Source organism: Vibrio chagasii, from assembly GCF_002954585.1.
Classification (GTDB): Bacteria; Pseudomonadota; Gammaproteobacteria; order Enterobacterales; family Vibrionaceae; genus Vibrio; species Vibrio chagasii_A.
Window position 1 is genome coordinate 114,496 of the sequence record NZ_MSCI01000001.1, and the last position, 461,373, is coordinate 575,868.

Genomic DNA, 461,373 nt, shown 5'->3' on the forward strand with positions numbered 1-461,373 from the left:
TTTGATGGCCTTATGTAAGAGAGTAGGTGATCCACATAAGGAGCGAGAATGCTGGTTGTTTTACTGAGATTACTAGCTTGTTCATGGATGAGCGGTTGTTCGCTGATCCTCTCACGCTCTAGACCTTCAATGCGCTGTTTAATCACATCTAACCCATTGTTTTTGCTGATTGGGTTAGCACCTAGACCGACTAACTTCATACCGTTGTAATTTATTGGATTGTGGCTTGCCGTAATCTGGACTCCGCCAATGGCTTGTAGGTGGCGAGTTGCAAAGTAGACTTCTTCTGTGCCTGTCATACCGAGAGCTACCACGTTGATCCCTGATTCAATCAACCCCTTGGTCATCGCTTTCTGCAATGGCAGTGAGGTTTCACGGTTATCACGGCCAATGACTACTTGTGCTAGCTCATCGAATGACGTTTTAGATGCCTTTGCAAGGACATATTCGCCAAATGCACGACCAAGCAGGTAGGCAAGGCGCTCATCGATTTGCTCACCTATGATGCCGCGGATATCGTTATTTTTGAAGCAGCTGAGGTCTAAAGTCTGTTTCATTTTATCACCGCTACTTTAGTTCGATTTGTTGATTTGAGGTGAGCTAGACTGTCCGCTTCGCCCGTAACTATCTTGATATCGAATAATGTCGTCTTCACTCAAATGGCTACCGGTTTGTACTTCGATCATTTCGAGTGGAGTGTCCCCTGGATTTTCTAGGCTGTGTATGTGTCCTAGCGGAATATAAGTGGATTGGTCTTCTTCAACGAGATAGGTTTTCTCATCATTGGTCACCTTCGCAACACCTGCAACAACAACCCAGTGTTCTGCTCTATGGTGATGCATCTGCAGGGATAGCTTGTGACCGGGTTTTACGGTGATACGTTTAACCTTGTCGCGTTTGCCTAAGTCGATTACATCGTATTTACCCCAAGGTCTAAACACTTCGCGGTGATGAACATGTTCTGTGCGATCTGCTTGATTCAGTTGGCTGACTATCGATTTCACGCCTTGAACTTTGTCTTTGTTCGCGACGAGTATGGCGTCTTTTGTTTCGACAATAATGAGATTCTCGACACCTACAGTCGCAACCAGTTTGTTTTCAGCGTGGATATAGTTGTACTGAGAATCGACAGTTAACACATCGCCTTCAATCACATTGTTGTGTTCATCTTTATCACTGACATCCCAGATTGCAGACCATGAACCAATATCATTCCAACCAACATCCATCGGAATCACCGCAGCATCCGACGTTTTTTCCATCACGGCATAGTCGATAGAGTCGCTCGGGCTGCTTTGGAATGCTTCGGCGTCAATACGGATAAAGTCGAGGTCGGTATTTAGTTTTTCGAGCGAGCGTCTACAGGCCTCAAGGATCTGTGGGTGATGTTTTGCCAGTTCTTCTAAGTAGCGTGATGCTTTAAACATAAACATGCCGCTGTTCCAGAGGTATTGCCCCGAATTAACGTATTGTTCTGCGGTGGCTAGGTCGGGTTTTTCAACGAAACATTCAATGGCAAAAGCATGATGGGAGAGTGGTTCTCCTTGTTTTATATAACCATAGCCAGTTTCTGGCGCATTTGGAGTAATACCAAAAGTAACCAGTTTATCTTGTTTTGCATATTCAACGCCTCTTGCCACTGTTTGCTGAAATTCAGCTGTTTTAGCGATGTGATGATCAGCGGCCAGCACCAATAATATTGGATCTGACTCATTTCGTTGGTTACCGCTTGTGTGAGTTAAAACCTGTAATGCAGCGAGTGCGATCGCGGGAGCTGTGTTTCTTCCGACAGGTTCTAGCAAAATACCACTGTGTGCAATGTTAGCCGATCGAGCTTGTTCTGCAGCAATGAAGCGGTGCTCTTCATTACAGATAATGAACGGAGCAGCGCATTCAGCGTTACTTAAGTTCGCTTCAAGACCTTGAAGACGTATAAGGGTTTGCTGGAGCATCGATTGATCGCCAGCAATATTGAGGAACTGCTTAGGATAAAGCTCGCGAGACAGGGGCCAGAGGCGGCTACCAGAGCCGCCAGCTAGAATGACAGGTAAAATCATAGCGTGGTACAGGGTGCATTAAAATTCTGGCGCCATGTTACCACGCTTCACACTTTTTAATTATCGATAAGCCACTTACTTGTCGATAAACAGTCGAGCTGTTGTTTTATCGAGGTTCTTCTGCGCTAGGAAGTGCCATATCCTGAACTTCACTCAACCCTTGTGGATCGATTTTTAGTGTTTGAGTTGGGAAAGCGATATCTGCATTGTGCTTGTGAATGATTGCTAGCACCTGTAGTAGTACATCTTGTTTCACTTCATGGTATCTCACCCAGTTGACGGTTTTAGTGAAGGTGTAGATGAAGAAGTTCAGCGTTGATGGGCCAAACTTATCGAAGTTCACGATGAGCGTCTGTTTAGCATCGATGTCTGGGTGCGTTTCAAGCATGGCTTTAACGTCATTCACGATAGCAGCTAACTTGCTTGCGTCTTCGTAACGAAGCCCAAAGGTTTCATTAATTCGGCGGTTTAGCATGCGTGAGGGGTTCTCTACCACAATGTTACTGAACACCGAGTTTGGCACGTACAGTGGTCGTTTATCGAAAGTGCGAATGATGGTCATGCGCCAACCGATACGCTCGACGGTACCTTCAATTTGACGGTCAGGAGAACGAATCCAATCACCGACTTTAAAAGGTCGGTCGAAGTAGATCATCATGCCACCAAAGAAGTTAGAGAGTAGATCTTTTGCTGCCAAACCGACAATCAAACCACCCACACCACCAAAGGTCAGCAAGCCTGATAGGCTGAGACCGAATGCTTGCATGATCGTCAGGCCACCCATGACCATAAAGAACAGGCGCGCTACTTTTGCGATCGCTTGTACTGTCGTTTCATCTCTGTTTTTCTGTTCTAAGACGTACGTTTCAGTATTGGTGATCATTCGCAAGGTGAACCAAACGAAAGTGCATATGATTAAAATGTGTTTTAGTGTTTTTAACCAGTTGATTTCGTTGCCAAACTGGTCTTGAAGGATCAACCCAATAGAGACAGTCGCCGGCCAACACCAAAGTAACGTACTGACTGGAGTTTTCAGTGCTGCTAGTAGCAGGTCATCCCAGTGAAAAGGGGTTTTCTGTACCAGAATTTCTAAGCGATTGTGGATAATTCGCCAAGCTACCCAAGCGAGAAAACTCGCAATAGTGATAAATAGGACACTGTTGGCCCAATCACTATGGCTCTGGTTAATGTAGGTTTGTACTTGGGTTAAGAATTCATTCATTGTGTGTACTGCCGCAGAAATTATGAATTGGAAATTAGCAGAAACTCGAGTTGTTCTCTACCTTTATAAATCAAGCGATTATGACAATAGTATAACCTTATTATTGCAGAACTAACTTTTTTCGAGATAGAAACTAATGTAGGTTTGACTATCCCGTATTATTAAAATTTCTAAACAGGATTTCAAATGAGCGACAAACAATATGCAGTTATCGGTTTAGGGCGTTTTGGTTTATCTGTGTGTAAAGAGCTGCAAAGTTCTGGGGCGCAGGTATTAGCCGTCGATATTGATGAAGAGCGAGTGAAAGAAGCCGCGGCCATTGTTTCACAAGCGATTGTTGCTAACTGTACGAGTGAAGAGACGGTTAAAGAGCTAAGGCTCGATGAGTACGATATGGTAATGGTTTCGATTGGTTCTGATGTGAACTCGAGCATTTTGACTACTCTCGTCGTAAAAGAGTCGGGGGCTAAAACGGTTTGGGTTAAGGCGAACGACAAGTTCCACGGTAAGATTCTTTCTAAAATCGGCGCTGACCATATCATTATGCCGGAGCGAGACATGGGGATTCGTGTCGCGCGTAAGATGCTAGATAGGCGTGTTCTTGAATTTATTGACCTTGGCAGTGATTTGGCGATGACTGAAATAGTCATTGGCTCAAAACTCTTGGGTAAGCAACTTCGTGATTTGAAGCTTTGCAAAGAGGTAGGTGTCGAAGTTCTTGGATTTAAGCGCGGTCCTAATCTCACTAAAGCACCGGAGCTGGATATTAGTTTAGAAATCGGAGATGTGGTGATCATCGCTGGGCCTAAAGAGACCCTATCTAGAAAGCTACGTAATTGGTAATGGGAACTTGTAATAGGGTAACAGTATGAATTCGTTTCAGCGAAAAGGTACTTTCTACACACTCACAAGAGATGAAAAGCCGCGTAAAGGCTCTGAACCTAAGATAATCCTGACCAGTTTTTTGGCGGTTCTTATTCCCTCGGCTATCTTACTCACGATGCCGGTTTTTTCTGTCACAGGGCTCAGTTTCACAGATGCATTGTTTACTGCGACTTCTGCAATCAGTGTAACAGGGCTAGGAGTCGTTGATACGGGCGAACACTTTACTTTGGCCGGGAAAATCTTGCTGATGTTCTTGATGCAAGTGGGTGGGTTAGGGCAAATGACCTTATCTGCGGTTCTTCTGTACATGTTTGGTGTTCGGTTAAGCTTGAAGCAGCAGGCATTGGCTAAAGAAGCATTAGGGCAAGATCGTAAGATTAACCTGCGTAAGCTAGTAAAGAAGATCATCATTTTTGCGCTAGTGGCTGAATTTATCGGCTTTGTATTGCTCTGTTTCCGATGGGTTCCTGAAATGGGCTGGGCAACTGGCAGCTTCTATGCACTGTTTCATGCGATATCAGCATTCAATAACGCGGGTTTCGCTCTGTTCTCAGACAGTATGATGAGCTTTGTTGACGATCCATTGGTGATCTTTACCTTAGCGGCTCTGTTCATTTTTGGTGGCTTAGGCTTTACGGTGGTCGGTGACTTATCGAGTAACTGGCGCAAAGGCTTCCAGCATCTGCACTTACATACCAAGATCATGCTAACCGCAACCCCGACTCTATTGTTGGTGGGTACCGTATTATTTTGGCTACTGGAAAGAAACAACTCTGCGACTATGGAAGGGTTATCAACTCAGGGTCAATGGTTAGCGGCGTTTTTCCAATCAGCAAGTGCTCGTACCGCTGGTTTTAATAGTGTGGATTTATCTCAGTATACCCAGCCTGCTTTGTTGGTGATGATTGTATTGATGCTGATTGGTGCAGGCTCTACCTCAACAGGCGGCGGTATTAAGGTATCGACCTTTGCAGTTGCTTTTGTTGCGACTTGGACATTCCTACGTCAGAAAAAGCACGTCGTGATGTTTAAACGTACTGTTACATGGCAGGCGGTCACCAAGTCATTAGCCATTATCGTGGTCAGTGGGGCGTTATTAACTACGGCGATGTTTTTGTTAATGCTTACCGAAAAAGCCGCGTTTGATCGAGTCATGTTCGAGGTGATTTCTGCCTTTGCAACAGTAGGATTGACAGCTGGGTTAACCGCAAACCTAACCGAACCTGGTAAATACATTATGATTGTTGTGATGGTTATTGGTCGTATCGGTCCTTTGACGTTGGCGTATATGTTAGCTCGTCCAGAGCCTTCACTGCTCAAGTATCCAGAAGATACTGTTCTAACAGGCTAGCGCTTTTGCTAATGAATTAAAAAAACAAAGCCAGCGTTATGCTGGCTTTGTTGTTATGGGTGTCGCGTTAATTGCTGAATGTTTAGCCCTCAAACATCTCAACGTATTCTTCATACCCTTCTTCAGCTAGTTTATCTGCTGGGATAAAGCGCATCGCCGCTGAGTTCATGCAGTAACGTAAGCCTGTTGGCTTAGGACCATCTTTGAAGACATGACCTAAGTGAGAATCACCAAATCGGCTACGAACTTCTGTGCGTGGGTACAACAGTTTGTAGTCTGTGGTTGTCACTACGTAAGCTTCGTTGATTGGTTGGGTAAAGCTCGGCCAGCCCGTACCAGATTTGTATTTGTCTTTTGACGAGAACAAAGGTTCACCGGTCACGATATCAACATAAATACCTTCTTCTTTGTTATCCCAGTATTTATTGTCAAACGGGCGCTCTGTCGCGTCTTCTTGCGTTACATCGTATTGAAGTGCTGTAAGCTTCGCTTTGATCTCTGCATCAGACGGTTTTACGTATGTTTTAGCATTCGCTGTTGCATTCTTACTGTCGATAATCTGGCGAAGTGTTTTAGGGTTGTCCTTTCTATCATCACCGAAGATTTTATCTAAATACTGATCACGACCTGAAGCGTAGCGGTAGTAGTTATAACGAACCTTACTCTTCTTGTAATAATCTTGATGGTAATCTTCTGCCGGCCAGAACTTCTCAAATTTGATCAGTTCTGTTTTTAGTGGTGCACCAAAGATTTGAGCCTTGTCGATCTCCATCATAAAGCTTTGAGCAACGTCTTTTTGCTCTTGGTTATGGTAGAAAATGGCAGGTCGATATTGCGGACCACGGTCTACAAATGACCCTTTGTCATCGGTTGGATCGATATGTCGGAAGAATTGGTCAAGAACCTGTTCATAGCTGACAACATCAGGGTTATAGATCACGTTGATCACTTCGATGTGACCAGACTTACCTGAAGAAACTTGTTTGTAGGTTGGGTTTTCTAGCTCGCCACCAGAATAGCCAGAGACAACGTCTGTTACGCCTTTTAGTTTCTCTAGATCAGACTCTGTACACCAAAAACAACCGCCCGCGAGTGTTGCGATTTCACTTTTCCCTGAATTAGCCGTTTTATCCATTGTATTGGCAGTGCCAGTTTGGCTGACAAACAACGAAAGCAGTGGTAGTACAACCACGAGTGATACCAATATTTTAGATAATTTATTCATAGATACCTCATCTTGACGTTCTTTTTCATTCGATTTTGAATGTACGAATAGAGACAGGTTTTAGATGGAAAAAATTGCACCATTCATGAAAAAAATATGTGTTAGAGAATATCTTGCTCATGAATGCCGCCAGTAGTAGGGTGTCGGTACTAACAACAAATAACAGACAAGTGATGGCGGTTATCGGTCATCTAAGGATCAGCATGCAAGCAGAAGTTAAATGGGTCGAAGGTTTTAAATTCCTGGGTCAATCTCAATCAGGCCACTCTATTGTTATGGATGGCAGCGGTGGTGCAACGGCACCAAGCCCGATGGAAATGGTCCTTATGGCCGCTGGTGGATGTAGCTCTGTTGATGTGGTAGATGGCTTGAAATCTGCTGGTCAAAACATTACAGGTTGTAACGCAAAGCTTGAAACTACACGTCGTGAAACCGCGCCAAAAATCTTTACTGCGATTAACATTCACTTTGAAGTTTCAGGTGACAACCTTGATGCTGAGTTAGTTGCAAAAGTATGCGCTGATTCATTGGAAAAGTACTGTTCAGTGTGCCTAATGCTAGGTGCAGGCGCAGAAATGACGCACAGCTGGGAAATTATTTAATTCTGAGTAAATACTGCGCATTAGAATTAGACCGCTAGCTTCAATTTCAAACAGATATAAAAAAGGGCGGAGCACTTATTAGTGCTCCGCCCTTATTATTGAGGAAAACATCGTGATAGCGGCGGAATATGATTATTCCACTGTCTCTACGATAACCTCTTCAACTTGAACGTCTTCTTGGTACTCGAAGCTTGGAATTGTTGCTTCAACACGACGGTTTTGTGCACGACCTTCAGCTGTATCGTTTGATGCGATTGGGTTTTCTTCCCCTTCACCAGAAGCGGTAATGCGGCTTGACTCAATGCCTTGCTCTTCGATGTATGCTGCTACTGCTGCCGCACGTTTCTTAGAGATCATCATGTTGTACTCAGCTGCACCTGTTGAATCTGTGTGACCAACAATGTTAACGGTAGACTGAGGGTATGTTTGTAAGACTTCCACAATTGGCTGTATAGCGGCTTTACCTTCGTCTGAAAGCTCTGTGCTGTTAGTCGCAAATGTACCTTGAGAAAAGCTCTCAGTTTGCGCTTTGGTAACCACTACCTCAGCTTCCTCTTCAACAACTACAGTTTCTGGTTCTGCGATTGGCTCAGAAGGTGCTTGAGTCACAGCCGCCACAGAAGCTGCAGCCGCTGATGCGGTTGTATTACCTGTGCCGAAATTGTAGCTAAGACCTACAGTGACAAGGTTGGAGTTTAGGTCTTGGATGATCTTATCGTCAAAATCATCGAAGTATTGGTATTCCAATCTCACAGCCCAGTCGTCGGCAAACTGTTTCTCAGCACCGATACCCAGAGCCAGTACCACATCATCTTCATCGTCGTGCATGATGTAAGCTGGGCCCGCTTTGAAGAACACATCAAACTCTTGTTTGATCGCTAATCGGTACATTGGGCTCAACGATATTGCAATAATGGAATCACTGTAGCGTTGAGTTGTCCCGTTGTAATTAAAACTAGTGTCATAGTCACCTAGGTAATCTGCGTTTAATTCCAGTGCAATGTTATCGGTAAAGTTGTAGCCACCGTAAAGACCACCGGCAACGGAATCATCTTCACAGTTCACACTGTCTACACAAGCACTATCGAGCCACCCCATCCCGACTTTCGCACCAACATAAGTGGTTGCAGCGATTGACGGGGCAGCAGCAAAGCCTGAAGCTGCAATGACGGCGCACATAATCTTTGAGAGTTTTTTCATAATCTTATCCTTGGATTAACTCTTATTGTTATCTGAATCAGTCCTTTAAAACGATTTCTTACTGATAGGCACACTGCAAATGTCAGAAAATCAAGGCATTGATCCAGTTCGAACCTATCTTGGAACTGTTAATACATTGTTAGTCTGATTGCTTATGGGAGTCAATAAAGTTGTTAAGATTTATATATTCAAAGTGCTATTTACAGGCGTTTTTGTCAATTAATTGCTGTCTCAAATGTTGGAAACAAAGAAACCTCGCATCACCTTACATAGGTGTTACGAGGTTGTCTGAAGTTAGAACGTTACGGACGCTCACCCGCCAATAAACGCTTCTCGATGTCTTCAATCACGCTAGGTAAGTCTGCAATAGTATCGATCAAGTAGTGAGGGTTTGATTTGTTCAGCTTCACGCTCGCTTTTTCACGTGCTGCTGCTAGTGTTGCTTCGTCAGCGTCTAAGTATTCTTGGTACGTTAATCCAGCCTCGTTACCAGATAGAACAAGGCCTACCGTCCACATGCCTGCGTTGTGACCTTCATCAATGCCGGGTGCTGCGTCATCCACTTTCACACACGCTGCAACGCTCGTCACGCCTAGGTCAATCACGTTTTTAAGTGCCATGAATGGTGCAGGGCGACCACCTTGAGGTAAATCATCGGTTGCAACCACGTTGTCTGGATGATAGTCATAATCTGCTGCTGCAGGAATTAGAACATCCATCACTTCACGTGGGTAACCGGAACAAGAACCGATTTTTACGTTTTTCTCTTTTAGGTTATTCACTACTTCAAGCGCGTTTAAAATTGGCGCTGCGTGGTCGGCAACTTTGGCTTTTTGAAGAGGCATGAATGCCGCGTAGATCGCATCAACGTCTTCACTGGTCATCGAACGCCCGAATTGAGCATTCCAACGCGCATCAACTGCAGGGATTCGACCCACTGCTTGGATATGGTCCCATTTGCCGATGCCCATAGGCTCACGAGCTTCTGCTAAGTCGATGTCAAAGTCGAAACCTTGTTTGAATGCTTCAACGAAGATGCTGGTTGGCGCAAACGATCCAAAATCAACGATAGTGCCTGCCCAGTCAAAGATAACCGCTTGGATTGGTGATGTTGTGTTCATAGTGGTGTCCTTTCTTGCCACTCCCATTTAAAAGTACGGGAGGAACGAATGTGTTTTAGGTTATTGGTTTAGTGTTGGTTTAAAGGTATTCAAAGTCTTTACAGACTTTTACTATCGCGTTTTCGAAGACTGCCAGAGCAGCTTCTAGCTCGCTACGGCTGATGACCAATGGTGGGCTCAACTGAATCACATTACCTTGTGACACCTTAAAGCTCAGACCATCGTTCAGACACTGATAAAGTACGGCTTCTGCTTCATCGAACGCGCGGGTTTTGGTGATATGGTCGGTGACTAACTCAACGCCCCAAAGCAGTCCGATGCCGCGAACGTCACCAATGACTGGGTATTTCTCTTTCATTTGAAGTAGTTGCTCACGCATGAATGCACTGTCCGCTTGTACTTTTTCAAGCAAATTTTCTTGCTCAATCACTTCCATGGTTGCCAGTGCAGCTGCGCAGCCAATTGGGCTTTTCTCGTGTGTGTAATGCCCAAGCGATACTTGTGCTGCCGTGTTGTATTTGTCTTTGGTGACCATGGCGGCAATTGGAACTAAACCACCGCCAAAACCTTTACCAATACATAGGATGTCAGGTTCGATATCAAACGCTTGGTGAGTAAACCACTCGCCGCTTCGACCCATACCGTTTGGAATATCATCAATGATTAGCATGACATTGTGCTTATCACAGATCTCACGGATGCGCTTCCAATAAGCCTTGCTTGGTACTTGAACATCGGTGTTACGCACTGCTTCGGCAATGAAGGCACCAATACCACCTTCTTTTTCAATCACATACTCAAGGTAATCGGCGTAGTGAACATCACATGCAGTCTCACTATCACCACCTGAGTTTTGCCCGCGAAGCGATAAAGAGTCATTAAGAGGAAAAGCACCACGATAAGAAACTGCTGGTGGAATACGTTCTACGCCAGCCATTAACGGGCCCATACCTTCGCGGAAACAGGCTTCACCACCGACAGAAATCGCATCCAATGACGCGCCATGGAATGAATCCCACAATGAAACAACTTTGAAGTTGTTGGTGACATGTCGAGCCAGTTTGAGTGCCATACCAATCACAGAGGTGCCACCCGGTGCAAACAACACGCGGTTCAACTCACCACCGCAAATCTGTGTTAGCTTTTCAGCGCATTGCACGGCTGTCTCATTGGTAAAGCGACGTGGTGAAAACGGCAATGATGCCATTTGTTGAGTCACTTTATTGATGATGTGTGGGTGGCCATAACCTAGTTGATGGACATTATTGCCATGAAAGTCCATGTACTGTTTGCCCGTCGCATCTTGAATGTAAATGCCTTCAGCGGCTTCAAGTGTGTCTAGGCAAGGTGTTGACATCGCTTGATGGAGAAACACGTCTGAGTCGCGTTTTAACATCGCTTGAGTCGCCTCATCGTTTAACGACTCATTCCACTTTTCACGTGCGGGTGTGGTGTTCACGTCGCCTTCACTTCGAAAGTGCGTTGCCTTTAGTGCTGGCTCTTGGTTAATTATTGTCATTACTTAATTTCCCAGTACATAGCATTCTTAACAGCGCCAATGAGGGCTTCAATATCAGACGGATAAACTTCACCAATGTTACCAATGCGGAAGCAGTCTGCGTTTGAGACCTTGCCCGGGTAAATCACAAAACCTTGTTCTTTCAAGCGCTCATAGAACTCTTTAAATTGGTAATCGCTGTGTGTTGGAGAATAGAAAGAGGTGATGATAGGAGAGTGAAGTTCATCAGTAAGTAGTGGTTTAAACCCCAGGGAACGCATGCCAGCAACTAAAGTGGTTTGGTTAGTGTGGTAACGATTATGGCGAGCTTCGATGCCGCCTTCTTGCTCAAGCTCAAGCAGTGCTTGGTAGAAAGCACGCACCGTGTGAGTCGGGGAAGTGAAGCGCCATTTACCGTGATTGATTTCCATGCAGTGCCATTGATCAAACAAGTCAAGGCTTAACGAGCGAGCTTGGCCTTGACACTTTTCTAGCTCCGATTGCTTAGCAATGACAAAGCCGAAGCCAGGCACACCTTGGATGCACTTGTTAGCTGAGCTGATCATGTAATCAATACCTAAGTCAGCAATATCCATAGGGATGCCACCAAAGCTCGACATTGCATCAAGAATGACAGTCTTGTTGTGCAGTTTTGCCAATTTAGCAATGTCTTCAATTGGATTCAGCATGCCAGTGGTGGTCTCACAATGCACAATCGCAACATGAGTGATGTCTGAATCCATGGCCAATGCCGTTTCCATTTCGTTCAAGTCAGGCTGTGATGTTTCACCAGGAGAAACGACATGGCATGGAATGTTTAAATATTCTGCGATTTGAGCAATACGAGCGCCGTACGCACCGTTATCCACCACAAGAAGCTTTCCATTTTTAGAGATAACGCTACCAATTGTTGCTTCAACTGAAGCGGTACCGCTACCTTGCATTAATACGCTCGTGTATCCCGCTTGTTTAGTCGCTAAATTCACAAGCTTGCTACGAATCACTTCAACAATGTCTTTGTTGTATTCATCATCCCAAGTACACCAATCTTTAAGCATCGCTTGGCGAACGGTTTCAGAAGTCGATAGTGGGCCTGGTGTCAGTAATAAGTAATCGTTTCTCATGTTCAATTTCTCGTTATTTGATTTGGACTATACCAATTTGTGCGATTACTTTAACAACCAATTTAAACGGTCGTAAATAGCCCAAACACCATTTTCAAAAAAGCTTCATATTACAATTAATCTCTTGCCCTGAGAAATTCATCGATCTTTAAACTGCCATTTTTTGTTCATTTAACCGTCATAAAAGCCAGTTAGCTTAATAATCAAAATCTGGTACATACCAAATAAGGGTGTGTACCGACAACATAAATGAATTTATGGATATAGCTGTCTCTTGATGGGACTTCTAATTTCTAACTTTGGCATCGGGCCTGACTGGAGAAAATGATGAAAAACCGTTTTATGAAAGGATCACTTGCAGCATTAGTCACTCTATTAGCTGGTAACGCTTATGCGGCACAGGAAGTGACGGTTTACACCGCTTTTGAAACCGACATCTTAGCGAAATACAAAAATGCTTTTGAAAGCGAAAACCCAGACATCAGCATTAAATGGGTTCGTGATTCAACCGGGATCATGACGGCAAAACTATTGGCTGAGAAAAACAACCCTCGTGCAGAAGTAGTTTGGGGCCTTGCAGGTTCTTCAATGGCTCTACTGAAAGAAGAGGGCATTCTTAAGCCTTACACTCCTCAAGGTGTAGAAGCGCTACGTGCTAACCTTAATGATCCGCAATCTACTCAAGCTTGGTATGGCAATGATGCATTCTTCAATGCGGTTTGTTTCAACGAAGCGGTAGCAAAACAACTTAACCTACCAGCACCTAAATCTTGGGAAGATCTCACTAAGCCGATTTACAAAGGCCACATCGCGATGCCAAACCCAGCGTCTTCTGGTACGGGGTACATGCAGGTTTCGGCTTGGCTACAAAACATGGGGGAAGACCAAGGTTGGAACTACATGCAGAAGCTAGATCAAAACATCGCTCACTACACGCACTCAGGTTCTAAGCCATGTGTTCAAGCGGGTATGGGGGAAGTCGCTATCGGTATCTCTATGGCTAGCCGTGGCGCTAAGCTGAAAACTCAAGGCGCACCGCTATCTGTGATTACACCTGAGGGGATTGGTTGGGAATCTGAAGCGGTTGGTCTTGTTAAGCCTTCGGATGCGGCACAGCGCGTTGTTGACTGGTCTATCTCTAAAGCAGCAAATGAGCTCTACATCGAAATGTACCCAGTTGTTGGCCACCAAGACGTGACGGCAACAATTGATAACTTCCCTAATGTTGAAAAGAACATGGCAAAAATGGACTTTGCACGCATGGGCAGCGAGCGTGCAGACGTATTGAAAACATGGTCTGAGAAGTTCGACGCTAAATCAGAGCCAAAATCTTAATCTATCGAACTACTCATTCAATTAACTATTGAGTTCGTTAGAAGTTAGTAATCAGTAAAGGAAGGCTTCGGTCTTCCTTTTTTAGTTTTACGCCTTCAAGTCTTAGGTAAGGTACAACAAATGACAAAGCACTACTCATATTGGTTCAAGCAAGCACTAGAAAAAGAATTTGGCAGTATCAACGCAGGGTTAGAATCAGCCAACCCACTTCAAAAAGACATTAACTGCGACATTGCAATTGTCGGCGGTGGTTATACAGGGTTATGGACGGCAATTTTAATTAAACAACAGCAACCTCAAAAACATGTTGTGGTGATTGAAAAAGGCTTGTGTGGCAGCGGTGCTTCTGGTGCGAATGGTGGTTGTATGCTGACGTGGTCGACTAAGTATCCAACGTTGAAAAAGCTGTACGGAAAAGAGCAAGCAAAATGGTTAGTTCAAGAATCGGAAAAGGTCATTTACGAGATCGAAGCTTTCTGTAACGAGCACAACATAGACGCACATTTGTACCGCAGCGGGACGTATTACACGGCAACCAATGAAGCACAAAAAGGTGGTATGCAGCCGGTTGTGAATGAGTTGGTTAAGCAGGGCATCAATAGTTGGAAGAAGTGTGATGAGTCTTTGTCTGATAAAGCGGGATCTGAGCGCCATATTGAGGGTTATTACTCAGAAGCCGCAGGTAGTGTGCAGCCAGCATTATTGGCGAGAGGTTTACGTCGAGTTGCCATTGAACTAGGTGTTGAGATTTACGAGAACACAGAGATGACTTCGCTTGATTATGGTGCCCCAGCTCGAATCCAAACCAAGGGTGGATCTGTATTTGCCGATAAAGTGATTTTGGCGCTCAACGCATGGATGCTCGATCACTTTAAAGAGTTTAAACGCAGTATTGTGGTTGTTTCATCAGACATGGTCGTCACTAAGCCCATCCCTGAAAAGCTTGAGCAATTTGGCCCAGAGAAAGGAGCGGCAGTGGTGGATTCACGTATCTTTGTCCACTATTACCGAGATACTCAGGATGGACGATTGATGCTGGGCAAAGGTGGCAATAAATTCTCGTTTGCCAATCAAGTTGAAAGCATGTTTAACCAAAAGACAAACTATCTGCCGATTCTGAATCAATCCTTCCAAAAACACTTCCCTAAGCTGGAACAGAATGAATTTGATTACAACTGGTCGGGGGGATCAGATCGTTCGGTCACAGGATTACCATTTTTCGGTAATCTAAAAGGCCAAAACAACATCTATTATGGGCTCGGTTATTCTGGCAATGGTGTTGCACAAACTCGTATGGGCGGAAAGATTCTGTCATCTATGGTACTCGGCACTGACAACGCTTGGACCTGCTGCGGATTAACCAAAGGACCGCTTGGGCATTTCCCGCCTGAGCCATTCCGTTGGGTAGGGGCGATGACGGTGCGTAATGCAGTACGCAGAAAAGAGAACGCAGAAGACTCAGGAAAGGCGCCATGGTGGCTAGATAAGCAATTGGCAAAGCTAGCTGGTGCGGCAGGTAAAGCCGACAAGGTTGAGTGAATCTTTGTTGTAGATTGTGCTTTGCAGGTTAAGCGAGAACCGATCTTCAAGTGGCAACTGAGTTGGAAGTTAAATTTGATTTGAAGTGAGAATTGATATGACGACCCCGCTGTATGTATTTGATTTAGATGAAGCACTCATGGATGGAAACAGCGCCATGATTTGGAATGAGTTTTTGGTTGAGAAAGGCTTGGCAAATGAACCTAGCTTTTTGAACGAAGAACGCCGGCTTATGACGCTGTATGTTCAAGGTATTCTCGATGAAGATATTTACCTTGAATTTGCAACCCGCTCACTAGCCAATAAAACTTATCAAGAGGTGTGTGCATTATTAGAAGAGTGCATTAATCGTAAAGTTCTCAGCAAGATCTTTCCTCATCTTGCAAAGAGGAGCTGGTCGTCAACAACACAAGGGCAGCCGATGGTGATCATCTCTGCCATTGTGTCATTCGTTCCTGCATGTGTGGCAAAAAGGCTCAATATTCCCAATGTTGTCGGTATTGAACTCATGGAATCATCGGGTCAATACTCTGCCAAGATTTTGGGGCTTCCGAGTCATCCGTATGGCAAGGTGGTTAGTTTGGATGAGTGGTTAGAGCAACACGGCCCTTCGCACAACCATATTCAAAATGGTGCTGACTCGATTAATGATTTACCTCAATATGAAGTGGCGGATCGCCCTCACTTGGTTAATCCACACGAACGTTTAAGCGCTCGCTTGGAATCTGCTCCATGGCGTGCGGTCTACTGATTTCAGTATTGGAAGAAACAATAGATATAACCATAAACAAGCATTGATATTTGGCGGTGAAAAGCACATTGGCTTTCATCGACAAATACCTATCTGAGGGCTAGTGGGGTTCTGTAAGGTATTGAATATTATTGCTTGTTTTGATTTCGCCACCCTCAGTTAGAATGAATTTTATTTCTGAAATATAACTGTCATTTAGCTTCTATAAATTTGTCACTCAACTGAAATATTCAAATTTTAACTTTGGTATATACCATATAAAGAGTGCTGTAGTATGAGCAACCAAACTTATTTGAATATTGAAAACGTTGTAAAGCAATTTGGCCAATTTACAGCGCTAAAAGACATCTCCCTATCGATTGAAAAAGGCGAGTTCGTCTGTTTCCTTGGCCCATCTGGCTGTGGAAAAACAACCTTATTGCGTGCGATTGCAGGTCTAGACTTACCAACCTCAGGTTCCATTGAGCAAAATGGCAGCGACACGACCTTCCTACCGCCAGAGAAGCGAGACTTTGGCATCGTGTTCCAATCTTACGCATTGTTCCCAAACCTGACAGTGGAAGAAAACATTGCGATTGGCCTTAAAAACCAAGGTATGTCCACTAAAGAAGCACTCGAAACGGTAGAGTCTTGGCTAGAAACCATCGGCTTGCCGACGTCTGGTCAAAAATACCCGAATCAATTATCTGGCGGTCAACAGCAGCGTGTGGCTTTAGCTCGCGCATTGGCGCTATCTCCTGGTTTGTTACTCCTAGATGAACCACTGTCTGCACTCGATGCGAAGGTAAGAACACACCTGCGTGATGAAATTTGCCAATTGCAGCGTAAATTGGGTATCACCACTATCATGGTGACACACGATCAAGACGAAGCTTTGACTATGGCAGACCGCATCGTGGTAATGAACCATGGGGTTATTGAACAGGTGGGGGCGCCTCAAGAGATCTACCAAAAGCCAGCGAGTCGTTTTGTTGCTGAGTTTGTTGGTAGCATGAACTTCATTCAAGCCTCTGTGGCCGTGCAGGGCAAGATGCGTATTGCTGAATCTATGTTGCCACTTCCTGGGTTAGACAATCTGACTCCAAAGCAGGGGGATGTGTTCGATATTGCGGTACGTCCTGAGCAAATCCAGTTCGTTGATCGTTTTAATGAGTCGTTACCGGTCAGAATTCTTTCAAGCGAGTTTTTGGGCGCGTTTTATCGCGTCGAATGTCAATTGCAGCATGACTCTACTGCAAAAGAGATCATCGTTGATGTGCCAGTCAAAGAGTTTAATCGATTGAAACTGCGTCGCAGTGATATTCGTTACGTAGCGTTTGATCAAGAAGGCTTACGAGCTTATCCATCGAAAAGTGTTCAAGTGATGAAAGACGAGGCGGCGTAAAGAATCATGGAATCGACTCAAATGATGCAACCTAAGCTGCTAATTCAACGACGAGTACAGCCTTTACTGGCTCGGCTAAGTAAGGACAACGTGATTCTATTTGGGCTGTTGGCATTTTTGTCTGTAGTCATGACGCTGTTTATCCTGATGCCTTTGTGGGCGATGCTGAGAAAAAGCGTTCAGAATGCGGATGGCGAATTTGTAGGTCTACAGAACTTCGCTACGTATTTCGCTTCGCAAAGCCTTTGGCAATCCGTGGGCAACACATTTACGCTTGGCATACTGGTAACGGTTGTCGTTGGTGTTCTGGCGTTTGGTTATGCTTATGCCTTGACTCGCTCATGTATGCCTTTTAAGGGGCTATTTCAGGTGTTGGGCTCTGCGCCTATCCTTGCACCGTCGCTGCTTCCAGCCATCAGTTTGATTTTTCTTTTTGGTAACCAAGGCATCGCTAAAGAAGTCTTAGGCGGCAACTCGGTATATGGTTTGATTGGCATCTCACTAGGTTTGATATTCTGGACGTTTCCACATGCCTTGATGATTCTAACCACTTCACTCAGAACCTCTGATGCCCGTCTTTATGAGGCAGCCCGTGCTTTAAATACGTCGTCGCTCAAAACCTTCTTCATGGTTACCTTACCTGCAGCTAAATATGGTTTGATCAGTACTCTTATCGTGGTGTTTACGCTGGTGGTGTGTGACTTTGGTGTACCAAAGGTGATTGGTGGTAGTTACAACGTTCTATCAACGGACATCTTTAAACAGGTAGTAGGTCAACAAAACTTCTCAATGGGTGCAGTAACCAGTATCTTGTTGTTATTGCCTGCATTGCTTGCGTTTACAGTGGACCGCTGGGTACAAAAGAAGCAAAAAAGCTTATTCGATACTCGTTCTGTCGCGTACCAACCAGAACCAAATACCGTGCGTGATGGATTGTGTTTCCTTTATTGCACGATCATCTCAGCTGCTGTTGTTATCGTTTTGGGTATGGCGATATACGGTTCTATGGTCACCTTCTGGCCTTGGAACAAAGCGCTGACACTGAACAACTACAACTTCGCAGAAATGAGTACCTATGGTTGGACACCGTTCTTCAACTCGCTAACACTTAGCGCATGGGCTGCCATTATCGGTACTGTATTGATTTTCTTAGGTGCGTACTGCATTGAGAAGGGCAGAGCATTTGGTCCTGTTCGTCAGGCAATGCAGATGCTCAGTGTGGTACCTATGGCGGTCCCGGGGATGGTGCTGGGTTTGGGCTACATCTTTTACTTCAATGACTTGAGTAATCCACTTAACTTCTTGTATGGCACAATGGCGTTCTTGGTGATAAACACTGTGGTTCACTACTACACGGTAGGTCACATGACGGCGTTGACTGCGTTAAAGCAGCTGCCAGCGGAAATTGAAGCAACGGCGGCCTCGGTAAATCTTCCGCAGTACAAGTTGTTCTTTAAAGTAACGGTACCTGTTTGCCTGCCCGCCATTTTAGATATTGCGACATACCTGTTTATTAATGCACTCACCACCACATCTGCGGTAGTATTCTTATATTCTACCGATACGATACCTGCGTCAGTTTCAGTACTGAATATGGACGATGCAGGGCAAACCGGTGCAGCAGCAGCCATGGCGGTGATGATCATGATATCCGCAGCAAGCGCGAAGTTGATTCATATGCTGATCAACAAGTTATTTGAGAAGCGCACTCAAGCTTGGCGAAAGCGCTAGCGAACTATTTTATATTGCAGTTGGCCAAGGAGTGGCTGACGACAAGAATAAGAATGAAAGGAAATTAAGTGCAGTACGTAAAAATCAAAGATGTCATCGTAGAGCAGATTGAGTCTGGGATGTTAACACCACGACAAAAGCTGCCCGCAGAACGTAAGCTTGCCGAGTCGTTTGATACGACCAGAGTGACGCTACGTGAAGCGTTATCTTTACTTGAAGCGGAAGGGCGCATTTATCGAGAAGACCGACGTGGTTGGTTTATCTCACCAGCGCCACTTCGCTACGATCCAACTCAAACGCTAAACTTCACCAACATGGCGTTGTCGCAGAATCGACAGCCGAAAACTGAGCTGATCGCAGCCAAAGGGATGTTAGCCACCAAGGAGGCGACTAAGCTTCTTGAACTACCTCCTTTCTCAGACGTTTATCGCGTAGATAGAGTTCGTTATCTTGAAGATAGGCCAGTTGTGTATGTGACAAACTATATCCGACCAGAGCTTTTTCCAAATTTGCTTGAACATGATTTATCGAAATCACTGACGGACATTTACCGTGAGCATTTTGGTGTGGTGTATCAGAAGATCCGTTATCGCGTGAGCACAACGTCGCTATTGGGCGAAACAGCACAAGCTCTGCGTGCGACTTCAGGTTCTCCGGCTATGGTGGTAGAGCGTATTAACTATAACCAAAACGGCGACTTGATTGATTGTGATATTGAGTATTGGCGCCATGACGCAATCAGTATTGAATCGATAGCCCAGCTTGAGCGCTAATCAAACCGATATAGTGTTGTTAACTAGCGGGTCTCTCCTAATTCTGTAGGGGCGTCCGGTTTCAATGATTTAAGGTCTCTCATTCAGAGACCTTTTTTATCACTTCAATTAAGCTGTTGCTTTTATTTAGTTATTTACCAATTTAATTAGGAAAGAAATGGAATTCTCTGCCATTGTTATCGTCATTATCTCCGCTTTACTACATGCGGGTTGGAATGTTCTCGGTAAGTCTAACCAAGGATCTGGTTCATCGTTTTTCCTGGCCTCTGGGTTTGCGGCTGCAGCGATATTGACTCCTTATCTTATCTGGTATGTCGATAATGTTGGGTTTTCAAATATCTCACTTCCATTTTGGCAATTGGTTTTACTCAGTGGGATCTGCCAAATCATTTATCTAATTGGTTTAGGTGCTGCTTATAAACAAGCAGATATTGGTGTTATTTATCCAATGGCTCGAGCATTGCCTGTCTTAATGGTTGGCTTGGGCACCGTATTGATTGGTTATGATCTTACTGTTAATCAATGGGTTGGATTTGCCTTGATTACGTTGGGTTGTTTGTTTGTCCCACTTAAACAATTCTCTGAACTAAGGCTCAAAGCCTATCTGAACCTTGGCGTGCTTTGGGCGCTTATCGCTGCTATCGGTACCACGGGCTACTCGATCATCGATAAAGAGGCGCTTCTGTTATTGGAGCCTTTAAGCACAACGGTTATTACCAACAAACACACGGCGATTTTCTATTTAGGCATCCAGTTTTGGGCAATAGTGATTCCGTTGAGCATTTGGTTACTGGTAACTAACCAAAGTGTCGAGTTTACGAATGCTTGGGTACTACGCAAGAAAGCCACTGTGGCAGGCATTATGATGGCGTCGACTTATGGTTTAGTTTTGTTTGCAATGACCATGACAGAGAACGTCAGCTTGGTCGTTGCTCTTAGACAAGTGAGTATCATCTTCGGCGTCGTGATGGGGATCTATTTTTTAAAGGAAAAGTGGCACATGACTCGCGGTATAGGCGTTGTTTTGATTCTCATCGGTCTAGTTACTTCGCTGATTTAGAAGGCACCTGCTAGGCTATCTTGCTTTGAGAGATAGTGAATGCTCTCTGGCATTATAAATTAAAAACGCCCTTAGCGATGGGGTGATCGTTAAGGGCGTTTTCGTATTTGGTCTTGAGACGAGCTATTTGGTGATAGGCCTAGTCCGCGAGTGCTTGAGCATCTTGCTGTTTGATAACCTTATGCCCATCTTCACTGACGCCACGTTTCCAGTAGCTGCTGATGTAGATGTTCTCTTTCGCGACTTCTTTTTCGTTTCTGAAGTACTGTCTGAGTTCACGCATGCTTTCAAATTCACACGCTGTCCATACTGAAACCTGACCATCTAGCCACGATAAGTTGCGGACCGCTTGTGACAGCGTTTCAGACGTTTGCTCTTCAATTAACCAAGTGATTTTGATGCCTTCAGGGGCTTCAAGTTCTTGCTTGTCTGCTGCTGAGTTGATCTGAATAACAGCGTGGCCTTTTGCGTTTTCTGGAAGTGTTTTTACTTTTGCTGAAAGCGCAGGGAGTGAGGTCATATCTGCCACTAAGAAGAACCAATCCGACTCAAGATTTAACCCCTGGATTAACCCCGGACCTGCTACTGAAATAGTATCGCCAACTTGTGCGCTCATTGCCCATCTCGCAGCAAAGCCACATTGTAGATCTTTAGTGATATGGCGAACGAAATCGACCTCGATGAACTTCTCTACAGGATTGTAGTGGCGAATGGTGTAGGTGCGCATGGTTGGACGCTCACCTTCATCTAATTGACTTAAGTCGGTGGTGCCAAGTGGCGAGAATAGAAGCTTGATGTAGCCGCCTACACATTCAGCTGGGTACTTACTTAATCCCTCACCGCTAAACGTAATACGCTGCATGTTTGGAGTAATGGTTGAGGTTTGAGTAACGGTTAATGTGATAGGACTAGGCTTGCTCATATAAGGCTCTCTTAGATTTTGATGCCCACATGATAATCTCGAACCAGAAAACACTCAATACTAATAATTATCATTTACTTTAATTTACACAAGGACGATTAAAGTAAAAGTGTTTGCTTATATCGCTAACTTTTATCAACAAAAAAGCCCTTTAGTAAACTAAAGGGCTTAATGAGTAGCTTGCTGAATAACAGCGTGATTAGCTGTTTGCTTCTTCTAGTTGAATGGTTTCATCAGCGGCTTTGGCTGCTTCAAGCATCTTACGAATAATGAAAGATGCAGCCATCGCGATACCTACCATTACTACCGCAAGAACAGTCAGCATTTGGAAGTAGTCGCCGTAAACCGTTTGAACGATCTCTTGTGTGATCTCTTGGCCTTTCTCTAGTGCAATTGACGTTGAGAATACCGCGCCAACGATGCCTGATAGTGCGATTGCTACAGAGAATAAGCTTACAGAAAAGTTCTCGATGTGCTTAGGTGCCACAGACAGGATGAATGCCACTACCATAGAACCCACAATTACTTCACCGAATGCTAGGAAGAAGTGGATTGCTAGGAATACTTCAGGGCGAATCAGAACGTCTTCACCAACGGTAGTCACTGCCATTGTCAGGATACCAAAAGCGATAGCCGTCAGGATGAAAGAGAAACCTACTTTCGTTGCTGTAGAGAAGTTGATGTTTTTCTTTTCTAGGCCAGAGAAGATACCAGCGATGATAGGACCCGCGACCATACACCATAGTGGGTTCATTGCCATTGACGCTTCTGGAGCAACAGGGATGAAGCCGAATAGGTCACCACGCATGGTGTTGATCGCTACCATTGTCATCGATGTCATCATTTGGCCGTAGTACACGAAGAAACATGTAGTCAGGAATGTGATGATTAAGATCGTGCCCATTTTTAGCATGTCTGATTTCTTCGACTTCACCATCAAAGAGACAAAGTAGATAATGGCTGCAGCACCGATCGCGTAAACGATGTTTTGGCCGATATCCATGTTAGAGAACATGAAAAATACTAAGCCGATCATTGCTGCTGATAAGCCAAGGAAAGCTGTCCAGTTTTTAGTGCTTACTGGCTGCTGGTCGATCTCAGCACTTGCTTCAACAAGGCCCTTACGTACAAACAACATCATCAGTAATGCTGCGCCTGCTAGAACAGCAGACAGAAGGAAGCCGCCGTGGAAGCCAACAACAAGCACTAGCATAGGGAATAAGTACTGACCTAACAGTGCACCAATATTGTTTACTGAGTAGTTGATAGGGTAGCAGTTTTCAAAATCTTCTTGTGTTTTGAACGTGCGTTTGTAGAGACTTGGGTAAGAAGGAGACATCAAACCACGTGCATAGCTTGCTAACGCAATACCACACAACGCCATAGGAACATTGGTTGCTGCTGCGCCTAGTACCAGTAAAACATAACCACTCACGAACCCAAGGAAGGCGATGGTCAAAGAGCGGTAAGCACCTAAGAATTTGTCGGCGATGAAACCACCTGCGATAGCAAACAGTGGCCCGATTGCAGAGAAAGCGCCAACTACCATCATGGTGTCAGCTTCGTTGTAGTTAAGGTCCTCAAGGAAGAAACGAGTCAAGATCACCATGACGCCATAGAACGATAGTCCAAACATCATTTGGCAGAACATCATTGATTTGTTTAATCTATTCCACATTATTTTATTCTCACATTAGTATTAATATGTAGTGTAATTGCCCAATTATAATACCATCCATAGTAATACATAAACTGAAACATCCATCCCAAACGGGACTTTGCTCGATATATCTTTTCTTATGAGTGCATTCATATTTCTCATGAATGAAATTTGCAACATTAGATTTTGCTAGTAGATGCATGTGTGTGTGAAATTTAGCTATGCTCATTTTTGGCTAAGTAATGAACAATTAAAGGGAAGGTAAGAGGGAGTCATTCGGTAAATATTTTTAAGTGCGTATCACTTGCAATTGGCAGCTGGGTTCTAGCCAATAAAAAAGCCAGCTTGACGGCTGGCTTTGTTTTGATATTGAAAGCTAAGTTTACAATAATGCAGTCTGAATGAAGGCTATTTTCCAACAATTTGCTTGAGTGCGTTTCAACTGTTGATGCATTTCATTTTACTGCATCTCATTTATTCACACGGCGGTGCCATATGGATGACCGCTAACCCACCTAAAGATGTTTCGCGGTACTTTTTGTTCATGTCTTTACCTGTTTGGTACATGGTCTCGATAACTTTGTCTAACGAGATAAGACATTTACTCGTACGTTTTAGTGCCATACGTGATGCGTTGATCGCCTTCATTGCGCCCATCGCATTACGCTCTATACATGGTACTTGAACTAGGCCGCCAATTGGATCACAGGTCATACCCAGTGAGTGCTCCATCGCGATCTCAGCAGCGATACAGATTTGCTCGTTACTACCACCACGAAGGGCCGTTAAGCCTGCAGCGGCCATTGAAGAAGATACACCGACTTCGCCTTGGCAACCTACCTCGGCACCCGAAATCGACGCATTGGTTTTATATAGAATACCGATGGCGCCAGATACCGCTAAGAAATCTTTGAGCTGCTTGGTATCAAGCTCTTTAATAAAGCGATGGTAGTACATTAAAACAGCAGGGATAACGCCAGCGGCACCATTGGTTGGTGATGTCACTACTTGGCCACCTGCAGCATTCTCTTCACTCACGGCAAAGGCAAATAGGTTAATCCAATCCATGATCTCCATTGGATCGTTCTCAATCGAGGCATTTGCTTCGAGCTTTTTCAAAAGAGCGGGTGCTCGACGTGTTACTTCAAGCCCACCATCTAGGATGCCTTCAGTATCAAAGCCACGCTGCATACACAGTGACATCACTTTCCAAATCTGGTCAGCTTTTTGGTCAATGGCTTCCATATCTTGGAAGGATACTTCGTTGCGCAGGATTAAGCCTCCAAGGCTCATTCCGTTTTTATCAGCCAGTTCAAGGAGTTGGTCAGCCGATGAGAAAGGAAACTCAACTTGGGTTTCAGACTCTTGTTTGCCGTTTTGCAGCTCGTCTGCCGTTGCGATGAAACCGCCACCAATGGAGTAGTAGGTCTCCATATCCAGAAGTTTACCGCTTGTATCAAACGCAGAGATCGTCATACCGTTTTCATGAAGCGGCAGGTTGGTTTTGTGGAACAGTAAGTCGCTTTCAACATCGAAGTGAATCTCATGATGACCGCTCACCACAAGAGACTTGTCTTCAATCGCTTTACGCATTGCTAGGTTAGCACTGGTTATTTTGATGGTATCTGGACGGTTGCCAAGCAGACCTAACAGGGTTGCACGGTCAGTGTGGTGGCCGATACCTGTTAATGATAGTGAGCCGTACAAGTCGATTTGAATACGGGTAACTTGGTCAAGTACAGATTCAATCTTTTGGGTAAAATTAAACCCTGCGATCATTGGTCCATTTGTGTGGGAGCTGGAAGGCCCAACCCCGATTTTATAGATATCAAAAATAGACAGCATAGTAACTTCCTGTGAAGACGGTTCGATGGACGAACTCTGTGTAAAGTTTGTATTTTGTTCGTTTCACTTATTTGTGTGAAAGCGTTCTCTGTTTAAAACTAACGTTAACCAACGTAGTCGTGAGAAACCCAAGAGCGTGCTATTTTGCTTTGAAGCTGCACTTTGATTCTCGAGTTACTTGTTATGTCGCTCCGCAATAGTGAGCATTATTGCGAGTAACTTATAAGAATTTCAAAATACTTTTGTTAACAAGTATTGTATACATAATTCACTCCATCTAATCCCCAAAACGAGACTTGAACATAAAATGAGCATTAATAACCTCCTTATTGTGCTGGGTAAACGGCTTAATGAGAATGAATTGACTGAGGAAGGAATCAGTCGAGTTGATGCTTTGGTGAAGTACCTAGTGGGGTCTTTGAACCTAGAGTCTCACTCGTCCACAGCGGTCGCTTTTTGTGGTGGGGTAACCAAAGGGCAGAGCATTTCGGAAGCCTATGCGATGCATCGATATTTTCGACAGCTTGAAAGCCTTCGTGAAGTCCCGTTTAGTCTGGGGGCGATTTTACTGGAGCAGCATTCCATCAATACTGTAGAAAACATCCAAAATTTAGCTGCTGAGATGATAAAAAGCGGGCTGTTTACTCGCGGGCAAAGTGTAAAGGTAACGTTTGTGTCGAACGACTATCACTTGCAACGCATCTTCGAAATTCAACAACTGATGGACGAGAAAGGGCTACTAAAAGTTCTCGTTGAGAAATGCTTAGCGCTTGGTGTTGAGCTGCAGATAGACCGAAAGTTGGATGCTCATGTTGCAGTTCCATATCCACACCAAACGGCTCAAGGTCAGCTGTTTTTATTGATGGACGCGCTTACAACGTACCGAGTGTATCTCGAAGGAGTATGTGTAGGGGCGTTTAAGCGAGATTTGAAGATGGTGAGGGCGGAGCCAGAAAGGCTTTCTTTGGAGGCCTTGGCGAAAGCAAAAGTCTCGGTAGGAAGTTCACCTCAGTTTAGTATTGTGGAAAGTCTGCTGCCTGTATTGGAAGGCTGTATTCGAGGCACTCCAGTATGTACGGATATAAAAAAAGCCAGGGAGTACCTAGCGTTACTGGATACCACCCTAACTTTTCTGAATCGATTGTTAGATCCTGAATCGGATCATACGCATCGCTGGTGGCGATAAATCGTTATTTTTTTCTGGTGATGCCTAGAACTGTTTTTAGGCTAGCAAACGCAATTAAGCAGTAGGCAAGTAGTTCTGTGCCTTCTTCTGCAATGTTTTTAACTGCGCGAACGTAATCATCGCCCATCACATTGTGCCAAAAGCTACCCATACCGAATAGGCGAGAGAATACTAGTAGTAGCATTACGCCTGTCACTAATAGGTTCATGTGTGGAGAAGCCAAAATTAGGGCAAGTTGATCGATAGTACGCTTACCGTTTTTTACTGCATAAAAAATAGCGCTGCCAGCAACTAGCGCAGCAGGAAAAACCCAGGCGCCGTGTGCGATCTTATCAAACCAAAAATCCATTTCACGGATGAACAATACAGCGAAGAAAGCGCTAATGAGAACCGCAGCGTTTTTCACTTCATTTCTCTTTCTCGCTAGGTAAACAAAAGAACCTGAACTAACGATAAGTAGCAGCTGCTGTAACATTTCTGTAACTGAGATCTCACCAACATTTCCGTTCAATAATACGAAATCAATTCTGAGCACTGAGTTAGCAATAATACCAATCGCAAGAACGAATAAAGCGGTTTGACAGCGCTTGTAAATCACTTGAGAGGTTGATTGAGAAACGTTGAACTCAGTGGATTCATAAGACATGTGAATTTGCTTTTCCGTTTTCGAATGATTTTTCATTTCAATTCAACTTGTAAATGTTTGTAACAGGTCGATATTTTATTTACTTATATATCGGCAGTGTCAGAGAAATGTCAGAAATAAAACAGTGTGCAATTGGTGTGTGTATACGGTAAACCGCTGCCAATTGGCAGTCGGTTTACGTAATTGATTGAATATAAAAAAAAGAGGGAGGGATTGGTGGGTATCAGAGTGGAGCGTTATTCACTTTTAGCTTCTGACTCTTGTTCATTATTATTTCGGTAATACTCCCATTGCTCAACACGTTCACCGTCATCAAAGACACAATAAGTGGTGCGTTGATTGTTTTCAGTAACCGTGTCTAATTCGCCATCCTGTTGAACACAATAAACGGCCGCTGGATTGGCGACTGAAACACGTTGGCCTTCGCTATACTCAGCATAGTCGTTTGCACAACCACCTAATACAACGACAAATACAGCCATCAAACCAATTTTCTTCATGTTTATCTCCTACGCGATAACTCTATAGTTGAATACAACAAGTTCTACAGAACCCAATTAGAAGCTCTATCAAATGAGTATATTTTAGATTTCAGAAAAGGTTGTTCTAATTTGGTCAAGATATTGAAATAGTTTGATATTTCGCCATGTTTAGCTGCTTTTTGAGGGCTAGATCAAGCTAAGCTGGCCGGGTTATAGAAGGGTATTAATTGTTGAGTGGAGGCTTTTCAGAGGCTATGTGATGTTTTCTTGCTTGCCGGCTATGGGGTACAAAGTTAGAAGGTGTGTTGATGTGAACCGCTATGAACCTCGAATCTATGATTGATTATGATATGATGCCGCCAAATTCAGTTGAGCAGTTAGAGCCATGAGACATCTAAAAACCACCATTCACCCAGATATCGACCACCTAGATAACAAAACAGTTTACAAGCGTAATGCCGCCAGAGCGATTGTCTTAGATGGTGAAGATATTCTGATGCTGTATACCGAGCGTTATCACGATTACACCATTCCTGGTGGTGGCCTTGATGAAGGCGAAGACGTGATTGCGGGCATGGTCCGAGAGCTTGAAGAAGAGACGGGTGCAAAGAACATTCATGGCATTAAGCCGTTTGGTATTTTTGAAGAGTTTCGTCCTTGGTATAAAGATGATGCAGATATCATGCATATGATCTCCTACTGCTATTCGTGCAAGATCGATCGTGAACTTGGTGAGACAGCTTACGAAGATTACGAAGTTAAAAACGGAATGAAGCCTGTGTGGATGAACATCCATGAAGCGATTGCTCATAATGAAAAGACGATGGCCGAAAGCCCTAAAAAGGGTATGAGCATTGAGCGCGAGACGTTTTTGTTGCATTTGATCGCGAAAGAAATGCTGTAGCCTCACCAAACCTTATATTGCAGTCATTGCACGGAATTAAGTGTTCAGCTGTAACTAAAGCGCAACCGATAATGATCTTTGAACTGTTTAACTCACCTCGCATTTAAACAGTTCATTGTTAGTGCTCACTGTCATCCAGCTTGGTTTACAGCCAACAGCCATTATTTCTTAAGCTTCACGCAGCTCCCTGCTGTTTGAGCGACATGTTTATTTGCTTGGAGTCTACTTCTCACACCCCTTTCAATGACAAGTTGTCAAGTTGATTCATTCCCTCGTCAAATTGATTCCTATTTTGAATAAAGTATTTATTTATTCTTGATCTTAATAAGTCTGTAGAAAAATAAAGACCCACTTTCAATGTCTTAGGTTTATTTTTTAAGTATTCAAAAACTTGGCTCTTCTCTTGCTTCATTATCTATGCAACTCGTTTTGTCGGCGCCAAAATAAAAAAGTAGACATCCTTTGTCTCGTAGCATCAGATTTTAGGGACACATTTATTTAGCTTTGCCGTTCAGAGTTTACGTACTTTTCAAGGAAATCGCCTAAGCGAAGAAGAAGTCGAGGTTAACTATGAAATACAAGCAAATTATTTATCTCATCGGAGCAATAGTTAGTGTCCCGGTCCACGCAACCATAGTGGACTTGGATTTTTCAAATCACATAGAATCAACAAACGGCAGTAGCAGTTGGGCAGGGCCGACCTACGACGGCGCCTCCATGCATTTCCTTAATGTCGGTACACACAATGGAAAGACCATTGATGCTAAGGTATCCAGTAGCGTATTTGGTGATGCGACATTTTTGTTTCATGCACCTAATTATAAAGTCGGCGCAACGCAACCGTCAGGCGATATTGGTTTCCTCTATCAAACTAACTCAGCCGGTTCTGCAGGTTTGATTTATACTTTTGAGTTCTTTGACGGAACAGATGGTCTATCAGGTACTTTCTCGGTCCCTTACACCATTCCTGAGTTTGAAATGATCGGTTATGACATTGATGGTGAGCCCGTTCAGTCAGAGCAAGTTCGTGTATTTAAGAGCGAAGGTTTTTACAGCTATCAGCTAGGGAGCGCGAGTGCCAGTTTGACTGCTGAAGAGAGTGCTGATGGCAATTCAGTTCTCTTCACCGGACCAGGTACTAATTATTCTGAAACTGATACGTCAGGTGCGGTTAAATTTACCTACAAAAATACCTCTATAGTTACCCTCCAGTTTGAAACTGTTACTACCAGTGGTAGTGGTTTCCCTAATCCAATCTTTTCAGCGTTTGATGGTAACTGGGATTTAAGTGGTTTTACTAATCCGATAGAGAGTTCCAATGAGTCTGATTTCGGCGATGCGCCGGATACCTATGGAACATTACAAGCAAGCAACGGTGCGGAGCATGCTGTTTCTTCAACGCTCTATCTCGGGGCTAATATCGATGCTGATTCTGACGGACAACCGGGCGCCTTATCAAACGGTGATGACTTGGATGTTGACGGGAATGATGACGACGGTATTACGCTACTAACTAACTTAGAAATTGGGTTGGATAGTCTCATTAACGTTAACGTTGTAGGTAATGGTTACCTACAAGCTTGGGCTGACTGGGACTTGAGTGGTACTTTCGATGGTGATGAACAAATCTTGAAAAACCATTCGGTTGTTGAAGGGGGCCAAGTGGTTCCAATTCGAGTGGCTGATGATGCGAGTGTGGGGACTGTACAAACACGTTTCCGTCTAGCGAGCAGCCCTAACATTCCAAGTGATGGTTACGTTGGTGACGGGGAAGTCGAGGATTACGTGTTCAACGTGACTGATCCGGGAACCACAATTCAACACTCTAACTACTACACTGCAGCGTTCGAAGATAACTGGCCTGAAGTTGGTGACTTCGATTTAAACGATGTTGTTGTTTATTACCGAACCACCATTCTGAGTAAAGACGATGCTGTATTGCGTATGGATATCAGCGGTAGCATCATGGCCTACGGTGCCTCTTACGGTAATGGCTTAGGTTGGAAATTGAGTGGCTTTGATGAGTCGGATGTCGACTTACAGACCGCCAGAGTGCAGAAAAACGGCGCAACTCGTGTGAATATCTCACCGTTTACGGGCGAAGATAAATCGGTTGCATCGCCAGGAGGTGACCTTGTTGTTGTCGCTTCGTTGAACTTAAAAAATGATATCCCGATCAACGATGAGTGTATGTTCCACCGTACCAACCCATCTTGTAATCCGTCTCTTGAGTCTGACCAAATGACGTTCAGCATCTCACTACCGTTTAACGACGACGATCAACCAACGGTGAGTTCACTTCTGCCATTGAGTGGTTTCGACCCATTCATCTTCGGTCCGGGTGAAGGGTATTACCATGGCTCTAGCTTTACTGGCTCTCCGGGTAAAGATCTTGAGATTCACACTGCAGATCTTCCACCAACGTCACGTGGTACGTTAGTCAGTGACTTTTACGGTGTGGCACAAGATGATTCAGATCCAAGTAGTGGAAAATACTACAGAACTACGCAAAACATGCCTTGGGGTATTTTGATTTCATCTCCTTGGAATCATCCATCCGAGTACATTGATATCAGTGAAGCGTTCCCAGACTTTGCAGAATGGGCGACCTCTGGCGGTTCTTCTAAACCGACTTGGTATCTAAACCCTAACTCAGACAAAACTTGGTCTACCGAAGATTAATCAAGGAGGATTTATGAAATTATCAAAACTAATGCTAAGTAGTGTGACTCTTGTCTTCCTTGCAGCGTGTGGCGGCGGAGGCGGTGGTGGTGGCTCTACTACATCAGCTCCAAGCTCTGTACCACCAGCGGATGACTCTTCATCAAGCAACACGTCATCTGCTGGCAATAACACAGTGACGTCTAGTGTCGCGCCTGCGGCACAAGTGTTGAAATCGGTCGAGCTATCCATACCTGAAGGCTTTGATTTCTCAACTGAGAGGGAAGTGGTAGTAACGGTTGATGTGGCGAGTTCGCAAAGCTCCAGAGGCTTCATGAGTTTATACACAGAGTTTGAAGGTGAAGTAGTCGACTACACATCTCAGGTGCTAAGAATGCCAATCAATGAAGACACTGACTTTTCAACGACGTTACTAATGCCAAACCATGTTGATAAAGTTTGGGTAGAAGTTTGGTACCCATCAGCATTGGGCAGTGAAGTGAAGAGCTCGTTTAATATTGAAAATGATAAAGTTGATGTGCTTCTTTAAAGTCAATACTGGATTGGAGCCTTAGCTTTTAATTATTACTTCTAATACCTTTGCCGCCATATTTGGCGGCAAAGTTTTTTCTACAATACGAAAAATGAATAGCGATGACGAATTATTGAATATGGTTGATATTGTCAACTAAGTCTTTTTGATGTATCTTTGCTATATCGTGAAGTGCTTTCTAAGCCAAATCACCAAACTGCTATATGCCTGCCCTCAATAAAGAATGCTATGAATAAAAGACAGTTTATTGCTCATTACTTGCGCATGAATCGCACCTCTTATTTACTTGCGGTTGTGTTCATTTTTCTCGTTAACTGGTTACAAGTAGAAATTCCCCGTTATATCCAACTGGCAATAGACTTAATTGATGACGCCTCCTCAAGTGGTCATCAACAGCTACAGACTTATGTGTGGATTGTGGTTGGTATGTCGGTTGCAATGGTCGTCGTTAGGATTCTGTCTCGCATTTATGCGCTCAATCCTGGGCGAATCACAGAAGCTTCACTCAAAACCACGCTTCTACAAAAGCTCAACCGCTTGCCAAATAGCTTTCACGAGCGCTTTGCTTCTGGACGTTTAATCTCAATCATCAACAATGACCTAAGTGGTATTCGTTTGATGTTTGGTGTTGGTTTTCTGCAATTCTTTAATGCGTTGCTCGCGCTATCGCTAACGCCGCTATACATGTGGCGCATATCGCCAGAACTAACCCTGTATTCGATCATTCCGATTTCAATCGCTTTCGTGATTTTCCGAGTTGGCTTTAAGCGTATGAAAACGCTCCATCTAGAGCATATGAAGCGACTGCAAAACTTGTCTGCACAGCTGATGAGCTATTTGTCTGGGATTGACCTGATTAAAAGTCAGCAGATGTCACCTTGGGTAAGAGCTGAAACTGAGAAACTGAATCAGTTGTTGCTTGAATGCCGCCTTAAAATCACGCGTATCCAAGTCTTCTTTATGCCAGTTCTCGATTACGCCAATGACCTGATGAAAATCATTATTCTAGGTTTAGGTGGCTTTATGTTGATGAAACAGGAACTGACTCTAGGTGAGATCACAGCATTCTTAACTTATTCAGTCTTGCTTGCCATGCCGCTGATGCAATTAGGACGAATCGCGACGATTTATCAGCGCGGTATGGTCGGTATTCAAAGCGCACAAACGATTCTAAATGCCAAAATTCCAGAGCTTGATGAGCAGAAGCTTTCGGAGCTCGATGTGGAATCTCTTAAAGGTAAAACGTTCTCCGTGCGTAACCTTAGCTTTAGCTACCCGGGTGAGGAACGTCTGATTCTCGATGACATCAGCTTTGATATTCCGGCAGGTAAGAAAGTCGGTGTGTTAGGTGGAATCGGTGCGGGCAAAACGACGTTGGTAAACTGTTTGAACCATCACTTAGACACTCCACAAGGGTCAGTACTGCTTGGCGAGAGAGATATCACAAGCTTCTCGCGTAGTGATTTGCGTCGTTACGTCAAAACCGTTACCCAAGATCCATATCTGTTCTCAGCTACTGTTGAAGCGAATATTCGTTTTGGTAGCGTCGATACCGAGCTAGCAAAAAGCCAGGTTGATGAAGTGTTAGAGCTTAGCCAACTAGCCGGTGATGTGACACGCTTTGAGCACGGTGACCAAACCTTAGTCGGTGAGAAGGGTATTATGCTGTCAGGAGGGCAGAAACAGCGCCTCAGCATTGCTCGTGCTCTACTACAACCAACCGATCTCATCATTATGGATAACGTCCTGTCTGCCGTTGACTACGAGACAGAGAGAAAAATCTTAGAAGGCCTATTTAAGCGATTGGAAAACCAGTCGGTTCTTGTCGTCTCACATCGTGTTAATGCACTGGAATATATGGATGAAGTTATCGTGTTGAATGAAGGAAAAGTGATTGCTAAGGGAGACCATAAAACCTTACTGAAAACTTGCGATTACTACTACGAGACATGGTTACTACAGCAAAATGAAACGGAGGCAGCAGCATGTTAAAAGGTGTTGACCTCAAGTATCTCAAGCATTTCTTTAAGTTTGCCAAGAAATACAAAGGCTCTGCGATTTTGGGCATAGCGATGCTTCCGCTTTCTGTCATCACGAGCTTATTGTTCCCTTGGTTGATCATCCAAGTGATCGACGTTCAGCTGAGCCATGGGGATATGGACGGGCTGTTAGAGTACGTTTTCTACTTGGTAGCCGTGCTAATCGCCAGTTATGTCGTGGACACCACTTACGCGTATAATCTGCGCAAAACGGGTCAATACACGATCACTGACATGCGTTCAGTGTTGTTTTCTCGTGTTTTGAAATTACCACGCAGCTATTTTGATAACACTCCGATTGGCGTCACGCTCTCGCGTCTAACCAGTGATTTAGAAACCATCGGCGAGACTTTTGTCCAGTCGGTTGTCGGTTTGGTAAAAGACAGCATTAACACCATTGCGCTACTGGTCATGATGTTCTTAATTGATTGGAAGCTGACACTGATTGTATTGATCATCATGCCACCGGTGATGTATCTGACTGTGCACGTTCGAAATCGACTTCGTGCTCTATATAAGATTACTCGCTTGTCCTTGGCTCAAGGCATTGGCTTCTTGCAAGAAGTTTTGTTTGGCATGAAAACCGTTCAGATGTACCGAGCAGAAGAGCAAGTAGAACAACGTTACCAGGGATATACTGACGAGTTTCTTAGAGCGCAGAAAAAGATCAATAAATACGATGCGATTTTGTTCTCGTTCATTTCTGGTATCACGTCCATCACCATTGCGGTAATGATTTGGTATGGCTCAGAACAAGTGATTGAGGGTGCCCTGACTTTAGGTGTGTTAATTGCCTTCATTAATACCTTAGAAAAAGTGTTTGTGCCGATCCGCGACTTTACTTCGCAAATTGCTTCTATTCAGAGCTCATTTGCAGCATTCGATCATATCGAAGAGTTGTTTGTTGAACCGACCGAAGAAGAAGGGCGTAACTTACTGCCATCAGAGAAGGTTTCTGAACAATTAAAGCAGTTTGAAAGCCTTGAGTTTAAGAACGTTAGTTTTCGTTATAAAGATGATTCTCCCTATGTGCTCAAGAACGTCTCTTTTGTCTTGGAAAAAGGACACCAAATTGCACTGGTGGGCTCTACAGGGTCTGGCAAGTCAACGATACTGCGTTTGATTTCTAAAACTTACCAAGATTACGAAGGCAGCATATTGCTAAACGGCATTGAGCTTTCTCAAATTTCTAGTGAAGACTCGGCACACCTGTCCTCGATGATGATGCAAGATGTGCATTTATTTGAAGAGACGATTGCGTTCAATATAGCACTAGGTAAAGAGCATCTATCAATTGCCGAGATTGAGCAGGCGGCGCGTTATGTTTATGCCGATAAGTTTATTGAACAGCTGCCTCAAGGGTATGACTTCCAACTAGATAAGAGTGGAGCGAACCTATCGGTAGGGCAGACGCAGCTGATTTCGTTTGCAAGAGCGGTTGCTCAAGGTGGACAACTTATGATGTTGGATGAGGCAACCAGCTCGGTAGATTCGATTACTGAGGATCTCATTCAAAAAGCGATGCAGCGTCTGTTTAAAGAGAAAACCGTGATTGCAATTGCTCACCGCCTGAGCACGGTACGTCACTCAGACACCATACTCGTGTTGGAAAAAGGTGAGATCGTTGAAAAGGGTAATCACCAGCAGTTAGTGGCGCACAACGGTATTTACGCCGGCTTATTGAAAGAGTCGATAGTGGAAACCAATGAGCCAAAGGCAGCTGAAGCCTAGGCTCGAATACAATCGATTTATTTGTTGCCAGCGTTCCAATAAGCCCCAGTCATCGCACTGGGGCTTATTGTTTTGAGTTGAGCATAACTTTTGTTTATAGCCGATATAACTCGCCTCACACCAAAGGTTGATGTGAGTGATATAGATTCTGTATAGGTAACAAACGATAATATTAGGATACGCTTTCATTCTCAGTAAAGGACTATCGAGATGTGAGGAATAACATCACTCTTTAGTTCGAGTAGAGCATGGAAAATACCGATTTTAGCTTGATCCCCTATTTTGTTGTGATGATGGAAGATCTTTCTATCTCCAACACCGCCAAGCGCTTTGGCGTCTCTCAACCTGCTGTTAGTAAGGCTTTAAGCCGACTAAAAGAGACCTATGACGATCCGTTGTTTGTAAAGACAAAAGACGGTTACAGACCGAGTCGTTTTTGCTACGACATCTACCCGCAAATAAAACAGGCCTATGATGCGTTTGAATCAACGTTTCCAAATAAGCGTAAATTCGATCCGAGCAAAATTGATCGCTCCTTTAATGTCGCTTGTATCAGATAGGCTTTATACTGAAACGCCCGATGTCGGTATTAATATCGATCCTCTCTATACCGGTGATATTGCTCTTGATTTACTTCAGCATCGATACGATTTGTGTATCGCTCATCTTCCTATCGACGATCCAGCTCTGGAATGTGTACCACTTGCAAGCCAGCGTATGGTGGTGGCGTATGATAAAAATCACCCAAGGTTGGGAGACAAGATTACGCTCAAACAGTATTTGGAAGAGAAACATGTACTTCATAGCATGTGGGATACCGAAGACTCACCATTGACTAAGAGCTGTCGATACGCACAGAAAAGAAAGGTCGCTCGTAAAGCACCAGCTCCATTTGAAATGCTAGACATAGTTAAGGGGACGGATTTGATCTGTATTACACAGGAATCCATTTTGGACAAGTTTGGCTTGCTGGAAGAGTTCCAATTGTCGCCATTACCCTTTGAATCAAACTTCGGGGTGGGGTACTTGGTGTGGCATAAGAGTCGTAATTCAGATATGGCACACTCATGGTTTAGAAAAAAGATTATCGATGCCTCACAAAAAAAGCCTCAGTGGGGCTTTAATTAATCGGTACTAACCAAGTCATTGTTTGCTAAGGTGCGATTTGAGATTAGTTCGCGCCTTGCTGCTGCATTTTCTGCACAAGCTTTTGAAGTTTAAGCGTATTGTAGTTGATGTTAGCAGCACTAAAGCCTTGTCCAGCTTGCATTGGGTAGTCGTCTAGAGAGCCCATGAACTTCGCCACTTCTTGAGACATCGGAACGACCAGCCACATATTGTCGATCATCCAGCGGGTGTACATACCTGATTCTTTCGCCGCAGTTTCAAACGGGTCCATACGTAGGTTGGTGATTGATGGCCAAGCTGGAGCCTGACGTACAGCCGATTGCATGTCACCTTCCATCATCGCAAAGCTTGCTTTCCAATCCTTCCAACGTAGTGCGTTCAACTCACCATTTGCCGAGAAGTAAAGAATGGTCTCACGAGGCCCTTTGTCTTCTTTCCCTTCAAAGTAAGGCTTAAAGTTTGAGCCATCTAAATGAACACGCCACTCTTTGTCGTTCAGTGTTACGCCTTCTTTTAGTTCTTCGATGATGTTGTCGTTACCCGCAGCAGCTGCCAGTGTCGGTAGCCAGTCTTCTTGAGACATCAGAGCATTGATTGCAGACCCTGGCTCTATAACACCTGGCCACTTCACGATTTGTGGTACACGCATACCACCTTCGTAAGTTGTGCCTTTTTCACCGTGGAATGGAGAGGTACCGCCATCTGGCCAAGTAAACTTCTCTGCACCGTTATCGGTAGACAGAATTACGATTGTATTGTCCGCTACATCTAAACGTTCGAGCGTATCAAGCAATGCACCGACATTGTCATCTAGCTGGCGCATACCATCGGCATAGATACCTTGACCTGTAATGCCATCGTAATGTTCGTTGAGGCGAGTCCATACGTGCATACGAGTTGAGTTGTACCAAACGAAGAACGGCTTATCGGCTTTAACGGCTTTCTCCATGAAAGTAATCGTCGCTTCAGTAAAGTCTTCATCGATGGTTTCCATACGAGCACGAGTCAGTGGACCTGTGTCCTCAATCTTGCCATCAGCTGTCGCTTTTAGAACACCATGAGGACCGTACTGTTTTCTAAATTCAGGGTCTTTAGGGTAGAAGTACGTTTCAGGTTCTTCTTCAGCATTTAAGTGGTAAAGGTTACCGAAGAACTCATCAAAACCATGGTTAGTTGGAAGGTGTTTGTCTTGATCGCCTAGGTGGCTTTTACCAAATTGTGCCGTTGCGTAGCCTTCTTGTTTCAGCGCATCGCCGATAGTGGGAGCCCAATCTGGAATACCGTGGTCAGAGCCAGGCATACCAATGGTTAGAAGGCCCGTACGGAAAGGGTGTTGACCCGTGATGAAAGCAGCACGGCCGGCAGTACAAGACTGTTGAGCGTACATGTCTGTGAAAATAGCGCCATCGTGGGCAATACGATCGATGTTTGGTGTTTCGTATCCCATCATGCCGCGGTTGTATGCGCTGGTGTTGTAGTAGCCTAAATCATCAGCCCAGATTGCAAGAATGTTTGGCTGTTCTGCCGCCGCTACACTCTGAGCCAAGCTCAAGGCGCCCATTGCAAGCACGGATTTGGTAAAAGTAGTCAAGGTACAGTCCCCTTATCGTTCTAGATTACGTTGCAGAAGAAAGTATCAAAACCGGATTAATCTTGAGGACTACAGGGTATAAATTCTAGTTAACTACCTGAGTAGCGTAAGGAGTGTAGGGGAGTTAGTTGTGATTTTCGGTAAATGAGTCGCTGAAAATATACATATTTTACGATCATTAATATGTTATCATCTCCCTACTACTTAAGGGGGTGTCTTAAGGCATCGGGATGTATGCGAGCAAACTTACGTGCTTGTGTCAGTCACTTTCTGGCGAATATGGAATCGAAAATGTTGTTGGAAGAAGTTGTAGAAATCATTGAATTAACCGACTCAGACCATTTATCTCACGCAATGGACCTGTTTAACGAACATGGCTTTGTTTCCGCAGAGCATTTACCTTTCATGTCGGTGGTTTTTGAAACCGCACCTGAGCATCTTGCGAAGAAACTGTCGCAAATTGGCTTCAAAGGTCTAGTGCAAGTAGAGAAAAGTGAAGATGCAGCTGGCTTTATCATCGTTGACGCTGAACGAGCTCAGCTTAGCAAAACTGCGTAATCAGAAACGCTCAATAATATCCGTTATGACAATTTGAGGTTAACACAGTGACAACAGCTACCGTTTCAGCAACAGAGCAACAGATCTCCAATGAACATGCACTTTTGGGTGCATCGTTACTAGCGTCCCAAAAAGTAGAGTTGGCGCTGTTTAATGTGATCTCTAAATTAGCAAAAACCTTGTCAAAAGATGCTCAGAAAGAGCTAGGTTTAGACTCAGAGACTTTTTTGAGAGAGAAGGCGAGTCACCAAGAGGCTACACTCAGCTTGTATGAGCAGGCGTTCGGTGAACAACTACCGCTGAAAAAAAACGAACTTAACGATTTTATTTATCATAGAAACTTAGTGACTCGCAGTTTTTGGCGAGTGACTGGTGCGGATGTTAAGGGTGGCGAAAAGCTAGCTAACCCAGAACTCTACCTAAAAGAGTTTCTTGCTAAATGTGAATACTGGCAAGTGATGCTGGATAACCAATCCAAATAATCACGCCGAAAAAGAAAGCCATAGCAGAAGTGCTATGGCTTTTTTGTTAGCCGCGATTTAAGCCCAAAGTCTCACAGTATTATTTAAATCATCATTTTTAATACATAGTTCTTAGAGACGAAGTGGTGTTTAAGTGCTGCACTGATGTGTAAAACAATTAAACAAGCTAGGGCAATACAACTGGCACGATGTAAATAAAAGAAGAAGCTGTTGATTGCTGGATTGGTAATTAGGTTTTCGACAGTGGTTAACCAGAATAATGAGTAAGGTTGTTCCAGCATCAAATAGCCTGTACTGAACACCATAAACATGGCGAGGTACATTAAAGAGTGAGCAAGCTTAGCCACACACTTTTGCCTCTCTGGTATTGATGTTGGCATGGTTGGAGAAGAGCGAAAGTGACTCCAGATATAACGAACCACGAGCAATGGTGTCGCAACGGTCGCCAATGACATGTTAAGCACTGATAAGAATGAAAACAGCTCTGGATGACTGGTAACATAGTGCATCACATAACCAGCGATTGTGGCATAAATGATTACTGAAGCCATTACCCAGTGCAGTACACGGCTTACTAAATCGTATCTTGGATTATTCAAATTAACCTCGCTCTGATCGTTATTAATATAAGTTTCATCTCGATGCAATAAATCAAATGACTCTATATTCGCATCGCGAATTAATTATATAGAACAGTATTACTTGGTATTTTTATAATTTAGAAATTAATGATGTTGCTTCAGGTGTTTTATAATTATCAATGATGTTTTAGAGTGTTAATTCCAATATGGATAAGGCAAACTTGCCCACTTCCTAGCTTGTATGCCTATTACGAGATACAGTTAGGTTAAAGATAAATATATAAGGAATGTATAATGCTTCGAATCTTATTGATTGCAGTTATCTCAGTGTTCAGCACAATGAGTTTTGCAAGCGAAGAAGTTAAGTACTCTGAGAAAGAGTATTTGGATAGACCATTGATGGAACGCTATATCCTTGATGAGTTAAAACAACTGAGAATCGAGCAGCAGGATCTTGAAAGGCGTCTCACCATTCAGATGACGGATCGTGAGCTGGCTGTAGCGGATAAGTCACTCAATTATGCCAATGTCACCGTTACCTATTTCTTCTACATTATTGCAGGCGTGGCGTCTTTAATCGCCTTAGTGGGTTGGCAGTCGCTCAAAGAGCTAAAACACACCACCAAAGAGATGGCAGATCAACGACTCAATACTATCGCTCAAGAGTATGAGAAAAAGTTCAACGTGCTTGAGAGAGACTTGAAGCGTAAAACAAGAATCATTTCAGAGAACAACCGAGAAATCGAAATCATCAATGAGATCCACAATCTATGGTTGAGGGCGCAGAATGCTCAAACCGCGGAACAGAAAATTGAAATCTATGATGAGATTTTGAAGGTTCGTCCTGGGGACTTGGAAGCATTGACATACAAAGCAGACGCAGCGATGGAGATTCAGGAATACCATTGGGCGATGAGCTTATGTAATCGTGTGTTAGAGGTGGATGACCAGAACGCTCATGCTTTATATCAACGAGCGTGTGCTTATGCTAGGTTGGGAGCAGAAGGGCAAGCGATTGATGATTTAGAACGCTCCGTCGAAGCCAGTGGCTCAATGCGAGAGCTGTTGGCTGAAGAGCCAGACTTCGAAATGCTTCGAGGCTTAGAACGTTTTGAAGCGCTTCGCGAAGAATAAGGATTTGATTGTATGGTGGGGTCGCGTCCCATCATACTTTTATGCTTTATACGGAACGGTTTCTTACATTTCATTAGTGCTTTTGCATGATTTGTTATGTTATAACACTTTCTAAGTTCCTTGTTTTAACCGTTAAGTATTTTATGAAGTACCTCCGTATTAGCCTGATTATTATTGCAATCAGTGCATTTTCACTCGCTACTTTCCTTTCCTTTCATTCCGAACCAGAAAAAGAAATTTCAATAAAAATAACGCCTTATCAAGAATTACACACGGACGGTGAAGAACAGGCGCAGGTACAAAATCAGACTAACTCATTAGTCAAAATTCACTACTTTGTGAAGGTAGGGGATACCCTCAGCAACATCTTTTCGTCTTGGAATCTGCCTTATGAAACCGTTCATAAGATCATGGAAGCGGATCTTGAGTCTTTGAAACTCGATACAATTAAGCCAGGTGATCATTTAGAACTGCTTTTGGATGGCGACTCTAAAAAGCTTGTGGAGTTGATCTATCACGAGAGTCTGGTTGAGCAAGCGACCTTTACTCGAAACGATGATGGTAGTTTCACCTATAAATTCCACGAGATCCCAGGTGAATGGAAAGAAAAACTCTATGCGGGTAGTGTCCAAGGGAGTTTTTCAACGTCTGCATACAGAGCTGGGTTAACTACCGCTCAGATAGCGAATATTACTCGCACGTTGAAAGATAAAGTTAACTTCGCTCGTGAGCTGAGAGCGGGTGACAGCTTTAATGTATTGGTCAAAGAGCAATACACAGATGATCACCTAACAGGCAAAACAGAAGTTCAAGGTATCTCAATTCAGTTACGAAACCGCGAAGTGGCAGCTTTTCTCGCACCAGATGGTCTTTTCTATGACAGAGAGGGCAATAGTCTAGAGCAAGCCTTTGATAGATACCCTGTCGACAGAAAATTCCGACGAATTACCTCATCGTTTAATCCGACACGAAGACATCCAGTAACAGGGCGAATCTCACCGCACAATGGTACTGATTTTGCGACGCCAGTGGGCTCACCGGTTTACTCAACAGGTGATGGCCGTGTTGTTGCGCTTCGTGACCACCCGTATGCCGGCAAGTACTTGGTGATCGAACACAACAGTGTATACACGACGCGTTATCTTCACTTGAGCCGGTTCTTAGTTAAGAAAGGGCAACAAGTTAAGCGAGGCCAGAAAATTGCGCTATCGGGTGCGACTGGCCGCATTACTGGCCCTCACTTGCACTTTGAGGTGTTGGTTCGTGGTCGAGCTGTTGATGCGATGAAGGCTAACCTACCGATGGCGAGCTCGATTATGCCTAAAGACAGAAAAGAGTTTTTAGCTCGAATCGCCTCTTTTGATGCCATGATCTCTGAGCCCGCAGAACGCGCAAGTTAAAGATATTCAAACTTAACTTGGCAATGCATTAAACAACGCCCCTTAGCTAACGGTTTAGCTAAGGGGCGTTTTTTATAGGGAATCACACAACTGAGCGAATGACTCAGTTATCTGTTAGATAGAATTGCCGAGTGGCGAGGTTTGGTGGTTAGCTGGGCTCAGAATCAACCTGCAACTAGTTAAGCAACAACTACCGCTGTGCCACTGGCAGACACCATTAGCATGCCGTTACCTGTGCCAAGTACTTCGTAATCGATATCAACACCCACGACGGCGTTTGCTCCGGCTTCAATGGCTTTCTGTTCTAACTCTTTGAATGCATAGTTGCGTGCTTTCTCGAGTTCCTTTTCGTAGGTGGCAGAACGTCCACCAACAAAATCACGAATACCAGAAAACATATCCTTGAATACGTTCACCCCTAAGATAGCTTCTCCGGCAATAACCCCTTTGTAGTCGACAATGCGTTTACCTTCGACAGATTGTGTGGTGGTAATGATCATAATGGCCTCTTGTAAGTAACGGTTCTATTGGATGTTATCGTTATTCTCTTCTTGTGTTCGATCGTTAAGCGTCATGTCTGAATTGGCAAATTCATGTCTTAACCATGTTCTCAGTTGTAGCACACTTTCTTGTTTTAACTTGTTTTTTGGGCAAACAAAATAGAAATCTTGGTGTGGGTTAGCGACTGGCTCGCCAAGCTCTACCAGCACACCGTGGCTGATGTCATCTTTTACAAACAAGCGATGGGTGACTAATACGCCAAGTGAACGAATAGCGGCTTGTACTGCTTGAATCGATACATCAAACGTTAGATTACTGTGGAAACTGGGCATAGGGACTTGATAATGGTCGCACCATACTTGCCAGTCGTGTTTGCGCCTTGGGTTAAAAACACCAATGGTAGGGTTCTGTTCGACAAGCTCAATGACACTTAACTCTTTATTGTTCGCAAGTAGCGTAGGGCTACACACCAGCACCAGATCATCATCGCCTAGTTTTTCGCTGTAGTACTGCTCCCACTCATTCGGTTTGCCATGCACAAGAGCAATATCAACCCCTTCTTGTTCGATATCGAAAGGGCCCGTTAGTGTTGAAATACGAATATCAAGTGACGGAGCGAAAGCTTGAAAGTCGGGGACGCGGGGGATCCACCAATGCATTGCAAGCGAATTCACCATATTGAGGGTGATGCGATGGTCATTGGGCGTCCTTGCTAGCTCTTCAGTCGCCTCTATCACCTGTTCCAATGCAGGAGCGACCTTGCGGTAATAACGTTTACCTGCGGCATTAAGGACAACGCGACGACCTACTCGCTGAAACAGCGGCCTATTGACCTGTTGCTCTAAAGATTTAATGGCTTGGCTTACTGCAGAGTGGCTGACATACAGTACACGAGCGGCATCGGTCATGCTGCCAGTTTCTGCAACAGCAATGAAAGCATAAACGGATTTAAGTGGAACGAGCTTTTTCATTGGTAAGTTTTCCTTACAGTTATGGTTAATATTACTCGCTATTTTTAATGACGTCACGCTTCTAAAATAGATAGCATAGGAGGTGATAATTATGTCTGATATTACCAAGGCGACGACTTTCATGTTGTTGTCTACATTCAGTTTGTCTTTAAGCGGTTTAGTGGCGAAGTATCTATCGGAAGCGATGCCTATTTCATTACTAAGCTTCATGCGTTTTTTCTTACCTAGTTTGCTCTTATTCTTATTTCTTATCTTCTCTAAAATCAGCAGGCCGGCAGGAAGTATGTGGAAGCCATTGGTCATGCGGGCGATATTCATGGTGGCATGTCAGTGGTGTTTTCTTACGTCGTTACAAACTTTGACGCTTTTGGAAGGTGTGGTGCTGTTTAGTACTGGGCCGCTATTCATTCCTTTGTTAGAAAAATTAATGTTTGGGACCAAGATTCATACAACAACCATATTTTGTTTAGCGGTAACCTTTGTTGGTGTTGTGATGATGGCAGGAGATTGGTCGCAGTTTAAATTTGGCTCTGAGTTCTTGAGACCTGAATTGCTGCTCGGTTTGTTGGCTGGAGTATTCAACTCAGCGTCACAAGTGAGTTTGTATCGCGCTTCTAAAACCAGTCTCACGCCTGCAGAGCTCAATGCTTGGACATTCTTGGTTGCGGCAATATTGGTTATCCCAATGTTGGTATTCACCTCAATAAAAGGCACTTCTGGAGTGCAAGCAGACTCAAGTATTCTTAATACTTTAAAGACGATTGACCAAATCGGCTGGATTGGAATAGGTGCATTTGGATTGGCGTTATGTACTGTTAATACACAGATCTTCCGTTCAAAGGCTTACAAGCTTACAGAAAGTGGTTCTCAACTGGCTCCGTTAATTTTCACCAACATGTTGTTTAGTGCACTGTGGCAAGGTGTGTTTTTTGATGATGTATTTTCTACTCAGCAGTTGGTCGGTATTAATCTGATTGTCGCTGCGAGCATCACAAACACCTTGTTAGCGAAAAAGCATAGTAACTCCCGAAAAGCGACGCCTGTGAGCACCTCAAAAGCGGATTCTGTGCTCGATCTACAAGCAATAGTTAAGCGTTAAACGTTGTCAGAAACGGTTTAAAAAAGTGAGCGTATGTACTCTTTTACTTTATCGATATGTTTCGTTTCATCAACCTCGCATCGTTGGTTTGGTTCAAGGAATTGCTCGGCGTAGTTGTCGTAGATTTTGTTTTCTAGAAACAGTAAATAGAGTTTGGGATCGATATGACCGCTGGTGGCCATGTCGGTCATGATATTGAGCGATTCACTGAGCAGCTTGCCTTTTTTATACGGACGATCGCTCGAAGTTAGAGCTTCAAACACATCTGCAATTGCCATGGCTCTCGACGGTAGAGGTAACTGGTCTTCGCTTAACCCTCTAGGGTAGCCCTTACCATCGATGCGTTCATGATGGCCACTGGCGATTTCAGGAATGTTTTGTAGGTAAGATGGGTAAGGGAGCTTGTTTAACATGGTGAAGGTCTGAATGATATGATCATTAATCATGAAGCGCTCCTCTTCGTTGAGAGTGCCACGATTGACCTTTAAATTATGCAGTTCGCCTTGGTTGTATTTGACTTCTCCTGGCTTAAGAACGAACTCTTCTTGCCACAATTCTGCTGGATTAAAGCCGTTATCCCATGGGATTTTGTGCTCTGGTTTATCTGCAAGCAGTGGTTCCATTACTGGTAATGTCTGTTCACTGTTATCTGGTGCAGCATCGGCAGATTGCGACGATTTCTGCCACGACTCGTATCTCTCTTTTTCAGCCCAAGATATTCCAAGCTGGTCGTCTAACGTTCGTTTCCATTGACGCTTAGCTATTTGGTCCAATCGTTCTAGCTGTTCTTGTGTTATTGATTCGCCGCCAAGATTGCACTGGGCAACGAAGGCAAACTCCTCATCGAGAGTTGATAGGGTTTGCTCGAGGATCTGTAGTTGCTCTTCTTGAAGACCACCATTCGTCATCGCTTTCCAATAGTCGGTTTCAGCTTGCTGTTTAAGTAGCTCAAATCGCATGCGAACTTCGTGGATTCGGTCGTAAATGGTCTCGAGCTTGGTTGCTTTGTCTACCACATACTCAGGTGTGGTGACTTTCCCGCAGTCATGCAACCACGCAGCTAACATCAACTCTTCCCACTGTTTGCTGTCCAGAGAGAACTGAGGGTAATAACGGTCGTCATCTATAGTCGCTTGGGTTAACCATTTGGTTAGCTCGGGTACTCGCTGACAGTGACCGCCAGTGTAGGGGGACTTGGTATCTATCGCAGAGGCTATTAGCTCGATAAAGGCGTTGAGCATATCTTTCTGTTGCTGCATTTGATCAATGTTGTCTTTGGCTATTTCCGCAAAGCTCAATAGCTCTCTTAAAAAGGCATGTTTATCCGCTTGAGCTTTGGTAATGGGCCTTTCATAGCCAATCGCCACTATACCAACCAACAGCTTTTCACGGTTCAACAACGGGAAGAGGTATAGGTCAGAGTTGAAGATTGAGTCTTGATAATAGTTGAGCACATTGTCTTCTCGATTTAAGTGGATGGTCTCTCCTGACTTGAGTTTGCACAGTAACCAAGGTGTATGTTTGATGAAGTCATTGATGTCGGCCTTAAAGGGAATAATCGCTAGGTTGGCCGCGGTATCAAACACGTCTTTCTCTTCTGATTGAGTAAACAGCACAATGGTTTCAGCCTTGGTGATCAGATAGCTTTGATGGGCAATGTTCTTGGCAAGTATTGAGAACTCTTGATTTCCTGCTGTGTCTCGCAGCAAGTTGATCAAGTCATGAAGCGTGTGTTCCATCAACTCAATGGAGTGAGCGAGGTTCGCGACCTCTTTAATCATGCTCTTTGGATAATGAGTACGGCGGAAATCAAATCGTGCGATGTTATCGGTAAGCTGCATCAAGGTATTGAGTGGCTGGGACAGGCGATTAGCCACTAGCCACACGATACCAAAGCAGATAAACAGCATCCCAATCGCGACGGCGACTTGTTTGTCACGCATTGAAATAAGATCAGAAAGTAGCTCATTGTGTGGTGTTGCTTCTGCCAAATAGAGAGTCACGTTTTGGGTGAGCTCAACCGGAGTTAAGGTCAATGCCCATGTGTTCAGGTTGTACTCTACGTTTTTTAGATCGAGATTAAATTTCTGTTCATCTGAGATCAGTGGGCCCAAAACAGATGCTTTTAACGCCTCCATTTGGTCTCGTTTAGGGATGTTGAAGAAGCTTTGCTCTTGCTCACTACCAGAGAGCTTACCTGTGCTTTGTCCATTACCAGTGTTGGCATTTTTAGCCTCGAGTGTGAGATTCGAGGTCGTTAAATTAAGTTGATGCTGACCAAGAAGGTTAAAGTGTTGGTCAAATAGAGCGAGTCTCGTCTGCGGAGAATAAGCTAGCTCACTGATCTGAGAAGAGAGTGAACTCAGCGTGAAGTCAGCACCCACCACATGTTTGCCATCGGCTGAACGTCTAGACAGCGTAATGCCATTGGTTTTCAGAAAATAAAAAAGATAGGGCTCGGATAAGTGTATTGATCCATCCGGCTTTGCATTGCGATACCAAGTACGAGTTGTTGGGTTGAATTTACTCTCGCTTTGAACTGTGCTGATGACCTGATGCGCACCATCGAGGTAGGTAATAAAGTTCTCACCATCCAAATTAGTGCTACTGACCATCATGGTCGCTTTGGCAGGGGCATTATTTTCGGCTCTTTGTTTATTCGTGCTTAAGGGGCGAAAGATCCTGAAATCGCCATCTTCCGAGCCATAGAAGAGCGCGACCAAATTAGTATTCTGTTTGAAGATGATATCAACCGACGCCAGCCAAGACTCCTTTTCGATGGAAGCACTTTGCTGATTAACAAACGGACTGAACGCCATCACATTCAATGTGGTAATAACCGGGCCTATCGCTTGTTTGAAAACAGACTCTAGCTTGTCGCGGTGCTCATTACTGACCTCGCGAACGGTTCCCAATAGCAACTCTTGAGAATGCCGATAGCTTATTGATATCAAAACTGCACCGACAAACGTTGTCAAAATTAGGAAAAGGCTAGTGATGTGGATACTCAGCGGATAACGTCTTCGTCTCATCTAACACTCCAGCGTGTGAACTGGTTTAAGTATTGACGAACTTGGGTAGGTTGCAAAAAATTGGCTCAATTATCAGGCTTGCACGTAGCCATGATTATGAAGCCAACCGAGAGAATATTGGGTGAAGGTAGAGGTGACAGTTTGCCCTGTAGTAACTGGGCAATTAGTTACAAGAAAGCGTTAGGTTAAGGTGCTAATTGTCACTTTGTGCTGATAAACTGGCTCTATTGATACCATAAGGCACTCGATTCCAAGCTGAGGCTTTAGGTGTATTTTCTGAAAAGTTTAGATATCAAGAGAGGGCATTGATTTATGGAATTAAAGGTAGACACTCACACCCATACATACGCCAGTGGCCATGCCTACAGTACATTGATTGAAAATGCTAAATCGGCAAAACAAAACGGCCTTGCTATGTTCTGTACCACTGACCATTCAGAGTCAATGCCGGGAGCTCCACACTACTGGTTCTTTAGCAATCAGCGTGTACTTCCTCGCTTTATCGAAGGCGTTGCGATTATTCGCGGCGTTGAATCAAACATTATGAACACTCAGGGGGAAATCGATATACACCCAAGTGTTGATAAGAACTTAGATTGGGTAATTGCGAGCTTTCATGAGCCTGTATTCCTCCCGTCAGATTCTGTAGCTCATACTGAGGCTCTCTTAAATGTCATTAAAGGTGGTCGAGTCGATGCACTCGGTCATTTGGGTAATCCTAATTTTGATTTCGACTTTGAAGCGGTCATTCAATGTGCGGTAGAGCATAATGTAGCTATCGAGATTAATAACACGACCCTGAAAGGCAATAGCCGTGTGGGCAGTGTCGACCGTTGCTACGAGATCGCGAGAATAGCAAAAGCAAAAGGGGCATTTATCACTTCGGGTAGTGATGCTCATTTTTGTAATGATGTTGGTGGCTTGGATCTTGTGTCTGCGTTGCTTGATGAGGTTGGCATTGACTCGACTAAGGTGATTACCCATTCACCGCAGCAATTCTTATCGTTTCTGGCGTTACGTGGACGCAACGAAATCCCTGAATACTCGGCGCTTGTTTAAGAGAATGTCGGCGGGTTTGCATTTCGACACAATCAATTTTTGTGCCTGACGGATTTTTGTATACACTAGCCGGAAAATAATAAAGTCTAAGCGCTGCAATAATGACGGCGCTATCTTCAAAGTCACAGTTTCACTTGGAGAAACAATGAAAACTCGCTCAATCCTTTTATCTGGCCTAATCGCTGCAGCAGTAATGTCTGGCAATGCATTTGCTAACGTTGACCTTAAGAAAAACATGCAAGAAATGAAGCTTGCATTCAAACAAGCGGTAGAAGCTCAAAGCATTGAAGAGATGCAAAAACCTATCGTTCGTTTAGATACGCTAGTGGCAGAGCTAAAAACAGGTGTGTACCCAGTAGAGAAAGAAGAAAACTTCATGGAAGGCTTCAAGAAGATCAGTCTATCGATCGATAGCATTGAACAGAAGCTAGACCAAGGTGATTTCGAGGCAGCAAAACAAGAGCTGCGCACGATTGATGGCCTTCGTGAAGAGTACCACGAGAAGCGTAACCCAAGTATCTGGAGCAAGATCTTCGGTTAATGAGTTAATCAAGAGCGTTCGCTTGTTAGACAGTTAACAAAGCCCAAACCTCAAGATTCGATTTCTAAAACGCCGCCTATATTTACCTTTGTTGGAAAATATAGGCGGCGTTTTTTATTGGTGGCTTTTTAGCCGGGAGCTGTGCACGTACATGAATAATATCGGTTATGTTCTATTCGCGTAACCAGTTTTTAACTAAAAAGAGTGTGCGTTGGCTTCAACTTTTTAACCTGATGTTGATCTTTACGTTTACCTATATAACAAGTGCCTCATAATAAGGGAAATTTAAAAAGATTTGGAATAATGCGCCGAACCTCGTTCAACCTCTCTATGTTACTCGCCACTGCGTTAAGCTGGGCTTTAGTGACATTAATGCCTGTTATCAATGCTCATGGTAATAGTGCGGGAGTGTGGGCGTCGTTGTGTACGGTCAATGGCTTTGAACTGGTTCAAATCGAAGAGGGCGAGCCGAATACTCATAAAGGTAAGCCGTGTCCGTTTAGCCATTTTTCCACATTTCACCAAGATGAACTTCCAACTACACTACTCACAACTCGACTGAGTTTTATTGTCTCAGAAAGCTACGCTTTTTTGGCTCTAAGCGAACGCTACTCGAGACAAGCACCCCGTGGCCCTCCCTTTGTTACTGCTTAAACCTCACTCATTAAAATAATTAAAAAATATAATAGTAAGTAAAGTTAAACATGCCTTAGTGACTTTCTGATTTTTCAGAAGGTTCGTTTGCGCATGTCAAAGGAAATAATAATGTTGAGAAATGAATCTCAAACTACTGTGAAGGCACAAGCGGCTTCGCAGTCTACAAGCAGTGCAACAAGCGATTCGAAACCCGATATTCAAAGCAAAGAGCGCAATAAAACTCTCTACTTTCTCACCTGGCGCTGGCATTTCTATGCTGGGCTGTTCGTTATCCCATTTATGCTGATGCTAAGTATTACTGGCTTAGTGATGTTGTTTGACGATGAGATCGAACTGGCTTTTCATCAAGAGGCGGTTGAAATTGCAGTATCCGGTGAACCAATCAAGGTTTCACAGCAGTTAGCGGCAGTGCAAAATCAATATCCACAAGGCTCAGTGACACAGTTTGTACCAAGTAAAGCGCCTGATTTGGCGAACCGATTTTCAGTTTCTCTGGAAGATGGCACATCTGTTTTCGCAACTGTGAATCAATACACTGGTGAAGTTGTTGGTGAAGTACCTCGCAGCGACAGCCCGTATCAATTAGCGAATGACATCCATGGCACGTTATTGATTGGCGATTGGGGAGACTACCTGATTGAAGTGGCGATCAGCTTGTCGATTCTGTTGCTTATCAGTGGCATTTACCTATGGTTGCCAAGAGACAATGCGAGCCGTGCAGGCTTTCTTAAGTTGAGAGTGTCATCAGGCCCGCGCGTACTGATGCGTGATCTGCATTCGAACATAGGCGGCACGTTATCTCTTATTCTGTTGCTCTTTATCCTGTCTGGTTTGGCGTGGACAGGCTTCTGGGGCGGTAAGTTAGTGCAAGCATGGAGCACTTTCCCTGCTCAAATGTGGGATGATATTCCGCTGTCTGATAAGACACACACATCGCTTAACCATGGCTCAGAAGAAGAACTGCCATGGAATTTGGAACAGACACCACTGCCGTTGTCTCAAGATAAGCCTGCCGAACATGTACATCATGTGGAAGAGGTGTCAGAACCTCATGATCACTCTAAGATGAGCGATGACCACTCTATGCATGTTATGTCTGCGAGTAGCTTTGCCATTGATGATGTCATTGAGAAAGCACGAGCTCTTGGCTTCACTCAGTACAAAGTGAACTTCCCACGTTCAGAAACGGGTGTGTATACGGTAACAGCGAACACCATGGGCGGCGATATCATCGATCCAACTCAAGATCGTACCACGCACCTAGACCAATATTCAGGTCGTATCCTTGGTGAAGTGACCTGGCAAGATTACAACTTCATCGCTAAGACATTAGCGGTCGGTATTTCTCTACACCAAGGTGATATTAGTATTATCAACAAGATTTTAAACGCCTTGTTCTGCTTGGCGTTCATCGTGGTATCAGTCACCGGCGGTGTGATGTGGTGGATGCGTAGACCATCAGGTCAACGTAAGTTAGGCGCGCCACCTAAGTTTGGTGATGCTGGCCTATGGAAAGCTGGTTTGGTGAGTGTTGTTGTGATTTCAGTGCTATTTCCTCTCGCGGGAGCAACGATTGTCACAGCTATGATATTGGATTGGCTACTGTTCTCACGTGTTGAGAAGTTCAAAACGGCGTTGAGCTAATTGAACTGAAAACGGACCTTTTCAGCCTGAGAAGGTCCGTTTTGTATTCTGGCGGGAAGTTGATTGATCAGGAAAGTTTAGATTTGTTACAGCCTATTTATGATAAAGCTCTATATTTCATAAAGCTCAAGCGGCAGGCCATCTGGGTCTGCGAAAAACGTGAATGACTTCCCTGTAAACTCATCAACTCGAATCGGTTCGACGTCGATTCCATGTCCTTGTAAATAACTTTTTACTAGTTGAACGTCATCAACGAAAAAGGCTAAATGTCTTAACCCTTGAGCTTCAGGAAAGCTAGGCCTTTCAGGTGCATCAGGGAAGCTAAATAACTCTATTTGAGAACCATTGGGTAATGCCAGATCAAGTTTGTAAGACTGTCGCGCTTCTCGGTAATTCTCTGCAATTACTTCCAGCTGCAAAATCTCAGTGTAAAAGCGTTTCGATAACTCGTAATTGGAACAGATGATTGCCGCGTGGTGGATTCCTTTTAGCATTAGTTTATTTCCCCTGCTAACTTGTCACCCAAGTGTTCCATCGCGTAGTCAATGAACACGCGAAGGCGGGCGGGCATGTATTTGGTTTGTGCGAACTGCATTGCTATAGCGCCGTGATAGTTACTCTTGATGGTCCAGTCATTCAATACTTGAACAACACTGCCTTCTGCCAACGCATCTTGAATCACGAAGTCATGGAAGATGCCAATCCCCAGACCTTCTTTCACGCCTTTCAGTCGCATTTGAGAGTGGTTCACTGCGTATCGACCACTAACGGAGACGGTGTGAAACTCATCGTCTTTGAGAAAGTCCCAAATGTGGTCTTTGTCTGTTTCTGCTAGGTACAGACAATCGTGCTGGCTCAGATCGGTTGGGTGGGAAGGCGTCCCTTTGTGACCCAAATAATCAGGGCTAGCGCATAGTACTAAGTTGGTTTTACCTAGCTCTTTTAGCACTAAGCTCTCATCGGGTTTATCGGTAAGGCGAAACGCAATATCGATACCTTGGCGTAGTATGTCGATATCACCATCAGCAGCGCGCAGTTTAAGTTGAATCTCTGGATACTGATTAAGAAATGGCACCACAAAAGGCTGAAGTACAGAGTTCAAAAACGCTTCTGGCGCAGCCACAGTGAGTGAGCCAGAAGGCTCGGTATGATCCGAGGTCGATAATTCAACCGCTTGCTGTGCTGCGTTAATCATGACAACGCTCTGATCGTAAACCAGTTGACCTGCCTGAGTGATAATAAGCGTACGAGTAGTTCGCTCAAAAAGCTTTACTGACAGTGCCTTCTCTAAACGCGTAATGAGTTTGCTGAGTGCAGAAGGCGTTACCCCTAGTTGCTTGGCTGCCGCAGTAAAACTGCCTTCGTTTACCACTAGGATAAATGAGGCAAGATCGGGAAGTAGGGCGATGAGTTTGGGGTTGACCATAAGTATCCATAAGAGTCAGCGGTGAGCGTAATAGTAATTGTGAGTGATCTAACTTGATTTGTGAATCAGTTTCATTAATTGGCAAAAGTAAAATGAGTCGTGATGATGTTTAACTAGCGATTGTTTACTTAGCGATTTGCCTCTTCTTTAGCTCGATGTATTTGAGCAAATCACCCAACGCCCGACAATTTTTTAGACTTATACGAATTGTTGAATTATCCATCGAACTTACTGTCAATAGCTATCTGACATAGCCATACCAAATATTACAAATTCGCGACATTAAAGCCGATATGATTCTAGAACTTTATGTTCATAAGATGGTCACAAGACTACACAAAAATAATCGGTATCAATAATGGCAAAAATTTGGCTTGTCTCTGCTGTGAGCGTTGCATTGCTTGGCGGCGGTGCGTATTTTTATCTGCAATCTTCCACTCAACCAGAGGCGTTTCCAACGCTGGCAGTGGAAAAGGGAACCATTGAAAAACAAGCGGTAGCGGTCGGCAATATTGTCCCTGCGCACTCGGTGTCTATTAAGTCGCAAATCGATGGCATCGTGGGCGAGATGTACGTGCAGGTCGGTGAGAAGGTCAAGCAAGGCCAAGCATTGATTAAGGTTCGCCCGAACCCGACGCCGCAAGCATTGACCGACGCATCGACAGATCTCATGCGCAGCGAAGCCGACTTGGAGTCTGCTAAACAAAAGCTGACTAACCTTGAAAGCTTGGTTAAACAAGACATCATCCCTAAAAACTATGATGAATACGTCAGCGCGCGCTCAGCAGTGAAATCCGCTCAAGCGAACGTACTGCAAAAGCGTCAGAACTTAGAACTGATCCGCAGTGGTGAAGCTTCCATTGGTAATGCCCGTTTAACTTCAACTATTTATGCACCAATTGATGGCACGGTATTAAACCGCAAAGTGGAAGTGGGTGAACCAATTATCTCGACTGAATCCAGCCAAGCGGCGACAGAAATGATGTCTCTGGCTGACATGAACAGCCTGATCTTCAAAGGCAGCGTCAGCGAGCATGATGCAGCGCAGCTTACTCCGGGCATGCCTGTGTTACTTACCGTTGCGCCTTATCCTGATATGGAAATTTCCGGAGTGTTAACCAAAGTTGCAATCCAATCAGAAAACCTTAACTCGCCAGAAGGCAATGCGACGGCAAAAAGCTTTGATAACGGATTTGAAGTCGAAGTTGGTGAACTGAATATCCCGAAAGAAATCCTACTGCGTTCGGGTTTTTCGTCTACTGCACAAATAACACTGAAGAAATCCGAAAACGTCTTAACCTTGCCAGAGCGAGCACTGAAATTTGATGGCGATACGCCAAACGTATTGATTCCAGATAGCTCAGAGCAAGGTTTCCACAAACAAAAAGTGAAGCTTGGTCTGTCGGATGGCATCAACGTAGAAGTATTGGATGGCGTTAAGCTAGACGAAGAAATCATCGATAACAGCATGATGATGGGAGCCGCACATGGCTAATCGAAACCTATCTAAAATCGGATGCGCGGTTCTGGTGGCCACACTTAGCTTACCAAGCTATGCCATCTCGATTGAACAAGCGTGGCAAAAGGCGAAGCAAAATGACCCGAACTATGAGAAAGCCAAAATTGGTGTTCAACTTGGTGAAGTAGGTGTCGATTCAAGTCGCAGTTCGCTCTTACCCGGTTTAAATGCCACGGCATCCGCGAATTGGAATGAATCCACAGACAACACCAACAGTTATGGCGCATCGCTTTCTCAAACTATTTGGGACAGCAGCTTATGGTCAGATTTGGATCAAGCCAATGCCAACTACATCAAAGCTCAGCTAGAGCTGACTCAGTCACACAATGAACTAGCTAAAAGATTGCTTTCATCGTATTTGGATGTCGCGAGTGCACAAGGTGATTTGCAGTTGGCGCAATCCAAGTTGGAAGAAGGCAACAAACTGCTGAAGATCATCGAGAAGCGTTACCGAGCAGGTAAAGTGAAATCGGTGGACGTAGAAGAGATCCGTGCGACACAAGTTGCTGATAAAGCCGGTATTTTGAATGCGCGCTCAGATTTAGAAGTTAAACGAGCAGAACTAGCAGCTTTGATCAACCAAGTACCCCAAGACGTTGACCAAATTCGCACAGACTCCCTTGTTCAACCGCCAATGATGGTGGAATCACAAGAGCAATGGTTAAAGCTTGCTAAAGATAGCAGCCCAGAGTTGCTGGTGGCAGCACAGAACGTGAAAGCCAGCGAGTTTGCCAAAGATTCAGCCCAAGGCGGCTACTACCCAACGGTGAAAGGTAATGTTGGGTATAACGATGATGGCCGACGTAAAGACGGTGAATTCAGCGCTGGCATTACACTCAGTGTACCGATTGACTTGAATGGCGCAACGCGTGCCAGAGTGGAAGAAGCGTCACTCAATACCTTCAGCGCAAAACAAGACTTACGCAAAGTCGAAATCGACATCCAAAAGCGTGTGATTCAGCAATTTACTCAAGTCGACATTAACTGGAACCAAGTTTTGATGGCGGACGAATTGGTTACTTCTCGCGAGAAAGTGTTGCGCAGCAAAGAGAAACTTTACGATGCCGGTATGTTAGAAGTTTCGGAAGTGATTAGTGCGCACAACAGCTTGTTTGAGGCGAAAAATAGCCTGCAAAACAATCTGTACAACTACTGGCGTCAGCGTATCGGCTTGTTGCAAACCGCCGGTAAGTTAGATGATGACACCATGGCACTGATCTCTCGAGCATTTAACTCATGACCCGTCTATTGCAACAAACTTTATTACAGCAGACCGTATTGCAGCAAACATGGCAAACACTGATGGCGCATCGCGTGAAGAGCATGCTGGCCATCGTGGCTATTGCTTGGGGGGTAATTTCAGTTGTGGTGTTGATTGCACTGGGTGAAGGTTTTTATCGCCATCAAACTCAGCAGTTGTCATTTATGGTCAACAATGTGCAAGTCGCATTTCCGTCGAGCACCAGCAAACCTTGGCATGGCTTACCCCTGAGACGCGAGATCCAGATTCCGCAGGATAAGGTCGATATGATCGAACAATCGGGTTTTGTGAAACAAGCATCTAGCGTTTATGCCAAGTGGGATGCGAACGTCACCAATGAAAAAGGGCAAAACCTGACAAGCTTCGTCAGTGGCATTGATTCACATTACTTCTCGTTGATTCAACGTAAGTTGGAGTCGGGTTCGCGTAACCTTTCACCCAGTGATATTGCCAACCACACCCGCGTTGCGATTTTGGGGGATCAAGTCGCTAGGATGGGGGGAATTCACGTCGGGCAAACCACCAAAGTCAATGGCATTCCATTTTTGGTGATCGGCATTATGAAAGACGAAGATGCGGGCATTTCATTTGGTGATAGCCGCAGAGTTTTTATTCCTCATACTACGTATCTTGATTTGTGGGATGCTAAACCCTGGATGCTGCTACTCAAGCCTGTCGACAGTATGGATAGCAACGCATTCCGACAAGCCATCGTAAACTTTTATGCCAAACAATTACACTTTGACCCGACCGATAAAGAAGCGATTAACCTGCCAGACTTCAGTGAGGGCGCAGCGGTGATCACGGGTATTTTCCGAGGCATTCAAATCTTCCTTGGGGCAAGTGGCGCAATGACTATGGCCGTTGGGGCGCTCGGTGTCGCAAATATTATGTTCCTCTCTGTGACAGAGCGAACGCGAGAAATCGGTGTACGCTTGGCGATTGGCGCAACGCAAAAATCCATACTCAGCCAGTTCATCCTTGAAGGTTTGTTATTGGTGGCTGTTGGCACCGCAATTGGCTTAATGGTGGCTTATTTGGTGGTCGCACTGCTCGGGTCTATGCATTTACCGGATTGGTTAGGTTTTCCTGTGATTACGGGAGATTCCATTACTTTGTCATTATTGGTGACTCTCGTTCTAGCGCTGTTGGCGTCTTACTTTCCGGCAAGGCGAGCATCGCGTCTCACCCCCGTAATAGCATTAAGTGCGAGGGCGTAAATATGTTGCTACCAATGAGACAAATCTTTCAGGAAATGGCAGCAGAAAAGCTGCGTTTGGGTTTGACCATTCTTGCCGTTGCGTGGGCGACCCTATGTATCGCTGCCATGCTGGCGGTGGGCGAGGGCATTCGCCAAGGCGTATTGAGAACAGCGCAAGATGGTAACGGGAACCTGATTTACTTAACCGGGGGCATGGCGACCGTCGATTATGGCGTGTTCCACCAAGGTAAGTTTTTAACCTTAAAAGCCGATGATACTGACGTAATTGAAGCTCTGCCAGAGGTGAAAAGCGTTGCGCCAACCGCAGTTTGGGATGAGCGCATTACAGTCGGTGATCGAGGAATATGGCAAAAACCATTAGCCGTCACGACAGACTTCGCATCTATGACCAACTTGATCCCGATGGATGGCGGACGTTGGCTCAATCCACTAGACCAAAAAGAGATGCGTAAAGTCGTTGTGTTGGGCTATTCACTTGCTGCGGACTTGTTTAACCCTATTGAAGATTTCAGCTGGTTTACCCCTGTGACACTGCAAACCAACCCTGTCGGTGAAAAGGTCAAGATTGGCAGTGAAGAGTTCACCGTAATTGGTGTGTTGAAGAAGAACAGTGCTGAAATCGAACAGGGCGACCAAATCAACTACGCCAGCTTCGTGCCGTTAGCCACGTGGCAACGCTTTCATACTAACGGCGAGATCGGAGGCATCAACGTTGAGCCGCAAGCTCATGCTGATCGTGAAAAACTGGCAAAGACCATTCGTCAGGTGATCGCTCGTAAACATGGCGCCAGTGTGAGTGATGAGCAGGTCGTCCAAGTGGAAGACATGTTCCTCAGACAGAAAAGCATGCAGCAGTTCTTGATTGGCTTACAAAGCTTTCTTGGCATCATCGGCTTTGTCACGCTGGCCGTGGCGGGTGTAGGGATTGCGAATGTCATGTACGCGACCGTAAAACGTTCCACCCGAGACATCGGTGTGCGCATGGCAGTTGGTGCCACGCCCACTGCCATTCGTCTTCACTACCTAGTGCAATCGCTGATGACCATGATGCTCGGCGGTGTGCTGGGGCTAGGTGTGACTTACACGCTTGTATCTGCCATCAGCGCCATAAACTTAGAAGGGAACACCTTCTATGAACATCTCGGGAAACCTGTCCCTGAGCTGTCTTGGATCGTTATTGCGATTGTGATTTCCACCTTGGTGTTTATTGGTGTCGCCTCTGCATGGCTGCCTGCAAACCGCGCTGCCAAAGTGAGTCCATTGGAGGCGCTGCAAAGTGAATAACAAAAATTATGGAGATAAAATGTCGAACACGCCACTAGTTGATTTGACTAACATTTGTAAATACTACTCAAGCGGAGAGGCGGAAGTTCGTGCGCTAGACGGCGTCGATTTGACCATCAACCAAGGTGAATTTCTTTCCATTCTTGGTCCGTCTGGCTCAGGTAAATCGACCCTGATGAACATGCTGGGCTGCCTAGACAAACCGACCGATGGCCAATACCAATTGGGTGGTCAAAACGTCGCAAGTTTAAGCCCGAACGAACTAGCTGGTATTCGCAACCAAAAGATAGGCTTTGTCTTCCAAAGCTTTAACTTGTTGGAATACGCGACAGCATTGGATAACGTGGCACTGCCGTTGGTTTACTCTGGAATCAAAGCCAAAGAACGTCGCCAGCGCGCCGCGAAGCTGCTTGAGCAAGTTGGGCTAGGGGATCGCCTCGATCACAAACCAAACCAGCTTTCTGGTGGTCAAAAGCAGAGAGTGGCGATTGCGAGAGCTCTAGTTAACGATCCGCAAATCATCTTAGCGGATGAACCTACAGGGGCATTGGATTCAAAATCCGGTGCAGAGATAGAGGCTTTGTTTAATCGTCTTCACGCGGAGGGCCGAACATTGATTATCGTGACACATGATAATTCGCTTGCGGAACGAACTAAGCGAATCGTAACGATCAAAGACGGCAAGGTATTGTCTGACCGCAAAGGGCAACATTACTCAGCCTAGTGCGTTGATCTTTGACTAGAGGCTGCTCTATTACTTTAATTCTAGACCGCTCTTCGTTGATGGTATTTTGGCTGTGTGCATCTGCTAATGTGAAATAGGTACGGAGGTGCCATAATTAATACAGCTTTATTGAATACTCTGTATCTATTCTACTTATTCTATATACTGGCTGAATAATAATATTTAAATCAGTCGGTTATAGAGGCGTTATCTATGGATAGATCAGAAAGCTTGTTTCAAAAGCAGCGTATAAAACGGTTTAACTTTTCAGTATGGACAGTTCTTATTGGAACGTTACTCGCCCGAACAAGCTACTTTATGGCATGGCCTTTTCTGATCGTCTTTCTCTATGAAGATTACGGTGCGTCTGCGATTGAAGTCGGTACCATGCTAGCGGTATCCGCGGTTGTTGGTGCTGGAACTGGGCTTTACTCGGGTTACCTTTCGGATAAGCTAGGACGTAAATGGGTCATGGTGCTAGGCAGTTGGATTGCCTCGATATCCTACTCTGGCATCGCATTAGCGAGTGAAGTGTGGCAGTTCTATGTGTTGATCATGATGACGGGTCTAATGCGCCCAATGATCGAAGCGCCAGCTAAGGCAGTCATAGGCGATAATCTCAAAGACTCCAAAGATCGTGAGTTAGCGCTGAACATTCGTTACTTCTTACTTAATCTGGGTGGCGCACTTGGTCCATTGATTGGTATCACTTTGGCTCTTTCTCAGCCACAAAACCTGTTCTTTGTTGCTGGTGGTACTTATGTCGTTTACGGTTTCTGGCTGCTGTTAGGAATTGAACGAAAAGGTACTTTTACCAAGCCAGATCCCTCTCAACTGCCTAATTTCGCCGCGACGCTTAATGTGATTCGTAAAGACAATATTTTTGTAAAACTGATGGTCGCTAACTTCATCATGATGTTTGTCTACGCGCAGGTTGAGTCGTCAATTCCTCAAGTCATCGTGCGCTCTTCAATCGCTGATGCCGCTCAACTCATTGCTGGGTTAGTTTTGGTGAATACGCTGACGATTATCGTTTTCCAGTTCCCAATGCTTAAATGGCTTGAGCACGTGCCGCTGTTTGTTAGAACTCGAATCGGCATGATTTTGATGGCGATTGCGCAAATTGGCTTTCTTTTTACACCAAATGATTGGCCACTAGGCTGGGGAATTGCTTGTTTTATATTAAGTTTAGGAGAAGTGATTGCTTTCCCAACCCTTAATGTACAAATCGATAGAATGGCACCGCCACATCTCAGAGGATCTTACTTCGGCGCTGCGGCACTTTACTCTCTTGGCTTTGCTATTGCGCCATTGCTTGGTGGTGTGGTGATAGAAATGTTGAGCGCATACTGGCTATTTGTGCTCTGCTTCATCCTATGTTTGGTGATGATTTGGTTATACTGGTTGGCAGAGCATACTGAAGACAGTGTCGAAAGAGAGTCGATGACCCAGAGCTAGCGAGATGAGCCTTGGGTATTAAGCGACAGATAATAACTAAGGCAACGTGAGTTATGGATAAATCGAATTTTGCACAAAAGTTAAAGTATCTTCGTGAAGAAAAAGCTTTATCTCAGCAGGAGTTTGCTGAGTTACTTTCCCATTCTCACCGAGCATTTTCTGGTGTTAATCAGGTGATGGTGAGCCAATGGGAAAGGGCGAGACACTGCCCAGTTTTGTTCGTCGTTTGGTGATTGCGAGCTTCTTCCAGGTTGATTATGACTACAAGGTAACCAGTGTCGAATCACATAGCTTTAGCTCACTACCTGCAAAAAGGCTCAGATCGATTCAAGGAATGCATCAAAAAACTTACGGCAAAGATTTTATCGAAGTTGCGAGTCATTTGGGTGTGAAGAGAGAAGATATGCAGGTGCTGTGTTTTCTTTATGAGGGTGTCATCATTGGGCATGTGGTTTACGACGGTGTTAGTAAGATGCTGTGCAGCGTTGGTGCCGTGAGTATTGTCATTCGTCGTAAGATTTTTGATTACATGGCAGACAGCTTAGCTGATACTGAATTCTGTTTTCCTACTCTTGATCCAGCTATGTGTCAGTTTCTTTATGATCTCTATCTTGAGCCTTACATGAGCAAGTTTGGCATGCCATTTTTCAAGGCTGATATTAAAAAAGCGTTGAATTTGTTTTAAGCTAACCCTTTCCTTAGCGGGACAGAGTCATTACATGACAAGTCTAAGATCCGTCAATGGAAGTGGCTTCGAGTATAGGAAACCCGGGCAGCGATCGAAGCCAAGCTGGTGGACACGTTGATGTGTATCAACATCTTCAACGCCTTCCGCTACGGTTTCAATTCCAGACGCTTTGCAGTAAGCCAAAGTTTGCTGGATTAGCGCAGAGCGAGCGCTGTCTTCGCTATTTACAATCGACTTATCAAATTTCACTTCATCGACATCAAGGTTCATCACCTTATTCATGTCTGAGTAATCCACACCGAAATCACCGATAGAGATTTTAATACCAAGCGCTTTATAGCGTTTAACCTGTTCGTAGAGCTCTTCATCCAATTGATCAGCTTCACTGAGTTCGAACGTTAACTGTTTTGCCTTGAATGAAGTATTCCAAAGTAGTTCACGCACCTTTTCTACATTATCTGGGTTCGCTAGTACTTTTTTGCTGATATTAACGGCCAAGTTCAAGTGTGCTGATAGCGACTTCACTTCAGTTAAAGATTGCTCAAGGACACTAAAGAAGATCTCTTCTTCGTAACCTAATGCGAAAGCACTATCAATGAACACACCAGGTGAAAAGACACCTTCTTCGGGAATATTCAGACGAAACAGTGCTTCCACGCCTGTCACTTTCTCTGCACTCGATTCTACTTTTGGTTGATAAAAGCAGGTGTGCCAGTCGTTTTCGAAGGCTTCTTGAATGATGTGATCGGATAGTGTCATGGGCTTGTTTCTCATCTTATCTTGGGCATCTGTGTAACGGCCGCACATTCTGAGAGAAACAGTAATTAACCACTATATCGTTTTGAGATTAAAAATTGAGATTTAATATGAAAGCGAAATTAGGTCGAATTTTCGATGGATATGGCGTGAAAAAGAACAAGAGAGGGGCGTTAATGTGCCCTGTGTCACTGGGATGAACTATTATTCGTGCCTCAGGTTCATTAATGTTTTTCCAACTGGAGGGATAATCGAAAAGGGGATGTTCAACTAGAATATAGAGATTAGTTTTACAGTGTAAATGATCGTTTTAGGATCGTTTATATCCCTACATAATGCGGCGCGCGATGCTGCTGAATAATAACTAGGAAGGAATGAGACAATGTCTTCTGCATTTTACCAACAGATTCAAAATCAAATCGAAGAAGTTAAAGAAGAAGGTCTTTACAAGTCTGAGCGCATTATCACTTCTGCTCAAAAAGCAGCGGTTTCTATCTCGACTGGTGAAGAAGTACTAAACTTCTGTGCAAACAACTACTTAGGTCTTGCTAACCACCCAGAGCTTATCGAAGCTGCAAAAGGTGGTATGGATCAGCACGGTTTTGGTATGGCTTCAGTTCGTTTCATCTGTGGTACTCAAGATTCTCACAAAGAACTAGAGCAAAAGCTGTCTACGTTCCTAGGTAAAGAAGACACAATCCTTTACACATCTTGTTTCGATGCTAACGCTGGCCTATTCGAAACGATTTTGGGTAAAGAAGACGCAATCATCTCTGACGCACTAAACCACGCATCTATCATCGATGGTGTTCGTCTATGTAAAGCTATGCGCTTCCGTTACGCAAACAACAACATGGAAGAGCTAGAGCAGCAACTTATCGCTGCTAAAGAAGCTGGCGCTCGCCACACGCTAATCGTAACTGACGGCGTATTCTCAATGGACGGCGTAGTAGCGAACCTTCCTGCTATCTGTGACCTTGCAGACAAGTACGATGCACTAGTAATGGTTGATGACTCTCACGCTGTGGGCTTCATGGGTGAAAACGGTGCTGGTACTCACGAGTTCCATAACGTTGTTGACCGTATCGACATCATCACAGGTACGCTAGGTAAAGCAATGGGTGGCGCTTCAGGTGGTTACACGTCAGGTAAGAAAGAAGTGATCGACTGGCTACGTCAGCGTTCTCGTCCATACCTATTCTCTAACTCTGTTGCACCAGCAATCGTATCTGCGTCTATCCGCGTTCTAGATCTTCTAGCAGAATCTGGTGACCTACGTACAACACTATGGGAAAACTCTGCTCACTTCCGTACTCGCATGGAAGAAGCTGGTTTCACTATGGGTGGTGCTGACCACGCAATCATCCCAATCATGCTTGGTGATGCAAAAGTAGCGGCTGAATTCGCAGAGCGCGCTCTAGAGAAAGGCATCTACGTTGTAGGTTTCTCTTTCCCTGTAGTACCAAAAGGTCAAGCTCGTATCCGTACGCAAATGTCTGCAGCACACTCTCGTGAGCAACTAGACCGCGCAATCGATGCGTTCATCCAAGTTGGTAAAGACATGGGTATCATCTAATTTTATTGCAGGTTGTTAGCGTAACGCTAATGCTGTGATGATTAGATAAGAACAATAAGATTTTTGATTCTCGCCTTACAGTAAGGCGAGATGAACTAGGTAACATTATGAAAATTAAAGCACTTTCTAAACTTAAGCCTGAAGAAGGCATTTGGATGACCGAGGTTGAAAAACCTGAAATGGGTCATAATGATCTTCTTATCCGTATTAAGAAAACCGCAATCTGTGGTACAGACGTACACATCTACAACTGGGATGAGTGGTCACAAAACACAATTCCAGTACCTATGGTTGTAGGTCACGAATACGTAGGTGAAGTTGTTGGCATCGGCCAAGAAGTTCGTGGTTTTGAAATCGGCGACCGTGTATCTGGCGAAGGTCACATCACATGTGGTCACTGTCGTAACTGTCGTGGCGGCCGTACTCACCTTTGTCGTAACACAACAGGTGTTGGTGTTAACCGCACTGGTGCATTCTCTGAATACCTTGTGATTCCTGCGTTCAACGCATTTAAGATCCCTGCAGAGATTTCAGATGATCTAGCATCAATCTTTGACCCGTTCGGTAACGCAGTACACACAGCTCTTTCTTTCGACCTAGTAGGTGAAGACGTGCTAATCACTGGTGCTGGCCCAATCGGTATCATGGCTGCTGCGGTTGCTAAGCACGTAGGTGCTCGTCACGTAGTTATCACTGACGTTAACGAATACCGCCTAGACCTTGCTAAAAAAATGGGCGTAACGCGTGCTGTAAACGTGATGGAAGAGAAGCTGGAAGACGTAATGGCTGATCTAGGTATGACAGAAGGCTTCGACGTAGGCCTAGAAATGTCTGGTGTACCATCAGCATTCAACAGCATGCTAACTAACATGAACCACGGCGGTAAGATCTCTCTACTAGGTATTCCACCATCAGACATGGCAGTAGACTGGAACCAAGTAATCTTTAAAGGCTTGGTTATCAAAGGTATCTACGGTCGTGAGATGTTCGAAACTTGGTACAAGATGGCTTCTTTGATTCAATCAGGCCTAGATCTAACACCAATTATCACTCACCACTTTAAGGTTGATGACTTCCAAAAAGGCTTTGACGCTATGCGTAGCGGGCTTTCAGGCAAGGTAATCCTAGATTGGGAATAGTCTAAATAAGGCTCTTATTTGCAAAAGGCGACAATGTGAATTGTCGCCTTTTTTACGTCTAAAACCGCTAAATAACGCTCTTTTACAGTGGCTGCCGCCATTTTGTCGCCACTAATTCTCTAAAGGATTGAGGTGAACAGCCTGCATCAAATGCTCTGGGGCAAAATGAGAATACGCCATTGTCTGCTCGATTTTTGTGTGGCCAAGAATACGCTGCAGCACTAAGATATCCCCTTTATTCATCATAAAATGCGAAGCAAAAGTATGCCGTAGAACATGGGTCGCTTGCCCATTCGGAACGTGCTCAGGCAAGGCTCTCTTTATGTAACGCCAAGCATCTTTGTAACTGGTGTTAAATATGTCATGGTCGCTCACCGCTATATCTAATATCTCTTGATACAAAGATGATGAGATAGGCACACTGCGATTCCTTTTCCCTTTTGTCTCTGTGTAAGTCAATTTGAACTCGGTTATTTGAGCGCGAGTTAGAGTGAGTGCCTCACTGATTCGTGCACCAGTGGCCAAACAAATTTTCGCGATGACAATGATTTGCGGGATTGATACCTTGATAACTCGCTTGAAGTTCTGCAATTCATCAAAGAACTCGTCGATTTGTGGCTTGGTTAGATAGGCAAGGTGCTTCTCACTGGTTTTGATCGGCTCGATTGCTTGAAGCGGGTTGGGATATTTCCACTGATTGTACTTAATCAGCTTCTTGAACATGCCCTTTAGATAAATCAGTTCAAGGTTGTGTGTGGTTGGGGATATCTCGATGGATTTATTCTTGCCCCTATAGGGGACTCGAGCTGCTCGATACGCCAGGTAGTCTCGTTCTTTAAACTGGCAGGCAATTGGGTTACCTAACTCTTCAATTGTTTTGGATATGAGATCTTTGGCTTGCTTGCCTGACTTTAGAGTATGGCCATGGATGGTCCACCAATTTTCCAAAAGCTCACTCATTCTTCGGTCATCCGGTTTAATACCCATCCATGGCTTATCGTCAATCTCCTTCATCGTGTGACGCTCAAAGGCTTTAGCTTCGCCTTTGGTAGCAAACTTCTTACGAACACGTTTTCCTGCTCGCCCATTTGGGTAGCACTCACAGATCCAAGGTTTGGTCGAGCCATCTTTCAAATTGCGTACTGACATAATTAAGCCTAAAATAACTGTATATAAAAACAGTGTAAGTCGAGCTTGAACGTAGAACAATGTTTTATGTCGCACAACAAGCACAAGCTCGATGTATATCTCAACACATTGAAATTTAATCAGGTTTTACTATGTTTCAATCCATTCATGTGAGCGCAGGCTACAGTGCTATCAAGATGAATAGCGCGGGCCCATTAGACTTAAGCAAAAAGAATAAGGGCGAACTCTCCGCACTGTTAAAGATGGGGAATGTGTTTCGCGCTCCCTTTGGCGGTTTTATTGAAGCAGAGAACGTAGTGGGTCTACGGAAGGTGAAGCTGATTGATATTAAATACCTATGTACCGACTCAGACGCCGAAGTAATCGAGTACGTGATACAGAAAGACCACTATGTAGTAGGAACGTACCAAGACCGGAAGTTGTACATTTTACTGTTTGATGGGCAACCGAGGCATCATCAAATTAAGACTATTGAGAAAAGTGTGAAGAATAACGTATTTTCTTTAACTTAATATTAAGTCCACATATACCGTAAGGTATAAATCATATGTTACCATGTGCAGTAAAGCTAAGTTATAAACTTCGATTTGAACATCTGTTTTCAATGTTAGATTAAGACATGAACATTTCTTGAATAGCCCTAAATGTTGTCAACTTAACTTCGAGGACGTTTCAGGTATTTCGGGCATGGTTAGGAATATAAAAGGGTATGCTTGGTTTAAAGTAAAAGATCTGATTGTTGATATTAAAGCCGATTAGTTTTATGACTATGCATATTTTAAAGCGCTTGTAGTATCTGAATCTAACTCATATTCAGCTTATTCTAGCGAGCCTGCTAGGTTTCAGGACATAAGTATTGATTTGTCATGAGTAAACTGAAAAGTGCTGTGGTGTTTATAGCCGAACTCCCACTTAAAAAGCGTTTAAAACAGATGTGCAATGCTCGGCATTCTTGTTTCTAGTCGAGATTTGGTGTTTATGAAGTACTTTTAGGTCAGGTGGTGGCCCTGGTCACTAATGAACTTTGCAGTTGTGTTTTACCTGAAGTGTCCATTCTCATAAATTTAACTGTCGACTATATATGGAATAAAAATGGAATTTAATGAACAAAACTACCAAACGATTAAACGTTCTTGTTTACAAAAGCAGAATATAACGTTTTATGCACCAAAAGAGTTCACTTGTTTTGCTAATGATGAAGCTCCTTCTTCTTGGAGAGCGTACCCTCCAACATCTCTTGCAGATGAAGCTTATGAACAGATATTTGTTTGCACTGGAGAAGATGCGAGAGGAACCCTTACCAAATTAGAACTTACAATTCACTTAGATGGTGGTCGGATTTTATATCGGAGAAGAGATGACGAATACGTCGAACTACAAGTGACTTTTAATACACATTAATCTGTTTAAGAGTGATTCGCAATACATGGCATTTTGTGCCGTGTGTTCTTTTATTTCAAGCTAGGATGCGGCAGGTTCGGTATTGCCTTGGTCTCCACTGCACATGGGGAGGCCCCATCGAGGTGGTTGAGTATGTTTTTATCTATAAATTCACTTTTTTAGGGTAGATTAAATATATATATCAGTTAGTTATGCTATTATCTAGCGCTGTATCTTTTGATGCAGAAAGCGCTCACTTATTGAACGATCAATAGGTGGGTTTTATTAACATAAGCCAATTTATTAAGGAATGCTTATGAGGATATTTAGATTAATGTGTATGAGGCCTAAACTATATGACAAAACTGACTGGGGCGATGGTAATCGCCGAATTACGTAAACTTGTAGAACTAAACGAACTCCCAACTAAAACGATTGTTGCAGATACCCATCTGTACCGTGTGCAACCGAAAGGTAAACCAGAAGCGTTTTTTTTCAACGCACCTAAAACCAAATTAGGTCGCTATAACGACCCGAGTTTTCATCTAAAAGTGAGTTATTTTAGCTTAGCTCAAATTGATGGAATCGGTGAAACCTTCTGCCGAGGTCGTACACAGCCAATGTCAAAGATCCGCATTTCGCGTACTGATGATATTAATACTAAAGATATTACTACAAGTGCAACGAAAGTTACGATTGATGTTTTTGATGTAAGTGCTTTTGGCGCAAAAGTAGGTATCCCTGCGGATTTGTTGACGAGTATTGACTATAGCCTCTGTCAGGCTATTGTTCAGTTTTTCTCTGAGAATCCTCAGCTTGGTATTAATGGTCTCGCTTATACTTCGCGACATCATGACGCGCGGAAATGCTTAGCATTGTGGGAGTCCTCGATGTACAAACAAGATGATCTTCTTAAAACTATCGGCTTCGAATTACTATCCGATTACATTGAAAAAGATCACTTACCTAGTTACTGGAAATATGAAGATATGAACATTGAAGAGCTATTGTCAAAAGTGTTCAATATCGACGTCCTTTAAGATAAGAAAAGCACTGCTAAGCAGTGCTTATTTCGCAGTATGACTGTTCATAAGGTGTGCTATGTTGAGTAGTCGTTCTAGTTGTTGCTTTGATATACCTTCTCTTAGTAACGAAATTGGTTTTTGATATACGCCATCAGTAATTTCTAATTCGTCTATGAAAAAAGAAATTTGCGATATCGAAGAAACTTCTTTCATCTGCACTAATACCTCTTCAAAGTGTTCTACTTTACATCCATCCTTGAACTGAAAAGCCGGATAAACAAAGTCACCACCTTGCTGTATTGCTAATAATCTCGAGGCATCTCTCTGATTTTTAACTGTTTGCCTTGATACTCCGAGGATCTTACTTACTTCACTTGCTTTATATAGTCCGCCTGCAGCCTTTAAGTCTGAGTAAAACCTCTCTTTAGAGTCGAGCTGGCGCTTTAATTGGTCTAACTCTCTTTGGCTAACTTGGGCTCTTGATTGAGATAATAGAAGGTTAATTTGAGTAAAGCATTCAGTATCAGACATTGCTAACAACTTAAGAGCTTCTTTGCTATCAGCCAAATCAGACAAAGCTTCATGAAGAAGTTTTATTAGCCTTATAGATAAAGCTTTTGTTACATCATCAAAATTATTAAATGATTCCTGATAGTTATAAGCAGTTTCGTTAAGATTTTCTTGTAGGGTCATAGTAGTACCTCTCTTTACGATTTATTTTATGAGTACAAAGGTAAAACGTCAAGGTTAATTTTTGGTCGTTTGTGTGCAGAGTAATATTGCGTTGATCACACTTTAACTTGTGTTAGATGCTCGTGAGTTCGAAAAATCGTGAAAAGGTATATTGTTTCGTTTGCATATCTCATGTAAGTTGCTATTTAACCTAAAATAAGAAGCAGAAGGTTAAGTAATGCATACAGAAACATTTACCGCATCGGTTCAATACAATGATCAAAAAGGTACAGCTGCTGCTGATCATTCAGATAATGATTGTCTAATTTCATGGTTGAAAGACAACGGGCACGCAGAAGATTCAGAGCGCCTTATTGGTGTTGAAATGTTTGTCAGTGATACGGCTATCGAAAATGATGATGATCCAGTATGGGTTAGTGCCTTTTTAGAAGATGAAAATGACGGCTCTATAAGAAAGGTAAGGGCTAATATGTCATTTGAGGGTTTCTTTTCCTCTTTTAAACGTTTCAATATCATGATCTCTTGTGGTGGCGAATTGACAGATGAAGATGTATCAATAGATAGTGAGACCGAAGTAGATTAATGCATCTACGAGTCGTATAAGACAGAATCCCAGCACATGGCATTTTGTAGTCCGGAATCGCCTCATTGTCAGTTACATTACTAAGTGGAACTGTTATCGAACAGCAGACCATTAAGGTACAGCAGTTGAGTATAGTTATTCTTTGGATCACTTAGGAAGCGAAATGAGTATTTCGAACATTTATCATCCAAGGGAACAAAGGTTTGTTGCAAATATAAGTCCTTGATTATATTATGCCACACGCCTCTTCTAGAGTTGCCCTTCTATGGCGCATTCGCCATGGTTTATGTACGTATAGCTAAGGCTCTTACGAGCATATTTATGATTGCTTATATTGAATTAGGTTGTCTCAGCCGAGTTGAACTTTAGAAGAGGCCAAGTTGGAAATATCTTCAGTTAAAAACCTTGATGACCTGGCGAAATGCTTAGGTCAAAGTAAAAAAACATTGGCCTATCTGGCTTATCACGCTCCCGTAGACAAAAAGTATAAGACATTTTCTATTCGTAAAAGAAGCGGTGGAAATCGAACCATTACCGCTCCTTGCTCCAAGTTGAAGAGTATTCAGTATTCCATATACAACCAACTTAATTCTTTTTACCAACCGAAAAAGTCCGTTCATGGTTACGTTAAAGATAAGAGCATCGTGTCTAATGCTAGCATCCATGTAGGACAGCGCTGGTTAGGTAAAGTGGACGTAAAATCTTACTTCCCATCGATCACGACTAAAAGAGTTGTTGGTTTGCTACGGAATGAGCCGTTTAATTTACCTAATAAGATCGCTGCTACTGTAGGCCTGCTAGTTACTTATAACGGTTATTTGCCGCTAGGCTCTCCTTGCTCACCAATAATCTCAAATTTAATTACTCGAAGACTAGATGCAAAACTTAGTGCATTGTCCCGTGGGTATAAGTGCTATTTCACTCGATATGCTGACGATATTTTCTTCTCAACTAATAGAAAAGTTTTTCCTAGGGAGCTAATTCACCACAATGAAGATGGTGTATCGACTATTGGACATAAGTTGAACGAAGTATTCGAGGAAGAAGGCTTTACAGTTAATACGGATAAAGTTTCCCTGAAAGATAAATCTCAACGACAAGTAGTGACAGGGATTGTCGTTAATGAGCGAATGAATGTCCCCAAAGAGTATATTAGGGAACTCAGAGCTATGCTTTACTCATGGGAAAAACATGGTCTAGAAGCTGCAGAAAAGGATTGGCTAAAGAAATATGTAAACTTAAATAGAAATGGACAAGATATCCCTTCTCAACCAAGGTATCGTTGGATGGTCAGAGGAAAGCTGAATCATATCGCTGCTGTTCGGGGATCTAATGATGAGGTATATCTCAAATATGCAAAAAGATTAGCTAGGATTGACAATACATTCAAAATTGACCCTAAAGCGATTACCGCGTCTATAGCCAGTGAAATTAAAGTCCATATCGAAGGAAAGACTGATGCGATTCATATGAGAGCTGCGATGCATGCCCTTCATGGTGCGGGTAAATATACTTCGTTAAAGCTTTCCTTTCCAAATGAAGATACAGCTAAAGGGGATGGTGAGTTAATTAAAGCTTGTAAGGTGATGTCTAGTAGTAATCAGACACATTTAACTATTTTCCTTTTCGATAGCGATGTAGATAAAACCACTAGAGAAATGAAAGGGTCAACACTAGCTTACAAAGACCACGGCAATAACGTTTACTCAGTAGTAATGCCAAACCCAAGTTTCAGAAATGATGAGAAGATTTGTATAGAGCACCTCTATACAGATGAAGACATTATGAAGAAAACAGAAAATGGTTTACGCATATTTAAGAGCGATGAGTTTAATAAAAAAAATGGTTTGCATATCGAAGAAAAAGGGATAATTAGGTTGTATCCGAATAATAGTACTTTGATTGTAGATAGTAATGTTATTGATGTTGAATCTGGGGAAAATGTTGCGCTGTCTAAAGCTAAATTTGCAGAGCTCATTGAGAGTAAGAGAGCACCATTTGACAGTGTCTCTTTTGATGGGTTTGAACCATTATTAGATATTTTCGAAAAGCTACACACTGACTATATCAAATAGCTATTTGTTATCTCGTAAATTTGGTTTGAGATTATTCAGGTTTAAGCTCATAGCAACTTAATTTTGTCTAACAAAGTTATAGATTATTTTAGGTAGTACACGACTAGAGCTTCGAGACCAAAGAAAAAGGCTGCCAAATGGCAGCCTTTTGAGTTTGCAAGCAAAGATGTTAACGTCCTTCCCCGATAGGACAGGGTGATAATAACCCATTTAGATGTTAGCGATACCGTTAACTAGGTTGACTCCGAGTGAGCTCAAAGAATGAGTTCTACAGCTAGCACTTCTCCATTATTAATGCGACACGCCCGACAACTCTCACATCATCTTCCTCAACGGTTAATGTCGAGCCGTTAAAGCTAATCGCTAGTTTCTTACCTGGTAAGCGCTGAATCTCATTGAGTGAGAGTAGGCCGTCCATATCTACTAAGTAAGTACCACTTACTGCTTGGCGAACTTCTTTATCGACAATGAATGTAGCTCCATCATGCTCGATGCCCATTACATTCAGAACCCCAAGTTTGTCTAAGTAGCTCTTATCAAACGCTAACGTCTCATTCCCTATGAACTTTCCGTTCACTAAGGCGAAGTAATCGATATCAAACAGTGTCTTCGCTTCGTTTTTCTTAGACGTATGTTCTTGTACTGCGTGATCAGGGAAAGCCTCGCCTTCTCCCAAAGCTAAATATTTGATTGATGCGCCAGTCTTCAAATGAAGTCTCAAAATCACTTCAAAAGGAGTTAGCTCTCTTTGGTGCCACGTAGATATCGTCCCTTTTGAAATTCCAAGTACGTCACCAAGGGACTTGAAGTCTTTCGTTTTCGTGACTTCTTTCATCCTTTCTGTAACTTCTCGGCCACCAATGTATTCAAAAGATGGTATTTGCTCTTGTAATTCACTCATAAGAAGTCTATATTTTCACTCAAATGATTACTGGACAGTGCGGGGTGCGACCCTATTGTCCGAAATGAAACACTCAATAGCTAGATAGGATATCACTATGCTCTCATATCAAGTAGTTCTAAATACACCTTTCATGACGTACGACCAATACTCTCAGTTCTCTGGTATGCCTAAACGTACCATCATGGATTGGGTGGCCGACGGCCGCTTACCTATTAAAACTAAAGCAAAAGGTAAGGAAACTCCTCTTATCAATATGATCGCCTTAGTTGAAATGGCGACTCGTGAAACGATGGAAAAGTTAGGGTAGGCCGCTATGCGTTCCTCTTCCCTGATGCCAACCAAAGAGTATTGTCCGCTGTGGCTCAATATTCTTGGGTGGGGTTTCGTTTTCATCCCGTTTGTCTTCAATTGAGTATTGGTCATGAACGAAATTGACTCAATGTGCGAATTCCGTGGCTCTAAACAAAAAGCATTTAATGAAGCGTGCTGTGCATTTTCGAACTCGGAGAACATGACCAAGTTAGCGAAAGCCGTGGGCATGAATGCGACCATGCTGCGTAACAAGCTCAACCCAGAGCAACCGCACATCCTTACCAATGTAGAGCTTGTGCTCATCACCAAGGCCAGTGGCAACTTCACCATTCTTAATAGCCTTTTGCTTGGCCTAGGCGTGGTAACGGCACAAATCCCCAATGATGCGAGTGAAGAGACTTTCATTAAACGCGCATTAGAAAACGCGGTGCACTCGGGTGACTTATCTCGCATGGCTTTAGAACATGCTGGGAACGATCGCCTAAGCCGCACCAACAAACACATTATTATCCAAAAGGCACAGGCGGGTATTAGCAACCTTGTGCTTCTTATCAACGATATCGAAAGCCGCACAAAAGGCGTTTCCCCATTCTTAGCCATGAGTGTGGATTTAGTCGCCAATGGTTCGGCTATTCCCGGACTGACTTAGGAGAGCCCAAATGGAATCGACTAACCCAATTCATAGGCCTTGCCCGGATTTACCTGCATACAGCCTAAGCCAAGAGCAGAAAACCAAAGGCTTAGCCATGCTCAAGCAAGTCAAAGCTCAAGTTCGTGACGGTGTTCTTTCCAAGTTGCGAACGGAGTATGAAGATGCGGAGAGCCCAACGTTAAAAACGGCGATTAGCCGCAGAGCAAGAAGCATTAAACGCAACTGGTCATAACCACAAGCTAAGGATTAAGCATGATTACTCAGACACAAGAAGTCGCGAACAAACGCGCTATTCAATACACCGTCAATTCTATTTACAACTTGGTTTTTGAGAACAGTGATGTGATCGATTTCCGCATTGAGTTTTCTACCAAGCATAAGTACTTCGGAGTCTTTCACTTTGAAGGGAATCGCACCAAAGAGCTTCATTTAATCGTTCTACTGGATAGTGCATCTGCACTGGAAGAACTTCTGGAAGTGGAAGATACGTTAATTGAGCGCATCGCGGAGTTCAAAGATCAAAAAGGAGAGGCGGCCTAATGGAATATTTAGCCGTACTTCTTTGCCCAAGTGGCGGCATTGTTCGCCACGAAGAGACTCAACAGGTCCCGAACGTTCAGGTTGGTGATTTTGACTCAATGGACGATGCAGTTAATCAAGCTTGCGTAACGCTTGAATGTACTCACCTGTTCAAAGGCGTGATCTCAAAAGGTGAAGGTAAAAGTGGGTTTATGGTGGTGACAAGTCAGGAGTTGGAGACGATATGAGCGAAGCGTTAAAAGTGGCCGCTGAGGCTCCGGGTTATATCGAAACCTTATTAGTAGAAATGCTGGAAGGTAATCATCCCGATAATGAGGTGCTGTTAGGTACTTTGCTTTCGGGCAATGAGTCTATCCAAATTCAATTGAAGATCACCCGTAAACCAGAAGACTTTATGGATGAGTGTTGATGCATGGAACTGAATGAACTCCTCTATAGCGTAGGGGCTGTGATGCCCCTCGATAAAATCCGCAGAAACGATGCCAGCTTTAACGCTGGTTTTTTAGTATCCAAAATTTACACCGACCAAGAGCAAGCGCTTTTAGATTCTGGTCTGGTGAAGAAAATCCCAATTTACGATCGCGTTTTTAACCAGAAATCGAAGCGAGAAGTGGAACTTCAGAAATCGACTGATCTCTTTAAAGCGCTTAATCATCGCACGGAACATGACCGCGAAGCGGCGGCGAGAATCGCCGAAGAAGCTAGGCTAGTCAAAGGGCGCAAAAGTCAGACAGAAAAATATAGGCATCGAATTGAGCGAAATCGTCGCACTCTGAGGCTTCTGGACAAGGTGGTGAACCCGTCCCAAATGTTGCAAAGTCCTGAGTCGTATTTCAACCACGACTCCCTCTATGGCTCTACAGAGCGAAATCAGCCTGCTGTACTGCGAGAAAAGGGGAGGGAAAACCGTTGTGAACCCAAAATCCTTCCCACATCGGTACAACTGCAGCAACGTGAATGCTTTAACCAGTATCGAATTCAGCACATAACACAAACACCGGCGAGCAAAGCCCCTGTAGCAAACAGTGGTGATAGATACACAGACAAATTAACTAAGCGAGCCGTTACCCAGATTTTCGAAAGTGCCGCGTATTCAGCAATTTGCAACGATGGGTTCACTACGTTCCTCACTCTGACGTTTACCAAAGCTCAGCGATTGGCGATTTTTGGTGGCATGGCCGATGAATCTGATCTCGGGCATCTGGGTGCTCGGCATCCTATCCGTTATCGAAGAAACATGGTGACTTATGCGAGTAGCCCGGCTGAGAAACGAGTGGCGTTGCCGGTCATGGATATCGGTGGGCCTTATTCAACGGTCCCATTTGCCAATAGACCTTGGACTAAGTTGATGAATGGAGGTGGGGAGATAGCTGGTGATTACTGCCGCTTAGAGGACAAGCCCACAACTGAATTTACCTTAGAGAAAACCATTGAAACCACAATGGGCAAAGAGGTGTCTCGGATTCTTGATGCGATGAAGAAGATGTATCAAAGAGGTTGGGTTGCTGATCATTCAGTCCAAGTTGATACAGATAGCGGCCAGAAATATTGTGATTTAAAAGCTGAAAAAGTGCCGGCACATATTGGCAAGCCTAGTGACGTTGGCCCAACCAATAAACCGCTCGACTTTCATTATATTTGGGTCGCTGAGTGTCCTGCAAATGAGGATGGTGAACCCAACCCCCACGTACATGTTCTTTTAAAGTGGAATGTTGAACCTAGGTTCTTTAGTGCCTGGGCAAAACGTCTAGAAAAAATTTGGGGACACGGGTTTGCAACGCTCGAGAGAATCAAAAAGCCAAAGGCTGCGGGCTCTTACATCATAAAGGCTGTGGGGTATGCCGCCAAAGGAGGGGATTCAACACAAGGGCTGATAAAGGGAAATCGTTACAGCATATCTAAATGCACACGAGCGCCAAAGTGGCAGTGCTTGGCATCGTTTGAAGCGGACAACATGACGGCAGTGATTAAAGAGCTTGGTCATAAGTTAGACCAGTGGAAAAAACCGTTAAAGCGCAGAATATCAAAGCTGAAGGTGGCAAAAGACCAAACGATTAAAGCTAAGGCGATAGCCATGAAACAAGGCAAACCGAAGTCACTGACAGACAAAATGCAGAGCCGGATTATTCGTTTGGAAAAACAGGCAGAAAAGGTAAATCAAGAAATCCGTGAACGTGGAGTACATGCCTCCAGTGGGAATCGTTTTTCTGTGACGTTCGAAGGTGATGACTCAAAAACTAAAGTCGACGAATTCTTGTTCTGGGCTGCTGGAGCTCGTGGTTGGTCTATGGAGTGTAGAGATTTGGATTTAGCTGATCTCAAACAAGAGGCTGATACATATTACGAAAGTAGCTTTGTTCATCACCAGGAACGGCGAGCCTATTGGAAGGCAGTATTTGAAGATAGCCCTCCTATTTTGGATGTGGATGACGACGAAAAGAGTTATTGGATGGATACTCAAGCACAGTATTTAGAGTCACATTTCGAGGCATTGTTGTGTGAGTAAAACTGAGGGATGAATCTCGCTTCATAACAATACTGTATGAATACGTATATTATTACTGTATATTAATACAGTAGTTTGATTTGGAGTAGAGCTATGTCATTAAAAAATCAGGACATATTCTTACAAGCAATGGGGTTCATTATTGATGCTGTAGCGCTCAGCACTGAAGGTGAAAGCAGGGCTGATATGGGTATTTATTTGATGAGTCTATTGGTTGCGGATCAAAAAGGAGAGTTGAAGCCAGAAAAATTAGCCGCTATTAAGCAGCTAATCGAGATGGCTGATGAGATCCGAACGTGATTTGGATTTCTAGTTAAATATATTTCTATGGGATTAAAGTTAACATTCTTATTATTTTCAATAATATCAATATCTTAATGTTGTTGATTATTGTTTTTTTTAGATTTAGATTGTGCCGATAATCGTGTGCTGGCCTCACAATCTAGTGTTTAAAAAAGGAATTCAGTATGAAAAAAAGCTTCTTAATTTTATCAATGGCGTCGTTGTTATCAGCGTCGGTATTTGCTAAAAATCTTTCATTTTCAAACCCAAGAACTCTATTGCCCAATGAGGATGTACAGTCTTTTGAACTTGCAGATCTAGACGGCAATGGAAAACAAGAAATTGTATATCTAACGTCTAACGGTGAACTTAAGTATGCAGCCTTAGGCCATTATATCACCGAATCAAGTCGTGATATTCTTCGTAGTTCGTATCAATGGGCTGTTAAAGGTCGTCCAGGTATAACGATAGATTTTGATGATAATGGGTACATGATTTCCAAAGAAGGAAGTGGCAGTGGAAATCATTTATATTTTAAAGATGGTATGTTCCTCAGTATCAGAAATTCGAATAATACAATATTGATTGATTACATTTCTGATACTGAAATCAGCGGTACATTTAAGGATGAGCGTTTGGGAATTTACGATGAGGTTCCTTTCATTGCGGTCCCCCAAAGTAGAAAACCCAACTAAGGTATCAAAAGTTGTTGTTTTAGCTCTTGGCGCTGATCGGGTGCCAAGGCTTTAACCATTTCAAAAGCCAACTGAGAAGTCGTCTTAGCTGAAGGGCTAAGGGTATGGCTGAAAGACAGGTTCATCACAAAGGTATGGCCGCACTCAGGGTCACTACAACTACAATATAAATCGCTATAACCCGCTGAAATTCGGTTGGATTTTTGTATGCGGGCTTTCTCGCCACACTCCTGGCAAATTACTCTCATATGACACCATGAACCTATCGAAATGATAAACCCATGGTACTAAATTATGGTGAGGATTTATACAGTTCTACAATTTTAGAGGCCGTCTTTTTGTCCTTCTGAATGGGCGTGCTTACCTAGATGAGCCACAGTTGGCGAGCTATGCAGAAAAATTCTGTATTTTGTGAAGTGATGATTTATGAGCTAAAGATAAGTTATTGAATATATGGCATACCAACGGATATCATGTCTTGCATAAGATTACTAGAAAGATAAATTCTGTATTTAAATTCCGAATTTATCTTTCTAATAGAGCTGTTAAATGTCTTAAATTAATTTATGCATAAGTGAGATAGCTAATGGAAATACTTGGATTCGTTTCATTAAAAGACATCGTTTTACTGCTGATTGGTGGGGCGATAGGATATTTAGTGAATATTCTTGTAGCAAAGCAAATGGATAAAAAAAGAGGGTTAGTACTCCAGACGACTGGTAGAAGGATTATCGTTGAATCCGCAAGTTCATGTCCATTTGTCGTTAATGATTTAGACGGGAATAGATTGGATAATGTTTATCTAATAAATATTAGATTATGGAATAAAGGCAAACACCATGTCGAAAGAAAAGATATCAGTGTCGATCACCCTTTAGAAATTAGTTTTGATGAAAATGCGGAAATTTTGGGGGAGCCTATAATATTTCGAGGTAGTGATCAGATTGGCCTGAATATTCATAAGGCAGAGGGAAATAATTATAGAGTCGACTTTGAGTGTGTTAACCCACAAGAGTGGTCTGAACTTGGCTTCTTTATAAAAGAAACCCCAAATGTGAAAGTGAGCGCGTCAGGTAGGATTTATGGTCAAGCCAACGATTTTAGTGTATCAATAGATGACAGTATAACTAGTTTTTTTGAACGTATTACTCTGGGTTTATTGTTGCTCTTTATTTGTCTCAGCCCATTTGCTTTCGTCTGGGGTGTTTGGTGGTTATTTGATGAATATTCTTTTGCAATGCTAATGAGCGAACCAGATTCCATTCCAGAGAACCTTCAAAGATTGTTAACTTATGGAACCATCGTTCCGATGCTTGCAATTATGGGGTATAGCAAAATCTTGTTTAAAAGACGAGGTAATCCTAAAACTTACCCAATAGATGAAGACTATCGGCCTGACGAAGTAAAAAATATAGGTGCACTTTGGGGAACTGCATTGTCGGGTAAAAATTATAGGGTTTCAAATTCATCTAGAAATAAAGGTGAAATTTACGTTCCTAATGACAAAAACATTTAACAAAGCATTTAAGAGTGATTCCCAACGCTTGACATTTTTGATGTCATTGTTGGATTTCGCGTTTACGGTGTAATGATTAAGGTTAGGTGGTAGCGTTACTCACACTTTAATGTGGTGCTACAAGCCAGCTCGTCACTGAGCTGGCTACTTCTTTAAAACAAGGATTTGAATATTGAAAAATTAGTTAGAAGCTCAAGTCTTTGTTCCTCATTCAAGGCACATATACCATTTTTATACATATACTCAATTTCCTGCTGATAGGGGTTTTCTGGTTCAATTGTGATACCGTGAAATCCGTCATTCTCATAATCTAAAACGTCTAGAGGAATTCTATAGTATATTTCATCAGTTGTGCTTTCGGCTCTTTCAAAAAGAGTAATGGCTGCTAGGTACTCATACCAACTCATAGATGTTGGGTCGATCTTTGAGAGAGCTTCCAGTTCAGATTGAGTTTTTGCATTCACAACCCCAGAGCTAGACTCGGATACCAGCTCAACTAGAAAACTTTTTGCCATCGACTTTGATTGAATCAGATTGATTTGACTTGTTGCGTGTTGTTTGTCAACAGACACATATAATGATTTGACTAGATCCTCTAGTTTATCTGTAGTGACAACCAATGAATCGACAGACTTAGATGTGTGGTCTATTTGTTTTGTGATTTCTCTATTTTTTAGAAAATCGAAAAACATTGCTGCGAGTTGCTTTCGTAAATGATTTTCAATATCACTAGCAATGTCAAATGCCTCGTAAGCATTATTGATCGATGCTTTTCTAACCTGATTTATAAACCCAAAGATATTTAAAGCATCGCATTGTTTATCTATCGCTGGAAAATCTAGTTCGCTAATAAATGGTTTACCTTTGTTTTCTTGATATAGATGATGATTGTCAAGTACATTTCTTTTAATGTAGGTAAAAACCGGAATATTTGATTTTACTGCCGCATCGTACTCAGCATTTGTTATAGACTTACTCTTGTCATAAATATACTTACCACCAAATCGTCCCCCGATTATGAGTAGAAAAATTTGGCAGTTAGAAACTTCGTTTACACATGCTTCATGAGTGTGTAGGTCAGGGTGGTAGAAAACGTCACCATTCTCACTAAGAATAGGCTCAAATCCAAAGTTACGTATGAAAGTGCAAATCGAGTCACGAATTTGCTGTAGGTCGTAGCAAGTAGAGCTTATGAATACCTTTGGTTTTGCCATTTTTTAGCCTTGTTTTATGTTTTATGTTTAGGTCTATACTAACATAAAAACAATGGCTTATAACAAGGCGTTTAGGATGGACTCCCAATGCTCGTCATTTTCATTCTGCTTCAGTTTTAGTGTTTACGGCATAATGTTTTAGGCAGTGTGGCCTGCGTTGCGCACTACTTAACGCGGCCATGAGTTTTGAGGTGTAGTTGCAATTTTTAGAACTAATCAATCTGAAGTTGCTGGTGAGTTACCTCTACGAATGAACTCTCTAAGTTCACTGCTTACTTGTTTGTGGTATTGCTTGTTTCTTTTATTTTTAGCTCTGTTGCCACAATTGAGTTTTGGAAAAGTAGGGCTCGAACGATTAGAAATTGAGAAGGTAAGCCAATATGTGGATGATTGTACCGTCTTAAATTCAGCCATATATGTAAGTGGGTTCTCTTAGCTAGAAGCTACTGACGAAATTGTACTCAGCTTAGGTATAAATAATTCTCTGATGGATCAAGCAAACAGGGGGCCACGTATAAACCTGAGAGTTGCAATGCTGCTACATCTATTAGCATTTAACTCTGCGGTAGCTCTAGAGCAGCGGGGTGTTGAGGAATTTGTCGACTTGGGTATTTCCAAGCACGGATAAAACAAATGATAGTTGTTGGTGAAATCCACACTGATGAGTCAAAGTATGCCGGGTATTACAAACGAGATTTCGTTCAGGGAATCTAGCCTACATATCGAAATAAGTGATAAAAATTCCATCAACTTTTACATTAGTAGCAATGTAAAAGAGCCATATTAGTTTTAGTGTTTAAGGTAGCATGCGGTGGAATGTGCATTTAGTTGCTCACACTTGAAATCTAGCTTGTTGCACGACTTCCTCAGACAGCCACCGCATCCGGTGGCTTTTTTACACCTGTCTCACAGCCCCACCTAAAACACACCCAACCCACGGAAAACGCACTCCTCCTCCCCACCTGCGACGTTTTTGATCTCATTTTTTCGCAATTCTATTTCAGCGAAATTCTGCGACCGTAATAGAAAGCTAATAAGCCGCGAGCCCTTTAGGAATAACGGGGGATGGGGGATAATTGAAGAGCTGAGCATGGCTTACAGGGCGCCTAACAAAATTGCGAAGAGTGCAAAAAATTGCAATAAATTGAAATTTTGACGATCAGTGTTGATCTGTTTTGTGTTTTTAAGTGATTGAAATGTATTGGTTTCTGTATTTTAGGTCAGGTTTTTGATGATCATTTGTGTTTTTTCGATGATCAGTTTCGTATCGCCTCTGCCCTTGTGAGACAAGGGCAGAGCGTGAATTGCAACGAAAAACAAAATTGCAAAAAATGTCACTGTGTCTACGTGGCAATGTTGTCCAGGTTAAAGGTTAAATGCAGACTTTCCGGCACTTCCGGATCACCATTAACGGCATCCATGAACATCTCACAAGCCGGAATGACTTCATTCTTGCAGTAGACGTAATCGAATTTAATGGGATCACCACGGGTCCCACCATTTGGAATGATGGCGGCCAGTTCTACAGGGAAGCGGTGACCTGTTATCACTTCTTGAGCAGTGACGTTCTTAATTTTTTCGTATTCATCTTTGGTGGCGATATCGCCAACGGGTATGAGCTGTATGCCTCGCTCATTGCCGTTCGGAATATTGATGAACATCGAGCGGAAGTTACCCACGCCACGACTTGAAGCCATCTTTTCTTTCAGGTCATCTTCATCTTCTTTACTAAGGTTTGGGTCGGTGGCGTAGAAGATAAAGCCCATGTGCAAACCGTTCTTATAGTACCGGCGGCGAAAGGTGGTCGAGTCCTGGCTTAGGAGTGCAGATTGAACACACCCTAAGTAATCGGGCCCACCATAAACCTGCTGAACAGGGTCATATTGCTTGATGAAAATGATGTCCTCTTTCTTGTAGCGCTTTTGTTTGTTGTCCCGCTCTAGAAAAGCGAAGTCACCGTTCTTACGTTTTCGCAAATACATGGTGGGGATTGGCCAAAGGCCTATGACTTTGCCCAAATAGTTACGCAGTTTAAGCAGGGCAGTATCACCGAACTCCAAGAAGTCATGCACAGCTGATTGCATTTGTTGTTTCTGCATACCGCCTTGAATGTAACGGCCCGCGATCATATTACGTCGAGCCATTAAGATAGAGCCATGATAGGCGTTGGCTCGCGTGAGTTTGTTTAAGCCCGCTCTATCAAGCGGTGGCTCCCAATAGTCGCCATCGTCGTTGTAAAAGAGCTCGCTGTAATCGTAGTTGGTAAAATCACGATTCATGATTTCAGGCTCACCAAAGCTAAACATCAAGCTTTCATCATTTGTGATTGTTTCTGTTTTCTGTTCAGTCATAGAGTTACATCTGCCAAGTTGATTTGCGTTTTTCTGAGTGATCGAGCGGCTCGTTAATGCAGGCATGAGAAATCGCCCAGAATGCGTCGGCGTGTCCGGTTAACTCGCTGCGCTCAGCTTTGAAGGTCATGCTGTTACCGCTGTTGGTGGTCGCCCGCTTAATGGCCATGAAGGCCATGGCAATGTCTTTGTGTTCAGCATCAAATTGAATGCGATTGGCTTCGACTACATCAATCATCTTCATCACCAATCGGTTTTTACTCTCGTTGCTGTATTGAATGGCCACGGTTTCTCGCGGGTGCTTTTTGCTGAGTAAGTCATACACACCCGCGCCAATACCTGTGGTATCGATGCCCAAATAGCTCACGTTGTAACGCTCAAACACTTTTGAGACTTGCTGAGCCTGGTACTGAAAGTTCAACCCGCGCCAATAGTGCTTTTCCAGGACTCGGAACTTTTCAATGGCGACAATAGGCGGGGCCACTACAACTAAACAGGCGTTGTCTCGGGTTCGGCTTGGGTCGTAACCTAACCAAACTTCACGCCGGTCGAAGGGATCGTTGTCATTGGGCTTGAAGTCTTGCCACCGGCTAATATCCACCATGGCTTTTTCAAGCGCTGAGAACTTGAAGACGGAGCTGGCGCCATCGACGAAGATACACATAAACAGATTATCGAAATCGTCTTTGCTGTATTCGTCGCGCAGCTCATCAATATCAAAAAGCTCACAGCCTCCTGCTGCGGCATCCTCAATTGTAACTACGTAACGCCACTGCTTGTCAGGGCAGAGGCGTCCACCGTCTCGATAGTCGTCAAAAGTCGGAAATTCAATATTGGCGCGGGTATCTCGACCTTGGCGCCATTGGTCACCTGTCCAAAAGGTATAAGCCTGGTGCGTTTTAGCCGAGGGGGTGGAGAAGTAGGTTTTGCGCCAGTTCTTGTGGGTCGCCATGGCGGACGCGAGTTTGTTGAGCTCATCGAATTTAGGTATCCAAAAGTACTCATCCACATAAACGTGGCCATGATAACTTTGCGCGGTTTTAGAGTTGGTCGAAAGAAAGCGCAGCTCTGCGCCATTAGAGAGAATGATCGGGTTGCCGGTCAATTCGATGCCTAAGAACGCTTGAGCAATCGCAATGATGTAACTTCTAAATACTTCTGCCTGGGCGCGAGACGCTGACAAAAATATCTGGTTGTCACCCGTCAAAATCGCGTCCTCTAGCGCCTCACCACTGAAATAGTAGGTCGCGCCAATCTGACGTGATTTCAGAATGTTACGTGTACGCTGGTGCAGGTTGTTACGCATCGTGTGCTGATATTCAAAGAGTGATTCATGCCAAGTCGAGAAGTTCTCTTTGGTCAGCTCAGCAATGTTGTTCTTCTTTTTACTCTTTTTCTTTTTCTGCTTGTTGTCGTTCTTACTTGAACGCGCTTTTTTAGTGTGGCTGTTGGACGCAGGTTCTGTTTCATTCGTGGCGCGCTTCTCAGCCACGGGCTGAGTTTGAGCGTGGAATTTTTTTAGCTGTACATGGTGCTTGATGAGTCTATCAAGCATATCGAGTTGGCCTTTGGTGGGATTTTCCAACTCAAGCAGGGTTTCAATTCTGCGCGCGATCGACTCATCAATCGTTTGTTCGCGCAGCATGTCACGCCATCCGTGTTTGTCAGCCCAGTGATAAATAATTCGTGTGCTGTTCAAACCTAACTCGGAAGCGATTTCTTTGGGTGTCCAAGCCTTTAAATACAGGGCTCTGGCTGCATGTCGTGTTTCAGGAGTATATGCCATGAGCCCATCATAAGCCCTGTTCACGCCTTAAATTGCATAGCAAAGTTCGGAGGATTTCCGTTATCGCTCCTATCCGAATTGGTCGGAATCGAAGTGGCTGAAACCACCGATTCAAAGGCGTATTGTGAAAACTCAAAACACGAACTGACCAATGAAAATTAGGTACGCACTCAAATGGCAAAAATCAGTGATTGGAAAATTGTAGCAACCGAAGGGCCAACGGTAGATGGTCGTAAGATCACCCGCGAATGGCTCACGCAGATTGCCGAGAACTATGCCCTGAGTGAATACACCGCGTTGATTTGGCCAGAGCATAAACGCTTTGCCGGTTACGGCAGTAACTGGGGCAGAGTGCTTGAAGTTAAAGCTGAAGAAGTGGATGGCAAAATGCGCTTGTTTGCCAAGCTTGAACCTAACCAATACTTACTTGAAGCCAATAAGCTTGGGCAGAAGCTGTTTACCTCCATTGAACCCAATCCAGATTATAAAGGGCAAGGAAAGTGCTACCTAATGGGGTTAGCCGTGACCGATTCCCCGGCATCATCTGGTGTGTCATTACTTCAGTTTTCACGACAAGAAGGCCACACCACAGAGCTCAGTTGTAGCCAACTGGAAGCCATCAACTTGGATGAGTGCTATTCCAAAACCGATCGCTTTTTTGCTCTGTGTAATGCCTTTTTCAATTCTGGTGACGAACAGCCAGAGCCACAACCGGAACCTGAACCAGAGGAAGAAGAAGTGACCGAAGAACAACTCAAAGCTGCCCTGAAAGAGCAGTTCGGCATCATGAAAGGTGAACTGAAGGATGAACTCAAGCAAGAGTTTAACCTGCAAGCGCAAACGCCTATTGAACCCGAATCAGTCCCTGAAGGCGAAGTTAAAACGTTCTCTTTAGAGCAGTTTTCCAGTGAATTGGAGAAGCAGCTCGCGCCCGTCACCGAGCAAGTAAAGAGCCTAGAAACCCAGTTCGCCGAGCTTAAGCAAGAAGTCCCAGGGCAAAAGCCTAGTGAAGAAGGCCATGGCGGCGAATCAAATGTGGAGGTGGTGTAAATGCTAAATGCCGTATCGACTCAATATTTAGATGAATATTGTCAAGCCGTTGCTAAGGCTGGCGGTGTCGCGGATGCATCAAAGCAGTTCAACATTACCCCAGTGATGGAAACCAAGCTTCGCCAAGCGATTGTCGAATCGGATGCGTTTTTAAATCGTATCTCCAATATCTCGGTTGACCAGATTAAAGGTCAAGTGATTGATGTGGGGGACGCGGGTCTACTGACAGGGCGTGTCAAAGACGGTCGTTTCATGGGCGCTCTTGACCAAAGTGGCAACACTTATGAGTTAACCGAGACCGACTCAGGCGCTCACATCAATTGGATCACCATGACCATCTGGGCGAACTCGGGCGGTAAAGGCCAGTGGATGAAGCTGATGAATAACGCTATCACACGAAATTTTGCGCTCGATAAGCTGCGTATTGGTTTCCACGGAACCTCGATTGCGGGTGAAAACACCGACCCGAAAGCGAACCCAATGGGTGAAGACGTTAATAAAGGTTGGCTGCAGCTTGCAAAAGAAAAGGCGCCGGCTCAAGTCCTGCCTGATGCGAAGCTTGATTCTACGGGCAACACAGACGGCGCTTATAAAAACCTCGACTCGCTCGTGAACGATTTAATCAACACCACGATTCACGAAGTACATCAAGACGATCCAGATTTGGTTGTGCTGATTGGTCGTAACTTAGTCGCTGCAGAGCAGCATCGCTTGTTGGAATCGGCGGAAGTACCGACCGAGCACAAAGCCGCGCAAAGTTTGGCGAAGACAGTGGCAGGCAAAACCGTCTATACCCCACCATTTTTCCCGCCCAATATGATTTGGGTAACGAACTTAACCAACCTGCAAATCCTGACTCAAAAAGGGACGCAGTGGCGTAAGTCTCGCAATGAAGAAGACCGTAAACGCTTTGAAACGTCATACCTGCGTATGGAAGGGTATGCCGTCGGTAACTACCACAAGTTTGCCGCGATTGAAGACGTGACTGTTGTTGAACCTGCGAAGGGGTAATGTATGGCCAGCCCATTAGCCAAGTTGCGCCAAGAGGCCTTGGCAAAACAACAAAAGCAATCGACAGCTCAAACGCAGTGTGTTGCTAATCCAAACAGTTTGCACTTGCTGCTCGCCGAACTCGACAGCGATTTGAAGGTACTCAAAACCTTCAATCGTAAAGACGAAAAGGTGAACCACAAACGCGAAGTGTTGGTGCCTAAATATCGCGATGCGATTGAAGCTTACCTCGCCGGTGACGAGCAGTTCGATAACCCACTGTTTACGCAAATGGTGATTTGGCTGTTTGATATCGAAGATTTAGAAACGGCCATCAAGTGGTGTGACATCGCCATCGAGCGCGGACTCGATACGCCCGAGCGATTCAAGCGTGATTTTGCGACCTTCTGCGCCGATGAAGTCTTGGCCTGGTCAGAGCGAATGGCAGACAAGTGCCAGTCCGTCGAACCTTATTTCTCTCAGGTCTTCGAGAAGGTCACTCACGTGTGGCGTATCAATGAGAAGCCGACGGCGAAATGGTTGAAGTTCGCCGGCTTACACTTGCTTCGAAATGAGCAAGGTAAACCCCACGCCGCGTCGGTGGGGGATATAGACACGCTACAGACAGCGCGAAGCCATCTTCAAAATGCGCATGAGCAATACAGCGCGATTGGGGTAAGCACCATGATCGATAACATCGAACAACGTATCCGAGCGTTAGAGACTGGCGACAACCTCTAACTAAATAGGCTCCTATGCCACCGCGCCTCGACTGAAGAGGAAGAGCAAGTGATTCATCACCCAGCTTATTCCGTCGACTCAGTGGCCAGAGGCGCACTTATTCCAATAAGGAGACATGATGGGCTTTGGCGGAAAAGTGGATAAGGCGAGTAACCAAGTGATATCCGGTGAAGGCTGGCCCGATTTAACGAACGATGAGTTTCGTCAACTGCGCCGCATTCCGCATACGTTTGATAACGACTCTATGGCTGTGGCCATCACGATAGCGGCCAACAATATTCAAGAGAAGTTAGTGAGCCTGTTGGTCGAGGGAATGCCGCCATCACTAAGCGTCGCCAAAACCGCCTTGTATAAACGAGCTGTGTATGGTCGAGCACACTCGGAATTGTTACCCGAGTTCGCCACGCAAGATAGGCGCAAAGAAGGGGACAATGCGGCGTTAGATGAACCGCAACAGGCGGCACGTTTTCTGGCGCAAAGTAACAAAGATGTCTCTCAACTGCTTGGCCGCAGTGCGAATGGGATTGGCGTGATATGAGTAGTGCAATTTACAACCAAACCAAACTTGAGCACTTAACGGCTTACATCGTCAGCCATCTCAATAGCAATGTGCTTGAGAACAAAATGGATGCGTGGCAAGAGAACGGTTCGATAGTGCCAAGCGGTGAAGACCGTGGGAACGGCGGGTATATCGCCTGTTACTGGAAATACAACGCGGTGATTTCGGTTGAGGAGTTTCCTCACCAATTACTGGACCCACGCTGTTTACTGGCTCTGATTGCTTGTTGGCTCAGTGACCATGAAGAAGAGCGCAACGAGCAAGAGCTCGAAGACCCCATGCTTTCGGTCGATGTGATCAGCAGTGAAGCGGCCGATGTGAGTATTGAACTTGAGTTGATGGAGCCCATTGAGTTGGTCCCAGATGAAGCCGGCATGATCACTTGGCGTGGCATGAGATATCGAGTTCAAGCCGTGGAGATTTACACCGCCGAAGAAGCGGAGTTGGTGAATGAAACCAACGATTAGTTCCAACAAAAGGGATGTGCTCAACCTGCAAGAAAAGTTGGCCATGTTAGCGCTTCCCCCAAAAAAGCGTATTTGGATCTTGAAAACCCTTGGCCGATGGGAAAAGACCAATACAAGAAAACGCATTCAGCAACAAAAAGATATTCACGGCAAAGCATTACAGCCCAAAAAAGGGAAGAAGCGCTTCAAAGTGATGCGACGAATGGCGAAAGGGCTAACCCCTTATGTACGGCACGCCGACACGCTCGACCTTACTTGGAACAACAAGCTCACCGCAAGAATTGCCGCTAGGCATCACCTTGGTCAAAAGCAAAAAATGACCAAGCGCCAGATGCAAAAGCGGTGGGGAACACCCGACTACTGTGCGCCTTGCACCAAAGGGCAAGCGCGAAAAATGAGGGAACTGGGCTACACGGTCGCAAGAAAGAGTGGCAAGGGAAGGAAGAAACCCTCACTCAAGTTATTGATGGCCACTGTTAGCCATGGCCAAGCTGGGCAAATTATCCGAGAGCTGAGCAATCAGCCGAGTGTCACCGCTTGGGATATTCCATTGGCAGAACGTCAGATATTAGGCAGTAAAGAGCGTGACGTCACCCGCCAACTCATCACCATTTTTGAGCAAGCCAGAAAGCAAAAATAAGCGAGGACATAACTCATGGCAACCGGAAAGGTCGAGGTCAACAACCTCAATTTAGGGCAAGGTGGGATCCCAGAGATTGAACGCCACCTACTGTATATCGGGCGCACCGATAAAGCAGAGCTGCAAGGCAAAGTCACACGCGTCAACAACATGACTAACCTTGACGATGTCGTCGCGGATGACATGCTAGGCGCTAACTTGAAAGCCGCTCAGCTTAATGGAAAACAGAACTGGACAGGCGCCGTGTTTGGTCTCGCTGAAGGTAAAACGTGGCAGGAAGCCGTCGATATTGCCAATCGTACCGACTCGTTCGAAGGCGTGTGCATTGTCGATGTGGTAAGCAGCAAAGCGGACTTCCAAGCGATGCAAAGCAAAGCCTCCGAACTGACCGCCAAGCTGGGCCGTTGGGTGTTCTTTTTAGCAGCGTGTCCTGGCATCGATAAGAGCAAGCAAACTTGGGCCAAATACGAAACTAGCCTATTGGCATTAATCAATGGTGTATCTGCCAACCTCGTGACACCGGTACCTATGCTCAATGGCAATAACATCGGCGTATTAGGAGGACGCTTATGTGACCGCGCGGTCACCGTCGCCGATAGCCCAATGCGAGTGGCCACAGGCAGCGTTTTAGGCCTGGGCGAGATGCCTATAGACAGCGCCGGCAAACCTCTGGAAATGAGCACTATTTCAGCGCTGGCCAATGCACGTTATTCCTTGCCGCAATGGTACGCCGATATGGAAGGGGTGTACTGGACCGACGCCACCACACTGGAAACCAAAGGCGGAGACTATCAATTCTTAGAATACGTTCGCCCCGTTCACAAGTTGAACCGCCGAGTACGTATTAAAGCGATTCGCCGCATTGCCGATCGCATCCTTAATTCGACGCCACCGAGTATCGAGCTTAATCGAACTTACTTCAGCAAAGACATGCGTGACATGTCGAAGACCACCGAGATTGGGGGGATCCCGTTCCCTGGGGAAATTATGGCACCGCGCGAAGAAGACGTGTCGATTCAGTGGATGACAAAAACCAAAGTCAACATTGGTTTGATGGTGCGCCCACACAATTGCCCAAAACACATCGTGGTCAATATTGGTCTCGATCTCTCTAACCCAGCCGACACGGAGGCTTAATCCATGAGCATGCGTATTTCTGGTAAGAACATGCATTTTTCAATGGGCGACTACAAACTCAAAGCGCAAAAAGTCAGCCTCTCTATTACGGACAATTCCGCCGTCAATAAAACCTCGGGCGTGCCGGATGGTTATGTCGACGGCGATGTTGAAGCCAGTGGCGAGATGGAGCTCACCACACAGCAATTTAATCAGTTGAGCAAGGCCGCGAGAGGTTCCGGCTCCTGGCGTGGTATGCCGGACTTTGATGCCCTGTTCTACGGCAAGATTGATAAAGACGAACTGAAAATCGAAGCCTTTGGCTGTCGTATCAAGATCTCGGATTTACTCGACGCCGACACCAACGGAGGCAGTGCGCTCGTGCATAAGCTGCCGTTCGAAGTGACGAGCCCAGACTTTGTGAAAATCAACGGCGTGCCATATCTACGCCCCGATGAAACCGAAGATCTGATCCAGTAATTAGGAGGCAGGATGCCAGATGTTATTGACCATGCTTGTGATATTGAAGCCCAACTCACAGAAGTGGCATTGGCCAACCAATTGGCAAGGGCTAAGCCGAAAACACCAAGGGAGAGCGCGCAGGAATGTGGCGAGTGCGGCGACCCCATCCCTGAAGCTCGCCGCCAACACATCGTGGGATGTCAGTACTGCACTCACTGTCAAAGCGATTTGGAGAAGATGAAACGATGAAACTAGGAACGCTCTTTGTTGAGCATGTGATTAAACCGGTACTCGACCAATTAGACATGGTCACAGGCGGGCATGGCAAGCTGAATACCCAAGCCGCCATCAATCTGATAGTGATGATTGTCGCCCATGAATCCGGTGCATTGACGTACGCCAAGCAGGTGCGTGGTCCCGCATTAGGGTTCACTCAAATGGAGCCTGCCACCTTTGCCTGGTTGATTGAATGGCTAGGAAAAACACGGCCTCACTTGTTGGACGCGCTCTCGATGTTTGCGCCGCTCACCGCTGATCCCGTCGAAAAACAGGATGCGGACTATATGGTGATTTCCCCTCAATTCGCGGTGGCCACGGCACGCTTGAACCTGATCCGATTCCCAGAAGCCTTGCCTGAGGCGGATGATCTCAAGGGCTTAGCGCGTTACGCCAAACAGTACTGGAACACATCCGCAGGTAAAGCCACAGAAGCGGATTACCTCAACGCTTATTTATCGATGATGGGAGAACAATCATGAGCTTTTTAACGGGGATCATCGGCAAAACGTTCTTCGAAATCTTGAAAGGGCTGTTTCTCCAAATCACTTGGGAAGTGGTGCTTGAGCGATTCGCATCTCGCACCATTATTTGGGGACTTAAAGCGCTTCGTGACTTGAGTACCAACGACGTGATCCAAGAGACCGTGGACGATGTAATTGCCTCTCTTCAAGGCAAACGCTTGAAGGAAATCCCTCAGAAGGAATAGCGATGGACTCATCATGGTTATCGGTGGGAGTGGCGGTTATTGCGTCGGTCATCACCATTATCAATCTGGTATTTGGCAGAACGGATAAAGGGCAAACCACAGCCCGAGACCATGACCGCCGTATCCATGATTGTGAGCTGGCTATAGAGCGACAACGCGGTGATGTAGCAGAAAAGTACGCCACCAAACACGAACTGCGGGAAGCCGTAGATGATTTGAAAGAATCAATTAACGGACGGTTCGACCGTCTAGATGCAAAGTTAGATAAAACAGAGCGAGAAGCAGCATGACAAAACCCATTGTTTTAACTGTTGGTACGGCAGATCTTGAATTCAACCCAACGCCAGCTGAGTACGACGAAGCTCAAAATACCATCTTGCAAGGTGATGCCAGTAGCGCGGCACATAACTTCTTGATGAGCTGTGTGAGTGAAGGCTCAAAAGATGCTCTGCGTGCACTTACTCAGCAGAACCCAGGTGCAGCAACGCAGATTTACGGTGCAGTACTGAAAGAGTACGCACCTAAGCTTTCCATCTCGGTAAAAAAATAGATGGGCTTGTCGCTGTTATTGAGAGCAGTGACAGGCAAAAGATGTACGCGTGGCGACGAAAGTGGCTTCCCAATGAGCCTGATACCGAGCAGAACCTGGCTTACGCGATTTGGTTGGAGAAGAACCATTGGGAAAACATGCAAGCTGTCACCGCCAGCGGTGTAGCCAAAGCCTTTAGCGGTTAGCGATTAGGTCAGTAGAGAGAAGTGAATGTTACCAGAAGCCCTTAGATTTCAAGTTGGATTGATTGACCAGATCTCAAAACCTCTGGGCCACATTCAGCGCCAACTCTCCGATGTCACCAACACCTACAAGCAAGGTACCCAAACCATGGTGTCGGGCGCCGCTGGTATGGTGGGCGCGGGCTTTGCCCTGCAACAAGCCTTAATGCCCGCCATTGAAATGGACAGGGCGTTAGGTGAGGTGAAATCTCTCGGGGTAGCGGATGAGCAGCTTAAGCAGCTCAGCGACACGGCCCTAGAGTTTGCGGTGGACTATGGCAAGTCAGCCGCCGATTTTGTGGCCGCCTCTTATGATATTCAGTCGGCCATTTCGGGGTTAGGAGGTAATGAACTGTCTGAGTTTACTCGCGCGTCAGGGGTACTGGCTGCCGCGACCAAAGCGGATACGTCAACCATTACCAACTATGTCGGCACCATGTACGGCATTTTCCAACATTCTGCCAACGAAATAGGGAAGGCGGATTGGGTCAATATGCTGGGTGGTCAAACGGCCAAAGCGGTGCAGATGTTCAAAACCACGGGCGATGGTATGTCGTCGGCGTTCACCTCAATAGGCGCCGCCGCCACATCGGTGGGGGTTGGGATGACCGAACAGATGGCGATTTTAGGTACGTTGCAGTCCACCATGAGTGGCAGTGAAGCGGGGACAAAATACCGCGCGTTCTTAGCCGGCGCGGCCAAAGCGCAAGCCGCCTTGAACATGCAGTTCACTAATGCCCAAGGTCAAATGCTGCCGATGGTCGATATCTTGAACCAAATTAAAGGGCGTTACGGTGACACCATTTCCGTGGCCGAATCGGCAGAGTTGAGTAAGGCGTTTGGCACGCAAGAAGCGTCGGCGATGATCCAACTATTGATGCAAAACACCGATGGGCTCGCCACGTCAATAAACGAGCTCGGCAAAGTCAAAGGGCTTGATGTGGCTGAGCAAATGGCGGGCGCCATGACCGACCAATGGGAGCGGTTAGAGCAAGGCGTGTTTGCCATCAGTGCAGCTTTTGGCTCTGTGCTTCTTCCTGCCATCTTGCCTGTGGTTGGCGGCATGGCCGAAGGCGCGACCGCCATCGTTCAATGGACGCAGATGTTCCCGAACCTATCTAAATACATAGGCTTTGCAGCCATGGCGATTTTAGGTGCTGCGGCAGCAGGCGGCGCATTTACGCTCATGATGGGAGTGGGTAAACAAGTGATGGCCACTTACCTGCTTACCATGAAGTTGTTCGCGGGAGTGAGCGCCTTGCTCACTCAAGGCTTAGGCGCTTTTCGTGCTGCGATGCTCGCCGCGAACATCGCCATCGCTGCCAATCCGATTATTTTAATTGTGGGGGCGTTGATAGCTGCAGTAACCGCCGTGGGGGCTCTGATTTATTACTGGGATGATCTGAAAGCCTCGTTGGGTGATAACGCGGTGTTTCAGGCCATTGAATATACCGCTGATGCAGCTATGCGGGCGGTATCGATGTTGTTTGATGCGTTCAAGCCTTTGCTCAATATCGTGATGGAGCTGTGCAAGATGCTAGGCGACGTTCTACTTCGCGGTTTGCAGGTGTTATGGGAAACCGTGAAAGTTGGCTTTTCAGCGATTGGGTCGGTGTTATCAGGTGGGTTGGATGTGGTCGGCGTCGTGGCAACAGGCGTGGGCTGGGTGATGGCGGGTGTTATTGGCTCGATAGGTTTACTCATGAATGGATTTACCTTTGTGTTTAAGGCCATTGCCGCTGGTTGGCAATGGGTAATGAGCGGCTTTAGTGATAACAGCGGCTTTGCCTTCATTGGCCAAATGGCCAACGCGATGCGCAATATTTTTGGCAGCGTGTTCAGTTGGTTCACCGATAAATTAGCGGGCATTTGGGAAAGCCTAAAAGGACTGGTTGATTGGTTGCCTGGTTTGGGTGATGAGGAGGACACCACGCCTGTGAGATCCAAGTCTGTGCAAAGCGCAGTGCCTCACACTCAAGTCCAGCCAGGTGGCGCGGCCAAGAGCATTGCCCATTATCAAACGAGTTCAACCAATTACGGCGGTGTGGCGATTTACCCCACTTACATGAGCAGCCCACAAGACATGGCGAGTGAATTAGAAATGGCGGCAGGCTAATGGTTGATTACGTATATCAAGACATCTTAATTGAAAACGGTGACGTGGTACTCGATGCAGGTAGAAACCCTGTATTGATCCAAGACCGAGCGGTCATCGCTCAAGACATCAAACACGCGATCATTGAAAGTAACGTAGCCATCCACTTGATTGCTGAGCGCAGCCCCGCGAAAAAAGCCGATGCGCGTACACAGTTAGAGTTGTTAGTGGAAGAAGACGTTCGTTTGGTGCCTGGGACGGTGCGCATCGAAGAAGTGAGCGATGGGCAATTGTATATTTTTGCAGAGACGGTGCAATTTGGCCGCGTAACAACAGAGGTGCAGGTTGACTGATATTCCCAAACCCAATTTTACCGAGCTAGCGCAAAAAGCGGGGTTACCGCTTGAGGCGTCAGAGTGGAAAGCGACGCTCAAAGAAGAAGCGGCGAAGCAGGGCAGCACCATCGCTAACGACTCTCAATATTCGCCATTTTGGCGCTTGATTGAAGCCATGGTGATTGGCCCGACGGTGTGGTTAGTAAATCGTTTTCTGGTGGGGTACGTGTTGCCCAACATGTTCGTGGCCACGGCCAAAGACAAATGGCTCGACCTGTGGGCGTGGCAGTTCAACGTGAAGCGCAAACCCGCCACCAAAGCCGTTGGGCAGGTCGTGATTCACCGAGCCGCGCAGCAAGGGCCGGCGATTGTGATCCCTAAAGGCACAGTGATACAAACCGACCCGATTAACGGCGCGGTGTATCGAGTGCTACTGAGCCAAGACACGACGTTACCGGAAAACGCCGCCTCAATCATTGGCAGAGTGGAGGCCGAGCACCAAGGCGCCGCCTTTAACTTAGGTGAAGGCTACTTCCATGTCTTAACATCGGCAGTTCCAGGTATTAGCCGCGTGGTGAATTCGGCCGATTGGTTGATTAACGCGGGCGCGGATGAAGAAACCGACGACCAACTGAGGGTGCGCATTCGCAATCAGTTCAGTGGCGTGGCGAAATGGCACATCGATGCGGCGTATCGCTCATTGCTGATGCTGCGCGCCGGCATCAACAGCGAAAACATTTACTTCGAGCACAACGCGCCGCGAGGGCCTGGCTCGGCCAACGCTTATATCTTGTTGGACTCGGGTGAGCCATCGCCGCAAATGCTGGCGGATTTAAACACGCACATCAACCAAGACGGCAATCATGGCCATGGCGATGATCTCAAGGTGTACGCGATGCCAGCCAATACCATCACGGTGACGTGTCGAGCCTGGGTGGCGCGCCTGTTATCTAATGAAGAAAACGCGCAACTGGAAGCGGACATGGCGCTGTTTATTGGCTCAGCCTTTAGGCAAAACACCGATTATCAGGTCACCAAAACCAAGCCTTCCTCACGCTTTAGTTTTTCGAAGTTAGCACAAGAGCTGCACGGTGAGTTTCCGGTATTGGAATCGATTGAATTTGATAACTCAGACCTCACCAATAGCATGGCAGTGCCAAGAATGGGCGATTTGGAGATACGCATTGAAACGGCCTAACTTCACACTGAAACACTGGATGGGTAAGGGTGAATTCTACAAGCTAGGGCAAGCGCTGCTGGGTTATTGGGATCGCGTGCAAGCGGTGTTGGAGTGGCCGCTGAGGCAGTTAGATCCGATGGTGGCGCCGATTGAGTTTGTCGACTTGATGGCTTGGCAGCGTGACATCGAGCGCTTGCCCAAAGAGCCCGAGCATATCTACCGCATTCGAGTGAATTTTGCTTACGCCTTTGCGACCGGAGGTGGCTCTGAGGTGGGCTGGGGAACCATGTTTGAACAGCTGGGTTATCCTCACATCAACATCGATGAGCGATTGAGTTATTACCCATGGGACGTGGTCAGCGTGAAAGTGCGAGACAGCGACTTAAATGAAGTCCCTGGTTTGATGGACGCCTTGGTTCGCCAGTATGGCAGAACCTGCCGTCGATACAGTTTTGACGTGACCACGGCGGCGTACCCTCATATTTCGGTGGCTGAGTTCAGTCACACCCATGAAACGTACAGCGCTTCAATAGGATAAGTTATGGCCGTCATTACCCTGGCAGGCGAGCAGCTGATTGCTCGAAAACAACACGCCAAGCAACCGTTGGTGATCCGCGAATTTGTGTTGGCCCATGTGCCTAACCTCGACCCGAAGACACCGCCACGACGGGACCAATCTTTGCCATCAAGTCGTCAGATTGTCTATCGAAGTGCGCCGACGCGCAGTGCCTGCGTGAATCACAATGAGGTGGTGTACTCGCTGATTTTAGACAACACCGTGGGCAACTTTGCCTTCAACTGGCTTGGGCTGATGAGCGAAGAAGGGGTGTTGGTGTCGGCCAATCACATGGTGGTGCAGTCTAAGCGCAAGAATAACGAACTGACTGGTGAAGAAGGGAATAACCTCACGCGTAACTTCTTGCTGAAGTTTTCGGGCGCTCAAGCCATCACCCAAATTACGGTGACCCCAGAGACGTGGCAGTTTAACTACGAGGCCAAGCTGGATGATATGGACACCTTGCTTGCTCAGCTAACCGTCGGGCTCATTGAGACTCAAAAGGAGGTGGTTGAACAAAGCCATGAAAATTGGAGGCTCAGTGAGACCAACCATCTCTTGAATCAACGTTTGGACACGCTCTCAGAAGATCTTTTGCAAACCAACGAAAAGCACCTGGCCTTGTCAGGTTCAATGCAAAGGCGCCATGAGCATTACGAGCAGCAGCGCATCGAAATGGACGTCACGTTGACGACGTTTTTGATTCAGACCCAAAAGCAAACCCTAGAGCAAGAGTATCAGCTAATGAAATTACGAGAATCGTTAACCAAGATGGAGAGCACGGATGAGTAATGTGGATGTGTTACTAAAGCAAGCGGTGGAGGCGTCCCTGCAACAGACATCAGCCAGTAAGCAGCTGTCTGATGAGGTGAAAGGGAAAATGGGCCAAATCAACGCCACGGTGGCCGCTAAAGTTAAGCAATTGGACGCGTGGAAGGAGTCCGCCACGGCCGACAAAATGAAAGGGGTGGCGCGATACCAACACATCATTGATCTGACCGGCATTTCATCGGACTACTTTTTTCCCGTTTGGTGGTCGATGCCAAGTAATGAACATGGCGGTGCGGAAGTTAACATTACCCGCAATTATTCAAGAGACCAGCATTTGAAGCCCTTTGGGGAGGGCGTTACCCATCTCGCAGGCCTTTTATTGCAACTGGAAGGAAGCAACGTTGGCTGGAGTGGTGGTGGCAAATACCTGCAAATTAAGCGCATTTCTCAGACGTACCGAGAGACGGTTCGAAAGATTGGATTTCGAATGAGTTGTATTGCTCGTCCCGTTGACGGCTCCAAGCCTATGTATGCAGGTTATAAATCTGGGGATGTGGTGGGGTGTTCGAGTAAGAGTGGTTGTTATTTACGAGGTGGTCTGACTTACATCGCGCTGACGAATTGGGATGTCGATATCCATTTCAGCAAAGAAGTGGGAGAAACTGAAATGACTCGTTACTCTGGAACAAGCGGAGAAATTAAGTGGATGGCGAAGGCATACGCGTTAAATGATCCTTTCCTTGGCGAGCGGTATGCAGAGACCCGAAATGCGTACCAACACACGAACAAAGATTTGTATGAACCAAAATCGTAAGGGATAGGTCATGATATCAGAATTAACGTTACCCACCGGTGAAGTGCTTATTAACGTGCCAAGTGAGCCGCTCATTTTAATGGAGCTTGGACTCACGGAAGAAGAGACCATGGCTTGCCTCTCTGCCGAGAAAGAGAAACAACAGCTTGAAGAGGTGATGAACAAACGCAAAGCCGCGTATCGAAGAGAGTCAGACCCATTGTTTATGGAATGGCAATTTGACGGCACCCCAGAGTCTGAAGCGCTTTGGAAGCGTAAAGTAGAAGAGATAAAAGCGCGCTACCCTCTACCGAGCGGTGACAGTTCATCTTAGGGAGAGATAAATTTGCTCATTCTTAACGGCGCCCAGCTCCCATTAAAAAACCTGCGCATTGGCGTTCGTCAGCAATTGGCCGGACAAGACATGTCCGGCCAAACCTCGGCCACCGACCAAGCGGAAATGGGCAGCAAGGGTAAAATACTCACGGTGAAAGGGGTGATCCCTTTTACCAAAAGCCAGCTATTAACTCATTTGTTCAGCATGGTGGAAGCCCAAGACAACGATGCGCGCCAGATCTACCGTATTAGTAACCAAACCGCTGAAGCGTTGAAAATTCGCCAGGTGAAATTCCAAGGTGTCGTACGCGCCGATGAACAAGAATCTCACCGCCAGTGGAGCGTGTCGTTCGAGCTGGTCGAGCACCTTTCGGTGCCAGAGCGAGTCGAGCAGCGTCAACCGGATAAGCCCGCCGCGCAGCAAAAGGTGCAGGGGGTAAAAACGCGCGTTGAAACCGGACAAACCGAAGACGTGCCACCCGATACACAAGTGGAACTGACAGGTGTGATGAAAGTGCTGAAAAGCGTGGATAACGCACTGGCGTAAACGAGGGTTAACTATGACCATCAACAATAAGTTTCTTTGCCGTGCGTATGTGGGCAAGCATAAAACCAAAGTCAAAAGTCACCGCATCGTTTTCAATCACAACACGCCGGGGCGATGTGAGTTGTCGGTGGAAGGAAACCCAGAGCCCAACACGCTCATTGCAATTGATTTAGGATGGGGGGATGACATAACGCGCGTCTTTCTTGGTTACATCGAGCGCGTACAACCTTCTGAAAAAGGGTGGTCAACCGTGTTCTGCCGTGAGCTCGCAGCCATTCTTTATCAGCCGCTCAATATCATTTTGCGTCACCCAACACTGATGCAGCTGCTTAGCGAAGTCACCCATCAAACGGGACTGCAATTTGTGGTACCAGAGAAAGCCTACAGCCAAACGGCCATTCCTTGTTTCTACAGTGATGGCAATGGCTATCGCGTCATCGATGAGCTGGCTCAGGCATTTAGCATTGATGACTTGTTCTGGCAGCAGCAAGGCAATGGCCAGGTATACGTAGGCAGCTGGGCCGATTCATTCTGGGCCGAGAAGCCCGTCACGTTGCCAAATGCACTCATGACCAATCACACGGCCAACAAATCGGTAAAGGTGCCGGCTATCCCAAAGCTCAAGCCTGGGGTGTTGGTGAACGGCCTTCGATTAATGGGTGTCGAGTTTGAAGGTACGGAGGCGAAGCTCACATGGATGTAAACACCATCAAACGCATCATCTTTAGGTTGTTCCCAGAATTCACGGGGCGGTGGCATTTACCACGGTGGGGAAAAGTCGTGGCACTGCCAGAGCTACCGCAAGAAGGGGACTTATCCGACCGCTTCTATCCTCACTACGCGGTGGATGTGCAGCTACTCGATGAAAAGGGCATGGAGTATGAAGATAAACCACCACTGCAGGCGGTACCACTTCCGGTTCCTGGTCTCGGTGACCATGCGGGACGTCTAGAGCCGCCGGCTATCGGCAGTATTGTTGAACTCGGCTTTATGTTCGGTCAACCAGACAAGCCGTTTATTCGTTGCGTGCTGCCACTGGGGTTCAAGCTACCAGGCATTAAGGAAGGCGAAAGCCGATACCAACAGCGAAAAGGTGTGTATCAATTGGTTGACCAGGAAGGCAACTTTGAACGTAAGACAGACCAAGCCGATAAGATTGAATGCCTCACCCAACAAATCAAAGTGCTCGAAGATAGAATCGCAGAGATAGACGGTAACCACACTGAAACCGTCAAAGGCAATAGAGCCATCAAAGCTAAGAACATCACCGAAGACGCAGACACCATCAAATTCAATGGTGGAAAAGGCGTGTGTACCGGCGCGAGTATTTGCCCCTTCATGGGGAAACCGCATGTCGACGTATCAACTACCGTTTATGCAGGGAAATAGTAATGGCCATCAGTAAAGCATCACTGAAACAGAAATTAGAAACCGAGCTTAAAGCTCAGGGCTTCGTGCTCGATGGTGAGTTCGCCATGGCAGGCATGATGGCTGAAGCGATAGCCAACGCGGTAGTGGATGAAATCACACAGAACGCTCAAGTGGAAGTTACAGGCGGCAGCTCAGCTGGGAGCTATCAAGTGCAGTAGGGCTTGAGTAAACCAAAATGAGGCCTTAGCTTTTAAACTCATTTTTGCCCCACTCCGGCTTAGTGCTTTTAATCATTCACATCCTGTTAATGTGCTTTTGCCCTACTAAAAGTTATCCATTCTTCTAATGATATTCGTTGTGAATCCCCGTGTTGTATCACGGGGGTAAATTCGAAATAGCTATAAGCACCCACGCAACCGCGCTCTAGCTGCATGACAATGCTCTCTAAAGACATCTTAAATTGTTATCGACTAGCTAGGAATCTAATAAGCCAACAATAAGTATTTGTTGATAAATAAAAAATTCTAGTAGAATCAATCAAAATAATGCAAAACGCCCATAGCCGTGCATATGGAGCTATTGCACCATAGCTTTCGACTAAATGGAAAATCAATGAGTGATGATAAACAAGTAGCAAGCCTTCTGTCATTTTGCTTACCGTTATGCATAGGTCTATTTGCAGGCCTTATAATATTTAACCCTTCTGAAGGGTTCATTGTTTGGTGGGAATCTATAGACTGGCGTGAACAAGGAGTTGCAAATGTCGGAGCTTGGGTTGCTGGAATTGCGACATCGCTGGCTGCATTAGCAACCGCCGCAGCTGCTCACTCCTCTGCGAGAGCAGCCGATGCTGCTACCAAGTCAGCAAACCAGTGGAGAGTTCAAGCCTCTTATAACAAGTATATTGATACCGGAGTTAAAGCACGAATCAAATTGAGGTGGTTAGAAGCCCACCTCCAACACATGTGTAATCAGCGGTTTTCAATATTTTATGGACAAAGTTCATGTTCAAGTGTAAAGCTTGAGAGTCCATATAATGATGCTGAAGCCTTTTTAAGTTGTTTAAAGGAAAACTTCATTTATGGAAACCCAGACGAAAATAAACGTTTCAAAAAGTATAAGGAAACTTTCAAATATCAGTCTGATTGTATTAAAAAAATTTATCCCAAAGCTCTTGATGAGGTCGAAGAAACCTTTGAACTAAGTAAAAATCATGTCGGTATCTCTGACAAAGAAAAGGTAGTAATTCTCGAAGCCATTAATGAGTTTATTACTCAAATAGGTAATATGGGGGCCATGTATAATGCGATTATTGAACAAGATAAAGATGAAAGGACAAAAAAAATTCATATTAACAGCTGTCTCAATGTAATTGGCGCTAAGCAACATTATTACTATTCAACCTTATCAAACATACATCTAATTTCTGGCTATATCGATAACCTAGTACTTGACTCTAATCAAGATGCATGGGCAAAAAACCAGTCAGATCACATCAAAGAAGAGCAGCGAATATTGGCGTCCATTACTAAGGTTGACAATGACTTTATTGATAAATTGTCACAATCAATTGCCAGAAAGTTTGAAAATTGATTGTCAAAGGTAAAAAGCCGACCTTACCGAGTTCGGTTTTTCCTCTTTATATGGCAAAAGGATGGCTGAATACTCATCTATTTTATTTATAACGTTTCGTGTTTTAGTACTAATACAAAACCTATTGGGTTGCTGTTTAAACAGAAACAATTTCATGGAGCCAAAATGTTTTTCGAAAACGATAACAATTTAAAGATCCTTGGCGGATTTTTAAACCGTACTCAACACTATTCATCACCTATTGAAGAAGTGTTTCATAAAAGACTTGAACGCAGTAGAGAAGTTATAGGTTCTATATCAAGGAATGCTAAAGGTTGGGATGAACGTTGCGAGTTCAATATTGAACACATAGGCAATAATTTTTTAGACCGTTTGCGTGAATTTTCGACTGCCGATACTGACTTCGAAGTTATTAAAAGCTTCATTAATGACATTTACACAGATTCGTTTCGATTTTTGTGTGAATTTGACTTTTACATTGGAGAAAATTTACAGTTAAGTTTTGACCTTCGACAATTAAAATCATCAATAATTGATGATGCACTTGAAACAAATTCTTCCGTAAAGAGTCAGATCATTTATGCAGCATACACGATGCCAGCTGACATATTAAAAAGTCACCTGAACAATAAAGACTTGGTGTCTGCTACAAGATTTCAGGATAAATTAGATGAAGCAAAAATATTAAAAGAGCAATGGGATAGAGAGCTCGCGGAAAAGCAAGAAACAGTCGATATCTTGGATAAAAGACTTGAGAAGATTAAAATCAGCTTTAATTTTGTAGGATTGTATCAGGGCTTTTCAGATTTAGGAGACAAGAAAGAAAATGAGCTTGAGTGGTTATTCAGATCATTAATCGGTATGTCTTTCCTCATTTTGTTCCCTTTAGTTTATGAGTTTGTATCGATCTCAACTTCTAGTTCCTCAACAAACTTCCAATTCGTCGACTTAATTAAATTAATTCCATTAGTTTCCATTGAACTGATTCTCATTTATTTTTTCCGAATTATTTTGATGAACTACCGTTCTACCAAAGCACAAATAATGCAAATCGAGCTACGTCAAACGCTATGTCAGTTCATTCAAAGTTATTCGGAGTATGCGTCCGAGCTAAAATCTAAAGACCCCAATTCGTTAGATAAGTTTGAAAGTCTTATCTTTAGCGGAATACTATCTGATTCAGAAAAACTCCCAAGTACATTTGATGGAATTGATCAAATTGGGGCTCTATTAAAGAACTTGAAAGGCTCTTAAGATGATTAAGCCAAACCCACTCGCAATGGGTTTGGCTTATTTCTCCTTGATACGCTAAAGGAGGACTAACTAACTCGATTAAGGCTCATGTTTGTAGTCGCAATCACCTTATCAGGATAGATGTTGCTGTTACTATTCAAGACAGTACTTTATTAGATCGCTCGTGTAAAACCATACTTTTCTATGCCTATTTTTTGATATTCGCTATAGCTCTAGCAAGACCAAGTAAGTGTGTTGAGGTTTTAATCTCTAGTTCAGACTGAATACCCAAAAGTGCAATACCTGCCAATATTTGTTGTGGCTTAACTACTTGACCAGTAGGCAACTCCATTCGGTCGTATAACCTTTTGAACTGCTCCCAGTCTTCACTAATGCTTAGTTCCCGACCTTTAGCCATTCTCATAAGCCTTTTGCACTCTGGTGGTATTGGTTTTCCCTCGTTCCAACCTGTGACTGTTCTCACAGATTTAAAACACAGTTCAGCAACCTCTTCCTTGGTCATTTGACACTCTAATTCTCGAAAAATGTAATTCTTACTCATTTCGCGATACTTCACAGATCCCCCCCCTAAATACAAGAGGTTGCACCGAGTTAATAAGATATACACCATTGAACATAAGCAGACAAATTGCGCACTGTACGAAGGCGCACTAATTGATAAGTTTGCCTTATAAACAGTTATTCATGAATTGCTAGTGTATGGTTTTGCGAAGATGATTTATGTCCAGAAACGAGTTGTAGGTCATAGAAACACTGTTGCCAATATAATCGTGTATGCATATTATCTAATTACTTACTTTGAATATCATCATGACACCTATACTTTGCCCACTTTCTCCGCTCCTGATAGTGGGCTTTTTTCATCTTGCCATACCTGTAGTTATTCATGACTTGCTAATGTATGGTTTTGCGAAAATGATTTATGTCCAAAAGTGAGCTGTAGGTCATAGAAACACTGTAGCCAATATCAGTTTGTGTTCCTATTGTTAATTTGCTTACTTTGAACATCATCATGTCGCCCATATTTTGCCCACTCTGAAAGAGGGCATTTTTTCCATATCTGGCTATCTTAGAGCTTAAAAGTCGTCGCCATTTTGTCGCCATGAACTTTATATTTTTTAATTAAATTATTGTTTTATATGGTTAAATTTTTATTTTGTACATAATGGCTTCTTTGATTCAATCAGGCCTAGATCTAACACCAATTATCACTCACCACTTTAAGGTTGATGACTTCCAAAAAGGCTTTGACGCTATGCGTAGCGGGCTTTCAAGCAAGGTAATCCTAGATTGGGAATAGTCTAAATTAGGCTCTGATTTGCAAAAGGCGACAATGTGAATTGTCGCCTTTTTACGTCTAAAACTGTTAAGTTATGCTCAAGTGTGCTCGTTATAAATGCGAGGCAAAAGTGTGTTGTAGAACATGCGTTGTTTATCTATTTGGGAGATGCTCAGGAGTTGTTGTTTTAGCTTTTGACGATCCAACGGGTGCAAAAGCTGAAACTATTTCAGCAGTCAACTAAGAAGTCGTTTTGGCTGAAGGTATGGTTGAAAAAGAGGTTTGTCACGAAGGAATGGCCACATTCGGGTCTCTAACACTTTAATATAAAAAGCTAAGCTCGGCATTGATAGCCTTCAGTCGTTGATTAGGCAAACCAAATTGCCTGATTTGACTCTGTGTAATGTGTCTTCTAAAGTACTATTGTGAGATTGGGTTTCTTGTTATGTATCAACCATACTTACAATTGATTACATTACCATGCATTATTAGGTGAAGTTATGTGTGATAATTCTATCAATTATTTCTATGGTAGTGCTAAATTTTCATTCATATAGTTGATTGTTGATGTTAGCAGCTTCCAAATACGATTTTTGCCTCTTAAACACCGCCACTGATATTGGATTCACACTATGCAACTTATACATAACTATCAAACGAAACACTCCCTCTTAGCCTTGTTCGGTGTCGGTTTATTTGGCTGTGGTGGCGGAGGTGGTGGTAGTTCAACAACTGTTACCGCAATTGAAGAGCCACAAGCGCCATATTCACCAGAGCTAGCAGCAAACACAGCCATCTTAAATTTGAAAGACAACGGTAATGTTGATGTTGAAAGTGTTGAAAACACAGCGAGATTAGTATCGGTCTTTTACGATGAAGTTATTCAAGATATCTTCGATGGCCTTGACCTTTCAACAACCGCAAGTATAGACGAGCTAAAAAGTGCCATGTCTGGAAAGAACAACGAGTTGAAAAACGGATACAGAAAAACATATTTAATAAGTAATGATGTTGTCACTATCTCTTATGATGCGGGTAATGCTTTGAGCTTTCCTACAAAATATGTTTTTGAAGACCAATCTGATGCTAGAGGGGATACATATGAGAATCTTGGCTATGTTATAGAGTTAAGCGATAAAATGGTTTGTGATCTAAGGTTCAATTTTTCTGGAGCAGATGAATACATGTCCTGTTTTATGCCGGATAATTCCGAGATTGAAATGTCATACAAACATTCTGGGCAATCCACAGAGTATAAACTCAAAGTGGATAGAGTAGAGGAGAACTTTCCAAACACCTCAGTAAGCTACGATCCGAATACCAATCAAGTATTGCTGAACAACTCTAACTTTGGATTCTTGAATAATGATACGACAATTACGTGGACACCTTAGATAGTAAAAGACTTCAGCCTGCGTTACTAAGCACAGTCATGAGGTTGTGCTGAATTAGGTAACTCGTAACAATGTTACTAAAGGCCTGCTTGAGCTAATAGCTACCTTCCCCCTCGGTGGCTATTATGTTTTTCAGAATAGTATAGCCTAGGTGTAGAGCGGTTTGTTTTGCTGTTCCAGCACTATGTAAGTATTTAAGTTACAAAGCTATACAGAGGTAGTTGAGAGATTACAGTAAAATTATTCTGGTTCCCAGTTTACGATAGTTACTAGCAAGAGAAACCATCTGTTAACACCTTGCTTGCAAGATAGAACGAAAAGGCCCAGAATTACTTTTGTCTCGATGTGTGCGCACTACAATGAAGGTTTGCTATTCAAGAAGCCTGATATTAAAGAGTGCGAAACTCCCTAACTTCGGCTGTGCCTATATCTTTAGGGATTAATTAGATTACTCGACTAAATTAAATTGGCATTGGTATTTTGACCATAACTTTTTAGATAGCAAGATATGTGTTTATTTTTTAAAAACTAGATATGAAACCAGTATTGCCTGTTTTTTTAAAATTACCAAATATTCAATCACTTATAATATTAAATATTGGCGAAAAGGTTGACATTACATTTGCCAGATACTTTAGAGCTCTTTTATGAAAAAATTTACTTTTTTATTTTTTATCTTAATTTTACTTAATGGCTGTGTGACTCGGAAAATTCCTGTTATGCCAGAAGCCACATCAGTCACTTCTATCTCAGAAACAAGCGCGTCGTATCAGGGCTGTGAAACTATCGATGTTTATGTACTTGAAGATACTCATCCAAATAATGTTGTCCCTGTTTTGAAGAATGAAGCTTACCTAGCTGGAGCAAATCGTTACAGCATATCTGAAGTAGTAGAAACTAGAAGAGGAAGACCAAGTAGTGTTGTAGCTCAATTCTATTCATGTGAATCAGCGACTCGCTCCACTTCTGATACGACGATGAAGTTGTTGCCTGGGGCTCAAAGTGTCTCGCCGGTTGCTTTTTCTGAAGTAGAAAATACTAGCTGTAAGATTCTTACTACGAAGGCTTTTGAGGAAACTTCATCAGAGCAATTAGAAGTAGAAATTGCTAACGAAGCGTATATGTTAGGTGGAAACAGGTTTCATATAACAAAAATATTGGAAGTAGATAATGGATCTCCAACCTCTGTAGTTGCAGATATTTATCGTTGTAAGCACAGAACTTTAAATGACTAATACTGATTTAGATTGCTAATAAAACACTTTACTTTTTTTGTTGCTAAAGTTTATATTTATCTGAAAATTATTTGGTCTAGTAAGATATAAAAGATAGAGGCTGAACGGTCGTCGTTTGGCCTTTTTATTAAAACCAACAAGTTACCCACAAAGCAATTAAAGACACAGCTGAGAGCGTAGCAACCCGCTTGCTAAACATAGGCTTGTTCCAACCAAGGCGAGCGACATCTTGCTCTGTCAGTTCTAGGTTGATTTGTTCACAATATCTATCGAGTTCGCTCATCGTCATCACCTCGTTAATCACTTTGATAAGCAATATAACTGGATAGATGTGTTCGTATAAATCAATGATTTTATGACAGGTGTTTAGCCAGACTGAACGATGGATTGTTTTAGTATCAATAGGATGGAATTAGGTCTAAATCTTCCTACAGAAAAGCTAATGAAAACAAAACCAAAAGCGGTTTGAAACTAAGAATAAACTTAAAACACACGATTCATTTTGAAGTGAGATACGACTTATTCTGTATGATAGATTTCAAGCACTTAATTTAATTATTGGTGTATACAATGGTACGAGTAGACGTCAGAAAGCTATCTAACACACTGATCAGTGCAGGCGTTCCAGAGAAGAGAGCGGTGTTGCTTGCCAAAGCATTTAAAGATTCAATTAATGAAATCGACCCGGTATCTCAGTCGTATGTGAACAAAAAGATTGAGAAGTCCAAAAATGAAACTCTTCAGTATCTGCTGGCATTCTTGGGGCTACAGATGATCTTAATTCCTTGTTTTCACTACATCATGACTAGTCTGTAGACATAAAAAAGCCCGATATTGGCGTACCAATATCGGGCTTTGATGTTTAATGGATAGCTTGAGTTAAGGTGAGCTCACTTAACCCGCAGCAGCCTGCATGATTAGGCCACAGATGTAAGCGCCGTATGTACCTAATGCGTAACCTAGTACCGCCATCAAGATACCTACTGGAGCTAATGCTGGGTGGAATGCTGCTGCAACGACTGGAGCTGATGCCGCGCCACCAACGTTAGCTTGGCTACCTACTGCCATGAAGAACAGCGGTGCACGAATGATTTTCGCCATCGCAATCATTAGCAGGGCATGGATAGTTAGCCATGTGATACCAATGAAGAAGTAACCTGGGTTGTCAAAGATTGCTGTAACGTCCATTTGCATACCGATGGTAGCAACTAAGATATAGATGAACGCTGAACCAATTTTCGATGCGCCACTGTGCTCTAGGCTACGTGTCGGTTTGAAGCACGAAGCGATCAAGGCGAACGTTGTAACCATAACGATTAGCCAGAAGAAGCCAGATGTTAGACTGTATTTTGCTAGTTCTGGAGCATTCGTTGAGATCCATGGTGCGATTATGTCACTGAAGAAGTGAGCAAGGCCTGTTAGACCAAAGGCAACCCCAGCGATCTTCATGAGATCGGTTGTTGTTGTCGGGCGAGCGTTTTCTTCTTGGTATTTCGATACCGTTTCTTTCAGTTCTTCGATTGAAGAAGTGTCTGCTTTTAGCCATGCGTCAATTTTCTTCTGACGGCCAGCCATAATTAGTAGCACTGCCATCCAGATGTTTGCACAGATAACGTCAACCGTAATCATTGCTGAGAACAGGTTATCATTTACCTCGAACACTTCTTTCATCGCAGCTTGGTTTGCACCGCCACCAATCCAAGAACCTGCTACTGTCGTTAGGCCGCGCCACACGTCACCAGAGACAAGGTCAGGGTTTACTTGGTCGATGATCAGAATCGCCAGAGGACCACCAATGATAATACCTGCAGTACCAGTCAGGAACATGATGACGGCTTTTGAGCCAAGACCAAAGATCTTACGAAGATCCGCTGAAATGATCAGTAGTACCAGTGCCGCTGGTAGTAGGTAGCGGCTTGCTACGAAGTATAGTTTTGAGTTTGACGCATCGATGATACCAAAGCTGTTCAACAATGAAGGAACAAAGTAGCAGAGCAATAGGCCTGGGATGAATGAATAGAATTTTTTCAGTGCGCTGTTTTGGCTACTTTCCGTGATAAATACACCGCCAAGAATAACAGCTAACATGCCCATAATTACGGCATCATTAGTGATCATTATTATATCTCCTTTAAGGTGAGCGCATAGGTCTCACTTTTTTGATGGCAGGACTATACCGACAACTTCAATTCGTTACAAATTGTAATGATAGACACTCTTTGAAACATTTATGTTAATTAGAGTGGCTTTGATTTGTGAATCAGACGCTTCAGGTATTGATTGTGCGAATGTTTGACTGTTGGTTAGTAAGGTCGGTTTTAATATATGCAATAGTGTTCAACGCCCTGAAACTGGTTATTGGAATTTTAGCTGAGTTCAGTATAGTTAAAGGAAGTGCATATAAAACCATATTTTGGCTGAGGTTTATGCGTGCCGGGTATGTTTCAAAAATGTAAAAAGTGAATTCGTTTTTGAAGAGTGGGATGAGATTAAAAATTATAACCCGATCACATTAATAGCGATTATTATCCGCTTAGGTATCAATAAATGGCACTTGTTTGCGGTATTTAGGGGCCATAGATAAAGAAAAAGCGGCTAAATAGCCGCTTTTAATTGGGATTGAGAATCGAAGTTTATGATTCCTCTTCCTCAAAACCGTCTGCATAACCTTTTGGAGGCGGTGTCCAACCACGCTCTGAGCGAGAATGCTTATCGGATCGGTCTTTCTTCATGTCTTCTTTCATCGCTTCTTCAAGGTGAATAAATATCTGTCGATAGTTGTTGTCGTATCTTGGGTTGTCTTCCGCTTCTGACCAAGCTTTGAATAGCTTTTCAGACTTACGGCTTTCAACACGTTGATAGGTCGATTTCTGCTGTTCTACGAAGAATGGGTGGTGACCCAACGAGCGTAGGGCTTGTGCGCCCATTTCTAGTGCTGAGTGGTAGGTTTCTGATTCCACGAAGTCAGCACCAGCTTCTCTCAAGCGGTAACTATGACCACGGTCGAACGCACGAGCTAAGATTTTTACTTTAGGGTAGGTGTGCTTAACGTACTTGACCAGCTCCACGCTAGAGTCTTGATTATCGATGGCCACAACAAGCATTGCTGCTTCTTCGATTCCCGCTGTGAGTAATAGGTCGTGACGAGTCGCATCACCAAAGTAAGACTTAATATTAATAGAGCGCAGTACATCGACTTGGTTAGCCTGATGGTCCAGAACCACCGTTTTGACATCATTAGATACCAATAAGCGGTTAACGATCTGACCGAATCGACCGATACCCGCAATGATTACTGTACCTTTCTCTTCGATGGTATCTTCTTCTCGGTCATTCGATTTTTGCTCGTAACGAGGCAGAATCACTTTATCAAAGAGAATAAACAAGCCCGGAGTTAGGAACATTGAAAGAGCAACCACTAGCGAGAGCGTTTGAACAATGTCAGCGGGCAATACGTGGTTTTGCGCCGAGAAGCTTAATAGTACGAATCCAAACTCACCGGCTTGCGCTAAGCTCAGCGTAAATAGCCAACGATCGCTGTTCTTGATTTTGAAAATCAATGCCAATGTAAAAAGCACTGCTGCTTTTAGTAACATGATACCCAGAGTTAGCCCGATGATTAGGATGAAATCATTGAATAGAACATCGAAGTTGATTCCCGCACCTACCGTAATAAAAAACAGTCCAAGAAGCAGTCCTTTGAACGGGTCGATGTTCGATTCCAGTTCGTGTCTGAATTCACTGTTCGCCAGTACCACACCCGCAAGGAAAGTACCGAGTGCAGGCGATAAGCCGACAAGGCTCATCAGCGCAGCAATACCGATGACGAGCATCAGTGCCGTCGCCGTGAAGATTTCACGTAAACCAGAGCTTGCGACAAAGCGGAAAAGTGGGCGGCTTAAGAAGTGCCCGCCAACAACCACAATCGCGATAGATGCCGTAATCACAAGTCCATAAGCCCAACCAGGCAGATCTGCAACGAGACTTAACTCTTCATGGTGGTCAGAAGCTGAAGTGACCGCGCTTTGTGCTGCTTCGATTAATTCTGGTAACGCCAACAGAGGAATGAATGCCAGCATCGGAATAACGGCAATATCTTGGAATAAAAGAACCGAGAAAGCATTCTTACCGCCATCGGTCTTTGATAGCCCTTTTTCATTGAACGTTTGGAGAACAATTGCTGTTGATGATAGTGCAAAGATCAAACCGATAGTGAGGGCGATAGTCCAAGGCTGGCCAAAGGCTAGAGCAATGCCCATTACAATGGCTGCGGTGCCTCCCACTTGCAGACCACCAAGGCCCATCAAGCGATTTCGCATTGCCCATAGCATCTTAGGCTCAAGTTCAAGGCCAACTAAGAACAGCATCATCACCACCCCGAATTCGGCAAAGTGCTGAATGGTGGTTGTCTCTTCGCCCACAAGGCCAATGATAGGGCCGATGACAACACCGGCAATCAAGTAACCGAGTACTGAACCTAATCCCAACCTTTTAGCAACCGGCACTGCGATAACAGCAGCGACTAAGTAAATAAATGCCTGTAGAAAATATCCCGTCATTACTTAACCTCTGCTTTCAATTCTTCAACGTAGTGGTTGAGCTTTTCTGCCTTACCTGCTTTTTTTACGTTCACTTTGCCAGTAACTAACGCCTCTAATAGAAACTTATAGTTGTCGACATGCTCTTGAATGCGGTTTTCTTCTAAAGCGGTACGTGAACCAAATAGCGCGAAGGGGGCGAGATAGTCCATGCCACATAACGAAGCCGTTTGCTCAATAGGATGAAGCAATTCTCTGATGGTGAAATGGTTGTAGCCATCGCACTGGTAGGCGTCTTGTTTACCGCCAGCAGTGATGCTGCAAAGTAATTTCTTACCTTCTAACTCGTTGCCATCCGTGCCGTAGGCAAAACCATACTCAAGAACAAGGTCTTGCCACTCTTTTAGAATTGCCGGAGTTGAATACCAGTAAAGTGGGAATTGAAAAATGATGATGTCATGGTCCAACAGGCGTTTCTGTTCACGATCGATGTTAATTTTGAAAGTTGGGTATTCAGCGTAGAGATCAACACAGGTTACGCCATCAATACGCTTGGCTTGTTCGAATAAGGGTTTGTTTGCTTCAGAGCGATGCTGAGAAGGGTGGGCGAATAGCACCAAGACTCGATTTTTCGACATAAAGCCCTCTTTGTCCGTTAACGAATAATGCTTATTGGAATTATAGATATACAATAATAGAAGAATGATTGAAGAACAACGAACTAGCCCATACTTATCTATTTAGATACATAGGTTTATCGAGTGCTTAATTATATAAAACACGCTCTGATTTAGGTGTTTTTCTTACCTTCACCCTACGACTAAGTAAAACTAATTATTCGTGAATAATAAAAGCGAATAAGCGCATTTTATGTCAACGTTAGTAGCGAAAGTAAATAATTCAATCTCTCTACATAGAACAACAATGAATAAAGGAAAAAGTATGAGCATGGACTTGCGTCAACAATGTAATTTGTTTCTTTCAGGTCACTTAGATCCGACTCCGGCACAAACATTTGTTCAGATGGCTGAATGGTGTGAACAGCACAACATACATCATGATACTTACGGTGATGGAGAGTTCATCGAAGGCTTTGAAGCCAAAGTCGCAGAGTTGCTTGGTTATGAAGCGGCTGTGTTTGTGATCACTGGCACCATGAATCAACCAACAGCATTAGAAATAGCCTGCCAGGAGAAAAGAAACCCGTTGGTTGCGATGCACGAATCGAGTCATATTTTGCGTCATGAGCGCCAAGGGTATCAGCTCCAGAACCGCTTTAATGTGTTGCCAGTGGGCAATGTGTTTCGCACTTGGAATGTCGACGATTTGAAAGCGTGGCCAGATGAAATTGCAGCAGCGCTTTACGAGTTACCGATGCGAGAAATTGGTGGTCAGCTGCCAGAATGGGAAGAACTCGAAGCGATTAAGCAGTATTGCAACGAGCAATCCATTCATCTGCATATGGATGGTGCACGCTTGTGGGAGTGTGGTGCATATTACCAAAAACCTTACAGTGAAATCGCAAAGGGGTTTGATAGCGCTTATGTCTCACTATACAAGGGGCTAAACGGACTTGGTGGCTCACTGTTGTTAGGGGATAAGGCGTTTGTTGCCAAGGCATCTGCATGGATGAAACGACAAGGCGGTAATGTCTATCATCGTACACCTTATGTTGTATCGGCAGCTATGCAGTTCGATCAACGACTAGCGCAGATGCCTGCTTTGTATGAACGTACGAAACAAATTTACCAAATCTTATTAGATTACCCTCAATTCAAAGTGAACCCGCAAAAACCGCAAGCGAACATGCTTCATCTTTATTTACCGGTGAGTTACGAAGACGGGGTTGCTTTAAGAGACAATATCGCAAGTAAGCATAAGGTATGGATAGGAAACCCAGCGATCTGTGAGTTACCGAATCAATGCAAGATTGAGTGGTATGTGGGGGATAACCTATTAAATTTACCGGACCACGATCTGATCGATATCTTGGAGCTCATTAGCGAAGCATTGATTTGATATACCGAATAGCTAACTGAATGTGGTGAGGAGTGCTCATTAGAATGAATACAGGCGTACTTGCTTGTATTCATTCAAACAGAGATAGCGGTAGGGTGTTACATATATTGGTTGATGTACACGTCGACTAGGAACATGAATACTGGAACGGTGCTAAGAACTCCGAAAAAGACGATAGGCACCCAGTTTTTCATTTTCTTTTTAGGTTGCTCTGTACTGTTCATAAGTTCGGCCTTAAATTCGTTGTTGAGTCTGCGCTTGAGTAAGAACTGAATGGTATCAAATAAATTCAAGGAGCCCTATGTGGATTTAGTATTTCGTGGCGTGCATCAAACACAGAAAATCTCGTTAATTCATAAACGGTTCATAAAGGCTCAACAATAATGAACCTATTCAAACAAGTACTGCCTTATTTGGCATAGTAATTAAACAGCATTCAGAGAGTTGGAGAATACAGAATGAAAACAATAGGTAACATCATTTGGTTTCTGTTCGGTGGCGTATTTATGGGATTGGCGTGGTGGTTCTTTGGGCTGCTTGCATTCCTTACCATCGTTGGTATTCCGTGGGGTAGAGCGTGTTTTGTTATGGGGAACTTCTCGTTCTTTCCATTTGGCCAAGAAGCCATTTCTCGTGATGAACTGACTAATGAAATGGATATCGGGACAAGCCCATTAGGTATGATAGGTAACATCATATGGTTCTTGTTTGCAGGTATTTGGCTTGCAATTGGTCATATCATGTCAGCGGTGGCGTGTTTCATTACCATCATCGGTATTCCATTTGCGATTCAGCACCTTAAGCTAGCCGTTATCTCACTGGCACCAATCGGTAAAACAGTGGTAGATAAACGCGAAGCAGAAGCGGCACGAGTAAGAAATTACAAAGGTTAAGAATTTGGTTTAACCTTTATCTGAAACCAAAAAGCACATCATTTGATGTGCTTTTTTTGGTTCTTGGTTTGTCTTCTCAAGCTTATCTAACCGCTATACGTTGTTGAATAAGACTTCGATTCGAAGCGTGATATTGGCCTCTTTTGTATGTTTTTCGTATGGCTCGCGTTCCCATTGGTAGTGTGGGATGATTTCGTAAAATAGCCACTCTTTCCATACATTCTCTCGATAGGTGACCGACACTTGCGAGTATTCGTAGTGGTTATATGGCTCGCTAGTCGCGGTTATCGTGGCGCTGTATTGCAGAGCTTGGTCTTGAGAAAGGTAATGGTACAAGGTGATTCCCGTACCATACTCCCAGCCTTTGAGGTCATCGTTATAGCCAGCAAAGTTAGACCAACGCGCTAAGAAATCGTCACTTAATGAAAGGTCAAAGTCGATATCAGTGATCTCTCCCGTCTCTCTTTTCTCTTGATACACTCGTTGAGTCAGCCGGAATACTGCATCTGTGGTGAGTGGGTAGGTAAAACGATAGCGAGCCTCTATCCTCGGGCGCAATGTCGCTTTGATATTGAAACTACTGTAACCCTTAGCATAGGCGTCATAACGAAGGCCCAGTGCATTCTCTAATTCTTCAGAGTCTTGTGGGAAGAAGTCTAAGAACTCTTCATCACCAACCGACTCGTAGATTAGCTTAAGCCTTTTGCTGACAAAGGGTAAATGTAAGCGTGCGTTTAGTTTGGTGGAATAATCAACGTCACCGCCCTCTGCATAGATGAAATCATTGTACCAACGTACAGAGGTTCCGGCTCTGGCGTCTTCGGTAATACGATCATCAACGAAGAAGTTATCGAACCATAGGGCTGGTTGACAAAATTTGCTATTTAGGTAGTGATAGGCTTTTTCGACACGCGTGTCTTCTAACGGCTGACTGTGACAATCATCCGTTTCCTCTGCAAGAGCAGAGTGGGTAGCGAGTGATGCCAATAATGAAGTGCTAACTATCCAACGACTCAATGGAACCTGTTTGTCATTCTATGTATCAATAGTTTGACTATAACTAAGCAGTTACAACAATGCGACTTTTAATGATGTTTAACTGGAGTTGTGGTTATTCAAAACAGAGCTTTGAATCGGGTATGGCAGGCAAAGAAAACGGGCTCTGAAAGTGAGCCCGTTTGTTGGTTAGCTTATCAGTGACTTGACGCTGGATTACATTGCCGCTTCGAAAATCGCAGAGATTTCTTCGTGGGTCGCTTGTTTAGGGTTAGTAAAACCACATGCATCTTTCAGTGCGTTGTCAGACAGTGTAGGAATGTCTTCTAGTTTCGCACCAAGTTGCGCGATACCTGTTGGGATATTCACGTCATTTGCTAGTTGAACAATCGCTTCGATTGCTGCTTCTGCACCTTTTTCTGGTGTCATACCTTCAACATTCACGCCCATTGCTTTCGCAACATCACGTAGACGCTCAGGACAAACCTGCGCGTTGTAGCGTTGAACGTGTGGTAGCAAGATAGCGTTACATACGCCGTGTGGAAGGTCGTAGAAGCCACCTAGTTGGTGCGCCATCGCGTGAACATAGCCCAGTGATGCGTTGTTGAACGCCATACCCGCCATGAACTGTGCGTAAGCCATTTGCTCACGAGCTTCAATGTCTTCACCGTGTGCTGCTGCTGTTCTTAGGTGTGCTTGCACAAGTTCAATTGCTTTAATCGCTACTGCGTCTGTAATTGGCGTCGCTGCGATAGAAACGTAAGCTTCGATTGCGTGTGTTAGCGCGTCCATACCTGTTGCAGCAGTTAATGATGCAGGTTTAGCAAGCATTAGCTCAGGGTCGTTTACTGAGATAAGCGGTGTTGTGTGCTTATCAACGATAGCCATTTTAATGTGGCGCTTTTCATCAGTGATGATGCAGAAACGTGTCATTTCCGATGCGGTGCCCGCAGTTGTGTTGATAGCGATAAGAGGCATCATCGGCTTTTCAGATTGGTCGACACCTTCGTAATCTGCAATCTTGCCGCCGTTAGAAGCCACAAGTGCAATACCTTTTGCACAGTCGTGTGGGGAGCCGCCACCAAGAGAGATAACAAAGTCACAGTCGTTGTTTGTGAGTAGCTCAAGGCCATCGTTTACGTTTGTGATGGTTGGGTTTGGTTGAGTGCCGTCGAATACCACAGCATCTACACCGCGTTCGCCAAGAAGGTCCTGAACCTGCTTAACCACGCCAATTTGATTTAGGATTTTATCGGTTACGATAAGACCTTTTTTAAAGCCTTGAGACTGAATGCTATCAGCAGCATCCTTTAAACAGCCAGTACCCATGAAGTTGATTGTAGGGATGTAAAATGCACTAGACATTGGAAAACTCCGGTTAATTATGATTTTTAATTGCCTCTATGTTGTCGGCAAACAACTGGTCGACCATTGATCTGGAACAACTTTGATTCCGAACTACCACTTTCTGGTTATCGGTTGTGATAGGGCTCATATAGCAATCGTTTTTATGGTTTTCTGATGTGTATATTGTCAGTTATGGATAGCGAATGATTGATAGATTTTTGGCCGGTATGCGGCTCTATAGCTATGAAAAATAAAGGTTATTTAGACAGTGCCGGTTCGCGTTCTTCTTCTGTTAGCTCTTGAACAGAACCAGTACTGCACTCTACCTGAGTTTCTGGTTGCTCAGGCGAATCTGACGCCTCTTGTGGCTCTTCATCGTAGTATTTGACCTGGAATGGGGTGAGCATGACGGATGATGGTAAGAAGTGCTTCATAGTACCTCCCGGTACAGTTCGTGTATTTCCTTTATGGTATTGGTTTAATATGTGGCAAAATTTGCGATACATCATGACTTGTTGCTTGTTTTCTATAAATTCTTAGAACTATATTCAGGCTCACAAAAATGGTAGTAGAATACACACTTAACCGTGAGGTTAGGAAAGAACAAAATATAAACACGGCTCGATAGCGCGAATAATAGGACAGATAATGAAGTACGATTGGATATTCTTTGATGCAGATGAAACCTTGTTCCACTTTGACGCTTTTCAAGGAATGAAGCTAATGTTCTCACGTTTTGGTGTGGATTTTAGCGAGCAGGATTATTCCGTTTATCAAGAAGTTAACCTACCACTATGGGTAGATTATCAAGATGGCCGAATTACGGCTGATCAACTGAAGCACACACGCTTCGAAAGCTGGGCTGAAAAGTTAGAAACAACAACTGCAGAATTAAACAGCGCATTTCTAACAGCAATGGCGGACATCTGTTCTTTGCTACCAGGTGCAAAAGAGCTAATGGAATCGTTACAAGGCAAAGTGAACATGGGCATTATTACTAATGGTTTCACTGAGCTGCAATCGATCCGTTTAGAGCGCACTGGCATGACTGATTACTTCGAACATGTGATCATTTCTGAAGAAGTCGGTGTTGCTAAGCCAGATGCTGAGATCTTTGAACATGCACACAAGCTTGTCGGCTTCCCAGCGAAGCAGCGCATTTTGATGGTGGGTGATAACCCACACTCTGATATTTTAGGTGGCTTAGACTTTGGTATCGAGACCTGTTGGCTAAACAGCCAAGAGAAGGCGACGCCGGAAGGTATTAACCCTCATTACCAAGTGAAGTCTTTGGCTGAGCTACAAGCGCTTTTGCTAGCGTAACGGCTCATCGCCTTTAGCTTTATTCGTTGTTCATTAATAGCCGAGTACAATTCTGTGCTCGGCTACTTAATTTCTACAGGTTTCACTTTTCGATTGTAGTACTCAAGCGTATTTATGCTTTAAGCTGCCACCATAACCACTCATAACAAATAGAAGGAATAAGCGTGCTGAAATCTCATCGCCATAGCTGCTACGGCATTGCTGCCATTTTACTTTGGAGCTGCTTAATTGCGTTATCTCGTAGCGTGTCAGAGCAATTAGGCCCAATTGGCGGCGCAGCCAGCCTTTATACAGTAAGTTCACTGTTTTTGGTTTGCGTGATGGGATTACCTAAGCTGAAACGCTTCTCAAAGTCTTATTTGTTGATTGGTGGCGCGCTGTTTGTTTGCTACGAGATCTTTCTGGCTTTGGCATTAGGTATGGCAAATAATCGACATCAGGCCTTAGAGATGGCGGTTATCAACTACCTTTGGCCAGCGCTGACAGTACTGTTTGCGGTATTACTCAGCGACAAAAAGATAAATTGGCTGGTTTACCCAAGTATCTTTTTGGCTTTCTTTGGTGTGGCTTGGAGCATCAGTGGCGACCAAGGCCTCTCTGTTGAACAGATTGCGGCTAATATCGCGACTAACCCTAAAACCTATTCGATGGCGTTCTTCGGCGCGATTATCTGGGCGGTTTACTGTAACTACACTCAGAAAGTTGCGAAAGGGCAGAATGCGATTGTGTTGTTCTTTATCGCTACAGCGATCACCTTGTGGATCAAATACGCATTGAGCAGTGAAACCGGTATGGTGATGACGAGCAGTGCTGCGATTGATTTGGCTCTGGCTGGCGTGTGTATGGGCGCGGGTTACGCGCTTTGGAATACCGCGATATTGGGTGGCAACATGGTCTTTCTAGCGACTATGTCTTATTTCACGCCAATTTTTGCAACCTTACTCTCTTCTATGATTTTAGGTTTAACGCTGACTATCACATTTTGGCAGGGAGTATGTATGGTGACGATTGGGTCACTGGCTTGCTGGTGGGTTACGAGAGAGAAAAAGCCGACGGTTAAGGCGTCGGCTTCTGAACAGATTCAATCTCAATAGCAATTGTGTTTATCTACCGATTGCTGGGGTTAGAATTAGCTTGCTATATTGAGGTTCAGTTGAAGCTCATATGGCATCTTAGATAGGCGTCGCTTTAGTTGGCGGCGCGTACGTTCAATATCATCGACCGCAATCGCTTGTTGGTCGTTGGTATGAATATCAACGTTGATTCTTAGCTCAGGACCAACCTTAGTCACACCGATTAGCTCCAAATCTTGTTCTGCTTCTTTGTCTACCGCGACAACATTCTTATCTACCGCGTCACAAATTTCTTTGTTTGCAGACATCATTAGTAGCTCACGCATCGCTTCTCTTAGCATATCGAACGGTACTTTGATGAAGTAGAAAGACATCAGAAACATCATCATTGGGTCGGCATACACAGCGTATTCTGCGAACGGCGAGAATGTCATTGACCAAGCCACGACAAAACCTGCTGTTACCGCGACACTCAATAGTGTATCCATTTGCCATTGCTTAGACTCAGCCTGAATCAAGCCAGATGAAATGCTCTTACTCTTTTTAGCGATGTACCACCACGCGTAACCACAGCCCAATACGTTAAAAATACCAAACAGAGTTGCGATAGAGGCATCAACTTCACGACCACCTGTCATCAAGGCGCCAATCGCTGAATACAGTGAATAACCAACCACAAGTAAAATGACAGCAGCTTTAATCGTGATGACGATAGGTTCAATGATCGCACGACCGAAAGGGAATTCGCGGTCAGAAGGGCGATTAATGTATTTTGAGGCAGCTAGTGACAATAAAGTTAACAGTAAGCTAATAAGTGAGTAGACACCGTCAAATACTATGACCAGAGAGCCAACGAGAAGACCCAACACCAACCCGCCAATAGCGAAGCCTGATGCTAAAAGGGCTGAGAACAATAGAACTCGGTTTTCGTTTTGGCTTTTCCTGTCACACATAATAATATCCAGATGTTTTTGATAATTTCATTGTTCTAATATTGAGCGAGATTTTCAAACTTTATCTGATGATGTTTATGTTACAGAACATGGTTTTTTATATTATTCATTTTAATTCAGTTGCTTACATTATTTTCTTGGTGTCAGTAAAATTGACGATGACTGTTTTCGTGGACTAGTGTGCAACTGAATCAAGATCACTTATCATTAATAAAACACATCATTGCGCGGTGTTTTATAGCGCGGTGAAGGGCATTAGCGCTTGGGATAGTGGGAAAGAAAGGATGACGATGAAGTTTGATGATATTAGCGACAGCGATTTGTGGGCAATCGCTAACCCTATTATGGATAATTTGATGGAGGGCTCAACTAATGTGGATCATGCCCAACATTGTCGCGACTTTACTCAACGAATGAAGGACATAGTGACGCCTGAGTATTTAGAAAAGGTGTGTCATCATTATCAACACAGCAACGGCTTTTTTGCAGAGCGCGAACCTGTTGCGGTGTTTAGGCGTTCTGATTCCGTCGCTTTTATATGGAAGCAAGCGTACACCATTGCCAAAGGCGAATTCGTTGCTGAAATGGTGTTAGTTGAAGAAGACGGACGCTATCTAGTGGATCACGTGATGGTCTTCTAACCACCCTCAATTAGAAATCGAACAAGTAATCACTCAGCTGGTCCGCGAGCCAGTTCATACCTGGGTGTTCTGCCATTCCAGCTGCCGTAAACATGCAGTAATCTTCTTGAGTTAGGCCGTAGGTGTGTTTGATTACTGCTAATTCTTGTTCACGCAGCAGGTGACGTATCAGCGGCTCCGGCATTACGCCCCATGCGTCTTCACGCAAAATTGTATCCAACATAAAATCAAAGCTAGAGAAACCAATGTAACGACGAGAGAAAGGCTCAAGCTCTGGATTATCTTTTTCGTTGAGATAAACCATGGTCGCTTGCATCGAATTTCTTAATACTTCGTCGGAGACGCGGCGCATTGCACTCAGGTCATGTCCTTTCTTACACACAGACATCATCCGAATCTTACCAAGAGGGTTATAGATGATTCTTGGGTCGTCTACACGTTCGTAATCAACACCGAATGCGAAATCAACTTGTTGAGTTTCAACGAGGTTGGCTAAGTCACCACTCGATGCCAGAACGAAGTTAAAAGAAGTAGAAGGGTACTTGTTGTTCAGCGTGTGAGATAAATCTTGCCACATTTCATCGGGCAGAGAATCATCGCGAGCAATCCATATCTCGGCGTTGAACTCACCGGACACATGGAGGCAGGTTTGTTTAATACGCGCAGCAGTCACTAACATTCCTTCGCAATCTTTGTAGATGGCTTTGCCTGCTTCAGACAGCTCGACGTGGTTCCCGCTGCGTACGAAAAGTTCTACATCTAACTCTTTCTCCAAGGCTTTGATAGACATACTAAGCTTGGTTCGGTTGCATTCTAGCTGGCGAGCAGCTTCTGAGACTGATCCTAAATCAGCAACAGAACAGAAGGCTTGGACTTGAGATAGGTTCATTTCATTTCCAGATTGAGCGGTTGTTGGTGCATATTATATTGAATATTGTGCTGACTATCTTAGAAATAGTCCATCTTTGCATGATAACTCTATGACGAATTGACTAATTTAGTTTACTCTGGGCAGGTTCCGAACCTACAAGAAGTAAAGATGGAGGCCATGATGGCGAAACAATGGGACGAGTACGCCGTTGATTGGGATAAAGATCCCGCGACCGCAGTATTCGCACAGTCCGTATTTGACCAGTTAACACAGCTCGTTGATTTAAACGGAACCCGTGTCCTTGATTTTGGTTGTGGTACAGGACTACTCAGCCAAAAAATATCTCCTTTAGCAAAAGAGATCATCGCACTCGACATGTCTGAAGGGATGATTGAAGAGCTAGACAAGAAAGAGCTATCCAACGTTGAACCGGTTGTTGATATTCTATCGCGCGGGCTTGCAGCTCAGCATCCAGCATTCCGAAATCAGTTCGATGTAGTGGTAGCATCGTCGGTTTGTGGCTTTATCCCGAACCTACAAGACACAGTAAGCCTGATTTATACGCTACTCGAAAATGATGGCACATTTGTTCATTGGGACTGGTGCTTAGAAAACGACAGCGATGATTACGGTGTAAGCCCTGAGCGTTCAGAGAACGTATTAAGTGCTGCAGGGTTTTCTGTTGTTGAAGTCTCGACACCTTTCTCAGTTGATACCCCACAAGGCAAGCTAAAAGTGCTGATGGGCGTTGGACGTAAGTAATTCATTTGAAGCTTATGGCTAAGTGATTAACAAGAACTAAAATCCAAAGCCCATTTTAGCAAACAAATTAAAACATAAATAACCGAACCCACATCAACGGTCTTAGTGCCAGTTATGTGGGTTTTCTATTTCTAGTAACCTTGATAACTTATGTTTTATACGTGTGATCTCAGGGTATTGGAAAACGCTAATTACAAATATGCCATTTCCATTTTGGAAATATAGTCTTGCATAGATTTCATTGGTGGAAATTAAATCGTCACATATAGAATAAGCCCATAACAATACTAAGGGTTTAATTATGAGCCACCAATCTGCTTCTCCACAACTTTCAGAACAACAACAGCGCTTTAGCAATATCATTTCAGATGCGAACCTGTCGCCAAAACAGAAATCGAGCTATCTTGCCTTAGAAGCTGAAGCGAGCCTACCGTACATGCCGGTAAGTCACGAAGTAGAACAAGCCTTACAACAAGGCGTGCTATGTGACATGTTTGAAGGTCACGCTCCATTTAAGCCGCGCTATGTGCTTCCTGACTATTCTAAATACTTACATCAAGGCTCAAAGTATTTAGAGCTTAGCGCGGCAACTAATTTCGATGAAGCATTGAACATGCTTACCATCCTGTACCATCACGTCCCTTCGGTCACGTCTATTCCGGTTTACTTAGGTCAGTTGGATGATGTGTTAATGCCTTTTGTTGGCGACTTATCAGAAGAACAGGTTTATCAGAAGCTTAAGCTATTCTGGATCATGCTAGACCGCACACTGCCAGACGCGTTCATGCATGTGAATATCGGCCCAACAGACAACGTTATCTGCCGTACTATTTTACGAGTTGATGCTGAACTCAAGCAGATTGCGCCAAACCTTACTTTTATGTACGACCCAGCCGTAACACCTGATGATTTGCTGCGTCATGCTGCGAGCAATATTTGTGAATGCAGTAAACCACACATCGCTAACTACCCAGCACACGCTGCGGCATACGGTGATAAGCGCTTTGGCATCGTGAGCTGTTACAACTCTCTGCCTCTGGCTGGTGGATCAAACACGTTAGTACGTATGAACCTGAAACAAGTGGCGTTGAAGTCTGAGGACAGTGTCGATTTCCTACAGCAAGTGTTACCACACTACAGCGCTATCATGGTTGAGCTTATGAATGCCCGCAGCCGCTTCTTGCATGAGAAATCTAACTTCTTCGAAGGCTTCTTAACTAAAGAGGGTTTGATCGAGGAAGATCGCTTCGCACCAATGTTCGGCATCTACGGTATGGCTGAAGCCGTGAATACCTTGATGGAGAAAGAGGGTAAAGCGGGGCGTTATGGTCATGACGAACAAGCTAACCAACTTGGACATCGCATTTCAGAAAAACTGGCTGAGATCGTTGATCGCTCTGAAGTGAAATATGGTCTAGAAGGCAAGGCTCTATTGCATGCTCAAGGTGGTATCAGCCTAGATGAAGGTGTAACTCCAGGTGTGCGTATCCCTTATGGAACAGAACCAGATCCTGTCTCTTACGTTCGTGCGACTGCGGGGCATCATAAATTCTACACCTCAGGTATCAGTGACATTTTGACCATTGACGAAACCGTGAAGTCAAATCTTGAAGCGATGTTCAACCTGTGTAAAGGCGCGATTCAAGCGGGTTACCGAGAGTTTACCGCTAACGTTGCATCAAACGACTTAGTTCGTGTGACAGGTTACATGATTAAGTTGTCTGACATCGCTAAATACGACGAAGAAGGTTCGCGCACCAACACGACTTTCTTAGGATCTGAAGCGGCGAAAAATACGGGCATCTTAGAGCGTAAACCGCGCGTGGCAAGCTTAGAGATGTCGCCAACATACGAATAGCCTGGTGTTCGAATCACATTAACTATGACAATTTCTGATCTAACAACTCAAATGGCTAGGGTTAATAACAATAAGACAGAAAAACAAGCGAAGGTCAGCCGTGTGCTGACCTTTTCTTGTGTTGATGGACCGGGAAATCGGCTTGTATTGTTTCTACAGGGATGCAATTTCGACTGTATAACCTGTCATAACCCTCATACCATCAATCACTGTAATCATTGTGGAGATTGCGTTAGTGGCTGTCCAAGTGGTGCTTTGAGTGCTGTTGGCGGCAAAGTGATATGGGATCCAGCGGCTTGCACCAATTGCGACCAGTGTATTGATGTTTGTGTTCATAAATCGAGTCCGAAAATCACCACGATGATGGTTTCAGAAGTACTAGAACTTGTAAGACATAATCAGTTTTTCCTGAGTGGTGTTACCGTTTCGGGCGGCGAAGCGACCATGCAGCTGTCGTTTATCATTGACCTATTTGAAGCGATTAAAAGCGATCCGCAGCTAGCGCATCTCACGTGCTTTATCGATAGTAATGGTTCGTTGTCAAAACAAGGCTGGGACAAGGTGTTGCCTTATCTTGATGGAGCGATGATTGATCTTAAATCTTGGCAATCGGAAACCCACAACTGGTTAGTGGGAAGAGGGAACCATCGTGTGTTTGAAACCATCAATTACTTAGCAGAACAAGGTAAGTTACACGAAGTTAGGCTTTTGCATATTCCGGGCAAGAGCGACCTTGAGGGCGAGATAGAGCAAGTTGGGCATTACTTAAAAGGATTGCCGAGTGATGTTCAGATTCGACTTAATGCTTTTCAACATCACGGCGTGATTGGTGAGGCGTTGGATTGGCCTAAGTGTACAAAACAACAGATGCAAAACTTCCACAACAAGCTCTATGCGATTGTTCAAAGACCGATGCAAACGCCAGAGGTGTACACCTAATATTCTCGGTCTTCAATGACCAAAGAACTAGGCTTCTAAAAACAGGTCACACAGCCATTTGATCGCCTGATCATTCATGTTTGGCTTGTTCCACACTAAGCTGTACGCCACTTTTCCGTAATCGAAAGGAAGTGGCTTACTCACTAATCCATGCGCTTGTTTCGCGTGTTCGGCCCACTGTTTCGAACAAGTGAACAGGAAAGGGGTATTGTGACAAAGTACAGCCGCTGCACCAAAATCAGCGACCGAAATGGCCATCTCTCTCGGCTTATGGCGTTGCACTAAGCTTTGCTCAAAGTAAGGCTGCGATAACTCATTATCTAAGATGCCAATGTGTTTGTAGTCTAGGTAGCCCTCAACCGTTAGCTCTTGTTGTGCCAGCGGGTGGTGAGCCCCCATTAAGCACACCATCTCATCAGGTAGAATGGTTTCCCACACTAACTCTTTGTTGTCGGTAGGTGGCTGGGAAATATCGTGAGGCAATAAGATTAAATTAACCTTACCGCTGAGCAAAGCATCGAACCCGAGCTGTTGCTTCGAATAGATATGAAGTTTGGCCTTTGGAGCAAGCTCTGTGGTGATTCTGCTGATCTTCGAGGCGAATATTTCAAAAGTACTCTCGCGCATCGAGAGTGAAAAGCTGCCTTGATACTCCTCAGGAGCAAAGCTCTTTTGATGGAGCAATCCATTCATGCTGGAAAGAATCGCGTGAACCGTTGGAGCGATTTGTAGTGCGAAGGGCGTTGGGATGAGCTTAGTGCCATCTCGGTAGAACAGCTCGTCGTTGAGGATCTCTCGAAGCTGAGACAGAGTTTTACTTACACTTGATGGGCTGACATAGAGTTGCTCAGAGGTTTGAGTCACGCTATGGGTATTCAGCATAATGTGCAGGGCAGTGAGGTGCTTAAGGCTCACTCTCGATAAGTGTAAGTAATCCATGTATGACTCACGAATTCAAATTGGCTTGTGATTTTGAATTTACACCAAAACCGAACAAGCCAAATTGATAAAGGTTATTTACGAGCTAACTTATGGTGAGCTCGTGAAAAGTGGCCTGCGCAAAATGCACCTACGATTGAAAGCTCACCGGCTAAACACAATGCAGCACAAACCTCAGCTAAGGCTTGGGATTTACCATTGCCGTGCAGACCTAGCAAATCAAGACACGCTTTTTGGCTTGGAAGGCTTGTACCACCACCAACAGTGCCTACCATTAGGTTAGGAAGCGTCACGCTTGCGTATAAACCGCCTTCTTTGTTTAGCTCCATGCGAGTCATGCCGATGGCAGATTCTGCAACACACGCAGCGTCTTGTCCGCAAGCGATGTAAAGTGCAGCCAGTGCATTAGCGTAGTGGGCATTGATACCGATAGTGCCGCTAAGAGCGCCGCCCACAGTGGTCATTTGACCAAACTGAACCATCTTCTCTGGCGTGGTGTGTAGATACTTAGCTACAAGTTCTGCTGGGATATTAACTTCAGCGGTGACCTTTTTGCCACGAACGCTGCGTAGGGTTTGGGTATTCGCTTTCTTATCGCCAGATAAGTTGCCATCAAGGAAGGCGTGGTCAGGCTTAACTGGGGTGTTTTCTATGATGTACTCAAATACCGCATTGGTCGCGATGGTCACCATATTCTGCCCAGACGCATCTCCCGTAAGAAACTCAAACACCAAATAAACATGGTTGCCTTCAATGTTGATATTGATATCGGTCAGTTTGCCGTGGGAAGTCGTAGATTCAGCTAGGATTTTAAACTTCTCATACTGAGTCACTGCCCATGCCACAAACTGTCCAGCTTCAACCAAACCTTGGAATGCAAAGCCAGGAGTTCGTGTTACGCCTTCATTGAGCAACATTGCACTCGCACCACCACAAGCACTAATGAGTTTAGAGCCTCGGTTATAAGACGCGACAAGTGCTGCTTCGGTTGTTGCCAGTGGAGCTAGATAATCACCTTGGGCAAATAGGCCATTAACACGCAGCGGCCCAGAAATACCGACAGGCACTTTTACTGTGCCAACGAAGTGCTCGATGTTTTTTTCGTAGGCTTGCATCTGACTTTCGGTATGAGGGTCGAGTAGCTCTTGTTGTGATTCTGCGTGGTCGAGAGCCGTCCAACGGCGTGTCACATTCTTTTCTGTCAGGTAAGGGCTAGGAGTCAGCTTCTTTGCTGGCTTTTCAAAATGAGGCTGGAGTTTATTTTCTAATTCGTCTGCGGAGATATCGCCCCCTAAAATAGAAACATAGTCGCGGCGATGCAGATTTAGTTTTGGCATAAATAGTATGAAGTAAAGTTTGTGCAGCAAATTGGTTTGCGCTGATTCTACCGAGTAATAAACCAGAAACAAGCGCCAGATATAATGAGTTACAGTTTGTGTGCTAATTACACCAAAAAGCCGCTAGAGTGCTTGGGTTGTCTTGTTTCACACCCCACAAAATTGTCGTTAAACTTGATTGTAGTCTAGCTCAAATGATCAGCAAGGCTTAGATATGGATGTCGAGCAGGCTGCCAATGGCTTCGCTTTGGCGCTCCACGACGCTAGCACCAACACGGTTATAGCTAGCACTCTGCGTTAATTTGACCAACGCATCGCTTGAGGAAGCAGTAGGATCTGGTTTTTTTTCTTTAAATGAAAGGGATTGCTCAGGTTCAACTTGATTAAAGCTGAAATCGCTGCGTTCGACTACATCGTCGTCAGATTTGGGCACATGTTCAGAGACTTGATTATGTTTTGAGGCTTGGTTGAGTTCGATCGCCGCTTCTTCAGCCATGTTGGCAGACTGCTGAATAATGGCGTAACCAGATTGAATACCAGATATCGACATAGCAGGACCTTTAATTGACGTATGAGAAGAGTCTAGGTTGACGATATTTTAAGCGCAATGGTGAGCAGGAGAGATCTACAATAAAGGAGGAAACTTAAGCTAAAATAGTGAGGTCTGTCTATTAACTGAACAGATCGTTCAATGCACTTAGCTCTTCATCAGTAAGCAGAGTTTCTTTTTCTGTTTCCAAAGTGCCGTCTATCTCACCTTGTAATGTTTTGAGTTGCTGTGGGCTAAGAAGTTGGATCTGCTGTTTAAATGCTTCAAATTGTTGTGTATTCATAATGTGACCTTGCTGCAATTCCATATGCTCTAAAGAGCATAGGCTACTGTTACCAGAAATCAAACAAGATTAAGTGAATATTAAGCTTATTTTGTCGTTTCCTAGAACTAAGACAACTATAAATTTCTGTGGTCGTGTTTTGTCCGAGGAATGTTAAGCAAAGTTAAGGCTTGGTCAATCAAAGTCAGAAAGTCATGACAATCTAAAAATCGACTCATCTCTTATGTAGTAAGGCTGGGTGAGGAGCTGCTCTACCCAATTATAGGTATTGGTAGAGCAATCTATAAATCCAACAAATGATCAAAAGATAAACAATTCACGCTATCTTTTTGTTTTTATGGTATTTTGTTTTTCGAGCAAGAGGCGCCCGTTTCAAACGCTTTATCGATTTTTACCTTAACCGCAAATTTGGTTGCTAGTGTATGCAGTTCTGGAAGCATTCGATAGATCAAATGCAGCTGCTGTAGAACCATTCTGACAGAACTTTCATCTTCTTCTCGCCACTCACTCAAACGTTTATCCAAATCAGGATCATAGGTATTTTTGACTTCACACTGCTCGCAGTGAGAGTAAAGCTGATCATTGAGCGCGTCGAGGTGCTCATGGATGACGCGGTGAGCATCTAAAACGAGCTTATGGGTTGCCTCGTCGTCGATACGTGTTCTATGCGCACCTAAAGCGGAAATGTAGCTTAATAGGGCATGGTTGAGCGTTAGGAAGCGGAAACTCTCATCTTCAGAAGTACGATATTTTCCAGGCTCGACTAACATACTGCTGATCGCCACGGTCAGATTCGCATCGTTATTGTGCGCGCTGCGACGAGCGATACGGTAATTCAGCGTGTCTTTCTTTCCGACACGATACTGGCCGATGATTTGTGCCAAGTAGTTCTTGTTGGCATCGAGCGCGTCGGCCATCACTTTGTGTAGTCGCTTTGATTGCCAGTCTGGTAACACATAAACGACAGCCAATACCGCCAGAGCACAACCTATAAAGGTATCTGCAAGCCGCGGCAGAACCACAGCGTAGCCTTCACCAAGCTGGTTAAAGCAGAACAATACCAATAGGGTGATGAAGCCTGTTGCGAAGCCGTAATTATTGATGCGGAACGCAAAGAACATCACGCCACTGATCACAATGAATACCAATTGGCTTTCTTGAGAAGGGAAGAAGGTCAGCAGTGGTACACCGATCAACAGGCCAGCAACGGTACCAATAACACGAGCAGTCAGCTTTTGACGGGTAGCACTGTAGTTAGGTTGGCAAACAAACAGTGTCGTTAGCAAGATCCAATAACCGCGTTCGATCTCAAACCCTTGGATGATCCCATAGCCAAGTGTCAGTGTGATTGCCATACGAATAGCATGACGAAATAACATAGAGTCAGTATGTAGATTAGCTTTGATCTTCTGCCACATTGCTGACAACGTATGTGGGTTTGTGTCGTCTAATACGTCTTCTTCGAGCTTTTCTGCATCTGGGTTACTGATATTTGATAACTGTTTCTCAACGGTCGCTAGGTTATTGAACAGGTAATCCAGTTGGTTCAACAGCGGCTTCCATTCGGGCTTATTCTGTTGGTGCAGATGATTAAGTGAAGACATCAGCTCATCTAGCGCCAATACAGACTTGTCACCATGTTGATACTCAGAACCAACCTTGAGCGAGCTCGCCACTTCTTTACATGCCGTTGCCTGCGCTTCCAGTAGGTATTTGAAGCGGAATAGCACGTCAGAGCGTTCAAAGTGTTTAGCAAGTTCTTGATAACGATAGTGGGTTGAACTTACACGCTCGTGAATGTCTTGTGCGATGAAATAAGTATTTAAGAAGCGGTCACTAGGGCCATCAATGTGTCCACGCTTAGAACGGTTAAGCAGGGTTGCTTTACACATGTTGAGCGCGTTCACGGTACTCGCATTTAATTTAGCTTCAATAATGCGGTGTGGTTGCGGAATAAGGTCTGAAACAGGGTAGAAAAGCTCAGCCTTAGATTCCATGTAGGTGCCAATTTGGTCAAACACAGTGGCAAGGTTCTGCTGTACGGGTTGCATTGGCCACACAATCTGCCAAATCATCGACATGAAGTAGTACCAAGCCGCGCCTGTTAATAGCAACAAAGGCTGGAACCATAAGTTAGTGCTCTCGTGGGCACCTAGCATGGTGTAAATGGCCACTAGCAGCGAGCCAAACGCAATGCTTGCGTACTTCGGGCCAATTGCGCCCAGCATGATGAAAGAGAATGTTGACGCAAATAGACCTAACGCGAACAGCCACGGCGTGTCGAAAAGAAGTTCAATAGAAAAGGCAGCGATTGCAAAACAGATAAAGGTTAAGGTCAGGGCTTTGAGTCGCCCTGTAAAGCTATCGTCACTTTCCGCCAGTGCGGCTGCGATGACACCTAGAATCAGAGGGGTGATGAGTGTGTTCTGTCCATAATACCAAGCAGGCACCACCACACCGAGCAGAGTGATGAGAATTAATACGCTGTAATTTATGGTTTTATTTGCCCAATAGAGGCGTAATTTGGCTGAAAATTCCACAGTCACTCGCTTGACGCACTAAAAACCATAATCCTAACAGAAATCAAGCACAAGAATTTGATACTTATCCATAATTGTCCGTAGGTGGTCATGAAAGCGTCGATAAGATATGAGATATTATTAATTCTCATTGCATCATGATATAAATTCAATATTCCCAATTAAGAGCACACTCCAATGCAGCTAAGCGCTAACAAGACTGCACAATTTTTTATTCAAAATGAATACCATCAGGTTGTACTCGATGGTTCACGCCTGCTGTTGTCGTCAGTAGGTAGTGAGGAACGTATCCCGTTTACTATTTGGAGTGGCAAGATCGCGATCAAACGCGGATTGTTTTGGGGATCGTTACAGTTTTTTGCTAACCAACAAGACGGTAAGCAGCGCAGTTGGTTAGTTCAAGGCCTACCTTGGGACCAGTGTCGTCAATTTGCACGCGCATCGGTGGCAGCATACCAGAAGTGGCACGACACACAGTGCGAGCAGTTGGCCGAACACGTACCTCAATGGGAAGCTGAGTTGTTACGCTTAGAGCAACTACCAGCCTTTCTTCCTCATTCTAAAGTCAACACTTGGGTAGAAAAGGTTAACTCTGGCTTAGAGAGTATGACGATGACGCTGGACGAAGCGGCGCAGCGTATGCCAAATCGCATCGCAAGGCTGCAGCCGTGGTTGTCTGACACCGAGGCTAAGCAAGCGGAAAGAAACCAGCAATGGCTCGAGACAGAGAGAAAAAACTGGGAAGTCTTGTTTGCTCAATGTGAGTCATCGCCGTTGAACTTGTCTCAGCAGTATGCGGTTCTAATGAACGATGACCACAACCTGATTCTTGCAGGTGCGGGCTCAGGGAAAACCAGTGTTCTGACAGCACGTGTCGCTTACTTATTGCAAAGTCACCAAGCGCAAGCTGAAGAGCTTTTATTGCTTGCCTTTGGTCGTGAAGCGGCCGAAGAAATGAAGCAGCGGCTCGACAGTAAAATTGGGTTGTCGGCTGAGAAAGTTCAAGTGAATACCTTCCACCAGTTGGGTTTGAAGATCTTGAATGAGGTTGAAACCGAACGTGTGGTGATTTCTCCCCTTGCTTTAGATGACAATCAGCGCCAAGCCTGGTGCATTGATTGGTTGAAGAAGCACTGGATGACGCCGACCAACTTCAAGCGTTGGCAGAAGCACTTATCTAAATGGCCAATTGCTTACCTAACGGGTGATGACGAGCTAGGCAGCCACGTTTCAAACCTTAAGTTAATTGGCTGGCTTGAAAAGCAACTGGAACAGTTGAACGCATCAGGCTTAACCAAGAAAGAAGTACAGCAACAGCTTATCGACCACCGTGATTACACACGTCTTAACAGTGAGCTATCCTTGTGCTGGCCTTGTGTGACGGCGTGGCAGAAGGCATTGAAAGAAGAGAACCATATCGATTTCTCGACTATGATCAGCCGTGCGACTCAGTACGTCGAAAAAGGTAAGTTTATCTCGCCTTGGAAGTTCATCATGATCGATGAGTATCAAGACATCTCTCCTGATCGTCTTGCTTTGGTTGAGGCGCTGTGTAACCAGTCTAAAGCGGAGCACCAAGCCTCTATTTTTGCCGTGGGCGATGATTGGCAGTCTATTTACCAATTCGCGGGTGCAGACGTTGATTTAACTACAGGCTTTAAAGATCGTTTCGCGAGCTCGACCATTCATCACCTAGATACCACGTATCGTTTCAACAATCAGTTAGGTGCTGTGGCGAATCGTTTTGTGCAAGAGAACCCAATTCAGTTACCGAAAGAGCTAAACAGCTTCAAGCAACAGAAGCAAAAGGCGGTCTACAGTGCACCAAGTAAAGAGGTTGAGAAGATCCTTGATCAACTCAACCGCCAATCTAAAGGTAAAACCAACAAGTCGGTGTTGATGCTTGGGCGTAATCACTACCATAAACCTGAGTTGTTAGAAGACTGGAAGAAGATCTACACCTCGATTGATATCAACTTCATGACTTGTCACGCCAGTAAGGGTAAAGAAGCAGACTTCGTTATTATCCTTTGCGTGGATGAAGGACAATTCCCAGCGAAGAAGAAGCAACTACACATTGATGGTGCATTGACTGAATCGTCAGACGTGTTCCCATACGCGGAAGAACGTCGTTTGTTCTACGTAGCGATGACACGTGCTAAAGAGAAAGTGTGGATCACGCACAGCGGCGATGGTTCAGGCTTCGTACAAGAGCTACACGGTTCTGACTACCCAGTGGTTCGTAAAAAGTAGCTACTCAGACAGGATGCCAACTAAGGGCTAAAGTTGCTTTCGCTGTATTTTATTTGCAGACATAAAGTAGAAGGACATACATATGGAACATGGCTCAATCAATTATATCGAATTTGCTGCGAAAGATATTGCAGCGACTAAGGCGTTTTTCAGCCAAGTGTTTGGTTGGCACTTTGAAGATTATGGTCCTGAGTACTCTGCTTTTGAAGGTAAAGGGTTAATGGGCGGTTTCTACTTGGCTGATTTGTCTTCTGATGCAGAAAAGGGCGGGGCGTTGATGGTTTTCTACAGTGAAGATCTCGAACAGACTGAACGTGACGTGCTTGATGCGGGCGGAGAGGTCAATCGTGAAATATTCAGTTTCCCTGGTGGTCGACGCTTTCATTTTCGCGAGCCAAGTGGCAATGAAATGGCAGTGTGGAGTGACAAATAGCCTCTTCTCAGAACTTCTATATTCAGATAAACAAAAGCCTGCGATTAAGCAGGCTTTTTAGTCTGTGACGTATTGGTCTGTCTTAACGAGAATTAGGTACGCTCAGCAAGATACGCTTCGTAATCTGGAATCTCGATAATCACTTCTTCTTCTAGCATTGAAGAGTTGAAAAGGAAGTTCGCAGTCGCGCGGTTGGTTGCAACTGGAATGTTCCAAACACTCGCGATACGCAGTAGTGCTTTTACATCAGGGTCGTGCGGTACGGCATTAAGTGGATCCCAGAAGAAAATCAGCATATCGATTTTGCCTTCTGAAATCAGAGCGCCAAGTTGTTGGTCACCACCCATTGGGCCACTGATCATGCTCTTGATTGCTAAACCTGTCTCTTTGCTTAGCAGAGAACCCGTTGTACCAGTCGCATAAAGGAAGTGGCTTTGTAGCTTCTCTTTATTCTCTTTTACCCATCTTAGTAGCTCAGGTTTGAAGTGGTCATGAGCGACTAGAGCGATATGCTTATGCGTTGGCATAGTACGCGTTGTTTTTTGCATGAATTGTCCCTAAATTATCGTTCGTATTTTTATTGTTATGAGTGCTTAACTCAATATAACACTATGGATTCACACTGAATACCGGCCGAAACTCAGAAGGTGACAATGAATCGGCAATAATTTGATCTTTGAGTGTTGCTGGGGTCAGAGCTTCAATTTTTGGTGCGCTGTGCATCTCGTAAGGCTGCCCTCGCAAGTAACTCACCGCTTGTTTCACCGACAAGCGACCCTGTTCTACCATTTTGTCGGTTGGTGCAAAAAGCACCTTGTTTCGCAGTAAGCCACGGTAAGTACCATGACTCAAATAGCTGGAAATCAGACCAATTTCATCGGTCTTACCCGCCGCTCTTAGCTCACTGATTGCAGCTTCGATGGCAACGGCACTACCAACGATGTACTGAACCTTTGCTTGTTCTATCACTTGTTGTACAAGGTTGCGTTGCAGCTCTTTGTCGTTGTCAGCCCAATAGCTCACATCGATTTTTACATCGCTATCTTTAATCGCGTCATAGAATCCTAATGCAACAGGTTTGGTGCCACCGCTTGCTTGAGGGCCAAGCAATAATGCAATCGGGGTTTCGCCAGAGCCTGTTGGATGAAGCTTCGCTAAATACTCACCTACTTGGAAGCCCATCTGATACCAATCAACACCGACTGTACCTTTCAGTACTTTTTGCTGCTCTTTGCTTAACGTCAATTCATTCACTGTTGCAAACACAGGTGTCGAACCAACCCAGTCAGTAAGGTTATCGTGATAGGCGTCTGGTGACACTGTACCTAAAATAATGGCATCAGCACCCCATTTAGTGCACAGGACGAGTTGTGAGGCTTGTTTGCCAACATTAGGGTAGCCGCCAGCTTCTAGCACTCGTAGTTCAACCTGCAATTGTTCGGCTTCGGAAATCATGCCGTAATTCACAGATAACCAATAGGAATCCTTGAGGTGTGGGTAGATGGCGCAAATCTTCTCTTTTTGTGACGTCGCAGTTGCCGGTTTGATAGGGCTTAATAGCTCATCAGCACTAGCGGAAGAGGCGGCTAACGCAAGTAAAGATAAAAGAAGTTTTGACGCGAAGAATTTAGTGCGCATGAATTGCCGTTTTATTGGTTTTAGATAAGAAACACTGCAAAATATAGCGTATTCTGCAGGGGTAAAGAAGAACGTTTTAAGGTTTAGGTTTTATGTTGTTAGCTTCAGCAAGTATTGGACGCAAGCTGCTGGCCTCATTTTTAGTGATGGCGATGCTCGTTCTTTTGTCTGCATTGATCGGGGTATCTGGATTTAGCTTTGTTGCTAAAACAGAGAGAAACGTTGTTGATTCAGCGCTACCAGCGATGATTGAAGCTCGTCAGGTTTCTGAGTTGAGTAATCGCATCATTTCGTCTGTACAAACCCTCTCTAATGCGAAAAATGAAGCTGAGCGAAAAGAGGCTGGCACGCTGCTATTTGACCGACTAGAAGCCTTGTTACAACACATCAAAGATTTGGGTGTCGATAGCTTTGATTCAGAACTGCTGCATAAACTTGAAAAGAATGTGCAGAGCGTTATCAATACGTTGGCGGAGCTGGGCGTTTCCGTAGAACGTAAACTCTGGCTAACCAAAGAGCTGTCGTCTCGTGTTGAAGAGATGCGCCTATTGGCTGAAGAGCTAGAACAGCTGACTCGAACTCAAGTGCTGAACACCGCAACCATAGCCGTTGCTAACGTTACCCATATCTATGACCTGCTAGAGACTAAAGAAACCGACAAAGCCTACCAAGCCTTAGATGCGCTGGTGGAAGTCGACCTTGATCTCTCAGAGCGCCTACACGAATTGCACTTGCTGGCGTTCAAAATGCTCAACCAGATTGAGGAAACTCAAACGGTAACCAATGTTGAGCGTATCCATCAAATCCAAACTGAATTTGAGTCCAACCTTAGGATCATGGTTCGCCGCGTCAAAGCGGTAGAAGATCCAACACGTTCAGAGCAGATGTCCCAGCTTCTGGAAGAGCTACAAAAACGCCAAGTGGTGTTTGATATCTCTCTGGAGCAGTATGAGAACACCAAAAAATCTGAGCTGTTGATGCAAAATACCTTGAAGTTATTCTCACAGCTGAACACGACGGTAAACCAACTGATCGATGACTCTAACCTGAGTACGAAAAAAGCGGTAGATGAACTGACTTCTACGTTAAGCCTGGCGCAATGGTCGCTCTCTGTGATCTCTATTATTGGCTTGGTGATAGTAGCGTTTATTGTATGGCGCGTGGTGTATGTGTCGGTCGTGAAACGCCTTGCTGAATATTCGGCAGCCCTGATGTCGATTGCTCAAGGGCGCCTTAATATTGATATCTCAGTAAAAGGTAATGATGAGCTTGCACACATGGGCGAAGCAATTATCACAGCAAGAAACACGGCGCAGGCGCTACAAGTAGTGGCTGTGGGTGAGGCTAAAGCGAAACGAGAGTTAGAAGAACATAAAGAGCACCTTGAAGAACTGATCACTGAGCGAACCTACCAACTCCAAAAGACTAACGAGAAGTTGAATGTAGAGGTAACCAACCACGCCAAAGCGCGAAGCGCCGCCGAGCAAGCGAGCCGTGCTAAGTCAGCTTTCTTGGCAACCATGAGTCACGAAATCAGAACGCCGATGAATGGGGTATTGGGTACAGCTCGTTTGTTAAAAGATACTGGATTGAACCCTCTACAATCTGGCTATGCTGACATCATCAATCGCAGTGGTAAGAACTTATTAGCTATTCTCAACGATGTATTGGACTACTCTAAAATTGAAGCCGGACATCTTGAGATAAGGATTGCGTCTTTCGACTTGCATCAAATGGTTCAAGACACCTATCAATTGATGGAAGGGCGTGCAGCCGAGAAGAAGCTTGGCTTTAGCTACCATATCGAAAGTGATGTACAGCGCTATTGGCGCGGTGATGTCACCCGTATTAGCCAAATATTGAATAATCTGGTTGGTAACGCGATTAAGTTCACTGAAAAGGGCGATATCGACATCTTCATCAGCTTAGATCTTGAAGATGAAAACCGCGTGATGTTTGAAGTATCTGATACTGGCGTTGGGATACATGAAAGTGAACAAAAATGCTTATTTGATGCGTTTAGCCAAACCAACAGTGGTCGAAACAAAACGGGTGGCACTGGGTTAGGTCTGGCGATCAGCAAGCGCATCATGTTGGCAATGGACGGTGATATTGGCGTTCATTCAGAAGAAGGGGAAGGCAGTCAGTTCTGGTTCTCTTTACCGCTTCAAGCAGGCGAAAAAATCGAAACCAAAGCCGCAGTGGTTGAAACCTGTATTCGAGCGAAAGTGCTGTTGATTGAAGACAACCCAGTGAACTGCATCGTTGCTGAAGGCTTCTTAAACAACCTAGGGCATGAGGTCGTGATTGTCACAACCGGACAAGAAGCTCGTGAGATATACAGTGAACAAGTCTTCGATATTGCGCTGGTTGATATCAACCTTCCGGACTGCGATGGTGTTGACCTCATTCAGCAACTTAAAGAGATTGAGGTTCAATCATCTGCTTTAGGCCTATTGCCAGAGAGCGCAGCAAATTATGCACCTCCTATGGTGGCGGTATCGGCTCATGTGTTTAATGAAGAAGTAGAAAGTTATTTGGCGAATGGGTTTGATGGCTTCTTACCAAAACCTTTGGAGAAAGAGGCGCTTGCAAGGCTGATTGTGACTCAACTAGATGGCAAGACCTTGCTATTGCCACAGCCAGATCCTAACGACTCGAGCTGCAAGAGAAACGAGCATGGGTTTTGTGAAAAGCGTATTGAGAGCGACCTTATAGTCGAAAGCGAAGTTGAACAGTCAAACCAAGAGGAAAGCCCTGTGACCATTTCTGATAGCAAATTGATAATTGATAGCAAAGTAATCGAAGGCGACTTGTCTATTCTTGGTTTGGATAAGATGAAGCAGATTGTCGGGCTCTTTGAACAAAGCAGCCTTGAGACGTTAAAAGAAATGGCTGACGCCAATGATGCGGAAAATGCCCGTGAGGTGAAATCGCTCGCTCATAAGCTCAAAGGGTCAGCGGGCAGTTTAGGACTATTAGCCCTGTTTGATGTGTGTAAGAGCATTGAGATAAGCAGTGAGCCTTTAACGCAATACAGAGAGAGCTCTGAAGAGTTAACGGGGCTCGTTAAAGACTCTCTAGCGGCGCTGCAAAAACATGTCTGATATTAAATGTTCTCTGCCACATAATGAGCTTCTTAGGCTAGGCTGAGCTCTGTCTAAATGAGCATCCAGAAACAAAAAAATCCTCTGCTAAGACAGAGGATTTTTGTTTTCAAAGCGATGCTTCAGACTAACGGTTTTCGAAGCGGTTGTAGTCCAATAGGCCAAACTCTATCGGTTGGTCTTGTTGATACCAACGATGCACTCGGTCACTGAATGGCCAGAACTCACTAGAGCTGCGTCGGATAGCAAACTTATCGAGTAGCGCTACGTAATCTTCTTCAGTCTGTAAGTTTTGTAGAGACTTCACGAGAGTTGGAATTTCCTTCTCTGTCAGTGATAGATAAGCGGCTGGATAACTGCCTACAATGCCTCGGACGAGCGTTAAGTCGTCATTAGCGTAATCTCGGTTACCTTCTTCGTTAAACAAGCTAGAAATGTTGCTGTGAGCGTTATTGTGAATCATGGTGAACAGTTGTTCTTCACCGTTTTCACCCTCAATCATGATCATCACGAGTTGAGGCACATGGCGTAGGCCTTCACCTTTCACCAAGCTCACCTGTTTAAGCAGTGCTTCATTTTTACGGCTAAAGCCAGTATCAACGATCTCATAACGGTCATTGAGTATCGGACTCAACTTATCTTTCAGCTTATCGAGCAGCTCGCGTTTTGGATCGGCCGTTTTGTACACCACGCTAGTTGGCTGATCAAAAGGTGCGATATTACGTTGCAAGAAATCGCTCAACTGGACGCTTTGATTTTGGTACCAGCTTGAGTGCTCAAGGTGTCGTACATCTTTTGGTAACAGTGTTAAGAAGTTACTTTCACCTTCAAGACGTAAGAAGTCCATAAACATACGAGTGATAAGTTGGTGGCCAAAGTTTCCGTAAACATCGAAGCCAGCAACAAGTAGGTAGTGAATTCTTTCTAAAAGTGCATAGTCCAGAATCCACGCGGTTTTTGGTTGAGGACCAACTAAGCCCTGTACCACCGATGCACTGTCAAAGTGACGGAAAACAGTAAGGGCAGCGTTCGGGTTAGTACCATTGCCATCCCAGATAATGTCTGTCGTTAAGTTCTCACCGTTCTTAAACCACTTGTTAGCAAAGTCTGATTTCCCTTCCAGGTAGCGTGCTTGCTGTTTTGAATATCTAACCCAGTTCGTTGCAGGAACCGTGTTACTTTCAAGTTCACTTGGAAGCTTAAGATTGTCACGTTGGCTTGCATAAAAGGCGTTGATCTCTGGAAGATCGGCTTTGTCTGGATCGATAAAGAATACCCAAAATCGGTCGTTAATCACGTTTAATGCCAACTGACCACGACACACAGGGCCTTTGATGTAAGCCATGATGGTGTTCTGAGCGTTATCGAGCATAAACTTAAAGCGAGAGTTTACTGGCAAAGCTTCAAACGAGGTCATTGGGTTCGCGGCAATATCAATATCGTAGCTTGGCAGCTTATCTACGGTGTAATCGGCATCAAAGAACCAAGTGTTCCAGTTTTGCAGGCGTTCTTCATTGAGGGCGAAAGGCATGTGTGTCTTATCGACAATTGTGCCTTGCTCAGGGATAAGGCGGTAGTACACGCGTGGTACTTTTGGAGCGTCATAAGGGCGACGAGTGGTGATACGCTTAACCGGTTCGCCAGGAGGTGTTGCTGAGCGAACAATAGAGAAAAAGCGTGTTGGTTGTCCTAACTCAGAAAAGTAAACGTGCGACAAGAACAGGTGCTCATAGATATAACGTGCTGAAAGTTGGCTCTTTCTTGAGCTCTTGTTGAGGAACTTTTCGTAAGTATTAACTAGCTCTTGCTCAGCTTCACTTAGCGGAATATGTTCGTTCATCAAAGCGCCATTTTCTAGCCAGCTCATTAGAGTCGCGTATTCTGTCTTGTCTAAGTTAGGCATCCCATAAGGCATACCCCACGTAGGATAATCTCTCTCATATTGAGCGTACTCTTCGATAGTTGGACACTGCTGGTCACGATCGATTGAAAAGTCGAAGCCTTCTAGCTGTGCTTGATCTGGAAGTGGGTGATTCTCTTTCTGTATCAACATACGAGAAACTAGCCCGGCATCTAAGTTAGCGGTCGAATTCTGCATACGTTCGTTGAGTACAGGGTGGAAGTCTGCATCGCGCCACTCTTGTGTGGTTAACGCATCTTCAAACAAGCGCGTGGGAGCCGATGCTGTTAAACGCGTACCTTGATAAACCAGTGCTTTACTGGCACCTCGGTCGATACCCTCCACAGAAGACATTTTCAGTTGGCAGGGTGCATCATAGCAGGCGTGACAAACCACACATCGGTTATCAATGATCGGTTTAACTTCGTTGAGAAAGTGTTGCGATTGAGCTGAAAGGATAGGAGTTTGGCGATCACGAACTTGTTGTTCGCCAAACAGCTCATCAAAGTTTAGACCCGCATACACGGCACAACCTGAGAACACGCTGACAAGAGACAAAATGAAGAGTTTTTTCAAATTCATACGTACTTAGATATTTGGCATTTGTTCTAATTATATCGAAAATGATTGAAAATGCTCATGTTCTGACAATTTTGTAGACAAGAACTCTATAGGGTTGAGTGATTCGCTAGGCTTGGCTGCGGGCATAAAGCTCAGTATTTAGGTCTACTGGTTAACGTAACAAACAGAGAAGGGGACTGAGAGGCGCTCGAATTCCTTTATCCAACGCCATTGGTTATCTTGTAATTTGTCTCCAGGGCCTTTGACTTCTATCCAGTGAAATTGGTGATCTTTAAAAGCGATCAAGTCAGGCATTCCGGTTCTAAACAGTTTTAGGTCACTCAATATGACTTTGAAGAGATCGATCAGCAATGCTCGTGGCACTGAGTGGATGCTGCGTTCGATGAGTGCTTTAGGGAAGTGATTCCAATGCACAAACGGATTAGCAATGCCAAGCTTTTCATCATAGATATCGAGCAAGTGATCAATGCCTTGGTTCGAGATGGTTTGGATTACAGCATTGATTTGCAATTCACGCTTTTGTTGAAAGTCTGAATGATAGAGATCCAATGGTCGATATTGGTAGCGGTTGATAAACGCACCCTCTACATCTGAGAAAATTACATCCCAAAACGCCAAGCCGAATAATCCACACAGAAAGCTGTTCTCTGAAAAGTAGACTTCCCAACCTTGAGCTTCAAAATGTTGCTTAACGGCAAGCTCAACTCTGGTTTGGCTTAGGTCTAATTCTAATCTCATTTGTTCGCAAATTGGTTTTGAAGTGCGTGGAACCTTTTGTCCCTGCTTGCGTAGCAACCTCTGTTCAAGCTTAACGGCGACTTCCAGTTCTGATACGTCAGATGGATTTGCTTGCATATCCGTGACGGTGTCACTCATTAGGTCTAGCTCATCTTGCTTGTCGTAGATGCGAGCAAGCCGCTCTCTGCTCGGTGGAAGTGATGATTGTTTAAACCAATGAACTGCTTTTTCGTTCTGATTGAGCCGTTCTAGATCACGAGCAATGTCATTGATCAGGCGTGAGCGCTTTCTCGCGATGGTGCGATGTTCTGATTCGCACGGCAAGGATTGCAAAAGGTGCTCAAGAACGTCGCAGTCCTTACGGTCGCCTTCATAATATTGGCGTTGAACGTCGCGCATTGAGAGCAGTTGGCTGAGCTGCTCTCTGGAGTTGAAGAAGCGACGCTGCTTACTCAATGGGTAGTTTTCAAAGGTGTTGAGGCCAAGGTCGCTTAATACGAACTGACTGAGATCTTGGTATGTATTGGCGAAGAAGAGTAGCAGTAATACATCGATAACTTCAGCTTCATTAACATGGATACAGTCAAATGTTAACGCTTCATAATTATCAAAAGGTTGTTGAGTCAGCAGTCCTAATAGCATGTCTTTTTTAGCCGACTTACTGCTTCTGAGGGTAAGGAATACGTTGACTAGCTCAGGCTTGGTGAGCAAGTGTAAGCCCAACTCATGCTCTGTGATGACAAGGTTGTGCGAAGCTTTAGGATTACTCAGCGCAATAAAGCCTGATGTACTTAGTTCTTGCAGCGCATCGGAGAGATTGGGTATTTCAACGTAGTCGAGTTTATCACTGCGAAACCAGCACCCCTTACGAGACAGCAAACGAACCATTAAACACTGGCTAGGTGTAGAAAGGCGCTTGTAACTTTGTAGCCAACGAGTTTCATCGGCGCTCAGCAAGTCAGGGTAGTGCATTTGAGCGTGTTCAATCAGTCGATTGAAGTTGTCGAGATAGTAAGTTGGGTGCAGTTGAGGAGTGGATTCTAATGTCACTTGATACGTCGCTTCATACAAAAAGAGCCTAACCCTAAGGTTAAGCTCTTTCTTTTCAAATTCAATCTTTTATCAGATTAAGCTTGCGATGCTTTTAGCTCAGCCGCTTTCGCTTCAGACATTGGCTTAGTGATGATTGCTAGAACAATACATACTGCCATCATTGCTGCAGAAATAGTGTAAGCAAGGCCGTAGCTGCCGCCGTTAGTCATCGAGTAACCAACAACCGCTGTACCGATTGCACCACCGATACCCCATGCCGTGTAAAGCACGCCGTAGTTAGTACCGTAGTTTTTAAGACCGTAGAATTCAGCTGTAAGCGTTGGGAATACTGCTAGTAGAGTACCGTAACCAACCGCTGCAACCGCTGTACCAATGATTAGCGTGAACTCAGTGTTAAACGTAGCGAATAGCGCCATGTTTGCACCTTGCAGAATGAACGCAAGTAGAAGAGTACGAACGCCACCGATTTTGTCAGCAAGCATACCAGCAGCAACACGACCGCCTGAGTTAAATACAGCAAGGATAGAAGCAAGGTAAACCGCGTTCGGTAGGTTTGCTTGTGCGCTTGCGATACTTGTGATGTTACCGATGATCATTAGACCAACAGAAGCTGCGAAGGCGTACATGATCCATAGAGAGTAGAACTGAGGAGTCTTCAGCATTACTTTCCAAGATAGGTCTTCGCTCTTCTTAACCGCTTTTGGAGCTTGGCCAGCTTTTACTTTTGGTTCAGCTGGAGAGTAACCCGCTGGTGGGTTGTTGATTGTTGCTGCTAGAGGTACAGCGATTGCGAGTACACCAACACCAAGAATCTTAAAGCTTGTTTGGATGCCCATGCTCTCGATAAGAGCAGCAGTAACTGGAGCAAGGTAAATTGCCGCTAGACCGAAGCCTGCTGCGATAAGACCGTTAACCATACCTTTCTTAGAAGGGTGGAACCACTTCATTGCAGAAGGAGAAAGACATGCGTAACCGAAGCCGATACCCGCACCAGCCATAACACCAAATGTGATGTTTAGCATTAGTGGAGAAGTCGCAAAGCCTGATGCGATCATGCCAAGGCCAGTAAGAGCTGTACCAAGAATTAGGATCTTACGTGGACCCATGCGGTCTTGTAGGATACCAGCAACAAGAAGACAGATAGAGAATGTGATTGTTGCAGTCGCGTATGGTGCTGATGCTTCAGCTGCAGACCAGCCTTCACCTTGTAGGGCTTTGTTAAATACACTCCAAGCATACAGGATGCCAAGACAAAGGTTGATACAGAAGCCTGCTAGCAGGATACGTGTAGCTTTATCAATCTTGCTCATTTTTATTCTCAGTTTTGTCTTTGGTCTAGTGAGAGCCACAGGACTAAAGACGGGTTATTGTGATTGTTTCTTCAAAATTAGTTTGCGTTTATCAACAGGTAGCGCAAAAGAGCGCGGATTATAACCAATAAAAATGTGATTGGAATCTCTTTTTCCACTTTTATCAAAATTAAACTTGAGTTGTTAAAGAACTGTTTTTTATGCGTGTTGCAGTTGTTGTTAACACCTTTCTTTTTTGTACACTTTGCTGGTTTAGGCTCCAGTATTCATGCTTTTACCCAATATCTTCCTGCTAGTGCCCCTACAAACCGTGCTGTCATCACATCATTGCAATTAATTTTAAATTATTTCTGTGGTTAATTTTGTGTAACAAAATAAATCAAATTAGACATTAATCGCCACAACCCCAGAGGGGACATAGTTTGTTGAATTTATGAATGTTAAATGATTGTTAATGCGGTGCTTTGTGTTTCTTGTTGGTTACAATTTGTTCGTTTTTTTGGCTTGTTTTGTCCGTAAAAAGTGGGAAAATAGACCGCAAACTGAGATTTCAAATTTGAAAGGATGCGTTTCTAGTCTACTAAGAGGCAAGTGTTATGAAACTATTTTTAATTCTACTGATGTCGATTACCGGTGGTGTAGCAGCCGCTGATCATATTCATTCTTTCTTATTCGGTTTCTACATTGCAGCACTTGCAGTGGGAAGTTGCTACTGGCTTGCATTCCGCAGCACACGTTTCCCTCAGTTAGCTCTAGTGCTTCTACTATGTGGCTTCTTTGCTAAAATCGCAGTAACAGTGGTAGGCGTGTCTTGGGGTATCTCTAACGATATTATCCAGTCACCATTCATCTTCTCATTGTCTTACCTATTCTTCTTAGTGGTAGTGTCTTACGTGTGGTTTTCTTACCGCGATAAGCTGACACTAAAGAAACGTGAGAAACAGATTGAAGAGTCTCGCAAGCAAGCTGCAGCATAGTTAAAAACAGATTTTCAAAAGCCTTCTTCGGAAGGCTTTTTTGATCCTGCGAGATTTGATTTGGCCGCAGATAAAAGAAACCCCAGTATGGAGACATACTGGGGTTTCTTGTTATCGAGCCTGAAATGAAGAGCGTTTTACTTTTTCATCATCTTCGCTAGGTCAGCAAACGGGTTATGTGTTGCAGTTTGGTGGTCATCTAAACGCGCTGTGGCATCGACGCCGTAGCGTTCGTGGTCTGTGTATTTAGAATGTTCGTGATCGTGACAGTAAAGGCACAATAGTTCCCAATTACTGCCGTCTTCAGGGTTATTCGTGTGGTCATGGTCGACGTGGTGAACAGTCAGCTCTCTTAGGTTCGAGTAAACAAACTCACGTGCGCACTTACCACAAACCCAAGGGTAAAGTTTGAGTGCTTTCTCACGGTAACCTTGCTCTTGGCGAGCGTATGCCGCGCTTGAGCCATTGTAATCTGAAGACATTGCCAAATTCCTATTTGTTGTAATCAGTCGATATTATCACAGCTTTATTGAAGCTCTAGAGGTGTTGTCACTAAATGATACTTTGCTTTAACCAACATCAATTTTACGCTGGGCTGGTTTGTGAACGCTAAGACAAAGGGGGCTGTATGTTGGATATGTCTTTCTGGAATAAGGCATGCTTAACAGTTTGAAAAGAAAACGCATTGAGGGGTTTTAACCAAGTAAATGTGACCTAATATCTGTTGGTAAGACCCTATACTAATAAGGAAATATCATGTCAGAACAATACACACCACCTAAAGTGTGGGTTAACGATGCTGCCGGTGGTAACAAGTGGGCAAATATTAATAGCCCTGAGTCTGGCGCTCGATTCGACAAAGATCTGGCTGTTGGTGAACATGCTCTGCAACTCTACTCTCTTGGCACACCGAATGGCCAGAAAGTGACGATCATGCTTGAAGAGCTACTAGCCGCCGGTGTGAAAGAAGCTGAATATGATGCGTACTTGATCAACATTGGAGAGTCGGATCAATTCTCTTCTGGTTTTGTTGGTGTAAACCCTAACTCGAAAATTCCTGCTTTGGTCGATAAATCTGGTAATGAAGACGTGAACGTTTTTGAATCGGCTTCCATCCTAGTTCATTTGGCTGAAAAGTTTGGTTACTTCTTACCGAAAGAGGGCGCTGCTCGTATTCAAACGTTTAACTGGCTATTCTGGGCACAAGGCTCAGCCCCATTCCTAGGCGGCGGCTTTGGCCACTTCTACGCTTACGCAGATGAAAAGCAAGAGTACCCAATTAACCGTTTCGCGATGGAAGCTAAGCGCCAGCTAGACGTACTGGATAAGCAGCTAGCAAACAGTACCTTTGTCGCTGGAGAAGAGCTGACTATCGCCGATATGGCGATTTGGCCTTGGTATGGCAATCTGGTACTCGGCAATCTTTATGATGCTGCTGAGTTCTTACAAGTGGAGTCTTACACCAATGTCGTTCGTTGGGCGAAGTTGCTAGAAGCGCGTGAAGGCTTCCAGCGTGGTCGTATTATTAACCGCTCATGGGGCGAAGAGTGGGAGCAAGTACCAGAGCGCCACTCGGCTGAAGACATTGATAACGTGCTGAAACTAAAGCCTTAGTTTTTATTTAAGGTAGATAAAAGCGCCACATATTCTTTTGGAATGTGGTGCTTTTTTGATCCTGTATTTAATCAATATGAGTCTAATCATTACAAATTCGTAAAGGTGATTTAATTTAAATTGGGATTATCATTAATTTTGTTATAAATATAATACGCTCCATCAGAAAGATTTTGCCTTTAGGCTTGGTGGGTAAGCGAATGTTGAAACAGAAAGAAAAGATTGTTGTGGTTGGCGGCGGCGCTGCTGGCCTTGAATTGGTTACGCGCTTAGGTCGTGATAAACGTTATGATGTGACACTTGTTGAGCCATCGTCACACCACTACTGGAAACCGCGCTTACACGAAATTGCAGCGGGGACATTCGACGAAGAACTCGACGCTGTCAGCTACTTCCAGCATGCATCTTGTAATGGTTACACCTATGTTCAAGCCTCAATGAGCGGCTTAGAGCGTGCTAATAAAGTGATCAAGCTGAATCATTTTAGCGGTACGACACAAGAACTAGAATACGACTACCTTGTTATTGCGGTCGGCGCCATTAGCAATGACTTTAAAACAGAAGGTGTGAGTGAACACTGTCTATTCCTTGATTCAGCAGGGCAAGCACAGAAAGCTTGGCAGGAGATCAACCCTCTACTGAGAGCAAGCAGTCAGCGCAAAATTTCAATTGTTGGCGCAGGTGCAACGGGCGTTGAACTGGCGGCAGAGCTAGCCAAAGTGAGCGCCAAGCTACAGCGCTATCGTCAGGAAGGCAGCCTTGAAATCACTTTGATTGAAGCGGCTTATCGTGTGTTGCCTGCTGGGCCTGAATGCATGTCGAAACGAGTTCATGAAGCTTTGGTAAAACACGGTATCAACGTTAGAACTGGTACTCGAATTCAAAGAGCCGAAGAGACAAAATTAGTCACTTCAGAAGGTGAGATTATTTCAGCAGATCTGCAAGTGTGGGCTGCTGGTATTAAATGTGCTGATTGGCTAAGTGAATTAGACGGTTTAGAGACAAATCGAATCAATCAATTAGTGGTAGATCAGACACTAAGAACAACCAATGACAACGATATCTTTGTGATTGGCGACAGTGCAGAGTGTCCACAACCGGATGGTTCGTTTGTTCCACCAAGAGCTCAAGCTGCTAACCAAGCCGCGGGTCACTTGGCTCAGCAGTTCAAGCGTTTAGCGAAAGGTAAGGCGTTACAACCCTTTGTGTTCCACGATGGAGGCATGTTGGTAGCGGTTGGGCATGACTATGCAGTCGGCGCGCTCATGAATGATAGAGTACTTTTGCGTGGTCGATTTGTACGAAACCTTTACGACACTATTTTCCGTTTACATCAAAGAGTGTTGTTTAGTTGGGGACGTGTGACAGCATTGGTTGTACTAAAAAGACTGAAATGCGCGCTAAACCCATACAGTAAAAAGATCTAACGTAGATAGGTTCGAGGCTTACCCTCAGATTGATAAGTAAATGAGCGCCATACATAAGATTATGTATGGCGCTTTTCTTTTGTGCATTCTTTTGTGCAAAAGGCAGCCTACAACTGCGATACCGCGTAAAATCGTGAGTGCTGATTTGGTTGGCTTATAATATTTAGCTTTAGCTATTGAATGCGGTTTAGGTATAAACTTGCGACATCATAATTCTAAAGGATGGTGCCATGTACCACGGTCATGTTTATTTCCCTCTGCGATTTGCAGAGCAAGCAGAAACACTGCGTCAAAAGATTCTATCTGAGCGTAAAGACGTATTAGAGGTTTTTCCTTTAGTACAACGTTTAGTTGGTCCACATAAAATGCCGATGTTTGAGATTCATTTTGCTAACAAAGAGTCGGGTATCGTGGAATGGCTTGAGCAAGAGCGTGGTGATATGTCAGTGCTTATTCACCCTGTAACCGGTGGTGAAGAAACATTAGACCATACAGTACGAGCGATCTGGCTGGGTCGTGAGCTAGGTGTATTTGAAGACACACTAAGTAGCTAATTTAGTTTTCGCCCGACAGTGTGTACCTAATAAACAATACGTTTGTACTAAACATAAGCGAATCAATGTTTTCTGCTGTCGGGTGAGTTATCCCTTTTCTTATTTCGATAAATTCCACTTTTCTGTCCTAACCTCCCTCTAACTAATGTAATTTAGCTCGTCGCTTATAGGGTTTGCTCCCCTTGAATTGCATGTGATTTCCCAATACAGCAATCTGGGACACTTTTTCCCATGCCGAATTGGTAATACTGACGCCATATTCATTTATGGGCTCAATAATGCTATTCAAACATCCCATCTCTCTGCTAACGATTATTCGGCTTAACCCATTAAAGGTCGCTGCGACTTGGTTAATGGTTTTAGCTGAAAACGTGATGCTTATTCTGCTGCCGCTGTTTATTGGTTACGCCATCGATGGCGTGTTAACCCAAAGCTTCCAGCCTTTGATGATGCTGGCACTGATTCTCTTTGTGTTGGTCATTCTCAGCGTGGTTCGCCGTTTCTACGATACCCGTGTTTATGGGGCGATTCGTGTCAAACTGGCGAATATTGTGGAGCGAAACCTGCGTGGCTTATCTGTATCAACCAAAGACGCTCGTCTCACCATGTCGCGTGAGCTGGTTGATTTCTTAGAAGACGATTTACCTGCTCTGATGACGGCAGTGGTACAGCTTGTTGCGACTGTGGTGATTCTCTCCACATTCCATTTCTCATTGGCGCTTTGCATGTTGTTTGCTGGGTTTTCGATGCTCGCGATCTATGGTTTGTTCCACCGAACCTTCACGCGGCTTAACGGCCAATTTAACGATCAAGTCGAACAGCAGGTTCAACTGTTGAGCGGTGTTCGTTTGTCTGCGCTTCGTTGGCACTTTGAGCGACTAAAACAGTGTGAAATCAAGCTTTCAGATACCGAGGCGATTGTTTACGGACTGATATTCACCGTGCTGTTTGGCGCAGTCGTGGGCAATTTGTGGATGGTTAGCCAGCTAATTCAGCCTACTGCAGGACAAGTGTTCTCTATCGTTACCTATTCACTGGAGTTTGTTGAAACCGCAGTGATGCTACCAATTACGCTGCAAACCCTCTCTCGTCTTACTGAAATCAGTCAGCGACTCAATCCTACCTCTGTCCAACAGGCTACCAAGGAGATGCCTTATGAAGTTTAAAAAGCCACTTTCGGTATTAGTCGGTTGTGCGGCTATCTTTGCTGCCTTGATTGTTGTCGACGAATTGGAACCTGAGGCAGCGGAACCTGTGAAGAAACAAGCAGTATTGGCACCGGTTTCTGTATTGGAGGTGACACCTTCGCAGCACGAATCGACGTTAACGGTACTAGGCTTAACCGCTGCTCGTTGGCCAATTCAACTTAAAGCGTCGAGTAGTGCGCAACTTAAGTGGCTGAATGAAAACATTGAACCGGGACAGCTAGTGACTAAGGGCGATGTGTTGGCGAGGTTAGATACCAGCGCCGTTGATGCGAACTTGGCGCAAGCGTTGAGTGCGTTAAAGCAAGCGGAGCTGGAATTGAAACAGGCTAAGCATGAACAAACCGTCGCGCTCAAGATGCTCAACCCAAAAACAAGTTCGTCCTTTGCGCGCAGAGAACCCCAAGTATATGCTGCAAAGGCCAACTTGCAACAAGCCAAACAAGCTTACGTAAGTGCGAAGAAGCTAGTAGAAGAGTCAGTGATCACGGCGCCTTTTGATGCGGTCGTCATGAAACGCCACATTAGCCCAAGAGAGTGGGTAGAGGCGGGGCAAGTGACCTTTGAGTTAGCCGCCAGTGATTCGATTGATATCGAGCTTCCAATCTCTGAATTGCATTGGCAACAAGTACAGGCTGCCTTGGTTAAGCCGAGCATTCGCGTCGTAAGTCGTTCTGGGAATCAATGGCCGGCGAAGGTGCGCTATGTGTCACCAGAAGTGGATTCGGTGACTCGTCAAAGACAAGTCGTGCTGTCGGTTGAAAATCCTTACCAAGATAAACCTAGGCTTTTCCCTAATCAGCAGGTTCAAGCAGTGGTTAACTTCGGTCTACAAGAGGACGTCGTAAGCCTACCTTTGAGTGCGATGACGCGAGATGGCTACGTCTGGACATTAGATACAGAAGATCGCCTACGAAAAGAGTCGGTAACGCTTATTGGGCAAGGCAGCCAAGAGCTTGATATTCGCTTCAATGATCGCAGTGATAAGCCTCGCCGTGTGGTGCAGTATCCACTTTCTTCCATGCTTATCGGCAAACAAGTCGCGCCTAGGTTCAATGGAATCCATTCTGAAGCCATGCTCGCGGGTAAATCTGATGCCGCACAGATTAAGGAAGCAAACCAATGAGTTGGATGACAAAATGGTTCATTAATAACCCAATCGCTGCCAATTTGTTGATGATGGCGATTGTTATCAGCGGTGTGTTGGCGTTTGGTCAGTTGCGTGTCGAGTCGTTCCCGCAAATTGCACCATCCTCAATCAGTATTACTGTGGCTTATCCTGGCGGTACTGCACAACAAATTGATGAGAGCGTGACGCAACGAATCGAAGAGTCGATCAGCGGCACTGCAGGTATCAAACAGATCACCAGCCAATCGAGTGCAGGAATGTCACGAGTCGTGGTACGTAAAACCAGTAGTACAGATTTAGACAAGCTGTTGGATGACATTCGTAACCAAGTAAACGCCATCAACGGCTTTCCCGTGCAAGCAGAAAGACCGCAAGTGGTGCGTAATGAATTTACCAACTTAGCCGCGTTTGTGGTGGTGTCAGGTCCAAGAACCGATGACGAGCTGCAACCTATCGCTAAGCAGCTTGAACAAGCGCTGAAGAAGAACCCTCAAATTTCCAAGGTCTCAAACTGGGGAACTCGAACGCCTCAGTTGGTGATTGAGCCAGACCCTGATCAACTCAAAGCATTAGGGCTGAGCTTGGAAGATCTTGCAGCTTTAGTTGAGCAGCGTTCGCTAGAATCCCGCAGTGGTGAGCTTATCAGTGACAAAGGCCGAATGATAATTCGTGGTGACGGTTACGCCGATGATTTGCAGAAGCTAAACCAGCTGGTTGTGATTTCGGGAAGTAACGGAAAAATACACTTGGGAGACATGGCCAAGCTAAGCCGTGGTTACCAATACAGCGGCTCTATCGTGCGTAACAACGGCTCCAATGCGATTGCTTTATTGGTCAGCACGAGCCAAACCGACAATCTGCTTAAAGTCAGCGAAGCGATCAGTGAAACTCTGGATGCGCAACGTGCGATTCTGCCTTCGGATATTGACCTGAATACCATGGCTGATATGGCGCCTTACATTGAAGAGCAGCTGTTTCGTTTGAGCGAAAACGCATGGCAAGGCTTACTAATTGTATTGATTTTGCTTGGGATATTTCTTGAAATCAGGCTCGCGTTTTGGGTCGCGATGGGGATTCCGATTGCGCTTACAGGAACGCTAGCTGCAATGCAGCTTTTTAACTACAGCATCAACGACATCACCTTGTTTGGCTTTATCTTGGTACTCGGTGTGTTGGTGGATGATGCCGTAGTTGTGGGTGAAGCGATACATGAAAAACGGACGGGAAATCCTAGTCATTCCGGTACTTCAAAGCTAAACGGCTCCTCTAATATAAACGGAAAGACAGCCGCTTGGCAGGGCGTACATTCTGTGTCAGTGGCAACTGCATTTGGTGTGTTGACGACCATTGCTGCATTTTCTCCAATGCTCTGGATTAACAATGAGTTAGCTAAAGTGCTTGCTGGGTTTTCGGCCGTGGTGATCTTCGCTTTGATCTTCTCGCTGATTGAAAGCAAATTTATCCTACCGTCGCACTTGGCTCAGCTTTCAGTGAAAAAGCCCTCTACCAGTATTTTCGCCAAGGTTCAGAATGCGGCTCAAGGTGGCTTGCAGTGGTTCAATCTCAACATCTATAAGCCAGTATTGGAGTTTGCACTTGGCTACAAAGTGGCATCTTTGCTTGGGTTTGTGGCGGTCATCTCATTGGCTTATGGCATGTGGTCAAATGGAGCGATTCGAAGTGCGCTGTTCCCTGAAATTCCGGGGCGTTACATCACAGCAGTGATTGAGCTGGAAGATGGCGCGCCGTTGCCACTACAGCGCCAAGCTTTGTTGCAAGTAGAGCAAGCGATGGCTCAGGTTGAGAAAGGCTTAATGGAAGGTTATCCATTACAAGAGAAGCCCGTCGTAAACCTGCTCGCGTGGTCAGATGGTTATGGGGAAATTGAAGTCACTGCCGAACTTACCAATGAATCTTTAAGCTTATTGCCGGGTAACTTACTGCTGAAGCGATGGCGAGAAAGCACTGGGCAAATTGAAGGAGCTTACTCGGTGAAATTCAGTGCGGCAGAGGAGCCAGCTGGTGGCACATTCTTAACGATCTCTTCCAGCGACCGTGAATTGGCGTCTCGTGTCAGTGAGCAGCTAGCAGATACTCTAGCGTCGTTAAAAGGTGTTTCTGATGTCTACGATGATGGTCAGGATGGTTTACCACAAGTTCGCTTGGTGCTGAATCAATATGGTCAGCAGCTTGGCTTAACGCAAGCCACATTAGCCCAACTTGCAGGCGAAGCATTTGGCGAAAGGGAGGTTCATCGTCTTTTAGAAAACGGACAAGAGACCAAGGTACTACTGCAATACCCAAGAGATGAGCGCAGAACCTTAGCTCAGTTACAGCAAGCCATTGTCATGTTGCCGAACGGTGGCAGCGTAATGATGGGTGATATTGCTGAGTTCCGTCACGAGCAAGAGCCACAAGTGGTTTATCGCCGTGACCGAGAGCAAGTGATTAACCTTTATTGGAAGCAAAACCGTGACCTGCAATCACCAGAGAAAACACGTGAGCAACTTGAAGATACGATTGAGTCTCTACACCTACAATATCCAAGCGTCACCATCAAAGCGGGTGGTGAGTTTGAAGAGATAGGGGAAGTGTCGGATGGCTTTAAATCCGCAATGATTCTGACTCTGCTGATGATCTACATTTTGTTGGCGGTGCCTTTGAAGTCTTACTGGCAACCGATGTTTATTATGGCTGTCATCCCGTTTGGATTCGCAGGTGCGATTTTTGGTCATTACTTGATGGACTTGCCGATCAGCATTCTTTCAATGTTCGGAATGATGGCCATGACGGGAATCGTGATTAACGACTCATTGGTGCTGATCACGCGTTTTAACGCTGAATACCGCCAAGGCGTGCCACTTCAGAAGGCGTTAGTAATTGCGGGCACCAGCCGATTGAGAGCGATCTTCTTAACCACGATTACCACTGTGTGTGGCTTGTTGCCGTTACTAAGTGAAACGGCAGAACAAGCACAATACTTAAAGCCAGCGGCAGTGTCCTTGGTATTTGGTGAACTGTTCGCCACTGCGGTAACGCTGATTCTGATACCTGTGTTGCTTGGTTTGTTTTGCCGAAAAGCGCCTCAAGTTGAAGATCTAATTGAAAAAGAACCGGTTGAACAAGAACCACATGTACAGACACAGCTCACTTTGGAGCGCTCATGATTGATTTTATAAAGGACAAATACGATAGTGAAGCCAAGCGATCGAATCCAATTAAGTCGACAGAGACAAGAGCTTCTATGCCTGAGAACAAAGACCGTATGATGCAACAGAGTAAACCTGACTATCAATCAGTGCCTGGCTTTAAGCTGGTGCCTGAGATTGCGTTGGTTGAGTCTTTGCCTGAGCACCTTCAAAAACGCTTTAGCCATGCGCTTAATTTAATGCATGAAGAGTGGGGTGAGCGTCGTACTTGGGAAGAAATAGCAACTGAGAGTGCGATCTCGCCATACCATTTTCATCGTCAGTTTACTGAGCTGTTTAATGAAACGCCGGGGCAATACCTAAGCCGCGTTCGATTACAAATCGCAGTGGGCTTGCTGATCAATGATGAGCCATGGAGCGTTATTGAGATAGCTCAGTATTGTGGGTTTTCGTCGTCACAATCGTTAGGCAAGGCGCTCAAGCGTGAGCTGGGCGTGACGGCAAAGCACATTAGAGAAATGGGTTACAACGCGACCCCAAAAGAGACTGCTGATTTTATCCAGAGGTTGGCTCATCCTGGCGTGCAGTCTTCCATCGAAAAAGAGTTGGTTAAGTCGATGCCGACAGAGTTGGTTTGGTATCCAGAGCGCGGTATGCAGAAGCTCAAACTAGATGATCCAGACTGGGATACTGCGTTTGAAATGTATGGTCTGAAATCAACACAACTCATGGGCACAACACCAATTAAGCAGATGAGAAACAAGTGGGACGACATAGACGCTGAAATCGGTAACTGGCAAGTGGCTAAAGAGCGTTACGATATGATCATTCCAGAAGGATACTACTTGTGCAGCGATGTGTATCTGGTTTCCGATGTCGCCTACAGCACGGCTTTAGAAGCGCTGTTTAACGCGGTTAAGCAACAAGGTTTGCAGTTAGACGTGAATGGCTATTTAGTGGAGATGATTCGCCATATAGATGATGACGATGTAGAAGGAGTGACTTTCTCTTTCCAGTTGCCCATTTTAACGACCCAAGACAGCGAATAACAAAAAGGCTCCTCATATGAGGAGCCTTTGTTTAATGATAAGCCGCTTTATAGAAGGAGCTTAACAGAGTAGGGGGATTAAGCCTCTGCCGTTACTTTAGAGCCGCTCATCTTTTTAAGTGCTGCGTAGCCAAAGCCCGTTACTAGCGTACCTGCTGCAATCGCTACTAGGTACATAAGTACTGGAGAGATAGCGCCAGGAATCAGTAGTACAAATAGACCGCCGTGTGGAGCCATCAGCTGTGCACCAAACATCATTGATAAAGCACCCGTTAGTGCACCACCTGCCATACATGCTGGGATAACACGCATTGGGTCTTTTGCTGCGAATGGAATCGCACCTTCAGAGATGAAACATAGACCAAGAACGAATGATGCTTTACCCGCTTCACGCTCGCCTGCTTCAAACTTGTCTTTCACTAGGAAAGTTGCAAGGCCCATACCTAGAGCAGGAACCATACCTGCTGCCATGATAGCTGCCATTGGAGCGTAAGTTTGCGAAGCCAGTAGACCAACACCGAATGTGTAAGCGGCTTTGTTTACCGGACCACCAAGGTCGAAACACATCATTGCGCCTAGAATCACACCCAGAAGAATTGCGTTAGACGTACCCATGTTGTTTAGGAAGTCTGTCATTGCGCTCATTACGCCAGAAACAGGACCACCTACGATGTAAACCATCACAAGGCCAGTGAACAAACTCGCGATAAACGGAATGATCAGGATTGGTTTAAGCGCGTCCATCGATTGTGGAAGTTGAACTTTGTCGGCAATCAACTTCGCAGAATAACCCGCAATGAAACCAGCCGCGATACCACCTAGGAAGCCTGCGCCTGTTGAGCTAGCCAGCATACCGCCGATTAGACCAGGAGCCAGACCCGGACGGTCAGCAATCGAGAATGCAATAAAACCAGCAAGAACAGGAATCATCAATGCGAATGCAGAACCACCACCGATAGTCATCAGTGCAGCCGCTAGTGTGCCTTCTTCTTTAAAAGCTTCGATACCGAAAACGAAAGAAAGAGCGATGATCAAACCACCCGCAACAACCACAGGAAGCATGTGAGATACACCTGTCATAAGGTGCTTGTACACGCCTTTCTTCTCATCTGCAGGTGCTGCTTGTGAAGAAGAAGCTGTATGTTGGTATGGCTTAGCTTCAGCGAACGCTTTCTCAACTTCTTGTTGAGTCTTCTTAAGAGCTGGACCGGTTGTTGTTTTGTAAAGAGGCTTACCGTTGAAACGATCCAGTGGAACGTCGATGTCTGCTGCGATGATAACTAGGTCAGCGTCTGCGATTTCTTGGTCTGTTAGTTGGTTCTTCGCACCTACAGAGCCGCGAGTTTCCACTTTGATTTGGTGACCTAGGCGTTTGCCTTCTGCTTCAAGCGCTTCTGCTGCCATGAAGGTATGTGCAACACCCGTTGGACAAGCAGTAATCGCAACGATCTTTTTGCTGCCTGTAGCTGTTGAAGTACCAGTCACTTCAACAGTGCTTTCAACTTGAGATGCGTCTAATACCGTTGCTTCTGCTACCGCTTTCTCTAGAAATGCTGTTGCATCTGCAGTGCACTCAGAGATAGCTGCTTGGTAAACCTTTTTGCCCACGAAACGTGTTTTATCAACGTTTGTGTTAGCTGCAATAACCACAACGTCGCTGCTGTCGATAGCGTCTTGTGATACTGGAGACTCAGGTAGTACGCTTGATTTGCATTCAATAGCGGCGTTCCAACCCAGTGCTTTTGTTGCTTGCTCTAACAAGCCTGCTGCGATGATGCTGTTTGCTACGCCACTTGGGCAAGCTGTGATAATGGTAATATTCATAATAAACCTTTTGTCCTATTTGCTTGTGTCTAACTGGTTAGTTGGAGCACCAAGCACCTGTAATTGGATATTTTGTAGTACTGAATCCAGCTCTTGTTGGCTGGTTACACCGACCCCTACCTGCGAAACGGCTAGAGCAGATAGGGCGGTTGCGAATTTGATAAGTTCTGGTTTTGGCATTTGCTGCATATGACCCCAACATAGACCAGCAACTAAGGTGTCGCCTGCGCCTACAGTGCTCACTACTTGCATACGCGGTGGTTGAGCATGTAACCATTCACCTTGGTTAAGCCACATCACGCCTTCAGCGCCAAGTGATACCACGATGTTGTCGATGCCTTTTTCGCTTAGGGCTTGGCCTGCGTGTTGGCATTGGTCACGTGTTGTCAGTTCAGCATTGAATAGCTGAGAAAGTTCTTCATCGTTCGGCTTTATCAACCAAGGCTGTGCATTGATACCAGCTTTAAGTGCATCACGGCTGCTGTCGAAAAGAACCTTTTTGCCTAGGTCACGTAAGCGTTGTACCCAAGAAGCGCACAGCTCTGGTGATACGCCTTGTGGCAAGCTGCCAGCAATCACGAAATAATCGTGTGTTTCAGCCAGTTCTAGCAAGGTTTCTTCAAACGCTTTAATCGCGTCAGCATTAACAGGAACACCAGGGAAGTTGATGTCGCTTACTTGACCAGAGTTCTCTACCAGTTTCACGTTGATGCGAGTCGCGCCGTCAACACGGATGAAGCGGTCAGTTGCACCCATCTGTTCGAACAGTTGGCAGAAGGCCTCTTCGTTATTGCGACCAAGGAAACCTGTTACGGTCACTTTCGTACCAAGCTCTGAAAGCACTTTTGCTACGTTTACGCCTTTGCCTGCGGCGTGCAGAGAACCTTGATTCACTAGGCTTACCGAGCCAACATTCAGTGCATCGATAGCGCCTGTTAGGTCTAGGGCAGGGTTTAGCGTAACGGTAACGGCTTTGATTTGTTTATCAGACATATCGATTCCTTAACCTTCGCCAAGGCCTGAAGCGATAGCTTTACCGATCGATTCAAGTGCTTGTGCTGCATCATCACCTTCAGCAACGAACTGAAGCTGGTGGCCATGTTTCACGCCAAGAGCGATGACTTTCATTAAGCTCTTCGCGTTTACTTCTTTTCCGTCGCCATCTAGGTTTGAAACGCGGATAGAAGATTCGAATTTCTTCGCTTCAGCAACCAGCATTGCGCCCGGACGAGCGTGTAGGCCGTGTGCGTTTTTAATTTTGAATACTGCGCAGTTGTCATCGCCTTCATACGCTGTAGAAACCGCTTCACCTTTAAGAAGGCCAATCACTTGTGCAACGTCAGCAGTTAACAGTTGTTGCTGTTTACCTTCGAAAACCATTTTGCTTAGGTTCGTTAGAATAGATTGGTGTGCGTTGTTACAAGCCGCGAATGCCACAAGAGCTTTCACAGGAGTGCCTTCGAATTCACAATCGTTCGCTGTAGAAACAAAAGATACGCCAGTGCGCGTTACGCCTTTATTGCTACCTAGTAACCAAACGCCTTGGCCTAGATGAGTCGGTGTTTTTGTTACTAGGTCAGCAACGAATGCGTTGTCTGTACAACCTGTGTTCTTCAGTAGACCGCCCGCAACTGCAGACATTTGAACCATGTCGCTTGCTGGGAACAGTAGCTGAACTAAAGAAGCGTCTAAGTCAGCTTCTAACTGAACTTCACCGTTCAGTAGGGCAATGATTTCGTCTTCTGATTTCGCTTGTTTTAGTTTCTCTTCAACGCCGTCCGCCGCTAGAACCTTTGTTAGCTGCTTAAGGATGCCTAAGTGCTCGTCAGATTTCGCTGCAATACCAATTGCTACGTAAACACGGTTGCCGTCTGCCCAATCAATACCTTCAGGGAAGTGGTGTACTGCAACGCCTGTCTCTTTTACAAGGCCGCGAGTGTCTGTGGTGCCGTGAGGAATCGCGATGCCGTTACCAAGAAACGTAGAGTTCTGGTTTTCACGGTTCAGCATTCCTTCTACATAACCAGAGTCCACTAAGCCTTTCGCAGTTAGGTCGCCAGCAATGTTCTGGATAGCTTTGAATTTGTCATCGGCCGTTTGACCAAGAGTGATGTCAGATTTTGATAATTTAAGCATGGTGCCTCTTTAGCGTATCGCTTGAGAATTTGTGTATCGCTACGATTCAGTCTAGAGCAATATTTACTCGTTACTTGCTCTTTGTTTCATCTGGCTGAATCGGTTCAGCAATCAGTGTAAAAAAATTCAGCAAAGCCAATTCTGTTAACCAAAATAGTTTTGCTGCGTGTCGTAATTTCAGTTTCATTCATAACGAGAAGCTGAATCACGACAAATGACGCTCAATTCATACAAAAGGATGATTGAAGTCACTTTTCAGATTTTGCTGAATCCTTTCAGCTTTTATACTGAATCGATTCAGCATATAATTCAACTAATCCAAGGATCAGAAGATTGGTTATATGATCCTACGCACAAAATACAGGTCACCCATATGACACTAGATGAGATTGCCAAACTAGCCGGTGTGTCGAAAACCACGGCTAGCTATGTGATTAACGGCAAGGCGCAGAAATACAGAATCAGTGAGAAGACTCAGCAGAAAGTAATGGCGGTGGTAGACGAGTATAACTACCGTCCAGACCATGCTGCTTCGTCGCTGCGTGCTGGTAATAGCCGTTCATTTGGTTTGATTATTCCTGATCTGGAAAACAGCAGTTACGCGCGTTTAGCAAAATTGATAGAGCAGAACTCACGTAAAGTAGGCTATCAAATCCTGATTGGTTGCTCTGATGATGATGCGGAAACTGAACGTAAAGTAGCGGAAGCGCTGGTAAGTCGTCGTATTGACGCCTTGCTGGTGGCGAGCTCTATGCCAGACGCTAACGAGTTTTACTTGAAGCTGCAAAACTCGGGTACGCCAGTCATCGCGATTGACCGTCCGTTAGACGATGAGCATTTTGCCTGCGTGATCAGTGAAGACTTCGAAGCAGCGTTTGAACTGACACATTCAATTCTAGATGACAACATTCACAGCGTTGGCTTAATCGGAGCACTGCCTGATCTGAATATTTCACGCGAGCGTCACTTAGGTTTTGAAGCAGCTAATAAGGCTCATACACAGCAAACAGGGCTCGATGAAAATAAACCAACGGTTGTCGGCTACGGTGAGCACTTTGATCGTGAGTCCGGTCGAGAAGTGTTTGAAGAGTGGATTGCTAAAGGCACAGTCCCTGATGCGATTGTCACTATGTCTTACACCTTACTAGAAGGTGTACTTGATGTGATGGTCGAAAAGCCAGAGCTGATCAATCAAGTCAAGTTGGCGACTTTTGGTGATAACCGATTATTGGATTTCTTACCCTTCAAGGTTCACTCACTTCCGCAGCAATTTGAGGTCATCGCAGACAGTGCGTTTGCGTTGGCATTGAACGCTTCAGCAAAACGTTATCAGTCGGGCATTGAATTGGTGCCGAGAAGTTTAGTGAAACGTACTTAACGCGCTAACGATTCAAGTTTGAGAGAGCCTCAGTGACTTTTAAGGTACTGAGGCTTTTTTGTTTTTCTATTGAACCCTGTTACCTGTTTGTTTCCTCACATTTGCCTGTTTTCCGTAATACCTGTCTGTGTTTGCTTAATACTTATTCATTTTATCGGCAGTTATGGGTGATAGTTATTGGTTGTGTATGGGATGGATTAGTTTCGGGAATGCATATGTCTTGGTCTGATCAGTGCACTTAACCTAATGTATATTCGTCACTTTTCAACTACAATAAACAGTCATTTAGATAACATCTTGGTGGGAAAACTCAAAGTGGATAAGCAGTACTCTTGTGGTGATTTGGTTTTCGATATCGAAAAGATGACCATCACAAAAGATCGTGCAGAACGGGCATTGAATTACAATGAATGTCTGTTGTTTAAAGCATTCTTAGACAGTTCAAACCAAGTCCTGAGTAAAGAGACGCTAAAGCAAGCGGGATGGCCTGAAACCATCGTCACGGATTCCTCCCTTCAAAAGTCAGTACAAAAGCTTAGACTTGCCATCGCTATGTCTGAATCGGTTGAGTTACGCACTATTGCGGGTGTTGGTTACATGCTTTATTGCGATAACGCTTCCCTTGAAGCAAAACCATCAGGTGCTCGACGTTTCAACGCGACTAAACTAGCAAAGATACTGTTGGCGTCAGTTTCTATTGTGCTCATTGTCTTATCTTGCTTGAACTTCTTACGGGTGACGAACACTCACTTAATGCCTTATTTACATGAAGATTATGAAGTGGTGGATATTGGGTCTCATGAGCTGTTGAAGCGCAAAGACATGATTATTTCGCCTGACATAGAGGCGGTGATTAAACGCTTCGAATGTGATTGTTTTTATTTCATTGGTGAAAAAGCGGGACAATACAATCTCTCTGTTTATGACAAAAAACGTCATCATAGCGAGAACTACTTTTTCGAAATTGAGGCTCTGCCAGAAATAACGGAGGGGCTGTTCAATGATGAATAGCCTGATGAATCTAGTTTGATAAAACTTAGCTTAAAATCTAGCTTAAAACCTTGGATCGCTCTTCTGATTGCTTCCGTTGCTCTTTATGGTGCGTCACTTTACGTGCTCAGTAAAAAGCTTTTGCTTAATGGCAGGTATATTACTGAGGTACAACAATATTCTGATGATATGCATGTGTGGAGAGAAAGAATTGAGGTTGATTTGTATCGAAGCCGTATAGAGTCAACGATATCGATAGAAGGGGATGGTTTAGAAGGCGTCGCACTTTTTTCAGTGGACGGGAAAATAACCAAATCTTTCGATGGCGAGTTTGAGTTTTCTTACAATACTGAAGCTATTCAAACCACTGAAGTATTAGATGGTTACCAAGCCGCGAGTTATACCACAATGTTCCTGTCGGGTACTTCGAAAAACGAATTGATTTATCACGGACAAGGAGTCGATGTCATTTCGAGAGAGCGGAACTACTTGATGCTAAGCCGAGTTAGGCAATAGCAATCTATAGATTTACCTCATTAAATACAAAGCCCAAATAAATGTTATCTCCCGGCTAAGCGGGAGATAATGGGATCAACTCTATCTGTGTTAGAAGTGGTATTTCACGTTTGCCATTAATAACCACTCATCACCCACTTTGAGGGTATCTTTGTAGCTACTACCGTCTTCTTCTGTCCATTTAGCTTCAAGTTCATTAGTGTGGTAAACGTAGTTTACTTCTGTACCTATGCTCCAACTCTGAAAGCGGTAGTTCAGTCCTGTTTGAGCACCAAGGATGATTCCGTTTAGGTCATCTGCATCATAGTCAGCGTTGAACATCTCATAACCCAATTTACCACCCAATGTCCAAGCGAGTTTTTGTGTAATAGGCACGATGTAGTTGTATTTAGTGAATAGTGTGCCTACTTCAAGATCATCATCGCTGCCTTCGCTATTTTCATTATTCTCGATACTGGTACCACGGTAATCATAACCAATACTAATTTGATGAGTTTGATTGATTGTCATACCACCTTCAACGCCAAATACCATTGATGAAGAAAGGTCTTTCTCGCTTTTAGTCCCGTAATACGTCGACTCTGATTCCATTTGTCCACTTAAACGTGAACCAACATCAATACCGATAAACGGTTCGTAGTTCGCAGCGGCGTTGGCGTTGAACGTTGTCGCTGTGGCTAGAATGGCAAAAGCAAAAAGTGGTGTTGTTTTATTAAGCATCATTGGCTCCTAGTAAAAAGGCTGAGAGTTAACTTTGTTGTTATTGTTTTTCACGTCTTGGTGAATTGATACTCAAGTTAGAGGCTAGGGGAGGAAAGGAGAAGCGAATTGTGCGGAATAGGACAGAAAAAAAGCTAAAGTGCTTGTCTTGATAAGTATTTAGCTTTTTATCTTTTTAAGTTATTGAAATACTTCAACTTTTAATTTTTCGCTCTTTTCTATCAATTAGCAATGGATATTGCTACTGAATCAAGATTCCAAACTCAACCAGCGCTACTAAGCCTAAAAGTAGGGCAAGTACCTTCCAAAACTGGAGTGGATGACGGTCGAGCAGCGGTTGCTTGGTTTTACGTTTTACTAATTTTGAATTCGGTGTGTATAGATCTGAGATAAAATCTCCAAGCACACTGTATCGTTCGCTCGGGTGTTCAGCACAGGCTTTGTTTAGTACCAGATCAAACCAGGCAGGAATATCGGAGCGGTGTTGAGTTATCGGGCGGTATTGCCATTGGTGATGGCGAGATTGCATGAGTGAGCGTGGTGTCATTTCTGGATAAGGCAGTTGCCCTGCCAGCATTTCATAGCCGATGACACCAACAGAGAACAGATCCGAGCGTGTTGTCGCAACATTCTGCTTAATGCTCTCTGGTGCGATGTAATTTACCGCTCCGAGTGGCACAGCATCTTCTTCAAAAGGTAATCCTTCTTCAATTCCGCGAATGAGTACCGCTCCTAAGTCGATAAGTTTGATATCACCGTTTGGCAGTAACATGATGTTTTCAGGTTTGAGATCGCGGTGCACCATATCGGCACGTTGTAATACACGAATGCCTTGAACGATCTTCTCAAGAATAGTGCGGACTTCAGGCAGATTCGTTTTAGGATTGTCGTACATCCATTGTCTTAACGTCACGCCTTCAACCATTTCACACACTTGGTAGAGAAACTGCGACGTCTCATCGGTCGGGTACACCTTCATGATGCGCTTGTTGTTCAGTAGCATCCCTGCCCATTGTTCGTTATAGAAGGCTTTGAGCTCGGCGGGATCATCGCGATATTGCAGAGAAGGCACTTTAATGACGAACTCGGTTTGCGTCTGAGTTTGTATTACTCGATACACATGGCTGCGCGTTCCAGAATAGAGCACTTCTAGGACCTGAAACTGGTCGATCATCTGCCCAAGTTTGAGCACGGGAGGGATAACTCGGGTCGCGAGCTTTTCATGAAACTCAATTAGAGAAGGCTTAGGGAGCTGAGCCACTTCAAGCATTAAGCAACTCACATTGTCTTTGCTGTTTTTAGATAGTGCTTTATTACAAACGGTTTGCGTGGCGAGCTCAAAGTCGAGTTGATTTGAGGCCGCTTCCATTAGATCGGATTCATCAACAAATTCATGCACGCCATCCGTTGTAAGAATAAAGCGATCTTTCGCTTTGATGGGCACAGTTTGGTAATCGACGTTGAGTTGGTTGTCCATGCCTAAAGCACGAGTGAGGTAGTGGGTATTGACCAGATTTTTTCGGGTGTGATCTCGAGTTAACTGCTGAATTTCACCGCCACGAACTAAGTAGATGCGGCTGTCACCCACATGGAAAATATGCGCTGTGTTTGATTTGAGAATCACTGCGCTAAAGGTCGACACCATATTGTTGTGCGCGAGTTGTTTTTCGTCATCAAGACCGGAATAAGAGGCATTGAACAGCCAAGAATTGAGTGAAGTCAGAACCTTTTGAGCAGAGCGTTGAATACTCCAGCTTTCAGGAGTCGTGTAATAGTCAGTAATGAACTGCATCACGCTGGTATGGCTGGCTTTTTGCCCTTGTTCGCTGCAACTTACTCCGTCCGCAATACAGGCAACACTCCCTTTGAACTCATGTTCCGCTCTGGTCTGAGGGTGTTTAACGATAATAGCGTCTTGATTTTCGTTTCTTATTCCTTGGTGTGAGTAGCCGCCGAAATTGAGCTTTAACTGATTGCTAGCCTCTGCGTGAATACTCTGAACCTTGGTTTGTGGTTCCTTTGGTATCACAGCCTGGCTCCGCTCTAGCGTAGCGTCTTGAGTTTGACTGAATGAAAGCGTCATAACGTCCTTGCTCCTATGGTGCTCATTGTTACTTGAAGAAAGAACAAAAGCTCTCAGTAATAACGAGAGCCTTTGAACGAAGTAACCAAGTGTCGCAGCCCGGTTACTTCTCCCGATTCAATGAGTGATTAGCTCGATACGTTAATCAAGGTTACGCTCCCGTCGTCGTTCACTTCAGCGATCTGACCATTGGGTTCTTCCATGAACATCAGAGTCACAAAGCCAAGTACCGCTGTTGCAGCAATCACAAGGAAGAAAGTCTGGTAGCTAACAAACGAAAGCACGGTTAGGTAAACTACCGCACCCACGTTTCCGTAAGCACCTGTCATCCCTGCAATTTGGCCTGTCATACGGCGTTTGATAAGAGGTACTGTCGCAAATACTGCACCTTCACCTGCTTGTACGAAGAACGAACATGCCATTGCCGCAACAACCGCTAGCCATACTGGCCATGTGCTCTCTACTTGACCCATAACGAAGTAACCTACAGCCAAACCTGCCGTTAGGATAAGTAGGGTTGGTTTACGACCAAATTTGTCTGAAATCCAACCGCCACCAGGGCGAGACATCAAGTTCATGAAGGCATAAGCCGAAGCGACCATACCTGCAAGAACGGGTGTTAGTTCAAAGGTTTCAGAGAAGAACAGAGGCAGCATAGAAACTACCGCTAGCTCAGAACCAAAGGTTGCGAAGTACAGAACGTTCAGCACCGCAACTTGCTTAAATTTGTACTGGTGAATCTCTGGCACTTCTTCTTTGAATACGTTCTTGTTCACTTTCCAAACTTGAGTTACTTCATACACATACAGTGCAGCAAGTACCGCATACACACCGTACACCGCTGCGTCTGAAAGCATACCGATACCTGATGGAGACAGTTTCCAAGCCAGCAGAGCAAGTGCACCGTACATAGGGATCTTCATGAAGAGTAGAAAGAAAAAGTCACCCTTAGACGTCACTTCCATTGCTGTTACTTGAGCAGGTTTGAAGTAAGTAGAACCTTTTGGTGTGTCGGATACGTTTTTGTAGAACACAACAGAGAACAATAAACTCATTACACCGGTGATACCAACCGCATAACGCCAGCCATCTTCGCCACCAAATACTAATGCTAGAGTTGGAAGAGTGAACGCTGCTGCCGCTGAACCAAAGTTACCCCAACCGCCGTAGATACCTTCTGCTGTACCCAGTTCGTTATGTGGGAACCATTCAGATACCAATCGAATACCAACTACGAAGCCAGCACCGATAAAGCCAAGTAGGAAACGAGCAATGGCGGCTTGAATGAAAGAGTCAGCCAGTGCGAACATGAAACACGGGATCGAACAGATCGCGAGTAACGAGGAATAGACAAGTCTTGGACCGTAACGGTCGGTGAGCATACCAATCGCGACACGCGCAGGAATGGTTAAGGCAACGTTTAGGATTAGAAGGGTTTTGATCTCTTCAGTGGTTAGCCCTAGGCTGGTTTTTACCATCTGCAGTAGTGGTGCGAAGTTAAACCACACCACAAAGGTGATAAAAAAGGCAATCCAGCTGAGGTGTAAGACCTTCATCTTGCCGGTAAACGAAAGCAGCGAAAATTTTGAGTTATCCATGTATTAAATCCTTTAAATATGGAATCTAGAGTTATCTAGCCGTCCACATGCCAACTCCATAGCTTGCCTAGACTGTTAATTATAGGCGGCTAAGGCATGTTAATGGGTGAGTTTGAAAGTACAACCTTTTAGGTAGCTAACTCGCTAAGGCTTCTGGCGCCAGAACTTGAATCTGGTTACCTTGCCTGCGTACTTCAAAACGGGTTAGGGCATGTTCAGGTTCTTCTAAACAGGCACCTGTCTCTAGGTGGTAATGCTGCTTGTAGAGTGGTGATGCCACATAGGGTTCTCCACTTAACGATCCAATAATGCCGCGTGACATAACGTTGGCTTTGCCTACTGGGTCGAAATTCGAAAGGCCGTAAAGCTTGTCACTGCGTTTGCAGTAAAAGATAGCGACTTGATGATCAGCCACCTTGGCACATACACCCGCATTGGGTGACAGTTCCTCTTGAGAACAAACAGTGGTCCAGTTTTCCATGACAGTCTCCTTGGTAATTTATAGAGTCTTTGATTTTGTTCCATTTCTTAAAAAAGAAGGTCGTAAAGAAAGAAGGTCGCTAGCAGTGAATTGCCGAGAACGAAGGATCTGCTACCGACCAAACTGGCTACGAGACTTCCGTAATTTCAATTTGTTGAGTGCTGCTTAATGCCTGATTACGCTCTGCTTCTTGGTCTGTGTTGACCGAAGGCTTCGGGAAGCGCTGTTCACGTTCTTTGATAAATGACAGGCTAGAGTCCATCTCATCGCTATTGATGTAGTGCTGGAAGCGCTTCATCTTGACTGGGTTTTCGATGGTGGTTTTCCATTCACACTGGTAGTTTTCGATGTTGAGCGCGATGTCGGCTTCAAGTTCAGCGGCGACATTGAGTTTGTCTTCAATCACCACCTCTTTGAGGTAATCCAAGCCACCTTCTAAGTTCTCCATCCAAACAGAAGTTCGTTGTAGGCGGTCTGCAGTACGTGTGTAGAACATCAACACGCGGTCGATGTATTGAATAAGAGTTTGTTCATCTAGGTCGGTCGCGAATAAGTCAGCATGACGAGGGCGCATGCCGCCATTACCACAGACGTATAGGTTCCAACCTTTATCTGTCGCAATAACACCAATGTCTTTTGATTGCGCTTCGGCACATTCACGAGTACAGCCAGATACCGCAAATTTGATCTTGTGTGGTGAGCGCAGGCCCTTGTAGCGGTTCTCTAGTTTAATCGCGAGGCCAACACTGTCGTTGACGCCGTAGCGACACCAAGTGCTACCCACACACGATTTCACGGTACGAACCGATTTACCGTAGGCGTGACCAGTTTCAAAGCCTGCATCAATCAGTTTTTTCCAGATGGCTGGCAGCTCATTAAGTTGTGCACCAAATAGGTCGACACGCTGACCGCCAGTGATCTTAGTGTAGAGGTCGTATTCTTTTGCCACTTCACCCAGCACGATCAATTTGTCTGGTGTGATTTCACCGCCAGCAATACGTGGGACCACAGAGTAGGTACCGTCTTTTTGCATGTTGCCAAGGTAGATATCGTTGGTGTCTTGCAGTTCGATGTGCTCATCTTTCAGGATGTAGTCGTTCCAGTAAGAAGCGAGAATAGAACCCACCGCCGGCTTACAAACGGTACAACCGAGTCCTTGACCATGAGATTCAAGCAATTCATCGAAGGTTTTGATTTTGTTGACGCGAATAATGTCGGTCAGTTCTTGGCGAGAGTAAGCAAAGTGCTCACAGATGTCGTTAGAAACTTCGACACCCAGGTTGCTCAATTCGCTATCTAATACTTGTTTAGCAAGGGCAGAACAGCCACCACACCCGGTCGAAGCGTTGGTCGATTCTTTCAGCGCTGCCATTGTGGTGCAGCCTGCAGAAACGGCTTGTTTGATGTCGCCTTTGGTGACGTCAAAACATGAACAAATTACAGCACTGTCTGGAAGCGCTTCAACACCCATGGCGCTGCCAGAATCGTCAGCAAGGTTTGGTAGAATCAATACCGATGGGTTCTCTGGCAAAGGCATATCGTTTTGCTTGATTTGCAGCAGTGAACCATAGGCTTCAGCGTCACCGACTAACACGGCACCGACGATCTTCTTGCCATCAGCAGAAACAATTAAGCGCTTATAAACTTGTTCAATTTCATCGTTGTAGGTGTAAGACTGTGCGCCTTCGGTCTTACCATGCACTTCACCAATACTGGCCACGTCTACACCCAGAAGCTTGAGCTTGGTGCTCATATCGGCACCCGTAAAGCTGCTCTCATCTTCGCCATTGGAAAGAATATGGCTTGCTGCGACTTTCGCCATTGAGTAACCCGGAGCCACGAGACCAAAGATCTTGTTGTCCCACAGTGCACACTCACCAATCGCGTAGACATCATCGATGTTGGTTTGGCAGTAATCATCAATCACGATACCGCCACGCTCGCCAATCTCGATGTCAGAGCTACGAGCCAGAGCATCTTGAGGGCGAATACCGGCAGAGAACACGATCATGTCGGTTTCAAGGTGAGAGCCATCGGCAAAGTTCATGCGGTAGCGAGCATTTTCACCCTCTACAATCTCAGAGGTCGCTTTCTCGGTATGAACTTGTACGCCTAGGTCTTCAATTTTGCGTCTAAGTAGGGCGCCGCCGCCGTCATCGAGTTGAACTGCCATTAAGCGAGGCGCAAACTCTACGACATGTGTTTCTAAGCCAAGGTTTTTAACTGCGTTTGCGGCTTCTAAGCCCAGTAGGCCACCACCGATAACCACGCCAGATTTACTCTGCTTGCTCGATAGTTCAATGGCATCAAGGTCTTCGATAGTGCGGTAGACGTGACAGTGTTCTTGGTCGTTGCCTGGAATTGGTGGTACGAACGGGAATGAGCCTGTTGCGAGAATCAGTTTGTCGTAGCTTTCACGGTGACCATTGTCAGTCACTACCGCTTTATTTTCGGTATCCAGCTCAGTGACTTTGGCATTGATTAGGTATTTGACGCCATTTTCTTGGTAGTAAGCTTCACTCGTCAAAGACAAGTCGTCGGCTGATTTACCGTTAAAGTAGGCCGTGAGCTGAACACGGTCATAAGCAAGTCGTGATTCTTCACTAAAAGTGATGACTTCATATTGGTCTGAGTCAGCTTGAATAATGTTGTCGATAAATTTGTGGCCAACCATGCCATTACCAACGACGACAATCTTTTGTTTGCTCATAGTAAATTCCTTTTTTGCTGGCTTCCTAGCGTTTCTAAAACTGCCCACTCTCTGATGGATAATGTGCTGATCTTCCAATGAACTTAAAAACTGTAAATTTTGGGTTGTTGGTATTTATGGGAGCAAGTAGGGTGCCAGATAAAAAAGGCGATCAATAAAAATAATTAAATCAAATAAAATCAATTGATTGTGTAAATCACAAAATGGTTAACTAACCCTAAAGTGGTAGATGTTCTGAGTGGGATATTTATGAAAATGAGCCTTTGTGGTGCAAAATTGATCAACATGGTGCAAATATCTCAATATTTATTTGATTGGACTGAGGTAACCTTATTTCTTGTAATTGAACCTTATTTAAGTGGCTGTATTTTAAGGAAGATTTTAATGTGCGTTATTGGGGTGAATAGTGGTGCGTAAATTGCTTTATTAAAAAAGAGAAATTTTCATCGCGAAGAGTGAGTAAGAAAAGACGCTCTGTTAGAACGGTGGAAACAATAAAAAGAACATTGCACGAGGGAAGAGTGATGAGTTCAAACAAGGATTGGATCAAATCAACGTGTGCTTACTGTGGCGTAGGTTGTGGCATTGAAGTAAGGCCAACTGCTTCGGGGAAATTAGAAGTACGTGGCGATAAAGACCACCCATCGAATTATGGCAAGTTGTGTACAAAGGGCGCAGCACTGGGAGACACCGTAACGCCAATCGGTCGTTTAACTCAGCCGATGCAAAGAGTCGCAAGCGGACAACAACTTCTGCCTTGGAATCGCGCATCTCAGCTGGTGGCTGATAAGTTCAAACAAGCGATAGAAGAGCATGGCCCGGACTCTGTCGCCTTTTATGTGTCAGGGCAACTACTGACTGAAGATTACTATGTGGCAAACAAGCTGATGAAGGGCTTTATCGGTAGCGCCAATATCGACAGTAACTCTCGCCTTTGTATGGCATCTAGCGTGGTTGGGCATAAACGCGCGTTCGGTACTGATACTGTTCCCGTTTGTTATGAAGATCTAGAGCAAGCCGAAGTCGTTGTTATCACTGGCTCAAACCTGGCTTGGTGTCACCCGGTTCTTTTCCAGCGCCTGCGAGCAGCCAAACAAGCCAATCCAGACATGAAAGTGGTCGTCATTGACCCGCGCTACACCGATACCTGTGAAATTGCCGATATGCACTTGGCATTGGAATCTGGCTCTGATGTCGCACTATTCAATGGCTTGTTGGCTTACCTAGATGATAACGACAAGCTGGACTCTGATTACATTGAAAATCACACCCAAGGGTTTACTGAAGCGATCCGAACCGCTACAGATTACCGCTATACCGAATCAGGTTGGGGCAAAAAAAGCGTTCCTGAACTGACAGGGCTTAGCGAGCAACAACTCGAACAGTTCTATCATTTGTTCGCATCTAACGAGAAAGTACTCACCATCTATTCTCAAGGCGTAAACCAATCCACACAAGGGTGCGATAAGGTAAACGCCATTATCAACAGCCATTTAGCGACTGGCAAAATCGGTAAGCCGGGTATGGGGCCATTCTCTGTTACAGGCCAACCGAACGCGATGGGTGGACGTGAAGTGGGCGGCTTAGCCAATACTCTAGCAGCGCACTTTGAGTTTGGTGATCCACAGTCATATCGAATCGTGAGCGAATTTTGGCAGACGGATAACTTAGCAACCTATGCGGGTCTAAAAGCCATCGATCTGTTTGATGCCATGAAGGAAGGCAAGATAAAAGCGGTGTGGATCATGGCGACTAACCCAGTCGTGAGCCTGCCTGATAGCGAAAAAATCAAAACTGCATTAGAGAAGTGCCCGTTTGTGGTGGTGTCGGACTGTATTGCCGATACGGAGACCACACGTCTGGCAGATGTAGTGCTGCCTGCACAGGGGTGGAGCGAAAAGTCTGGTACTGTAACCAACTCTGAGCGTCGAATCTCACGCCAACGCCGCGTATTACCGAGCCCTGGAGAAGCCAAGCCAGATTGGTGGATTTTAAAAGAAGTCGCACAAAAAATGGGATTCAAAGACCAGTTTGATTACCGCCACGAAGGTCAGATATTTAAAGAGTATTGCAAGATGACAGCGCTCGGAAACGAAACGGGCAAAGCGCGTGACCTGTGCTTAATTGGATTAACAAAACTAGACGAACAAGGCTATGGCGAGCTGACTCCGCAGCAATGGCCAGTAATGGAATATCAACCAGAGATCATCGAGCAGCGTATGTTCACCAATGGTGAGTTCTTTACTGAGTCGGGTAAGGCTCAGTTTATTGCGGTTGAACATGATAAGCCGATTGCCGATACCAGTGTTGAATTCCCACTCATTATGAACACAGGTCGAATTAGAGACCAGTGGCACACCATGAGCCGCACTGGCTTGGCGGCTGGCTTAGGCGAACACACACCAGAGCCTTTTGTTGCCATGCACCCAGATACCGTTGCAGAGCTTGGCTTAGATGAATTTGGGCTAGATGTCTTCAACCACGCCACTATTAATCCGGTAGTGAAAGTGCGCAGCGCACAAGGTGAATGCCAAGCCCGCTTAGTCGTAACCAAAGAGATGCGTCGTGAACAGGTGTTTATGCCAATTCACTGGAATGCGCCGACCGCGAAAGACAGCAAGCCGTGTGACCTGATCTTGCCTCATACCGATGCAGCTTCAGGCCAGCCTGAATTTAAACACACACCTGTCGTGGTAGAGCCGTGTGGCTATCGCAGTGAAGCCGCCTTGGTCAGTGACAAGGTAATGGATTGTGGCGGATTTGATTACTGGGTTCGCCAAAGAGTGGAGGGCGGTTTTCTGTATCGTATCTCTTCATCTAAGAACCCAATGGAGTTGGTGATTCAGCTAGCTAATACTCTCGATGCCTTACCAGAGCCAAACACTGAAGCTATTAAGTCACTCCATTACCATGGTAATAAATCATTCAAAAACTACGGCTCAGCCAAGCTGGATCAATATGGTGTAAAGCAAGCCTTCGTCGTGAACAGTAAGCTCGACCATCAAAGCATCGATTGGCTGGTGGGATGTCTCACTCGAGAAGCTGATGAAGAGTTTGAAGCTGAGTTTTTGAGTACATTAGCACGTTAAGCGAGCTCGATAGAAGATAAGCCACTTTGGTGGCTTATCTAATGGTACGGAGCATACAAAGAACTAACAGCAAGCTTCTGACGCTGTTTTTGTCTCACCATTGGTGGTCTTGAAATGTTGCCACAGCTTGCTCATGCCCTGTGTCATCTCCTCCGTCGAGAAGCGGTATAGCTTTATTTCTGCTGTTATTGGAGAGATCGTTTCTGAAAACCTCATCAACAAACCTTGATCGAGTTCTTCTTGGACAAATCCTTCTGGCAACCAAGCTACACCGTGGCCAGATAGCACCATTGATTTAAGGGAGTGTGTAACAGCATTCTCGTATACGACATCAAAGGTACATAGGCTTTGAGCTATCGAACCGTGTTTTTCTAATACTTGTGCAAAGAAGGTATTTGATGGGTAACTAAGAAGAGGGACGCGAGAGCTTTTGCAATCTCTGAACAGAGCAGAGCCATCACCTTGGGTGGCAACAACAGGTATGAGGCACTCATGCCCGATTGTCACTGACTCGACCTCCGGATTGGGTACGTAAAGTCGACTCCCTTTAAAAGATAGACCAATTAGGAAGTCAGAACGGTTGTCTATAAATGCTTGTACCGAGTCATGTAAGTTGTTTGGGCTGACATAAACCAAGGTCGTTTTAAACGCATCGGTATATTCATTGATCATCTTATTGACGACATATTCGGACAAAGAGTGCTGAGTATGAAATGTGACTTTTGTTTCATTATTGTTAACTTCCCTCACGGTTTCTAGCCGAGCGAAGTCGATCTGTTGTTTGAGGTCATTTGCGTGTTTGAGAAACCGAAAGCCCGCTTTAGTGAATGTCGCAGGGTAAGTATTTCTATTGACAAGGTCAGTTCCTATCCATTCCTCTAATAGCTTGATTCTTCTGCCAAAAGCTGGCTGAGTGATGTTTCTTGCTTTGGCTGCTTTGGCAAAACTACCGTATTGAGAAAGGTATAGAAAGTCTTCGATCCATTTCAAATCCATGTAACTGATCCTTGTCCAAAATTTTAAAAATCAACAATTGTGTTAAACAAAAGTTAACACCCCTATTAGCAAAAAGCATTATCTTTCGAGCGATATCACAGGCTACTGTAATTGTGTGTTTAACAAATCGTTAACTAAACAATGTCAGGAGAATTGAAATGCATTTAGCGCGCTATCCTCGTTTGAACTTTGCTCACTTAAATACACCATTAGAATTGATGGAAAACCTGAGCAAGGAACTCGATGGACCAAATATTTGGATCAAGAGAGATGACTGTACTGGCCTTGCAGGAGGCGGAAACAAGACTAGAAAGCTTGAGTTTCTTATGGCTGATGCGGTTGAGCAAGGGGCGGACACCATCATTACTCAGGGGGCGACGCAATCGAATCATGCTCGCCAAACAGCGGCCATCGCAACAAAACTGAATATGGACTGTTACGTTTTACTTGAAGACCGCACTTCAAGTGAAGACCCAGACTACAAGTTCAACGGTAACGTGATGCTTGATCAGATGTTCAACGCAAAATTATCTAAGTACCCAGGTGGTACAGATATGAATGCTGCAATGGAAGATGTCGCTGCAACGTTACGTGCAGAGGGCAAGAAGCCATACATCGTCCCAGGTGGTGGCTCAAACCACATTGGTGCACTTGGTTACGTGAACTGCGCTCTCGAAATTCTAAAACAGAGCAATGACCAAAATCTTAAAGTTGATCATGTTGTTCATGCAACTGGCAGTGCTGGTACTCAAGCTGGCTTGGTGGTGGGTTTTGCCTTAACGAATAGCCAAATTCCTGTGCTTGGTGTTGGCGTTCGTGTCGACAAGCCAACACAAGAGGGCAACGTTTTTAAACTCGCAGAACGCACAGCAGAACATTTGGGCGCGGTACATGCGGTTAAACGTGAAGATGTGGTCGCGAATTGTGATTACGTTGGCGAAGGCTATGGGATTCCCGCTCCTTCAACAATCGAAGCTATCAACATGTTCTCACGCTATGAAGGCATTTTGCTAGATCCTGTGTATTCAGGCAAAGGTGCTGCTGGGTTGATTGACTTAGTGCGAAAAGGTCACTTCAAGAAAGGCGAGAACATCGTTTTTGTTCACACTGGTGGTGCACAAGCATTGTTTGGTTACCGCGATAGCTTTGACTTTCCTAATTACGAGTAGCGTTTATGTGTGAGACTTTTCAATCATACCTCACTCGTTGGTCGTGACTGTTAGTAATCAATGCTGATAGTGATAAAGATTTAATGAAATGCTGTAAATGGAGATTACATGAAAAATTCAATCAAACTAGCCAGTTTAGTTATTGGTGGATTACTTTCTTTTAATGCAATGAGCAAAGAAGTAATTAGGCTTTCTACTTATGTGAATGAATCCGATATTAGGTACGAAGGATTTAAAAAGTTTGCAGAAATAGCGGAAGAAAAGTCTAACGGAAACCTAAAAGTCAGAATCTACCCTTCGTCAACATTGCATGGTTGGAGTGAGGGCGTGGATGCGGTTCAAGGTGGAGTCGCTGATATAAGTTGGATTAGCGCTGACAATCGCCTTTCATGTTATCGAACCACTTCATTATATCCATCAGCCGTTGATTTGAGCGGGCAGTTAGCGATGGACTCGAAATATCGTGAACTCATTACTCCTGAAGCGAACAAGAACGGTTTAGTTCCTCTTATGAACTCGAATTATTCTTATGACCAAGAGTGGTGGTTCAACAAGCAGGTCAATTCTGTTGAAGAGTTTTCGAATTTAAACGGAAAATTGGTTCGCTCTGTTGGCCCACTAGTGAGCCAAATGATTGAAGGTTGGGGAGGAAAACCCGTGTTTATTTCCCCTAAAGAAGTGTTCCAATCTGCGGAACGTGGTGTTGTCGATGGCATTAACATGGGCGTAGCAACTTACAGCTCATGGAAGCTTTGGAATGTAATGCCGCATATGGTCGATGCGGGCATTTTTTACGGCAACATCATGTACATGATGAACAAAGATCGGTTTGATTCACTTTCAAAAGCAGATCAGAAAGCGCTAATGGAGGCTGCTCAGGAGACCGAAGCTTGGTTAAAGCCTAAATATGAACAGTGGGTAGATGAACGTATTGCCGAAGCCAAACAGGCAGGTGGTACGGTTCTAGAACTTACCTCAGAGCAGAAATTGAAATTAGTTTCCGACATTTCTTCATCTTGGGAAGGTGAACTGACCAAAGATTGTGGCGCGCCGCTTTCATTCAAGATGAAAGACCTCTTTGCTGCGAACTCAATCTAGGGGACGACACTATGAAAGGTAAATTCAGAAAGGCTTTGGATACGTCTACGAATGTCTTGCTCTACTGCGGCGGTGCAATCGTGATTGTTCAAGCTTTCTGGATTACCTATGGCGTGTTCATGAGATACGTAATAGGTAGTCCTGATGGAATGGTTACGGAAGCGACTGCTCTGATGTTAGTGCCATTGGCTTTTGTTGGCCTCTCATACGCACTTAAAGCGGATGCATTTCCAAAGGTAACGATCTTTATCGACCAATTATCAACAGGGAAAAGGGAGAGCTTGGAGATAGCGAACAACTTCTTGATGATGGCGATTTCAGTTTTCTTCGCTCTGGCAGCATTCAAAGGGTTTTCTAAGTCTTATGTGTCGCTTGCCGCATCAGAGATATTACTGTGGCCTAAATATTACTTCTGGGCTGGAGTCTTCGTTTCTTTACTCAATTTATCTTTGGTTTCAATTTTAAAACTCTATGACTCAATCATATATAAGCTTGAGTCGGTTCGTGGCGCAACTCCTGTGCCCCAAGTAAAGCTCGGAGAATAATATATGCTTGAGTGGTATGAAGTTGGTCTCGGCTTAATGGGGCTACTAATTCTATTTATTGTAATGGGGTTGCCAATCCCATTCGCACTTGCGGGCGCGTCTGTTCCGTTCCTGCTTTCAATTCAGTCCTTCTCTACAACGCTGGTTACGGCTGAGCTAAAAATGTGGGGAGTATGGGTCGACTATGTTCTGTTGTCAGTCCCTCTTTTTGTTCTTCTTGGGGAATTAATAGGGCGTTCAAATATAGGACCCAACCTCTATTGGTTTATGCATAGTAAGGTACCGATCACGGGCTCAGCGGCTTACGGAAGTGTAGGGGCGTGTGCTGGGTTTGGTGCTGTATGTGGCTCTAGCATGGTGGGTTCATTGACTATTGGTGGTGTTGCGCTTCCTGCAATGTTAGACCTTGGCTACGACAAAAAGCTAGCCAGTGGTGTGCTTGCGGCTGGTGGTACGCTCAGCGTTTTGCTGCCGCCAAGCTTGATACTTCTGTTTTATGGCATTGTTACAGACCAGTCCATCGGACAACTATTTATTGCTGGCGTAGTTCCTGGGTTAATTTTGGTTTCTTTCTTCTTCCTTATCATTAAAGGTTGGAGCGTATTACAAAAAGGTTCTGTTCCAGGAGCTGACGACAGTGAGAGTATTCCGTGGGGGCTCGCACTAAGTGCTGTCATTCCTGTTATTGTTATCGGTCTTATCATTACCGTTTCTATCTATGCAGGGATAGCAACGCCTACCGAAGCTGCTGGTGTCTCTTGTGTCATCACTTTGTTACTCGCGATGACTATAGGTGGCATGGATATGAAAGGGTTCTTTGAGTCAATCAAAGCCACCATGAAGACAATGGGGTACTTGGGCTTGTTGCTTTCTTCTGGCGTGCTATTTGGATTTGTGATGACTTACTATCAAGTACCACAAGAGTTCACTAGTCTGTTTACGTCATTAGAGCTATCTCCATACACAACGCTTGCTTTGATTATCCTGTTCTACATTATTTTGGGGATGTTCTTAGAACCGGTCTCAATGACTTTCATTACACTGCCAACCTTATTCCCACTGATTCAAGCATCTGGCTTTGATCTTATTTGGTTCGGTGTCATTTACACAATCACGATGGAAGTCGCTGTATTGACGCCTCCGGTAGGTTTGAACCTGTATGTGATTCAATCTATTGAGAAAGATCGTTTAACGATTATCGACGTTATCAAAGGATGCTTACCGTTCATTGGTGCTCTTATATTCTTGATAGTACTTATGGTCGTTTTCCCTGAGCTAGCTGTTTGGCTACCAAATGTGATGGGGTAATGACGATGAACGCTAATGTACCATTGGTTATGATTCACGGCTTTCTAAGTGGTCCTGAATATTGGACTTCTCAACTCTCACATTTGGAAAAGAACATTCAAGTTGTGCCGATTTGCCTGAAAGGTTTTGGAGAACGTTCCAGCGAGACTGCTTTTGATACCATTCGAGAGATGGCGGAAGATGTGATGTCGCAAGTTGCACTTCTTGGCATCAAGCGTTTCCACTTAATCGGACATTCGATGGGAGGAATGGTCGCTCAGCAAATTGGACATCGCTGGGCTGAACAAGTGGTCAGTTTAACCTTGTACGGAACAGGACCAAAAGGAGAGCTGCCAGGGAGATTTGAGCCTTTGCAAGAAAGTATCAAAAATGCATCTGCCGTTTCGTTTGGTGACAGTAAACAGCGAGCGGTATCTAGCTGGTTTAAAAATCAGATTGAACCTCAAGTGCTCAAGCAGTCGATGCAATTAGCAGAAAAGGTTTCGTTTCAATCTTACTTGAATGGTCTTATCGCAATGAATGGTTGGAACGGTGAAGCCTATGTGCCTCAGTACCGAATGCCTGTGTTAATTATCTGGGCAGATTCAGATAGAACTTATCCTTGGGGTGAGCAGATATCAGTGCTGTGGGAAGGGATTGAACATAGTTCTTTGTGTGTCATCAATGATTGTGCTCACAATGCCCATATAGAAAAGCCATTGCACTTTAATGTTGCTTTTGGAGAGTTTCTACAAAGTGTGTGTTAGTTATCTGACGCAGGTTGATCGCAAAGAAGATATTTGAAGAACGAAAGCTTTAGTCTCTAACGTATAATGACCATTCCAAAAACGCCGACAGTTCTGTCGGCGTTTTTATTTTCTAAAGAACATTCCTGATAATATTTACCAATCATCATGCTAAATGAATAATTTGAACGAATACCTCGGTTAGACTGAGGAGTTATATAAAAAATGACAAGCGACACACATATTCACGCTGTTTCTTTATTTGCGTGTAAATATATATAATCTTTCTATTTATTCCTGGTGTATGATGCCAGGGTTTTCGTAAGGTGCTGTTATTAAATGACTTATTTGTCAATTTAATCAGAGGTGAGATTGCTTTGCGAGGTGACTCGGGAGTGCCCAATGCTTATTGGGTGATCAATCCTGTTCAAATTACATTAAATAAAGACTAGGTTATGAGAACTCTTCTATCTGAATGCTTACATTTCACTTCCTCAAATTTTAAGAGCATATTTCAAATCTTTGGTGGTTTCATCATTACGATGTCATGTTTAGGGATGTGGCTTGAACATTCATTTTATGTATCAGAAAACCTTTGGGTCTACGCGGTATATCTATGTGTATATTCTTCTATTTACACTTATCTAATGGCTACTTTTATCAATTTTATGGCTTCGTCTACCAATGGGTATGATATTGAATGTTCTGTATCTCTGAGAGTTTGGTTCAGACTCATGAACGTTTATATTATTTATTCTTTAATTGTTTTAGTTGGAACCGTTGCACTGATTATCCCGGGGTTATATCTAGCTGCACGATACAGTTTCGTAGAGTTCGAAGCTGTACTAAATAATAAATCTCCGCTGTTTGCGTTGGAAAAAAGTTGGCGAGATACCAAAGGTATCACTATGAAGTTGATTAAAATATCGATGTTACTGGGTATCTTTAATTTTATCCTTAATTTCGTGATTGGTTATATCGGAGAGGTTTATCCGGTGTTAGAAGTAGCGACAGGGATACTCACATCAATCTTGTCCCCTGTTTTATTGATATTTGGCTCTATTGTCTACTTTAGGGTCTACATCACGAATGTTGATGCTGCTGAAATGTCACTAGGAAATGAGGCATAACAAGGGTGGTAAACAGCCGAAATAATTAGGTTTTGATAGGGTCTAAAACCCAAATTTAAAAATAATAACGGAGGGGTGGACTTTCTGTATTAACTAAATTTCTTAAAGCTATCATCCAACAAAAAATAATATCAAATTTAAATTTGGTGAGACGGATATATTTGGGCTCTTATATCAGAGAGCCTAAGTTTTCCGTCATGCCTTAGCTACCTATCTATATGAACACTTAATTAAGTTAGAAATAAATTCTAGCGAAGATTCCCCCTGTGTGACGTAAAAATAGGTATTTATCTACGACTTATTATTAATTAAAAAGTCATTATTAAAATTAATTATATTAAGGACAAATCCATGTTCAAAAGAGCACTTGCTGCTTCAGCCTTACTTTTAAGTTCTTCTGCATTCGCTAATATTGCTGTTGAGGTTAAGAATGAATCTAGAATCTATGATGTAGAATTAACCAGTAAAGATTATCAAACATCTAGATACTCACCAAACCCTCAAGATACCATTATCGCTAAATCAAGTGACCGTTTTAATGTCTCTAGCAATTACCCCAATGTAGTGCGCTTGGTTGATTTTGAATATCAGTATAGTGATAGTTCAGTCTATGACGCACCTCGCTGTCATTTCCGCTTTGTTGCTTTAATCGACCCGCGAACAGGCACTATGTTGCCTCAAAAAGTAATCGCAGAGAATGAGAGCAGAAGTTACCGAGATCGTGCGATTTGTACCGGAAAACTTGATTATTTCAATGTTGTAACCGGAGACGCAAAAGTTACCTTCACTATTAATCGTAGAAAATACTAGTTTTATAAATAGTAGTAATTTAGCTAGATAAACAACCAAACGCCGACAATTTTGTCGGCGTTTTTCCATTCTTCACGGCAGCGCTAGTTTTTATCTATCGAGCCTCACGTCGTTCACCTGCTGTTACGCTTCATGAAACTTAGAACTAGCTATTGATACAGAGATAAAGACGTGTGTGGATAATTGATAAGCGACACACACATTCACATTATTTAGGAGTTTGGTTTGGGGTAATCGGAAACGCTCCTGATTTTTATCCTGTATGATGTGTGCTTTTAGTAAAATTATCATATTAAAGAGTGGCTTAGCTAAGCAATGGTTGGAGTGTTTAGTAGGGCGTGTTAGGGAAAATTCTCACAATCACTCTTTATCAAATCGTGAGTCATGGAGGGGGCATGGTTAGGCAAGCGACAAAAGACGACTGTGCAAAATTAGCGCTACTCTCTATTAGAGTCTGGCTAGATACATACGCTCAAGAAGGAATAAAAACCGAATATGCAGACTATGTACTGTCTGCGTTCACGGCAGACTATTTCCTGGAAATACTGAATAACACTAAATACCGCGTTTTGGTTAGTGAAGAGAATGAGATTCTACATGGTTATGTAATGGTTAATCTCGAATCGAATTATCAAACGCCTGAAAGTGGTTTTGAAGTTGAAAAGCTCTATGTAGATAATCTTTTTAAAGGCAAAGGTGTAGGCAAAAAGCTGTTAAAAAGCATGGAGGACCAGTTTGGTCGCCAATATTGGTTGTACACGTGGATTAAAAATGAATCCAATGGCTTTTATGAGCATTTAGGTTTTAGTCGAATAGGCTCTCTTACTTTTGAGTTTTTCGGAGCGTTGATCGAAAACAACGTTTATCAATCAGCCTCTGATTAGGTTTCAAATTAAGTACTATTTTCATTCCCTAAGCAGTAGGGCAGAGCACAAAAAGCAATAAATCACCTCTCACACAGTGTTAACGATTAAAGGAGAATTGAACGTTATGTGGATAGAGCAAAGCCGGATTGAAGGAGACAATGTTGTTCTGGAGCCATTGAATCTAGGGCATGTACCTGAACTAATCGAGGCCGTGAAAGACGGAGAGCATTGGAAGCTATGGTTCGCTAATGTCCCGAGTCCAGAAAAAATGGAGCAATACGTTGTTGATGCTATCGCTCAAATGGTACTCGGTAATATAGCTTATGCGGTGCGAGTGAAAGCCACCAATCAAGTCGTAGGGACTACCCGTTACTATGGCGTTGATAGGCCAAACAGACGAGCGTTAATTGGTTATACCTGGTATTCAAATTCGGCTAGGGGAACATTGATAAATAAAGAGTGTAAATACCTTTTGCTACGGCAATTGTTTGAGCACTATGAAGCTATTGCTGTCGAGTTTCGCACTCATATTGGGAATACCGTCTCTCGAAAAGCGATTGAAGGACTTGGAGCAAACCTCGACGGTATCTTGCGTAATCATCAGATCTTAAAGGATGGCTCGATAAGAGATACGGTAGTGTATTCAATTATTGACTCAGAGTGGCCAGAAGTTAAGCAAGACTTTCTGAAAAAACTCAGTCAACAAGAGCCTTAAAACAAGGAAGTACGTATGGAAAACTATTGGAATCCGATGGTTCCTGAACTATCTGTTAGCAACTTTGAGCGCTCACTTGCCTTCTATGTTGATGTACTTGGTTTTTCTATTCGCATCAAGCGTGAAAGTCCTGATTTTGTGTATCTCGAACAAGAGCATGTGCACATGATGTTAGAGCAAATCAGTGATGAAGGATGGAGCACTGGCGAGCTTGAGGCTCCCTTGGGGCGAGGTGTGAACTTTCAGATTGAATTAAGTGACTTAGAACCTCTAGTAAAACGTCTCCAAACCCACAAAGTGCCCCTGTTTCGTGAGCTGAAAGAAACTTGGTATGACATTGGTGAAAAGTTGTCTGGGGAGCGTGAGCTTCTTCTTCAAGATCCGGATGGTTATTTGTTAAGGTTCACTCAACACCTCGGAGAAAAACCGAAGAGCTTGGAGTGAGTTCATTCATTGTTTTTAAGACTAGTCAGATCGATCATTAAACGCCGACAACTCTGTCGGCGTTTTTCCATTCGCCACGGCAACGCTAACTTTTATCTATCGAGCCTCACGTCGTTTATCCATCATCGCGTCACATACAAACCTAAAATCAACGCTCCCGTCTGGACAAGGATGTATATGGACAAAATGATAAGTAATACACATATTTATACGGTTTCTGCATTTGATTGGAGTTATTATGAATACTTCTGTTTCTCGTCGTGTATGATGCGGCCTCCTTGCTAAGGTATTGTTATTAAATGACTTAATTGTCAATTTGATAGCTGTTGCTATTAGTAGGCGAACTATTTTAATTATAAACAGCGTCAACGTGCAGCGATCGCTTGGATTTCGCATACGGCCACCTTACTATCAGGGCTTTTTCTCAAATTTTGTGTTTTGTTTGGCCTATGTCGCTCCTATATGGTGGGGTTTTGAATGGTTTTTTGAGTGGAATGAGATTGGGATATCTATGCTAGAAGCTGCCTATAATTCATTGCAATGCGGGGCTTTGTTTGGCTTGCTTATGTCAATCTTCTACGCCACAAGAAGGAAGCAGTTAAACCTAACAGATTGGGAGTCATTAGGTGAATGACCGCAAACCTATCAACAAGGTTTAGAGCATAGCTCAACACCTGAAATTTTAGGCTTTGTGGTTAGAATAGTTTTGCAGTGTTAGAAAGCTGTAAAACACCTCGCGAGGTCTCCGAGTGATTCAAAACACACGGTATTTTGGAGTTTAAATTAGATGTACAAACTTGAGATTTTCTGTACGCCTGAACAACAAGAGCGAGTTCTTAGCACTTTACATGAGTCCGGTGTCGACAGGATTGGAAACTATGACCACTGTTGGGCTATCGGGTCAGTTACCGGGTCTCACCGAGCGCTTGATGGATCTACGCCTGTGTTTGGGAGCAAAGGAAAAGTTGAAAATTACCCGCTATTAAAAATTGAAATCAACGTGGCAAAGAGCCAAGTGAAACCAATTGTTGATCAGCTTAGAGAGTCCCTCGGCTGGGAGGAACCTTTAGTCAATGTTTTCAAAATCTATAACTCTGAGTTCGATCTTTGAAGGTACTTTGGTGGCCGCTAAACGGCTTAAATAGACTCAAAGTCTTAGAAAGTAGGATAAATAAAAATGCTATACCACTTACTGACCGAAAGTGATTACAAAGAGTACCAAAGCGCAGAAACCTATGAACCCGACTCCTTGAAGGACGAAGGCTTTATCCACCTTGCTTATGAAGAGCAACTGCAAAAAATTGTAGATTGTTTCTTTGTGGGAGTGACGCAAGCCTACCTTCTAGAAATCGACAAAAGTGCGGTTGCTAGAGACTTAAGAGATGAGCCGCCAGTAGGGACTGAAGATGATGGGGCACTCTACCCACATTTATACAGTCCACTTTCTAAGCAAGCCGTGATTAGAACAATAAAGTTAGTCGCGGATTCGTCAGGTGCGCTAAAAGTAAACCTGTAACAATCGAGTATTCCTATCGGCTCTGTACCATTCAAAACACGCAGCTCTTACTCGTGTGTTGTTTTGGCCCTACAGAGATTTTTGTTTCCATCAAGTTAAGGAAAACAATGCAAGTGAAAGCAGTTAAAGACGCATATAACGCATACTTCTATTTTAATAACGAGCGAACCCTTTCAACCGATTTAGCCAGTGAACTGATTTCAATTGAAGATGATGGCTTCACTGTTTTTATCGATAAAACACGTAAGTACGACAACCAGATCCTCATTGATGGGGCTTGCAATTACGAGAGCTTAGAGGCGGACCTCAAGCTATTTGCAGATGGTATCTCACCTGAGATTTCTATTGCGCCTAACGCTCTAACAACAGATCTGAAATCATGGTTATCGAAACATCAGTTTGTGCCCGCTTTTGAGCATGAGTTTCTTGAGCTATCGGCAGAAGGCTATGTAGAAAAGCCGAGTTCAAAAAAAACAAGCGCAGAACCGTCGAGCGATGTAGGTAAAGTCACGATTGAGCGATGGACGCAAGATAATGCCGACGAGTTTTTGGCTTTGCTCAAAACATCCGGTTTAGAGTGTTCAGAGCAAATCTGGCAGCAGAAACGCGCGCTCTATTGCACGGATACTTTCCGTTGTTACGTTGCGAAAATAGAGGGTAAACCGTGCGCTTGGGCGACGAGTTTCATCAACAACGAACACGCCATACTTGCCAATGCGTATACACAAGAGAGCTATCGTTCAAACGGATGCCAAACGGGTTTATTAAGAGCTCGAATCGAAGATGCTATCGCCTTAGGGGCCAAGGTACTTTTAACCGACGTAATGCCAAACAGTACCAGTAGCAAAAATTGTAAATCGATCGGTTTTCGCTCGGTTGGCGTACGAAGTGTATGGTGTAAAGGTTAGAGATAGGGCCATCTGCAAGAGAAAATTATGAATACAACGGATGTAATGCAAGAGTACAACGAGTTCGAGCGAAAGCGTTTTAACTCATTCAATGGTATTAAAGTAACAGAGAACAACCTGACTAAGTTCGTATCTCACGATCGACACGGTAGCTATATCTCCTTTTTCGACTTCGATGAAAGCCTCACAGACTCCATCGTCAAAGAGCAACTCGCGTACTTTAAGCAGCGTAACCTATGTTTTGAATGGAAGACGTACAGTACCGATACACCAACGAACATCAGTGCAGTATTGCTCGAGAATGGTTTTGAGCAGGATGAGCACGAGTCATTCATGGTGTTGGACTTGTCTAAGGCCACCTTCGAACCCTTTGATGAAGGCAAAATCACCGAGGTGACGGACAGCAAAGGCATTCGCGATGCAATCAAAGTCCAAGAACAAGTTTGGGGTGGCGATTTCGAATGGCATTACAATCACTTAGTCAGCCTTAAACAGCACGCGCCAGATTCGGTGTCTATCTATGTCGTTTATATCGATGACCAGCCTGTGACCTCGGCGTGGATCATATTTAATGGAAGTAGCCCGTTTGCCGGTATTTGGGGCGGTAGCACCATTGAAGCATTTCGAGGTAATGGCTATTACAGTTTGCTACTGAACAAACGTATTGAGGAAGCCAAGTCGAGAGGGGTTAAATACCTTACTATTGATGCTTCTGATATGAGTAAACCCATTGTTTCCAAACGTGGTTTTGAAGTGATCGCTACAACCACAGGGTATACCTCACCAAGTAGCGAGTAGTGTGTTTTAAAGGAGTAAAGAGTGAATAATCAAGTACGTGTAGGTGTGGCAGCGGTCATTTTCCGGGAAGGACGCATTCTACTTGGCGAGCGCATTGGCTCACATGGTGCGAATACGTGGGCGACGCCTGGCGGGCACCTTGAACTGGGTGAAAGCATTGAAGAGTGCGCGCAGCGAGAAACCCTAGAAGAGACAGGGTTAGAGGTCGGCGCTTTTAGGAAGCTAGGCTTTACCAACGATATCTTCGAAAAAGAAGGCAAGCACTACGTCACCTTGTATGTTGTCGCGACCAGTACTAGTGGTGAGCCTCAAGTCATGGAGCCTCATCAGTGTAAGCAGTGGCAATGGTTCGACTTAGATGAACTGCCAGAACCTCTGTTCTTGCCTTTGGTGAACTTGTTGAAGGAACCGGTAAACTTCAAGAATTTTGACTAGCCAGAACGCCCATACTTGGTGCTGAAAGCACATTGGGCTATCTTGTTCACTCTTTTACAACGTAATGATTCAATTGAAAATTCAAAGGAAAGCATGGCAGTTTTAGACATTCTTACCGCACCAGATCCAAGGCTTAAAGTGAAAGCGGAAGAGGTGCAAGATATATCGACGGTACAAACACTCATCGACGATATGTTAGAAACACTCTATGCCACTGATAATGGTATCGGTTTGGCATCCACTCAAATCGGTCGCAAAGAGGCCGTGGTGGTTATCGATATTTCAGACAGCCGAGACCAACCGTTAATCTTGGTGAACCCGGTAGTCGCAAGTGGTTCCAACAAAGCTTTGGGCCAAGAAGGCTGCTTATCAGTGCCTGACTATTATGCGGATGTCGAGCGTTTTACGTCTGTGGTTGTTTCTGCTCTCGACCGAGAAGGGAAGCCAATCACCATTGAAAGCGATGACTTTCTCGCTATCGTAATGCAGCATGAAATTGACCATTTATCGGGTAATCTATTTATTGATTACCTGTCGCCACTAAAGCGTCAAATGGCGATGAAAAAAGTTAAAAAGTACCTCAAAGCGCACGCTTAATCCGGCTTAAAAACCATTATCTCTTCAAACCCAACGAGTGAATTTCAACACATCAGCGTTGGGTTTTGTCGCTATCCTTCTCAATTTAGCGCTTTATTCCTTTCATGTTATACGGCTTTTCAATAGGTTGGTCCGTTCCCCCAGTTGTGTTGCATATGCAAGCGAGTGCTTTTGGTTTGGCGCTCGTGATTCATTCAGTTTTTACGTTCACAAAAGGTTAATGATGATCGAAGTAAAAAATGTAGCTTTTGATAGTGAAAATGAACAATCAATTCGTTCTATTCGCGAGAGCGTTTTTATCAACGAGCAATCTATTGCACCTGAAATAGAGTTTGATGGGCTAGACAGTTCGGCCATTCATGCCGTGGTGACTGTCGATGGAAAGCGTGTCGGCACAGGCCGTATTTTAAGCGACGGTCACATTGGTCGTATTGCCATCATGAGAGATTTTAGAGGACTAGGGCTTGGCTCGAAGATTGTGTTATCGCTAATCGATGAAGCGAAGCAGAGTGGGTACAAGCGCGTGTATCTTGGCTCTCAAAAGCAAGCCATCGACTTCTATACCAAGCTGGGATTCACACCATTTGGAGAAGAGTTCATGGAAGCGGGCATTGTGCACTTGTCTATGGAAAAAACGTTAGGTTAACGGGTTCATGCAACCAGCATAACCAAGACACTGATGGCAGAAGCGAAACACTGTTGTCCTCATCGAAACTGGTGTGATAAAGCACTAACTTAGTAAAGCTACAAAGCGATAAGGTAATAAAGGAATATAATGAAGAAAAACTTCTTGGTTGGCGGCGCCTTACTGGGCGTTGTGGCACTCTTTTTCGTTGGTAAACACAGAGGTGAAGAACTGACCTTTGCTCCTTGTGAAATGGGTGAAAAAGTCGAAACTCCGGTTCACTTCTTTACCGACGCATCGATGAGCGAGTCAAAAATTCAGAAGATGATAGGCTACTCTAACCTTGTTCTTCAAAATTCATGCGTACCGATGGAACGAACATTATCAGGCATCACTAGAATCGACCTTTCTGGTTTCCAAGATGCGGAAAGTAGTAAGCTACACAAACAGTTAGTCAAGCTGGTTGGTGACGAGGTGTTAGAACCCATGCAGCGAGAGGGGAGCTACTATGCACTGGTTCTTCCTGAAGACCACGAGTTCTTAGACGAAGGAACCGTGGGTTCGGTTGATCTGAATTTAAGCCGCAGCTTTTTAGTGCTGTCATCTGCAGCAGAGGTAGAGGTACTTGAGCATGAACTGGGCCATTTGGCTTGGGCGTGGCACAACGACACTCCCGACTACTGGCTTAAAGGTATGTTGCTACAAGAAAACCATGATTACATCAAACCTTACTCTTTCGGCGCTTTGTGCCGAGAAGCCGGCACCGTGATGACCTACGCTGAAAAAGTATTGCCCGTGTATTCCTCGCCAAACATTCAATACTACGGAAAAGCATGTGGCGATGCAGAAAATGCTGACAACGCAAGGCACATGCGAGAGTTTGCTCAATCACTGGCTTTAAATGCCGCCACATAGGCATCCAAAACAATAAAACAATAAATACCGACCCCAGAGGTCGGTATTTTTATGCGTTAGTTCTACTTAGAGGCACACTCCAATATAAAGCCATCTTCAGTACGGCGTAAAGTGATCGTAGTGCTGGCCTCTAATTCCCCTTCCGGTAAATAAATCGCGCAGTTTTCGAATCCAGCAGAGTTATTTGAATTGATCGTTTCATATACCTCTTGCGAGCTCTCTACATTTTCACCTGCGTAAACAACAACGCTATCGATTTGGGCAAGCATCTGGTCTGAATTTTGTGTTGCTTTAGCGTGAGCGAAAACAGAAAGAGAACCAAGAGCAAGAAACAGTAAAGCCTTTTTCATTTTATACCTCGTAAGAGTTTAGGAGTGGTGTTGAGGGGCTAATATACATCGAAATTTTTGCAGATCAACAAAAAATTATCGAATAACAGTAATTTTTTATTGTTCTAATTGTGTTGTACCATGCGCAAAAACGGTGAAAGCCTCCGGTTTTATTGGGCTGTTCGCTCCTAACTTCCCCTTTGTTAGGATGTGAAATTTTTTAGCGCCTGCGTTCACGCTCCGTAATTTTTACGCAGCTAAACCTGCTGATGACTTTGATGTATCCGTTGTTTGGGGGAGTTCGCTGGTGGTGAGGGGGGGAACGTGTGAAGTCGTCGATTAAGATTGATTCACAATACGTGATATTTAGTGCTGAATCGGTATGGGCTCATAACACGAGCAGTTGAGTGGATTTATCGTCTCACTCACATCCATCATTGATTCATAACACGTGGTGCTTTTGCTTCTGTTGTTGTTCGTAGCTGGGCGGGCACTTCAAAGCGCCTAGCACAGCACCTATCAGAACTCACCACGCAATAAACACATTCAAATTGATCGTGATGACAAAAATTATCAGTGCACAAAAGGCTTCATGGCTGCGGAGTTTTAGATTTAGAATTCAGATGGTTAAAGACCGCTGGTTTTGTGAGGATTAATACTAAGGCCTGCGAGCGTGTTGAAGGCTGCGATGTAATGGCATAGAAAACTTAAGACAAATGGATGATTAGCAAGGCTTCGTGAGCCACCAAAAATGAACCGTTACACGCGGCGTTAAAGTGTTAGAAATATCAATAAAATAATTTGATTTTAAGTATGAAATACTGATTGATTAAACGATCAGTTTCACATACCATCTCTCGAAAATTGAATGTTGTTCTGTAAATTTATCAGCACGAGACTCGCCGATACTGCGGCTTAACCATCATTCTACCGAAAGTTCTGGAACCAAAATGCTAAGGCGGCGGGAGGAAAACCAACCTGCAAGATGACGACTCACTCACACATTGCGCTATTTTCTGCATTTTGCGGAAACTATATAGAAAATTTCTGTTTTTCATCATGTTCGCTTCAGAGGCAAGCAGGTAAGGTGTTGTTATTAAATTAGTTATTAGACAGTTCCTGAATGACCTAGATTACTAGATAGAATGCTCTCAGGGACAAAATGCAGAATTATTCTGTCTAATATAGCTGTTATATGCTCATGAGGAAATTTGAATGGATGTAACTTTAGTTACGGGTGTTACCCTAATTGACTTTCTTAATAAGTCCCTTGAAACACTCAAGTTAGTTCAAAAAGACAAGCCTGACTCATTGGAGTTGCAGTTACATTTAGCCACGCTAACACAACAGTTATCGTTGACTATGGTTGAAGCTTCGCAACTCCAAGGTATTCTTGCGCAAAAGAACGAAGAAATAAGGCAACTTAAAATAAAATTGAATGAGCGAGATACTATTAAGTACAACTCAAAAACTGAAATGTATTGGGCTGATAATGACGATTCGCCTTACTGTACTAGGTGCTACGAAAACGATGAGAAGTATATTCACCTTACATTTAACCCAGCAGAGCCGGATCAACACTCTAATGGTATGTTCATCCCTGGCAATGATGCTTCCTATTCATGTAAGGCTTGCTCTAGTACTTATACAAAAGTAGATCGTAAAGATTAGTACGCATATAACAATCTGTTTAAGAGGGATTCGCAACGCGTGGCATTTTTACTATGCGTTGGTTTTAGTGTTTAAGGCGGTATGCGGTGGCATCAGCATTGCGTTGCTCACCCCTTAACAGGGCGTTATACGAATTGGAGGAAAATTGGAAAATATCGTACTAGTAGATGAAGTCTTTAGAACTTCACGTGATTTACCTATGAATTACATATCTAGAGCTCATGTTGATGATCTCTTTGTTGATTCGTTGGCGAAACAAACTCATATAGTGATTCATGGAAGTTCGAAGCAGGGAAAAACGTCATTAAGAAAGAAAAATTTACTTGAAAGTGACTATATTTCGGTAACGTGCAGCAATACTTGGGGTATTGCAGATATCAATGAATCTATTTTAAAGCGTGCAGGTTATCAAATCTCCGTTTCAGAATCCAAAACGCTCAAAGGAACTAGTAAGGTCTCACTATCTGTTGGGTTAACAGATACCAAAATTGGCTCAGATATATCAATGGAGTTAGCTAGGCAAATAAACAAAAAAAGTTTAGAGCTTGATCTAGAAAATACTAATGATGTAATCAGCGCACTAAAAGAAATTGATTTTGATAAATTCATTGTTTTAGAAGACTTTCATTACCTTGATATAGATACACAGGTTGATTTCTCTATCGCGTTGAAGGCTTATCACGAAGAAAGTTCTCTGTGTTTTATTATCGTAGGTGTTTGGCTTGAAGACGATAGATTAACCACTTTTAACGGTGACTTGGCAGGACGAATTGTATCGATCAATGCAGATATGTGGTTAGACGAGAATATCGATGAGCTCTTCACTGTCAGTGAAGCTCTACTGAATATCTCATTTACTGAAAACTTTAAAAACTGCGTTAAAGAAAAGTGTAATGGTAGTATTTTCCTTGTGCAGCAACTATGTATGAAGGTATGTGAAGCTCAAAATATAAGTAAAACGCAACCTGAACAAACAGTTGTCGCGAAGAACATCGATATTACAGATGAAATCAAATCTGTATTAGATATGCATACTGGCAGGTTTACCAAGTTCTTAATGGACTTCAGCGCTGGGTTTCAACCGACAGAACTTGAACTTTATAAATGGATTTTGTTTGCTTTAGTAACAATCGATGAGAAGTTCTTGCTTGAAGGGTTACCAATACAAGCACTTAGGCGACAAATCCAGACGGCTCACCCAAAAAAGTCTGAAGTTTCACTCAAAAAACTCTCTGGCGCTTTAAACAAATCAGTAAGCTTACAACTGGACAATCGTACTAAACCAATAGTGTTTGAGTACGATGCTAATCGCTCAAGAGTAAAAGTCGTAGACAAATCATTTTTACTTTGGAAACAATTCCAAGAATTATCAGAACTGCTCGATTACATAGATTTAGAGGAACAGGCGGCAGAATTAGTATAGCAAGCATTTAAGAGTGATTCCCAATGCTTGGCATTTTCAGTTCAAGGTTGCGTTTCGTGTTTACGGCGTTGTGCATATCTAAAATATTTAACTTTGGTGGTCTAGGAAATAAATAGAATGTTACTCAAAGAAGTCATTACTATAAATTACAAAAGTGCGCAAAAAACGGCACTTGAAATTAAGTCCATTTCTCCAACAGTGCTAATTGGAGAGAATGATTGTGGTAAAACAACATCATTGAATTCGGTAAGACTGCTATTAGAACAGTCTTTTTCAGCGTCTATTCCAAATGATAAAACCGAGAAAAATGACTTATCTCACACTGCATTAACTAAAAATGAAATTAATGCTCAATTACGTGAGCAAGGTCTGCCTGAACTATTTGAACTAACGGAAGATAATCAACAAAAGTTCATTGTATGCATTGGTAAGTTTCAAGTTGAAGATTTTGATAAAGACGCTGAAGATATATCCAACCACTTAAAGTGGGTGCTGGAATCTGCAAGATTGATGGATGACCAGTGTAGGTATTTTTATAAAGCTAGGGTTATAAACGCAGATACAGGGACAACTGAAATATATTACTCTCATGATCATCCGGATGAGCAGAACTTAGCTAGTATTTATAGTTCGACTCAAACTCAAGTCAATGCTGCTATGACTACTCATAATCCAGAGGAAGAGAACCTCATTAATGATAATGGTGAAGGGCGCTACACCATTTATGAAAAAATTCGTTCGATACTAAATACAGTTTCTTGTTCGTATAAGTTTGTTAAGTTCAGCGATGACGTTAAACATAAGAAGTGGAAGCTAGACTTGCAGGCTGTTTTCCCTGAGTACGCTTATTTAAGCTGGAACGAGTCACTAGAGGGTATAACTAAAGCGGCTAATGCTATCTTATCTGACTCTATCGAAGCAGAGGTTACTCGAGCAAAGAAAATTTCAGGTATGCTACGAACACGCGCACAGACAAAGATTAACCAAAAACTTGAAGAACTGGGTATTCAAAATGAAGTTCCAAGCATTGAGAGTATCAGCGCCAGTGTAAGCTTTGAGTTAAAAAATCAACTTACAGACTTGTTTGTAGGTAAAGACAGTTCTGAAGAAAGTGTGCATATTGATAACCAAGGTGAAGGCATAAAACGTCAAATTTGGTTTGCATTGCTTAGACTACAAGCAGAACAAGCAACAGAAACAAATAAAAGGTATGTCTGGTGTTTTGATGAGCCCGAAACGCACTTGCACCCGAGAGCTCAAAGAGAATTTATCAACACGCTTCGCTTATTATCGGAACAACATTTTCAAATATTGGTTAGCACTCATAGTACGATTTTCGTTAATGCGTCTAAGCTAGAAGATATAAATACTTTCAATATTGAAAATAGTTATACCAAAATAGGAGCTATAGCGGAGGTAGGGGACATTTTTGATACATTGGGTGTAATGAATAGTGACTTCTTGTTTTTCAATAAATTCCTTGTTGTTGAAGGTAATACCGAACAAGCTTTAATTCCGTTGCTCTACCATAAGTATACAGGTTGCACACTCCGTGAAAATAATATTCAGTTGATAAACTTAAAAGGGTGTACGAACGAAGATGTAGCAAATGATTTGTTAGATAGTTTAATTGATGGCTTTGCTAAGCGAGACGATTTATCAATATATATCTTTGATGCTGACACAAACAAGCAAGAAGATGCACAAACATTTGTTGTAGGTAAGCAAGACCTAGAAGACTCGTTACCTGCTAGCCTGTGGCCACAGATAGTGCGTGAAGTGTATGGTGAAGACATTGAAATTACAGATCAAGATATTACAAGTATTCTTGATGCAATTCCAATGGCGCAACAAGGTAACACTTTGCAAGCTAACCAAAAATTTGCACCTAAGCTGAGAAACTTAATTCGTCAGAAATTAGTTGGCATAAACAGTGCAGAAAGAATTGACGACTGGCCGAATAAAAGTTTTGATTGGGGAGAAATCATTGGCCGCCATCTTGATGTATCTGAAATCCCAGACCCTATTAAAAGAGCATTTGATGCACTTAACTAGATATGCGTAACAATCTGTTGAAGTATGATTCGCAACGCGTAGCATTTTTACTATGCGTTGGTTTTAGTGTTTAAGGGGTATGCGGAAGTATCGATATTGCGTTACCCACTCGTCAACAAGGCATGAGTAACGCAATTTGTGGTCTGTGTCATAGGTTGCATAATCTAGATAAGTATATGTTTATCATAATGTTAAGGTAACTCGTATACATCAAACTACGGGCAACCTTATTATGAAATAAGTTCTATTAGCACTTACTTTTGCTTTGTCAGCAACATCATTCAACTCTTCTGCTGCATTTGGGCTAAGTGATTTAAAGCAAGACAAGATTTGTCATTTTGCCAACGGTGATGAAGCGAACGCTAAATGTAAAGGTGGTGATGTAGCCATGTGGACACCAAATTCATTTGGTAACGAACAGCTACCAATTTTGTATATCTCACTGTTTTGCGATTTTGAAGCTCCAATTACTCATACCGTGGGCGGTGTTTCTTGTATTTTTACCACCAAGCGTAAAGCTCAATGGAGCGATTTTGGTATCACAGTTAAGTAACATAGCGTTATAACCCGCATTTAAGAGTAGAGCCCAACGGCAGCAAGCTATCGTTGGGTTTTTGTGTTTTTAGCGTAGAGCGTTCTTGGATGATAGTTTCTGGCTTGGTGGGTTTGTCGGCTCATACGTTTAGAACTATGAAAAAATCGGTGTGTTTAAAAATGTTCAGCGTAATAGCAGTGAGCACCGAGTGTATAGCGCGAAAGACGTAAAGTGGCTTGAGTTTGTCATTCGACTAAAAGAAACGGCCATGTCATTCGAAGAGATATTGGAATACGCTTGATTAAGGGAGCAGGGTAGCAGCGTGGTACTTGAACGTCAGCGCTGCTAGAACAGCACCAATAGAGTTTAGAGTTACTGTTTTGATGTTCAGAGGTGTCGCACTTGGTATTTTCCTCTCAAGGGTTTTATCGAAGTGATGAGGGAACTTATAAGAATTAGGCGTCGTAAGCTATAGAGGGAGGCAAGCTTAAAAGGTATGAAAAAATATATTTTTGGTTCGTTATTTTTACTGATCGTGATTGTTGGTGCCTACTTATCGTTTGGCGTTTATCGGAACTCTGCTTTCTCAACCAATATTGAAAATGGCAGCTATGGTGAGTGTCTGAATGACTCTGCGATAACGAATCACAGTATTGATCTGTGGGATCGAGATGACGTTTTTGATGTTCGTTTTGTCGAATCAGGCAACTCTCATTGCTTTGCACCAAAGTTTCCAGCAATTGAGGTTTCGTCCTCAAAAGTGACACACTGGCTACATATTGTGGAAACATCGAGCGGCGCGCAGTTTTCAGGTAAACATGCATCCTTGGGAAACTTTGGTCCCAATTGGGTTTTTGTTGATGTGGGCAGCCAAGAGAAGCGTGATAGTAGTTACCCATTTTATAGTTTGGGAAAGGTTTTTCGAGATAATCCAGGTTGGACTTCGGCTCCCCATATCACTTTAACTTGGAATGGAAAGTTGTTTGGGCTATCTGAAGTAGAAGGGGTATTCTATCCAGTTGGCGCGATGTCTTGGGGTTTTAATCTAAAAAGTTGGTCTTTAGCTCCGGAAGCTCTTTCCCCCAAATTACTCGATAAAAGTGCGTGGTTGGAAGTGGTGGAAACACTTAATGATGAGTATCCGGGCTATGTATTCAGTGTTGAATAGGCTATGCATATAACAAAGCGTTGAAGATAATCGCAACACTTAGCATAGACGCCTGGTGATAGGCAATGGTATTGGTACTCCGTCACTAAGGTGGTATCTTAAACTTGCCTTGACCGAGAATAAGAGGCTATTGATGGCCTCTTATTCGGTGAGACGGGTAATTTTAACTGATCAAAGTAACTTGGTTACGCTTGAGTGGTTAGTACTGTCGTTGACTTGATACCCCAAGGCGCGAATTTGCTCTCGGATTGTATCTGCCTCATCAAATCGCCCCTGTTGTTTCATGCATTGACGTTGTTCAGCGAGCTGCTGAACTTCCTTCGGAATGGTGACCTGTTCAACTTTTTCAAGATCAAGGCCAAATACTTGATCAAAATAAAGTAGTGTCGCTTTTTTATTGGCAGGCTCTATGGAGCTATCGGTGACCTCCCATAGTAAAGCGAGTGCTTGTGGCATGTTCAAATCACGGCTGATATGTGCAAGAAATTCAGCTTTGAACTGGTTGTCAACGCGACCACCGTCAGGCATACCAGTGATTTTTTTTCTTAATCTACGCAGTGCCTTTTGTGCACCATTCAACCCTTCCCAAGTAAAGCTGAGCTGGCTACGATAGTGGCTGGTTAGGGTTAAATAGCGATAAGCTAGAGGGTCATAACCTTTGTCGATTAGGCTTTCTAAACGCAGTGTAGAGCCCGACTTAGATATTTTCTCATTGTTCATATTTAAGAAGTAACCATGCAACCAAAAGTTTGCTTGTATATGTCCGTTTTTCGCTTGGCATTGCGCAATTTCATTGGTGTGGTGGACAGGGATGTGATCCTCACCACCGATATGTATATCGAAGGTCTCTCCCAAGTACTTTTCTGCCATCGCTGAACATTCAATATGCCACCCTGGGAAGCCATTTCCCCACGGGCTTGTCCACTCCATTTGCCTTTTCTGTTCGCCAGTGAATTTCCAAAGTGCGAAATCTGTCGGATGCTTTTTCTCCGCCATATCAACGCGAATGCCAGCTTCTAAACCTTCCTTATCTAATCGAGCAAGCTTGCCGTAGTCGGGTAGTTTGTCTGTATCAAAATAAATACCATCGCTGGTTCGATAGGTATAGCCTTTAACTTCGAGTGACTGAATAAACGAAATTTGTTCTTGAATATGGTCGGTTGCTCGGCAAGTGATAGAAGGCTTGAGAATGTTGAGCCTTTCGAGATCAGTAAAAAATGCCTTTTCAAAATATGTAGCAATATCCCAAGCTGATTTAGCTTGTTTACGTGCGCCTTTCTCCATTTTGTCTTCTCCAGTATCACCATCAGACACTAGATGCCCAACATCGGTGATGTTCATGACATGACTAACATGATATCCATTGAGCTGTAGTACGCGTTTTAGAAGGTCTACGAACAAATAGGTACGCAGGTTACCGACATGTGCATAGTCATAAACAGTTGGGCCACACGCATAGAGGCCAACCTCACGAGGTTTAATCGTATAAAACGGGCTAAGTGCTCTATCAAGGGTATTAAAGAGCTGAAGTGTAGGTTGGTTCATAAATCATATCCTTATAAATACAAAAAGGCCGTGGATGAAAACATCAACGGCCTAGGAAAGAGAGCGATAGGTTTGCTATATAATAGGTACACTAAAGCGGCCGTAAATGAGGTATTTACAGCAACAACATAGAATTTGAATGGAAGTAATTATTAGCGTCATTTTTTCAAACTAAAATAGATGATTTAAAAAAGCAATATATTTATTCTGTGTTCATGTTTGAACGTCATCGACGTTAGTATAGGCGCGGCCCGTACTCCCAATATTAGGAATCAACTAAATACTGATCACATCTTTAGTTATTCGTTATTTGCTAATTTAGGAAAATATGTCGAAGGTTCTATTCAAGATCTTGTTCGGCTGGATTTCTATCTGAGGCACTTGCTAAGTAGAAAGTGCCTCATTGTTTTTTCGTTGAAAATTTAGACTTATGGATAAGTAAAATTAGCTCTAATCTAACACCTGTACTCACAAAAACTCAAATGATTACACCAATTGCTTCCTATGAATTACTCAAAAGGCTTTATAGGAAGTAACTGGATCGTGTTTATATAATAGGAGTAATGAACACCGATTTTTGAGAGTTTTTGTATCATTTGTCTCTTTGCTCGGTGTCTAGGTTTTTACAGGTTTAGATCATTCCATAATTCACCCTGATGTGGAATATTTGATGCTGTCCCACCATACAAGTTAAAAACCTCAGTCAATGTAGAAAGGCTCAACATTCTCTGCCCTATAGTAAGGAAATCGTACTGCGATAGCTCAAAGTGACCAGACCTTAATTTAAAACCCCAGTTTTTATTGCCAGCGGTAAATTCTAACTGATCGAGTATTGGATGAATTGCTATTTCCTTGCCATTTATATATGTAATATCTCTGCGGTATGGAACGAAGTTTGGCGCCATTTGAAACTTATAGCTACCTTCTCCTGTAACTTGACCAATGGCTGTAAACCTCTGACATTTTTCCTTACCCTTGAATTCAAGCGTGGGTGAGTAAAAAACGATCCCGTCACCAACTGACATTCTATTCAAAGGGGCCGATTTACCATGGCATACTTGGCAAAACCCTCCAGCTACTCCTAACTTAATGTGCTCACGAGAAACAACACCACACCAAAATTTCTTCAAGGTACCTCCTATACAATGTTTTTATATGATCTGCTATTTTATAAAGTATTACTTTTTATTAGTAATGATGTCAGGGATTTATAGTGTTTAAGTTGACTCTCGGTTAAGCAAGAAAAAAAATCGTCATCAGTATTTTCAACAGCAAAGATAGCTTTAACGATTAAACTTTCTCCTTCAGTTGTTAATTGAACATTAGTATTTCGAGCATCAAGGACTGAGGAGGAACGTTCGACTAAACCACTCAACTCGAGCTTTCGAATTGCTTTCGATAGTGTCATTTTATCAATCTTGGTGTGCTCAACTAAATTAGTTTGAGTAGCTAATTTTTCTTTATCTTGAAACCACCTTAATGAAGCTAGAATGGCAAATTGAGTTTGAGTAATTCCAAATCTTTTTAATACTAAAATCAATTTTCTTTGCCACAGCGTAGTCATTTTCCAAATTAAAAAACCTATACTGTCATCTGCTGCTTCATGCTTAAAAGGGGATGAGTTAGACATTTTGACTCCTCTCAACCAATCGAGCTAATTGCTTATCCACTCCACTTGCTACATTTTCAGCAACCAGTTTCTTCCATAACCAAGATAGTGGACCTTCGATTTTTAGTGTTGATCTTATTTCCAATTGATTCCCGTGTTCTACTAGTTCGTGAGAATCATACATTCTTGCAAGAGGGAACTTAGTCAAGTCTGTGAACATTGAGTTCTATCTGACTTCTATTAGCTCTATGTTGATCTTTGGCCCTCCTCTAGGCTTAAATTTAAATACAGCCCCTGTTTTAAATTCGCCTTCAAGTTTTGCGTAATCAATATCATCTTGCCAGGTATGCCATTGGTTGACATCAGTCCACACTTTCCAAACTTTATCCGCACTTAATCCGTTAACGATCAAGCTTGTTGTTTTTATCCACACAATAAATTCACCTTAATAGTAACCTGGTTTACAATAATGGTAAACCGGGTTACTAATGTTGTAAACCATTTTTAGTTGGTATTTTAAGAGCCGGTGATATGGGAAGCTCATGATTTAAATTATTTTTATTGAGGATGGTGTTTGCGAAACATCGAAGAAATGAGTTATGTTTTCTTCGGTGTTTTGATTACTGAGGGAGGAGATGTATCGTTTACGTCATTAAGACACCAGACAGAATAATTCTATATTTAAGTACAGAATTATTCTGTCTAATATAGCTGTTAGCCGTCAAAATGGAGAATACATGGAAGTACAATTTTTAGAGAAAAATTCTGATTACGAGTCAGTCCTAGAAGTGTTGTTACAACTTCGCCCAACTTACAACTTAGATACTTTGTCTGGTCAGATCGAGAAGCAGCAATCAAATGGTTACCAAGTCGTCTATGTCAAATCGCCAGAAGGTGTACTAGCAGCAGCAGGCTTTAGGGTAGGTGAAAAGCTTGCTTGGGGTAAGCATATTTACATTGAAGACTTGGTAACTAATGCGCAATTTCGTTCGAGTGGAGTAGGTAAATTTATTATCGATTGGTTTAAAACATATGCTTTAGAAAGCGGTTGCGAACAAATACATTTGGATTCTGGTGTTCAGCGTTTTCCTGCACATAAGTTCTATTTACGCGAAGGTTTCAATATCGCTAGTCACCACTTTTCTATAGTTGGCGTCCAAAACGGCTAACAAACGTTTAAAGCTCAAGCAACTTTTAAATGATAGGCAGGTGAGGCCAATTCCTACCTAGTGACTTACTCAGATATATCTGAGAATTTAACCCTCTACATTGGTCATTTTGTGTATTTGTGGCTCTTGAACTAGTGCGGTTTTATAAAACTCAAATATTGGTGTGATGTATGGCTGATCATAGTGTTCGTCTAGGGCGGCTTGGTCGACCCAGTTTTCAACCAAGATAAGCTGATCTTTCGCTTTGTTTTCATATAGCTCAAAACGCAAGCAACCCGCTTCTTCTCGAGTAGCAGTTAGAATGCCTTCAGCTTTTTGTTTGCACTTCGCATAAAATTCACTTTTTGGGGTAATAAAAGCCACAACACTAAGCATTGTTTTTCTCCTTTTGGGGGGTAAATTGGCACATCAATTTATGTGTTAATACCATGACTGGTTTATTCAACAAGTAGGCCGTTGCAAACGAAGCCGGCCAAGCATTAATAAAGGCAAAGCCCCATCGACTGATGAAATCCTCTGGTAAACCTAGATTGATGTAAGTAACCCACGCGGACACCATACTTGACATCGCACATGAGAACAGAGCAGTGAACAAAAGTTTTGTCATAGCGTTTCCTCCTGTCTGTATACTGTATGGATTTATCGTATCCTCAGCCATACGAGCTTTAGAACATTAAGATTGCGGAAAACCCTATGCTGGATGATTTTTTATTATTTGTTGAAGTAGCCCGTCGAGGCAGTTATTCAAAAGCGGCACGAGACTTAACAACTACCGCGCCTACCTTGTCCAAACGCATCTTATTGTTAGAAGAGAGATTAGGTGAGTCACTCTTTATTCGCTCCTCTCGGGGAGTCAAACTCACCAGTTTTGGTAAAGGGTTATTTGAACAGCTTGGCGAGACCACCCTAAATCTTCATCAGGCTGTAACTGAAAGCTCGAAAAGTGAAGCGGTTTCCTTCGTCTTACATTGCCCAAGAAACTTAATCATTGGCCAACTATACCCAGCGCTTGAAGCCTTTCTGCTAGAGAAAAGTCATGTGGATGTCGTTATTGAGCCTGCCAATACAAATGTACTGCTCAGCCAAACTTCTTTTGATTTAGCGATACGTTGTGGAGAGCAAAGAGACTCGTCTTTTTACCAGAAAAAGTTAGCCAACATTGCCGTATGCCTTGTCTCAAGAAGAGACTCCAAAAGCCGAGATCGACTTATTATGCCGTACTCTAAGACGCAAATTTCAGGGCAAGACTTGCTAAGTATCGAGCGGCAATACTCCAAGGTTTCTCGGGTCAACGACATTACCTTGGTACGTAAACTGGTCGCGTCAGGCATGGGTGTAGGCCTATTGCCTATGACTGAGATCGCCGATTTGAATAGTGAGATGTCCGGGCACATTCAATACGACTCTGAAATACTTTTTACTCGGCCTATGTATGCCTTGTGGGCGAATAAACCAAAACCTTCGTCACTGTCCCAAGATCTGATCACATGTATCGAGAGCTGTGTTCAAAACACTCCCGCTTTACAAGGGCGCAAGGTTGATTTGACGTGATTGGGCGGTATATCTTTGGAAGAATCGGTAAGGAAGTAGGTGTTCAATGGTGGATAAAATTACATTTTTCACAAGGCTAGAGCGCCAGATTCTTTCTGGTAAAAAGACTGCAACGATTAGGGATAAATCTGAAAGCCATTATTACCCGGGGCAGGTTGTTGAAGCACTTACTCACGAAGATGGGCGAAAAATCTGTAGACTAGAAATTGTCGGTGTTGAGCATGTGAACTTTGATAAACTCAACAGAAAGCATGCAAAAGCAGAAAACCTTCCATTTGTCTTCATGCTCAAATGGATCTTGCGAAAGATATATCCATCAGACAAGAGCTTGTGTTTTATAAGCTTCAAAGTCGTTGATTAACAAGTCTGCAAGTTATGAAGCACATAGAAGCACGCGCATAACAGGGCGTTTTTAGTTGGGAAACTATGAGAGCAATTTTTAAAAAAACGGAAGGTGACTATCTTGAGGCAATCATCGAATTAGATGGTGTCAATGTTGTTGTAATGGACGACTTTGGGGGCGATAGATATCAGGCCGGAGAAAATATCGATATCTGTTTATCAATCGGCCTCCATTATGAAGACGAAGAATGGGAGTCAATGTTTTCAGGTAATCCTGAAGCCAAGAAAGAGCTAAACCACCAGTGGGGCTGGCGCTATCGTGCATATGGTATCGTGACAGAAATAGATCCTGAGGTAATAGTTGATGTGGGTATTACACATATATCAGCACCAATCGAGTCTAGTGATCCAAGATTAGCAGGAGAAAGTATCGCATTTACTATCTATAGACTGGATGCTCACAGCAGCTAACAAGGCGAAGCTTTCGGACAACTTTTTCATACTCCAATTAATCCGTAACATTCTAGGTTAGCTATGTCGAAGCCAAGCTTTTGTCCAAAACCTTCACGGGCTGAATTTTTACCCGTGGCATTCATTCAGCTTTCATCTCAAATGATTAATCGGTAAAGTCTGGCAAACAGAAAGGAGCGAGTAAAAAATGATTGATACCACAATATTGCCACTATTCTTTGTTACCACTATATTCTTAGCAATTTCTCCGGGCCCAGATTTAGTACTCATATCAACATATTCTTCGACTCGTGGCTTTAAAGCTGGAGTAATGGTGTCAGTTGGTATTTTCATTGCGGGATTAATTCAAACACTGTTAGTAGCATTTGGCTTAGGAAAACTGATGCAAGCGATGCCACCTTTGGTATTGGTAATCAAAATTGTTGGGGCAATTTATCTATCTTGGCTTGGAGTCAATTTATTACGTACATGGCTAAAAAACAAAGGAGACGTATCTGCAAGTCAGACGATTCAGTCTTTGGGTAATAAAGATCTAGTCTACCGTGGCTTACTTAATAATATTATGAACCCCAAAGCGTTAATCTTCTTTAGTATGTTCTTGCCTCAGTTTACGCATTCTGGTGGTGCTTTAACCAATCAGATACTCATACTTGGAATCATTCTTAGTAGTATTGTTTTATGTATCAATACTGTTTTCTCATTTTCTTTTAGTAAGTTGGGCTCTTTGCTAGGTTGTCACTTTAGTTTAAACCGTCATATCGATGGTGTATTGGGCGTGGTATTTTTGGGACTTGCTGCCCGTTTAGCTACAAGTAAGTAATGTATGCATACAGCGTTTGGGCTTCAGATACTTTTCTTATCTGAATAGAATTAGTTGGAGCCCAGCCCTAACTCTGAGATGTAAAAAATTTCTCAGGTTGAATTTTTACCCGTGGCATTTTCTAGCTCGAAAGTGCCCCAAGTATGTTTAAAGCGCATGAAGCCATCATGAGAACTATTGTGGCAACAGCTTGTTCGCAAATTGTCCAACACTTATTCGTGCGTCAGGCTGGAACATTTTTTGCCGATCAATTCATGTTATTAAGAAAAAATCTGTATTTAGTGATGTATGTACGGAACTTTCGAACATAAATCATTGTTAGTTATAGTAAAAAAGATTTACCGTTTACGTCATTAAGATACTAGACAGAATAATTCTGTCTAATATAGCTGTTATGTGCAAGGGAGTTTCGTTGAAAAAATATATCCTCATCGATTTTGATGGTGTTATCCGTCATTGGCAAGGCAGCACTATCGAGAATACAGAAAAACGCTTAGGTTTGCCTGTTGGTGCGCTGTTTTCTGTTGCATTTTCTGAGTCACTTTTATTACCCACAATCACTGGCCAACAAACTCATGCTAATTGGGTTAAAAAGGTACGTGAGCAACTTTCAAATAAATTCGATGAAGCAATTGGAGAAGAACTAGTTGAAGCATGGGAGAAGACAACCGCTACAATCGATTATAAATTTTTAAATACCATAAGGTTGATCTCTCCATTTTCAAAACTTGTGCTTGTTACTAATGCTACCGATAAGCTAACTCAAGATATACGTGACTCAAGCTTAAGTGGCAGTTTTGATTTTGTTATCAACTCTTCTGACGTATTGGTAGCTAAACCCGCTTCTAAATTTTTTACTAGAACTCTGGAATTGCTAGGTTGTGATTCTAGTGAATGCGTATTTATTGATGATACGGTTAAAAATGTACAATCAGCACAAGCGTTAGGCATACAAAGTTTGCATCACAAGTCAGTAGATGAAACATTAGAGTTCATCAAAATAAATTGCACATAACAGATAAGGATTAAGCGTTGCGTAGCCAACGTTAAATCCCAAGTGTTGAACAAGCCCGAGCCTCTATATAAGTAAACTGTGCGATCTGCTCTAGAAGGGTGGCGGCCTTGATAATTGTCTATAGGCGAACCTCGGTCTTACTCCGTATGTGAAGTTTTACTCGTGGCACTTTTCTCAAAAAGTGCCAGCTAGCTCAGATTTGCCCCAAAACTTGTTAGAACAAATGCTCTACACATTTTAGGGGGCGTGCGTTTTCCCTACAAAACCTTATATCAAGTTCATGGCTGATTTACTGAACATCTCTATTTCCTTTTCTGTCTATCTACATAGTTTGTTGAGTATGAATGTTGTTTGAGTATGGAAAGTGATATGTTTTATTAAGTGTTTGGTCTCGCTTTGTCGATGGTTTTTTTGTAAATTATTGTTTATTAACAGGTTTGTGATTTTCATGTCTTGGATAACACGCCGGCGCGTTTTTATGTAGGCATAGAGTACACATATCGATGTATTTTCTATAATTTTTAGTGGCTTATGATAAATTAATCGAAAGTCGGGCAGGTAGAAAAACGAGACTGCCTGTTATTAAGAATGTTATAGCCAAGGAGAGATATGTGCCTTTTAACTTATCAGAAGAACAATTAGTCCAAACTGAAATAGAGTTAGGTGCAAAGTTACCTCGCGAGTACCGTGAAGCCATGAAATTAGATAACGGTGGAGAAGCATCAACTGAAGAAGATGACTGGGAGTTCTATCCGATTAAGGACACAACCGATAGAAAGAGACTCTCGCGTACTTGCAATCACATAATCAATGAAACTGAATCATGTAAAGGTTTTGGCAACTTTCCAGAAGAGGCGGTAGCAATTGCAAGTAATGGCCTAGGTGATCAAATGCTCTTCATCAAAGAGTCGGGGCAGTTTGTTAATAGTGTGTATTTGTGGCTTCACGAAACAGGAGAGCTGCAAGAATTGGCGGCAACATTCAATGAAATCGAAAAGCTATAACAAATCAAAGCACGCGGACATGGTAAATCTGTCACCTTTTTCGCTTGCGCAAAAAAGCCGCCAACTTCACCATGCCGGTGTTTGAGGCGTTAGTTTTGCAAGGGTAACATTATGGATCAATACGAAGAAAAAGCACTTAAAGATATAGAGCAGTATGGATGTCATATTCTCCATGTCATGGAAGAGGGTGAGTATCCAGGATTCTCATATTCAATTGGAATAGAAAAAACAAGCAGTCAACCAGAGATAATAATCACCGGTTTAAATCAAGAAGTAGCACATTGGATAGTAAACGAGTACAACAATAGAGTTAAAGCTGGTGAGATATTTAAACCTGATGAATACTATTCAGGCTTCCTTGAAGGGTTTGATATAACTTTCAAAGAAGTAAGTCCAGAATACTACGCTGAATACTTTGGTTGGGCTAACTGGCTATACAAGGGCAATAATTTCAAAGTCCTTCAGTTCATCTATCCGGATACTTCTGGTGTTTGGCCTTGGGATTCTGAAGCATCAGCAGATTTTAAATGGTTTTTGCCTAAGTTATATGCAAACTAACAGATTGCTTAAGACGGACTATCAACGCTCGGCAATTTTGGTTCTAGTTTGGTACAGTGTTTACGTAGCAACGGCCTAACAGAAGTAAGAGGAGATTGGGTTATGTTGATGTCTGTTGATACGAAAGGTGTTTTTTTATGGATGATATTATAAATTTTATAGGTTTTTGTTTAGTAATCTTAAATATGTTACTTGTCTTATCAAGTTGCGTTTGTTTCATAAAAAGTTTCTATTGTTTGTTTTATGACCGAACTGAATTTTTTAGCGCTTTCTTTAAGTCTCTAATTTTTTTCTTTTTGTCTGGGGTTTTATACTACGTAGTAAGTTCAAATGCAGAATTACTAAACTTTGAAATTGTCGAAAAAGTTAATTAATCTGAGTCGAGATAAAAGAAAATAGCGCTAGTTTTGCTTTTAGGAGGTTCTGTCGCAAACTTTGAGCCTTTAAGTATAGATCTGCTTAGTAATTTCCCTCGGTAATTAGGCTAACGACAAAGTCGCTTGGTAGTTAAGGTACGACAGAATCGCTTGGTGATCACACTTCACAGGTTGCACGTCTTAACTCAGTAGTGTCCAGTAATGATGTTGACCACGTAAGTGTGGCAGATCCTAGTGAGGGGGAATCCATGTTCTTCGTTAGGTGTATTCAAGTTTTCATGGAAGAAATTGCGCATGAATAAAGAAAAGATAGAATTTGTATTGTCTGAAAATTTGGGTGAAGGGTTCCGGATAGTCTATGAAAATGGGCAAACCTCACCTGTTATAGAATGGGTTGATTGGGTTCAATTGTCTGATGATGAAAATGACATCCAAGTGGTAGTTAACTTTGAAGACGACAGTGAAAAAGTCTTCAGCAAAGGAGTGATGTTAAACCAAATTTGGCACGATGATGCCTAAAGTATCGCCACTCACTTTGTATTTGTTTGGTTCTGTATTCTCCTAAACATTTGGATCACAAACATAACAGACAAGGATTAAGCGTTGCGCAGCCAGCGTTAAATCCCAAGTGTTGAACTAGCCCGAGCCTCTATTATAAGTAAATTGTACGCTCTGCTCTTAAAGGCTGTCAGCCTTGATGCTTTTCTCAAGGTAAGAGCGGCCTTCGAAAGGCAGAGGTTTCAACACGTAATCCGGCGTGTCCTGCACGGCATTATTACTATTTGCCATACCTGTAGTTATTGATGGCTTGCTAATTTAGCAAAAACGCTGGCACATTTGTGTCCAAAACCTTCACAGGCTGAATTTTTACCCGTGGCACTTTCTAGCGCGAAAGTGCCCCGAAATTGGTTTCGCTAAAAAGTCCAAAAACACAGTCGATTAGTTTTTGATCTAATAGAACTAATCTGAAACCCAAACTCATAAAGAACTAAAATGGGTATCAGAGTGCAGTTCTTAGTTCAAAGAAACTCAATGACTTTTGCTCTACAAACCACTCTTAAAACGTCACAAACCTACAAAGCGTTATTGAAGCATACCACCTTGTTCAAGTGTCTAAAACCTTCGTCAAGTGCATTTGATGCGGTCTGAAGGTTATTTCTGATAGCAAACTCACACATTTGCCATACTAGGAATAATAAACACCAATTATGTAAGTTTTTATGTTATTACTTGATGCTTTTAATCCTTTATATATAAATCATCTATTGGTTTTAAAATGACCGAAATTATCAAGTTTAGCAGTCTACTTTTAATTATATTCCTTTCTGGTTGTAAATCCGTGGACCAAGTTCAGACCTCTTTCTATGAGAAATATTCAGAAGAAAATGACCATAGAACCGACTCGATACGAACTAACGGTAACGTCGGTGGATCGTTCGCACAGTCGGCAGGCTTTGATAAAGGCCTTGATGCTTACATCCAAGGTGATTTTAAGACAGCCTACAGTGAGTGGTTTCCTTTGGCTGAGCGGGGGGATGTGGATGCTCAATTTAACCTTGGGTTGATGTATAAAAATGGTCAAGGTGTTACTCAAGATGACAAGCAAGCGGTTTCTTGGTATCGCAAAGCAGCAGAGCAAGGACATGTAGCTGGCCAATCCAACCTTGGGGCGATGTACTTAAGTGGTCAAGGTGTAAGTCAAGATGATAAACAAGCTATTCATTGGTTTAGTAAAGCCGCGGTACAAGGGCTTGCGAATGCTCAATATGCCCTTGGGGTGATGTATCAAAAGGGTCAAGGCGTTACTCAAGATGATAAACAAGCGGTTTATTGGTACCTAAAAGCCGCGGAACAAGGGTTTGCGGATGCCCAATCTAACCTTGGGTTGATGTATCAAAATGGTCAAGGCGTTACTCAAGATGATAAACAAGCGGCACATTGGTATCGTCAGGCAGCTGAGCAGAGATTTGCAAGAGCTCAAACGAATCTTGGGTTTATGTACAAAAATGGTGAAGGTGTGCCTCTGGATGAGGAACAAGCGGTATATTGGTATCGTCAGGCAGCTGAGCAGGGATATGCAATAGCTCAAACGAATCTTGGCTGGATGTATGAAAATGGTGAAGGTGTGCCTCTGGATGAGGAACAAGCGGTATATTGGTATCGTCAGGAAGCTGAGCAGGGATATGCAAGAGCTCAAACGAATCTTGGCTGGATGTATGAAAATGGTAAAGGTGTGCCTCTAGATGAGAAGCAAGCGGTACATTGGTATCGTCAGGCAGCTGAGCAGGGATATGCAATAGCTCAAACGAATCTTGGCTGGATGTATGAAAATGGTGAAGGTGTGCCTCTGGATGAGGAACAAGCGGTATATTGGTATCGTCAGGCAGCTGAGCAGGGATATGCAAGAGCTCAAACGAATCTTGGGCTTATGTACAAAAATGGTGAAGGTGTGCCTCTGGATGAGGAACAAGCGGTATATTGGTATCGTCAGGCAGCTGAGCAGGGATATGCAAGAGCTCAAACGAATCTTGGCTTGATGTATGAAAATGGTAAAGGTGTGCCTCAAGATGAGGAACAAGCTATATATTGGTATCGTAAAGCTGTTGAGCAGGGGTATGCAAGAGCTCAAACGTATCTTGGTGAGGTGTACGAATTTGGTAAAGGTGTGCCTCTGGATGAGAAGCAAGCGGTATATTGGTACCGTCAGGCAGCTGAGCAGGGATATGCAAGAGCTCAAACGAATCTTGGGCTTATGTACAAAAATGGTAAAGGTGTGCCTCTGGATGAGGAACAAGCGGTATATTGGTATCGTCAGGCAGCTGAGCAGGGATATGCAAGAGCTCAAACGAATCTTGGCTGGATGTATGAAAATGGTAAAGGTGTGCCTCTGGATGAGGAACAAGCGGTACATTGGTATCGTCAGGCAGCTGAGCAGGGATTTGCAAGAGCTCAAACGAATCTTGGCTGGATGTATGAAAGTGGTAAAGGTGTGCCTCAAGATGAGGAACAAGCGGTACATTGGTATCGTCAGGCAGCTGAGCAGGGATATGCAAGAGCTCAAACGAATCTTGGGTGGATGTACCAAGAAGGTATAGGTCTACTTGATGATTGGAAGCAAGCGGTACATTGGTATCGTCAGGCAGCTGAGCAGGGATTTGCAAGAGCTCAAACGAATCTTGGACTTATGTACAAAAATGGTGAAGGTGTGCCTCTGGATGAGGAACAAGCGGTATATTGGTATCGTCAGGCAGCTGAGCAGGGATATGCAAGAGCTCAAACGAATCTTGGCTTGATGTATGAAAATGGTAAAGGTGTGCCTCAAGATGAGGAACAAGCTATATATTGGTATCGTAAAGCTGTTGAGCAGGGAGATGGGAGAGCTCAAAGATATCTTAGATGGATGTGTCCAAAAATAGGCTGTAAGTAATATTGAACTACACCATCAATATTGGATACTAAGTTAAACGACTTGCCATACCTGTAGTTATTGATGGTTTGCTAATGTATGATTTTCCAAAAATGATAATTGTCCAAAAGCTATTTAGATCAAGCCCTACAAATTTCATGTGCTTAGTTCTCTTCTATCCAATATAATTCGATGAAATAGGATAAGTTCAAACTCATATGAGGGTGATGTAGGAGTAAGTAAATGTTGATATTGGGGTATTATGACGAACAGTGAAAAAGTATTAGGTATAGCATTTTTTTGGTTTTTAACCTTAGTACTTAATCTCAAAGGATTGTTGATATTATCTTTATTGAGTTACTTTAGTTTCTGGATTTTACTTGTTAGAGAAAAGTATTTTCTTGAGTTTAAAAAATCATGCATATTCGCATTGGTATCTGTACCGATTGTCTATTCCTCTATCATTTTAGATGGTTATTTTCAGTTAGAAGGAAACTTAAGAATAATGGTATCTTTACCTATTATTACGATTGGTGGTTGTGTTTTTTCTAATATAAAATGTTCTCTTTCACCGGCAAACTAAAGTTTATTGAAGGTAACTGCGGTGTTGGAGGTTCAAACTCTCTAAGCCCCATACGTACTGGTCAACAAACTTCAGTCCTAATGTAACCACTGCTTGGATAAGAGCTTGCATTCAAGGCTTACAGGTACTTTTTCTAATGTTAACGGAGCGAGTTAGAGCTTCAACCCTAACTTACTTTTGTTCAATAATTAGTTACGATTAGTTGATAGTCGGTTTTCTAAACTCTTAAAGAGCACATTAAATATACCGACAGTTACTTTCTGATGAAGCACTTGAGGGGCTTTACTTTGTCTTCGGTTTCAAAATTCATGAGCCAGACAGTGAAATTTTGAACAAGTTAGAAGTGAGTAATTTAAAGTCTATAAGCTTTTGTGATGATAAGGTTATCTACCCCACAGCGTCACAATCGAGAAATAGTGACTGTTAGGACTGTAGCTCATTCGTGGGGACATTATGTCTATGCCTTTAGGAGAAATTCATGATTGTAGTAGCAAGGTTTTCTTTTCCTCATGAAGCCCATATTGCCAAAGCTAACCTAGAAAGTGCTGGTATTAAAAGCTTCATTGGAGATGAACATACGGTGAATACACAATGGCTATATTCGAATGCAATTGGAGGTGTTCGATTAATGGTTTCAGAAGAAGACTTAGAGGAGGCAACCGAAATTCTTAATAGTGATTTTTCTGAATGCCTAGAAAGTCACTCTCAAGAAATAGGAGAAAAGCTAGACATTTGCCCTCACTGCGGAAGTAGTGACTTATCTGCCTATACAAAGGGCAAGCGGCCAGCGTTTCTGGTGTTCATATTGTTAGGCTTTCCTCTGTTTTTCTATAAACAGGGTTATAAGTGCAATCAGTGTGATGAGTTCAGCGAAAAACTTTGAGTCGTGACTTAAATAGAAATGTAGGCAAAGCCATAAAAATAAAAAAAACTCGCGTTAAGTCGTTGATTAATCTTAAGAACCATAAGAAAGTTCAAGCTTATCAGTGTGCAAGTGCCTAAGCTCGGACACTGTAGAAACAAGCTTATCAATGCCAATTTCTGCGCCTTTGGTGTGTTCCACAACATGAGATCTCATTGTCAGCAGCACTTCTACGTCTTCTCTAAATGCCATTATTACCCTCTCCGTGGTACAGATTTTAAACATGTGGTGGGTAAAAATGTGTGTAATAAAAGTATGTGTTAAAAAAGGATTCCGAGGAATCCTTTTATTGTTCATATTAAATGATTTTATCAATATTCAAGTTCAATGTGCTGTAACTTGATAATTCCTTGATCCCAAGTCGTACGACACGTGAGCTGAAGAGATGATGAACGCTCATATTCATTATCCATATCTTTAGAAAAGTTCACGAAACCGTCATTTTGTTGTAAGTCAGACCACCAAAATCCGCCACTATTGAAAGTGAAGACTTTCCAGTCTGAACCGTCATGTACACGCCTAGCACGTGAAAACTCACATCCTCCGGGACGGCCAGGGTTCATACCTTGGACATGTGCATGAACATTAACCTTAAATTTTCCAATTTCGTCACTTAGAGGGATCGAACAAGTAAACTGTCGAGTACTTCTTTCGAATGAAGGGTTATAAACGAATGCATGAGACCTCGCATCACGCCCAACTTGCTCTGTTACTAAGCGTTGCATTGCCTTTTCAGCATTGCCCTCTTGCTTTAATAACTTTTGTAAAGCTTCATTTCTTTTCGTAATGTTTTCACCACAAAATGATGCCGCAGGGAATGTTTCAACTTTTGCCAAGACATTTGATGAAAAAACCAATGACACTGCCGTTAAAAGAATTGAACGCTTAAACATACATAAACTCCTTGAATTTAAGGGTAAAAAACATAAGAGAGGAAAATATATTTAACCTATAAGATTGCAACTGGATGCATACGCTCGTGTGAGTATCATCACAAATAAAAATACACTCCGCAGCAGCTGAAATTAGATGGTTTCGATTTGCCTGTTTTCTCGGTGTAAGCGTGCACCGGTGTAGAAACACACCAAAACCTTCACAGGCTGAATTTTTACCCGTGACACTTTCTAACTCAAAAGTCCCCCATCCCTTCTCAGCGCGAATATCTACTCAAAATCTTAGACTGTACGTTTGCCCTACCTGAAGTTATTCGATGAAGTGCCATCTCAGGCTTTTTCAAAATTATGCGTCATTTAGCGGTCTAACACTCACCCTTCTCATTAACCTATTGATTGTCAATTAAATTTTGATTGAAAAAGTCTGCATTATAGGATGCTAAAAGAAAGCCAAAAGCCGTATAAAAAACGTTAGTTACCAAGAGGATAAAGATAGATATGTACGGAGGAAGTTGTCTCTGTGGCACAGTGAAAGTTGAAATTACAGGCGATATTAAATCTGCAACACATTGTCATTGCAATATGTGTCAAAAAACTCATGGTGCTGCGTTTGCAACTTTTGCAGCCAGTCGTGATGAAGATTTTATGATTGTTCAAGGGGGGACTCTATTAAACGCTACGAGTCATCGCCAAATTACTTTCGCACATTTTGCGCGCATTGTGGGTCAAATATCCAATGGATACATGATATTAAGCAGAGCAATGGTTGGTCTACATTTGCCTTGTCTTTGTTAGACACACCATTTCACAGAAATAAACAGAAGCACATATATGTAACATCTAAAGCTCCATGGCTTAGTCTTAGTGATAATCATCCCAAATTCGGTGGGGCTGTCAACTAACAGGCTGTTAAAGACGGATTCCATGAACTCATGGAAACTCAGGTTTGGGATTTCTTGTTGAAGTCTTTGAAGCTTCACCTTGAGGCCCACATATAGTAAGCATTTAAGGTTTCAAGATGCTTTTTCTATTCTTATGTGAACGACTTAGAGCTGTAGGTCATAGAAAAACTGCCGCTAGTATGAGCTTAGGTGTATATAGTTTGCATCCCTGCTTTGAAAATCATCATGTCACTCATACTTTGTCATACATGCAGTTATTAATGGTTTGCTAAATTAGTAAGGTCGCTATCAAGGTTTTGTCCAAGAACTTCTCAGGTTGAATTTTTACCCGTGGCACTTTCTAGCTCGAAAGTGACTCAAAGTGTGTTTAGAACTCATGAATTTAGCATGATAACTATTGTGACAACAGCTTGTTCGCAAATTGGCTAATACATATTCGTGCATCAGGCTAGAACATATTTTGCCGACCAATTCATGCTATACAGAAAAAATCTGTATTCAAGTCATGCAGGTACAGAGCTGTAGAAATTAAACTATTGTTATTTATAGTAAAATAGATGTATTGTTTACGTCTAGTATAGCTGTTAGAAAGTTTAGGAAAATATAGTGTTAGAATTAAGAAAGTCGGTGATATCAGAAGCCAGGGCTTTTGTTGAAATGGAGTGTTCTCATGATACAAAAGGCTTTGTTATTCCTTATTCACTAGAAAAGCACGCAAGTCTAATAGAGAGCAATGACGTAATTTATCTGTCTTTGTACTACGAAAACGAGTTGTCAGGCTTCATAATTTTGTCGCAAGAAAGCCAAGATGTCGTTGAGTTCAGAAGAATTGTTGTTGCTTCCAAAGGAAAGGGGCTTGGTCAACTCGCAATTAAAGAGATGGAACAGTATTGTGCGGAAAACTTAAACTGTTCAAAAGTCTGGTTAGATGTATTCGAATCAAACTCAAGAGGAATATATATTTATAAAAAGCTGGGCTATACGCAATTTAAAGAAGCGTTCTATGAAGGTAAGAAATTGTTATTCATGGAAAAAACGTTCTAACAAGATGATTGGACTCCCCATCCCCAATCCGCCTATCTTTTAATAGGAAGCAACACGGGAGTCTGATTATGAAAAATCTCATTATTGGCGTTGATCTAGCCGCTAAGGTTATTCAAGTTTGCGTTTACGCAGATAACAAGGTGCAATCTAATCGAGAAATGACACCGAAACAGTTCAGCGCTTATCTCAGTAATCTGTCACCCTCTCTGGTGGTGTTTGAAGCTTGCGCAAGCTCTAATTATTGGAATCAAATTGCCACATCTTTAGGCCACACTTCGAAGTTAATTTCCTCTCGTTTGGTTAAAGCGGTTCGTCAGAATCAAAAAACAGATAAGAATGACGCTTTAGCGATCATTCAAGCCTCACAGTTACCTGAAGTAACTTTTGTTTCTGGTAAGACGAATAGCTAACAGCAAGCGCAATCAATGCTGAAATTACGAGAGCAAGCTGTTAAACAACGGACGGCATTAAAAAATCAATTAATAGGATTGATGAGGGAGTTTAATCTTCCAGTTTCGAGGAACCATCAAGGCTTTACTCAATCGATAGAGATGATTTTGGAAGACGCGGACAATGAGCTAACAGCTGATTTTAGGCATATGCTGAAAGTGTCACTCGACTTATATTTGGTTTTGTGCGAAGCAATTGATACTTATGATCATTCCCTTGATCAATGGATAAGGTCAATCCAAGAATGCCAAAAGTTAATGAAGATTGAAGGTATCGGTAAGTTAAACGCAGTTCATTTGTACATTGCTTTGGCATCAGGAGAACTTGGTCAGTTTAAAAAGGGAAAAGATGTTTCCGCTTGTATTGGCTTAACACCACTCCAACATTCTTCTGGTGGTAAAGCGAAGTTGGGACATATTGATAAACGGAAAAACTCAACGTTGCGCAGCCTATTAATTACTGGCGCAATGTCTGTGGTTCAGCAAGTCGTAAAACGCGATGCTAAAACAAAGAAAGAACAGTGGCTACAAGCATTAGTAGTACGTAGAGGTAAAAAATGTGCAGCGGTAGCGCTGGCAAATAAAACAGTTCGTACCGCTTTTGCTATGCTTAAATCTGATACGGAGTATAGAGCATCTATGCTCTGACAGTTTGACAAAATGAAGCGTAAGATAAAAGTTAGGTGATACAGAATAGTCGAAAGAGGAAAAGCTCGCTAACAAGCATTGTACCCTGACAGCCGAAATTATCATTGAGCAGAGGTAGCTCCTCAATAGTAGCTCGTATATAAGCACGCGAATATCTATCGTTCTTTTTGTTGAAACGGGGGAGTCCATATAAGAGACTATGGTTTCAAGATACTTTCTCATACCTGATCTTGATGCAACTAAGTCATTTAAGCTAACAAGGTTTGTCCAAAAGCTTCTCAGGTTGAATTTTTACCCGTGGCACTTTCTAGCTCGCTAGTGTCTCATTACTAGTTTCGCTAAAACACTTACGCTCTATGTTGGCGGTATTTTGAACAAATATAACTAATCTGACATCCAACACTTACAAAGTTTAAACTTACCTATAAGCCAATACTTCTCAGCTTGCCACAATATTGCGGACTACGTTGTGCAATACATGTAACAAAGCCACCAATCATCTCTCCCCTTCGGGAGTTAGACTCGTAAAATTCTCGATTTTTCATCTTGTTGCTGCTTCAAAAGTCATCTAACTAGCCGAGCATAAACCAAGCTGTCATGGCTTGGTTCGTGTGTCAAATTGCTCTTTCTCTTGATCTCCTTCTTTCTTCTTCCCCCATTAAAGTTAAATGAGTCCTAAAAACACAGTATTGCAACCTTAAGACCTATTTCTCACCACCATAGTCTCTACACTCAAGTCTCCAGGCTGGAAAACACATTAAATGAGGAGAGGGAAGTATGAATTGGAATGTGACACCAATAATGGCTCTGGTCATTTTTCTGCAAGGATGTGGCGTACAAAATAGTACGCAAGCCATTGAGCAGAAATACACAAATCACGCTTCTAAATTTGCCACTGTTGAAGGCAAACGAGTGCATTATCGAGATGAAGGACAGGGTGAGGTGGTGATTTTATTGCATGGCACTTCGTCATCACTTCACGCTTGGGAGCAATGGACTCAAATCCTCAAACAAGACTATCGCGTCGTACGTATGGACTTACCGGGTTTTGGCTTAACTGGGCATCTGCTTCAAAACCAGTACGAAATCCCTGACGATATTGCTTTTTTAAGTGCCTTTATGAGAGAGCTCGACATCGAACAAGCACATTTTGTCGGTAGCTCTTTAGGAGGACGCATAGTTTGGGAATACGGTTTACAACATCCAGAGCAGGTTATAACCCTTACGTTGATAAATGCCTTAGGGTATCCACAAAAATCGTGGCCACCAGGCATTGCGATGGCCCAGTGGCCAGTCATCGGCAAAATAATGGAACATGTCACTCCAAGGTTTATGTTCGAAGATGGGCTTAAAGAGGTTTACTTCGACCCGCTACTTGTGGATGCGGCGTTGATTGATCGATACTACGAACTGACTACCTACCAACAAAATCGACAGGGATTCACACGTCGCGTCAGGGCATCGCTTGATGAGGACTCGGATAAGATAACACAAATTGCCAAGCCAACTCTTATTCTGTGGGGGAAGGAAGACCGTTATTTTCCAGCTGAAAATGCGAGAAAGTTTGAGCGTGATATTCGAGGCTCTTATGCTGTAGTGTATGACGACGTTGGACACTTACCGATGGAAGAGGTCCCAGAGCGATCAGCAGAGGCGTTTAAACAGTTTATCTCGAAAGGTAAGCCTTAGGACTAACTTGGTGCCAGCGCTTGAACGCTTTGTAGAAGCTGCTAGTATCTTTAAAACCAAGACGATAGCTCAATTCGGTAACGCTTGGAGGCGGGGTTTGAGTCAGCCAACGGACTGCTAACTGCTTTCTTGTATCATCAAGAATACTCTGGAAAGAGGTATGCTCTCTTTCCAGTTTGCGGTAGAGCGTTTGTCGGCTGAAGTGTAATTGCTGTGCAACCTTGTCTATGCTGAGTAGTTCTCCATTTTCTAGTCCGTTTACTACTATGGTCCTGACTTGCTGCTGGAGAGGTTGGGTTTGCGTTAATGTCTTAAGGTGGCTTTGTGCGGTTTTTGCCATCATCGTTTTCAGATACTCACTACTAGTCGCAATGGGAAGGTTAAGCCATTTCGATTCAAATATCAGCTGGTGATAAGCACTGTTAAATTCAATGGTTTCTCCAAAGACTGGTTGATATTTATCCACATGTAGCGGAGCTAAATACCCAAACTTAGCTTTGGTTAGCGGGAAAGAATGGGCACTCAGCATTCTTGCCCACATCACCACCGCACTCATGCTGCGTTCAATGGCGGCTCTAGGGTAATCATGGCGTGATTCAATGGAGAGGGTTAAACGGCACTGCTGTCCATCGTCATCCACTTGCCAACACTCTGAAGAATTCATCAGAAAAATATTACTTTGGAACGTGTTGAATGCGTCTCTTAACGTCGCACATTGGCTCACCCAACTCGCGAGCACACCTTTTGATTCATGGGATATAGTTCGCCCAATGATGAGTCCAATTTCGGGCGATGGATGGTGCTGTTCGAGGAGTGACCATAAGGCAACCATTTGGCTTTCTGGAAGCCGATCCGATAGCGATAGATTAGCGCTATTTTTAATGGCCTCAAGGATTATACCGTCAAGGTGATTAGATGCTTCGACCTGTTTACGCAAAGCGGGAGGCAACAGTGAATAGGCATTTACTAAATCAATGACAGAGGCGAATGAAACAGATTTTTCGATGGTGTTATCTGTCATGAGTGTTATCAAAATGTTAAGTCATAGCTAACTAATATCGCAATTTTCCTCGTCTATCAATCTAGAGTGCTTCTAAAAAGTGGTAAGTTCACAATATGATAGCTGATTGAGGTTATCAACCATTCTCTCAAAGATCGAACTATGTCTGATAATAAAGTTGGGCTAGGGGCGCATTTGCCCCACAAAAGGTTAGGTAAGAGTCACACCATCACAGGTGTCATTTTGGTTTGTAAAACAACGAATCAGAATACGTGCTAAAGGTTTGCTGTTCGATATTTTCTAGGTGTCTGATTAAACAATTTCTTAAATGCCTGTACATAAGCAGAATCAGAAGAATATCCCGATTCGATAGCAATTTCTTGAATGCTCATTTTCGAGCTTAACAACTGCAAAGATAAAACTAGCCTAATGTTTTGTCGCCATTGTGAAAAAGATTGAGAAAACTCTTTAGAGCATAATCGAGACAGCGTGCGTTCAGATGCACCGACTGTTGTCGCCCATTCTTTTAATGTAAACGGTAAATCAGGCTGTTTTTGAAGTTGTGCGAAAATAGAGAAAAGACGCTTATCGGTAGGAATAAGCAATGGTATTTCATAACTTTCTGCAACTTCGATTTGATCTCTCAAGACCATAAGTAAATGCATTATATTGGACTCAGATTGTGAGTGTGTGTTGCTTTCAAACAGAAGTTGTATCAACTCTTTGGTAAAAGAATTTACCTGACAGGATTTAGGTTTGCTTCCATAGCGAAGATTTTTGTCTGGGTTGAGGTAAATAGCCAAAAATTGTGTATCTGTAATCGCAACGGATTTATGAACTGTATTTGCGGGAATATAGAGCAAGCCATTATGGGGCACTATCCCGCTTTTATCACCAATGTCTGATTGTAACAATCCCTGGCGTGGGAACACTATTTGGTGCCATGGGTGTGAGTGGAAATCATCAATATAGCCAGAGGCCATTTGGGTCGTTCTAGTTATGAATTGTTTATCAGGAAAGTTTCTGATTATCTCATTGGCTTGCATGGTCGGCGACTTATCTACATTGGATGTCTGTTAGTATAAAATGCGCCACTTAGATTTGGTATAACATTGTCAGCCTATTATTTAGTAAAGGGCTAAAGATGCGTATCCATTTTATTATTCATGAAGATTTTGAGACTCCTGGAGCATATAAAACTTGGGCGAAGAAACACCGTCATACCATTACATACTCGCGAGTATATCTAGGTGAACCTCTCCCCCAAGATATTGAAGGCATTGATTTTCTGATTGTTATGGGGGGCCCACAAGACCCTGCGACCACTAGCGAACAATGTTCTTACTTCGATACCAAAGGTGAACAGGCAGTCATTACAAAAGCGATTAATGCTGGCAAAGTTGTATTAGGTATTTGTTTGGGAGCCCAACTTATTGGTGAAGCGCTAGGTGCTAATTATGAACATAGCCCTGAACGTGAAGTTGGTAAGTTCTCTATAACGCTGACCAAAGACGGTATTACCCATCCACTGTTTGACCATTTTGGTACCGTTTTGGAAGTAGGCCATTGGCATAACGATATGCCTGGACTGATACCAGGTGCCGAAATCATTGCGTATAGTAAAGGCTGCCCGAGACAAATTGTTGCTTATAGCGATTTGGTGTTTGGTTTTCAGTGTCATATGGAATTGACTAAAGAAGTCGTAGCGCTGCTCATCGAAAATACTGATCTTAGTAAGGCTGAGGACTTTCGTTTTGTTGAGAACCCTGAAGTATTACTGAGTCATGACTATGATGAGATGAACGAAAAACTACATGGTTTTTTAGATAAGCTGGAACGCTTGTATAAATCACTGAAGTAAGTGGTAATTGAGTGCCTTATGAAAATTTGTTGCAGTGTGTAGACCTTAATCAGGTAAGTGTGTTTATAAGTCATAACTTCATATCTAGAGGATGCGAATTAACCAGTCTTGACCTGTATAACGATGGAAAAGGGCGCCAGTAACGGTGCCCTTTGTGTTGGCTAGCAACGCTATAAGTTTCGTGGCCGCATAGTAAGAAGAGTGCAGTATGCTGTGAGGGGCGGGTTTCGGCTTGCCTTTTTAACCGTTGGGCAAAATAAATACAGAACAAGCATAAAAAACACAGGCGTGACGTTCGGTTTTTAATGGAAGACATTGAAGTCAATGAGAGATAATTAAATTTTTAATTGAATAATTCATTTGGAAATAGAATTAATACTCTAAATAATTCTATTTTATATATGACTCTGTCTCATTAGTAAATTGTGACTTTAATTCAAAATAAAAATAAAACCCAACTTGAAGTTGTTACTGTTATTTTAATTTAAACGTCATAATGAAAGTTGGTATTTAGATGGGAGCTAATGATTCATGAACCTTTTTTAGCGAAATAGACTTCATGGTTCGTATGAGAGTTATTATGTTTATAGATGCTTTTAGATGAGTGGGTTTTTTCTAAATTATTGTTTTATTTGTGTTTAATGCAGTTTCTTTGTCTGTTAGTTATGCTGATAAGACTTTTTCTTATCCAGGTTAATTTAATCATTCCTCTCTCTTCTAAATTAGTTCAGCCTAATTTAGCTTACTCTAAGGTTGGTGATTTGAAGGGACCTTACACAATTGTATTTTCCGAAATTTTGGGCTTTATCTCATAATTAAATAAATTTTGACATTTATTCAATAAGTAAAAATTTAATTCCTTCCTGGTTAATTTCTTGTGTAAATTAAGTGTACTTGCAACGGGGGGATGAATTTCCCATTGCAGGTTTATTGCAGAAATAAAATAATTAATATAAAGCTAAGGAATCAAGTATGTATCTAAGAAAGAGCAGTGCTAAACAGATTCACTCTATTGGATATCGCGCGTTAGGGCTAACAATGCTTTGCTCTGGCTTATTGTTGAATCCAATTTCACAAGCCATGGCTAGTGAGTTCAGTACTGATGCGATAGCTCAGTCAGAAAGTGAATACTGGAGCACCTATAAGCTAGATATCACAAACACGGGCTCAGATAGCGCAGACATGCGTGAAGCTGTGATCGAATTTTTATTGCCAGTAGCGATTAACGAGATCAACTGGGCGTCGAACCACCTTTCTTACCCATCATGGGAAATCTCTCATACGACGCAAGCGGATGGGGTATTGAACGCCGTGACGTTGACGTTCCCAGAAGGCTCTTGGGTTGATAGTGAGCTGGCCTCTGGTGAATCTGCGGCATTGACTATCTCTTTCGGTGGTGAACTGACAGATCTGAATGCGTTTGAGAATTCTGTTGTGGTGAAAGTCGATGGCGAAGTGGTTCCTTCACCAGAGTTTTCACTGGATATTTTAGCGCCTGCTCAAAATTCAGTGGTTTACACAGGTACGAATATTGACATCATTACGGGTGTCGAAGGTGAGGGTGCAAGCAAACTCGAGTTCTGGGCAAACAGTACCAAATTGGGTGAGCAAAACGTTGTCGAAGGTACAACAGAATACCAACAAGCTTGGCTTCCAAGCGAAGTTGGTGCAGCATCGATCACTGTGATGGCTTTCAATGACAGTGGCGATAAACTCACAGAAAAAGCAGTTCAAGTGACGGTAGAGTCAGAATCGACGGCGCCAAATCCACCTGTGATTGAGTTTATCTCGCCAGACGCAGGCTCTTCTCACCAAAAAGGTGACAGCATCACAATTTCAGCGCATGTAACAGATGCAGACGATGACTTAGCGACGGTTAAGTTCTTCGCTAACGATTCAGAAGTGTGTTCTCTTGATGCGAAAACGACCCAAGATTTTTCTTGTGACTGGACAACGCAAACGGCAGGCTCTACTACGCTTCGTGCGGAAGCAAAAGATGACGAGCAACATGTCTCTAGTAAGAATTTAACCATCACGGTGACAGATACAAGCACCAGCTGTGGTGACATACCTCAGTACGAAGATGGTGTGGCCTATAACGTCGGTGATGAAGTCACTAACATTGGCAATATCTACTCATGTACGGTAGCGGGTTGGTGTGGTAACCCTGTATGGACACCTGGAACCGGTCATCCAAGTTATCCTGATGCGTGGAAAGATGCATGGGATGAAGCGGGTGAGTGTGATCCGAACCCTGTGCCAGTGGTGGACGTTCAATCACCGCAAGATGGACAGAAAATCGCACCTAACCAAGCATTCGAAGTTGTAGTCGATGCATCGGATGATACTGACGTTGCCCGCGTTGATGTTCAATTGAATGGTCAAGTGGTTGCGACATCAAACACGCCTTCACTGGGCGATACTTACACCATCACGGTGCCTGCCCAAGTTGAAGGCCAATACATATTGACGGTTGTTGCCTACGATGACCAAGGTGCGAGTGCGGAGGCAGCGCCAATTTCTTTAGCGATTACCGATAAAGACTTGGTTGTTTCTTTAGCATCTCCTGTGGATGGTTCAAGCTACTTCGAAGGTCGTGCGATTTCGATCAAAGCAGACGCGAAGAGTTACGAAGGCGATATTTCCTCGGTTAGCTTCATCGCGAATGGCAACGAGCTGTTTAAAGACACGGAAGCACCTTATGAATATGAGTGGCTAGGTGCTCAGCAGGGTACATATGCTGTCACGGCGAAAGCGGTAAATACGGACAACCAAGAGCAAACCTCTGCAACGTCTAACATTATGGTTAAAGAAAGCACAGGCGGTGGCGGCTTAGTCGATAACCCTGATCGCTCTATCAGTTACCTGACGTCTTGGGGGTTGAATGACTACCAAGAGCTGTTCAACTCAGAAGGTGATGGTTACCTATTGTCATTTGGTAAGTGGGACGCAAGCGGTAACATCACGATCTCTGATGGTATGCTAACACCACCGAATTACAATCCGGACTGGATGCCAACTCAGTACCTAGCATGGTCAACGCTCAAGCATGACAATGAAAATGTCACCATGATGGTTGCGTTTGGTGGTCAAACTTACGAAAGCATTTGGTCGGCGATCAGTACGCCTGAAAGCCGTGAATCGGTTGCGAACGGGTTAGTTGATTTGGTACATACACCATTCCCTGTGTACAAAAAGAATCTAAACGCTGAAGAGGTGGAAGGCGAGTGTCTTGCAACACATTCAGACGGCAGCTGTGATTACAGCAAGTACCAGTTAGCGGGTTATGTGCACATTGATGGCCTGGACTTCGACTTTGAGAAAGCGGCGCGAATCACAGACAAAGAGAACCAAGACTTGACGGCTTTGATCAAGCTTATCCGTGAAAAGGTGGGCAATACGAAGGTTCTTTCTCTGACGACTTACCACGTAGGCGCGGATCCTGTTGAATGTATGGATGCAAGCGTGTTTGAAAACTGCTCTTACATTGAAGAGTCTGGCCGTTCATCTCACCACGGTGAAGTGATTGATCTGTTGAAAGCAACCAAGAACGACTTCGATTTCTTTAACGTGATGACATACGACGCGGGTCGAAACTTCTTATATGAAGTCGCGATGGCAAACTATGCTGAGTACATTGGAGACAAGTCGAAGATTGTTTTAGGTAATACGATAAACAGTCAGTGGTCACCAGAGCCAGGTGGTAACTTTGTCGAAACGCGCCAGAACAATCTAGACCGTGCTAAATGGCAGAAAGATAACGGCTACGGTGGCTTCTTTATGTGGGCGCTAGGCTATAACAACCAAAGTGTGAGCATGGCAGAGCAAGTGGATTACTTTAACGACATGATCAGCGTAAGTAAGTAGTACTTACACAATCGTCTACTTGAACGACGGAAGGCGCTTATGCCTTCCGTTATTTGTTCCCCAATCATTCTGGTCCCAAGATTCAGCTTTTGTTCCAAAAGCGGTTATTAGCGCTCCATAAAACTTCACATAGCATGCCCCAAAGTGTGTTGGCACGATTTGCCCCCTTTATTTGGATACATGCTTTTCATTACTTGAACTCATGGCAGGAAAAAGTAAAGGGCGTGGATAAATTTAAAAATAAATTAATATAGATGAAAACCATCACCTTACATCGCATTTAATCTAAAAAATATATATTAAAGTTTGATTATTGATAGGACTTATACTTATATAATATTTTGAGTTCTCACTCTAGGGGGTGTTGATGGATACGTTAGGTAAAGATTGCTTATTGCAATTAGTACTTGAACACTTTCAGGAGGATATAGCAAAGTCCGTTAACTTTGTGACTGGCGAGGTTGGAGTAGCATATTCAGATTTACCACATAACCTTATTTTTTGTGTGAATTTATCGCTTGTCGAAAAAATTTATCCCACTAGCTAATTCGCTTCTGTTTTAAATCGAGTAAAACGCTACCTCAAGGTTTAAATATGGTAACTGACAACTTTTTCTATAACGCTGAGTTATATAGAGACTACAGTGAGCTTGTGATCGAAAGGCAGATGCGGGGGAGTGATTTGCTTATTTGTTGTTTAGATACGGGTCAATATTACGATAGTTTTTCATTGGCAATGTTACATTCTTATTACGAACAAAAGACAGAGATGATCTCATCTGGTTTTTGTCGGATTATGTCTTTGGTTGACAACAATAGTTTTAGAAAAATAAACTGTAAAGGGAACTTCAAAGAAAGGTTATTTAGTAACACTCGAGGTGAATTAGCTGAATATCTAGAGTCTAACAAAGTTAAAATGAAGAATAGCCATTTTTCCATCAATCGAAAAATAGAAAATAAAATCACATTTAATAACTACGACCACGTTAATTTTAATCAGTACAACAGTAGGTTAGATGCGATTGTTATCGCATCATTAACCAATGAGTATCACGATATTGTCTGTAAGCATGCTCATGACATCCTCATACCTGGAGGGCATGTTTTTATCTGTGATAACTCCCATGCCCCAGAACTTAAAGGAATGCGGTGTTTGAAAAAAGGGGTGTATGTTCGTGTTTAGACGGATTTGCCTGTTGAGGCTCTTTTTGCCATTAATGGAATAAATCAGTTATAGCAGTAGCTGCGTGAGCTACTGCTATTCGTTTTTATGCGTAGGAAGCTTCCGCGTTTCAAAGCAAATTCTTGCATCATGCAAGTTTGAATCGGTTAATTGTACACATGAGATTTTCTGAGATACCTCTGAGTTCTCGGCTCGAATTAGCCATTTCGGTAGATTCACTCGACACTAAAGTCGCCATATCACTCAAGCTGGCTACGTTACGGTTTATTTCGTTCACGGTGAGTGTTTGCTCTTCAGCAGCAGTTGCAATGTGCTGCGCCATACCTTCGATCTTATTAACTTGCTTGTTACTCTCGTCAATCTTGCATCCTGCCTGCGCTGATAGCTCTGAGGCTTTATTCGCTTTATCAACCCCTTGATGCATTACTGTAACGACATTTTCAGCGCCAACTTGCAACTTTTCTATAATATTTTGAATCTCAAGTGTGGACTCCTGAGTACGTTGAGAAAGCGTTCTTACTTCATCTGCTACCACAGCAAAGCCCCGACCATGATCACCAGCCCTAGCGGCTTCAATGGCGGCGTTGAGTGCTAAGAGGTTTGTCTGTTCTGCGACTCCTCGAATAACTTCTAGAACCGTATCCACATTTTTTGCATCAAGCGCCAGCTTCTGGACTGCTTGTCCTGCAGAGGTAATGACTTCCGCCATTTCGTTGGCTTCTATCACGTTATTTTGAATAATTGATGAACTCTTCTGTGTCTCCTGCGCTGCAAACCGACTTGCTTCATTTGCTTCAACAGTGCGCCCAGCAACTTCCTCAACGGTAGCCAGCATTTCCGTCATGGCTGTTGCAAGCATATCCACGTCGTTTCTTTGCTGGTTAAGGCTATTATCTATTTGGTGAACCGAATCAGTGAGTTGCGTTGCCGACGCTGATACTTGAGTCCCAATTCCCTGAATCCCGAGCATCATTGATTGAATTGACTCTACAAACTGATTGAAATAACGAGCCAAGAAAATCAGTTCTTTGCTCCCTTCTTCGGGAATACGTTGCGTTAGATCGCCTTCGCCTTTTGATAATGCTTTCATCGCAGCCAAAGTACGATTTATTGGGAGAGTGATGGTTTTGATGAAGTAAGCAACGATCAGTGACAGAACCGCTAAAATGCCTATAGCATAACCTATCGATGTCATCTCAGCTCGGTGAGTCGTCGCTTGTAAGGCCACCATATTTACACCAGAACCAACCATCCATCCCCAGGGCTCCAACATTATTGCATAACTGGTTTTTGGCTCTAGCGTCTGTTTGTTCGGGTTTTTCCAATGATAATCAATGAATCCACCACCACTTTTCGAAATACTATACATCTCTCTGACAAAATATTCCCCCTTACTATCTTGAAGGTCCATAATATTTTTTCCTAAAAGAGAGGGGACGCCTGTAGCTATTTGCTTTCCTTCTCGATCACCTATAAAGATATAATTCCCATCATCAAATCGCATATTTGATATGGTTTCCAATGCGCGAGCGCGTGCTTCCTCTTCGCTTAAATTTCCTATTTCACTCTGACTTTGATAATACCTAATAACGCTAACGGCGCTTTGAACTAGTGTTTTTACCCCTTTTTGATAACTTTCACGCACATGTTGGCGTGAGCTATCTATATTTAAAATGGTATTTGCGAGTAAAGCGATTGCAAACAAAGCGAGAATCGCCCAAACTCTAATAGCAATCGATACGCTTTTTATTTCTTTAATTATCATGGATTTATCCCCTAACCAAAAATTCACTAACGTAAGAAAAAGATTTTATATAAACTTAGAACTAGAATATCTTTATTTTTATATTATAAAATTAGCACATAAAAATTATTTAGTTTGGTGATTAATGTAAATTAAAGAATACCCCATCACTAATGATAGATTGAATAATTGAACTGGTTGATTGTTAAGTTAATAAAATATATTTAAAAATAAAATTTATTTAAATTGAAATATATAACTAGCATTTTCAACATCTCAGAATGTAATTTTCTAGTTAAATATAAACTTCATTATACTTTTCAGTAGTTTAGATCCGGTTTACTTAATCACACCTTAGTCCAAAAATTTTGACTGTTTGATGCGATTTATTCATCATGTTAGCTTTCCAGGTTCCACGTGCCATACAAAAGACTTCGGTGTGATTTCTTTTTGCAAAGCCTCTATTAACATCCAATTCAACAAACGCTTTTCTCATTCATGTAATTGTCGCCCTCAAGATGGCCCTGAGCTGTCGTAGTTTAGAGTAGGCTAGTCAACGCACCTTAATATGCATTCCATTGCATTTTTGCGTATAACTTACAGACAAATCTCAAAAAAAAGGTACTCTAAAAAAATCCATGTTGTTGGCGAGTATTTTTGTATGCGTAAGCTAAAAATTGACACGTTTTGCTTTGAAACTGGCGAACTAAAGGACAGCTTGTCGGTTCCTTTAGGGTTGGCAAAGCTGCTTGTGACACTCTTACCTCAAAATATATCGTCTAAATTTGACGAAAACGGGGAGCAATTAGAAGTATTAATCAACGAATTAAAAGACGTAAAAGCCGAAGGCATTTTATTTGAGTTGAAAGATGATGAAGGCAAAGAGCGCACTGTGTTTTCGGTGGCTTGATTGGCTGATCAATAACAAGCAATCCGACACGTTTGGTGTGTGAAGTATGTATATGTTAAGTATCGTGTTTTATTGATTTCAGAGGAAGGAATGAAAGAGTTTAAGGTTGAGGGCTGTAACGCGATACTCAGGTATCATGATCTTCCCGGTTCGGAAGTGCCTATTATTTTTATACACGGTATTGGCTGTGCTGCTTCGTTTGATTACCCGGCCGTTGCGGCCAGTGAATGTTTGCTTTCTCATCGGCGCATTCTTGTCGATTTATTAGGTTCTGGGTTTAGTGATAAGCCTGAGAGTTTCGACTACTCCATAGGTAGCCATGCGGCTTATCTTGAGGCATTCATTCAATCTTTGGGCTTGGATAAGTTTGTGATTTATGGTCACAGCATGGGTGGTGCTGTGTCGGTTGTATTGGCTGAAAGAGTTCAATCACAACTGCAAGCCTTGGTTTTGAGTGAGGCGAATCTTGATTCCGGTGGTGGCTTCTTTAGCAAGAAGATTGCGAGCTATACCGAGTCTGAATATGTCAACCACGGTCACGCTCAGATAGTGCAGTACAGCATCGATGAGCCAAATACTCAGTGGGCAGCCAGTTTAGATGTGAATTCAGCAGTAGCGACATACAGGCAAGCTGTTTCTTTGATAGAAGGACAGGATCCAAGTTGGCGTGATCGGTTGTACTCTTTAAATGTAAATAGAACCTATCTATTCGGCAGTAAATCTTTACCAGACACCGATACCGAGAGGTTGAATAACCACGATATAGCGATCAGCGTGGTTCCTGATGCTGGACATTCAATGGCGTGGGAAAACGCGAGTGGGCTAGCTGAAGCCATTAAGCGCGGGATACCAACAGTTTAACCAGTACTTACGATTATCGTTTATTACATCGTGTTAATGAGCTGCCGTTTATATAGCGAATTGGAATAGTTGTTGTTTTACAAAAACTCAAAAATGAGGTGTTATGGAAAGAGTCATATCTAAAGATATAGTCCTAAAAAATCTGAAAGTTTCAGATGCTTTTGCATTGTTTAATGCCGTTGATTCAAGCAGGGAGAACCTATCAAAATATATGCCCTGGGAGAAGAGTGTGGTCGATCTTGAAAGTGCGCGAGCTTATATTGAAGGTCGGCTGTACAGTGGTATCGAAGGCTCACAGTGGTTCGCAGTACACTTCAAAAAACAGTTTTCAGGCGTATTTGGTGTAAAGTCAATTCACCTCGAGACACGAATCTGCGAATTAGGGTACTGGCTTGCTGACAGTGCAACGGGGAATCGAGTGGTAGGGCAAATTTTGGAGGTTCTTGTTCCAACCTTAGCAAGCGAACAAGGAGTTAAAACCTTTGAGTTCCATTGTTTAGAGAGTAACCTGGCCAGTGTTAAGATTGCGAAACGTGCAGGTGCAACGCTGAAGTCTAAGGGGCAACACACACTGGATGTACCTGAAAAAGAGCAATCTATGTGTATCTATGCACTAGAGCTCTAGGCTTAATAAGTACTTTAGGATCCAACGCGTGGGATTTTTCATTCCATCGTTGGTTTTTGTGCTTCTAGGACTGGTGTTTCTTTGATGATGATTTCTGGTTTGGAGGTTAGTATTCTTTACCCAAAATAACGTATTCGCTTATTCGGCTATTAAGGAAGTAAAACCATGAACATGAAGGCGTTTTCTAGCTTGGTGGGTTTGTCGGCTCATACGCTTAGGTACTATGAAAAAATCGGTTTGCTTAAAAATGTTCAGCGTAATGGCAGTGGGCACCGAGTGTATACCACGAAAGACGTAAAGTGGCTTGAGTTTGTCATTCGCCTGAAAGAGACGGCCATGCCACTCGAAGAGATATTGGAATACGCTCGATTAAGGGAGCAGGGCAGTAGCACGGTACTTGAACGTCAAGCTCTGTTAGAACAGCACAAACAGAGTTTAAAAGTGCATATTGCGCGACAACAATCTCATCTTTCCGCTTTGGAAGACAAAATTGACCTGTATAAAGATGGAAAAGTGCGTTGACTTAGAGTGAACTCTAACTTGTATGCTGCGCTCCTATTCAATACATAGGAGCAATACAATGGAAACGTCACGTTTTGAAAAAGGGCTAGGACTACTTAAACAGATTGATGGTGAAGCTGGGCAAAATGTTATCGAAAGCCTACAAGGCATTAGCCCCGATTTAGCCAAATACACCATCGAGTATCCTTTTGGTGATATCTATGCGCGCAAAGGCTTGGATTTGAAATCACGCGAGATTGCGACGGTGGCAGCGTTAACCGCACTAGGCAACTGCGCCCCGCAACTTAAAGTGCATTTGAATGCGGCGCTTAATGTGGGTTGCAGTGAAGAAGAGATCAAAGAGGTGATCATTCAGATGTCTGGCTACGCTGGCTTCCCTGCTGCGTTGAATGGGATGTTCGCATTCAAAGAAGTGCTCGCTGAACGATCGGCGAAATACGACAGCTGATCTGATTTTTAACGCTTGGCGCTCCACCACTTGGCACTTAATGCCAGTGCCAAGTGGTGGTTTGATGAAAGTCATTTTAAAAGGGCGCCAGTAACGGCGCACTCTAATCGGTTTACATTTATATGTTAGGTTGGTGAGATGTGATACTCATGAGTCGCAGTGATGTGCTGTTGCTGTCTGAGCAGGCTGATGGTTAGGTTGATTGGCATCGGCTTATAGAAATAGAAACCTTGGATATAGTCGACACCTAACTTAGACAAGACTTTCACTTGCGATTCATACTCTACGCCCTCGACGATAACCTGCATGCCTAAAGTGCGGGACAGTTGCAGCATGGACTCTAGCAAAGGTACACCAAAGCTGGATTCGTCTGAAATGTTCTGCACGAATACGCGATCAATCTTTAGGATGCTGAACGGAAATTGTCTTACGAAATCTAACCCTGAGTAGCCAGTACCAAAATCATCAATCGCGACTTTTACGCCCATGTTCGCCAGCTTGGTGAGGTTCTCTTTTATCTTGGCCATATCCGCGTCTGAGCATTCGCCATCTTCGGTTACTTCAAACACCACCTGCTTTAGAATCTCTGGGTTTCTTTTGAAGATGCCTGATACTTTGTAGGCGAAGTTACTGTTAGACACGACGTTTCGGCTGATGTTGACGCTGATGTATTTGTCTTCGAAAAGGTCTTGATTGCCTTTGATGGTTTTCAATACTTCGCGTAACACAAAGTATGTCAGCTCTTCTATCAAACCTAAGCTTTCTGCTAGTGGAATGAAAATAGCGGGTGAGACGTTGCCTTCAATCGGGTGGTTCCACCTTAACAGTGACTCACAGCCCACGATTTGGGTGGTTTTCTGGTCAACAATAGGTTGCATGTGAACTTGCAGGTGTTTGTTTTTCAGAGCGCTAGAGAGGGAATATTCTAAACTGCGTTGGCTCTGTTTCTTATGTTTAGCGGACAACAGTATAATGGTGGTGATTCCCGCCATAAGAAACCCAAACCAAGAGAAGCTCATTAAGAAGTTGATGTAGTACTGGTGCCCGATGTAGGAGGTTATAGCCAGAGGGTAGGCCTCTGATTGTATGCGAACCTCTGAAAAGTACACTCCGGGATCGGTTGGGTGAATATCTCTTTTTATCACTTCTACTTTTGAGTTGATTCCATGGCTGCTCAGGTTTGACTCCACAAGGTCGTAGATGAAGTGTGGCGGTATCATCAGGCTTACTCCCGCCTGCTCTTTGTCCGAGAAAATCAGCATGATGGACTGCACCTTGGTAATTGCAGCGTTGGAGTACGATAAGGTGGTTAAGTTTGGATCGTCATTGAGCCTTTCTCGGATGCTGCTATAGAGGCGAAATGACACCTCGCCATCGGTGGTAGAGCAGTAAAAACGGTTATGTTTATTGAATACAGCGGCTTCTTTCACCCAATCGGCATTGAATACATTCTGACGAAGCTCGGTCACGATAGCATCACAAGACAGGTCGGGTGTTATCTCTGCGAGAAAGCTACCAAATCGAGCTTGGATCTCTTGAAGCCTGATTTCCACTAACTGTGAAGACTCTTCGGTTAGCGTATGATAGTGAGACGGTGTAAAAGGGATGAGCAATGCCATCGACAAAACGAAAGAGATGGCAAAGTAGAATGTGGTTTTGGCAAAATGTTGGTACTTGATATCCATAATTGGAGAAGCGTTACCGAGTGTATGAGCATTCGATTTAATTTATAAATTTAACGATTGGTTATCAAGAGAAATAATAATTATTGTGAATGTACGCATGTGTTGTGGATTGAAATCGCATGTTTTATAGTCTTACTTTAAAAATCATAGTGTTAGAAATACTTTCAAGGTTAAGTGTGTCGTTTGTTGCTCAGTACTTTTCAGGTTTTTATGAACCGAAGTCTTTCGGGCTTGTAGTATGAAATTGAGAGCTATAGCTTTTGAAATAACGCAATTGGGTGGGTTTGAGCGTAATGATAAAAAAAATGATTTGGATGTTGGTACGTGTGTTCATTGCCTATTTGATGATCGCCCCTACCTACGCGATCTTTATCTTGTCTAATACCGCAACGCCTCGTCTTTTTGATACTGATCCAGAAGTGTTAGTTTGGCTCTCGTGCTTTCTTCTTGTGATTGGCTATGTACTTATTAGGTTTTCTAGAACCAAGTATATGGGAAAGTTATTATCGCTTGCTGTATTGGGAGCGGTAGTTTTAACCATGTACGTCGATGTACGATATCGGATTTTTGAAGTCAGTGTTAATGCGTGGAGCTTATTTTTAGCTGTTCTGTATCTGATTATGCTTTTGTATTTCATTTTTCCAGTTAGGCAATTTAAGCCGCTACTGAGTTTGGCGCCTGTCGCTAGTGTGTCTTGGTTTTTAGTTTGGGCTCTAGTGATGCCAATAAGTTTAACTTATGAGTTGATCAGCAGTAAAACAACCATTTCTATGGAGAATTATCAGAAGGTAGTCGACTTGCTACCAGAGGTTTACCTACATGGTTTCCAGTCAGGTTTGTTTGCCATGTCTCTTGTTATTTGGTTGTATACTTTTGTGGTCTTTGGGCATAACCCTAAACGTAGTTATCAACAATTGGTGACCCATGCTATTAGGATTCGCAACGCTTGGCATTAAGAGGCCGTATACATGTGCTTTGGAACTAGGGAGAGCAATAATGAAAAAGGTTTTATCGATCGTATTATTAGCGTGTGTACCTTGGGTGGCATCTGCTTCTGACGGTGTAGTTGATTGCGACAATGCGATGAACACGCTAGAGATAAACCACTGTGCAGCACTTGAGCTTGAAGCTGCACAGGTAGAACTTGATAATTACTTGGCAGCCAGCTTTGAACACAATGCTGAGGATGTAGAGTTGGTGGGTGCCATTAAAGGCGCTCAGGAGAGCTGGCAAGCTTATATGACAGCACATTGTGACTCTGTGTATACCCAATGGCGCGACGGTTCTATTCGTGGGCTGATGGCGCTTTCTTGTAAGACCAAGCTAACCAAGCAACGCACACATGAGGTGTGGAAAAGCTTCTTAACTTACATGGACAGCACGCCGCCTGTGTTACCAGAACCTCAGGTGATGGAATAAAAAATTGTTAGGTTTTATCTATCAGAAAGGCGGAGGGTACAGTTTGATGGACGACACTTATTCATGGCTAATGAGCTGAAAGCTCAAACTTAAAGCTAAAGGCTAAAAGCTAAAGCAAAAAAGCCAACTGGATAAGCTGGCTCTTTGTTCTGGAGTAGGGGAGCTGTGGATTAAACTGCTTTTACGCTGCTTCGCTCTACTAGAGTCGGCTCTAACTCGACGACCTGTGGGTAGGCGTCTGGTGTTTGTAAGCGACTCAACAGTGTATCAACGGCTGCTTTACCTAAGCGGTGTTTTGGCTGGTGGACCGTGCTTAACGCCGGTGTCATGTATTTAGACAAGTGGATGTCATCGTAGCCAATGATAGAGAGATCGTTGGGTATTGAGGTGCCATCTTGCGCAGCTGCGTGAATCACGCCCATTGCCATCATGTCGTTACTTACAAACAGTGCACTCGGCATTTTGCCACGAGATTTTAGTGTCTGGTATGAATCAAAGCCACCATCACACTCGAAGTTCGATTCGACAATCCAATCAGCGTTGATCTCTAATCCTGCTTCTTCCATCGCTTGTTTGAAGCCTTGGTAACGCGATGATGCCTGGTTACGATGCAGTGGACCGGTGATGCAGCCAATTTGAGAGTGACCGTTATCAATCAGGTGCTTGGTCGCCATGTAGCCACCTTGATGTGAGTTGTCCTGAATCTTGTCGCTCGCAAACAGCATTGGGCCCCAATCCATCACTACAACAGGCAGTTCTGGATAACGTTCAAACACGTCGATATGTTCGCCTTCAAGGGTAGAGCACATTAGCATTAAGCCATCGACACGCTTTTGTAGCAGTGTATCGATAGACGATTTCATACGCTCACTATCGCCTTCGGTGTTACACAAGATAAGGTTGTAGCCTTTTTCATAACAACGACGTTCAACGCCTTTTACTACTTCGCCAAAGAATGGGTTGGTAGAGGTTGTCACTAGCATGCCAAGGGTTTTGGTTTGCTTCATCTTCAAACTACGAGCTAATGCAGAAGGCGCATAGTTAAGCTCTCTCGCGGCATTGTTGACACGCTCAGCTATCTCTTCACTGACAAAACGCGACTTGTTAATCACATGGCTTACCGTAGAGGTAGATACCTTAGCGAGCTTAGCGATGTCTTTCATTGTTGCCATAAAAAATCCTTGTGGGAGTCACTTATCCACGTTGAGCGATATTCTGCCTGAAAACAGGGGCTTATGCTTGTTATTTAGAAGGCTAACATTAGGGTTTAGCTAACGAGTCAGCCTTCTAATAGGCATTAAGCTAAGCAGACAATTGCTCTGTCAAAAACGCATCGGTTTCGGCGCGGCTTGGAATGGAGGTTTGAGCGCCAAAGCGAGTCACTGAAATTGCCGCCGCAGCGTGAGCAAATTTAATCGCACGCTCCATTGGCATGTCTTCAAGTAAGCCTGTCACTAATGCACCGTTGAACGTATCACCCGCAGCGGTGGTATCTGTCGCTTCAACACGGAAGCCTGCGATTAACTCACCTTCACCGTTTCTACTTACCCATACACCTTTAGCGCCAAGCGTGATCATTACTGTCTCGATGCCTTTCGCATGTAGAGCCAAAGAGGCTTGGTGCGCAGACGCGCTGTCGGTTACGGTCACGCCTGTTAGCACTTCTGCTTCGGTTTCGTTTGGCGTAATCACGTCAACACAAGCAAGTAAGGTATCCGATAATGGACGAGCAGGGGCAGGGTTTAGAATCACGCGAGTGCCGCTCTCTTTAGCGGTTTTCGCTGCGTATTCAATGCCTTCGATAGGAGTTTCCAATTGAGTTAGAAGAAATTTCGCACCGCGGATCTTCTCTAGTTGTGGTTCGATTTGCTCGCAAGTCAGCTTGTTGTTTGCTTCTGGAGAAAGGCAAATGCTGTTTTCACCCGCTGATGATACTTGGATCATCGCGATGCCCGTAGGCGTGTTTTCCGCCATGATTACGCCATCGATGTTGATGCCGTCTTTAGCAAAGTCTTGACGAATGTTAATGCCGAATGGGTCGTCACCGACACAGGCAATAAAGCCGATATCTGCGTTTAATCGCGCTGCAGCGACCGCTTGGTTTGCGCCTTTACCGCCAGGGATGACCTGATAGTTACCGCCAATCAAGGTTTCACCCGGACGAGGGAACGAAGGAACTTGCAGTACGTGGTCAGCGTTAACGCTACCTAAAACAATCAGTTGAGTCATGATACGAGCCTTATGATATATCGTATTTGAAAATGCATGGGTCTTTCTCATTGCTAACTATTCGAGTCACGTAGAGTCGTTAGTCGCGATAGAGGAATGAGAAACAGCGATGCACTGTCGGTTTTTGCTTTTTGCTTTGAGCCAGTGATTAAATGAGCGATTGAGTAAAGCAAGCAGGGAGATAGGGGACTCCCTGCTTTGTATTACTCGTTTAGCATCGATTATTTAGCGATGATTTTTAGAGGTACTGGTACGTACTCGTCTACTTTTTCGCCTTTCAATACTTTGTCAGCCATCTCGATACCTAGAGAACCGATTAGGTCTGGTTGTTGTGCAACGGTTGCGCCAAGTAGGCCACGGTTAACAGCAGCGATGCCGTCGTCTGTGCCGTCGAAGCCAACGATCATTACGTCTTTACCAGATGCTTGAACTGCGCGTAGTGCACCTAGAGCCATTTCATCGTTCTGAGCGAATACTGCTTCAACGTCTGGGTTAGCTGCAAGTAGGTTTTCCATTACGTTCAGACCTTTAGTACGGTCGAAATCAGCAGGTTGGCTTGCAAGAAGCTCAAGGCCGCTGCCGTTTACTGCGTTCATGAAGCCTTCACCACGTTCACGAGCTGCAGAAGTACCAGCGATACCTTCAAGTTGGATTACTTTCGCTTTTTCGCCCACTTTTTCCATGATGAAGTGACCCGCCATTTCACCACCGATTACGTTGTCAGAAGCGATGTGGCTCACTACGTCACCACGGCTTGCACCACGGTCTAGCGTTAGTACTGGGATGTTAGAGCGGTTAGCCATGCGAATTGCGTTAGACACAGCATCTGAATCTGTTGGGTTGATCAGGATTGCTTTAACACCACGAATGGTTAGATCTTCAATGTTCGACAGCTCTTTGCTTGGGTCGTTTTGAGAATCAAGAACGATAAGCTTGTAGCCTAGCTCTTCAGCTTTCGCTTCTGCGCCATCTTTCATGGTCACAAAGAATGGGTTGTTCAATGTAGACAGAACGATTGCCATTGTATCTTGCGCCTGTGCAGACACAGATACCGTTGTAGAAAGCAGAGCAGCAGAAATAAGAGTCGCTAATTTTTTCATGGTGTAAGTCCTTTGTGTAGGGTGAGCTAGGAGGTGAGTCCTAGCTCATTGTTACATTATTTATAGATTTAATGTTTGTTATTTATTGATGCTTTTCTGTTGAAAAAGCAGGGTGTTGCATTGACTCAAACTAGAGTCTTATTTGTTTTTGTTGTCGACCAATACTGCCAGAAGAATAACCACTGCTTTTGCAATCATCTGGTAGTAAGAAGATACGTCTAGTAGGTTTAGGGCGTTGTTAAGGAAGCCGATAATCAGTGCACCAATCAATGTACCCATGATGCGACCACGACCGCCAGCTAAGCTTGTACCGCCAAGAACCACGGCTGCGATAGCGTCTAGCTCATAGCCCATACCTGCGGTTGGTTGAGCCGATGACAAACGAGAAGCCACAATGATGCCCGCTACCGCTGCTAACAGACCACAGATTGCGTAAACGCCGATTTTTACTTTGTCTACGTCGATGCCTGATAGGCGGGTTGCTGATTCGTTGCCGCCAAGTGCGTAAACGTAACGGCCAAAGCGTGTGTGGTTAAGTAGGTACCAAACGGATGCGAATACTACGACCATGATCCAAACTGGAACCGGTACACCCATTGCGTAGCCTGTACCAAACCAAGCGAACGCGTCTGCTGTGTCCGTAAAGCCTGTTGAGATAGGGCGACCATCGGTGTAAACCATGGTTACACCACGAAGTAGTGTCATGGTTACTAGCGTTGCGATGAAGGCTTGAACCTTGCCTTTAGCGATAATCACACCACTAATAGCACCTAATGCTGCACCAGCTACTAGAGCGGTTGGTACTGCAATCATCACAGGGATTTCCATGCCAATCATGCTGGCTGCGAATGCACCACAAAGCGCCAGTACAGAACCAACACTCAAGTCGATACCTGCGGTTAAGATAACCAGTGTCATACCCACAGCGATGATTGCGTTAACCGAGGTTTGGCGCAGAATGTTTAAGATGTTATCGACAGTAAAGAAGTTCGGGTTTAAGAAAGAAACGATAACAATCAGGAAGATCAAAGCGATTAATGACTTTTGATCAATCAGCCACTCTTTGCTGATTAACGGCTTTTTCTTCGGCGCTTCAGTTTCAGTTGTTTTGCTCATGGTTTTGGTACTCATGCTGCGTCCTCGTTAATCTTTTTACCGACCGCACACGCCAGTAATAATTCTTGGTTTGCTTCTTTAGCGTCAAATTCACCGCTGATGCGGCCTTCATGCATCACCATGATGCGGTCACTCATTCCTAATACTTCTGGCATTTCAGAGGACACCAAAATGATGCTCATGCCGTCGGCTTTAAACTTATTAATGAGTTGGTAAATTTCTTTTTTCGCACCGACATCGACACCACGGGTTGGCTCGTCGAGAATCAATACTTTTGGTTTGGTCATCAAGCCCTTAGCGATAGCGACTTTTTGTTGGTTACCACCAGAAAGGTTGCCAATGATTTGCTCGCGAGTAGGGGTCTTGATGTTGAATAGCTTGATGAAGTCATCCACCGCGATCACTTCGTCTTTGTGTTGGATTTGACCACTTTTAGTTAGTAGATCCAGTGAACAAAGCGACATGTTCTCTTTCACTGAAAGCCCAAGTACTAAGCCGTCACCTTTACGGTCTTCGGAGATGTAAGCGATGCCATTCGCAAGGCCATCTTTAGGGCTCACAGGGTTGATGGTTTTGTTTTCTAAGTTGATAACGCCGCGCTCACTTGGAAGGGCACCGTAAATCACTTTCATCAACTCAGTACGGCCAGCACCCATTAGCCCTGATACGCCAAGGATTTCACCGCGTTTTAGGGTAAAGCTAACGTCATGCACACCAGAACCAGTAAGGCCAATCACTTCTAAGCAAGTCTCACCATGGCTTGGGGCGATGCGAGGGTATTGTTCGTCGAGCTTACGACCAACCATCATTTCGATAAGGCCATCTTCATCAGTGTCTTTTACTTCACACTGGCCGATGAATTTACCGTCACGAAGTACGGTGATGTCGTCACAGATCTCGAAGATCTCTTTCAAGCGGTGAGAAATGTAAACAATGCCGCAGCCTTCATCACGTAGCTCGTTGATTACTTTGAACAGAGACTCGGTTTCAGTATCGGTTAGGGCATCTGTCGGTTCATCCATGATGATGACCTTAGATTCAAATGATAGGGCTTTCGCAATCTCTACCATTTGTTGCTCGCCTAGGCTCAGTTCGCCAAGTGGTGTTTTTGAGCTGTGTTTTACGTTCAGGCGTTTCAGTAGCTTGTCGGCTTCTTGGTACATCTCATTCCACAAGATGCGACCCATGGTGCCAGTGATTTCACGACCTAAGAAGATGTTCTCGGCGATGGTCAGCTCTGGGATCAGGTTCAGTTCTTGGTGAATGATACTGATACCAGCTTGTTGAGAGTCACGAGGCCCTTTGAATGCAGCAGGCTTACCTTGGTAGGCGATCGTACCGCCATCCAATTGATAGATACCTGTTAGCACTTTCATGAGGGTTGATTTACCTGCACCGTTTTCGCCCATTAACGCCATCACGCGTCCTGGGTAAACGTTGAGGCTTGCCTTGTCTAGTGCTTTCACACCAGGGAAGGCCTTCTCAATTGAGCTAAGTTCTAAAATGGCTTGAGTCATGTCGGTTCCTTTACTCGGGGCCAGTTGTATTTGGTTATTCTGTCTTTCAGCTATCACGCTGGGCTGTTGTTATGTTTCGCTTGAGCTAAAACGTTACGCCAGCTTGGAAAATGACATTCGCGTAAGGCGTGCATTCACCGGTGCGAATCACAGCGCGGCTTTCATGAGTGCGCTGTTTAAATTCTTCATGAGTGATGTAAGTAATCGCAATTTCTTTACCACAACGCGCTTCTTCTGTTTTGATTTGATCAATCAGCGCTGCATGATGTTCTGGGCTTACTTTTGCAAATTCATCTGCGATAACCACACCTTCAATTTGAGATTCATCAAGCATGGTTTTTACTGTTTGAGCAAAGCTCGGCACACCGTGAGTTAAAGCAAGGTCGATACGAGATACATGATCTGGAATCGGCAGTCCTGCATCACAAATCGTAATTTCGTCTGTGTGGCCAAGAGTCGCCACTAAGTAGGAGAGTTCAGAGTTTATTAGAGTACTTTTTTTCATATCACGACCTATCGAAAAAACACGTTTGATGGGATGAGAAACAACTCAAGAAAAGCCATCGAAACGTTTCGATAGTGATAATAGTGTGTGATTTATCATTTGCACCTTTGACCTTCTTAGAGTGTGATAACGATCATCGAAACGTTTCGATGAGGCGTTTTTTGGTGATCTCAATCACCGTGATTGATTGCATAAATTCGGTGGAAGTAGGGGCTAGGTTGGTTTTAGTGAAGCCCAACCGATGCCAAATCTAGGAATAGGTTTACTCACTGTGTGGCTTTACCGATGGCTCGAATAGGGCAAAGCCTAAACGAGTTCACCTTCTTTTATTGATAGAGCGTAACCAAACTTAGTGACTGTGATAATTTGGATATGAGGCGTTCTTAAGCGAGCGAATACGTTACGCAGGTTATAAATAACGTTGGCTAGGGCGTGAGGTGATGAGAGCTCTCCGTCCCAACACACATCAATAATATGTTCTTTAGTGATCGGCGTTCCTAGGTTCTCTACTAATAGACAGAGCACAGACAATACCTGAGGGCGTAATGCAATACGATTACCTTGTTGGTTGGTAATCGTTCGAGAGTTGGTATCAATGAGTAGGCCGCTGAAGTCTATGGTGTGGTTCATCGTATTTATGTTCATTTGTTCTGAATAGTAAAGATTGGTTTATGGCTTGTTGTGCACGTAGGCGAGCAATCAAAGCGCGCGGATTATGCAAAATCACACTTCTCTTGAAAGTAAGCGCACGTAAGCCGCGCAAGAAAAAACATAAAAAGCCGTTGGTTTGAAAATGGATTTGAGAATTTCTGCTGAAAGTGAAGGTACTTTATTTCTTTGTTATTCAGTTGGTTATTTATTTTTACTGATTGTGTTGTTCGAAGTTACTAAGTGATTATATTTTTATTTATTTTTTTGTTTTCTGTGAGCGTAATCTGCTCGCCAATTCGACGGGGTGTCGGATAAATCTGACAAGATTGTGTAGCAGGGGAAGACGTAGCAATCTTGATTTGAAATAAGTAAGGTTAAGCAGTAATGAACAACAAATTTATTTTAAGCATCGCGATGATGTCCGCACTTATGGCAAATAGTGTAATGGCAGAGGACAATGGTTTCTACTTAGGTGGTGCAATTGGTACAACTGGTATTGATGATGGTGGGCTTTATGAGGGCTCTTCAAATCCCATTACTGTTGATGCAGAAGATCGTACTTACAAGATAATTGCTGGATACCAATTTAATCGTATCGTTGCACTAGAGGCGCAATATACGAATTATGGCGACGTTGTTGCAAAAAATGCATTAACCAAAGATTCTTACACTTGGTCTCCAACTGCATTTTCGATCGTTGCTAATCTAGGTTATACGTTTGACAATGGAATTCGCCCCTTTGGCATCGTAGGTTTGTCGACGATTGATTTAGACCAGTCGCTTCCGTTACTTGATGACGATCGTGGTGACGCTATTCGCTATGGTTTCGGAGTTGAGTACACACCCAAACAGGCTGAAAACTTTAGCTTTAGATTAGGTTATGAAGCGGATGCATTTGCGATTGAGAGCGATTCAGGTTTTGAAAATGATAAAGATCTCGTGATTGATTCATTTTACCTAGGCGCAACATACAACTTTTAAGTTTCAAACTTTGTTAAACGGTAAATCGATTTCTAAATGGGGCGTCGGTTGGCTCAACCCGTTTGTCTGAAGTGGAAAAGCCGCAGTGTTTGACTGCGGCTTTTTTATGTCTAACTCTAGGCTTCGCGGATATGAGCGGTGACGGAAACGACAGCGTGATCGGTACTGAATTGGTCGTGTTCGAAGCTTGGGTTAATCAGATGATGATCGAGTACGGTGTAGTTTGATATTTCCATCAAACTTGAGGAGTTCTGGCAGTCAAACTCGTTGGACATCAATATGTAATCCAGAACAGAACCTGAAGCACCGTAATAGTGGGTTGGTTTGCGTTGTTCGAGTAAGTCTTCTTCATGCAGTTGATGATAGAGATCCCAACTGTCTCTCAATCTAAAGTGAGAAAGCCAATGTTGGCTGGTTTCATCTCGATTCAACGAGTAACTCAACAGCCCTTTGAATTCATCGTTGAATAGGGGCTTGTTAAAGTCACCCATCAACACAACGGGTTGGTCGCTTAGATAGCGTTGATTGGTAATGTATTGGTGTAGCAGTTGGGCTTCTAAGCCGCGTTGAACACTCGATAGCCAAGAGCCTAGTTGTTCCTGATGAAGTTTAATCAGTGTATCGCTTTGTGGCTTTTGCTCTGCTGAACTGTCGCTGGTTTTTATCGGCTCGACTTTGGGCTCTGTTGGGCGTTGTGACTTAAAGTGCACGACATAACAATCGGTTGAGCCTAAGTGAGGTAATTCAATGGTGGCGTGAACAGGTGTTCGGTTGAATGAAAATTTGTCACCGAGGTTAAAGGCGGCAAGTAGGCTCGAATCAGGCGTGACAGGCTGAACATTTTCAATCGGATAACGGGAAGCAATGCCCACAACAGGGGAGGTGTATAGGTAATCATCTTCAACGTGTGCGTTATCGACGACGGCAAAGTGCGGATAGCCCAACTCTTTCATAAGTTTCTTTAAAGATTCTTGGCTGAAAATTTCTTGAAAGCCAATCACATCGCAATCTAATGAACGAATTGCTTCCGCAATCCAATTTTGCTTCTTCTGCCATTCATCGAAGCTGTAGATGTTCTCAAAATCATAATAAGCGTTTGGTGGCTCAAGGTAGTTCAAAAGGTTGAACGTTGAGAAGGTTACTTGGTTTGGTTTGTTCAAGGTTGAATCCTATTGAAATCGCTCTTTTAAGGATATCTAAAATATGAAGATATTGTTCGGATTTAGTCAGTTATTTTCATTTGATCTAGCGAAGGTCGTTACTTTCTGCTTAGATTCTCTCCGTTCGACGCGGCAAAGGTGTCGTGTCTAATTTTCTCTACGATCGGTCGGTCGTTTTCTTATGGTATTACTATGAAAAAATATATTTCTCTCGCTCTTGTATTGTTGAGCGCCTTTTTCTCTACATCGTCACTGAGTCAATCCCTTAAACCGGAATCGATTGAACAAATTGAATCTCGTGTTTCGGCACGCATTGGTGTGGCTGTCTATGATTCTGCGACCAAGCAGACATGGAGCTACAAGGGGGATGAGCGATTTCCTATGATGAGCACCTTTAAAACTCTGGCTTGTGCGAACCTTCTTTACGATGCTGAACACAAAGGGCTAGATTTGGATTCAAAGGTCAGCATTAAGTCTGAGGACCTCATTGTTTGGTCTCCGGTGACTAAAGAGCTGGTCGGCAAAGGTATTTCACTGAGAGATGCATGTAGCGCAACCATGACGATGAGTGACAATACTGCCGCAAACATTGTGCTTGGTGGAATCGAAGGCCCCAACGGCTTAACTCAGTTCCTGCGTTCTATTGGAGACAGCCATACTCGCCTTGACCACTTAGAGCCAGAATTGAATCATGCTCGACCGGGTGATGCTCGCGATACCACGACACCGAATAGCATTGTGATGACGTTGAATGAGTTGATGTATGGCGATACGTTGTCACAAGCGTCCACATCGACGTTAACAGGGTGGATGATGGGCAATAAAGTGTCTGACGGAATGTTCCGCTCTATCTTGCCTAGTGGTTGGAATATTGCCGATAGATCGGGTGCTGGAGCGTATGGTTCTCGCGCAATTACGGCTATCGTGTGGAATGAACATCGTGCTCCATTGATCATCAGCGTCTCTCTTACAGAAACTGAATTCACTCTCCAACAACGTGACAAGGTGATCAACGAAGTAGGTCAACTTATCTTTGATGCGTATCTGGTGCAGTAGCTAATAGCACAGTTAATCCTACGCAATCACGCGCTAGCCACAGGTTCAGCCATGGCGCTAGAGCGTGATATTTCTTAGAACATTCCCGAGTAATTTGTAAGTAAAGCGTAAGACTTATGGTGCTGATGGTTTTATTAGTTATTACATGATGTTAGATTTGATTCTATACTTGTTTTAACGGCATGCATTCAAAGCCGACAAATCAAGCTGAATATTGAATTCATGACATTTGAAGGGAGAGTCAAATGGGAACAGATCTTCGACGCAAGGCCTCGCAGCGCACTCAGTTTTTCAGGTTAAAGTTAGCCTCATGTGCAGTTATGCTACCGCTTATTGCTCTACAATCCTCCGTTACTTACGCATCCGATACCGAATCTACTCCCGCTGTCACCGTTATTGAAACCACACAACTGGTTGGTTTTGGTGAAGCAAAATACCCAGCAAATTTTACTCACTTCGATTACGTTAACCCGAATGCTCCTAAGTTTGGCAAAGTGACTTACGGTAGCATTGGTACTTACGATAGCTTTAATCGATTCGGTTCCCGCGGCGTTGCAGCCAGTTATTCAGGTGAAATTTACGATACGTTAATGTTTTCACCTAGTGATGAAATTGATGCGTACTATCCATTGATTGCTTCTAAAGTTCGTTATGCGAGTGATTTCTCTTGGATGGAAATCGATATCAACCCAAATGCTAAATTCCAAGATGGACAACCGATCACGGCTCATGATGTGGCGTTTACCTTCATGAAGTTTTCGACAGAAGGTGTGCCTCAATATCGTGTGTATTACAAAGACATCGAATCCGTTACCGCGATTTCTGATTTGGTTGTTCGTATCGAGATGAATAATCCGAATCGTGAGAAATTGTTTAGCTTTGCGCAAAGCACGCGCGTGTTACCTAAGCATTTCTGGAAAGACAGAAAACTCTCTGAGCCGCTAAGTGAACCGCCAGTCGGCAGCGGTCCTTATAAGATCATCAGTTATAAGTCGGGTCAAAGTGTTACTTACGGCCTTGATGAAAACTATTGGGCGGCAGATCTGCCCGTTAACGTGGGTCGCAATAACTTCAAGGAAGTGCAGTACGACTACTATCGTGATGACACTGTGATGTTAGAAGCCTTTAAAGCAGGGGAGTTCGACCTTAGAACAGAGAACTCAGCCAAGTTCTGGGCTAACTCTTACACCGGCGCAAACTTCGACAAAGGCTATATCGTCAAAGAAGAGATCAATCACGAGAAGCCAGAGTCGACCCAAGGCTTTGTTTACAATATTCAATCTCCGGTGTTCTCAGATCCTAAAGTTCGTGAAGCGTTGACGTACGCGATGGACTTTGAGTGGATGAATAAGAACATGTTCTACGGCCAGTACAAGCGAACTCGTAGTTATTTCCAAAACACTGACTATGAAGCGAAAGGTTTGCCAAGTGAAGACGAAGTGGCGTTGCTGTCTCAGTACAAAGACCAGATCCCACCTCGAGTGTTTACGGAAGAATACCAACCTCCTGTAACCGATGGTAGTGGTCGCATTCGTAGCCAAATGCGCACGGCATTTAAACTGCTGAAGGAAGCGGGTTGGGTACTAAAAGACAAAGTAATGACCAATGAAAAGACTGGCAAGCCTATGTCATTTGAGTTGCTGATTTACAGCCCAACGACGGAGCGTATTGCGACACCTGTTCAAAAGAACCTAAAACGAATGGGTATTGAGATGAAGATCCGCACGGTCGATACCACGCAATATATTAAGCGTCTTCGCGACCGAGACTTCGATATGGTCTCTTCATCGTTTTCGCCAAACCCTTATCCAAGTCCGAACTTAATGATTGTTTGGAATTCTAACTACATTGATTCTACTTACAATACAGCAGGTGTGATGGATCCTGTGGTGGATGCGTTAACTGAAGAAATCGCGCGTAACCAACAGAACCCAGAAAAGCTGCTTACGCTAGGTCGCTCTCTTGACCGTGTGTTGCAGTGGAACTTTTACAACATTCCTCAATGGCACGTGGGTGAATACCGAGTGGCCATGTGGGATAAGTTTGAGCGTCCGGATGTACTGCCTAAATACGATTTAGGTATCGATACATGGTGGATTTCAGAAGAGAAAGCGGCATTGCTTCCTGAGAAACGTCGCTAGGAGTTAGTTAGCATGGCTGCGTATATATTTCGACGTTTGTTGTTGGTGATCCCCACGTTGTGGGCGATTATCACGATTAACTTTTTCATTATTCAGATTGCGCCGGGTGGCCCAGTAGAACAGGCTGTGGCGCAGTTAGAAGGCCACAACTCCGGTATTATGGAGCGCTTTTCTGGTGGTGGACAAGAGGTTGATTTAAGCGAGAGTGATCAAGCGTCTGCCAGTGGCTATAAAGGCTCACGCGGGCTGGATCCAGAAGTGGTTGAAGAGATCAAAAAGCAATTTGGTTTTGATAAGCCAATTCACGTTCGCTATTTTGAGATGTTGAAAAATTACGCGACCTTTAACTTTGGTGAAAGCCTGTTTAAGGGCGGTAACGTTATTGATTTAATCATCGATCGTTTGCCTGTCTCTATTTCTTTGGGGCTTTGGAGTACGTTAATCATTTACGTGATATCGATACCTCTGGGCATTATGAAGGCGATTCATCACGGCTCTCGTTTTGATATTTGGTCGAGCGCGGTGGTGATTGTCGGTTATGCTGTCCCTGGCTTCTTGTTTGCTATCATTCTGATTATCTTATTCGCGAGTGGTAACTACTTCAGTTGGTTCCCTCTGCGAGGCTTGGTGTCGAGTAACTTCGACCAGCTTAACTGGTATCAGCAAATTGGTGATTACTTCTGGCATTTGGCATTGCCTATTTTCGCTATGGTGATCGGTGGTTTTGCCACACTCACTATGCTGACCAAAAACTCCTTCCTTGATGAAATTAACAAGCAATACGTGGTTACGGCACGAGCGAAAGGTTTGGACGAGAGCAGTATTCTCTACAAGCACGTTTTCCGTAACGCGATGTTGATCATTATTGCCGGATTTCCGAGCGCATTTATTAGTATTTTCTTCACGGGTTCTATGTTGATTGAAGTGATGTTTTCACTCGAAGGCATTGGCTTGCTTGGCTTTGAGTCCACCATTCAACGTGATTACCCAGTGGTATTTAGTTCTCTCTATATTATGACCTTACTGGGTTTGGTGTTGAGCATTATCTCCGACCTGACTTATACCTGGGTTGATCCTCGAATTGATTTTGAAGCGCGTTAATGGCGAATGAATAACAAAGGTATTGATTAAAAATGTTTAGCAACCCTTTAGCTGAAGCTCGTTGGTTACGTTTTAAAGCAAACAAGCGTGGTTTTATCTCTTTGTGGATATTCACCTTGTTGTTTGGCTTGAGCCTGTTTGCAGAGATCATCGCGAACGATAAGCCATTATTGGTTTCTTATGACGATCAATGGTTTGTGCCTGTCATTAATGAATACGCAGAGACAGAATTCGGTGGAGAGTTTGAAACCGAGGCTGACTATAAAGACCCGTATGTAATCGACCTCATTGAAGAGAGTGGCTACATCGTTTGGCCTATCATTCCTTTCAGCTACGACACCATCAACTTTGACATCGCAGGCGCGGTGCCATCGGAGCCTGATCCGGTGAACTGGTTGGGTACAGATGACAAAGGGCGAGATGTGTTGGCGAGGATTATTTACGGCTTTCGTATCTCGGTACTCTTTGGTTTTGTTCTGACGATCGTCTCAAGTTTCATTGGCGTGGTCGTTGGTGCTACGCAAGGTTACTACGGCGGCTGGGTTGACCTGTTTGGACAACGTTTCATCGAGGTGTGGTCTGGAATGCCGACTTTGTTCTTACTAATTATCTTGTCGAGTTTCATCGAGCCAAATTTTTGGTGGTTGCTGGGGATTATGGTGCTGTTCAGCTGGATGAGTTTGGTGGGTATTGTTCGCGCCGAGTTCTTACGTTGTCGTAACTTCGACTATGTACGTGCGGCACAAGCGATGGGCATCGATGACAAGCGCATTATGCTTCGTCACATGTTGCCAAACGCTATGGTTGCATCGCTAACTATGATGCCGTTCATCTTGTCTGGATCGGTGACCACACTGACGTCATTAGACTTCTTGGGCTTTGGTCTTCCAGCGGGTTCGCCTTCGTTAGGTGAGCTTCTGGCGCAAGGTAAAGCTAACTTACAAGCGCCTTGGCTTGGTATTTCCGCATTCGTTGTACTTTCTTTGATGCTTACGTTACTTGTCTTCGTCGGTGAAGCGGTGCGTGATGCCTTCGACCCACACCAACAGAAGTAAGGATAGGTTATGACTTCAAATACAGCTCCTGCTTCTCCAGTGCTAACCATAGACAAACTGTCCGTCGGTTTTGGAAGAAAGAAGGCGGTAGAGCAGGTAACACACGATGTTTCGCTCGAAATATACAAAGGTGAAACACTGGCGCTGGTAGGTGAGAGTGGCTCGGGTAAATCGGTGACGGCGAACTCCATCTTAAAACTACTGCCTAAAGGCTCCTCCCATTACTTGAATGGGACGATTAACTTCTCTGGTAGTGACATCTTGAGTTGTTCTGAGAGGCAACTGCGCGGTATTCGTGGTGGCCGTATCGGAATGATCTTCCAAGAGCCTATGGTTTCGCTAAATCCGCTTCATCGAATTGGCAAACAGCTTGTTGAAACCCTAGCCATTCACCGCGGAATGCGAACCAATAAAGCGCAAGCCTTGGCGATAGAGTGGTTATCTAAAGTAGGCATCCGTCATCCAGAGCAAAAAATATTAGCCTATCCGCATGAGTTATCTGGTGGTGAGCGTCAGCGTGTTATGATCGCGATGGCACTGATTAATGAGCCAGAGCTGCTTATTGCTGATGAGCCAACGACGGCATTGGATGTGTCGGTACAAGCGCAGATTCTCGACTTATTGAAAGACCTGCAACAAGAGCTTGGCATGGCGATGCTGTTTATCACCCATGATTTGAGTATTGTTCGTAAGATTGCCGATAGAGTTGCGGTGATGAAAGATGGTCGTCTTGTCGAAAGCAACGACTGCCAGACACTGTTTAATGCGCCAGCTCATCCTTACACACAAAAGCTAATCAATTCAGACCCTAAAGGTTTGCCTGTCCCGGTGTCACCCGACAGCCAACCGCTACTCGATGTAAATCAACTTCGAGTTTGGTTCCCAATTACGGGCGGCTTATTTAAGCGTACTATTTCGCATATTAAAGCGGTCACTGATATGGAGTTCACCCTTAAGAAAGGGCACTCAATTGGCTTAGTAGGAGAAAGTGGCTCAGGCAAGTCGACTACAGGTATGGCGATATTAAAGCTGGTGGAGAGTGAAGGTTCGATCACTTATGAAAGCGAACAGCTTCAAGGGCTAAACCGCCAGCAGATGCTGCCATTTCGAAGCCGCATGCAAGTCGTCTTTCAAGACCCATTCTCAGCTTTGAACCCAAGAATGTCGGTGGCACAAGTGATTGGTGAAGGCTTACGCGTCCATCAGCAGCTTGATGAGAGCGAAATGGACCAGCGTATCTGCGATGTGATGAAGGAGGTCGACCTTGACCCAGAAACGCGTCACCGTTATCCAAATGAATTTTCGGGCGGTCAAAGACAGCGAATTGCGATTGCACGAGCACTGATTCTGAAGCCAGAGTTTATCTTACTCGATGAGCCGACCTCTTCATTAGACAGAACGGTACAAGCTCAGGTATTAGACTTACTCAAGTCACTCCAAGAAAAGTACGATCTGACTTATCTGTTCATTAGCCACGATCTGAACGTCGTTAAATCCTTGTGTCATTACACCATAGTGATGAAAGCGGGTGAGGTGATAGAGAAGGGCGACACCGAGACGCTGTTTAGTGCTCCTCAACACGAATATACCAAGCAGTTGGTCAGCCTCTCGAACGTGTGTGGCGTGTAAGTCGCCAAGAGAAGCCCTACTCTTTATAACAAGGGCGCTCATGTTGAATTCAACATGGTCATTTAGTGGTTTTACGATTACACTGCGTCCAATATTTCAGAAGTACATATTTAGGTAGAGGTCACCATGGACCAAGAACATTACGAAGACGCTGACTACGAAGGTTACGAGCACGGTGAAGAAGGCGAAGAGATTGAAATTGAGGCGATTGGTGTCGATGTGTCATCTCAGCCAATTGAGCTCTACAAAGTGTTCAAGATCGCGAACTTAGTGAGTGGCGGTGGTGAAGCTAAGCACGTTATCTCTGAAGGCTACGTTGCGGTAAACGGTGAGTTGGAAACACGTAAGCGTCGTAAAATGTACGATGGTGACTTCTTTGAATTCAACCAAGAATACTATGTAGTGTGCTGTGATCAGCCAGTGCAAGAAGTAGAAGATAAACCAAAGAAAAAAGAAGCGGCTAAGAAAGACAACAAGTCGAAGAAAGGTCAGTCTAAAACGGATTCTAAGAAGAAAGAATCTAAGAAAAGCACTGCTGAAATGTTGAGTGCTAAAGCAGAACCAAAGAAAGATAAAAAGAAAGAAAACAAAGCGAAAAAGAAAGCGGACACGCCAAAGCCTCAACGTGATGAGAAAAGCGGCCGTAATTCGATTGAGTTCTTCTAATTTACCGTTCTAAATTGCTGGTTAACTATTCGTCTAAAACGACTCTTCTATAGCTAATTAGCAGCGCTGAACGTGTCTTTAGCGTTTGCCAGATACTAAAAGGCTCACTGTGATAGTGAGCCTTTTTTGGTTTGAAATTTAGCCTTTTGCTTAAATTTCGCTCTGCTTCGCCACAAACTCTAAAAACCTATCCCTGAGTGGATTCTCACTCTGTCCATTCCATATTAATCCGACAGGCCAAGTGGCGTGCTCACCTTGCAATGCAATGAATTCAACCTCAGTGTTGCTTATCTGCTGTGCGCTGCTCGGTACTATGGTGAAGCCAATATTCGCCGAGACTAACGCTAGCAAGGTAAGGATATCATCGGCTTCTTGCGCCTTTGATAGGTCGAGATGATTCGCTAGGCAATATTGTTGAATCTGTCTGTCTAATCCGGGGCCACGGTGTTGAGTGAGCTTTAGATAAGGCCATTTAGGCAATTCAGACAGGAGCTGATCTTTGTTTGGCACTTGCTTGAGAAGATCTTTGTGAATGGCAATCACAAGGCTGTCATCGAAAAGCGTTAGGCTGTTTAGATCTGACGAACTGGGGATTCGGTTGAAGCTGATATCGAGCTCGTGAGTCAATAACTCGTCCGTCTGCTGCTTAGAAGGTGTGTCATTTAAGGTGATGTGAACATTTGGCTGCTGTTTTTTGTACGCTGCAATCAGCTTGGGTGCTTCATGATAAGTAGAAACACCAAAGCCAATGTTTAAATGACCCTCTGTCCCGTTGACCACCGAGCCAGAAAGCTGCTCAAAGGCTTGCATTGAATCGACCAAGCGTTGGGCATCTGCCAGTAACGTCTTGCCTGCGTGTGTTAGCTCTGCGCCATTTCTGCCACGAGAAAACAGGCTCGCCTCAATGTTGGACTCAAGCCGTTGAATCTTTTTGGTGAGTGCCGACTGAGTAATGTAGAGCTGCTCTGAAGCCAAACGATAATTTCCCGACTTAGCCAGCTGACAAAATGCCTTCAGTAAATCAAATTCCATTCCAAATGCTCATTGAACTACGAATATTTTTCATTATATGGAATTGAATCGATTTTTTTATACTGGGTCCACAGCAAATCGGATAAAGCGAAAATTAGAGGACGAATCATGAAAAGAGACATCAAAGTAGCATCGGTCCAGTTTAACCATCATGCCGGCGACAAAGCTTACAACTTATCGGTGATTGAGCATTACGTTCAACAAGCAGCGGACAGTGGTGTCGAGATCATCAGTTTCCCGGAGATGTGTATTACTGGCTACTGGCATGTGTCTGCTTTGTCGCGAGCTGAGATTGAAGCGTTAGCGGAACCTGTACCGAGCGGTGAATCTACTCAAAAGCTGATTGCACTAGCAGCACGATTTGGAATGAGTGTTGGTGCGGGCTTGATAGAGCAGGGTATCGATGGCGAGTTATACAACACTTATGTGTTCGCGATGCCAAATGGTGAGGTACAAAAGCATCGCAAATTGCACACTTTCGTAAGCCCATATATGAGTAGCGGCGATCAATACACTGTGTTTGATACTCCCCACGGGTGCAAAGTCGGTATCCTGATTTGTTGGGATAACAACTTGGTTGAGAACGTACGAATCACTGCTTTGAAAGGGGCTGATATTCTGATTGCACCGCATCAGACGGGCGGTTGTCATTCACGTAGCCCGAACGCGATGAAGCGAATTGACCCAGAACTATGGTTTAACCGAAAGGAAAACCCTGAAGCGATTCGTGCCGAGATGCAGGGTAAGAATGGACGCGAGTGGCTGATGCGTTGGCTACCGGCAAGGGCACACGACAACGGCATGTTTGTGGTGTTTAGTAATGGTGTGGGCGTTGATATGGATGAAGTCAGAACGGGCAATGCGATGATCCTAAGCCCTTATGGTGAAATTATTACTGAGACAGACAGTGTTGATAACGACATGGTAATTGCAGAGCTAAAAGCCGAAGAGTTGAATATGTGTACTGGCAGGCGCTGGATTCGTGGTCGTAAGCCAGAGCTTTATCATTCACTGACGCAGCCATTAGGTCATGAACTGGATCCACACCAAGCGCGTTTTGCAGATAAATAATGTTGAAGGTGCTGGTGGGTTAAGTGAGTGAATGGTGGGAAAATGGGGGGAAGGGGAGTTCTAAACTTTAAATGTAGTCTCCCCACTTAAATCGTTTTTAAGTGGGGAGACTACCTACACAGAAATAAGCAATTGCCTATGTTTAGTGGCGGGTTCGAGACGAGGTAAGATCCGCAGCTCGTAGTTGAGCAATCGCTTTGGCAAGTTCAAGCTGAGCTTGCGCAAAGTTAACGTCTACATTGCCCTTATTGATGTTCTCTAGAGCGGCGTGTTTCGCTTCCTCTGCGCGAGCACGGTCAATGTCTTTTGCGTGCAAAGCGGTATCGGCCAGCACAGTCACTACATCGGGTTGAACTTCAATCATCCCGCCAGACACATAAAGCACTTCATCTTCTGCTTTTGGGTCGGTGACAAATACTGTCACGCCCGGTTTTATTTTGCTAAGAAGCGGGGAGTGACCGGGACGAATCCCGAGTTCACCATCTGCTCCAGAAACGGCTAGGGCATATGCCGGCCCTGAAAACAACGTACCTTCGGCACTTACGATATTAAGTTGAAATGTATTGTCTGTAATTCCAATAGCCATGATGCACCTAACTGTTAGAGTGATTTAGCTTTTTCAAGCACTTCGTCGATAGAGCCACAGTACAAGAATGCTTGCTCTGGAATGTCGTCGTATTCACCATTTAATAGGCCTTTGAAGCCTCTTAGCGTTTCGCTGAGTGGTACAAACACACCTTTCTGACCGGTAAAGACTTCCGCTACGTGGTAAGGCTGAGTTAAGAAACGTTCAATCTTACGAGCACGAGATACGACCTGCTTATCTTCTGTAGAAAGCTCATCCATACCAAGAATCGCGATGATGTCTTTTAGCTCTTTGTAGCGTTGCAGCGTGGTTTGAACCGTTTGTGCAATGTCGTAGTGCTCTTGGCCTACGATCAGCGGGTCCAATTGACGTGACGTTGAATCTAGTGGGTCAATCGCAGGGTATAGGCCCAGTGCCGCGATGTTACGAGACAGTACAACGGTCGCATCTAAGTGAGCAAAGGTTGTTGCTGGCGATGGGTCAGTCAAGTCATCCGCAGGTACGTATACCGCTTGGATAGAGGTGATAGAGCCCTGTTTTGTTGACGTGATTCGCTCTTGAAGTACACCCATCTCTTCCGCTAGCGTTGGTTGGTAACCTACCGCTGAAGGCATACGACCTAACAGCGCAGATACTTCTGTCCCCGCAAGCGTGTAACGGTAGATGTTATCGATGAATAACAGTACGTCACGGCCTTCATCACGGAAGCGTTCAGCCATAGTTAGGCCAGTAAGCGCAACACGTAGACGGTTACCCGGTGGCTCGTTCATTTGGCCGTAAACCATGGCAACTTTGTCTAGTACGCCAGCTTCTTTCATTTCGTAGTAGAAGTCGTTACCTTCACGAGTACGTTCACCTACACCGGTAAATACCGACAAACCTGAGTGAGCTTTGGCGATGTTGTTGATAAGCTCCATCATGTTGACGGTTTTACCTACACCGGCACCACCAAACAGACCAATTTTACCACCCTTAGCGAATGGACAGATAAGGTCGATAACCTTAACACCTGTCTCAAGCAATTCAGTGCTGTTGGCTTGCTCTTCATAAGAAGGGGCTTCGCGATGGATCTCGTAGTTCTCTTTTTGGCCGATTTCGCCACATTCATCGATAGGTTGGCCGAGCACATTCATGATACGGCCTAGTGTTTCTTCACCGACTGGAACTGTGATTGGAGAACCTGTATTTTCAACGGTTAGGCCACGACGCAAGCCGTCTGATGTGCCCATCGCAATACAGCGAACAATGTTGCCGCCAAGTTGCTGTTGAACTTCTAATACCAGCGAGCTTGCTTCGTCGCTAGTGACTTTCAATGCATCATAAACGCGTGGGCTGTTATTGCCGCTAAACTCGACGTCGACCACCGCGCCGATCACTTTTACTATTTTTCCAACACTCATGTGTAATTCCTCAAATTCTATTCTGACCCGCTCTTGTCTGCCCTTAGACAGCTTGTGCACCTGAGACGATTTCACTCAGCTCTTGGGTAATGGCAGCTTGTCTTGCCTTGTTGTACACCAACTGCAAATCATCGATGAGCTGGCCTGCGTTGTCGGTAGCGGCTTTCATGGCTACCATTCGGGCAGCTTGCTCACAGGCAATGCTCTCAACGATGCCTTGATACACTTGAGATTCGATGTATCGGTGTAACAGTTCAGAGAGTATGTCTCTTGGCGCTTGCTCATAGATGTAGTCCCAACGGCGTTCTTTCTTGGCTTCACCGTCTGCCTCTGAGTCAGAAGGGTGGGGTAGAAGTTGTAAAGTCGTTGGAGCTTGGACCATGGTGTTAACGAACTGGTTGTAGACCAGATACAAGCTGTCGATTTTGCCTTCGTCATAGTGACCAAGCATCGCGTTGACCGTACCTAAGATGTCTTCTAACTTAGGTGCGTCACCTAGGCCTGAGGTTTGTGCGATAACATTGCCGCCGCGTTGGAAAAATGAGATAGCTTTTGAACCAATTAGGGTGGTTTCTACCTCAACGCCCTTAGCGCGCCATTGCTCCATTTCTTCCAGAACTTTCTTGAACAAGTTGGAGTTCAAGCCACCACATAAACCGCGGTCAGACGAAATAATGATGTAAGCCACGCGTTTAGGTTCACGCTGTTGAAGGTAAGGGTGCTGGTATTCCAGCGACCCTGATGCAACATGGGAGATAACCTTACGCATGTTTTCGGCATATGGTCGCGTCTGCGTCATGTTGTCTTGAACCTTACGCATCTTACTTGCCGCGACCATTTCCATTGCACTTGTGATTTTTTGAGTGTTACTAACACTGGCTATCTTGGTGCGAATTTCTTTAGTACTTGCCATAATCTGCTCCTATCTGTTTTTGTTTCCAGCTAACAAACCGGAGCACTTACCAAGCTTTCATCCCAACAAAACCTTCTAGAATCTCTTTAAGAGCGCTATCGATTTCGTCGTTGTAATCACCTGTCGCGTTAATCTTGTCGATCAGCGCTGGGTTTTGAGCTTTGGCGTACGCGATCAGCTCTTCTTCGAAGCGGGCTAGGTTGTTTAGCTCAACATCGACTAGGTAACCTTTTTCAGCCGCATAAATCACAGTAGCTTGCTCTGCAACCGACATAGGGGAGTACTGCTTTTGCTTCATCAGCTCAGTCACACGCTCACCATGGTCAAGTTGCTTGCGCGTCATTTCATCTAGGTCTGAAGAGAACTGAGCGAATGCTGCCAATTCACGGTATTGAGCCAGTGAAGTACGGATACCACCAGATAGCTTCTTGATGATTTTGCACTGAGCAGCACCACCCACACGAGATACCGAGATACCTGGGTCAACGGCTGGACGTAAGCCTGCGTTGAATAGCTGTGTCTGTAGGAAAACCTGACCGTCGGTAATCGAGATTACATTGGTTGGTACGAATGCCGATACGTCGCCGGCTTGAGTTTCAATGATAGGAAGCGCTGTCAATGAGCCTGTTTGGCCTTTCACTTCACCGTTAGTGAACTTCTCTACATACTCTGCATTGACTCGTGCTGCACGTTCTAACAGGCGTGAGTGAAGGTAGAATACGTCGCCAGGGAAGGCTTCACGGCCCGGTGGGCGTTTAAGTAGCAATGAGATTTGGCGGTATGCGACCGCTTGTTTGGATAGGTCATCGTAGATGATCAGTGCATCTTCACCACGGTCACGGAAGTATTCGCCCATGGTGCAACCCGCGTAGGGTGCTAGGTATTGAAGCGCAGCTGATTCTGACGCTGATGCGACAACTACAATAGTGTTCTTAAGCGCGTCGTGCTCTTCAAGCTTGCGAACCACGTTAGCGATGGTTGATGCTTTTTGACCAATTGCCACATACACACATTTAATGCCTGAGTCTTTTTGGTTGATGATGGCGTCGATTGCTAATGCTGTTTTACCTGTCTGACGGTCACCAATGATCAGTTCACGTTGACCACGACCGATAGGCACCATGGTATCTACCGCTTTGTAGCCAGTCTGAATAGGCTGGTCTACAGACTTACGTTCAATTACACCTGGGGCAATCACTTCTACAGGGTCAAGGCGGTCACAACTTACAGGACCCTTACCATCAATTGGCTCTCCTAGAGTGTTTACTACACGGCCCAGAAGCCCATTACCGACTGGCACTTCCAAGATACGGCCCGTGCCTTTTACTTTCATGCCTTCAGAAAGGTCAATGTAAGGACCCATAACCACCGCACCAACAGAGTGGGTGTCTAGGTTAAGTGCAAGTGCGTATTTGCCACGAGGTAGTTCAATCATCTCGCCTTGCATCACATCTGCAAGACCGTTGATGGTGATGATGCCATCACGAACCGATACGATAGTGCCTTCGTTGCGAGCTTCAGTGCTCACGTTAAATTGCGAGATTCGCTCTCTAATTAGATCACTAATTTCATTTGAATTTAATTGCATTTTATTACCTATCTCGCGTGAAGTTGATTAGCTAATCGGCTTATTGATGTGTTCAATGAACCATCGATAACGGTTTCACCCGCCTTGATGACAATCCCACCGACCAGTGAGTCGTCAATCACCTGTTCTAATTCAACCTGACGCTCTAATTTCTTCTCAAGTGCAGCCGTTAATAAGGTAACTTGACCTGATGTAAGGCATTCTGAGCTGGTGACAGTGACAGGAATTACACGTTCATGTTCGTCCTTCAGCTCGCTGAACAAGCTAAACAAGTCTTTTACGACGGAAAGGCGACCATTTTCACCCAACACTCGAATTAGGTTGATAACGTGTTCATCAACCAACCCTTGGCAAACGTGAATGATGAGATTGGCGAGCTGTTCAGTTTGTTGGGCGCTTGCCCCTTCTGCTGAGATAATCTGATCAGCGATCGCTTCTTCTTCCGTTACTGCCACAAGAATTGAAAGCATCGAGTGCCACTCTTGTAACTTGTTTTCACCCAAAGCAAAGTCGAATGAGGCTTTGGCGTAGGGATGAGCAATATTGGTGTAATCTGACATACTGCCTCCGCTTACAGTTCGCTAATGAGTTGGTCAACTAACGCTCGGTTCGTTTCTGAATCTAGGTTTTTGTTGATCAGTTTCTGTGCACTTTGAATAACAGCGTCTGCCATGTCTGCCTGAAGTTCACGACGTAACTTTTGACGCTCACTTTCTAGTTCGGCTCTGCCTTGCTCTAGGATGCGAGCTTTTTCTTGCTCTGCTTCTTCGTGCGCTAAGCTGATGATTTCATTGCGGCGTTTTTTGCCTTGTTCAATCAGTTCAGTGACGTTGCGTTTTGCATCTTCGACAAGTTGTGCGCCATTGGATTTTGCTAGTTCTAGCTCTTTCGCTGCATTCTCTGAATGGCGTAAACCATCAGCAATTTCTTTTTGGCGCTCGTCTAACATTGCGGTGAGAGGGGGCCATACATATTTCATGCATAGCCAAACAAAAATCACGAATGAGATTGCTTGCCCGAACATGCTTGCATTTAAGTTCATACCTTCCTCGCTAAATCTTGATTAATTACAAATCGATCTTTTCAAAGCTTTTTGATTAAGCCACGGCGAAGATGATGTATAGACCGATACCAACACCGATCATTGGTACAGCATCCACAAGACCCATCATGATGAAGAATTGAGTACGAAGCATTGGAGTAAGGTCTGGTTGACGAGCAACACCTTCAAGGTATTTACCTGCCAAGTTACCAATACCTGACGCTGCACCTGCCGCACCTAAACCAATCAGTAATGCACCTGCTACATATAAAACTGCGCTTACGATATCCATTTGTATCTCCGATAAATAATTTGTTAGTTAAATTTTTAGTTATTAATTAGTGGTGTTCTTCTGTTGCCATACCTAAATAAACAACGGTCAGTACCATAAATATAAATGCTTGCAAGAATACGATTAATATGTGGAATAGTGCCCAAGGAACACTCAGTGCCCATTGCATCCACCATGGCATTAACGCGATCAGAATAAATATCATCTCACCTGCATACATGTTTCCGAATAATCGTAAGCCTAGTGATATAGGTTTTGAAATTAATGTGATTAATTCAAGAACTAAGTTAACAGGGTATAAAAGAGGGTTATCAAATGGCTGCGTAGTAAGCTCTTTGATAAAGCCTTTCAATCCTTTATTTTTAAACGTATAAGTCAACAGTAAGATAAATACACCCAGTGCCATCGACATTGGAATATTTACGTCCGCCGTTGGTAGATCTCTAAAGTGTTCTAGACCCATCGCACGACTTAATGCTGGTATGAAATCTATTGGTAATAAATCGACCGCGTTCATCAACAGCACCCAAACAAAAGTGGTTAATGCCAGTGGCCCTATTAATTTATCCTCCGCTTGAAAAATCTCTTTTACTAGGTTGTTTACAAAATCAAATATCAGTTCGATAAAACATTGAAATCGACCTGGAACACCGCTGGTGCCCTTGGTCACTATGTATCGAAAAGCTCCAATAAACAGTAAACCCGTAATCCAAGATACCAACATCGAGTCGATGTTGAACGCCCAGAAACCATCACCTGTAGTTAAGAAGGTTAAGTGATGCTCTATGTATTCGTGAGCGGTAGTTACTTGATCCATACTACACGTACTCCGATCTTGTAGAGGCAGTAATAAATGGTGTTAAGAAGTACCCAACCATCGTGAAAATATATGCGTACAATATTACTGGGTTATCCAATTTGAAAAACTGGAATGCCAAGATAAACATTAAGAACGTATAAGTTATTTTCACGACACGACTCATTTGCATTAAGTCACGTAAACTATAATTAGGGTTCTTGCGCACCTTTAGGCTTGCATATATAAAACCAAACAGCGGGGGTAGCATCGCAATAACGATACCCAAAGCTGAAGATTCCATATCTACTTTATTACCAAAAAACACTTCATATAAAACTACAACGACGGCTAATACTATTTGGCAGAGAACAATTCTTTTAGCAGCAACAAGAATGTCACCACTTATCCCGCTAAGCCTCATAATAAAACCTTATATTTAACAGTGTAAGCTCATATAAAACACAGTTTGAATATGTCTTGCTATTCGCATTTGCTTGTTAATAAAACTTTGCTTGTTAACAAAGATATAATCTTACTGGTTTTATATCTCCTGACGAAATAGAACGGTATAAACTAATTCGCTCTCGTTTCGACAAAATATAAACTACGCCTAAAATTATGTTATCAAAACGACAAATATCGACATCAATAATTCCATTTTTGAAATGGGTGATTTTCATTTATGAAAGTAATAATTCTGTCACTTTAATCATGAATATTTCAGATGCTTTATTGATAACTTGAAGTATTAAGAATGCCTGAATAATTCAGAGTAAGGCTAAGTGAGATTAAGGTGGTTAATTTATACTTTTCAAGTACTTACAGGTTGTTTTTAGAAGGGTAAGAGTCGGGCGATAGATGTGTTAATTCATCACTATTTCGTTATTTATAACGAGCAGCGTGCGTTTATTAACGCAGGAACATATATTTTTTATCTATTACTCATGAAGCGTGGAAAAACTGTGTCACATCAATGGTTATCCACGTTTTTCTTACTCATCGGGATATTTATGACCGGTTATATTGGAAGGTGAGGGGAAGAATTGAGAGCGTTAAAACCGTTTTTATGAAGTGTAAACCTTACTTCAGAGCCCGTTGATTGTGGTTGTTGCGACCACGTAAAGCGTATTCTGAAGTAACAAGTGGCGGTGACGCACTGCCACTTGTTAAATTTTGCTTATGGCGCTTCATAACTCAGATATTGAATACACAAATCATGAAAAGCTTGCGCTTGCGGTGAGATAGTACGGTCAGACAGTCGGAATATTCCAATTTGACGCTGTAACGGCGGGTCGATCAAAGGAATCCACACTAAACGCGTTTCATTGGTTGGGAAAGCAAGCTTAGGCAGTGTGGTTACCCCAATGCCTAGTTCCAACACAGAAAATAGAGAAGTGATGTTTTCTACCGAATACAGGGCTTGTTCACTGAGCATACGTGCAGGTGTTGGATCGAGTAGGGTACAAGTCCCGTTGCGAATGAACGGCTGTTTTAACAAAGTTTGCCATTCTATGCCCTCGGGTTGAGCGGCAATTGGGTTGTCCTTTAAGCAGACCACACCGATAGGATCGGAAAGAAGTGGGGTGAAGTCGATACTCTCTTCTTCTAAATGGGAGGTATTGCCAAGGGCGACATCCACCTCTCCAGAAAGTAACCTTGCTTCTACACCTGCCGCATTATCATCAATCAGGCTCACCTCAACGTTTGGGTATTGCTCACAAAAGGCTCCTAACACGCTAGGGATCAATTTAGCTGCCACCGAAGGCACGCTCGCTATTCGAACTCTTCCTTGTTGCCCAGCCGCCGCTGCACGCAAGTCATTATCTAATGCTTTGTAAACATTCAAGAATTGGATGATTTTTGGTAGGCATATTTCACCGAAAGGTGTCAGCGTAGATTTGTTGCCTGTTTCAAACAGTGGCTGACCGAGTATTTTCTCAAGCTCTTTTATCGAAGTAGACAGTGCCGCTTGAGAGCGATTGGCTCGGTGAGAAGCTGCTCGAAATCCACCTTCTTCGACGACTAAAACAAAATGTTTTAACTGTTGTAGCTTAATACTCATGACTTCGATCCCTCTCTAGCCCTTGCTATACCTTACTTTTTGCAAGGTGATAGATTTTATTTATCAAATGCACAAAATTTACCGTTAGATTTATCAGGCGTCAAGGTGCAGTATTTAACCATCTTGAAACATAGTTGTTACAAAGTTGGATGGAATCGTGAACGCACAAACTAAAAAACACCCAGTAAAAACCGCTCTTTTTGCTTCAAAAGCACCACTAGAGTGGGCAATCGTTAATAACGGCACTCTATACACGGCTCAGATTCCAATTGATGAAACGGGCGCAGTAGTAGAGGGCGGTATAGAAGCGCAAACGCGTCAGACTTTTAACAACCTTGTTCATACCTTGGAGTGTGCAGGTGAATCGATGGATTCTGTGCTGCAGGTTCTGATCTACGTGACTGACCGTGAGTATCTGAAAACGGTAAACAGCCTATACGGAGAATACTTCAACGCACCTTATCCAAACCGTGCAGCAGTCGTTGTTGCAGGGCTAGCTAGAGAAGAGATGTTGGTTGAGTTCGTGGTTTATGCATCGGCGTCTCAACCTGAATAAATGGACTGTGAACTGAGGCAATTTGCCAATCAAAGCTGTTTGTCTATGCAGATCTTTATTGATACAAGCGAATGGTTTTACGTCTAGATACAAAATTAATACTTATTCTCTATATAAATTAACAAATTATTAATTAATTCGATGGTTGCCAGACTCAACCGCAACCTAACGTTACAAGGACAGAATGATGACTCACTTACAGAATGTTCAAACAGAAAACGCACTTTACATTGGCGGCGAATGGCAAGCGGGTGTAAGCACCGTAGCGAACATTAACCCATCAGATATTTCTGAAAATATTGGCAACTTTGCACAAGCAAGTGCAGAGCAAGTGCAACAAGCAATTTCAGCGGCGAAATACGCTCAACCAGAGTGGGAAAAAACGCCGATTGAACGTAAGCAAGCGGTGCTTCAAGCGATTGGTGATGAGCTGATTGCCCGTTGTGATGAGCTGGGCACTTTGCTATCTCGTGAAGAAGGCAAGCCTTTTGCTGAAGGTCGCGGTGAGATTTACCGTGCAGGTCAGTTCTTCCAATACTTTGCGGCTGAAGTGCTTCGCCAAATTGGTGACAACGCCGATTCTGTACGCCCGGGTGTTTCTGTTGAAGTGACTCGCGAAGCGGTAGGCGTTATCGGCATTATCTCTCCTTGGAACTTCCCGACAGCAACAGCAGCTTGGAAAATCGCTCCAGCGCTTGCTTTTGGTAACAGCGTTATCTGGAAGCCAGCAAATCTAACACCAGCAAGTGCCGTTGCGCTTACTGAGATCATTCATCGCCAAGGTATCCCAGCAGGTACGTTCAACCTTGTTCTTGGTAGCGGTTCAACGGTTGGCGACGCACTGATCAACTCTAAAGAAGTGAACGGTGTCAGCTTTACCGGTTCTGTTGATACGGGTCGTAAAGTAGCAGCGGCTACCGCGCCAAACTTCGTTCGTTGCCAACTGGAAATGGGCAGTAAGAACGCGCTGGTTATCGCTGATGATGCAGATATCCAAACCGCAGTTGAAGCAACTATTGCCGGCTCTTTCTCTGGTGCAGGTCAAAAATGTACAGCGTCTTCTCGTCTTGTGGTTATGGATAGCATCCACGACCAGTACGTTGAAGCACTGATTAAACGTATGAGCGAGCTGAAAGTGGGTCACGCATTAGAGGAAGGCGTTTTCATGGGCCCAGTTGTTGACGGAAACCAGCTTGAAGCAAACCTAGGTTGGGTTGAGAAAGCACGTCAAAGCGGCGGTGAGCTGGCATTTGGTGGCGAACGCTTGAGCATGCAACACGAAGGCTTCTACATGGCTCCAACGCTGTTCTTGAACACTAAGAACGATTGGGAAGTGAACCAAGAGGAAGTGTTCGCACCAATGGCAAGCGTGATTCGAGTGGCTGACTTGGACGAAGCGATTGCAACCACTAACGACACTCGCTTTGGCTTAACTGGCGGCATCATCACTCAAAGCCTACGTACGAGCGCACTGTTCAAGCAACAAGCTCAAACTGGTTGTGTGATGGTTAACCTACCAACCGCTGGTACGGACTACCACGTACCGTTTGGCGGTCGTAAAGAGTCTAGCTTTGGTCCTCGTGAGCAAGGTCAATACGCGAAAGAGTTCTACACAGTAGTGAAGACGGCTTACCAACGTCCTTACTAATCTGCTTCCGATATAAGAATTGGCCTGATTCACAGAGTCAGGCCAACATTAAAACCAAAACAGCAAAGGAACTTAGATAAGTGATTTAACCCATTTTTGAAAACATGTTACTTGAGCGTGTTTTCAAAACCGAGCTAGAACACTGAGCTTTCAATAGGAGTGGTTATGTACCAGCAACGGATTGTTATAGATGGATTGCAATACTGCAATTGGAACAGAGAATATTTCCAAACACTAAAGGCGAGCGGCATTACAGCAGTTCACGCTACCGCGGTTTACCACGAGACGGCTCGTGAAACCTTATCTCGCTTTGCAGAGTGGAACTTAAGATTTGAGCAGAATGCAGACCTTATCATGCCGATTCACTCAATGGCTGATGTTGAGACTGCAAAAGCGACCGGCAAAGTCGGTATTTTCCTAGGCGCTCAGAACTGTTCTCCAATCGATGATGAGATTGGTCTTATCGAAGTGATGCGTAAGCAGGGTCTATTGATCATGCAACTGACGTACAACAACCAGAGCTTATTAGCGACGGGTTGTTACGAGAAGAACGACACCGGTATTACTCGTTTCGGAAAACAAGCCATCGAAGAGATGAACCGAGTGGGCATGATCATTGATATGTCTCACAGTGCAGAACGCTCAACACTTGAAGCGATTGACTTGTCTTCTCGTCCTATTTGTATCAGCCACGCGAACCCAACATTTGCTCATGACGCACTGCGTAACAAATCAAACGATGTGATTAAAGCGCTCACCGCACGTGGTGGCTTAATCGGATTCAGTTTATACCCATTCCACCTACCCAATGGTAGCCAATGTACCTTGGAAGACTTCTGCCAGATGGTTGCGACTACTGCTGACATGGTGGGCGTTGAACATCTGGGTATTGGCAGTGACCTGTGTTTAAACCAGCCTCAAGCCGTTCTTGAATGGATGAGAAATGGTCGTTGGTCTAAAGCGATGGACTACGGGGAAGGCTCTGCAAGCAATTCAGGTTGGCCTGATGCACTGCCTTGGTTCTGTGGTAGTTCAGGTATGGAAAATATATATAACGGATTGATGCGACATGGCTTTAGCGAGTCTGAAGCCGGGCAAGTCTTAGGAGAAAACTGGTTTAACTTTTTGAAAGATGGCTTAGAGCCTCAAAGCCAAAGTTAAGCTGCGCTTCTTACTTATAAGCATCTAATCAGCAGTCTGCTAAACACGTTCAGTTAGTGAGAACTGCTTCAATCAAATTTACTATTTAAAAGGAACAACGGTCTATTTCGCAACGCGGTAACCCAAACATGGATTAGCCTGCCCAACACAAAAAATAATAGGGCAGGTGTTAAATACACCCTTGTAGTCATCATTTTTATGACAGCTGCAAAGAAACCTCTGGAGTCAGAGTATGTCTGATTTAACCAATAGCGTGAAATCTCCAAGCTTAAATGCGGGTCAAGCACACACAACACGTAATGCAAAAAGCAACACAAACCAGTCTGAATCTACGTCAGACAAATTAGGGCTATCCAACCCGGCACTTTGGTACAGCGGCGGCTTTATCGCTCTGTTCGTGACCCTTGCTTTATTTGACGGCGAGCTACTATCAAGCCTAGTAAACACGGGCTTTGCGTGGTCGGTAAAAGTATTCGGTCCTTACTGGCAAATGCTTCTTCTTCTGACCTTTCTTATTGGTCTTGGCCTAGCGGCAGGGCGAACAGGTAAGGTTATCCTTGGCGGCATCGCGAAACCTGAAATGGACGGCTTCCGTTGGATGGCGATCATCTTCTGTACGTTACTTGCCGGTGGCGGCGTATTTTGGGCTGCAGCAGAGCCGATTGCTCACTATGTTAGCCCACCACCATTGTACGGTGCACAAGAGAACGCACAGCAAGGTGCAGTGAATGCTTTATCACAATCTTTCATGCACTGGGGTTTCCTAGCATGGGCAATCGTAGGTAGCTTAACGTCTATTGTGGTGATGCACCTTCACTACGACAAAGGCTTGCCACTTAAACCTCGAATTCTGCTTTACCCAGTATTGGGTGAGCGCGCGCTGAAAGGTCACACCGGTGCTTTGATTGATGCATGTTGTATTGTCGCTGTAGCGGCGGGCACCATTGGTCCTATCGGGTTCTTGGGCTTGCAGGTGAGCTACGCACTGAACGCACTGTTTGAGATTCCAGATGGCTTCACGACGCAGCTTATCATCATCTTGTTCGCAATCGTTCTATACACAATGTCGGCACTCAGTGGTCTAAACCGCGGAATGCAAATGCTAAGCCGTTACAACGTGATTTTGGCGATGGCATTGATGGTCTACATCCTGATATTCGGCCCTACAAACTTTATCTTTAACGGCTACATTCAAGGTGTAGGTAGCATGATCGACAACTTCATCCCAATGGCGACATACCGTGGTGATGAGGGGTGGTTGAGCTGGTGGACCGTATTCTTCTGGGGTTGGTTCTTAGGTTACGGGCCAATGATGGCAATCTTCATCGCACGTATCTCACGTGGCCGTAGTATTCGCCAATTGGTTTCAACCATCAGCTTAGTTGCACCGTTTGTTACTTGTTTCTGGTTCACGATTGTTGGTGGCTCTGGCCTTGCGTTCGAAATCGCAGATCCAGGCAGCGTAAGTAAAGCGTTTGAAGGCTTTAACTTACCAGGAGCTCTACTAGCGGTAACTCAGCAGCTTCCAATGCCGATGCTTATCTCTATCTTGTTCCTGATCTTAACCACGATTTTCATCGTAACGACTGGCGACTCAATGACTTACACCATCAGTGTTGTAATCAGTGGTGAGACAGAACCGAATGCAATCATCCGTACTTTCTGGGGTGTGATGATGGGCGTAACAGCGTTGATTCTGATTTCTCTAGGCTCTGGTGGTATTTCAGCGCTGCAATCGTTCATCGTAATTACAGCGGTTCCGGTGTCCTTGATCTTACTGCCATCGCTTTGGAATGCGCCTCAAATCGCAATCAAGATGGCGAAAGAACAGGGTCTGTAGATGAGCAGAGTTTGTAAAAGAGCAAGTCTTTAAAGAAACGCAGAGAAAACGCTCTCTAAAAATGTAAGAGAAACAAGGTATCAGCCTCTGAAATTAGGCTGATACCAGATTCCGAAAGGAAGAGAAAACCCGTACTGGTGAAGATACATCGGGCGGCAAACTATTTAGGTCAAGAGATCTAGTCAGGACAAATAATAAGGGGTGAGTTCGCTTACCTCGATAACATCAATAACGATTAAAAACGTGAAAGCTAACCAACATACTGTCGCTATAAATGCTTCAAAAGACAGCAACGATCGGTTCTGAATGGCTAGCAAAACCCTTATAACTACAAAGGTGGTGAGCAAAATGGATGCACATCGTTCTACCTACACTGAATCAGCACTACGTGACGCAACGGTCGTCATGGCACCGGAAAGACTGGGTGCTATGCACCAAACACGCATCAGCTTCATAAGAACTCTGATTCGTAAAATGGCGCAACAGCAATGGAAAGTGACCAAGCATGAGTGGCAATTAGACCCTCAAGGGTACGGTCATGCTATCTATAAGCTAGAGACGCCAAACCATGTTTATCATTTGGTTGTTTTTTGCGATGAGATTGCAGACGACGAGCGAAATGACCGTGTAATTGCTGAAAAGTGGGACGTAACGTTTGCTTTGGTTCTTGGCGATGTAGATGTCGCTCTACTTGAGAGACTTCGTGCGAATGTACCGCTACAAGAAGCAGGCCGTAACCCTAACAATGTGCTTGTTTTAGCGCGTGCCAACAAAAGCGTGCGTGTGTTCGAACACATAGTGAGCCACTTGGCTAAAGGGGTTCAACCAACGCCAAAAGAGCTAGCGGAAGTGGGCTACATCCTGAGAACGACTGCGGTTTATGGTAATGGTAAGTTCGGTATCGCTGACTTCAAAATTCTAGAGAAGAACCCAGATTTCAATCAGTCGTTTAGCGCTCAAATGTGTGCGGTATACATGCTGCGTGAATTCAGCCTAGATTGGGTTCATTACCTAGCAGAGCAACAAGGTTGTGAGCAAGCTGCGACTTTACATCGAGGTTTACAACGTTATCTAGGTGTAGGTAATGCGACAGGTTTAGGTATGGCACCATACCTGATTAACCATCCAAGTATTGTTGATCAATGGATGACAACCCGTGAGTATGCTCTATCTGACGTGCTAGCTAATCAGACCGACAATAGCTTAGTGGAGCCATTGCGTGCTCTAGTGAATAAAGCCATATGTCACCTAGAGCAGGTGGTGACGATCAATGAAACGCAACAAGAGTTAAACAAAGCTGCCGTCACTGAGTTGAAAGCTGCAGAACAAACGTTAGATGCCACAGTCAACCGATGTGAAACATGGGGTGAATTTGTCGAGCAATCTAAGCACATGAGTATGGAAGCCCAAGAAATCCTTATCTCATGCTTGATGGAATTGTACCCAGAATTAGTGGACGCCCATCAGGAGCAGATGAATTGTAGCGAGACACTGTCACTTCCTAGTGGTAAGAAAATACAAGATCTGTTGGTGATCTTAGAAGAGAAGTACCGCTGGGCAATCACAACTGACTTTACTAAGGCTGAAAATAACTACTGGTTCTGGTATCGCTCGCAAGACAAAGAAGAGCCAAGGCTCGGTGTTCGAGGCGAAGAGCTGGGTGAAGAGCGTGAACTGCCGTTAGATATCGGTCGTCAAGCTTACCGCTTGTACCATGCTTTATTGCAGTTTACGCCAGAGCTCTCATTAGCCGAGTTCTTAGTAAAACAGCCACAGCATCGTGCTATAGCTCGCCGCGTATGGACACTGGGCAACAAAGCGATGGGGGACATTCAAATGAATGTGCTTCATAAAGAATCGCTGCCAATGCATCTGCTACGTTGCAAGCTGGCGATGTTTGGTGCCACTAAGTTTGATCCGCGCTCTGATCGTTGGGTTCGCGTTACCTTCTTCCAAGGGGCGCCGTTGCTTGACGAAATTCATCAGGACGAATGGGTATTCCCACTGTTGCCGAGTGAAGCGGAGCTGGCTGGCTCACATAACGTTCCTACACATATCAATGCTCAACATGGAGGTAAATCGCTATGATTGTTTCTCACAATGAATTGGTCGCGGCCGTCAACAAAGCCTTTTTAGGGATGCGCCGTACATGTGGTGAAGCCGATGTGATAGCGAATATGGTGGCTGATTTACAAATGGTAGGCTTGGATGGTGTGCGTCATTTTAATAATGCGAGCAACTTTATCGGTCTAGAAGACGACTGCCCAGTTGATATTCAAGTGACAAGCGATAACACGGTCGAAGTTGATTTACACAAGGCTAGTTTGGCGTGTCATCTTCCTGTCGTAATGGATTATGCGATTGAAAAAATGGTCGGCAACAAATCGCTTAAAATTGAGCTAAACAACTGCCACAACCGCTGGTTGGCCTACAGTGAGCTTGTAAAACTAGCAGCGAAAGGTATTGCGTGCACTGCTCGTTGGGACAATGGCTCAAACCCTAAGAGCACCTTGTATGTGCTTAACCGTGGTTGCCTTGCTCCAGAACTGTTTTTATCAGATTTGCCTCTGACATCGGACGAACATATCCATAATATGACCATCGAGCTTTCCGTCCAGGATTTCGATATCGAACGCTTGTCAGATGGCTACCAAACACATGTCACGTCTGAGTCGTTATTTAAGACACAAGAAGAGGCGTGGCGTGATGGCATTGAGGTCAACGACGCAGAGTGGGCGACATTAAAAGAAACGGCCACAGCGATTCTGGTTGAAAATAGCCAGCGTTCAATTCAAGGGGCAGGAGAGCTAGTCGCCTCATAGCGGATTGAACTTACCGCAACATAAACATCGGATAACACCAAAAGAGCTTAACGTATCCTCACCTCGTTAAGCTCTTTTTATTTTCCTTCTTCTTTGTTTACTCATCCCTTGATATAGCCTTAAAAAAAGCGCTGTTTTGACATAGGTTGTAACGATACGAACATTCCTTGAGCAGTCAAGTGAAGCACCTTCACATTCATGCTTAACAAACGGTTTCATTTACGAGCTACTATGCGTATCTTGCTACCTATGTGTGCCATAGGGCGCCACTTTTCTTCGTAACGATGACATTAGAATCAGATAAAAAGGAATGAAGCGTGCAAGCTAAGTTTATAGATGGAACCACCCTGTATCGTCAGCACTATTTTGAACTACCACTCGATTATAAAGCGAAAGATGGACAGCAGATTCAAGTCTTTGCTCGTGAAGTGGTCGATCTAGCCAAAGACAGCCAAGAACTCCCATGGCTTATCTACTTTCAGGGCGGTCCAGGCTTTCCTTCACCACGAGTAAGTGGGGAATCCGGTTGGATGAAACGTGCGTTACAAAACTACCGCGTCTTGCTTCTTGATCAGCGCGGCACAGGTAATAGCACGGTAATTAGCCATGAAACTTTGGCGCATCTGTCTCCAGAGCAACAAGCTGAATATCTAACGCACTTTAGAGCCGACAACATTGTTCGTGATGCGGAAGCGATTCGTGAGCAATTTGGTGTTAAGCAGTGGTCTACGATTGGTCAGAGCTTTGGTGGTTTCTGTACACTGAGCTACCTATCGTTGTTCCCACAAAGCTTACAGCGCTGCTATGTGACGGGTGGTATTCCGTCTATTGAACGTGAAGCTGACGATGTCTACCGCGCGACCTATAAGCGTGTTGAAGATAAAAACAGAGCCTTCTTTGCTCAATTCCCACAAGCACAAGCCATGTGCCGAGAGATCTCTGATTACCTGCTTAACAATGAAGTGAAGCTACCAAACGGTCAGGTATTTACAGTTGAACAGTTCCAATTGATTGGCATTAACCTTGGTGCTGGCGAAGCCAACCTTCCTATGTACTTCACATTAGAGAGTGCGTTTGTTGAAGTTAATGGTAACAAGCAGTTGAGCTACAGCTTCCTAAATCAAATGCAACAAGAGCAGGGTTACCTAACCAACCCAATCTATGCCATTTTGCATGAATCGATCTATTGCCAAGGCACAGCATCAAATTGGTCGGCTCATCGAGTTCGCGAGCAGTATCCACACTTTAACTATCAATCGGGTGGGGAATTCTGGTTTACTGGCGAGATGGTCTACCCATGGATGTTTGATCAACTAGAAACATTGAAGCCACTGCGTGAAGCGGCGAATATCTTAGCTGAGAAGTCGGATTGGGGCACTTTGTACAACGCAGAGCAGCTTGGCAAGAATATCGTGCCAATGGCGTGTGCTGTTTATGCCGACGACATGTACGTTGAACTGGATTACAGCCGTGAAACACTGGCGAACATTCCAAATTCAAAAGCGTGGATCACTAATGAGTATGAGCACAACGGTTTACGAGCAGACGGCGAAAGAATCGTAGATAAGCTGATGACTATGGTTGAAGCATTAGAGAATTTGCCAAAGTAATCAAGCTATTACTGTTCGAAATAAGAGACGCTAAAAATTTGAAACGTTAGAAAAAGAAAACGCTGCATCCGTGCAGCGTTTTTGTTAGGTCATCGAACTATTCGATTTAAGGAACTAGGAGGGGTAGCTCAATAAGCCATTAAGGTTGGATGACGATATCTTGATGTTCTGTTGTGGTTAAGCAGGCGCGATTTTGTTCGATAAGTTGAGCCGCGTAAGATGGTGTCACGGCTTGAATCTCGCCTTTCGAGCGAATGGTCAGTGCTTCCCAAGCTTGATCACGATATTTGCCTGTCTGTGTGTATTCAATAAGTACTCTCATGATTCTTCCATCCGCTGTGTGGTTAACGTGCTACTAACATTAGCGCTATTATCGTCGTTACACACCTGTTAAAAATGGAACATAAGATTAACCAAATGAGAATGGTCGCAACTTGAAAATTTCGACAAATTGCACTTATCAACGCTCGAGCTTATTACTCTAAATCGCTATTCATCCGGATAGAGTGTTGAGAATGGGCAGCAGTGGTAAGTTGTACCTGCAGGAAATTGAAGCATAAAAAAACGCTGCACAAGGCAGCGTTTTTCAAAATTCATTTGGACGACAGATTAGTTGTTTTCTAAGCCAACAATCTTGCGTGCAGACATTACCGCACTGTCTAAATCGGTCAATCTACCAGCACTCGCTGGACCAAGAACGGATGAATACAAAGCCAACTGCTTCTCAAATGATAGATCTAGATGGTTATATAGATTTTGACGGATTTGAGCGTGTTGCTGTGGTTTCGCGCTCGATAGACCTTCCAACGTCTCGTAGATGAGTGTAGTTGTATCCATATCAGTCCTTAGTAACTCATTATAAAATTTTGCGTATTATGCACTTGGTGTCATCTTTGTTCTGCGAGATTGATCGCATTATGTGCAAGTCTGCTTAATTGTGTAATCAGTTAGTTATAATTGTGTTGTAGTGACAAAGGGCGTCTAAAACGCAAAAGAAAAGGAGACACTAAGGTCTCCTTTTTCTAGCTTAGATAAATTGAGCTAATGCTACCGGATGTTGATGGTGTTATCTCTTCGGTCATACATGTCCGGCGTAGTATGTAAGCCGCCAGCGTAACCCGCTGCTTCTAGAGTTTCTCTCACTTCTCGAACATGCTCTGCGGTGACAGGCTCGTCTCTATCACCTAGATGTAATCGAACGAAAGTGATCAGCTCAGCTAGCCTTTGATCCGATAAGACATCTTCAAAGCTTGCCATTGGCATGAAGTTTCTGTCTTTGTCGAGATACGTAGGTTGTAAGCCCCTGACGGTTACCGCAATGGTGTTGAATGGATCGCTGTGCATGATGATGCCATTGTTCAACAGGGTAGGAGCGATAGGTTCTCGCCCTTTACCATCGTCACCATGACAGGCACCACAGGTTTGGCGATAAGTCGTGTAGATCTCTGCAGCATATGACTCTTCATCAAATCCTTTCGGCTCTAACGGCACCGCGTCACTACTTATGGTGTTGTTGGTATCACCACTAAGTAAGTAGTACGACATTGATTCAATATCTTCTCGCGTCATCAAACTTAGGCTGTTTTTCACTACGTCAGCCATACCAGCGAAAGCCGTGCCTTTGTCTGAGTGACCTGTGTGTAGGAAGTCGGTGAGTGTTTTCTCATCCCAGCCATCGATGTACAGCTCGTTTGCGGTGATGTCAGGTGCATTCCAACCATCGATTAAGTTACCTTGGAAAATTCGCTCCGGTATCAATGCTTGGGCAATATTACGAGGCGTGTGACACTCGGAGCAGTGACCAAGCCCTGCAACCCAGTATTTACCTTGTTGCCACTTCTCGACATCATCAACCTTATCTTTGAGCTCCTCTGGTACTTGATAGTCGACCGGATCGGTATCCATGAATACGATATTCCATCCAAGCAGGCCTAGGCGAATATTCGACGGGAACATCATGCTGTTGTCGTCATTACGTCTTGGTACAGCAGTAATGGATTGCATGTACTCCCACAAATCGACCATGTCTTGATCGGTCAGATATTGATACGAGGTGTAGGGCATAGCAGGATACAAGTAGCCATTCTTGCCTTTACCCGCAACCAATGCGGCTCTGAAATCCTCGAAATCATAGGTTCCGATGCCTTCCGTGTTATGAGGCGTTATGTTGGTTGAGTAAACCGTACCGAAAGGAGTGACAAACGGCAGACCACCAGCGAAGGGTTCGCCGCCTTCTGCACTATGACAAGCGACACAGTCACCGGCATAAGCGAGATATTCTCCTCGCTCAACAGATTGAGCATCCAAGTTTGCAATTCTCTGCTGTTCAGCTTCTCCTGCATGTCGGATATAGGCGCCTAGAGCGAGTATCTCGTTTTCGGTTAGTTGGTTATCAAACGCTGGCATCAGGTTGTTTAAGCCATAGTTGATCGTATGTTGAATCTCTTCAATGCTGCCTCCGTGGAGCCATATGTCATCGGACAGGTCTGGTACACCTATTTGAGGGTTGGCAACGGAGCCGTCGGCATGACAAGAAGAACAGTATTTAGTGAACAAGGTTTTGCCGAGTTCGACCTTGACCTCAGGTACATCAGTGTGGCGTTGATTCAATGACGCTAGGTAGTAGGAGACTTTTGCCACTTCATCTGGACGCATGATTTCACTCCAACCCGGCATCGCGCCGTTTCGCCCTTTGGCAATTGAATGAATAAGGGCCTCATCGCTGCCACCATATAACCATTCTTGGTCGATCAAGTTAGGGAAGTGCTTTTGCCCTTGAGCGTTGTCTCGGTGACAAGCAGCACAATGGGTTTGGAATAAGATCTGACCGCTTTTTACGATCTCAGGTACCTCTGCTAACCCAGCTAAAGTGGTTTCACTTGTTAGGGCAAACTGCTCATCGAGGCTTGTAGTGGGCGAACTGAGTTTATCGTCACTTTGCTGCCAATCGACTAAGCCTTCCCATTCACCAATCCCTGGGTACAACACGAGGTAGCCTGCGGAGAGCGAGAAAGCGACAGCATAACTGACAAACAGTAATTTAGGTGGCGGTGCGTCTTTTTCTTCAATGCCGTCAAAGGTGCCAACGGTGTGGTCTTCGTCGGCCTTGTGATTACTACGCCAGTACTTAACGACAACGGATACCATTAGAACAAAGAATATTATGGTTAAGAGTGCCGCCCATAAGTTCCAAAATGTGCTCATTGTGATACCTCCTGTGACGTATCTTTACCTAGGCTTTGCAGGTATCTAATTAAGGCTTCGCCTTTGGTTTTACCTCTAACCTGTAGTCTTGCATCACCAATTTCTTGGTCGGTATATGGAACACCTAGTGTACGTAATACCTCCATTTTCGCACTGATATCATCCCCAGTGAGTGTTTGTTCAAACAGCCAAGGGTAAGAAGGCATGATAGAAGTAGGCACGACTTGTCGAGGGTTGATTAGATGTATCACATGCCATTGGTCAGAGTACTTTCTTGCTAAATTGGTTAGGTCAGGACCAGTACGTTTAGAACCCCACAAGTTAGGAAACTCATAGATATCGTCTGCTTCTTGGTTTGGGCGTCCGTTACGTTTGATTTCTGGGTCAAGAGGGCGCACCATCTGCGTGTGACAGACGTGGCAGCCTTCGCTGATGTAGATATCTCGACCGGCTAGCTCGATAGCGGTTAACGGCACAGCGAGGCTGTTTTTAGCGATATCATCTCCTCGAACGATGTTTGGGACCACCCAAACTACCAGTGAGAAAGAGGCGACGACTACGGTGGTCAAAATTAGAATGACCAACGAGTGGGTAAAGTCTTTACTCATGATTTATGCCTCCCCATTTGCTGTGCGTTTAACATCAAGCTCTGCTGGCATGCGTACTGTTTTGTAAAGGTTCAGTGCCATTAAGAACAAGCCAAGTACGAATAGAGCACCACCAAAGAAGCGTAAGAATAGCCAAGGTGCTTTGAAGTCCATAGCTTGCACAAAACTGTATACGAGCTCGCCGTTGTCGTTTTGAGTGAGCCACATGTAGCCTTCACCAATACCCGCTACCCACAATGCAATCGCGTAAATAGCCACACCCGCGTGTGCGAGCCAGAAGTGCCACTTGAGCATCCTTGGTGACCAAAGTTCGGTTTTGCCCCATAACCGTGGGATGAAGTAATAGAATACGGCGATACCCGACATTGCTACCCATCCGAGAGCGCCAGAGTGGACATGACCGATAATCCACTCGGTGTTGTGTGCAACCATGTTGAACCAACGAATAGCGAGCAGTGGGCCTTCGAATGTCGCTAAGCAGTAGTAGAGAATCGCCGAAAAGAAGAATAGGAGAATGTAGTCGGACTTAAGTTTCTCTTTGTTTTGCAATAGAGTCATCGCGCTGTTAAACGCCCCCGCCCATGATGGTAACCAGAGGATCAGTGACATCACGATACCAATGTTTTGTACCCACACCGGAACGGAAGAGTAGACGAGGTGGTGAGTACCCGCCCAAGTGTAGAAGCCAACTAAGCCCCAAAAGTGAATCACGGACAATCGGTACGAGTAGATAGGGCGGTCAGCCGCTTTAGGTATGAAGTAGTAGTTCATACCGATGACGCCAGCCGTCAGCAAGAACCCTACTGCGTTGTGTCCCCACCACCATTGAACGATGGCGTCTTGAGCTCCGGCGAAGACAGAATAGGACTTCATTGCCGAAACGGGCATTGCGAGGTTGTTGACGATGAAGATCATCGCGATCACGATAATAAACGCGGCAAAGAACCAGTTTGCCACGAAGATGTGGTCGACTTTTCGTTTGGCTATCGTGCCAAAGAACAACACAGCATAAAGCACCCAAACTAGTACAATCAGTAAATCAATTGGCCACTCTAATTCTGCGTACTCTTTTGACGTGGTGTAACCCGCAGGCAGAGAGATGAGCGCCATTAGTAACACAAGTTGCCAGCCCCAAAACACCATCCATGACAAGCTCTTATTGAAGAGCTCACAATGCCCGGTTCGCTGAGCAATGTACAATGATGTCCCCATCAGGATATTGACGACAAACCCGTATATGACGCCAGAGGTGTGTAAGGGACGAAGCCTACCAAACTGAAAGTACTCCGAGTCGAAGTTTAAGATGGGCCAATACAGCTGTGCAGCGAGAATCACACCGATGATCATGCCTAAAATAGCCCAGATTAAGGAGGCGATAATAAAGTACTTCACCACCTTAATGCTGTACTGCGTTGTCACTTGTTCCATAACAAGGCTCCTTGCCTAGGATTTTTAATTGCTAATAGCGCTAGAGTCGCTCACCGAATTTGATTCGCTACCGAGGTTCGAATAGAAATAAGAAATATCGCGGATGTCTTGGTCCGAGAGCGTATCGGCTTGCTGCTGCATAAGAACCGCCAGTCCACTGGTTCTTTCTCTTGTTTGATAATCTTTTAACGATGATATGAGGTAGCCCATCTTTTGACCACGAAGGTTTGGGTAAGGGTCTTGTGTTGAAATGCCGTCATCACCATGGCAAGTCATACACACCTTGGCTTTTTGTTTACCTAATTCGAATTGTTCTTGGTTGATTTCAGCTGAAACAGGAAACATGACCAGCGTCAGTAAGAGGGGAGACAGTGCCGCCATGGGGTTAAACTTTCTCTTATTTAAACTCATTATCGATTCCCTTGATTATGAATTGAGTAAGTGACTTAAGAGAGTTAGACAATATAGGCTGATGATATTTATAACGGCTCACAGCAGTTAATTGGGCTCTTAAAATGACTTACGTTCGCTTAAAGGTTATGCAGTGTCACGGAATATCGCTACTAAATAACCCATCTTTCTTGTCAATTTTATCAGTCACTACGTATTCACACGGGGAATTGGATTACTGAGGGCGTAAAAGAGCTCGTTTTATTTCAAAGACTCTGTTGATTGTCGAAATAAGGTTTGATCGGGTATGAGTGAATGTTTTAGGAAAATTAAGCTATGGTTAGGCGAGTCATACGAACAATTTGAACTAGACTCAATTTAGTGACCTTTTTAAATGGAGTTTAAAATGAGATCTACTCTTCTTGTCTTCCTTTTATCGTATTCGCTGTCTGTGCTTGCATCTTCGAATTTATCCGTTTTCGAGCATACGGGTAAAAAGCATGAATTGAGTCGAGAGCAACTACTGCAGTTACCTCAAACTGAAATCACAACAGCGCTTCCATGGAGTGAAGGTGAATCTGTATATGGTGGCGTTACTCTGCAGGTCGTTTTAGAAGGTTTGGAGTTATCGATGCCACCTCTGGTTACTATTGTGGCTCTAAACGATTATAAAGTGGCGATACCAAAAGAAGATTTTTGTGACCATCAGCCGATTATTGCGGTTAAGCGAAATGGTCAGTTTATGCCGGTGAGAGAGAAGGGGCCGTACTGGCTGATCTATCCCTTGTCGTCTAAGCCTGAAATCAACAATACCGATTTCCACGCAAAAATGATCTGGCAGATACGAGATATTCGTTTGTAGAGGGCTATCATGAAAAAACTGTTTCCCTTGTCTACCATCAAGATCGCCGTTTTGGCATTGGCTGTGGTGGTGCTTAGTGTGAATATCTACAGTGTTACGCGTATTAACGATATCAATAAGAGTTTTTCGAGCCGACAAAACGAAGCAACGTGGTTTGTTTTTCAATTGGTAAAGGAATATGCGAATTTCATGATGGTGAGCCGTTTAGGCAACCTCAATTATGATGAATTGCGGTTAGCCTATGATATTACCTGGAGTCGTTTTGATATTTTACTAAACAGCAATGAGTCTTCTAACTTCATTAAAGCTGCGAACTTCAAGCCTTATTTCTCTTCAGAGTTTGAAAAGTTTAAATCGTTAGAGTCTTCAATAAAACTCGTTCAGGAGGGGGAGTTGTCGAGGGAATCACTGCAGAAAAAAATCGCTATTTGTTATGACACGCTGGTGGACTTTATTAATGAAAAATTTCGACTGCAAAGTCCTGTGATTGAAGAGAATACCTCATTAGTCGAAAGGCTGGTAAAAATTCACATGTTTAGTAGTGTGCTTCTCGCATTAGTTCTGATCGCGACTGGCATAATTTTTTACGCTGATTTTTCAGCTAAAAGAAGGCTTTACACTACAGACTTCATCACAGGATTCCAAAATCGTGTTTCCTTGATGAAATTTATTAAACACAATTATCCCAAAGAGAGTAATTTTGATCTCTATTTTGTTCGCATAAGAAACTTGAGTGAAATTAACCAGAAATATGGCCTTGAATATGGTGATTTGGTAGTGAGCTCAGCTGCTAAATCTTTGTCGGCCAAGATTCCAGAGAGTACGGTTTCATTTCGTAGCAGTGGCAGCCAGTTTTTATTCTTTATACCCGAGCACCTCTACGCGAGCAATGAGATACAAGAACAATTTAAAGACGTTCTGAGTGACTATATTTCAGCTGGTAACTTAGAATTGATGATTGATGCTGTTGTGAGGCACAAGAAGAATATCAGCTCCAAAGATATGATGGAACTATTAACCAATATGTAACGTCACAGTGAGGGTCATAGCTTAGCTTTTATTCGCCTTTTATTAATCCCGTAGAGTCACTTTCGGCTTTCCTTACGGTACGAAGTATATATCAGAGAGCTTTGATTCTTTATATGTCCTCGTGGTCAAAAACGTCTTCCCAAGCCCCCAGAAGCTATTGAATACAACATCCCCCTAGATTTAGGAAGAAGGCTCGAGATAAAGCTAGATTGTTTGTTAGCGTTGGTAGGCGACAGCACTGCTGTTAATGCAAAAGCGCTTTCTCTCTTTCGCTTTTTATTGGTTGCTTTTCTGGCACAGTGCCACGATATGATTTTCCTTGATACCGTCTAGTACCGAACATTGATTTAGCAAGGTTTTTGGGTTGTGAGTACGAATGAATTCAATAAAATCAAGATAACTGAGTGGTTGGCTAAATAGGTAGCCTTGTAACAAGTCACAGTTGGCTTCGCGTAAATATTGGTACTGTTCGACATTCTCAACACCTTCACCCACAACTAAGGTTCCACAGGAATGCCCCAAGTTCACCATTGATTCGACCATTTTACGGTCAGCTTTATCGTCGACGATACGATCGACAAAACTCTTGTCAATTTTAAGTTCGTCGACAGGGTAATGAAGCAACTGGTTGAAGGCAGTGTATCCGGTGCCAAAATCATCGAGTGACACTTTCAACCCTAGGCTTCGGATGCTTTCGATCGTTTGCACGGTTAGTTTGGTCGTTTTCACATAACTGGTCTCAGTGATTTCAATAATGATACTACTAGCGGGTACTTTATAGCGCTCAATTACTTTGCGAATGTTGTCTGTGAAATTGCGGTTATAGAGCTCCATTGCCGAGATATTGATCGATATTGTGCCATTGTATTTGTGAAGCTCTGTAAGCTCCTTGAAACTTCTTATCGCTGTACTGATAACCCACATATCGATTTTCGATATTAAATTGCTTCTTTCTGCGACGGTTATAAATTCGTCTGGTCCAGCTTTAATGTCGGTAAGAGCAGGGCAACGGATAAGACACTCAGCTCCATCGATCTTTAGTGTTTTAGCATTAAAGATGGGCATGAACTTCAGCTCAAAATTATCGCTCTCACAGCACTCTAAAAGTCTCTTCTCAATGATGTCTTGTCTTTCTAGGGTATGGAGAAGCTCCTCGGCGTAAACAATTCGGCTCTCTCCGTCACTGTGAGCTTTGGCATTGAACAACATCTCATCGATACATCGGTGCCAGATCTTCTCGAATTTTGGGGTTTCTAGCGGGAGCACGCCCGTAGCCATGTTTAAACGAAACCCATAATAATCTACAAAGTTAGTGCCAGTTAGCGCGTTATTAATGTTTTCTATTTCTTCATTGATCGATTGGTCATCACCTATCTCTAAAATTGCGATGAATTGATTTCCACCGAGCCTTGCTAATGAGTAATCACAGCAACTAAAACCGAAAGAGGCTTGTTGGTTTTGTAATGTATCTCTGAGCGCTTTTGCTAAGCTAACAAGTACGCTATCACCGATTTTTGCGCCGTATAGATCATTAATTTTTCGAAATTCCATGACGTCCCAGCATACTAGGTAGCAGTTTGAATTAATTGAACTTTTTATGCAGATGTCAAGGTGTCGAATAAAAGTGCTACGGTTAGCTAACTTTGTCAGCTGGTCGAATTCAGCTTCGAACTTTAGCTCAGTTAATGAGTCGATATATGCGTTCTTTAACCAGTCAATCTCGCTTTGTCCTGAAGAACGTTTGAAGTATCTGAGCTTGAGTCCACCAACCGATATTTCGTGAAGAAGGTCTCTAAGAGGTCGTACCAGATGGTAGCGCACCACCAAATGAACGATAAACATGATTAAGAATAAAATCGCTGTGTACCCTAGGAATGTCTGCTGAGCAATTATGGTTTTTTCCAAGTTGAATTTTTGTTCTCGAATGTTGACTTGTGCGAGGAAATGACGACTGTTCATTTGGACGTTTATGTTGTCTTTGTCTTGCTCAATTGACTTGATAATAAACTGAGTTTTTTCAATCTGTTCTACTTCATCTGCTGGCTCGATTAAGAGTTGCATGTTGTCGTCTTCATTGTAAGCAACGAGCAAGTTTGAAAGCTGCATCAATGGACCGTCTGCAATTAGCATATATCGGTTTAAGCTTTTGTTAGCTCGTTTGTCCTGAGGTGCTAAGTAAGGATCGATAGCGGCAACAAAGGCATATCTGAGTTCGCCATTCTCGGCAACATATGAAAAACCCTCTTGGGATAGTTCCATTTGCTTGATTAATGAAGTGTATATATCGAAAACTCGCTCGTAGATACTGTCCGGTATCTTTAGGTCTTCAAAAGGGTCAATGCGCAGCGTTGAGAGCGTCAGTTTAAAGTTGGGGTCGATGACATATATATTGCGTTGACCGAACTGATTAACATCGCTCTGATTTAGCACTCGCAATACTCGCTTTTCTAAAAGAGACAGGGTTGTATAGTCAGTAGGGTTTTGAATGTAACGTAAGAACTGAAGCGATGAACTGATATCTTTGACGAGTAAAGATAACCCCAACTGCTCATATTCTGCAGCGACTAGCGCTGTATTAACATCAGACTGAATTTCGTCTAAGTACATGTGTTTGTTGTGGTTTGAGGCGAAGTTATAGGTAATGAATCCTGTGACTGTGAATAGGAGCAGCAGTGCTGGGATAACTACAAAATACAGTTTCTTCAATACAGGCATTTGTTATCTCAAACTATCAACTATACGATTACGAATTTGAAGGCTATTTGGCTCAAGGGATTGATACAGATAACTGCGCTCTAACACTTCTTGGCTAGGGAATAGCTCAGGGTCGTTCTGATACTCTTGAGAGGTTAGGGCTTTAGCTTTCGAACTAGGCGTAGCGAACCAAGAGTCCATTGCGTTTTGAGCTGCAATTTCAGGCTGTGACAAGAAGGACAGTATCGTTGAGGCTTGTTGTGATAGCTCTCCGTTATTTATCGCTGCAATGCACTCTAGCCAAAGGGTAGTACCTTCCTCAGGTACGATATAGGCCCATGATGCTTCGGGGTCGACCTCATTCAATATGTAGCTGTCTCCAGAATAGCCATAAGCTAAGTCTATATTGGCAAGTCTTTCTGGTTGGTGGATATATTCGACGACGTATTCATTACTTTCAAGGTGGGGCTTTTGAGCTTGCAAGGTTTGGTAGGCTACTCTTAGCTCCTGTTCATTGTTGGTAAAGGGTTCGAATTGGTTGAGTAGAAGTGCAACACTCACTAGATCTGTTGGCTCGTAATACATACTAATTCGGCCACTGTTTTCAGTTTCAGGGTCCAATATGGCTTTCCATGAATTAGGAATTACAACTTTGTCCCTCCGGTACAATATGCCTGATGTTCCCCAAGCATAAGGGATGCCATAGTCACCGCATCCACCAACCCATCGAGAGTCAAAATTGTTTGCGAGAGATTGCTGTATGTCACTGAGGTTATGAAACAGGTTCTGCTCAGCGAACGCTTTTAGCTTCATACTCTCTATCACAACCAGTTCAAAGGCACCGCGGCGTTCGCTCAATAGGACTTCATCACGAATTGACTCGTCTGAAAAGTATTGCTGTTTTAACGCAATGCCATAGGTATCATTCAATTGTTCAATGACGCTCTTGGATAAAAATTCATCCCAATTGTAGAGATAAATTTCATATTGTTGACCAAATACTAACCCAGGCGAAAAGGATGCGGACACGAGAACTGAAATATAAAATGCCTTCACTGACGGATTCCTTTCTCTTCTTTGTTTAACTAGATCCTAGCGCAAAATTTGAGACCTGCTTCAAATTTACGCCTCTAATTTTAGTTCAACATCATGCTGCGCACGCAAATGCCTAGGTTTTGCTTTAAGTAAAACCATCAGTATGGTGTTAGTTAGCACTGTCTCAGTAGCAAGGTTTGCAATATGGAACGGCGGTGAGAAGCAATAAAACCAAGCCCTGAAAAAGAAGGAGACGCTCGTGAGCAAACTGAGAGGGTCTATTTCTATAATTTGTTCTGTGGTTTGATAAATCATTGTTTATTATTGGCTTATTTTATCGGTCACTCCTTGAGAAATTTTGACTAATGACTTGTGGCACAAGGAGTTTGTGCTTATTGTGGTCGAACGTTGTCATTCATTTCATTCGTCGGAGACATTGTGGAGCTAGAAATATATCAAGTGGATGCGTTCACTACCCAAGCTTTCAAAGGCAACCCCGCAGGTGTTTGTATTTCTCAAGAGTTATTAGATGAGTCGCTGATGTTATCTATTGCAGAAGAGATGGCGGTACCTGAAACGGCTTTCCTTGCGCTGGATACTATGACGTTAAAGTGGTTCACGCCAGAAGTGGAAGTAAAGTTGTGTGGCCACGGTACTTTGGCTACGGTGCATGTGATGAAAGAGCAGGGGTTAGCCAAGGTTGGCGACAACGTCGTTTTTAATACTTTGTCTGGAGAGTTGACTGCCACAGTTTGTGAGTCAACTATCGAGCTAGATTTCCCGGGCACTCAGTTTTTGAGTGCAGAGCCTAATTTAGTTCTTTTAGAGCATTTAGGTATAGCGCAGGGACAAGTAGTGTCATTCTTGGAATTTGATACTAAGCAGTTTATCGAGGTGACTAATGAGCAAGTGCTCTTGGGGCTCTCACCGAATTTTGATGCTTTAAAAACGATGGCAGGCAGAGGTGTGTTAGTGACTAGCCAATCATCAAGCGTAGACCTTGATTTTGTTTCTCGTTATTTTGCCCCTTGGGTCGGGAACAACGAGGATCCTGTTACTGGCTCGGCACATTGCGCTTTAACACAATATTGGGCTGATAAACTCAACAAATCGTGTTTTCGTGCATACCAAGCTTCTCGCCGTGGGGGCTATGTGTCGACAGAGCTACTAGCGAATGGTCGAATAAAGTTAGTGGGTTCAGCTAAAACAGTGATTAGCGGTCAGCTAAACATTTAGTGGACTTGTTGTTAGGAAAGGTGGGTCTAGGCTGTTGATGTGAATTGCGGTTTCACGTTTAGAGGTTAAGTCGAACCCGTTTAACCAAATAGTGTAAAAGGAATCACAGTGTCAGCTTTCTATTTGTCTCAAGTTTTGGTCGCCATTGCGATTTGCTTTGATCTTATGTCTTTCCAATTTAAGGAGAGGAAGAAGATCGTAACCTGTCTATTTTTCGCAGGTGTACTGATTTCAAGTCACTTTATCCTGCTAGAACAGTGGACAGCAGCATGCTTGATGATTATTGCCACTATTCGTTATTTAACGAGTGTGTTTTCCACATCACCTAAGTTCAAATATTTGTTTTGTTCACTGTCTGTGGTTGCGACAGCCTTCACTTTCTCAGGGTTAACCAGCGTATTGAGTTGCTTTGCTTCTGTGTTTCAGAGCTTTGCTGCGTTTAATAAGGATGACCGTAGACTTCGAGAGCTGATGATCATCGGCACCAGTTTTTGGCTTGTTCATAATTACTTAGTTGGCTCTCCAACAGCGGTTGCTATGGAAGCCTTATTTATTGGCAGTAACTTTCTTGGTTACTATCGTTTTTACTTCAGGAAGAATGTCGTGGCCTAGTGTGCGCACTACCAATTATCGCAAGGTTTTAGTAAAAATTAGGAGAGCCTATGTCAAATATCTACGCAGATATTCCTTCGTCGATACCTAATGAAATATTCAATGACTTGATAGCGAATGACAACATTCGGATAGAGAGGATACTTTCACATGGACACAGTTCTCCTGAGGAGGGGGGGGGACGATCAAGAGGAGCATGAATGGGTTCTGGTGCTCGAGGGGCAAGGCCTGATCGAATTTGCTGATGGTCGCATTGTTACTTTGTCTAAAGGGGACTACCTCAATATTCCCGCCGGTGAAAAACACAAGGTTCTGGGGACCGACAAGACTCTGTCACGATATGGCTAGCGGTGTTTTACCGTTAATTTATAGATAGAGGTAAAGTGCGTATGTGGCTAAAATTTCAGGTTTTTCACCAGAGAATGTCAGTACAGAGGCAAAACGAAGAGTGGCTACTTTATCGAGAATCGGAAACATCGATACGTGCTCGAGTCTATGACATGAGCATACCTTCTGATTTAGCAGAGGAAGAGTTAGCGCGTTATTTAGCGGATATTTATCATGAGTTTGCTTCAGAAAAGTACCCATCAGTGACACGTATCCTTTAACGGGAATAGTGAGTGTCCTAATACAGCTATGTATTAACTGATACGTGATTATATCCAATAGTTAGGATCTCAAAGCGACCAAAGGAAGAGAGTGTGGTTAGAATTCGAAATTATCAAGAAAGTGATGCTAAAGCGTTATGGAAGATCTTTTTCTACACGGTTCGCAACGTGAACATACGAGATTATTCTCAAGAACAAGTCGAGGCTTGGGCACCAAGTGGTTTTGACTTTGCGTTGTGGCAAAAGCGTATGGACGGGTTAAAACCTTTTGTCGCTGAGTTAGATGGCCATATTGTTGGCTATACTGACTTACAGCCAAGTGGCTTGGTCGACCATTTTTTTTGCCATCATGAATATCAGGGGCGAGGTGTTGGCCGAGCGTTGATGGAGCATGTGTTCACGATTGGGCAAATTCGTGGGGTATCAAGATACTTCTCAGAGGTAAGTATCACTGCGAGGCCATTTTATGAGCGTATGGGTTTTAAAGTAGTGAGTGATCAGCAAGTCGATATGCGTGGAGTAACGCTGACGAACTTCGTTATGGAAAAGGTTGTCGACAAGTAGGCTTGCGTTAAGGGCGAAGATTGTGAAGAGGAACAGGCCTAAAAGGATTATTAAACCTTTTTAAGGGTAAATTTTGCTGATCTACTGATATTGTCGATGAGTTCAAATTGTGTGCTAGCCAATTTGTCTAATCTTAAAGATTGAATGAATACAAGGAGTGTTGTTCATGAGTCATGTGAGTAGATTAAAAATATACACATTAGTGTCGATGTTTTCTTTTGCAATCGGAGTGTTAGCTCTGCAAGCTGGGGTCTCTGGGTTGTTTCCGCTCTTCGTCGTGGTTATTTCATTCTTTTCTTTTGTCATCAATTCATTCCTTTGTTTATTCGGCCATAAATATGAGAATGCCAAAGAATAAATCTCGAAAATGATTGTCAAAAATTTCCTCTAAGTCTCAATTGTGTGACAGATGTTGATGATGTTTTTACAAATGCCCTAAGATTTCCTCTTTAATTTCAATGTACTATTCGGTTCGATTGAAAAGAGTGAGGGTAGTACGTGGGAATCGAAGCTTTAGCATTTGTTATGGATGCGCTAGTCACGGCATGTTGTATGTACATTGCATCTAAAATGTCGTTTGTGGTGGCGGATTTTAAGTCTCTTCTAACGATAGCGATTATCGTATCTTTAGTTTCTCTGATACCGACAGTGGGGTGGGTTCTGGGGCTTATACTTTTCGTATTTCTACTTGGGAAGGCAACGCATTCGAGTATTGGTGATTGTATTTGGGTGGTGGTGTTTACCAAAGTTGTGTCGATGGCCGCGTTTCTGATATTCGGCCGACTGTTCGTATAACCTAATATTCACTTAATATCTAAAGTAGTAAGCCAAAATCTATTGTTCGAATAGGAAAGAGGCATGACATTGTCACACCTCCTAATATCTTGTACGTCCATTGGTTGTCTATTACTTGGGTAATAGTACAGCGTCAATGACATGTATCACACCGTTGCTCGCTTTTACGTCTGCCGTTACGACATGAGCTTTGTTGATCATTACAACATCATGGTCAGTGCTAATTGTGACTGACTCCCCCTGTACTGTGACTGCGCTGTCTAGTTTTACCACATCTTCAGCCATTACTTTTCCTGGCACTACATGGTAGGTGAGTACTGCGACCAGTTTATCTTTATTTTCCGGCTTTAATAACATGTCTACTGTACCATCCGGTAGAGCGGCAAACGCTTTATCTGTTGGTGCAAAAACAGTAAAAGGGCCTTCTCCTTTCAGTGTGTCCACCAATCCTGCCGCTTTTACTGCCGCCACTAACGTTGTGAAAGAGCCGTTTTCTACTGCCACGTCCACGATGTCTTTTTTCATACCATGATGGTCAGCATGGACAGCCGTTGATAAAAGAAGTGACGCGGCGAACAGCGACAGGCTTTTATATAAGTTCTTAAACATATTGGGTTCCTTTCAGTTTTTCCTTTATTTCCGAGGCTTGTTACGAAAGCCCAAGCACGATAGATCATATCTTCGTCGCGCTGGAGACGTTGTCGTATCCCGAAAACTCAACAAAGTGGGAATGTATAAAGGTTAAATACTTGTTGTAATTCCAATTTTGTACATATATTTAATGGGTAATTATTCAACTAGTGGATGTGAATATGAGATCTGTTTTACCCGTAGTACTTTCCGCGGCTATTTCTATGCCAGCGTACAGTGGATTAGCTCCTAGTGAGGGTTTTAGTGGTAACTTTAGTGTCTTGGCTGGTTTCTATTCTGACAGCAGTAATTTGAGTACCGAACAAGACTCAAATCAAGCAACCAATACCATTGAAGGTGACGGTGAGAATCAAGGTTTGCTTGGTTTTCTCGGAACCGTTAAATACACCTTTGGTGAATCCCTTACTCACCAAGTTTATGCCGGTACCACCCGAGAAGATATTGCAACCGGTACCATCGCCTTTGAGATTGGTTATCGACATCAACTCTCTGGCGGCACCATATTAGATGTTTCCGTGTTACCAACGCTTATCTCTGGTAAAGCTTGGTCTGATCCTTACGCCGTTGGTGTCAATCGAAACGAAACCGATGTGAAAGGTAATGTAGGACGACTACAACTGACCAACATTGGTGGGACGGCCTTCCAAACAGATTTCGCGATTGGTGAATCTGATGTGGATGATGAATTATCAGGCACTTTAGGTACCCAATCCATATCGCCAGTAAAGGCAGCGCTGTTAGATAGGGAAAGAAGCTATGTGTATGCCAAAGCCGGATATCGATTCATACTGCCAAATCAAGCCGGTTTGTTAGTGCCTTCTATGGTGTATTTTCATGCGGATGCGGAAGGAGATGCGCTAAGTTTTGACAGTTACGGGATTGAATTGAATTACGCAAAGAGACTCGGTCGTCACGGCTTTGTTGTAACGTTAGATGCGAACGATCGTCAGTACGATGAAGCCAATCCAATTTATGGAAAAACTCGTGAAGAGAACGAGTACGGTGCATTCTTAGCGTATGAGTTTGGTGGGTTGATGGGGTATGAAGATTGGTCGTTTATTTCATTACTTGGCTATAGAACGATCGACTCGAATATCGATTTCTATAATTCTGAGCAGGTATTAGCGAGCGTCGGTATCGACTATAAGTTCTAAGGGTTAGATATTCCAAGGCGTTGTATAACGTTCTGATTTTGTTATCTGTTTAAATATTCGAGCACTTATAATCTTTAAGGTTGTAGGTGCTCGTTGCTATCCGTAGTATGGAAGTCGTTCAGTTAAAAAGATCAGATAGTAAGGAAGCGCTTTGGAAATAAAAATTAGACATTTAGAAGCAACGGATAGCCAAGATTTATTCGATATTTATCGCCGTCCTTCGATTTCAGCAAACACGTCACAAAAACCATACCTAAGTTCAGATCAAGTGGATCGGTTATTTGGTCATTCGGACCATTTTACTCTAGTCGCTGAATCGGCCGAGAAAGTCGTAGGCCACATCACTTTGTTTATGACAACTAAGGTAAGGGATCGACACTGCGCAGGGCTTGCTATTGCCATTCATCCGGATGTTCACGGAAAAGGGGTTGGTAAAGCCTTGATGCAAGAAGCCATCAATCAAGCGGATAATTGGCTAAACCTAATTCGCCTAGAGTTAGAGGTTCATGCCGATAACCACGCTGCGATTGCTTTGTACGAACGCGCTGGCTTTCAGTTAGAGGGGACTAAGCGATTGAGTACCTTCAAAAATGGCAAGTATATTGATATGTTGCTGATGTCGAGAATAAAGCCTGAATATCTAGCATCTTGAACTCGCCTTAGGTGATTGAATTTATAATCTGAATAAGAATTAAATTACCGCTGTAAAGCCATAAAGCCCTCAAACTGCAGAAGTTTGAGGGCTTTGTGATTTTGTTATGAGTTGAGGTGTGTTGACTAACTAGCACGAGCACTGTTTTTTGGTAACAAGCACTTATGGATTATCAATACCGAAGCCATTACGAAGCGCAAACTGGATTAGCTCCGTATGGTTATCGAGTTCGCGGATATCTAACATTCGATATTTGTGTGACTCGATAGTTCTTGGGCTTAAAAACAGAATGTCGGCACATTACTTAGCGGTGTAACCTTGCGCCAGTTGCCAAGATAAAATCCCAGTAGCGTATGGTTTACGCTAAATGATTGAAAATAAAATACCTACAACTTTATAGGTAAACTACAGGTTAGTGTTCTTTTGGGAACATACATCAGACCTTGGAGTAGATAACTTCTGCCTGATATTTATAAATTTAATTTTGAGTAAATGGTGTTGTTATAAAAATGGCTGTTTTGGAATACAAAGTGTGTGGCATAGGTGAGTGGGTAAAAACAAGAATATCAAGCCGTTGCGCTCATTGGCTTGCCGCTGAATACGAGTTGATGGGATGGCCAATCAAAATCGACGGAGAAGTGTTTTCTACTGAGAACGCGTAGTGCAAACGCGCACCAATAGGGCGAATATGGAAACGTAGTTTCCCTGAAGTTGATACAAAAAAGCTGGCGATTGAATGCCAGCTTTTTTATTTAGAAGATCAACAAATAGGGTTTACTTGTTCACGAACGCTTTGAATTTTTGCTTGGTTTCAGCGTCGGCTTTTTCATACCAGAAGTACAGCATTTCTTCGGCCGTGTTAGACGCGTTGCCATCAATTTTTGCTGGTAGTGTTACTGGCTGAACAACTGCAGCGGCTGTAGCACCTGTCGTTAATGCGGCAATACCACCTGTACGGTTGTATTCTTTCGCTTCTTGAGGGTATTTACGGCCAATCTGCATGCCATCTTTGGTTAATTTGTCTTGCTTAACACTGATTGTATTTTGGTTCTCATCAACCAGTTTCCAATCTAGGTTCTGAAAGCCTTTTCTCGCTTCGTTAGCTTTGCGGAACTTCGGCATGTCGAACGTTACTGTTGTGTCTGTCGCGTCAAAAGTAGCAATAATTGCGTCACTATCAACAAACTCACGGTCGTTACCTTGACTAAAAGCAAGCTGATATTGGAAAACGATTTGGTTTACACCGTCTGGCACGGTGATCGTTTTGCTTGAAGAGAAAAAACCACCCTCAAAATCAGGTTTAGCCTCATTAACCGCTAAGACTTCAACTAGAGCATCTGCGCTAGAAGGAACTTCAATTTTTACATCAGCTAACACTTGTGGTGCTGCGATAATTGTGGAAAGCAGTGCAATGGATTGTAATGTTTTCATAATCATACAGTTATTGGTGTGAGATATTTTACAATCTCACGCAAAACGAAGTTTTTCAAGTTGCCTTCTCTCCATTTGGTAAAATTCACCGAAACTTAACTTAAACCTAATTGCTGAGTATATCACCTGTGCATTTTTTGCTCACATAAGGATGGTGTGGCCCCTGGTGCTCACTTATGCTGGGGCCTGAAATGGGAGTAAAAACTTCTCAAAGTTAACTTTTTGTACTGGTGAGGTGTTTGCTTGTTAAACTATAACTTCCCATAAAGTAAGAGATCCAATCATCAATAGGCAATGGTCGAGCAAAGAAATAGCCTTGCGCATATTTACAACCTATCTGACGTAACGTTTTTACATGGCTTTGTGTTTCAAGTCCTTCTGCTATGACTGAAAAATCAAGTATCTGCGCAAGTTTTAATACTGCACATGTGATCTCGTAATCGACCTTGGATGAGTTGATGTCTTCGATAAAACTACGGTCTAACTTAACGCAGTCAGCGGAGAGGTTTTTTAGTACCGAAAGAGATGAATATCCGGTACCAAAATCATCTATTGCGATCTTATAACCTTTGGAATGAAGCACTTCTATGGTTCTCGAACAGGTTTCGAAGTCTCGCATCATATCTCTTTCTGTTATCTCAAGTAGCAACTGATGCGGTTTACAGTCGGTTTCATCGAGTATGACTTGAAGTTGTTCCGCAAGGTCGGTCATGTAAAACATTCGTGCAGAGAAGTTGATAGAGAAAGTCACCCTTTCTAAATTGATTCCAGAGCGCTGCCATTCAGTAATCAGGTTCGCCACTTTCTTAAATACCCATTTATCGATGTCGATAATCAGGTCACTCTTTTCGGCCACTTCCAAAAAAGCCACTGGTGGAAGTAGACCGAGCTTCGGGTGTTGCCAACGAACAAGTGCTTCAGCCCCAATGATCTCTTGCGAATCTAAATCGACTTTTGGTTGGAAAAATACTTCTAATTCATCGTTAGCAACCGCTTGATGCAGACCCATGTTAGTTTCGATGAGATCATTCACTTCGTGGGTCATCTTATCGGCATAAACGCGGTACTGGTCTCTGCCATTACGCTTAGCATGATACATGGCGGTGTCGGCGTTTCGAACTAAAGTTTCACCGTTAGCGCCATGAGTGGGGTATTCACATACGCCGATACTGGCTGCAACAAATATTGAGTTGTCTTCGGTATAGTAAGGCTTACGAAGTGACTGGTTTAAACGCTCTGCCAGCTGTTCGCCTTCACTTAAGCTGATGTTAGAGAACACGACCATAAACTCGTCACCGCCCATTCGTGCAACAAAGCCGTTATGGCCAACTAGGGTGGTTAGGATATTAGATACATTGATAAGTAGGTTGTCACCTTGTCCATGACCGAGAGAGTCATTAATCGTTTTAAACTCGTCGATATCTAAATAAAAGAGCAAGAAACAGGTATCCTGTTCACGTGAACGTTTGATCTCTTCATCCAGCTTTTTTGTGGCTAACAGCCGGTTCGCTAACCCTGTTAATGGGTCGTGGTGGGCGAGAAAGTCGAAGTTCTTTTTCTCTTCAGTCAGTTCTAGATAAGCTTCAGACAACCTTCCTGCCATGTCATTGTAGGCTTTCTCCAAATGAGACCACTCATCGCTTCTGCCAAGTGCGATAGGTTCTCTTAAGCTACCAGATTCTAAGCGGTCAAAACCGTGCTTGAGTGCATTCAGTGGTTTTTGAATGTGATTCCTTACCACATAGTTAAGCAGTAGTAGAGATAAGATAACGGCAGAGAAACTGATCATAATGGCGTTAAGTCGTGATTCTCCGATCTCTTCTTCCAGTTGAGCGGTAAGCACCAATGCTTGATTTTGAACGCGTGATTCCGTGTTCTCAACCATTTCGAGCAAGTCGCTTTGCGCATCTAAAAGCGAAGCCATCACTAGCCAGCGTTGCTCAAGGTTGGCACGAATTCGTTTCAGCGCCGCGTTATAGCGTTTAACTGTTTTCTGAATGAGTTTCTTCTGTTCAATGACTGCTGCTGTCTCAATATCAACGTTTTCTAAGTGCAGTAAGAATATGTCGAGCTCTTTTTCGACTTTAATCAAAAGCACTTTTTCTGTTTCTGGCGTAATGCGGCTATGAATATCACCGACCATTTTCCCTGAAGTAAGAAAGGATTCTCTCAACATGTTCATGAGATCGAGTTCGTTGTTATAACGAATAAAGTCATGTTGGTTGAGGTGCTTCAGTTTGCTGTCGGCAATCGCAAACTCCAGTTGGTTCAATTGTGCTGCTAAGGTGGCATCTATTTGATTGGTTTGCTTGAGTATTCGATTGAGTGCAAGTGAGCTACCCAAGAAACGATGGAAGTTATCAATGAACGCGTCGATCTTTTGCGAAAAACCTTCGTTGGTCGATAAATCTCTGAGCTTTTGAAGTTGGTAGTCAACGTTAAATGCTTCTTCTGACAAGGTGTTTTCACTGAACAAAAAGGTCTGTTCAAGTAATTTCACTCGAGAGGTAAGCGTGAAAACTCGGCGGCTGATCTCTGAGTTCACAATCAATTCAGATACATGTGTTGAGGTTTCGTTTTTAAGTGTCGACTCGACATAATATAAAGAGCGAATCACCATGATTACTGCAAGGCTTACGATAAGTAGCGAAATGAAGTTGGAGATGATGAAGCGCTGGGTAATGTTTATTTGATTCAGTTTCATTGCGGCTTCCAAATATTCAGATATGCTTCACGGTAGCCATTTTTAGGGTCATAAATGCCAGTCGCTTCGTTGTTAATCAGCTCTGCGACGTTGTTTGGAGTTACGAGGTGAACCGGTGCAGAATAACCACTCGGTGGCATGCTATTGAATGCTCTGTTGAGTTCGTCAACGATTTGCCAACCTTGCAGGTATAAAGGCTCTGGAACAGTCGCTGATTGGAACTGATCTTTGTTGATTCGCTTGTAGGCGGCTTTGCTACCATCTCCCGCTGAAATGTTGTTTGGGATCAGTTTATTTTCTTCTAGGTTAGATTCTAAAGAGGGGATAGCATAGTCGATGTACAGATCGTTTATCGCCAAAATATGAGTGATATTGTCGCCGTGTTTTTTTTCTAGCATCTTCAAGGTAGCAGGCATTTTTTGGTCGATTTGGTCGAGTGGAAGGTAGATAAGTTCCAGAACATCACATTTACGACACTGCTTGATGGTGTCGACCATAGCGTTAGCCTTAATCATCGCAATTTCGTAGTTTGGATCTGTGAATACCACTATTTTTGCTTGTTCATCTGAGTCAACAATCGCAAGCAGCGCAGCAACTTCAGCGACATCTAATGGATCGGTCGTGATATTCGTGAAGAGACCAATATCAGGGTTTCCACCTGCGAGCTCCGTGGCGTGCCAGCCAATGATAGTAATTCCCAAATCTTGAGCTTGTTTTAAGATCTTCTGGTGTCGGACAGCATCAATTCCACCAAGCACGATAGCATCTGGCTGAAAACCTATCGCTTTTCTAATGGCTGCCCCTTGGCGTACTTCAGAGCCAAGACCGTCGATAAAACGCAGGTGCCAATCAATGTTGGACATCGCTTCCGATAAACCTTTTCCTACACCATAGACACCCCCGTTGCGCAGATCTGACGCAACAAAAATAATGTTCTTTTCATGGCGTACGGCAGGACCTTCCGTTGGGCCTCCCCATATGACTTGATTTGATACGGCACGTGTGACTTTGTTTTCGGCGTATTTGAAAAATACGTCCTCTGGATACTCTGCAAAACTCGTTGAGCTGCAATTGATAGCAAGCAATAAACTCGCAAAGTGAAATGTTCTATTCATCAGCTCTATAAAAGTCTTTAAATTATTACCTCTCTATATTTATAATATTGTTAATAAACATTCAAACACTTGGTAACATTTATGCTGGGTCAAAATTATAAAATTCTTTTACCTCTGCTTCTAACTACTTGTTTTATGGTTTCACTGCCTGTGAGCGCTGATGGGGAAAGGCCTGACGGTGATTTTGAAAAACTTGAGAAATTTCAAGAGACTGTAAGCGGAGAGCCCATTTCTGTAGCATCGAAATTTTCTGAAAAGCCCGTAAGGATCGCTTTAATTTATCCAAGTGCAGATATTTCTGATTTCTGGATACGTAATTTCATCGCGTTGAAGGAAAGATTGATTGCCTTACAGCTCAAATTTGAGATTGATGAATTTACATCTAGGCAGATCGAACACTCACTTCAAACTCAATACACCGAGCAAGTACTTAGCTCTGAAAAAACCTATGACTTTGTCATTTTTGGTCCATCAGAGTTGGATATACAAGCCGGTAATATCCAAAAACTGTCGGCTTCCTCTGACTTTAAAACCTTCATTTGGGCATTTCACACGCCAAACGAACAGTGGACTCACCAACCTGATAGTTGGTTTGATTTTTCCAGCGAAATGGGAGCCGAGGTGTTGTGTGACCACGTGGTCAAAGAGCTAGGTAACGACGTGGAGTTTTCCGCTAACCGAGGTATTCCAGGTATTACAGATACACAACGCTCTCAGGGGTTCATTGACTGTGTTGAAGAGAAGGGCGATTGGTTAACGGTTTATGAGCATTTTGGGCAGTATCAAAAAATTGGTGGTGCTGATGGGATCCGTTTGGTTTTGGGTAACTTTCCAGAAGTGACCATGGTTCACAATGCGAACACGGCAATGACGATGGGTGCTGTGGACGCGCTAGGCGAAGCAGATAAGCTGTCTGAGATATATGTGACAGGCTGGGGTGGAACCGCAAAAGAGATAGAGAAAATCCGATCTGACGAGCTTGATGCAACACCAATGCGAATGAGTGATGATCTGGGGGTTGCCACTGCAGAAGCCATCAAGTTTCACTTGGAAGGTCGACAAACAGAAGTGCCGTTGATTTATCTAGGCAGAATCACCGTGGTGCACAACAAAATGGATGATGAAGAGTTGAGCCAGTTAACGCGAGAGGCTTTCCGTTATTCAGGTAAAAACTAGTGCACTGAACGTTACCGGTACTCCAGCAGTGAAAAAGCCGCTTGCTGAAGTGACCCCGTAAAGTTGGACATTTCTGTTAAGCGGCTTTCAAGGCCTGAGTTTGATATTCTATCGGAGCCAGGCCTTTTAGTTTCACTTTTATACGTTTGGTATTGTAGTACTCGATATATTCTTTAATTTGCTCTATTAGTGCATCTGCATCCTCAAAGCTTTGATTGTGATACATCTCTGTTTTGAGTAAAGCAAAAAAGTTTTCAGCAACCGCATTATCTAAGCCGTTACCTTTTCTCGACATACTTTGCGTTAAACCACTCTCCGCTACCTTTTTCTGATACTGTCGATGACGATATTGCCAACCTTGATCACTATGCATAATTGGCTTTGAGTTGGGTTTAAGCGTTGATATAGCTTCCGTCAGCATATTCGTGACAAGCGGCAAGTTGGCATTTTTGGCCACTCTATAAGCAACCACCTCCTGAGTAAACAAGTCGACAACGGGGACAAGTAGACTTTCTGCTCTTTGACTTTGAACTCCGTGACATCAGTTACCTATTTTTCATCGGGTTGAGTCGCACTAAAATCTCTTTCAAGTACGTTAGGAACTGCTGTTCCAGACTCTCCTCGATATGAACGATACTTTTTAATCCTGACCGGCGATTTAAGGTTGAGCTGAGCCATAAGCCTTTGAATCGTTTTGCGATTAAGCACGAATCCCCGATTTTTGAGTGCCAAGTGAATACGGCGGTAGCCGTATCGACCCTTGTGTTCATGATAAATTGACTTTATCAACCGCAGCTCACATTCATAGCTATTTGGGCGCTTGCTTGTTTGAGCCCTTTGATACCGGGTTCATTAAATCTTTTGAGCCAGACAGAGAGTATCCCAGGGGATGAGAGGTTTAATATTGCGCTAGTGTGCATGAGAGACCAATCATTCGTCCACATTTAATTCAACGCTTTTCGTTTTTCCTGAGCAGTAGCAGTATGCTGAGTTGGTTTGGTAGAAAAGTTCGCCATTTGCGCATTCAAAATCACACCGTTTACCATCACGCCAGAGCCCATTCCTGTACCGACGGTGCTTGTCATGGCTATCGCATTGCCTTCTTTATCGATGATGGAGATGTGTCCGGTATCCTTGCTCTCAAAGCCTTGATGTTGTGCGTAATCGGTATCTGAAACCTTCCCAGCTTTCGGGTTTGACTGAGCGATACCGTCTTCTGGGATCAGTTGGCGTCGCTTATCAATATAAGATTTATCAAGCAGGGCACTTACGGGCGTTTCCACATAATCAGGGTCGCCGGCGTAAGCAATACGATCGGCTTCAGCGATTCTCATTGCCTCTGTCATTAATCGCCATGGTTCTGCGTCGGTTTTGGACATGTCCGCCAAATCATACGCTTCTAGCATTTCTAGGCTTTGCGCTACCATCACGCCACCAGAGGCAGGGTAGCCAAAGAATACGAACTTGTTACCACGATAGTCGCTCTCAATGACGTCACGCGTTTTGATTTGGTACTGCTCAAAGTCTCCAATGGATAATTTTGCATGATCTGAATCGATGAGACCGTTGACCGTTTCGACAATGTTCTTACCAAACTCTCCACCATAAAGGCATTTGTCACCTTGTTGACCAATATTGGTCAACGTGTCGGCAAGCTTTGGCTTGGTCATCAAGGTGCCAGTCGGTTTGATTTCGTCGTTATCCCAATAGAGCGCTTTGATTTCTGGATCTTCAATTAAACGGTTTTGCTCACGGACCACAATGTCTCACGTGTGGCTGTTCATCGCATAACCTTTGCTCGCCAGGTCGATGGCCGGTTGAACTAATTCTGCCCAAGGTAGTTTCCCATACTCTTGGTGGGCACTATAAAGTAAACGAAGAGTGCTAGGTACAGCGACCGAACGCGGACCTAAAATTTCATTTCGACTCAGTGGCTTGCCGTTTTCCATGAACATGTCGGGGGTCGCGCTTGGAGAAGCCTCATCTCGTCCATCAAGAGCGAGAAACTGGTCTTTATCATGCTGATAAAACAAAGCAAATGTTCCGCCGCCGATCCCGGTCATGTCGGGCTCGACCACTGACATGGTCATTTGCATTGCCACCATGGCGTCGATGGCAATACCGCCTTGTTTTAGTATCGAATAGCCAGTGCTGCTGACATAGGGGTTTGTCGCACTAACCATGAGTTTGTCACCTTCAGCATCAGGCACTACTGGAAAAGGACTGGGCTCAGCAGCAAAACCCACCGCTGAAACCAAGCTTAAAGATAAAGTTGCTATACGCATGCGCTCTCCAATTAGAGGTTTAATTTAGTCGCTCTAAGGTTGACTGAATTAAAAAGAGTAAGTTCGTGAGCCTGTCGCCTTCTTACACAAACCTGACGATGTTGACACAGTTATTAAAGTGTAGGGCATGTGGGAAATTTAATTATTGGTAAGGTGTTTGAATCATCGTGTTTTATATGTTTCGACTCGACATTAAGCCTATGGAATACGTGCGTTTAAATATGTTGCCTGAGTATGAGCCCTAATAAACATTAAGTTTTAAACAGGATCATGAGTTTGGAATTAAGCAGTATTTGATGAAGTTGGAAATTAAAGCTTATGATTTATATGGTAATTTTTCAGTTGATACATTTTATAAACAATATCTACATATTTGTCACTATTTTTGTATTGACCGATTGAATAACTGGTCAGATCTGTTATTGTGCGAAAAAATACCAGTGCGGTTTGTCATACTGTTTAGCAAGGAAGCTTATGTTTACACTATCGATTAAGAATCGAATTTTGGCGTTATGTTTGGTTTCGTTAGTAGGGTTTATTAGTATTCTATTTGTCGGTGGGAATACACTCACTAGTAATACCAAGCAGGTTAATCGAATTGACCAAGTTACTTATCCCGTGATGAATGCGGCGTCGTTAAATAGTGTGCTGATCTCCCAATTGGCGGAGCGCTTTAACTTAGCTGTAACGCTTGGTGATGAAGAAATTTTGGAGATGAATAAGCAAACTCTTGCTGCGATTCAAAGTAATTTCAATATACAAATCACGCTGGATCATTCTCTGCAGGGTGAATCGACACTTCTGCAAAATAAGACCAATCAATATTTTGAACTTGCCTACCAAATTGCCCAAGGAATGATCGATGGGGAGATCAGTCTGAGCGAAGCTGGACGTTTGGCAAAAGAAAGTACCGCGATTTTAGATGCCTTAACCCTCGGCATGCGTGAGTTCAGCGCAGACCGACAAACTGAGTTCGAGAATGCCGTTGAAGATTTAGAAGCCAATAATAAACAGGCTAACCAAATCATGAGTGTTTCTGGTGCTGTAGCAATGCTTGCTATGTGTATCTTCGGGTGGTTAGTCGTAAGAGGAATTCGAGCGGATCTGGCAAACATTAGCGATAAGATGCACGATATCGCTGAGGGAGACGGAGACCTAACAGTACGTCTTCAACACGAGAAAAATGATGAACTTAAACCATTAGTAGAGTCATTTAATAGCTTCGTGTCTTATCTGCAACAGAACGTAACCCATACCATAGACAACGTGACTCAACTGGATTCGATCTCTGGCTCTCTTGTTAAGTCGAGCCAAGTTACAAATGAGCTTTCTACTAAGCAACACCTTTCAATTGAGGAAGTTTCTAGTTCATTGAATCAGCTATTTCTTGCTGCTCGAGACATTGCAACCAATGCAAATGATGCGTCATCTTCTGCTTCTAGTGCTAGCGAACAAGCAAGCTTAGGGGAGCAGCAAGTAGAGTGCACAATCGTTGCGGTAAAAGAGCTAACGAACGATGTCAGTAATGCATCGCAAGTTGTCAAACAACTAAACGACAACACACAAAGTGCAGGTTCAATTTTAGAATCGATCAGTGCGATAGCAGAACAAACCAACCTGTTAGCGCTTAACGCGGCCATTGAAGCGGCTCGTGCTGGAGAACAAGGTCGAGGTTTTGCTGTTGTTGCTGACGAGGTTCGAACGTTAGCGTCACGGACACAAACTTCAACCCAAGAAATTCAGTCGGTACTTTTACAACTTCAAGAACAAGCACAAACGGCTTCGACCATTATCTCTGAAAGCGTTATTAAAGCAGAAGACTGTGTAGAGAAGTTCTTAGTGGCTGAAGGTTCACTACAAAGAATTACATCAGATGTCACCGAAATCAGCCAACGAAACGAAAGTATTGCCGCTGCGACAGAGCAGCAAGAGCAGACCTCAACCCGAATAGAAACCTTTGTAGAAGAAATTCGCAAAATGGCAGAAGGCACCAGCAACAGTGTAAAACAAGTTGATGCTGTCGCCCATGATATTCAAGAGGTCACTCGAAACATATCAACATTAACTGGCCACTTTAAAGTGAGTTAAAAGCCCCTAATTGTCCTCTCTATCCTTGTTCGTGAAACATAAAGGAGGGAGGTCTACACCCGAAATTCGGGTGATTCATATAAAAACAAGAAAATAACATAACAATGGAGTTAGTTATGAGAAAGACAGTGGTTGCTGCACTCGTAGGCATGGCGTTTGGCGCTAATGCTACAAGCATGGACAATATTCGTATTAGCGGATTCGGTTCTGTAGGTATTGGTAAGTCAGATAACGCCATAGGTTATGCGGGTTACACTGACGAAAAACTCGACTGGGAACAAGAGACGCTAGCAGGGGTGCAGTTTGGCTTTCAAGTCAACGAGCGTGCTAAATTCGTAACACAGGTGGTTGCTAATAGCCGCTATGACTATGATCCAAAATTTGAGATGGCTTACGCGTCTTATGATTTCGACTCGTTTACTGCTCGTGCAGGTAAGCTTCGTCTTCCTCTATTCTTCTATTCAGACTACACCGATCTAGGCTATGCGTACCCAATGATCAGGCCGTCTCAAGAGCTTTATGAAAACATTGTTTTGAAAGGTTATACCGGCGCAGACTTGCTGATTCCGATAGAGCTTGAAGACTCAAGCCTATTGCTGCAGCCATTGGTTGGTATTGGCACTATCGATGAGGAAGATTCGATAGTAGGTGAGGTTAAGTTAGATCAACTGTATGGTTTGAGCGCGAACTGGAACGTTGATGATTTTACTTTCCGTGGTTCTTACTTGGTTGCTGAAACGAATCCTTCTTGTGATTTCAATACATCAACGGAACCATACTGCCGCCAGTTAGCTCCTTTACTTGATAGCCAAGATGGTCAGTTTATCTCCTTGGGGGCGCAATATGATAACGGCGATCTACTGGTTAACGTAGAAGCCGCTGACGTTCAAATTGAAGGTCAATTCTACGACTATCAATCAGTTTCAGGCTTGGTCGGTTACCGAATCAATGAGTTTACGCCTTACCTTTCTGTAAGTTGGGTTGAAACCACGGATAACGATGAACGTGAAAACATGACGATTACGGCAGTTAAAGAGACGATGAATTACGAGCGTATCTCTTACTCTATCGGTAACCGTTGGGACTTTTCTAAAAATATGTCGTTAAAGGCTGACGTGACTTACGTGGATTACCGCGATACAAGCGGTGGCTTCCAAACCAATGTTGAGACGTCTGCAGCTAACCCATTTATGGCGACAGGGAATTACCTTGAAGACAGCTCAATTGTCTATTCAGCTCGTCTAGATTTCGTATTTTAAGGAGGCAACATGAAAACTTTATTATCAGCGATAACATTAGCCATCCTTTCATTTAATGTATCGGCAGGCATGGTTGTTATTGGTAACAATGCCGGTGTGGATTCATTGTCGAAGTCGGATGTCAAAAAGCTTTTTATGGGTAAAAAGAGCAAGCTGGCTAACGGGACTAAGGCGCAAATTGTAGAGTTAGTGGATGGTTCAGAAGGACGACTTGCCTTCCATGAGGTCGCAACGGGGCGCAGTGAATCTCAGCTACAATCTGTTTGGTCAAGGCTAGTATTTACAGGTAAAGCTGAAGCGCCTATTCAAGTTGCAGACTATAGTGAGGCCATCACAACGGTAGCGTCAAAAACTAACGCCATTGGTTACGTTGATGAATCGGCATTGACGGGTGACGTGAAAGTGCTGTTTAAGTACTAATGCAATTTTAGATGATGATAAAAAGCCCAAGACAAAGGTGTTGTCTTGGGCTTCTCGTTTTACTGGTTAAATGTTTTCTCGGTAGAGGTTAGAACACGAAACTTAGCATAATCGTATAGAGCACTGCATCTTTATCATCAAAGCCCGTTAGTGGATTGAAGTCTTCAACAAAAGCGCCGTTTGTCTTACGAGCTTCAAAGTATTGCACCTCACCATTGAGGGAAACGTTCGGCAATACGTCGTAATCGATACCAATCAAATAGCTGTTGCCTGTGAGGTGTTCGTTTGAGTCAAACTCTGCGCCATAAACGACATAAGGCGTAAACGAATTCAATCTGTAGCCTAAACTCGCATACATCGATGAAGAGAAGTCACTGATTTGTCCTTCACTTGATAGTAGCGCTTGACCAAATTCATACTCAGCACCCAAAGACCAAAGCTGGATGTGTTGGTTGTCTGCAGTGGGTAACGCACCAACGTTTTTAATCTTAACAGTCTGATCAAAGTTGGAGTCGAGGAAGGACAAATTCCAACGATAGTTCTCTCCACTTAACCGAAGGTTGGCACCAAACATGCGATTGGTTTCAAATTCCAGTTCTGTACTCGAATTAAAATCGACTTCGTTTTTGTCTTTTACGCCAAAGAAAGGGGAGAGTAACAGTGTTGCCTCATCACTCACATCATGAGTCCAGCTGACTTTAATCCCGTTAAATGCGGTTATACCTAATACGGCGTTATACACTTCTGTAGGTGGCCTTGCTGTCATGTAGGCTTGCCCAACATAGTAGTACTCAGATGCAAGGAAGAGAGGCAGTCTCAATCGCCCGATACTGACATCAAAATCATTGAATTCATAACCAAGGTAAGCCCATTCTAATTGTGGGTCACTCCAATCGTACTGAGGAGCTTTAACAATTTGCACAGAGGCTTTGAATGAGTCGTAGAAATAATCGAGTTGAACACCAAAAGTGGTATCACAGTCGTAACAACTCTCATCGGTAAAACCACGATTGATGATTAAAGGGTTGTCGTTGTCTGATGTCGCCCAAGACGTTGAACCAAAGCCGCTCAGAGACAAGTTATCCGTGAGCTCGATGATCGCGAAAGCCGGAGAGGCAATTGAAGCATATAGCACTGACGTAATTATCTTTTTCATGTTATTTCTCCGAGCTTATAACGTAGAGAACGTTGGCATTTTGAGGAATCGAAGAGAGTGGGGCATAACCAATACGGTTAGGTTTGTCGTTGAGCCAGTCCACTAAGCTGTCTGTCGACGCCACTTTGATTTCTCTTGGATAACGCGCTTTACCCGAGAAAGATAATCCGGCCCAGTGAGCGTTCATTTGAGCGGCGTTTTTTCCTAGTAAAAGTTGATAAAATTCCTCTCTTTCGGCGCTGTTTTCAGGCCAATCTGATAGTTCTACACGTTTGCCGTTAAGACGTTTGGTTTTTCCTCGATATAGCTTTCTTGCTTTGTTAATAGAAATCGCTTCAAACTCTGTGTCTAAAGAGAATATGGCGTAGTCTTCCGCTGCATGAGCTAGGCTAATAAGAAGTAGACTTCCTAATAGCCCTAGTATCGCGATGAATGCAGCTCTGCACTGGAATGTTTTTATTGTTTTCTTCCAATCCATTGGTTTCTCCTAGCAAGTCGCGCTTTCAATTTGGTGGAATAGTTTCTCTTTTCTTACGGGCTTCGCAACGTAACCATCCATTCCCGAATCAAAGCACTTTTGAATATCATCGTCGATAACGCTGGCGGTTAACGCGATGATAGGAGTCTTTGTTAAGCCAAGGTTTTTCTCGTGTTTTCTAATCTCCCTGGTTGCGGTGAAACCATCCATCACCGGCATCATGCAGTCCATTAAAATAATGTCGAAGCTGCTGTCGTTCTGATACATATCAACGGCAATCTGGCCGTTGTCCGCAACTTCAAAGGTATAACCTGCTTTCTTAAGCATGACTGACGCCACTTTTTGGTTTACACGATTATCTTCGACCAACAGAATCTTCTCAGACTTGCTTGGTACAGGTTCTTCTTGATGCTCTTCCGGCAGCGTGGTTTTTGCTGCTTGAGTTGTAGGAGTGGCATTGTGAATAGGGGTAACGGTTGAGTTGTGCGTTGGCGTTGGACTGTGTGTTACTTGAAGCGGCATTGCTTCGACAGCCGTTAGCACTTTCTCTTTTAACATCTCAAACTTGAACGGCTTAGGCACGTAATCGTCCATACCCACATCGAAACACTTTTGAATGTCGTCATCGATAACACTGGTAGTCAACGCAATGATGGGGATGCGGCGGGTTGCTTGTGTCTCTTTCTCGATACGTCGAATGTGCTCCGTTGCCTCAAAGCCGTCCATGACAGGCATCATACAATCCATCAAGATTGCTGCGTAATGAGGGTTCGCGGTAAACATATCCACGGCCTCTTGCCCATTATTCGCGAATTCAAATTCGAACCCGCTTTTCCCGACGTGTAGACCGGCTATTTTTTGGTTTATCTTGTTATCCTCGACAATCAAGATCTTATGTTGAACCTGAAGCCCAAACTGGTTTGCATTCGATAGATGAGCTAAGCCTTGTGTATCGCAAAGTTCGACTGCTTTTATTAAGCGCAGGCCGAGTAGGGGTTGTGACACTTGTGCCGCGATACATTCTCCGATGTCGGCGGGGTCGCTGAGGAAGGAACGAATTAAACAAATAGTCGCGCCATTTTTATGAAGCATATCTAGCTGATCGGCAAAATCACTGGCTTGGAACTCATTACTTTCTGCAAAGATAACCGTAGTCGGTTTTGTGTGTCGTTTGTTGGCAATTTGGTCACTAATCTCGCTCGTATTATCGGTGGTTTGCACGACTTCTAACCCATAGAGTTTCAGGTCATTTTTGATGCGCTCTAAAAGCAAGTTAGCATGCCCAAGAATATAAATGTCTGCGGAAGCTGAGCTTGGCTTCGGCAGCATTAAATCAACCGCTAATTCTAGGTCGAAATAGAAACAGCTACCTTCGCCTTTGACTGAATCTAACTGTATCTGTCCGCCCATTAGTTCTATGAGCTGAGTGCTGATGGCAAGTCCAAGGCCGGTACCACCAAACTGACGAGTCGTTGAGTCATCTTCTTGTGCAAAAGGTTCGAATATCTGTCTTTGTTGCTGTTTATCGATACCAATACCCGTATCTCGCACTGCGAAGCGCACTGTAACCTTGTCGTTGGATTGTTGGAGAGTGTTGATCGAGAGGGTAACGCCGCCTTCTGCTGTGAACTTCACAGCATTCGACATAAAGTTCATCAGCACTTGTCTTAGACGGTGGTCATCGATCATCACTCTCGCTGGAGTATCAGGGCTGATATCAACGTTGACTGATACTTTTTGTTCTTTGGCTTTTGGTGCAACGATCGACGCAATGTCATAAATGGATTCGCGGATAGACGCAGAATGTGGGCTGATCAGCAACATACCCGATTCAATTTTCGAGAAGTCCAATATGTCATTGATTAAGCTAAGCAAGAGTTGAGAAGAGGTTTCTATGGTGTCTACATAATCACGCTGTGTCGGGGTTAATGGAGTATCAGAAAGGATCTCTGAGATACCGATAACGCCATTTAACGGGGTGCGGATCTCGTGTGACATGTTGGCAAGGAAACTACTCTTCGCCTTACTTGCTTGTATTGCGTGATCTTTTGCTTGTTCTGCGTCCTCTTTAGCCCGCTCTGCGTCTTCTTTCGCTAGCGTCAGTTTTTCTTTGGCGTGCTCTCTTTCAATCGTTAAACGCTCAACTTGCTGAGCGAATAGACTCAGTTCATCTTTGCCTTGAATGAGCTTCTCCAGAGAAGGGCGATTTTCATCATTTTCACTCTTTAAGAATTTCAGAACTAAGCCAAGATTATTGGTAACCTGTCCCGCTAAACTCAGCGTTAATCCCATAACAATGGTTGCGAGTAAGGCGACCAAAGAGATGAATAGTGTTCTTTGTACTTGAGCTGCTGAGATTGCTTGTTCAACTTCAACTTGGAACTCTTGTTTGATGACGTTCCCTAAACTCTGTAATAGGTTCAGTCGCGCGCTCATTGCTTCCAAGCCAACGGATATCTCTTGAGGTGTTAACTGACTAAGTGCGTTGAGATCGAGTAGGGCGTTTCTTATTTCTTGGCTTTGAGCAAACACATCATTTCTGAACACTTCAACCATGAGTGAAACCTGGTGTTCGTTGGCATTCAATGACACGAAGCGCTCCAAAAACAGTTGTTGTCTTTCACTCAGGGTTTCAATCTGTTCTGCTAGTTCGGGATCGTATTCTTGGCTACTTTGGAATATCTCAATAAGTGAGGTGCCCAATTTAAATTCTTCGTTCGACCAGAACATCAACCACTCGAGTTGTTGTAAGGCGGTCAGGTGCTGTTGGATTTCTCGCTTGGTATTCTCGAACGGTACCTTTTCTATCTCTAGCAACAACTGTTTGTATAAATCACTCTGCCACTCTTGGGCATCCAATTTATCGTAAGTATCCGTTGCTTCCATGGTGGATAGGGTAGCTTCGCTAAAATCCGCGACTAACTGATTCATTTCATCAGAGGCCCCTAGAAAGATAATAGGAGATAAGGTTTTGAGCTCTGACTTAACTTGTTCACTTTGTGCAGTAAACTCTTCAGGACTCGACGCTAAGGTGCTTTTATACAAGACAGAAATATCTTGAAGGTAGACAGATAACTGATTGGTGCGCTCAAAATCAGTTAACTGTGTCGTCAAAATAAACGCTTGTCTGCCAGCGAGGAAGAGCAAAAGTGAAATGGGAAGTAGAACTAAGCCAAAGAGTTTATGTTTGACTGAAAGGTTATTCCAGGCCGTAATCGCCATATAAGGATCCATCCAACTGTTTTTATCTAAAAACAGTAGAGTAAAAATAGCGATATTGAAACTTTGTTCGGGTTAATTTTTTTGAAGTGTGGGAGGAGTATAACTTCTTATGAATCCGACGCTTATTTCGATTGAATGAATAGTTCTTACTTCTAATCACATTTTTAGAGGTCTTTAAACTCTCTTTCTAATACATGGTGATGGGCATACAGTTTTCATTTTCATAAAATTTAAACGTATAGAGTAGCTTCGCTACTTAAATACATCCAAACGATTTGAACTCATAGGTAATACGAAAGGAATAATTTATTCACGAAAATGACAAGCGTTGAGGTTCTTAGAATCTACAGAACCTCAACATACATCGTCATTACTTGTGATGGGATAAAATGAAGTAAGTGGAACGACTTCTAGACTAATAGGTGCTGAGCACTTCATCGATTTGTTGATTAATAATTTTCATCTCACTGTAGATCAGCGAAAGGTCTTCAGCTTCAGGCGCTATTTTGTTAAACGTGTTCTGTTCAACTCTTTCTAGGGCAACGGTTGCTGTCTCTTCTCCAAAGCTGGCCAAAATGCCTTTTAAGGTATGCACCGTAAAATGAAGCTTGCCCCAATCTTGCTGTTGTACCAGTTCTTCGATCTCTTGTAACGAATTGCCATGGTCTTCTTGGTAGGTTGATAACACGGCAAAAATTACATCTCTGTCATTGTCTAGGTAGGCATTTAAAGCATCAAAATCTAGCATATAGACTCCTGTCGGCTGCATATTGAAAATGGGCTGGGCGGCTTAGTGGAATAACCATATTTTGATGAGTTACTAATCCATTGATTCCATCTAGGAGGAAGGTCTAACTGAATAAGATCTTCCACGTATTCGTCGCTAAGGTCTGTTTCAACGCATGCGTTATTGACAGCGTAAAGATAGTCTAGCTTAGCGGCGACTGAATAGGGGTAATTGGTAATAAAGTCGCGTAGTTCTTGGATCGATCCTGAGTTTTCGATGTTGATACAGTTCGAAGGATCGTCTTTGAGAGACTCCAGTTTATCGTTTATTGCCTCACCGCGTAATTTCAAACACTCTTCGACGATGTGATACAAAGAGTATTCACCAAAGTGGCATAGCAAAGGCAAAAATTGCGATAGCAGTGAAGTCGGTTGATTGTAAAACTGATTAGCTAACAATTTAGTCGCTCGTATCACTTTTTTGTGCGCAACTAACGGGCTGCCTTCAATCAACAATATATTGCTTTGGAACAGTGCTAGGCTTGCTAATACTTGTTGTTGAAGTTTGGCTGGTAGCTTCAAATTGACTAATTCGGTAAATTGGGAGGCGTGCTCAAGCAAAAGACGTTTATTTGGTACTTGAGTTTCTCTTTGGTACGTCGCTCTTAGGGAATCGAAGTGGGTTCCAATTGAATGAATTACGTCGATATCGGCGGGTGAAATATGGCTTGCGTACATCTCCCCAAGCTTAATAAGCATGTGTGTATTATCAGCGTTTTCAGCCAAATCGATCGCTCTGATTGCGCGATGGCTAATACTTGGCGTCATCTCAAATGCACGAATAGCCAATTTTAAAGCGGGCAGTAGCATCTTGTGTTTTTCATAAATACAGCTGAGGCAATCAATCACGCTCAAGGATAGTGGTTGAACGATAAGATAGTTGTGTAGTTTCTCTATCGCCAAGTTCGGCTTTCCCAAGCTATCTAGAATTAACGCTTCTGCGACCAATTTGGTTGGGTGCATATTAGTTTTAGAGTGAGTGATTAGACTAGAGAGCAGTTGCCACTTCTTTCCTGCGATTAAGTGTTCAATCAGTGTTGCTTCGAATTGAACATTGGATTTTTCGCTGGTTATTTCTAATGCCTGTTTAAGCAATTCCGGTGTCGTAATAGGGTATAGGCGGTTTAGTTGGTCTATTTGTCTTGACTCGAATACAGCACTTTTGATTTTCTTGCCTAATACCTGAGTGTTAATTGGCTTAGAAATAAAGTGGTGGGCCTCTCCTGATAGGGCGGTAAGCACTGTTTCTTGGCGCATATCCCCGGAGAGTAAAATTGTTGCAACCGTGTGGTCGATAAGACGATTACGATACAGAATACTTAGTAGCTCAAAGCCGGTAAACGACTGCTCTAAGTGATAATCAATGAGCAGAACATGAAACGCATGCGTTTCGACAGCCTTAATGGCTTGTCGGTAATCTGTCGCAATGAAAATACACTCGTGCGCAACGCCTAAACTGGCAAGCTGTTGTTTGATCAGAATCGTCGCACTCTTAGAGTCGTCGACGATTAACACCCTTAGGTCTCCTGGTAAGGCCAAACCCATTTTCCTCTATACCAAATGATATTCTTAATTTAAGTATCATGTTGCACATTGTCAAGGTGCTCAGTTCACATCTATGCGGTTAATAAGTTATTGGTAATTAAAGAATATTTACAAATAATCGAGAGTGTTTCTTTGCGGCGACTGATTCTGCTTGACTTTCTAAGGTCAACACTATTTTGATCACAAGAGGCAAGTGATTAGTCCTGCTTTTTTGTTGAATTAGAATCGTACTTATCTACTAATCAAGCGGTGTTTTTAAGCCTTCAACCTTAATCACGCATACTAAAAATTAACACAGCAGCCAATGCCAAGAATGCGGTCATCATAAGAAACACATCATTGTAGGCCATAATTGCCGCGTCACGTTGCATGGTTCCTAGCAAACTCGCTTGGGCTTGATGCATCGCCGTTGCAGTGTCACTTCCTGATTGAATAAAGAACGCCTGTTGCTCCTTCAGTGTTTGCCACCCCAATTGGTTTACTGAAGGCAATGACTCTTTAATATGACCAAGGTGTTCACGCGTTTTGTTGTCCAACAGAGTAGCGATAATCGCGATACTGAAAGCCCCGCCTAAGTTACGCATAACGTTAGTTAGCGTGGAGGCGTCCGGTGTATCCATTTTATTGATGTTCTTCATTGCCACTAAAGAAAGTGGAACCATGATGAACGGGCTACCAATCGCACGCAGCACCATTGATAAAATCAACTGTTGGCCCCCAAAGTCTATGGTCATGTGGGTATTTACGTAACAACTGAAACCAAACATAGCGAAGCCAAAGGTCACTAAGTATTTCGGCTTAATGACTTGAGTCAACTTAGGCACGACTGGAAATATGAATAGTTGAGGGAAGCCCATCCACATGAGCACTTCACCGATTTCCATCGCGTTGTATTGCTGAATCTGAGTGAGGTACAGTGGCAATACGTAGATAGAGCCAAGTAATGCCATACCCAAGATCAGATACGCCAAACAAGACATCGCAAACTGACCATCACGCAGGAGCCTTAAGTTAACCAATGGCTTTTTGTGTTGAAGCTCGTTAATCACGAAGTAAACCAAACTCACGACAGAAATAATGCTCAACGTAATGATAAAACTTGAGCTGAACCACTCTTCACGGTTGCCTTCTTCGAGTACTACCTCCAAACAGCCAAGTCCTAATGCCATGGTTGCGATACCAAACCAATCGGCTTTTTTCAGCGTACCAAGGTCGAGTTTCTCATCATCCAAGCCGTACCGGATCATAGTGATCAATAGCAGGGCTGGTGGGATGTTGATGTAGAAAATGTAGTGCCACGAGAAATTCTCGGTTAACCAGCCACCAAATGTTGGACCAATAGATGGAGCAAATGTCGCAGTAACACCAAACAAAGCCATGCCGACAGCGCGCTTGTTGATAGGTAGTAGCTGAATAACGAGTGAGAAGGCGAGTGGTATCAAAGCACCACCACTAAAACCTTGCATCGCACGGAACACGATCATCGAGGTCATGTTCCATGAGAATGAACACAGTAATGACGACACGGTGAAGATTGCTGTAGTCCATGTTAGATAGCGACGTTTACCTAATGCTTTTGAAAGCCAACCACTGAGTGGAATTGCAATCATTTCAGCGACTAGGTATGACGTAGATATCCATGAACTTTCATCCAAGGTCGCAGATAGCGCACCTTGAATATCTTTAAGAGATGAGTTGGTGATCTGGATATCCAAGATCGCCATAAACGCACCAATCAAGCCGCCGAATAGGGCGATCCAATGGCGAGTTGATACCTCATTCTCATCATTCGTAGGGGTGATAACGCCAGCGTTGCTCATGGTTAGCCTCGTTTATCGATGGTCGCAACCACAGACAAACCAGGAAGCAGACGACCTTTTAGCTCTTTCTGGTCTGGAATCGTGATTTTCACAGGTACACGTTGAACGATCTTGGTGAAGTTACCTGTTGCGTTTTCTGGTGGAAGTAGTGCGAACTTAGCGCCAGTTGCCGGTGAGAAGCTGTCGACAATGCCTTCAAGTGGTTGCCCAGGGAAAGCGTCCAATTCCACTTCAACCGTTTGGCCTTTGTGGATTCCACTTAGTTGCGTCTCTTTGAAGTTTGCCTCAATCCACACTTGATTGTTTGGCACTAAACTCATGAGCGGCGCACCGGCTTGAATTAATAAGCCTTCACGTACACTTCGCTTACCGATTACGCCATCTATTGGCGCATAAACTTTGGTGTATTCAAGGTTTAACTGTGCCTGTTCTTGTTGTGCTTGGGCTTCAGTGACCGATGCTTTAGCTTGTTCTATTTCGCTAGCAATAACCGTTAATTGATCGTTGCTTGCAATCAGGTTTGCTTTTGCTTCTTCTAAGTCAGCAAGGGTTACTTTTTGTTGAGCGACCATGCTATCGACTTCATCTTGAGAAGCATAATTACGTTTTAACAGACTACGAGAGCGCTGCACTTGTTGAATCGCACGTTTGTACTCTGCTTTCGCTGAGTCAACGCCACTTTCTGCTTGGCTAATTTTGCTACGTTGTAACGTCTGTTGAGCAATGAGGTTCTTCACGTCAGACTGAACGACGGCTAGGTGAGCATTAGCCTGAGCAAGCGCAGCTTGGTAGTCACGATCATCGATTTGAACCAATAGATCGCCTTCCTTAACTGATTGGTTGTCCGTTACATAGGACTTAACGATATAGCCAGATACCTTAGGGCTGATATTGGTAATGTCGCCTTGTAGGTAGGCATTATCGGTCGACTCAAAGTACTGACCGTAACCGTACCAATATCCAGCACCAGCTAAACCCAATGACAGCATGATCGCAGTGGCAATAAGCGGGGCTTTTTTACGTTTTTTTGTGCTTACTGGTTGCGAAGCCGTGTTGTTCTCTGCCATTTCTCTTTTCTCATTTTGTTTTTATTTGGATGTAACGAATTGTAAATGAATCTGATTGATTGATAAGATAGGAAAAAGGGGAAACACTGTTGCAAAAATCTTACTAATTGTAATTTTCGGAGGTCTTATGGACTTAAATGCTGTGACTGTTTTCACACAAGTCGTTGATTGTGGGAGTTTTACGCACGCTGCTGAAGTGTTGAATATGACGAAATCAACAGTGAGTCGAAAATTAGCGGAGCTAGAACAGCATTTAGGTGTGAGACTGATCACTCGTTCGACTCGCAGTTTGATACTCACGCCTGAAGGAGAGCGTTTCTATCAGTCGAGCCTTCAAATGCAAGAGATCATGAATCAAGCGGAGCTGGAAGTCTCTGCAAACCAAGACCTGATTCGCGGTCCATTGAATGTAGTACTACCGGTAGAGTTGGGGCATCAAGTGCTTGCTAAGTATATCCATAGCTTTCTGCTTGAATATCCGAATGTGACGATGAACTTGGAGCTAACCAACCGTGAGGTTGACATCATCGGCGAAGGAATCGACCTGTACGCACAGATTGGTGAGCTAGTCGATTCAAGCCTAGTCTCACGTTATCTAACAACCTCTAAACGTGTGCTAGTGGCGAGTCCTAAATATCTAGAACAAGTTGGCCCGATAAACACGCCAAAGGATCTGAAGATCCCATTTCGCATGATAGAGGTGGTAAATAAAGCGGCACGTCTACCTAAGTGGGAATTGCAATTAGGTGATGGGGAGTCTGAATTGATTAAGCTACCAAGCCAGCTTCGGGTAAACACGATTACTGCGTGTTTAACGGCCTGTGTCGATGGCTTAGGGCTGGCTGTGTTACCTGAGTTCATCTGTCGGGAGCATTTCAAGACTGGTCGACTGGTGAATCTGCTGCCGGAATATAACATGCCACAAGTTTCGGTAAGCTTGGTGTATGCCGACAGACAATTAATGCCGAAACGCAAGAAGGTATTTATCGATTACCTACTTACAGCGTTTCAAAGTGAGAAGCGTAAGTAGCTTGGTTTGCTTAATCCTGGGCGTTATAACGGATAGCTTAATCCCTTAGCTTTCTGCTACTAGCTAAGGGACCAAATTAATCACATTCAGTTAAGTTCGGATTTCCACTTTATGACTTCTCCATTGCTTAATATCGCTTTGATGGAAGCCGCAGCCACATCGATGTCGCTTTTATTAAACGCTTGATCAGAGAAGTTGGCGATGATCTTGCTACCATCACTGAACGTGGTTTGTTGGACAGTCCCGTTGTTATTTAACCATGAGAAATCAATCAACGCTTTATCCCACAGTTGTTCATGTATCGGCTCAAACCCATCTTGATAGTGTTTTAACGCTCTGAGCCTCGTGTTTGTGCTTTTGAGAGCTTCGTCTCTGGTTAAGTGCACCATCGCGGGCGTGTTATATAGCATGGCTGTTAAGTCACGGTTGGTTTTCACATCGGTAAACTTGAGACTGTCTGAGTGCCAATGGTGCATATTAATCACTTCATCATGAAATACAGCTTGGTAAAGCGGAACACGATATTGAGGCGAAAATAGTAGCGACTTGTACGGTTCTTTAACCTTTGCTGGTTTGAAGAAAAAGTCGGGTTTATGACCAGGATACCAACGACCTAGAAAGTAGGGGGATTGGCGGTCTTGTTTCATCTCTTTATCTGTCCACCCAAACCCAATCGTTTCCAAGCCGTGCGCAAACGCAATGCCTTTGGTGGTTAAGCTGTTGCCGTCTTCGGAACCCAATATCAGTGACGGTTGCTCACTTAGCCAATGCATTCGGTTGTTGAAATCGGAAAGCATCTGCAATTCACTTGTATTGTCACTGTAGTCTTCACGTGCCATTGCGGTCGCATCGACATCTAAAAATAAACTATTAAAGTGACCAAATTTCATGATGTCTTTAACGCGCTGTTTTACGTAGTCCAAATGGCAATTAGGGTTTAAGTAGAAGCCGTTACCACGAAATCCTTTTTTCAAAGCTCCATCAGCTTGTTCAATTGCGCATGTCTTTCGTATTGGATCTGGTAGCTGAGCGGTTAACCAGCTGTCATTTAATTGAGCCGGTATTGCGGTGTTATAGGAGTCGTAAGTCCCAACCAAGTAACCAGATTGTTTGGCTAACTCGACCGCGTTTGGCTGATAAAAGGCAGGCATCCAGTTATCAAAGCCCAACCAAAGCTTGTTCAATCCGGCGTTATTTAGATTATCGACCATGCCGGATGATAAAGCTTGCCCCCAAGTGTCTGGTGAATTTAGAAACGAAGACGCATGTTCAAATAACCATTTTTTTCTGCTTTGCGCTGCGATGTATTGCGCCTCAATCGTGTTGTCAGCAAGTGTAGGAGATGCGACGGGATATAAGCTTTTTAGTGATTGGCTAATCGAATCCAACAGCAACTGTTTGTGGTATTGGTTCAACCAGTCCTTACCCTTAGACAAAGGTGATAGCTCGCGCTTAGCTTCATCGGATATGCTGAGCTTAGAGCGTCCAAAGTACCATTCTTTTAGTCCCCACCAGTCTTTTACATCTTGGATGCTCAAAGGATCTTTACCAAAGAGGTAGACATGACTTGCACCAACTAGTTTGTTGATATCTGGATTACGCGTTTGTTTTGACGCTAGTGGTTCTGATAATCCATTCTCGATGCGCCAGTCTCGGTAATGCTTGGCACCATCGAGCATTGAATTGCCGAGCGTTATGCGGACAGCAAAAGGTTGTGATTGATTTAGCGTGGTAAATTGATGTGATGCGCTCATATCAATAAGGGACTTGTTCTTAGAGTTCGATTCAGAACCGACATCAGTAAAAAACAGTTGGTTATTGGTCGGGTTGATCAACTGGTAGCTGATGAACTGATCGCTCTGCTGCGTGGTCCAAAACGGCATCTTTAAGTCTTGAGTTGTGTTACTTCCAGAGTGGTTATTGGTGAGGTAACGGGCCCATAACTTATTGTCGGTAGGTACGCGCATACCTTCACTAAAGGGCAGCAGCAGTGTTTGTGTTTCTTGTTCCGCAAGGTCAAACCAAGCCAGTTCGATTGGTTGGTTGCGCTTTACTTTTATATCGGAAGGTAGGGTGAATTGTAGGTCTAGCTCACCTTTGTTTAACTCCGCTTTTACTCCGATTCTGCTTGGCATTAACGTCCAAAAGGCTCTGGTTGATTCCGTGGTTATCTCGGCAACTGTTTGAGGGATACCGTCAACGGTTAGCGCAGCACTGTTAGCGCTCAAGCCATTCCAATCTATCGTGAGTGTTGATGGGTTTATTAAAACAGTATTGTTAGTTTTGTCGCCAGTGTGGTTTTGAAGTGTAAATTCACTCGCTTGTGTCTCTGTTGAAAAAGTACAAGCGGTGAATAGGGCTAACATGGCACAAGATGAAGCATTTAATTTATGGTGGATATTCAGCATGTTTAGAGTCCGTGGTAGTAAGTACGGCTATTACATCTAAGATGCGCTAGTGTTTTGTCACCTATATGTCTCTATTTCTGCTTCGTAGAACCATCAAAGCTATCCATCACAACGAACCATCAAAACTACCTATCAAGATATCCCTCAAAGTTATACAAAAACGCTTTCTAGAAAGGTACAGCGACGCGTTGAACGTACTGGACCTCAATCGCACCTTGGTACTCGAACATTTCTACTGATGCGCTTAAGTACTTGGCCTGTGCTCCAGTTGGGCTTTGTGCAGGAACCGCAACTTGCTTTGCCTTGATCGGCACTTTGAAACCTAACATGTTGTAGCTTTCATCAAACCATTGCCAACTTACGTGGGTATTCGGGCAGTTATCGATAACCTCTGGTGGCGTCACCACTACGTGTGCGTTCTCAAGTTTATTCTCCAGTGTTAACCAGCGATTACTGTCATCTAAAGCAACAACAATGGGGTAGCTGTTCGCCCCAACGGTTAATTGATAAACACCAGATTCAGGCTTAATGAACATCTCATTCGTCTCGATTTCTTGGTAATCAACGCCTGAGTCGAGCTGCCCTTCAATCACAGAAAGACCATCTGGAGCGATGAGTGTGACAGGCTGAGCCTGTTCATTTAGATCACTGCTGCGTGGTTCGGCTGAGATTTTAATCTGATAGCCCTGTGATGAAAGACCGTAACGCTTAATAAAGCTCACTTGGATATGGTGGGTAGATACATCACTTTGTTTTAGTTGTCTTCCACATTGAGTTCTAGTGAGTATTTCTTGTTTTACGGGCAGCCAAAGCTGACTATCAAGTGCTTCTTGATTCAGTGCGATCTGTAGTTCTTGCCATGCAAGCTGCGGTTGCTCATCAAGTAGCGATTGATAGGAGCGCTGTAAAGGTGTCTCTGCAAACCAAGTCGCATGACTAGCAAACGGCAACGCACACAGCAAAGCGGTTAACGATCTTACTCTCATTGGGAGTCCCCAACTAAACGATAGCCAACACCACGGTGAGTTTCTAAGTGGAGTGTCGGCAGTTTCTGGCGCAAACGGAGTATGTGATTGTCTACTGTTCGGGTGCTTGGAAAGGCTTGATAGCCCCAAATTTTATTGAGCAGTTCGTCTCGATGAAACACTCGCCCTTGGTTTTGAATAAACAGAACCAGCAACTGAAACTCCTTTGGTTTCAGAGCGATAGGGCTTTCTTCCAGATAAGCAATTCTTTCTGACAAATTGAGCTTTATGTTGGCGTAAGCTAGATGGCTTGTACCTAGAGGACGCAGTTGAGTGATGACCCGCGCCAGCAACTCTTCATTTGAAAATGGCTTAGTCACATAATCTTTTGCTCCTGCCATTAAGCCTTCTACGCGCTGTTGAACTTCTACTTTCGCGGTTAATACAATCACGGGTAGCGCTTTAAGGAGCAACCAGTTTGGAAGATGTTGTAAGCTGTCACCGTCTTCTAGTTGTCTATCGAGTACGACAAGATCGGCGCGTAACCATAGTTTATTGGCGTTACTGGAATCTTGCGCCCAAAGACATTGATAACCGTTAGACTCAAAGAAACTGACGAGGCCTTGCCCAAGTAACGGGTCATCTTCAATCAGTAGTAGGGTGTTCATAAGCTATTTCCAAAATACATCTGGTTGGATTACGAAGAATAATGAGGCGTCCATTTGCCTGTTTCATTAAATGTTCCACAATGGTGAGGCCAATACCCATGTTGTCGTGTTTATGCGGGTCGTTTGGAGTGACTCGGGACAAAGTACGTTGTAACAACGAAGGGAAATGTCCTTGATCTTGCACTTCGATCCTCAGTTTATCCGCGAGCGTTACATTAACCAATACCTCACCTTGACCGTGTTGCTTAGCGTTCTTGATCAAATTATCTAAGCAAATCGTTAGCCAGTAATAGGGCAGGTTAAGCTCGACTTCTCCGGACTCACATTGATAGCCTATGTTGTGCTTCTCGCATACATGTTCAAGCCACTCTTCAAGCGAAGCGTTTTGCTTCAATAAAGGTTCAGATTGTTCAGTGCTTAGGTAGACCTTACTGTTTTCAGTGAGCTGAGACAGCCTTTGATAGTCAGAGATTAAACGCCAAACCGCACCTTGAGTTTCATCTGGGAACTCATCGTAGCGATTTCTGAACATTTCGACTGTTAATCCCAAACTGGTGATCGGTGTACGCAACTCATGAGTCAGTAGTTGCAACACAAACTGTCTCTCTTTGCGTTGCTTCGTTTTTAAATACAGTGAGCGTCCTAATATAGAACACAGAACAATCAGCAACGAAAATATCATCACTTTCATCATGAGCGTGTCATTGCTTGTTTCACTAAGACACAGGTTGCTGTAACGAAAAGAGCAGTTTTCTCCAGATAAACTTACGCCTTGTTGTTGTGCAATGGGTTCCCAAATATCTTCCGGGACGGCCTTCCAGCCTTGTTCTCCACTTAACCAAAGTACATCACCTTGTTGCCAGGCTCGGTATCCATCAAGCAGAGCTTCTCTTCCTTCTGCTGATAACGGTTGCAGTTTGGTGTAGAGCGGGTGCAGTGGATTGGTAACCGTTAAAAACGGGCGGATTTGTTCACTTGTCTCTGGGTAATACGCTACATAACGGTCTGCAAAACTTCCACCTGCAGGGTGTTGTTTAGAGTGAGCGGCAAACCAGATTGAATCTAAGGTTTGTTGCTGACACAAAGCGAGCTCGAACTCGATGGCATCGTTTAACGCAGAATTAGAGGGTTTAATCGCTTGGCACGTTTGTTGTATCGTGGCTAACGACGCAATATCTTGCCAACTGAATTTGTTAAAATTGGGGTAACGACTACGGTCTTTAAGCAGAACCTTCGGGTAATGAGATAACTCTTGTTGAGAAACAGAGATCGGGGATGCTTGCCAGCTCAATTGATAGAGTGCTTGCCATCTGTCTTGTAAGCTTTGGGCATTGGCTAATGTAGGGAGCCAAAACAAAAAACAAAGGGCTAGGGTCAGCCTGCGCATCCAGTTATTCTCATTAAAAGTCATTCGCGGGAGTCTAAAGAATTTTGCTCGAGATTTGTAACCTGAATGTCAACAAGTGTCCTCACTTTATCAAATTGTGACCGAGAGTCGTGAAACGAGTATTGCATTTCAATTGACGGTTACATTTACTATAAATCCAAAAGTGCAGTAAGTATCACTTATTTGGTTTTTATTAGATAATTATGTACTTACTGTTACCTTTAAAACGATGGGGCTGAATATACTGGATTGAAACCAATAAGAGGAACCATCATGAAAACAATTATTAAATCAGTATTGGCAATCAGCATCGTAGCGGCAGGGTCAGCTCACGCTTTTGAATTAACGAGTAACGATATTCAAGAAGGCCACCCAATGGCTAAGACTTTTGAATATTCTAGTTGGGGCTGTGATGGTGACAATTTGTCTCCGCAATTAATGTGGAAAGATGCGCCTGAAGGAACCAAAAGTTTTGCAATCACGGCTTATGACCCAGACGCACCAACCGAAAGTGGTTTTTGGCATTGGGTTGCATTTGATATTCCAGCAACCGTGAATGAATTACCTCGCGCAGCGGACATTACGAAGTTGGGTGGCAAGGAAGGGCGCATCGATTACGGAACGATCGGTTTTGGTGGCGCTTGCCCTCCTGAGAAAGACGGCATGCATCGTTATCAATTCACTGTTTGGGCGTTACCAACTGACAAGCTAAACCTTGATGAGAATACACCGTCGGCTGTCGTAGGCTTTACACTGAATAGCATGGCGTTAGATAAAGCAAGATTGACGGCAACTTACACACGCTAGTTTGTTACGCTAAACGTAAATACGAATAAATGGGGGATGAGATGAATCATCAATATCAAGTGACAGTTTTTCGAGCTGAGCAGTTACAAAAACTGCGTAATGTGAGGATTCTATCCCCTAGTTTTATCGATATTAATGCTAAAATACTATAAGTGTCTGATTTTGTTGGGTTTGTCTGTTTTTGGGGAAGCATAAAAAGACGAGAAAAGCCGACTAAATCAGACTATAACCGAGATTTGCCGCCACTTTGTCGCCACTAATTTTCTAGTGGATTTAGTTCAACGGCTTGTATTAAGTGCTCTGGTGCGAAGTGCGAATAAGTCATAGTTTGCTCTATCTTCTGGTGACCCAAAATACGCTGTAACACCAAAATATCGCCACCATTCATCATAAAGTGGCTAGCAAAGGTATGTCGAAAAACGTGAGTGGCTTGTCCTGCGGGTACATGGTTTGGTAATGCTCGTTTAACACACATCCAAGCCTTTTTGTAATTGACATTGAATATGGCGTGACTACTTACTGAGTTCCTTAAGATCTCTTCATACAGCGTAGGGGAAATAGGGACGGATCGATTCTTTTTACCTTTCGTTTCAGTGAAGGTCAGCTTGTATTTTGTTATTTGAGAATGTTTGAGTGAAAGAGCCTCTCCTATACGGCATCCAGTAGCCAAACAGATTTTAGCGACAACATGAATCTGTTTTGCTGGAAGGCTGTCATCAGCAGCTAAAGCACTAAGAACGTTATGTATTTGCTCTTTTGTTAAGTAGCTAAGTTCTTTCTCTGCAATTTTGACGAGTTCAATATCCGCTAAAGGGTTCGGTAATTTCCATACATCATACTTGATCAGTCGATTAAACATTGAACGTAAGGTTTTTAGTTCGATGTTTTGAGTAGATGATGAGATAGCTACATTTGGGTGGTTACGATGGTAGCTCACACGATTGGCGCGATAGGCCAAATAGTCTTTTTTCGTAAATAGATGTGCTATTGGGTTATTGAGCATGGTGATCGTTTTAGCCATAAGATGATATGAGTTCTGACCTGTTTTCACCGTATGGCCGTGAACTTCCCACCAGGTATCAAGCAAGTCCTTCAACCTGCGATTGTCGACCTTATCAGCTAACCACGGCTTATCGTTCACCTCACTCATCGTGAAGTGTTCAAATGCTGTCGCTTCTCCTTTGGTGGCAAAACGCTTTCTTATACGCTTTCCATCTCGCCCGCTTGGATAGCACTCGCATATCCATGTCTTTTTTGAGCCGTCTTTCAGATTTCTAACAGACATAATCAAGCCTTATTAAACTGTGTTTATATACAGTGTAATGGGCGTTCAAATGCATAGCAATGTTTTAAATTGAGGCTGGGAAACATCGTACTTTCGGCGTAATAGAAGTGAGCAGAGTCCTAGTTTCTGTTAAAGATATGAACCATTTTTATTGGTTGTTCAAACTCAAATATGCCCTAAAATTGTCTAACATTTGCTCGTTTAGAAGTCTGGAACATATTTTGTCGATTAATCTATGTTATACAGATAAATCTGTATTTAGTGATGTATGCACAGAACTTTAGAGCATAAATCATTGTTAGTTATAGTAAAAAAGATGTATCGTTTACGTCTGATATAGCCCTTTTCGCATCTTAGCATTAATAAAGAGATTTTATGAAATTAAGTTCAAATTCCATTATTCATTTTACTGACAATATTGAAGCGATTTATGGAATATTTTCTGCAGGGTTTAGGCTTAAATACTGTAAAGAATCAATTTCAACGCCTGTAGAGAAGTTTGTTTTTTATGCCCCTATGGTGAGTTTCTGTGACATACCTATGTCTCAAGTAAAAGAACATATATCTAAATATGGAAACTATGGGATAGGACTAACTAAAGAGTGGGCTGAACGTAAAGGGCTAAATCCTGTACTTTACTTGGAAAAGCAATCGACGGTTAGTAAGAGCATGTATTTACTAATAAGTAGCATTTTGTCAAATGCAGGAGAACCTGATGAGTGGACGAATAATGAAACTTATGTCGCTGATGTAATTAGGTTCATGAAGAACTATGAGGATGATTTAGCCAGAAAAAATCACCCACTGGTGAAGAATTACCGGTTCTCGGATGAACGTGAGTGGCGATTCTGTCCTTCACATAAAGATTGTAAAGATATGATTTTATCTAATGAGTATATGGAAGCTCACTTTGATGATGCAAACTCTGAGCTACGTCTTTTGAACTTAGAGTTTGAAGCTAAAGACATCAAATATATAGTTCTCGAAAAAGAATCAGATATAATCCCTTTTTTAGATTTCATGAAACGTGAGAAAGGGAAAGCATATAGTTATAGGGACGTTGAAGTCTTAGCTACTAGAATTGTTACATCTGATCAGATAAAAACAGATTTCTAGTGATATAACAAACGTTTAAGACTCAAGATACTTTTTCTAATGTTCACGGAATGAGTTAGAGCTTCGCCCCTAACTCACTTTTGCCCAAAAGATTCTCGGATTGAATGCTTACCCGTGGCATTTTTCTAACTCGAAGTGACCCATTTCGTTATAAACCCATTGCGTATGCTGCATAATGTAACTTGCGTGATGAACTTACTTCTGTCTCTAGACTTGTTAACTTAAATACTCTATTTGAATTAACAGGCATACTATGGGTGAAAAGTATCCGGCCTTAAATAAGAAAAGGGATCAGAGCTAAAAGCCTCCGATCCCACGTAACTAGCAACAATTGAAACGCGAACAAAATTGATTTTATATAGCGTTCGTTATTTTTCAATCCCATAATTTACCCCACAGCCCCACTTTAAGTGGGGCAGTGGGGTAAGTTTCGGGTTCGAAAGACCTATGAAGATAAAGTTATTTCAGATAAACAACTGTTTGCTAAGCGGTAGCATAGTAATCACGAAGTTCATCATAAGCTTCCTTGGCTGAGTAGTATTTCGTTCCTCTAGCTTGAGCATCATTATTCAACTCCTCAGAGTTGAAAAGGTCATAATATTTTTTGAACCATTTTCTATCGATATTGTAATTCCATGCAATATCGCTTTTGTTTGCTTCCACATATCTAATTAAAACAGTATTGAAAATGAAATTGTTATAGTTTCGAACGCAGTTAAGGCTGATTGCATTTGATTCTTGTAAAAAAGCTAAGTTTAAGTATATAGGCTTTTCAAAGTAACCAAAGGCGTGTATCAATTAGTCGACCAGAAAGGCAACTTTGAACGTAAGACAGACCAAGCCGATAAGCTTGAATGCCTCACTCAACAAATCAAAGTGCTCGAAGATAGAATCGCAGAGATAGACGGTAACCACACTGAAACCGTCAAAGGCAATAGAGCCATCAAAGCTAAGGACATCACCGAAGAGGCCGACACTATCAAGTTCAATGGCGGGAAGGGTGTTTGTACCGGCGCGAGTATTTGCCCGTTTATGGGTAAACCGCATGTCGATGTATCAACTACCGTTTTTGCAGGGAAGTAACAATGGCGATAAGTAAAGCATCACTGAAACAGAAATTAGAAACCGAGCTTAAAGCCCAGGGCTTTGTGCTTGATGGTGAATTTGCTATGGCAGGTAAGATGGCAGAAGCGATCGCCAACGCGGTAGTGGATGAAATAACAAAGAATGCTCAAGTGGAAGTCACAGGCGGCAGCTCAGCCGGGAGCTATCAAGTGCAGTAGAGCTTTAGTAAACCAAAATGAGGCCTTAGCTTTTAAACTCATTTTTGCCCCAAAGTGTGTTTAGATTGTTTACTCCACTCAAGTATCTGTTCCAAATAAGCCCTAATTCTTCTTATGTTTGGTTCATGGCAAGGATCATTGGTTTTCCTTATAGTTTTCAATAAAGATTTTATTTAGTGGGCTTACAGTACCCGCAAAATGTTCGCCAATAACATGGGTATAGATTTGTGTCGTCGCTACATCTGAATGTCCTAATAGCTCTTGGACTGTACGAATATCTTGCCCCGAGCGCAGCAGTTCGGTAGCGAAGCTATGACGGAAGGTATGGCATGTTATTCGTTTATTAAAGATTTTAGCCTGTTGCACCGCTCGTTTGAGAGCCTTTCTTGGTGCAGAATCGTGTAAATGATGCCGACAAAGCTTATTAGTCAGTGGGTGCCGACAGATGCTTAAAGAAGGAAAGATAAACATCCAAGCAATTTGTTTAAAAGCGTTCGGGTACTTTTTACCAAGGGCGTGTGGAAGCGAGGGACCGATGCCTTGTTTGATATCTTCTTCTTGTATTTTTGACGCTTTCAGAATTTGCAATTGAAGAGAACCAATTAACGTTGGGCTAAGTAAAGTTACGCGATCTTTTTTTCCTTTCCCATCTCGCACGGTTAAAGATAGGTTTTGTAAATCAAGATCTTGAACTCTAATTCTCAAACACTCATTAACTCTAAGTCCAGAACCATACAACAGAGAAAAAATGATGTGATTAACACCAGAAAGGTGTGACAGTATCAGTTGGACCTCATTTGGCGTAAGTACGCTCGGAACCTTGCGCTGCTTTTTAGCATAAGTAAAACCTAGATCACCAAGCGGTCTTTGTAAAAACTGGTTGTAAAGGAACGCAATCGCATTAAGCGCGACTTTTTGAGTGTTGATAGCGACGTGTTGTTCATTAGCAAGATAAGACAGATAGGCTGTTACCTCAGTCGTTCCCATATCTTGAGGATGCTTTAGCTTGTTAAAGCGAATGAAGTATTTTATCCAGTATATATAGGCCTTTTCTGTTTTGAGACTATAGCCTCGCATTCGCATGTGTCTACGGATTTCTTCAATGAATTTGCTTGCCATTTCCCACATCCCAAAACTGTTTTTTTATACAGTTTATTGGTGTTAGAAGGAGTTTGAGTATGAAAAACGGCTTGTTTTATCAGGAGTAGTGGCTCATTTTGTCGGCAGAGCAATTAGTAAGTCGTTGTTAATCGGTAAGTTGAAGCAAGAACCCCCCAAGATAACATGCCACGTAAAAAGTGATAACAGGCCGGCTCGTTTTTATGTGAAGGTAAAATAATAAAATTTATGTATATTCTTTATTTTTTAATGGTTTATGTTAGATTGATTGTAAGTTAGGTTGGAGGGAAAACGAGCCGGCCTGTTATTAAGAATGTTAGGCATTTAGTATCCATTACACTTCACAGCTTTAATCCTCTTAATGAGACGTTGGAAAAACTATGAGTAATAATCCTATTGAAGAAGTTTTAAAAAATATGCCTGGTAACGGCAGCACCGAGTGGGAAAATACATTTTATGGTTGCCTAGCGGAATGTGGTGTATGGGATACTGAGAAATTTTGGTTTTTTCATCGAGCACTGACTCAGATTGGAGAACTGGTACAGCAAGATACCGATGTGGATAGAAACTTGGTATATGCATTACTCTATATCCAACATGGTGTATTAACTCATATAGGTTCACATTTTGACCCTCGTGTTGATTGGAAAGTAGAATCCATTGATGATGAGGATTTACAAGAGTATGCAGAAAGGTTTCAGATAGCTGTACTTAGCGCTATATCAGGTAAGGTTATGTCAGAGTCATCTTTTGACCTTACCAATCCACTATTGTGCAATACCTAACAAGGCACTCAAACTGACCTCCAACACGTGGTATTTTTGCTTCGCAAAAGTATAGCCACATGTTTGCGGCAGCTTAGTGCGGCGTTAGCTTTAACTGATTTCCAATTAATTAATCTTTATACAAGGAAGTAAAATGAATACCAAAGTACTACTTGCTAGCTCTACGTTAGCTCTATTATCTGGCTGTGCAACAACATTACCAACAATTCATGATGTTGACTTAAATAATTTAGCAGATAACCAATCAGTGTTAATATTTTCAACTGGTGCTTTTGAAGCTTGTAAATTTAATACGGCGCAGGTCGTAGTTAAAAAAGAAGAAAATAATCCTGCTATGCTTGATAGCATCGGTGTTTATCAACTTAACAATGGGTACGTCGATAGCTTCTTTGAGGAAGAGTATGGTCTCGTATACTCGACAATTTTAGAACCAGGTACGTATGACTTTTGGTTATCTTCTACAAATTCGTTTCTTACTTATGACGAGCCTCTGATTACTGAACCATTTACTTTAAACCCAAAGGAAATTAAGTACATAGGTGAAATATATGGTGACCGTTGTGGTGGTAATGGTGAGATTACAGTAACAATCAATGATCAAAAAGATCGAGATTTACAATATATTCAAGAAAAAGTTGAAGGGATCGATATATCTAAAGTAGTTATTGAGCAAGTTAAACCCACTAAACGTGAAATTAAAGCTAACAAGTAGCTTAAACGGAAAAATAACAGTTGGCCATCGCTTCGCGATTATAGCCAACTTTTATTTTCCGCTTAGCTAGGCGTTATGTGTAATCGGAGGTAAAGTGCTAAACCATAACTCGAAGCAACAAGTTAAATCATTTGTAGCTAAGAATAACTTTATTCCGGTAATGAATAACACAAAGTGGAAAGAACTGTTTGACCTGTTAAATCAAGTCGATGACCTAATTAGTTTTAGAGTCACCTACGTAGATCAAACAACATGGCCTGAGCCTGATAGTTCATTCACTTATACCTCTGAGTTAGCTCAAATATGGGGTAATTTTTTGGCAATCGAGTTTATTGATATATCAGCCCAAATTAGTCATCCTCAAGGTGCATTACTAAAGCCCGTTGTTGTTGACCATATCGATAAAATAATTAACATTTGTAACTCTAAGTCAGCGAAATTTTCTATTACTGATGACGGTATTAGAATTTATGGTTACTTGAGACACGGTTTGGATGTTAACGTGCATAATTACACATAACAAGGCAATCAACGCGGGCCGCTTTGTCAATGCGGCAGTTTTTCAAAGTGTTGTGAATACAATGGATTAAAGCAGTTTTGGGTTGTTTGATAAGCGCCCGTTATTGCGACGTTATGCTTAAAAAGGAGCTTAGTAGTTGAGTTCGCTATCCAATCAAATAGACGAAATATTGCTAGAGCCGATGAAGATTCCAGATGTCTTCGAAAAGCTCTTCAGTTGGATTGAAAAAAACGGCTTCTACGAAGATAAGGAAGATGGGAGGGTTGGTTATCTATACCCAATCAGCAAGCTTAGATCTGAGTGGGGAGACAATCAAAGGCCTGGCGGAACATTAATTGAATTCTACGCCGAGAAAGACTGCGATTTATTTTATTTCATAAATGAAAAAACAAAGGGCCGACTTCGGGTCTTCGCCAGAACTGGTGGTGATGGGTCAATGGCTGCGTTTTGGATTGACGATCAAGGGCAACAAAGGATTGTACATATAGGCTCAGGTTCTGGATCTATGCTGGCTTGTGTCTTGTGTGATGACCCTCTGGACTTCTTGAGACTCATTGCCATAGGTTACGATGAAATCTGCTGGAATGATGAGTTTGAACTTACACCTAGCGAAAGCTTTAAAAATAGTAACTTTGTGGTTCAACCAAATTTGAAATATCAGGATTGGCTAGTTCATGAGTTTCAAACCTCCATCCCAAGAAAGGCAAGTGACATAGTTAAAGAACCTGCAGAATTTGGAGATGAAGACTCGAACGATCCGTTTTGTAAATGGTTAATAGAAAATGACGCATAACAAAGCCAGCCAGAAGGACCAAAAAACCGCCGCTTCGCTCTGGTTTTTCGGCCCCTGCTGGCGGCGTTATACCTACTGGGAAAGTATGAAGAAGCTCATAGCATCAATATTTAGTTTATTTGCATCTGGCGCCAATGCTTCGGATGATTGGGTGGATTTCGTCACAACTGCTCATAACTCTTTGTCAGAAAAGCAAGAGTCGATTATGGCTGAGTATAAAATCGGAGAGCATGAACGATTCGATTGGGATCAAGAGAATGGAACTTTGGTGTTTTCCAACGACGGTAAGCCAGTAGTTATTGCTAAAGTACAATTCGTAGGCTCCGTTTCTACTAAGTCTGATACTTGGCTTTGGTCTTGGGCGAACAACACAATTTTAGACAATGTAAAAGACCAAATGCATAAAGTGAAAGAGTATGGTGTATCTAAAAATTATGAAGCTCTCATCAATGAAAAATGGTCTGCCGATGAGGTAGATGGTTGGGAAATGACTTCAATCACAAGTTACCTTTTAAATGCTAAAGGCGCGTACAGAACTACTGATAAAACTGGTTTTACTTATATGGTAATTACAGACATCCATTGGGTAAAGTAGGTATAACAAGTGTCTAAACCAAGGGACGCAAAACAGCAGGCTTGCGCTCCTTCGTCGCTAATTTTAGCCTGCTATTTCGCGCCGGTTAGGCAAGCGTTATGTGAATAGGGAAAGGAGAACTAAGGATGATGGAATCAAGAGTTTTTAAACGCACTAACAGCGGAGAGCAAGAAGTAAGCTCACGGCTGTATAATTTTACCATCGGAGCAGTGCTGTGTTGGGGCTTCTGGATTAATTGGCTAATGGTTGGGAATATCCCGGTAGAGTCAATTGCAGCTATTGATCCTTTGGTCTTTTTCATAGGCTATTTTGCTAGCTGCTTCTTTGGAGTTTACTTATTCAGTAAATCTTCGAACCCATTGGTTAGTTTTGTTGGTTACAACTTTGTAGTTGTTCCTTTTGGATTAATCATCAACTTGGTTGTATCTCGCTATGACCCATCTTTGGTTTTAGATGCGATTAAGGTTACTGGTCTAGTGACTGGCATGATGATGCTATTTGGAACAATGTTTCCAGCTTTTTTCCAAAGAATCGCTGGTGCATTAACCATTGCGTTATTAGTTGTACTTGTGGTCGAGATCTTTCAAATATTTGTACTTGGAATCCACCAGGAATGGATAGACTGGGCCGTTGTTATCCTTTTTTGTGGTTATATCGGCTATGACTGGGGACGAGCAAATCAAATTCCCAAAACAATAGACAATGCAGTAGATAGCGCAGCAGCGCTATACATGGATATTATTAACCTGTTCTTGAGGATACTTAGAATTATGGGGCGCAAATAGAATTCACATAACAAACTGTTCAAGAGTGATTCGCAACGCGTGGCATTTTTACCATGCGTTAGTTTAAGTGATTAAGGTGGTATGCGGTGACATCGGTATTGCGTTGCTCACCTTAACAGGGCGTTATATTTCATTCAATATCGAGGGAACGATGCAAGATAAAAGAGTCAAAAACGTATATAGCTCTTACTTTCAATTTAATAATGAGCGAACTCTTTCCACAGATGTAAAAAGTGAACTTTTTACGTATGAGTTTGAAGGATGCTCAGTTTTTATCGACAAAACTCGTAAGTATGACAACCAGATAATAATCCATGGTGTTTGTACTGTAGAAGATTTTGAGAGCCATTTGGGTTTGTACAAACATAACTTCTCTCCTGAAATTTCTATCGAGCCACAGGCAATAACCAACGAATTGAAGGCGTGGTTATCAAGTCGTGAGTTTGTCCCAGCTTATGAGCATGAGTTCCTAGAACTAAGAGCCTTAAACTACGTAGAGCTTGAAGAAGCCTCGGAAGAAGTCACGGTTGAACGATGGACACATGATAATGTCGATGCGTTTCTAACTTTACTCAAAACGTCAGGTTTAGAGTGTTCAGATGAAATCTGGGATAAGAAGCGCGCATTTTATTGTACAGACGCATTTCGCTGTTTTGTCGCAAAAATCAATGGTGAACCCTGTGCTTGGGCAACGACCTTTATCGAAAATGAATATGCAATATTAGCCAATGCGTATACACAAGAAAACTATCGTTCAAAAGGGTGTCAAACTGCTTTGCTTCGAGCTCGAATTTCGGATGCAATGTCTCTAGGTGTACAAGTGCTTTTAACCGATGTAATGCCAAGCAGCACTAGTAGCAAGAATTGTAAATCAGTTGGTTTTACTAGTGTTAGTGTGCGAAGCGTATGGTGTAAGGACTAGAAATATAACAAAGCATTTAAGAGTGATTCGCAACGCTTGGCGTTTTCGCTTCGCTCAAGTATAGCCAAGCGTCGCTCACACCTTAATGCGGCGTTATACGTAAACCATGCTATATCACGATGCTAATAAAATAAGCGGTCTTGAACGCATAGACCTTTGGGAGTCCTTTGTTCTTGGCTGGGAACTTAAAGGCGAAGAATTACGCATTAAAATCGATGCGTACCTCCTTCCAGATCATGATGGCTATACGGAGCCTAAAGAAAAGGAATGGGCTTGCTTCGCTTCTGCATACTTAATATTTGACGGGGTTAAAGACATTTACGGGTTCAGTGATTTAACTGAATGCAAACCAGCTGTTGATGCCACTGGTGAAAAGGATTTTGGCCATATAGAGGACTTTCAGTTTACTGTCCTTGGTGAATATATATTTACAATTGAATTTGCAGGTAAGTTAAGCTTTAAGGCTAAAGGGGTTAGAATTTCACTTGAAAACGTATAACAAGGCAAGTCAATCTGACAGCTTCCTCTCCACTTGTGTTCGTGCGGGAAAAGCTTCGCACAAACACAAGTTCCGTTTCAGCTGCAGTTGCTTGCGGCGTTATGTACCTAGGAAAGTATGAAGCATATATTCAACGGAATTGATGTTACTTTGATAAACGAACCGCATTACTCGATAAATTCGACAGATAATGTTCGTTCATATGAAGTTGAACTCTGTAGAAATAATGAATACCAGCATTCTTCAGCGCACGGCTTGTTCGTCGGGGATACAGACTGCCCTGAATCATCTGTTATTTTTTTAGGTGTAGGTGGAGCGACAGGTGTTCACCAATACTCATTCACCATTAAAGACGATTCATGTTATGTTGCTTCGGGTGATTCTATATTCTCTTTAAAACTTCCATCACTAGAAGTCAATTGGATCAAAAAAGTCGATTTTGCTACTTGCTTTGGAGTCTTTTGGGTAAATGAGTTCGATTGTTTAATTTCGTGGGGGGAGTTGGAGATATGTCGTTTGGATTCCTGTGGTAACAAAATCTGGACAATATCTGGCCCCGAAATTTTCACGGAGGGCTTTGAGTTTGCTGGAGACCACGTATTAGTTACGGATTTCGATGGTATTGTACATAAAATATCAATTGAAACTGGCCTGTCAGTGCAAGTCGGTACATAACAAGAATTTCAAGCGGGACTGCTAACAGTTTGCTCGGTTCCGCTTCGCTTCACAATTTTAGCAAACTATTATCAGCCCCTTAAATAGGCGTTATGAGTAAATTCGAGTATGCAGTATCAATTGAACTATGAGAATGAAATTAGGTTTGGTCCAGCATATTACTCATTAGAGATTGAGGGAAAAAAAGTACCTAACTTCTTTTATGGCTTCTCTCGTAGTGAATTATTAAATGGCCGCTATTTAGTTATTGAAGAGTGGCTGACGACTGACTATAAAAAGGGTCCAATAACTAGAGTTGCGATCTTTGATTTAGAAAATAAATTAGTATCTCGTTTAAAGGTTGTAGAAAAAGGTTTCGTTGGTAGCTTCAAGCTAAACAATAATATCTTTTCTTACCATAAGAATTACCTCGCAAAAGGTAAAGTAGTCGAGTCAGAATTAGAATGGGACTCAATTAAAGAGTGGAGCTCCATTTACTCATAACAAACGCTTAAACCAAAGGACGCAAAACAGCAGGCTTGCGCTCCTTCGTCGCTAATTTTAGCCTGCTATTTTGCGCCGGTTAAGCGAGGCGTTATGTGTAGGTGAGCATGGGACCGAAGACTAAGGAGCTGGTAGAAGTTTTAGGTAGGCTTGTCCAGATGCTGGAAGAGGATGATCAGGAGAACTGGTCGGGTTGGATGTCGCAAGCTAGGAAATGGATTCTCGAATCAGATCATAGCGGAATTGAGAAAGTCCTAGGGGCGTATGGTGGTATGGGCTCCTTTAACGACACATATTTGAGCAAAGTAACTCGCCAAAACGAAAATTTTAGCAAGCTAAGAACGCGTGCCTGGGAGCTCGCAACAGAAATAATGCATGAGTCAAACACATAACAAGCGCAATCACTGGGACAAAATTTCCGCTGCGCTACAATTTTGCCCGTGTTGCGGGCGTTATGTGTAATCGGAGGTAAAGTGCTAAACCATAACTCGAAGCAACAAGTTAAATCATTTGTAGCTAAGAATAACTTTATTCCGGTAATGAATAACACAAAGTGGAAAGAACTGTTTGACCTGTTAAATCAAGTCGATGACCTAATTAGTTTTAGAGTCACCTACGTAGATCAAACAACATGGCCTGAGCCTGATAGTTCATTCACTTATACCTCTGAGTTAGCTCAAATATGGGGTAATTTTTTGGCAATCGAGTTTATTGATATATCAGCCCAAATTAGTCATCCTCAAGGTGCATTACTAAAGCCCGTTGTTGTTGACCATATCGATAAAATAATTAACATTTGTAACTCTAAGTCAGCGAAATTTTCTATTACTGATGACGGTATTAGAATTTATGGTTACTTGAGACACGGTTTGGATGTTAACGTGCATAATTACACATAACAAGGCAATCAACGCGGGACGCTTTGTCAATGCGGCAGTTTTTCAAAGTGTTGTGAATACAATGGATTAAAGCAGTTTTGGGTTGTTTGATAAGCGCCCGTTATTGCGACGTTATGCTTCTCTCGAGGAAATTAGATGTCTTTTGATCAGAAAATACAGTTAGCAAACACAATTGGTACTTGGTTGGCTGCAATCGCTACGTTTGTTGCAGTATTGGTTTCTCTGTATCTCGCAAGAGCCTCTTCAAAGATTAATGTGCGTGTTCTAGCTGGGATAAGAGTTACCTTTGAAGGTTCAGAACCTAGACACTATTTTGGAGTCAATGTTACAAACAAAGCGGATAAAAATGTTGTTATTACAGGTATTGGCTGGAGTATAGGAAAGAAGAAAGATGTCCAATATTGCATACAACCATTTTACTCTCCTTTGAGCGCAAAGGTTCCCATCACGCTCCAGTATGGAGAATCGAGTAGCTTCCTTATCCCAATTGGTAACGAGGAGCTAAATGGTTGGTTTGTTCCATTCGCTGAAGGGTTTGTTAAATCATTTGATGAAAAGCACCTAAAAACACTCAAATTATGGGTGGAGACATCTGTTGGTGAGAGAGTTGTGTTATCACCGGAACAAAACTTTATAGAAAAGTTAAAGGAATTCTCTCATACCAGAGATTCATAACAAGTAATTTAAGAGGGATTCACAACGCTCGGCATTTTTGATTCTACTTCAAATTTAGTGTTTATGGCACAATGCTTTAGGTTTGGGTGAAGGCGTTGTTACCCCTTAATTGGGCGTTAGGCGTATGGACGAAGAATTTAAGAAACAGATGGAAGATAAATTATCAGAATATAGGCAATGGACTAAAGAGCATCTATTTACCTCTTGCAAGCTAGTTCACTATGTTGGTGTCGATAGGCCTAATGCATTTAACTTCGAACCAACTGAGATTGAAGATAGAATTTCAGGTTGTATTGCTGAGGGCTTTTATGTGGATTGGCATACACATAAAGACTGTTTATATATTTGTGTTCAAGAACCAGATTGTCCAGTTCCAACTTGGGAGCAGGTGATTGCACAAGAAGCTATTGCTGACGTTGATGAGATACTTAGAAATGCTGGTTTTGATCCAAGCGCCTAACAAGCGGCAGCAAAAAGGACTGCTAACAGCTCGCGTCTTTTGGGGTGGCTTCGCCACTTTACCCCAAAAGTCACAATCAGTTACCAGCCTCTGTGCCGGGCGTTATATTTTCTTTAGGCTCCTTGTAAATTATGAGTAATGAACCAGTTTCAGGGATAAAACTAAGTCAAATTATTGAACGTAAGTTATCATTTCTTTTAAGTAACGAAATAAGCCCTTGGGATGGTGATAACTATGACTTAGGTGAAAGAGATGCATTACAAAAAATGCTATCTGATTCAGCGCAGATGTCGGAAAAGGAGTTTGAAGAAAAATATTTAGCAGAGGTAAATAGGTTAAAAAAGCGCATTGAAGGAAAGGACTTTTCCGAGAAGGATAACGACGATTACTATGAGTCATTTAGCAACACTTTAGTCTCTATACTCGCCCTCATAAACCCAGCTAACCTTTATGACTTGGAAGATGAGTAGTGAAAATATAACAAGCTGTTTATGGAATGGACGTCTTAATGCTTGGCTGGCGCTCATTCTTCGCTATTATAGCCAAGCTTAATCCGCCTCATAACAGGGCGTTATGTGGCTCAATTAAAATAATCATGAAAATCATATTTGCTAATAAAACACATATTGAACAGATATTGCCTATCTTTATGGAGCTGGAAGAATATTACTTTGGTGGTAAAGCAGCTTCGCTTGAAAGTATTAGGAATTATTTTCAGAGCAGAGTTTTCTCCGAAATATCTGGGGTTCAGGTTCTTCTCGCTATAGATGAGTCAGATCAAGCGGTAGGTTTAGCAACATTCTCAGTCTTATATCCTGCGCCAAGACTTTCTGGTCAAATCTACATGAAAGATCTTTTTACGTCTGCATCATCAAGAGGTACAGGAGTTGGAAAACAGCTTATGCAATTCATTGCAAAGTACGCTCTTGAAAATGGTTGCAATCGACTAGATTGGACAGCAGAAAGTTCAAACCCTGTAGCTGGTGAGTTCTATGCTGCAATTGGTGCAGATCAAGTTAAAGAAAAGCAGTATTTCAGGTTCGAGGGTTCTGCTCTCAGCAAATTTGCAACCGCCACATAACAAAGCCTTCCAGCCGACCGCCTTCGGCGGCGGCTGAAGGCGGCGTTATAAGTTACTAGATATATGGGACGAAGAAGAGAGCTAGGAAGTATTGCCAGCGGCATTGTTGGTTCTTTTGCTAGTAGAAACAATGATGTTGATGGCTACTGGGGTATCGGTAAGCTCTATAAGTTCGCAGAGTCCCAGAGTACAAAAGCAATAACGGTAAATTTAAAAAATCGCGGAATTAAACCAAGTGCTCAAGAATTCGATTTGATGGTTTGCTCATACTCGGAAATGCTGTTTCGGCTCATGGGAAAGAGAGAACTACCTAACTCTTGGCTGGTTTCCGTCACTATAAGAGTGGAGTTTGATGTTGAGTATCAGCATGAACATCACTATTGGCGTTGTGAGCTAGGCAAGCCTTGTACCCTCATATGTGAAATTCTCGATGATATAGGCCGCACGCACAAGGCTAATGCTTACGTCAATTGCTTACCCCACAATCCAAATAGGGAATGTCGCAGTTTGAGGTTTGGTAACTTATAACAAGGCAATGAACGGGACGCTTTGTCACTGTGGTAGCTTTTCAAAGTGTTGCGAATACAATGGATTAAAGTAGTTTTGGGCGGTTTGATAAGCGCCCGTTATTGCAACGTTACTTTTCCATACTTAGGCTAATTCGTTATATTCTAATTTAGCAAAGTCACTGACTCAGAATTGTCCAAAAATGAGTTTCAAATGTTTGTAACTGGAAAACGACAAATGAATCCTTTTATCAGGCCTCATGTTAACTATCCTAATTGATGTTAGAGCACATCAAATATCAGATATCGAGTGGTTACATGGGACAATAAAATTATCGCCATCTTGTCGCCATTCCTCAGTTGATTTTTTTGTAAGCTATTGTTTTGTAATTGTTATTCTTGCCCTTCGATAAATCCCCTAGTATTATTCAAATCATCACAGGCAGTAAGCGTATATTTTGGAAAGACTCGGCAGCAGAGCTTACTCATTCTGAATTGTTATTGTGTGAAGCCTCGGCATCACTGAGTTTTGAGAATATGCCACAGAAAGGGCGTTTCCTGTCTCGTGTTTTCAGCTTTCATTTTCAACCTAATCAGGCGATGCTCGAGCTGAGTGAAAAGAACCCGAATGCATCCGATCTGCCTACTGTTGGAGCAGATCGTAGTTTGCAAGACTCTTTGAACGCACTGTTTACGTTTGACCGTCAAAGTATGAGTGAAACAACGCAGCAATTTTGGTTGCAAGGTTTGTATCAACAACTCGCAGACAAAGGTGTTTTACATCGATTGTTTTCAAGTTCAAATGTCTCTTTCAGTCAAAAGCTCAGTCACTACCTTTCTCATTCACCAGACGAGAAACACCCTTTAGAAGATGTTGCGGAACGTTTTGCAATGAGTCGTGCGACGTTAATCCGTAAGCTCAAGTTGGAAGGCATGCAATATCGTGAAGTGTTAGCTGAAGTTCGGTTAAGTCATGCTCTGTATCTTATGCAAAATGGCCAACATAATGTCACGATGCTCGCTCAATCTTGCGGTTACCAGTCTGAAGGGCGTTTTAGTCAGCGCTTTAAGGGTAAGTTTGGTCTGTCGCCAAGCGAATACATCAAGACTGTCGCCTCAAGGGTATAGAAAGGGAAATACCATCCTATTGATGTTACGCGTAAGCTTAGGTTATTGAATCATTTCTTTTTTGCGGCTCTAATAGGTTGCACACCAAGTGATTGAAATAGCATATAACGCTTAATACCAGAGAAGGTAGCTCATGACTGAATCGAATCTAAATAACCTCACCAGTGACTTTCCACTACTAAATAAGCTTATGGCGCTCGAAGAGGTGGTTTGGTTTAACCCAAATGTCACAACACTAGAGCAAGGGTTACCTTATGTCGGCTTGGATGAGAAAGACATTCATGATGCGAGTCTACGTTTACAACGATTCGCCCCTTATCTAGCAAAAGCATTTCCTGACACTCAATTATCTAATGGCATTATTGAATCTGAGCTTGTTGATATTCCAATGATGAAAACCGCATTAGAGGCGCATTATCAATTGCCAATAAAAGGGCGGTTGATGATGAAGAAAGACAGTCACTTGCCCATCTCTGGATCTATCAAAGCCCGTGGCGGTATCTATGAGGTACTGACTCACGCCGAGAAACTCGCGTTTGAAGCTGGGTTACTGAGTGAAAGCGATGATTACAGCAAACTGTTAGATCCTAATTTTCGAGACTTTTTTAAGCAATACAGTATCGCGGTAGGTTCAACAGGCAACCTAGGCATGTCGATCGGTATTATGAGTGCGAAACTGGGCTTTACAGTATCAGTCCATATGTCTGCTGATGCGAGAGCATGGAAGAAGAACAACCTGCGTGAGCATGGCGTAAATGTGGTTGAGTATGAGCAAGATTATGGCGTCGCGGTTGAACAAGGACGGAAAGAAGCAGAGCAAGATCCAAGTTGTTTCTTCATCGATGATGAAAACTCGAAAACACTGTTTCTTGGTTATTCTGTCGCTGGAGAAAGACTCAAACAGCAATTTGAGCAGCAACAAATTGTCGTCGATAAAGCGCACCCGTTGTTTGTCTACTTACCGTGTGGCGTAGGTGGCGGCCCTGGTGGTGTAGCGTTTGGTTTGAAGATGGCGTTTGGCGACCATGTTCACTGTATCTTTGCAGAGCCAACGCATTCTCCTTGCATGTTATTAGGCGTTCACACCGGTTTGCATGACGAGATTGCCGTACAAGACATTGGTATTGATAACCTTACTGCAGCTGATGGGTTAGCCGTAGGCCGCGCGTCAGGCTTTGTTGGTAGAGCGATGGAGCGTTTGTTAGATGGTTACTACACATTAACGGATGAGCGTATGTATCAGCTGTTAGGTGAGTTGAATTTGGCAGAAGGTATCAAGCTAGAACCCTCTGCTTTAGCAGGCATGCCGGGGGCGATACATGTCGAACACAATAGTGAGTATCTGACGAGCTTAGGTACTGATGATACGACACTAGCCAATAGCACACATCTCGTATGGGCTACCGGTGGAGGCATGGTGCCTGAGCAAGAAATGGCAGCGTACCTTGCTAAGTCGTCAGTTTAGTTGCGCAGATCGTTAATTTAAAAACTTACTTTGATGCTCGCCAATCCATGCTTTTGGATTGGCAGATTTTTCAATTAATACAGTGGCTTAAATTGAATTCATAAAATGGCTTGTCGTTAGCCAATAATATTGATACGTTTTAATAATGAAATTTAATCCCGCTTCAACTTCAGTTTTCTTCTGGTGGTGCTCTATCTAGAGCAGCACGGAATACTCACATTCTTACGCTGCTGGAAGGTAGCTAAGAATGTCATCAATATTGTCCTCTCTTTTTATCTCCAGTAGCTTTTTAACTTGGAGATACTCAATGAAAACAAATCGAAACAACAATAAATCAGAAATTATTCTTACCGGCGACCGCGCGACGGGTCCTTTGCATTTAGGACATTACGTAGGCTCTTTAAAACAACGTGTATCCTTACAACATGAGCATGAGCAAACGATACTGGTTGCTGACATGCAGGGCTTGACCGATAACGCGCATAATCCGGCAAAGGTATCTTCAAATATTCTCAATGTGGTTGCCGATTATTTGGCTGTGGGCATCGATCCAACTAAAACGACGATCTGCCTTCAATCTCAGCTTCCAGCATTGGCTGAACTGACCATGTTTTACAGTAACCTTGTATCTATCGCACGTTTAGAGCGTAATCCTACGGTCAAAAGTGAAATTCAAAACAAGGCGTTTGGTCGTTCTATTCCTGCAGGCTTTCTCACTTATCCGATATCTCAGGCTGCTGATATTACGGCGTTCAATGCGACGCTAGTCCCGGTTGGTGATGATCAACTGCCAATGCTAGAGCAAACAAACGAAATTGTTCGAAAGCTAAACTCACTCGCTGGTAAATCTATTTTGAACGAATGTAGGCCGCTTCTGAGTAATGCATCACGCCTTCCGAGTACGGATGGGAAAAACAAGATGTCTAAGTCGATGGGTAACGCGATTAACCTAGGTGCGACTGAGAAAGAGATTCGAGCGGCAGTGAAGTCCATGTATACCGATCCAAACCATTTAAAAATTGAAGATCCGGGCCAAGTGGAAGGGAATGTCGTGTTTACCTATCTTGATGCGTTTCATAGTGACACACAGTATGTCAGTGAGTTAAAGGATCATTACCGCGAAGGCGGGTTAGGGGACGGACAAACTAAGAAGGTATTAGAGGAGTGCTTGCAGGAGATGTTAAGGCCGATAAGAGCTCGTAGAGCTGAATTGTTAGATGACAAATCACAGCTCATTGATATTTTACGCGAAGGTACGCAAGTCTCGAGAGAGAAAACAGAAGCCGTTTTGTTCGATGTGAAGGGCGCGTTTGGCTTGAATATACTCTAATTGATAGGGAGCTTTTTAGTCGAAAATCTACATTTAAAGCTAAATTTATCAATGGTTTAAATGTGGGTTATATGTAAATAAAGTCAACTAAATTGAATGGGAATAACAACTAATTTATAAAATGATTTTTGTTACGGTACTTGTCACACACAGCTGTTCTTCAATTGAATACAACTGAGAGTGAACAAGGCCTTATCTTCACATGATGGAATTAAATGAAAATCAAACTGTTACTCCCAATTTTACTTCTACTGTCTGGTTGTTCGGATGTGGTTAGCGATAAATAAGCAACTTATGAACTGGCTCAACAAGATCACTTGTTTGATAGAGGTTGGTTGCCAGATATCGTGCTTAGTTCAGCTACACAGATTCAAGTAAATAACGATTTAGATACAAATACGTCGGAAGGGAGTTTTCATATAGATGAGCCTCAACTAACCGAGTTCATCGCCAAACTGACACCCACTTCGTCTAAGGATGAATTTCACTTTACCAGCGGTGACAGCACTTGGGTGTTTAATATAGGCGACGATAACATAATCACTTACACACTCAATAAAGCCGAAGGCTAAGTCCCACCTTAACCAACATACTCATCGCCAACACACCTCATCATTATTTTAATTGGTCCCTTATAATGGGAGCGTTGAATTTTGTGATGGTGAGTTGGCGTTGCTATTTAAAATCGATATCGCCCCTTAATCTCGTAACGATTTGAAGCATCAAAGTTCAGGAAATTATCAAAATTTGATATCCCTTCATATTTTAGGTCTATTTACTGAGATTTTTCTAAGTGTAGGAAACTATTGGTTTTTTTGACTCCGCATCTCACTTTTTATTTCGTGAAAGGTTATCTTTTGAATCAATATCACATATAAAACCAGATGCACTTAATCATGCGTTTTATCTATCGTTAAGATGTAAATTCATCCAAATGGTGAATCTATAAAAACAAAATTATAAAGGTGATGTATGCGTGGTACACATTTATTAATGCTATTCCCGATAGCGTTTACTTCTCAAGCTGCCAATGTCGTGAATTATTCCGATGTCGATCTATCAACCATTCTAAATCAAAAAAATCAGGGCTTTAGTATGGCAAATCAACCACTTGCTTACCAAGAAGCAAGTCGAGTTGAGACCGGAACAACGACACTCCTTCGTAAACAACAACTTCACTATGGCGTTCCAGTTTACGGGCATTCAGTCGTTGTTGATCTATCCCAACGTGGTATCGCTCAAGCTGTTGATGGAGAGGTGTTAACGGGTATTGAAGCTGATATTGGTTCTACTTTGCCAATGATCAACGCGCAGCAAGCGATTGATATAGCCAAGTCTCAGCATAAAGGCATTGCAGCGTTGACAGTGCGCAACCCTAATGCTGATCTTTTCATTTGGCTTGATGACCAACAACAGGCTCGCCTGATCTATAAGGTTGATTTCCTGCAAACCAAAGGTATGGCACCTTCACGTCCAATTACGCTCGTTGATGCAAAATCTGGTGAAATAATTGATCAGTGGGAAGGGATTGCTTTCATTGAAGCGGAAGGCCCTGGTGGTAACCAAAAAAGTGGTCGCTACTACTTTGGCCCAAATACCCAGTATGGTGGATTCCAAGTTAACTCATATTGCCAGATGGACAGCCAAAACGTTGTCACCATAAATATGAATAATCGCCAAGATTACGGTCAGGTTCACCAGTTTGCCTGTAATGGTAACTACGGTAGAAACGTCAATGACTATCGCGCGATTAACGGCGCATATGCACCAATGAACGATGCGCATTACTTTGGCCAACGTGTATTCGACATGTACAAAGAGTGGTTGAACACTCGTCCTATCCAGCAAAAGCTAACGATGCGTGTACACTACGGGTCGAATTATGGAAACGCGTTCTGGGATGGCCAACAAATGACGTTTGGTGACGGTAACCAGTCTATGTACCCGTTGGCTACGTGGGATGTGATTGCGCATGAAGTAAGCCATGGCTTTACTGAACAAAATTCAAACCTTGAGTACCGTGGTCAGTCAGGGGGTATGAATGAGTCATTCTCGGATGTGGCAGCGGCGGCTTTAAGTGAATATGTTCATGGCAGTTTTAACTGGAAGATGGGTGAGCACGTTATGAAGTATAGTCCTGCGATGCGCTACTTCATTCAACCTAGCGAAGATGGTATGTCTATCGACCATGTCAACCAGTACTACAATGGCATTGATGTCCACCACAGCTCGGGTATTTTTAATAAAGCCTTCTACCACCTAGCAACTAGCAACGGTTGGGACATTAAAAAGGCGTTCATGGCTTACGCAACGGCTAACCAACTTTACTGGTCATCAAGATCGAACTTCCAATCAGGTGCTGAGGGGGTTTGTAAGGCTGCACAACAACTAGGTTATGAATCATCTGCTGTGCGCTCCGCCTTTAGCCAGGTTGGGGTTAACGTACAATACTGTGGTTCTGGTCAGCCGAATCCAAATCCTAATCCACCAACACCAAATCCGACTCCGGGCATTACGAATCTTGAGTTAAACGTGCCTGTGCCGGTATTGAGCAGCGGCAATGATCAACAGCAGTTCGTTCTACAAAATAGCTCTGAAGATGACATTTGGATCCAAACTTACAATGGTTACGGTAACGTTGATCTGTATGTCGCTATTGGTCGTCCTGCATCATTGAATGATTACGACTGTTCGTCTAATAACTTGGATAACAACGAGTATTGTGGGTTTGGCGGTATACAAGGGGATGATATCTACGTAATGGTCTCTGGTGCGCAAGGATCAACAGATGCTTACGTAGCGGTTAGTACTGTACTAGAGCTTCCAAACCCTGAACCTCAGCCTGAGCCACAAGATAAGTGTGTTGACGTACCAGAGTGGAGTCCGAATGTGTTCTATCCAGCTGGAGCTCTGGTTCAATATTGGGGTAACCGTTTTACGGCGACAACCAATAACTGGGGAGCCGATCCTTTCCAAAATTCTTGGTACTGGACACACGAAGGTTTGTGTATGTAATTTAGTTAGCGAATTTAACTAAACAAACATTACAAAGGGAGCACTCAGGCGTGCTCCCTTTATTCGTTAACAATGAGATGTATCGGCGTACAAGGTGCTTGTGTCACTCTTCTAAGCGTTAGATTATGAGTGGCGAACATTCAGGGCTCCTGTCGAATGTTTAAATTTGGAGTCTGTTATTGATTGAGAGTCAACATTTATGGAAATAAGTCACCTAGATCATCTTGTATTAACTATTAAAGATATAGAGATAACAGTAGATTTCTATCAGAGAGTGTTAGGGATGAAACATTAGAAGGTCGATGTCGGTGGATTGTGCTATCCATAAACCAGTTACTCTATTTAAGTTTAAAGTAAGATTTCGTAAACCCAAGAGCCCCTAAGCAGTACGTAATTATGTACACATCCCGTTACGACAATACAAGCGTGTAACTGGAACTTCTGGTTTAATTTACTTACAATCGAACAATGTTTTATTAATCCAGCCCCAATCGTCATGGTCAGAAAATTAACCACATTAATTATTAGCCTGTTGCTTTTATCCGCTTGTGCGACAACTAGTGAAAATCCAACCGACGAAAATATTTCAAGCAATGAAAAAGTGATTAATAACAGTGTCGAAGAGGGTGTGGTCAATGAAACGGCAAGTGAAGATGTCATTGAGCCTAACACAAATAGCGTAAAAGAGAGCTGCGTTGTCACCGCAGAAGACAGTGATATCAATAGCAATGACAGTGTGGCTTCTCATGAACTGAGTGAATCACCAGAAGCGAATGAAAAGACCCAAGTGACAGATAAACAAGCCACTGAGGATCACGCTAAGGTTCACAGCGAAAAAGGCTTGGGAAACCATATATTCAGTAACGGGCCTACGAAGCAAGTCATCAAATCATTGGAGGGTGTGACAGATGCTTTGAATGTCATGACTTTCGGAATATTTGCTTCAGGGACGCGTCCAGCACAATAGTTAGATTTTAAAAATCACGACAAACAACATAGGCGAGCCAATGGGTTCGCCTTTTTTGATCCAGAATTTGGTGACTGGCAGTAAATTCCTCAGGGTTACGTAACGTCTTGTTTCTGCTCACTAACACAATAAGAGTTGGATTTAAGTAAGAGGCAGGTCAGCGCAGCTCGGTATTTACTTGTTATGGAAGGGAGTCGCCGTATTTAACCTATTGATCTTGTGATATGCACCAATGGTTTGAATACTCTCCCAAAGTAAGCATTGAAATCTAATCTTACAAAGACAATGTCTTATATTCACTCGTGAGCATAGTAATATTCCGCTGTGACACAGTCAGTTAGGTTTAATAAATTAGAGTCTAGGGAAGAGATATGAAAAACAAAAGTGTGTTTTTAAGCGTCGCCATGGTTATGTTATCGACACAGGCGAGTGCGTCTGGTGCTAGCCATGAAGAGGTTTCAGACAGCGTTATCGCCGAACAAAGAGCACAACTGTCCGAAAATACACAAGGCAAAGGTTTTGGCCCGCAGGCACCACGTGATCTAGGTTCATACGAAGGGACTAACGAGCGCCTGTTCTCTGATGCGCCAGATTCATCCGCGATGAACTTATGTAATATTCACTTTCATAAAAACGCAGAGCACAAAGGCGGTGAGTTTACACAGTATGCAGGTAATGGTGACGGCAAAGGTTTCCAAAGTGGATTCAAATACACAGGTAAGCTAAGTGAGGCAGAACTGAAGCCATTCGGTCAGGATATTTGCCCGAGCGACCATGGTTCACTTCACTCTGGTGATACTATCGAGGTGCATTATGTTTACTCAACCGCACAAGTGGGACCTGGGGAAACATTGGGGGCGTGTTTCAATGATGCGATTACCAACCCTCAGTTGCGTGTAGAAACCCAAGTTTACGTCTTAGTGAACGACGACAACGCGCTGGATTTTGAAGAGCTAGCTAAACACTCTAAAGTGAACGGTTTGCACCAAGCGACCAACATTCCAAAAAATACAGGATCTGCGATTCAATATGCAGGTTCTACTACCGGCCCTGGCTACAACGAGCAAGGTTCACCGTTCCAAGTAACATGGAGTGTGAGACCACAAGTGGCGAAAGTGAACATCGCAACGGTTGGTAGCTGGTGTGAAGGGAACGACTTTAATGAAGACCACGCACACGGTGTGAGAAACTTAGTCGTAAACCCTAAGTTGCTGTCACCAATCGCGAACTAGTTAAGTTTTTTTCAACTGAAGCTGAAGTATAAAGAGCGAGCCATACGGTTCGCTTTTTTATTAATAAAGACTCGGTAAATAGTTTCTTTACTCCCTTTAAGATCGCATGTTACGTTCAGAAAATATCATGTTGAGCTATGAATAAGGACAAGCCAATGTCGTTTGAAGGTGCGGTTACATTCTTTATTGCCATGTTTATATTTGGCATCACTCCAGGACCAGGTGTGTTTGCGATTTTGGCTCGTGGTATGGTTGATGGATGGCGAAAGTGCATTTCTCTTTCTTTAGGCATGATATGCAGTGATCTTATTTATTTAGCGCTTGCTTGTTTTGGCTTAGCAACCATTGCGGAAAATTGGTCATTTGCTTTCGAGATCATTCGTTATGCCGGTGCTGCCTACCTTATTTACCTCGGTTACAAGATGTTTAAGGTATTACCTGAAGTACAAGATTCAGCAGAACACACGGCCAAAAAAAGTCAGAAATCAGAACTTGCGAGCTTTGCGCAAGGTTTTCTGATATCAGCGTCAAACCCTAAAGTGATTCTGTTTTATATTTCCTTCTTACCCACGTTTGTTGACCTGTCAGTTTTACGCTTACAAGATATTGTCTTAGTTTCTGTATTAGCCTCTATTGCACTAATGGCTGGCTTAATGCTCATTGCAATGGGAGCAGGGCGCATGGTGACTTTGCTGAAAACCCCGCGCGCGCATAAACGCTTAAATCAAAGCGCTGGAGGAATAATGATTGCTGCAGGCTCATATCTGGCGATTAATCGATAAAAATGACTTGTTAAGCTCGATTCTTTAAGTACGACTCTTGAAACGAAAAGGCGAATCAATTGGTTCGCCTTTTCGTTAGCTATATTAAGCTTCTATTTGGTCGTTCATGCTTTAGCTCAAATATTTGGATTAAAGTTGATCCGTATATAGCCTCATTCAATTAGACAGTATTATTGGTAGAAACCTTATTCATACCTTATATGACAACGCTTCCAATTGGTTCTGGGTTTATAAATTAAGGCCTTTCAAGCTATTTGTGGCGAAATGGATATGGTTTTAAGTGTGTTACTCAGAATGTATAGTTAATGATAATTCATTAAGTTATCTAATGATTGAGCTATCGAATCTTTAAGTTGTCGCTGATGTGGGTGTTATGAAGAAAAACGGCTTTACGTTAATGGAACTAATCGTTGTGATCGTGATAATCGGTATTATTGCTGTAACGGCAGCGCCGAGGTTTCTTAATATCCAAGAATCAGCGAGAGAAGCGGTGCTTGAAGGTGTTGCGGGTGCAATGGAAGGGGTCATTACACAAGTAACGTCTAAAGCGATTATCGCTGGACTTAATCCAGACGCGTCAAACCCAGGTGATCAGAGCAACTATGTGATCGATTTTGGTATCGGCAGTGTGGAAGTTGACTGGGGAACACTTTGCCCAGAGAGCCGAGGAGAGTCGGGCGACAAATTAACGATGATCGACTTTATGACCTTGTCTGATGATGACAGTATAATTTCTGACTTTGGTAATAGACACACGGTCGTCGGATATAACCAACCTTTTAGTGATGATGATTTAAATAAGAACCATATAACGGATGACGCGTTACCGTCAGGGTGTTATGTACTTTATGACTCCTTTGGACGCTCTAATGCCAGTCAATGTCCTCCGGAAGGGTGTGTGTGTACGGTTCGCGTTGTGAACGATGAGTGTTAAACAAACGCATTCTTAGCTTTTAGAGACAGAATAAAAAAGCGCGTTATCGTCAATGGGCAGTAACGCGCTTCTTTGTATTAGTTGATTGGTTCAACTCAATTTGTCGCTATCGCATCTGCTGGTGGCAAGTCACGCTTCTTAATCACGTATCGTAAGCGAAGTAGCATCAGAGCGGCTGAGACACTCAAACCAGTTAGAATACCAATCCAAAAGCCTTCTTCGCCCATAGCTGGAACCACGTAGTCGGTTAAGCCCAACACCATACCCATAGGTAGCGCTATGCCCCAGTATGAAGCGATAGCTAAGATCATTGGGATCTTAGTATCTTTATAGCCGCGCAGAGCACCATTTGCAGAGGTTTGCAGTGCATCACTGAATTGGTACATAGCGGTAAAGGTCAATAACACTGCTGCCGTTGCGCTGATTACAGGGTCTGTCGTGTAAAGCCTAATGATTAATTCAGGGAACAGTAGGAACATCGCCACTGAAAGCAACGAGATTAATGCTGCCACCAAAATACCGACTTTACTGCGCTCAATCGCACCAAGTTCGTCTTTTTCACCCAAAGCGTGACCAACACGAATCGTAATGCCAAACGAGATACTCATTGGGATCACGTAAGTCAGGCTCGATATATTGAGAGCGATTTGCGCCGCTGCCACGTTCTCTGCGCCAATACGGCCGATCATCAATGCGATAACCGCAAAGATACTGCCACACACAGCGATGTTCATACCGATAGGTAAACCTAGCTTTAGAAGGTGAAGCATCTCTTTTGCTTTTGGCTTCGCATCGGCAAAGCTAATAATGGTCTTATAGTGGTGATGACCATTAATGTAGGAATACAACATGCCCGACATTAGCCAATACACTAAACTTGTAGCCCAACCACAGCCCACAGCGCCCATTTCAGGGAAACCAAACTTACCGTAAATAAGCACGTAGTTGACTGGAATGTTAATTAACAAACCAATTACCGAAATGATCATCGGTACTTTGGTGTTGTTCATGCCTTCACAGAAGCCGTTCAAAGTGTAGAACAGGGCAATACCCGGTACACCAAAGGCTAGGGCAAACGCATAGTCACTGCCGATAGGAATAATCTCAGCGGCAACCCCAATCCATTCTAAGATGGGTTTCGCACTTACGAGGTAAGCGATGAGCAGTACACTCGCAATTAATGCAAGCCATACCATTTGAAAGAACTCGACAGAGATACTCTGAAAGTCGCGAGCGCCACGGTGGTAAGCAACGACCGGCGTTAACGCCATAATCACACCACGTAGTAACAGCAACACAGGAATCCAAAGGCTAGTGCCAAGTGCAATAGCGGCAAGATCGGCGGGGCTTACTTGGCCAGCCATTGTCGTATCGACAAATCCCATCGCTTGGGTAGCTATTTGAGTCAAAATGATTGGAATCGAAAGATGCATAAGCGCACCCGATTCACGAGTAAAAGGACGAAGTTTCATTAGCATGGAAGTTCAAAACACCAATATAAATGCACCAGTGATGGCAGGATGGCCGGTGTGCATTTTAGGATGTGCCCCGTTTGGGCGGCGACAATATAAACACCTTACCGTATAGGGTCAAGCATTGGATTTATAGAGTTTAATTTGCTCTGAGGTAAGGGTAGGTTGTGATGGTTACAACACGGATATAACGCGTGTAAGCTCATGATTTAGTGGGAATCATACAAGGCAGTTAAATTATATATTTGCTATACTAATCACTAAGTAGGCGGCATAAGTGATTGTTATGGGAAGACGGAGGCTAGTAAAATTGTTGGCATAGGGAACTAGGTAGGAAAGTTCTGTAGCTAAGTCCAGAGCTTTTTAACAGGTGTTGTAGAACAATAGGGATACAAATGGAAATTACAGTTAAGAAAATCTCGAAAAGGTCTCTTTTCAAAATGCTCTTTATCGGATTTAGTCTGAGCTTCTTTGTTTTCTTCTTAATATGTGGTGTCGCATCCATATTTGGTGCGGAAACGGTAAAGTGGGAACAGACACCAGTAACGGGGCTGTCTGGTCTGCTACTAGCTTTAGCAATGTGGCCAATGTTTAGTTTGTTTCTAACGCTGTTTATGTGGTGTTTTGTAGCGTTCGGTTTGTGGATTTTCTCATTAGTTAAACCACTGAAGCTGGTTTTTAAAGAGACTACTATCTCCAACTAACCACCGTTAATAAACGGCTTAGGTTAATTAGCAACGAGTAGTACATATAGTTATTTCTTTAAAAACTAAAGTTGCTAGTTGCCTCAAAGTATTGCTGGAAGTTATCTGCTCTTATGTCCGCCCTCGTTTTATCTTTTATGTGAATCATTTTATTGTTACCCTCGCATCCGTATGAATGACTAGGTTAACCGTTATGAAATTAAGATTACTGAGTTTAGCGTTTGCGCTCGTCCTAAGTGGTTGCTCTTTACTTGTGACTGAGAGCTACTTTGGTGAAAGTTGGACCGGACATCATATAGATAAACTTGTAGAGCAGTGGGGAGAACCCTACCAAATGAAGTCTATAGATGGTGGTGTGATTGAGGCGGAATATAGGATCTTCAATGACAGTTGCACGTATACTTTTATTACGGATGAGCAAGGTGTAATTGAATCCTATAAGTATCAAAGTACGTTTTTAGGAACATGTAAGCCAATAGGGTAAACACCAACCATACAACTATGGCGCCAATATCAACTTGGCGCTATCTATCATGACCATGCCATCATTGTTTAGTTTCAAACCTATCTTTGTATTAGCCTCTTACTGCCACAGAGCCAGCAAAAATACCAAAAAACCAATTCCAAGTGTTACTTTTAGAAGCAAGCCAAGAGGGGCTCCACCTTTTGGCGCTTTGTTACAACATCCCATCATCATTTCCTCATACATCGTTGGATTAATCTCACCTTAAACCTTTCCCTTACGGTAAGGTCAATGCTTTTGTTGGACTCAAATTTCAGACAACAAAAAAGCGAACCAAGTGGTTCGCTTTTGTTATGTTTCGCTACTTAGCGCCGCTACGTATTAATCTTCGTAGTTATCGATGCTTGGGCAAGAACAGATTAGGTTACGGTCGCCGTATACGTTGTCTACACGGTTAACAGTAGGCCAGTACTTCGAGTTCTTCGTTGCTTTCGATGGGAAACAACCAAGTTCACGAGAGTAAGGGCGATCCCATTCTGCGCCAGCTAGGTCAACTTGTGTGTGCGGTGCGTTCACTAGAGGGTTGTTGTCTAGTGGCCATTCACCGTTTTTCACTGCTGCCATTTCGTGGCGGATTGCGATCATCGCTTCACAGAAACGGTCTAGCTCTTCTAAATCTTCTGATTCAGTTGGCTCTACCATTAGCGTGCCAGCAACTGGGAAAGACATAGTAGGCGCGTGGAAACCGAAGTCCATTAGACGCTTAGCAATATCTTCTTCGCTGATGCCTGTTTCTTCTTTTAGTGGACGAATATCGATAATACATTCGTGCGCTACGCGGCCGTTAGTACCACGGTAAAGAACAGGGTAGTGAGGACGTAGTTTTTCCATCACGTAGTTCGCGTTCAGGATCGCAACTTTAGTCGCGTCTGTTAGGCCAGGTTCGCCCATCATAGCGATGTAAGCCCAAGAGATAGGTAGGATTGAAGCACTACCCAGATCTGCTGCTGATACCGCGCAGTCAGAACCTTGTACACCGTTTTCGATGTGACCTGGTAGGAAAGGTGCTAGGTGCGATTTAACGCCGATAGGACCCATACCCGGACCACCACCACCGTGTGGGATACAGAATGTTTTGTGAAGGTTCAAGTGAGATACGTCTGAACCGATGAAGCCAGGAGAAGTTAGACCTACTTGAGCGTTCATGTTCGCGCCGTCTAGGTAAACCTGACCGCCCGCTGCGTGTACTTGTTCACATACTTCCTTCACTTGCTCTTCGTATACGCCGTGCGTAGAAGGGTAAGTGATCATGATGCTTGATAGGTTGTCTTTGTGCTTCTCGATTTTCGCTGCTAGGTCAGTCATGTCGATGTTGCCATCTTCATCACACTTAACAACTACTACCTTCATTGAAACCATTGATGCTGTTGCAGGGTTAGTACCGTGCGCAGAGCTTGGGATCAGACAAACGTTACGGTGAGCTTCACCGCGGCTTGCGTGGTAACGTTGAATCGCGATTAGACCTGCGTATTCGCCAGATGCACCAGAGTTAGGCTGTAGTGAGAAATCGTCGTAACCGGTGATTTCACATAGCTTCTCTTTAAGATCTTTCGCTAGTGCTGTGTAACCAGCCGCTTGCTCTAGAGGTGCGAATGGGTGAATAGAACCAAACTCAGGCCATGTTACTGGGATCATCTCAGCAGCAGCGTTCAGCTTCATCGTACAGCTGCCCAGTGGGATCATGCCGTGCGTTAGTGAGAAGTCTTTGTTCTCAAGCTGTTTTAGGTAACGCATCATTTGCGTTTCGCTGTGGTGCGTGTTGAATACTGGGTGAGTTAGGAACTCAGATTCACGACGGCAGTTTTCTGGAATTGCTGCAAACTCGTTTGATGCAATGTCAGTAGATAGTGCTTGAACGTCTTCTTTCACGTCGAAGATAGCGAATAGGGCATTCACATCATCCACTGTGGTTGTTTCGTCTAAGCTGATACCGATCTTGCCTGGAAGTAGACGTAGGTTGATGTCTGCTGCTTGCGCTTTCGCGTACAGTGCATCTGTCTTCTCTTCAGAGTTGATTGTGATGGTATCGAAGAAGCTGTTGTTCGTTAGCTCGTAACCGGCTTTAGTCAGGCCAGCCGCTAGGATAGCTGTCATGTGGTGTGTACGACGAGCAATAGTACGTAGGCCTTCTGCGCCGTGGTAAACCGCGTAGAAAGACGCCATATTTGCTAGAAGTGCTTGAGCTGTACAGATGTTTGATGTCGCTTTCTCGCGGCGGATGTGTTGCTCACGAGTTTGCATTGCCATACGTAGCGCTTGGTTACCGTGCGTGTCGATAGAAACACCGATTACACGACCTGGCATTGTACGCTTGTGCTTTTCACGAGTTGCCATGAATGCAGCGTGTGGACCGCCGTAACCCATAGGAACACCAAAGCGCTGAGCTGAACCGATTACTACGTCTGCGCCCATTTCGCCTGCTGGCTTAAGTAGAGCAGAAGCTAATAGGTCAGTAGCAACTGTAACTAGTGTTTTGTTAGCTTGAGCTTTAGCAATTACGTCTGTTAGGTCACGTACTTCACCTGTTGTACCAGGGTATTGAACTAGTGCACCAAAGACGTCTTGCTCTGGAAGTGTTTCAAGAGCGCCAACCATTACTTCAAAACCGATGTACTCAGCACGAGTTTTAACAACTTCTAGTGTTTGAGGGTGAACATCGTCAGCAACGAAGAATACTTTGCTCTTGCTCTTACCAGCACGCTTACACAGTGTCATTGCCTCGCCAGCCGCTGTCGCTTCATCAAGAAGAGACGCGTTCGCGATTTCCATACCAGTTAGGTCCATGACCATCTGTTGGTAGTTAAGCAGAGACTCAAGACGGCCTTGAGAAATCTCTGGTTGGTATGGTGTGTAAGCTGTGTACCAGCCCGGGTTCTCTAAAACGTTACGTAGAATAACGTTTGGAGTGAATGTGTTGTAGTAGCCTTGGCCAATGAAAGTACGTTTCACTTGGTTTAGGTTAGCGATCTCTTTAAGAGAGGTCAGCATGTCCATTTCGCTCAGTGGCGCAGCAAGTGTCATTGGTTTTTCAAGACGGATTTGTGCAGGAACCGTTTCGTCGATCAGTGCGTCTAGGCTAGTCGCGTTGATCGCTTCAAGCATTTTTTGCTGGTCTGCTTTATTTGGGCCGTTATGACGAGCAACAAACTCGTTTTGTGTACCCAAGTATTTCAGTAATTGGCTTTGAAGTAATTCAGTCATGATATCGTTCTACTTTCTCTCTGGAGCCGTGAGCTAGCCCCTAAAATTAAGCTGCTCACAAGAGCAGCTTTATCGTAATGAGGTTACCTATTAGTCTTCTTCGATAGAGCTTAGGTATTCTTCCGCATCTTTAAGGTTGTCTAGTTCAGACGCATCAGACATCTTCACTTTAACAATCCAACCACCTTCATAAGGTTCTTCGTTGATTAGCTCTGGGCTATCTTCTAGTTCTTCGTTGATTTCTACGATTTCACCAGAGATTGGCGCGTAGATATCAGAAGCAGCTTTAACTGACTCAACTAGAGAGAAGCTTTCGCCAGCTTCAATTTCGTCATCAGTTTCAGGCAGGTCAACAAACACAACGTCACCTAGCATCTCTTGAGCGTGCTCAGAAATACCGATAGTTACAGTACCGTCACCGTTGTCTTTTACCCACTCGTGGCTGTCTGCAAACTTAAGTGTATTGTCCATTGCTTATTCTCCAAAAATTTATGAGGTTTTAATTTAAATCTTAAAAACGGATTAACGGTAAAGAGGGAAGCGCTTGCAAAGCTCTTTAACTTGCTTGCGAACACGTTGCTCAACTTCAGCGTTGCCTTCAGGGCTTTCAACCAAGCCATCAAGAACATCACCGATCCATTCACCGATAAGTTTGAATTCTTCAGTGCCAAAACCACGACTGGTTCCAGCTGGCGTACCTAAACGAATACCCGAAGTAATCATAGGCTTCTCTGAGTCGAATGGTATGCCATTTTTGTTACATGTGATGCCCGCACGCTCTAATGCTTCTTCAGTTACGTTACCTTTCAAGCCCTTAGGACGAAGGTCAACCAGCATTAGGTGCGTATCAGTTCCGCCAGTCACAATGTCACAACCGCGAGTTTGCAACACTTCAGCAAGAACTTTTGCGTTATCGATCACTGAATTAATATAAGTATTAAATTCTGGGCCGAGTGCTTCACCAAATGCGACAGCTTTAGCCGCAATTACGTGCATTAGTGGGCCGCCTTGTAGGCCAGGGAATACTGCAGAGTTGATCTTTTTATTGATGTCTTCGTGGTTAGTCAGAATCATTCCGCCGCGTGGGCCACGAAGTGTTTTGTGCGTTGTTGTCGTTACAACGTGTGCGTGTGGTAGTGGGCTAGGGTGAGCACCTGTCGCGATAAGACCCGCGATGTGCGCCATATCGACCATTAGAATAGCGCCAACTTCGTCAGCGATTTCACGGAATTTAGCGAAGTCGATAACGCGTGGGATAGCACTACCACCTGCAATAATCATTTTTGGTTGGCATTCGATCGCTTGAGCGCGTACCGCTTCGTAATCGATCTCTAGTGTGTCGCGGTCTACACCATATTGAACTGCGTTGAACCATTTACCAGAAAGAGCAGGGCGTGCACCGTGAGTAAGGTGGCCGCCAGCGTCTAAAGACATACCTAGGATAGTATCGCCAGGTTGAAGTAGGGCAAGTTTAACTGCGCCGTTTGCTTGAGCGCCTGAGTGAGGCTGTACGTTCGCGAATTCACATTTGAACAGCTGTTTAGCACGTTCAATCGCAATAGCTTCTACTGTATCTACGTGCTCACAACCACCGTAGTAACGACGGCCTGGGTAGCCTTCTGCGTATTTGTTGGTTAGGCAAGTGCCTTGAGCTTGCATTACTGCTTTAGAAACGATGTTCTCAGAAGCAATAAGTTCGATTTGTTCGTTTTGACGAGTGTTCTCTGCTTGGATTCCAGCAAATACTGCGTCGTCAGTCGCAGATAGGTTCGTAGAGAAAAAACTGTCTAAGCTATGGTTTTGGTAAGCGTTCATTGTCGAGACCTTTCATTAAGCTAATGGTGATTGTTTTTATAGTCCATTAGGTCTTACGTAGATTTCTGCATCGGTATCGTTTGCGTTATATAGCTGTATAGATAGACGGTTTGCGTTTTATTTATACATCTACACCATCAAAGCGATCGTTGTAGGGTCAATGCAGCACGAATTGGTTCCCAAAATTTCGGGTAAAAAACAGCTCTTACAAATGTTAAATCTATCACTTGTGACAAGCTGAAGTAGCATCTCTTCATCTAACAAGTCGATAACATAGCTCCGATAAAATCAATTTTCAACAAAAATTTCCAATAGGAAACAGTTTTTCTCGTTTTGCTACAGGGAGCACGCTTTATTTCTCTGTGTGCTCTTTAATCAACAAAGCGCTTCATGCAACAATGAATTTAATAGACAGGAAGTAAGAAATGAATGAGGGACCTATGTCAGAAGACATTTATGATGAGTACCCATCTTTAACGTTAGCGAAGGAAACGTTAGATCAGAATATCGAGCCACTTAAGCTTGGTCAGCGTATTAAAGATATCCGCGGCAAGTTAGGCATTACGTTAGAGGAGGCGAGCCAACGTACCGGCTTAGCACGCTCTACGTTGAGTAAGATTGAGAACGAACAAATTTCGCCAACGTTTCAAGCAATGCAGAAACTAGCAATAGGTTTGCAAATCGATATGCCGCAACTCTTTGAGCCGCCAAGGAAAAAAGTTGCGACGGGACGTCGTGACTTAACTAAGGCAGGCCAGGGGAAACCTCACCCAACTCCAACTTACGAGCATGAACTGCTGGCGACTGAGCTTTCCAATAAAAAGATGATGCCATTCAAAAGCCGTGTTAGAGCACGTACTTTTGAAGAGTATAATGATTGGGTTCGTCACGATGGTGAAGAGTTCTTAATGGTTATCTCTGGTGATGTGATGTTCTACTCAGAATTCTATGAACCTGTACCGATGAGTGAAGGGGATAGCATGTATTACGATGCCAACATGGGCCATATGTTGATTTCCACCAGTACAGAAGATGCTCTTATTTTGTGGGTGACTGCAAAATAAGTTAACAAAATTAGAATTTCTTATAGTGAATGCAAACGTTTGCTTTTGTTTCTAACGCTTGCCAAAAGACGCGATATTGGTGTTAAAAGCATCAATATCGCGTTTTTGTATGCGACTAAAAGTTGTTTTTAAATTGTTAAATGTCACATTTTGAGCTGTTTTAATCTTGTTAAGGGTGTAAAACTGACTCAGGCTTGTTTACTATAGTGAACACGGTTTACTCATGTTGATTGAAGTTTACTGAAGTGAATTCTTAGAAAGTGAGTTGTAGAGGTTTTGTACAGCTATCTGTTTTTATAACGCAGACGATATAAGCCTATATAAGACATCACTTTTTACTATCTACTGTTTCTAACGTTAATCCGTATCGTTAGAGGCGACTCTAAATAGAGATAAAAGCGGCAGACTCGACGTTGGAAAGCCTGCAACGCTTCATGGAGAAGAAAATGACTCAAGAACACGCTAATCAAGACCTACTAAAAACACCTCTGCACGCACTTCACGTAGAAGTGGGCGCAAAAATGGTTCCTTTCGCTGGCTACGACATGCCAGTTCAGTATCCACTAGGTGTAAAGAAAGAGCACTTACATACTCGTGACGCTGCTGGTCTTTTTGATGTTTCTCACATGGGGCAACTGCGTCTGCACGGTGAAAACGCAGCCGCTGTTTTGGAATCTCTAGTTCCTGTCGATATTATCGATCTTCCTGCTGGCAAGCAGCGCTACGCGTTCTTTACTAACGAGCAGGGCGGCATCATGGATGACCTTATGGTTGCTAACCTAGGTGATCACCTATTTGTTGTTGTTAACGCAGCTTGCAAGACACAAGATATCGACCACCTTACGGCTCATCTTCCTGCAGATGTTGAGATGGAAGTGATTGATGATCGTGCACTATTAGCACTTCAAGGCCCTAAAGCGGCTGAGGTTCTTGCTCGTTTCCAGCCAAGTGTTGCAGACATGCTATTCATGGACGTTCAAAAAGTTGATGTTGACGGTGTTGAATGCATCGTAAGCCGTAGTGGTTACACAGGCGAAGATGGTTACGAAATCTCTGTACCGAACGATCATGCTGAAGCACTAGCTCGCAAACTAACGGCAGAAGCTGAAGTAGAGTGGATTGGCCTTGGTGCTCGCGACTCACTTCGTCTTGAATGTGGTCTTTGCCTATACGGTCACGATCTAGATACAACGACAACACCAGTAGAAGCAAGCCTTCTGTGGGGTATTCAAAAGGTTCGTCGTACTGACGGTGAGCGTGCTGGCGGTTTCCCAGGTGCCGATATCATCCTTGAGCAAATCGCGACTAAAGACGTTCAACGTAAGCGTGTTGGCTTAGTGGGACAAACTAAAGCTCCTGTACGTGAAGGTTCTGAGCTGTTTGATGCAGAAGGAAACAAAGTCGGTGTGGTAACGAGCGGTACTGCTGGTCCTAACGCGGGTAAGCCTGTTTCAATGGCGTACGTACGCACTGATCTTGCTGCTATCGGTACAGAAGTATTTGCTGAAGTCCGTGGCAAGAAGCTACCAATGACAGTAGAAAAAATGCCATTCGTACCTCAACGTTACTACCGTGGCTAATATCTTTTAAGATAAAGCACAAATTATAACGAAAGCCTATTGTTAGCTTCTCTTTTAAGGGATGTTTAACGGTAGGCTTTTTTGTTTTGATTGGATCTTCGGCCATCAGTATCCTGTCATTCTTCGTTGTCATGTTTAAAAAATGTCGTATTGAGGTTGCAAAAACACGCTATACTGAAAGCCATAGTATGTTATTGTTGGGGACTATTCACATTATAAATAAGTTGTCAGTGTTACAAGGAGTTATCTATGAATTTGAATCAAGCAATTAGTCCTACAAACAAAGTCGTTGTAGGTCTTTTAGCGCCGTTGATTTATTCATCAAGTGTTTTGGCTACAGAGAATGCGGTTGAACCGACTCCTGATGCGGGCGTGACACCTTATATTGTTAATGGCAGCTATGCATCAGTTAGCGATTTCCCTTCAATGGCGAGTTTGTTTATCGATCGTATTGATTACGATGGTGTGTACTCGACAGGTGCGTATTGCGGTGCAACCATTTTAGATCCGACTCATATTCTCACCGCCGCGCACTGTATTTACGGTAATGAAGAAGGTCAGCTGTTTACAACAGTGGTACCGCAACTTGAAGATACGTCTAAATTTCCTAATGGTAATATCCAGAAATCGCGCGTAGTTGAAGTTTACTATCACAGTGACTACTCGGATAACCTGAGTGATCTTCTACGTAACGACGTTGCTGTTTTAAAGCTTGAAAGTGCGTTAAATATTGATTCGGTGAATGATGTAGTTAAGCGTCCGTCGAACGATTCTTATCGCAACGTAGTTAACGATTTCGTCGCAGTCGGGCACGGAAATACTCGCTCTAATTTTGATGCTACGACGATCTTGCAAGGTGTATCGCTTACTTATGTTGATAACACTGAGTGCGCATCTGCTTTCAAAGACGGTTCTGTTTTAACTGATAACCAGATTTGTTTCAAAGGCGATTATAGTGCGTTCTCTGGTTTATTTGGTGGTACTTGCCAAGGTGATTCTGGCGGCCCAGTTTATTGGTTAGACGGCGCGGATTACCGACAAGTTGGTATTACCAGCTTTGGCCCAGAAACCTGTGGTGGAAGCTACAGGGTAACTTCGGTATTCACAGAGATCTATGACTACAAAGATTGGATTGATAGTGTAGTTGCTGGCAATGAAACACCTAAGTTTGTTTCTACCGATGCTAAGCGAACTGCTTATATCAATGCACGCACTCCATCGAATTCTGGTAGCAGCGGTGGTAGTGTTTCATTTGGTTTGCTAGGTATGCTGATGTTGATTGCTGGTGTTAGAAAAGCAGCTAAACGCTAGAAGCTGATTATTTTGAATAAGTCGACGTTTCATCGAACGATGACGTCGACTTTTTTGATTCTGCATTATTGAGTTTTTGATAGTGTTTTATATAGCTATGTTGACGTCCGTGGTTACGTGAATACTACATTGGTCTTCCTACTGTATCTTTCGATTATTTCATCCATTTCTTTAATAGCATCATTGATGCTTCTTATTCCGCCTTGCGCGACACTTTTCTCATTAGTATTTAAAGCGGAAAAAGCACGTTTAAGCTCTTTGTCTTCTAGCATATCACCGTGGAGTAAGACCTCTTTGTAAGTAAGAAGTCTGTGTTGAACTTCGATAATATCGGCACGTGTTGTGTTTGAATCTAAAGCCTGTTTTATACAAGGAAACGCTAATTTGTAGTCATTCGCAATTTCCAACTCGACTTCTTTCTTGTTCGCAATATGCAATTTTCATTATTTCCTAAGACTTGGCTGACCAAGTTTACTAGCCTGAATAGTTGTTATAGACGTATGTGTAGATGTTTATGATACGTAAGTTTTTTAAGGATCGAATAATATGCCTTTAATAGCTTATGTAAACATGAGTGAGTCAATATGGTCTGCTTCTTGCTGAATATAGGTCATAACTGTCTAGTGGGAGTAAGCTTATGTCACAAGAGCCGATTGTCATGGCGCTCATTGAGCGTAGGAAGCGAGCTAATTTGTCCCAAGAGACACTGGCTGCTAGCGCAGGAATGAGCTTAAAAACTTATCAGCGCATCGAGCGCGGTGAAGCAGATATCAAGATGTCACAATATCGCTCAATAATTCGGACATTGAAAGCCACAGATCTGGATGTGGTATTAGATGTTGTTGGCGCTTCTCATGCAACGGCCGAAGACGTCGCTGCGGTGAGTCGCTTGCTCACAAATGAAGAACGCATGTTGCTGATCAAGCTAATTCTCGCGTTTAAAAAGCCACAGTGAATATGTACAGGTAAAACAGTGGGGGAAAGAGAATAGAGCCGTTATTTGATTTGTAGTGGCGCACCATGGGGGAAGGAAGCAGCTAGCTCACTCTTCCTCTAAGTTGTTTGGTGTTGCTTCTTTGCTTTTTGTTCTCTAAACGCTTTCTTTGTGAGCTACGTGTAGGCTTAGTGGCTCTTCTTACTTTTTGAACCTTTGTTGCTTCCAATATCAGTTCTTTCAAGCGTACTAACGCATCTTCTCGGTTTTGTTCCTGAGTCCTATATTGTTGCGCTTTAATGATGATCACACCGTCTTTAGTAATTCGGCTATCTTTGAAGGCTAACAACTTTTCTTTGTAGAAATCGGGGAGAGTAGAGTGCTTGATATCGAAGCGTAAGTGTATTGCGCTAGAGACCTTATTGACGTTTTGGCCTCCCGCACCTTGAGCTCTGATCGCAGTTAACTGAAGTTCCCAGTCTTGAATTGATACAGAGTTAGATATTTGTAACATAAACTTCCATTTTGAACCGTAATGTGGAGTCATGATACTGAATATTGGTTATGGTATCAGTAACTTTCTTAAAGAGTGGTAACAGTAATGAAAATAGATTTAACGGCATATGAAGGATTAATCTTTGATATGGATGGTACGTTGATCGACACAATGCCGGCTCATGTCCAGGCTTGGCAGCAAACGGCACTGGAATTTGGATTCCACTTTGAAGCATCTTGGCTGCATAGCTTAGGTGGCATGCCGAGCTACAAAATAGCAGGTGAAGTGAACAGCAAATACGGTTTGTCTCTCGACCCGCAGGCGGTATCTAAGTTCAAGATGGCATCTTTCGCGGCGATTGAAGACAAAGGGGGTGTCATCCCTTGTACACATTCGTTATTGCTCGAACATTTAGGAAATAAGAAGATTGCGGTTGGAACAGGAAGCCAGCGTAAAAGTGCGGAGCAGTTGCTAGAAAAGACGAACATTCTTAGCAAGCTCGATATTCTTGTTACCGCTACAGACGTGAAAAATCACAAACCGAACCCTGATACCTTTTTAGATGCTTGTTTTGGTATGGGGTTACAACCGAAGCAATGTGTGGTGTTTGAGGATACGGACCTTGGTAAACAAGCTGCTCACGCAGCAAAGATGGACTGTATTCTAGTGGTAGATGGAGATAAGTTAGAGTTTCACCCTGCACCGAACTGATTGCCTTCAGAATGTGAGGTCGCTTAGGCGTTAGCTCGTGCTAGGCGATTTCACTCATTTCGGTGTCTAAGAACAAACATACGCTATCACGCCCTGCAGCTTTCGCTTCGTATAGCGCTAGGTCGGCACATTTGTAGTTTAGGGCTGGGTCGCCAGTTAGGTTCGTGATACCAGCACTAACGGTAACAACACTGTCTAGCTCAAGGCTAACTGCAATTCGCAGTCTATTAAGCACGTAGTCAGCTTCTTCTGTCGTGGTGTGAGGCAGAATAACACCAAACTCTTCACCGCCGATACGAGCAACGAAGTCAGTTTCACGACACTCACGTTGCAATACTTGAGCAACGGTCTGAATCACTCGATCACCATAGTCATGACCAAACCTATCGTTTATGCGTTTGAAGTGATCGATATCTAGGATCGCCAAACAAGAGTGTTCTAGGGTAGGGTAACGGTTAATACGGGAGCATTCATCACGCAACTCCAGATCAAACTTGCGGCGATTCCAGCATCCCGCTAAGGCATCTTTTTCACTTAAGTTTCTAAGTTTGTTCTCAAGCTCTTTGTGTTTACTGATATCAACAAATGACGCGACATAAAATTGGATTAAGCCTTTGGCATCTTTAATGGATTGGATGCGGAGTATCTCAGTAATCAACGACCCGTCTTTACGGCGGTTGACGACTTCACCTTCCCACATGCCTTGCCTTTGAATAGCGCTCCACATTTTGGTGTAGAACTCTTGGTTGTAACGCCCTGATGCAAACATTGAGGGTTGGCGGCCTTTTACATCCTCTAACTCGTAACCACTAACTCGGGTAAACTCTTGGTTTACCTTGATGATGCGATTATTACTGTCAGTAATGACCAATGCAGACATGCAATTCATCGCGGCTTTTGCTAGTTGGCTTTCAATACTGTTCTTCTTATGGTTTCTGTTCCACAGTACAAAACCTGCTGAGATCATTGATATTAAAATCGTGAGGGTAACGATTTGTATGACAATAGCGTGGTTCTCACGTTGGTACTGGCTATTAAACTGCTGATTCTCTATATGAAGTACCATGTAGATAGGGCCTTCAAACTGCTTGATCTTGGGACTGATATCAGCATGGAAATACCAGTTTTTACCATCAAAGTAACTAGAAGATGTGTTGTCTTTTATCGCAGACCAGAGCTTAGGATACAGCTTGGCATAAGTTTGGCCTGAGCGTGATTCAATAACGTGACCGAAAGACTGCGAAGGATCTGGCCCCATGATGATGTGACCAGTCTTATTGAGAATGATTGGGACAGCAGAGGAGTCGCCGATTTGGTAATGAAGGCGTTTATAAATCTCTAGCATGTTTAAGTTGGCAATGAAGTAACCAATAATGCGATTGTTGTCAGCGACAGGTGACATAATGCGCAGTGCCGGAATCAACGGGCGAACTATCTGACCGTTTTCGACTTCAAGATCGATGCCTTTAGTACTGACCTCACCGATTTTAAGTTCTTGAAGTGCGGAGAAGTAACTACGTGATGATTTATTTTGGAGTTCGTTTTCCGGAACAACTGAAGCATGGCCATCTTTGTAATTAATGCGGAACACTTCATTACCGGTTAAATCAAGATAGCGTAATTGAGAATAGTACTTCTGGCCACGGGCAAGCATTACCCACAAGTCTTGTAAAGCTTCCGTGTGAATGACCGATGGCTCTTTAATTGCTCGAAGTAACGTTTTGGAATCTGCTATAGAGGGAACGGAGTTAGAGCTTTGTTCAACAATGACAGCGAGCTCGTGAAAGCTGTACTCAATCTGGTTTTGGCTAGATTGTTTGATGTTTAGCGAGTGCTGGGCTTCGACTCTGTCGAATTCAGAGTTGATATAGAGGGCAGGGACTAATCCTAGGGCAAACACGGTGCACAGAAATTGGCTGACTAGTTTCTTTATACTTGTATTCATCACTGTCCTCAAAGAATCAGCGCAATACTATATATTCTATAGGGTTTTTAATGTGATCTTGACCCAGAACTTAAAACAAGCTCTGCATATTACTGTGGTTTTAGTGCAACTTTGTGCACCTTGACTTGATTAATGAGCAATCACTTAACGATAAAATGATTGCTCAATATAGAATAGTGCTCCGAAAAACGAGGCGGTTAAATCCCGATATTTCGACATTTATCTGGATAAATTTGCCTAACTAAGGCCAACAATATTTCCATTACTATCAATATCTAACGACATGAACGCCGGTTTATCTGGCAACCCAGGCATGGTCATTACATTGCCGCATAAAGCGTAAATAAAACCCGCACCCGCACACAGTTTTAGTTCTCTTACCGGTACGTCAAATTGGCTTGGTGCGCCTTTGATATGTGCCTCCGTTGAAATAGAGAGTGGTGTTTTAGCTAAGCATACCGACAGATCTTGATAGCCGTGTTGTTTAAACTCAGCCAACTGCTGCTTCGCTTTCGGGGAGAGTGTAATACTCGCGGCACCGTAACCGATTTCAGCAACCGCCATGAGTTTCTCTTCTAAGCTTTGGCCTGTTTGGTAAAGGCATTTAAAGTCACCGTCATTTTGGCATGATTTAACAACCGCTTGTGCAAGTTTAGTTACGCCGTCACCGCCTTGGCCAAATGCTTCACTGACTTCAACAGCGACGTTGCTATCGAATTCTGTAATCATCTGTTTCAATGTGTCGAGTTCTTGTTGTGAATCTTGCGGGAAGCGGTTGATCGCTACTACGGTAGGCACACCGTATTGCTTAACGTTATTGATATGCCACTTTAGGTTTTCAAAGCCAGCGACCAACCTATCGATGTCGTCACTGAAGAGCGAATCGGGTAGTGGTGTTCCTGGTCTCAAATCATACAAACCAGAGTTCGCCTTTAGTCCACGCAATGTCGCTACGACTACCGCGCAATCGGGCTTCTTACCAGATGCTTTAACTTTGATATTACAGGCTTTTTCGAAGCCCATATCTGAACCAAATCCACCTTCAGTTACAACGAAGTCGCTGAGTTTCAGTGCGATCTTATCTGCAATAATCGAAGAGTTACCATGAGCAATATTCGCAAAAGGACCTGCGTGTATAAGCGTTGGTAAGCCTTCAAGTGTCTGCATCAAGGTTGGTTCGATAGAGTCTTTCATTGTTACTGTCATTGCACCGGCAACATCAAAGTCATTTGCTGTTAAAGGCTTACCTTGTCTGTTGTATGCCAGTACGACACGACCAATGCGTTTTCGTAAATCTTGCAGGTCATCGGCCAGTGCTAAAATAGCCATAAGCTCTGAGGCGGCTGAGATATCAAATCCATCTTCGCGTTCGTAGCCGTTTGTCGTTTTATCCGTTTCGTTTTTACCCACGGTAATCATACGTAACGCGCGGTCGTTATGGTCAAGTACACGTCGCCAAACGATCCTGCTAGGGTCTATATCCAGTGCTTTCAACCCTGAGCGAGTTTCAAATGCTTGTAAGCCTTCACGCTGTTCATGATACAAGCGTGCATCAATAGCTGCAGAGGCAAGGTTATGAGCGGCTGTCACAGCGTGGATGTCACCAGTTAGGTGGAGGTTCAACTCGTCCATAGGGGCAACTTGAGAATAACCACCTCCAGCAGCACCACCTTTCACACCAAATACAGGGCCCATTGAAGGCTGGCGAATACACGCCATTGCTGATTGGTTAATCTTCGCCAACCCTTGTGCTAAACCGATAGTCGTCACGGTCTTTCCTTCACCAAGTGGTGTTGGTGTAATTGCTGTCACGACAACCAGCTTTCCGTCTGGCTTTTGAGATAGGCGTTCGAGTGATGTTAGAGACACCTTTGATTTAAATTGCCCCAAGGGCTGATGTTCTTGTTCTTGTAGGCCGGCTTGCTTAGCAACCTCACTGATGTTTTTAAGGGGTGTTGAACGACAAATATCGATATCAGACAGCATATTTTATCCTTATATCAGAATCGAAAGGTGGTGCGTAAACGTTTGCGTGGCGATGGTACTGCATAAATTTGCTAAGTAAAGGCAAACCACACCGATTATGTGCTGGAAGATAACAGATCTGAAGAGTCATTGCGCGAGATCAAATCTTAAATGAGCCAAATATTCGATTGAGTGGGTTCGAATTACGTTCACATCCACTTTAAATACAAAAGGGGCTGCATATCGCAGCCCCTTTTAAATGACAGTATTAGTCACGCGACAGATGCGCGATTAACGGTCCCAGTATGTTTCTTCTAAGCTATCTTCGCGTTCTGGTAGTGCACGAGAAAGGCGAGGTGAGTGCTGTGTTAGCACTTCGTAGCTTACGCGGTTTGCATACTTACAAATCTGAGACAGTGAAGAGTATGTTAGACACGTGTGTTCGTGTTTCTCTGAGTTTGGTACGTTAACGAAGTGGTAGCTGTTTGCTGCCATGTCATGTAGCAGAGCAGAAAGCGCGCCATCACCCGCACCATTAGTGTTCTTAATCTCTAATGGACCACCAAGGTATGGACCAATGTGAGAGTACACTTTAACCGGGTTTTCACAGTCTTGTTTACGCATAGCACGGCTGAATTCGTATTTATTGAACTCAGGGATATTGCCTGGTAACAGTGGAAGTGTAGTTTCGCGTTTTGCTAGCTCGTCTGTGTAACCTGCCATGTAAAGGCCGATTGGACCAGCAGTACACAGTACTAAGTCAACCCATTCTAGTGCTTTGTTCGCCGCAAGAAGTGGATCTTTTTCGCCTGTTAACGCTTCACCTTCGTCTTCATTCATCGCAACGATAGTTACGTTCTCTTTCAGGTATTCTTGCCACCATTCAGCGTTACCTTCGATCACGTATTTAGTACCAAGTGTTAGAACAACAGGCACGTTGTGCGCTTTCGCATATTCAATCGCCTTTTGTACCGCTTTTGGCATTGGATCTTCAGGATTACCGCGCATTAGATACGAAGAAACGACTAGAGCCGATGCTTTCTCGAACACTTTCTCAGGAATGCTCTCTGGAAGCAGCTGGTTCATGTGTCCTTCGTTAATCGCAAACGTACGCTCGCCATCTTCAGTAATTAGCGTGTAACAACGACCAATTGGACCATCTACTGTTTGTAGGTGGTTTAGGTTCATACGAGAAGAAGTGCGGCAAAGGTAACGGTAACCAAATGAGCCAACTTCAATTTTCTTAGACATTACGCCAAGCAGTACGGATTTGCTGTCTGCAAGTACGGAATAGTTGTGCAGTGTGTTGCCAATAGTATCGCCAGGGTATTGATGCGTAATCAAACCGCGCTCTACAAGCTCTTCATACAGCGCATCAGCTTTACTTTCTTCCAATACCAGCGAGTGACCTTTACTCAGCTCATATTTATCAAGGAACGCACTGTCAACACGGGCTTCGATATCAACAATGGTTTGACCTACACCAACAATCGTTGCACGGTGCAGTTTAGGTGTTTGTTGAATTTGGTTGACCAACGGATCACGTGCGTGAGTTGGAAAGTAATGCTTAGATTTACGCTGTCCAGGAAACTTCATATGAAAAATACAGTGAAAAAATTTTGCCGCATGATATCACATTTTGTTTCTGTTTCTTTCATTTTTATTACATTTTGAATCACCTGCACAATGTCTGTACAGGTGATTCGTATTGATTATTCTGTTGGTACGAGTGTTGCTGGATCAACGTAAGCGGCTGTACCCCATAGAGGAACAGTAGATAGGCTGTGTTTGAAGCTACCTTCAGTCTCTTTAGTGGTGTAAGACAAGTAGAGTAGGGATTGGTTTTCTGCGTCGTAAATACGGCGAACTTTCATGGTTTTGAAGAAAATACTTTTCGACTGCTTGAATACCACTTCGCCAGATTTACTTTTATCAATCTGCGCGATCATGTCAGGCGTGATTTCACCCGTTTGGCGGCAAGAAATAGAGCTATCACTTGGATCAGAAAGACTCAGGTTCGCTTCGATGGAAGCGATGTGACACGTTACGCCCGGGATTTTGTCATCGTCTAAAGATGACATCTTAATATCCTTCATTGTGAAGAAACCTAAAGATACGTCGCCAACCTCGTTGTCCGAACAACCTGCTAACATTGTAATGATACCGGCTGCTATTAAGGCTTTTTTCATAAGAAGTCCTTTTTATTTGTATAGTTCTGTTTACTATAAGAAAATTGAAAGCTTGAATACGAGTGTAGAGCTTTTCGTTAAGTTCTTAAAGGATGTTGTTGGATAATGAAAAATATGAAGCATTTAAAGTACTTGTTGGCCTTAGTGATGCTATGTATGCTCTCTGCATGTAGCTCGGCGCCTCAGCCGACCGTATGTCTGCCAAATAACTGTGATATTTGGGGATACTAACTGTAGGTACTAAAAGAATGAATAACGAAATACCTGAAATCGCATTAAAGAAGAATCAGTGGCTGTTTAGCCAGCTTGATATTGCTTACCCCGCGAAAGAAAGCCTTTTAGGTCTAGATATCTATAAGAGCCAGCTTTCCCAAAAGACTTACCAACTTCTCCCGCAAGACCAAACGCCCTCACAAATTGACGAACTGCATAAAGTAGATTTTCACAAACTGACGGTTCTTTTCTCTCTAAACCAAGCTAGCGCTTATCAGGATGAAGCGGAAAGAGCGAACATCCTAGAATTCTTAAGCCAAATCATGCTGTCTGATGAACATGAATTGTATGTAGGTACTAAAAGCGGTGATGTGGTGGCGAGTGCTATTGTAACGGCAAGTGACGATGAGCTGCTAATATCAGATATTGTTAACCAAGACGATAAAAATATTGTCGGGTTTGCTAAACAGTTACATGATTTTTGGGCTCAAGATCAAGATTATACCTATAAAGTAGTGTTCGAGAACTAATGACTCTTTGAGAAAGCGTTAATCTGAGTACAGTGCGCCGTCTTTTAAAAAGGGTTCGGTATGTACAAGCTATTGATCTCAATCGCTGTATTGTGTGTTAGCGCTTTTTCTCCTGCATTTTATGCTAACGACTGGGATGTTAAACAAGTCCTAGTATTACACTCCTACGAACCTTCCTATCAATGGACCGCAGATTTCCAAAAGGGGATCGATAACGCGTTCAAGCAATCCCATGGCGAAGTAAAACTCTCTATCGAGTATTTAGATACTAAACGTATTCATAACCAAGACTACTACGACTCTCTCGTGGATTACTTCGAAGCAAAATATTCAGGTTATGAGTTTGATGGGGGTATCGCGACTGATGATAATGCCGCTAATTTCCTTGAGTCACTAGGTGCAATCATAGATCGTTCAACACCTGTTGTTGCCGTTGGTATTAATGACTTAAACACAGACATGTACACCGTGAGCGACAAAGCGACTGTGCTTTATGAGAATGATCATATTGATATTAATATCGAGCTTATTTCTCAGCTACGTCCAAATATCAAGAACTTATACTTTGTAAATGATTACAGTGTCACGTCTCAACTAATCCGTAAAGAAGTTCATAAAGTCATGGCGGGTTATCCACAAATCAATCTTGTGGAAATCAGCAATCAAGCTTTAGAACAGGCGGGTGAGTATTTGAAAAATATCTCTCCCGATGATGCAGTGCTGATTAGTCACTACAACACCGAATTGACGCAAGGTGTTTACCACTCTTATACCGAAATTGCAGAAACCATATCTCAGGCGAGCGCTGCACCCGTATTCGCACTTTGGCAGTTTTACATTCTTGGGGATGTTCTTGGCGGATATGTGAATCATTCACAAAGTATGGGTGAACAAGCGGTCGATGCATTGGATAAGTACGTCCCACTTGGTTTTAAAAGCTCGTTAGTACCCGGTGATAACATACGTTTTGTATTCAATTACGATGCGATGAAAAAGTTCGGATTGCGTGAAAGTACATTTCCAGAAGATTCGGTAATCATTAACGAACCTTCATCTTTCATACGTAAGAACTTCCAGTTGCTGTTGGGCTTAACCATGGTAATCGCAGGCTTGAGTTTGATTATCGTGATGCAATTTATCACCTTACGTCAGAAAAAAGAGTTAGCCAAAAAGAACAAACGGATTCTAGCGCTGCAAAAACAGACGTTAAATGTACAAAAAGAGATGATTCATGTCTTAGGTGAAGCCATTGAGACTCGTTCAGGCGAGACTGGCAATCACGTAAAACGCGTTGCCAAATTGTCAGCACTGTTAGCTAAACACAGCAGCTTGAGTCATAGAGAAGTCGAGATGATAGAGATCATCAGCCCAATGCACGATGTCGGCGAAATCTCGGTTCCTGAGGCTATTCTCGATAAACCGGGTAAGCTAACCGAGCAAGAGTTGGAGGTAATGAAGCTTCATACCACTGCGGGTTATAATTTATTGAAGAGCGGTGCGGGTGATATTACTAACCTCGCGGCGATTATTGCCAATGATCATCATGAGCGTTGGGACGGTGCTGGTTATCCAAATGGTAAAGCGGGTCAGGAGATTCATTTGTTCGCGCGTATTACCGCTGTAGCGGACGTATTTGATGCGTTGCTGAGCGCACGTTGTTACAAAGAACCTTGGTCTTTAGATATGGTTGTCGATTTATTCGAACGCGAGTGCGGTTATCAATTCGACCCACAACTCACTCGATTACTTCTAAAACATTTGCCTGAATTTGTCGCGATACTTGATACTTATCCTGACACCGCAGCTTTTGAATATACCTTCAAGGTAGAAGGTAAATCCAAAGTCGAAGAAGAATCGGCAGTCAGTTAGTACTTTGTACAACGATTTTGTATTCTAATATTTATATTTTCTCCTATTAGCTTCAGTTTTTTGTAAAGCTTTCAGGCATTGATACTGCGAGTCTGGTGATCATTTGATGAAAACTGTTGCTTATGGCGGCTCAGAAGGTGATCTGCTGCATATTTTGCGAAGAGAAATAAGCGTGCATCCACAAACTGTTACCTCAGTCATCCCTCACTTTGGAAGAACCCTATAGGATAAAACTTGGATTTAATCTGAGTGAGAGAACTATGCGGTTAGAACAGACTAAATGTGTGATATTTGATTGCGACGGCACGCTTATCGACAGTGAAAAGCTGTGCTGCCAAGCCTTAGTCAATGTTTTCAGCGAATTTGGCGCCGAGCTAAACCTCAACGACTGCTACGCTCACTTTCAAGGGGGAAAGCTAGCCGATATTTTAATGGACACACAGACACGCCTGGGTCTGTCTGTCTCCATTGACACACTAGAGCCATTATATCGAGCAGAACTAGAAGCACTGTTTCAACGTCACCTAAAGCCAATGGATGGAGCCGTTGAACTGATTGAATTTCTGAAGAATCAAGACATAGAATTTTGTATCGCTTCAAACGCACCTAAATCTCGTGTTGAATCTTCCCTTGCGATGACTGGTATGCTCGACGATTTTAAAGGTAAGGTGTTTTCAGCATTCGATGCAAATAGCTGGAAGCCAGAACCTGACTTGATCATGTACACAGCAATGAATATGGGCTTTTTGCCCAATGAGTGTATTTATGTTGATGATACCTTGAAAGGCATAGAAGCAGGGGTCCGAGCTGGCATTCAGTCATTTAGGTTAAGACCAAATCTAGACGAATCAGTAAATGGCAATCCAAAAGCCGACACAGCAGAGCTAGCGGCTCAGGACATCTATAGTTTGGAAGAGATTTCTCTCTGGATTAATGGCAAGCACTGCTCAAGTGGTGATAAACCGAACTCTGCAGCTTTGGTGGGTTAGCGCCTAGTTGAAGGCTGAGTACTTTACTAAATTGTTTAGTGTGAAACCCGCAGGATGCGCAAGTAAACTTCTCTCCACTTTCTGAAAGTAGGTATTCGTCATGTTGGCATAAAGGGCATGTCACGTCTTCGATGTTTGGTGCTTCTGTTTTATTCATTATGTGTCACCTGCAGCAAGAGGGTAAGCGAAAATAAGACCCGTATAGATAGACTACTCTCAAGCTCGTTTATTAGACAGTTTTGCTCCTTTATATTCTCTCCTTTGCGACTTGCTTCATGGTAATGATAACTTCATCGTTAGTCGGCGGATTTTTCTCATGGTATTAACGCCATCCAACAAAAAAGGACTCATGTGAGCCCTTATTTGTTGTTGCCCCTTTGCTCTATAAACGAGATGATTCTTTCGCGGGAGCTAGGTGCCTGTTATCTACAAACGTTTAGGTGCGATATCTCGCCAATGTCTGCGATAGGGTTACAGACGCTTGTGTCAGCTTAGACACGCCATTCGATGAGTTTTGTGCCACATCTTTAATCACATCTGATTGACTGCGAATATCGTTAAGTTCAGCTGCAATAGTATTTGCCACGTTGCTTTGTTCATCCGCTGATGTGGCGATTTGAATACTCATATCCATCAGCGCTTGAGCTGAATCGGCGATTGAGTTTACGTCTTCACCGATATTAGAAATCAACTGGCTGCTAGTTTGTGCTTGGTCGACCGTTTGCTCAGTGATCTTAGCGATATTTCGGCTCTCTTGTTGCAAACGCTCAATCATCGCTTGGATTTCTACCGTGGCAGACTGAGTTCTGCTTGCAAGCGTTCTTACCTCATCGGCAACAACTGCAAACCCTCGACCTTGTTCTCCAGCACGAGCGGCTTCGATCGCTGCGTTGAGTGCTAACAGATTTGTTTGCTCTGAGATCGCGTTAATTGTGGTGATAACTTCATTAATTTGGCTAGTGTTAACGTTCAGGCTTGTTACTGAAGAAGAGGTTTGCTCAATCAAAGAGGAAAGTGTAGTGATCTCTGAGATCGCTTGCTGAACTTTAGCGTGGCTGTCATTGATTTGTTGTGCGTCTTGCTCAGTTTGCTCGGTAGAGCGTGCGGAAATGTTAGACACTTCATTCGCTGAAGCCGTCATCTGATCCATAGCCGTTGCAACAGAATCTAGAGAAGCGTTCTGACTCATGATTTGTGTTTCGCTGCGTTTCATCTCAGCTTCGAAGGAAGAAGAGGTTTCACTAAGCGTTGCAGCACTTTGATTAACATTGTTAACAAGCTCCGACAACGTATCCATTGAACGATCTAGTGCGCAGCCGATCGTACCGAATTCATCGCGTCCAGGGTGGAAGCCGAGTCGTGAGGTTAAATCACCGTCACCAATCTTTTGAGTGGTTGTGTAAAGTACCCAAAGTGCACCACCTAAGAAAGTAGCGACCCAGTAGCAGAAAAGACCAAAAGGCACACACCATAAAAAGCTGAGTAATAAGGTGTACAGTGCTTGCTGCTTTTGGTTTTGAATATCGTTGTTAGAAACGGTTAATGAGTAATAATTGCCATCATTAGCGATTGCCGTTGCAGTCACAACACCATTATTTGAAATCGTAGTTTGTTGTGGACGAGGTTGTTGAGTAATGCCACTCACGTTAGTAGGGTTGCCTGATGCTGACAAAATGCCTTGGAGTTTATACTCGGCTTGATGCTTTGCACTAGCGTTAATATATTCCACTTTATTAACGTAATTTAAGCCTGACAAGCTTGCCACAGCGGCGAGAAAGATTAAGAAAATAACCCAAAATTTGTCGTTAATAGACATTTTGATAAACAGTTTGTCTATCGTTCGAAATTGTACTTCTTTCATAAAAACTCCACGGTAAATCCTTTACCGTGGACTCTAAATAACCGACTTCAATAAAAATGTGATGTACGCCGAGTAATTGTGAAAACTAATGATATAGACATTCCATAAATGAGAGCTTGATCGCCCATATCATTAGTGAATTGCTTTATTTGCCGAGTGAGGGTAATAACCCTACAGATATAAGGATTTGAATTGCAATGATAAATACACCAACGCCACCCGCTAAAAACAGTGCTTTGCTCCCGCCCAAAACTTGGTAATTAGGTTGTGAGCCGTTAGTCGCAATAGTGAAATCTGTGTAGCGTACTTTGTAGACCATGACAGTAGGTAAAAGAATAGCTAATACAGAAAGTGCGATGGCTGCGTAACCCAAAGCCATGATAAAGCCTTGTGGGTAAAATAGCGCAAAGCCGAGCGGTGGTAAGAAAGTAATAACGGCAGTCTTTACTCGTTTTGCACTGCCTAGTTTATTGCTTAATGAGTCGCCCATAAATTCGAACAGACCCAAGCTAACACCGATAAAAGACGTAAGAAGAGCGAGATCGGCAAACACACCGACGATCACACTTAGATTTGATTGATGCACAGTTTGCGACAGCGATACCAAAAGTGCACCCAAGCTAGTGTCAGAAAGTAACTGCTCTTGGCTCACAACACCTAAAGTAACGCCTTGCCAAAAAATGTAGATAACTAAAGGTAACGCGGAACCTACAATCATAACTTTGCGTAGAGAGCGTACATCACCATCAAGGTATCTTACGATAGAAGGGATACTGCCGTGGAAGCCGAAAGAGGTGAACACGACTGGAATTGCCGCAACAATCAGACCTTGCTGTAGTGGCATGCTTAATAGGTATTGAGAAGTGATGTTAGGTGCTAAGAAGCTCAGAACCAAAACCATCGCGACCAGTTTTAGCCCAAATAATACACGGTTAACCTTATCAACACTGTGCGTACCAATAGTTACAACACCAGCCACCAACAATGTAAACAGCAAAGTCGTCACTTGGCCATTGAGCTCAATTCCTGCGATGTCGGCAATTCGTTGATTAAACTGCGCACCACCGCCTGCGATGTAAGCGGCGCACAGTGCGTAAAATAGAAACATAACTGCGAAGCTCGCAATCCACTTTCCCTTTGTTCCTAAAATCGTGTGAGTCAAAGTGTGTAGGGTGGCATCAGATTCAACGAATTGGTGTAGCTCCACCATTAATAACGCTGTAAATGCCATTAGTGCCCATAAACCAAGCATCAAGAAAAGTGAAGTTGAAAAGCCAATACCTGCAGAAGCAAGAGGAAGAGCGAGCATGCCGGCACCAATTGTTGTGCCAGCAATGATCAAAGTACTACCAAAAACCTTTGATTTATTCATTGTATATAATTCTTTACGTTAGGGGGTGTTTTCATTGTAATTCTTCTAGCTTAAGCGCATAAACCCAAAGAATATCTCGATTTTGGAGTATTCTGATTCAGTTTAATTCCAATTGCAATGGTTAATGTAATCTAAAGTATCCACTGTAAATTTATGTGTACGATGGTGTTGTTCGGGGGCGAAAAACGAGGTGAGCAAACGTTTGACCATGATCGGCTTCAAAATAATTAGAGTAATTTGTTGTACTTAATGTATGGTGGCAGTACATATGTCGTTCGCGTATACCACTTTAACGTAGATAACCGTTAATGATCGCGAGTAGCTTCAAGCTATAAATATGGAATGGGTAGAGTAGAGTGCGTTCATCAAAGTGACATAATATAAGTCCAAGATGGTGCACTGGTTAATTGGACATAACGTCCACATCAAGGAATAGAGGGGGCACTATGAGTGACCAATCTTTAAATGACGAAAGTCTAGAGTTGTTAGATGCTATGGAAATTGGCATTGATTTATCTGACTACGAACAGACAGTTAAACAGTTAGCTGAAGAACTTTTCCCATCTTCTTACTAACGTTTCATTTCAATTCTTATACTGAGCAAATCTGATTCGCTCACTCGTCATACCAAAAGCTATCCTCATTAAAGTTCGCGAAGATAAACAAGTACGTTTACCATGTTACTTAGTTCTCGACACTTTAATGAGGTTCAATGAACTTTCTCGCACACCTTCATATCGCCAAATACTGTGACAGCGACCTAGCAGGAAACTTGTTAGGTGATTTTGTGAAAGGCGACCCAAATAAACACTATTCAGATTCGCTTTCTGATGGCATTCGACTTCATCGGTTTGTAGACAGCTATACAGACAGGCACGATGTTTCTCGTTCAGCTAAATCACTCTTTTCAAATCAGACGAAACGCTTTGCACCTATCGCACTCGATGTATTCTGGGATCACTGTTTAGCCAATCATTGGGCCAATTTTTCTAAGCAATCACTAGAGCGTTTTTGTTTCGATAGCCATCAACAAATATTTGATCATCAAGAACCTCATTGGCCGGAAAGCTTTGTGTTCATTCATCAGAAAATGGCAGAACAACGCTGGTTGGAGAGTTACCAGGATATGGAGTCCATTGAAATGGTGTTACAGCGAATGGCGTTGAGAAGGCCAAAGCTTGGCATGCTAAAAGCGTGCTACGCTGACTTGGAAAACCATTATGATACGTTGCAGTGTCACTTTAATGAGCTTTATCCCATGGTTTTAAAGGAAGCAAGCGAGTTTAATACGCTTCAATTGAAGAAAAATCAAAAGGAAAGGTAAACAGCGTAATGTAGGTTTGCTACAATCCGCGCCTATTTAATCTTTGAGCATCTTACTATGTCTGAATCTACCAAATCTTTTAATCAATTAGGATTGTCTGATCACCTACTTGCTACGCTAGAAGAACTGAACTTCACGGCTCCAACCAGTGTTCAAGAACAAGCGATTCCTTTGGTTTTAGAGGGCAAAGATGTACTGGCTGGTGCTCAAACGGGTACAGGTAAAACGGCGGCTTTTGGCTTGCCAATTATTCAAAGATTACTTGCCACTAAAGATAATGTAATTCCAAATCCTAAGCTGGTCCGCGCCTTGGTTTTAGTGCCAACCCGTGAGCTTGCGCAACAGGTGTTTGATAACGTATCTAGTTATGCAAAAGGTGCCGATCTTAAAGTGGTCGTAGCCTACGGTGGTGTAAGTATGAAGGTTCAAACTGATAACCTTCGTCAAGGCGCTGACATTTTAGTCGCGACACCGGGTCGTTTAATTGATCACATGTTTACTAAAAATATCATGCTAAGCCAAACAGAAGTATTGGTACTTGATGAAGCGGACCGCATGCTAGACATGGGCTTCATGCCCGACATTAAACGCATTCTTTCGCGTATGAATGATGTTCGTCAAACTCTGTTCTTCTCAGCAACGTTTGATAACAAGATTAAGGCGATTGCACATCGTATGATGCAGTCACCAAGTGAAATCCAAGTAACGCCAACTAACAGCACTGCTGAGACAGTTAAGCAGATGGTTTACCCAGTCGATAAAAAGCGTAAAAGCGAACTACTGGCGTACTTAATTGGCTCAAACAATTGGCAACAAGTATTGGTTTTCACCAAGACTAAGCAGGGCACTGATGCGTTGGTTAAAGAGCTTAAGCTAGATGGGATCAAAGCGGCGTCAATCAACGGTGATAAAAGCCAAGGTGCACGTCAAAAAGCTCTCGATGATTTTAAATCAGGTAAAGTAAGAGCATTAATTGCAACTGATGTTGCAGCTCGTGGTATTGATATTCAGCAGCTCGAGCAAGTGGTGAACTATGATATGCCTTACAAAGCTGAGGACTATGTTCACCGTATTGGTCGTACAGGCCGTGCTGGTAAAAGTGGTTTAGCAATCTCTCTTATGAGCCATGACGAAGAGTACTTACTTGGCGCAATTGAACGCTTACTTGATACTCGTCTGCCGCAAGAGTGGCTAAAAGGTTTTGAACCTAGCTTAGAACAAGATGTTTCTCCTGACCGAGGTGGGCGTAGCAAGAGCCGCTCGTCAGAAAAGCGTAAGATGAAAGCAAAGCTTAAGATTCACCAAAACCGTGGTAAAGCCCGCCGATAAGCAGCACTATTTTATTTTATAAATGAACTCATACGCGCAGTTACAGAATCAGGTAATAACGCGTATGTTTTTCAAAATAACTGTACTAAATGCTTATTAATAGTGGTATTACTCGTATTTCCATATACAAGGTATATCATACATAAGCTCTTCAATAGAAATAGGATTTAAGGCCCACTTACAATCCACATTGAACTTCTCTATCATTTGCTCGTTAAACATTCTCCAGTGGTTTAACAGTGCTCCTTCCTGGGAAGTTTTCACTCCGTCAGCATTCCATGCTCTCTCCATGAATGGGGTTAAGCAAACAGCGCCGTTTGCATACATAAGCATTTGCCATTTTATTTCATAGATACTGACGGGCTTTTGAGAGGACAGAGCGTTATGTGCGTTAGCTAGGCTTGAAAGCTCGTGCTCAACAGTATCTACGTTGCTTATAAAGTAGTCAATTAAACTATCTTCTTGCTTCACTGCGTAAGAGAGGAACTGTATTGGTTTTTTTGAGTGGACCATTGTAGTGAATAGACGCATAACGAATAAGTAAATAGAAACGTTTGGCGAGGCATCTTTAGGTAACTCTGCCATTATTTTATTTATATAACGCTGAATGTAGTCATGTAAACAATCACTTACCGCATACCAGATCCTATCTTTACTGCCAAAATGATGTCGGATCAAGCTATGTGATACGCCAGCTTTTTCACTAATATTACGTAACGACACGCGCTCGTAGCCTAAATCGCAAAACATCTCAGCCGCAACTCTCAATATTTGAAATCGAGTTTCTTCAGCGTCTTTTGCGCTTCTTCTACCTTGTTTCTTTTCAGTCATCTTCAATTCACAGATTTATCTAATTACCACATTCTACACTGTTTTTACTCAAATAAAAAATACTGCACAGTTGGAAAGTAAAACTTGAGAATCTGAAGGTTTTTAATATACTGCACATCTGTGTAGTAAATCATAATAATTAAATGGAGACGCAAAATGCAATCCAAGGTGTCTATTCAAGCCAAAGCGAGTAAGCAATTAGGTGCGGTGGTCTTTGCACTGTTACTCGCAGGTTCGCTGAGCGGATGTAATAAAGTTCAGTCAGAAGAAAATGCTCAGGTTATTCCGCCTGTAAAGTTATTTGAAATACCTCCGAGAACGGATGTTGAAACCGATAGTTTTATCGCAAAGATCGATGCGACTGAACGTGCTGCATTGTCGTTCAGAGTAGGAGGCGACATTGATTTATTTAATGTTCGTATGGGACAAAATGTTAAGAAAGGAGAGGTTTTAGCAGTATTAGACCCAACGGATTACCGAATTGCAGTCGATGCAGCGCAAGCTAAATTCGACTTAGCCAATAGTCAATACAAACAGGTATCAGAGTTGTACTCGAAAAAGCTTGTGAGTGCCGATTATTACGACCAAGCCGTTAACACCTATACGACTGCTGAAGTTGAGTTAGAGCAAGCGAAAACAAACCTTGATTACACCACGTTAGTTGCACCATTTGATGGCGTGGTTTCCATGGTGTTTGGTAAGCAATATCAATTAATTGCCGAGAAACAGCCTGTTGTTAATATTTTGAATAATGATGAAATGGATGTGAGGTTTTCTATTCCAGTTTCTAAACTTGAAGACCGCTCGATTCAAGATTTTGTCGGTTCAAATATGTGGGTAGTAATGGATAGCCATCGTGGTGTTCGTATTCCTACACGCTTTAAAGAAATTTCTACTCAACCAGACGAAGATACCAACAGTTATCAAGCGGTGGTCTCTTTCGAAAAACCTGAAGCTATCAATCTACTGTCGGGTATGACAGCGCAAGTTGAAGTGCAGAAAAACAGATCAGAATTGGGCATTGTCATTGTTGATTCAGCTTGGTTAGACAAAGACGAGAAATATGGTGAGTTGTGGCGTTACAACGCCGATTCACAATTGATTTCTAAAGTTAAAGTGACCCTGAATAAACAAGGGAATGTGGTTGATGGTCTTTCGTCTGGCGACCTAATTGTTGAAGCAGGCGTTGATGTTTTATATGAAGGACAACAAGTAAAAGCATGGCTACATGAGGAAGGTATTTAATGAATTGTCTTAATTCAATCTCGGTTTTAGCATCAATCCTTTTTTTACAGGCTTGTAACGATAGAACACTGCATCGAGCTCCCGCCCCACTGTTGGCTTCTACTTTTGAAGTGGGCACACCATTGACCGAACAAAACCGAAGTTTCAATGGTCAGGCAATGCCAGCAGAACTTACATCACTCTCATTCAAGCTTGCTGGTGAGATTCAACAAGTAATGGTAGAAGCCGGTGATGTTGTAGAAAAAGGGCAGCTGCTCGCAACCTTAGATAATGTGATTTACATCCAAGAGCTGACTAACGCTAAATCACAGTTTGAACTCGCCACGAAGCAACTCGCGCGAGGTAACGAAATGCTTACCAATAAAATGGTATCGCAATCTGAGCTCGATCAGTTAACAGCTAACTATAAACTAGCCTCCGCTAATTTGGCATCAGCGGAGCGAAAGCTCGACTATACTAGGCTGCTTGCACCGTTTTCAGGCACCGTTTCGACCGTGAACAAACAACGTTTTGAAAACGCGACACCGGGTGAAACGTTATTAAGCTTGTACCAAAACGACAAAGTGTATGTGCGTATACAGGTATCAGATTCGTTCTTAGCGTCAATTAGCCCTGACATGCGTTCGAATAGCTATCGTCCGAAGGCGACATTTGGTGGACACAAAGGGGAATACCCGCTGACATATTTGGAACATACCAGTGAACTGCACCCACAATCTCGCACTTACGAGTTTTGGATGCAGATGAAACAGCCTGAAAGTGAAATTCTACCAGGAACAAGCGCGACAGTTAATTTCGACATGGCCAATGCTGGTCTTAATGTTGTTCAAGGTTACCAATTGCCAATGACAACACTCGCAGCGTGCGTAGAAGCGAACCAGTTTTGCGTTTGGAAAATAGAGAATGGACAAGCCTTCAAGAGTGAAGTCGAAGTCGAAAAAATCAGTGGTCAAGGCGCATTAATTTCGCATGGCGTTGAACGAGGTGACGTGCTTATAAATTCGAGTCTAGAAAAATTGCGTGAAGGAATGTATTTATTAGGAAAAGCAAAATGAACATTGCAGAATATTCAATTAAAAACAAAGTTATCAGTTGGTTATTTCTTTTCATTTTATTCGTCGGCGGCATAACGTCTTTTGGCAATCTCTCCCGTCTAGAAGACCCAGCTTTCACCATTAAAGATGCATTGATAATTTCAACTTACCCAGGCGCAACATCAATGGAAGTTGAAGAGGAACTAACCTACCCGTTGGAAAAGGCAATAAGACAACTTCCCTATATTGATAAGATCACTTCTACTTCATCCGATGGTATGTCGCAAATTAAAGTAACTATGAAAAAAGTTTACAGTGCGAACGAGTTACCTCAAATCTGGGACGAGATGAGAAGAAAAATTAATGATTTAAAAGAAAGTTTGCCGAAAGGTGTGAGTTCCTTGCAGGTTATTGATGACTTCGGTGACGTATTCGGTGTGATGCTCATGTTAACTGGATATGGTTATGATCAGATAGAGCTCAAACATTATGCAGATTATCTAACGCGTGAAATAGAATTGGTTGATGGTGTCGGTAAAGTAAGTATCACTGGCGATCAAGAAGAACAACTGTTTGTCGAGTTGTCACTGGAGCAGTTGGCGGCATTGAATCTAGATATTTCTACGGTGACCTCCTTATTAGCAAATCAGAACAGAGTAATATCGGCCGGTGAAATCATGGTGAATGGGCAAAGCCTCACTATCAAACCTAGCGGAACTTTGAGCACAGTTGAAGAATTAGAGAACCTAATCATTCATGGTCGTGACACTGGCAATCTAATTCGATTAAAAGATGTTGCCGAGGTTACACGCGGTGTGCAGGAAAAGCCGGTAAATGTATTAACGTACAATGGTCAACCAGCGATAAATATAGGTATTGCTTTCTCATCTGGCGTAAACGTGGTGGAGGTTGGCAAATCTTTAGATGCTGAACTTGAGCGCTTAAAAAGTATTAAGCCCGCAGGTGTACATTTAGATTACTTCTATAACCAGCCTTTAGAAGTCGACCGTGCGGTTACTAATTTTCTGATTGGCTTAGCGCAAGCCGTAGCGATTGTGATATTTGTTTTGTTTTTCGCTATGGGTCTGCGCAGTGGTTTGCTCATTGGTGTGGTGCTATTACTTACAGTATTTGGTACTTTTATTTTGATGGATTTTAACAACGTTGAATTGCACCGAATCTCGTTGGGGGCGTTAATTATTGCATTGGGCATGCTAGTCGATAATGCGATTGTGGTTGTAGAAGGAATACTGGTAGGTATCAAAAAAGGGAAGACTAAGCTTCAAGCAATTAAAGAAGTTGTTAGTCAGAGTCAGTGGCCTTTATTGGGCGCAACCATAATTTCAATCACTGCTTTTGCTCCAATTGGCTTATCAAATGACCCAACCGGTGAGTTTATGAATTCACTATTTTGGGTACTGTGTTTCTCGTTGTTTTTAAGTTGGATTACGGCACTCACAATAACGCCATTTCTTGCTGAAATGTTGTTCAATGAAGAGAGTCAGGAAGACGGACATTCGGAACCATATAAGGGTATTTTATTCGCAGCGTTCAGTACGTTTTTAGAGATCGCTCTGCGTTTCAGGTGGCTAACCGTTGTTAGCATGATTTCGTTGCTTGTACTATCGATTATGGCTTTTGGTATGGTCAAGAAGCAGTTTTTTCCGACCCCAGCAACACCAATATTTTTTGTTAATATGTGGATGCCAGAAGGCACAGATATTCGTGAAACGATTAACCAGGCTGAAAAAGTTGAACGCTTTATTCGTAAACAAGAAGACGTAGAGTTTGTAACAGCTACAGTCGGTCGGGGTATGCAACGTTTTATGTTGACTTATCAACCTGAACAAAGCTACGAGGCCTACACTCAGTTTCAAATACGGACGACAGATCGAGAGAGTATGTTTGAGGTCATCAGAGTCTTGGATGCAGAATTAAGCCGAAAATTTGAATTTCCTACATTTCAGTTGAAACTTTTAGATTTTGGTCCGTCACCAACGTCAAAAATTGAAGCTCGCATTATTGGACCAGATCCTCAAGTTCTCCGAAGCATCGCAGTTAGGGTTGAAAATATACTATTAGCTGACCAAGGAGCTAAAAATGTTCGTCATGACTGGCGAGAACGAACCAAAGAGCTTGTTCCATTATTCAATGAGTCCAAAGCGCGTAGTTATGGTATATCCAAAGTAGAGTTATCTAAAGCATTAAAAATGACATTTGGAGGTGTAGATATAGGGTTGATACGTGATGGTACTCATAAACTACCGATCATTGCACGTCTCCCTGAAAGCGAACGCCTCGACTATGATTCGCTTCATAACGTTAAAATATGGAGCCCATTGCTACAAAACTATATACCTGTTGAACAATTGATTGATGGTGTAGAGCTGAAATGGTCTGAACCATTAATTCAGCGTCGAGATAGAAAACGTACTTTAACCGTTCTTGCTGATCACGATATATTGGGTAGTGAAACAGCTGCTAGCTTGTATGCAAGAGTAAAGCCAGAGATTGAAAAGATCAAACTGCCAGATGGATACAGTCTGGAGTGGGGGGGAGAGTATGAAACATCAACCGATGCCAAGTCATCACTATTTAATTCTCTCCCAAAAGGTTACCTTTTGATGTTTATTGTGACCATATTCTTATTTAATTCAGTTCGTAAACCACTCATCATTTGGTTAATGGTACCACTGTCTATTATCGGAGTTTCGTTTGGACTTCTTGCGACCAATCTTCCTTTCAGTTTTACTGCGATTTTGGGCTTATTAAGCCTCAGCGGTATGATTCTGAAGAACGGTATTGTACTGCTTGATCAGATCAACAGTGAACTTGCTACAGGTAAAGATCCATACTTAGCGGTTGTTGACAGTGCGATTAGTCGCGTACGTCCAGTATCTATGGCTGCACTTACGACAATCTTAGGCATGATCCCCTTGGTATTCGATGCATTTTTTGGCTCGATGGCGATTACCATCATGGCAGGTTTAGGCTTTGCCACAGTACTAACGCTAATAGTAGTACCTGTGATGTTCGCTATCCTATATAGAATCAAACCGTCCACTGCGGGTTATTAGGGATTGATATAAAAAAGATTCTTTTAAGCCAGCCCAGTCAATTTTGACTGGGCTTTTTTGTGTCAAATTGAATTTAAAATGCTCAGGCGAGAGCAAACCGGAGCCAAAGCCGAGCATTAAGTGGTATTGGGATTCAATCAGTACTGAGTAGAGTGAAAAAAGGAGGAGGCGAATTACATGGCAAGTTGTAAGTCGAGTTCAATCGATTGTGGCATCGCTAAGTGGTAGCCCTGGAACATATCAAATCCTAATTCCTGCATACTTTCTAGCTGTTGCTGAGTTTCAATACCTTCAATCACCGTTTTCGCGTTGATCGACTCAGCAAGAGACATAGCAAGCTCCATATCGGACGTATCGCCCTCCTCAAACTTAAGCATGACGGAGCGGTCGACTTTAATGATGTGAGGGGCAATATGTAACACGCGGCTTTCTGTAGATGCTTGAGTGCCGAAGTCATCGACAGCGATTTGGAAGCCGTTGTCTGCAAGGGAGGTTGCTGCCAATTTGAGCTTTTCTTCACTATCGACGCTTAGTTCAACGAGTTCCATGACAATTTGGTCACAGGATAGGTTTAATTCGTGGAGTCTTTTAGCCAATAAGCTTTCGCTTACTTTTTGTGCGGCAAAGAGTTCGCCTACATTTGGCAGAACATTCAAAAAGAGTTGAAGGTGACGGACCGTCGATTGAGCAAAGTTACGGATATGAATTGCGCGACTCAACCTTTCAACGTTTATTTTATCCGCATTAGAGGTTTCGTCTGAATGAAAGAAGTGATCAGGGCGAACACTTTCGCCATTACTATTAGAGATTCGCACTAAAGCCTCTACACCTATTTGACACATAGAACGGTCAAATATAGGTTGATAGACGCTTCTTAGAGTGAGGTCTTGATATTTAGCAATAAACTGCATATCGGCATCTACTGATATACAGCTAATAAATTCACTTCTGTCTGATAAAATCATATTCGCTAGTAAGGGGGTAATTCATTGACGGACATAAAAGTCACGGCTGTCACAATATTGACAGGTGTAAGTAAATTGTCAATTAATAAAACTTATTTGCCGGATCAATGTATAAATAAATATAATTAACGAAAAATCAGCATGATAATGGATGTTAGTCATTAAAGTTACTTATTATTAACCACAATTAATAGTTTTTGTGAATCAATCAGCTGAGTAACATTGTCCATATCATGATGCACCAATTTAAGGCAATACGGGCTATACACAAGAGAAAAGTAGGGTTAAAGGACCAGACTACGAGTGAATGTCAAAGTTGTAAAATCGAACAGCTTTGATCTTTGCATAGAAATGATATCTACTTCTCAAAATACATTAAAAACACCAAGTTGTTATTATTTAACCTAAGTTAACTTTTGGATAAATAATGAGCGCATGAAAAATAGATTTTTTTAAAATATTGGGATGAAGGTCTAGAATTTGTATTTTAAGTACAAAGAGAAAAACTGACCGATATTTTATTGCCACTGAAGTACCGCATAAAGCTGAAGGTACTTGCGGACTAATTGCTGATTAACTGAACGTTTTAAGGGATGGCCAAATTTTATAAAACAGGGGCTAATCCTAAAGTTATTGTTTAGGTCAGCAGCGAATTGAGAATCGCTCTCTCTAAGTGTAATACCTTGCTGGCTGTACTCGTTTATCTCATCAGGCAACTCGCCCATCCACCAGTGCAGTAACTCTCCACTATTCTTGCTGCGGCTAATCCAATGGTCAGACACGATAATCAAGAGGTCATTGGGTTGAATTGCAAACCCATACTCCTGTTGCCAGTTATGAATATCTAACATCAATTTTTTACGACAGGTCTTTCCCGCGCTGACCATATGATGGCTGATCATCCAGACGGTCCCGATCTCAGACGAGATTCGAAAGTGTCGTGGGTTATCTCCAGAAGAAAGCATTTCTAAAGGACTGATGTTACTTGCATGATTAAAGGTAATGAAGGTGTGCTCCATTCGGCGTGCAAATGCCTTGCCTATGTGATGTTCACTGATCCCTTGGTTGTGCACAGTAGGGTAATGGTGTTCACAAAGCTTTAGGCAATCGTCTTGAAACTGATTAACGCTTTTAATCACGAGATCTAATAACAATGAAGTCCCTTATACATAGTTACTATCTTATTGATGGGCAATAGTACGGTAATTGATGTGCCATTACCTATTAGCAAAGTCCGAGTTCTTGATCCCTATATCAAAATTAGCGTTTGCCGAGCGATTTTCTGGATAGCACTGGCACTTCGTAGGCCTGTATTCTAAATTATGAGGAATTCTAATCAGTTAGATGGATTTGGTTAGTTAGCTAAGTAGCTGCGAGTTAACTTAAGCTTAGTCAGTTAATCAGAATTCTTCTACTTACATTTTATTTGGACACGTTAATGACCATTCAATTAGATTCGAAACAGAAGTCAGAACTTACCCATACGCTTCAGAAGTACCTTCAGGATGAACTTGATGTGGAACTTGGTCAGTTCGACGCTGAATTCTTGGTTGACTTCATCAGTAAAAAGTTTGGTGCGGTTTACTACAACAAGGGGATAGAAGACGCACAAAAGGTTATGGAACGAAAGATGATGGATATCTCAGATGAGCTTTATGAGATTGAGCAAATCGTTGAAATCTAACGTTGTGTCCAAACTTGTTCAAAAATTTTGAATAACTCGTTTAATTTGAAATGATGTTACCAATGTAAAGCTTGGTAAATACTATGTTACAGAAACTTAGTGTAGGGTACGCTTTGAAAACTACACGACTCGTTAACTTTCGGAATAGATGTATGGAAAACAACGTTAGAAATTACAACCCTTTAGCAAGAGCGATGCATTGGATTTCAGCGCTAACAATTTTTGGTTTATTTGGCGTTGGCCTGTGGATGGTTGACCTTTCATATTACAGCGAGTGGTACAAAACAGCACCAGACTACCATCGTTCGGTAGGCATTCTTTTGGCTGTTGTTACTGTAGTTCGCTTGGTTTGGAAGTTAGTTACCGCGTCACCGAAAGTAGAAGGTAAAGCTTACGAAGTTGTAGCTGCGAAAATTGCTCATGGCTTTATGTACCTTAACTTAGCGGTTTTATTTATTTCTGGTTATTTGATTTCTACATCAGATGGTCGTGGGATCGATGTTTTCAATTGGTTCACCGTGCCTAGTATGGGCGAACTATTTGCAAATCAATCTGATCTTGCAGGAACGGTTCACTACTATGCTGCCTGGGTACTGATCATTATGGCATCAGTGCACGCCTTAGCGGCGATAAAACACCACGTTATCGACAAAGACGATACGCTACGAAAAATGATAGGAGCTTCAAAATGAAAAAGTCAATTATCGCTACAGGATTAGCATTCGCTATGGCAATGCCTTTCGCTGCTAACGCTGCTGATTACGTGATTGATACAAAAGGTGCACACGCATCAGTTAACTTTAAAGTTAGCCACCTAGGTTACAGCTTTATCCAAGGGCGTTTTAACACATTCTCTGGTGATTTCTCGTATGACGCAAACAACGTTGAAGCATCAAAAGTAAACGTTGTTGTTGATACAACGAGTCTAGACTCTAACCATGCTGAGCGTGATAAGCACATTCGTAGCTCTGATTTCATTGACGCTGGTAAGTTCTCAGATGCTACATTCAACAGCACGAAAGTTGTTGATAAAGGCGACGGCAAACTTGAAGTTATGGGTGATCTTAAACTTCACGGTGTAACTAAGCCAATCGTTATCGAAGCTGAATTCATCGGTGCTGGTCAAGACCCATGGGGCGGTGAGCGTGCTGGTTTCGTTGGTACAACTCGCCTAGAACTTGCTGACTTCAACATTCCAGTAATGGGTGCTTCAAGCTATGTAGATATGGATCTACACGTTGAAGGTATCAAGAAATAATCTCGCAATTAGTGGGCGTTTGTAGGTATCAATCTTTTAGCGAATTTCAAAGTTCACTAGATACCTAAACACGACAATTTGAAATAACGAAAGGCGCAAAGTATTCACTTTGCGCCTTTTTATTAACGTAAATGGCAACGCGTTTTGATCTGTTTTGTGTCAAATCTTTAGTAGCGTCTTAAGCCACCATTTACTATTAGTCAGTCAACGTTGCTATGACTGATCCATTTACGTAAGCGACTAATCCCTAATCGATTACCTTTACCTTCGCACATCGCATTGCTAGCTAAATTATTCCTAGCTAAACCGTTGTCAGTTTGACGATTAACTAGTTATGCTGTTTCTAATTCAGCTTCAGCAACCACGTTTAGACGATCACCGTAAATAGGGCGAAGTGCTTGCATCACCTCAGTTCGAGTGAGAACACCCACCATTACACCGTTTTCTAATACTGGAAGCATGTGTGGTTGGCTTACTTTCATCGCTTTAGCTCGTTCCTCTAGAGAAAGAGAAGTCAGTCGAGTCGCAAAGCCCATGCTAGTAGTAGGGTACAGTTGCTCTTTGTCGATACATAGGAACTCAGCCACATCAACTAGCTTGTCGTTTGCATCGATGGCCACAACGTCACGGCTCATTAGGTCTACGACTTTTTGGCCTTTAGTTGGGATGTAGTCTTGGCACCATAAGTCAACCATTACGTCATGAACAGAGAAGATACCAACAAGACGACCTTCAACGTCGCAAACAGGAGCGCTAACAAGTTGAGCGTCTAAAAGTGAATCAATTGCCACTGATGTAGGCATCTCTACGCTTAGTGTAATTGGCTGAGTGTTCATGATTTGCTTGATAGTTGTTGCTGTGTTCATAGTGATTTCCTTAACTGACGTGATTTCTGTTGTTTGTGTAATAGCGGTAATTTTTGCTGCTTTTAGTTGTGGACGACGGTAAATGCTCCAGTTGGCTAAGCCGACCAACACCGAGCCACCCACGATGTTGCCGATTGTCACGGGTATTAAGTTTGCAGTGACAAATTGCATGATGTTTAAGTCTGCGTATTGAGCTGGCGTTGCACCGATTTGTAACCAAAAGCTTTCTGGTGCGAATGCTTGAATCGAGATGCCTAGAGGCACCATGAACATATTCGCCACACAGTGTTCAAAGCCTGAGCTAACAAACATTGCTACGGGTAGCACGGTCATCATGGCTTTGGTCATTGCGTTTGTCGAGCTGAACGTTAACCAAATAGCTAAACACACCAATAAGTTACAAAGCACACCCAAAGCGAAAGCTTGAACAGGGCTGTGGTGTAGTTTGTGTTGAGCAATATTTAGAGCGTTTAAACCCCATTGCCCGCCATCCAACTGATAAAGACCTGCCGCGCTTACTAAGGCCAGAAGGAACATGGCACCGATAAAGTTGCCAACATACACCTTGCCCCAGATAGACAGCATTTTAGTGAAGGTAATTTGCTTGTTGGCCCACGAGATGCTTGATAACACTGAGCTAGTAAATAGCTCACCACCACAAATCACAATCAAGATTAAACCCATACTGAACGCGAGCCCGCCAGCTAAGCGGCTTAAACCCCATCCAGCATCTGCGCTGCCTGTGGTCACAGTGATGTAGAATAAAAAAGCAAGCCCGATGAATGCACCAGCCATGATCGCTAAACTTAAAGTCATGCTGCTGGTTTTATTTGCTTTGCTTAATGCAAACTTTTCTGCTTCCGCCATCATTTCAGTTGGTGAGAACAGTTGATGATTTTCAGAAGTGCTGGTTGCCATATCCCCCCCTTGAACAATCCGTCATATGTAATTCCTAGTGTTAATGACTTGCTTAATCCGTAATGGTTAAGCAGTGATGGTTAAGCAGTGATGTTTTGCAGGTCTCATTGTGTCCTGCCATTCCAGATTAGGGGGGTGGTCGATAGAGGTAAAATTGATAATTTTTAAAAACCACATCAAATTTATTGATATAGCTTGGGTTACGAGTAGAATGAAATTGATTGCTCATCGGCTTAACAAAAACAGAGCAATAGGACACTGATAATTAAAAGAATTAAGGATGAAATTTGCGTTATTCATTAAAGCAGCTCGGGGTATTTGATGCAGTAGCCGATTCCGGGAGTGTAAGTATTGCGGCGGACAAGTTGGCGTTGACTCAATCTGCGACAAGTATGTCTCTTGCACAGTTGGAAAAAATGCTTGGTAGGCCTTTATTTGAAAGGCAAGGTAAGCAAATGGCGCTTACTCACTGGGGTATGTGGCTGAGACCAAAAGCGAAGCGTTTGCTGCAAGATGCCCAGCAAATTGAAATGGGATTTTACGAGCAGCATTTATTGAGTGGAGAGCTCAAATTAGGTGCGAGTCAAACGCCTGCAGAACACCTCGTTCCAGACCTCATCAGTATTATTGATAATGACTTTCCAGAGATGCGAATCTCGCTCGGCGTACAAAGTACCGACGCAGTTATCGATGGGGTGTTAGATTACAAATATGACCTCGGCGTTATCGAAGGTCGCTGCGATGACAGCCGAGTTCATCAAGAAGTTTGGTGTACCGACCATCTAACGGTTGTGGCTGCGGCTCATCATCCATTTGCGAAGCGTGAACGTGTCAGCTTGGCCCAGTTAGAACAAGCAAAGTGGGTGTTGCGTGAACACGGCTCTGGTACTCGCAAAGTTTTTGATAGCTCTATTCATCATTTAATTGGCGATCTCGATGTTTGGCGAGAGTATGAACACGTTCCCGTTTTAAGAAGTCTGGTAGTAAACGGTCCATATTTAACGTGCTTACCTTATCTCGATGTCGAGCAGTTTGTTGAATCTGGCCAACTGGTTACTTTAAATGTGCCCGAGCTAGAAATGGAACGTACGCTTTCATTCATTTGGCGTGCAGACATGGCAGAAAACCCGCTTGCTGAATGTATTAAGCGCGAAGGCAAGCGCATGATGAAAGGCAAACCGTCCGTTCTATAGCGGCAATTTGATAAAATGCTAATAACCAAATGTGTTGAATAAGCGATTCCGGTCTCTATCTGGTGATAAATGCACATTCGCGTACATTATTAATGTGATCACGATCGTCCAAAAGAAGGCGTTCTTACCATAGTATGCTTACTTGATTTTAAGTGAGGCTAAAACCGGTTACGTTTAATAACGTAATCAGGCTTTAGAAATAGTATGAGTACATTAGTCGCGATTTCATTAACAACAGGTATTTTGTCAGGTCTTTGGGGATGGATAGCTATCTCTTTTGGCTTATTGTCATGGGCGGGTTTCTTAGGTTGCACCAGCTATTTTGCTTCGCCAACCGGTGGTGTTAAAGGGTTGGCGGGTAGCTTATTAACCAACATGACAGGCGTATTCTGGGCAATGGTAATCATCGAAAGCTCTACCTTCGCTGGGTTAGAGATTCTCGGCTATGTAATTACTGCTATTGTCGCTTTCTTTATGTGTATTCAAGCAAAACAAGCGTGGTTAGGATATATCCCAGGAACCTTCATTGGTTGTTGCGCGACATTTGCTGCAGGTGGTGATTGGCAACTGGTTGTGCCTTCTTTGCTGCTTGGTGGCGTGTTTGGATACTTAATGAAAGCAACGGGCTTGTGGCTTCACGCAAAATCAACTCAATCTTCGGAAGTGGTTGAACAACACGCTAAGCAAGCAAAAGCCTAACGAATACGTTAAGCAATGATGCTCTAGTTACTGTGAACTCTTGCAAGATAACCCCCAATTAATTTGTATATCAATTTATACAGGCACACCATTTGGTGTGCCTTTTTTGATTTTGGTGGTTGTAATAATTCACTTAGCTTTTTCGCAGAAGTACTTATACCGTCTATCAGTACAGCTAAAGACCTAGGTATTCCCGTTTGCCATGGTGATCACTCGTTTTAACGTCCACCTCAACAGAAGTGGGATACATTCTTGGCCGCGATCTTCACAGTGAGAAACAATCGCCAAAGCGAGGTCAGGTTTTGCATGTTTCTTCAATACTTTAGCCACCACTTTTTTCGGTGGAATAGGGTGGTCATATGGGATCTTAACCATGTCCCTGAAAAAGCTTTCAAACCCATTCATATACAAATAGTGTTCGATGTCTTTATCAGGTAGCTCGGTTAAGCGGTGACGCTCTTGGTCGTTACCTAGCTTAGAATGAACGGTTGCGGCGTACTTTTTACCTGCCGCATCACCATCAGTAACTACGTGCCAATCAATTCCAAACTCTTGTGCGACTTTAATTAGCGCTTTTAGTCCAGACTGTGCAAACTCAATGATCTGTACACCTTCGGCTGCAAGGTTATATCCGCATTGATTGGCCAACTCGTTAAACAGCCAAACCTCTGTTTCTCCTTCGACTAACAACCAACATCGAGCGAACAGTGCACCAGAGCGGTGGAACCGAATATGGAAACCAATTCGCCTTAGTTCATCTTTACTAAAGTGATTCATGTTCAATTGATTGGCGATGGTTTTGTCTGATTGACGAACCAAACGGCGAATTGATTGCAATGGAACTGCGGCCAGTAACTCACCACTGTTGGTCGTGAGGATTTTCTGCATTGGCAACTTTTGCATCAGGCTCCAGGCTCTTGCTAAGTGAGTAGGGTGCAATCGACCTTCGGGATCTTCGAGGATCAAAAGTGGACGTGCACAACGCCTCAATTCGTTTGGCCCTTTGGCTTGGAGATAAGCGTTTAATAAACCCATAAACAACAGGCGTGTTTGTTTATTATTGGTTTCTTCTACCAGCTGATGGATACTCTGGTCGTTAGCACCAGCAGAATAGAGCAATCCATCCCTTTGCTTTCTTGGGTTACGACGAGAATTACTTTTGAAAGAAAAGTAGTGTTCAACCAAGCTTTGCATTGACTGTAAGCTACTACGCATCTCACCTTTGTTTACATGGCCAGGGATCGCCATTAGACGACGGCAGGTATTATCGATTCGTTTTTCGATTCTGGCTTGGCGCGGGTTACCATTATTGCCATTGCCATTGCCATTGCCATTGCCATTGCCATTGCCGTTGTTTGAACTTCCGTTTCCGTTTGGCGTAACCGACTTAGCGTTGAAAGGGCGATCAAAATGCCTTGCATCGCGTAAGCGAATGACTGGATGCAAGGTCATCAATTCTTGTGCGAGCTTTTCTGAATGGTGCAGTTTGAGAGGATTACCATCTAACCCTAAGAATGCATAGTGGGTAGTGGTTTCGTATTGCTCCAACGTCGCGCTGATTCGGTAATAAATGCGATAAACACCAAATTCGTCTTGGACCCAGATGGGCTTGAGCTTGCGGTAACGGCCTGCATTCAATTCGCTCTTGTCGTTGGCTTTGAGCGACAGAACTATTTGGAGGTGTTGAGACTGCGGGTGTGAAACTGAGTAATCGACATGAAAATCGGTCATTTCAAAGTGGTATGGCACACCGTCTGAAGGAAGAACGACGGAAAGAGCATCAAGTAATGAAGACTTACCCCAAGTATTTTCACCAATAAGCGTGGTTAGCTCGTCAAACGCCAATGACATGCGCTTGATACCTCGAAAGCCAGAAATCTCGATTCTTTCTAGTTGCATAGGCTTACTCCTAACGGAAGGCTCTGCTAATTGTTTGAAAGCTAACAGATATCTTTAATCATAATCGAAAAATAGATAATCGGTATGCTCATCTGTCACAAAACCAACTCTTTGTTTATACGCCGCTAAATGAGGTTTTTGATCTATATCGAGTATTTTTTTGCAGTGCAGTTTCATAAAATTCACGATTCTGTCATGATTCCCGACCTAGTATGAAGGGACAAAGAGAGAAGAAAATATGACTAAAAAGAATAAGCCGACAAAGATTGTGTTGGCACACATCAACGACACCCACTCATACTTTGAACCAACGTCATTACAGCTATCACTTAAAATGAACAACCGCATCATTGAACCTTATGTCAGTGCCGGTGGTTTCGCTCGAATTGCAACACGCTTTAAACAGATTCAACAAGACGCTCAGCGACAAAAGGTTGGAACCCTTTTTCTTCATGCTGGGGACTGCTTTCAAGGCACTTTGTACTTCTCACTCTTCAAAGGTAAAGCCAACGCCGATCTACTCAATGCGCTGAATATAGACGCAATGACCCTTGGCAATCACGAGTTGGACATGGGTAATAAACCTGTGGCTATGTTCGCAAAGAAGATCCAATTTCCACTCCTAGCTGGTAACTGGAATTTGTCGAATGAGGATATCAATAAAACTCATACGTTAGCGGACAACGAAATTGTTAAGCCTTACTTAACTGAAACGCAAAGTGCTTCTTTTATAACGAAGGCGTTCGATGGCGAAAAAGTCGCTATTTTCGGCTTAAGCATCGATAAGATGGCCAGCATTGCAAACCCTGATATCGATACACCATTTGAAAATGTCCTAGAAACAGCGAAAGCGACCATAGAACAAATTCATAAAGCCGGTATCAATAAAATTGTTTTACTCAGTCATCTTGGCTACGAAGCCGATTTAGAGCTTGCAGCTAATGTATCTGGTATTGGCGTGATTGTTGGCGGGCACAGCCACCGCTTACAAGGGGACTTCTCAGATATCGGCCTGGTTAAGGACGATGACTACGGCGTTAAAGTGGGCGACACCTACGTCGTGCAAGCTGGCTTCCACGCAATGAGCCTCGGCCATTGCGAAATAGAGTTTGATTCACAGGGTAAAGTGATTCAGTTCAAAGGTAAAAATGAATTACTGTTAGGGCGTCGACTATTTATAGATGCTAAGTTGAGTGAGGTTGGGCAGGACGATGCTCATGATATGGCGTGTGAGTATCTTAATAATCACCCGAACATCTCGGTATGTAAGAAAGATCCTGAGCTACAAAGCATCCTTACGGATAAGTATCAGCCTAGGGTCCGTAAACTGCAGCAACAAGTAATTGCTCATGCAGTCACAAAGCTTCGCCATGTTCGAATCCCTGACGAAAACGGACCAAGCCAACTTGCACCGCTCGTCGCACAATCATTCCTCTATTTTATGAACAAAAAAGGTCATCAGGTAGACTTCGCCATCCATAACTCTGGTGGGGTAAGAAACTCACTTAATAGTGGTGATGTGTCCGTTGCCGATATTGCCGGAAAGCTACTACCGTTTGCCGTACCTATTGGAATGTATGAGGTAAGAGGCGAGACCATTGCCGCTATGCTAGAAGGTGCCATTAATAATGCGTTGGATAACGGCGTAGTGGGGACAGGATCTGGTAGCTTTCCTTATACCCATAACTTGAGGTTTTGTTACCACAAAGAAGCGCCAATCGGGCATCGTATCCATCACTTGGAAATTCATTCAGAAGAGTCAGGTTGGCAGCCAGTTTCCCGTGAACGTGTTTACCGAGGTACATCTTCGGCTTACACAATGAAAGGAAAAGAGGGTTACAACGCTGTACTGGATATGATCGGTGACGGTATCGTAACGACTTACTCGATGGCCGACTGTTTTATTGCGTTCTTACAAGACAATCCAGAGTCACTAAAATATAAAGAGCCACTAAATTGCATGGAGTGTTTTAGGTAAACATTCGCAAAATGAACCATTTATAAAATTGGCACTGTTTATGCTTAGTTTCTAGGGCAAGTTCCTGTGGAGGCAAAGCATGAATAGGAAAGATTGGTTGGATGCAGCCGCTGTTGTTGGCTGGGTTTCTGTTTGGTCTGCATTGGTATATCTCGTTCCAATGGCGGGCATATAGCATACCTAGGCTCAGCATCTTAACGAGACTCAATAACTGAACGAATGGTATTTAACGTGTTGTTAGCAGGCTTCAGAGCAAGCTATCGCCATGAGTGGTATTGTCGGAATCAATACGAGTCTCTTATTGACAGACGGGCACAAATAAAAAAGGAGCGCTTTGCTCCTTTTTTATTAATTCCTGAAAATTTATCTAGACGAAACAAAGTTTGCGGAATATTATCCACGCGTTTGGGGAGTAGTTAGCGCAAGTTTACGTATCGTCATCTCGTTAGACCAGGTGTCTATCCGGTGCGTAAAGGTGAAATCCCATATTTCACTTCAACGAGACCAACGCAATCACAATCAAGATCCGTCGTGGAGCTTGATATGTTTTGTTTGCGGAAGGTCTTTGAACAGTTCTTCCGCCCGGAGGAATAATGAACTCAACTCAATCTCTATTATCTACCAATAGTGAATCCTTTTTTTCATCGCCAATCATGACGACGTATGTGGGCTTTTTCCTACTGACGGTCATTCTCGTTTCTATTGATATTTATCAGACTCGTGGTGGCAACGTCACAATCAGAAAAGCGGCAATCTGGAGTGTTTTCTGGTTCTTGCTAGCATTCTTGTTTGCAGGCTCTATCTACCTGTTTTGGGATATTTACGCGCCAAACAGTGATTACACAGCGCAGAAAGCGACCGTGTCATTTATCACTGGTTACTTGTTGGAAAAATCACTTAGTGTCGATAACTTATTCGTGTTTGCGATGATCTTCGCGCAATACCAAGTTCCTGAACATCTAAGACCTCGTGCGCTTCTTTGGGGTGTTATTGGTGCGTTGGTGTTACGTGCAATCATGATCGCGTTAGGCGCGCAATTACTCGCTGAATACCACTGGGTGCTTTATGTGTTTGCTGCGTTCCTGATTGGTACAGGTATCAAACTAGCATTAGACAAGGGCGAAGAGGAGAGTGTGAATACACTACCTGAAAAGCTACTTCGCAAAATTATGCCAGTGACAGAAGATTTCCATGGCCCAGCATTGATGATCAAACAAGGTGCAAAATGGGTGCTTACACCAATGATGTTGGTGATAGGTGCGATAGCGGTTATGGACGTAATGTTCGCTTTGGACTCTATCCCAGCGATCTTCGCGGTAACACAAGAACCATTCTTGGTACTTGCAGCTAACGTGTTTGCATTGCTTGGCTTACGTACTTTGTACTTTGTACTGCAAGGAATGATGGACAAGTTCATCTACTTGAAGCCTGCACTTTCATTCATCATGGTGTTCATTGGTGTGAAAATGCTATTGGTTGATAGCGAGTGGGCTATCCCGACATACTGGTCTTTAGCGGTATTGGTTTCTACCATGACGATTGCGGTTATAGCGTCGATTTATGCAAAGAAGCCAGCTATTGGACAAGTAAATTAAAACAAATATAACTTATCGAAAACTCGATAACTAACACGTGGTCAATGAAGCAAGAAATTTATTTATGTAAATTTTATGTGACATTGACCACTTTTGTTTGTGGTCTTTTTAGACTAAATGCATGATTTAAGCATTATAATGAATTATTAGTCACCGTTACTGAATGGGTATTTTGGGGGCTTGTTAATGGTTTGTTTCATTAGAAAAACTAATCTTAAAATCTAAATTTAGTCATTTTTTAACCTGCAAAAAATCACTTATTATTCTTGTCATCAGAACGAAACATACAAACAAATTTATAGAGAGGCAATCATGGCTCAAGCAGTACAAATGAATACTATCGCTGTTCTTAACTCTATGGATAAGAAGACCTACTCGGTTAACTTCAAAGGATTGATTGCACACATTTTTGATATTCTTTTCGTAGACAACTCTCCACGTAGTTACTACGCAAGCGACCTATCTGGTCACATGCAGCGCGATATCGGTATTAACCGTTAATCTAAGCGTAAACGCATAGAATAAAAGAAATAAAGAATTTAAAAACGCCAGCTCCTCAAGCTGGCGTTTTTGTATCTAAATAACTTGGTTTCTGAAAGAAAGAGTTATGTGCCGCGGTCTTTAGATAAGTAGCTTCTATAAGGATCACGGTATGTCACACGCCAAATACAACTCACGATTGATTAAACTCTGCTTATTTGCCTTACTGATCGGCTTTTACTCTACAGTGTCGGCAGCGCAAACTTGGAGCCACGAAGGGCAACCAGCACAGGTTATTGAACTGTTCACGTCAGAAGGTTGTTCTAGTTGTCCTCCCGCAGATGCGTATCTAAGTACATTTGAAGACGGCCCAGCACTTTGGACACAAGTTATTCCTCTCGCGTATCACGTCGACTATTGGGATTACTTAGGGTGGGGAGATAAATTCGCGAGTAAGGCCTTTAGTCAGAAACAGCGACTATACAAAGCATACGGGGTAACAAGCGGGGTCTATACGCCGGGTTTTGTTGTTGACGGTAAGGAGTGGCGTGGCTACTTCAACTGGCTCGACCGTACATTGCCTTCACTCCCACAACAAAATAATCCCAAGCTGACGGTAATTCATAAAGGTGAGACCTTCAGCGTCAGTTATGAAGGTAAAGGTGACTACGTGGCTCATATCGTTCTATTGGCGATGAATGAAGTCACGAGTGTTAAAGCTGGGGAAAATAGAGGTAAGAAGTTAGAGCACGATTTTGTCGTAGTTTGCGATGGTTACCAGCGTGGTGAATCGAAATGGCAATTTAATGTGGATTTCACGCCGTTAGTCGCCAAACCCGATGCCATTGCAGTGTGGCTAACAGAGCTCAACTCGTATGCACCTGAACAAACGGTAGCAGAGTGGTTAAACTAGGTCTGCGTAAAGCAAATCTACGGCAAACAACCTATGGAGACGATAAAGTTGGTCGCGCTGTCGTTCTTCATAGAGTGTGAATTGGTTTAATTTGCTGTAACTGGTGGGAAAGAGGCGATTTAGTTACGTAATAGTGCAGAAGTACGTTAATATAGCGCGCTATTATTTTAGCTTTGAGTTCCTGCAATTAATGACTAACACCACGACACCAACCAACTTCTCTGATCTTGGCTTAATTTCTCCACTGATGGCTCGTCTTAGTGAGCTTGAATATCAACAGCCAACACCCATCCAAGCGCAAGTTATTCCTAGTGTGTTAGCAGGACGCGATTTGATTGCAGGCGCGAATACTGGCTCTGGTAAAACCGCTGCATTTGCACTTCCTCTGTTACAACAGATCCACGCAGGCGGACCTTTAGACCGTCGTTCGGGCAAAGGTAACTTCGTTTCTGGTCTTATCTTAGTGCCTACTCGTGAACTAGCGAAGCAAGTTGCTGACAGCGTTAAGTCTTACGCTGTTCACTTTAACGGCGCGATTAAGACCGTTTGTGTATTTGGTGGTGTGTCTGTGAACACGCAGATGCAAGCGTTACGCGGCGGTACGGATATCTTAGTGGCGACGCCAGGCCGTCTGCTTGACCTAATTTCAAGCAACGCCATCAAGCTTGATAAAGTGAAAACACTAGTGCTTGATGAAGCCGACCGTATGTTAAGCCTTGGTTTTACAGAAGAACTAGGCGCTATCTTGAAGCTATTGCCAACCAAGAAGCAAACTCTGTTGTTCTCAGCAACCTTCCCGGAGCAAGTTCAAGCTCTAACTGAAGAGCTACTCAATGACCCTCTAGAGGTTCAACTGCAAAGCGCGAACGCAAGTACACTGGTTCAGCGTGTATTCGAAGTAGAGAAAGGTCGTAAAACCGCTCTATTAGCGCATTTAATTAAACAACACGAATGGCGCCAAGCTCTGATCTTCGTGAATGCAAAGAACAGCTGTGAACACCTAGCAGACAAGCTTTATAAGCGCGGTATTATTGCAGAAGTCTTCCACGGCGATAAAGGGCAGGGTTCTCGCACTCGTATCCTAGAAGATTTCAAATCTGGCGAGATCGACGTTTTGATCGCGACAGACATCGCAGCACGTGGTCTGGATATCGAAAAACTTCCAGTTGTTATCAACTTTGATTTACCGCGTAGCCCATCAGATTACATGCACCGTATTGGCCGAAGTGGTCGTGCCGGTGAGGTTGGCTTAGCGCTATCTCTGATCGATCACGAAGACTACCATCATTTCAAAATCATCGAGAAGAAGAACAAGATTCGTCTTGAGCGTGAGCAAATCGAAGGCTTTGAAGTCGATGCAGAAGCGGTAGCTGAACTGATTGCAGCGCTTAAACCCGTTGCACCACCTGCTGGCACAGGCAAGAAGAAAAAGAAGAAGAAAGCGGCACAAAACCAAGATGTGTGGCTGAAGAACAACTAAATTGAAAATAGTTGGATAGTAGATACAAGAAAGGCGCTCAATCGAGCGCCTTTTCATTTTTATCAGATACTTAATGCGAGATTACTTCTTACGACAGAACTCAGCGATTACGTACATTGATTGACCGCCGTTAGTTTTACCAGAAACAAGCTTAGGATCATCACCAACGCTGATACCGCGGATAACAGTACCTTGTTTAATTACTTGATTAGTGCCTTTAACTGGAAGGTCTTTGATTACTGTTACGTCGTCACCTTTTTTAAGTTCAACGCCGTTGCAATCAAGGGGCTTGTCATCAGCAGACATGCCAATTTGTGCCCATACTGATGTTTCTTCTTCCATGTACATCATATCTAGCGCGTCTTGAGCCCAGCTCTCTGAGTTAAGACGAGTTAGTTGGCGCCATGCTGTTACTTGAACAGGAGCTTCTTGGCTCCACATGCTGTCAGTTAGGCAGCGCCAGTGGTTAATATCTTTAGGCTCGTCAATCTCCCCAAGACATTTATCACATACCATGATGCCGTGATCCACTGTTACGTGGCTGTGTGGCGGTACTGCGTATGCAGTAAGAGAAGAATCAGAACCACATAGTTCACATTTAGATTGGCAGCGTTCTAGCATAGTAGCTTCAGAAGACATAATGGACTCACATTTATTAGGTATTAATTTACGGGGCTATTATCCACTTTATTTACAATAAAGAAAGAGGTCGTACGGTATTCTGTCTTGATTAATTTTAGCTGAGATCAACCATTTGTGTTTTAAAGTTTTATGCAAACGGTTAACTAGGGAAGGTTGGTTGGCTATAGATATAAAAATGCCAGCGGTTAGGCTGGCATTTGGTTTCAGTGAAGGAGAGTTATTGTTCCAATACCGCTCCATTAACTGAGCCTGCTGATAAAGCATTGTCTACCAAGAAATCTGTAGCTTGTGTCTGCATGCTAATGTGATGGTTTAAATCTAATGGCATAGGCGTAGTGTCATCTTGAGGAGCGACAAATGTACTGTGCGATGCCACATCACTAAACTTAACAAAGTCTTTAGTGCCGTTTGGGGTTGTGTTATTTCCATCTACTACTTCTAAGCTAAGTTTTGTAGCAAGTGGTGTAGTACCAGCGAACGGTGCATCCACAACAGTATTTGGCACAGTTTGATCGTCTTGTACTTGTCCCATATAAATAGGCATCTGAGTTGAAGCTGCTAGCAAGTAATCAGCATTAGTAAACGGGTCTACAGTATCTAACACGGTTTGTGCCGCATAAGCGAACTGTTGGAATGCTGCGGTCATTGTTGCTTTTTGTGCCGCAGTTGCATTACTTTCAAACGTGTTATAACAAACTTGATCTGTTAAACCCGTACAGTTAGCACTAGCGAAACTTGCGTATTCAGTAGAAGCGCCTAGTGCTACGTTATGCTTAACTTGCGGGCCAAAGAACGGTGAACCCAATAAAAGGTTAGATATTTGTCCACCAGAGTTTTCAATAGCTGCAGCACTGAAGCTATATAAAGCATCTGCAGTCGCACTACCCAACGTACGGTTAGATGATGCCACTGCAGTTGTTCCGACAATACCACCCAATGAATGACCTAAGAATTTAACCTGTGAGCCATCAAATGCTTTCAAAGGTGAACTAGCAAGTAAACCAGCCTGCAAAGAAGCAGTTAAAGAAGCTCTTAAGCCCATTACGTCGAGTGCACTTTGACGAACGTTGTCACGAGCTACCGGAAGGTTAGCAAGGTTCAAGTAAGCCAACACATCTGCGTTTGCTGAACGGGTATCATCTAGACTGCGCGTACCATGTATTGGTAAGTCAATTGCGATAACAGCAACGCCAGCTCTCGCTAAGTTGTAAGCGAACGCATAAGCATTTTCTTTAGCAGAGGTTATACCGTGTTGGTAAATAACCACATCAGTAGGATCTGCACCATTAGGTGTAAACAACAAAAACTCTACAGACTCTAATGATTTTACCTGAGGAACTGGAGAGTATTTTGTAATAACCCTTTCGCTATCAAGCGGTGAGCCATCTGCTAGAGTAAGGTTTAGGCCAACCAGTTTAAGCTGTTCTGTTTGGTCAGTCGCTAATACACTAGTGTCGATACCTGCAGCAACTAATTGAGCAGCCATATTAGCTTGCTCGCTAGCATCGCTTAAAGCGTTTGATACTTTAGCTAAACTAGGCATACCTGATTCAAATGGCTGAGAATTCCATTCGCTAGTATTAGTTTCTAGGTAATAAGGTAACTGAACAAAACCCTGAGTCACATCAACGTTGTCAGTACCACCGTATAGCCCGTTAATCGCACCCTTTAGAGTAGCGATAGTTGTCGCGTCGCCACCTGCAACATATTTATCAAAGTCTGTATCGTTTGCTAATGCTGTAGTGAACAGTTCTGTAGAACCGAATTGCATTGTGTAAGCTGCCGTGAGATCGACAGAGTTAGGGTTTGCGCTGCCTTTCCAGACACCATTTAGGTTTGTCGCTGCCAATCCTGTTGCCGTAGCACCTTTAGTAGCAAATAGCGTGTCTCCAACAGACTCAGTAGTAAACCAAGTTGAATAAATGATGTTCTCTGTATCTAGGTTAATTGCACCTGCTGCTGTCGCGCCAGCGAAGATCTTCTCAACCCCTTGAGTGACTTGTTGAGCTTGCGCAAGGCTACCTTCGGTATAAATCACTGCACTCGATTTAAGTGCTGCGTAACTTGCTGACATACCAACAGGGTCACCATTCACATCCGTAAGTTCATTTGACAGTGCCAACACGTATTCACTGGATGCATCAAGTGAATCTTTAAATTCGATCGTGAACGTGTCGGTTGCAGAACTAGATTCGACCTCAAAATCATTACCTAGAGTCAATACCTTTGTAACACTTGGCGTGGTCTCAGATGTAAGTGAACCACTAAGTTTTAAAAGATAAACGCCACCAGTCGCAGCACCATCCGCTAATCCAGCACCTTCAAAATCCATGATGATCGGCATAGAGGTTGACCAACCGTCCATGGTATTCATTGCGGCAATAGGGTTGGTTAATGAGTCATCACCGCTAGTCGGCAGACCCAGTGTGCCGTCCGTAGTATCCATCAACGCAAAGCTTGGAAGAGGAACTGCGACATCTGCACCTGTTAACTGAAACTTGATGCTAGTCGCTTGTGCAAGTGAATCTTGAATATATTGTTCATATTGAATTGCGGTTGATGCGCCAGAGCTCGATGAGTCGTCACCACAACCAGCAAGAAACATTGCTGAAGCAAGCAGCGAAACATTAAATAACTTTTTCATGTTTTGTAATTCCGTTTAGTTGAAGGTGTAGTTCATTTGAATCGCAGATAGATACGCAACTGCATCGCCAGAGAACTCAAGCTCTTGGCCTAGTTCATTGGTTTCTTTGAAGTCACCATCTTTACTTTGTACAAGGGCGAAACCAGCATCGAACGAAAGGTTAGGGCTGTACTGGTAAGTTAAACCTGCGCTGTACCAAAAACGGTCACTATCGGGGATACTTAATGTCGCTTCACCCGCTTGTTCGTCGTATGCAAGACCGGCTCGCAGAGTCCACGCTTGGTTCAGTTGATAAGTCGCACCTAATGAGTAACGGTTGTTATCGTCGTAGTGTTCAGTCTTTTTGAAACATTCACCATTTACACAATCTGGACTGGTTGCTTTAAGTTCTTTGAAGCTACTCCAACCCGTTTGCTGCCAACCATAGTGAATTGCCCACTGGTCAGTCAGTTGGTGAAAAGCGGAGATTTCTATAATCGAAGGTAATGTGATCTTAAGACGACCTGTCGTAGATGTAGCACTGCCTTGTACGATACTTCCGGTGTAATCGTTAAAGTCACCATCATCAAAATCTAGGTCGACTTCAGAACGATAGGCGATAGCGAAGCGATTGTTTTCGTTTAGCTCATATAACGCACCAACGTTCCAACCGAATGCAAACGTTTCACCCGTCATGCTAATCAGCTTGGTAGAAGCAGGATCACCGGTAATGTTAGAAATTGAACCTTGGTGACGGTTCAGTTCTGCCTCAGCATAAACAAAGTTCACGCCAGCACCAACGCTGATTTGTTGGTTAATTCGATATGCTACGTTTGGATTGATGTTAACAGAGATCAGAGAAGTATCACCGGCGAGATCACCAGCATAGATATCGTCTGGGTAGTCAGTCGCTACACCATAGTTTGAGAACATACCGACACCCCAAGCCCATTTATCATTGATTGGACTAATGTAGTAAGCAGCTGGAACAACTTGCAGAGGCGCAATATCACTAGACTTCTGACTCTGACCGCCAGAACCTGGGACATTCTTCTGTGTGATATCTACTTCTGGATCAACGATAGAAACCGCGCCTGAAAATTGGGCTATATCAAATAGGGTCATTGCGGCTGGGTTTCTTGCTAGTACACTCGCGTTATCAGCTACTGCACCTTCACCTGAAAACGAGCGACCAAGGCCTGAAGCAGAATGCTCAGCAACTTGGAAGCCAGCGGCAAGCGAATTACATGCAAATAGCACTGATAGTGAAACGAGAGAGCGTTGTATTGTTTTCATCCTTGACCCTCCTAGGGCATCAAATTTCATTATTTTTTGTTTGAAAACACACTGAGCATTTTTGGTGTTGAAGCTCCAATGTAAACAGCATGTTAAATTCATGTTTTATATAAAGTCAAAGAAAGAGTTGTTATTTTGTGAACTTATATTTTTAAGGGGCGGCACTTTAACATCAATATTATAAATGCAATCAATGATTTATTTGTGGTTGGAGGTGTGACCAGAACATTTATACACCATTGCGGTATAAATAGTGTTCAATAGCTCAATGTGTAACGATTTTGTTTCTGTTTACCGCAATTCCCTAAATCGGCATAATACTGGCTCATTTTGATGGTCTTTTAATTGGAATTTATAGTTTGGAATTACTCGCGATAGAGTTTCTTGGTAAACCGCTTCGTTTAGAAGGATCGATGGCAGGGTGGCAGCAGCTATTTTGGGACAACACATTAGTGTCTCAATTAGATGCGACTTCGGAAGACGGTGATGTGCGTACACACACATTTTTGCTTCGTTCTGATGAAGAAACGTTGCAGTGTCACGTTGAGTCTACGGTTCAGTGGCAACCTTTTGAGATGGCTTATAAGGCGCTGGTTAACGGAAAAGTCGTCACCGAAGGAAGCCGTAATACTAAAGACATCGAGCAGCAAACTCCGGTTGTGGCACCTAAACCTGAAAAGCGCTTTAGCCTGATTGGGTTAATATCACTTGGAATGAAAGCGCTCAAGAGCGCTAAGTTGATTAAAGTAGTACTTGCATCTGCAAGTTTAGCGGCATATTCGTGGCTATTCTCTATCCAGTTCGCTCTCGCTTTGATCGCTTGCTTGATGTTCCATGAATACGGACATATTAGAGCCATGAAATACTTTGGTATGAAAACAAAAGGTATTTATCTTATCCCCTTCCTCGGTGGTTTAGCTCTCTCTGATGAAAAGATTAATACACGATGGCAAGATGTCGTTATCTCAATCATGGGGCCTTTGTTTGGGCTGATATTGTCGCTTGTGTTTACCGTTTTGTATTGGGTGACAGGCGAAATGTTCTTTGCTGGCCTTGCGGTATTTAATGCCTTACTGAACTTATTCAACTTGCTGCCAATTTTGCCTCTCGATGGCGGTCATGTTCTAAAAAGTATTAGCTTTTCAATGAACAGCGTGCTCGGTATCGTTCTGTGTGTCGCAGCCGCGGTTGCTGGAGTTGTTCTTAGTTATCAGCTAAATCTAAGTCTGTTTGGCTTCTTATTAATTATGGGGAGTGTTGAAATCCTGTTTGAATGGAGAGGGCGCCACCATAGCCATTTATTACCACTAGATAGATATGGCCAAGTAGTTTCTTTCCTTTGGTATGTAGGTCTAGTGTCTAGTTTGATCGGCGTTATTTGGTATTTCGCGTCTACGGGAGACCAGCTATTAAGCCTACCGTTACAGATCCTTGGTACTTAGTACCTTGCTATACAGTAAATGTCAGCACAGAAGCTGACGAAACGAAAAACGCCCTAACCATTTGGATAGGGCGTTTTTTTATCAGGTGTTAGTCAAACTCTACTATAAAGGTTCTATTCGCATTGAGACTAGGCTTTGCAGTTTGGCCTTGCGACGTTTGATTTTGGCAACGTCGTGATCTTGGACTGTAGATCTTTGATTCGAGTACTGTGAGAAGGGTGTGTCGATAGTAATTCTGGTGGTTGGCTTCCGCCAGATGCTTTCGCCATGTTTTGCCATAAGTCGACACTCTGCCTTGGGTCGAAACCGGCTTGTGCCATATACTCTAAACCAACGATGTCGGCCTCAGATTCTTGTGTACGACCATAAGGTAAAATCACGCCATACTGGACACCTAAACCTAACGCAGCCATGGTTACACCTTGATATTGCTTGTATTCAGATGAACCCAAAGCAACACTCGTAATCGATAAACCTGTATTGGCGATCTGTGATTGGGACAAACGTTCGTTACTGTGATCAGCTAAAACGTGTGCGACTTCGTGTCCTATAACGGTCGCTAGTTGATCTTGATTTACAGCTACGTTAAGTAGCCCAGTGTACACACCAATTTTACCACCAGGTAAGGCAAACGCGTTTACTTGGTCACTATCAAAAACAACCACTTCCCATTCGCTGAAACCTTGCTTAGGGATATGTTGAGTAATGCTATTCGTTACACATTGTACGTAAGCGTTGGTCTTTGCATCTTTACTGATAGGTTGCTCTTTCTTCATCTGTTCGAAAGATTGTGCACCAAGCTGAGACATATCTTTGTCTGAAAAGAGCAGCAATTGATTTCTTCCCGTTGGGGAAGCGCTGCACGCCGTTAAGCCTGCGAGTGTGAGAAGCGAGGCAAACTTCATCCATGACGTCATACAATATCCTCTGTGTATTCGGTTTTTATGCATGTTAACATCAACTTGCGTAATGGCTAATAGCTATAAAATAACTTATTAGATGTAAGACACGAACAGACACCATTAGCGAAATCTGCTCAAGCGATAACGATATCAATAATTAAGGACCCCGCATGACCATTTGGAAAAAGCCTGTTGACCTAGATACCTTCAACGCAACCTCAAAGAATACCTTAATTGAGCACCTCAACATTGTTTATACCGAGGTAAACGACAATTCATTAGTGGCGACGATGCCAGTTTGTCACTTCACTCACCAACCACTTGGTATGCTTCATGGTGGCGCTTCCGTTGTGCTTGCAGAAACATTAGGCTCATTAGCAGCAAATTTCAGTGTGCCAGAAGGCTACTACTGTGTCGGACTCGATATCAACGCGAATCATGTAAGGTCGATGCGTGAAGGGCATGTAATCGGTACCGCTGAGCCTATTCACCTTGGTGTATCGACACAAGTATGGCAGATAAACATCACTGACGAGCGTCAACGCTTGGTTTGTACAAGTCGTCTAACCATTGCAGTAAAAAAGCACAAGCGATAACTCGCTAGACAGTTAGGCTCATTGTGAGCACCGGTTTTAACTCCATTACCCAACCATAATCCTAGTTTGAGAAATCCATGGTCATAACCTTTAAAAGTGGAAAAGTCATTGCAACAGCACATGAGCTTGTTGTGCGTTTAGATGGTGAACATAGAGTCACGCTACAAGCACAGGTCGATGCCGTTCAACTGATCGGAAAAGGGGCAAATGTCATCTCCGCAAACGGCTCTGAATGTAAGTGGTCAATTAAACTCGACGACGAGCAACAACTACGCGACATTGCCAATGAGATTGGCTGTGTTGTCATGTAAATCATAGCCTCTAAGCACTTTTGGTGCTTGTCGCCTCTCTATATTTGAGTAGGGCTGCCTAAATTCGATAATTCTGTGTAAAAACATTATCAGTTAGATTGATTTTCGCTAGTAAAATGAGGAAACTGAATTCAATATCCTTTGATTAAGTTTTCCTCTTTATGAGTAGCCCAAGACTTCGCGTTCAATTCGAAACCCTATTTGAATACTTCGATGGTAAAGACTCTGATGTTCAGCTTGATGACATAACAGATGTGCTCTGTTGTACCCGTCGAAATGCTAGAATGGTTCTCAACAAGCTCGAAGAAGAGGGCTGGGTAGAGTGGCTACCTGCAGCTGGTCGAGGTAAGTTATCCCAACTCATTTTTAAGCAGAACCGTTGTGACGTTAGCGAGAACCTGGCTAGACGCTATTTAGAAGAAGGGAAGATTGGACAGGCATTATCTGTTCTTGATCAAAATGCCGCGAAGCTAACTCAAGTCATCCAAAACTACTTGGGCGTTCAGTACCAAGAGGGTGAACAGGTTATCCGTTTGCCTTACTATCGTCCGCTCTCCATGCTTAACCCGACCAAGTCGATGCGTCGTTCAGAGCAACACATCGCCTGCCAAGTGTTTAGTGGTTTGACTCGCTTGGATGAAAATGACCAGTTACAGCCTGATCTTGCGCATTCTTGGCAAAAAATCAGTGATTATCAATGGCGGTTTTTCTTAAGGCCAGGGGTTCGCTTCCATAACGGCGAACCACTTATGACAAATCATGTTGTTGATACGCTGCTAGCACTAGAACCACTCAACATGTTCTCCCATATTAAAGACGTATCATCTCCGGCCAATTGCGTGGTTGATGTCTTTCTCACACGCCCAGATAAATACTTCCCGCTTGCACTCACAGAATCTGTTGCAAAAGTAACGTTACCGATGATTTTACGAGGGGAGGACTACGATATTCGTCCAATTGGTACTGGACCGTATCGCATTGAGAAGAATGACGAAAAACAACTCGTGTTAACCGCTTTTAACGGCTACTTTGGGTTTAGACCCTTGATCGACCGAGTGGAAGTTTGGGTTGTAGACGAAGCCTATTCATCGATGGTTTATCCGAGCCTTTCCAAGCCGGTTATCGCTGATCGCGGTGATAGTGATGAGGTAGAACTAGACCCGGGATGTACCTATCTACTACTCAATAGAAAGAAAGGTATAGCGAAGGACCCAGCATGGGCTGAGTTTTTGTCTAATGCTCTAAATGCTGCCGATCTTTTTGTGCATATCCCCAAAGAGACGGTTATTGATTTGGGCGTATTGCATGCTTACGGCATCAAACCAGGTTGGTACGATATCAAGTTAAAAGTCCCAGTATGTCCACCAGCCGATACTAAGCCTTCGATTAAATTAGCATATCAATGCCAACACCCTATGTTTCCTACGCTTGCCAAGGCCATTGTTACGGTACTCAAGCAATATAACGTCGATGTGGAGCTTTTCGGCTATGAAACCGATCCACCACATGCGGATGACGTGGATATTTGGATTAACCCTATGGGAATTGCAAATAACAGAGACGATGCGTTGGCATGCTGGCTTATGGATTACAGTTTTCTTGATGAATCGAGCCCGGCAGAAGACTTTGATCAATGGTGTCATATGATTGATCGTTGGCGCTCAGGTGAATTTGAACAATTCCCGGCAAGGCAGCTTGGTAAACAACTGGTACAAAGCAACCAGTTGATACCTATGTTCCACTGTTGGTTAGGAGTAAATAAAGACCAGTGCGGTACCTTACAAAACGCGAAGTGTAATGCGCTTGGTTGGTTCGATTTTAGCCAAGTTTGGGTTAAACCTGACGTTGACTAATAAGCGAATAGCTTCAGCAAGGGAATAATAATGCAAACCGTCTTAGTGACATTAATTACGCTGGTGGCCTTTGCGGCAAATTCCGTGCTTTGTCGATGGGCATTGATGGATCAAACCATCGATCCTTTGAGTTTTTCTGTTATACGCATTTTATCTGGCGCATTTACTCTATTGATTTTGCTAGGTATAGCGTCCCAGAATAGCAATAACACAACTGAATCTAGTCCTATATCGCTGTTTTCTAAGCTCAAATCTCAATTCAGTCTAGTCTCCATATTGTCATTGCTTGTTTACATGTTCGGTTTCTCTTTTGCTTACTTAGAGCTGGGAGCAGGGCTTGGCGCGTTAGTTCTGTTTGTTGCGGTGCAATTTACCATAATCGCGGCTCATCTCATCTCATCTCAGGCAATAATATGTCCTTAATTGAGTGGGCTGGCTGTCTGCTCTCTGTTTCAGGGCTCGTTTATTTGCTAGTGCCGACCAGTTCAACAATTACACCTGATTTAGTTTCAATTTCGCTAATGTCATTGGCGGGTATCGGGTGGGGTATTTATACCTTGGCTGGCAAGCGATCTTCAAATGCCCTGATGTCAATAACGGCTAACTTTGGGTTCTGTTCTTTGATTGTCTTGGTGTTCATATCACCGTGGCTCGTAGCACCAAGTAAAGCTCTTGATATTTCGATGTCTGAACAAGGGATCATTTATGCCGTGTTGTCTGGCTCTGTCGCTTCAGGTGTGGGTTACAGTTTATGGTACTACGTAGTGAAGAGGCTCAATACTGTTGTGGCATCAATCGCACAGCTTTCGGTTCCGATTATTGCAACACTCGGTGGCGTACTGTTGCTCTCGGAGCCTCTCACCATGCAATTCGTTATTTCATCAACCACCATATTAGTCGGCATAAGCTTAGTGCTTGTAGCGCCTAAACTTAAACAATAAGAATCAGCACGTTACCTTTATGGCGAAACCAAACAAGAAGCAACCCACGAAAACCGTTCAAATATTTTGCGCGAAGTGCAAAACACAGTTATTCAAATATCGAAAAGGCGGTAAGGGTGCGCTCGTAAAATGTTTTAAGGAAAGGATTGTCGAAGACTTTACGACAGAGCCCTGCATTTGCCCTGAATGTGGAATTGAGTTTGCTCGAGATACCTTAGTACGAGGCACACCCGCATTTAAGTTCGTGGGTGGTAAGGTCACGATGAAATAGCCTTGAAGCTAAAACACAAAAAATGCCACAACGTAAAGCACGTGTGGCATTTGAAATTGTATCTTTAATAACTGAGTTAACGCAGTGCTTGGCTACACTTTAGTGCGCCCTTGAACCTTGAGAAGCAGCAGTGAGACGATCGCTCCGGTCGTATCACATAGCATGTCCTTTTGCGCATCCCAAATATCACCTTGTGATCCAAGGAAAGCGATACCTTCATCACCACCTGCGATTTCTGCATACCACCACTCAATAATTTCATAACCTGCTGCAACACTCATGATGGCAAACAGTGCGAAGAAGCACGCAATCAGGGGCTGAGCTAGCTTCTTACGAATAAGATACTCAGCGAGTGGGTAGGCATAAAGTCCAATAGAGAAGTGTGCGACTCTATCAAAATTGTTGCGCTCAGAGCCAATTAACTGATTAAACCAATCGAACGGAACTTCCGCAAAAGTGTACTTAGCGCCAATCGTATGTAGTGCCAACCAAATGAACATCAAAAGATAAGCGGTTTTTGAAAACGTTAATTTAGTCGATAACCACCAAATCCCGGCAAGAATCAGTAGGGCGGGTACGATTTCTGCGATCCAAACTGCTCTTGAAGACGGCGCAAACGCTGAGAATAGAAAAACAACGAGATACAACGCAGTAAGCGAGAGTAGAGGTCTATTTTGAGCAAGTGGCGTAATTGTCATCATCAGATCCTATATAAGTTTTATGTATAGTTACACAATAATGAACACCGTTCAATTGAGTTTTAATTACCAAAATTGTTGAAAAGTGGCGTTATCGCCCAGTATCTAGACAAACGGTTGCGAGAGTTTCACTAAAGTTTGATTTACAACAAAGCGAACCATAAAATCCCCGTATCACTACATAACAAGAAAGAAAGTCATGAAACTGGAAACTGTCGATTATCTTGCTGACGACGCAGCAGAACAATTTGTTCGCTCTTTACGTGAAACTGGATTTGGCGTACTGAAAAACCACCCAATCCCGAAAGAGCTTGTTGAGTCAATTTACGAGAACTGGTACCAATTCTTTATCTCTGAGGAGAAAGAGAACTTCCACTTCAATGTTGAAACACAAGATGGATATTTTCCACCTTCAGTGTCTGAAGTTGCAAAGGGCCACACGGTAAAAGACATTAAAGAGTACTTCCACGTATACCCTTGGGGTCAAATTCCTGAGCAGCTTAAAGAGCAGATTCTAGATTACTACCAACGCGCTAATGCTTTTGCTCAAGAGCTATTAGGTTGGGTTGAAGCTCACGCACCTCAAGAAGTACAAGAAAAGTTCTCTATCGCTCTATCAGAAATGATCAACGGCAGCGAACAAACTCTACTTCGCGTACTTCACTACCCACCGATGCAAGGTGATGAAGAACCAGGAGCTATCCGTGCTGCAGCACACGAAGACATTAACCTTCTTACTGTGCTACCTGCAGCGAACGAGCCAGGCCTCCAAGTTAAATCTCAAAACAACGAGTGGCTTGATGTGCCTTGTGACTTCGGCAACATGATCATCAACATCGGTGATATGCTTCAAGAAGCGTCTGGTGGCTACTTCCCATCAACGACTCACCGTGTAATTAACCCAACTGGCGCACGCCAAGAAAAATCACGCATCTCACTGCCTCTTTTCTTGCACCCTAAACCAGAGGTGGTTCTATCTGAAAAGTACACAGCAAATGAGTACCTAATGGAGCGCTTAAGAGAATTAGGCGTTATCTAATTAGTCAGACTTCATACTCTAAAGGCCAGCATCATGCTGGCCTTTTTGTTGTTTGAACAATTAACTAATTGAAATTTATTTAGTTTGAAACTCGACAAACCACGACAGATCGCTTTCAATTAATAATACACACAAATGCATATGGTAACGGGCCCAATTAATCATGTTAGACAACCCAGAATCATCGAGCCACCAAGACGTGAGTCGTCATTTTTATGCTCATATGGAAAACCCGTTACTCTGGCCAATAATGGAAGTGCTCAAACAAAAGCCAAGTGGGTGGAAGGTGCATACCTTGGCTGCGCATCTTAATGAACTCGGTTTCGTTCCAGTGTTAGACCAAGTTCCAGAGAAGGAGTTATTCAAGAAGAACTTCTTAATCATGAACGCGCTCTACCAACTGCAAGAGGCACTCTACCCAGATAATTGGCTTCAAGTTCAGGCGATGGACATAGAGCTAATGTGTGGCCGGTATCATGGAAGCACACACGCTATTGACCACCAAGACCCGTTACGTGAGTACTATGTTGACTGGTCGAACTATGAGGCCGAAGAGGGTGAAGTTAAGAGGCTGTTGAATGAGTTTTGGACTCGATATAAAAAGTATGTCGGCGGTGTCGAAACAGACATGGATCGAAGCCGAGCGTTGAGTCTGTTTGAATTACCGCTCGACGCTTCACCGGAAGAAATTCGTAAGCAGTGGAGACGGCTAGCGCTTCGCTGGCACCCAGATAGAGATAAAGGAAACACGGCTCAGTTTCAAAGATTGTGCGAAGCGTGGCACGTCTTGAGAAGCTAAAATTCTCAGCTAGATGTATTGTGGTTTATGAACAAAAAAGCCCCACTTTAGACAAGTGGGGCTTTATACATTTTGTCAGTTAAGAATGGTCTTTATTCACACCGCTTTTATGTTCGAATGCATAATCAAGCACTTTGCGGATGTAAGGTGCAGCGACCTTAGAACCACCATTACCATGTTCAATAACAACAGTGGCAACGTAATTCGGATGTTCATAAGGCGCAAAGGCAGTGTAGAGCGCGTGGTCGAGTAGATGCCTTTCGAGCTCTTTAGAGTTGTACACCTGATCTTTTGCTAAGCCAAATACTTGAGAGGTACCAGATTTACCACCACTTGTGTACTTGGTTCCTTTAAACGCTCTTCTACCGCTACCACGACTACCATGGTTCACTAATCGCATCGCATTGATCGACACATCCCAGATCTTGTCTGGCACTTCATCAATAGATGGCATTTGCTTTGGTTCTACTAGCTGTTGCGTCTCAAAGTCTTCACCATGATCGAGTATTGCTCGCAGTATATGGGGAGGCATGACCTTACCGTGATTGACTAACACAGAGGTTGCTTTCGCAAGTTGCAGCGGGGTTGAAGTCCAGTACCCTTGTCCAATACCGATCGGTACTGTGTCACCTTGATACCAAGGAGTTCGGTAGCGCATCATCTTCCAATCTCGAGTCGGCATATTGGCGTTACTTTCTTCGTATATGTCGATGCCTGATGGCTTACCAAAACCAAAACGGTTCATCCATGTACTGATCCGATCGATACCTAAGTCAAATGCCACTTGATAGAAAAATGAATCCACCGACTCTTCGATTGCTTGTGTTACGTCAACCGGACCATGACCCCAACGTTTCCAGTCACGCCACGCTTTGGAGTTAGACTTAGAACCAGGGATACGCCATACGCCGTGGTCATTGCGAATGGTATTTTCTGAAATTACATGCTCTTCCAAGCCTGCAACAGCCATGAACGGCTTAACAGTAGAAGCAGGGGGATAAACACCTAGCGTTGCTCTGTTTACCAATGGGTGGGCTGGGTCATTGAGCAATGTTTGGTAATTCTTACTAGAAATGCCATCAACGAAAAGATTAGGGTCGTAACTCGGGCTTGATGCCATTGCTAAAACACTATTGTCTTTCGGGTCTAGAATAACCGCGCTACCAGTGCGATGGTCAAGTTGCTCAAATGCGTACTTTTGCAGTTCAAGATCAATGTTGAGCACGATGTCTTTCCCGGCTACTGGTGGAACATATTTTATGGTCCTGACGACACGGCCTCGGCTATTTACCTCAACCTCTTGATAACCTTTTTGGCCGTGGAGTATATCTTCGTAGTATCGCTCAACACCAAGCTTACCGATGATAGTTGTTGCTTGATAATTCGCTTCTTTGCCTTGCTCTTCTAATTTTCTCAAGTCGTTGTCATTGATGTGTGCAACGTAGCCTAATACATGGGTCAGCACTTCACCGTTAGGGTAGAAACGCTTTAAGCTGGTATCGATTGTCAGTCCTGGAAACAGGTACTGGTGAACCGAGAATTTTGCGATCTCTTTTTCCGTCAGGTTCTCTAATATCGTAACGGACTTAAAGCGACGGGTGTTGCGATAGCGCTTTTTAAAACGCGTTATTTGTTCTTCACTCAGCGGGATATACTCGTTGAGCTTGCTCAGCATCTCGTCTACATCTTTTGTTTGCTCAGGGATCATGGTGAGTGAAAACACCAGTTTGTTTTCAGCCAACAACACACCATGTCTGTCGTAGATCAACCCTCGTGTAGGGGCGATCGGGAGCACTTTAATTCGGTTCCCGTCAGCGCGGGTTTGGTAGCTATCAAAGTTTTGAACTTGGAGTCGGTATAAGTTACCGACTAAGACGAGAGTGAAAAGCAGAATACCTATGAATGCGACAATAACACGGTTTCTAAACAGGTTTATTTCACTTTTATGATCGCGCATTTTTACGCGTTTGTGGTACATCAAATCTTAGCCTGTTACATTTAGTTACACTTGTTTAGGCGGACTTTACCATAGCTTCGTAAAAACCATGTCATGTTTTATGAGCTTCTCAAAGATAAGCAGAGTTATATAATTATATTAAATTCGGTGGAACGAAGTGCTGGGTGCATAACCAGCTCGTTACTCAACATTTGTGGTTCGATAGTATGCGTTCTTAGATGAGTAGGAATAAAAACGGCTCCCATCTTAGGGAGCTGTTGTTTGATAGTAATTAGAACTTAGTTAGAAGGCTTGAACTGAGATTTACGCATACGGTTAAGAGCCGCCATAACATCCAAGGTTCTTGGTTTCGCTAAGTCACCGTAGTTAGGCATATTTTGGTGCCAATCGTTACCTAGAATCGCGTTGAACTCTTTTGCTGGATTATTCGACCAGCCCGGCATTTGTGCAAACTGGAACCACGCCCAACCAATCGCGTTAACTTCAGACGTTGATTCAAGTTGCTCTAGTGCAGACAAGTCTGCAAACTCTTTACCAAAACGTAGAGACTCTTTGCCTTTAGCACTGACACGGAACTTACCATCAGTAAGGATGTTCATCAGTGATGCGCGGTTCAGTGAACGAGGAACAAACATCTCTAATGGTGTTTCACACTCGTTATTACGCTGAGTAGGGTGCTGGGCAATCACATCTTTTGCGTTCTCTGTCACATTTACCGCTTGGTAATCATGCATTTGAATCACAGTGTCTGCTACGTCAAGGTAATCACCAGAACCGCCCATAACGACGATGGTAGAGATTTCCATTTCATCACGTAGTTGGCCAATACGGTCGACAAGAGGAGTAATCGGCTCGTCACCTTTTGAAACCAATGCCTGCATGCGCTCATCACGGATCATGAAATTGGTCGCTGATGTATCTTCATCAATCAATAACGTTTGAACACCAGCTTCAATCGACTCTTGTAGCCAAGCTGCTTGAGAGGTAGAGCCCGAAGCGTCTTGAGTACTGAAATCAGACGTATCTTTCTTCATCGGAAGATGATTGATGTAGTTAGACAGGTTTAAGCTGTGTACACATCGTCCATCTTCAGCGCGAATCTTCATGGTATCAATGGCAGTCACAATGCCTTCACGACCATCACCTGGAATATGGTTGTAGATAGAACGCTCAACCGCATTCAATAGTGTCGATTTACCGTGGAAACCACCACCAACGATCAATGTAATCCCTTTAGGAATGCCCAAGCCTGTTACGTCGCCTTGGTTTGGCGTGTTTAACGTAACGCTCAGAGATTCTGGAGCCGTGAAAGGAACCGCATCTTTCATTGGAAGGTCACAGTTACCCGCGATACGTGGTAATACACTGCCATTTGCCACAAATGCCGCTAGGTTATGCTCATCTAGCTGTGCACGTAGCGCTTCTTGGTCTTCGATCGTTTCACAGTGTTTGATCATTGCATCGATGTTCAGCTCACGCTCTAGCGTTGCTCGGCGGATAAACTTCGGCAGGTAGAAGGTGATGATATTGTTCGCTTTCTTCGCAAGAATGCTACGACCATCAGCAGGTAGGTTAATACGGAAACGAATTTCGATACCGTGCTCAGTAAATACAACGGCGGTGTTGTCGAGTACTGTTTGACCCGTTAATGCAATAGAAACGGTCGCTTCTTGTTTTGCGAACTCAGCAAAGCTACGTGCAATAAAGTCACGAGCCGCTACTTGGTATTCATAAGACTTTTCTTTCAGCCAATCTAACCCAGTTAACGACCACGCGCGTGTTGCACGAAAACGAGAAGCTGACGCGTATGGGTCACCTTGAATGTGGTCGATGTGTAATTCGAAATCAGCAAAGTCGTATTGACCTTTAATTTGTTGATATGCACGGTAGTTTTGTTTTTCGAGCTTTTTAAGCTTTGCAGTCAACTGATCCATAACGAGGAATGCCTATATAAAGGGGAAGATAAAAACAGAAAGGCGGCGATTATAAAAATCACCACCTATAGAGTAAAGAGAAACTAGGCCTAAATCCAAAACTAACTGGGCTTTTCGGCTTTAAGCGTAACGAGTTGTCCCTAAATAGTTTTGATTGACTAAGCTATGCTCGAATTCTTGGCATGACATCGGTCTGCCATAAAGGTAACCCTGGCCAACGTCACAGCCCTCATCAATAATAAACTGCTCCTGAACTTCTGATTCAATCCCTTCAATCATCACTTTCAGATCCAACTTTTTCGCGATCTGGACGATGGAACGGACAATCTCAGAGTCTTCACTCGAGTCGAGCACCTGGTCGATGAAACTCTTATCAATCTTGATTGCATCAAATGGGAACTTCTTAAGATAACTGAATGACGCGTAGCCGGTTCCAAAGTCATCCAGTGACAATGTCACGCCTATGTCATGCAGTGTTTCAAGCGTGTTCTTTGCTACCAATTCATCTGCAATAAGTCCGCTTTCTGTCACTTCGAGCTCTAAGAAATGAGGTTCAAGGTGATAGGTTTCCAGTAAATGGACGACTTGCTCGGCAAAGTGCGCGTTCTTGAGCTGCACCGCGGACACATTAACCGCCATCTTAAAATCTTCAACGTATTCAGACCATTCTTTGGCTTTTTCAATCGCATTACGCAGCACAAAGCTACCGACCTCAAAAATCAAGCCGTTCTGCTCGGCCATGTGAATCAACGTTTCGTTAGAAATGTCCCCTAAAACAGGGTGTCGCCAACGAAGTAGAGCTTCGGCACCCACCCAGCGGTGAGTTAACGGGCACACTTTGGGTTGGAAATAGAGCATCAAATCATCGTTACGTACCGCTTGCAGCAAATAACCTTCGATCTTGTTGATATGGTTTTGCTCGTCAGTATGAGACTGAGAGTAGTAGGCAAACTTTTGTCCGGAATCTTTGCATGCGAGCATAGCTTCAGAGGATTTCTGGAGAATACTCTCAGCATCATCTTCACTATTGGTGGTCGCAATGCCGATAAACGCGTGCAGGTGAACTTTATCCTTATCTATGTCGAATTCGGAGTGACCAACCTTTACCAGTGTTTGACAGAGTTCTTCAAGACGATGGTGCAAATCCTTAACGCTGAATGCCAATACCAAATCAACAGAAGTAGGGCGTGCTGTTAATACGTCGATATCAGAAATGCTGTCGATACGTTTTCGGTACTCCACCAAAACTTTGTCTAACGCATTGTAGCCGTATCGCGCTTGTATACGCCTGCCATTAGTGAAACCGATATGAATGACGGCGAACGAACAATCGATGAGTCGACGCTGTGATGACAGTTTGTGATTAAGACGCGACTCAAATGCATTGCGATTCAAGAAGCCGGTCCCGAGATCGTGGTTCTTTTGAAAATTGATTTTTTGTTCGGCCGCTTTGCGCTTATCAATTTCTTGATTCAAAGAGTAATTCAGACTGGCGAGATCTTTAGTTCGTGTATACACGCGATTTTTTAGGTCGCGATTCATTTGAGCTAACTTTGCATGTTGGAAGAGGGTTTTAAGCTGAGATTCTATTGAGGTACGAAAGCTCTCAAGTAGTTTGATATAAGTGGGCGTATAGTGATTTTCCTTAGAGTCCAAGATACAAATGGTTCCGAAGATTTCGCCATTTGGCCAAAGGAGGGGAATACCACAATAAGAGACCAAGCCCAGTTCAATGTCGGGGTTGTTTTCCCATGATGGATCTTTGAGCGCATTCGGTACGAGTAGGCGCCGTTGCGACTCCATTACTGTTTCACAATAAAGGCCGTTACCTAACTTTTCTGAGTCACCTTTATTGTAAGGGTTGTTCTCGCTATGACTGGTTGAGAATACTTCAATGTAATTTGAGTGAACACGCATAATAAGCGCAGCTGGCACTTGAGTAATTTGAGCTAAGAGATCGACAATATTTTGCCAACCGTGCTCCATATCGTCCGGGATATCTAAATCGAGTGTTTTTATTTTCTTCATATGACTCCGAGTCAATTATGCTAAATGCATCAACACATCCTGTGTTAATTATGATGAACCAAATAAAACTGTGAATCTTACGTTAATTAAGTATAAGAAATGTTGCACAAAAAACCTCGGCAATTTTGCAGAGGTTTTCAAATGTGAATATGGGTCTCAGTAATGAGATAAATTTCGACTAGGGCTTTAATTTTATAAAGTCTTCACTATTCAGCTTCTTAGTGTAGTCGACTGATGGTTGTGCAAAGCCGTTTAGCTGCAAGAATTCATCTTTAAACCCTTGGTAATCACCTAGGGTTTGGAAGTTGTTTTCATCCATATTATCGAGCAACTTTGTCACATGGGCTTGCGTCTCTGGGTCTAGTTCCCAGTCGTCCATTCGTATCAACCGCTCACCATCAAGCGGTACTTTAGATTGACCATACAGCTTAGTGCTAAACAGGCGCTGCATTTGCTCGATACAGCCTTCATGCGTCTGTTTCTCTTTCATCACTTTGTACAACGCAAGCAAGTAGGGGCTTAAGCCTGGGATAAATACACTCGCTTTGGTCACCAATGCCTTACATACCGTCGCATAAGCATTGCCGCCAAAGTTAGCTAACTCTAGGTTAAGCGCATGGCTGGTTTGATGAAGATCGATTTTTGCGCGACCTAAAGTACCGTTTAGATAAATAGGATGTGTCACTTCAGGGCCGACGTAAGAAAAGGCAATAGTTTTACAACCAGGAGCGATAGATTCGGCATTGATGAGCTCATCTATCCAGCTTTCCCAGTCTTCACCGCCCATGACTTTGAGAGTACTTTCTTCTTCCTCAGCCGTTGCGGCTTCAAGGGTGTTAGTAACCCAGCTATCATTTTCAAGCGAGATGGTCGCGCCAGTAACGCTTTCGCCAATAGGTTTAATAGCAGAACGCCAAAACTCATCAGAATCAGGTTTAGGGCGAAGGCCAGCAGCCAAACTGTAAATAACCAGATCAACTTCACCTTCGAAGTAGGTTTCTATCGCTTCAACAACTTGAGCGCGTGTTTCTTTAGAGAAGGCATCACCTACGATATTAATAGCTGTGCGCTGTTCGCGTTCCGCTTCTTTTTTAAAGTAGATGTTGTTGTACCAACCAGCACTGCCAAGGGATTTCTCGTTGGGACCACGTTCGAATGAGACGCCAATGGTGTCGGCTTGTACACCACCAAAGGTTAGGGCGATACGAGCGGCAAGGCCGAAGCCTGAGGAAGCGCCGATGATTAAAACTCGCTTAGGGCCATCTTTGATTTGCGGCGCACTCTTAACGAATTTAATTTGTTGCTTAACGGCTTCTTGACAGCCAATAGGGTGAGCGCTTTTGGCTACCACACCCTTGATAACAGGTTCGATCAGCATAAATAGCCTTACAGTTAACGATGATATGCACTCAGGCTAACGTAAAGCTGTGTAAAATTTATTGAGCTAGACCATTAAACTTAAAGATACTGATATAATTCTTCGGCGACAAATTCAGCAATCCAAGGTTGAGCTTCTGGTTTTGGGTGTAGCCCATCGTTCATCATCCACTCAGGTTTTAGAATGATGTGCTCGAGGAAAAACGGCAACAGCGGCACATTTTGTTGATCAGCCAACGCTGCAAATACGTATTCAAACTGTTGGTTATAACGCTTGCCGTAATTAGGCGGAATTTTAATTTGCATCATGATTGGTTTGGCACCAGCTGCTTTAACTTGTTTGATAATTTGATCCAAGTTTGAAGACATCAGCTTAGGTGGGAAACCTCGAAGACCGTCGTTCGCACCCAGTTCGATGAGAACTGTATCTGGAGCATGATCTTCAAGCAATTGTGGCAAACGAGCTAAACCGTTACCTGTTGTATCACCAGAAATGCTGCCATTGACCACGATCACCGCTTTGTCGTGTTTCGCTAGAGCATCTGGTAACAAACTTGGCCAACTCTGTTTGATATCCATGTTGTAGCCAGCACTCAAGCTATCACCAAGTATGAGTAACTTAGACTCTTGGTTTGGCGCTGAGTCTTGAGCAAGAGAAGCGGTAGAAAATAATACAAAGAACAAAAAGGAAATTAGTCGAGTCATGCATACATCCATCATTAAAGCAGAAGCTGTTTCCAAGACAGTGTCTACTAATCAAGAACATTTAACAATCCTAGAGCATGTCGATATTGATATTCGTGAAGGTGAAACAGTCGCGATTGTCGGCACATCGGGAGCCGGTAAATCGACCTTGATGACATTACTTGCAGGGCTTGATGTTCCTACAAAGGGCGAAATTCACTTGCTAGGGCAACCGTTATCTCAGCTTGATGATGAAGCGAGAGCGAAAATCCGAAGCGAATCGGTTGGATTTGTTTTTCAGAGCTTTCTTTTGATTCCTAGTTTGTCTGCACTACAAAACGTAACCCTTCCATGTTTGCTGAAAGGCGAAGATGAAGATATAGAACGTGCAACAGCCTTACTCGAATCGGTTGGTCTTAAGGATAGGCTCGATCACTTGCCATCTCAACTATCGGGCGGCGAGCAACAACGTGTGGCATTAGCTCGTGCATTTATGATTAAGCCAAAGATTCTGTTTGCTGATGAACCAACGGGGAACTTAGACCAACAAACCGCAGCAAAAATCGTCGAGCTACTATTCGAGCTGAACTCTTCTCACGGCACCACACTGGTATTGGTGACACACGATCCTAAGCTTGCACAACGTTGTCAACGAACGCTTAAGATGCATGTCGGACAGATAGAGGAAGTCTAAATTGAATTCATCAAAAGGACTGAACAAACGACTGTTTTCATGGAGCATTGAAGAGATTCGACATGGTCAACTATGGCCGGTATCGATCGCTTTAACACTGATCATTGCCTGTGTTTTCGCGCTATCAGCATTGGCTGAGCGCATGGAGCAGGTCATCGTAAAACAGGGGAAAGATGCACTCACGGCTGACTGCGTGTTCATCTCAGCAAACCCAATCCCACAACCACTGTTAGACATCGCTCAACTAGAGCAACTAGAAAGCTCTCAGTTAACCCGTTTCTCAACCATGGCATTTAGCAACAACGCGATGCAGTTGGTGACAGTCAAAGCGGTGGAGAGTAACTACCCATTACGCGGTGAGATGGTTCTAGAAGGTGCAGACAATGCATCGAGCAATCACGTTGAGCCCGGTGAGCTGTGGCTCGACGAGCGTATTTTCGCACAGTTGGCAGTTGAAATAGGTGACAGCGTCACCATTGGAGATGCTGACCTAACCATTACAGGGCGAATCACTCAAGAACCGGGGCTAAGCTTTAACCCATTCCAACAGATGCCTGCGGTACTGATACATAATGATGACATCGACGCGACAGGGGCTATTCAACCGGGAAGCCGTGTAAGTTTCAGACTGTTCTTAAACGGTGATGATGCAAAACTGAAAGTAGCTCAAGACAGTGTCGAATTAACTCCAAGCGATCGTTGGCGTACGCAAGATTCAGCAAGTCGTACTAATGATATGTTTGAGAGCACCACTCAATACTTATCACTAACGGTCGCTATTGTCGTAATTATGGCGGCAACTACATTGGTATTGACGTGCCAACATTATGTTGCGAGCCGCCGCAAGACCATCGCCATGCTGAAGAGTTTGGGCGCAAGTAAACCATGGATCATTAAGTGGCTATCAGTACAAGTGTCACTACTAATCGTTATTGGTGCCGTTCTCGGGATCGCGATCGGGATCGGACTAGAGTTTCTTCTTCGTATTCCGCTTGGTGACTTATTGCCTTCTCCGCTTCCTAGCTATGGTATCGAACCTGCCATTCTTGCCATCGTATCGAGTATTCTAATCGGTATACCAGCACTTGGCATTCCATTGCTTGGACTAGTCAATACCTCGGCGATCAGTGTCATTCAATCAAATCACAAGGCACAAGATAGCTATAAGAAGTTCGCGTTGTTGTTAGTGCCTATCATCCCAATGGTGTTGATGTATGTCGATAACCTGTTGGTGTGGATTGTTCTTGTAGGAATCGTTGGCTTGTTCTTGATTCTCGCTTTGGTGAGCACTGTTGTCTTGCGACTGTTTAGTAAGTTGCCAACATCGACCTCAATGCGTTTGGCTATAAGCCGAATCAATCGCACACCGCTTGCGACGGGCATTCAATTTGGCTCTTTGGCACTATCATTGATGCTGTTGTCTATCATCTGGTTGGTAAGGAGTGATCTGTTGTCAGATTGGCAACAAACCTTGCCCGAGGATGCGCCGAATGCATTTGCGCTTAACATAGCCGGCTATGAGAAAGACAGTTACCTTGCAACCATCGATGAAAACCAAGTTGAACGCACGCAAGCATTCCCAATCATTCGTGGACGACTGACGACGATCAATGGTGTCGAAGCCTCTGAATACAGTGACACTTCAAAGCGTACCGATGCCCTCAGCCGTGAAATCAACTTCACTTGGGGCGATTCGCTACCAGAATATAACGAAGTACTTGAAGGCAGTTGGACGCAAGAGCAGGGCGTATCGGTTGAATCTGATGTTGCCGAGCAACTAGGTTTGAACATTGGCGACGAGCTTGTTTTTACAATCAACAGCCAAAATGTATCAGCTAAGGTCAATAGCATCCGAAAAGTGGAATGGCGTGAAATGAAGCCAAACTTTTACTTCATTTTCACCCCTGACGTACTGAGCTCAATACCTTCTACTTGGCTGGTTAGCTTTAGGCTAGAAGATCAACACAATTCCATGCTCAATGAACTCTCTCGGAACCATCCAACCGTGAGTTTGATGGATATCAGGGTGATGGGCAGCAAGATCCAAGAGCTTCTCAAACAGATTGTTTGGTCTATTACCGTGCTGGCTGCGCTTGGTGTAGTCGCTGGGCTATTACTTATTTTTACGCTGTTACGTCTTAGCTTATCTCAAAGACAACAAGAGATACGTTTGTATCGTACGCTAGGGGCAAGCAAGAAACGTATCCTCAACACCATATGGTGTGAATATGGATTAATGGCATTGGTTGCGGGCTCAATAGCAGCACTCGGTTCTGAAATGAGTGTGGCCGGTGTCATGAGTTTTGGATTCGAGTTAGAACCGTCACTACATCCAATGTTGTGGGTTTCTTTACCTGTACTCACTTTCATAACCCTTGCTGCTGTGGTTAACAGCTTAATCAAGCGTCTGTTGGCGCCTGTAAATAAGGATTTTGGATAGTTGAGATAGAAAACCTTAAATAGATTGTTGAAGCGGTCTGATTGTGAATTTTTATACCAAAGCAATAGCCAAGGATAGAAGCCACAGTTAGACCGCTTTTTATTTGACCAGCGAACGGCATAAATTAGGAATTGAGCGCCTTAAAATCGACATTTCTTAGCATTAAATGAAACCTAATGTGTATTTATGTCGATTTAATAAACAGAGGTTAGTCCCTGTAAACAAAGGGTTTGCGCAACTTAGCGAGAACGTTATCAACAGTTATCCACAAAAACGGTGGATAACTTTAGGGATAAGTTAACATCTTTGTTTTACAAGTACTGAGACAGCCTTTGTGTGGCGTCACTTAGGACAAATTTGACTGTTAGAATAACCTCGAAAACAGGATTCATAGTTATTGAGTCAAGAGATTATTTAAGTTTTTTACATAGATTCGAATATCAAGAATGCTAAGACCTTGATAAAAATGTGTTTTAATTCGTCCTCGAACAAAAGTAGAATAGCGTCAGTTAATCTTATTCTACAGAACACGATGAACCACAACAAAACGGATACAAATCAAGCTTCTATTGCCATTGTTGGTGGTGGTATAGCCGGAACAACAAGCGCTATTCACTTCAGTGAGTTGGGGTTTAAGGTCACAATCTTAGAAAAAGGGCCGAGTTTGGTTAATGGTCCACCGATTTGCCACCTACACGCTGGCGGCAATTTGTATCGAGATATTTCTGTAGAGCAGTGTCTTCAGTTACTTACTCAGTCTATTGATACTGTTCGTCTGTTTCCTCACACGATCAATATTCGTCCTACTGTCATTGCTGTACCACACAGTGATGGTGGGGACCCAATGGACTTACTTCCTCGCCTAAAAATAATCAAAGACGCTTATGCTGAGCTTGTTAGACAAGATAAAAGCAACCAAGTGCTTGGTGACCCCGAGGAATACTATAAGCTCTACAGCAAAGAAGAACTCATCGCACTTTCTAAGAAAACACAACCACTGAAACCGACATCACTTGATGAGTGGTGTATTCCTTTTGCGAAGCATACGGACTTAGACACGCTTAAATATCCTGTTGCTATGGTTCAAGAGTACGGTTGGAGTGTATTCCGACTGTCTGCGACCGCTCAGCTCTCTTTGGGACAACAAACTAACTGCACCGTGTTGACCAACAGCCGTTTACAGTCGGTTCAATCAACAGGGCAAGGTTGGTCTTTGACTTATACCGATGTTGATAACCAAAGCCGTAAAATAACCACTGATTATTTAATTAACGCCAGTGGCTTTGAGACCGGCATCGTGGATGACTTTGTTGGCTCGAAGCAGCAGCGACTCGTTGAGTTTAAAGCCGCTTACGTCACAGAGTGGGCATATTCCCAAGAATGCAAGGAAGAGTGGCCAGAGGTTATCTTTCACGGCCCAAGAGGCACACCGCAAGGCATGGCTCAATTAACGCCATACGCAGACGGTGTATTCCAGCTTCACGGAATGACGGAAGGGATCACGCTGTTTGAAGGTGGGTTAGTTTCATCTTCGACAGACTCTTCTCAACCGCAGTTACCATCAAAACTGCTCAAGAAGATCGTATCTGGTTGGAGTGAAGAACAGCTCGAACTCAGAACACGTGCGGCAATTACGCATATGTCACAGTTCATTCCGAGCTTTAGTTCTGCTCAAGTTGGCGGAAAACCTCTGTTCGGCGCTCAACAAATTCCAGGCACAGACCCAAGCCTAAGAGCCTCAGATGTCTCTTTCTGTGGTGAACGCTATGCAAGGCTCGAAGTAGTAAAGGCGTCTTCAACATTAGAAGCTGCGCAGAAGGTGGCTCAACACTGGTTCAATATTCCAGAGTCTGACTCGATTGAAGAGACACATTCAGTGACAATGTCACTTGAGTTAAACGATATTGAAAACAAAGCGATAGGGTTAACCCAAGAACGTGGGTACCCAAATGCGCTGGCGAAAGTTTCAGGCCAAGACCACCACTAAAACGAATAATCGGCTTACTTAGGTAAGCCGATTTTTTATTCTTTAACAGGCATAATTATCAACGGTAGCTGAAAGCTCAGCATCAATAGCCGAAGAACCTTGCCCACTGACACCACACGTCTTGCAACCCCAAACGGTCACCCTTACTAAATGAAATCTTATGCCCAGGCTTTGCTTGCGCTAAACGTGGCAAGTCAATTCTTGCGACACACCCAATCTTTGGATAACCGCCAATGGTCTGCCTATCATTGAGCAGAACAATAGGTTGCCCATCTTGTGGTACCTGAATGGCACCTAGCGCAATGCCTTCGGATAACAGTGATATATCTGGAGAGTGCACCGATTCACCACTAAGACGATAACCCATACGGTTCGAGTTTTGGTCCACGATATAGGGTGAGTTGTAAAACGTCTCCTTAGCTGACTCTGCGAATAGTTCGCTCTGGTAGCTCTCAATGACTCTTAAATTAACAGGCAAGTTGTAATCGGGTGTATACCGGAAAGTGACACTAATAGGCTTAAAGTGCTTGGGGAGAGCTTGCTTAGTGAAAATTAATTGGTCTCCAACTTGGCAAGGCTCACCATCTTGAGTTAATCCACCTATTTTTTCACGCGTTATTGTTGCAATGCTATTAAGGACTCCAGGAACATCAAAGCCCCCTTTAATTGCGAGATAAGCTCTTAATCCATTCTTCGGTAAGCCAAACGAAAGCATTTGCCCTTTAAACGCTTGAAATGTACTCCAGTTGGGTAAAGGTTTGCCATCCAAAGTTGCCTGTAAGTCACCACCGCAAATCGCCATCTCACAATCATCATTGACTTGCAGAGTACACTGACCAAGAGTGATTTCTAGCGCCGCTTGATTGATGGGGTTGGCTAATAAGTGATTTGCCCAACTATAAGAGTAATCGTCTACGGGGCCCCCTTGTGTTAAACCAAGGTGAGAAACGCCAAAACGTCCAAAGTCTTGAATTATACTTAGAGGCCCCGGTTTCACGATGGTTAGGCTCGCTTTATTGACTGATTTAACCATGGCCTACATCTCCTCCAAGCTCGGCAAACTCTTGTTTTGATATTGCTTTGAAGCGCACAGAATCACCCACATTCAGAAGATAAAGTTGGTCGTGCATTTGGTTAGCCTGAGTCAACTGAGCGTGATCAAACAACGAAATAGGGCAATTACCGATGATATTCCATCCTCCCGGGGAATCAGACGGATAAACCGCAGTCTTTGAATCTGCAATTGCGATACTTCCCTTCGGGACATTGAGCCGTGGAGTAAAGTGACGCGGCAGAACTAAAGGCTCAACCACGTCTGACATAAAGGCAAAGCCAGGGATAAAGCCAATAGCGCTTACACTGTAGGTCTGAGAAGTGTGATAGTGAATGATATCGTCTAGCGACAAACCTTTGGCCTGATATCTATCTAAATCAAGAGCTGTTTCGTTTGAGTAATAGGCTGGCAACTCGATAATGTTGCGAGTGTCACTCTCACTTGAATATGTCGCCATTGCCTCGGTCAGTATCGACTTGAGTTGAGAAATAAAGTGCTCTTCAGAGACTCGGTAAGGCAAATAGTCAACCAATATAGTGTTGTACGCCGGAGTGACATTCATCAATACTGTGGCTAAGCTCTGGCGAATAGCATCTGAAAAGTGCGCCATGTATTGTGCATAATTCCCGCTAGAACCTGCGGCTAGTGGCTGTAGCGTAACAAGCACACTGCACTCAGCAACAGGCTCGACATTAAGTTTTATCTCGTTTTTCGTCATTTGCTTTCCATACGTTTTATTCCAACTTCCATGTTCATGTGTCGTGAGTGTTTCCTCTGTTCTTGTGCAAGGAACAGATGGCATTCATTGCGCCACTATTAATTAAACGCGTTGAGATCTTGTCGGATTTTTCTAATGAGCGCGATGGATTGCGGATTGTCGCCATGAACACAGATGGTGTCAGCTTCGATAGGTAGCCTTTCACCTTCAATGGTCGTGACTGAACCGTAGTTAACGATCTGCATCACTTGGTTGTAGATATCGTCTTGGTTCACATACACCGAGCCTTTTTGCGAACGTGGCGCAAGTTGACCACTGTTTAAATATGCTCGATCAGCGAATGCTTCGAACAAAAGGGGCAAGTCGTGATCATCAGCGATGTCTAAGTATTGTTGGTTGTCAGAGGAAGAGAGGATCATAAGAGGGATATTAAATTCCGCTACTGCTTGCGCTACGGCATTAAAAACATCTGTATTTGCCATCATATCGTTATAAAGCGCACCGTGAGGTTTTACATAGCCGACACTTGTATGGTGATAACGGCACAGGGCTTGTAATGCACCGATTTGATAGCAAACGAGTTCACTGATTTCGTCCATACTGTGAGGAATTGATCTGCGACCAAACCCAACGAGGTCCTGGTAACCAGGATGAGCACCAATTTGAGTATGATAGTACTGGGCCAGTTTGATAGTCTTTGACATCACGTGGGGATCAGACGCATGAAAACCACAGGCGATATTTGCCATATCAATCCATTCCATAACCGATTCATCATCGCCCATCTTCCAGTTGCCGAAACTTTCTCCCATGTCGCAATTAAGCAAAATCTTCGTTGTCACGTGGTGCTAATCCTTTACGTTAAAGCTATTAATGAAGGTCTTATAAAAGCCATAAATAAACCGTGATCTATTTCAAATTTTCGATACCAAAAAATTAATATCAAAATGTTGGATTATGTTCGCTTAAAGTATGGTAATGCAGTTAATTAAGATTAAATAGTGTGCTTTAGCACTCTCTTATGCCAAGGTTCAGACTCCAGATATTACTGAGTTGTCATTCAGCAAATTCAAGTAAGAACTATACCAAACCAGAGAGGGTAGTTGTTGCGACTTTGTCTTACCATTAAATAGGTTGATTATTGGTAATTTAGTACACTGGATATTTAGAGAACTAAGACACAAGTGCAGAACGCAAATAGCATTCACTCATATTGACACGAGTCTGAGAATTCATTTATTCGATGATTCGAAACAAAAGGCGATGTGATCTATCAAGTAAGATTCAACGGAAAGGGCAGATCGTATTATTGAATGATGCATGGTTACAGAGTAGGCTGTGAAATTTCACTAAATCACTGTATCATATATATTATTATTAAAACCACAATAAAAGGTACACTAAAATGAATGTTTTAGTTACAGGTGGCATGGGTTACATCGGTAGCCACACAAGTATCCAGATGATTAACGCAGGCATGACGCCTGTCCTTTTTGATAACTTATACAACAGTAAACCAAGCGTTTTAGAGCGTATCGAGAAGGTATCTGGTGTTCGCCCAGTGTTCGTTGAAGGTGACATTCGCAATAAAGCGCTATTAGCGGAAACAATGAAACAACACAACATCGAAGCAGTTATCCACTTTGCTGGCTTGAAAGCGGTAGGTGAGTCTGTAGAGAAGCCTCTTGAATACTATGATAACAATGTTAACGGCACGTTAGTTCTTGTGGATGCTATGCGCGAAGCCAATGTTAAAACGTTAGTCTTCAGCTCATCAGCAACCGTGTACGGTGATCCTGCAACTGTGCCTATTACTGAAGACTTCCCGACTAGCGCAACCAACCCTTATGGTCGCAGTAAATTAATGGTTGAAGAGTGTCTAACGGATTTCCAAAAAGCAAATCCAGACTGGAGCATCACGTTACTTCGTTACTTTAACCCAGTAGGTTCACACCCAAGTGGCGAACTAGGTGAAGATCCACAAGGCATTCCAAACAACTTAATGCCGTTTGTTTCTCAAGTTGCCGTTGGCCGACGCGAGTTCTTGTCTGTATTTGGCAGCGACTACCCAACGAAAGATGGTACCGGTGTTCGTGATTACATCCACGTTATGGATCTGTCTGACGGCCACATCGCGGCACTTGAGAAAGTAGGGCGCAAAGATGGTCTTCACATCTACAACCTTGGTACAGGTAACGGTTCTAGTGTTTTAGACATGGTTAAGGCGTTTGAAAAAGCAAGTGGTAAGGAAATCCCTTATAAACTTGTTGAGCGACGCGTAGGTGACATCGCAGAATGCTGGGCAGATCCTGCTAAAGCTCAGAAAGAACTTGGTTGGAACGCGACACGTACACTGACAGAAATGACCGAAGATACGTGGCGCTGGCAGTCCACAAACCCTAATGGTTTCCCAGGCTAATATAGTTGTTTCATGAATGGTTAACTTATAAAAAGATGCTCTAGGGCATCTTTTTTGATCTAAATCGAATAAAAAGTAAATTAGTGGTTAAAAAGTATCATTCTGTATTCATTGTGTTACTATGCACGCGAATTATATGTTTAATGTTAATTTTCTTTGGAGTTAATCATGGAACTAGGCCTGATCATCACTTTCATCGTTGCTGCAGCAGTAATGGTTAAGAAAGAAATGGCAGAGAAGTAATTTCACTTTATTCCTTTTTGATACAATTTTTAGTGAAATTGAAAAAGCCAGCTTATAGCTGGCTTTTTAGTTTCTGCAGTTCAAGCTTGTAGCGAATTAGAATTCGTATTTAGCTGTAATAGACCAGTTACGACCAGCTTGTGTGTAGTCCTTATCTTCTTGTGAGAATCCACGAACGTCATTCCACGAGTAGTATTCTTCATCCGTAACATTGAAAAGACCAGCTCTAAGCGTAAGATCCTTCATCGGCAAGTAGTATGCAGTTAGGTCGACCACTGTTGCTGAATCAGTTGGTAAAATTTCATCGGACAAACCAACACTATTGATATCACTAGACTTCTTACCAGCAGTGTAACTAATGTTCAGTGATGTACCCCAAATTGCTGAAGGAGCATCATAGTTAAATCCAACTACTGCGTTCCAAGGGTTCACACTGTTAAGAGGATTGCCCTCACCATCTTCACCTTCTGTGTACGTAGCTGCAACACGAGTACTCACGCCTTGAACAGGTATAAAGCTGTTCCAAGATAACGTGTTTGAAGCCTCGATACCTTTGATCACAGCTTCATCAATATTAACGTTCTTATATATTGTTGGATCCATAGGAGTAGCTGAGCCGCTAACTGCTACGTTATCAATAAAGTTATCATAATCGCTATAGAAGATAGCAATTTCGCTTGATGAATAATTTGTATTATGACGCCAACCTAGCTCGTATGAAATACTTTCTTCAGCTTCTAAGTCTGGGTTAGGGGCATTTAGATAGCCATGCGCTGGGTTACCAAATGAATAGTATAGCTCTTGGAAATCTGGAGCTCTAAAGCCTTGGCTAATTTGACCAAAGATTTTGTTCTGATCATTTAGAGTATAAGTTGTGCCCAAACGTCCAGTTACTGCTGAATCAGAGTATTTTGCATAGTCTTCTGCAGGGTTACCACTTGGGTTTTGGCTTGTATCACCAGGATCTGTCTCAAAGCCATCGAAACGAACGCCTGGAGTAATCATCCAATTTCCGATCGTCATTTCATTTTGTGCAAAGAATCCGTACTTTCTTTCAGATGCAGCAGGGATATAGAAAATAACTTGGTCTGTACTGATAGAGTTATATTCATTATTAACGTTTTTAATGTCTTTGTCAGAATAAGAAGCGCCATAAATAAAGTAGTTTTCTACATTACCCGTCATGAAGAACTTATCGAATTGGACGTCAAACTGATAACCTTCATCTTCATAGATATAGTCTTTTTTCTGAACATTACCTGCAGGTGGCAAGAACATGCTACCGCCGTTAGATGTACGATTAGTTACACCATTCTCTTCTTTACTCAACCAGTCGGCCTGCCAAGTAACGCGATCAGCAAACGCTAGGTTAGCATCCCAAATATGTTTAATACCAATTTGCTGTTGACTAGTTGAGTCTTCGCCAGTGTAGTCTGTATAACTTGCACTATTTAAATCGGTATCACCAGAATTCTCAATGAAGTTACCGGAGAACTCTAAACGGTGTTGCTCGTTCAATTGATACTGAAGCTTAACTAACAAATTATTGTTCTGAGTTTCTTGCTCGTCAGGGGTACCGAAGTTGTCAATTTCTTCACCATCTCTGCGAGTATAAGCAACTAAAGTTTCAAGATTGCCAATACGATTAGCTAACGCAACAGACTCACTAAATGTGTTATCAGAAGAAGAGTAGTTGAATTTAGCATGACCACCGAAATCTCTACCTTTCAAGAAGTCACTTGGATCTTTTGTTTCGAAAGCAGCGATACCACCAATTGCATCAGAACCGTACAAAGAAGAGGCCGCACCTTTAACAATTTCTACAGACTTCAACATATCCGTATCAACATCAATACGAGAAGAGTTGATGAAGTTATATGACTGAGTACCACTTGGAGTGAATTGGTTAGTTTGTGAGACGCCATCAACGATAACCTTAACTCGATTACCTTCCATGCCTCTGATATTAATACCTTGAATCCCTTGACGAGAATTCGTAGTTACCGTGACTCCTGGCGTGTACTTAAATAAGTCTTCTACATCCGTTACCATGTTTTTTTCGATATCTTTATCGTTAATCACAGTTACCGACGCAGCAACATCTTCAAGTTGTTGATTCGTACGAGTCGAAGATACAACAACCTCGTCAAATAGGGCATAATCTTCAGCTAAGGCTGAGGTTGATGAAAGCGCTAAAACGATTGAAGCAGAGAGTAGGGATTGCTTATACATCTGATAGTTACCTTAATTCCATAGTATTATCTTGATTTCGCGAAAGATAATATTGGATCTAAATGATAATTACTATTATTTGCATTTCAGTTTATTTGTGTTTTTGTCATTAAAAGCTCACTTAAACCGTATAACTCATTGTATTAAAAGACCTTTAATGGTTCCATTTGTCTGGTGAATGCTTCCATTTTTGTGATTAACCTCTCATTTATAAAGTAGGAAACTGATGCATAGCCCAATAACACTTGAAGCGTTACACATCCTAGATGCCATCGATAGACGTGGAAGTTTCGCTGCTGCGGCCAATGAAATGGACCGCGCGCCTTCATCACTCAGCTACCAAATTCAAAAGCTTGAACAAGATTTAGATATCATGATTTTTGACCGCTCTGGCCATCGAGCAAACTTTACAGAGGCAGGTCAGTTGATACTTGAACAAGGTAGGGTGATCCTTGGTGCGACAGAAAGGCTCGTCAACGAAGCCAGCATTCTAGCTAATGGATGGGAATTGGATTTAACCATCGCTTTTGATGGCATTATCCCAATTGCTAATTTCTTCCCACTTGTTGATGAACTAGGAAAAATCAGTAAAACGCGTGTTCGTTTACAAGAGGAGATCTTAGCGGGGTGTTGGGAATCATTGTCAGATGGTCGCGCCGATCTTCTTGTTTGCCCGAAAGTCGACACAATCCCTAATGACCTAAAAAGTGACGTAATTGGTAAAATGGAAATGGTGTGGGTAGCAGCATCCAATCATTATGTTCACAAGCGTTCTGGCGATTTTGACCAAAAGGCTAGGGAAAGTTACAGGGTGATTGCGATCGCAGATACGGCACGTGATCAGCCAGCATTAAGCATTAATATATTAGAGAAGCAGCCGCGTTTAACGGTGACGAGCTTTCCGGCAAAAGTCGAAGCATTAACCAGCGGGTTAGGTATTGGTACATTACCTTGTAGTGTTGCTAATCCACTAATTGAATCTGGTGTTTTAAAGCAAATCGCAGGTACTGAACCCCAGCCAATTGACATCGTTATGGCTTGGCGACGCAATAAAATGGGTGACGCCAAATCATGGTGTATCCAACACCTTAAAAAAACATGGTCACTCAAGTAACGGAAGCACCATATCTGCTGTGCCGTCTTCAAAACAGATATCTAGCTTGAAACCAAGTTTTTGAGCTAGTGTTAGCATTCCTCTATTAGTTGGCATCGTCATTCCCGACATCTGTTTAGTCTGCTTGGCACGGCAGTAATCAATAACCTTAGTCATCAGAATTCGACCTAAGCCAACGCCCTTAAGATCAGAGCGAATCAATATCGCGAATTCGGCATCCGTATTCTCTGGGTTAATCAGAGCCCGAGACACGCCAATAATGGCTGGTACGCCTTGTTCTTCACGCACAACAACAAAAGCAATCTCTCTATCAAAATCAATCTGAGTAAAGTTAGCTAACGCTTCATGATTGAATTCACCCACATCACTAAAGAAGCGCTTGTAGAGATCCTCTTTAGAAACTCGATTAATGAAGTCGGCATGAAGTGGTTCATCTTCAGGAAGAATAGGGCGTAGCAACACTTCTGTGCCATCTTTTAACTGGATACGTTCTTCAAGCTCCACAGGGTAAGGACGAATCGCTAGTCTTTCCTGCGGATCTCCCTCGTATGCTCTCAATATGATATCGGCATCCAATATCGTGAACTTGTCGCCATTCGCAAGTACTGGATGTATATCCAAGTCATGTACTTCGGGGCAGTCAACCACCATTTGAGAAATACGAACCAGCAACTCCGACAAGCCTTCTATGTCGATAGGGTTAGGCAGCTTTTGTAGGCGAATCTTGCCGCTCTTTATCGCTCGAATGATCAAGTAACGAGCCAGCGTCATGTTAAGCGGAGGGAAAGCAGCTGCCGCATCAATCGACTCATCCCATTCGGAACCGCCTTGACCGAGTAGAATAATAGGGCCGAACGTTTCATCGGTTGTAACTTTCACGCGAAGCTCTTGTCCGCCAGCCAGTTTCGCCATACCTTGAACTAACAGACCATGAATATGCGCTGTTGGGAATGATAACTGAGAGCGATCCAAAATCGCTTGTGCCGCATTCGCGACCTCACTACTGTTTCTTAAATTGAGCATCACACCTTGAACGTCAGACTTGTGCGCAATGTCTGGTGAACGGAGTTTAACTGCGACAGGGTATCCAATGGTTTCTGCAATATGCACCGCTTCACTGGGGTCAGAAGCGATCCAAGTAGGTAACACATCTAGATTAAAGTGTTTGAAAAACTGACTGTTTTGATGGGTATCAAGACTAACTGTGTCTTTATCCAGTAGTTGGCGTTCTATCCAATTTCTGGCATCCGCTAAGTCCTCAATATGAACTTTCTCAGCCGTGGTTGGCGTCTCCATAAGCTGACGTTGGTTACGTCGGTACTCGACCAAGTGCATGAATGCGACTACTGAGCTTTCTGGCGTTCGATAGGTTGGAATACCAGCCTCTGTGAACAACTTTCTAGCAGGCCTTGCCGTCAGTTCGCCAGACCAATTGGTAAGAATATTAAATCGCTTGTGGCGAGGATGCTTTTTAATCGCATCAATGATGCGCTCTGCGGTTTGAGCAGAATGCGCGATGGCTGAAGGGCTATGCATGATGAGAATGGCATCCGCTTCGTCACCATCAAGTAGTGTGTTGATAGTATCGATATAACGCTGATCACCCGCATCACCAACAATGTCGATAGGATTGCTATGCGACCAACTTGAAGGTAACACCTTGTTGAGTTTATCGAGCGTGTCTTCCGATAACTCAGCGAGTTTGCCGCCACGTTCGAATAACGTATCAACAGCCATAATCGCAGGGCCACCACCATTCGTGACAATCGCCAGTCGCTCTCCACGTAATGGGACCGAGTGAGTTAAAGTTTCTACGGCAGCAAACAGTTCGTGCAGGTTCTTAACTCGCAGCATGCCACTACGACGAATAGCCGAATCGTAAATAATATCGAGCGTATCTGCACCACCAGTATGTGCCATTGCTGCTGCTCGGCCTTTGGCAGTTCGGCCACCTTTTAATACTAGTATTCTCCGGTTACGTGAAGCTGCTCGGGCAGCCGAAATGAAACGCCTTGCGTCTTTAATGCTATCTACATAAAGCAATATCGCTTCAGTGTGAGAGTCGGTACTTAGGTAATCCAACAGTTCAGAAAACTCGATATCCGTACCGTTACCGATTGAGATAAATGCAGAGAAACCGATCTCTTTGTCATTAGCCCAATCAAGTATCGTGGTGCACACCGCGGCAGATTGAGAAACAAACGCAATCTTGCCGGGCAGTGCGGTAACAGGAGAGAAGGATGCATTGAGATTAAGCCAAGGGATAATCACCCCTAAGCTGTTTGAACCAAGCATCCTTATATTGTGCTTTTTCGCAATCGCTAGGCATCTTGAATCGTATGTTTCACCGTTATCACTCGGCTGTTGCATGTCTGAAGATAGAACAATGACAGACGCAATGCCTTTCTCCGCTAACTCCTCAAAGATAGCTATATTGCGAGACGCGTTGGTACAAAGAATCGCAAGATCAGGGACGATCGGGAGCGACAAAATGTTTTTGTATGAAAGTACACCCGCCACAGAATCGTATTTGGGCGTAACTGGCATTACCGCCCCCTTAAAATCCCCATGCAACAGATTATTCATAACAATGTAGCCTGCTCGGTTTTCTCGCTGAGAAGCACCAACAACAGCAATCGAACGGGGTTTCAGTAGGGGATCAAGATGATTCATAGACATATCCTAGCAATGCACGTAAGTTCATCGTAACTTACTTTTCGATGACAGGTTGATGGCAAATTCACCGAATTAAGATGAATAAGCAAACACTGCATTAAGTTTGTGAAATAGGTCACCCACTAATGGTGTATAATCTCAAAGTTAACTTGATTCTAAACCGACGTATCGGCATGATTTATAGTAATTATTATTAAGGATATAGAGCTTTCCATGAAAAAAATTGCAATTGCGACTTTGCCACTGCTCTTGGCTGCGTGTGTATCTGAAAACTACATCACGGATGTGACTTCAGATAGTTATCAAGAAGAGTACAAAACTGCCAAAGTTGAAGCTCCAGTTGTGTCCCAATCACAGCAATCAGGCGTTGTTGAAGAGAATGTTGTTAACGTTATCAGAACAGAACCTGTTGAGCAGAAAGTCACTCAAACAACTCAGGCTAAGCCAGTTGCGGCAGTGAAAGGTCCAACTAAGAAACAACAAGACATGAACCAGCGTTTTGGTTACACAGTTCAAGTTGTTGCGGTTGGCAGCCAAAGTAAAGTCGACTCTTTCGTGAAAATGCTACCAACGACTTCTCAACCAGTTTGGGAAAACTACAAGATGGTTAATGGCACTAAGTGGTTCACAGTACTTTACGGTGACTACGCAACACGTTTAGAAGCAAAAAAGGCTATCTCAACACTACCGAGTTCACTTAAGAACTTGAAGCCATTCGTGAAGAGTATTGATGACATCAAGAACTCTGAATACCCAACGCTTAACAAGTTAAACTAAGTTTTAAATCGTAAAGAAGGAGCAAATGCTCCTTCTTTTGTTTTAAGACTAACCGTTTTGTCTAATAGTTAATCGCTCGATTTTTCGGACGCAATTTTAACAATCAAAACACTGTACCTATTTCGACTTTTGTTTATCATTGAAGTCAGTATTCCTAGTTTCAAGGACCGAATTTACCCATGAACACCACAAACATTCTTCTACTATGCGGCGGTGGATCTTCAGAGCACGAAGTGTCTTTAGTTTCAGCCAATTACCTTTTTGATCAGCTTAAGAGCGTTGAAGACTTTAACGTTGTAAGAGTTGAGATTAAGAGCGAAGGCTGGTGTCTAGATTCGGGCGAATTGGTTTATCTTGATATCAATAATCAAACACTACGTGGCGACAACCTAGAGTCAAAAGTCGACTTCATTGTTCCTTGTATTCATGGTTTCCCAGGCGAAACCGGTGATATCCAATCGCTGTTTGAAATGGCAAAAATCCCATACCTAGGCTGTGGGTCTGAAGCTAGCAATAACAGCTTCAACAAGATCACCTCTAAGCTTTGGTATGACGCATTGGGTATTCCAAACACGCCGTATTTATTCCTATCTGACAATACAGATGAAGCTCATTCACAATCAACTCAAGCTTTTGAAGAGTGGGGCAAAGTATTCGTGAAAGCGGCACGCCAAGGCTCTTCTGTTGGCTGTTATCAAGTCAACCATATTGAAGACTTGAGCGAAGCTATCAACAAAGCATTTACTTATTCAGATCAAGTGCTTGTTGAAAAGTCAGTGGTGCCAAGAGAGTTGGAAGTTGCGGCTTATGAGATCGACGGGGAGCTGTATATCAGCAAGCCAGGCGAGGTAATTGCACCGAATGGCGCATTCTACTCTTACGAAGAAAAATACAGCGCAGATAGCCACTCGATCACAGAAGTTGAAGCAAGTAATCTTACTGATGAACAACGTCAACTGATTGCGGACAGCGCTCGCAAAGTGTTTACACAAATGAAGCTTCGTCACTTGTCTCGCATCGACTTCTTCTTAACTCAAGATAACGAGATCTACCTAAACGAAGTTAATACCTTCCCAGGCATGACACCAATTTCGATGTTCCCAAAAATGGTTGAACACGACGGACATAAGTTCGCTCAGTTCCTAGAAAACTGTGTAAGAACCAGTCTTTCTTAAGCGTATTTTCTGAAAATTCGTATAATCAATTCACAATAAAAAGCGGCTTGGATAACTTCCAAGCCGCTTTTTTACTTCTGTCTTTTTTGTCTCTTGACTAATCGCAATGGCTTATTGCCATGGTGTTAGTGCCTTAAACTTCATTTTTTCACTTTCTGCCGTACTCGAATAACCAACATACTGGGCGGGCATTGCAGGGCTAAGCCAACGTCCAAAGTCCTGAATCTCTCTTATCTTAAGCCCTTGTTTAGAAAGCTCTTGCGCCGCGCCAACTCGTATCGAGTTTCCTGAAAAGTGATGATTTTCTGCCAAATCAAGTAAGTCACTAGCACGCCTTAGTATTCTATAGATTGATGAATCATCTAGTGGTTGAAGACCAATGTTTTCATGCTTATCAATTGCCCGAAACAGAGTTAATCCATCTTCCAGCCCTGTAAAACTGAGCCAACGTTCAAGTGAATAACTTGAAACGGGTGAAAGCTTGTAAAGCGAGTCCTTGATTGAGATTTGATAAGCACCATCGACACACTCAACATCGCTCGAAGATAAGGACTTAAGCTCTGAGCGCTTTAAAACACACTCGAACATCACGTTATAGATTGCAATATCACGGATCTCTTTTAGCGTTGCTTTTTCATGTGCAAGCAAGGCGTTTAATTGGCTAAGGTGTGAAGATGTCATCGCGTTTGTTTGTTTAGCGTCACCAGCCATTTGAGCTTTTAAGTGGAGCAGGGTGAAGCGAATTTGCCTATGCTTTATAGGGTTGGGGAAGCTAAATACTGTATGCAACAAGCTAAGCGTTGCAGTGTAACGTTTTAATGATGCAAACTTTCTGTTATTGGACTCTGTTTCTAAAAAACGACGAATGGCAGTAATTGACGCAGGGAGTGTGTTGATGCGGAGCTTGCCGCAAAAAGCATGGTAGCACTTCCAATCACTGTAGATACCTAACAGTGAATTACGAGAATATTGGTAACCTGTTAGCTCGTCGATAACATCAACCGAAGCTTCTCTGTTTAACCTTTCAACAAACGAGTTAATTATCTCAGAGTCGGTTAAAATAGGGACATTTTTTCTCAAATTACCGTACCTCGACAGGCGTTTTTGCCATATTATGCTTGCTATCGTTACTAGTATACTTATGATTAATGCAGTGAAAACAAAAAGATGATCAATAGATATGGCTAATTCAATTTACCGTGGGATCCATCTGCAATCGACCGATCCCACAAACACAATTTGGCGTACTAAATTAAAAAACCACGTTATTCAAGGTAACTTAGCTGCCGTAAAAAAGAGTATCGATTGGTGGATTGATACTTCATCTATTATTGACCCAAAAGAGTTCACAGCGTTAAGTAAGACTAGAGGGACTGGTGGCCAAACTGAAAATTTCAATGGTTACCAGATCAAAAATGACACTGGTGAGCCAAACGCATGGTATTGCATGTTTAACGGACGTCTTATCAAAGGCGGGAAAACAGCAATACAGCGTCATATCGAAGCTTACCTAATCGCTAAACAAAAAGCTGAGCAACAAAAGAAGTAAATTATGAGCCTAGTATATTCAACAGAAACAGGTCGTATTAAACCTGAAGAAGAGAAAATCCAACGTCCAAAAGGCGATGGTATCGTTCGAATCCAAAAAGAAACCAAAGGCCGTAAAGGCAAAGGCGTTTCTGTCGTAACTGGCTTAGATCTAGATGATGCACCATTAAAACTAATGGCTGCAGAGCTTAAGAAAGTTTGCGGCTGTGGTGGCTCAGTAAAAGATGGCAACATCGAAATTCAAGGCGACGCGCGCGATAAGATCAAAGCGCACCTTGAAAAGAAAGGCTATAAAGTTAAGTTTGCTGGCGGTTAATCTCTAACTAATACCAGGGGTAAAATCGAAGATTATTATCACTGGATATTAGGTATTTTATGGTAAATAACCAACATGGTTAAATACACAGTATAATTTAAAGAATACCGACATCATACAAAGGCAGGGCATCACACAAAGGGGCCTGCCTTATAACTAACGAATTCGATTTAACATAACGCACATAATACGCAGTGATATAGGCAAAAAATAAAGGCATCTTTCTCAATTAAATCAATTGGATACCCTTACTTTTTGCCTATAAAATCACGCTCTTTTTTTATCTTCAATCACACGTTCAATAACTTCGATTGTACGTTGATTTTTAGACCTTTCGGCTAATATGGCTAATAAAGTAAGGTCTACGTCTAATCCCAACATTTCTGCTATTTCACAAGCCAGATCGTCGCTCATAGTCGTACCATTTCGCCAGTTCTGAACCGTTGTATGTCCAATCCCAAGTAGTTTTGCAACTTCTCTAGTGCTATGTACTTGTTTTAACTCGCATAAGCGATTCAATAAATCTAAGGTTGTTATCATTTTTTTACCTCCTTCGACAAGGATAATCCATACCACAACTGTACCGTTAGTATGTACAGCAAAGTTGAAATGAACTTTAATACTCTTCGTCAAGTCGGGAGACTTTGCGAACATCCTTTAAGCCCCCTTAATTGATTCGAAGCTTTTACGGGGGCTGTCTGTAAACAAATGATGTTCCAAGGCTTTTAAGTATTGACCAGACTTTTAAAAAGAGGATCAACTTCATGTCAAATCAACGTCAAACCCCTGCTGAAATCATCCAAGATCGTATGGATGTGTTACAGAAACATGCCGATGAATACCAATCAAACCCATCTTTGAGCCAGCATACAAAAGAAGCATCTGCTAATTACTACCGTGGTGCTTTGAATGAGCTTTTCCGCCTTACAAAAGTGCTAGAGGTGAAATAACCAACCATGAGCATGTACGACTTAACCAATAAACAGCGTAAAGACCGCCCCTTGGCGTGTCTAAATCGTGCTGTGTTGGATAAAATAGTACAGTGCCCATCTAGTTCAACTGCATTTCTTACATCTAATGGCCGTGGCGTTCGTAAGAGCTTTGCTCGTGATATTGCGATAGTAATGAAAGCCCTAGTAAACGAAATGTGCCTAAGCTCGAATAAGATTGGTGTAGCTACAAAGGACGGTTTTGCCCTTCGTTCTTGGGGCTACATTGCTGATGTCTGCAATTTCCCAATCTGGCGTGTTAAACAGTGCGTTAAGTTCGCGTTTAACAAAGGTTGGATCACATCCAAGCAGCCTAGAGAAACTTATACAGGTAAAGACAACCTACAAAAATGGCGCGGCCTAGCGTCAATCAAGCGTGTAACAGACGCTTATTTTCACGATATCGGTATCTTTGAGCAATACAAAGAAGCCAAGACAGCGTCTAAACGTTGGCTTAAAACCTTTGCAAATCGCATTGGTCGCCCTGTGAAATACATTCAGACCCCTATTACATTGCTACGCAGACGCCGCAAAGAAGCGGCAGAAGCTAAAAACCTCGTCCCAATACCACAATAGAGCTATCTCCTTTATATGCGCCTTAACTGGCGATATTTGGGATCCATCTACATAATCCACGCCCAATATTGGCTCATTCTTAGCGTTCTAACCAGTTATTTTACTTCAAGTTACCCACAGTAAGCTCATTTTTTAGCCGCTTGGGGGTTGGCGTTCTCTCGATCTCATTTAGCTTGTGCAAAAGCCTCTTATATATGAGTCTAAACTACTCCTAGTTCTTACTACCTTTCCCTACTCTATTCACTTAGCCCGCATAGTCTTCGACTAGAACCATGATATTAAGGATAGTAATGGTATTAATGCTTTTACCCCCTCGAAACTCGGGGATAAGTTAATGAAGCGGCCTATCTTAGTCGCAAGCGACTTGCGGCCTTGTGCGTCTGTGGACGAAACACAACGAAAGAATGGTAACTCTACGGATGGGGAAAAGTTGGACGTGATTCTAAGAGCCTATCGCTTCGCGATGATTCTAGCAGAAGATAATGTCGACATGATGACAACTCAACCATATGATTTATCAGGTTTTTATTGTTATATATAGATCTTTTGGGCACAATGAATAAGTCTATTGAGTTTAAAGGAAAACACTGATGAACCCTATTGTTAGAGCGCAACTCAAAACCTTCAAGGATATGCATCCAAATGAGAACATGGATGAACCGTCATTATTCGAAGTCATGTCAATTTTTTCATTAGAAAACGGAATGCTTGGAGAAAATATTGACCCATTCAGAGCGCACCTAAAAGGTGATGAGTTTGGCGTTGATGGGCTCGCCATATCAATTCAAGGTGCACTTTGCACTGATACTGATGAAGCACTATCGATCCTCTCTGCAGGTAAAAACCACTCATCAGAATTCCACTTCTTTCAGGCGAAAACATCGGACAAACTAGACTACGGTAACATTGGTAAGTTTTTGGATGCTGTATTTGATTTTTTTACTGATGAGAAGCACGTCAAGGGCGAACAACTAGAAAACCTTTTAGCTGTCAAAAATGCAATTTACGAGTCAGCAGCTAAAACCAGTCCGACATTAAAGTGTTACTACTGCACTACAGGAACAGGCCAGGTTTCTGAAGTAATACAACAACTCATCAATACAAATATGACTAGATTGCAAGAGTTAAATATTTTTGAATCAATCACGATTGAATGTGTTGGCGCTAAAGTAATTCAAAATGGTTTCCGCTCTGCAACAAACTCATCTTCAGCCAAGTTAAAATTCCAAAAAGCGGTCACAATGCCAGATCACGAAAAAGTTGATGAGGCTTATATTGGCTATGTACCTGCGTCTGAAATACTTGAAATTGCATTAGGAGAAGAAGACCAGGACGGAGTTCGTCATATTAACAGGTCTATTTTTTATGATAATGTTCGTGACTTCAATCCAGATTCTGAAATCAATAAATCAATAATTTCAGAATTAAAGTCTGGCGATACAGCTTCATTTGTTTTTAAAAATAATGGGATCACTGTCGTTTCTAATAGCATAGACAGGAAAGGTGACATCTTTAATCTTGAAGACTACCAAATTGTAAATGGCTGCCAAACTACTAATATACTGGCTCATGTACGAGACCATATAAGTAATATCCATGTCCCACTTCGTTTAATTGGGTGTGGAAGTAATGATTTTGTATCCAGCGTGATTATTGGTACAAATAAACAAAATGAAGTTAAAGAAGATCAATTTTGGGCTCTGAGACCTTTCATGAAAGATTTAGAAGAGTTTTGTGCATCACAGAGCTCTGATTTACGGATTTACTTGGAGCGAAGAGACAATCAATACCGTGATGTTTCTGTTGAAAGAACGAGGATTCTTCGCCCATCAGATTTAATGAAAGTAGCTGCAGCAATGTTTTTCTTCCAACCTAACAGAGCTGCCAGGGACCACCGAGGGATAAGGAAAGAATTTTCAGAACGGATCTTCTCAGACGACCATAATGTTGAACTTTATCATCTTGCAGCTTTTGCTCTGTACAAATTTGATTATTTAGTTCGATCCGGAAGAGTTGATAGGTCTAGAGCTATATTTCGCTTCTATGCATTATATGCTTTGGTTCGAAGTCAATGGGCACAACCGACAATCCTAGATGCACCACCTAAATCACAGCGAAAAGTTGTTAACGCTGTTATGAATATACTAAAAGATAATGACAAATTTTCTCAACTAATAGAAAAGGTTGCTCAACATTTAGAGCATATTATTAATGAGCATAAAATACCAAACAGAGAAAAAATTCGCGACTTTATCAGAACGGAGACGGTAGCAAAACAGTTCACTGAGCAAATGTTTCTTCAATAATATCAACCAAATGGATTTACCTAAGCCGCGATTTTCCGCGGCTTTTTCATTCTAGCAACCATGGACCTAGCTAAATACTTCACGCTAATTATTATAAATTATCTGCAAACAACAAAGGCCACATCGCGAGATGTGGCCTTTGTTCTGAATATCCGTTCTAAATAGCTATGGCTTGTGACGGTTCATAGTGAATCAAATCCATTCTTTGCATGGTGACTTTCTCCCCCGCTTTTGACGCCTTGAGCTCAAGCATCTCGACGTTAACGTGAAGCTTTTCACTTGTTCGAATGCTTTCAGGAAGGTTAAACAAAACGGGAACTTGCTTGCGTTGTTGCGGGTTTAAATCACAGTCTACGATACACAAGTAACCAACCAGTGCTTCACCATTGATTAAGACTGTTTTCGGCGTTATCGAATACACGCTCAAAGGCATGTAACCTAAATTAGTGATATCGAGCTTAATTCTCAGTTGGTTTCCTCGGTTAATCTTTTCAATCTTCGCAACATCGACTCTCAGAAACCTATCTTGCTTTAGTTCTTCACGAGCAAACCACCGCTTAATTCTTCCAAACATTAAATTAGCCACCTTAAATGCAATACCTGTCGATTCCATATATAATCCTTCATGAGGTTTCATTTTGAGACTCGGGAAAGTTTGACAAAATGAAACAGTGTATTGAAACCGCGATTCTTCGCGGTTTTTGCATTTTAGCAATCATTAAATTAGCAGAGTATTAATCCACACCATTTATGTGAAATAAGTACCATATAGGATTTCACTATGTATAATGGCTCAGTTCGTAAAACCTCCGGCTTGTTTCTTTTAACGTCAGTTAAGGCAACGAGCTATGGAACCATCCAAAAATACACCCCCTACTATTGCTGAACCTTGCTTCAGTCATAGCCTTAGAACCAAGTTCACCCAAGTCATAAACGGCATCAAAGAATCGCGCCGCGTTCTCGAGGATGCTTCCCCTGATTGGTCGAAAGTATCCCCTCTAAAACTGGTTAGCACCGTAAAGGACTACGCTATTGCCAACTTCGAAGCCGCCCGTGAAATCTTCGACAGCAAAGTGGCCGCGCTCGAAAACCTACAGCAACAAATCGATGAACTACGCGAACAGGTCAAGCAGATTCAAGGAGAAGAACAATGATTCTAGGTTATGTGAAATGCACCGCCCCGAATTGCAATGAAGCGATGGAAGTCAGCCAGTGCAGCGGTAAACGTTCGGCCTACCTAAAGGGACGTTGTAACGTTTGTAAGTGTACGGAGCAGCGCAGCAATGCCAATACTCAAGATTATCTACAGCAGTACAAGCCTTTAGAAGAGCTGAACCCTCCTGCCCCTGTTGAGCAAACCGAAGAAGTCGAAGTACTGCAGGAAGCCCCAACCGCCCCCCCACAACCCGATACAGAGTCTAAAGGCGTATCCAGTTTACTTTGTGCTGGCATCGGTGCTTGCATTGGCCTAACCCTTGGTAAAGCCGTCACGATTTTAAGAGCTGTATAAGGAACCCTATCCCATGAACAAACCAAACACTGTAGAACTCGATCAACCTGTCATCGATGCAGAAGAAGTTGAAACGCACACCGAGCAAGATAAAAACGACTTCCTAGACGAACTGGAAACCGAGTTTGATCCGCAAGCCGCGTTAGACAAAGAAGACGAAAAAGCCGAAGCCGTGAACGCTCAGAAACTGGCACTTGAAGCCACAGAGCAAACCGTTCTTGTTGGAATGGGTATAGCCGACTTCGCTCTGAAAGAAATGCTTGATGAACGTCTAGAGATTGGTGAAGACAATGCCCACGCATTGGCAAAAGCCGCCGCACCGGTGATTTTAAAATACAACGTTGCGCCTCCTCCCTGGGCAGTGAAATACAAGGAAGAGATTTCCTTGGGAATGGTCGCTCTGAGTATCTCCGCTTCCCTGTTCATGCAGTATCGCGGCCTCAAGAAAGCCGACCAACAAGCGGCCATAGATGCCGCTAACGAAGCGCAGAAAGAGAAAGAGCAACAGACCACACACTAAGCCGTTAAGTGAGACAAATCACACTTATTGCATATCTAAGCCGCTTGCTATTAGGCATCGAAGGCACATAAAGCAGTAACACTAAGGCCGCCCACTTTCGGGCGGTCTTTTTATTAGGGTTAGATATGGAACCAATCAACAATAACAACACACTTGATAACCACCACGCCTACATTGTCGGCATGTCAGGTTCGGGTAAATCGTCCTTGGCTAAGAAGTTACTCATCTCTTCGACTGACCAAGTCGCCATTTATGATCCGAAACGTGAATATGACGGGCAAATCGTGGGGCGTAAAATCCGTGTTTATGGCAACTTACGCACGTTCGCCTGTGCGCTGATGGCCGGACGAGAAACCAAGCAAGGTTTCAAGATAGCTTATCGCCCCTCAGAGCCTTCTGCGAAAGACTTCGACCTGTTTTGTCGTGTGGTGTGGAGCTGCGGCGATGGAAAGCACAAAAAGGCACTCAAGGTTATCTGTGAAGAAGTCGCGGAGAACTCGACAAGCTCAGGTAAAGCCACGGGCTACCATGGCAAGTTGCTGCGCCTTGGACGCTCTTACAACATTCACACCATTAACCTATTCCAACGTGGCCAAGAAGTACCTAAGACCATCATCGATAACTGTGAATATGGCTACATCATGCTAACCAAGACACCCAAGAGCCGCCGATACCTTGAAGACTTGACCGGAATATGTGCCATTGAACAGTCAAAATTAGTCAAATTCGACTACTTCAAGCAATACGGCGTGGTCGTTGAAAAAGGCCGAATCCGTTGGTAAACGTGAAATAAATCACACTTAAGGCATATCTAAGGCACATAACCATTAGGTATCGAAGGCACATAAAGCAGTACCAATAAGACCGCCTAATGTTGGGCGGTTTTTTATAGGTATTTACAAATGGCAGGTTTTACACCAAAGAAACTCGCGGTTATTGCTTTCGTTGCGGCTGTTGCTGCGGCGGGTGTGGTTTGGGCGTCAAACAACGTTGACGCTGTTGAAGACACCATCGGTTAAGGGAGTTCATTACTATGTCGACTCCAACTAAATTGAACTCTTTCACAGGGACAGGCTACGGTGAGAAAGCCACGCTTACTCTACCTATCGGCCCGACTTACGAAGAGATTTTCCTTGAAACGAATCTCAGTGCCGCGCAGCTAAGACGCATCACCATCACGCTAAACGGAGATGAAATTATCGTGCTGGATGGTGAGCTGATTAAGGCACTGGAAGCGTACAAAGGCCTCGCGCAAACCGAAGGCTTTTTTACCATCCCACTGGCTGATATCAGTGCAAAAACGAAAAACGGTGTGCGCTACACAGGGCTTGTGACGGAATCGGGCGATAACATCACGCTCGAAGTCGAAGTCGCTTCCACAAATCAAGACAGTGCCCCGTCTATCCAATTGCAAGCATGGGCGACCGTGTCCGCTCGACAAGCCGTTCGTGTGCTTGTCCCAAAAATCAAAAGACAAACCATGCAAGCGTCCTCAACTGAAAACGAATTTCTCGAATTGGTTTCGGGTCCGTTGCAGTTGGTGCGCCGCATGCACTTTCTGAGTGGCGAAATTCATGCGCTGCAAATTCACCGTGATTTTGTGAAGGTGTTTGACTCTTCAAAAAGTCTGGAAGAAATGCGCGCCAAGCGTAACCGCCGTTTCTGGCAAGCCGATTGTTTCCACTTCGATCCAATCATGCGTGGTTTCTACATCGATGAGCTGTTCGCAACAATGCACAACTCAGAGCTGAAATTTACGGTGAAGACCAAAAAGCCTGTTGGCTCTATTCCTATCATCGTTGAATCGGTAGAAGTCATTCGCCCTGACTTAGTGTAAGGAGAAGCCTTTGTCTTTTTTTGACGATTTAGGAAATTTCGGCTCAGGCATGTTGGATGATGTGGGCGAAGGTATCGGCAACATCATTAAAACCGCCACCACAAGCGACCACTCGAAAAACGCCGCGACCACCCAACAACCACAGCAGCCAATCAAAGATAACAACGGCAATGCAGTGACGGGGTCACGTCAGTTACAGGGTAATGATAAAACGTTGCTCTATGTGGGCGGTGGTGTCGGTGTCGCTGTGGTGCTGACCATGCTTGTCGTGGCCGTCACAAGGTAAGGAGAAGGTATGCCATTAATGCTAGTGGTTCCCTTTCTCGCGGGTGGCCTTGGGTTTGGCGTGGGATTTTGGTCAGGCTCAAGTGCCACAAAACTATTAAAAGTCGCGGCTCTAGGTGGCGGCGGTTATATGGCTTATCGAGTCATTAAGGGGAGCAAATGATACCGGATCTTAGTGGAGGTCTGACAAACTCCGGCTCAATGCCTATTGATGCCGGAGGCGGTTCAGCTGGGCCAAGTGAAGCGACAGCAACGAACTCAATCGGTGGTATTCGAAACGGCTCTATCAACTTTGGAGGCGGCGCATCTTCTTGGCTGCCTTGGGTAGCAGTAATAGTCGGGGTGGCAATGTGTCTAAGAAGAACTTAAACATTCAATTTATCCCCCGCACCCGCAGAGATATTGATTATCACCTCAAAGAGCTTAAGCAAGCGTTCGTAGGCTCACAACAGGCCAAAGCAGAATGGACTGAAATGGTGGAACGTATTAAGACGGGTGAATCTGGGTTGTACCTGATTAAAGCGCGTGGCGTGTTACTTCGCTTTGTTGGGCGTGTGATTGATGGGAGTTACCACATCAATGCCATGGCCGGAAAAGGCATGCAAGAAGCGGCGCCACTCATCATTGAGCGGTGTGAAGCCATGGGCTACATCTCAATTAGCTATAACACCTATCGCAAAGGCATGGGACGAATTTTAGCCTCATTCGGTTTTGAACTTGATGAGCGCGTGTCTCAGGTAGAAAGCAGCTACATTCTGCATCTTGGGGGGGCTCATGGGTAAAGGCGGAAGAAGTTCAAGCTCGAACGTTACCAAGACCACCAATACGAACGGCACGAGTGCCATCAGTGGCGATAACCTTGGTGTTGTCCTGTCCGGCATCAACGGCAACGTGGGGAACATTTCAGTGACCGACCACGGCTCAGTAAAAGCTGCGACAGACATTGCGAAGAATGCCCTAAACAGCAACAGTGCCGCGATGAGAGAAGCCGCAAAGCTTGGTTCTAATGCGCTCAAAGCAAACGAACGAACCGTGGATAAATCTCTGGACTTTGGCCGTGATGCCCTCAAGACAAACGAAAGCGTGACAAAAGAAGCGCTTCGCTCAAATGAGAGTGTCAGCAAAGACGCCTTAAAGTCGAATCAAGAGTCGTTAAAACAGGCTCTAGGCTTTGGTAAGGAGTCTTTGGCGAGTGCGTTAGGGTTTGGTCGTGACTCTCTAGAGGAAAACGGTGAAATCAGCAAAAAGGCCATGGACAACATGCGACAGAACAGCGCAGACACCACGGCCGCAGTGAAAGCAATGGCGATTCAATCGGGAGAGAACGCCCGAGCCGCTTTAGCCATGGCTGAAAATACCGCTTCACGCTCTCAAACAGGCAGTGCGGGCGAAATGTCTAAAGTCGCGATTGCCGTTGCGGTGGCGTGTGGTATCGGAATGGTCGCTATGGCCTGTAAGGGGGCGCAATGAAACAGCTAACCCTTAAGGCCAATGAAGAAAAACGTTTTGGTGTCGGCTCTGATAAGTGGCTCATTGTTCGTGAGTCCCAAGAGTACCTTTACGTTCGCAGTGACAACGGCGAAAAAATCCGAGTTGATGCGGGAGATACGTTAGATATCGCAAGCTTTAAAGAGCTTGAGATTATCAACCCTCATGCGTCATCGATTCGCGTGGTGTATCAGCTCACTAAACGCGATCTGAAAACCACACCACCCGCCCTTGTGAAGTTCAGCGATTCGATGGCCGTCAGTGAAATACGTTCAGTCGTGACGACTCGAACCGAAACAGCGCAACGCTTCATTAGTCGTGACCACTTGGTGATTCAACCGAACCAAAAGAAACGCTTGTTTAACGCCTCAGTGACACGGCTAGAGGCGATTATCCAAAACATTAGCGATTTGGAAGTGGAAGCCATGCTGGGTGATAGCCACGTTTCCGCTGTGGTCGGTCTGCCGATAATGGGGAACAGACAAGCCCCCGCAGGTATGACCGTCACAGGTGGCGGTGAGCTTTGGGCGTATAACAACAGCAATACACCTTTAAAACTGGCAATGATGGAGATTCACCGATGAGCCACATCATGCCCCGTCGAGTGGTCGTGAAATGCGACCCACTCACAGAACATCTTAAAAACTTACAGCCTGACCAAGTAGATGCACTTCAAATGATGCAAGGCCTCTACAGCAATCAGGTGGCATTAAGTGCGGCCGTTGTATCTATGCAACGCCATGCTTTCGACTCAGATAATGACGTTCACGAACTGGCGGATAGTGTGGCAGCAAATACGCTCCCTCGCCTACAGAACGTTGCACAAGAAATGGAGAAACACACTCTATGAACACTAATTTTGCGGCAATCGGCCAACTGGTGACCGAAGCCCGAAACCTACTCGATAGCATCAAGGGCGGTGCTATTCGAACCATGCAAACGCAGTTTGATGCGCTTAAATCTAGCATGCAAAGAACATTTGATTCGAAGCTTGCGAGTTTTGATGCCCAAGTCGCGACAGCAACAAAGCCAACGGCTGATTTAACAGCGAAGTTCATGCTTTCTAAGAATGTAAGAGCATTGGAATTGATTGCCAATTCAGATGTTCCAAGCGGATGGGCTTTTCGTAGTCAAGCCAACGTAGAAGAGCAACTTTTGATTGAGGGAAGTAAAAACAGACATGCTATTCAAAACTCGATGCTTGCAGAGTTACAAAATGATATTAGAAAAGTGTATCCCACCTTTAATGGCTCAGTGAACAACTATATAGCCGCTCCGGTACGTGCGATTCGAGTGACTTGGGATTTTTCAAACAAGGCTGAATTTACTCGCGAACACATCATCATCCCACGGGATATGACATCAGGTTCATCCTTATATCGTAATCAAATAGTGACTCACGCCGCTTTTGTGAAGTGCATTAGTGGGGAAATATCTCTTCAAAACAATGCAATTAAAACCGTGGGCACAACATGGACTTGGTTACGCCAACTCTATAGCAAAACAGCCCGTCTGGGCGATTACATTCACCCTTGTCTTATCGCACAAACACCAGTCGGTGAGGCATGGATTTTATTAGCGGGTCACGCGGCTGGAAACATCACCGACCCTAACGATTGGATGGGATTACCGGAGCTTTAATTATGGAAAAGTTAATGACATTTGAAGAGTTGCACCCTGTTTGCCAATGGCAAGAAATTCGAGAGCAGCGTCAGCCGTTACTTGTAGAAGCAGATCACCTTGTGGAAACAGCGTTAGACCAAGGTGTCGATGCCGTGCCATTTCGACAGTACCGTCAGGCGCTGCGCGATATTTCTAAAACATACAGCAACGCAAAGGATGTGGTATGGCCTCAAAAACCATCATTGCCGCAAGCGTCTGCATAATTGGGGGGCTTGCCTACATGACATACAGAAAGACATTGCCGCGCGGGGTACGTAACAACAACCCGCTAAACATCCGAGAATCTAAAGGTGATCGCACTCAGTGGGACGGTGAGCACCTTCTCGACCTCGATAAAAGCTTCGAAGAGTTCAAGCACCCTACCTATGGTTTTCGGGCGGGTGCGCGGATTCTTCGCAGCTACTCACGACAAGGATTTCGAACCTTAAGCGAGATGATCAACCGCTTCGCTCCATCCATTGAGAACGACACCGAGCTGTACATCAAACACGTCAGCGAGTGGACGGGGATCAGTCCTAATCAAGTGGTTGATGTAAACAACAATGAGCAATTAGCCAAGCTCTTACATGCGATGAGTCGTAAAGAAGTCGGCAATTATTACGGCTTGAGCATGGCGCGTGAAGGGGTTGCCATGGCATGACGAAAGCAGATTTCAAAAGCATAGCATTAACCGTAGTAGGTGGCGTTCTCGCCGCCTACACCATCAAGTTTTTAAAAGGAAACAAACTACTATGAAGAAGTTTTTGAAAGACAACCTTTGCATTGACCTTGACCAACCTTCAACGAAGAAAGGCATTGCTTTGGTTGGTGCGGGCATTGCCCTAGCCTCTGGTCACCCTGAATTTCTGACCGCTACGGTGACAGATACAGGAGTTCAATATGGCGGTCTTATTGGTACGGTTGTGCCGTTCGCCGTGGGACTATGGGAAGCCTTTCGCAAAGAGTGGGATTGATGGAATATCAGACTATTTTAGTGTTTGCGCTTAGTTCGCTTTTCTCTGGAATCGGTGTAGGTATGACATTAAAAACAGATGTGAAGTGGCTAAGAGTCATGCTTGAAAAGATGGATGAGCGTGTCACAAGGTTAGAGAACAAATCATGAAGCGTTCTTATATCGTTGTGGTTCCTGTCCTCTTGTTCAGTTCACTTTGCGTCTATGCCAGTACTAGACGTAAAGCTGAACTAAAAGACTTTGATCCAAGGAAACTCCCCGACTATGAAACGCATAAGATCCCAAATTTAAAAAACTTACTGCGTAAACTATAGCTCGCACTTTGCGAGCTACACCACTCAGATGTATGCTACCAGCCTCATAAATATAAAGAGAGAAAAACAATGAAAAACAGTGGCTTAATTTTTGGAATGGTGTTGTCTGTCGGTCTAGTTGGCTGTGGCGGCGGTGGCGGTGGCGGTGGCGATACCAGTGCCGGTGGCAGTAATAGTGAAGAATCTAGCACAACAAAGTTTTCAGGCAATGGCATATATGTTAATCAACTCACTTCACAAGCAATGCTCATTGACTCTGCAAGAGCTAAGGACAACCTTGTTCTGGGAGACTTTACCGAGGATGCTGTTTTCATCGCACATAATGGAACGACAACAACAAATCAGATGAAAACCGTCGGTTTAACAGTTGTTACTAACACCATTAGCTACACCGATGAAGAACAAGAAATGACGGCCACTTTTTCCGGTAAATCAGTTACATTAAATGCAGTCTTAGATGATGAGAACCTTATCTATTCGATGGATAAGACTTCGGATTCTTTAGAATTAGGAAAGATTGTAGGTACACATACTGACCCACAAGACGGCAGTACATGGACCATAAACGGCGACGGCTCTTTCATTATCAATTCTGATTGCACGATCTCAGGGAATCTTGTGCGTAATGGTTCATACTTCGATATAAAGGGTGCACAGGCTGTATCATGTGCAGACGCAGAGATGAATGGTTCATACGATGGTGTGTTGCTAACAGTTGAACTTAACGGGATAAACCGTATTGCAGGAATCTTAGGCAATGAAAACTATTCACTTTGGGGAAACTCACCTATTTAAGCAAAACATTATTTAATCACAGGGCGTTTAACGCCCTGCTTTCTGAGTCTAAACCGTTTCTTTTTTTTTCTTCTAAATTGAATAACATTAGAGGCGGTTTCAAGGCTCATTTTTATATCTAGCTCCATAAGATCATAAGCTGACAGCTCGCGCCCTCCTGGAGTGTATAGAACATCCCCCCGAATCTTAAAGCCTCTCCATGACTTCGAAGTCGGCAAGTATCCACGGTGGATCACTAAAAGTAATCGGATGACTGATAAAGGCCAATTACCTTTTGTTTGCCAGTTCTTAACGGTTTGAGGCGTTACACCAAAAAAGGCTGCCGCTTCATCACGCCCATCAAAATGCCATAGCAGCAGGTCATTAACTTGATTGATGTATAGGCCGTTATTGAATAGCTCTTCTTTTATCTTATTCTTCATGTGATCTAAGTCTCATTTTTTATAAATGGACGAAAATCATATTTTTCTAGTAGTTCAGTCACAATCAACATAAGAGCTTCATATATATAAATATTTACATTTGTGAGAGACCTACCACTGACTTATTTGGCTACTACTGTTAATTCAAACACCTATGCAGCTTGTTTTACATAAGAAGCCATAATACGCAGTGATTTACATTGAAATCTGACAGCTTTACGAGCCTTATCCCTGGCAGATTTTACGTACTGAACCACTAAAATCATTCGTTTAACCATTTTGGAATCTCGTTACACGTTAGCTCCAAACAAGTCACGCACTTTCATTTCACCAGTTAAATACTTTTCAGGGTCTAAACCGAGCGCCTTTTAGAATTCGCCTTTAGCTATTTACAGTTGCCCGCCAGACTATTACGTTGCTTTGCTTACGAAAAATAAATTCTCAAATGATTCTAACCACTGAATATTTAACGCTCAATTCCTCACAACTTACAAACGATGGCTACCAGTCCTTTGTGTAGATTCTGTCAATAATCCTGCTGTTCTGTTTTCAGATTTCACACACGCGATCATGTTAACTACACAAACAAAATCTAGATGCTTGGATTTATGCGTTTCGACTCTGTGCCTAGATTATTTTTCTAGCTTTGACTGTTTAGACTCCGAATGCACTGTAATGCCCACATTTGATCTCGCTCTGTAGCAACCAGCACTTGGTACTAGCTTTGCCTTAGAACCACCAAAATTTTAAGACCTTAAACCTAGCCATTACCATATCCTGTTTATCACTAATGTAAGTTCAACTTTGCAAGTGCTCAAAGCTGAAATCAGACTCTAATCATATATTACCTGAAACAGTTCAGGGGTTAGTTTAAGGCTATTTCCTCATGTTCTCGCCTTACCCACTTAAGATATGCACCAAAAAAGCGACAGCGTAGCGTTATCGAATTAAAGAACTGTTTGCTTTTGCGGCCCGCTACTTAGCGAACTCATAAAGGCCTCAGATTCGCTATAAAGACAATAAACAAACCCGCTTAAAATTAACTGTACATTTATACAGTTAACTTTCAACCCCCGTAAAAACGGTACTTACTGACTAAATTACATTCAAAATCAATGCACTGCGTTCAGTTATTAAACTTCTATTTGGTTTAATAGCTAGCTTTCCTGTATCAACATCAGCTAAGAACTAATTTTTAGGGTATGGCGATTCTACGAATACAAATACTCTAACATCTGATTGAACCTACTCTAAAATAATGCGGCATTGGGTTCAAATTACGTGTATGGGTTAAATATCATGAGCGACAAAGCATTCCGCAAACTCAACATATTCCTCTCGATTTTTTGCCTAGCAATCACCCTATTGTCGTTACTCTCTTTTGATAAGTTCATGAACAAGAGCTACGTCATTGGGCCAGACAAATACCCTACGTTGGTTAACACAGACCGCATCCATAATGGCGGAACAGTTGGCTCGTTACGCAGATTAAAAGATGGTATAGAGTTACAGTGTGACTTTAAGCGTACCTACAGCAAGCCATTTTGTGAGATTGAATTCGTGCTATCTGAAGAAGGCAAAGGTTTAGATCTGTCCACCTATGATTCGGTAACCATTAACATGGATTACGAAGGACAAGATGACCCAAGGTTTCGTTTTTACATTCGTAACTACGACGAGCGCTACAGTGTGAAAGGCGATGCAATGTCGAACAAGTTCAATCGCTTAGACTTTTCGCTACCAGATGCAAGCCTCATCGACTTGGACTACTTCAACGTCCCATTCTGGTGGATTGATCATTATAACCACCCTGTTTCTGATAGCGCGGTAGAGATCACGAACGCAGTATCTGTTGAGCTTGGTCTTGGTGCGAGCACGCTTGCCGGGCATCATTCAATTAAGATCTATAGTATTGTCTTCCACGGTAAAATCATCAGCAAGGCTTTGCTAGGTGAGCTGTTGGTTGGATTATGGGTAATATATGCCGTCTACTATGTCTGCTGTGCTCTACACATCGCTCGACGTAATAAAGCTCGTTCTACACAGCAACAACGCTATTTAACCCAAGAAATTGAAGAACTAAAGGTGAAAGCATCGACCGATCCGTTAACTGGCTGTCGAAACAGAACCGAAGCACTAGATTCCTTCTATGATTTCGAAAGGCTGGCGCAGCAAGAGAAAATGATTCACGTCGCGTTGTTTGACTTAGACCATTTCAAACAAATCAACGACCAACACGGCCATGAAATAGGCGACAAAGTTCTCGTTCAGTTTGTCGCTACTACATACGAAACCCTTGGTGAACAGTATTTACTTTATCGCTGGGGCGGTGAGGAGTTTCTACTTGTTTGTCTAGAACAAACAACGCTACAGTGTCACGAATCAATCGATAACTTATACCTTGAAATGGACACAAAGGCATGGCCGAACGGGTTAACTGTGACAGCTTCTACTGGTGTCACACAGCTTAAGCAAAATGAGTCTATACGTTCTGCAATCAAACGAGCAGACAAAGCACTGTATGAAGCAAAGAACAACGGACGAAACCAAGTCGTGACGTTTTAAGTCCATCTCATCGTTTTTCATCTGCCCGTCTCTAAGCCGCTGTAAGATAGTTGCCCACCAATGCTCGCCGCTAATGCATGGCATGCATTCCAATCTCATGCCCATTCGAGCGAGGATAAATTAACTTCCTTCAAGCTCGAGCCACACGCTTAAGTAAATCACTATCCACCACAATACCGACCTTGTACTAGCCGCACTAAAGTGCCCTCAGCAACTACTTTCTACTGCGCTTGAAGTATGCGAACCCTGTTCTAAGCACCGTTAGATACGCAGCTCTGTCCCTGAGTATCTCAATATCGCTGCTCGCCACGAACCCTCCCAAACTTAAACCATAAAACCTTTCTCATTGAAGATTTTGCTTAATCAATTCGCGAATCATTGAAGTCACAGCGTCACGAACGTTAAAAAAGCTCTGATATTGAAAAACTTACGGCTGGTGACACAAATACTGACACCGAAACACCAAAATGTTTAACTTTCACCTTTGTCTGTAACTTAATTACAAATAAAATGAAGAACACCCCAAGAAGTAGATTACTCCGAGGTAACCTATTGAATATATGTGGATTATCAGAAATAAAGGTGTTTATTCTAGTGCGGTATTAAGGTTGTGATTGGCGAGATAATATATTTGCGTGCAACTTTTTTAGTTATAGTGCATTAGGTTGTTAAAAAAGAAGGGCTGACGCCCTACTCTTCTTTGTTACTCATTTCTTCACGAATTTGCTCAGCAACGATTTTGATAGCTTGTGCTGTGCTAACACCTTGGCTCATCATTTCTTGGATTCGTTCAACAGCTTTTTGTTGTTCTTCGTGAGAAAGGGTTGGTAAGTCGTTTAGCATGTTCTGCTCCTTTATTTAGGAGCAGAACTATATAAGGACTATTAGTAACTAGCAAGGAAATTGATAGATGCACCCATTGCGTTTTCGTTTGTGTAGTTAGCACTTAGATCTAGTTGGAACAAATTAAGTGGCGACAAACCAATACCGGCTGTGATAGTTCCTTCCGAGTCAGAGTAAGCTAGGTTCTTGTAGTACCCTGCCCTTAGCTGCATTTGACGCAACAGATCAACTTCAGTACCGACACGAATTATCTGCTCATTGTCTTCAAACGAAGTAAACTTTTCTGTCTCATTCAAATCGTAATCCACACTTAATGAGAAGTAGTCAGACACGATACCTGCACCAACGGTATAAACTGGCTCAAGTTGATAAGCGTATTTACCCCCGACATCATGATACTTAGTTGGATCTGTCGAGCTTACTAATCTTTTTGATGTATCTTTCGTTTCAATGTCTCTTGAGAATAAGTTAGTCGCAGCGACACCTACTCGGAACGGTCCGAAGAACCAAAGCGCACCTGCATCCATATTAAATGCAGTTTCACCATTGCTGTTTTCTCTTACGTCAGAGAGATCGTAATCGTTAACCGATGCAATGTAGTTGTATGTGTAGATACGTTGAATCTTAGGAGTAATACCAAAAGAGATGTGTTGGCCCATAAAGGTTTGGTATTTAGCAAGAGAAAGGCCAACTTCAGTTACACCGATTGACACAGCTTCAACGGTAGACAACTCGACTTTGTCCGTGTCGGAACCAGTCGTGTAAACGTCAGGCGTTGCAAAAGATTCAGTGTAAGCTTTAGCAAATAAGTTCGCAGCAACAAATTGGTTAGGAAGCGCGAATGCCACAACACCACCAAGCTCTACGTTTGCTTGGTTACCATCAAGCTTAGTAAGAGCGGCATCTAAGTCTGCTGTATTTGAAGCGTCAATAACACTATCGATATTCGATTTCATATCGTTAGGATCGTTGTATTTACCACCAAAACTTGGGGTAATCATACCCATGTCATCGTTGCGACGGTAAATAGCGACCAATGCAGGGTTATAGAATGGAGCAGTTAGGAAGTTTGCAGAAACAACACCAACACCACCCATCGCATCACCACGCGCTTCAATAGCGTAGTTTGCTGCGGAGATAGGAAGACTGGCGAAAGCAATGGACGCTGCGAGTAGTTTAGTAGTTTTTTTCATGCCGTTTATCTTTGTTAGATCCCTTATAAAGTTAACGACACAATTTTAAATTACTTTAACTCTTCTTCGCTAGAAATATCATAAGTTTTACTGATAGTTTGTGCTTGTTCTATCGCTATATCGCCTTGCCAGCGTGAATGCACCATAGAAACAGCCAGAACATATCGGTCATTGGGCAAATCTTCACCAGACAAGCTCATCGGATAATCCGACTCATAGCTCTTACCCCACACTTGTTCATACTGCTCGTCAATATAGTCGTATAAACCGACTTCTAACTTAGGTAACGGACAATATGGGTTAAGCAAGTCTTTCTTATCAATTCGCCATGTATCTTTAGATGCCCAGTGTACCTGCTGGCGCATCGAGACTTCACCCAAAACAATCCAAGTGCTCCAAGAGTTACCACCATCGCCTTTCACATTCAGACGATATAAACCAGAATCCAACTGTGACGCTAGGTTATAACGCTTGCGGTACAAACTGACAGAGGCATTGTTGACCACTTCACTTTCCTTCATGAATTCACTATCGGAAGAGACAACCTTGTCTACCCATTTTTCGAAGGTGATATCTTGAATGCTTTGCTCAGATTCGACATCAATTGAAACTCGGAATGTGTCTCGGCCAGGGCTTTGAATAATGTGCCTTTTGACGACAACTGAACTTATCCAGTCAGGCAAAGTTTTTTTTGTGAGGGTTTTACCACAATCTTTGTTCAACGCTTGGTCAAACAATTCATTGAGGTGATTTTCTCGAGATTGAGATGAATTGCTTTGCCAAACTTCCACTAAAGAATCAAACATCTGTGGTAAATCATTATCCAACAAATGTTTATGTACTTGAGTAAGAGCATCGCTGCTTTTAAACCAATCTGCTGCGTGTGCGATGTTAACGACACTCGATAGCATTAATAGTGGAAGTAAGGCTTTTTTCATTACGCTTTCATCTTATAGCCAACGCCACGTAGCGTTTCGATCTCTAGACCTGGTAGCTTCTGTCTTAATTGCAGAACATGCGTATCTACGGTACGAGTTGTTGGGAAGTGGTTGTATCCCCATACGTGATCAAGTAATTCGTCACGTGTAAATACACGGCCTAGGTTACTTGCCAAGAACAACAACAGATCAAATTCCGTACGTGTTAGCGTCACTTCTTGCTCATTGAAAAACACTTCACGCGTTGCCTTGTCGATAACAAGGTTTTGAGCGATAACTTTAGATGCGTCCTGCTCTTCAGCATCTGGCAGGCGAAGCTGCGCACGAATACGAGCAAACAGCTCAGCTTCTGCGAATGGCTTTGTTAGGTAATCGTTCGCGCCTGAATCTAGGCCCGCTACTTTATCTTTCACTGTAACCAATGCTGTCAGCAAAATTACAGGGATATCTTTCTTCTTCTTCCAGCCTGGAAGTGAATCTACTGAGTCACCATCAGGAAGTTGACGGTCTAGGATAACTAGGTCCGCTTGTTCCCAATAGCCTTCAACTTCAGAGATCAGTTCAGCATGCAAACATTCATACCCAGCTTGCTCAAGGCTAACTAATAGGCCATCAGCTAAATTCTTATCATCTTCAACGAGAAGCAATGTCTGTTTCACAAGGTATCTCCAAAATAAATGTTGTCGGGGGGCCGATTAGCGTCATGTGACCGCCCATTTTTCCGACCATAGATTCTACTATCGTCAGACCTAAACCTAGTCCACTCTTACTAACGAATGGCTTTCTTAGTTGCCCCCAGTCTTTGCGGGACAAGTCTCCATTATCTATAACTTTGAATGTCAGCTTCTTGTCAGAAGTATTCAGTTCTAGTATCACTGGTGCGACACCGTATTTAACCGCGTTCCTGATCAGGTTATCGATACAGGTTCCTAACCAATATACGTTCACTTTTGCAGCAATATCTTGGTTGATGCGTAGTTCGATTCCAGGAGCGAAATCTTCTTCAACTTTGTACTCTAACCACTCTTGTACGCTTGGCACCCACTCTGTTGCAAGTGGTTGATTGTCCGACTGCAAGTAGTCTTTACTTGCCTCTGCTAACTGTCTTAAACGACGCGTGTCTTCACACAGTCGACGGAATTCATCATATACCGATTCAGGTAAGTGTTCGAACTCCCGTCTAAACCCTTCAACGGTCAATGATAAGCTCGCAATCGGTGTTCTCAGTTCATGGGTTAAAATCTGAAGAACCAACATGCGACTCTTTAATTCCTGTTTCTTATTGTTCCAACGGTATATCGCCCAACCTAGCACAAGCATGATGTTAGCGATCACTAAGATGAACATTGCGATCTGAAGCAGTTCAGAGTGATCTTCTATTTCCCAACAAACGTTACCACGTTGGACGAAACAACTCTTACCTTCTGACGATAAACTGAAAGACAACCCTGCTACTGTGGCGTTTTCATGCCAATCAGATTCTGTGTACAGATAATATCTGTCACCACGTTTAATCCACATCTCGTCGAGCTCGACAAACATGCTAGCACCAGCCAACAGCGAAGTAATAGCTTCGTTGTCCATTTGTTGCAAGCGAGACAGTAACTCATCATTTTCAGTATTCGGGCGCTCTTGAATATGCATGTAACGTTTCAAAGAGTCGAACTTTTCTGGGTACTTCTCAACATAACGCGCCGCATAAGAGCCTCCACCAGGGTGAATCAAACCACTACGACTAAACCAACGATCCGACAATTTAGTGCCCTTACACATCGCGCGCGTAAACACTAAAGGTTCAGTGATCAATGGGCTTAACGGCAACTTACCACTACAAGTTTTTGATAACTGGTATAGGCGCTGAATATCTTTAAGTGGGTACTCTGCGGTTTGCGGCAGCATTGAAGAAGGCGTGATTAGGCGAGTTGGATAATCAGCCTGAAGCAATCGAATGTCATAAGATTCGATTGCCGTTTCATGATCAAATAGTTTGGTGAAGTTATCGATACGCTCAGGCAAAGAATCAGCAAACGCGTTTACTGATACTGATAACGTAGCGATAAGAAGAGTAAATGTTCTTTTGATGATCACAAACCAGTACAAATTCATATAGAACAAACAAATATATACCATTCGCTTTCAAAGATAAATTTTAACCGCATGAAAAGCAGCGAGAACGGCGGCTGGCTGTCGTTAAATTGACTCTATTACGCTCAAAGCGAGCGAATATGCTGGTTTAACGCATCGGAGCAAAACCATTTCGTCATCTCGATGGGGAAAATTAGTCTGCTCATATCCTATCTACATTTGAAGTATTTCCCCTCACTCAATGGACACAAAAAAAGGAACTCAATTGAGCTCCTTCGTTTAGTCAGGTTTTACAAGCGACCATTAGAGGTGCTCTAAAATACCAAGACAGCTTTGCTTAGCATCGCCAAACAGCATCTGTGTATTTTCTTTAAAGAACAATGGGTTTTGTACGCCTGCGTAACCCGTATTCATAGAACGCTTGAACACGATAACGTTTTGAGCGTTCCAAACTTCCAGTACTGGCATGCCTGCTATCGGGCTGTTTGGATCTTCCAGAGCTGCTGGGTTTACGGTGTCATTCGCACCAATAACCAATACAGTATCTGTCTCGTCAAAGTCATCGTTGATTTCGTCCATCTCAAGAACGATATCGTAAGGTACTTTTGCCTCAGCGAGTAGTACGTTCATGTGACCCGGTAACCTACCCGCTACTGGGTGGATACCAAATCGAACATTTACGCCCTGCGCACGCAGCTTTTCAGTGATTTCGTGTACTGGGTACTGAGCTTGAGCTACTGCCATGCCGTATCCAGGAGTGATGATTACTGACTTAGAGTTCTTAAGCATGTCAGCTACGTCTTCTGCTGAAGTTTCACGGTGTTCACCTTGATCTTCATCGCCTTCAGACACTTGAACTTCCTGACCAAAGCCACCAGCGATAACACTAATGAACGAGCGATTCATTGCTTTACACATGATGTAAGACAGAATCGCACCCGACGAACCAACCAATGCACCCGTTACGATAAGCAAGTCATTTGCAAGCATGAAACCTGCCGCTGCCGCCGCCCAACCAGAGTAAGAGTTAAGCATTGAAACAACCACTGGCATATCTGCACCGCCGATTGATGCCACTAAGTGGTAACCGAATGCGAACGCGATAAGTGTCATCACCATCAGTGCGAACATGCTGCCATCTGCTTTGACAAACATGACCATAAGCAGTGTAGAAACCACGATAGCCGCTAAGTTCCATTTATGCTTATGAGGAATGTTCAATGCTGATGAAGAAATCACGCCACGAAGCTTACCAAACGCAACAATCGAACCCGTAAAGGTTACTGCACCGATAAACACGCCAAGGAACACTTCCACTAAATGAATAACGTGCTCTGCATGAATATCCGCAGGGTTGATAGACACTGCCGCCGGTGGATCGATGTAGCTGTTGTAGCCCACCAATACCGCTGCCATACCAACGAAGCTGTGCAGAATTGCCACCAGCTCAGGCATTTCCGTCATTTCAACTTTTCGTGCGTAGTGGATACCAATACCACCACCGATCACCATTGCAATGATGATCCAAACAATACCAGCTGAGTGAGGGCCGAAGATCGTCGCGATCAATGCGATAACCATACCAGTGATACCGTAATAGTTACCTGCACGTGCAGATTCCTGTTTCGATAGTCCAGCCAAGCTCATAATAAAGAATACTGCAGCAACAATATAAGCTGCTTGTACTAATCCTTCAGACATCTATTACTCCTTAGTCTTTACGGAACATTTCAAGCATACGTTTGGTCACGGTAAAGCCACCAAAGATATTGATACTTGCAATTAACACGGCAATAAAAGAGAGCAAAGTAACGACACCGTTGCCTTGTCCAATCTGCAATAGAGCACCTACCACAATGATCCCTGAAATCGCATTAGTAACAGACATCAAAGGCGTGTGCAGAGAATGGCTTACATTCCAAACTACGTAATAACCCACCACACAAGCAAGAACGAAAACGGTAAAGTGAGATAAGAACGCAGCAGGCGCTACCGACGCAATCCAAGCGAAAGCACCAACCGCAACGGCCATACCTGCGGCTTTTTTGACTGGAGACGTTGGCTCTTCAACTTTTGGCTCAGGTTGCGCTGCTTTTGGCTTAGCCTGCTGAGGTTGAGCTGAAACTTGAATTGGTGGCGCAGGCCAAGTGACTTCACCCTCTTTAACGACTGTTACACCGCGAAGTACAACGTCATCAAAGTCGATATTGATGTTACCGTCTTTCTCTTTACAAAGTAGTTTCAGTAAGTTCACTAGGTTAGTCGCGTACAGTTGCGAAGATTGAGTTGGCAGACGACCAACCATGTCAGTGTAACCGACAACCTTCACACCATTAGCCGTTGTGATCACTTGATCCGCTACCGTGTATTCACAGTTACCACCGTTCGCGGCTGCAAGGTCGACAATCACGCTGCCTGGCTTCATGCTATCAACCATCGCTTTAGTGATAAGCTTAGGCGCAGGGCGACCTGGAATCAGTGCGGTAGTAATAATGATATCAACGTCTTTTGCTTGAGCCGCATAAAGCTCTTCCGCTTTCTTGTTAAACGCGTCAGACATCTCTTTTGCGTAGCCATCACCAGCACCCGTATCTTCCTGGAAATCCACTTCCAAGAATTCAGCGCCCATCGACTCTACTTGCTCTTTTACTTCAGGACGAACGTCGAATGAACGAACAATTGCACCCAGGCTACCTGCAGCACCAATAGCCGCCAAACCTGCAACGCCGGCACCCGCAACCAGTACTTTCGCTGGTGGAACTTTACCTGCCGCTGTAATTTGACCAGTGAAGAATCGACCAAATTCATGCGCAGCTTCAACCACTGCACGGTAACCCGCGATGTTTGCCATAGAACTTAACGCATCGAGTGCTTGAGCTCTTGAAATACGAGGTACAGAATCCATCGCCATCACATTGATGTTTCGGCTCGACAGATGTTCCATTAATTCAGGGTTTTGAGCAGGCCAAATAAAGCTGACCAATGTTGCGCCATCTTTAAGTAGGTCTATTTCATTTTGAGTATCGTCAACGATTGGAGCGTTAACTTTAAAGACAATATCGGATTTCCAAGCTTCATCTGCACTTACAACCTTTGCTCCAGCTTCTTCATAAGCTGAATCCTCAAAACTTGCTAGCGCACCTGCTTGTGATTCAACACAAACTTCAAATCCTAATTTTAGAAGCTGTTCGACCGATTTCGGCGATGCAGCGACTCGCGTTTCACCCGCGAGCGTTTCTCTTGGTACACCTATCAACAAATTAGACTCCTTGTGTATCAATTTGTGATTATTATTCTTACTAAAGACCAGTTAAAGAGATCGCAGCCATTGGATACACCAATTTGCATAACTACTCTTTAACTATTGGCACATGACTTATTCGTTTGTATCTAACGACAACTAATACTTCAAGCGTTTTGTTCAAAGAACAGAAAAAGTTATTACTTATAACGATTTGGATGGATTTTGAGCTGTTATTTGAGTTAAATGATGCACGCCTCGAATAAAGAGGTCAAACCACTTGCTAATAATCCTTTTAATAACAACCGACTAGCTGTTCTTTGCCCCTAAAACTAAAAAGAGCTTTCAGCATATACACTGAAAGCTCTCTAAATTATGACTAGCGTCAATTCTAACCCTAATTGGTTAGCTAAATATGCTGTCACCCATTTGGTCGATGAACATTTGCGATTTCTTGAGCATCAATTCGTTGGCGTCTTCTTTGTTTGAAACAACGTCTGAACGAATGAAACGATGCGTTTTAAGTTCACAGTCAATTTCTTTCTCAATACGCCCAGCAACACGGTATTGACCAGATTCAGCAATGGCATCTTGATAGATATTGAAACCCTTATATTCGACTGGCTCAATCTCTACTTTTTGTTCGGTTTTTTCTTTGCCACCAAATAATCTAGAAAAGAATCCCACGTTTTTTTACTCCTTCAATGATGGTACTACGACTAACCTATCACGACTGTTTAGGATCCAACAATGGCTTTTCATACCATTGCAACTCTACGTCTTCATCAAAATTGTGTTGACTAAATATGATCGGCATATTGTCGTTACGATCGCGTCTTCTATCGTCAATAATCATACTTTCTGCATTTTTGACCGCGATCTCACTATTTCTTTTGTACAGAACGAGTTTGTCTTCAGGTAACGCGGAAAGAAAATCAATATCGAACCGAATATAGATGGGTTTTAGCTGCCCTAGTGCTAAACATGCGAGATCAGCCAGTTGCTCACTAGTATAACTAGACACATACTCTTCAGTGGCTAAAACTTGCCCCACCAGCGTTTCCATATAGTTATGTACATCCACACTAATTTGCATACTACACCTCCATTCATAGTCCAATGTAACGTTAAAACTCAAGTTATTGAGCGGCATTGATATAAGTGTTTCTAACCATAGAAAACACTCTAACGTTCATTTTTAACGCAAATATTACACCGTTTTATAACCCAATATACTGGGCGCCAATTAACAAACTCGGTTTTGTTAAGTATCTATAACGACTAATTAATTTCTCATATATACTGTGTAGTT

General features: G+C 43.5%; 435 protein-coding genes and 14 pseudogenes (1 of these 449 only partly in view). 283 read left to right on the forward strand and 166 right to left on the reverse strand.

Annotation, left to right across the window (positions count from 1 at the left end):
- The 3 genes from BTO10_RS00550 to BTO10_RS00560 form a co-directional block, all read right to left on the reverse strand.
- Positions 1 to 557: the 5' end (the start) of a phosphomannomutase CpsG gene (locus BTO10_RS00550; RefSeq protein ID WP_105023174.1), read on the reverse strand. 868 nt of this gene lie to the left of the window's left edge; the window shows 557 of its 1,425 coding nt (coding positions 1–557); it begins with the start codon at positions 555 to 557; its stop codon lies off the left edge, out of view.
- Positions 558 to 572: 15 nt separating this feature from the next.
- A complete protein-coding gene (locus BTO10_RS00555; protein ID WP_105023175.1) occupies positions 573 to 2,057 on the reverse strand; it encodes a mannose-1-phosphate guanylyltransferase/mannose-6-phosphate isomerase in 1,485 nt (494 codons plus the stop codon).
- A gap of 106 nt (positions 2,058 to 2,163) precedes the next feature.
- On the reverse strand, positions 2,164 to 3,279 hold the full coding sequence (locus tag BTO10_RS00560) for a mechanosensitive ion channel family protein (RefSeq protein ID WP_105023176.1): 1,116 nt from the start codon (positions 3,277 to 3,279) through the stop codon (positions 2,164 to 2,166).
- 186 nt (positions 3,280 to 3,465) lie between these two features.
- Here BTO10_RS00560 and BTO10_RS00565 point away from each other — a divergent pair, with 186 nt between their 5' ends.
- Positions 3,466 to 4,122 (forward strand): potassium channel family protein, encoded by a 657-nt coding sequence (locus BTO10_RS00565; RefSeq protein WP_008217206.1) that lies wholly within the window; start codon positions 3,466 to 3,468, stop codon positions 4,120 to 4,122.
- 25 nt (positions 4,123 to 4,147) lie between these two features.
- Entirely contained in the window at positions 4,148 to 5,515 is a 1,368-nt protein-coding gene (locus BTO10_RS00570) for a TrkH family potassium uptake protein (RefSeq protein WP_105023177.1), read from the forward strand.
- A gap of 82 nt (positions 5,516 to 5,597) precedes the next feature.
- Here the strand turns inward: BTO10_RS00570 and msrB are convergent, their stop codons facing one another.
- Complete coding sequence (gene msrB / locus BTO10_RS00575) at positions 5,598 to 6,740, reverse strand: peptide-methionine (R)-S-oxide reductase MsrB (RefSeq protein ID WP_105023178.1); 1,143 nt, start codon at positions 6,738 to 6,740, stop codon at positions 5,598 to 5,600.
- Between the two features lie 203 nt (positions 6,741 to 6,943).
- Between msrB and BTO10_RS00580 the strand changes: the two genes are divergently transcribed.
- Positions 6,944 to 7,342, forward strand: coding sequence for an OsmC family protein (locus BTO10_RS00580; protein WP_105023179.1), 399 nt, complete (start codon positions 6,944 to 6,946; stop codon positions 7,340 to 7,342).
- A gap of 132 nt (positions 7,343 to 7,474) precedes the next feature.
- On the opposite strand, the gene BTO10_RS00585 is transcribed toward BTO10_RS00580, so the two are convergent.
- From BTO10_RS00585 to phnW, 4 genes are all read right to left on the reverse strand, one after another.
- Entirely contained in the window at positions 7,475 to 8,542 is a 1,068-nt protein-coding gene (locus BTO10_RS00585) for an OmpA family protein (protein WP_105023180.1), read from the reverse strand.
- Positions 8,543 to 8,844: 302 nt separating this feature from the next.
- Positions 8,845 to 9,663, reverse strand: a complete 819-nt coding sequence (gene phnX, locus BTO10_RS00590; RefSeq protein WP_105023181.1) for a phosphonoacetaldehyde hydrolase — start codon at positions 9,661 to 9,663, stop codon at positions 8,845 to 8,847.
- Positions 9,664 to 9,742: 79 nt separating this feature from the next.
- Positions 9,743 to 11,182, reverse strand: coding sequence for an aspartate aminotransferase family protein (locus BTO10_RS00595; protein WP_105023182.1), 1,440 nt, complete (start codon positions 11,180 to 11,182; stop codon positions 9,743 to 9,745).
- The gene (gene phnW, locus BTO10_RS00600) at positions 11,182 to 12,285 is read right to left on the reverse strand and encodes a 2-aminoethylphosphonate--pyruvate transaminase (protein WP_105023183.1); all 1,104 of its coding nucleotides are present in this window, start codon (positions 12,283 to 12,285) and stop codon (positions 11,182 to 11,184) included. The genes BTO10_RS00595 and phnW overlap by 1 nt, the downstream gene beginning before the upstream one ends.
- A 324-nt stretch (positions 12,286 to 12,609) precedes the next feature.
- Here phnW and BTO10_RS00605 point away from each other — a divergent pair, with 324 nt between their 5' ends.
- The 7 genes from BTO10_RS00605 to BTO10_RS00635 all read left to right on the forward strand — a co-directional run bounded on the left by BTO10_RS00605 (position 12,610) and on the right by BTO10_RS00635 (position 20,858).
- The gene (locus BTO10_RS00605; RefSeq protein ID WP_004742409.1) at positions 12,610 to 13,620 is read left to right on the forward strand and encodes a putative 2-aminoethylphosphonate ABC transporter substrate-binding protein; all 1,011 of its coding nucleotides are present in this window, start codon (positions 12,610 to 12,612) and stop codon (positions 13,618 to 13,620) included.
- A gap of 120 nt (positions 13,621 to 13,740) precedes the next feature.
- Positions 13,741 to 15,159 (forward strand): FAD-dependent oxidoreductase, encoded by a 1,419-nt coding sequence (locus BTO10_RS00610; RefSeq protein WP_105023184.1) that lies wholly within the window; start codon positions 13,741 to 13,743, stop codon positions 15,157 to 15,159.
- 97 nt (positions 15,160 to 15,256) lie between these two features.
- Positions 15,257 to 15,910 carry an HAD-IB family hydrolase gene (locus BTO10_RS00615; protein WP_105023185.1) on the forward strand — a complete coding sequence of 218 codons (654 nt, stop codon included), beginning with the start codon at positions 15,257 to 15,259 and terminating at the stop codon, positions 15,908 to 15,910.
- A 274-nt stretch (positions 15,911 to 16,184) separates the two neighbouring features.
- The gene (locus BTO10_RS00620; RefSeq protein ID WP_105023186.1) at positions 16,185 to 17,294 is read left to right on the forward strand and encodes a putative 2-aminoethylphosphonate ABC transporter ATP-binding protein; all 1,110 of its coding nucleotides are present in this window, start codon (positions 16,185 to 16,187) and stop codon (positions 17,292 to 17,294) included.
- A 21-nt stretch (positions 17,295 to 17,315) separates the two neighbouring features.
- On the forward strand, positions 17,316 to 19,025 hold the full coding sequence (locus BTO10_RS00625) for a putative 2-aminoethylphosphonate ABC transporter permease subunit (protein ID WP_181143943.1): 1,710 nt from the start codon (positions 17,316 to 17,318) through the stop codon (positions 19,023 to 19,025).
- Between the two features lie 68 nt (positions 19,026 to 19,093).
- Complete coding sequence (phnR, locus tag BTO10_RS00630) at positions 19,094 to 19,798, forward strand: phosphonate utilization transcriptional regulator PhnR (protein ID WP_004742413.1); 705 nt, start codon at positions 19,094 to 19,096, stop codon at positions 19,796 to 19,798.
- Positions 19,799 to 19,955: 157 nt separating this feature from the next.
- Positions 19,956 to 20,858, forward strand: a complete 903-nt coding sequence (locus tag BTO10_RS00635; RefSeq protein WP_105023188.1) for a multidrug transporter — start codon at positions 19,956 to 19,958, stop codon at positions 20,856 to 20,858.
- Positions 20,859 to 20,997: 139 nt separating this feature from the next.
- Here the strand turns inward: BTO10_RS00635 and BTO10_RS00640 are convergent, their stop codons facing one another.
- The 3 genes from BTO10_RS00640 to BTO10_RS00650 all read right to left on the reverse strand — a co-directional run bounded on the left by BTO10_RS00640 (position 20,998) and on the right by BTO10_RS00650 (position 25,285).
- On the reverse strand, positions 20,998 to 21,780 hold the full coding sequence (locus tag BTO10_RS00640) for a siderophore-interacting protein (protein WP_105023189.1): 783 nt from the start codon (positions 21,778 to 21,780) through the stop codon (positions 20,998 to 21,000).
- Positions 21,781 to 21,979: 199 nt separating this feature from the next.
- On the reverse strand, positions 21,980 to 23,458 hold the full coding sequence (locus BTO10_RS00645) for a peptide MFS transporter (protein WP_105023190.1): 1,479 nt from the start codon (positions 23,456 to 23,458) through the stop codon (positions 21,980 to 21,982).
- Between the two features lie 456 nt (positions 23,459 to 23,914).
- A complete protein-coding gene (locus tag BTO10_RS00650) occupies positions 23,915 to 25,285 on the reverse strand; it encodes an L-serine ammonia-lyase (RefSeq protein ID WP_105023191.1) in 1,371 nt (456 codons plus the stop codon).
- 307 nt (positions 25,286 to 25,592) lie between these two features.
- Between BTO10_RS00650 and BTO10_RS00655 the strand changes: the two genes are divergently transcribed.
- The gene (locus BTO10_RS00655) at positions 25,593 to 26,471 is read left to right on the forward strand and encodes a YdcF family protein (RefSeq protein WP_105023192.1); all 879 of its coding nucleotides are present in this window, start codon (positions 25,593 to 25,595) and stop codon (positions 26,469 to 26,471) included.
- Between the two features lie 4 nt (positions 26,472 to 26,475).
- Here the strand turns inward: BTO10_RS00655 and BTO10_RS00660 are convergent, their stop codons facing one another.
- Both BTO10_RS00660 and BTO10_RS00665 read right to left on the reverse strand, forming a co-directional pair.
- A complete protein-coding gene (locus BTO10_RS00660; RefSeq protein ID WP_105023193.1) occupies positions 26,476 to 27,153 on the reverse strand; it encodes a hypothetical protein in 678 nt (225 codons plus the stop codon).
- Between the two features lie 200 nt (positions 27,154 to 27,353).
- A complete protein-coding gene (locus tag BTO10_RS00665) occupies positions 27,354 to 27,617 on the reverse strand; it encodes a putative hemolysin (RefSeq protein ID WP_105023194.1) in 264 nt (87 codons plus the stop codon).
- Positions 27,618 to 27,984: 367 nt separating this feature from the next.
- Here BTO10_RS00665 and BTO10_RS00670 point away from each other — a divergent pair, with 367 nt between their 5' ends.
- From BTO10_RS00670 to BTO10_RS00700, 7 genes are all read left to right on the forward strand, one after another.
- Positions 27,985 to 28,503, forward strand: coding sequence for an NUDIX hydrolase (locus BTO10_RS00670; RefSeq protein WP_004742421.1), 519 nt, complete (start codon positions 27,985 to 27,987; stop codon positions 28,501 to 28,503).
- Positions 28,504 to 29,073: 570 nt separating this feature from the next.
- Positions 29,074 to 31,185: an LruC domain-containing protein gene (locus BTO10_RS00680; RefSeq protein WP_105023195.1), complete on the forward strand. Its 2,112-nt coding sequence runs from the start codon at positions 29,074 to 29,076 to the stop codon at positions 31,183 to 31,185.
- 13 nt (positions 31,186 to 31,198) lie between these two features.
- On the forward strand, positions 31,199 to 31,714 hold the full coding sequence (locus BTO10_RS00685; protein WP_004742424.1) for a hypothetical protein: 516 nt from the start codon (positions 31,199 to 31,201) through the stop codon (positions 31,712 to 31,714).
- Between the two features lie 231 nt (positions 31,715 to 31,945).
- Positions 31,946 to 33,709 (forward strand): ABC transporter ATP-binding protein, encoded by a 1,764-nt coding sequence (locus tag BTO10_RS00690; protein WP_105023196.1) that lies wholly within the window; start codon positions 31,946 to 31,948, stop codon positions 33,707 to 33,709.
- Positions 33,703 to 35,487, forward strand: coding sequence for an ABC transporter ATP-binding protein (locus BTO10_RS00695; RefSeq protein WP_105023197.1), 1,785 nt, complete (start codon positions 33,703 to 33,705; stop codon positions 35,485 to 35,487). Before BTO10_RS00690 ends, BTO10_RS00695 begins: the two co-directional genes overlap by 7 nt.
- Positions 35,488 to 35,735: 248 nt before the next feature.
- Positions 35,736 to 36,047 carry a LysR family transcriptional regulator gene (locus BTO10_RS23620; protein WP_258096933.1) on the forward strand — a complete coding sequence of 104 codons (312 nt, stop codon included), beginning with the start codon at positions 35,736 to 35,738 and terminating at the stop codon, positions 36,045 to 36,047.
- On the forward strand, positions 36,028 to 36,615 hold the full coding sequence (locus tag BTO10_RS00700; RefSeq protein WP_258096934.1) for a LysR substrate-binding domain-containing protein: 588 nt from the start codon (positions 36,028 to 36,030) through the stop codon (positions 36,613 to 36,615). Before BTO10_RS23620 ends, BTO10_RS00700 begins: the two co-directional genes overlap by 20 nt.
- Positions 36,616 to 36,658: 43 nt before the next feature.
- Here BTO10_RS00700 and BTO10_RS00705 read toward each other — a convergent pair whose 3' ends face one another.
- On the reverse strand, positions 36,659 to 38,176 hold the full coding sequence (locus BTO10_RS00705) for an arylsulfatase (RefSeq protein WP_105024220.1): 1,518 nt from the start codon (positions 38,174 to 38,176) through the stop codon (positions 36,659 to 36,661).
- A gap of 321 nt (positions 38,177 to 38,497) precedes the next feature.
- Between BTO10_RS00705 and BTO10_RS00710 the strand changes: the two genes are divergently transcribed.
- Together BTO10_RS00710 and BTO10_RS00715 are read left to right on the forward strand one after the other, a co-directional pair.
- The gene (locus tag BTO10_RS00710; RefSeq protein WP_105023198.1) at positions 38,498 to 38,764 is read left to right on the forward strand and encodes a hypothetical protein; all 267 of its coding nucleotides are present in this window, start codon (positions 38,498 to 38,500) and stop codon (positions 38,762 to 38,764) included.
- Between the two features lie 47 nt (positions 38,765 to 38,811).
- Positions 38,812 to 39,246 (forward strand): hypothetical protein, encoded by a 435-nt coding sequence (locus BTO10_RS00715; protein WP_105023199.1) that lies wholly within the window; start codon positions 38,812 to 38,814, stop codon positions 39,244 to 39,246.
- Between the two features lie 83 nt (positions 39,247 to 39,329).
- Here BTO10_RS00715 and BTO10_RS00720 read toward each other — a convergent pair whose 3' ends face one another.
- Entirely contained in the window at positions 39,330 to 39,845 is a 516-nt protein-coding gene (locus BTO10_RS00720) for a cytochrome b (RefSeq protein WP_105024221.1), read from the reverse strand.
- 276 nt (positions 39,846 to 40,121) lie between these two features.
- On the opposite strand from BTO10_RS00720, the gene BTO10_RS00725 reads away from it, so the two are divergent.
- Positions 40,122 to 40,961, forward strand: a complete 840-nt coding sequence (locus tag BTO10_RS00725) for a tetratricopeptide repeat protein (RefSeq protein WP_004742431.1) — start codon at positions 40,122 to 40,124, stop codon at positions 40,959 to 40,961.
- 143 nt (positions 40,962 to 41,104) lie between these two features.
- The gene (locus BTO10_RS00730; protein ID WP_105023200.1) at positions 41,105 to 42,361 is read left to right on the forward strand and encodes a peptidoglycan DD-metalloendopeptidase family protein; all 1,257 of its coding nucleotides are present in this window, start codon (positions 41,105 to 41,107) and stop codon (positions 42,359 to 42,361) included.
- Positions 42,362 to 42,540: 179 nt separating this feature from the next.
- Here BTO10_RS00730 and BTO10_RS00735 read toward each other — a convergent pair whose 3' ends face one another.
- Positions 42,541 to 42,861 (reverse strand): heavy metal-binding domain-containing protein, encoded by a 321-nt coding sequence (locus BTO10_RS00735; protein WP_105023201.1) that lies wholly within the window; start codon positions 42,859 to 42,861, stop codon positions 42,541 to 42,543.
- A gap of 24 nt (positions 42,862 to 42,885) precedes the next feature.
- Positions 42,886 to 43,833 carry a LysR substrate-binding domain-containing protein gene (locus tag BTO10_RS00740; RefSeq protein ID WP_105023202.1) on the reverse strand — a complete coding sequence of 316 codons (948 nt, stop codon included), beginning with the start codon at positions 43,831 to 43,833 and terminating at the stop codon, positions 42,886 to 42,888.
- A 91-nt stretch (positions 43,834 to 43,924) separates the two neighbouring features.
- Between BTO10_RS00740 and BTO10_RS00745 the strand changes: the two genes are divergently transcribed.
- Positions 43,925 to 44,932 (forward strand): DMT family transporter, encoded by a 1,008-nt coding sequence (locus BTO10_RS00745; protein ID WP_105023203.1) that lies wholly within the window; start codon positions 43,925 to 43,927, stop codon positions 44,930 to 44,932.
- Positions 44,933 to 44,949: 17 nt separating this feature from the next.
- Here the strand turns inward: BTO10_RS00745 and BTO10_RS00750 are convergent, their stop codons facing one another.
- A complete protein-coding gene (locus tag BTO10_RS00750) occupies positions 44,950 to 47,964 on the reverse strand; it encodes an HD domain-containing phosphohydrolase (RefSeq protein WP_105023204.1) in 3,015 nt (1,004 codons plus the stop codon).
- 312 nt (positions 47,965 to 48,276) lie between these two features.
- On the opposite strand from BTO10_RS00750, the gene BTO10_RS00755 reads away from it, so the two are divergent.
- The 4 genes from BTO10_RS00755 to BTO10_RS00770 all read left to right on the forward strand — a co-directional run bounded on the left by BTO10_RS00755 (position 48,277) and on the right by BTO10_RS00770 (position 51,865).
- Positions 48,277 to 49,023, forward strand: coding sequence for a phosphatase (locus tag BTO10_RS00755; RefSeq protein WP_004742436.1), 747 nt, complete (start codon positions 48,277 to 48,279; stop codon positions 49,021 to 49,023).
- Between the two features lie 145 nt (positions 49,024 to 49,168).
- Positions 49,169 to 49,564: a cytochrome b562 gene (locus BTO10_RS00760; protein WP_105023205.1), complete on the forward strand. Its 396-nt coding sequence runs from the start codon at positions 49,169 to 49,171 to the stop codon at positions 49,562 to 49,564.
- A gap of 303 nt (positions 49,565 to 49,867) precedes the next feature.
- A complete protein-coding gene (locus tag BTO10_RS00765; protein WP_105023206.1) occupies positions 49,868 to 50,218 on the forward strand; it encodes a hypothetical protein in 351 nt (116 codons plus the stop codon).
- 111 nt (positions 50,219 to 50,329) lie between these two features.
- Positions 50,330 to 51,865: a PepSY-associated TM helix domain-containing protein gene (locus BTO10_RS00770; RefSeq protein ID WP_105023207.1), complete on the forward strand. Its 1,536-nt coding sequence runs from the start codon at positions 50,330 to 50,332 to the stop codon at positions 51,863 to 51,865.
- Positions 51,866 to 51,975: 110 nt separating this feature from the next.
- Here BTO10_RS00770 and gloA2 read toward each other — a convergent pair whose 3' ends face one another.
- The gene (gloA2, locus tag BTO10_RS00775; protein ID WP_004742440.1) at positions 51,976 to 52,359 is read right to left on the reverse strand and encodes an SMU1112c/YaeR family gloxylase I-like metalloprotein; all 384 of its coding nucleotides are present in this window, start codon (positions 52,357 to 52,359) and stop codon (positions 51,976 to 51,978) included.
- Positions 52,359 to 53,291, reverse strand: a complete 933-nt coding sequence (locus BTO10_RS00780; protein ID WP_004742441.1) for a LysR family transcriptional regulator — start codon at positions 53,289 to 53,291, stop codon at positions 52,359 to 52,361. Before BTO10_RS00780 ends, gloA2 begins: the two co-directional genes overlap by 1 nt.
- A 358-nt stretch (positions 53,292 to 53,649) precedes the next feature.
- On the opposite strand from BTO10_RS00780, the gene BTO10_RS00785 reads away from it, so the two are divergent.
- The 7 genes and pseudogenes from BTO10_RS00785 to BTO10_RS00815 form a co-directional block, all read left to right on the forward strand.
- Positions 53,650 to 54,786 carry an efflux RND transporter periplasmic adaptor subunit gene (locus BTO10_RS00785; protein ID WP_105023208.1) on the forward strand — a complete coding sequence of 379 codons (1,137 nt, stop codon included), beginning with the start codon at positions 53,650 to 53,652 and terminating at the stop codon, positions 54,784 to 54,786.
- On the forward strand, positions 54,779 to 56,050 hold the full coding sequence (locus tag BTO10_RS00790; protein WP_105023209.1) for a TolC family protein: 1,272 nt from the start codon (positions 54,779 to 54,781) through the stop codon (positions 56,048 to 56,050). Before BTO10_RS00785 ends, BTO10_RS00790 begins: the two co-directional genes overlap by 8 nt.
- Positions 56,047 to 57,291, forward strand: a complete 1,245-nt coding sequence (locus BTO10_RS00795) for an ABC transporter permease (protein ID WP_105023210.1) — start codon at positions 56,047 to 56,049, stop codon at positions 57,289 to 57,291. The genes BTO10_RS00790 and BTO10_RS00795 overlap by 4 nt, the downstream gene beginning before the upstream one ends.
- Before the next feature lie 2 nt (positions 57,292 to 57,293).
- Positions 57,294 to 58,577: an ABC transporter permease gene (locus BTO10_RS00800; RefSeq protein ID WP_105023211.1), complete on the forward strand. Its 1,284-nt coding sequence runs from the start codon at positions 57,294 to 57,296 to the stop codon at positions 58,575 to 58,577.
- A gap of 19 nt (positions 58,578 to 58,596) precedes the next feature.
- Positions 58,597 to 59,301 carry an ABC transporter ATP-binding protein gene (locus BTO10_RS00805; RefSeq protein WP_176680085.1) on the forward strand — a complete coding sequence of 235 codons (705 nt, stop codon included), beginning with the start codon at positions 58,597 to 58,599 and terminating at the stop codon, positions 59,299 to 59,301.
- Positions 59,302 to 59,514: 213 nt separating this feature from the next.
- On the forward strand, positions 59,515 to 60,759 hold the full coding sequence (locus tag BTO10_RS00810) for an MDR family MFS transporter (RefSeq protein WP_105023213.1): 1,245 nt from the start codon (positions 59,515 to 59,517) through the stop codon (positions 60,757 to 60,759).
- A 53-nt stretch (positions 60,760 to 60,812) separates the two neighbouring features.
- Positions 60,813 to 61,435 (forward strand): annotated as a pseudogene (locus BTO10_RS00815) (helix-turn-helix domain-containing protein); the annotation flags it as partial.
- A 39-nt stretch (positions 61,436 to 61,474) separates the two neighbouring features.
- Here the strand turns inward: BTO10_RS00815 and BTO10_RS00820 are convergent.
- Positions 61,475 to 62,206, reverse strand: coding sequence for an EAL domain-containing protein (locus BTO10_RS00820; RefSeq protein ID WP_105024222.1), 732 nt, complete (start codon positions 62,204 to 62,206; stop codon positions 61,475 to 61,477).
- 379 nt (positions 62,207 to 62,585) lie between these two features.
- Between BTO10_RS00820 and BTO10_RS00825 the strand changes: the two genes are divergently transcribed.
- Both BTO10_RS00825 and tdh read left to right on the forward strand, forming a co-directional pair.
- A complete protein-coding gene (locus BTO10_RS00825; protein ID WP_004742452.1) occupies positions 62,586 to 63,779 on the forward strand; it encodes a glycine C-acetyltransferase in 1,194 nt (397 codons plus the stop codon).
- Between the two features lie 107 nt (positions 63,780 to 63,886).
- Positions 63,887 to 64,918, forward strand: a complete 1,032-nt coding sequence (gene tdh / locus BTO10_RS00830; RefSeq protein ID WP_004742453.1) for an L-threonine 3-dehydrogenase — start codon at positions 63,887 to 63,889, stop codon at positions 64,916 to 64,918.
- Between the two features lie 111 nt (positions 64,919 to 65,029).
- Here tdh and BTO10_RS00835 read toward each other — a convergent pair whose 3' ends face one another.
- Entirely contained in the window at positions 65,030 to 66,067 is a 1,038-nt protein-coding gene (locus BTO10_RS00835) for a phage integrase (RefSeq protein WP_105023214.1), read from the reverse strand.
- A 131-nt stretch (positions 66,068 to 66,198) separates the two neighbouring features.
- Here BTO10_RS00835 and BTO10_RS00840 point away from each other — a divergent pair, with 131 nt between their 5' ends.
- The 3 genes from BTO10_RS00840 to BTO10_RS00850 all read left to right on the forward strand — a co-directional run bounded on the left by BTO10_RS00840 (position 66,199) and on the right by BTO10_RS00850 (position 68,487).
- Positions 66,199 to 66,579, forward strand: a complete 381-nt coding sequence (locus tag BTO10_RS00840; protein ID WP_105023215.1) for a hypothetical protein — start codon at positions 66,199 to 66,201, stop codon at positions 66,577 to 66,579.
- 580 nt (positions 66,580 to 67,159) lie between these two features.
- Entirely contained in the window at positions 67,160 to 67,468 is a 309-nt protein-coding gene (locus tag BTO10_RS00845; protein ID WP_105023216.1) for a hypothetical protein, read from the forward strand.
- A gap of 335 nt (positions 67,469 to 67,803) precedes the next feature.
- The gene (locus BTO10_RS00850; RefSeq protein ID WP_105023217.1) at positions 67,804 to 68,487 is read left to right on the forward strand and encodes an RES family NAD+ phosphorylase; all 684 of its coding nucleotides are present in this window, start codon (positions 67,804 to 67,806) and stop codon (positions 68,485 to 68,487) included.
- A 27-nt stretch (positions 68,488 to 68,514) separates the two neighbouring features.
- Here BTO10_RS00850 and BTO10_RS00855 read toward each other — a convergent pair whose 3' ends face one another.
- Positions 68,515 to 69,165, reverse strand: a complete 651-nt coding sequence (locus BTO10_RS00855; protein ID WP_105023218.1) for a helix-turn-helix domain-containing protein — start codon at positions 69,163 to 69,165, stop codon at positions 68,515 to 68,517.
- A 217-nt stretch (positions 69,166 to 69,382) separates the two neighbouring features.
- On the opposite strand from BTO10_RS00855, the gene BTO10_RS00860 reads away from it, so the two are divergent.
- Together BTO10_RS00860 and BTO10_RS00865 are read left to right on the forward strand one after the other, a co-directional pair.
- Positions 69,383 to 69,748, forward strand: coding sequence for a hypothetical protein (locus BTO10_RS00860; RefSeq protein ID WP_105023219.1), 366 nt, complete (start codon positions 69,383 to 69,385; stop codon positions 69,746 to 69,748).
- 380 nt (positions 69,749 to 70,128) lie between these two features.
- Positions 70,129 to 71,823, forward strand: a complete 1,695-nt coding sequence (locus tag BTO10_RS00865; RefSeq protein ID WP_105023220.1) for a reverse transcriptase domain-containing protein — start codon at positions 70,129 to 70,131, stop codon at positions 71,821 to 71,823.
- Positions 71,824 to 72,097: 274 nt separating this feature from the next.
- Here the strand turns inward: BTO10_RS00865 and BTO10_RS00870 are convergent, their stop codons facing one another.
- The gene (locus tag BTO10_RS00870) at positions 72,098 to 72,724 is read right to left on the reverse strand and encodes a phage repressor protein CI (protein ID WP_105023221.1); all 627 of its coding nucleotides are present in this window, start codon (positions 72,722 to 72,724) and stop codon (positions 72,098 to 72,100) included.
- A 97-nt stretch (positions 72,725 to 72,821) separates the two neighbouring features.
- Between BTO10_RS00870 and BTO10_RS00875 the strand changes: the two genes are divergently transcribed.
- The 9 genes from BTO10_RS00875 to BTO10_RS00915 all read left to right on the forward strand — a co-directional run bounded on the left by BTO10_RS00875 (position 72,822) and on the right by BTO10_RS00915 (position 77,714).
- A complete protein-coding gene (locus BTO10_RS00875) occupies positions 72,822 to 73,034 on the forward strand; it encodes a hypothetical protein (protein WP_063522797.1) in 213 nt (70 codons plus the stop codon).
- A gap of 114 nt (positions 73,035 to 73,148) precedes the next feature.
- Complete coding sequence (locus BTO10_RS00880) at positions 73,149 to 73,688, forward strand: phage regulatory CII family protein (protein WP_105023222.1); 540 nt, start codon at positions 73,149 to 73,151, stop codon at positions 73,686 to 73,688.
- Between the two features lie 10 nt (positions 73,689 to 73,698).
- A complete protein-coding gene (locus BTO10_RS00885; RefSeq protein ID WP_105023223.1) occupies positions 73,699 to 73,923 on the forward strand; it encodes a hypothetical protein in 225 nt (74 codons plus the stop codon).
- Positions 73,924 to 73,943: 20 nt separating this feature from the next.
- Positions 73,944 to 74,231 carry a hypothetical protein gene (locus tag BTO10_RS00890; protein ID WP_105023224.1) on the forward strand — a complete coding sequence of 96 codons (288 nt, stop codon included), beginning with the start codon at positions 73,944 to 73,946 and terminating at the stop codon, positions 74,229 to 74,231.
- On the forward strand, positions 74,231 to 74,458 hold the full coding sequence (locus tag BTO10_RS00895) for a hypothetical protein (RefSeq protein ID WP_105023225.1): 228 nt from the start codon (positions 74,231 to 74,233) through the stop codon (positions 74,456 to 74,458). The genes BTO10_RS00890 and BTO10_RS00895 overlap by 1 nt, the downstream gene beginning before the upstream one ends.
- Entirely contained in the window at positions 74,455 to 74,640 is a 186-nt protein-coding gene (locus BTO10_RS00900; RefSeq protein ID WP_004742467.1) for a hypothetical protein, read from the forward strand. The genes BTO10_RS00895 and BTO10_RS00900 overlap by 4 nt, the downstream gene beginning before the upstream one ends.
- Before the next feature lie 3 nt (positions 74,641 to 74,643).
- On the forward strand, positions 74,644 to 76,737 hold the full coding sequence (locus BTO10_RS00905) for a rolling circle replication-associated protein (RefSeq protein ID WP_105023226.1): 2,094 nt from the start codon (positions 74,644 to 74,646) through the stop codon (positions 76,735 to 76,737).
- A 93-nt stretch (positions 76,738 to 76,830) separates the two neighbouring features.
- Positions 76,831 to 77,037 carry a hypothetical protein gene (locus BTO10_RS00910; protein WP_004742469.1) on the forward strand — a complete coding sequence of 69 codons (207 nt, stop codon included), beginning with the start codon at positions 76,831 to 76,833 and terminating at the stop codon, positions 77,035 to 77,037.
- Between the two features lie 167 nt (positions 77,038 to 77,204).
- Entirely contained in the window at positions 77,205 to 77,714 is a 510-nt protein-coding gene (locus BTO10_RS00915) for a hypothetical protein (RefSeq protein WP_105023227.1), read from the forward strand.
- Here the strand turns inward: BTO10_RS00915 and BTO10_RS00920 are convergent.
- Entirely contained in the window at positions 77,711 to 77,962 is a 252-nt protein-coding gene (locus BTO10_RS00920) for an ogr/Delta-like zinc finger family protein (protein ID WP_004742471.1), read from the reverse strand. The two genes, BTO10_RS00915 and BTO10_RS00920, sit on opposite strands and share 4 nt — an antisense overlap.
- Before the next feature lie 338 nt (positions 77,963 to 78,300).
- Between BTO10_RS00920 and BTO10_RS00925 the strand changes: the two genes are divergently transcribed.
- The gene (locus tag BTO10_RS00925; protein WP_105023228.1) at positions 78,301 to 79,230 is read left to right on the forward strand and encodes a hypothetical protein; all 930 of its coding nucleotides are present in this window, start codon (positions 78,301 to 78,303) and stop codon (positions 79,228 to 79,230) included.
- Between the two features lie 152 nt (positions 79,231 to 79,382).
- On the opposite strand, the gene BTO10_RS00930 is transcribed toward BTO10_RS00925, so the two are convergent.
- The 3 genes from BTO10_RS00930 to BTO10_RS00940 form a co-directional block, all read right to left on the reverse strand.
- Positions 79,383 to 80,444, reverse strand: coding sequence for a DUF4062 domain-containing protein (locus BTO10_RS00930; protein WP_105023229.1), 1,062 nt, complete (start codon positions 80,442 to 80,444; stop codon positions 79,383 to 79,385).
- Positions 80,445 to 81,787: 1,343 nt separating this feature from the next.
- Positions 81,788 to 82,795: a phage portal protein gene (locus BTO10_RS00935; protein WP_105023230.1), complete on the reverse strand. Its 1,008-nt coding sequence runs from the start codon at positions 82,793 to 82,795 to the stop codon at positions 81,788 to 81,790.
- Between the two features lie 4 nt (positions 82,796 to 82,799).
- Positions 82,800 to 84,581 (reverse strand): terminase large subunit domain-containing protein, encoded by a 1,782-nt coding sequence (locus tag BTO10_RS00940; RefSeq protein ID WP_105023231.1) that lies wholly within the window; start codon positions 84,579 to 84,581, stop codon positions 82,800 to 82,802.
- Positions 84,582 to 84,755: 174 nt separating this feature from the next.
- Between BTO10_RS00940 and BTO10_RS00945 the strand changes: the two genes are divergently transcribed.
- From BTO10_RS00945 to BTO10_RS01070, 27 genes are all read left to right on the forward strand, one after another.
- Positions 84,756 to 85,631, forward strand: coding sequence for a GPO family capsid scaffolding protein (locus BTO10_RS00945; protein WP_105023232.1), 876 nt, complete (start codon positions 84,756 to 84,758; stop codon positions 85,629 to 85,631).
- The gene (locus tag BTO10_RS00950) at positions 85,632 to 86,642 is read left to right on the forward strand and encodes a phage major capsid protein, P2 family (protein WP_005530062.1); all 1,011 of its coding nucleotides are present in this window, start codon (positions 85,632 to 85,634) and stop codon (positions 86,640 to 86,642) included.
- A gap of 3 nt (positions 86,643 to 86,645) precedes the next feature.
- Positions 86,646 to 87,362 (forward strand): phage terminase small subunit, encoded by a 717-nt coding sequence (gene gpM, locus BTO10_RS00955; protein WP_105023233.1) that lies wholly within the window; start codon positions 86,646 to 86,648, stop codon positions 87,360 to 87,362.
- A gap of 118 nt (positions 87,363 to 87,480) precedes the next feature.
- Positions 87,481 to 87,900, forward strand: a complete 420-nt coding sequence (locus BTO10_RS00960) for a head completion/stabilization protein (RefSeq protein WP_105023234.1) — start codon at positions 87,481 to 87,483, stop codon at positions 87,898 to 87,900.
- Entirely contained in the window at positions 87,897 to 88,388 is a 492-nt protein-coding gene (locus BTO10_RS00965; RefSeq protein WP_105023235.1) for a phage tail protein, read from the forward strand. Before BTO10_RS00960 ends, BTO10_RS00965 begins: the two co-directional genes overlap by 4 nt.
- Complete coding sequence (locus tag BTO10_RS00970) at positions 88,372 to 89,028, forward strand: virion morphogenesis protein (RefSeq protein WP_105023236.1); 657 nt, start codon at positions 88,372 to 88,374, stop codon at positions 89,026 to 89,028. The genes BTO10_RS00965 and BTO10_RS00970 overlap by 17 nt, the downstream gene beginning before the upstream one ends.
- Before the next feature lie 15 nt (positions 89,029 to 89,043).
- Positions 89,044 to 90,165 (forward strand): DUF2586 domain-containing protein, encoded by a 1,122-nt coding sequence (locus tag BTO10_RS00975; RefSeq protein WP_105023237.1) that lies wholly within the window; start codon positions 89,044 to 89,046, stop codon positions 90,163 to 90,165.
- A 3-nt stretch (positions 90,166 to 90,168) separates the two neighbouring features.
- A complete protein-coding gene (locus BTO10_RS00980) occupies positions 90,169 to 90,624 on the forward strand; it encodes a phage protein (protein ID WP_105023238.1) in 456 nt (151 codons plus the stop codon).
- A gap of 12 nt (positions 90,625 to 90,636) precedes the next feature.
- On the forward strand, positions 90,637 to 90,855 hold the full coding sequence (locus BTO10_RS00985; RefSeq protein WP_105023239.1) for a TraR/DksA C4-type zinc finger protein: 219 nt from the start codon (positions 90,637 to 90,639) through the stop codon (positions 90,853 to 90,855).
- Positions 90,852 to 91,364: a hypothetical protein gene (locus BTO10_RS00990; protein WP_105023240.1), complete on the forward strand. Its 513-nt coding sequence runs from the start codon at positions 90,852 to 90,854 to the stop codon at positions 91,362 to 91,364. The genes BTO10_RS00985 and BTO10_RS00990 overlap by 4 nt, the downstream gene beginning before the upstream one ends.
- On the forward strand, positions 91,361 to 91,591 hold the full coding sequence (locus tag BTO10_RS00995) for a hypothetical protein (protein WP_005530044.1): 231 nt from the start codon (positions 91,361 to 91,363) through the stop codon (positions 91,589 to 91,591). Before BTO10_RS00990 ends, BTO10_RS00995 begins: the two co-directional genes overlap by 4 nt.
- Before the next feature lie 2 nt (positions 91,592 to 91,593).
- Complete coding sequence (locus tag BTO10_RS01000) at positions 91,594 to 91,881, forward strand: hypothetical protein (RefSeq protein ID WP_105023241.1); 288 nt, start codon at positions 91,594 to 91,596, stop codon at positions 91,879 to 91,881.
- Positions 91,878 to 92,141: a putative phage tail assembly chaperone gene (locus BTO10_RS01005; protein WP_004742494.1), complete on the forward strand. Its 264-nt coding sequence runs from the start codon at positions 91,878 to 91,880 to the stop codon at positions 92,139 to 92,141. The genes BTO10_RS01000 and BTO10_RS01005 overlap by 4 nt, the downstream gene beginning before the upstream one ends.
- Before the next feature lie 41 nt (positions 92,142 to 92,182).
- Positions 92,183 to 92,326: a DUF6890 family protein gene (locus BTO10_RS23375; RefSeq protein WP_004742495.1), complete on the forward strand. Its 144-nt coding sequence runs from the start codon at positions 92,183 to 92,185 to the stop codon at positions 92,324 to 92,326.
- A gap of 25 nt (positions 92,327 to 92,351) precedes the next feature.
- Positions 92,352 to 94,478, forward strand: a complete 2,127-nt coding sequence (locus BTO10_RS01010; RefSeq protein WP_105023242.1) for a phage tail tape measure protein — start codon at positions 92,352 to 92,354, stop codon at positions 94,476 to 94,478.
- Positions 94,478 to 94,810, forward strand: a complete 333-nt coding sequence (locus BTO10_RS01015; RefSeq protein WP_105023243.1) for a DUF2590 family protein — start codon at positions 94,478 to 94,480, stop codon at positions 94,808 to 94,810. Before BTO10_RS01010 ends, BTO10_RS01015 begins: the two co-directional genes overlap by 1 nt.
- Positions 94,803 to 95,990, forward strand: a complete 1,188-nt coding sequence (locus BTO10_RS01020) for a baseplate J/gp47 family protein (protein WP_105023244.1) — start codon at positions 94,803 to 94,805, stop codon at positions 95,988 to 95,990. Before BTO10_RS01015 ends, BTO10_RS01020 begins: the two co-directional genes overlap by 8 nt.
- 19 nt (positions 95,991 to 96,009) lie before the next feature.
- Entirely contained in the window at positions 96,010 to 96,510 is a 501-nt protein-coding gene (locus BTO10_RS01025) for a hypothetical protein (RefSeq protein WP_105023245.1), read from the forward strand.
- 3 nt (positions 96,511 to 96,513) lie between these two features.
- Entirely contained in the window at positions 96,514 to 97,320 is an 807-nt protein-coding gene (locus BTO10_RS01030) for a phage tail-collar fiber domain-containing protein (protein WP_105023246.1), read from the forward strand.
- A complete protein-coding gene (locus BTO10_RS01035) occupies positions 97,313 to 98,113 on the forward strand; it encodes a hypothetical protein (RefSeq protein WP_004741914.1) in 801 nt (266 codons plus the stop codon). The genes BTO10_RS01030 and BTO10_RS01035 overlap by 8 nt, the downstream gene beginning before the upstream one ends.
- A 10-nt stretch (positions 98,114 to 98,123) precedes the next feature.
- Positions 98,124 to 98,426 carry a hypothetical protein gene (locus BTO10_RS01040; RefSeq protein ID WP_105023247.1) on the forward strand — a complete coding sequence of 101 codons (303 nt, stop codon included), beginning with the start codon at positions 98,124 to 98,126 and terminating at the stop codon, positions 98,424 to 98,426.
- A 12-nt stretch (positions 98,427 to 98,438) separates the two neighbouring features.
- On the forward strand, positions 98,439 to 98,975 hold the full coding sequence (locus BTO10_RS01045) for a baseplate complex protein (RefSeq protein ID WP_105023248.1): 537 nt from the start codon (positions 98,439 to 98,441) through the stop codon (positions 98,973 to 98,975).
- A gap of 13 nt (positions 98,976 to 98,988) precedes the next feature.
- A complete protein-coding gene (locus tag BTO10_RS01050; protein WP_105023249.1) occupies positions 98,989 to 99,678 on the forward strand; it encodes a hypothetical protein in 690 nt (229 codons plus the stop codon).
- Positions 99,669 to 100,364 (forward strand): hypothetical protein, encoded by a 696-nt coding sequence (locus tag BTO10_RS01055; protein ID WP_105023250.1) that lies wholly within the window; start codon positions 99,669 to 99,671, stop codon positions 100,362 to 100,364. Before BTO10_RS01050 ends, BTO10_RS01055 begins: the two co-directional genes overlap by 10 nt.
- 2 nt (positions 100,365 to 100,366) lie before the next feature.
- Entirely contained in the window at positions 100,367 to 100,564 is a 198-nt protein-coding gene (locus BTO10_RS01060; RefSeq protein ID WP_105023251.1) for a hypothetical protein, read from the forward strand.
- A gap of 394 nt (positions 100,565 to 100,958) precedes the next feature.
- Entirely contained in the window at positions 100,959 to 101,939 is a 981-nt protein-coding gene (locus tag BTO10_RS01065) for a hypothetical protein (RefSeq protein WP_105023252.1), read from the forward strand.
- A gap of 165 nt (positions 101,940 to 102,104) precedes the next feature.
- Positions 102,105 to 103,193, forward strand: a complete 1,089-nt coding sequence (locus tag BTO10_RS01070; protein WP_105023253.1) for a hypothetical protein — start codon at positions 102,105 to 102,107, stop codon at positions 103,191 to 103,193.
- Positions 103,194 to 103,380: 187 nt separating this feature from the next.
- Here BTO10_RS01070 and BTO10_RS01075 read toward each other — a convergent pair whose 3' ends face one another.
- Entirely contained in the window at positions 103,381 to 103,749 is a 369-nt protein-coding gene (locus BTO10_RS01075) for a phage protein (protein ID WP_105023254.1), read from the reverse strand.
- Between the two features lie 603 nt (positions 103,750 to 104,352).
- Between BTO10_RS01075 and BTO10_RS01080 the strand changes: the two are divergent.
- The 3 genes and pseudogenes from BTO10_RS01080 to BTO10_RS01095 all read left to right on the forward strand — a co-directional run.
- Positions 104,353 to 104,493, forward strand: a pseudogene (locus BTO10_RS01080) (L-threonine 3-dehydrogenase); the annotation flags it as partial.
- Between the two features lie 611 nt (positions 104,494 to 105,104).
- Positions 105,105 to 105,866, forward strand: coding sequence for a hypothetical protein (locus BTO10_RS01090; RefSeq protein WP_105023256.1), 762 nt, complete (start codon positions 105,105 to 105,107; stop codon positions 105,864 to 105,866).
- Positions 105,867 to 106,513: 647 nt separating this feature from the next.
- On the forward strand, positions 106,514 to 107,101 hold the full coding sequence (locus tag BTO10_RS01095; protein ID WP_032554263.1) for a DUF1471 domain-containing protein: 588 nt from the start codon (positions 106,514 to 106,516) through the stop codon (positions 107,099 to 107,101).
- 127 nt (positions 107,102 to 107,228) lie between these two features.
- Here the strand turns inward: BTO10_RS01095 and BTO10_RS23380 are convergent, their stop codons facing one another.
- Positions 107,229 to 107,384: a hypothetical protein gene (locus tag BTO10_RS23380; protein ID WP_181143944.1), complete on the reverse strand. Its 156-nt coding sequence runs from the start codon at positions 107,382 to 107,384 to the stop codon at positions 107,229 to 107,231.
- A 287-nt stretch (positions 107,385 to 107,671) separates the two neighbouring features.
- On the opposite strand from BTO10_RS23380, the gene BTO10_RS01100 reads away from it, so the two are divergent.
- Positions 107,672 to 107,917, forward strand: a complete 246-nt coding sequence (locus BTO10_RS01100) for a hypothetical protein (protein WP_105023257.1) — start codon at positions 107,672 to 107,674, stop codon at positions 107,915 to 107,917.
- A gap of 78 nt (positions 107,918 to 107,995) precedes the next feature.
- Here the strand turns inward: BTO10_RS01100 and BTO10_RS01105 are convergent, their stop codons facing one another.
- From BTO10_RS01105 to BTO10_RS01115, 3 genes are all read right to left on the reverse strand, one after another.
- Positions 107,996 to 109,219 (reverse strand): DUF819 family protein, encoded by a 1,224-nt coding sequence (locus BTO10_RS01105; protein ID WP_105023258.1) that lies wholly within the window; start codon positions 109,217 to 109,219, stop codon positions 107,996 to 107,998.
- Positions 109,220 to 109,734: 515 nt separating this feature from the next.
- A complete protein-coding gene (locus tag BTO10_RS01110; protein WP_105023259.1) occupies positions 109,735 to 111,660 on the reverse strand; it encodes a monovalent cation:proton antiporter-2 (CPA2) family protein in 1,926 nt (641 codons plus the stop codon).
- Positions 111,660 to 112,277, reverse strand: coding sequence for an NAD(P)H-dependent oxidoreductase (locus tag BTO10_RS01115; protein WP_004740306.1), 618 nt, complete (start codon positions 112,275 to 112,277; stop codon positions 111,660 to 111,662). Before BTO10_RS01115 ends, BTO10_RS01110 begins: the two co-directional genes overlap by 1 nt.
- A 304-nt stretch (positions 112,278 to 112,581) precedes the next feature.
- Here BTO10_RS01115 and BTO10_RS01120 point away from each other — a divergent pair, with 304 nt between their 5' ends.
- On the forward strand, positions 112,582 to 113,658 hold the full coding sequence (locus BTO10_RS01120; protein WP_105023260.1) for a threonine aldolase family protein: 1,077 nt from the start codon (positions 112,582 to 112,584) through the stop codon (positions 113,656 to 113,658).
- Positions 113,659 to 113,756: 98 nt separating this feature from the next.
- Here the strand turns inward: BTO10_RS01120 and BTO10_RS23625 are convergent, their stop codons facing one another.
- The gene (locus tag BTO10_RS23625) at positions 113,757 to 113,882 is read right to left on the reverse strand and encodes a hypothetical protein (protein ID WP_258096940.1); all 126 of its coding nucleotides are present in this window, start codon (positions 113,880 to 113,882) and stop codon (positions 113,757 to 113,759) included.
- Between the two features lie 234 nt (positions 113,883 to 114,116).
- Between BTO10_RS23625 and BTO10_RS01130 the strand changes: the two genes are divergently transcribed.
- Positions 114,117 to 114,551 (forward strand): YccF domain-containing protein, encoded by a 435-nt coding sequence (locus BTO10_RS01130; RefSeq protein WP_004740303.1) that lies wholly within the window; start codon positions 114,117 to 114,119, stop codon positions 114,549 to 114,551.
- Positions 114,552 to 114,644: 93 nt separating this feature from the next.
- On the opposite strand, the gene BTO10_RS01135 is transcribed toward BTO10_RS01130, so the two are convergent.
- From BTO10_RS01135 to BTO10_RS23385, 3 genes are all read right to left on the reverse strand, one after another.
- Entirely contained in the window at positions 114,645 to 115,568 is a 924-nt protein-coding gene (locus BTO10_RS01135; RefSeq protein WP_105023262.1) for a hypothetical protein, read from the reverse strand.
- Between the two features lie 195 nt (positions 115,569 to 115,763).
- Positions 115,764 to 116,912: an L-threonine dehydrogenase gene (yiaY, locus tag BTO10_RS01140; protein ID WP_105023263.1), complete on the reverse strand. Its 1,149-nt coding sequence runs from the start codon at positions 116,910 to 116,912 to the stop codon at positions 115,764 to 115,766.
- A 239-nt stretch (positions 116,913 to 117,151) separates the two neighbouring features.
- Positions 117,152 to 117,328: a hypothetical protein gene (locus BTO10_RS23385; RefSeq protein WP_181143945.1), complete on the reverse strand. Its 177-nt coding sequence runs from the start codon at positions 117,326 to 117,328 to the stop codon at positions 117,152 to 117,154.
- Positions 117,329 to 117,542: 214 nt separating this feature from the next.
- Between BTO10_RS23385 and yjjG the strand changes: the two genes are divergently transcribed.
- Both yjjG and yddG read left to right on the forward strand, forming a co-directional pair.
- Positions 117,543 to 118,217 carry a pyrimidine 5'-nucleotidase gene (gene yjjG, locus BTO10_RS01145; protein ID WP_105023264.1) on the forward strand — a complete coding sequence of 225 codons (675 nt, stop codon included), beginning with the start codon at positions 117,543 to 117,545 and terminating at the stop codon, positions 118,215 to 118,217.
- A gap of 164 nt (positions 118,218 to 118,381) precedes the next feature.
- Positions 118,382 to 119,311, forward strand: coding sequence for an aromatic amino acid DMT transporter YddG (gene yddG, locus BTO10_RS01150; protein ID WP_105023265.1), 930 nt, complete (start codon positions 118,382 to 118,384; stop codon positions 119,309 to 119,311).
- A 35-nt stretch (positions 119,312 to 119,346) separates the two neighbouring features.
- Here yddG and BTO10_RS01155 read toward each other — a convergent pair whose 3' ends face one another.
- The gene (locus tag BTO10_RS01155) at positions 119,347 to 120,243 is read right to left on the reverse strand and encodes a cation diffusion facilitator family transporter (RefSeq protein ID WP_105023266.1); all 897 of its coding nucleotides are present in this window, start codon (positions 120,241 to 120,243) and stop codon (positions 119,347 to 119,349) included.
- A gap of 290 nt (positions 120,244 to 120,533) precedes the next feature.
- Here BTO10_RS01155 and BTO10_RS01160 point away from each other — a divergent pair, with 290 nt between their 5' ends.
- A complete protein-coding gene (locus BTO10_RS01160) occupies positions 120,534 to 120,884 on the forward strand; it encodes a hypothetical protein (RefSeq protein ID WP_008218874.1) in 351 nt (116 codons plus the stop codon).
- 10 nt (positions 120,885 to 120,894) lie between these two features.
- Here the strand turns inward: BTO10_RS01160 and BTO10_RS01165 are convergent, their stop codons facing one another.
- On the reverse strand, positions 120,895 to 121,773 hold the full coding sequence (locus BTO10_RS01165; RefSeq protein WP_063522763.1) for a LysR family transcriptional regulator: 879 nt from the start codon (positions 121,771 to 121,773) through the stop codon (positions 120,895 to 120,897).
- 162 nt (positions 121,774 to 121,935) lie between these two features.
- On the opposite strand from BTO10_RS01165, the gene BTO10_RS01170 reads away from it, so the two are divergent.
- The 3 genes from BTO10_RS01170 (at position 121,936) to BTO10_RS01180 (ending at position 125,314) form a co-directional block, all read left to right on the forward strand.
- Complete coding sequence (locus BTO10_RS01170; protein WP_105023267.1) at positions 121,936 to 122,517, forward strand: class I SAM-dependent DNA methyltransferase; 582 nt, start codon at positions 121,936 to 121,938, stop codon at positions 122,515 to 122,517.
- 301 nt (positions 122,518 to 122,818) lie between these two features.
- A complete protein-coding gene (locus BTO10_RS01175; RefSeq protein ID WP_105023268.1) occupies positions 122,819 to 124,375 on the forward strand; it encodes a YjjI family glycine radical enzyme in 1,557 nt (518 codons plus the stop codon).
- Positions 124,376 to 124,399: 24 nt separating this feature from the next.
- A complete protein-coding gene (locus tag BTO10_RS01180; protein ID WP_105023269.1) occupies positions 124,400 to 125,314 on the forward strand; it encodes a YjjW family glycine radical enzyme activase in 915 nt (304 codons plus the stop codon).
- 27 nt (positions 125,315 to 125,341) lie between these two features.
- On the opposite strand, the gene BTO10_RS01185 is transcribed toward BTO10_RS01180, so the two are convergent.
- The 5 genes from BTO10_RS01185 to yccS all read right to left on the reverse strand — a co-directional run bounded on the left by BTO10_RS01185 (position 125,342) and on the right by yccS (position 130,963).
- Positions 125,342 to 126,253, reverse strand: a complete 912-nt coding sequence (locus tag BTO10_RS01185; RefSeq protein ID WP_004740290.1) for a LysR family transcriptional regulator — start codon at positions 126,251 to 126,253, stop codon at positions 125,342 to 125,344.
- 74 nt (positions 126,254 to 126,327) lie between these two features.
- Positions 126,328 to 127,590 carry a hydroxymethylglutaryl-CoA reductase gene (locus tag BTO10_RS01190; protein ID WP_105024223.1) on the reverse strand — a complete coding sequence of 421 codons (1,263 nt, stop codon included), beginning with the start codon at positions 127,588 to 127,590 and terminating at the stop codon, positions 126,328 to 126,330.
- A gap of 208 nt (positions 127,591 to 127,798) precedes the next feature.
- On the reverse strand, positions 127,799 to 128,140 hold the full coding sequence (locus BTO10_RS01195; RefSeq protein WP_105023270.1) for a hypothetical protein: 342 nt from the start codon (positions 128,138 to 128,140) through the stop codon (positions 127,799 to 127,801).
- A 121-nt stretch (positions 128,141 to 128,261) separates the two neighbouring features.
- Entirely contained in the window at positions 128,262 to 128,447 is a 186-nt protein-coding gene (locus BTO10_RS01200) for a hypothetical protein (RefSeq protein WP_004740287.1), read from the reverse strand.
- A 311-nt stretch (positions 128,448 to 128,758) separates the two neighbouring features.
- Positions 128,759 to 130,963, reverse strand: a complete 2,205-nt coding sequence (yccS, locus tag BTO10_RS01205) for a YccS family putative transporter (protein ID WP_105023271.1) — start codon at positions 130,961 to 130,963, stop codon at positions 128,759 to 128,761.
- A 177-nt stretch (positions 130,964 to 131,140) separates the two neighbouring features.
- Between yccS and helD the strand changes: the two genes are divergently transcribed.
- Positions 131,141 to 133,216, forward strand: coding sequence for a DNA helicase IV (helD, locus tag BTO10_RS01210; RefSeq protein WP_004740285.1), 2,076 nt, complete (start codon positions 131,141 to 131,143; stop codon positions 133,214 to 133,216).
- An 82-nt stretch (positions 133,217 to 133,298) separates the two neighbouring features.
- Positions 133,299 to 133,649, forward strand: coding sequence for a VOC family protein (locus BTO10_RS01215; RefSeq protein WP_004740284.1), 351 nt, complete (start codon positions 133,299 to 133,301; stop codon positions 133,647 to 133,649).
- Positions 133,650 to 133,741: 92 nt separating this feature from the next.
- Here the strand turns inward: BTO10_RS01215 and BTO10_RS01220 are convergent, their stop codons facing one another.
- Positions 133,742 to 134,197 (reverse strand): methylglyoxal synthase, encoded by a 456-nt coding sequence (locus BTO10_RS01220; protein ID WP_004740283.1) that lies wholly within the window; start codon positions 134,195 to 134,197, stop codon positions 133,742 to 133,744.
- Between the two features lie 61 nt (positions 134,198 to 134,258).
- Positions 134,259 to 135,287 (reverse strand): TMAO reductase system periplasmic protein TorT, encoded by a 1,029-nt coding sequence (gene torT, locus BTO10_RS01225; protein WP_105023272.1) that lies wholly within the window; start codon positions 135,285 to 135,287, stop codon positions 134,259 to 134,261.
- A gap of 92 nt (positions 135,288 to 135,379) precedes the next feature.
- Between torT and torS the strand changes: the two genes are divergently transcribed.
- The gene (gene torS, locus BTO10_RS01230; RefSeq protein ID WP_105023273.1) at positions 135,380 to 138,394 is read left to right on the forward strand and encodes a TMAO reductase system sensor histidine kinase/response regulator TorS; all 3,015 of its coding nucleotides are present in this window, start codon (positions 135,380 to 135,382) and stop codon (positions 138,392 to 138,394) included.
- Between the two features lie 127 nt (positions 138,395 to 138,521).
- On the opposite strand, the gene BTO10_RS01235 is transcribed toward torS, so the two are convergent.
- The 3 genes from BTO10_RS01235 to BTO10_RS01245 all read right to left on the reverse strand — a co-directional run bounded on the left by BTO10_RS01235 (position 138,522) and on the right by BTO10_RS01245 (position 143,977).
- The gene (locus BTO10_RS01235) at positions 138,522 to 140,876 is read right to left on the reverse strand and encodes a fatty acid cis/trans isomerase (RefSeq protein WP_105023274.1); all 2,355 of its coding nucleotides are present in this window, start codon (positions 140,874 to 140,876) and stop codon (positions 138,522 to 138,524) included.
- Positions 140,877 to 141,020: 144 nt separating this feature from the next.
- Positions 141,021 to 142,685 (reverse strand): VRR-NUC domain-containing protein, encoded by a 1,665-nt coding sequence (locus tag BTO10_RS01240; protein ID WP_105023275.1) that lies wholly within the window; start codon positions 142,683 to 142,685, stop codon positions 141,021 to 141,023.
- 56 nt (positions 142,686 to 142,741) lie between these two features.
- Positions 142,742 to 143,977 (reverse strand): L-lactate MFS transporter, encoded by a 1,236-nt coding sequence (locus tag BTO10_RS01245; RefSeq protein WP_105023276.1) that lies wholly within the window; start codon positions 143,975 to 143,977, stop codon positions 142,742 to 142,744.
- A 596-nt stretch (positions 143,978 to 144,573) separates the two neighbouring features.
- On the opposite strand from BTO10_RS01245, the gene BTO10_RS01250 reads away from it, so the two are divergent.
- Positions 144,574 to 144,954, forward strand: coding sequence for an NADH:ubiquinone oxidoreductase (locus BTO10_RS01250; RefSeq protein ID WP_105023277.1), 381 nt, complete (start codon positions 144,574 to 144,576; stop codon positions 144,952 to 144,954).
- Between the two features lie 137 nt (positions 144,955 to 145,091).
- Here the strand turns inward: BTO10_RS01250 and BTO10_RS01255 are convergent, their stop codons facing one another.
- Complete coding sequence (locus tag BTO10_RS01255) at positions 145,092 to 145,436, reverse strand: YajD family HNH nuclease (RefSeq protein ID WP_004740276.1); 345 nt, start codon at positions 145,434 to 145,436, stop codon at positions 145,092 to 145,094.
- Between the two features lie 274 nt (positions 145,437 to 145,710).
- Here BTO10_RS01255 and yghU point away from each other — a divergent pair, with 274 nt between their 5' ends.
- The 7 genes from yghU to BTO10_RS01290 all read left to right on the forward strand — a co-directional run bounded on the left by yghU (position 145,711) and on the right by BTO10_RS01290 (position 155,081).
- On the forward strand, positions 145,711 to 146,568 hold the full coding sequence (yghU, locus tag BTO10_RS01260; RefSeq protein WP_105023278.1) for a glutathione-dependent disulfide-bond oxidoreductase: 858 nt from the start codon (positions 145,711 to 145,713) through the stop codon (positions 146,566 to 146,568).
- Positions 146,569 to 146,768: 200 nt separating this feature from the next.
- Positions 146,769 to 147,995, forward strand: a complete 1,227-nt coding sequence (locus BTO10_RS01265) for an NAD(P)/FAD-dependent oxidoreductase (protein ID WP_105023279.1) — start codon at positions 146,769 to 146,771, stop codon at positions 147,993 to 147,995.
- Between the two features lie 230 nt (positions 147,996 to 148,225).
- Complete coding sequence (locus BTO10_RS01270) at positions 148,226 to 148,549, forward strand: DOPA 4,5-dioxygenase family protein (protein WP_004740273.1); 324 nt, start codon at positions 148,226 to 148,228, stop codon at positions 148,547 to 148,549.
- A gap of 278 nt (positions 148,550 to 148,827) precedes the next feature.
- Positions 148,828 to 149,715 (forward strand): ABC transporter six-transmembrane domain-containing protein, encoded by an 888-nt coding sequence (locus BTO10_RS01275; protein ID WP_105023280.1) that lies wholly within the window; start codon positions 148,828 to 148,830, stop codon positions 149,713 to 149,715.
- Positions 149,705 to 150,880 carry an efflux RND transporter periplasmic adaptor subunit gene (locus tag BTO10_RS01280; protein WP_105023281.1) on the forward strand — a complete coding sequence of 392 codons (1,176 nt, stop codon included), beginning with the start codon at positions 149,705 to 149,707 and terminating at the stop codon, positions 150,878 to 150,880. Before BTO10_RS01275 ends, BTO10_RS01280 begins: the two co-directional genes overlap by 11 nt.
- Positions 150,877 to 154,050, forward strand: coding sequence for an efflux RND transporter permease subunit (locus tag BTO10_RS01285; protein ID WP_105023282.1), 3,174 nt, complete (start codon positions 150,877 to 150,879; stop codon positions 154,048 to 154,050). The genes BTO10_RS01280 and BTO10_RS01285 overlap by 4 nt, the downstream gene beginning before the upstream one ends.
- Complete coding sequence (locus BTO10_RS01290) at positions 154,047 to 155,081, forward strand: helix-turn-helix transcriptional regulator (RefSeq protein ID WP_105023283.1); 1,035 nt, start codon at positions 154,047 to 154,049, stop codon at positions 155,079 to 155,081. Before BTO10_RS01285 ends, BTO10_RS01290 begins: the two co-directional genes overlap by 4 nt.
- Before the next feature lie 77 nt (positions 155,082 to 155,158).
- Here the strand turns inward: BTO10_RS01290 and fruA are convergent, their stop codons facing one another.
- The 3 genes from fruA to fruB are packed head-to-tail and all read right to left on the reverse strand — an operon-like array spanning position 155,159 to position 159,040.
- Complete coding sequence (gene fruA / locus BTO10_RS01295; protein WP_105023284.1) at positions 155,159 to 156,904, reverse strand: PTS fructose transporter subunit IIBC; 1,746 nt, start codon at positions 156,902 to 156,904, stop codon at positions 155,159 to 155,161.
- 15 nt (positions 156,905 to 156,919) lie between these two features.
- Positions 156,920 to 157,897 carry a 1-phosphofructokinase gene (pfkB, locus tag BTO10_RS01300; RefSeq protein ID WP_105023285.1) on the reverse strand — a complete coding sequence of 326 codons (978 nt, stop codon included), beginning with the start codon at positions 157,895 to 157,897 and terminating at the stop codon, positions 156,920 to 156,922.
- Positions 157,898 to 157,906: 9 nt separating this feature from the next.
- Positions 157,907 to 159,040 carry a fused PTS fructose transporter subunit IIA/HPr protein gene (gene fruB / locus BTO10_RS01305; protein ID WP_105023286.1) on the reverse strand — a complete coding sequence of 378 codons (1,134 nt, stop codon included), beginning with the start codon at positions 159,038 to 159,040 and terminating at the stop codon, positions 157,907 to 157,909.
- Between the two features lie 373 nt (positions 159,041 to 159,413).
- On the opposite strand from fruB, the gene cra reads away from it, so the two are divergent.
- The 3 genes from cra (at position 159,414) to BTO10_RS01320 (ending at position 161,924) form a co-directional block, all read left to right on the forward strand.
- The gene (cra, locus tag BTO10_RS01310; protein ID WP_004740264.1) at positions 159,414 to 160,418 is read left to right on the forward strand and encodes a catabolite repressor/activator; all 1,005 of its coding nucleotides are present in this window, start codon (positions 159,414 to 159,416) and stop codon (positions 160,416 to 160,418) included.
- Positions 160,419 to 160,733: 315 nt separating this feature from the next.
- Positions 160,734 to 161,429 (forward strand): winged helix-turn-helix domain-containing protein, encoded by a 696-nt coding sequence (locus tag BTO10_RS01315; RefSeq protein ID WP_004740262.1) that lies wholly within the window; start codon positions 160,734 to 160,736, stop codon positions 161,427 to 161,429.
- Positions 161,430 to 161,444: 15 nt separating this feature from the next.
- The gene (locus tag BTO10_RS01320) at positions 161,445 to 161,924 is read left to right on the forward strand and encodes a hypothetical protein (RefSeq protein ID WP_004740260.1); all 480 of its coding nucleotides are present in this window, start codon (positions 161,445 to 161,447) and stop codon (positions 161,922 to 161,924) included.
- A 90-nt stretch (positions 161,925 to 162,014) separates the two neighbouring features.
- Here BTO10_RS01320 and BTO10_RS01325 read toward each other — a convergent pair whose 3' ends face one another.
- The 5 genes from BTO10_RS01325 to nirB all read right to left on the reverse strand — a co-directional run bounded on the left by BTO10_RS01325 (position 162,015) and on the right by nirB (position 169,516).
- Complete coding sequence (locus BTO10_RS01325; protein ID WP_105023287.1) at positions 162,015 to 162,644, reverse strand: outer membrane beta-barrel protein; 630 nt, start codon at positions 162,642 to 162,644, stop codon at positions 162,015 to 162,017.
- Between the two features lie 241 nt (positions 162,645 to 162,885).
- Positions 162,886 to 164,727, reverse strand: a complete 1,842-nt coding sequence (locus tag BTO10_RS01330) for a bifunctional protein-serine/threonine kinase/phosphatase (RefSeq protein ID WP_258096944.1) — start codon at positions 164,725 to 164,727, stop codon at positions 162,886 to 162,888.
- A gap of 128 nt (positions 164,728 to 164,855) precedes the next feature.
- Positions 164,856 to 166,325: a NarK family nitrate/nitrite MFS transporter gene (locus BTO10_RS01335; protein WP_105023288.1), complete on the reverse strand. Its 1,470-nt coding sequence runs from the start codon at positions 166,323 to 166,325 to the stop codon at positions 164,856 to 164,858.
- Positions 166,326 to 166,461: 136 nt separating this feature from the next.
- Positions 166,462 to 166,806: a nitrite reductase small subunit NirD gene (gene nirD / locus BTO10_RS01340; RefSeq protein WP_061031137.1), complete on the reverse strand. Its 345-nt coding sequence runs from the start codon at positions 166,804 to 166,806 to the stop codon at positions 166,462 to 166,464.
- Positions 166,807 to 166,933: 127 nt separating this feature from the next.
- On the reverse strand, positions 166,934 to 169,516 hold the full coding sequence (nirB, locus tag BTO10_RS01345; protein WP_105023289.1) for a nitrite reductase large subunit NirB: 2,583 nt from the start codon (positions 169,514 to 169,516) through the stop codon (positions 166,934 to 166,936).
- Positions 169,517 to 170,040: 524 nt separating this feature from the next.
- On the opposite strand from nirB, the gene BTO10_RS01350 reads away from it, so the two are divergent.
- On the forward strand, positions 170,041 to 172,605 hold the full coding sequence (locus BTO10_RS01350) for a molybdopterin oxidoreductase family protein (protein WP_374955512.1): 2,565 nt from the start codon (positions 170,041 to 170,043) through the stop codon (positions 172,603 to 172,605).
- Between the two features lie 63 nt (positions 172,606 to 172,668).
- On the opposite strand, the gene BTO10_RS01355 is transcribed toward BTO10_RS01350, so the two are convergent.
- Positions 172,669 to 173,601, reverse strand: coding sequence for a LysR family transcriptional regulator (locus tag BTO10_RS01355; protein ID WP_105023291.1), 933 nt, complete (start codon positions 173,599 to 173,601; stop codon positions 172,669 to 172,671).
- Between the two features lie 158 nt (positions 173,602 to 173,759).
- On the opposite strand from BTO10_RS01355, the gene BTO10_RS01360 reads away from it, so the two are divergent.
- The 19 genes from BTO10_RS01360 (at position 173,760) to BTO10_RS01445 (ending at position 188,205) form a co-directional block, all read left to right on the forward strand.
- Positions 173,760 to 174,770: a D-cysteine desulfhydrase gene (locus tag BTO10_RS01360; protein ID WP_105023292.1), complete on the forward strand. Its 1,011-nt coding sequence runs from the start codon at positions 173,760 to 173,762 to the stop codon at positions 174,768 to 174,770.
- 108 nt (positions 174,771 to 174,878) lie between these two features.
- The gene (locus tag BTO10_RS01365) at positions 174,879 to 175,868 is read left to right on the forward strand and encodes a TRAP transporter substrate-binding protein (RefSeq protein ID WP_105023293.1); all 990 of its coding nucleotides are present in this window, start codon (positions 174,879 to 174,881) and stop codon (positions 175,866 to 175,868) included.
- Positions 175,869 to 175,879: 11 nt separating this feature from the next.
- On the forward strand, positions 175,880 to 176,413 hold the full coding sequence (locus tag BTO10_RS01370; RefSeq protein ID WP_004739372.1) for a TRAP transporter small permease: 534 nt from the start codon (positions 175,880 to 175,882) through the stop codon (positions 176,411 to 176,413).
- A gap of 3 nt (positions 176,414 to 176,416) precedes the next feature.
- Complete coding sequence (locus BTO10_RS01375) at positions 176,417 to 177,721, forward strand: TRAP transporter large permease (protein ID WP_004739374.1); 1,305 nt, start codon at positions 176,417 to 176,419, stop codon at positions 177,719 to 177,721.
- Between the two features lie 5 nt (positions 177,722 to 177,726).
- Entirely contained in the window at positions 177,727 to 178,467 is a 741-nt protein-coding gene (locus BTO10_RS01380) for an alpha/beta fold hydrolase (protein ID WP_258096947.1), read from the forward strand.
- An 887-nt stretch (positions 178,468 to 179,354) separates the two neighbouring features.
- Positions 179,355 to 179,576, forward strand: coding sequence for a hypothetical protein (locus tag BTO10_RS23630; protein WP_258096948.1), 222 nt, complete (start codon positions 179,355 to 179,357; stop codon positions 179,574 to 179,576).
- Positions 179,577 to 179,927: 351 nt separating this feature from the next.
- Positions 179,928 to 180,386 carry a hypothetical protein gene (locus tag BTO10_RS01390; RefSeq protein ID WP_004739380.1) on the forward strand — a complete coding sequence of 153 codons (459 nt, stop codon included), beginning with the start codon at positions 179,928 to 179,930 and terminating at the stop codon, positions 180,384 to 180,386.
- Positions 180,387 to 180,781: 395 nt separating this feature from the next.
- Positions 180,782 to 181,270 (forward strand): GNAT family N-acetyltransferase, encoded by a 489-nt coding sequence (locus BTO10_RS01395; RefSeq protein ID WP_105023296.1) that lies wholly within the window; start codon positions 180,782 to 180,784, stop codon positions 181,268 to 181,270.
- 106 nt (positions 181,271 to 181,376) lie between these two features.
- Entirely contained in the window at positions 181,377 to 181,967 is a 591-nt protein-coding gene (locus BTO10_RS01400; RefSeq protein ID WP_105023297.1) for a GNAT family N-acetyltransferase, read from the forward strand.
- A gap of 15 nt (positions 181,968 to 181,982) precedes the next feature.
- Entirely contained in the window at positions 181,983 to 182,411 is a 429-nt protein-coding gene (locus tag BTO10_RS01405) for a bleomycin resistance protein (RefSeq protein WP_105023298.1), read from the forward strand.
- Positions 182,412 to 182,781: 370 nt separating this feature from the next.
- Positions 182,782 to 183,045 carry a DUF6404 family protein gene (locus BTO10_RS23885; RefSeq protein WP_374955518.1) on the forward strand — a complete coding sequence of 88 codons (264 nt, stop codon included), beginning with the start codon at positions 182,782 to 182,784 and terminating at the stop codon, positions 183,043 to 183,045.
- Between the two features lie 153 nt (positions 183,046 to 183,198).
- Positions 183,199 to 183,522 carry a hypothetical protein gene (locus BTO10_RS01410; RefSeq protein WP_004739387.1) on the forward strand — a complete coding sequence of 108 codons (324 nt, stop codon included), beginning with the start codon at positions 183,199 to 183,201 and terminating at the stop codon, positions 183,520 to 183,522.
- A gap of 66 nt (positions 183,523 to 183,588) precedes the next feature.
- Positions 183,589 to 183,927, forward strand: a complete 339-nt coding sequence (locus BTO10_RS01415; RefSeq protein WP_105023299.1) for a DUF952 domain-containing protein — start codon at positions 183,589 to 183,591, stop codon at positions 183,925 to 183,927.
- 107 nt (positions 183,928 to 184,034) lie between these two features.
- Positions 184,035 to 184,835, forward strand: a complete 801-nt coding sequence (locus BTO10_RS01420; RefSeq protein ID WP_105023300.1) for a GNAT family N-acetyltransferase — start codon at positions 184,035 to 184,037, stop codon at positions 184,833 to 184,835.
- Between the two features lie 27 nt (positions 184,836 to 184,862).
- Positions 184,863 to 185,633 carry a GNAT family N-acetyltransferase gene (locus tag BTO10_RS01425; RefSeq protein WP_105023301.1) on the forward strand — a complete coding sequence of 257 codons (771 nt, stop codon included), beginning with the start codon at positions 184,863 to 184,865 and terminating at the stop codon, positions 185,631 to 185,633.
- Positions 185,634 to 185,654: 21 nt separating this feature from the next.
- Positions 185,655 to 186,068 carry a nucleotide triphosphate diphosphatase NUDT15 gene (locus BTO10_RS01430; protein ID WP_004739394.1) on the forward strand — a complete coding sequence of 138 codons (414 nt, stop codon included), beginning with the start codon at positions 185,655 to 185,657 and terminating at the stop codon, positions 186,066 to 186,068.
- A 93-nt stretch (positions 186,069 to 186,161) separates the two neighbouring features.
- Complete coding sequence (gene def, locus BTO10_RS01435; protein WP_105023302.1) at positions 186,162 to 186,665, forward strand: peptide deformylase; 504 nt, start codon at positions 186,162 to 186,164, stop codon at positions 186,663 to 186,665.
- Between the two features lie 223 nt (positions 186,666 to 186,888).
- Positions 186,889 to 187,311: a GNAT family N-acetyltransferase gene (locus BTO10_RS01440; protein ID WP_105023303.1), complete on the forward strand. Its 423-nt coding sequence runs from the start codon at positions 186,889 to 186,891 to the stop codon at positions 187,309 to 187,311.
- Between the two features lie 129 nt (positions 187,312 to 187,440).
- Complete coding sequence (locus BTO10_RS01445) at positions 187,441 to 188,205, forward strand: hypothetical protein (RefSeq protein WP_105023304.1); 765 nt, start codon at positions 187,441 to 187,443, stop codon at positions 188,203 to 188,205.
- Positions 188,206 to 188,267: 62 nt separating this feature from the next.
- Here BTO10_RS01445 and BTO10_RS01450 read toward each other — a convergent pair whose 3' ends face one another.
- Positions 188,268 to 188,555, reverse strand: coding sequence for a hypothetical protein (locus BTO10_RS01450; protein ID WP_004739398.1), 288 nt, complete (start codon positions 188,553 to 188,555; stop codon positions 188,268 to 188,270).
- Positions 188,556 to 189,749: 1,194 nt separating this feature from the next.
- On the opposite strand from BTO10_RS01450, the gene BTO10_RS01455 reads away from it, so the two are divergent.
- The 6 genes and pseudogenes from BTO10_RS01455 (at position 189,750) to BTO10_RS01490 (ending at position 195,386) form a co-directional block, all read left to right on the forward strand.
- A complete protein-coding gene (locus tag BTO10_RS01455; RefSeq protein ID WP_105023305.1) occupies positions 189,750 to 190,205 on the forward strand; it encodes a hypothetical protein in 456 nt (151 codons plus the stop codon).
- Positions 190,206 to 190,350: 145 nt separating this feature from the next.
- The gene (locus tag BTO10_RS01465) at positions 190,351 to 191,628 is read left to right on the forward strand and encodes a hypothetical protein (protein WP_105023306.1); all 1,278 of its coding nucleotides are present in this window, start codon (positions 190,351 to 190,353) and stop codon (positions 191,626 to 191,628) included.
- Between the two features lie 117 nt (positions 191,629 to 191,745).
- Complete coding sequence (locus BTO10_RS01470) at positions 191,746 to 193,683, forward strand: ATP-dependent nuclease (RefSeq protein ID WP_105023307.1); 1,938 nt, start codon at positions 191,746 to 191,748, stop codon at positions 193,681 to 193,683.
- A 265-nt stretch (positions 193,684 to 193,948) separates the two neighbouring features.
- On the forward strand, positions 193,949 to 194,236 hold the full coding sequence (locus BTO10_RS01480) for a hypothetical protein (protein WP_258096950.1): 288 nt from the start codon (positions 193,949 to 193,951) through the stop codon (positions 194,234 to 194,236).
- Between the two features lie 89 nt (positions 194,237 to 194,325).
- Positions 194,326 to 194,578, forward strand: a pseudogene (locus BTO10_RS01485) (MerR family transcriptional regulator); the annotation flags it as partial.
- Positions 194,579 to 194,714: 136 nt separating this feature from the next.
- The gene (locus BTO10_RS01490; protein WP_105023308.1) at positions 194,715 to 195,386 is read left to right on the forward strand and encodes a hypothetical protein; all 672 of its coding nucleotides are present in this window, start codon (positions 194,715 to 194,717) and stop codon (positions 195,384 to 195,386) included.
- 171 nt (positions 195,387 to 195,557) lie between these two features.
- On the opposite strand, the gene cysS is transcribed toward BTO10_RS01490, so the two are convergent.
- From cysS to BTO10_RS01515, 4 genes are all read right to left on the reverse strand, one after another.
- Entirely contained in the window at positions 195,558 to 196,931 is a 1,374-nt protein-coding gene (cysS, locus tag BTO10_RS01495) for a cysteine--tRNA ligase (RefSeq protein WP_105023309.1), read from the reverse strand.
- A gap of 623 nt (positions 196,932 to 197,554) precedes the next feature.
- Complete coding sequence (locus BTO10_RS01500; RefSeq protein ID WP_105023310.1) at positions 197,555 to 198,061, reverse strand: EVE domain-containing protein; 507 nt, start codon at positions 198,059 to 198,061, stop codon at positions 197,555 to 197,557.
- Between the two features lie 38 nt (positions 198,062 to 198,099).
- Positions 198,100 to 198,561 (reverse strand): MarR family winged helix-turn-helix transcriptional regulator, encoded by a 462-nt coding sequence (locus tag BTO10_RS01505; protein WP_105023311.1) that lies wholly within the window; start codon positions 198,559 to 198,561, stop codon positions 198,100 to 198,102.
- 205 nt (positions 198,562 to 198,766) lie between these two features.
- Positions 198,767 to 198,973 (reverse strand): hypothetical protein, encoded by a 207-nt coding sequence (locus tag BTO10_RS01515; protein WP_105023313.1) that lies wholly within the window; start codon positions 198,971 to 198,973, stop codon positions 198,767 to 198,769.
- A gap of 304 nt (positions 198,974 to 199,277) precedes the next feature.
- Here BTO10_RS01515 and BTO10_RS01520 point away from each other — a divergent pair, with 304 nt between their 5' ends.
- Positions 199,278 to 199,709 (forward strand): GNAT family N-acetyltransferase, encoded by a 432-nt coding sequence (locus tag BTO10_RS01520; protein ID WP_105023314.1) that lies wholly within the window; start codon positions 199,278 to 199,280, stop codon positions 199,707 to 199,709.
- An 87-nt stretch (positions 199,710 to 199,796) separates the two neighbouring features.
- Here the strand turns inward: BTO10_RS01520 and BTO10_RS01525 are convergent, their stop codons facing one another.
- Together BTO10_RS01525 and BTO10_RS01530 are read right to left on the reverse strand one after the other, a co-directional pair.
- Positions 199,797 to 200,084 carry a putative quinol monooxygenase gene (locus tag BTO10_RS01525; protein WP_105023315.1) on the reverse strand — a complete coding sequence of 96 codons (288 nt, stop codon included), beginning with the start codon at positions 200,082 to 200,084 and terminating at the stop codon, positions 199,797 to 199,799.
- Positions 200,077 to 200,316 (reverse strand): DUF2798 domain-containing protein, encoded by a 240-nt coding sequence (locus BTO10_RS01530; protein ID WP_105023316.1) that lies wholly within the window; start codon positions 200,314 to 200,316, stop codon positions 200,077 to 200,079. Before BTO10_RS01530 ends, BTO10_RS01525 begins: the two co-directional genes overlap by 8 nt.
- Positions 200,317 to 200,402: 86 nt before the next feature.
- Here BTO10_RS01530 and BTO10_RS01535 point away from each other — a divergent pair, with 86 nt between their 5' ends.
- The 11 genes from BTO10_RS01535 to BTO10_RS01580 all read left to right on the forward strand — a co-directional run bounded on the left by BTO10_RS01535 (position 200,403) and on the right by BTO10_RS01580 (position 210,719).
- On the forward strand, positions 200,403 to 201,260 hold the full coding sequence (locus BTO10_RS01535) for a LysR family transcriptional regulator (RefSeq protein ID WP_105023317.1): 858 nt from the start codon (positions 200,403 to 200,405) through the stop codon (positions 201,258 to 201,260).
- 46 nt (positions 201,261 to 201,306) lie between these two features.
- Positions 201,307 to 201,621: a N(4)-acetylcytidine aminohydrolase gene (gene yqfB / locus BTO10_RS01540; RefSeq protein WP_105023318.1), complete on the forward strand. Its 315-nt coding sequence runs from the start codon at positions 201,307 to 201,309 to the stop codon at positions 201,619 to 201,621.
- 65 nt (positions 201,622 to 201,686) lie between these two features.
- Positions 201,687 to 202,073, forward strand: a complete 387-nt coding sequence (locus BTO10_RS01545; protein WP_105023319.1) for a hypothetical protein — start codon at positions 201,687 to 201,689, stop codon at positions 202,071 to 202,073.
- 187 nt (positions 202,074 to 202,260) lie between these two features.
- A complete protein-coding gene (locus tag BTO10_RS01550) occupies positions 202,261 to 202,893 on the forward strand; it encodes a LysE family translocator (RefSeq protein WP_105023320.1) in 633 nt (210 codons plus the stop codon).
- A gap of 412 nt (positions 202,894 to 203,305) precedes the next feature.
- The gene (locus tag BTO10_RS01555) at positions 203,306 to 203,908 is read left to right on the forward strand and encodes an HAD-IA family hydrolase (protein WP_004739422.1); all 603 of its coding nucleotides are present in this window, start codon (positions 203,306 to 203,308) and stop codon (positions 203,906 to 203,908) included.
- Positions 203,909 to 204,432: 524 nt separating this feature from the next.
- Entirely contained in the window at positions 204,433 to 204,912 is a 480-nt protein-coding gene (locus BTO10_RS01560) for an SMI1/KNR4 family protein (RefSeq protein WP_258096952.1), read from the forward strand.
- A 111-nt stretch (positions 204,913 to 205,023) separates the two neighbouring features.
- Positions 205,024 to 205,470, forward strand: coding sequence for a DUF4262 domain-containing protein (locus BTO10_RS01565; protein ID WP_105023321.1), 447 nt, complete (start codon positions 205,024 to 205,026; stop codon positions 205,468 to 205,470).
- Between the two features lie 671 nt (positions 205,471 to 206,141).
- The gene (locus BTO10_RS01570) at positions 206,142 to 206,366 is read left to right on the forward strand and encodes a hypothetical protein (RefSeq protein WP_105023322.1); all 225 of its coding nucleotides are present in this window, start codon (positions 206,142 to 206,144) and stop codon (positions 206,364 to 206,366) included.
- Positions 206,367 to 207,123: 757 nt separating this feature from the next.
- Positions 207,124 to 209,274, forward strand: coding sequence for a tetratricopeptide repeat protein (locus BTO10_RS23840; RefSeq protein WP_105023323.1), 2,151 nt, complete (start codon positions 207,124 to 207,126; stop codon positions 209,272 to 209,274).
- A 241-nt stretch (positions 209,275 to 209,515) separates the two neighbouring features.
- Positions 209,516 to 209,836: a hypothetical protein gene (locus tag BTO10_RS23325; RefSeq protein ID WP_146106812.1), complete on the forward strand. Its 321-nt coding sequence runs from the start codon at positions 209,516 to 209,518 to the stop codon at positions 209,834 to 209,836.
- Between the two features lie 478 nt (positions 209,837 to 210,314).
- A complete protein-coding gene (locus BTO10_RS01580; RefSeq protein ID WP_105023324.1) occupies positions 210,315 to 210,719 on the forward strand; it encodes a putative signal transducing protein in 405 nt (134 codons plus the stop codon).
- A 72-nt stretch (positions 210,720 to 210,791) separates the two neighbouring features.
- Here the strand turns inward: BTO10_RS01580 and BTO10_RS23390 are convergent, their stop codons facing one another.
- Together BTO10_RS23390 and BTO10_RS01585 are read right to left on the reverse strand one after the other, a co-directional pair.
- Positions 210,792 to 210,950, reverse strand: coding sequence for a hypothetical protein (locus BTO10_RS23390; RefSeq protein ID WP_181143947.1), 159 nt, complete (start codon positions 210,948 to 210,950; stop codon positions 210,792 to 210,794).
- Between the two features lie 119 nt (positions 210,951 to 211,069).
- Positions 211,070 to 211,651, reverse strand: a complete 582-nt coding sequence (locus tag BTO10_RS01585; protein ID WP_105023325.1) for a hypothetical protein — start codon at positions 211,649 to 211,651, stop codon at positions 211,070 to 211,072.
- A 498-nt stretch (positions 211,652 to 212,149) separates the two neighbouring features.
- On the opposite strand from BTO10_RS01585, the gene BTO10_RS23890 reads away from it, so the two are divergent.
- The 4 genes and pseudogenes from BTO10_RS23890 to BTO10_RS01605 all read left to right on the forward strand — a co-directional run bounded on the left by BTO10_RS23890 (position 212,150) and on the right by BTO10_RS01605 (position 216,383).
- Entirely contained in the window at positions 212,150 to 212,446 is a 297-nt protein-coding gene (locus BTO10_RS23890) for a GFA family protein (protein WP_105023326.1), read from the forward strand.
- A gap of 713 nt (positions 212,447 to 213,159) precedes the next feature.
- Complete coding sequence (locus BTO10_RS01595) at positions 213,160 to 213,597, forward strand: GNAT family N-acetyltransferase (RefSeq protein WP_004739438.1); 438 nt, start codon at positions 213,160 to 213,162, stop codon at positions 213,595 to 213,597.
- A gap of 68 nt (positions 213,598 to 213,665) precedes the next feature.
- Positions 213,666 to 214,694, forward strand: a pseudogene (locus BTO10_RS01600) (IS110 family transposase).
- Between the two features lie 777 nt (positions 214,695 to 215,471).
- Positions 215,472 to 216,383 carry an alpha/beta fold hydrolase gene (locus BTO10_RS01605; RefSeq protein WP_105023327.1) on the forward strand — a complete coding sequence of 304 codons (912 nt, stop codon included), beginning with the start codon at positions 215,472 to 215,474 and terminating at the stop codon, positions 216,381 to 216,383.
- Here BTO10_RS01605 and BTO10_RS01610 read toward each other — a convergent pair.
- Both BTO10_RS01610 and BTO10_RS01615 read right to left on the reverse strand, forming a co-directional pair.
- Positions 216,361 to 217,404 (reverse strand): AraC family transcriptional regulator, encoded by a 1,044-nt coding sequence (locus BTO10_RS01610; RefSeq protein WP_105023328.1) that lies wholly within the window; start codon positions 217,402 to 217,404, stop codon positions 216,361 to 216,363. The genes BTO10_RS01605 and BTO10_RS01610 overlap by 23 nt on opposite strands.
- A 254-nt stretch (positions 217,405 to 217,658) precedes the next feature.
- Complete coding sequence (locus tag BTO10_RS01615; protein ID WP_004739443.1) at positions 217,659 to 218,429, reverse strand: helix-turn-helix transcriptional regulator; 771 nt, start codon at positions 218,427 to 218,429, stop codon at positions 217,659 to 217,661.
- 98 nt (positions 218,430 to 218,527) lie between these two features.
- On the opposite strand from BTO10_RS01615, the gene BTO10_RS01620 reads away from it, so the two are divergent.
- From BTO10_RS01620 to BTO10_RS01635, 3 genes are all read left to right on the forward strand, one after another.
- Complete coding sequence (locus BTO10_RS01620; protein ID WP_105023329.1) at positions 218,528 to 219,244, forward strand: type 1 glutamine amidotransferase; 717 nt, start codon at positions 218,528 to 218,530, stop codon at positions 219,242 to 219,244.
- Between the two features lie 972 nt (positions 219,245 to 220,216).
- The gene (locus BTO10_RS01625) at positions 220,217 to 223,111 is read left to right on the forward strand and encodes an Ig-like domain-containing protein (RefSeq protein WP_105023330.1); all 2,895 of its coding nucleotides are present in this window, start codon (positions 220,217 to 220,219) and stop codon (positions 223,109 to 223,111) included.
- 594 nt (positions 223,112 to 223,705) lie between these two features.
- On the forward strand, positions 223,706 to 224,293 hold the full coding sequence (locus BTO10_RS01635) for a CheR family methyltransferase (protein WP_105023331.1): 588 nt from the start codon (positions 223,706 to 223,708) through the stop codon (positions 224,291 to 224,293).
- Between the two features lie 127 nt (positions 224,294 to 224,420).
- On the opposite strand, the gene BTO10_RS01640 is transcribed toward BTO10_RS01635, so the two are convergent.
- The gene (locus BTO10_RS01640) at positions 224,421 to 226,058 is read right to left on the reverse strand and encodes a methyl-accepting chemotaxis protein (RefSeq protein WP_105023332.1); all 1,638 of its coding nucleotides are present in this window, start codon (positions 226,056 to 226,058) and stop codon (positions 224,421 to 224,423) included.
- A gap of 547 nt (positions 226,059 to 226,605) precedes the next feature.
- On the opposite strand from BTO10_RS01640, the gene BTO10_RS01645 reads away from it, so the two are divergent.
- The 5 genes from BTO10_RS01645 (at position 226,606) to BTO10_RS01665 (ending at position 229,403) form a co-directional block, all read left to right on the forward strand.
- Complete coding sequence (locus BTO10_RS01645) at positions 226,606 to 226,947, forward strand: hypothetical protein (RefSeq protein WP_258096954.1); 342 nt, start codon at positions 226,606 to 226,608, stop codon at positions 226,945 to 226,947.
- A 90-nt stretch (positions 226,948 to 227,037) separates the two neighbouring features.
- On the forward strand, positions 227,038 to 227,808 hold the full coding sequence (locus tag BTO10_RS01650; protein WP_105023334.1) for an alpha/beta fold hydrolase: 771 nt from the start codon (positions 227,038 to 227,040) through the stop codon (positions 227,806 to 227,808).
- Between the two features lie 103 nt (positions 227,809 to 227,911).
- Complete coding sequence (locus BTO10_RS01655; RefSeq protein ID WP_105023335.1) at positions 227,912 to 228,433, forward strand: GNAT family N-acetyltransferase; 522 nt, start codon at positions 227,912 to 227,914, stop codon at positions 228,431 to 228,433.
- A 165-nt stretch (positions 228,434 to 228,598) separates the two neighbouring features.
- Positions 228,599 to 228,955: a MerR family transcriptional regulator gene (locus BTO10_RS01660; protein ID WP_105023336.1), complete on the forward strand. Its 357-nt coding sequence runs from the start codon at positions 228,599 to 228,601 to the stop codon at positions 228,953 to 228,955.
- A gap of 58 nt (positions 228,956 to 229,013) precedes the next feature.
- Entirely contained in the window at positions 229,014 to 229,403 is a 390-nt protein-coding gene (locus BTO10_RS01665; RefSeq protein WP_105023337.1) for a carboxymuconolactone decarboxylase family protein, read from the forward strand.
- A 125-nt stretch (positions 229,404 to 229,528) separates the two neighbouring features.
- Here the strand turns inward: BTO10_RS01665 and BTO10_RS01670 are convergent, their stop codons facing one another.
- Complete coding sequence (locus tag BTO10_RS01670) at positions 229,529 to 231,088, reverse strand: EAL domain-containing protein (protein WP_105023338.1); 1,560 nt, start codon at positions 231,086 to 231,088, stop codon at positions 229,529 to 229,531.
- A gap of 293 nt (positions 231,089 to 231,381) precedes the next feature.
- On the opposite strand from BTO10_RS01670, the gene BTO10_RS01675 reads away from it, so the two are divergent.
- On the forward strand, positions 231,382 to 232,044 hold the full coding sequence (locus tag BTO10_RS01675) for a hypothetical protein (protein ID WP_105023339.1): 663 nt from the start codon (positions 231,382 to 231,384) through the stop codon (positions 232,042 to 232,044).
- 40 nt (positions 232,045 to 232,084) lie between these two features.
- A complete protein-coding gene (locus BTO10_RS01680) occupies positions 232,085 to 232,507 on the forward strand; it encodes a lysozyme inhibitor LprI family protein (protein WP_105023340.1) in 423 nt (140 codons plus the stop codon).
- 170 nt (positions 232,508 to 232,677) lie between these two features.
- On the opposite strand, the gene BTO10_RS01685 is transcribed toward BTO10_RS01680, so the two are convergent.
- From BTO10_RS01685 to BTO10_RS01715, 7 genes are all read right to left on the reverse strand, one after another.
- Positions 232,678 to 233,679, reverse strand: a complete 1,002-nt coding sequence (locus BTO10_RS01685) for a substrate-binding domain-containing protein (protein ID WP_105023341.1) — start codon at positions 233,677 to 233,679, stop codon at positions 232,678 to 232,680.
- A 130-nt stretch (positions 233,680 to 233,809) separates the two neighbouring features.
- Complete coding sequence (gene rbsK, locus BTO10_RS01690; RefSeq protein ID WP_105023342.1) at positions 233,810 to 234,736, reverse strand: ribokinase; 927 nt, start codon at positions 234,734 to 234,736, stop codon at positions 233,810 to 233,812.
- Between the two features lie 221 nt (positions 234,737 to 234,957).
- The gene (gene rbsB, locus BTO10_RS01695; protein ID WP_004739466.1) at positions 234,958 to 235,836 is read right to left on the reverse strand and encodes a ribose ABC transporter substrate-binding protein RbsB; all 879 of its coding nucleotides are present in this window, start codon (positions 235,834 to 235,836) and stop codon (positions 234,958 to 234,960) included.
- Between the two features lie 138 nt (positions 235,837 to 235,974).
- Complete coding sequence (gene rbsC / locus BTO10_RS01700) at positions 235,975 to 236,967, reverse strand: ribose ABC transporter permease (protein ID WP_004739468.1); 993 nt, start codon at positions 236,965 to 236,967, stop codon at positions 235,975 to 235,977.
- Complete coding sequence (rbsA, locus tag BTO10_RS01705) at positions 236,964 to 238,469, reverse strand: ribose ABC transporter ATP-binding protein RbsA (RefSeq protein WP_105023343.1); 1,506 nt, start codon at positions 238,467 to 238,469, stop codon at positions 236,964 to 236,966. Before rbsA ends, rbsC begins: the two co-directional genes overlap by 4 nt.
- An 85-nt stretch (positions 238,470 to 238,554) precedes the next feature.
- Positions 238,555 to 238,974 carry a D-ribose pyranase gene (gene rbsD / locus BTO10_RS01710; RefSeq protein ID WP_105023344.1) on the reverse strand — a complete coding sequence of 140 codons (420 nt, stop codon included), beginning with the start codon at positions 238,972 to 238,974 and terminating at the stop codon, positions 238,555 to 238,557.
- Between the two features lie 306 nt (positions 238,975 to 239,280).
- Positions 239,281 to 239,604: a winged helix-turn-helix domain-containing protein gene (locus BTO10_RS01715; protein WP_105023345.1), complete on the reverse strand. Its 324-nt coding sequence runs from the start codon at positions 239,602 to 239,604 to the stop codon at positions 239,281 to 239,283.
- A gap of 405 nt (positions 239,605 to 240,009) precedes the next feature.
- Between BTO10_RS01715 and BTO10_RS01720 the strand changes: the two genes are divergently transcribed.
- A complete protein-coding gene (locus tag BTO10_RS01720) occupies positions 240,010 to 240,606 on the forward strand; it encodes a porin family protein (RefSeq protein WP_105023346.1) in 597 nt (198 codons plus the stop codon).
- A gap of 116 nt (positions 240,607 to 240,722) precedes the next feature.
- Here the strand turns inward: BTO10_RS01720 and BTO10_RS01725 are convergent, their stop codons facing one another.
- On the reverse strand, positions 240,723 to 241,766 hold the full coding sequence (locus BTO10_RS01725) for an endonuclease/exonuclease/phosphatase family protein (protein WP_105023347.1): 1,044 nt from the start codon (positions 241,764 to 241,766) through the stop codon (positions 240,723 to 240,725).
- Positions 241,767 to 241,958: 192 nt separating this feature from the next.
- On the opposite strand from BTO10_RS01725, the gene bla reads away from it, so the two are divergent.
- From bla to BTO10_RS01755, 6 genes are all read left to right on the forward strand, one after another.
- A complete protein-coding gene (gene bla, locus BTO10_RS01730) occupies positions 241,959 to 242,822 on the forward strand; it encodes a class A beta-lactamase (protein WP_105023348.1) in 864 nt (287 codons plus the stop codon).
- Positions 242,823 to 243,067: 245 nt separating this feature from the next.
- A complete protein-coding gene (locus BTO10_RS01735; RefSeq protein WP_105023349.1) occupies positions 243,068 to 244,963 on the forward strand; it encodes an extracellular solute-binding protein in 1,896 nt (631 codons plus the stop codon).
- A 12-nt stretch (positions 244,964 to 244,975) separates the two neighbouring features.
- Positions 244,976 to 246,064, forward strand: coding sequence for a microcin C ABC transporter permease YejB (locus tag BTO10_RS01740; RefSeq protein WP_105023350.1), 1,089 nt, complete (start codon positions 244,976 to 244,978; stop codon positions 246,062 to 246,064).
- 32 nt (positions 246,065 to 246,096) lie between these two features.
- A complete protein-coding gene (locus tag BTO10_RS01745) occupies positions 246,097 to 247,119 on the forward strand; it encodes an ABC transporter permease (RefSeq protein WP_105023351.1) in 1,023 nt (340 codons plus the stop codon).
- A gap of 9 nt (positions 247,120 to 247,128) precedes the next feature.
- Entirely contained in the window at positions 247,129 to 248,748 is a 1,620-nt protein-coding gene (yejF, locus tag BTO10_RS01750; RefSeq protein ID WP_105023352.1) for a microcin C ABC transporter ATP-binding protein YejF, read from the forward strand.
- Between the two features lie 126 nt (positions 248,749 to 248,874).
- Positions 248,875 to 249,414, forward strand: coding sequence for an RNA-binding S4 domain-containing protein (locus tag BTO10_RS01755; RefSeq protein ID WP_105023353.1), 540 nt, complete (start codon positions 248,875 to 248,877; stop codon positions 249,412 to 249,414).
- A gap of 150 nt (positions 249,415 to 249,564) precedes the next feature.
- Here the strand turns inward: BTO10_RS01755 and BTO10_RS01760 are convergent, their stop codons facing one another.
- Positions 249,565 to 250,446, reverse strand: coding sequence for a LysR family transcriptional regulator (locus BTO10_RS01760; RefSeq protein WP_105023354.1), 882 nt, complete (start codon positions 250,444 to 250,446; stop codon positions 249,565 to 249,567).
- Between the two features lie 108 nt (positions 250,447 to 250,554).
- On the opposite strand from BTO10_RS01760, the gene BTO10_RS01765 reads away from it, so the two are divergent.
- On the forward strand, positions 250,555 to 251,517 hold the full coding sequence (locus BTO10_RS01765; protein ID WP_105023355.1) for a nitrilase family protein: 963 nt from the start codon (positions 250,555 to 250,557) through the stop codon (positions 251,515 to 251,517).
- Between the two features lie 142 nt (positions 251,518 to 251,659).
- Here the strand turns inward: BTO10_RS01765 and BTO10_RS01770 are convergent, their stop codons facing one another.
- The 10 genes from BTO10_RS01770 to BTO10_RS01815 all read right to left on the reverse strand — a co-directional run bounded on the left by BTO10_RS01770 (position 251,660) and on the right by BTO10_RS01815 (position 260,199).
- The gene (locus tag BTO10_RS01770; RefSeq protein WP_004741161.1) at positions 251,660 to 252,103 is read right to left on the reverse strand and encodes a F0F1 ATP synthase subunit epsilon; all 444 of its coding nucleotides are present in this window, start codon (positions 252,101 to 252,103) and stop codon (positions 251,660 to 251,662) included.
- A gap of 14 nt (positions 252,104 to 252,117) precedes the next feature.
- Positions 252,118 to 253,503, reverse strand: a complete 1,386-nt coding sequence (atpD, locus tag BTO10_RS01775; RefSeq protein WP_004741162.1) for a F0F1 ATP synthase subunit beta — start codon at positions 253,501 to 253,503, stop codon at positions 252,118 to 252,120.
- A 43-nt stretch (positions 253,504 to 253,546) separates the two neighbouring features.
- A complete protein-coding gene (gene atpG / locus BTO10_RS01780; protein ID WP_063521901.1) occupies positions 253,547 to 254,416 on the reverse strand; it encodes a F0F1 ATP synthase subunit gamma in 870 nt (289 codons plus the stop codon).
- Positions 254,417 to 254,462: 46 nt separating this feature from the next.
- Positions 254,463 to 256,004, reverse strand: a complete 1,542-nt coding sequence (gene atpA / locus BTO10_RS01785) for a F0F1 ATP synthase subunit alpha (RefSeq protein ID WP_105023356.1) — start codon at positions 256,002 to 256,004, stop codon at positions 254,463 to 254,465.
- 8 nt (positions 256,005 to 256,012) lie between these two features.
- Positions 256,013 to 256,564, reverse strand: a complete 552-nt coding sequence (locus BTO10_RS01790; protein WP_105023357.1) for a F0F1 ATP synthase subunit delta — start codon at positions 256,562 to 256,564, stop codon at positions 256,013 to 256,015.
- Between the two features lie 11 nt (positions 256,565 to 256,575).
- A complete protein-coding gene (locus BTO10_RS01795) occupies positions 256,576 to 257,046 on the reverse strand; it encodes a F0F1 ATP synthase subunit B (protein ID WP_004741166.1) in 471 nt (156 codons plus the stop codon).
- A 55-nt stretch (positions 257,047 to 257,101) separates the two neighbouring features.
- Positions 257,102 to 257,338 carry a F0F1 ATP synthase subunit C gene (gene atpE, locus BTO10_RS01800; protein WP_004730405.1) on the reverse strand — a complete coding sequence of 79 codons (237 nt, stop codon included), beginning with the start codon at positions 257,336 to 257,338 and terminating at the stop codon, positions 257,102 to 257,104.
- A 46-nt stretch (positions 257,339 to 257,384) separates the two neighbouring features.
- Positions 257,385 to 258,155 carry a F0F1 ATP synthase subunit A gene (gene atpB / locus BTO10_RS01805; protein WP_105023358.1) on the reverse strand — a complete coding sequence of 257 codons (771 nt, stop codon included), beginning with the start codon at positions 258,153 to 258,155 and terminating at the stop codon, positions 257,385 to 257,387.
- A gap of 1 nt (position 258,156) precedes the next feature.
- Positions 258,157 to 258,558: an ATP synthase subunit I gene (locus BTO10_RS01810; RefSeq protein WP_105023359.1), complete on the reverse strand. Its 402-nt coding sequence runs from the start codon at positions 258,556 to 258,558 to the stop codon at positions 258,157 to 258,159.
- A gap of 756 nt (positions 258,559 to 259,314) precedes the next feature.
- The gene (locus BTO10_RS01815) at positions 259,315 to 260,199 is read right to left on the reverse strand and encodes a LysR family transcriptional regulator (RefSeq protein WP_008217077.1); all 885 of its coding nucleotides are present in this window, start codon (positions 260,197 to 260,199) and stop codon (positions 259,315 to 259,317) included.
- A gap of 157 nt (positions 260,200 to 260,356) precedes the next feature.
- Between BTO10_RS01815 and BTO10_RS01820 the strand changes: the two genes are divergently transcribed.
- The 7 genes and pseudogenes from BTO10_RS01820 to BTO10_RS01850 all read left to right on the forward strand — a co-directional run bounded on the left by BTO10_RS01820 (position 260,357) and on the right by BTO10_RS01850 (position 269,836).
- Positions 260,357 to 260,755, forward strand: a complete 399-nt coding sequence (locus BTO10_RS01820) for a RidA family protein (protein WP_105023360.1) — start codon at positions 260,357 to 260,359, stop codon at positions 260,753 to 260,755.
- A 187-nt stretch (positions 260,756 to 260,942) separates the two neighbouring features.
- Complete coding sequence (locus tag BTO10_RS01825) at positions 260,943 to 262,403, forward strand: aldehyde dehydrogenase family protein (RefSeq protein WP_105023361.1); 1,461 nt, start codon at positions 260,943 to 260,945, stop codon at positions 262,401 to 262,403.
- A gap of 165 nt (positions 262,404 to 262,568) precedes the next feature.
- Entirely contained in the window at positions 262,569 to 263,564 is a 996-nt protein-coding gene (locus tag BTO10_RS01830; protein ID WP_105023362.1) for a membrane dipeptidase, read from the forward strand.
- Positions 263,565 to 263,796: 232 nt separating this feature from the next.
- A complete protein-coding gene (locus tag BTO10_RS01835) occupies positions 263,797 to 265,404 on the forward strand; it encodes a BCCT family transporter (protein WP_065584621.1) in 1,608 nt (535 codons plus the stop codon).
- A gap of 274 nt (positions 265,405 to 265,678) precedes the next feature.
- A pseudogene (locus BTO10_RS01840) lies at positions 265,679 to 267,492 on the forward strand (hypothetical protein).
- Positions 267,489 to 268,226 carry a DUF3726 domain-containing protein gene (locus tag BTO10_RS01845; protein WP_004741175.1) on the forward strand — a complete coding sequence of 246 codons (738 nt, stop codon included), beginning with the start codon at positions 267,489 to 267,491 and terminating at the stop codon, positions 268,224 to 268,226. Before BTO10_RS01840 ends, BTO10_RS01845 begins: the two are co-directional and overlap by 4 nt.
- 317 nt (positions 268,227 to 268,543) lie before the next feature.
- Complete coding sequence (locus BTO10_RS01850; RefSeq protein WP_105023364.1) at positions 268,544 to 269,836, forward strand: alpha/beta fold hydrolase; 1,293 nt, start codon at positions 268,544 to 268,546, stop codon at positions 269,834 to 269,836.
- A 139-nt stretch (positions 269,837 to 269,975) separates the two neighbouring features.
- Here the strand turns inward: BTO10_RS01850 and BTO10_RS01855 are convergent, their stop codons facing one another.
- The 6 genes from BTO10_RS01855 to BTO10_RS01880 form a co-directional block, all read right to left on the reverse strand.
- Positions 269,976 to 270,158 carry a hypothetical protein gene (locus BTO10_RS01855; protein WP_004741177.1) on the reverse strand — a complete coding sequence of 61 codons (183 nt, stop codon included), beginning with the start codon at positions 270,156 to 270,158 and terminating at the stop codon, positions 269,976 to 269,978.
- Between the two features lie 287 nt (positions 270,159 to 270,445).
- Positions 270,446 to 270,673 carry a PAS factor family protein gene (locus tag BTO10_RS01860; RefSeq protein ID WP_105023365.1) on the reverse strand — a complete coding sequence of 76 codons (228 nt, stop codon included), beginning with the start codon at positions 270,671 to 270,673 and terminating at the stop codon, positions 270,446 to 270,448.
- Between the two features lie 210 nt (positions 270,674 to 270,883).
- On the reverse strand, positions 270,884 to 273,040 hold the full coding sequence (locus BTO10_RS01865) for a cytochrome c (protein ID WP_105023366.1): 2,157 nt from the start codon (positions 273,038 to 273,040) through the stop codon (positions 270,884 to 270,886).
- Positions 273,037 to 273,651, reverse strand: coding sequence for a cbb3-type cytochrome c oxidase subunit II (locus BTO10_RS01870; protein ID WP_181143960.1), 615 nt, complete (start codon positions 273,649 to 273,651; stop codon positions 273,037 to 273,039). The genes BTO10_RS01865 and BTO10_RS01870 overlap by 4 nt, the downstream gene beginning before the upstream one ends.
- Positions 273,652 to 275,076, reverse strand: a complete 1,425-nt coding sequence (ccoN, locus tag BTO10_RS01875) for a cytochrome-c oxidase, cbb3-type subunit I (RefSeq protein WP_004741181.1) — start codon at positions 275,074 to 275,076, stop codon at positions 273,652 to 273,654.
- 24 nt (positions 275,077 to 275,100) lie between these two features.
- Positions 275,101 to 275,487: a c-type cytochrome gene (locus BTO10_RS01880; protein ID WP_032554341.1), complete on the reverse strand. Its 387-nt coding sequence runs from the start codon at positions 275,485 to 275,487 to the stop codon at positions 275,101 to 275,103.
- Positions 275,488 to 275,860: 373 nt separating this feature from the next.
- Here BTO10_RS01880 and BTO10_RS01885 point away from each other — a divergent pair, with 373 nt between their 5' ends.
- Positions 275,861 to 276,328 carry a hypothetical protein gene (locus BTO10_RS01885; protein WP_374955513.1) on the forward strand — a complete coding sequence of 156 codons (468 nt, stop codon included), beginning with the start codon at positions 275,861 to 275,863 and terminating at the stop codon, positions 276,326 to 276,328.
- Positions 276,329 to 276,337: 9 nt separating this feature from the next.
- Positions 276,338 to 277,357, forward strand: a complete 1,020-nt coding sequence (locus BTO10_RS01890; protein ID WP_105023367.1) for a diguanylate cyclase domain-containing protein — start codon at positions 276,338 to 276,340, stop codon at positions 277,355 to 277,357.
- 276 nt (positions 277,358 to 277,633) lie between these two features.
- Here the strand turns inward: BTO10_RS01890 and BTO10_RS01895 are convergent, their stop codons facing one another.
- Entirely contained in the window at positions 277,634 to 280,072 is a 2,439-nt protein-coding gene (locus tag BTO10_RS01895) for a putative bifunctional diguanylate cyclase/phosphodiesterase (RefSeq protein ID WP_105023368.1), read from the reverse strand.
- A 3-nt stretch (positions 280,073 to 280,075) separates the two neighbouring features.
- A complete protein-coding gene (locus tag BTO10_RS01900; protein ID WP_105023369.1) occupies positions 280,076 to 281,107 on the reverse strand; it encodes an ABC transporter substrate-binding protein in 1,032 nt (343 codons plus the stop codon).
- A gap of 417 nt (positions 281,108 to 281,524) precedes the next feature.
- Here BTO10_RS01900 and BTO10_RS01910 point away from each other — a divergent pair, with 417 nt between their 5' ends.
- The 7 genes and pseudogenes from BTO10_RS01910 to BTO10_RS01940 all read left to right on the forward strand — a co-directional run bounded on the left by BTO10_RS01910 (position 281,525) and on the right by BTO10_RS01940 (position 284,901).
- Positions 281,525 to 282,322, forward strand: coding sequence for a PhzF family phenazine biosynthesis protein (locus tag BTO10_RS01910; RefSeq protein ID WP_105023371.1), 798 nt, complete (start codon positions 281,525 to 281,527; stop codon positions 282,320 to 282,322).
- Between the two features lie 108 nt (positions 282,323 to 282,430).
- Entirely contained in the window at positions 282,431 to 282,934 is a 504-nt protein-coding gene (locus BTO10_RS01915; protein WP_105023372.1) for a YgjV family protein, read from the forward strand.
- Between the two features lie 50 nt (positions 282,935 to 282,984).
- Positions 282,985 to 283,299: pseudogene (locus BTO10_RS01920) on the forward strand (cupin domain-containing protein).
- Positions 283,300 to 283,323: 24 nt separating this feature from the next.
- Positions 283,324 to 283,542, forward strand: a complete 219-nt coding sequence (locus BTO10_RS01925) for a DUF7661 family protein (RefSeq protein ID WP_105023373.1) — start codon at positions 283,324 to 283,326, stop codon at positions 283,540 to 283,542.
- A 93-nt stretch (positions 283,543 to 283,635) separates the two neighbouring features.
- On the forward strand, positions 283,636 to 284,106 hold the full coding sequence (locus tag BTO10_RS01930; RefSeq protein WP_004740874.1) for a GNAT family N-acetyltransferase: 471 nt from the start codon (positions 283,636 to 283,638) through the stop codon (positions 284,104 to 284,106).
- A gap of 166 nt (positions 284,107 to 284,272) precedes the next feature.
- A pseudogene (locus BTO10_RS23845) lies at positions 284,273 to 284,452 on the forward strand (hypothetical protein); the annotation flags it as partial.
- A 152-nt stretch (positions 284,453 to 284,604) separates the two neighbouring features.
- Positions 284,605 to 284,901, forward strand: a complete 297-nt coding sequence (locus BTO10_RS01940) for a hypothetical protein (RefSeq protein WP_004740876.1) — start codon at positions 284,605 to 284,607, stop codon at positions 284,899 to 284,901.
- Between the two features lie 111 nt (positions 284,902 to 285,012).
- Here the strand turns inward: BTO10_RS01940 and BTO10_RS01945 are convergent, their stop codons facing one another.
- The gene (locus BTO10_RS01945; RefSeq protein ID WP_105023374.1) at positions 285,013 to 285,510 is read right to left on the reverse strand and encodes a fasciclin domain-containing protein; all 498 of its coding nucleotides are present in this window, start codon (positions 285,508 to 285,510) and stop codon (positions 285,013 to 285,015) included.
- A 203-nt stretch (positions 285,511 to 285,713) separates the two neighbouring features.
- On the opposite strand from BTO10_RS01945, the gene BTO10_RS01950 reads away from it, so the two are divergent.
- Together BTO10_RS01950 and BTO10_RS01955 are read left to right on the forward strand one after the other, a co-directional pair.
- Positions 285,714 to 286,706 (forward strand): DUF2860 family protein, encoded by a 993-nt coding sequence (locus tag BTO10_RS01950; protein WP_105023375.1) that lies wholly within the window; start codon positions 285,714 to 285,716, stop codon positions 286,704 to 286,706.
- 151 nt (positions 286,707 to 286,857) lie between these two features.
- Positions 286,858 to 287,358: a GNAT family N-acetyltransferase gene (locus BTO10_RS01955; protein ID WP_105023376.1), complete on the forward strand. Its 501-nt coding sequence runs from the start codon at positions 286,858 to 286,860 to the stop codon at positions 287,356 to 287,358.
- A gap of 162 nt (positions 287,359 to 287,520) precedes the next feature.
- Here BTO10_RS01955 and BTO10_RS23655 read toward each other — a convergent pair.
- The 4 genes and pseudogenes from BTO10_RS23655 to BTO10_RS01975 form a co-directional block, all read right to left on the reverse strand.
- A pseudogene (locus BTO10_RS23655) lies at positions 287,521 to 287,688 on the reverse strand (LuxR C-terminal-related transcriptional regulator); the annotation flags it as partial.
- Positions 287,689 to 288,132: 444 nt separating this feature from the next.
- Positions 288,133 to 288,789 carry a DUF2057 family protein gene (locus BTO10_RS01965; protein WP_105023377.1) on the reverse strand — a complete coding sequence of 219 codons (657 nt, stop codon included), beginning with the start codon at positions 288,787 to 288,789 and terminating at the stop codon, positions 288,133 to 288,135.
- Between the two features lie 214 nt (positions 288,790 to 289,003).
- Positions 289,004 to 291,493: an EAL domain-containing protein gene (locus tag BTO10_RS01970; protein ID WP_105023378.1), complete on the reverse strand. Its 2,490-nt coding sequence runs from the start codon at positions 291,491 to 291,493 to the stop codon at positions 289,004 to 289,006.
- A complete protein-coding gene (locus BTO10_RS01975) occupies positions 291,490 to 292,608 on the reverse strand; it encodes a substrate-binding domain-containing protein (RefSeq protein ID WP_105023379.1) in 1,119 nt (372 codons plus the stop codon). The genes BTO10_RS01970 and BTO10_RS01975 overlap by 4 nt, the downstream gene beginning before the upstream one ends.
- A gap of 81 nt (positions 292,609 to 292,689) precedes the next feature.
- Here BTO10_RS01975 and BTO10_RS01980 point away from each other — a divergent pair, with 81 nt between their 5' ends.
- A complete protein-coding gene (locus BTO10_RS01980) occupies positions 292,690 to 293,784 on the forward strand; it encodes a substrate-binding domain-containing protein (protein WP_105023380.1) in 1,095 nt (364 codons plus the stop codon).
- Positions 293,785 to 293,860: 76 nt separating this feature from the next.
- Here the strand turns inward: BTO10_RS01980 and BTO10_RS01985 are convergent.
- From BTO10_RS01985 to BTO10_RS23570, 3 genes and pseudogenes are all read right to left on the reverse strand, one after another.
- Positions 293,861 to 294,286: pseudogene (locus BTO10_RS01985) on the reverse strand (IS3 family transposase); the annotation flags it as partial.
- Between the two features lie 47 nt (positions 294,287 to 294,333).
- Positions 294,334 to 294,573, reverse strand: coding sequence for an IS3 family transposase (locus tag BTO10_RS23895; RefSeq protein ID WP_181143949.1), 240 nt, complete (start codon positions 294,571 to 294,573; stop codon positions 294,334 to 294,336).
- Between the two features lie 164 nt (positions 294,574 to 294,737).
- Positions 294,738 to 296,069 (reverse strand): annotated as a pseudogene (locus BTO10_RS23570) (gamma-glutamyltransferase family protein); the annotation flags it as partial.
- Positions 296,070 to 296,690: 621 nt separating this feature from the next.
- On the opposite strand from BTO10_RS23570, the gene BTO10_RS02000 reads away from it, so the two are divergent.
- From BTO10_RS02000 to BTO10_RS02010, 3 genes are all read left to right on the forward strand, one after another.
- Complete coding sequence (locus BTO10_RS02000) at positions 296,691 to 298,157, forward strand: methyl-accepting chemotaxis protein (RefSeq protein WP_105024227.1); 1,467 nt, start codon at positions 296,691 to 296,693, stop codon at positions 298,155 to 298,157.
- A 116-nt stretch (positions 298,158 to 298,273) separates the two neighbouring features.
- Positions 298,274 to 299,416 (forward strand): hypothetical protein, encoded by a 1,143-nt coding sequence (locus tag BTO10_RS02005; RefSeq protein ID WP_105023383.1) that lies wholly within the window; start codon positions 298,274 to 298,276, stop codon positions 299,414 to 299,416.
- Positions 299,417 to 299,425: 9 nt separating this feature from the next.
- A complete protein-coding gene (locus tag BTO10_RS02010) occupies positions 299,426 to 299,836 on the forward strand; it encodes a phosphate ABC transporter substrate-binding protein (RefSeq protein WP_105023384.1) in 411 nt (136 codons plus the stop codon).
- An 88-nt stretch (positions 299,837 to 299,924) separates the two neighbouring features.
- On the opposite strand, the gene BTO10_RS02015 is transcribed toward BTO10_RS02010, so the two are convergent.
- From BTO10_RS02015 to BTO10_RS02045, 7 genes are all read right to left on the reverse strand, one after another.
- Positions 299,925 to 300,992 (reverse strand): sulfate ABC transporter permease, encoded by a 1,068-nt coding sequence (locus BTO10_RS02015; RefSeq protein WP_105023385.1) that lies wholly within the window; start codon positions 300,990 to 300,992, stop codon positions 299,925 to 299,927.
- Position 300,993: 1 nt separating this feature from the next.
- Positions 300,994 to 301,470, reverse strand: coding sequence for a hypothetical protein (locus BTO10_RS02020; RefSeq protein ID WP_105023386.1), 477 nt, complete (start codon positions 301,468 to 301,470; stop codon positions 300,994 to 300,996).
- Positions 301,471 to 301,479: 9 nt separating this feature from the next.
- Positions 301,480 to 304,692, reverse strand: a complete 3,213-nt coding sequence (locus BTO10_RS02025) for a response regulator (RefSeq protein ID WP_105023387.1) — start codon at positions 304,690 to 304,692, stop codon at positions 301,480 to 301,482.
- 415 nt (positions 304,693 to 305,107) lie between these two features.
- Positions 305,108 to 305,440 (reverse strand): Hpt domain-containing protein, encoded by a 333-nt coding sequence (locus BTO10_RS02030; protein WP_105023388.1) that lies wholly within the window; start codon positions 305,438 to 305,440, stop codon positions 305,108 to 305,110.
- Positions 305,434 to 307,023 carry a response regulator gene (locus BTO10_RS02035; RefSeq protein WP_105023389.1) on the reverse strand — a complete coding sequence of 530 codons (1,590 nt, stop codon included), beginning with the start codon at positions 307,021 to 307,023 and terminating at the stop codon, positions 305,434 to 305,436. The genes BTO10_RS02030 and BTO10_RS02035 overlap by 7 nt, the downstream gene beginning before the upstream one ends.
- Positions 307,024 to 307,292: 269 nt before the next feature.
- Positions 307,293 to 308,843, reverse strand: a complete 1,551-nt coding sequence (locus BTO10_RS02040; protein WP_105023390.1) for a DHA2 family efflux MFS transporter permease subunit — start codon at positions 308,841 to 308,843, stop codon at positions 307,293 to 307,295.
- Between the two features lie 2 nt (positions 308,844 to 308,845).
- A complete protein-coding gene (locus BTO10_RS02045) occupies positions 308,846 to 309,910 on the reverse strand; it encodes an HlyD family secretion protein (RefSeq protein WP_105023391.1) in 1,065 nt (354 codons plus the stop codon).
- Between the two features lie 127 nt (positions 309,911 to 310,037).
- Between BTO10_RS02045 and BTO10_RS02050 the strand changes: the two genes are divergently transcribed.
- Positions 310,038 to 310,940, forward strand: coding sequence for a LysR family transcriptional regulator (locus BTO10_RS02050; protein WP_105023392.1), 903 nt, complete (start codon positions 310,038 to 310,040; stop codon positions 310,938 to 310,940).
- Positions 310,941 to 311,026: 86 nt separating this feature from the next.
- Here BTO10_RS02050 and BTO10_RS02055 read toward each other — a convergent pair whose 3' ends face one another.
- The 4 genes from BTO10_RS02055 to BTO10_RS02070 form a co-directional block, all read right to left on the reverse strand.
- Positions 311,027 to 313,348 carry a glycoside hydrolase gene (locus BTO10_RS02055; protein WP_105023393.1) on the reverse strand — a complete coding sequence of 774 codons (2,322 nt, stop codon included), beginning with the start codon at positions 313,346 to 313,348 and terminating at the stop codon, positions 311,027 to 311,029.
- Positions 313,349 to 313,515: 167 nt separating this feature from the next.
- Positions 313,516 to 314,334, reverse strand: coding sequence for a DUF2861 family protein (locus BTO10_RS02060; protein WP_105023394.1), 819 nt, complete (start codon positions 314,332 to 314,334; stop codon positions 313,516 to 313,518).
- Positions 314,331 to 314,981 carry a response regulator transcription factor gene (locus tag BTO10_RS02065; RefSeq protein ID WP_105023395.1) on the reverse strand — a complete coding sequence of 217 codons (651 nt, stop codon included), beginning with the start codon at positions 314,979 to 314,981 and terminating at the stop codon, positions 314,331 to 314,333. Before BTO10_RS02065 ends, BTO10_RS02060 begins: the two co-directional genes overlap by 4 nt.
- Positions 314,959 to 316,368, reverse strand: coding sequence for an ATP-binding protein (locus BTO10_RS02070; RefSeq protein ID WP_105023396.1), 1,410 nt, complete (start codon positions 316,366 to 316,368; stop codon positions 314,959 to 314,961). Before BTO10_RS02070 ends, BTO10_RS02065 begins: the two co-directional genes overlap by 23 nt.
- Before the next feature lie 273 nt (positions 316,369 to 316,641).
- Between BTO10_RS02070 and BTO10_RS02075 the strand changes: the two genes are divergently transcribed.
- Complete coding sequence (locus BTO10_RS02075; protein WP_105023397.1) at positions 316,642 to 317,175, forward strand: YbhB/YbcL family Raf kinase inhibitor-like protein; 534 nt, start codon at positions 316,642 to 316,644, stop codon at positions 317,173 to 317,175.
- Between the two features lie 41 nt (positions 317,176 to 317,216).
- A pseudogene (locus tag BTO10_RS02080) lies at positions 317,217 to 317,309 on the forward strand (AraC family transcriptional regulator); the annotation flags it as partial.
- Between the two features lie 122 nt (positions 317,310 to 317,431).
- Here BTO10_RS02080 and BTO10_RS02085 read toward each other — a convergent pair.
- A complete protein-coding gene (locus tag BTO10_RS02085) occupies positions 317,432 to 318,460 on the reverse strand; it encodes a phage integrase (protein ID WP_105023398.1) in 1,029 nt (342 codons plus the stop codon).
- Between the two features lie 375 nt (positions 318,461 to 318,835).
- On the opposite strand from BTO10_RS02085, the gene BTO10_RS02090 reads away from it, so the two are divergent.
- Positions 318,836 to 319,576, forward strand: a complete 741-nt coding sequence (locus BTO10_RS02090; protein WP_105023399.1) for an abortive infection system antitoxin AbiGi family protein — start codon at positions 318,836 to 318,838, stop codon at positions 319,574 to 319,576.
- Positions 319,577 to 320,059: 483 nt separating this feature from the next.
- Here BTO10_RS02090 and BTO10_RS23330 read toward each other — a convergent pair whose 3' ends face one another.
- A complete protein-coding gene (locus BTO10_RS23330) occupies positions 320,060 to 320,239 on the reverse strand; it encodes a hypothetical protein (protein WP_146106813.1) in 180 nt (59 codons plus the stop codon).
- 108 nt (positions 320,240 to 320,347) lie between these two features.
- Here BTO10_RS23330 and BTO10_RS02100 point away from each other — a divergent pair.
- Positions 320,348 to 320,659, forward strand: a pseudogene (locus BTO10_RS02100) (hypothetical protein); the annotation flags it as partial.
- A 2-nt stretch (positions 320,660 to 320,661) separates the two neighbouring features.
- Entirely contained in the window at positions 320,662 to 320,859 is a 198-nt protein-coding gene (locus tag BTO10_RS02105; RefSeq protein WP_105023401.1) for a hypothetical protein, read from the forward strand.
- A gap of 135 nt (positions 320,860 to 320,994) precedes the next feature.
- Here the strand turns inward: BTO10_RS02105 and BTO10_RS02110 are convergent, their stop codons facing one another.
- A complete protein-coding gene (locus tag BTO10_RS02110) occupies positions 320,995 to 321,978 on the reverse strand; it encodes an integron integrase (protein WP_105023402.1) in 984 nt (327 codons plus the stop codon).
- Positions 321,979 to 322,358: 380 nt separating this feature from the next.
- Between BTO10_RS02110 and BTO10_RS02115 the strand changes: the two genes are divergently transcribed.
- The 27 genes and pseudogenes from BTO10_RS02115 (at position 322,359) to BTO10_RS02245 (ending at position 343,221) form a co-directional block, all read left to right on the forward strand.
- Positions 322,359 to 322,763 (forward strand): Imm41 family immunity protein, encoded by a 405-nt coding sequence (locus tag BTO10_RS02115; protein WP_105023403.1) that lies wholly within the window; start codon positions 322,359 to 322,361, stop codon positions 322,761 to 322,763.
- Between the two features lie 133 nt (positions 322,764 to 322,896).
- The gene (locus BTO10_RS02120) at positions 322,897 to 323,475 is read left to right on the forward strand and encodes a hypothetical protein (protein WP_105023404.1); all 579 of its coding nucleotides are present in this window, start codon (positions 322,897 to 322,899) and stop codon (positions 323,473 to 323,475) included.
- Positions 323,476 to 323,569: 94 nt separating this feature from the next.
- On the forward strand, positions 323,570 to 323,995 hold the full coding sequence (locus tag BTO10_RS02125; RefSeq protein WP_105023405.1) for a DUF6678 family protein: 426 nt from the start codon (positions 323,570 to 323,572) through the stop codon (positions 323,993 to 323,995).
- Positions 323,996 to 324,131: 136 nt separating this feature from the next.
- Positions 324,132 to 324,788: a hypothetical protein gene (locus tag BTO10_RS02130; RefSeq protein ID WP_219846851.1), complete on the forward strand. Its 657-nt coding sequence runs from the start codon at positions 324,132 to 324,134 to the stop codon at positions 324,786 to 324,788.
- Positions 324,778 to 325,383 (forward strand): DUF6882 domain-containing protein, encoded by a 606-nt coding sequence (locus BTO10_RS02135; protein WP_219846852.1) that lies wholly within the window; start codon positions 324,778 to 324,780, stop codon positions 325,381 to 325,383. Before BTO10_RS02130 ends, BTO10_RS02135 begins: the two co-directional genes overlap by 11 nt.
- Positions 325,384 to 325,508: 125 nt before the next feature.
- On the forward strand, positions 325,509 to 326,168 hold the full coding sequence (locus BTO10_RS02140; protein WP_105023406.1) for a Bax inhibitor-1 family protein: 660 nt from the start codon (positions 325,509 to 325,511) through the stop codon (positions 326,166 to 326,168).
- Positions 326,169 to 326,319: 151 nt separating this feature from the next.
- Complete coding sequence (locus tag BTO10_RS02145; RefSeq protein WP_105024231.1) at positions 326,320 to 327,090, forward strand: GNAT family N-acetyltransferase; 771 nt, start codon at positions 326,320 to 326,322, stop codon at positions 327,088 to 327,090.
- 106 nt (positions 327,091 to 327,196) lie between these two features.
- Positions 327,197 to 327,589 (forward strand): hypothetical protein, encoded by a 393-nt coding sequence (locus BTO10_RS02150; protein ID WP_105023407.1) that lies wholly within the window; start codon positions 327,197 to 327,199, stop codon positions 327,587 to 327,589.
- 117 nt (positions 327,590 to 327,706) lie between these two features.
- Positions 327,707 to 328,264: a hypothetical protein gene (locus BTO10_RS02155; protein WP_105023408.1), complete on the forward strand. Its 558-nt coding sequence runs from the start codon at positions 327,707 to 327,709 to the stop codon at positions 328,262 to 328,264.
- 108 nt (positions 328,265 to 328,372) lie between these two features.
- Positions 328,373 to 328,747 carry a hypothetical protein gene (locus tag BTO10_RS02160; protein ID WP_105023409.1) on the forward strand — a complete coding sequence of 125 codons (375 nt, stop codon included), beginning with the start codon at positions 328,373 to 328,375 and terminating at the stop codon, positions 328,745 to 328,747.
- A gap of 158 nt (positions 328,748 to 328,905) precedes the next feature.
- Entirely contained in the window at positions 328,906 to 329,139 is a 234-nt protein-coding gene (locus BTO10_RS23900) for a DUF6966 domain-containing protein (RefSeq protein ID WP_374955519.1), read from the forward strand.
- 81 nt (positions 329,140 to 329,220) lie between these two features.
- A complete protein-coding gene (locus BTO10_RS02170) occupies positions 329,221 to 329,646 on the forward strand; it encodes a DUF6678 family protein (RefSeq protein WP_105023405.1) in 426 nt (141 codons plus the stop codon).
- 135 nt (positions 329,647 to 329,781) lie between these two features.
- Positions 329,782 to 330,321, forward strand: coding sequence for a hypothetical protein (locus BTO10_RS02175; RefSeq protein WP_105023411.1), 540 nt, complete (start codon positions 329,782 to 329,784; stop codon positions 330,319 to 330,321).
- A 124-nt stretch (positions 330,322 to 330,445) separates the two neighbouring features.
- Entirely contained in the window at positions 330,446 to 330,781 is a 336-nt protein-coding gene (locus BTO10_RS02180; protein ID WP_105023412.1) for a hypothetical protein, read from the forward strand.
- A gap of 131 nt (positions 330,782 to 330,912) precedes the next feature.
- Positions 330,913 to 331,251, forward strand: a complete 339-nt coding sequence (locus BTO10_RS02185) for a hypothetical protein (protein WP_105023413.1) — start codon at positions 330,913 to 330,915, stop codon at positions 331,249 to 331,251.
- A gap of 125 nt (positions 331,252 to 331,376) precedes the next feature.
- Positions 331,377 to 331,862, forward strand: coding sequence for a GNAT family N-acetyltransferase (locus tag BTO10_RS02190; RefSeq protein ID WP_063523337.1), 486 nt, complete (start codon positions 331,377 to 331,379; stop codon positions 331,860 to 331,862).
- A 63-nt stretch (positions 331,863 to 331,925) separates the two neighbouring features.
- Positions 331,926 to 332,390, forward strand: coding sequence for a hypothetical protein (locus tag BTO10_RS02195; RefSeq protein ID WP_105023414.1), 465 nt, complete (start codon positions 331,926 to 331,928; stop codon positions 332,388 to 332,390).
- A 377-nt stretch (positions 332,391 to 332,767) separates the two neighbouring features.
- Positions 332,768 to 333,496 carry a helix-turn-helix transcriptional regulator gene (locus tag BTO10_RS02200; RefSeq protein ID WP_258096960.1) on the forward strand — a complete coding sequence of 243 codons (729 nt, stop codon included), beginning with the start codon at positions 332,768 to 332,770 and terminating at the stop codon, positions 333,494 to 333,496.
- A gap of 133 nt (positions 333,497 to 333,629) precedes the next feature.
- Positions 333,630 to 334,961, forward strand: a complete 1,332-nt coding sequence (locus BTO10_RS02205) for a D-serine ammonia-lyase (RefSeq protein ID WP_105023415.1) — start codon at positions 333,630 to 333,632, stop codon at positions 334,959 to 334,961.
- A 307-nt stretch (positions 334,962 to 335,268) separates the two neighbouring features.
- A complete protein-coding gene (gene trpS / locus BTO10_RS02210; RefSeq protein ID WP_105023416.1) occupies positions 335,269 to 336,291 on the forward strand; it encodes a tryptophan--tRNA ligase in 1,023 nt (340 codons plus the stop codon).
- 299 nt (positions 336,292 to 336,590) lie between these two features.
- Positions 336,591 to 336,863 carry a hypothetical protein gene (locus tag BTO10_RS23665; protein WP_241210123.1) on the forward strand — a complete coding sequence of 91 codons (273 nt, stop codon included), beginning with the start codon at positions 336,591 to 336,593 and terminating at the stop codon, positions 336,861 to 336,863.
- 400 nt (positions 336,864 to 337,263) lie between these two features.
- Positions 337,264 to 339,306 (forward strand): M4 family metallopeptidase, encoded by a 2,043-nt coding sequence (locus BTO10_RS02220; protein ID WP_105023417.1) that lies wholly within the window; start codon positions 337,264 to 337,266, stop codon positions 339,304 to 339,306.
- Positions 339,307 to 339,505: 199 nt separating this feature from the next.
- Positions 339,506 to 339,595 (forward strand): annotated as a pseudogene (locus BTO10_RS02225) (VOC family protein); the annotation flags it as partial.
- Between the two features lie 207 nt (positions 339,596 to 339,802).
- Positions 339,803 to 340,273, forward strand: a complete 471-nt coding sequence (locus BTO10_RS02230; protein WP_032554318.1) for a hypothetical protein — start codon at positions 339,803 to 339,805, stop codon at positions 340,271 to 340,273.
- Between the two features lie 371 nt (positions 340,274 to 340,644).
- Complete coding sequence (locus tag BTO10_RS02235) at positions 340,645 to 341,505, forward strand: delta-class carbonic anhydrase (RefSeq protein WP_004740909.1); 861 nt, start codon at positions 340,645 to 340,647, stop codon at positions 341,503 to 341,505.
- 155 nt (positions 341,506 to 341,660) lie between these two features.
- A complete protein-coding gene (locus BTO10_RS02240) occupies positions 341,661 to 342,287 on the forward strand; it encodes a LysE family translocator (protein WP_105023418.1) in 627 nt (208 codons plus the stop codon).
- A 397-nt stretch (positions 342,288 to 342,684) separates the two neighbouring features.
- Complete coding sequence (locus BTO10_RS02245) at positions 342,685 to 343,221, forward strand: MSHA biogenesis protein MshA (protein ID WP_181143961.1); 537 nt, start codon at positions 342,685 to 342,687, stop codon at positions 343,219 to 343,221.
- 95 nt (positions 343,222 to 343,316) lie between these two features.
- Here BTO10_RS02245 and BTO10_RS02250 read toward each other — a convergent pair whose 3' ends face one another.
- Positions 343,317 to 344,699, reverse strand: a complete 1,383-nt coding sequence (locus BTO10_RS02250; RefSeq protein WP_105023419.1) for an MATE family efflux transporter — start codon at positions 344,697 to 344,699, stop codon at positions 343,317 to 343,319.
- A 383-nt stretch (positions 344,700 to 345,082) separates the two neighbouring features.
- Here BTO10_RS02250 and BTO10_RS02255 point away from each other — a divergent pair, with 383 nt between their 5' ends.
- Positions 345,083 to 345,397, forward strand: a complete 315-nt coding sequence (locus BTO10_RS02255; protein WP_374955520.1) for a hypothetical protein — start codon at positions 345,083 to 345,085, stop codon at positions 345,395 to 345,397.
- Between the two features lie 844 nt (positions 345,398 to 346,241).
- Here the strand turns inward: BTO10_RS02255 and gcvP are convergent.
- From gcvP to BTO10_RS02275, 3 genes are all read right to left on the reverse strand, one after another.
- On the reverse strand, positions 346,242 to 349,121 hold the full coding sequence (gcvP, locus tag BTO10_RS02265; RefSeq protein WP_105023422.1) for an aminomethyl-transferring glycine dehydrogenase: 2,880 nt from the start codon (positions 349,119 to 349,121) through the stop codon (positions 346,242 to 346,244).
- Positions 349,122 to 349,211: 90 nt separating this feature from the next.
- Positions 349,212 to 349,592 (reverse strand): glycine cleavage system protein GcvH, encoded by a 381-nt coding sequence (gcvH, locus tag BTO10_RS02270; protein ID WP_004738119.1) that lies wholly within the window; start codon positions 349,590 to 349,592, stop codon positions 349,212 to 349,214.
- Between the two features lie 51 nt (positions 349,593 to 349,643).
- Positions 349,644 to 350,936 (reverse strand): serine hydroxymethyltransferase, encoded by a 1,293-nt coding sequence (locus BTO10_RS02275; RefSeq protein ID WP_105023423.1) that lies wholly within the window; start codon positions 350,934 to 350,936, stop codon positions 349,644 to 349,646.
- 440 nt (positions 350,937 to 351,376) lie between these two features.
- On the opposite strand from BTO10_RS02275, the gene BTO10_RS02280 reads away from it, so the two are divergent.
- The 3 genes from BTO10_RS02280 (at position 351,377) to BTO10_RS02290 (ending at position 354,891) form a co-directional block, all read left to right on the forward strand.
- Positions 351,377 to 352,000, forward strand: coding sequence for a helix-turn-helix domain-containing protein (locus BTO10_RS02280; protein WP_004738115.1), 624 nt, complete (start codon positions 351,377 to 351,379; stop codon positions 351,998 to 352,000).
- A gap of 446 nt (positions 352,001 to 352,446) precedes the next feature.
- Positions 352,447 to 353,580: a glycine cleavage system aminomethyltransferase GcvT gene (gcvT, locus tag BTO10_RS02285; protein WP_105023424.1), complete on the forward strand. Its 1,134-nt coding sequence runs from the start codon at positions 352,447 to 352,449 to the stop codon at positions 353,578 to 353,580.
- A gap of 249 nt (positions 353,581 to 353,829) precedes the next feature.
- Positions 353,830 to 354,891 (forward strand): S1 family peptidase, encoded by a 1,062-nt coding sequence (locus tag BTO10_RS02290; RefSeq protein WP_105023425.1) that lies wholly within the window; start codon positions 353,830 to 353,832, stop codon positions 354,889 to 354,891.
- Between the two features lie 113 nt (positions 354,892 to 355,004).
- Here BTO10_RS02290 and BTO10_RS02295 read toward each other — a convergent pair whose 3' ends face one another.
- Entirely contained in the window at positions 355,005 to 355,328 is a 324-nt protein-coding gene (locus BTO10_RS02295) for a hypothetical protein (protein ID WP_105023426.1), read from the reverse strand.
- A 200-nt stretch (positions 355,329 to 355,528) separates the two neighbouring features.
- Between BTO10_RS02295 and BTO10_RS02300 the strand changes: the two genes are divergently transcribed.
- A complete protein-coding gene (locus BTO10_RS02300; protein ID WP_004738108.1) occupies positions 355,529 to 355,846 on the forward strand; it encodes a helix-turn-helix transcriptional regulator in 318 nt (105 codons plus the stop codon).
- Between the two features lie 82 nt (positions 355,847 to 355,928).
- Here BTO10_RS02300 and arfB read toward each other — a convergent pair whose 3' ends face one another.
- Positions 355,929 to 356,339, reverse strand: a complete 411-nt coding sequence (arfB, locus tag BTO10_RS02305) for an alternative ribosome rescue aminoacyl-tRNA hydrolase ArfB (protein WP_004738107.1) — start codon at positions 356,337 to 356,339, stop codon at positions 355,929 to 355,931.
- An 87-nt stretch (positions 356,340 to 356,426) separates the two neighbouring features.
- Between arfB and BTO10_RS02310 the strand changes: the two genes are divergently transcribed.
- Positions 356,427 to 357,032: a beta-phosphoglucomutase family hydrolase gene (locus BTO10_RS02310; RefSeq protein WP_105023427.1), complete on the forward strand. Its 606-nt coding sequence runs from the start codon at positions 356,427 to 356,429 to the stop codon at positions 357,030 to 357,032.
- A gap of 40 nt (positions 357,033 to 357,072) precedes the next feature.
- Here the strand turns inward: BTO10_RS02310 and BTO10_RS02315 are convergent, their stop codons facing one another.
- The 4 genes from BTO10_RS02315 to BTO10_RS02330 form a co-directional block, all read right to left on the reverse strand.
- Positions 357,073 to 358,977 (reverse strand): sensor domain-containing diguanylate cyclase, encoded by a 1,905-nt coding sequence (locus BTO10_RS02315; protein WP_105023428.1) that lies wholly within the window; start codon positions 358,975 to 358,977, stop codon positions 357,073 to 357,075.
- Positions 358,978 to 359,214: 237 nt separating this feature from the next.
- Positions 359,215 to 360,963: a formate--tetrahydrofolate ligase gene (locus BTO10_RS02320; RefSeq protein ID WP_105023429.1), complete on the reverse strand. Its 1,749-nt coding sequence runs from the start codon at positions 360,961 to 360,963 to the stop codon at positions 359,215 to 359,217.
- A gap of 270 nt (positions 360,964 to 361,233) precedes the next feature.
- A complete protein-coding gene (locus BTO10_RS02325) occupies positions 361,234 to 362,538 on the reverse strand; it encodes an inosine/guanosine kinase (RefSeq protein WP_004738099.1) in 1,305 nt (434 codons plus the stop codon).
- Positions 362,539 to 362,654: 116 nt separating this feature from the next.
- Entirely contained in the window at positions 362,655 to 363,131 is a 477-nt protein-coding gene (locus BTO10_RS02330) for a CreA family protein (RefSeq protein ID WP_105023430.1), read from the reverse strand.
- A 248-nt stretch (positions 363,132 to 363,379) separates the two neighbouring features.
- On the opposite strand from BTO10_RS02330, the gene BTO10_RS02335 reads away from it, so the two are divergent.
- From BTO10_RS02335 to BTO10_RS02345, 3 genes are all read left to right on the forward strand, one after another.
- Complete coding sequence (locus BTO10_RS02335; RefSeq protein ID WP_105023431.1) at positions 363,380 to 363,874, forward strand: hypothetical protein; 495 nt, start codon at positions 363,380 to 363,382, stop codon at positions 363,872 to 363,874.
- A 60-nt stretch (positions 363,875 to 363,934) separates the two neighbouring features.
- Positions 363,935 to 365,743, forward strand: coding sequence for an HD domain-containing phosphohydrolase (locus tag BTO10_RS02340; protein ID WP_105023432.1), 1,809 nt, complete (start codon positions 363,935 to 363,937; stop codon positions 365,741 to 365,743).
- Positions 365,744 to 366,003: 260 nt separating this feature from the next.
- Positions 366,004 to 366,732: an HAD-IA family hydrolase gene (locus tag BTO10_RS02345; protein ID WP_105023433.1), complete on the forward strand. Its 729-nt coding sequence runs from the start codon at positions 366,004 to 366,006 to the stop codon at positions 366,730 to 366,732.
- Between the two features lie 436 nt (positions 366,733 to 367,168).
- On the opposite strand, the gene BTO10_RS02355 is transcribed toward BTO10_RS02345, so the two are convergent.
- Together BTO10_RS02355 and BTO10_RS02360 are read right to left on the reverse strand one after the other, a co-directional pair.
- Positions 367,169 to 368,593, reverse strand: a complete 1,425-nt coding sequence (locus tag BTO10_RS02355; protein ID WP_105023434.1) for a methyl-accepting chemotaxis protein — start codon at positions 368,591 to 368,593, stop codon at positions 367,169 to 367,171.
- 145 nt (positions 368,594 to 368,738) lie between these two features.
- Entirely contained in the window at positions 368,739 to 369,965 is a 1,227-nt protein-coding gene (locus BTO10_RS02360; RefSeq protein ID WP_105023435.1) for an aromatic amino acid transport family protein, read from the reverse strand.
- A 446-nt stretch (positions 369,966 to 370,411) separates the two neighbouring features.
- Here BTO10_RS02360 and BTO10_RS23670 point away from each other — a divergent pair, with 446 nt between their 5' ends.
- The 3 genes from BTO10_RS23670 to BTO10_RS02370 all read left to right on the forward strand — a co-directional run bounded on the left by BTO10_RS23670 (position 370,412) and on the right by BTO10_RS02370 (position 372,618).
- On the forward strand, positions 370,412 to 370,540 hold the full coding sequence (locus BTO10_RS23670; RefSeq protein ID WP_258096962.1) for a hypothetical protein: 129 nt from the start codon (positions 370,412 to 370,414) through the stop codon (positions 370,538 to 370,540).
- Positions 370,541 to 370,677: 137 nt separating this feature from the next.
- Positions 370,678 to 371,289 carry an acyl carrier protein phosphodiesterase gene (locus tag BTO10_RS02365; protein WP_105023436.1) on the forward strand — a complete coding sequence of 204 codons (612 nt, stop codon included), beginning with the start codon at positions 370,678 to 370,680 and terminating at the stop codon, positions 371,287 to 371,289.
- Positions 371,290 to 371,346: 57 nt separating this feature from the next.
- Entirely contained in the window at positions 371,347 to 372,618 is a 1,272-nt protein-coding gene (locus tag BTO10_RS02370; protein ID WP_105023437.1) for a DEAD/DEAH box helicase, read from the forward strand.
- Between the two features lie 108 nt (positions 372,619 to 372,726).
- Here BTO10_RS02370 and BTO10_RS02375 read toward each other — a convergent pair whose 3' ends face one another.
- Positions 372,727 to 373,449, reverse strand: a complete 723-nt coding sequence (locus BTO10_RS02375; RefSeq protein WP_105023438.1) for a TetR/AcrR family transcriptional regulator — start codon at positions 373,447 to 373,449, stop codon at positions 372,727 to 372,729.
- Positions 373,450 to 373,605: 156 nt separating this feature from the next.
- Here BTO10_RS02375 and BTO10_RS02380 point away from each other — a divergent pair, with 156 nt between their 5' ends.
- The 3 genes from BTO10_RS02380 to BTO10_RS02390 are packed head-to-tail and all read left to right on the forward strand — an operon-like array spanning position 373,606 to position 378,805.
- Positions 373,606 to 374,694 carry an efflux RND transporter periplasmic adaptor subunit gene (locus BTO10_RS02380; protein ID WP_105023439.1) on the forward strand — a complete coding sequence of 363 codons (1,089 nt, stop codon included), beginning with the start codon at positions 373,606 to 373,608 and terminating at the stop codon, positions 374,692 to 374,694.
- Complete coding sequence (locus BTO10_RS02385) at positions 374,694 to 375,749, forward strand: efflux RND transporter periplasmic adaptor subunit (protein ID WP_105023440.1); 1,056 nt, start codon at positions 374,694 to 374,696, stop codon at positions 375,747 to 375,749. Before BTO10_RS02380 ends, BTO10_RS02385 begins: the two co-directional genes overlap by 1 nt.
- Positions 375,746 to 378,805: an efflux RND transporter permease subunit gene (locus BTO10_RS02390; RefSeq protein WP_105023441.1), complete on the forward strand. Its 3,060-nt coding sequence runs from the start codon at positions 375,746 to 375,748 to the stop codon at positions 378,803 to 378,805. Before BTO10_RS02385 ends, BTO10_RS02390 begins: the two co-directional genes overlap by 4 nt.
- Positions 378,806 to 378,978: 173 nt before the next feature.
- Here BTO10_RS02390 and BTO10_RS02395 read toward each other — a convergent pair whose 3' ends face one another.
- Both BTO10_RS02395 and BTO10_RS02400 read right to left on the reverse strand, forming a co-directional pair.
- Positions 378,979 to 379,716: an EAL domain-containing protein gene (locus BTO10_RS02395; RefSeq protein ID WP_105023442.1), complete on the reverse strand. Its 738-nt coding sequence runs from the start codon at positions 379,714 to 379,716 to the stop codon at positions 378,979 to 378,981.
- 572 nt (positions 379,717 to 380,288) lie between these two features.
- Positions 380,289 to 380,924 carry a hypothetical protein gene (locus tag BTO10_RS02400; protein WP_105023443.1) on the reverse strand — a complete coding sequence of 212 codons (636 nt, stop codon included), beginning with the start codon at positions 380,922 to 380,924 and terminating at the stop codon, positions 380,289 to 380,291.
- Positions 380,925 to 381,208: 284 nt separating this feature from the next.
- Here BTO10_RS02400 and BTO10_RS02405 point away from each other — a divergent pair, with 284 nt between their 5' ends.
- From BTO10_RS02405 to BTO10_RS02415, 3 genes are all read left to right on the forward strand, one after another.
- Positions 381,209 to 381,454, forward strand: coding sequence for a DUF2164 domain-containing protein (locus BTO10_RS02405; RefSeq protein WP_004738077.1), 246 nt, complete (start codon positions 381,209 to 381,211; stop codon positions 381,452 to 381,454).
- 152 nt (positions 381,455 to 381,606) lie between these two features.
- Positions 381,607 to 382,146, forward strand: a complete 540-nt coding sequence (locus BTO10_RS02410; RefSeq protein ID WP_102423165.1) for a cytochrome b — start codon at positions 381,607 to 381,609, stop codon at positions 382,144 to 382,146.
- Entirely contained in the window at positions 382,143 to 382,712 is a 570-nt protein-coding gene (locus BTO10_RS02415; protein ID WP_004738072.1) for a YceI family protein, read from the forward strand. The genes BTO10_RS02410 and BTO10_RS02415 overlap by 4 nt, the downstream gene beginning before the upstream one ends.
- A gap of 332 nt (positions 382,713 to 383,044) precedes the next feature.
- Here BTO10_RS02415 and focA read toward each other — a convergent pair whose 3' ends face one another.
- A complete protein-coding gene (gene focA, locus BTO10_RS02420; RefSeq protein WP_105023444.1) occupies positions 383,045 to 384,496 on the reverse strand; it encodes a formate transporter FocA in 1,452 nt (483 codons plus the stop codon).
- 287 nt (positions 384,497 to 384,783) lie between these two features.
- On the opposite strand from focA, the gene BTO10_RS02425 reads away from it, so the two are divergent.
- Positions 384,784 to 385,689 carry a LysR substrate-binding domain-containing protein gene (locus tag BTO10_RS02425; protein WP_105023445.1) on the forward strand — a complete coding sequence of 302 codons (906 nt, stop codon included), beginning with the start codon at positions 384,784 to 384,786 and terminating at the stop codon, positions 385,687 to 385,689.
- A 204-nt stretch (positions 385,690 to 385,893) separates the two neighbouring features.
- Positions 385,894 to 386,388 carry a DUF1097 domain-containing protein gene (locus BTO10_RS02430; protein WP_004738068.1) on the forward strand — a complete coding sequence of 165 codons (495 nt, stop codon included), beginning with the start codon at positions 385,894 to 385,896 and terminating at the stop codon, positions 386,386 to 386,388.
- Positions 386,389 to 386,571: 183 nt separating this feature from the next.
- Here BTO10_RS02430 and BTO10_RS02435 read toward each other — a convergent pair whose 3' ends face one another.
- Positions 386,572 to 388,287: an ATP-dependent endonuclease gene (locus BTO10_RS02435; protein WP_105023446.1), complete on the reverse strand. Its 1,716-nt coding sequence runs from the start codon at positions 388,285 to 388,287 to the stop codon at positions 386,572 to 386,574.
- 238 nt (positions 388,288 to 388,525) lie between these two features.
- Between BTO10_RS02435 and BTO10_RS02440 the strand changes: the two genes are divergently transcribed.
- The 5 genes from BTO10_RS02440 (at position 388,526) to BTO10_RS02460 (ending at position 394,733) form a co-directional block, all read left to right on the forward strand.
- The gene (locus BTO10_RS02440) at positions 388,526 to 390,265 is read left to right on the forward strand and encodes a bifunctional metallophosphatase/5'-nucleotidase (protein WP_105023447.1); all 1,740 of its coding nucleotides are present in this window, start codon (positions 388,526 to 388,528) and stop codon (positions 390,263 to 390,265) included.
- 593 nt (positions 390,266 to 390,858) lie between these two features.
- Positions 390,859 to 391,860, forward strand: coding sequence for a TerC/Alx family metal homeostasis membrane protein (locus BTO10_RS02445; protein WP_105023448.1), 1,002 nt, complete (start codon positions 390,859 to 390,861; stop codon positions 391,858 to 391,860).
- Positions 391,861 to 392,172: 312 nt separating this feature from the next.
- Complete coding sequence (locus BTO10_RS02450; RefSeq protein ID WP_004738060.1) at positions 392,173 to 392,361, forward strand: hypothetical protein; 189 nt, start codon at positions 392,173 to 392,175, stop codon at positions 392,359 to 392,361.
- A gap of 151 nt (positions 392,362 to 392,512) precedes the next feature.
- Complete coding sequence (locus BTO10_RS02455) at positions 392,513 to 393,253, forward strand: DUF1223 domain-containing protein (RefSeq protein ID WP_105023449.1); 741 nt, start codon at positions 392,513 to 392,515, stop codon at positions 393,251 to 393,253.
- Between the two features lie 190 nt (positions 393,254 to 393,443).
- Positions 393,444 to 394,733 carry a DEAD/DEAH box helicase gene (locus tag BTO10_RS02460; protein ID WP_105023450.1) on the forward strand — a complete coding sequence of 430 codons (1,290 nt, stop codon included), beginning with the start codon at positions 393,444 to 393,446 and terminating at the stop codon, positions 394,731 to 394,733.
- Between the two features lie 81 nt (positions 394,734 to 394,814).
- Here BTO10_RS02460 and BTO10_RS02465 read toward each other — a convergent pair whose 3' ends face one another.
- The 3 genes from BTO10_RS02465 to BTO10_RS02475 all read right to left on the reverse strand — a co-directional run bounded on the left by BTO10_RS02465 (position 394,815) and on the right by BTO10_RS02475 (position 399,294).
- Positions 394,815 to 395,372, reverse strand: coding sequence for a PhnA domain-containing protein (locus tag BTO10_RS02465; RefSeq protein ID WP_102423169.1), 558 nt, complete (start codon positions 395,370 to 395,372; stop codon positions 394,815 to 394,817).
- A gap of 220 nt (positions 395,373 to 395,592) precedes the next feature.
- The gene (locus tag BTO10_RS02470; protein WP_105023451.1) at positions 395,593 to 398,019 is read right to left on the reverse strand and encodes a VolA/Pla-1 family phospholipase; all 2,427 of its coding nucleotides are present in this window, start codon (positions 398,017 to 398,019) and stop codon (positions 395,593 to 395,595) included.
- A 15-nt stretch (positions 398,020 to 398,034) separates the two neighbouring features.
- Positions 398,035 to 399,294 (reverse strand): outer membrane protein transport protein, encoded by a 1,260-nt coding sequence (locus BTO10_RS02475; protein ID WP_105023452.1) that lies wholly within the window; start codon positions 399,292 to 399,294, stop codon positions 398,035 to 398,037.
- A gap of 359 nt (positions 399,295 to 399,653) precedes the next feature.
- On the opposite strand from BTO10_RS02475, the gene BTO10_RS02480 reads away from it, so the two are divergent.
- On the forward strand, positions 399,654 to 400,736 hold the full coding sequence (locus BTO10_RS02480; RefSeq protein WP_105023453.1) for a site-2 protease family protein: 1,083 nt from the start codon (positions 399,654 to 399,656) through the stop codon (positions 400,734 to 400,736).
- Between the two features lie 128 nt (positions 400,737 to 400,864).
- Here BTO10_RS02480 and BTO10_RS02485 read toward each other — a convergent pair whose 3' ends face one another.
- Positions 400,865 to 401,653 (reverse strand): M48 family metallopeptidase, encoded by a 789-nt coding sequence (locus BTO10_RS02485; protein ID WP_105023454.1) that lies wholly within the window; start codon positions 401,651 to 401,653, stop codon positions 400,865 to 400,867.
- Between the two features lie 155 nt (positions 401,654 to 401,808).
- On the opposite strand from BTO10_RS02485, the gene BTO10_RS02490 reads away from it, so the two are divergent.
- The 5 genes and pseudogenes from BTO10_RS02490 to BTO10_RS02510 all read left to right on the forward strand — a co-directional run bounded on the left by BTO10_RS02490 (position 401,809) and on the right by BTO10_RS02510 (position 405,610).
- A complete protein-coding gene (locus BTO10_RS02490) occupies positions 401,809 to 402,234 on the forward strand; it encodes a hotdog fold thioesterase (protein WP_105023455.1) in 426 nt (141 codons plus the stop codon).
- Between the two features lie 77 nt (positions 402,235 to 402,311).
- Positions 402,312 to 402,545, forward strand: a complete 234-nt coding sequence (locus tag BTO10_RS02495; protein WP_105023456.1) for a DUF3389 domain-containing protein — start codon at positions 402,312 to 402,314, stop codon at positions 402,543 to 402,545.
- 161 nt (positions 402,546 to 402,706) lie between these two features.
- Complete coding sequence (locus BTO10_RS02500; protein WP_004738031.1) at positions 402,707 to 404,398, forward strand: SgrR family transcriptional regulator; 1,692 nt, start codon at positions 402,707 to 402,709, stop codon at positions 404,396 to 404,398.
- 30 nt (positions 404,399 to 404,428) lie between these two features.
- A pseudogene (locus tag BTO10_RS02505) lies at positions 404,429 to 405,339 on the forward strand (DMT family transporter).
- A 19-nt stretch (positions 405,340 to 405,358) separates the two neighbouring features.
- Entirely contained in the window at positions 405,359 to 405,610 is a 252-nt protein-coding gene (locus BTO10_RS02510; protein WP_004738029.1) for a hypothetical protein, read from the forward strand.
- A gap of 92 nt (positions 405,611 to 405,702) precedes the next feature.
- On the opposite strand, the gene BTO10_RS02515 is transcribed toward BTO10_RS02510, so the two are convergent.
- Positions 405,703 to 406,308: a DUF2238 domain-containing protein gene (locus tag BTO10_RS02515; protein WP_105023457.1), complete on the reverse strand. Its 606-nt coding sequence runs from the start codon at positions 406,306 to 406,308 to the stop codon at positions 405,703 to 405,705.
- A 199-nt stretch (positions 406,309 to 406,507) separates the two neighbouring features.
- Between BTO10_RS02515 and BTO10_RS02520 the strand changes: the two genes are divergently transcribed.
- Together BTO10_RS02520 and BTO10_RS02525 are read left to right on the forward strand one after the other, a co-directional pair.
- Positions 406,508 to 407,347 carry an isopenicillin N synthase family dioxygenase gene (locus BTO10_RS02520; protein WP_004738026.1) on the forward strand — a complete coding sequence of 280 codons (840 nt, stop codon included), beginning with the start codon at positions 406,508 to 406,510 and terminating at the stop codon, positions 407,345 to 407,347.
- A gap of 163 nt (positions 407,348 to 407,510) precedes the next feature.
- Positions 407,511 to 408,146, forward strand: coding sequence for a DNA-J related domain-containing protein (locus BTO10_RS02525; RefSeq protein WP_105023458.1), 636 nt, complete (start codon positions 407,511 to 407,513; stop codon positions 408,144 to 408,146).
- A gap of 79 nt (positions 408,147 to 408,225) precedes the next feature.
- Here the strand turns inward: BTO10_RS02525 and mrdA are convergent, their stop codons facing one another.
- The 5 genes from mrdA to BTO10_RS02550 form a co-directional block, all read right to left on the reverse strand.
- Entirely contained in the window at positions 408,226 to 410,124 is a 1,899-nt protein-coding gene (mrdA, locus tag BTO10_RS02530; protein ID WP_105023459.1) for a penicillin-binding protein 2, read from the reverse strand.
- Between the two features lie 257 nt (positions 410,125 to 410,381).
- Positions 410,382 to 412,037 carry an ABC-ATPase domain-containing protein gene (locus BTO10_RS02535; protein WP_105023460.1) on the reverse strand — a complete coding sequence of 552 codons (1,656 nt, stop codon included), beginning with the start codon at positions 412,035 to 412,037 and terminating at the stop codon, positions 410,382 to 410,384.
- A 120-nt stretch (positions 412,038 to 412,157) separates the two neighbouring features.
- Entirely contained in the window at positions 412,158 to 414,065 is a 1,908-nt protein-coding gene (locus tag BTO10_RS02540) for a sensor domain-containing phosphodiesterase (protein ID WP_105023461.1), read from the reverse strand.
- A gap of 178 nt (positions 414,066 to 414,243) precedes the next feature.
- Positions 414,244 to 415,443 (reverse strand): enoyl-ACP reductase FabV, encoded by a 1,200-nt coding sequence (fabV, locus tag BTO10_RS02545; protein ID WP_105023462.1) that lies wholly within the window; start codon positions 415,441 to 415,443, stop codon positions 414,244 to 414,246.
- An 80-nt stretch (positions 415,444 to 415,523) separates the two neighbouring features.
- On the reverse strand, positions 415,524 to 416,147 hold the full coding sequence (locus BTO10_RS02550) for an arylesterase (protein WP_105023463.1): 624 nt from the start codon (positions 416,145 to 416,147) through the stop codon (positions 415,524 to 415,526).
- On the opposite strand from BTO10_RS02550, the gene BTO10_RS02555 reads away from it, so the two are divergent.
- The 3 genes from BTO10_RS02555 to BTO10_RS02565 all read left to right on the forward strand — a co-directional run bounded on the left by BTO10_RS02555 (position 416,146) and on the right by BTO10_RS02565 (position 421,247).
- Positions 416,146 to 416,820 carry an ABC transporter ATP-binding protein gene (locus BTO10_RS02555; RefSeq protein WP_004738017.1) on the forward strand — a complete coding sequence of 225 codons (675 nt, stop codon included), beginning with the start codon at positions 416,146 to 416,148 and terminating at the stop codon, positions 416,818 to 416,820. The genes BTO10_RS02550 and BTO10_RS02555 overlap by 2 nt on opposite strands.
- A gap of 1 nt (position 416,821) precedes the next feature.
- Complete coding sequence (locus BTO10_RS02560; RefSeq protein WP_105023464.1) at positions 416,822 to 419,260, forward strand: ABC transporter permease; 2,439 nt, start codon at positions 416,822 to 416,824, stop codon at positions 419,258 to 419,260.
- Between the two features lie 532 nt (positions 419,261 to 419,792).
- Positions 419,793 to 421,247: an FAD-dependent oxidoreductase gene (locus tag BTO10_RS02565; protein ID WP_105023465.1), complete on the forward strand. Its 1,455-nt coding sequence runs from the start codon at positions 419,793 to 419,795 to the stop codon at positions 421,245 to 421,247.
- Between the two features lie 82 nt (positions 421,248 to 421,329).
- Here BTO10_RS02565 and BTO10_RS02570 read toward each other — a convergent pair whose 3' ends face one another.
- The 3 genes from BTO10_RS02570 to BTO10_RS02580 all read right to left on the reverse strand — a co-directional run bounded on the left by BTO10_RS02570 (position 421,330) and on the right by BTO10_RS02580 (position 423,861).
- Positions 421,330 to 422,280, reverse strand: a complete 951-nt coding sequence (locus BTO10_RS02570) for a 5-oxoprolinase subunit C family protein (RefSeq protein WP_105023466.1) — start codon at positions 422,278 to 422,280, stop codon at positions 421,330 to 421,332.
- A complete protein-coding gene (locus BTO10_RS02575; protein ID WP_105023467.1) occupies positions 422,273 to 423,019 on the reverse strand; it encodes a 5-oxoprolinase subunit B family protein in 747 nt (248 codons plus the stop codon). The genes BTO10_RS02570 and BTO10_RS02575 overlap by 8 nt, the downstream gene beginning before the upstream one ends.
- A gap of 98 nt (positions 423,020 to 423,117) precedes the next feature.
- Positions 423,118 to 423,861, reverse strand: a complete 744-nt coding sequence (locus tag BTO10_RS02580; protein ID WP_105023468.1) for a 5-oxoprolinase subunit PxpA — start codon at positions 423,859 to 423,861, stop codon at positions 423,118 to 423,120.
- A gap of 563 nt (positions 423,862 to 424,424) precedes the next feature.
- Between BTO10_RS02580 and galE the strand changes: the two genes are divergently transcribed.
- The gene (gene galE / locus BTO10_RS02585; protein WP_105023469.1) at positions 424,425 to 425,438 is read left to right on the forward strand and encodes a UDP-glucose 4-epimerase GalE; all 1,014 of its coding nucleotides are present in this window, start codon (positions 424,425 to 424,427) and stop codon (positions 425,436 to 425,438) included.
- A 339-nt stretch (positions 425,439 to 425,777) separates the two neighbouring features.
- Here galE and BTO10_RS02590 read toward each other — a convergent pair whose 3' ends face one another.
- Complete coding sequence (locus tag BTO10_RS02590; RefSeq protein ID WP_105023470.1) at positions 425,778 to 427,913, reverse strand: TonB-dependent hemoglobin/transferrin/lactoferrin family receptor; 2,136 nt, start codon at positions 427,911 to 427,913, stop codon at positions 425,778 to 425,780.
- 226 nt (positions 427,914 to 428,139) lie between these two features.
- On the opposite strand from BTO10_RS02590, the gene BTO10_RS02595 reads away from it, so the two are divergent.
- On the forward strand, positions 428,140 to 429,027 hold the full coding sequence (locus BTO10_RS02595) for a LysR family transcriptional regulator (protein ID WP_105023471.1): 888 nt from the start codon (positions 428,140 to 428,142) through the stop codon (positions 429,025 to 429,027).
- On the opposite strand, the gene BTO10_RS02600 is transcribed toward BTO10_RS02595, so the two are convergent.
- Positions 429,016 to 431,700: a bifunctional acetate--CoA ligase family protein/GNAT family N-acetyltransferase gene (locus BTO10_RS02600; protein ID WP_105023472.1), complete on the reverse strand. Its 2,685-nt coding sequence runs from the start codon at positions 431,698 to 431,700 to the stop codon at positions 429,016 to 429,018. The genes BTO10_RS02595 and BTO10_RS02600 overlap by 12 nt on opposite strands.
- Before the next feature lie 216 nt (positions 431,701 to 431,916).
- On the opposite strand from BTO10_RS02600, the gene BTO10_RS02605 reads away from it, so the two are divergent.
- Both BTO10_RS02605 and BTO10_RS02610 read left to right on the forward strand, forming a co-directional pair.
- Positions 431,917 to 432,480 (forward strand): SPOR domain-containing protein, encoded by a 564-nt coding sequence (locus tag BTO10_RS02605; RefSeq protein WP_008221412.1) that lies wholly within the window; start codon positions 431,917 to 431,919, stop codon positions 432,478 to 432,480.
- 179 nt (positions 432,481 to 432,659) lie between these two features.
- Entirely contained in the window at positions 432,660 to 433,655 is a 996-nt protein-coding gene (locus tag BTO10_RS02610; RefSeq protein ID WP_105023473.1) for a D-alanine--D-alanine ligase, read from the forward strand.
- 111 nt (positions 433,656 to 433,766) lie between these two features.
- On the opposite strand, the gene BTO10_RS02615 is transcribed toward BTO10_RS02610, so the two are convergent.
- Positions 433,767 to 434,735, reverse strand: coding sequence for a tyrosine-type recombinase/integrase (locus tag BTO10_RS02615; RefSeq protein WP_105023474.1), 969 nt, complete (start codon positions 434,733 to 434,735; stop codon positions 433,767 to 433,769).
- 100 nt (positions 434,736 to 434,835) lie between these two features.
- Between BTO10_RS02615 and BTO10_RS02620 the strand changes: the two genes are divergently transcribed.
- Positions 434,836 to 435,204: a DUF3319 domain-containing protein gene (locus tag BTO10_RS02620; RefSeq protein ID WP_004738002.1), complete on the forward strand. Its 369-nt coding sequence runs from the start codon at positions 434,836 to 434,838 to the stop codon at positions 435,202 to 435,204.
- 3 nt (positions 435,205 to 435,207) lie between these two features.
- Complete coding sequence (gene yciH, locus BTO10_RS02625) at positions 435,208 to 435,519, forward strand: stress response translation initiation inhibitor YciH (RefSeq protein ID WP_004738001.1); 312 nt, start codon at positions 435,208 to 435,210, stop codon at positions 435,517 to 435,519.
- A gap of 267 nt (positions 435,520 to 435,786) precedes the next feature.
- Here yciH and BTO10_RS02630 read toward each other — a convergent pair whose 3' ends face one another.
- Entirely contained in the window at positions 435,787 to 436,059 is a 273-nt protein-coding gene (locus tag BTO10_RS02630) for a helix-turn-helix domain-containing protein (protein WP_105024233.1), read from the reverse strand.
- 224 nt (positions 436,060 to 436,283) lie between these two features.
- On the opposite strand from BTO10_RS02630, the gene BTO10_RS02635 reads away from it, so the two are divergent.
- The 3 genes from BTO10_RS02635 (at position 436,284) to BTO10_RS02650 (ending at position 439,390) form a co-directional block, all read left to right on the forward strand.
- Positions 436,284 to 436,469: a hypothetical protein gene (locus BTO10_RS02635; RefSeq protein WP_105023475.1), complete on the forward strand. Its 186-nt coding sequence runs from the start codon at positions 436,284 to 436,286 to the stop codon at positions 436,467 to 436,469.
- A gap of 6 nt (positions 436,470 to 436,475) precedes the next feature.
- Positions 436,476 to 437,084 carry a hypothetical protein gene (locus tag BTO10_RS02640; RefSeq protein ID WP_105023476.1) on the forward strand — a complete coding sequence of 203 codons (609 nt, stop codon included), beginning with the start codon at positions 436,476 to 436,478 and terminating at the stop codon, positions 437,082 to 437,084.
- Positions 437,085 to 437,674: 590 nt separating this feature from the next.
- Positions 437,675 to 439,390, forward strand: a complete 1,716-nt coding sequence (locus BTO10_RS02650; RefSeq protein WP_105023478.1) for an AIPR family protein — start codon at positions 437,675 to 437,677, stop codon at positions 439,388 to 439,390.
- A 157-nt stretch (positions 439,391 to 439,547) separates the two neighbouring features.
- Here BTO10_RS02650 and BTO10_RS02655 read toward each other — a convergent pair whose 3' ends face one another.
- A complete protein-coding gene (locus BTO10_RS02655; RefSeq protein WP_102533131.1) occupies positions 439,548 to 440,003 on the reverse strand; it encodes a hypothetical protein in 456 nt (151 codons plus the stop codon).
- Between the two features lie 235 nt (positions 440,004 to 440,238).
- Between BTO10_RS02655 and BTO10_RS02660 the strand changes: the two genes are divergently transcribed.
- The 18 genes from BTO10_RS02660 to BTO10_RS02735 all read left to right on the forward strand — a co-directional run bounded on the left by BTO10_RS02660 (position 440,239) and on the right by BTO10_RS02735 (position 448,774).
- Positions 440,239 to 440,544, forward strand: a complete 306-nt coding sequence (locus tag BTO10_RS02660; protein WP_105023479.1) for a hypothetical protein — start codon at positions 440,239 to 440,241, stop codon at positions 440,542 to 440,544.
- Positions 440,541 to 440,900 carry a hypothetical protein gene (locus tag BTO10_RS02665; protein WP_105023480.1) on the forward strand — a complete coding sequence of 120 codons (360 nt, stop codon included), beginning with the start codon at positions 440,541 to 440,543 and terminating at the stop codon, positions 440,898 to 440,900. Before BTO10_RS02660 ends, BTO10_RS02665 begins: the two co-directional genes overlap by 4 nt.
- Before the next feature lie 13 nt (positions 440,901 to 440,913).
- Complete coding sequence (locus tag BTO10_RS02670) at positions 440,914 to 441,420, forward strand: hypothetical protein (protein ID WP_105023481.1); 507 nt, start codon at positions 440,914 to 440,916, stop codon at positions 441,418 to 441,420.
- Between the two features lie 125 nt (positions 441,421 to 441,545).
- Positions 441,546 to 442,202, forward strand: a complete 657-nt coding sequence (locus BTO10_RS02675; protein ID WP_105023482.1) for an ATPase — start codon at positions 441,546 to 441,548, stop codon at positions 442,200 to 442,202.
- A 251-nt stretch (positions 442,203 to 442,453) separates the two neighbouring features.
- Positions 442,454 to 443,257 (forward strand): major capsid protein P2, encoded by an 804-nt coding sequence (locus tag BTO10_RS02680; RefSeq protein ID WP_105023483.1) that lies wholly within the window; start codon positions 442,454 to 442,456, stop codon positions 443,255 to 443,257.
- Positions 443,258 to 443,267: 10 nt separating this feature from the next.
- Entirely contained in the window at positions 443,268 to 443,543 is a 276-nt protein-coding gene (locus tag BTO10_RS02685) for a hypothetical protein (RefSeq protein WP_105023484.1), read from the forward strand.
- A 9-nt stretch (positions 443,544 to 443,552) separates the two neighbouring features.
- Positions 443,553 to 443,705 carry a hypothetical protein gene (locus tag BTO10_RS23405; RefSeq protein WP_004739082.1) on the forward strand — a complete coding sequence of 51 codons (153 nt, stop codon included), beginning with the start codon at positions 443,553 to 443,555 and terminating at the stop codon, positions 443,703 to 443,705.
- On the forward strand, positions 443,702 to 443,911 hold the full coding sequence (locus tag BTO10_RS02690) for a hypothetical protein (RefSeq protein ID WP_105023485.1): 210 nt from the start codon (positions 443,702 to 443,704) through the stop codon (positions 443,909 to 443,911). Before BTO10_RS23405 ends, BTO10_RS02690 begins: the two co-directional genes overlap by 4 nt.
- Complete coding sequence (locus tag BTO10_RS02695; RefSeq protein ID WP_105023486.1) at positions 443,893 to 444,324, forward strand: hypothetical protein; 432 nt, start codon at positions 443,893 to 443,895, stop codon at positions 444,322 to 444,324. The genes BTO10_RS02690 and BTO10_RS02695 overlap by 19 nt, the downstream gene beginning before the upstream one ends.
- Positions 444,317 to 445,012, forward strand: coding sequence for a hypothetical protein (locus tag BTO10_RS02700; RefSeq protein WP_105023487.1), 696 nt, complete (start codon positions 444,317 to 444,319; stop codon positions 445,010 to 445,012). The genes BTO10_RS02695 and BTO10_RS02700 overlap by 8 nt, the downstream gene beginning before the upstream one ends.
- A complete protein-coding gene (locus tag BTO10_RS02705) occupies positions 445,009 to 445,614 on the forward strand; it encodes a hypothetical protein (RefSeq protein WP_105023488.1) in 606 nt (201 codons plus the stop codon). The genes BTO10_RS02700 and BTO10_RS02705 overlap by 4 nt, the downstream gene beginning before the upstream one ends.
- Complete coding sequence (locus BTO10_RS02710; protein ID WP_105023489.1) at positions 445,611 to 445,880, forward strand: hypothetical protein; 270 nt, start codon at positions 445,611 to 445,613, stop codon at positions 445,878 to 445,880. The genes BTO10_RS02705 and BTO10_RS02710 overlap by 4 nt, the downstream gene beginning before the upstream one ends.
- Positions 445,877 to 446,671 carry a hypothetical protein gene (locus BTO10_RS02715; protein ID WP_105023490.1) on the forward strand — a complete coding sequence of 265 codons (795 nt, stop codon included), beginning with the start codon at positions 445,877 to 445,879 and terminating at the stop codon, positions 446,669 to 446,671. Before BTO10_RS02710 ends, BTO10_RS02715 begins: the two co-directional genes overlap by 4 nt.
- Positions 446,672 to 446,673: 2 nt before the next feature.
- Positions 446,674 to 446,916 (forward strand): phage tail assembly chaperone, encoded by a 243-nt coding sequence (locus BTO10_RS02720; RefSeq protein WP_105023491.1) that lies wholly within the window; start codon positions 446,674 to 446,676, stop codon positions 446,914 to 446,916.
- Between the two features lie 17 nt (positions 446,917 to 446,933).
- Positions 446,934 to 447,353, forward strand: coding sequence for a virion protein (locus tag BTO10_RS02725; protein WP_105023492.1), 420 nt, complete (start codon positions 446,934 to 446,936; stop codon positions 447,351 to 447,353).
- A 91-nt stretch (positions 447,354 to 447,444) separates the two neighbouring features.
- On the forward strand, positions 447,445 to 447,666 hold the full coding sequence (locus BTO10_RS02730) for a hypothetical protein (protein WP_004739097.1): 222 nt from the start codon (positions 447,445 to 447,447) through the stop codon (positions 447,664 to 447,666).
- Positions 447,666 to 447,815 (forward strand): hypothetical protein, encoded by a 150-nt coding sequence (locus tag BTO10_RS23410; protein ID WP_004739099.1) that lies wholly within the window; start codon positions 447,666 to 447,668, stop codon positions 447,813 to 447,815. Before BTO10_RS02730 ends, BTO10_RS23410 begins: the two co-directional genes overlap by 1 nt.
- A gap of 233 nt (positions 447,816 to 448,048) precedes the next feature.
- Complete coding sequence (locus BTO10_RS02735; protein WP_105023493.1) at positions 448,049 to 448,774, forward strand: hypothetical protein; 726 nt, start codon at positions 448,049 to 448,051, stop codon at positions 448,772 to 448,774.
- An 8-nt stretch (positions 448,775 to 448,782) separates the two neighbouring features.
- Here BTO10_RS02735 and BTO10_RS02740 read toward each other — a convergent pair whose 3' ends face one another.
- Positions 448,783 to 449,196, reverse strand: a complete 414-nt coding sequence (locus tag BTO10_RS02740) for a DUF3653 domain-containing protein (RefSeq protein ID WP_105023494.1) — start codon at positions 449,194 to 449,196, stop codon at positions 448,783 to 448,785.
- 1,299 nt (positions 449,197 to 450,495) lie between these two features.
- Between BTO10_RS02740 and BTO10_RS02745 the strand changes: the two genes are divergently transcribed.
- Complete coding sequence (locus BTO10_RS02745) at positions 450,496 to 451,761, forward strand: GGDEF domain-containing protein (RefSeq protein ID WP_105023495.1); 1,266 nt, start codon at positions 450,496 to 450,498, stop codon at positions 451,759 to 451,761.
- 690 nt (positions 451,762 to 452,451) lie between these two features.
- On the opposite strand, the gene BTO10_RS02750 is transcribed toward BTO10_RS02745, so the two are convergent.
- From BTO10_RS02750 to BTO10_RS02790, 9 genes are all read right to left on the reverse strand, one after another.
- Positions 452,452 to 452,604, reverse strand: coding sequence for a YoaH family protein (locus tag BTO10_RS02750; RefSeq protein ID WP_004739134.1), 153 nt, complete (start codon positions 452,602 to 452,604; stop codon positions 452,452 to 452,454).
- 41 nt (positions 452,605 to 452,645) lie between these two features.
- The gene (locus BTO10_RS02755; protein ID WP_105023496.1) at positions 452,646 to 453,797 is read right to left on the reverse strand and encodes a conjugal transfer protein TraF; all 1,152 of its coding nucleotides are present in this window, start codon (positions 453,795 to 453,797) and stop codon (positions 452,646 to 452,648) included.
- Positions 453,798 to 453,847: 50 nt separating this feature from the next.
- Positions 453,848 to 454,735 carry a DUF2861 family protein gene (locus BTO10_RS02760; RefSeq protein WP_004739136.1) on the reverse strand — a complete coding sequence of 296 codons (888 nt, stop codon included), beginning with the start codon at positions 454,733 to 454,735 and terminating at the stop codon, positions 453,848 to 453,850.
- Positions 454,735 to 455,394: a response regulator transcription factor VxrB gene (gene vxrB / locus BTO10_RS02765; RefSeq protein ID WP_017632827.1), complete on the reverse strand. Its 660-nt coding sequence runs from the start codon at positions 455,392 to 455,394 to the stop codon at positions 454,735 to 454,737. Before vxrB ends, BTO10_RS02760 begins: the two co-directional genes overlap by 1 nt.
- Complete coding sequence (gene vxrA, locus BTO10_RS02770; RefSeq protein ID WP_105023497.1) at positions 455,369 to 456,841, reverse strand: sensor histidine kinase VxrA; 1,473 nt, start codon at positions 456,839 to 456,841, stop codon at positions 455,369 to 455,371. Before vxrA ends, vxrB begins: the two co-directional genes overlap by 26 nt.
- Before the next feature lie 282 nt (positions 456,842 to 457,123).
- Positions 457,124 to 458,521 carry a Re/Si-specific NAD(P)(+) transhydrogenase subunit beta gene (pntB, locus tag BTO10_RS02775; protein WP_004739139.1) on the reverse strand — a complete coding sequence of 466 codons (1,398 nt, stop codon included), beginning with the start codon at positions 458,519 to 458,521 and terminating at the stop codon, positions 457,124 to 457,126.
- A gap of 10 nt (positions 458,522 to 458,531) precedes the next feature.
- On the reverse strand, positions 458,532 to 460,079 hold the full coding sequence (pntA, locus tag BTO10_RS02780; protein WP_105023498.1) for a Re/Si-specific NAD(P)(+) transhydrogenase subunit alpha: 1,548 nt from the start codon (positions 460,077 to 460,079) through the stop codon (positions 458,532 to 458,534).
- A 387-nt stretch (positions 460,080 to 460,466) separates the two neighbouring features.
- Complete coding sequence (locus BTO10_RS02785) at positions 460,467 to 460,748, reverse strand: HlyU family transcriptional regulator (protein ID WP_105023499.1); 282 nt, start codon at positions 460,746 to 460,748, stop codon at positions 460,467 to 460,469.
- A gap of 40 nt (positions 460,749 to 460,788) precedes the next feature.
- On the reverse strand, positions 460,789 to 461,157 hold the full coding sequence (locus tag BTO10_RS02790; RefSeq protein WP_105023500.1) for a late competence development ComFB family protein: 369 nt from the start codon (positions 461,155 to 461,157) through the stop codon (positions 460,789 to 460,791).
- Positions 461,158 to 461,373 lie beyond the last annotated feature (216 nt).

Bases quoted from the DNA above. Each gene is read 5' to 3' on its own strand.
- BTO10_RS00555 (WP_105023175.1), bottom strand. From the start codon at position 2,057: ATGATTTTACCTGTCATTCTAGCTGGCGGCTCTGGTAGCCGCCTCTGG.
- BTO10_RS00560 (WP_105023176.1), bottom strand. From the start codon at position 3,279: ATGAATGAATTCTTAACCCAAGTACAAACCTACATTAACCAGAGCCAT.
- BTO10_RS00565 (WP_008217206.1), top strand. From the start codon at position 3,466: ATGAGCGACAAACAATATGCAGTTATCGGTTTAGGGCGTTTTGGTTTA.
- BTO10_RS00570 (WP_105023177.1), top strand. From the start codon at position 4,148: ATGAATTCGTTTCAGCGAAAAGGTACTTTCTACACACTCACAAGAGAT.
- msrB (WP_105023178.1), bottom strand. From the start codon at position 6,740: ATGAATAAATTATCTAAAATATTGGTATCACTCGTGGTTGTACTACCA.
- BTO10_RS00580 (WP_105023179.1), top strand. From the start codon at position 6,944: ATGCAAGCAGAAGTTAAATGGGTCGAAGGTTTTAAATTCCTGGGTCAA.
- BTO10_RS00585 (WP_105023180.1), bottom strand. From the start codon at position 8,542: ATGAAAAAACTCTCAAAGATTATGTGCGCCGTCATTGCAGCTTCAGGC.
- phnX (WP_105023181.1), bottom strand. From the start codon at position 9,663: ATGAACACAACATCACCAATCCAAGCGGTTATCTTTGACTGGGCAGGC.
- BTO10_RS00595 (WP_105023182.1), bottom strand. From the start codon at position 11,182: ATGACAATAATTAACCAAGAGCCAGCACTAAAGGCAACGCACTTTCGA.
- phnW (WP_105023183.1), bottom strand. From the start codon at position 12,285: ATGAGAAACGATTACTTATTACTGACACCAGGCCCACTATCGACTTCT.
- BTO10_RS00605 (WP_004742409.1), top strand. From the start codon at position 12,610: ATGATGAAAAACCGTTTTATGAAAGGATCACTTGCAGCATTAGTCACT.
- BTO10_RS00610 (WP_105023184.1), top strand. From the start codon at position 13,741: ATGACAAAGCACTACTCATATTGGTTCAAGCAAGCACTAGAAAAAGAA.
- BTO10_RS00615 (WP_105023185.1), top strand. From the start codon at position 15,257: ATGACGACCCCGCTGTATGTATTTGATTTAGATGAAGCACTCATGGAT.
- BTO10_RS00620 (WP_105023186.1), top strand. From the start codon at position 16,185: ATGAGCAACCAAACTTATTTGAATATTGAAAACGTTGTAAAGCAATTT.
- BTO10_RS00625 (WP_181143943.1), top strand. From the start codon at position 17,316: ATGATGCAACCTAAGCTGCTAATTCAACGACGAGTACAGCCTTTACTG.
- BTO10_RS00635 (WP_105023188.1), top strand. From the start codon at position 19,956: ATGGAATTCTCTGCCATTGTTATCGTCATTATCTCCGCTTTACTACAT.
- BTO10_RS00640 (WP_105023189.1), bottom strand. From the start codon at position 21,780: ATGAGCAAGCCTAGTCCTATCACATTAACCGTTACTCAAACCTCAACC.
- BTO10_RS00645 (WP_105023190.1), bottom strand. From the start codon at position 23,458: ATGTGGAATAGATTAAACAAATCAATGATGTTCTGCCAAATGATGTTT.
- BTO10_RS00650 (WP_105023191.1), bottom strand. From the start codon at position 25,285: ATGCTGTCTATTTTTGATATCTATAAAATCGGGGTTGGGCCTTCCAGC.
- BTO10_RS00655 (WP_105023192.1), top strand. From the start codon at position 25,593: ATGAGCATTAATAACCTCCTTATTGTGCTGGGTAAACGGCTTAATGAG.
- BTO10_RS00660 (WP_105023193.1), bottom strand. From the start codon at position 27,153: ATGAAAAATCATTCGAAAACGGAAAAGCAAATTCACATGTCTTATGAA.
- BTO10_RS00665 (WP_105023194.1), bottom strand. From the start codon at position 27,617: ATGAAGAAAATTGGTTTGATGGCTGTATTTGTCGTTGTATTAGGTGGT.
- BTO10_RS00670 (WP_004742421.1), top strand. From the start codon at position 27,985: ATGAGACATCTAAAAACCACCATTCACCCAGATATCGACCACCTAGAT.
- BTO10_RS00680 (WP_105023195.1), top strand. From the start codon at position 29,074: ATGAAATACAAGCAAATTATTTATCTCATCGGAGCAATAGTTAGTGTC.
- BTO10_RS00685 (WP_004742424.1), top strand. From the start codon at position 31,199: ATGAAATTATCAAAACTAATGCTAAGTAGTGTGACTCTTGTCTTCCTT.
- BTO10_RS00690 (WP_105023196.1), top strand. From the start codon at position 31,946: ATGAATAAAAGACAGTTTATTGCTCATTACTTGCGCATGAATCGCACC.
- BTO10_RS00695 (WP_105023197.1), top strand. From the start codon at position 33,703: ATGTTAAAAGGTGTTGACCTCAAGTATCTCAAGCATTTCTTTAAGTTT.
- BTO10_RS23620 (WP_258096933.1), top strand. From the start codon at position 35,736: ATGGAAAATACCGATTTTAGCTTGATCCCCTATTTTGTTGTGATGATG.
- BTO10_RS00700 (WP_258096934.1), top strand. From the start codon at position 36,028: ATGTCGCTTGTATCAGATAGGCTTTATACTGAAACGCCCGATGTCGGT.
- BTO10_RS00705 (WP_105024220.1), bottom strand. From the start codon at position 38,176: ATGGGCGCCTTGAGCTTGGCTCAGAGTGTAGCGGCGGCAGAACAGCCA.
- BTO10_RS00710 (WP_105023198.1), top strand. From the start codon at position 38,498: ATGTTGTTGGAAGAAGTTGTAGAAATCATTGAATTAACCGACTCAGAC.
- BTO10_RS00725 (WP_004742431.1), top strand. From the start codon at position 40,122: ATGCTTCGAATCTTATTGATTGCAGTTATCTCAGTGTTCAGCACAATG.
- BTO10_RS00730 (WP_105023200.1), top strand. From the start codon at position 41,105: ATGAAGTACCTCCGTATTAGCCTGATTATTATTGCAATCAGTGCATTT.
- BTO10_RS00735 (WP_105023201.1), bottom strand. From the start codon at position 42,861: ATGATCATTACCACCACACAATCTGTCGAAGGTAAACGCATTGTCGAC.
- BTO10_RS00740 (WP_105023202.1), bottom strand. From the start codon at position 43,833: ATGAAAAAGCTCGTTCCACTTAAATCCGTTTATGCTTTCATTGCTGTT.
- BTO10_RS00745 (WP_105023203.1), top strand. From the start codon at position 43,925: ATGTCTGATATTACCAAGGCGACGACTTTCATGTTGTTGTCTACATTC.
- BTO10_RS00750 (WP_105023204.1), bottom strand. From the start codon at position 47,964: ATGAGACGAAGACGTTATCCGCTGAGTATCCACATCACTAGCCTTTTC.
- BTO10_RS00755 (WP_004742436.1), top strand. From the start codon at position 48,277: ATGGAATTAAAGGTAGACACTCACACCCATACATACGCCAGTGGCCAT.
- BTO10_RS00760 (WP_105023205.1), top strand. From the start codon at position 49,169: ATGAAAACTCGCTCAATCCTTTTATCTGGCCTAATCGCTGCAGCAGTA.
- BTO10_RS00765 (WP_105023206.1), top strand. From the start codon at position 49,868: ATGCGCCGAACCTCGTTCAACCTCTCTATGTTACTCGCCACTGCGTTA.
- BTO10_RS00770 (WP_105023207.1), top strand. From the start codon at position 50,330: ATGTTGAGAAATGAATCTCAAACTACTGTGAAGGCACAAGCGGCTTCG.
- gloA2 (WP_004742440.1), bottom strand. From the start codon at position 52,359: ATGCTAAAAGGAATCCACCACGCGGCAATCATCTGTTCCAATTACGAG.
- BTO10_RS00780 (WP_004742441.1), bottom strand. From the start codon at position 53,291: ATGGTCAACCCCAAACTCATCGCCCTACTTCCCGATCTTGCCTCATTT.
- BTO10_RS00785 (WP_105023208.1), top strand. From the start codon at position 53,650: ATGGCAAAAATTTGGCTTGTCTCTGCTGTGAGCGTTGCATTGCTTGGC.
- BTO10_RS00790 (WP_105023209.1), top strand. From the start codon at position 54,779: ATGGCTAATCGAAACCTATCTAAAATCGGATGCGCGGTTCTGGTGGCC.
- BTO10_RS00795 (WP_105023210.1), top strand. From the start codon at position 56,047: ATGACCCGTCTATTGCAACAAACTTTATTACAGCAGACCGTATTGCAG.
- BTO10_RS00800 (WP_105023211.1), top strand. From the start codon at position 57,294: ATGTTGCTACCAATGAGACAAATCTTTCAGGAAATGGCAGCAGAAAAG.
- BTO10_RS00805 (WP_176680085.1), top strand. From the start codon at position 58,597: ATGTCGAACACGCCACTAGTTGATTTGACTAACATTTGTAAATACTAC.
- BTO10_RS00810 (WP_105023213.1), top strand. From the start codon at position 59,515: ATGGATAGATCAGAAAGCTTGTTTCAAAAGCAGCGTATAAAACGGTTT.
- BTO10_RS00820 (WP_105024222.1), bottom strand. From the start codon at position 62,206: ATGACACTATCCGATCACATCATTCAAGAAGCCTTCGAAAACGACTGG.
- BTO10_RS00825 (WP_004742452.1), top strand. From the start codon at position 62,586: ATGTCTTCTGCATTTTACCAACAGATTCAAAATCAAATCGAAGAAGTT.
- tdh (WP_004742453.1), top strand. From the start codon at position 63,887: ATGAAAATTAAAGCACTTTCTAAACTTAAGCCTGAAGAAGGCATTTGG.
- BTO10_RS00835 (WP_105023214.1), bottom strand. From the start codon at position 66,067: ATGTCAGTACGCAATTTGAAAGATGGCTCGACCAAACCTTGGATCTGT.
- BTO10_RS00840 (WP_105023215.1), top strand. From the start codon at position 66,199: ATGTTTCAATCCATTCATGTGAGCGCAGGCTACAGTGCTATCAAGATG.
- BTO10_RS00845 (WP_105023216.1), top strand. From the start codon at position 67,160: ATGGAATTTAATGAACAAAACTACCAAACGATTAAACGTTCTTGTTTA.
- BTO10_RS00850 (WP_105023217.1), top strand. From the start codon at position 67,804: ATGACAAAACTGACTGGGGCGATGGTAATCGCCGAATTACGTAAACTT.
- BTO10_RS00855 (WP_105023218.1), bottom strand. From the start codon at position 69,165: ATGACCCTACAAGAAAATCTTAACGAAACTGCTTATAACTATCAGGAA.
- BTO10_RS00860 (WP_105023219.1), top strand. From the start codon at position 69,383: ATGCATACAGAAACATTTACCGCATCGGTTCAATACAATGATCAAAAA.
- BTO10_RS00870 (WP_105023221.1), bottom strand. From the start codon at position 72,724: ATGAGTGAATTACAAGAGCAAATACCATCTTTTGAATACATTGGTGGC.
- BTO10_RS00875 (WP_063522797.1), top strand. From the start codon at position 72,822: ATGCTCTCATATCAAGTAGTTCTAAATACACCTTTCATGACGTACGAC.
- BTO10_RS00880 (WP_105023222.1), top strand. From the start codon at position 73,149: ATGAACGAAATTGACTCAATGTGCGAATTCCGTGGCTCTAAACAAAAA.
- BTO10_RS00885 (WP_105023223.1), top strand. From the start codon at position 73,699: ATGGAATCGACTAACCCAATTCATAGGCCTTGCCCGGATTTACCTGCA.
- BTO10_RS00890 (WP_105023224.1), top strand. From the start codon at position 73,944: ATGATTACTCAGACACAAGAAGTCGCGAACAAACGCGCTATTCAATAC.
- BTO10_RS00895 (WP_105023225.1), top strand. From the start codon at position 74,231: ATGGAATATTTAGCCGTACTTCTTTGCCCAAGTGGCGGCATTGTTCGC.
- BTO10_RS00900 (WP_004742467.1), top strand. From the start codon at position 74,455: ATGAGCGAAGCGTTAAAAGTGGCCGCTGAGGCTCCGGGTTATATCGAA.
- BTO10_RS00905 (WP_105023226.1), top strand. From the start codon at position 74,644: ATGGAACTGAATGAACTCCTCTATAGCGTAGGGGCTGTGATGCCCCTC.
- BTO10_RS00910 (WP_004742469.1), top strand. From the start codon at position 76,831: ATGTCATTAAAAAATCAGGACATATTCTTACAAGCAATGGGGTTCATT.
- BTO10_RS00915 (WP_105023227.1), top strand. From the start codon at position 77,205: ATGAAAAAAAGCTTCTTAATTTTATCAATGGCGTCGTTGTTATCAGCG.
- BTO10_RS00920 (WP_004742471.1), bottom strand. From the start codon at position 77,962: ATGAGAGTAATTTGCCAGGAGTGTGGCGAGAAAGCCCGCATACAAAAA.
- BTO10_RS00925 (WP_105023228.1), top strand. From the start codon at position 78,301: ATGGAAATACTTGGATTCGTTTCATTAAAAGACATCGTTTTACTGCTG.
- BTO10_RS00930 (WP_105023229.1), bottom strand. From the start codon at position 80,444: ATGGCAAAACCAAAGGTATTCATAAGCTCTACTTGCTACGACCTACAG.
- BTO10_RS00935 (WP_105023230.1), bottom strand. From the start codon at position 82,795: ATGACTGAACAGAAAACAGAAACAATCACAAATGATGAAAGCTTGATG.
- BTO10_RS00940 (WP_105023231.1), bottom strand. From the start codon at position 84,581: ATGGCATATACTCCTGAAACACGACATGCAGCCAGAGCCCTGTATTTA.
- BTO10_RS00945 (WP_105023232.1), top strand. From the start codon at position 84,756: ATGGCAAAAATCAGTGATTGGAAAATTGTAGCAACCGAAGGGCCAACG.
- BTO10_RS00950 (WP_005530062.1), top strand. From the start codon at position 85,632: ATGCTAAATGCCGTATCGACTCAATATTTAGATGAATATTGTCAAGCC.
- gpM (WP_105023233.1), top strand. From the start codon at position 86,646: ATGGCCAGCCCATTAGCCAAGTTGCGCCAAGAGGCCTTGGCAAAACAA.
- BTO10_RS00960 (WP_105023234.1), top strand. From the start codon at position 87,481: ATGGGCTTTGGCGGAAAAGTGGATAAGGCGAGTAACCAAGTGATATCC.
- BTO10_RS00965 (WP_105023235.1), top strand. From the start codon at position 87,897: ATGAGTAGTGCAATTTACAACCAAACCAAACTTGAGCACTTAACGGCT.
- BTO10_RS00970 (WP_105023236.1), top strand. From the start codon at position 88,372: ATGAAACCAACGATTAGTTCCAACAAAAGGGATGTGCTCAACCTGCAA.
- BTO10_RS00975 (WP_105023237.1), top strand. From the start codon at position 89,044: ATGGCAACCGGAAAGGTCGAGGTCAACAACCTCAATTTAGGGCAAGGT.
- BTO10_RS00980 (WP_105023238.1), top strand. From the start codon at position 90,169: ATGAGCATGCGTATTTCTGGTAAGAACATGCATTTTTCAATGGGCGAC.
- BTO10_RS00985 (WP_105023239.1), top strand. From the start codon at position 90,637: ATGCCAGATGTTATTGACCATGCTTGTGATATTGAAGCCCAACTCACA.
- BTO10_RS00990 (WP_105023240.1), top strand. From the start codon at position 90,852: ATGAAACTAGGAACGCTCTTTGTTGAGCATGTGATTAAACCGGTACTC.
- BTO10_RS00995 (WP_005530044.1), top strand. From the start codon at position 91,361: ATGAGCTTTTTAACGGGGATCATCGGCAAAACGTTCTTCGAAATCTTG.
- BTO10_RS01000 (WP_105023241.1), top strand. From the start codon at position 91,594: ATGGACTCATCATGGTTATCGGTGGGAGTGGCGGTTATTGCGTCGGTC.
- BTO10_RS01005 (WP_004742494.1), top strand. From the start codon at position 91,878: ATGACAAAACCCATTGTTTTAACTGTTGGTACGGCAGATCTTGAATTC.
- BTO10_RS23375 (WP_004742495.1), top strand. From the start codon at position 92,183: ATGTACGCGTGGCGACGAAAGTGGCTTCCCAATGAGCCTGATACCGAG.
- BTO10_RS01010 (WP_105023242.1), top strand. From the start codon at position 92,352: ATGTTACCAGAAGCCCTTAGATTTCAAGTTGGATTGATTGACCAGATC.
- BTO10_RS01015 (WP_105023243.1), top strand. From the start codon at position 94,478: ATGGTTGATTACGTATATCAAGACATCTTAATTGAAAACGGTGACGTG.
- BTO10_RS01025 (WP_105023245.1), top strand. From the start codon at position 96,010: ATGGGTAAGGGTGAATTCTACAAGCTAGGGCAAGCGCTGCTGGGTTAT.
- BTO10_RS01030 (WP_105023246.1), top strand. From the start codon at position 96,514: ATGGCCGTCATTACCCTGGCAGGCGAGCAGCTGATTGCTCGAAAACAA.
- BTO10_RS01035 (WP_004741914.1), top strand. From the start codon at position 97,313: ATGAGTAATGTGGATGTGTTACTAAAGCAAGCGGTGGAGGCGTCCCTG.
- BTO10_RS01040 (WP_105023247.1), top strand. From the start codon at position 98,124: ATGATATCAGAATTAACGTTACCCACCGGTGAAGTGCTTATTAACGTG.
- BTO10_RS01050 (WP_105023249.1), top strand. From the start codon at position 98,989: ATGACCATCAACAATAAGTTTCTTTGCCGTGCGTATGTGGGCAAGCAT.
- BTO10_RS01055 (WP_105023250.1), top strand. From the start codon at position 99,669: ATGGATGTAAACACCATCAAACGCATCATCTTTAGGTTGTTCCCAGAA.
- BTO10_RS01060 (WP_105023251.1), top strand. From the start codon at position 100,367: ATGGCCATCAGTAAAGCATCACTGAAACAGAAATTAGAAACCGAGCTT.
- BTO10_RS01065 (WP_105023252.1), top strand. From the start codon at position 100,959: ATGAGTGATGATAAACAAGTAGCAAGCCTTCTGTCATTTTGCTTACCG.
- BTO10_RS01070 (WP_105023253.1), top strand. From the start codon at position 102,105: ATGTTTTTCGAAAACGATAACAATTTAAAGATCCTTGGCGGATTTTTA.
- BTO10_RS01090 (WP_105023256.1), top strand. From the start codon at position 105,105: ATGCAACTTATACATAACTATCAAACGAAACACTCCCTCTTAGCCTTG.
- BTO10_RS01095 (WP_032554263.1), top strand. From the start codon at position 106,514: ATGAAAAAATTTACTTTTTTATTTTTTATCTTAATTTTACTTAATGGC.
- BTO10_RS23380 (WP_181143944.1), bottom strand. From the start codon at position 107,384: ATGAGCGAACTCGATAGATATTGTGAACAAATCAACCTAGAACTGACA.
- BTO10_RS01100 (WP_105023257.1), top strand. From the start codon at position 107,672: ATGGTACGAGTAGACGTCAGAAAGCTATCTAACACACTGATCAGTGCA.
- BTO10_RS01105 (WP_105023258.1), bottom strand. From the start codon at position 109,219: ATGATCACTAATGATGCCGTAATTATGGGCATGTTAGCTGTTATTCTT.
- BTO10_RS01110 (WP_105023259.1), bottom strand. From the start codon at position 111,660: ATGACGGGATATTTTCTACAGGCATTTATTTACTTAGTCGCTGCTGTT.
- BTO10_RS01115 (WP_004740306.1), bottom strand. From the start codon at position 112,277: ATGTCGAAAAATCGAGTCTTGGTGCTATTCGCCCACCCTTCTCAGCAT.
- BTO10_RS01120 (WP_105023260.1), top strand. From the start codon at position 112,582: ATGAGCATGGACTTGCGTCAACAATGTAATTTGTTTCTTTCAGGTCAC.
- BTO10_RS23625 (WP_258096940.1), bottom strand. From the start codon at position 113,882: ATGAACAGTACAGAGCAACCTAAAAAGAAAATGAAAAACTGGGTGCCT.
- BTO10_RS01130 (WP_004740303.1), top strand. From the start codon at position 114,117: ATGAAAACAATAGGTAACATCATTTGGTTTCTGTTCGGTGGCGTATTT.
- yiaY (WP_105023263.1), bottom strand. From the start codon at position 116,912: ATGTCTAGTGCATTTTACATCCCTACAATCAACTTCATGGGTACTGGC.
- BTO10_RS23385 (WP_181143945.1), bottom strand. From the start codon at position 117,328: ATGAAGCACTTCTTACCATCATCCGTCATGCTCACCCCATTCCAGGTC.
- yjjG (WP_105023264.1), top strand. From the start codon at position 117,543: ATGAAGTACGATTGGATATTCTTTGATGCAGATGAAACCTTGTTCCAC.
- BTO10_RS01155 (WP_105023266.1), bottom strand. From the start codon at position 120,243: ATGTGTGACAGGAAAAGCCAAAACGAAAACCGAGTTCTATTGTTCTCA.
- BTO10_RS01160 (WP_008218874.1), top strand. From the start codon at position 120,534: ATGAAGTTTGATGATATTAGCGACAGCGATTTGTGGGCAATCGCTAAC.
- BTO10_RS01165 (WP_063522763.1), bottom strand. From the start codon at position 121,773: ATGAACCTATCTCAAGTCCAAGCCTTCTGTTCTGTTGCTGATTTAGGA.
- BTO10_RS01170 (WP_105023267.1), top strand. From the start codon at position 121,936: ATGGCGAAACAATGGGACGAGTACGCCGTTGATTGGGATAAAGATCCC.
- BTO10_RS01175 (WP_105023268.1), top strand. From the start codon at position 122,819: ATGAGCCACCAATCTGCTTCTCCACAACTTTCAGAACAACAACAGCGC.
- BTO10_RS01180 (WP_105023269.1), top strand. From the start codon at position 124,400: ATGACAATTTCTGATCTAACAACTCAAATGGCTAGGGTTAATAACAAT.
- BTO10_RS01185 (WP_004740290.1), bottom strand. From the start codon at position 126,253: ATGGATTACTTACACTTATCGAGAGTGAGCCTTAAGCACCTCACTGCC.
- BTO10_RS01190 (WP_105024223.1), bottom strand. From the start codon at position 127,590: ATGCCAAAACTAAATCTGCATCGCCGCGACTATGTTTCTATTTTAGGG.
- BTO10_RS01195 (WP_105023270.1), bottom strand. From the start codon at position 128,140: ATGTCGATATCTGGTATTCAATCTGGTTACGCCATTATTCAGCAGTCT.
- BTO10_RS01200 (WP_004740287.1), bottom strand. From the start codon at position 128,447: ATGGAATTGCAGCAAGGTCACATTATGAATACACAACAATTTGAAGCA.
- helD (WP_004740285.1), top strand. From the start codon at position 131,141: ATGCAGCTAAGCGCTAACAAGACTGCACAATTTTTTATTCAAAATGAA.
- BTO10_RS01215 (WP_004740284.1), top strand. From the start codon at position 133,299: ATGGAACATGGCTCAATCAATTATATCGAATTTGCTGCGAAAGATATT.
- BTO10_RS01220 (WP_004740283.1), bottom strand. From the start codon at position 134,197: ATGCAAAAAACAACGCGTACTATGCCAACGCATAAGCATATCGCTCTA.
- torT (WP_105023272.1), bottom strand. From the start codon at position 135,287: ATGCGCACTAAATTCTTCGCGTCAAAACTTCTTTTATCTTTACTTGCG.
- torS (WP_105023273.1), top strand. From the start codon at position 135,380: ATGTTGTTAGCTTCAGCAAGTATTGGACGCAAGCTGCTGGCCTCATTT.
- BTO10_RS01235 (WP_105023274.1), bottom strand. From the start codon at position 140,876: ATGAATTTGAAAAAACTCTTCATTTTGTCTCTTGTCAGCGTGTTCTCA.
- BTO10_RS01245 (WP_105023276.1), bottom strand. From the start codon at position 143,977: ATGAGCAAGATTGATAAAGCTACACGTATCCTGCTAGCAGGCTTCTGT.
- BTO10_RS01250 (WP_105023277.1), top strand. From the start codon at position 144,574: ATGAAACTATTTTTAATTCTACTGATGTCGATTACCGGTGGTGTAGCA.
- BTO10_RS01255 (WP_004740276.1), bottom strand. From the start codon at position 145,436: ATGTCTTCAGATTACAATGGCTCAAGCGCGGCATACGCTCGCCAAGAG.
- yghU (WP_105023278.1), top strand. From the start codon at position 145,711: ATGTCAGAACAATACACACCACCTAAAGTGTGGGTTAACGATGCTGCC.
- BTO10_RS01265 (WP_105023279.1), top strand. From the start codon at position 146,769: ATGTTGAAACAGAAAGAAAAGATTGTTGTGGTTGGCGGCGGCGCTGCT.
- BTO10_RS01270 (WP_004740273.1), top strand. From the start codon at position 148,226: ATGTACCACGGTCATGTTTATTTCCCTCTGCGATTTGCAGAGCAAGCA.
- BTO10_RS01275 (WP_105023280.1), top strand. From the start codon at position 148,828: ATGCTATTCAAACATCCCATCTCTCTGCTAACGATTATTCGGCTTAAC.
- BTO10_RS01280 (WP_105023281.1), top strand. From the start codon at position 149,705: ATGAAGTTTAAAAAGCCACTTTCGGTATTAGTCGGTTGTGCGGCTATC.
- BTO10_RS01285 (WP_105023282.1), top strand. From the start codon at position 150,877: ATGAGTTGGATGACAAAATGGTTCATTAATAACCCAATCGCTGCCAAT.
- BTO10_RS01290 (WP_105023283.1), top strand. From the start codon at position 154,047: ATGATTGATTTTATAAAGGACAAATACGATAGTGAAGCCAAGCGATCG.
- fruA (WP_105023284.1), bottom strand. From the start codon at position 156,904: ATGAATATTACCATTATCACAGCTTGCCCAAGTGGCGTAGCAAACAGC.
- pfkB (WP_105023285.1), bottom strand. From the start codon at position 157,897: ATGTCTGATAAACAAATCAAAGCCGTTACCGTTACGCTAAACCCTGCC.
- fruB (WP_105023286.1), bottom strand. From the start codon at position 159,040: ATGCTTAAATTATCAAAATCTGACATCACTCTTGGTCAAACGGCCGAT.
- cra (WP_004740264.1), top strand. From the start codon at position 159,414: ATGACACTAGATGAGATTGCCAAACTAGCCGGTGTGTCGAAAACCACG.
- BTO10_RS01325 (WP_105023287.1), bottom strand. From the start codon at position 162,644: ATGCTTAATAAAACAACACCACTTTTTGCTTTTGCCATTCTAGCCACA.
- BTO10_RS01330 (WP_258096944.1), bottom strand. From the start codon at position 164,727: ATGACGCTTTCATTCAGTCAAACTCAAGACGCTACGCTAGAGCGGAGC.
- BTO10_RS01335 (WP_105023288.1), bottom strand. From the start codon at position 166,325: ATGGATAACTCAAAATTTTCGCTGCTTTCGTTTACCGGCAAGATGAAG.
- nirD (WP_061031137.1), bottom strand. From the start codon at position 166,806: ATGGAAAACTGGACCACTGTTTGTTCTCAAGAGGAACTGTCACCCAAT.
- nirB (WP_105023289.1), bottom strand. From the start codon at position 169,516: ATGAGCAAACAAAAGATTGTCGTCGTTGGTAATGGCATGGTTGGCCAC.
- BTO10_RS01350 (WP_374955512.1), top strand. From the start codon at position 170,041: ATGAGTTCAAACAAGGATTGGATCAAATCAACGTGTGCTTACTGTGGC.
- BTO10_RS01355 (WP_105023291.1), bottom strand. From the start codon at position 173,601: ATGGATTTGAAATGGATCGAAGACTTTCTATACCTTTCTCAATACGGT.
- BTO10_RS01360 (WP_105023292.1), top strand. From the start codon at position 173,760: ATGCATTTAGCGCGCTATCCTCGTTTGAACTTTGCTCACTTAAATACA.
- BTO10_RS01365 (WP_105023293.1), top strand. From the start codon at position 174,879: ATGAAAAATTCAATCAAACTAGCCAGTTTAGTTATTGGTGGATTACTT.
- BTO10_RS01370 (WP_004739372.1), top strand. From the start codon at position 175,880: ATGAAAGGTAAATTCAGAAAGGCTTTGGATACGTCTACGAATGTCTTG.
- BTO10_RS01375 (WP_004739374.1), top strand. From the start codon at position 176,417: ATGCTTGAGTGGTATGAAGTTGGTCTCGGCTTAATGGGGCTACTAATT.
- BTO10_RS01380 (WP_258096947.1), top strand. From the start codon at position 177,727: ATGAACGCTAATGTACCATTGGTTATGATTCACGGCTTTCTAAGTGGT.
- BTO10_RS23630 (WP_258096948.1), top strand. From the start codon at position 179,355: ATGAAGTTGATTAAAATATCGATGTTACTGGGTATCTTTAATTTTATC.
- BTO10_RS01390 (WP_004739380.1), top strand. From the start codon at position 179,928: ATGTTCAAAAGAGCACTTGCTGCTTCAGCCTTACTTTTAAGTTCTTCT.
- BTO10_RS01395 (WP_105023296.1), top strand. From the start codon at position 180,782: ATGGTTAGGCAAGCGACAAAAGACGACTGTGCAAAATTAGCGCTACTC.
- BTO10_RS01400 (WP_105023297.1), top strand. From the start codon at position 181,377: ATGTGGATAGAGCAAAGCCGGATTGAAGGAGACAATGTTGTTCTGGAG.
- BTO10_RS01405 (WP_105023298.1), top strand. From the start codon at position 181,983: ATGGAAAACTATTGGAATCCGATGGTTCCTGAACTATCTGTTAGCAAC.
- BTO10_RS01410 (WP_004739387.1), top strand. From the start codon at position 183,199: ATGTACAAACTTGAGATTTTCTGTACGCCTGAACAACAAGAGCGAGTT.
- BTO10_RS01415 (WP_105023299.1), top strand. From the start codon at position 183,589: ATGCTATACCACTTACTGACCGAAAGTGATTACAAAGAGTACCAAAGC.
- BTO10_RS01420 (WP_105023300.1), top strand. From the start codon at position 184,035: ATGCAAGTGAAAGCAGTTAAAGACGCATATAACGCATACTTCTATTTT.
- BTO10_RS01425 (WP_105023301.1), top strand. From the start codon at position 184,863: ATGAATACAACGGATGTAATGCAAGAGTACAACGAGTTCGAGCGAAAG.
- def (WP_105023302.1), top strand. From the start codon at position 186,162: ATGGCAGTTTTAGACATTCTTACCGCACCAGATCCAAGGCTTAAAGTG.
- BTO10_RS01440 (WP_105023303.1), top strand. From the start codon at position 186,889: ATGATCGAAGTAAAAAATGTAGCTTTTGATAGTGAAAATGAACAATCA.
- BTO10_RS01445 (WP_105023304.1), top strand. From the start codon at position 187,441: ATGAAGAAAAACTTCTTGGTTGGCGGCGCCTTACTGGGCGTTGTGGCA.
- BTO10_RS01450 (WP_004739398.1), bottom strand. From the start codon at position 188,555: ATGAAAAAGGCTTTACTGTTTCTTGCTCTTGGTTCTCTTTCTGTTTTC.
- BTO10_RS01455 (WP_105023305.1), top strand. From the start codon at position 189,750: ATGGATGTAACTTTAGTTACGGGTGTTACCCTAATTGACTTTCTTAAT.
- BTO10_RS01470 (WP_105023307.1), top strand. From the start codon at position 191,746: ATGTTACTCAAAGAAGTCATTACTATAAATTACAAAAGTGCGCAAAAA.
- BTO10_RS01490 (WP_105023308.1), top strand. From the start codon at position 194,715: ATGAAAAAATATATTTTTGGTTCGTTATTTTTACTGATCGTGATTGTT.
- cysS (WP_105023309.1), bottom strand. From the start codon at position 196,931: ATGAACCAACCTACACTTCAGCTCTTTAATACCCTTGATAGAGCACTT.
- BTO10_RS01505 (WP_105023311.1), bottom strand. From the start codon at position 198,561: ATGTCTAACTCATCCCCTTTTAAGCATGAAGCAGCAGATGACAGTATA.
- BTO10_RS01520 (WP_105023314.1), top strand. From the start codon at position 199,278: ATGGAAGTACAATTTTTAGAGAAAAATTCTGATTACGAGTCAGTCCTA.
- BTO10_RS01525 (WP_105023315.1), bottom strand. From the start codon at position 200,084: ATGCTTAGTGTTGTGGCTTTTATTACCCCAAAAAGTGAATTTTATGCG.
- BTO10_RS01530 (WP_105023316.1), bottom strand. From the start codon at position 200,316: ATGACAAAACTTTTGTTCACTGCTCTGTTCTCATGTGCGATGTCAAGT.
- BTO10_RS01535 (WP_105023317.1), top strand. From the start codon at position 200,403: ATGCTGGATGATTTTTTATTATTTGTTGAAGTAGCCCGTCGAGGCAGT.
- yqfB (WP_105023318.1), top strand. From the start codon at position 201,307: ATGGTGGATAAAATTACATTTTTCACAAGGCTAGAGCGCCAGATTCTT.
- BTO10_RS01545 (WP_105023319.1), top strand. From the start codon at position 201,687: ATGAGAGCAATTTTTAAAAAAACGGAAGGTGACTATCTTGAGGCAATC.
- BTO10_RS01550 (WP_105023320.1), top strand. From the start codon at position 202,261: ATGATTGATACCACAATATTGCCACTATTCTTTGTTACCACTATATTC.
- BTO10_RS01565 (WP_105023321.1), top strand. From the start codon at position 205,024: ATGGATCAATACGAAGAAAAAGCACTTAAAGATATAGAGCAGTATGGA.
- BTO10_RS01570 (WP_105023322.1), top strand. From the start codon at position 206,142: ATGAATAAAGAAAAGATAGAATTTGTATTGTCTGAAAATTTGGGTGAA.
- BTO10_RS23840 (WP_105023323.1), top strand. From the start codon at position 207,124: ATGACCGAAATTATCAAGTTTAGCAGTCTACTTTTAATTATATTCCTT.
- BTO10_RS23325 (WP_146106812.1), top strand. From the start codon at position 209,516: ATGACGAACAGTGAAAAAGTATTAGGTATAGCATTTTTTTGGTTTTTA.
- BTO10_RS01580 (WP_105023324.1), top strand. From the start codon at position 210,315: ATGATTGTAGTAGCAAGGTTTTCTTTTCCTCATGAAGCCCATATTGCC.
- BTO10_RS23390 (WP_181143947.1), bottom strand. From the start codon at position 210,950: ATGGCATTTAGAGAAGACGTAGAAGTGCTGCTGACAATGAGATCTCAT.
- BTO10_RS01585 (WP_105023325.1), bottom strand. From the start codon at position 211,651: ATGTTTAAGCGTTCAATTCTTTTAACGGCAGTGTCATTGGTTTTTTCA.
- BTO10_RS23890 (WP_105023326.1), top strand. From the start codon at position 212,150: ATGTACGGAGGAAGTTGTCTCTGTGGCACAGTGAAAGTTGAAATTACA.
- BTO10_RS01605 (WP_105023327.1), top strand. From the start codon at position 215,472: ATGAATTGGAATGTGACACCAATAATGGCTCTGGTCATTTTTCTGCAA.
- BTO10_RS01610 (WP_105023328.1), bottom strand. From the start codon at position 217,404: ATGACAGATAACACCATCGAAAAATCTGTTTCATTCGCCTCTGTCATT.
- BTO10_RS01615 (WP_004739443.1), bottom strand. From the start codon at position 218,429: ATGCAAGCCAATGAGATAATCAGAAACTTTCCTGATAAACAATTCATA.
- BTO10_RS01620 (WP_105023329.1), top strand. From the start codon at position 218,528: ATGCGTATCCATTTTATTATTCATGAAGATTTTGAGACTCCTGGAGCA.
- BTO10_RS01625 (WP_105023330.1), top strand. From the start codon at position 220,217: ATGTATCTAAGAAAGAGCAGTGCTAAACAGATTCACTCTATTGGATAT.
- BTO10_RS01635 (WP_105023331.1), top strand. From the start codon at position 223,706: ATGGTAACTGACAACTTTTTCTATAACGCTGAGTTATATAGAGACTAC.
- BTO10_RS01640 (WP_105023332.1), bottom strand. From the start codon at position 226,058: ATGATAATTAAAGAAATAAAAAGCGTATCGATTGCTATTAGAGTTTGG.
- BTO10_RS01645 (WP_258096954.1), top strand. From the start codon at position 226,606: ATGCATTCCATTGCATTTTTGCGTATAACTTACAGACAAATCTCAAAA.
- BTO10_RS01650 (WP_105023334.1), top strand. From the start codon at position 227,038: ATGAAAGAGTTTAAGGTTGAGGGCTGTAACGCGATACTCAGGTATCAT.
- BTO10_RS01655 (WP_105023335.1), top strand. From the start codon at position 227,912: ATGGAAAGAGTCATATCTAAAGATATAGTCCTAAAAAATCTGAAAGTT.
- BTO10_RS01660 (WP_105023336.1), top strand. From the start codon at position 228,599: ATGAACATGAAGGCGTTTTCTAGCTTGGTGGGTTTGTCGGCTCATACG.
- BTO10_RS01665 (WP_105023337.1), top strand. From the start codon at position 229,014: ATGGAAACGTCACGTTTTGAAAAAGGGCTAGGACTACTTAAACAGATT.
- BTO10_RS01670 (WP_105023338.1), bottom strand. From the start codon at position 231,088: ATGGATATCAAGTACCAACATTTTGCCAAAACCACATTCTACTTTGCC.
- BTO10_RS01675 (WP_105023339.1), top strand. From the start codon at position 231,382: ATGATAAAAAAAATGATTTGGATGTTGGTACGTGTGTTCATTGCCTAT.
- BTO10_RS01680 (WP_105023340.1), top strand. From the start codon at position 232,085: ATGAAAAAGGTTTTATCGATCGTATTATTAGCGTGTGTACCTTGGGTG.
- BTO10_RS01685 (WP_105023341.1), bottom strand. From the start codon at position 233,679: ATGGCAACAATGAAAGACATCGCTAAGCTCGCTAAGGTATCTACCTCT.
- rbsK (WP_105023342.1), bottom strand. From the start codon at position 234,736: ATGACTCAACTGATTGTTTTAGGTAGCGTTAACGCTGACCACGTACTG.
- rbsB (WP_004739466.1), bottom strand. From the start codon at position 235,836: ATGAAAAAATTAGCGACTCTTATTTCTGCTGCTCTGCTTTCTACAACG.
- rbsC (WP_004739468.1), bottom strand. From the start codon at position 236,967: ATGAGTACCAAAACCATGAGCAAAACAACTGAAACTGAAGCGCCGAAG.
- rbsA (WP_105023343.1), bottom strand. From the start codon at position 238,469: ATGACTCAAGCCATTTTAGAACTTAGCTCAATTGAGAAGGCCTTCCCT.
- rbsD (WP_105023344.1), bottom strand. From the start codon at position 238,974: ATGAAAAAAAGTACTCTAATAAACTCTGAACTCTCCTACTTAGTGGCG.
- BTO10_RS01715 (WP_105023345.1), bottom strand. From the start codon at position 239,604: ATGAACCACACCATAGACTTCAGCGGCCTACTCATTGATACCAACTCT.
- BTO10_RS01720 (WP_105023346.1), top strand. From the start codon at position 240,010: ATGAACAACAAATTTATTTTAAGCATCGCGATGATGTCCGCACTTATG.
- bla (WP_105023348.1), top strand. From the start codon at position 241,959: ATGAAAAAATATATTTCTCTCGCTCTTGTATTGTTGAGCGCCTTTTTC.
- BTO10_RS01735 (WP_105023349.1), top strand. From the start codon at position 243,068: ATGGGAACAGATCTTCGACGCAAGGCCTCGCAGCGCACTCAGTTTTTC.
- BTO10_RS01740 (WP_105023350.1), top strand. From the start codon at position 244,976: ATGGCTGCGTATATATTTCGACGTTTGTTGTTGGTGATCCCCACGTTG.
- BTO10_RS01745 (WP_105023351.1), top strand. From the start codon at position 246,097: ATGTTTAGCAACCCTTTAGCTGAAGCTCGTTGGTTACGTTTTAAAGCA.
- yejF (WP_105023352.1), top strand. From the start codon at position 247,129: ATGACTTCAAATACAGCTCCTGCTTCTCCAGTGCTAACCATAGACAAA.
- BTO10_RS01755 (WP_105023353.1), top strand. From the start codon at position 248,875: ATGGACCAAGAACATTACGAAGACGCTGACTACGAAGGTTACGAGCAC.
- BTO10_RS01760 (WP_105023354.1), bottom strand. From the start codon at position 250,446: ATGGAATTTGATTTACTGAAGGCATTTTGTCAGCTGGCTAAGTCGGGA.
- BTO10_RS01765 (WP_105023355.1), top strand. From the start codon at position 250,555: ATGAAAAGAGACATCAAAGTAGCATCGGTCCAGTTTAACCATCATGCC.
- BTO10_RS01770 (WP_004741161.1), bottom strand. From the start codon at position 252,103: ATGGCTATTGGAATTACAGACAATACATTTCAACTTAATATCGTAAGT.
- atpD (WP_004741162.1), bottom strand. From the start codon at position 253,503: ATGAGTGTTGGAAAAATAGTAAAAGTGATCGGCGCGGTGGTCGACGTC.
- atpG (WP_063521901.1), bottom strand. From the start codon at position 254,416: ATGGCAAGTACTAAAGAAATTCGCACCAAGATAGCCAGTGTTAGTAAC.
- atpA (WP_105023356.1), bottom strand. From the start codon at position 256,004: ATGCAATTAAATTCAAATGAAATTAGTGATCTAATTAGAGAGCGAATC.
- BTO10_RS01790 (WP_105023357.1), bottom strand. From the start codon at position 256,564: ATGTCAGATTACACCAATATTGCTCATCCCTACGCCAAAGCCTCATTC.
- BTO10_RS01795 (WP_004741166.1), bottom strand. From the start codon at position 257,046: ATGAACTTAAATGCAAGCATGTTCGGGCAAGCAATCTCATTCGTGATT.
- atpE (WP_004730405.1), bottom strand. From the start codon at position 257,338: ATGGATATCGTAAGCGCAGTTTTATATGTAGCAGGTGCATTACTGATT.
- atpB (WP_105023358.1), bottom strand. From the start codon at position 258,155: ATGGATCAAGTAACTACCGCTCACGAATACATAGAGCATCACTTAACC.
- BTO10_RS01810 (WP_105023359.1), bottom strand. From the start codon at position 258,558: ATGAGGCTTAGCGGGATAAGTGGTGACATTCTTGTTGCTGCTAAAAGA.
- BTO10_RS01815 (WP_008217077.1), bottom strand. From the start codon at position 260,199: ATGAGTATTAAGCTACAACAGTTAAAACATTTTGTTTTAGTCGTCGAA.
- BTO10_RS01825 (WP_105023361.1), top strand. From the start codon at position 260,943: ATGACTCACTTACAGAATGTTCAAACAGAAAACGCACTTTACATTGGC.
- BTO10_RS01830 (WP_105023362.1), top strand. From the start codon at position 262,569: ATGTACCAGCAACGGATTGTTATAGATGGATTGCAATACTGCAATTGG.
- BTO10_RS01835 (WP_065584621.1), top strand. From the start codon at position 263,797: ATGTCTGATTTAACCAATAGCGTGAAATCTCCAAGCTTAAATGCGGGT.
- BTO10_RS01845 (WP_004741175.1), top strand. From the start codon at position 267,489: ATGATTGTTTCTCACAATGAATTGGTCGCGGCCGTCAACAAAGCCTTT.
- BTO10_RS01855 (WP_004741177.1), bottom strand. From the start codon at position 270,158: ATGAGAGTACTTATTGAATACACACAGACAGGCAAATATCGTGATCAA.
- BTO10_RS01860 (WP_105023365.1), bottom strand. From the start codon at position 270,673: ATGGATACAACTACACTCATCTACGAGACGTTGGAAGGTCTATCGAGC.
- BTO10_RS01865 (WP_105023366.1), bottom strand. From the start codon at position 273,040: ATGAGCACATTTTGGAACTTATGGGCGGCACTCTTAACCATAATATTC.
- ccoN (WP_004741181.1), bottom strand. From the start codon at position 275,076: ATGGAACAAGTGACAACGCAGTACAGCATTAAGGTGGTGAAGTACTTT.
- BTO10_RS01880 (WP_032554341.1), bottom strand. From the start codon at position 275,487: ATGAGTTTAAATAAGAGAAAGTTTAACCCCATGGCGGCACTGTCTCCC.
- BTO10_RS01885 (WP_374955513.1), top strand. From the start codon at position 275,861: ATGGAGTTTAAAATGAGATCTACTCTTCTTGTCTTCCTTTTATCGTAT.
- BTO10_RS01890 (WP_105023367.1), top strand. From the start codon at position 276,338: ATGAAAAAACTGTTTCCCTTGTCTACCATCAAGATCGCCGTTTTGGCA.
- BTO10_RS01895 (WP_105023368.1), bottom strand. From the start codon at position 280,072: ATGCCTGTATTGAAGAAACTGTATTTTGTAGTTATCCCAGCACTGCTG.
- BTO10_RS01925 (WP_105023373.1), top strand. From the start codon at position 283,324: ATGTGGCTAAAATTTCAGGTTTTTCACCAGAGAATGTCAGTACAGAGG.
- BTO10_RS01945 (WP_105023374.1), bottom strand. From the start codon at position 285,510: ATGTTTAAGAACTTATATAAAAGCCTGTCGCTGTTCGCCGCGTCACTT.
- BTO10_RS01950 (WP_105023375.1), top strand. From the start codon at position 285,714: ATGAGATCTGTTTTACCCGTAGTACTTTCCGCGGCTATTTCTATGCCA.
- BTO10_RS01965 (WP_105023377.1), bottom strand. From the start codon at position 288,789: ATGAAAACATTACAATCCATTGCACTGCTTTCCACAATTATCGCAGCA.
- BTO10_RS01970 (WP_105023378.1), bottom strand. From the start codon at position 291,493: ATGAAACTGAATCAAATAAACATTACCCAGCGCTTCATCATCTCCAAC.
- BTO10_RS01975 (WP_105023379.1), bottom strand. From the start codon at position 292,608: ATGAATAGAACATTTCACTTTGCGAGTTTATTGCTTGCTATCAATTGC.
- BTO10_RS01980 (WP_105023380.1), top strand. From the start codon at position 292,690: ATGCTGGGTCAAAATTATAAAATTCTTTTACCTCTGCTTCTAACTACT.
- BTO10_RS02000 (WP_105024227.1), top strand. From the start codon at position 296,691: ATGAATGCGGCGTCGTTAAATAGTGTGCTGATCTCCCAATTGGCGGAG.
- BTO10_RS02005 (WP_105023383.1), top strand. From the start codon at position 298,274: ATGAGAAAGACAGTGGTTGCTGCACTCGTAGGCATGGCGTTTGGCGCT.
- BTO10_RS02010 (WP_105023384.1), top strand. From the start codon at position 299,426: ATGAAAACTTTATTATCAGCGATAACATTAGCCATCCTTTCATTTAAT.
- BTO10_RS02015 (WP_105023385.1), bottom strand. From the start codon at position 300,992: ATGAAAAAGATAATTACGTCAGTGCTATATGCTTCAATTGCCTCTCCG.
- BTO10_RS02020 (WP_105023386.1), bottom strand. From the start codon at position 301,470: ATGGATTGGAAGAAAACAATAAAAACATTCCAGTGCAGAGCTGCATTC.
- BTO10_RS02025 (WP_105023387.1), bottom strand. From the start codon at position 304,692: ATGGCGATTACGGCCTGGAATAACCTTTCAGTCAAACATAAACTCTTT.
- BTO10_RS02030 (WP_105023388.1), bottom strand. From the start codon at position 305,440: ATGCTAGATTTTGATGCTTTAAATGCCTACCTAGACAATGACAGAGAT.
- BTO10_RS02035 (WP_105023389.1), bottom strand. From the start codon at position 307,023: ATGGGTTTGGCCTTACCAGGAGACCTAAGGGTGTTAATCGTCGACGAC.
- BTO10_RS02040 (WP_105023390.1), bottom strand. From the start codon at position 308,843: ATGAGCAACGCTGGCGTTATCACCCCTACGAATGATGAGAATGAGGTA.
- BTO10_RS02045 (WP_105023391.1), bottom strand. From the start codon at position 309,910: ATGGCAGAGAACAACACGGCTTCGCAACCAGTAAGCACAAAAAAACGT.
- BTO10_RS02050 (WP_105023392.1), top strand. From the start codon at position 310,038: ATGGACTTAAATGCTGTGACTGTTTTCACACAAGTCGTTGATTGTGGG.
- BTO10_RS02055 (WP_105023393.1), bottom strand. From the start codon at position 313,348: ATGCTGAATATCCACCATAAATTAAATGCTTCATCTTGTGCCATGTTA.
- BTO10_RS02060 (WP_105023394.1), bottom strand. From the start codon at position 314,334: ATGAGAGTAAGATCGTTAACCGCTTTGCTGTGTGCGTTGCCGTTTGCT.
- BTO10_RS02065 (WP_105023395.1), bottom strand. From the start codon at position 314,981: ATGAACACCCTACTACTGATTGAAGATGACCCGTTACTTGGGCAAGGC.
- BTO10_RS02070 (WP_105023396.1), bottom strand. From the start codon at position 316,368: ATGCGCAGGCTGACCCTAGCCCTTTGTTTTTTGTTTTGGCTCCCTACA.
- BTO10_RS02075 (WP_105023397.1), top strand. From the start codon at position 316,642: ATGAAAACAATTATTAAATCAGTATTGGCAATCAGCATCGTAGCGGCA.
- BTO10_RS02085 (WP_105023398.1), bottom strand. From the start codon at position 318,460: ATGTCTGTTAGAAATCTGAAAGACGGCTCAAAAAAGACATGGATATGC.
- BTO10_RS02090 (WP_105023399.1), top strand. From the start codon at position 318,836: ATGAAATTAAGTTCAAATTCCATTATTCATTTTACTGACAATATTGAA.
- BTO10_RS02105 (WP_105023401.1), top strand. From the start codon at position 320,662: ATGGCGATAAGTAAAGCATCACTGAAACAGAAATTAGAAACCGAGCTT.
- BTO10_RS02110 (WP_105023402.1), bottom strand. From the start codon at position 321,978: ATGGCAAGCAAATTCATTGAAGAAATCCGTAGACACATGCGAATGCGA.
- BTO10_RS02115 (WP_105023403.1), top strand. From the start codon at position 322,359: ATGAGTAATAATCCTATTGAAGAAGTTTTAAAAAATATGCCTGGTAAC.
- BTO10_RS02120 (WP_105023404.1), top strand. From the start codon at position 322,897: ATGAATACCAAAGTACTACTTGCTAGCTCTACGTTAGCTCTATTATCT.
- BTO10_RS02135 (WP_219846852.1), top strand. From the start codon at position 324,778: ATGACGCATAACAAAGCCAGCCAGAAGGACCAAAAAACCGCCGCTTCG.
- BTO10_RS02140 (WP_105023406.1), top strand. From the start codon at position 325,509: ATGATGGAATCAAGAGTTTTTAAACGCACTAACAGCGGAGAGCAAGAA.
- BTO10_RS02145 (WP_105024231.1), top strand. From the start codon at position 326,320: ATGCAAGATAAAAGAGTCAAAAACGTATATAGCTCTTACTTTCAATTT.
- BTO10_RS02150 (WP_105023407.1), top strand. From the start codon at position 327,197: ATGCTATATCACGATGCTAATAAAATAAGCGGTCTTGAACGCATAGAC.
- BTO10_RS02155 (WP_105023408.1), top strand. From the start codon at position 327,707: ATGAAGCATATATTCAACGGAATTGATGTTACTTTGATAAACGAACCG.
- BTO10_RS02160 (WP_105023409.1), top strand. From the start codon at position 328,373: ATGCAGTATCAATTGAACTATGAGAATGAAATTAGGTTTGGTCCAGCA.
- BTO10_RS23900 (WP_374955519.1), top strand. From the start codon at position 328,906: ATGCTGGAAGAGGATGATCAGGAGAACTGGTCGGGTTGGATGTCGCAA.
- BTO10_RS02175 (WP_105023411.1), top strand. From the start codon at position 329,782: ATGTCTTTTGATCAGAAAATACAGTTAGCAAACACAATTGGTACTTGG.
- BTO10_RS02180 (WP_105023412.1), top strand. From the start codon at position 330,446: ATGGACGAAGAATTTAAGAAACAGATGGAAGATAAATTATCAGAATAT.
- BTO10_RS02185 (WP_105023413.1), top strand. From the start codon at position 330,913: ATGAGTAATGAACCAGTTTCAGGGATAAAACTAAGTCAAATTATTGAA.
- BTO10_RS02190 (WP_063523337.1), top strand. From the start codon at position 331,377: ATGAAAATCATATTTGCTAATAAAACACATATTGAACAGATATTGCCT.
- BTO10_RS02195 (WP_105023414.1), top strand. From the start codon at position 331,926: ATGGGACGAAGAAGAGAGCTAGGAAGTATTGCCAGCGGCATTGTTGGT.
- BTO10_RS02205 (WP_105023415.1), top strand. From the start codon at position 333,630: ATGACTGAATCGAATCTAAATAACCTCACCAGTGACTTTCCACTACTA.
- trpS (WP_105023416.1), top strand. From the start codon at position 335,269: ATGAAAACAAATCGAAACAACAATAAATCAGAAATTATTCTTACCGGC.
- BTO10_RS02220 (WP_105023417.1), top strand. From the start codon at position 337,264: ATGCGTGGTACACATTTATTAATGCTATTCCCGATAGCGTTTACTTCT.
- BTO10_RS02230 (WP_032554318.1), top strand. From the start codon at position 339,803: ATGGTCAGAAAATTAACCACATTAATTATTAGCCTGTTGCTTTTATCC.
- BTO10_RS02235 (WP_004740909.1), top strand. From the start codon at position 340,645: ATGAAAAACAAAAGTGTGTTTTTAAGCGTCGCCATGGTTATGTTATCG.
- BTO10_RS02240 (WP_105023418.1), top strand. From the start codon at position 341,661: ATGTCGTTTGAAGGTGCGGTTACATTCTTTATTGCCATGTTTATATTT.
- BTO10_RS02245 (WP_181143961.1), top strand. From the start codon at position 342,685: ATGGAACTAATCGTTGTGATCGTGATAATCGGTATTATTGCTGTAACG.
- BTO10_RS02250 (WP_105023419.1), bottom strand. From the start codon at position 344,699: ATGCTAATGAAACTTCGTCCTTTTACTCGTGAATCGGGTGCGCTTATG.
- gcvP (WP_105023422.1), bottom strand. From the start codon at position 349,121: ATGACTGAATTACTTCAAAGCCAATTACTGAAATACTTGGGTACACAA.
- gcvH (WP_004738119.1), bottom strand. From the start codon at position 349,592: ATGGACAATACACTTAAGTTTGCAGACAGCCACGAGTGGGTAAAAGAC.
- BTO10_RS02275 (WP_105023423.1), bottom strand. From the start codon at position 350,936: ATGAACGCTTACCAAAACCATAGCTTAGACAGTTTTTTCTCTACGAAC.
- BTO10_RS02280 (WP_004738115.1), top strand. From the start codon at position 351,377: ATGTCAGAAGACATTTATGATGAGTACCCATCTTTAACGTTAGCGAAG.
- gcvT (WP_105023424.1), top strand. From the start codon at position 352,447: ATGACTCAAGAACACGCTAATCAAGACCTACTAAAAACACCTCTGCAC.
- BTO10_RS02290 (WP_105023425.1), top strand. From the start codon at position 353,830: ATGAATTTGAATCAAGCAATTAGTCCTACAAACAAAGTCGTTGTAGGT.
- BTO10_RS02300 (WP_004738108.1), top strand. From the start codon at position 355,529: ATGTCACAAGAGCCGATTGTCATGGCGCTCATTGAGCGTAGGAAGCGA.
- arfB (WP_004738107.1), bottom strand. From the start codon at position 356,339: ATGTTACAAATATCTAACTCTGTATCAATTCAAGACTGGGAACTTCAG.
- BTO10_RS02310 (WP_105023427.1), top strand. From the start codon at position 356,427: ATGAAAATAGATTTAACGGCATATGAAGGATTAATCTTTGATATGGAT.
- BTO10_RS02315 (WP_105023428.1), bottom strand. From the start codon at position 358,977: ATGAATACAAGTATAAAGAAACTAGTCAGCCAATTTCTGTGCACCGTG.
- BTO10_RS02320 (WP_105023429.1), bottom strand. From the start codon at position 360,963: ATGCTGTCTGATATCGATATTTGTCGTTCAACACCCCTTAAAAACATC.
- BTO10_RS02325 (WP_004738099.1), bottom strand. From the start codon at position 362,538: ATGAAGTTTCCTGGACAGCGTAAATCTAAGCATTACTTTCCAACTCAC.
- BTO10_RS02330 (WP_105023430.1), bottom strand. From the start codon at position 363,131: ATGAAAAAAGCCTTAATAGCAGCCGGTATCATTACAATGTTAGCAGGT.
- BTO10_RS02335 (WP_105023431.1), top strand. From the start codon at position 363,380: ATGAATAACGAAATACCTGAAATCGCATTAAAGAAGAATCAGTGGCTG.
- BTO10_RS02340 (WP_105023432.1), top strand. From the start codon at position 363,935: ATGTACAAGCTATTGATCTCAATCGCTGTATTGTGTGTTAGCGCTTTT.
- BTO10_RS02345 (WP_105023433.1), top strand. From the start codon at position 366,004: ATGCGGTTAGAACAGACTAAATGTGTGATATTTGATTGCGACGGCACG.
- BTO10_RS02355 (WP_105023434.1), bottom strand. From the start codon at position 368,593: ATGAAAGAAGTACAATTTCGAACGATAGACAAACTGTTTATCAAAATG.
- BTO10_RS02360 (WP_105023435.1), bottom strand. From the start codon at position 369,965: ATGAATAAATCAAAGGTTTTTGGTAGTACTTTGATCATTGCTGGCACA.
- BTO10_RS23670 (WP_258096962.1), top strand. From the start codon at position 370,412: ATGAGTGACCAATCTTTAAATGACGAAAGTCTAGAGTTGTTAGATGCT.
- BTO10_RS02365 (WP_105023436.1), top strand. From the start codon at position 370,678: ATGAACTTTCTCGCACACCTTCATATCGCCAAATACTGTGACAGCGAC.
- BTO10_RS02370 (WP_105023437.1), top strand. From the start codon at position 371,347: ATGTCTGAATCTACCAAATCTTTTAATCAATTAGGATTGTCTGATCAC.
- BTO10_RS02375 (WP_105023438.1), bottom strand. From the start codon at position 373,449: ATGACTGAAAAGAAACAAGGTAGAAGAAGCGCAAAAGACGCTGAAGAA.
- BTO10_RS02380 (WP_105023439.1), top strand. From the start codon at position 373,606: ATGCAATCCAAGGTGTCTATTCAAGCCAAAGCGAGTAAGCAATTAGGT.
- BTO10_RS02385 (WP_105023440.1), top strand. From the start codon at position 374,694: ATGAATTGTCTTAATTCAATCTCGGTTTTAGCATCAATCCTTTTTTTA.
- BTO10_RS02390 (WP_105023441.1), top strand. From the start codon at position 375,746: ATGAACATTGCAGAATATTCAATTAAAAACAAAGTTATCAGTTGGTTA.
- BTO10_RS02395 (WP_105023442.1), bottom strand. From the start codon at position 379,716: ATGCAGTTTATTGCTAAATATCAAGACCTCACTCTAAGAAGCGTCTAT.
- BTO10_RS02405 (WP_004738077.1), top strand. From the start codon at position 381,209: ATGACCATTCAATTAGATTCGAAACAGAAGTCAGAACTTACCCATACG.
- BTO10_RS02410 (WP_102423165.1), top strand. From the start codon at position 381,607: ATGGAAAACAACGTTAGAAATTACAACCCTTTAGCAAGAGCGATGCAT.
- BTO10_RS02415 (WP_004738072.1), top strand. From the start codon at position 382,143: ATGAAAAAGTCAATTATCGCTACAGGATTAGCATTCGCTATGGCAATG.
- focA (WP_105023444.1), bottom strand. From the start codon at position 384,496: ATGGCAACCAGCACTTCTGAAAATCATCAACTGTTCTCACCAACTGAA.
- BTO10_RS02430 (WP_004738068.1), top strand. From the start codon at position 385,894: ATGAGTACATTAGTCGCGATTTCATTAACAACAGGTATTTTGTCAGGT.
- BTO10_RS02435 (WP_105023446.1), bottom strand. From the start codon at position 388,287: ATGCAACTAGAAAGAATCGAGATTTCTGGCTTTCGAGGTATCAAGCGC.
- BTO10_RS02440 (WP_105023447.1), top strand. From the start codon at position 388,526: ATGACTAAAAAGAATAAGCCGACAAAGATTGTGTTGGCACACATCAAC.
- BTO10_RS02445 (WP_105023448.1), top strand. From the start codon at position 390,859: ATGAACTCAACTCAATCTCTATTATCTACCAATAGTGAATCCTTTTTT.
- BTO10_RS02450 (WP_004738060.1), top strand. From the start codon at position 392,173: ATGGCTCAAGCAGTACAAATGAATACTATCGCTGTTCTTAACTCTATG.
- BTO10_RS02455 (WP_105023449.1), top strand. From the start codon at position 392,513: ATGTCACACGCCAAATACAACTCACGATTGATTAAACTCTGCTTATTT.
- BTO10_RS02460 (WP_105023450.1), top strand. From the start codon at position 393,444: ATGACTAACACCACGACACCAACCAACTTCTCTGATCTTGGCTTAATT.
- BTO10_RS02465 (WP_102423169.1), bottom strand. From the start codon at position 395,372: ATGTCTTCTGAAGCTACTATGCTAGAACGCTGCCAATCTAAATGTGAA.
- BTO10_RS02470 (WP_105023451.1), bottom strand. From the start codon at position 398,019: ATGAAAAAGTTATTTAATGTTTCGCTGCTTGCTTCAGCAATGTTTCTT.
- BTO10_RS02475 (WP_105023452.1), bottom strand. From the start codon at position 399,294: ATGAAAACAATACAACGCTCTCTCGTTTCACTATCAGTGCTATTTGCA.
- BTO10_RS02485 (WP_105023454.1), bottom strand. From the start codon at position 401,653: ATGACGTCATGGATGAAGTTTGCCTCGCTTCTCACACTCGCAGGCTTA.
- BTO10_RS02490 (WP_105023455.1), top strand. From the start codon at position 401,809: ATGACCATTTGGAAAAAGCCTGTTGACCTAGATACCTTCAACGCAACC.
- BTO10_RS02495 (WP_105023456.1), top strand. From the start codon at position 402,312: ATGGTCATAACCTTTAAAAGTGGAAAAGTCATTGCAACAGCACATGAG.
- BTO10_RS02500 (WP_004738031.1), top strand. From the start codon at position 402,707: ATGAGTAGCCCAAGACTTCGCGTTCAATTCGAAACCCTATTTGAATAC.
- BTO10_RS02510 (WP_004738029.1), top strand. From the start codon at position 405,359: ATGGCGAAACCAAACAAGAAGCAACCCACGAAAACCGTTCAAATATTT.
- BTO10_RS02515 (WP_105023457.1), bottom strand. From the start codon at position 406,308: ATGACAATTACGCCACTTGCTCAAAATAGACCTCTACTCTCGCTTACT.
- BTO10_RS02520 (WP_004738026.1), top strand. From the start codon at position 406,508: ATGAAACTGGAAACTGTCGATTATCTTGCTGACGACGCAGCAGAACAA.
- BTO10_RS02525 (WP_105023458.1), top strand. From the start codon at position 407,511: ATGTTAGACAACCCAGAATCATCGAGCCACCAAGACGTGAGTCGTCAT.
- mrdA (WP_105023459.1), bottom strand. From the start codon at position 410,124: ATGTACCACAAACGCGTAAAAATGCGCGATCATAAAAGTGAAATAAAC.
- BTO10_RS02535 (WP_105023460.1), bottom strand. From the start codon at position 412,037: ATGGATCAGTTGACTGCAAAGCTTAAAAAGCTCGAAAAACAAAACTAC.
- BTO10_RS02540 (WP_105023461.1), bottom strand. From the start codon at position 414,065: ATGAAGAAAATAAAAACACTCGATTTAGATATCCCGGACGATATGGAG.
- fabV (WP_105023462.1), bottom strand. From the start codon at position 415,443: ATGCTGATCGAACCTGTTATCAAGGGTGTGGTAGCCAAAAGCGCTCAC.
- BTO10_RS02555 (WP_004738017.1), top strand. From the start codon at position 416,146: ATGCATACATCCATCATTAAAGCAGAAGCTGTTTCCAAGACAGTGTCT.
- BTO10_RS02550 (WP_105023463.1), bottom strand. From the start codon at position 416,147: ATGACTCGACTAATTTCCTTTTTGTTCTTTGTATTATTTTCTACCGCT.
- BTO10_RS02565 (WP_105023465.1), top strand. From the start codon at position 419,793: ATGAACCACAACAAAACGGATACAAATCAAGCTTCTATTGCCATTGTT.
- BTO10_RS02570 (WP_105023466.1), bottom strand. From the start codon at position 422,280: ATGGTTAAATCAGTCAATAAAGCGAGCCTAACCATCGTGAAACCGGGG.
- BTO10_RS02575 (WP_105023467.1), bottom strand. From the start codon at position 423,019: ATGACGAAAAACGAGATAAAACTTAATGTCGAGCCTGTTGCTGAGTGC.
- galE (WP_105023469.1), top strand. From the start codon at position 424,425: ATGAATGTTTTAGTTACAGGTGGCATGGGTTACATCGGTAGCCACACA.
- BTO10_RS02590 (WP_105023470.1), bottom strand. From the start codon at position 427,913: ATGTATAAGCAATCCCTACTCTCTGCTTCAATCGTTTTAGCGCTTTCA.
- BTO10_RS02595 (WP_105023471.1), top strand. From the start codon at position 428,140: ATGCATAGCCCAATAACACTTGAAGCGTTACACATCCTAGATGCCATC.
- BTO10_RS02600 (WP_105023472.1), bottom strand. From the start codon at position 431,700: ATGAATCATCTTGATCCCCTACTGAAACCCCGTTCGATTGCTGTTGTT.
- BTO10_RS02605 (WP_008221412.1), top strand. From the start codon at position 431,917: ATGAAAAAAATTGCAATTGCGACTTTGCCACTGCTCTTGGCTGCGTGT.
- BTO10_RS02610 (WP_105023473.1), top strand. From the start codon at position 432,660: ATGAACACCACAAACATTCTTCTACTATGCGGCGGTGGATCTTCAGAG.
- BTO10_RS02620 (WP_004738002.1), top strand. From the start codon at position 434,836: ATGGCTAATTCAATTTACCGTGGGATCCATCTGCAATCGACCGATCCC.
- yciH (WP_004738001.1), top strand. From the start codon at position 435,208: ATGAGCCTAGTATATTCAACAGAAACAGGTCGTATTAAACCTGAAGAA.
- BTO10_RS02630 (WP_105024233.1), bottom strand. From the start codon at position 436,059: ATGATAACAACCTTAGATTTATTGAATCGCTTATGCGAGTTAAAACAA.
- BTO10_RS02635 (WP_105023475.1), top strand. From the start codon at position 436,284: ATGTCAAATCAACGTCAAACCCCTGCTGAAATCATCCAAGATCGTATG.
- BTO10_RS02640 (WP_105023476.1), top strand. From the start codon at position 436,476: ATGAGCATGTACGACTTAACCAATAAACAGCGTAAAGACCGCCCCTTG.
- BTO10_RS02650 (WP_105023478.1), top strand. From the start codon at position 437,675: ATGAACCCTATTGTTAGAGCGCAACTCAAAACCTTCAAGGATATGCAT.
- BTO10_RS02655 (WP_102533131.1), bottom strand. From the start codon at position 440,003: ATGGAATCGACAGGTATTGCATTTAAGGTGGCTAATTTAATGTTTGGA.
- BTO10_RS02660 (WP_105023479.1), top strand. From the start codon at position 440,239: ATGGAACCATCCAAAAATACACCCCCTACTATTGCTGAACCTTGCTTC.
- BTO10_RS02665 (WP_105023480.1), top strand. From the start codon at position 440,541: ATGATTCTAGGTTATGTGAAATGCACCGCCCCGAATTGCAATGAAGCG.
- BTO10_RS02670 (WP_105023481.1), top strand. From the start codon at position 440,914: ATGAACAAACCAAACACTGTAGAACTCGATCAACCTGTCATCGATGCA.
- BTO10_RS02675 (WP_105023482.1), top strand. From the start codon at position 441,546: ATGGAACCAATCAACAATAACAACACACTTGATAACCACCACGCCTAC.
- BTO10_RS02680 (WP_105023483.1), top strand. From the start codon at position 442,454: ATGTCGACTCCAACTAAATTGAACTCTTTCACAGGGACAGGCTACGGT.
- BTO10_RS23405 (WP_004739082.1), top strand. From the start codon at position 443,553: ATGCCATTAATGCTAGTGGTTCCCTTTCTCGCGGGTGGCCTTGGGTTT.
- BTO10_RS02690 (WP_105023485.1), top strand. From the start codon at position 443,702: ATGATACCGGATCTTAGTGGAGGTCTGACAAACTCCGGCTCAATGCCT.
- BTO10_RS02700 (WP_105023487.1), top strand. From the start codon at position 444,317: ATGGGTAAAGGCGGAAGAAGTTCAAGCTCGAACGTTACCAAGACCACC.
- BTO10_RS02705 (WP_105023488.1), top strand. From the start codon at position 445,009: ATGAAACAGCTAACCCTTAAGGCCAATGAAGAAAAACGTTTTGGTGTC.
- BTO10_RS02710 (WP_105023489.1), top strand. From the start codon at position 445,611: ATGAGCCACATCATGCCCCGTCGAGTGGTCGTGAAATGCGACCCACTC.
- BTO10_RS02715 (WP_105023490.1), top strand. From the start codon at position 445,877: ATGAACACTAATTTTGCGGCAATCGGCCAACTGGTGACCGAAGCCCGA.
- BTO10_RS02720 (WP_105023491.1), top strand. From the start codon at position 446,674: ATGGAAAAGTTAATGACATTTGAAGAGTTGCACCCTGTTTGCCAATGG.
- BTO10_RS02725 (WP_105023492.1), top strand. From the start codon at position 446,934: ATGACATACAGAAAGACATTGCCGCGCGGGGTACGTAACAACAACCCG.
- BTO10_RS02730 (WP_004739097.1), top strand. From the start codon at position 447,445: ATGAAGAAGTTTTTGAAAGACAACCTTTGCATTGACCTTGACCAACCT.
- BTO10_RS23410 (WP_004739099.1), top strand. From the start codon at position 447,666: ATGGAATATCAGACTATTTTAGTGTTTGCGCTTAGTTCGCTTTTCTCT.
- BTO10_RS02735 (WP_105023493.1), top strand. From the start codon at position 448,049: ATGAAAAACAGTGGCTTAATTTTTGGAATGGTGTTGTCTGTCGGTCTA.
- BTO10_RS02740 (WP_105023494.1), bottom strand. From the start codon at position 449,196: ATGAAGAATAAGATAAAAGAAGAGCTATTCAATAACGGCCTATACATC.
- BTO10_RS02745 (WP_105023495.1), top strand. From the start codon at position 450,496: ATGAGCGACAAAGCATTCCGCAAACTCAACATATTCCTCTCGATTTTT.
- BTO10_RS02750 (WP_004739134.1), bottom strand. From the start codon at position 452,604: ATGCTAAACGACTTACCAACCCTTTCTCACGAAGAACAACAAAAAGCT.
- BTO10_RS02755 (WP_105023496.1), bottom strand. From the start codon at position 453,797: ATGAAAAAAACTACTAAACTACTCGCAGCGTCCATTGCTTTCGCCAGT.
- BTO10_RS02760 (WP_004739136.1), bottom strand. From the start codon at position 454,735: ATGAAAAAAGCCTTACTTCCACTATTAATGCTATCGAGTGTCGTTAAC.
- vxrA (WP_105023497.1), bottom strand. From the start codon at position 456,841: ATGAATTTGTACTGGTTTGTGATCATCAAAAGAACATTTACTCTTCTT.
- pntB (WP_004739139.1), bottom strand. From the start codon at position 458,521: ATGTCTGAAGGATTAGTACAAGCAGCTTATATTGTTGCTGCAGTATTC.
- BTO10_RS02790 (WP_105023500.1), bottom strand. From the start codon at position 461,157: ATGCAAATTAGTGTGGATGTACATAACTATATGGAAACGCTGGTGGGG.